Consider the following 461,373-nt stretch of genomic DNA (forward strand, 5'->3'; position numbering starts at 1 on the left):
ACCATCACAAACAATGACATCGGCTTTGCCGGTAAATATATCATTGCCTTCAATAAACCCTACATAGTTTATTTCTGGAGTCTTACTTAATAAAGCCGCGGTTTGTTTTATATGATCACTGCCTTTGATGACTTCTTCGCCCATGTTTAGCAAAGCTACTCTTGGTGATTCAATTGAATCAACCTCTTCGGCCATCACCGACCCCATCATCGCAAACTGAAATAAGGTATCAGAATCGCAAAACACATTAGCGCCTAAGTCCAGCATAAATGCATGGGAAGCGGAATCAGTAATAGGTAAATGAGAAACTAGAGCGGGACGCTCAACACCAGGAAGCATTTTTAACACATAATGAGCAATAGCAAGTAGTGCTCCTGTGTTACCAGCACTTACACAAGCATCGGCATCTCCTGTGTGAACCAAATCTAATGCTCGACGCATTGAAGAGTCTTTTTTAGTTCTAAGGGCTACACTTGGTTTTTCATCCATAGCAATTTGCTCACTAGCATGCACTATTGATATACGCGGATGGTCAAGGAAGTTATGTTCTTTTAAATGCGTGCGAATAACGCTTTCGTCACCACAGAGGATGAGCTTAAGAGATGGCACATGTTCAATTGCCATTTTTGCAGAGGGAATTGTTATAAGGGGGCCTAAATCGCCCCCCATAACATCTAACGCAACCGTTAGATTAACCAAAGTTAAGTCGCTTATTTAGCGATAACTTTGACACCTTTGTAAAAGCCATCAGCTGTTACGTGGTGACGACGATGGGTTTCGCCAGAAACTGGATCAACTGATAAGTTTTCTGGTGTGATTGCATCGTGTGAACGACGCATGCCACGTCTTGAACGAGATTTCTTACTCTTTTGTACGGCCATTAGCCTACTCCTAAAATCAAAAAGTTACTTGAGGTTTTTTAAAACATCAAATGGATTCGGTTTCTCAAGCGTATCCGGTAACCTACCCCAAGAAGTGTCTGCTTTAGCATTACAATCCTTAAGGTCATGTTTCGGTACTAATGGAATATTAATGATTAACTCATCTTCCACTAATTCGCGTAAATTTACTTCACCATTTTCATCTACTACTACAACATCATAATGTGAAGGTAAGAGCTCAGCTCCCTCTTCGTTTTTTACAGGACAATATGTGAAATTCACATTTAAGTCTTGTACAAATGGTTCATTACAACGCTGGCATGTCAAACTCACCTGAGTTGATGCTTCGCCGCTTAACAGTGTTAAGCCTTGCTCATCAACATCAAAGTTTACTTTAACATTTACTTGCTCACAAGCCTTATCAGACACTGCGAGCAATCTTTCTAAACCAATTAATTCAAAATAGCCGTTGCACTCGAGCCTGCGCTGAGAACTTTTAAACGGATCAATTGTTATTGGAAGCTTAAGATTCTTCATATGGCGCGCATCTTAAATGGTGAAGTGCCTTGTGTCAAAAGAAAAATCACCAATTTCAATGCAATTGCCTATTTAATGACAAATTTTAACACAACCACATCATTTGTGAACAATTTTACAGCAATTTAAATTAAAAATAACAATTCAACATTAAAACCATGCTTCGTCTGATTTAATTAATGAAATTGGTATTCTAAGTGAAGTTAGGTAAACTTGCGCTGCTATACCATTAACTATTATACAAAATGAGTAAAGATATGACGCAACTTGTACTTGGTTCTACTTCTATTTTTCGCAAGGCGCTATTAGAGAAATTCAATTTATCGTTCGAATGCGCTAAACCGAATATTGATGAAACAGCATTAGAAAATGAAACGCCAGAAAATTTAGTTGCTAGATTAGCTGAAGAAAAAGCAAAAGAAGTTAGTAAAGAGTACCCTGAAGGTTTAATAATTGGCTCTGATCAAGTGGCTATCTGTGATGGAAATATTTTAGGTAAACCGCATACATTTAAAAATGGCGTTAAGCAACTAACTTCATTTAGCGGTAAAACAGTCACGTTTTTAACCGGCCTTTGTTTATATAATGCTAAAACGGATAATACCCAAGTAGTTGTTGAGCCGTTTTATGTTAGCTTTAGAGAATTGACTATTACTGAAATCAGTAGTTATCTGCACGCTGAACAACCTTATAACTGTGCTGGCAGTTTTAAAAGCGAAGGCTTGGGCATTTGTTTATTCGAAAGCTTAAAAGGTGACGATCCTAATACGTTGATTGGTTTACCGCTAATTCGATTACATCAACTGCTTAAAAATGAAGGTTTTGATGTATTAGATAAGCAAGTGTTCCCCACAAAGTTATAATTTTGTTACAACACAAAACATGATTTAATTAAAAGTATTACTAGTACGTTCTCGAAGAGTAAGTAAGAAATGAATGACCTACAACAGCTAAAAAATCAGGCAACAAGCGGAGATAGTAATGCACAATTACTTTTAAGTAAGTATTATCTGACAAATAACCAGCATGATAAGTTTAATGAGTTATTCACCCCATTATTAAAGCAGGGCTTTCCCCCCGCTTTATTAACTAAAGTTGATTTGTTATTTCAACAGTCTCCTAATCAAGCTATAAGTTTTCTTCTAGAGCTGGCTAAATTTGATGTGCCTAATGCAAATTATAAATTAGCCATGTTGTTATATTTCCATCCTGAATTGACATTAGATTTTTCAGTTTTTCTAAAGAGGTCTTGCCGGTTAAATGAGATACCAGGAATAATTGCTGCCTGCAGTTTGTATTATCAACTGGGTCACTATAAGCAGGCAGAAGCATTATTAACTCAATATCAGCACATCCCTCAAGTAGGTGAACTACTCGATGCTATGCAAATAACTGATAATAACTCAATCGTTGATGTCAATTTTTCAGACATTAAAAGGCCTAAACCCCAACAGTATAATGTTAATGATATTGCTCTTGAAATCAATCTATTTTACATTGATAATTTTTTAACAAAACTTGAATGTGAGTGGTTAAAGATACGCTCAAAAAGCCAACTAACCCCAGCATATGTTGTTGATGGTAAAAGCGGTGAAATGATCTTAGATAATGCAAGAAGTAGTCAATACAGCCAATTATTTCCAAGTCTAAATGACTGGGTTTTGTTAGATATTGAACAGAGAATTTCTACTCTGGTGAATTTACCTATAACCCACGGTGAAGTTAGCAATGTGCTTTATTATCAAAAATCAGAGGAATATAAACCTCACTATGATTTTTTCCATCCAAACGATGCTGGCTCAAATATGGCGATGAAAGATGGAGGGCAAAGAATTAAAACGGCTATTTGTTACCTTGAAGAAAGTAAAGAGGGTGGAGAAACGAGCTTTCCTAGATTATCCAAACAAATAGAAGGCAAGAAAGGCCGTGTAGTTGTATTTAGTAATACGGATATTAATTCAAATCCACTACCATTATCTTTACACCAAGGAAAGCCAGTTAAAGTAGGAAATAAATGGATACTTACTAAATGGTATAGAGAAAAAGAAACGAGTTATAAATATAACTTAATTAAACTTAACCTTTGAGTTGAAATTCAAAGCGACTGCTCTGTGTTAAATTGCAGGCTAAAATATGCCTGCAATTTAATAAGTTTTAAAGGTCTGCTTTTTCAATATAGCAGTTAAGGCATTATCATAAGGCGCTTCAAACTTAACTCGTTCGCCAGATTTAGGGTGGGTAAACTCTAAACTTGCTGCATGTAAGAACAAACGCTTTAACCCTTGCTTGTTCATTTGTGCACTAAAACCTTCTGATCCATATTTATCATCACACGCAATTGGATGACCACTCACTTTACAATGCACGCGTATTTGGTGAGTCCTTCCAGTTACAGGAAACGCTCTCACTAACGTGGCGCCCTCATAATGTTTTAACACTTTAAACCGTGTTTCGGACTCTTTCCCATTGATGTTATCAACAACAACAACCCTTTCGCCCGACTTAAGATCATTCTTTCTTAAACCTTGCGTAGCTCGAGTTAACTTTGTTGACCAATGCCCTTTTACCAAAGCATGATAAAACTTCTGTACACTTTTTTCTCGAAGCTGTTCATGCAGCGCTCGTAACGTTGAACGCTTTTTAGCGATCATTAAACATCCAGAAGTATCTCTATCTAAGCGATGCACTAGTTCTAACATTCTAGCTTCAGGTCTTAATGCTCTTAATGCTTCAATTAAACCAAAACTTAAACCACTACCACCATGAACCGCCATGCCAGTAGGTTTATTGATTACAATTAAACAATCATCTTCAAATAAAATATGATTTTCAAGCGATGATACTTTTTTCAACTGTGTAGATACAGGATTGGACTCTTCAGATACGCGAATAGGTGCAATACGAATAACATCTTCAATTTGCAGCTTATATTCAGGTTTTTTACGCTTTTTATTAACTCTGACCTCGCCTTTTCTTAACAAGCGATAAATCATACTTTTTGGCACACCTTTTAGGGTTTTCAACAAAAAGTTATCAATACGTTGACCGTCAGATTCTTCGTCAATAGTTACAAACCTTACTTTTGGTCTGTCTTCGTTTTCAGCGGTGTTTTTCGGTGCTGAATTCGGTGAATTTGGTGTTTGTGGTTTCATGAGGGCGAGTTTAGCACAGTTTTTTCTGGTTTTGCGCCTATTAACCCATAATAAGTCAGTAAATTTATTGCCTTATTCTATTATTTAGTGGGATAATGCTTGGGTTGCTGAAATTTGAATTTCAGTGCCAAAAATTACTTAAATCTTATTGTAACCGATAATAAAATTTTCATCGCAATGCAGGGATTAAAACAAAGTAATAACGAAACTCTTAAGTGAATCGTAAGAGGTTTGTTGCGGCAACATCAATATACGATATTTTTTAGTGTTTGGACTTTTTAATACTTGCTAATTATGGACTGACAACCCAGCAATATTAATAACTAATCACCCGATATATTGACCGCATTGCCTATTGCTTACACCGGCGTACGTAACTTGCCCGTGTTTGAAGCATAAACAACAGGTCCAGCAAATATAGAGTTATAAACTATTAAATAGTAAGCACAGCATTTTTGCTGAGTATGTAAAAGTTAAGCATTGTTATGAAACTACAAAGCTATTTTAGATAAATAGTTTCGTAACCAATTAAAGAATTAAATTAAAAGATAACAGTCCCGAGTTTTAGGGAGTTGACATCCGTGAGGCTGCCAACCCTCTGTTTACCTTGCTATTACAGCACCTATAAAAGTGCTAGTTGCTAGCTTTACTGCTCAACCCTATGTTGTGACTTATTAATATACAGAGTCACAAAATATGAAACGCATGTTAATCAATGCTACACAATCGGAAGAATTCCGCGTAGCTCTTGTTGACGGTCAGAACTTATACGATTTAGATATCGAAAGCCCTGGTCACGAACAAAAAAAATCTAACATCTACAAAGGGACTATTACCCGTGTAGAGCCATCTTTAGAAGCCGCTTTTGTAGACTATGGTGCAGATCGCCATGGTTTCTTACCAATGAAAGAAATTGCTCGTAGTTATTTTCCACAAGGTTATAGCTTTCAAGGCCGTCCAAACATAAAAGATGTTTTACGTGAAGGCCAAGAAGTAACCGTTCAAATTGATAAAGAAGAACGAGGCCAAAAAGGCGCCGCTCTAACTACTTTTATTTCTTTAGCAGGTAGTTACTTAGTTTTAATGCCTAATAACCCAAGAGCTGGCGGTATCTCTCGTCGTATCGAAGGTGATGAGCGTACAGAGCTGAAAAACTCATTAAGTAAATTAGACTTACCCAAAGGTATGGGCTTAATTGTTCGTACTGCCGGTGTTGGTAAAGCTTATGATGAACTTGCCTGGGATTTAAACGTTCTACTTAAACATTGGGCTGCTATTTCAGAAGCTGCGGCTTCTCGTCCTGCACCATTTTTAATTCATCAGGAATCGAATGTAATTTTACGTGCGATTCGCGATTATCTACGTCGTGATATTGGTGAGATTGTTATTGACCGTCCGAAAATTTTCGACAGTGTTAAGCAACATATCCAATTAGTACGTCCTGACTTTTTAAGTAAAGTGAAGCTATATAAAGGTGACGTGCCTTTATTTACTCATTATCAAATTGAGTCACAAATTGAAACTGCATTCCAACGTGAAGTGCGTTTACCATCTGGTGGTTCTATTGTAATTGATCCAACAGAAGCATTAACCTCAATTGATATCAACTCTGCTCGTGCAACAAAGGGTAGTGATATTGAAGAAACAGCCTTTAATACCAACCTTGAAGCAGCTGAAGAAGTTGCCCGTCAATTACGTCTTCGTGATTTAGGTGGTTTAGTGGTAATTGATTTCATCGATATGACGCCAGTTCGTCATCAACGTGAAGTTGAAAACCGTATGCGCGATGCTGTTCGTCCAGATAGAGCTCGAATTCAATTAAGCCGAATTTCAAAATTTGGTTTATTAGAAATGTCTCGTCAACGTTTACGTCCTTCAATTGGTGAAACAAGCCAAGGTGTTTGTCCACGTTGTAGTGGTACAGGTAACGTACGTGGTGTTGAGTCTTTAGCATTATCAATTTTGCGTTTAATGGAAGAAGAAGCCATTAAAGACAAAACCTCACAAGTTCATGCTCAAGTACCGGTACCAGTAGCCACTTACTTGTTGAATGAAAAACGTAATGCTGTTGGCCACATTGAAAAGAGCCACGATGTTAAAGTATTAATTTTGGCAAATACTGACATGGACACTCCTCAGTACGAAGTTGTACGTGTACGTGATGACGAGACTATGGCTGAGGCTAGCTATGAAATGAAACTTAACACTACTGCACCAGAAGAAGCGGTAATGCCTAAGTTCCAAAAAGAAGTAGTTAAACGTGATGAGCCTGTATTACAAGGTATGTCAGCACCATCAAAACCTTCTCCTGCTAATGTGCCAGCTAAAACATCGCACAAAAAAGTTGAGAAGCAAGCTTCAGCAGGTTTAATTGCCGGCATTGTTGCATTCTTTAAGTCTCTATTTGCTACTGAAGTAAAAGCACCAGAGAAAAAGCCTGCACAAGGTAATAGAAAACCTCATGATAACCGTGAACGTCGTAACCGTAAACCACGTAACCAACAACGCCGTGGCAAAGGTCAAGATCGTGAACGCGAGCAAAATGACAACCGAAATCAGAAAGACAATCGCAACGTTAAAGACAGAGATCAAAAAGCTGCCCAGCCTAAAAAGCAACAGCCTAAAAAGCAGCAAGCCAGTCAAAATGACAAGCAAGCAGATAAGCCTAAAGAAGCAAAAGTAGCAGAGCGTCGTCAACGTCGTAATACTCGTAAAAAAGTACGTGTACAAGATCAAAACGAACAAGCTACAAATCAGCAAACTGAAGCGCCAAAACAAGCAGCGAATAAAGCTAATGTTAAAGCTGAGCCTGTTGAACAAAATGTTGTTACTAACGATGTACAAATTGATGCTGTTAATGATGAAAACCAGGGTAAAGAACAACGAGTAAGAAATCGTCGTTCTCCTAGACACTTACGTTCGCACGGTCAACGTCGTCGTAAAGAAAAATTAGAATCAACAGAAGCTGAAATTGAAAATACAATTGTTGACGAAAGAACAACTGAAGATCCTGTAGTAGCACGCTACCCTAGCGTTACTGAAGAAGTACAAACGACTTTAGATCTTGAAACACCAGCTGACTTTGTTGAACAACCTGTAGTAGTGAACGAAGAAGTAGTTACTGCTGAAGATGAAAATAAAACTGACGAACAGCAACAGGACTTGCCTTTAACTGAAGAAGTTAAAGCTGAAAAAGTTGTAGCTGAAGAAGTTGTAGCTGAAAAAGTTGTAGCTGAAGAAGTTGTAGCTGAAGAAGTTAAAGCTGAAGAAGTTAAAACTGAAGAAGTTAAAACTGAAGAAGTTAAAGCTGAAGAAGTTAAAGCTGAAGAAGTTAAAGCTGAAGAAGTTAAAGCTGAAGAAGTTAAAGCTGAAGAAGTTAAAGCTGAAGAAGTTGTAGCTGAAGAAGTTAAAGCTGAAGAAGTTAAAGCTGAAGAAGTTAAAGCTGAAGAAGTTAAAGCTGATGAAGTTAAAGCTGATGAAGTTGTAGCTGAAGAAGTTAAAGCTGATGAAGTTGTAGCTGAACCAGTGAAGAAAAAAGCAGCTAAGCCAAAAGCTAAAACTACAAAAGCAAAAGCAAAAGCAAAACCTGCAGCTAAATCAGCAAAAGGTAAAGCACATGCCGCAATGGCAAAACCTGCACCTGTAGAGGTTGGAGAACAAGTAATTCCAACATCAGCACTATCTAGTGCTGAACGAACACAAGTAACACGCTCTGAAAAAGCAGCAGCAACAGCCTTTGCCTCAAGCAAGAGTTCAGCGGGACCTACAAAGCCTGGTGCTCAGTAAGTTTAAAAGCTAAGTAATTTTAGCCATATTAAAAAGCCAGTCTATTGACTGGCTTTTTGCTTTCTAACTTTCTAACTAGCTTTATTAAATAGCTAAATACTTACTATTTTTTTCAATGAACTTCACCCCTATCCCCTTTACGTTCATTAGATCAGCAATGTTGGCAAATGGTCCATGCATCTTTCTATAATCTATAATCGATTGAGCCTTTTTAAGCCCTATACCTTTTAGCTCAGAAAGCTGTTCCGCAGATGCTGTATTGACGTTGATGGTCGTTGACACTCGTTGCTCTGTGACAACAGGTTCATCGTTAGCATAAGCTGTATTTAAAGCAGGAGTTAAAATTAAGGCGGCAGCCAATAGTGAGGTAGTTAACTTTTTCATAAGTAATTCCTTTACGTATTTAATTAAATTTCATAACCACACCCTGTGGTTATTTCAAAGTTTAGAATAGAAATTGATAAAGTCAAAAAATATAAAAGGGGCCAAAGTTAATGTTAAAATATTGCCTAAATTAAAAGAAAACGCTCTCTGTGTACATAACTTTATCCTTGTAAATGTGGTGGCATAGGACAATCTAAAAGAGCAGAAATAGCTCGAAGTAATTCCATTTCTTTTATCGAAAATAGTTTGTCTTGAGTAATTATTAATAAACATGCGCGCAATAATTGCTGTTTATGTTTTGGCTCTAGCTCAATAAGTGAATCGAGAGTTTTGTTGAGTTTAGCTATTTCAATACTTTCTTGATTGAACAGTTTTATTTTTAAAATACCAACTTCTTCTTCAATTAAAGTAATTATCTTTGCTGTATCAATGTCATTCTTTATATATCGATTTAATAGCATACTTAATAAAATATTAATTTCTAATTTTTTGTTTTTTAAAGATGCATACACATTGCGCTTATTATTATGCTTGCTGTATTGGCTATCTAAATGTCGAAATAATATCTTTTGCAACGCCCACTCAAATAAATCGATATGTTCGTCGGCTAAAACCAGATATGAAAAATTCTCTTTGAAAAGTTCGTAACGTCCTTGGCTTAATTGTTTAAGCGTTGGAATAGCCATATCAATTAAAGGTAACCGATAGCGAGTATGCAACTGCCCTACTTGCTCCCGTAAACGCAAAACATGATCAATAATATCTTTATCACCAGATTCTTTAATACGAATCAATTGTTTGTGTAACACATCTTTTTCATTACTCAATAACAAGCAATAAATAAATGCTCTAGCTTGGTCTACATCATGCACAGCATTATGAACTGTTTCAGGGATTTCACTAATAAGAGCAGTGGCATGACTAATTTGTTTATCATTTACGCTGCCAACACTATTAAGCATATGTTCAGCGATTACGACACTACCAACCACTCCTGACATTACATCCTTTGTTTTAGCTGAAGTAACAAATGAAGAGCCTTGCTTGTTCTTTTGCTGTCGTTCTTTGTCTGCTTGTTTCTTTACTTTTTGATTAATAAGAAAATAAGGTGAAATGCGTTTAATACGCTGTTCTATAGGAGGGTGAGTAGCGAACATAGACTCAACAAATGAACTAACCCCAGTGCTAAAATATGCATGACTCATTTGTGGTGCCTGCGGGCTATCAAGTACTGAGCCTACACTCGAGATCTTATTAAGGGCACTGGCAATACCATCTTTACTACGAGTAAACTGCACCGCCGACGCATCGGCTAAAAATTCACGTTGACGACTAACGGATGCTTTGATCATATTACCAAAAAAATTACCACCAAAGCCTATCACTACTAAGCCAGCTCCTAGGCCAATTATTGGTAAAGTATTTTTCCTAGAGCCTCGAACTGAACGTAAAATGTAATAGCCAATATAGCCCATTAATAAAATGCCATGTAAGACGCCAATTAAGCGCATATTCAATCGCATGTCACCATTGAGTATATGACTAAATTCGTGGGCAACAACACCTTGTAGCTCTTCTCTTGCAAGGTTATCAATACAACCACGTGTAACGCCAATCACAGCATCTGAATTTTTAAACCCTGCGGCAAAAGCGTTAATACCGAGTTCATGCTCTAACAAAAATACAGCAGGTACAGGGGTGCCTGAGGCTATTGCCATCTCTTCAACAACATTGAGTAATTTTTTCTCATTTAAATCGCGAGTATTATGAGTAACAAGTCGGCCACCTAGTGCCTGAGCAATAGTTTTTCCGCCATTTCCTAAAGACATACTTTTATAAGCACTGCCAGCAAAAATCACCGCGCAAACCGTTACGCCAATAAAAAAGAAAACTTGCCAGTCAAATTGAATTTTTATCAACTCAAAAGAAAGCGGTATGCCTTCTTCTGTTGCTAAGAAACCAAAAAGTAACATTACCAGTAGGTTAGTCATAATTATCAAGCTAAATACCGCTAAAGAAAATAGCAATACTAAACGAGAAGTGCTTTTGCGAGCTGATTGCTGCGCTTGGAAAAAATCCATAGATTAAACTAATTCAGTTAATTTAAAACGCGACTTTCGGTGCGGCTTGGATTTCAGCACTATCAGCAAATTCTAATAAGCTAGCATCTTTTTGATGACCAAATGGTCCAGCAAAAAAGTTTTGTGGAAAGCTTTGCTTGTAGCTGTTGTAAGCCATAACTTGATCATTAAATGCTTGGCGAGCAAAACCGACTTTATTTTCAGTGGTGATAAGCTCTTCATTTACTTGCATCATATTTTCATTGGCTTTTAAATCTGGATAAGCTTCCATAACCACATTGAGTTTATCTAATGCTCCAACTAAAGCACCTTCAGCTCCCATTAATGATCCCATAGCTTTGGCATTGCCAGGTTGTGCTGCAGCTGCAGCCAATCCTTTTGCGGCACTATTGCGAGCAGAAATAACCGCTTCCAGAGTTTCACTTTCGTGTTTCATGTATGCCTTAGCGGTTTCTACTAAATTCGGTATTAAGTCATATCGACGTTTAAGCTGTACTTCAATTTGGGCAAAACCATTTTTATAACGGTTCTTCAAAGCGACTAATTGATTGAAGATACCAACGACGAAGAAAATCCCAGCTGCAACGATAACCCAAAAGATGATTGTAGATATGCTCATAATACTTCCATTTAACATTTGTTTTTATTAACTTTAATTTAACGTTTGGATGTAAATGACGCAAGAAAAATATTCTTAAGATAAGCAGGTGCAGATGCATGGGGTCAGACCAAACCTATCTTTTAGATAAGGTTTGCTCTGACCCCAGTTCCATGTAACCGATACTAGTTAAAATCCTTCCCTTTAACGCGAGACTAAAGTTCCACCAATCCGATTGGCCCGAATTTGAACAAAAAAAAGCCCTTCTTAAAGATGGGCTTTTGATTCTATCAGTAGTATGTTGCTAACTAAGCACGACTTATAAATTTACGTTCTTCAGTGTTCACTTTAACTTTATCACCTGTTGAAATATGCTCAGGAACCTGAATAACTAGGCCTGTAGATAATGTCGCTGGCTTAGTACGAGCACTAGCTGATGCACCTTTAATTGACGGGTCAGTTTCAGTTACTACTAAATCTACTGAACCAGGTAATTCAACAGCAACTGGTGATTCATCTATAATAATCACCACCATGCCTTCAGTCTCTTCAGTAATGAATGGTATTTCATCGCTGACGCTTTCACTGTTTAAGTTATATGGGGTGTAATCTTCATTATCCATAAACACATATTCATCACCATCAATATAAGAAAAGCTTATTTGACGACGAGTTAAATCGGCAATATTTAGCATATCTGAATCTTTAAAAGTTTCATCGGCTTTTGCGCCTGTTACTACATCGTAAAGGCGCATGCGGTATAAACTACCTCCAGCACGGCCTTGAGGTACCGAACGGGTTATTCCACGAACAATAAACACTTTACCGTTGTGCTCTATTGCTGCATTTTTTTTAATATCACTAGCCTTTGGCATGACTGTATTCCTAAATAAATTATCGTTTAATAGATCTGCTACGCATTTCTATCTAAGCCACTTCGTGGCGTTGTTTTTGGTTAATTCCCCGTTTCACCTAGTGAAGACAAGTATTAATAAGAAGACTTGTCTCAGGGACGTTTATTTTCAAATTTTAAACAATTATAGATTGATTAATATCTTGTAGTACTTGATGCGGATCTTTAGCTTTAGTGATCGGACGGCCAATCACTAAATAATCTACGCCAAGATCAATTGCTTGTGGTGGTGTCATAATACGCTTTTGATCATCAACAGCAAAGCCTACAGGACGAATTCCTGGGGTCACTAATTTAAAGTCACTACCTAAGTTGGTTTTAAGCATTTTTGCTTCTTGAGCAGAGCAGACAACACCATCAAGGCCAGCTTGTTGTGTTAATCTAGCTAAGTTCATTACATGTTGCTCTGGCGTTGTGTTAATACCAAGTTCAACTAAATCATCGCTCGACATACTGGTTAAAACAGTTACCGCAATTAGTAATGGCGCGTCATTTTTATAACTGTCTAAGGCTAATTTAGCTTGGCTCATCATTTTAGAGCCGCCACTGGCATGAACATTAACCATCCATACTCCTAAGTCTGCTGCAGCAGAAACGGCTTTAGCAACAGTATTTGGAATATCATGAAATTTTAAATCTAAAAAAACATCAAAACCACGATCGACCAAACTAGTCACAAACTGCGGACCAAAATGGGTAAACATCTCTTTACCAACTTTTAATTTAGCATCGCTTGGTTGAATTTTATCAATAAATGATAACGCATCGTTTTGTTTTGCAAAATCTAGAGCCACAACTACTTTGGCATCAGACATAAATTTACTCTCCTTCAAGGCCTCTTACTGGTTTTAATTGCTCCCAATCATGACATGATGGACAAGACCAGTAATGTACCGTACTGTTAAAACCACAGTTCTTACAACTGTATCGTGGCTTTATTTTCAAATAGGCTGCAACCAATTCCTTGATCACATCTAAACTTTTATTGGTTTTATCGTCACTACTTTCATTTAGCTGCATTTTAACAAAATGTTTAAAACCGCGAATGGTTGGCCGACGATTTAGCGCAGATAGAATATATTCTTCTGCTTTATCTTTTGAGCTGGTTAACTCTACATACTCAAGATATTTGATAAGTGCCGTTGTACTGCCGGTTTTATCAAACACCTTTTTAATAAATGGATAAAATTCATCCGGATTATCACTACGTTTATAGCATTGTTGCATTTTATCAATAACGTCAGGAAAAAACTCATTATCTTGATAAAATATTTCCTGATAGCATCGACAAGCATTATTAAATTGCTCACTATTCTCAAATACTTGTGCCATTAAAAAATTTGCTCGACTCGATTTAGGATCTAAAGTTAGCGCTTTTTGTAATAGCTCCAGCTCTTTAATGTATTCATCTTGTTTAATTGCAATATTTGCTAATTCACAATAAAAGTTAGCTAAAACATGTTTAAGTTTTTTGTCTTTTGATTTTAACACCGATTTCTCTAAATCAATGCCCTTATCCCAATCTTTAGTTGATTGGAATATATTCAATAAATAAGTAAGTGATTTAATGCCATAAGTATCAGACTTTAACAATTTCAGAAATAGCTTTTCTGCTCGATCATATAAACCAGCACTGTAAAAATCTCGACCTAACTCAAACACTGCCTGTTGTTTTTCTTTATCAGAAAGCATGGGTTGACGTACAAGGTACTCATGTACTTTCAAGGCTCTATCTAATTCTCCTCTACGGCGAAATAAATTAGCCATAGCAAAATGAGCTTCTACGGTATCATCTTCAACTTTAAGCGCTTCAAGCAAATACTCCATTGCTTTATCTTGTTGATTAGAGAGTAGGTAATTTAACCCGGTAGAATACTTAACGGTAAGTGAATCTTTGGCAGTTAGATCTTTTTGCTTAATACTATTACGTCCCATAAACCAGCCGTATCCGACGGCTACAGGTAATAGAAGAAAAAGCAATTCAAACATGAGCTATTGACTAACTTCAGTTGTGGTGGATTTAGCAACAGATTTATTGAGTTTAATACGTTTAATGCGACGGCTGATCATAAAAGTAAACATTGTAAACATACCAATAACAAAACCTATAAAAGTAAAAATACTCACCGCCATTGCGACACTAATGTTGCTGCGAGCGATAATATAATTTAATTCGATAATTTGTTCGTTTTGAGTACCAAATACAAAGGCTACGGCCAAAAACACGAAGAGGATTAAAACCGACAAATATAATTTCAAGGTATTCTTCTCTGAATAGATATTGTTATTAGTATATTGCTAAACGATAGTAATTTCAGCAAAAAAAATTGAATAACTGGGGTTAAAAACTAGGGTCAGAGTCAGTTTTTTATATTAAACCTGACTCTGACCCTAGTTTTTATTCTGACCCCAGTTTTTTTATCAGGCAATATTTATGCGATAGAAAGATTTACTCTTTCTCGAAGTTCTTTACCAGGTTTAAAATGTGGTACATATTTACCTGTCAGCTCTACTGATTCACCCGTTTTAGGATTACGGCCAACACGTGGAGCACGGTAATGTAGTGAAAAACTACCAAAACCTCGGATCTCTATACGCTCACCTTTTTCTAAGGTATCAGCCATCATTTCTAAAATTTCTTTTATCGCTACTTCTACATCTTTCGCAGATAAATGATCTAATTTATCTATTAACTTTTCTATTAGCTCGGACTTTGTCATGTTAACTCCGTTATCATTTTAATATGTGAAATATAGCACTACTAATAACAGCTTAATAGTAGCTCTTGCATACTACTTACGATAAATATCGTTTATGGTTCAGATAGTTATCGTAAATAAAATTTTCTAACTCCTATAATTTAAGCACAAAAAAGCCGCTAGTGTTAGCGGCTTTTAAAATAAAACTTAAATTTTAACGTTTTTTAGCATATTTCAGCTAAAAGTCATTGATAATTCTTAGTTTTTAGCGTTTTTGAATGCTTCTGCCATAGCGCTTAAACCAGTATCTTCTTCTTGGTTTAAGTTATCCATAGCTGAACGTTCTTCTGCTTGGTCTTTAGCTTTGATTGATAAGCTGATAGTGCGATTCTTACGATCAACACCAACAAACTTAGCTTCAACGCTGTCACCAGCTTTAATAACTGTAGATGCATCTTCAATACGATCTGCAGAGATATCAGCTACACGTAAGTAACCTTCAACACCTTCAGCTAAATCGATTTTAGCACCTTTAGCGTCAACTTCGCTTACAGTACCTGTAACAATAGAGTTTTTCTTATTGTCAGCTAAGTACATGTTGAACGGATCGTCTTCAGTTTGTTTAACACCTAAAGAGATACGCTCGCGTTCTGGATCAACTTGTAATACAACAGCTGAGATTTCATCGCCTTTCTTGTATTCACGAACAACTTCTTCTCCGCCATTCCAAGAAATGTCAGATAAGTGAACAAGACCGTCGATGCCACCGTCAAGACCGATGAAGATACCGAAGTCAGTAATAGACTTGATCTTACCAGAAACTTTGTCGCCTTTGTTGAAGTTTTGAGCGAATGCTTCCCAAGGGTTTTGGATACATTGCTTAAGACCTAGAGAAATACGACGACGTTCTTCGTCAATTTCTAGAACCATAACTTCAACTTCATCACCTAAGTTAACAACTTTAGATGGGTGGATGTTTTTGTTAGTCCAATCCATTTCAGAAACGTGAACTAAACCTTCAACGCCTTCTTGGATTTCAACGAAACAACCGTAGTCAGTTAAGTTAGTTACACGACCAGAAAGTTTAGAACCTTCAGGGTAACGCTTAGCGATAGCTGCCCATGGATCTTCACCTAACTGCTTCATACCTAGAGATACACGAGTACGCTCACGGTCGAACTTAAGTACTTTAACTGGGATTTCGTCACCAACGTTAACGATTTCACTTGGGTGCTTAACGCGTTTCCAAGCCATATCAGTAATGTGTAGTAAACCATCGATGCCGCCAAGATCAACGAACGCACCGTAGTCTGTAAGGTTCTTAACGATACCTTTAACTTCTTGGCCTTCTTGTAAAGACTCAAGTAATGCATCACGTTCAACACTGCTTTCAGTTTCGATAACAGCACGACGAGATACAACAACGTTATTACGCTTTTGATCAAGCTTAATAACTTTAAATTCTAAATCCTTACCTTCAAGGTGAGCAGTGTCACGTACTGGACGTACATCTACTAATGAACCTGGTAAGAAAGCACGAATATTGCTAACTTCAACTGTGAAGCCGCCTTTAACTTTACCGTTGATAACACCGATAACAGTTTCTTTTTCTTCGTATGCTTTTTCAAGGAATTGCCAAGCTTCAAAACGCTTCGCTTTTTCGCGAGAAAGAATAGTTTCACCGAAACCATCATCAGTTGCATCTAGAGCAACGTCAATTTGATCGCCAACAGCAACTTCAACTTCGCCTGAGGCGTTTTTGAATTGTTCAATTGCGATTACTGACTCTGATTTTAAACCAGCATCAACGATTACGTTGTCTTTGTTAACAGCAACAACAGTACCTTTGATAATAGAACCAGGGCGTGTTTCGACTTCTTTTAAGCTTTCTTCAAAAAGCTGTGCAAAATTTTCCATCATAACTTGTATATAAACTCAGTTATTAGTCCAATCAACTTCATGTTTCATGGGTAGTTAAATTAGCTTCGTGCATCCTTACAGTAAGCTCTAAATATATTAATAGTTTTTGTTAATCAACAAGTTAAGACAACTTATCATTGGCAAATAGAAGAATTTTTTCTACTACTTGCTCAATTGTTAATTCGGTAGAATCAACGATTAACGCTCCTTCGGCTGGGACTAATGGCGCGACCTTTCTGTTTTGGTCCCGCTCATCCCGTTGACGTATGTCGCTCAAAAGGCGCCCGATATTAACATCAACACCCTTTTGTTGCAACTGAATCATGCGTCTATTTGCTCTTTCTTCTGCACTTGCTGTTAAAAACACTTTAACCTTTGCATCAGGAAAAACTACTGTGCCCATATCACGGCCATCAGCTAATAAACCTGGCGCTTCTTTAAACGCTCGTTGGCGACGTAATAATGCTTCTCGAACTCGAGGGAAAGCTGCTACTTTTGATGCCACTGCGCCAACTTCTTCGGTTCGAATAATATCGGTAACATCTTCACCTTCTAACATCACACGAGGTTCAGCGTTTTCAACAATTTTAAATTCAACATCTAAGTGTGAGGCAAGTGGAATAATCGCTTCCTCATGTTGAACATCAATATTATGATGTTGAGTCGCAACAGCTAATACACGGTAAATTGCACCACTATCAAGTAAGTTCCAACCTAACTGTTCTGCAACAATTCTAGATACGGTTCCCTTTCCGGCACCGCTCGGGCCATCAATTGTAATTAATGGAATGCTTTCCGGCATACATATTTGCTCCTAACATAGAAAATCGGCTAAATTATACGGGATTTGTATTTTAAAATCGCGTAAAAAAAATATTCAGTAACATTATGAACACGATACTTGAGCTAATTTGTCAAAATAGTCAGGAAATGTCTTTGCCGTACACTTAGGATCGTTAATCGTAACGGGGGTTTCGCTTAAGGCAACAAGAGAGAAACACATTGCTACCCTATGGTCGTCATAAGTATCAATTTCAGCATGTTTAAGAGAACTCGGTGGCGTAATAGAAATATAATCATGACCTTCAATAACTTCAGCACCAACTTTTCTAAGTTCAGTAGCCATAGCATTTAAACGATCGGTCTCTTTTACCCGCCAATTATAAATATTTCTAATCGTTGTTGTACCTTTAGCAAAAAGGGCCGTAGTTGCTATGGTCATTGCAGCGTCCGGAATATGATTCATATCCATATCAATTGCTACAAGTGGTTTACCAATAACGGTGATCGATTCTTCATCCCAATAAACTTCTGCGCCCATTTTCTCAAGCACATCAGCAAAATATTTATCGCCTTGCACACTTAATGTACCAACACCATGTACAGTGACCTTGCCACCTTTAATAGCCCCTGCGGCTAAAAAGTATGACGCTGAAGATGCATCACCTTCAACCATGTATTTATCTAGAGCTTTGTATGATTGCATGCCTTTAACAGTAAAAGATTTATAGTCATTATTTTGAACATTAACTCCAAATCTTTGCATAATATCTAGGGTAATATCGATATATGGTTTTGAAACTAATTCACCGTCAATGTTTATATTGGTATCAGTCTCTAACAATGGAGCAATCATCAAAATTGCAGTTAAGAATTGACTAGAAATTGAGCCATCAATAGTCACTGAACTTGACGATAAGGTCTTACCCAATATTTTTATTGGTGGATAATCTTTGTTTTCTAAATATTCTACATCAGCACCAAGTTGTACTAAGGCATCACCTAGATGACCAATCGGTCGTTCTTTCATTCTTGGCTCACCAGTTAACACATACTCGCCGTCACTAGCCGCAAGTGCTGCACATAATGGGCGCATTGCCGTACCCGCGTTGCCAAGAAATAGCTCTAACGGTTCTTTAGTTTTGAAAAAACCATTATTACCAACAACGCTGCACTCGGTCCCGCAATCACTTAAAGTGTAATCAATACCAAGACTTTTTAAAGCATTGAGCATATGGTTAATGTCGTCACTAACCAATAAATTGGTGATTTTAGTTACACCGTTTGCTAAAGCTGCAATTAACAATGCGCGATTAGACAAACTTTTAGAGCCTGGTAAAAAAACTTCGCCGTTTATTTTAGCAATTGGGTTTAATGTTAACTGTTCCACCTATTTATTCCTCTTTGCAAATTGTTGCATAAAGCTTACTAATGCTTGCACACCTTCTAATGGCATAGCGTTGTAGATACTAGCTCGCATACCTCCAACAATTCGATGACCTTTTAAGGCTAATAAACCATTCGTTTTGGCCTCAGCCAAGAATTCAGAATTTAGACTGTCGTCGTTTAAAAAAAATGGGATATTCATTGAGCTACGATTTTTAATCGCAATTTTGTTGTAATAAAAATCACTACTATCAATATAATTGTATAAACACTGTGCTTTATCCTGATTTAATTTAGCCATCATATCTAAACCACCAAGATCTTTTAGCCACTGAAAAACTAAGCTCGCTAAATACCACGCATAAGTTGGTGGTGTATTAAACATAGAGTCATTGTCGCTCGTCATTTTGTAGTCCAAAATAACTGGCGTAGCCGTTTGTTGTTGACCAATAAGATCATCACGAACGATAACGATTGTTAGTCCTGATGGGCCTATATTTTTTTGAGCGCCCGCATAAATCAAACCAAACTTAGAAACATCTATTGGACGAGATAATATTGTGGAAGACATATCTGCAACCAGTGGTACATCGCCGGTTTCTGGAATGTCAAAAATTTCAATGCCATCGACGGTTTCATTTGGACAATAGTGAACAAATGCAGCATCTTTACTAATACGCCAGTGCTCTGAAGGTAATACCGTTTTAACACCTTCATGTTCATTCACGGCATCGATAACACGTACATTGCCAAACTTTTCAGCTTCACTCACCGCACTTTTAGACCAAGAGCCGGTAACAACATAATCAGCCGTTTTACCTGCACCTAATAAGTTAAGTGGCACTGCAGCAAACTGGCCTCGACCTCCACCATGACAAAACAATACTTTGTAATTGTCAGGGATATTTAACAATTCACGCAAATCAGCTTCAGCGTCACTTGCAAGTTGCATAAACTCGCTACCGCGATGACTGAGTTCCATTACAGAACAACCTGTGTTGTTCCAATTTAGAAATTCAGATTGAGCTTGCTGCATTACCGGTTTTGGTAACATTGCAGGGCCCGCGCAAAAGTTAAATATTTCAGTCATGTTTTTTCCAGTTAATAGAACTAATAAATAAGCAATAGGCTAAAAATAAAAATGAGCGGTAAAGACCGCCCATTTATAAGATTAGAAATTGAAGTTACTCTTCAGTATCAGACTCTTCATCGGCAGCATCAACGCTAGCCTCCGTCGATTCTTCACTACTTGTTACTTCACTACTTTCAGAGGTTGGTGCATCACTGCCCTCTTCTGATGGTAACTCTTCTACTTCTTCGATTTCGTCGATGCGCTGTAAACCTACAACGTTCTCGTCATCGCTAGTGCGAATTAAGCGAACACCTTGGGTATTTCGACCAATGATACTAACCTCATTCACACGAGTACGTACTAATGTACCGTTATCGGTGATGATCATAATCTCATCGGCATCTTCAACTTGTACTGCGCCAACAACGTTACCGTTACGTTCGCTTACTTTAATTGAAACAACACCTTTAGTTGCACGGCTCTTCGCTGGATATTCCGCTAACTCAGTACGCTTACCATAACCATTTTCGGTTACCGTTAAGATTGCGCCTTCGGTTCTTGGAATAATAAGTGAAACAACTTTTTGTTCACCTTCCAACTTAATACCTCTAACACCAGTACCAGTTCGACCGATAGGTTTCAACGCCCATAGTTCTTCACCTGTTTCAGGATCAGTTTTAATCGCACCGGTTTCACTGTCACGTTTCTTCTCATTGAAACGAACAACTTTACCTGCATCAGAGAACAACATAATGTCATTTGTTCCGTCGGTAATATCAACACCTATTAAGGTATCGTCATCACGAAGGTTCAAGGCAATAATACCGTTAGCACGAGGGCGAGAATAAGCCGTTAAAGGCGTTTTCTTCACTGTACCTGAGGCAGTTGCCATAATTATAAATTTGTCTTCTTCGTATTCTCTTACCGGTAATATGGCAGTGATACGTTCATCACTTTCTAGCGGTAAAACATTTACAATTGGACGACCACGGGCAGTACGGGTAGCAAGAGGTAATTGGTATACCTTCAACCAGTACATGCGACCACGATCAGAGAAACATAAAATAGTGTCATGAGTATTAGCAACCAACAGACGTTCGATGAAATCTTCTTCTTTCATCTTAGTTGCGGCTTTACCTTTACCACCACGACGCTGTGCTTCGTATTCTGATAATGGCTGGTACTTCACGTAACCTTCATGAGAAAGCGTTACTACTACATCTTCTTCAGTGATTAGATCTTCAAGAGATAAATCGTGTGAAGCAAGAGAGATTTCTGTACGACGTTCGTCACCAAATTCATCACGTATTGCTTCTAGCTCTTCACGAATAACTTCCATTAAACGTTCTGGGCTACCAAGAATATGCAACAATTCAGCAATAATTTCTAATAACTCTTTGTACTCAGTTAGAATCTTTTCGTGTTCTAAACCAGTAAGCTTGTGTAAACGCAAGTCTAAGATTGCTTGAGCTTGTTGCATTGTTAGGTGGTATTTACCATCTACAATACCAAACCCAGGTTCAACCCATTCAGGACGAGCAGCGTCATCACCAGCACGTTCAAGCATTTCAGCTACAGTACCTAGCGTCCAACCTTGACTTAATAAGCCTTCTTTAGCTTCTGCAGGTGTTGGAGATTTCTTAATCAGTTCAATGATAGGATCAATGTTACTTAACGCAACAGCTAAACCTTCAAGTAAATGAGCACGTTCTCGCGCTTTGCGTAATTCGAAAATAGTACGACGAGTTACCACTTCACGGCGATGTAGTACAAATGCTTCAAGCATCGCTTTAAGATTAAATAACTTAGGTTGGCCATTATCGATAGCAACCATGTTCATACCAAAAGAAACTTGCATTTGCGTAAGCTTATATAAGTTATTTAAAATAACTTCGCCTACTTCACCACGTTTGACTTCAATAACCATACGCATACCGTCTTTATCAGACTCGTCACGTAGGGCTGAAATGCCTTCTAAACGTTTTTCTTTAACCAGTTCCGCCATTTTTTCAATCAAGCGAGCTTTGTTCACTTGATACGGCAACTCATGAACAACGATAGTTTCTTTACCAGTTGTTTCATGAACTTCAATGCTCGCACGGGCGCGGATATTTAATTTACCACGACCAGTACGGTACGCTTCTTGAATACCAGCAACACCACTGATAATACCCGCAGTTGGGAAATCTGGCGCTGGAATGAATTCAAATAACTCATCGATAGTAATGTCGTTGTTATCGATAAGCGCGATACAACCATTGATTACTTCAGTTAAATTATGTGGAGGAATATTTGTAGCCATACCAACGGCGATACCAGAAGAACCATTAACTAAAAGGTTTGGTACGCGGGTAGGCATAACTGCCGGCATGTATTCCTGACCATCATAGTTAGGTACAAAGTCGACAGTTTCTTTATCTAAGTCAGCTAAAATTGCATGCGATATTTTTTGCATGCGAATTTCGGTATAACGCATTGCCGCAGCAGAGTCGCCATCAACAGAACCAAAGTTACCTTGGCCGTCAACTAGCATATAACGTAAGGAGAATGGCTGAGCCATACGAACGATAGTGTCATATACAGCAGTGTCACCATGGGGGTGATACTTACCAATTACGTCACCAACAACACGGGCAGATTTTTTGTAGCCCTTATTCCAGTCATTTCCTAATGCACTCATTGCATAAAGAACACGACGATGAACTGGTTTTAAACCATCTCTTACGTCAGGCAATGCACGCCCAACAATTACACTCATGGCGTAATCAAGGTAAGAGTTTTTTAATTCATCTTCAATATTGACAGGAACGATTTCTTTAGCCATATCGGTCATAAAACGATGCTTTCCCTAAATGTCAGCAAAAATGCTCAAAATTATTATTATCGAGGCAGAATATTACCATAAAGGTAAGTTACCCTGCACTTCTTTATTTAGAATAAAGACGACAGATTGTTAATCTAATTGATCAAACAATATTGTGCGGCTTTAACCTATAAATTACTAGATGTTGATTTAAATAAATTACACAAAAAATGTAACCATTTAGCACCTAAGTAAACAGTAGTTAAGATTAAACCTTAAACCACCGTTTTTGTCACCCCTTTTTAACTTAATTCCTTAAGTTTGTTTACATAAGCAATTTAGTTCGATATAAATAGTCGCATTAACAAAATTATAACGTTCTAGTTGTAATACAAGCAGTAACTATATAAGAAAAATAATGGCAAAACTAAAACAACGTACCGTCACCATTCTTTATTACGACATCTCCTCTTTAGAATTAAATCATGAAATTGCTTCTTTCCCACAAAAAGAACAAGGTCGGGTTATTATTTCTGATGAATTTAAAAAAGGTAAGTCAATTATTGCTGTATGTGATGGCGAAGTTACTGTATTAAACAAAATTGGCGATCGCATCGAATAATCAACTTAAGGAGTTTCGCATTAGCCTTGTGCGAAATAGTGTAACAAGTCACTTTTAAAACTTTATTTCTCTGTAAAGTCAATTTTCTGTAATTGGCTTTGTCTTTAAGATAGAATCAATACAGATCTTAGCTGCAAACAAAAATTATCATGTCTGAACAATTAAACGTAAACCCTGAAGAAATAGCCAAATTTGAAAAAGTCGCCAGTCAATGGTGGGACTTACATGGCGATTTTAAGCCGTTGCATCAAATAAACCCATTGCGTCGCAACTTTATCACTTCTCATGTTGGTGACATTTTTGACAAGCAAGTTATCGATGTTGGCTGTGGTGGTGGTATATTGGCAGAAAGCTTAGCTCGATTAGGCGCTAATGTTACCGGTATTGATATGGGACAAGAGCCATTAAATGTGGCTAAGCTACATGCCTTAGAAGCCGGTGTAACGGTAAATTATGAAAAAATTACAGCTGAACAAAAAGCTAATGAGAATCAACAAAGCTTTGATGTAGTAACCTGCATGGAAATGTTAGAACATGTACCAGATCCTGCGTCTATCATTTGTGCCTGTGCGCAAATGGTAAAACCTGGTGGTTATGTGTTTTTCTCTACCTTGAATAAAACCACTAAATCGTATTTGTTTGCAATTTTAGCCGCTGAAAAACTGCTAAAACTGGTGCCTGATGGTACTCATGATTGGGATAAGTTTATTCGCCCGTCACAATTGATTACCTGGGCTGAAAATGCTGGCTTAAAATGCTTTGACGCTAGTGGTATTCATTATAACCCAATCACTGAAAACCATAAGTTAGCTGATGGCTTAGACGTTAACTATATTCTTGCTTTTAAAATGCCTGAGACAATTTAATGTTAAGTACTGCTAAGGGTGTGTTATTTGATTTAGATGGCACACTATTAGATACCGCAGATGATTTAGGCGCAGCATTAAATCATTTGCTTAACGCTCATGGCTTCACTAAGGTTTCTAGCAAAGAATACCGATTAGTGGCCTCTGATGGAGTTTATCCTTTATTGGACCTTGGCTTTAAAGAGCAACTTGCTAAATTCGATAAAGAAGTCTTGCGCCAAGAGTTTCTCGATTATTATTTAGAAAATATTGCCACCCATACAAAATTATTTCCCGGTATTGAGCAGCTGTTAACCTTGATTGAAGATGCTAATATTCCTTGGGGTATTGTCACCAATAAGCCAGCCTTTTTAACTGATCCTCTATTATTGCATTTTGAACAGTTTGCTAAATCTCAATCAAACATCAGTGGTGATACCATAAAAGAGCGTAAACCTCACCCTGCACCAATGCTTTTAGCAAGTAAACAACTTGGCGTTGCCGCTGAACATATTTGGTACTTAGGGGATGCCAAACGTGATATTGATGCAGGTAATGCCGCCTTAATGACAACTGTTGCGGTAAAATGGGGTTACATAAAACCCCTTGATGACTGCTCTAAATGGCAAGCAAATCACATTATTTCGAATCCCTTAGATTTAGTAGGGATTAGTAAATAAACAAGTCGTACAAAGTTTAATCAGTACCGTAACTATCTGTTTATAAATGAGTTTAATATCCTTATCGCTTTATCGTATAAAGCCTCCACTTTTATTACAAAAAAGATTTAAAAAAAGTTTTTTGTTAAAAAAAAATCTTGCATTTTTGTTAACTCGCACAGAAATGACCCTTACTAAGTTAGTTACCACTAACCTATATTAAGCAAGTTAAAAACACGCATTAAAAACACTATATCTAGGGGTTGCATTAAAAGTGAAACCACATTACCTTGTATCTATGCACACAGAAAACCCCAAGATGTTGTGCATTTTTTAACAATGCTACATATTGGATGTTGGGTAAAAATAAAGCAGGGAAAGCAGATATAGTATTACTGCGCTTTGCCTTAGTAAAAATAAAAATAAATAAAATAACTCAATCTATAAACTAATAAATACTATAAAGACAGGTCATTCATGAATAACAACCTTTTTGTCACCAAGCGCAATGGTGAAAAAGAACCTATCGATCTCGATAAAATCCATCAAGTAATAGACTGGGCAGCAGACGGATTAGACTCCGTTTCAGTTTCTCAGGTAGAAATCAAATCTCACATTCAGTTTTATGACGGTATCAAAACTGAAGATATTCATGAAACGATCATAAAAGCTGCTGCTGATTTAATCTCAGAAGAAACGCCTGATTATCAATATTTAGCTGCACGTTTAGCGATTTTCCATTTACGCAAAAAAGCTTACGGTAAATATGAACCGCCAGCATTATTTGATCACGTAACTAAAATGGTTGCTGCTGGTAAATATGACAAGCATTTAACTGAAGATTACACTGCGGAAGAATTTGCGACTTTAGATAGCTATATTGATCATAATCGCGATAAAAACTTCAGTTACGCTGCTGTTAAGCAATTAGAAGGTAAATATCTTGTACAAAACCGTGTAACTGGCGAGATTTACGAAAGTGCGCAGTTTTTATATATGCTAGTGTCGGCATGTTTATTTGCAAAATACCCAAGCGAAACGCGCTTAGAATATATTAAAGGATTTTACGACGCGATTTCCAGCTTTAAGATTTCATTACCTACACCAATTATGGCCGGTGTTCGTACCCCTACTCGTCAATTCTCATCTTGTGTATTGATTGAAGCTGGCGATAGTTTAGATTCAATTAATGCCACCACGAGTGCGATTGTAAAATACGTATCACAACGTGCTGGTATTGGTGTTAATGCCGGACGTATTCGTGCTTTAGGTAGCTCAATTCGTAACGGTGAAGCATTCCATACTGGTTGTATTCCATTTTATAAGCATTTCCAAACAGCGGTTAAAAGTTGTTCTCAAGGTGGTGTTCGCGGTGGTGCTGCCACCTTATTCTATCCTTTATGGCATTTAGAAGTAGAAAGCTTATTAGTACTTAAAAACAACCGTGGTGTTGAAGAGAACCGTGTTCGTCATTTAGATTACGGCGTTCAATTTAACAAAACCATGTACCAACGTTTAATTAAAGGCGATTACATTACGTTATTCAGCCCTTCAGATGTTCCTGGTTTGTACGATGCTTTCTTTGAAGACCAAGATAAATTTGAAGCTTTGTATGTAAAATACGAAAACGATGAATCTATTCGCAAAAAGCGTATTAAAGCAATTGAATTATTCACTTTGTTTGCGCAAGAGCGTGCAAGTACGGGTCGTATTTACTTACAAAACGTTGATCACTGTAATACTCATAGCCCATTTGATCCAACCGTAGCGCCGGTTCGTCAATCTAATCTTTGTTTAGAAATTGCTTTACCAACTAAACCGATGAATGACATTAATGATGCAGACGGCGAAATCGCCTTGTGTACATTATCAGCATTCAACCTTGGTAAAATTGACAGCTTAGACGAATTAGAAGGTTTAGCTGATTTAGCCGTTCGTGCTCTTGATAATTTATTAGATTACCAAGACTATCCAGTAGCTGCAGCGTTAAGCGCAACTATGGGTCGTCGTACTTTAGGTATAGGCGTAATTAACTATGCTTACTACTTAGCTAAAAATGGTGTGTTCTACTCAAACGGTAGCGCCAATAACCTTACGCATAGAACGTTCGAAGCTATTCAGTTTTACTTATTGAAAGCATCTAACAATTTAGCGAAAGAGCAAGGTGCCTGCCCTAAGTTTAATGAAACGCGCTTATCGCAAGGTATTTTACCGATTGATACCTACAAAAAAGAAATTGATAAGGTTTGTTCAGAAGGCTTACACCTAGACTGGGAAGGTTTACGCGCCAGCATTAAAGAGCATGGTGTGCGTAACTCTACAGTATCGGCGTTAATGCCATCAGAGACTTCTTCACAAATTTCAAATGCTACAAATGGTATCGAGCCACCTCGTGGTTTGATCAGTGTTAAAGCCAGTAAAGATGGTGTGTTAAAGCAAGTAGTACCAGAGTATGAAAAACTTAAGCATAACTATGAGTTGCTGTGGAATATCCCTGATAACACAGGTTATTTAGAGCTAGTTGGTATCATGCAAAAATTCGTTGACCAAACAATTTCAGCAAATACTAACTATAACCCGGCAAACTTTGAAAACGGTAAAGTACCGGTTAAGCAAATATTAAAAGATATATTGCTCGCCTATAAACTTGGTGTAAAAACCATGTATTACCATAATACTTTTGATGGCGCTAACGATAGCCAAAATGATATGGAAGACGATTGCGCCGGCGGTGCTTGTAAGATCTAAGCCATACATAAAACAATCCAGTTTGTAGGGTGTTTCACCAACAAGCTGGATTGCTCAGTTTATATTACTGTGTTAAACAGAATTTTTGTCACACACCTTAGAACCAATAAATGAAAGTGACAGCATTAAAGAGTTAAAAATGAAATATTCTACATTTAATCAAGTTAAAAATGACCAATTACTTGAACCTATATTTTTAGGTAATCCGGTTAATGTTTCGCGTTACGATCAACAAAAACATTCCGCATTTGAGAAATTAATTGAAAAACAATTATCATTTTTCTGGCGCCCTGAAGAAGTTGATGTGTCTAAAGATAGAGCTGACTGGCAGTCTATTTCAGAAGCAGAGAAGCATATTTTCATTTCAAATTTAAAATACCAAACGTTACTTGATAGCATGGCTGCACGTAGTGTAAACGCCGTATTTTTGCCGTTAGTTTCTTTACCTGAGGTTGAAACTTGGATTGAAACATGGGCATTCTCAGAAACTATTCACTCTCGTTCATACACTCATATTCTACGTAACCTATTCACTAACCCTGCTGAAGTGTTCGATGATATTGTGGTTAATCCAGCAATTTTAAAACGTGCCAGCAGCATCGCCAAATATTTTGATGATGTGATTTTAATGGCGCAGGTTTATAACTTGCATGGTGAAGGCACCCATGAAGTTGACGGTGAAACCATCGAAGTGACTAAACGTAAATTAAAAGAGCGTATTTATTTAGCCATTTGTTCGGTAAATGCCCTTGAAGCAATTCGTTTTTATGTGTCTTTTGCTTGTTCTTTTGCCTTTTCAGAGCGTCAATTATTGGAAGGAAATTCAAAAATCATCAAGCTAATCGCTCGCGATGAGGCACTACATTTAACCGGTACTCAACATATATTGAATATTTGGGCAAATGGTCAAGATGATCCTGAAATGAAAGAAGTCAGTGACGATTTAAGAGAGCAAGGCCGCCAAATCTTTATGGATGTGGTTGAGCAAGAAAAAGAATGGGCAGATTATCTGTTCAAAGACGGTTCAATGATCGGCTTGAATGCTGAAATGTTAAAACAATATATTGAATATATTAGTAATCAACGTATGACCGCTATTGGCTTTGATGCACCATTTAAGATCAGAAGTAATCCACTACCTTGGATCAACAGCTACCTTGTATCTGATAACGTGCAAGTTGCGCCACAAGAAACTGAGATTTCTTCTTACCTAGTTGGTCAAACAGACAGCTCAGTTGATAGTAGTGACTTTGAAGATTTTGATCTTTAAACTAATACTTAACCGATATTCAAACTATGACTAATAAAGTCACCGTTGATGGTAAGCTTGTTGAAACTGATTTCGACAAGCTTATTTTTAAAACAGCCCTCGAATACCTCGAATCAAATAATATTGAAATTCACTATCACTGCCGTGATGGATTTTGCGGTGCCTGTAGAGTTACTCTAGATAAAGGCGAAATTGAATACATCAATGGCGAGCCATTGGCCTTTGTTCGTGAGGGTGAAATCCTACCTTGTTGTTGCATTCCTAAAACAGACATAACGATTAGTACAGAATAGTTAACCTGAGCTGAGAATAGTTAGTTATACTCAATTATAGAAGCAAAAAAAGTAGCACCATAAAATGTCAGAAATGAGTCAATTATTAGCCAGTGCAGAAAAGGCCGAAGCTTACTTAAAGTTATTAGCTAATAAAAATCGCCTGATGATTTTATGTAACCTAGTTGAAGGTGAGCGTTCTGTAAGCCAGCTAAACGAACTAATCCCACTCGCTCAGTCAGCACTATCTCAGCACTTAGCATCACTAAGAACGGCTAAAATGGTAAGCACGCGGCGTGACGCTCAAACAATTTATTACTCACTAGCAGATGATGATGCTAAACAAATATTACAACTACTTTACCGCATGTTTTGTGAAACTTAGCTCTTACTCTTTAATCTTTTAAACCATAACATTCAATCTTTTGGCAAGGTTTTATAACCATTAATCATTGCAGAGGTGATTGATGATTTTTCTTTGCGTTCTGTATAAATAACCCCTGCAATATGTAATGGAATAAGCAGTAATAAAAGATAAAACGAATAAACATGCATGGTAATAAAAGGCGAGCGTAAGTCACGCATTGCTTTATATTTTTCTGTATCAACATTCTCTTTAGTGTAAGGTTTAATCAACTCTACTTGCGTGCTATCTATTGCAATTTGCTCTTTAAAATATCCACCAAATGGAGGGTAGTAAATATCGGTACCAGCAATGACTAAACCTGAAACCATTTGTATACTAAGGGCTAAAAACATAACCGTAATCATCAGTTTCCCAGCAGGATTATGGCCTTGATAAGCTTTTTGTGCACCTTGACGATATTCCTTCAGTTCTGCGGCAAAGCCTTTATTAAATGCTAACGTTGCACTCCATTTTTCAAAGCCAGTTCCGAAGAAGCCCAATACGTATCTAAGTAGTAAATTTATACAAAATATATAACCGACCAATACGTGACAAGTTTTCAACAGCACTTTGCCATCACTAGTTACGCCCAGTGCTTTACTATTTAAAATAATCAAGCCAAAAGTAATCAGTAAAAATACGCACAAAACATTCAACCAATGAAATAGGCGTATCTTCTTACTCCAAACATAAACCAAAGCTAACGATTGTGATGAATTTTTATTTTGCATAATAGCCTCCATCCGAAAGTGACATAAAATGTATATTTAAAAACCTTATACAACCTAAACATTTTAACTTATCATTAACATAACAAAGATCTCTGATACTCTTATGATTAGGATCAAAAATAGGCAATTTAGCCTTTACTGTTCAATAAACAAGCTAAACTCGTATTGAACTCTTCGATGTTTAAACAATAAAAATACCTTCGTCTAAATAGCAAACTTCCGAGCCGAAAAACATGGAACGAACATAATGAACAGAAACTTCAAACTATCAATACTTACCATCAGTATTACATTGGCAACTGGCTGCTCAAGTTTAGGTGTAGAGCCTTGGGAAAGAGATCTGTTGGCAAAGCGCCAAATGGCCTTAACCTCATCCCCTATAGATGCATCGCTTGATGATCATATTTACTTCTCAAAGGAAGCTTCTAGTGGTGGCCGCAGTTTTGCAGGTGGAGGTTGCGGATGCAACTAAAGGATAACGTTAGTCTAAAATCAGCCATAACCGCAGCAACCTGCTCTTTATTGGGTAGCCAGGCAAATGCAGAAGAGGACAGCAATTGGAAGTTTGATACTGCGCTTATGTATTACGGTGAAAGCGAGCGAGTAACGGCAGTAGAGGGAATTATCGCTGGAACTAAAGAGTTTAATGATGAACATTTTTTAAATTTAAAATTTACCATCGACTCCCTTACCGGCGCATCAGCAACCGGTGCTGTTGCACAGCCACATGCACAAACATTTTCACGCCCATCAGGTAATGGCAGCTTTGACGTGGATGCCTATGAAACGCCATTAGATGACACGTTTAAAGATACCCGTGTACAATTTAATGCCCAATGGACTCAGCCGCTATCACCCGAGTATACAGCAAGTACAGGACTGCATTTATCAAAAGAGTATGACTACCTATCTTTGGGATTAAACGGCAGTTTAGGCCGCTATTTCAATAAAAAAAATACCACTGTGTCAGTAGGTCTATCCTACTCTCATGATGTTATTGAACCAGAGGGAGGTATAAATAAACCTTTTGCAGAAATGCTTATACCGCCAACAGGCGATAAGGATACAATCGCCAGCGACGACTCAAAAGATACGTTTGACCTGTTATTTGGTTTAACGCAAGTGATAAATCGTCGAATGATCATGCAATTAAACTATTCAATATCACAAGTTAATGGTTATATGACGGATCCGTTTAAAGTATTGTCTGTGGTGAATTCAGATGGCTATAGCATTAGGCAGTTATACGAACATCGCCCTGATGAACGAACGAAACAAAGTGCATATTGGCAAACAAAATATCATTTTGACACAACAGTATTAGATTTCTCTTATCGTTATATGTGGGATGATTGGGAAATAAAGTCACACACTTTTGATTTTCGTTATTACATTCCCTTTTATGATGGCTATCTCGAGCCACATGTACGTTATTACATGCAAGAAGCGGCTGATTTTTATCGCCCATTTTTATTGGACAATGAGCCTGTAGCAGACTTTGCCAGTGCCGATTATCGAGTAGGAGAAATGGATGGCTTAACGTTGGGTATTAAATATGGACTACCGCTTACAGATGGTAAAGAGTTTTCGTTTAGGCTTGAGTTCTTTCAACAAACACCAACTAATCCTGGTTTTGAAGAAGTTGGTGCTCTACAAGATGTTGAATTATTTGAAAGTGTAGAAGCGGTAATTGCACAAGTGAGTTATTCATTTTAGCAAAGGCATCTGATCTGACCACTTTACAGCAGCGCAATAAATTGCCATGATGATCAGATAAATTTCTCTCTAAAAATTAAAATAAAGATAAGGCCTGTAATGAAAAATGTAGTAGACCAGTTATCTCAATATAAAAGCGTCCACTTTAATAAAAAGAATATTAAAACTCATTTTGTTGGCATACCGCTGATCATTTTGTCGCTAACGATTTTATTAAGCTTAATAAACTTTCAATTTGGTGAGTATGACAACCCGACGAACATTACTGCCGCAATGATATTTTATAGTATCGCCATCATTTATTACTTTATATTACACTGGCGTTTAGCATTAGGCATGGTTGTTTATATAATTCCAAACTTATACATTGCGAGCTTAATAGCACCGGTTGAAGGAGCAGCATGGCTCGCGGTAGCAATTTTTGTTATTGGTTGGATAATTCAATTTATTGGCCATTACTATGAGAAAGCTAAACCTGCTTTTGTTGATGATTTGAGCCAGTTTTTAATTGGACCATTTTTTCTTATGGCTGAAGTTTATTTTGGTTTAGGTTGGGAAAAAAAATTATTGGCTGAAATAACACCGTTAGCTCGGGATAAACGTAGAGCAATAGAGGCGAAAAACAGAGGCGAATAGAAAGCAACTAAATACGAGTAACAGGCAATAAAATCACCTGTTACTCGGTTAAACTCTCATCTAAATAATACGTAATAAAGAATTAACGAATCACTCGAATTCTAAAGTTACGGCCTTTAATTTTGCCATCTTCTAGTTTTTTAAGTGCTACTTTATGGGCATTACGCTTAATAGCTACATAGGCAAAATTTTGAGCGACATTAATTTTACCTACTTGATCACCCTTAATACCTTTATCACCTGTTAACGCCCCTAAGATATCACCAGGACGAACTTTGTCACGTTTACCACCACTAATTTGAATGGTGATCATATCTGGACGCAAAGGCAAAGCATTAAGTGCACGGATATTAGGTAATTGTTCACCGATAATCTTTTGATCAAGATAGTCTTCCAATAATGCCACCTTATAGCTTTCTTTATCGCTATATAATGAACAAGCCATGCCTTTACTACCGGCTCGGCCCGTACGGCCGATGCGATGCACATGAACTTCGGTGTCTAAAGCGATATGAAAATTTACCACCATATCTAAATTATCAATATCTAAACCACGAGCTGCGACATCAGTAGCAACAAGAACATTAGTACTTTTATTAGAAAAACGTACTAAAGTTTCATCTCTATCACGTTGTTCTAGGTCACCATGTAACGATAAGGTGCTAAAACCAAAATTGACTAATTCATCAGCCACTAATTGCGCATCTTTTTTAGTATTACAAAATACTACACAAGATTCGGGTTTATGTTCTAGCAACAACAACTGTAATGCTTGCAAGCGCTCTTCATTATCTTGCACATGATAAAAATGCTGGGAGATACTGCTATCATCATGGGTTGACTCTACTTTTACCATTGTTGGTAAGGTCATGATGCGCTCTGAAATTTGTTTGATTTTATTTGGAAAAGTGGCGCTAAATAAGAGTGTTTGTCTATGTTTTGGCGAATTGCGAACAATATTGTCTAAAGCTGGCTGAAAACCCATATCAAGCATACGGTCTGCTTCGTCAAGAATGAGTAAATTTAAATTTTCTAAATTTAAGGTGCCTTTAATTACATGCTCTTCAACACGGCCAGGTGTACCAACAATAATATGAGCACCATGTTCTAGTGATCCAATTTGTGGTCCAAACGGTGTTCCACCACACAAAGTTAATATTTTTATGTTATGAATTGAGCGCGCAAGTCTGCGTAATTCTTTTGCTACTTGGTCAGCTAATTCTCTTGTTGGACACAAGACTAATGATTGAATACGAAAACGCTTAACATCTAGCTTTTGTAATAACCCTAAACCAAAAGCTGCAGTTTTTCCTGAGCCTGTTTTACCTTGGCCAATTACATCTTTGCCCATAATAATATCGGGTAAACTCTGCTCTTGAATCGGCGTCATAAATTCATAACCCAATGATTCAATATTGGTTAATAATTCTGGTTTTAATGCTAGGGTAGAAAATTTAGATTGGCTCAATGTTTTGTCCCAATTGGAATGACGGCTTAATGATCTTTTTGATCACAACTTTTTTAGGAAACAATTATATACCCGTTACCTTTCAAAGTGTAGAATTTCAGAGTCAGGTTACAAACTTAAAACCATCCATGGCAGTTTGCATTCCTTCATCCCTGAAGTAAAAAGGAGCTTTACAGCTCCTTTAGTTACATTTGTTTCTTAAATTTTGAATCAACCATCAATATCTTTTAAAAATTTATAACTGCCTTTAATGTCAGCTTTGTATTCATCACATAACTCCCCTACTGGAGCTTTAGTTTTTAACACCCCATATTGACGATGTGCTTCCATACGAATTTTTTCCCAGCTTATGCCTTCAATGGTCTCGTAGCCTTCACTAAAGGCCTTTAGTTTTGCCATTTCTTTGACTTTTTCACCATCGATAGGTTTATCACAATCGCGTTCTAAATAAATAAGTTTACTTACTGCCTCAGTTAATAGTGCTTCAACTTCTGTAATTTGTGACTTAGATAGAGACTCATCGGCAAGCGTGTTAAAACTTAAAATGGTCAGTGCTATTAATAAAATTCTCATGTTTTTTCCTAAAAATATAATAAATAAGCGCTATTAAATAATAGCAGTTTTTCATTATCTTACTAATTTGTAGAGATATTTTTTTCTACCCATGAACGGATGTCATTAAAGCGATAATTTTCAAACATGGCAAAACCGTTTAGTTTTCTCACCCTAAGTTTAGTAAAAATTGGAGTGGTTAAACCACATAGAAAACGGCTAATAAGTGTTGCTGAAGATTTTTCACCCAATTTTTCAATAATATCTTTGGCTATTGAATTAAAACTAAACTCATTTAACGGCTTAAGCTGCGGCACTGGAGGCATTAAAGCCACGCTTCCTAAACACACTGAACAATGACCACAAGGCTGCTGTAAACGGTGATCTGAAAAGTAATGAGCAAGCTGTAAACTTAAACAACTATTTGAAGCAAAAAACGCTAAGAGATGCTCTATACGCTTTATTTCACTAAGTTCCTTTTGCTCAAAACGAGAGTACATATCGTTATTAAGCAAAGCTAAATCCATAGGGTTTGAGTTAACTTGATACACCTCTGTCATTTGTTTACTTTGCAATTCTAACAAATTCTTTTCATCAAAATATTCAATAGCAGTAATCACCCTACTGCGATCACTTGGATATTGCACCGCCATACGTTCAAAATTTAGGGCATACCAGATTTTAGCTTTATCTGAAGAGTCGAGTATCGCCTGAATAAAGGTTTGTCTTTCACCATCAAATTTATTAATCAACTCACTTTCACTGCATTTAAGCTTGAACTTATACTCAGCAAAATAACTGTAGGCTGGTTTGATTAACCCCGCCAGTTCAAGATATACCAACAATGTTTTCAAGCTAAGTAAGCGAATATTAGATTGGCTAGACAAACTATTAAGCACTACTTCCCATTGAAAGTTATGCTGTTTAGCTTGTTCAATAATTTCATTTATCACATAGCTTATCGCGCTTGCTTCAGGCGTATCTGCGTAGACAAAATTTTCTAAAATATTTAAATTGTCATAATTGGCTAACACTAAACATTCAGAAGGGCTTCCATCTCGACCTGCCCGGCCAATTTCTTGAGCATAATTCTCAATAGATTTAGGTAAATCGTAATGAACAACAAAACGAATGTCACTTTTATCTATGCCCATACCAAAAGCAATGGTAGCAACGATCAGTTTAATGTTGCCATTCATAAAGTTCTGTTGAATATTTTGTCTTAATTCGCTGTCCATGCCAGCATGATAAGCTGTAGCTGCTACACCTTTAGCCGATAAACTGCTAGCAACCTGTTCAGCTGTTTGCTGTAAGGTGACGTAAACGATACCTGATGATTGTGTTTTATCATTTAGCCATTGGGCTAAATAATTATCTTTTTCTGTTTGCTTGATACCTTGCACATGCAAATTTAAATTAGCACGATAAAAACCGGTTAGAACGATGTTATTGTGCTCTATCGCAAATTTTTCACCCATATCGCTAACTACTTTTTCGGTCGCCGTTGCTGTAAGCAGAAGGGTTTGCGCAATATTAAATTGTTCTTTATATTTCGGCAGTTTTAAATAATCAGGACGAAAGTTATGGCCCCACTCTGATATACAGTGCGCTTCATCAACCACTAACAATGAAATAGGAATGTGTGCTAAAAACTGTCTAAAACGTTCATTGTTTAAACGCTCCACTGAGATCATTAATATTTTTATATGCCCAGATTTAACCCCTGCCATTACTTGCTGAGATTGTTCCTTAGATTGCATAGAATCGATACTTGCAGCGCTAATACCTTTACTTGCTAAGAATTCTAATTGGTCTTGCATAAGTGCCAATAGCGGCGAAATAACTAAGGTTAAATGCGGCAGAACTAGCGCGGGTAACTGATAGCAAAGTGACTTTCCGGAGCCCGTTGGAAATATAGCCGCTGAGCTTTGGCCATTCAATATTGTGTCAACGACCTGTTGTTGACCATCTCTAAAATGAGAAAAACCGAAGTGTTGCTGTAGTATTTGAGTAGATGATTGCACGTCTGTATTCGATTTTAAGTTTGAGTCTGAGCTTGAATTTTGCATATTACATCCTTGTAGTTAGCGAGTGGTAAAGCTTAGCACGTTTAAATGAAAATTCATTATAAAAGCCATGAGCTGAAACTGCTATAATCAATCCAGTTTTTAATAAAAATATATGAGATCCGAATTGATAGAAATTATATCGCCTGATACATTTACCACTACGCTATGGAAAAACGGTAAAGGCGAAACAACAGAGTTAGCAATTAGCCCAAACAGCACGATAAATGAGTTTAAATGGCGGTTAAGCATCGCGAGTGTTAGTGAAGATGGCGTGTTTTCTGACTTTAGTGGTTATTGCCGCAACCTTATTCTTTTGACAGGTAATGGCATAACATTAAGCCATACCAATGCTCTTACTAAAGAAACGAAAACAGATTGTTTAGCTCAAGTGCTTAACTTTTCAACTTTTGATGGTGGTTGTAAAACATTTGGTGTACTTACAGATGGGGCTATAACAGACTTTAACTTAATGCATAACCCGAACTACTTTACGGCATTAGTTAAGCCACTGAGTTCACAACAAACAATCGATATCGAACCTGCTGATATTTGTTTTATTTACCCTTTAAGTAAACCGGCTTTAGTCATCAATAAAAACGATAATCAAGAATTTATATTGCCACAAGGGCATTTAATAAAACTGATTTCTACTGAAACGTTTAACTATTCTCTTAATGGCGAACAGTTAATTGTAATTTATTTGAATAAGCTATAAGTGAATTGCATTGGTATTATTAAACGTTTTCAGTATGATAGTAAAATCAACACTAATCCTATAAATAGCCTGAATAAGCGAACCCTATGAGTAAACCACAAAGAGACTTAACGTTAAGATTTTTAGCTGAGCCACAAGATGTTAATTTTGGCGGCAAGGTTCATGGTGGCGCCGTAATGAAATGGATAGATTTAGCTGCTTATGCCTGTTCTGCCGGTTGGAGTAGTTGCTACTGTGTAACAGCATATGCAGGTGGCATTCAGTTTGTTGCACCGATTCATGTGGGTAACTTAGTTGAAGTTGATGCGAAGGTCATTTACACAGGCAATTCTTCAATGCATATTGCACTTGAGGTTAATGCCTGTGATCCTAAATCATTAAATCGTCGTCTAACAACTCATTGTATTGTTATTATGGTGGCAGTAGATGAATCAGGACACCCTGTTGATATTCCACAATGGATACCTGAAACTGAGGCCGATATTAAACAAAATGAAACGGCGATAAAATTAATGGAAATGCGTAAGCAAATCAAAGGTGAGATGCAAATTTATACCCAGTAGATTTGAGTTAGCGCTGTTATTTAGAACCTGTGCTGCTTAACCCAATTTCAGCTTATTAGTTAAACCGAGCAATAAAAGCATTACAGTCTCCTGGATAAGTATTATCAATTAAATAATGTATTTTCCAGCCCAGATCAGTTTTCACTAACTGGAAACTGTTCACCCCACAATGGCTCAATTTTTTGTCTAGATAAAAAGCAAATGGCGTCCACACGGACGCCATATTTCCTTGTTGGTGAGTCTCAATTTTTAACAATTTTTCATCCAAATATTTCGTCGATTTTGCAATCGACTCAGCAAAACCGTTTAGATCTGACTGGATAACCTCTCCGTTGGGCTGTATTCGTTGTAACATCGCATTAGCAGTAAACTGGGCTAATAATTGTTCACTGCTATGACTGCGCATGGCGGCAAATAATTGTTTGATTGGTTTGGTTATTTCTGCATTATTATTTTCGCTAGCGCTTGCCAACAGACTAACCGCATACGTTGTAATAATTACAAATTTAAGCCCCAAAAAAATAGCTATTTTCATTTTTACCACCGTTTTGTATCACCAGTTGATTAATCAATGGTTTTGAATTTAATTGCACTTTGATATTGCTCGTTGTGAAAAATTTTATGCGTTGCTTTTACAAAATCCTGCTTAGTAGCATTGAAAATATTATCGACATACTTTTGCGGGTTAATATCGATAAATGGAAACATACTGCTTTGAATTTGAATTTGTAACTTATGACCACGTTTAATGGTATGTAATACATCATAAAGCTCAAATTTCACCGCCGTTGGTTCATTAGCTTTAAACGGTTTTGGCTCACTCATACTATCGCGAAAACGACCACGCAATACTCCCCAGCGAACCAACTCATGACGATTACCCTTATCGCCATCGACTTCGTCTGTGTTGACATTTGTTCCTGGAAATACATCAACCAATTTAACTACAATATCAGCTGAGCTTTGTGTAGTTGAAAACCAAAGATCTAAGTCAATTGCCCCAGCAATGGTGAGATCATCACTCATTACCTCGGTTTCAAATACTAATACATCAGGTCGACGTGCACTAAAACGCTGGTCTTCAATCATATAAGGCTTGTCCCAGCCTTTACTTATTTTAGCTGAATGCGGTACTGGTTTATTTGGGTCACTGATAAAATCACTAAACTCATCAGTTTTTTGTGGTTCAGTCGATAAGGTTTCATTAGCAGCTAAAAATAAGGTTGTCTTGGTAGACTTTTTAGGTGGCCATTGCTCAAACTGGCGCCAGCGATTACTACCAGTTTCGAACATAGTAGCTTTTGCTAAGTTTGGCTCATCCGCATCTTTTAAGTGATGATTGAAAAAAGGTAATAAAACTTCTTTTTGAAACCAACTACTGGTATTAAAACCAAAGTCACCCTCGCCCAGATTTTTGCCTTCACCAGTGCTCCATTGCCCATGTGACCATGGACCAATAACTAAACTGATGTGATCTTCGTCATTGTTATGACTCATGGTTTGATAAGTCGCTAAGGGACCATACAAGTCTTCAGTATCGTACCAACCTCCGACTACCAAGGTTGCTGGTTTTACTTTTTTAAGATGCGGTAAAATATTTCGTTGTTGCCAGTAATCATCATAATTAGGATGTTCTGTTAGCTCATTCCAAAATGGCCGAGAGCCATGAAAATAATGCTTATTAACGTTTGATAAAGGTCCTAAATTTTTAAAGAATTCATAACCATCCGGTGTTACCTGCTTCATTTCTTCAGGCCAGGCTGCATGCGGTTGTTTAGGGTGTTTGTCGAAAATATCAAAAAAGATGAATGCCATTGGCACCACAAAAGCGCCATTTCGGTGAAAATCATCAAAAAACCAGTCAGCAATAGGTGCTTGCGGTGAAATTGCTTTTAACGCTTTATGACTATTTATGCCAGCCACTGAAGTATAATAGCCAGGGTAAGAGGTGCCCCACATACCTACTTTGCCATTATTATGTTTTACATTTTTTACTAACCAATCAATAGTGTCATAGGTATCAGTGGCATCATCTACCGCGCCCTTGCCCTTCTTGTAAGCATCCTGTGGGCGCATATTAACGTAATCGCCCTCGGACATAAATTTACCTCGGACATCTTGAAAAACGAAAATAAATCCATCTTTCTCAAACTGTTGATCAGGTCCCAATTTGGTTTTGTATTTATCACTGCCATACGGGGCAACTCGATACGGAGTGCGAACCATTAACATTGGATATTCTTTAGAGGTATCGTTTGGTACATATACCGCTGTAAACAACTTTATGCCATCGCGCACTTCAATTTTGTATTCAAACTTTGTATAGTTGGCGCGAATATATTCCGCTCGCTCATCTACTTTCTCTTCGACTTTAGCTTCTTCTGCATTTGCTATGCTCGGTATCGCAGAGATACTTAGAATAGTGAAAAAACAACTTAATCTTTTAAATTGCCTAAACGTCATTGATAAATCCTTTTTTTATAATTTTTTAATTACTAATTTACAAATCACCTATCATTGCTACTCAATGCTCAGGTGTTTATTCCGATTGATATAACTATTCACAAAGTGGCAACTCGGCCATTAAGCCGACTAAGTTTTCATCAGGGTCTCTTAAAAAACCAATCCATAATTCGTGTTCAGGCATTTTTGCAACAAGCTGAGGCTCTCGTTCAAACGCCACACCTTTAGCGAGTAAATGCTTTGTTGTTTCTTCTATGTTGTTAACTTTGTAATAAATCACTGAGGTTTTATGGTCTTTTGCATTCCCTTGCTCTGTAGTGAGCATTAACCGCGTACCACCACAGTCAAAGAAAGAAAGCTCCGGACCAGCATCAAATAGTAATGGTAAGCCTAAGGTGTTTTTATAGAATTCTCGTGCTTCTTCTATTTTTGTTACTGCAATTGCAATTTGGCCAACCGATTCAATTTCAATACTCATCGTTACTATTCTTAAATGTTATGTTATTGATAGTTATATGCTATTTCTTTAATCCGTTCAACAATGGCTTTAATACCGTTACCCCTTGATGGGCTTAAATGCTGCATAAGCCCTAGTACTTGGAAATACTCTTCAATATCAAAGTCGTGTATTTGTGCCGCCGTTTTATGCTGATAAACACTTAAAATTATTACCATTAAACCGCGAATAACTTTTGCATTACTGTCTGCTTGAAAAGAAAGTTTAGATGTAGTGGTATTAAAGTTTACTACAAGCCATGCATCACTTTCACAACCACTAATTAAATCTTGTGGTTGGCGATGTTCTTTGTTTAAGCGAGTTAATTGCTTGGAAAGCAACATTATTTCTCGATGCTTTAGATCCCAAGATGTCGCTTTACTGAATAAAGTTAGTACTTGCTCTTGAGTAATAAACTTCGAATATTGTTCATTTTCTATATGAGTATTTGTTGATGATTGCGGTGCTGACTCGCCAAGGCACAAAGCTTGTAGCTGTTTTACAAGAACATCAACTTCGTTGAAAGTATTATATGCTGCAAGTGACACTCGAATTGAACCATCAAGGCCTAATCCTTCAAGTAATGGCATTGCACAATGATGCCCAGCTCTTACTGCAATACCTTTACTATCTAAATGTGATGCTACGTCTTGATGATGAAAACCCGAAAACGTAAATGAAAATACCGGAATATCAGGACAACCTTTAACTAAGAACTGTACCTGCTCTATTTTACTTAGTTGTTGGTAAAGGTAATGGCAAAGTTGCTGCTCATAATCAATCATAGGTAAAATTGGTTTTTCGATAAAAATATCTAGACATGTCCCTAGACCAACTACACCAGCTATATTTGGAGTACCAGCTTCAAACCTATGAGGAAGTTCATTGTAAGTAGTCCCAGTAAAGCTTACTTTTTTGATCATTTCCCCACCAAACTGATACGGCGGCATAGATTCAAGTAATGCTTGTTTCCCGTAAAGTACACCAACACCTGTCGGGCCATACATTTTATGGGCAGAGAATACATAGAAATCGCAATCAAGCTCTTGTACATCAACAGCAATATGAGCAACTGCTTGTGCACCATCAATTAAGGTTTTCGCGCTGTATTTTTGGGCTAAAGTAATGAGCTGTTTAACCGGATTAATTTTACCTATTACGTTAGATATATGATTTACAGCAACTAACTTACACTTAGCGGTAATAAGTCGCTCTGCTTCAGATAAATCTATAATACCATTATCATCTAAAGGTAAAATAATTAGTTTAGCACCAGTTTGCTGCGCAACATGCTGCCAGGGTACGATATTGGCATGATGTTCGCCCATGGATATAACAATCTCATCTTCTGCTTTAATGAAATTTAAACCATATGATTGTGCGACCAAATTTATTGATTCGGTAGTACCTTTAGTCCAAATGATCTCATTTTCAAACTTTGCCTTAATTAAGCTCTGAACTTTAGCCCTAACAACCTCATATGATTTTGTCGCTTTTGCACTTAGAAAGTGGGACGCTCTGTGGACATTGGCATTATTATTTAAATAAAAGTCATGTAAAGCATTAATTACAGCCACAGGTTTTTGCGAGGTAGCCGCATTATCAAAGTAAATAATATTATCGCTATCACTAACTGTTTGTAATATTGGAAATTGTTTACGAAACTCAGTTGCAGAAAATGTTTTCATTTATTTATTTTTTAAGGCTACAGATATTAAATTAGCATAATTATAACCTACAAAGAGTATCTAGATGGAGATAAACGCTAGGTTTTGTTACATTTTATTTTCGCAAAATGCTGAATTTTTACTATAACTATAGATCCAAGCCGATCGGATTTGATCGGTAATAACCAACTTGAGGAAACACAATGACGTTATTTTCCTGGTTTAGTCATAATAATAAAGAGCCTGAAACAACTTTACGTTTAAGTGAGCGTAAAAACAAAAACCGTCTAACTTTAAAAGCTAAATCTATGTGGCCAGTTGCTAAAGTTAGACAGATGCCTGAATCCTTAATTAATAGTAATAAAAGTGTTGAGTCTAACCTTGACTCTGATGATTTCATCAAAGAGGCTGATTAAGTTTACCGAGCTTTAGTTAAGCCAAATGTGTTAATTTTAACTGAAGATTGAACCCCTGCCGACTTTTCAAACCAGTAGTTTGCTTGCTCAAAATCACCTTGTTGTTTGTACTTTTTTCCAATATTAGAATGATAAGATGGCATATCAAATTGGTCACTCATTTGCTTTACCAGTTTTTCATAGGCTAATGGTAACTGTTCTTCAAAGTACTGTAATTGCGTCACTGTATTTATCGGTTTAAATGTTTCATTTTCAAAGCCATCGGTTAGATAGTTTTTACACGTATTGGCAACAAACAACCCCACTTCATTAGAATATCCTTTAGGTGTACCCAAGCGATACCCTGTAGGCGTTTTGTGGCTGATTGGTGTGGTTGACTTAATTAAACCTTTCCATGGCAGCTGATGCATAACCTTAGCTCTGGCATCTAGCTCTGATGAATAAATTGTCTGTTTAAGGTTAACAATATTTTTAGCTATAGCGCCTTGGTGCTGACAAGCAGTGTTTAATTCATTTAGTGGATATTCATCGATAAAACCTACTAAATGCAATAATTCATGTTCAAGCACTAAATGCGAATCTAAATGATCAATATAAACAACACCATTATCAACATTAGCAATGCCTTGGGGCGCCATCACGCCAATATATTTAATGTCGTCACTAAGCTCTTGCTCGACTAACTTCTCTACATCACAATTAACTCTCTCATTACTCTGATGACTACATTGAAGATTTTCTTGGGCAATATATTTTGGAGTTTCAAAACAAAACTGCTGGTTAAAGAAGTCTTTATTTTGCATTTTGCTAAATAAGCCGGTAAGCCTGTTTAAATCAGTTAAATTAGTAGCAAAAAACTGCAAACGATTACTACAGTTAACTGTTGGTGCAGCTTCGCCGGAAGTGAGACTTCCATTAGTTAAACGTGGTAACACCTGATAGGTAAGCAACTCTTTTAAAAGGGTTTGCTCATTTAACGAGGTTAATTTTGGTATCAAAGTTTGAAGGAGGGTAATGTCGGCAAACTTAACGGCAAGCGTTACTTGCAACATACGGCTTTCTTCGTTATCAATGGCTTGTAGTAATGCTTTGGCTTGTTGGTAATTCTCAGTTGTAGTGGCTAGCTGCTTAGCCCTATCAATAATTGCCGACTCTGACCCTAGTTGAAAAGCATGATTGGTCCAATATAATCGCTCCCTTACTCGTTTTTTTTGTTGATAGTACAACACAAGTTGCCAGGCAATATCTTGATCTTTTCTGGCTAAGGTTTTAGCTAAATTAAGCCACTGTAAACTATATTGTGTACTTTTTTTAAAAACGATATATTTTGCAGATAAATTACTGAGACTTAAGGCAAGTTGTAATTGATCTTGATTGTAAGTACCCGCGGTTAAGCGAACAGTTAAATAATCGTTTAACGAAAAAGAGCTTGTGGTTAGACACAAGCTCAATATTAACATTTGAATGAAACGTAGCAATGTTATTGCCGTCTAATTTGGGATAGGCGCAACATTAGCTTGAATCAAGTCTAGCTCAAGTTTCGCATATCTATGTTCAATAAATTCATATACATTAGTGCTAAGCGCCAATTTAAAATAATCAGAAGATGTATTTATTGAATTATTTAAAAGTTTATATTTACCTAAGTAAAAGTAACCTTCACATAATCGGTCAACTAATTCTTTATGGTTTTTAACCCCGACAGTTAACGAGGCAACAAAATCTTGTTCGCTAATATCACCTAGAAACAGACGCAGAATATTATTGGCCCAGCTATTATGGTCAATACTGTTTAAGTTAAGCCTTAAATTGTTTTTTGCAGTAACAGGGTCAATTTCATTTTCAATGATATACAACCACGAAATTCGGTAAGGATCATTTTGTTGCTCTAACTGAAAGCGGCGCATATCTTGTAGGGCAAGTTGTGGGCGTCCACCATAATAAAGAGCAATACCACGGTTTAAATAGGCATATTGATGCTGCTCGTCAAGCTCAATAGCTGAATCAAACGCTTCATACGCTTGTAAAAACTCTTGCCTTTGAGTGTGATGTATACCAATAAAATTATACGCATCGACTAAGTCTGGTTGTAATCTTAACGCTCGTTGAAAATCATAACTCGCTAGTCCTCTAAGACCGACACTGTCATAAATAACACCTCGGTCATAAAACAATTTAGCTTTTTGTTCTTGTGAAACTTCAACCCTGTTTAAAATTTCAGTTAGACGCGCAATGGCCACTTCGCTTTGTTGGTTAACGGGTAATGGCTCTGCAATAACAACCTTAGCCACACTAGAAGACTGAGTGTTAGAAGACGTTGCACAACCTGAAAGTATAGAGAGCAGTAAAATGGTAATAAAGGATAATTTAAATTTCACAGAGAGTCCTAAAACGCCTTAACGGTTTGAAAATAACTTTGTATATTAATTATATACATAAGTATATAAAAAAGGAGCCTTTCGGCTCCTTATTTTCAAGTAAATTAAAAGTTTACACTTTAATTACTCAGCAGCAGGTGCTTCGCCAGTTGATTCAGCTGGTTTTTCAACCGCTTCTTTCATGCTTAGACGTACACGGCCTTGACGGTCAACTTCAAGAACTTTAACAACAACTTCTTGACCTTCAGTTAAGAAATCAGACACGTTGTTCACACGCTCTTCAGCAATTTGTGAAATGTGAACTAAACCATCTTTACCAGGTAATACATTTACGAACGCACCAAAATCAACGATACGTACAACTTTACCAGTGTAAACAGTACCAACTTCGATTTCAGCCGTTAATGCTTTAATGCGATTGATTGCATCTTCAGCTTGTTCGCCTGATGTAGCTGCAATTTTAACAGTACCGTCATCTTCGATTTCAATCGTAGTACCAGTTTCTTCAGTAAGTTGACGAATTGTTGCGCCGCCTTTACCAATGATGTCACGGATTTTATCTTGGCTAACTTTCATCGTATGGATACGAGGAGCAAATTGAGAGATATCATCACGAGCAGAGTTAATCGCTGCATCCATTGTACCTAAGATATGAATACGTGCGCCCTTTGCTTGTACAAGTGCAGTTTGCATAATATCTTTAGTGATACCTTCAATTTTGATATCCATTTGTAAAGCAGTGATACCGTCTTTAGTACCCGCAACTTTAAAGTCCATGTCGCCTAAGTGATCTTCATCACCTAAGATGTCAGAAAGAACAACGTGGCTGTCACCTTCTTTAACTAGACCCATTGCAATACCGGCAACAGAAGCTTTAATTGGAACACCAGCATCCATAAGTGCTAATGAAGTACCACAAACAGAAGCCATTGAAGACGAGCCATTTGATTCAGTAATTTCAGAAACAACACGTATTGAATACGGGAATTCTTCAATAGTTGGCATAACAGCTAACATACCGCGTTTAGCTAAACGACCGTGACCAATTTCACGACGCTTTGGAGAACCAACAAAACCAGTTTCACCTACACTGTATGGAGGGAAGTTGTAATGCAACATAAAGGTGTCAGTTTTTTCACCTAAAATTGTTTCAATACGTTGTGCGTCACGTTGTGTACCAAGAGTAGCAGCAACTAATGCTTGAGTTTCACCACGTGTAAACACAGCTGAACCATGAGTACGAGGAAGAACACCAGTCATAACGTCTAATGCACGGATCATTTCAGGATCACGACCATCAATACGAGGGTGACCTTGAGTAATACGACCACGAACAACTGTTTTTTCTAAGTCATGGAATAAGTCTTTAGCTTCTTGAACGTTAAGTTCAGCATCATCGCTAAGAAGTTGCTCAACAACTGAGTTTCTAATTACAGAAACTTTTTCGTAACGTTCAGCTTTTTCAGTAATTTGGTATGCTTCGTTTACTTGCTCTGTTGCAAGTTCAGCAATTTTAGCTGTTAGCTCTTCGTTTTTCGCTGGTGCTTCCCATTCCCATGAAGGAGTGTTTACTTCAGCAGCAAATTCTTTAATAGCATTAATTGCAGTTTGAGATTGCTCATGGCCATAAACTACAGCGCCAAGCATAACTTCTTCTGAAAGAACGTCAGCTTCTGATTCAACCATTAATACAGCAGCTTCAGTACCAGCAACAACAAGATCTAACTTACTTTCTGCAAGTTCAGATTGAAGCGGGTTTAAAATGTAAGCATCGTTTAAGTAACCAACACGTGCAGCGCCAACTGGACCACTAAATGGCATACCAGAAATAGCTAATGCAGCAGAAGTACCTAACAATGAGATAATGTCTGGATTAATTTCAGGGTTAGCTGAAACAACAGTAATAATTACTTGAACTTCGTTAGTGAAAGCGTCAGGGAACAATGGGCGAATAGGACGGTCAATTAGTCGACATATTAATGTTTCTTCTTCTGAAGGACGGCCTTCACGCTTGAAGAAACCACCAGGTATTTTACCTGCGGCATATGTTTTTTCTTGGTAGTTAACTGTTAATGGAAAAAAGTCTTGGCCTACTTTGGCTTCTTTTTTACCTACTACAGATACTAATACGCATGTATCATCCATGCTTGCCATTACGGCTGCTGTTGCTTGACGAGCGATAACACCTGTTTCTAGTGTTACTGTGTGCTGTCCGTACTCAAATGTTTTAGTAATTGGAGTCACTGTTTTTTCCTTTATTTTATAGGACCCATGCCCTATTTTATTTCATCTATAATTTCGCGACTAATTATACGCAATTACAGCGGGAATACTAGTATTTACATGTAGTTAAATGTAATACCAAGTCATATACCAATAGTTGTATTGGGATCGATAAGGTAAGTGCTTGTAGTTTGTAAATTTTTATTGAAAAATCAAAATTTAAAGCAAAAAAAAGAGCCATAAGGCTCTTTTTTTTTTAAATTTGATTCAGTCTTAACGACGTAAACCTAATTTAGCGATTACAGCTGTGTAACGATCTGCATTTTTACGCTTAAGGTAGTCTAGTAATTTACGACGTTGAGAAACCATGCGTAATAAACCACGACGTGAATGGTGATCATGGATGTGCTCTTTGAAGTGACCTTGTAAATGGTTGATTTGTGTAGTTAACAAAGCAACTTGTACTTCAGGAGAACCAGTGTCACCTTCTTGTTGTGCGTATTCTGCAACGATTGCAGCTTTTTCAGTAGCATTTAAAGACATAATGTATCCTTAGTGTTTAAGTTTAAAATCCCGCCAGGCCAAACACTAATTCAGCTAGGCGACAAAAGAGCGCGTATTCTAACAATATAACTACAGATAGCAAGCGTTTTATAGGGATGAGGCAAACATTGCTTCCAATTTAGAATACTTTACTTTCAACAATCCTGCGTTTACCCGTTTTTTTAACCTGATATAGGCTGTTATCCAAAAGTTTATATTGTTCATTTAAACCAAGTGAATCACTTAAAACTAAGTACGAACCACTCACACTTACTTCTCCAACCGTATCAAAATGATTATTTAAAATTTGTTGCTGTAATTTTTCAGCAACTTTTTTTATACCTGTCACGCATGTATTTGGAAGAATAATTAAAAACTCTTCCCCGCCCCAACGGATAACTACATCAGTATTTCTCAAGCTGGCTTTCAAGAACTCGACAAACTCTATCAACAGTTTGTCTCCAATATCATGGCCAAAGTGATCATTTACTTTCTTAAAATCATCAATATCAATAAACAGCAAAGCACACTGTTGCCCTTTGTACTTTTTTAGTTTCTTCTGTTTGGCAATGAATTTTTTAGAATATTGCCTGTTAAAAGCATTTGTTAACGGATCTGTGAATGCGGCTATTTTTAAGTTTCTATGGATAAACTTCAATATCACTAAGTAAATAATGATTAAGGTTAATATGCACAAGCAGACTATAACAGCCATCACAAGGTACTTATTCTTTTTTTCTGGAGGAGCATTATAAAGCCATTTTTTTAGCAACTTTTGATGTTCAATTTTACTGATACCATCGATAGCTTTATTTATTTCAGGTAATAAATGCTTTGCCTTATCGCTAAGTACAACTCTAATATTAATTTTATTTGACGATATGCCGCCAATTTTAATGTTTGAATAACCATCGCTAACTATTTTTGTGCTTAATACCGGTAATATATCAATTGCACCATCAATCTCCCCATAAGAGAGTAACTCTAATGCATGATAGGTATCCCTTACCTTAACAATTTTAATTAACGGGTAATTTCGCTCAATAAAATCACGAGCACTCTTGTTCTCACCAATCGCAATTTTTTTTCCAGCGAGAAAGGAAAAATCTGAAACAAAAGGAGAGTTGGTATTAACTGCCAAAGCTAATGGAAATGAAGTTATTTCTTTCGAATAGTTTAAGTTTTTAAATTCACTATCATCAGTACTTGCTCCGCCCAAAGAAAAGTCAGATTCATTATTATTTAATTTAGTTAAGACTTGACGCCAATTATCGGTTTTGACGAGATGATATTCGAGGTTTGCCTTAGAAAACATCAGCTCAAGATAATCTAACTTAATGCCAACTAGGTTTCCTTGCGGATCACTCATGTTAAGTGGCGCCCAATTATCGTTGATAATCGCTTCGTACGAATCTACCGTCGGCTGTGCATGCAAGCCTAAAGAGAGAGAAAAAAGTGATAAAAACATTAAGTATTTTAACATAACGAACAAGTAATAAAATTGGAACAATGTTCAATATACAGAATGTATCAAGTTGAATATAGAGGATAAATGTATTGGGAATGTAACAATTAAGTAGGTTAAGTAATAGTCAGTAATCAAAGAAAATTTAATTACCTCCTATCACTTAATACTAATTATTGATGATCAACTACTATGCGCTTAGGTGCTAACATTCCATCATCATTGATAATACCTACACCTATAAACTCTTGTTCTTCGCCAATATATACTTTTAATAACGTATCTGTTGCCGGTGCAGAATTTATTGATACTGGATTACCAAAACGTAAGAAACGCGCCGATTCAGCATCAATGGTAACCGAGTCTAAAATATAAACTGCAGAGTCCATAGGTAATAATAACGAGTCTAAAGCGTCATACGGGCTTATGTCCTGCGCTTTAGCATCAGCTAAAATCGTATCTAAATGCTCCATTGTGACCATTTTATCTATTGGGTAATTACCAACAGCAGTACGGCGCAGCATACTTACATGAGCACCGCAGCCTAATAGTTCACCTAAATCGTCAACAATAGTGCGTATGTATGTGCCTTTTGATACATGAATTTCCAAATCAACTTCATCGCCTTCAAAGCGCAGTAAGTCTAGGCGAAAGACAGTAATATCTCGGGCTTCACGTTCAATGGTAATGCCTTCACGGGCGTATTTATATAAAGGTTGGCCTTTATGTTTTAACGCTGAATACATTGATGGCACTTGCTTTGTGTCACCACGAAATGACTCTAACGCAGGTAATAACTCAGCATCCGTAACATTAACGGGCTTTTCAGCAACAACTTCACCATCGGCATCACTAGTAGTAGTACGAATACCAAGCTTAGCAGTAACGATATAAGTTTTATCAATATCTAAAAGAAACTGAGAAAACTTAGTACCTTCGCCAAAACAAATAGGTAGCATGCCAGTGGCTAATGGATCTAACGCACCGGTATGACCTGCTTTATTAGCAAAGAATATTCGTTTAGTGGCCTGCAGTGCAGAATTTGAAGACATTTCATAAGGCTTATCAAGTAACAAAACGCCGTCTATTTGACGACCTTTTCTGCGTTTGGCCATTAATTAATCTTCCTGCTTATCAGTTGATGATTCGTCTTGTTCATCAGTTGATTGTGCCTTTCGCTCATCTTCAGCGATAACTTGATTAACAATGTTAGTCATGCGTACACCTTCAACCAATGATTTGTCATATTCAAATCTAAGGTGCGGCATAATACGAGCACGTAATGTTTTTGCTAATAATGAACGAATAAAACCAGCCGCATCGTTTAATATGGCCAGTGACTCTTTCACTTTTGATTGATCATCATTAAAAAAAGTTACAAATACTTTGGCATAAGCCAAGTCGCGGGTAACTTCAACCGCTGAAACTGTCAGCATGCCTAAACGTGGATCTTTGATTTCACGCTGTAAGATAAAAGCAATTTCTTTTTGGATTTGTTGTCCAACTCGATCAGTACGAGCATATTCTCTAGCCATTTTGACTCCAGAAACAAAAATAGGGGCTAAGCCCCCACTTTATTATTAAATAATTAATATCAATGGGCCTAATAAATGGTCAACTGAGTAGTTGGCAAATACCGCAGGTATTTACCAACTACACAAAAATCATTATTAGGTTCGTTGGTATTATAATGTTCGTTCGATTTGAACCGTTTCGAATACTTCGATTTGGTCACCAACTCTAACATCATTATAGTTCTTAACACCGATACCACACTCAGTACCGTTACGAACTTCTTGTACGTCATCTTTAAAGCGACGTAAAGACTCTAGCTCACCTTCGTAAATTACTACGTTTTCACGTAATACACGAATTGGTGCGCTACGTTTGATGGTACCTTCAGTAACCATACAACCAGCGATAGAACCAATTTTTGGTGATTTAAATACGTCACGTACTTGTGCAAGACCAATGATTTCTTGTTTAAACTCAGGAGCAAGCATACCGCTCATTGCTGCTTTAACTTCATCAATCAATGCATAGATAACGCTGTAGTAACGCAAGTCTAAGTTTTCAGACTCTATTACTTTGCGTGCTGAAGCATCAGCACGAACGTTAAAGCCAACCACGATGGCGTTAGATGCCGCAGCAAGTGATGCATCTGTTTCAGTGATACCACCAACACCAGAGCCAACGATCTTAACTTTAACTTCGTCAGTAGATAACTTAATTAATGAATCAGAAATCGCTTCAAGTGAACCTTGAACGTCAGACTTAATAACTACGTTCACTTCAGAAACATCGCCTTCTTCCATGCTAGCAAACATGTTTTCAAGCTTCGCTTTTTGTTGACGAGCAAGTTTCACATCACGGAACTTGCCTTGACGGAATAACGCAACTTCACGTGCTTTCTTCTCATCTTTAACAACTGTTGCTTCATCACCTGATTGTGGCACACCTGAAAGACCTAAGATCTCAACAGGAATTGCTGGACCAGCAGTAGTGATGGTTTTGCCGTTTTCATCGCGCATTGCACGAACACGGCCATATTCTAAACCACATAGTACGATATCGCCTTGGTTCAAAGTACCTTCTTGAACAAGAACAGTAGCAACTGGGCCACGGCCTTTATCAAGTTTAGATTCAACCACAACACCAGTTGCCATTTTATCAACAACAGCAGTAAGCTCTAGAACTTCCGCTTGTAGTAATATTGCATCGAGTAATTCATCAATACCTAAACCTGTTTTCGCTGATACTGGACAGAATTGAACGTCACCGCCCCACTCTTCAGAAAGTACGTCGTGTTGTGATAATTCACTACGAACACGTTCAACATCGATTCCTTCTTTATCCATTTTGTTTACAGCGATAATGATAGGCGCATCAGATGCTTTAGCATGCTGAATTGCTTCAACCGTTTGTGGCATTACACCATCATCTGCAGCAACTACGATAATTACGATATCTGTAGCTTTTGCACCACGAGAACGCATTGCAGTAAACGCGGCATGGCCTGGTGTATCTAAGAATGTGATCATACCGTGACCAGTTTCTACGTGATAAGCACCAATGTGTTGAGTAATACCACCAGCTTCGCCGTCAGCAACTTTTGCTTTACGGATGTGATCTAGTAATGATGTTTTACCATGATCTACGTGACCCATGATAGTAACTACCGGAGCACGAGTAATTGAATCACCAACATGTCCTCGGTCTTCAAGTACTGCGTCTTCAAGTGCATTTTCATTTACTAGTACAACGTTATGACCCATTTCTTCTACAACTAACGATGCTGTTTCTTGGTCAATTACTTGGTTAATGGTTGCCATAGCACCCATTTTGAACATTACTTTAACTACTTCTGCGCCTTTAACTGCCATTTTATCGGCAAGTTCGGCAACAGAAATTGTTTCACCAATACGGATTTCACGTTCAACTGCTTTTGCAGGTTTAGTGAAACCGTGCTGTAAAGATGTTGGAGCATTTAAAGACATTTTGCCTTTTCTGCCACCTTTACCACCACGTCCGCCACGTGCAGGAGCCGCTTTTTTCTTCTTGCGACGACGGCCACTAGACTCATCTTGTTGGTCAACTTTATCTTCAGCTTCTTGTGCGTAAACAGACGATGTTACATGAACAACTTCTTTTTCTTTCTTCTTACGCTCAGCTTCCTGCTCTTTCCAACGAGCTTCGTTTTCTTCAGCAAGTTTTTTAGCCGCTTCAGCAGATTTCAGAGCTTCTTCTTCAGCTTTAGCTGCTAACTCACGCTCTTGTGCTAAACGAATTTTCTTTTCTTCTTCGTTTTCAACTTTAGGAGCTGGTGCAGGCTCAGCAGCTTTAGCCGCTTTAGCTTTTTCTTTAGCAATGGCATCAGCTTCTGCTTTAGCAGCAGCTTTCGCTTTATTTTCTGCATCTAACTTAGCTTTTGCTTCTGCAGCCACTTTAGCGGCAGCTTCTGCTTCAACTTTAGCTTGTTCCGCAGCTTCTGCTGCTGCTTTTGCTTCGGCTTCGGCTTGCGCTTTAAGCTCTATATCGCTAGCTTTTACGTAAGTACGCTTTTTACGAACTTCCACTTGCACTTGCTTAGCTTTAGAGCCTGAGCCAATTGAAAGTGTTGATTTAGTTTTACGGTTTAACGTCATGCGAGTAGGCTCTGCATCTGACGTATCACCATGTGATTTTTTCAAGTGCTCAAGTAACGTTTCTTTTTCTTGATCGGTTACCTTATCACCTGTTGATTTTTTAATACCAGCATCAGCTAATTGGCTTACAAGACGTGCTTCGTCGGTGCCAATTTCACTAGCAAGTTGTTTTATTGTTACATCTGTCATTAAATTCTATCTCCTGCTAGGGCTTATTCTTCGTTAAACCAGCATATGTTACGTGCAGCCATAATTAATTCGCCAGCTTTAGCTTCATCAAGCTCTTCAATGTCGGCAATCTCGTCAACGCCTTGTTCGGCTAAGTCTTCAAGGGTAATAACACCACGACTTGCTAAAACAAATGCTAAGTGTTTTTCCATACCTTCAAGAGCTAATAGATCAGCAGCAGGTTCTGCGTCTTCTAGTGATTCTTCTGAAGCTAAGGCAGCTGTCGTAATCGCTGCTTTAGCGCGCTCACGTAACTCTTCAACTGTATCTTCGTCAAGACCATCAATTTCTAATAATTCACCTACTGGAACGTAAGCAATTTCTTCTAATGAAGTGAAACCTTCGTCAACTAACATAGTGGCAAAGTCTTCATCCAAGTCTAACTTTTCAGTAAATAAGTTAAGTACTTTGTCATTTTCAGCTTCATGCTTGGCTTTCATGTCTTCAACAGTCATTACGTTTAATTCCCAACCAGTTAACTGGCTAGCTAAACGAATGTTTTGACCACTTTTACCAATTGCCATAGCAAGGTTGCCCTCTTCTACAGCGATATCCATTGTGTTGTTATCTTCATCAACAATAATTGATGCAACTTCAGCCGGAGCCATAGCATTGATAACATATTGAGCTGAGTTGTCGTCATATAATACGATATCAACACGCTCACCACCTAACTCACCAGATACGGCTTGCACACGTGAACCACGCATACCAACACAAGCACCAACTGGGTCTATACGACGGTCGTTAGATTTAACAGAAATTTTCGCGCGTGAACCAGGATCACGAGCTGCGCCTTTTATTTCCAACATTTCTTCACCAATTTCTGGTACTTCAACGCGGAATAACTCAATTAACATTTCAGGGTTAGCGCGACTAACAAATAATTGTGCGCCACGTGCTTCAGGTTTAATTTCGAATAATAAACCACGAACACGATCACCTGGACGGAACACTTCACGAGGAAGCATTTCATCACGGAAGATTACCGCTTCAGCATTATTACCTAAATCTAGAATTACACTTTCACGACTTGCTTTTTTAACTACACCAGTGATGATTTCACCAACTTGGTCTTCGTATTCAGCAATTACTTTAGCGCGTTCTGCTTCTCTAATTTTTTGAACAATTACTTGTTTAGCCGTTTGCGTAGTTATACGGTCAAATTTAACTGACTCAATTTGATCTTCAACAAAACCACCAAGGTCTAGAGTCTCATCATCATATTGTGCAGCAGCTAAACCCATTTGTGCGTAAGGGTTTTCCATTTCTACATCATCAGCAATTACTTCCCAACGACGGAAAGTATCAAACTCACCTGTTTCACGGTCAATTTCAACGCGAACTAAAATTTCGCCTTCGTATTTTTTCTTGGTTGCTGTTTCTAAGGCTGTTTCCATCGCCTCAAAAATGCTTTCACGGGATAATGCTTTTTCATTTGAAACAGCATCTACAACCAGTAATATTTCCTTACTCATTCTACTTAGCCTCTCTTAATATTCTTTATTACTACTAATTCTTAATATTTTAAAACTTTGCGATTAAGTTGCCTTTGTCAATATTTGACACAGGTAATTCATAATCTTGGCCATCAACAACAACAATTAAATTGTCGCCTTCAATGGCTTCTAATATTCCTTTAAACTTGCGACGGCCATTTAGAGGCATGCCAAGTTTAACTTCTACCGTTTCTCCAATTACTTGCTCGTAATGAGCTGTAGTAAATAATGGACGGTCAACACCTGGAGATGAAACTTCCAAGTTATATTCGCTACTTATTGGGTCTTCAACATCTAAAATGGCGCTCACTTGGCGTGAAGCTTCGGCGCAATTGTCAACATCAATACCGTTTTCATGATCGATATACAAACGTAAAACTGAATTATTACCAGCACTAATAAATTCTAAGCCTAATAATTCCAAGCCTGCTATTTCAACAGCCGGACGTAACATCTCAGTTAATTTTTGTTCAAAATTACTCAATCATTTTCTCCAAAAACAAAAAATGGGCATATAGCCCAGTATCAGTACCAACCTTGTTGATACTACATTTTAAAAGCGAATTTGTAATTGCAGCTTATAATCGACTTCTTAAACGAAAGACTAAACGGCAGATACAAAAAAGCCCCTATTCACGCGGGGCTTAAAATTACAACCCTTTGTGTACAAGTAATAGAAATGGGTAGGTATCTACCGTGATTTATCTAATACAGGCACGTGAAACTTAGGGAATTTAACCTTAGAGTTGTAGGGGAAAAAACCATTCCACGTCAAAGCTGTGCAAAGTATATAACCGATAAAGGGAATTGGCAATATAAAGCTGCGACAAAACGAAGTTAAGTACTGAAAAGTTCAATTTAATTGCTAGAAATATTTATTTTTTTATAGCGCTGCATGAAATCAACAAGCAGTTGTTGATTACCAACATCGTTAAATGTAGCAATATGACCACCATTATAACTTAATAACGCTTTTGGTTGTTTTGCCTTGGCTAACAATACTTGCGAATGCTGATATGAAATAATGTTATCTTGTTTACCATGGATAATTAATAACGGGGTCGGTGATATTTTATCAACTACATCAATTAAATCGTAATTATCTGGCATAGACCAAGCAACAGGATATTGAAACAACCAAGTGATCCAACTTTGACTGGCAACATGTTGGCTAGCATCGGCGTAAGAACTAAAAGCTGCATCTAATATAACAGCACTTAATTTGTCACGCATTTGTGGTTGACTGCCAACTAAATACCCTGACATAGATGCCCCTAGGCTTTGCCCTAATAAGTATAACGGTTTATTCTGTGTTTTCGGGTGGTTAGAAATATATTCAAAGCCGGAATTTATATCGGTTAACACGTCGCTAAGTAATGGCGTGCCTGCAGAATTACCGTAACCTCTATAATCAAGCAAAAATACTTGATAGCCCTGTTCAGGCAGCCAATAAACGGATGCTAAATGATGCGAAATATTTTGCGCATTGCCATGAAGGAAATAAACAGTACCTTTTATTTCTACATCTTTTTCTACCATTAAAAACCAACCGTTGAGCTTTGTGCCATCAAGCGACTCTAAATAAATATCGTCATAAGTTAAGTCTACATCTGCAGGTGTTCGTACCATTTCCTTACTTGGATAAAACAATAATCCTTGGCAACCAGATATAAAAAGGGTCGTCACTAGTAATATGTATTTTAAACTCTTAGAAGAAGCCACGCCATGAAACTCCAAATTCGTCATAATCTACATCATCATTAACACTTCGCTTCGCATGCAGTCGCAACGAATGATTCTTCGATAATGACCAGTTATGCTCAAAGTTATAAACAGTTCTACTTTGATCATCAATAAACTCGTAATGAGAAACAGAAAGTATCGACTTACTGTTTTGCCAAGTTCGTAAATAACCGGTAGTAACACCTGGAGCCACAGAAAAATTATTCTCTAAGCCCTGATTATATTCCAATCGGCCAGTAAGCATAAGAAACACCCGATCAAACTTAACCGGTTCATAACTTACCCCTGCGCCACCGCTAACTCTCGCAACTAATTTATCATCACCATGAGTCCATTGTCGCTGTGCGCCAACGTTGGCCATCCATGACATAGGAGTCATAAAATCATTTCGAACAGAAAGCGATGTAATATCAATAAATTCAGCTTTTTGCAGTTGAATTGTATCTTCACTCGCTCTTAATACAATCTCGCCCATATTCAACGACATACCGTTGCCATACCCAGGAATATTATCAATTAAATCGTGATAACTTGCCCTGTATGTAAAGTCTGCAAATGCATGTTCATTACTTTCACCCAGCTGTATCGAATACATGGTTGTATCATGGCCTAAATCAGGTCTAAGAGGCCGCTTTGGTTTTACAGATTTGATGTCTGATTCTTTACGGATCATTTTCAACAATTGAAAACTACGCGAAGCCACAGCTTTAGAGCGTTCATCTTTATTGTGTAAAAAGCGAATTAGCCGATAAGCAGCATGTACAATCGCTTGTTTCTCTTCTCTAGCTAACTGAGTAAATTCATCTGACTCTCTAACATTAATATCATTAGATAAATGTATTGCTAAAGCTCTATGCTCTTTAGGCAGACTATCCAGTTGATTTTCTAGATCAGTTCTAATAGATGGTCGATAATGCACCTCACTTATTAAGCTTGCATCTCTTACAGCTCTCACGGTGTCTATTGGAATGGTTACACCAGGAAATTGTTTAACGAGTTTGCTACCGGGCTTGGCAACGTCAATTAACTCTAACAAACGGAATGAACAGTTTTCATCGAAAAAATAGTAATCAAAGTTTATACCCTGCAGCTCCCATACATGGGTGAGCATTCTATCGACTTCATCAGCCGTTAAGTTTAGTTTGTATTCCCATAAATCTCGGTTTTCAGCGCGATTGTATTCTTTAATTTTTTCAAAATATGGGTTAGTTGCGAACCTACCTGGATAACCTCCAGCCAAGCCTCTTAATGCATAACTAAAGTTACTGGCATTTTCAGGCACACTCGCGCCAAAATTTATTGCATGTGACAAATAAGTAGAGTGCTTTTCAACATCATAAGGGTCAAAGCGAATAAACGTATGGCCATACATAGATGATGGACTATTAAGCTGACTTGCGGCATATACTAAAACAACAGATTCAGTATTAAGCTTTTCACGCCATTCATTATATTTACTACACTCAACTTGTGGAAATTGCGCAGCAATATTTGGCAAATGCTTAACTAACCACTTTGTTCTCGCTGGGAAAGTACATTGAAATTCCGGTTTTTCGATAAAGGTATCAATATTGGCCTGTAATTCGGTAACAGGATTAAATTTACCATCAGTTGCAAAGAAAAACCTGTCATCATCAACAAAGCTTTCATATGAATCAGTGTAATCACTCTTTTGATAGTAAAGTAGGGTTAACCAGTAATCATCAAAAGCAAGTTGACGTTGCTCGTTATTTAGCTGATATTTTGATTTGGGACTTAATTGATTTATTTCAGCATGCGATTGGAAAATAGAGCACGATAAAAAAGCCAAAATAATTAATGGGTTGCGCATATAACTAATTACTACTTTTATTATTTTTGTTAAAAAACCTGTATCAGTTATTTATACATTTTTTGTGGAAAAATAAAAGGGACTAATTTTGCAATCAGCCCCTTTCAATGTTTATAAATAATTATTCTGCAACAGTATACTTGGCAAGTTGCTCATCACTTTCCATAACTTCGAACATTGTTTGTACAACATGCTCTGTAGTTACGTCTTCAGACGGAAACATTTTATCGAAGTTATCATGCATTGAACGTTTAAAGTTTGCACGGTCTTGCTCTTCAACACCTATTGATACAGCAACAGCGGTAATTGCTTCACCATCACCACGAGCAACATCTTCGGTAAACTCATCCATGATCAAACTAACGTCGATCATCTCTTTACCACCGTACGTTAATGTACCTTGAGTAGAACAACCGTTAGTACCAAAAGTCATACCAAATGTATTGTTAAACGTTGAACCGTTTGTAAATGAAGCGACAATATGTGGTGCAGTACCTGATTGACCTTCAAATAACATATTACCCCAACCACAATTCGCACCACCAGGAGCGACGGCCATTGCTGAAGAAGAGGCGGTTAAAAGTACTGCTGAAATTAAAATCTTTTTCATAATTATTCCCTGTTAACTTTGGGTTGTCGTTAAGTTTTTACTTTACAAGCATATGATTCTCATCATAAAAACTACTTTCCGGTAAGCAGTTAAATTAACTGTAGTACAAATTTTCAATTTGTGTAAAAAATAACTTAAAATCAATAACATTTATTGATTATCAAACTCATTAAATTTGATGCATTTACACAGAATAAAATTGGGACACTATACTTAAAGAATTAACATATATTTAAGGAGATTTTATGGACGTTCAACTTTTAGTTACCCAAACTGATTTTTGTATTCCCAACCTCGAATGCGAGTTACAAAATGTTGGAGTCGATTATCATATTGATTATGTTGAGTCTCACCCCGAACTCGTTAATGAATACAACATCAAACATTCCCCAAATATATTTGTAGACGGCAAACTTGTATTTCGACATCAACCAACCATAAATGAATTACAAGATTATTTTGGTAATTAATGTATTAAAACAGTTTCAAAGGTATTTTATAGACTGTAAAAGCGAGTCATCTAGATGAGTCACACTAACAAGTTTTAATATTATATTGGTAGCTTAGCTAGCTGAATTTTGAGAAATCATCAGATGACGCAGAAATGACGCCGCTCGCCGTGCAAATAATTAACTTAAGTAATAAGTTAATTATTTTCTGTCTATTGCTAAACATTTCTGCTTTGCTTTGTGAATCACTTACTGTTTCCTGACATTCTCAAGTACTAGCTGACATATATTAATGCTATAAATTGTTGTCTTTATCGTAAATCTACATAAGGCAAGTTAACGCCCATTTCTGGGTTAGGTAAACCATCACCTAAATAATCACTTTCAAATGCAGGCTGACCCATTTCACCATATTCGTTGTATCCCCAACATTTAACGCCACCGCTTTCAAAGATGACACAACTTTGATAACCGCCCATAGTAATATCGACCACTTTATCTATGGTTCCAAAATCAATGTAATCTGCTAGGGCAACAGATCGTTCTGGCGCATCACCGATATTAAAAGCACTGTCAGCTCCACCTGTTTTAGAATAACCCCAGCACTTTACTTTGCCGATATTTACTAACGCACAAGCATTATAATAATTAGCGGCTAGCTTAATAACCTCTTCATTAACGCCTAAATCAACAGTTGGTAAGCCATTGCCCATTTCGGCATAGTCATTACCGTATAATCCGTAGGCCATTTTTATTCTACTATTGCCCTCGTAACTTAAGTCTTGTTCCACATAGGCGATAAGTTCATCGGTATCACAGACGAGCTCAGTTGTGATTATTTCGCCATCTTCTAGGATGCCATTATCGGCAATACCTGAGGGAGCACCATCATCTTGGCCATATGCTAACTGAAAGCCTTTATTAGCCAGTGATGTTGGACAAAGGGTTAAGCCATCGTTACCAGTATTTAATGATTTGATGTCATATACCGATTCATTGGCAATATACACACTACGCGCATAGGCATCTTCATGGCCATTACCTCTAGATTCAGTATCACTTATACCTAATTGACCATCAATATTTTGGCCCCAGCACTTTATCCGATTATCATTAGATAAGGCACATTGAAAATGATAACCAGTCGCCACGGCTATCGCATGAAAATCGCCTAATAAAACAAAACCTAAGTTGTCGCCCATTTCACCGTCATCATCACCAAAAACCTGTTCAGGATATCGCTCTCCCTCACCCAAGCCTAAACCGCCATAATTATTTGCGCCCCAACATTTCACGCCACCATTATCTAGTACCGCACAGCCATTGCGAGAATTAAATGCCATAGTCGTTGCTTTGTAAGGTTCTAACGTATCCGGATTAGTGCCTAAATCTATAGGTAATAAATTATTCCCCATACTCTCTGCTGTTAAACCAATATCGGTGTCGGTAGCAAAACCAAGGGAGGTTGCATTATGATTTCCCCAACATTTGATGCGCCCATTATTTAATAGTGCACAGGCACTTGATGAGTCTGCTAGGTGTATCTCGGTTGCATATAGGCCATCGCCAAAGTCCACAGGTATTAAAGCGTCGCCTAATTCACCTTCAGTCAACACATCTCCAGGGGCGCCTTTACCCAATTGGCCATTATTATTACTTCCCCAACAGCGCGTTGTCTGGTCAGCAAAGATTCCGCAGCCAAAGCTATCTGCGACATCAAATGCGAGTAATTCACTATTGGGCAATATTGCAGGTAGTAGCGCAGCGCCCATTTCATTTGTGCTTAAGTCGCTATCATCATTGCTATCTTCGCCCCAATAAAAGGCGTAAGCACCCTCATTACAATTTTCTGACTCTTCTACTTTAGTGGTTGTTATTATTTGATCATGTTTGCTCGGGCAATATGTATCGCTACCGAGGGCTGTATCATTTCCTTGCTCAAACCATTCAACGATTTTAGGAGCATAATAGTCGCCACACGGGCTTAACGGATCATCAGAAACGACAAAAGTGATCACCTGTTCAGTACTACTTTTACAAACCTCAAAACGTTGCTTCGCTTCACCAAAGCTTTCGCCAATTTCTTCAAGTAAGCCATTACCATGAGCACCATCGTTATAGCCAAAACAACGTAGTTTTCTATCATCTCCAGTATAAGCACAGGTATCATATAAGCCTGCAGCAAGCTTAAAGATAGCAGGCGAAACACTCACTGTACGCGTGCTAGAAACAGCGACATTGCCAGCGCTATCAGAAACCTCATAGGTCAGTAAATAATCTCCTGCCACTGTGGTATTAACATTACCAGTTACTGTCGCGGTTAAGCCAATATCAACATTATCAAATACCCTACTACCTGGATCGACAAAGTTATCACCAAAGGGGTGAGTAATAGAATCATCGCCAATTAGCGTGATCTCAGGTGCAGTCATATCAGCGACAGTCACGGTACGTGTTAAAGTCTTTGCCGAGTTGCCTGAGGTATCAGAGACCGAATAAGTTAGAATGTAGTCGCCAACAGTCAAGGTATCTATAGTACCAGTAACGACAGCAGTTAAACCGGTATCGACATTATCTGTGACCGTCACCCCAAGGTCAGTAAAGGTTTCGCCCTGAGCCACTAATGTAGCATTATCGCCAATAAGAGAAATAACAGGTGCTGTCATATCAACAACGGACACAGTACGTGTAATCGCTTCTGCCGCATTTCCTGCAGCATCTGTGACATTATAAGTAAGGGTGTAATCTGCAACGTCTAAAGAATCTACTGTTCCAGTAACAATAGCGCTTAAGCCCGTATCGACATTATCAGTTACCGTCGCCCCTGGATCATTGAAACTCGCTCCGTGAGCAACAATCATAGGGTTATCACCAACTAGCGTGATTAAAGGGGCTGTCGTATCCGTGGTAGTTCCACTGTTCTTGTTTTTACTATCCTCGTTTCCACTGCTATCACCACCACAGGCAGTCAGAGACAATAGGAATAAAGATACGATGAATTTAGTTCTCAAGCCATAAGGCATAAATAACTCCAGATTTTGCTTATAATTTTTATACAAACTGTATTCGAGGGATATAAATATTAAAGCAAGGAAATATGCAGGAAATATGCAGTTTCAATAAAACCTTAATTAAAACGATTAGTTAAGGCTAGTATCCAGCACCATTCCAATTCTGATTGGGCCATAAAATGCGGTTGATGAATCAACATCAGCCGCATTGTTAATACCAAGTGCATATAGGGTGTCGTGAATAGCAGACAGTTAAATGGACTGTTTTTTCTCGATGCTGTGTCCCTAACGAAAGTCTCTAATTGACTCTGATGGCTTTAAGTTAATCAATATCTGGAAAATAAGTATCTGTCCATTCATCATTTGTACATACGCCATAGGGTTCATTAACCAGTCCTAAGCCATTACTACTGTATTCTTCTGGATGATAAACACTGATAATTACCGGTACATACCCTACTTGGTATTTTTCCTCTGGTTGTACTAATTGTGCAGGATCTATTTTTGCTAGGTGAAATGATTTATTGTCGGAATCACCAATGTCGCTGTAGTTTATGACCACTGGATTTTCTGGGTTTTTAGTAGAACTGCCATTAACGCTCACATGCAGTTGCTCAATATAAGATTGAAGTTCATCTAAATACTCATCGGTATAAGTATCTGGAAAATTTTGCTGTGCAGTTTTCATCGCGGGTTGTTCATTAAACTTAAACCACACGTAGGTAGCTATGGCGCCATTTTGCAGCACTGTTTGGTAGCGTTTTTTGCCCGTTACATCCCAGTTTTTAAAGTCCGGATGACTGGTATCGCGCTCTTTATAGTTGTTAAACTTATGGCTTACTTTTGGCGCTCTTACAATATTGTCTGGCGACTCCACAATCTCTGTCTTATAGCTATGGGGGTGATTTTTGTATTCATCACCAGCATAATCTTCAACTTCCCATTTATCAGAGAGTTTTCTAACATATAGGTAGCCATTTTCGCTTCGTTGTTTTGCCTCAATAGCTGCATCTGAAAAATCCCAGTCAACAAAGCCTAAGGAGTTTTCATAGCCAACTTCATATGAAGGCTCAATCATATGGAAATGCTCTTCACCATTAATTTCCTCAACTAGCTTTAACTGATTATGGGTACTTTTGTAAATAGAAGAGAAATCCTTCGCTACGGTCGGTATTAAGGTGTTGGTTAATGAACCTTGCTTTAGCGCAATGGAATAATCTTCCATGGTCGTTTGTTTAATACTCTGTGGATAAGCAAGTAAATACTCGCGCTCTTTATGGTTAGGTAAATTAGCAACAGGAACGTAATAAGTATCATTCCCTAGTGCCAGTGCAGACAAGCCTATTCTTTCATTGCCATTACCAAAATTAGGTTTTGAGCCCATGGTTGCAAACGTACCAAACTGGTCCCCGGCTTCATTTCTTCGCCAGGCATAACTGCCTTCAGCAATTTTCTCGGGGTCTATCCAATTAAAATGTTCTGGTATATAGCCATTGATTGGTCCTTGGTAGTCGTAAGACTCAATAAAACTCAGCCAAAATTTAAAGTCCCGAGGGTGGTCTAAATTAAGATAAGACCAACCTGAGCCAATCCAAATACCATTGTCATCATGATATGGCGATTGTTCTTTATCAAAACCAATATTCATTCCTGGTACTGTTAACACTTTGTTTGAAATTTGCAGTAGCGTTAACCATTTGTCGCCTAACACAACATCGTAAAGGCCGCCTCCCATACTAACGTCATTACACGCGTAATAAGTATCGCCAATGCCTGCTAAGTGAAGGGTTGGATAATAATGGGCGCCAGAAGTTTTTGGATTAACCCATAAGCCACCTTCAATAGAATTGTTGTCATAAGAATGTAACCACGAGCCAAATATGCCAAATTGTTGCCCATTTTCTAAACCATGTTTGAAAGCATGATATACACGATTAAAAACAAATTTCCCCGCCCCCTGCTCTTCAGTAGGTTCGTGACCTAAGCCTTCTAATTGCCCGACAACTGAAGTTGTCGACTCAAAATATTCAACATTCTCAGGGGCCTCAGGTGTTGAAGAAGGAACTTTGCTACCATGGTAAGCATCAATTGAATAGGTAGAAACATTTACATCAACTGAGCCTGTAGCCTCTCCCCGCTCTCCTTGGCAAGTTAAGTTATAAGTTCTTTCACCAAGGGTTGGCTCACTGATTGATGCCGTACCAGATGTTGCTTTAGTGCCACTCCAATCACCACTAGCAGTACAAGATATAACCTCTGTCGAAGACCAAATTAAAAAGTATGTCACTCCAGCAGGAGCTGATTCTGTGGAAGACTCTACGGTTACTGATAGAGGTGGAATTGTTAACACCACTTCAACACTTTCTGAAGCATTTCCGCCAGAGCCTGAGCACTCTAGAGTATATTTTTTCTCACCCGCCATTGCATCGGTAAAAGACTCGGTACCTGATGCGGCTTTAATGCCAGACCAATCACCACTAGCAGTACAAGAAGTTGCATCTGTTGAAGACCAAGTAAGGGTGTAAGTATCGCCTGTTAATGCTGAATAAACCGAAGATTCTACTGTTACGGTTGGCAAAGGGCTTATTACTATTACATCAACACTTTTTGAAGTACTTCCGCCAGAGCCAGAGCAGTCTAGAATATAATTTTTTTCACCTGTCATTGCTTCGCTTAAAGTCTCAGCACCTGACGTTGACTTAATGCCAGACCAATCACCGCTGGCAGTACAGGATGTTGCATCTATTGAAGACCAAGTAAGGGTAAATTCTGTTGATTTATAAACATCGTTCGTCGAGGATGACAAAGTAATCGAAGGTTTTGAAACAGTAGGCGGTTGAACGGTTTTATCGGTTGAATCTGAACCACTCCCCCCACCACAAGCAGTAAGGAAAAGTATCGAAAGATAGGCGATGAATTTAGCTCTCAAGCAATTAATCATAAAATAGTTCCAGAAATTAAATTATTTTTCTTATACAAGCGGTATTGGAGGTATGAAATATTAAAGCAGTAAAATGTGCAGGAATTATGCAGGCGTTTGATCAAAGGCAGGATAAAATCAACTCATCCCTGTTTGTAGGGATAGTGAATAGAATCATCGAAAGACTTCATTTATCTTCCTTAACATATCTATTTAGCTTTAGTCATTTTATCCATTAAACGTTCAAACTCTGCAAACTTTTCCCTAAGCTGCTGAAACGCCCGATCGTTATTTTCATACATCCCGTCTTCTATTGCTTCTATTTGCATTTTTATAACAGATAAGGGGGTGCGTAATTCGTGAGCTACTTTATTAAGAAACTGAATTTTCGCTAACTCAAATTGCTCATTGTTTTTAGAGGATTTCTCCTTTTTATTCACCTGAGTGCTTTGACTACTACTTGCCCGTGTCTTATTTTTTTGCATGAAAGTTAATGTTTAAAATAACGCATTGAATTAAAAGATAGTAAATATTAAAGCAAGGAAATATGCAGGAAATATGCAGGTTTAATAAAAAGTCTTTAGGGTATGTTGCAAGATCAACAGCCCCTAATTAAACGATGGGTTCGAATTTATATCCAGCCCCATAAATAGAGCGGATTAAGTCATGTTCTAGGGGAAGTTCTTTCAATTTTTTGCGTAGATTTCGAATGTGGCTATCTACGGTTCGGTCGTTCACATCTCGATAATCTTGATAGACTAGGTCCATAATGAGAGCACGGGAATATATACGGTTGGCATTCGAGTAAAGTAGGTTAAGTAAAGTAAATTCTAAAGCGGTTAACTGAATTTTTTCATGCTTATAACTGACGGTAAAATCTTCTGAATTAACCTGTAAACCTTCAGGTATAAATGGTTGTTTTGTCACTCGCCGCAAGTTAGCTTTTACCCGGGCGATTAACTCTTTAACACTATATGGCTTACAAACATAGTCATCTGCACCTAGTTCAAGCCCTACCAGGCGATCGACCTCTTCAACTTTTGCGGTAGTCATAATAATAGGAATATCAGAAAAACCTCTGACTTCCTTACAAACATCGACACCGCTTTTAGTCGGAAGATCTAAGTCCAATAAAATCAGTGCGGGTTCATTTTCTTGAACCCATTGCACAACCTCTTTGCCATCAGCAAACCATTGGGTTAGAAAATTTGCGGCTTGTAGATACATGATAACTATTTCAGCAATTTCACTATCATCTTCTACAACGACCACCGTTTGCTTATTCATTATTTACGATTATCCAAAAAGCCGATCACTAAAAGGTTACTTTCGGCAGTTTAACAATAACGCTCAAACCGCCCAAATTAGAATGCCCCGCACTAACTGTACCGCCATGGGCTGTGATAATAGAGTTTACAATATAAAGGCCTAACCCTGAACCACTCTTAGCAAGGTTTTTGCTATTTTCCGCTCGATATAAACGATCAAATAAATGCTCTAAATCTTTATCGAGAACCCCTGGAGAAGTGTCCTCGAAAACGATTGTCACATCATCATTGTCAGCGGACATTGAAACATTAATCTTTCCATGCGGGTCGGTATAACGTATTGAATTTTTGAGCAAATTATTAAATGTTTGAAATAGTCGCCCCGCATCAGCATTGACGGTGACTTTTTCTTCTGTGCTATCAATATAATTAATAGAAAGCTGCGCTTTACTGGCTAACGGCTGAAATGACTCTATTGACTCTCTCATTAAAGAATTAATTATAATATCTTGCTTATTGAGTACCAATGACCCCGATTCAACCAGCGAAAGCTGATAGAGATCACCGACCATATGGTTAAGGTTTCCAAGTTTGTTTTGCAATGAATTATAGGACTTTTCACTATGCTCTAACGCACCATCTTCTAGTGCTTCAAGTTGCATTTTGATATTTGCTAATGGCGTGCGTAAGTCGTGGGTTACATTGGCCAGCATGCTGTTTTTTTGAGCCATCAGCTGGCTAAGTTTTTCTGAAAGATCTGAAGACAACATAAATACTACAAATAAGCCCATGGCAATAAAGGCTGCTGGTAAAGTAACAAAATTCACCATAATGTACATTTCTTTTAAACTTTCATGATTGTTTTCACCTTGCATTAAAGCAAGAGTACCTGCTAATGCTTGCATTAAAGCCAGTAATATATAGGAGGCAGAGGCTCCCATTTCAGCGGGCATGGTCTTTTTGGGTTGTTTTAAAATAATCATCCCACATAAAAATAAAATAACTGAATTATAAAATACATAAATTGACATGCTTAAGCCTACATGATGCTCAATTTTAGTGAAATAAAAAGTCATTAATATGGCAATGAAGCAACTACCAAATAAATAATTAAGGTTGAACTTAGTTTGACTACGAAGAATATGACCCCAGGTACCTAAAACAACAGATAGAACAGATAGACTACATACGATCATCCAATATAGGGTATGTGAATCAAAAGAGACTTTATTAAGATTGAAAATACGTTGTAATACTATGACTAAAAAAGTAATAGTCCAAATCAATGAGTACTTTTGTTTCCCCATTGTGCGCCAAGCGGTATAAAATATAATAGCCAAGGTCGAACTAGTTATAAGTAGGGTAAGCTCGATAAAAAATATTGCATCCATAAAAACTCTTTCCCTTTTACCTGTCTTGTATGTTTTATTAAAATAAATAGCAGCAGGCTTAAGTACAACTTCTTTTCAGTTACAGTCATTATCATTACTTTATCGAGATAAAACAACAGGGTAGAAGATAAATAATAATTATACGCATTTGCTTAAAAACAACTGCAAAAAATTTAGTAAGTAGTTATACGTTTTAACCATTAGAAATGGGCATATATTTGTTCAACTTGCTATTAGATACAGAAAGTAAAAGAAGTAACAATATCTTGAATATCACACTGTTTAGGCAAGTTACAGACATAAAAAAACCTGCTTAAAAGCAGGTTTTATAATTTTGGTGCTATGGAGAGACTCGACTTAAAGAGCTAACGCACTGTTAAATAAATATTTAACAAGTTACAATTCAAACCAGTACTACTTATAGTACTACTAAAAAAAAAAGTCATCTGCATTTTGTAGTCATTGATCATCGTCAGCGAATGTTTACATATTCAGAATTTAAACGATACTTCGAATAGATTACTTATCGCTTAGCGCACCTTTTTACTGCCACAATAAAATGCCAGGTAAATATTAGAAAAAACAAATGAAATAATAGCGTAACAAACTCCATACCTTCTTTTAAAAATCGCCCATAAGGCGGTATACCGCTAGCGAATTTATTCAACTGAGATGATAGTTTCTCAATAAAAGCAATGTTGTTATTACTTAAATATTTGTAAAGCAAATTACTTTCATAACCCAAAACTAATAGATAATAAATGAACGCACAAGCTAACAACAAAGAAAAAGGCCTCCCTATACTTGAGCCAAAGTTAGATACTTTTTCATTGAACCATAAAATAAACCATTCACTAGATTCAACTTTAAAAGCTTTTAACTCTTCTTTATATTTACGCATTTCATGTGAATAGTATTTATTTGCCTCAATCTGATTGCCTATTTTATCAAATGAATGTTTAATTATTCGATATGTTTCACGATCAGTATTTTCATCACCGATTACAGCATTTAAGAAGTTAGGAGACTCTTTTAGGTTGGTATGCTCAAGAGAAAGTCCATTAAAAAAGGTTGCTTTTCTAAAATTTGTAAAGCTCATAAAGGTTACATATTCAAATTCAACCTTAGCAATAGTTTTATCTTTTTGATCTCCAAAGATGCACTTTTCAAACCCTGTGAAATCATCAAAAATACTTTTTGAGGCTTTAAATAAAGTGTAGGAGCTCTCATACGCATCAAACAAACCTTCAAAATTAGTATTCGTTATTCTTGTTTCTCTAATAATATTATGTTTTAACTCTACTTTCTTTTTAAAGATGGAATCTTCAATCAATAGTGAACTCAATGAGTACTGATTGAATTTAAAATTAACATTAATAACGCTATCTTTTATATACAACGCCAATACTTTGACTATAGGCTTTCGAGGATGGTCATAGTCTATGAAGATTTGACTTTCTATTTGTACCTTTTCAATATGAATGGGCCTCCTAAACTTACAATCCCCAAAAATAGGGCTACGATAAATGGCTCTCGGCTTATCAAAAGCAGTTTTAATAAATACAACATCACTCAAAAACTCACAGTTTTGGTAAAGCACATCTGATTCACCCTCTAAAAGTTCAGCATGATTTGAAATGGTGTATTCTTCATGAAACAAACATTCAAAAAATTGAACTCTAATATTCTTTAGATCAACCTGTTGTGTTGTAAAATCACATTTTCCAAATTGAACTCTCTTAAGTCTATTTAATAGATGCAAAAAATGAGAAGAATCTTGAACGCTATATTCAGGAAAAAATACCCCATTAATAATAGTTATTGAATTTTCTAGTCTATTTTCTATTATTTCATTATCTTGTCCGGCTAAATACTCTCTAAACTGATCAAAACTCACACCTGAACTACGATAATTACTTTGAAAATCAGCAAAGAGATATTGAATAAGGATAATATAAAAATCATCTAAAACACCACTGATTTTATCGTCTTGATATTTTCCCTTAATACAATGTAATGCACATTTATCATCATAAGCTCCTTCTAAGTTACAACTATCAATCAAGCACTGACCCATTTCAATTAATCCATATATTAAAAAAACCTTTTCAAGATATTAAATGAATTCAATTATTTATCCATCATTTTTTTAATTGTTGCTTCAATTGCAGCCTGCACTTCGCAGCTTTGATCTACTTTAGGCATACTTAGATTTTTAATCAATTCAGCTTGTCGATAATCAGGAACATCACCATAGCTATTAAAAGTTGTTAGAACCCCTTCATGCCCTAAGTTCTGACTCCATGCTTTAAACTGTTCAGGTGTTCGGCAAATGTTCTCTCCTAACCTTACCAAAGTATTACGAAAACTATGAGGATTATAATTTGGCAAATCAACATGTTGAAAAGCTTGTTTGAATATTTTTCGTATCGGGTCAGCTGTTTTCCAATGTTCGCGCAATAAACCTGTAGCTTCAAATTTACGGTTTTTATTATTTTCAATTTTGGTTTTTGGAAAAAGAGGATCGTCTGCACTGAATAATAACTCATTGGTTAAATACTCAATCCATTCTTTTAAAATAGTTAACGGTAATTCGCCTACGGGAAAAAAATACGTAGTAAACGTTTTGCTGTACTTGGTGTTAACTTCTCTTGCGTCTTGATAAATACTACCCTCGGCTATGCTCACGTGTTTTATTTTTAATGAAGCTATTGCACTATCTCTTGCACCGGTTAATAAAGTAAGTGCTATAACCGCCCTATTTCGTTTTTCAATATCAGTACGTGCTGGCATGTTTTCAAGTACATGAGTAATTTGCTCTATGCTTGGTACTGGCTTTTTTCGTTTAGCATTGGCGATACGAGCATCTTTTTCAGATAAATTAAAGTATTCCATATCACTGTAATTAATCTGTGATTTATAACCAGGTTGTAACGCTAGCCATTGAAAGAAGTTCTTCAAATGTCGCAGTGTTGTATTTAAGGTTGCCTTGCTTAATGGTTTTCCCGTAAATTCATTTTTTTGCTTAATGAGGTTATTTTTAAAGCCTACCGCTTGTTGGTAATGAAATTGTTTAAAATCTTTATATTTAGTGTACTGCTCAAGTCTATTTATAGCTTTTACCACACCATCAATTGAAGCTACATTTTGACGTTTCGCCTCTTTTAAAAAAATACAATACTTATGGCTAATTCTTACATTGTTTGGGTTGTGTGTTTTCATCATTTCACCTTGTCTATTTAAAGTACAATTCAGGAAGGGTTTAGCCATCTAGCTTATGTGTTTTTGTTGTATCGGCAATATCACAGACAGATCACGCTGAATTGACGTAATATTTTCCAATTTGAAATATTTATTCATCATTGATGTACACACAGAACAGGCGGCAATCACCCTCCCTCTAGTATCTGTTTCTTCTAAAAATTCAATGGTACTTTGCTCGGGTAACCTCGGCTCTCGACATTTAAAACAATAAAGCTCATATGGCTTACATGTGCGCTTATTCATTCCCCTTTGATGTATTGCAAATTGTTTTAATTCAGTACCTAAAATAAGTATTGGTCGTTTGTTATCACAAACCTTTAGCCCCTTAACAATCCAGTTTCTGATAGTGCGCTTATGAACACCTAGAAGTATCGCAGCTTCTTCAACGGTGTAACTTCGGTGAATTTTGCATATATTTGGGTTAATACGCTTACTCATACTAGCCCCCTACTTTTACTTGCTACTATGCATCGTTCAAGCCACTGATTAATGTCTTCTTCTAACCAGCCTACAGCTCTATCACCTAAAGATATTGATTGAGGAAATATTTGATTTTTCATACGTAGATAAATACTGCTTCGTGATAAACCAGTAAGTTCGATAACAGCAGGTAGGCGTAATATTTTGTGAGCCATAATGAGATCTCTTAGTTGCTTAGTGAATGTAACTAAGAGATTAAATGGGCGAATTTTAATTTAAAATAGTGATTTACGTACCAGCAAAAACAAGTAACCAATTGATTTACCATTGTTTTATATTTTGGTTGAATTGATTGTTAAATCTATGAATTGCTTAAAAGGCAGATAAATAAGGGGCTAGAGTTGGGCGTTCTTTTGCGCCCAACTATTTTATTTTTTCATGTTTTTTCGAATAGTTTCTGAACTTGCACCGTCGGCGATAGGCATTAACGCTATCTTTCTAGAGATCCAAGAGTCATTTTGTTTAGGATGTTGCCGGTGTAAAATTATATATTCATCATGCCATGATTTGTATTTGGCTAGCTTGTTCGCTCGTTGTAGTTCTCTTTTACTGACTTTAGGTTTATAAGAATCATCCACATTTGCTGGATTATTTAACGAATATTTTAATCTATCGTTATCAAGTGTCAGCTTATCGCCATCAAAATATAAAATGTCTGCTATAGGTAAAATATGCTGGTTAACTTCTAATGATAGTGGCTCTATAATTAAGTTAATCCATTTACGACCGGTGTCACTTTTGAGCATACCTAGACTAAGTACTTTATTATCTTTTGAGTAACGTATATCTGTTGTAAGAGCTAATAAATGTCTGATAACTTTCGCTAATTGTCCTATGCTAATTTGCCATTGTTTTAGCTGCTCATTAGGGATAGTTAGCCGCCCCATTTGTTCATGCATAATTGGATGATCACAAATAGCGTAATACTTGGTCTTATTTGGGTACACATGCGGTATCACATCAACATTACAATGATGTTCACAACCTTGGCATTGAATGGCTGCTGCGTTTGAAATTGGCGTTATTAACCTACAATCAAGCATTAGCTTAAATGCTTCTTTTTGCCACAAATTAACCGCTAGCCAGCTTAAAACTACTTTATGATTTTTTATCGATAAAGCGCTTAATAACAATAATAAAACCTGATCTACACGCATGGTAAACTCATATTTACCGGTTGTGGTTCGATGCCTGAAGCAGTTAGCATTTCACGAATAAGTAATTCATCACCAAAATTACCTAAATTGCATTTATCTGGCATTGATAATGTAAAGGTACGAGTTTGATGTGCCCTATTTGGTTTAGGAAAAAATGAAACTTTAAGTGTTACCTCACTAGTGTATCTATTAGATAAATTTAATTCTGCTAATCGTTCATGAATGGCATTTTTATTTTTATCAGGACATTCTATTATCGCAATGTGACTTTTAGGATCAATGCAACTAGTAGCATGTACTTTTAATATTTGAACATTAAAAATATCTGTATTTTCAGGAATAACAAAATTAAAATCGGCGGTAACTAACGGTTCTAAATCATATACTTTATCTTCAACAAATGGAGTGAAATTTTTAAGCTTAGATTTTAAAATATTTTGAACAAAAAGTTGTTGTAACTTGGGAACGTTTCTAGCGTTATTTTTGGCATAAACGTCTAATGTGGCTAGTCTTTCACAATAAACAAAAATAATTTCAAATGCCATTGTGTGAGGTAAATCTTGTAAGCCATCTTGTACCCACTCAACCTCTGTTTTGGCAAAGTCTTCTGGAAATGCACAGAAGTAGTCAAGTTCACCGCGTTTGTAATATTCTATTTTACAACGTTTTCCACGGCCTTCCTTAATAAAGAAATACTCACCAATAGTTTGAGCTAATAGCTCTATGTCTATTTCTTCAAATGGTTTATCAAATGCCGGTAAGTTTTTTATTTTCCTCCAATATGATGACGGGATATTAGCTGTTTGAAAGAAAATAGAAGCGCCTTGCCAATACTCAGGGCTATCAAGAAAAGCCCACATAGCTTTATTATGTAAGCCATAAATTTCTGCTATCTGTTCAACAAAGTTAGCATTATCAAACTCTTTAGCTTCATCTGTTAAAGCAATAATACCGCCATCTGTAGCTAGAGCATTTATTCTTTGAAAATCAGATTCTATTCTATGCCTAGTTAGATCGTCCAACTTTAAAAATGCTTCAAAAATAAGGTCAACTTCATGATCATAAATTGAATCAAGATCTAAATCGAAATCTATATCTTTGATCTTAAAGTAATCAATTAATAATTTATTAGAAACTTTGCGAAAAAATTGTTTTGGGGAATATTGTGCATTCACTATCTATAATACTATTTTTATTCTTAATATATTAAACCTAGCATAGTACAAAAAACATACAAATATTAATGATAAGTAATTTAATAGAAAATCAAATTTAACCCCATGTTACTGAATTAAAGCCTTCGTACAGGTATTAATTGGAAAAGCAAGTACATTTATACCATAATTAACTATCCATCTAACATTAAATTTAGAGTAACCAAACAGAATCAAAAAAAATAATTAAATTGTTTTGTATTGAAATAAGTTTATATCACTTTTTTATACAAGGATTTTAATTATGAAACAATTCAAATTAATCATTTCGTTTTTGATCATTTCTATTTTCCAAGCACAAGCCAACAACGATGACTTCAATAAAAAGGAAGTGACTCGAGCCATATTAATTGAAAAATTTGTAAATGATCCTAAAGCAATGGCTATTTCACAGACTAGAGCTTGGGGTATTAATAAAGGACTCGCTGGAGAAAAATTGAATGATTTCGTAGACAATTATGCTCAAATTTATGATGAACAGATAGAAATCTATGAAACTGGTGAATTACCACTTTCAAATGATGATAAATTAATCCGAGATATTTCTAAGTGGTCTTTGCAAACTTTAATAGGCTCCTATGCTAAAGGTACAGAGGGATTAACTGGCCTACTAGTAGATGCTGGATATGAGGAACTCGATGATTATATTTCTACAGACGCTGTAGATTTCTCTGGTGATTTTATTGCCGAAAGAGCTTATCAAAGTGCTGTTAATGTTGAAAAAATTACAGATATAATCCTTAACACGGAAAATATAAGAGACGGGCTTATCTCGGACATAGGAGTAGATATAGATGCTGACGTGGATACTCAGTTGGCTCGTTTCCCTAATATTGGTGCCATGTTAACGGCTCAAGACAATAGTAGATCACTTTTAGATATTACAAATGAATTATCAAGCTTAGATATCAATTTAGCGGAAAACCAAGTTAGAATTGAAGAGGTTAGAAGTGAAATCAAGCTCATATTGAATGAACGATTTGATAATTTAAACGATAATTTAGGACTGGAATTTGATTCTTTGGGAGAACTAATTTCGGAGCAAAGGGATGAAGTAATACAACGGGCACTTATTTTAGAAGGAAATATTGGAAGAAATAGAGAGTTACTAACATCCTATATTTTATCACAACAAGAAAGGGAAGATAGAAAAACAATTGAGCTTCAAAAAGAAATTGAGAGAAAGCAAAAAGTGGCTACAGAAAGAGCAACTGTAGGTCTTGCCGCAATGCTACTTGATAGAATCGAGAAGGGAGCAGGACAAAAAATAATTGGAATGTACAATAGTCTAAAACAAATAGAGTCTGCAATAAAAATATTTAAAGCAACAAAAAACATCGATTTTGCTAGTTTTGCACAATTATCTAGTGGAATTGCAAATCCGGCAATGGCTATTTTCAGTTTAGTCCAAGCATCAGGACCAAGTGTTGATGACATTATTCTAAGTCAACTAGCTGACATATCGAAAAAAATTGATAACCTTAGAGTTGAAATGCATGAACGTTTTGATGCTGTTGATACAAAGCTAGATAGGATCTTTATTGAAGTTAGTTCCGGTTTTGACTTATTAGCATTAAAACAAAATTTAAACATTGACATCACTATAAAAAATATTCAGGTAGGTATTGATACTCAATCGCTGATTATTAGCGAAACTAAGAAGTTAAGTGATGCGATAAGAGATACTGTACTTGTACCGTGTATAAAAAGAGCTTCAACGCTTCCATTACCCGATGAGGATTTTATTGATTGTGTTTCACATTTAAATAACAACGCAATTGTTTTCATAGCTCGTGAACAAGCAAAATATGACCCTTCGTCTGATTATGACAGCTTATCCACTTTATTATTACAAGAAGGAGATAACAATACAGAATTAATACAAACAATGTATGAATTAAAAAGTAATACAACTATATCTGACGAAATTTTACCCTCTAGAACAGCATGGCTGACAGCGTCTAATTGGTATAACGATTTTTTACTAAAAGATATTGAACAAACTGTTCGATCTAAAATAACACCTAATATAGGAGTAATCATAAATACAGGAACTCAAATTAATGATTTTCATAAAAAGGTACTGTTAAGTTTAAATTATCCAAATAATCCTGCTGATTTTAGCCCCATCGAGTCTTATCTCGATAGAGGGGACCTATTACTAGAGGATATAGATAAATTAAAAAATGATGTTAAAGAAACATATTTTACGGATAAGGCATATTACCTCAATAATATTCATGATGAATTTGATGCTATTACATCAGAAGGAGATATAGATTGGACGTTAGCTGGAAATGACCCTTATTTAACTGACGACGGTGCTAAATATTTATTCTCTAAACTCCCCCCCCATTTACGTAAAATATTACTAAATGGAATGGGAAACGCGGAAATTACAGTCAACTTTACAGGCACACGGTTTCATTACCATAGTTGTGGAACCTTTGGAGAAAGAACTTATACAATTGCTGATTGGGATAACTACACTCTGAGTATTGAAATAACACCGCCAGAAGAAATTGGTTTTAATTCTAAAACTATCACTACACTAAATTTCAGAATTCCATGGGATGGCAGTGGAGAAGTTCGGTTAGGATGTGGTGGATTTATCACAAAAGGTAGAAAGTTTAAAAATACAGATGGGGAATTAGCTAAAGCAATTATTGCAACGGTTGAGAACAATCCTAATACGTTAAATATTGATGAAATCCCTTTACAAGAAGTGAAAAGCGTTTGGGATAATCATAGAAATATTATTGGACTTCAATTACTAACCCACCTAGAGTTTCCTGTATACAATGACCCGTTAGAATTTGAAAATGCTTTCATTTCTGCATTATTAAGATACGCTTTTCAAGACAAATTGATGGAAAATGATCCTTTATTCTTTATATCAAGTGGCAAGGCAGGCTTGCCAAGTTTGATATTATTTTCAGATATCGTAAATGAAGTAATGGTTTCAAAAGGTGAGCAAGTAGCAGTAAATATGGTCTGGCAAGTCGACAAATACATTACTGACGAAATTTCGTCACTACATCAATTTTTTAACTCGGGTTCCTTCAAAGAGTTTTTAAACATCCAACAAAAATTATTGAACCTAGATTATTCCAGTAAAAAATTAGAGAATACTAAGTTACTTCTTGAGATAGAGGCAGAAAACTACTTTAAGGATTCCGATGGTGATGGGATTAGAGATAACGAAGATGCATTCCCAAATGACCCTAATGAAACAAAAGACTCAGATGGCGATGGTATTGGCGATAACGAAGATGCATTCCCAAATGACTCTAATGAAACAAAAGACTCCGATGGCGATGGTATTGGCGATAACGCTGACTCTACCCCTAATGGTGGTAATAGTGATCCTAAAGATAATAGTTCAGGAGGCGGAGGTGGGTCCTTAGCATGGGTACTGTTATTACTGGTAATAATATCAAGTTATCGTATTAGGATCATACGATAATGAAGTATCGGATCCGGCATAAACAATGCGGGATTTTTTAAAAACAAAAACTTTATTTAAATCTGGCCAATAAATAGGCTGGATATGCAGGATCAATCAAATTAATACTTAGAAAGTTGTTTTATTAAGAACCCTAGAATATGAGTCGATTGCTAGGCGATTTTTAAACCGCTTTTAAATGTTTGTTATTTTTAAGTGTTTTTAATTTACCTGTTGCAGCCTCTTCAATACGTCCAGACCACCAAGTCATTAATATCTTTCTACGTTCTAAATACTGCGCTCGGTTATAAGCTTTTCTCGCTTCATTTTGATCCTGGTGGGCTAAGGCTGATTCAATTACATCCCCATCAAAACCTTGTTCATTTAAAGTTGTACTAGCAATAGAACGCATGCCATGAGCCACTAATCGCCCTTTAAAACCCATACGTTGTAATGCTTTGTTTGCTGTTTCTGCATTACTAGGTTTAGTTGGTTGCCTATCAGATGGAAATATATGCTCTCGATTCCCACTAACAGCTTTAATAACTTCTAAAATAGATAAGGCTTGAGGCGTTAACGGTATTGTGTGTGCTATTTTCATCTTCATACGTTCTGCAGGAATATTCCATAGCTTATTTTCAAGGTCTATTTCACACCACTTAGCTTCTGCCGCTTCCCTTGGCCTAACCATAGTATGTAATTGCCATTCAATTAAACAACGAGTTGTGAGTTTAATACTAGCGTAATTTATCGCCTTCATTAACTCTGGTAGCTCTTCAGGCTTTAGTGATGGCATATGAGTCACTTTCGGCGTTTCAAATGCACTTCGAATACCAGCAAGTGAGTTATGATGTAATAAGCCTGTATTAACTGCATGGCGCATAACTTCATTTATATGCCCTATCACTTTACTTGTGGTTTCAAGGCTTCCTTTGGCTGCTAAGGGCTTTAATACGCTAATTACTTCAGGGGCTAATAATTTATCTATAGGTCTATGCCCTATTTTTGGAAATACATGGTTTTCAAAATTGCGCCATAAGCTTCTTGCGGTGGTTTCTGCGATCTTAGTTTTTTTAATAGCAAGCCAATCTATAGCAACGCTTTTTAATGTGTTGCTAGCAGCTAGTTGTTTTTCACGAAGTTGATCTTCTTTAAATTCCTTAGGGTCGATATCTTGCGCCAGCAATTCACGTGCTTGAGCTCTTTTCTTTCTTGCATCAGCTAACGTTACCTCGGGGTAAGTACCAAAGCCCATTGAACTTCTTTTTTTGGTGACTGGTTTTACATAATCAAATAACCAAGATTTAGCGCCAGACGGTTTAATTCGTAGCTGTAAACCGCTACCATCAGATAGCTTGTATTGTTTGTCTTTTGGTTTTGCTTGTTTTACCTGAGTATTGGTAAGCGGAGTAACGCCTCTAGCCATTTTAGTAGTACCACTAAGTTATTATTTGAGCTGGTACTACTAACAGTACTACTAAAAACCGTGGATTACAAAAAACGCTATGAAATAGCTATAGACATAAAAAAGCCAGAAAACCTTATTTATAAAGGACTTTCTGGCTCTTGTAGGTTCTAGTTGGACCTGTATTTGGTGCGTATGGAGAGACTCGAACTCTCACGCCGTGAAGCACAGCCCCCTCAAGGCTGCGTGTCTACCAATTCCACCACATACGCTAAATTTTTAGAGGAGCGATGGTTTATTTTGGTACGTCGCTTTCTTTTTGATCTTCGCTTACTGGTACGTCAGTAGCAGGAGCAATACTTTCTGTTTGCTCTGCGCCACCTAAGTTACTCCACTCATCAGTCGCTTTAGTGCGCTGTGCAGTAAGGTTACCTAAAAATAAGCTTAATACGAAAAACAGTGTGGCAAGGATACCTGTAGTTTTAGTCATGAAGTTACCAGAACCACTTGAACCAAAGATAGTTGCTGATGAACCAGCGCCAAATGAAGCGCCCATGTCTGCACCTTTACCCTGCTGGATTAAGATAAAACCAACTAAGATAAGTGCGATAATTAAATAACCAACGATTAATACTTGATACAACATTATTTTTAAATCCTATACTGCTTGGCAGATTTTTTTAAATTCTTCAACGTTTAAACTCGCACCGCCTATCAGACCACCGTCGATATCAGCTTGAGCAAATAATTCTTCACAGTTTTTCGCATTAACACTACCACCATATAATAATGGTACTTGTTGTGCTACATCAGCATCAAAACTTGCTAAGTAGCTACGAATAAACTCATGAGTTTGCTGAGCGATCTCAGCAGATGCAGTTTTACCAGTTCCAATAGCCCAAACAGGCTCGTAGGCAACAACTACATCTTTAAAACTTTTAATGCCAATTTTAGCAATTACCGGAGCAAGTTGATAACTAAGTCTAGACTCGGTTTCACCATCTTCTCGCTCTTCAAGCGTTTCACCAATACATAATATTGGCGTTAAACCACTTGCCAAAGCATAAGCAACTTTTTCAGCAACTAATTCTGTACTGTCATGAAACATAGCACGACGTTCAGAATGGCCAAGAATCACGTATTGTACCTGTAAATCATTCAGCATTAAAGCTGAAATCTCACCAGTAAAGGCACCTTTTTCATTTTCATTAATATTTTGGGCACCACATGCAACTTGGCTATTGCTAATATTAGCTTTTAACAAAGCTAAATAAGGGGCTGGTGGGCAAATAATTACTTGCTGGTTAGCATTAAATTTTTCATCATTTAGGCCACGACACATTTGTGCTGCAAGCTCAGCATTACCGTTCATTTTCCAATTAGCGGCAACTATTGTTTGTCTACTCATAGTTTTTCCCTTAATAAAACGCCGAGATATTATCGAACTCAAAGCTAAGTTACAAGAGTTTAAATAGCCAAGCCGTTTTTTTGCTTATTTTTACAACAAAAGCATAACAAATGTTAAATTAATGTTCTGCGTCTACGGCTTTCACTTGATCAGCAATAACATTTGCTAAACGGGTTACTTCAGCTAAATCTGGACCTTCAACCATCACGCGAATAAGAGGCTCTGTACCTGATTTACGAAGTAATACTCGACCCGTACCTGCCAACTCTTTTTCAACATCGATAACGCTTTGTTTAACAGCATCATCATTAAGTGGATCGGTTTTACCACTAAAGCGAACATTAACAAGGATTTGTGGCAGCATAGTCATGCCTGCTCTAAGTTGGGTAAGTGACTTGCCTGATTGGCAAAGTGCTTCAAGAACATTTAATGCGGCAATAATACCATCACCTGTAGAGGTACAATTTAAATTGATAACATGACCTGAGTTTTCAGCGCCTAATTGCCAGCCTTTAGCTTTTAATTGCTCCATAACATAGCGGTCACCAACTTTGGCTCTAGCAAAATCGATACCTAAGTCTTTTAATGCTATCTCTAAACCCATGTTGCTCATTAATGTACCAACAACACCGCCTTTAAGTTTACCTTGCTGTTGTGCATTTTTAGCGATGATGAAGATAATTTCATCACCATCAATGACATCACCATTTTGATCAACCATCATTAATCGGTCGCCATCACCATCTAATGCGATACCTAAATCTGCTTGTTCTTTTAATACAAGTTTAGAAATATTTGCCATTGATGTGGCACCACAATCGTCATTGATGTTGATGCCATTTGGAGTACTAGCAAACTCAATAACTTCTGCACCTAACTCGCGAAATACACTTGGCGCTATATGGTAAGTTGCGCCATTGGCACAATCGACCACAATTTTCATGCCATTGAGAGAGTATTCAGATGGGAAGTTGCTCTTACAAAACTCAATGTAACGCCCTGCTGCATCATCGATGCGCACTGCTTTACCTAATTTAGCTGAATGAACACAATCCATTTCTTCATCGATCATTGCTTCTATCGCAAGTTCCACGTCATCAGGAAGTTTTTCACCTGTTGTTGAGAAAAACTTAATGCCGTTATCATAAAAAGGATTATGTGATGCGCTGATCACAATACCAGCTTCTGCACGGAAAGTTTTAGTTAAGTATGCAACAGCAGGTGTTGGCATAGGCCCCATTAAGCCAATATCAATACCCGCGGCAGAAAAACCGGCTTCTAAAGCTGATTCAAGCATATAGCCAGATATACGAGTATCTTTACCAATTAATACTTTTTTGGTGCCGCGAGTGGCTAACACCTTACCGGCAGCCCAACCAAGTTTCATTACAAATTTAGGCGAAATTGGATCTTTACCAACTAAACCTCGTATACCGTCTGTTCCAAAGTATTTTCTAGACACTTAAATAAACTCCCTTAAGTATTTATCGTAAATTATTTAATTATTTGTTTGAGCAACCATTGCATTAAAAACTTTAATGGCATCAACAGTTTCTTTTACATCATGAACTCGTATTATTTTAGCACCATTTAGTGTGGCAAGCACTGCCGCAGATAAACTACCAGCTAAGCGTTCATCTACAGAGTTATTAAGTAAATTGCCAATCATTGACTTTCTTGATAATCCGGCAAGAACTGGTAAACCTAGTTGCAAAAGCTTACTTTGATTAGCCAATAATTGATAATTCTGTTCTAAAGTTTTACCAAAGCCATAACCTGGATCTAATATGATTCTATTTTTTTGAATACCAGCTTGTTCACATACTTGTATGCGTTGTTCGAAAAACTTAATAACATCTTTTACTACATCTGTGTATTGCGGCTCAGCTTGCATGGTTCTAGGCATGCCTTGCATATGCATTAAACAAACAGGTAAATCACAACTAGCAACAACATCAACACAGCCGTCATTTTGTAGTGCACGTACGTCATTGATCAAACCAGCACCACTATTAATCGCAGCCAGCATCACCTGTGCTTTGCTAGTATCTATTGACACAACTGTGTCAAAGCGCTGAGTTATTGCCTCAATGACTGGAATGACTCTATCTAACTCTTCTTGCAATTCAACATCAGCAGCGCCAGGTCGAGTTGATTCACCGCCAACATCAATTATGGTTGCGCCATCTTCGATCATCAAATGCACTTGTTTAATCGCATGTTCGATATTATTAAAGTTGCCACCGTCCGAAAAAGAGTCTGGGGTTACGTTTAAAATCCCCATTACTTGTGGAACAGTTAAGTCGAGTTGCTGGTTAGCAAATTTCATCATTTATGTTTTTAGAAATTATAATTGCTTGGATTATAAAGCTTATTTACTGAGTAATAAATAATAAGATGTGGCGTTGTCGAAATAAAAACAGATCCTGAAATAAATTCAGGAAGTGGTTAGGTTATTATATCCGGTGTGGATTAAATGGAAGTGGGGTCATCTTGTTTTGCAAGATCACTGTCAAACATGGAGGTCCCCCCCAAAAGCACGGTGGGATGACGGCGTAAGTTAAGTAAAAATGCGGATATTCAAATATATTTAGAATAAGTATGACGTCATCCTATCACGAGCACTAGCGAGGTGCGGGACCTCCCAAATTGACAGTGTGCATAGGAAACAATAACTCTTCGTTTTTTCTTCCCCTTCTAATAACAAGAAACCCGCATTAAGCGGGTTTCTTACAAGTTTACTAATAACTTTATCAGCTCGAATTAATTTGTCGCTTCATCTGCTGGCTTGTTCACATCTGGAGTAGATGGTGTTGAACTTGGTGGCGTGCCAGTAGGCTTTTCATCACCGTAACCTTTTGGTGCACGAACTGTCGTTCGAGCCATCAGATCATCAATTTGCCATGCGTCAATTGTTTCATAAGTCATTAACGCATCTTTCATTGCGTGTAAGATATCCATATTGTTTTTCAAGATATCTTCTGCACGTTTATAGTTGCGCTCAATGAAAGTACGAACTTCTTCATCAATTTCTTTGGCAGTATCGTCAGACATATGCTTCTGTTTAGCAGCACTTCGGCCTAAGAACACTTCACCTTCTTCGTCAGCGTAAAGCATAGGACCCATTTTTTCAGACAAGCCCCATTGAGTTACCATTTTACGAGCGATTTCAGTAGCACGTTCAATATCATTTGAAGCACCCGTTGATACTCTATCAGCACCGTAAATTACTTCTTCTGCAACACGACCACCGTAAAGTGATGAGATCATGCTTTCTAAATGCAATTTAGAATGGCTAACGCGATCTTTTTCAGGCAAGTACATTGTTACACCTAAAGCACGGCCACGAGGAATGATACTTACTTTGTATACTGGATCATGCTCAGGAACTAATCGACCAACAATGGCGTGTCCTGCTTCATGATAAGCTGTCATTTCTTTTTCTTCTTCGCTCATTACCATAGAGCGACGTTCAGCGCCCATCATGATTTTATCTTTGGCTTTATCAAATTCAACCATAGATACAGTGCGACGACTTGTACGAGCTGCAAATAATGCTGCTTCGTTTACAAGGTTTGCTAAATCAGCACCAGAGAAACCTGGAGTACCACGAGCAATTACAGCAGCATCAACATCATCGCCTAAAGGTACTTTACGCATATGAACTTTAAGAATTTGTTCACGACCACGAATATCAGGTAAGCCAACAGTTACTTGACGGTCAAAACGACCTGGACGAAGTAATGCTGGGTCTAACACGTCTGGACGGTTAGTTGCAGCAATAACAATAACGCCTTCATTACCTTCAAAACCATCCATTTCAACTAGCATTTGGTTAAGAGTTTGCTCACGTTCATCATGACCACCACCTAAACCTGCACCACGTTGGCGACCTACGGCATCAATTTCATCGATAAAGATAATACATGGAGATGATTTTTTCGCTTGTTCAAACATGTCACGTACACGTGATGCACCAACACCAACAAACATTTCAACAAAGTCAGAGCCTGAAATTGCGAAGAAAGGAACTTTCGCTTCACCAGCAATAGCTTTAGCAAGTAAGGTTTTACCTGTACCTGGTTGGCCAACCATTAATATACCTGATGGGATACGACCACCAAGTTTCTGGAATTTTGACGGGTCACGTAAATAATCAACTAATTCGGCAACTTCTTCTTTCGCTTCGTCACAACCAGCAACATCAGCAAACGTTGTTTTAATTTGATCATCAGATAAAAGACGGGCTTTAGATTTACCAAAGCTCATTGCACCTTTACCACCACCGCCTTGCATTTGGCGCATGAAGAAAATCCAAATACCAATAAGCAGTAGCATTGGGAACCAGTTAACAAAGATGCTAGCTAATAAGCTTGGCTCTTCTTGTGGTACACCTTCAACTTTAACGTTGTTCGAAATTAAATCGCTTAATAGATCTTTATCGTATTGCGTTGGAATTAATGTAGTAAATGTTTGACCATTACGTTTGGTACCATTAATAACGCCGTCAGTTTCAATTCTAACTTCAGCAACTTGTCCATTGTGGATTTCGTTAATAAATTTAGTGTAATCGAGTTTTCCATCCACGGCAGTGCCTGGAGTGAAACTTTGAAATACTGACATTAAAACAATGGCTATTACTAACCATAAAATAAGATTCTTTACCATATCGCTCAACTTGAGGACCTCTTGTTAAAAAAATGCTTCGATGACTTATATAAGTACTAGACCTCTATTATAGGCCTTTTCTTACGGAACTCTACTACAGTTTGTAACCAGTAGCTACAATATACACTTCTCTTGAACGTGCTCGAGAAGATTCTGGTTTACGGGTTTTTACTACATTAAAGCAAGCACGAACATCTTTCATGTATTGTTCGAACCCTGCCCCTTGAAAAACTTTAACAACAAAGCTGCCATTTTTCTTTAAAACTTGATGACACATGTCTAATGCCAATTCAACTAAATACATATTTTTAGGTTGGTCAGTAGACTCATTACCACTAAAATTTTGCGCCATATCCGACATTACAACATCGACGTTTCGGCCATCAATTTTAGCAAGTAAAGTATCTAATACGGCTTCTTCACGAAAATCGCCTTGTAAAAAGGCCACGCCAGGCAATGATTCCATTGGCAAAATATCACAAGCAATCACTTGGCCATTGTCGCCAACTACTTTTACCGCATATTCAGACCAGCCGCCAGGAGCAGCACCTAAATCTACAACATTCATGCTTTTTTTAATCAGCTTGTCTTTGTTATTAATTTCTTCAATTTTAAATACTGCGCGCGAGCGTAAACCTAGCTTTTGAGCTTTCTTTACATACTCGTCGTCAAAATGCTCTTTCATCCAGCGTTGAGAGCTTACTGTTCTTGATTTATTTGCTTTACTCATAAAAGTTCAGATATAAATTAGTATTAATGACAAGATGGCGTTAAAATATAGATAATTCAAGTAACTTAACAGAAATTTTTTAAATGAATCTATCAAACAAACAAATTCAACACCTTAAAGGTCTTGCTCACTCTATAAAACCAGTGGTGTTAATAGGAAATAATGGCCTTACAGAAGCTGTAGTTGCAGAGATCGACTACGCCTTAGGTCACCACGAGCTTATCAAAGTGAAAATAAACACTTCTGATCGTGAAGTTAAACAATTAATCATTGACGCTATTATTAGAGAAACTAACTCAATTAAAGTTCAAGCCATTGGTAAAACACTGGCTATTTACCGTCAATCAGATGCAAAGAAAATTGTAATACCGAAAATATAGCTTCTAGCTTCTAAAAGTATAAATAACAGAATTCAAGCCATCCCTGCCAATTCTAAGTTATTTCTTCCCTGAAATAAAAAAACCTGCAGTTGCAGGTTTTTTATGTTTCAAAATATGTTTTTACTACTTATGTTCAACCGAGATAATCTCGTATTCAACAACGCCACCAGGAGTTTTTACTTCAACTTCTGAGTCAACCGTTTTACCGATAAGACCTCTGGCAATTGGTGAGTTAACACTAATACGATTATTCTTAATGTCCGCTTCGTCATCACCAACAATTTGGTAAGTCACTTCCGCATCAGTATCAATGTTAAGTAAGGTTACCGTCACACCAAAAATCACTTTATGGGTGTTTGGTATTTTGGTTACGTCAATAATTTGAGCATTACCAAGTTTACCTTCGATATCTTGAATGCGACCTTCACAAAAACCCTGTTCTTCACGAGCGGCGTGATATTCAGCGTTTTCTTTTAAATCGCCATGCTCACGAGCTTCAGCAATAGAAGCAACAATTTCAGGACGTTTAGTTTGCTTTAAGTAAACCAGTTCTTCTCTAAGGGCATCTGCTCCTTGAACTGTCATCGGATACATAGACATTATTGACACCTTTTGTGTAATTCTTGAATAGAGTTAACTTTGTTTCTGTCATCAGCAGAATGCGCCATACATACAGCAAAGCCAGCATTCAACGTGGTTGTATACGTAGCTTTATAACGTAAAGCTGCACCACGAATTTGCTTAGAATCTTCAATAGCCTTACGACCTTCAGTGGTGTTAATAATATAACTGTATTCACTGTTTTTGATTCTATCGACAATGTGTGGACGACCTTCGTGTACTTTATTCACTAAGCGTACCGGAATATCGGCCTCACCTAAAATAACAGCAGTGCCGTGCGTTGCGTCTAAGCTAAAGCCTAAATCAACTAATTGACGAGCTAAATCTACAACACGCTCTTTATCACTGTTACGAACAGAGATTAAAGCACGACCTGTTTTAGGCAAGGTTACACCTGCACCTAAGTTAGCTTTGGCATAAGCTTCTTCAAAAGTATCACCTGTACCCATCACTTCACCAGTTGAGCGCATTTCAGGGCCAACTAAAGGATCACTACCGTGGAATTTATTAAATGGAATCACAACTTCTTTAACTGAGAAATACTCAGGAATAACTTCAGTTGTTACACCTTGTTCTTTTAACGATGTACCAGCCATAACACGAGCCGCTACTTTCGCTAAAGGAATACTTGTTGCTTTAGATACAAAAGGAACGGTACGAGCAGCACGAGGGTTAACTTCAATTAAGTAAACTTCGTTATCTTTAACTGCCATTTGCGTATTCATTAAACCAATTACGCCAAGTTCAAACGCTAATGCTGTAACTTGCTTTCGCATAACATCTTGAATTTCAGCTGTTAGGCTATACGGAGGTAATGAACATGCAGAGTCACCAGAGTGAACACCGGCTTGTTCGATGTGTTGCATAATACCGCCAATAACAACATCAGTACCGTCACAAATAACGTCGATATCAACTTCAATCGCATCATCAAGGAAGTGATCAAGTAATACTGGCGAGTCATTTGATACGCTTACTGCTTCTGTCATATAACGACGTAAATCAGCTAAGTCATATACAATTTCCATCGCGCGTCCACCAAGTACGTACGATGGACGTACAACTAATGGGAAACCAATTACTTCAGCTTTAACCATTGCTTCTTCAAGAGAAGTTACTGTCGCGTTTTCTGGTTGTAATAAACCTAAACGGTCTACCGCTTGTTGGAAACGCTCACGGTCTTCCGCTCTATCGATTGCATCTGGAGACGTACCAATAATTGGCACACCAGCAGCTTCTAAAGCACGTGCTAATTTAAGTGGTGTTTGACCACCATATTGCACAATAACGCCTTTAGGCTTCTCAACACGTACAATTTCTAATACGTCTTCAAAAGTTACAGACTCAAAGTATAATCTGTCTGATGTATCGTAATCGGTAGAAACCGTTTCAGGGTTACAGTTAACCATGATAGTTTCATAACCATCTTCGCGTAATGCAAGAGCTGCGTGTACACAACAATAATCAAATTCAATACCTTGGCCGATACGGTTAGGACCGCCACCAATTATCATGATTTTGTCGTTATCTGTTGGGTTAGCTTCACATTCTTCATCATACGTTGAATACATGTAAGCCGTGTCTGAGCTGAACTCAGCAGCACAAGTATCAACACGCTTATAAACTGGGAATATTTCAGCGTTGTGACGTTTTTTGCGTATTTCGCTTTCTGCAACACCAATAACATCGGCTAAACGGCTATCTGAGAAGCCTTTACGTTTCAGCTTACGTAAGTAGTCTGTAGTTAAACCAGACATACCACCAGCAGCAACATTTTGTTCTTCTTTAATGATGTCTTCGATTTGTACTAAGAACCAACGATCTACCATGGTTAAACGGAATATGTCATCAACGGTTAAACCTAAACGGAAAGCGTCAGCTATGTACCAAATACGATCTGCACCAGCTTCTTGCAACTCGTGCATGATTTTTGTTTTGGCACCCGGCTTGGTTACATCAACAATAGGGTCAAAACCATTCACGCCAACTTCTAAACCACGTAAAGCTTTCTGCAATGATTCTTGTTGGTTACGGCCAATTGCCATAACTTCACCAACTGATTTCATTTGCGTAGTAAGACGGTCTTCTGCGCCGGCAAATTTCTCGAAGTTAAAACGAGGAATTTTAGTTACTACATAATCGATTGTTGGTTCAAATGATGCTGGAGTTGCACCGCCTGTAATGTCGTTGCTTAATTCATCAAGCGTATAACCTACTGCTAATTTTGCAGCGATTTTAGCAATTGGGAAACCCGTTGCTTTTGATGCTAATGCTGATGAACGTGAAACACGTGGGTTCATCTCGATAATAACCATACGGCCAGTATCAGGACATATACCAAATTGTACGTTTGAACCACCTGTTTCAACACCAATCTCACGTAATACCGCAACTGATGCGTTACGCATGATTTGGTATTCTTTATCAGTTAATGTTTGCGCTGGTGCTACAGTAATTGAGTCACCAGTGTGAATACCCATAGGGTCGAAGTTCTCGATTGAACAAATAATGATACAGTTATCATTTTTGTCGCGAACCACTTCCATTTCGTATTCTTTCCAACCGATTAATGATTCATCAATCAATAATTCTGACGTTGGTGATAAATCTAGACCACGTATACAAATGGTTTCAAATTCTTCACGGTTATACGCGATACCACCACCGGTACCACCCATAGTGAATGATGGGCGAATGATACATGGGAAACCTAGGTGTTCCGATGCAGCAATTGCTTCATCCATAGTGTGAACGATTTTAGCTCGTGGAGTATCTAAGCCAATTTTTTTCATTGCTACATCAAAACGGCTACGATCTTCAGCTTTATCAATTGCGTCAGCTGTAGCACCAATCATTTCAACGTTAAATTCAGCAAGTACGCCTTTAGCTTCTAGTTCTAATGCACAATTAAGCGCCGTTTGGCCACCCATTGTTGGTAATACAGCGTCAGGACGTTCTTTTTCAATGATGTTACGCACAACTTCCCAGTGAATTGGTTCGATGTAAGTTGCATCGGCCATTTCTGGGTCAGTCATGATAGTTGCAGGGTTCGAGTTAACAAGAATTACTCGGTAACCTTCTTCGCGTAAAGCTTTACACGCTTGTGCACCCGAATAGTCAAATTCACAGGCTTGACCAATTACAATTGGACCTGCACCTAATATAAGAATACTTTTTATGTCAGTACGTTTTGGCATTATATCTACTCTATTTAATCAGTCTATTGGGCTTTACGTGTGTTAATCAAATCGATAAAATGATTGAACAAAGGCGCTGCATCGTGTGGTCCAGGACTTGCTTCAGGGTGACCCTGGAAGCTAAACGCTGGCTTGTCAGTACGATGAATACCTTGTAATGAACCATCAAATAATGATTTATGCGTAGCCGTTAAATTACCCGGCAAGTTGCTTTCATCAACAGCAAAACCGTGATTTTGCGAAGTGATCATCACAACGTCTCGCTCAAGTTCTTTAACGGGATGGTTTGCACCGTGATGACCAAACTTCATTTTAATCGTTTGAGCGCCACTAGCTAAGCCTAGTAATTGGTGACCTAAACAAATACCAAATACTGGAATATCTGTTTCAAGGAATGTTTTGATTGCTTTAATCGCGTAATCACATGGCTCTGGATCACCAGGTCCATTTGATAAGAAAATTCCATCAGGATTCATCGCTAACACTTCTTCTGCAGAAGTTTGTGCTGGTACCACAGTAAGTTTACAACCACGGTCAGCTAACATACGCAATATATTGCGTTTTGCGCCAAAATCATAAGCTACGACATGATGAGGGAATTCATCAGGAGTTACGTGACCTTTGCCTAACTGCCAGCTGCCTTCAGTCCACTCGTAAGCTTCTTTGGCTGAAACAACTTTCGCTAAATCCATACCTTTTAGGCCAGGGAATGCTTTTGCTTTTGCTAAGGCTTCATCAACATTTAAGTTATCACCAGCAAGAATACACCCGTTTTGTGCGCCCTTCTCTCGTAAAATACGAGTAAGTTTACGGGTATCAATATCAGCGATACCCAAAATATTATTGGCGATGAGGTATTCACTCAAGCTTTGTTCATTTCTGAAGTTACTTGCTAAAAGTGGTAAATCACGAATGATTAGACCTTTAGCCCAAACATTTGCAGATTCTGCATCTTCAGCGTTGGTACCGGTGTTACCGATATGGGGATAAGTCAAAGTGACGATTTGTTCAGCGTAAGATGGGTCCGTTAGGATCTCTTGGTAGCCAGTCATTGCCGTATTGAAAACAACTTCACCAACTGATGAGCCTTCTGCGCCAATGGCAGTGCCTTTAAAAATAGTACCGTCTTCCAGTACCAAGATGGCAGATTTAGTCAATTTAACCTCCATAATGAGTCAAAGTATTAATAATCACTAAAGGTTAATGACTTATGAGTCAATATTTAGCAATTATTATGTGTATTCGTTGCCAAAATTTATTTTTTGGCAAAATCGGCGTATTTTACGCGTTACAGCTCAATTCGTCCATAACAATTTAAAAGATTTTTGCAGTTTTATTGCAACTTAAAGTAAAAAGGCATTCAAACCTGCAAAACATGTAGTTATCTACTTCAATCCAAGTACATCTTGCATGTCAAAAAATCCAATTGGTGCATTTTTAAGCCATGCTGCTGCTCTCATTGCACCAAGAGCAAATGTCATTCTAGAGGTCGCTTTATGAGTTATTTCTAAGCGTTCACCAAGATCAGCAAAAAATGCCGTATGCTCACCAATAATATCGCCAGCTCGTACTGTAGCAAAACCGATAGTATCTTTTGCTCGCTCTTCCGTTATGCCTTCGCGACCATAGACAGCAACTTTATTTAAATCACGGTTTAACGTATCAGCAATTACCTGGCCCATTTTCATTGCGGTGCCAGACGGAGCATCTTTTTTAAAGCGATGGTGCGCTTCAAAAATTTCAATATCGCTGTCATTACCAATTGCTTTCGAAGTAATTTCTAATAACTTAAATAATAAGTTAACACCTACGCTGGTATTAGGAGCTAAAACAACAGGTATGTCTTTCCCAAGCTGTTGCAGTTCACTAACTTCATTGTCACTGAACCCTGTTGTGCCAATAACTATTGCTTTATTGTTATCGTTACACCATTTAACGTGTGCTTTAGTTGACTCAATAGAAGTGAAGTCGATAAACACATCGGCAGCAACTAAATCATTAAGTTCTGAAGTTACCGGACAGCCTTTTAGCCCAAGACCACAAAGCTCACCAGCATCAACACCATTCAAACTAGATGATTGACGAACATAGCCACCAACCAATTCAACTTTCTCGTGTTCAAGTGCAGCTTGTAATAAATTTCGACCCATGCGGCCGCCACAACCTAAAATGGCAACTTTTGTCATTTCTTTACTCTTCTTATTAGTTAATCTTATTTACTATAATTACTTGGCTATATAAAAAGTTAATTATAGTAAATAAAACTAGTGTTTTAATTACAATAAAAAGCCGGGAAAACCCGGCTTTAAATAATAGAATTAAACGATAGCTAGAAGCTCAACGTCAAATACTAAAGTAGCGTAAGGAGGGATTGCACCCTGTGAGCCACGCTCACCGTACGCTAAGTTGTATGGTACATGTAAACGCCATTTTGAACCAACAGCCATCATTTGTAATGCTTCAGTCCAACCAGCGATAACGCCACCTACTGGAAACTCAGCCGGTTGGCCACGTTCAACAGATGAATCAAATACGCTACCGTCAGTAAATGTACCGTGGTAGTGACAACTAACAGTGCTAGCAGCAGTTGGCTTGTCGCCATCGCCAGCTTCAAGTACTTCATATTGAAGACCTGATTCAGTAACAATAACGTCGTCACGCTTAGCATTTTCTGCTAAGTATGCTTCGCCTGCAGATGAAGCTTCTTTTGCTAATTCAGCTTCTTGTGCTTGAAGTTTTTCAGACACAACAGTGAAAGCAGCTTGTAAGTCTTCTTGACTTACTTGGCTAGCAGCATCAGCTAAAGCATCAGCAATACCAGCTTGTACAGCGGCAACTTCAAAATCTTTAAATGGGTTGTTACGTAACTGCTCACCTAATTGGCGGCCAACGCCGTAACTTACGCGTTGTTCAATACTTGTAAAATCAGACATATTTCTTTCTTGTTCGGAATAAATTCGGCGGCAAGTTTAGCATAGTAAAGGCAATTACTGTAGAGGTTCCCCCTAAAAAACAGGCTATTTTTTAGGGATTTTAACAATTAATCTCAATTAATCTCAATTAATTAATTTTTAACCTTTTTTAGAATCATCAACCTCTTTAGTGACCGGCTTTGCTTTGCTTTTAGGTTTAGGAATAACTGGTTTGATACATTCAGGGTTCACGTTACGCTGGGCGTACAATGGTTCAGAAACCTGCAAATGCTTTGTTAAGTCAGAAATTCGAGTTTGATTGGATGGATGAGTAGAGAAAAATTCTGGTGGCGCATCTTTACTTAGCTTTGCCATATTCTGCCATAATTTAACACTGGCTCTAGGATCAAAACCTGATTTGGCCATTAAATCTTGTCCAATAATATCGGCTTCGGATTCATGTGCCCTACCGTACGGCATTAACAAGAGATATTTCATGCCAACGGCAGCACCAGCTACAACTAGCGCTTTATTATCAATATCACTCGAAGCTGCCGCAGCACCTGCAACAACCAAAGCACCTTTTGATAATTGGTTTGATGATAATCGTTCATTTGAATGCTGGGCTATTACATGCCCTACTTCATGACCAATGATAGCCGCAAGCTGATCAGCATTTTCAGTAACATTTAAAATACCGGTGTAAACACCAATTTTTCCACCAGGAAGTGCAAAGGCATTAACTTGCTCAGAATCAAAAACAACAATTTCCCATTCACCTTTATGAACCGTTGACTTAACATTTGGGGTGATATAATTAGCAACACATTGCACAAATTGATTTACTTTTTTATCTTTACTGATGGGTTCTTGCTCTTTCATTTGTTCAAATGATTGCGCTCCCATTTTATCAAGTTCGCTAGATGAATGAAGAAGTACCTGCCTTCTACCCGTAGGCGATGTACTACAGGCAATCAATGTGAATACGGTAAGGGTAATTAACAGTGTTTTTTTCATAAATATACTTATTTAGTTTTGATAATTAAATTGTAAAAGCTTCACCGTCCAAAACAAAGCAAAATTATATAACTTATTAAAAATAATACGGTAAACTAAATATAACATCGATTTATTAACGAGTTCAGAGACTACTCAAAATGAAAATATCATTATCATTATTGTTCCCTGCAGCCTTATTATGTGTAAGCTGTTCTGATCAGGAGCAAACAATTACCATAGTTGAATCTAAAGTAAAGCCTAAAATAGAAGTCATCACCTCTGTTGCCGAACCAGAACAAATATCTCTTTATGAAACGATCGATAAATCAACAAAAGAGTTTCTTAAATACAAACCGCAATTTGCTTCAATGATTGGCGTTAAAAATTCTGATGCGGGGTTTTATTACCATAACCTTCTCGATAATTACGATATTGAAGCCTCTGCCGAGTTTAGACAGAATTTGGCAAAAATAGCTCAATTATTAGCAAACCTAGAAAGTAACCACGAAGATATTGATGAAGATAATCGTCAAGTAATGGCAAATTTATATCGTTACTTTGCCGGTTCACCTGAACATGACATCGGCTTTATTGATTCATACTTTGGTCATCAACCGTTTATTATTAGTCAAATTAATGGTCCATTGGTCGATACACTTTATACCTTTACCGATGGGAAACAAATAGCTTCTATTAAAGACGCTAATGATTATATTTCTCGTCTGGAAGCCTTTGCCAAGCAAATACAGCAAGTTGAACAAGTATTTATTAAAGACAGCCAACAAGGGTGGATTCCGCCGACGGCAATAATTAAATCTAGCGTCGATTACTTAACTGGCTATACTGAAATCCCTGTACAAAAGAATACTTTACTCACTCATTTTAGTGACTCATTAGATAACTTATCGCAAATAAACAGCGCAGATAAAGAGTTATTACTTAGTAAAGCAGTAACCATACTAACCACAAAAATATATCCAGCATTTATAGAAGTAACACAAGCAGTTAAAAGCGTACAAGACAAGGCTCCTAAAAGTGACGGTATATGGGCGCAACCTGGTGGCGAACGGTTTTATCAGTACACCATTAAAACTCAAGCTAACTCAAACTTATCTGCTGATGAAATTCATGCATTAGGTCTTAAAGAGGTAGCACGAATTAATGCCGATATGGATTCAATATTGCAGCAATTGAATTATTCCCAAGGCAGCGTTGCCCAACGATTAATTGCTCTGGCAAAAGAGCCAAGGTTTGCCTATACAGATACAGAACAAGGTAGACAACAAGTTATTATTGATTTAAACGCGCAAATTAAAGCCATAAATAAAATTATGCCTACTCAGTTTAAAACACCAATTAGTTATAAAGTAGCAGTGAAGGCATTTCCTAAGGAGATTGAGGATGGTACATCTGGAGGTCAATATAACCCTCCCAGTTTAGATGGCTCAAAACCAGGAGTTTTTTGGATCAATTTAAGAGATATTGAAAACTTGGCAAAATTTGATCTACCAACATTAACATTTCATGAGACTAATCCGGGTCATCATTGGCAAGCCTCGCTAAATATGGCACAAACTAAGCTGCCATTACTGAGAAAATTTGCCGCTTACAATGCATACGTTGAAGGTTGGGCCTTATATGCCGAACAAGTCGCTTATGAAATGGGTATGTATGATCAAGATCCTTATAGCAACTTAGGTCGTTTAAAAGCTGAAATTTTTAGAGCTGTGCGATTGGTAATCGATACAGGCCTACATCATAAAAAGTGGACTCGAGAACAAGCTATAACTTATATGACTGAAAATACAGGTGCCCCACACTCAGAAGCAAAGGCAGAAGTAGAACGATATATGGTTTGGCCAGGACAAGCCCTTGGGTATAAATTAGGTATGTTGAAAATACTTGAACTTAGAAAGCAGGCTAAAAAGCTTCTAGGTAATCGTTTCGACATAGCAGAATTTCATGATGTTGTACTACTTAATGGAGCTTTACCATTAAGTATTTTAGAGCAAAAAGTGAATGACTGGATTGCGGAAAAATAATCAGAGAAGCTAGGGACTAGGAACAAGAAACTAAGAGCGCAGAATTCGATCTCTATAGGTATAGTGATTAAAGATAAGTTTTTGAATATAACGTCTGAATAAATTCACGCCAACCGGATGAGGTAGCAGGTGCAGCTACACGGGGTCAGACCAAAACCTATTTTAAAATAGGGTTTTGCTCTGACCCCAATTCCATGGACCGAAACTAATTAGGGCGCGGATTTGAAGTAACCCTCCCTTTTCCCCATCCATGGTACAGGAGGATAAGCACTTCCCTGTGCAAAAAAAACGCCGAACACATTAATGTGTTCGGCGTTTTTAAAAATACTTAATGTAATCTTTAATTTAAATTAAAGAGGAACCACATTAGTAGCACATGGACCCTTCTGGCCTTCGCCTTCAGTGTACTCAACAGATTGACCGTCGTTAAGTGTTGCGTAACCGCCGCCACTTTGGATTTCTGAATGGTGAACGAATAAATCTTTGCCGCCATTTTCAGGAGTGATAAATCCGAAGCCTTTATCGGCGTTGAACCATTTTACTGTACCTTTACTCATATTCTTCTCTTTAATTTAAATTGTATTAATTTACGCGTTGTACTGAAATTTCATTATAGTCGTTAAAAACGGCTTAGTGTGAAAATTCATGATTTTTGTGCAATAAAATATTTTTTTATCTAAAAAACAATATTTTACCTGCCCAATATTGTAAACATAATGCAGTATATAGCAAGTCTAACCCAGATCATATATATTTTATTATCAAATGTACCAATTAACACTATTACCAAATACACCAATGATCAATATTTTGTTTTTTTAAAAAATCTTCAGCATTTTCACCTTGTAATAACGCTAATGTTGCAATAAAACCTGCTTGAATACAGTTAGGTGCGGCCACAGTTATAGATTTTGGTGCATTTAGCACCGACCAACCTGTTTTGGGATTTAATATATGGGAGTACCGTTGTCCATTTTTTGATAAGAAACGACGAGCTTCACCACTTGTTGCTATAGCGCCAGCACTAATTGAAACAATAAAAGGTTGTTTATCTTCAAAACCAGGATGCTCAATACCAACATGCCATGGCTGTCCTGTTAGTTGCGGGCTTGAGGCAGCAACATCACCACCAAAGTTAATTAATATCGGTATATTAGTTAGCTTCTTAGCAAGCAATAAACTGGTATCTACAGCATATTCTTTACCAAGACCACCTAGATCAATCTCCATTCCAGACTCAAGAGTAATCGAATCTTGGGTTAAGGAAATTTTATTGAAACCGACTTTAGGCAGCAACGTTGAAATTTGATTTTGTTTAGGAATGCGAGCCCTACCATCAAATTTCCAAGCTTGCCGTAATACACCCGAAGTTATATCAAATGCACCATCACTGATCAGAAAACATTGCTTAGCAAAGTCGAGTAATTTATAAGTTTCAGCATCTATTGGTACAGCTTGGCCGTTACTGGTATTTATTTTTGAGCATATACTCGATGAAAGATAGCGAGAGTATTTATCTTCAATACGCCAAGCTTCATTCGAAACTGCTTCACCAACACGTATGGCTATATTTCTATCGGTTGAATTGATCAGTAATTCACATGGGCTAGCCATAGCATTAAATTCAACTTTAAAGCCAAATTCAGTTGAACAATAACTAATATTTCTTTTACGTTTAATTTGAGGCATAAAGTATTTAAAGGGAATTAATTAAAATCAAAGGCTTACTTTAATTGGTATTAAACTTTACTATAAGGAGTATTCGAAAAAAACACTAGTAGATTCATTGCTATCATCGATAGGCAGTAATACCAATTCCACTAATTATGTGTTCTACTTTTTAGTGAGCAAAAATGAGCAGATAATTAATGGACTTGGTATAATAACTTGTGTTCATTTATGAAGGATTAATTTTGAGCGTTAAACTCGTTGTGCTACTAAGTACTTTATTAGCTGTATCTATAGGTACTAACATTTATTTACTAAAAAAAATAAATGAACAAACATTTGTTCAGGGTAATCTTTATAAAAACAAAACAAATAATGTAATTAAGCAAAACGATAATGTTGCGAACAATGAATCACTTACTCCCCTTGTTGCAGATAACAAGTTAGCTGTACTTGCCAATAATTATCAAGAAAATAATAAGCAATCAGCAGAAATAAATTTATTAATCGCTAAAGCAGAGCAGTTATTTTTTGCCAACCAATTTATTGCTGCAATAGATCATCTTGAACAAATAGCAATGATAAACAAAACTAGCAGTGATTTAGTTAATGAACAATGGCTAGCTGTAGGCAAACAATGGATATTAAATCGAAAATTTAGTTTGCTAAGCAGTTTTTTACAAGCTTACTTAGCCAGATTTCCTTTAGATGAACAATGGCTTCAACTTAAAATTGACTGGCTTGTTGCTGTGAACAAACCAGATTTGGCAATGACTATATATTATCAATTAATCGCAAATGCATTTAATCGAGATAAAGAAGAATCATGGAGTCATCAAGCCCATCAGCTTTTTCAACATCATATTAAAACGTTAAAAAACCAAAAATCATGGCAGAGCATAATAAATTTTTCTAAGCCACTTATAGTTAATGATATCGATTACCCACCCTATCAGCTTGCCCTTGCGGAAGCCTACATTCATCTTAATGAGATTGAAACAGCCATAAATTATTTAGAAAATATTAAGTACGGGAATAATTACACAACTCAAATTAATGCCTTAAATACATTAATCGACTCGATAGTATTAGCCGATGAAGGGATAAAATTAACTCAACAAGGCCAACATTATATTGTCGAAGCAATATTAAATAACCAACATACTGCACAGTTAATGATCGATACCGGAGCATCTTTAACTGTAATTTCTACGGCTTTTTATCAAAAATTATTAAGCACTGACAATATAAAAACAAAACGTAAATTAAACATCAATACAGCAGGTGGTAATGAGACAGCATTTTCAATAACTATTGATGAATTTTGGTTAGCTGGTAGAGCGGTATATGATTTTGAAGTCGTCGTCATGGATTTAAATAATTTCGACAAAGCTGATGGCTTATTAGGGATGAATTTTTTACAGCATTTTAAATTTGAAATTGATCAAAAAAATGCATTGTTATTTTTAACTCCACATTAGACCAAACAGACATACCACAACAAACGCCTACAATGTTGTTGTTATTAGGCTGCACATTTATGCAATTGCCCAGCAGGCTGTTGCAACGGCAATACTTTATTACTCAGTATTTGTTGTTTTTCTTGTAACAACAATGCTGCCATCAACTTATAATCAATATACTTAGCTACCATGGCTAATATTAAACTAGCCAATGGAAAGTACAGTAAAGCGTACAAAATTTGCCATTGAAAACTTATTTCGATGATTAATGGTGTTGCAACAATAATTGAAGCAACAGTACGGTAAAAGGTAATTTGGCTGCGAGTGATCATTTTCCTGTCCTTATCAAAACTTAGTATTTGTTGATAAGGCAAATAATAGAAATTGAACGGCATTTTTACAAAAGGATAATATTCACTCTATAGATGAATTAAATTCACCTATAGAATTCTATCTATTAACTTGAACTGGCAATAGCACTAGAAGTACAGCTTGCTAGCCCGGGGAATTTTTCAAGCCAATCTAAAAAACAGTGTATTTCATGTCGATTTTTGTCTTCTTTACGATAAACCGCGTAAAGTGACAAGGGATAGTTCACCGTGAGATCAAACGGGTTAATAAGTAATTTTCGTTCTAATAATAAATTTTCAATAGGGAGCATTGCAAGAGCTAAGCCTAACCCCTGCTCTGCTGCTTGTAAGGCTGTATCGTAATTACTAAACGTTAGCTGGTGTTTTAAAGCTAAATCATTAATATCAAATGCTTTGGCCCACGTTTGCCAAATACTGTCCATGTTGGATAAATCGATAAGTGGCACATCACCTAGCTGTGATAAATCAGTTAAGTTATATTTATTTACAAATTCAGTTGTGCAAACTGCAGCAATTTTAATATCCATTAACTTTCTTACTTCAACGCCTTCCCAATCTCCCCGGCCAATTCGGATCGCTAAATCAAAATCTTCATAACGTAAATCTGCAACATTCATGCCTGTTTCTATTCGGATATCAATATCTGCATGTGCTTGTTGAAAAGAATTTAATTGTGGAATTATGACGTTTGCTGCCATAGTAGGAAATGTTGATATTTTAAGACTAGGCGATAGGTATTTATTTTTAATCGACTTAGTCCCCTGCTCAAGTAAAGCTAGTGACTGTTGAACGTAATCGAGGTACATTTTACCTGCAGCATTTACTTTTACGCCTCGTGATTTACGAATAAATAATTCAAAACCGATAAACTCTTCCAAGGATTTAATTTGGTGGCTCACAGCAGACGGGGTTATAAAAAGCTCCTCACTGGCAAGTTTAAAACTTTCAAGTCTTGCTGCCGATTCAAAAATACTAAATAGATGTAATGCTGGTAATTTTCTAGACATAAATAGTAAAAGTAATATTCCATAGTACAGATGAATTAAACTATACTATATCAACTACAAAAAAGTTAAATAAATGTTAACTCTATGGATGTGACATGACAGAATTTACTCCTTTAAGTGCGTTGATTGGTGGCTTAATCATTGGTTCATCAGGTTTACTACTTTTATTGCTAAACGGGAAAATTGCCGGAATTTCAGGGATTTTTGCTCAAGTATTCAATAAATTTCCAATTACATTAAGCTGGCAAGTCTTTTTCATGCTTGGCTTAATTTTAGGGCCCTTACTGGCTATGCCTTTTGGCTTTGTTTTACCTCAACAAATTGATCTTAGTTGGTCAGCTATTATCGTTGGAGGTTTCTTCGTTGGTTTTGGCTCTAGATATGGCTCAGGTTGTACAAGTGGTCATGGTATTTGTGGCATAGGTCGTTTTTCAAAACGTTCAATTGTCGCAACAATAACATTTATGGGTTCAGCGATTATTACCGTTTATCTAATTCGTCATATTTTAGGAGCATAACTATGGCATTAGCTAATAACACACCGGCAAATAATTTAGTTGCATTAGTTTGTGGCTTAGTTTTTGGTGCAGGCTTAACCGTGGCGCAAATGGTTGACCCACAGAAGGTACTCAATTTCCTTGATGTTATTGGTCAATGGGATGCCAGCTTAGCCTTCGTTATGGGCGGAGGGTTGATCATTTACATTCTCGGTTATCAACTTTTGGTAAAACGAATGAAAAAACCAATATTGAGCAATACTTTCGATCTGCCAGCCGCTAAAAATGTCGATAAAAAGTTACTTATTGGTGCTGGAACTTTTGGTATAGGTTGGGGAATATCAGGAATTTGTCCTGGGCCTGCCATAGCTAATCTCAGTGTTGGAAATGAAAAAATATTGGTCTTCATTCTAATAATGTTTGTCGGTATGTTTGTGGCAAGAAAATTAAACTAGCAGTTTTCTACGTCCATTTGCACTAATATGATGCGTTATTTACGCTGTTGATAACTAAGTTGGAACGTTAAAAATGGCGCATTACTTCTGACGGATAATAAATACAGCACAATTTAAAAATTGTTTTTTTGTACAAATTAAATACTTACCAAGTATCTAAGTCATTATTTTAAATGACTTAGACTCAATATTTAAAACATAGAGTCAAACTGACTAACATTTCGTAGTAAACAATTTGCCCTCCCCCCTCCGCACAGCCTTTAACTTAAGGGCTGTAGCAATATACAGTACTATGTACAAATTTAACTCAAATATTAAAATCTATGCCACTTATTTTCAGCATATTAAGTTTTAAAATTAATTTCATTGCAAAGTTCGTTTATTCATTTTTGCTGAATATTATGCAAAAGCTCAAAATCATCAAACACATGGGACTAAATATTTCGACAATATTACCTGTGCATAACTTTGTGCATAAACCATTTGCCCTTATAAAATGCGGACTATAAGGTAAGCTATGATTTACAATTACAGAATTTTGTAAGATTACATTGCAGTTACATTTTAATTACAGTACACAAGTTGGCAAATTAAAAAGTTTTGCACAGAATCAGTGGATAACTTTTCGCACCCCCTATTCTTATTGCCCTTAAAATTTGCAAGCGTTTTTTATTAAAATTTTTATAATATTTTCACGTGAATTTTCATTCATTCTTTAATTAACAATTATTCTAAAAATGCTATTCTTTACTCCAAAATAGTATAAGGCGACAAATATATGAAATCTGTTTTACTGTTTGGCTCTTCAGGACTTACCGGCCAACATTGTTTACAATTTTTGCTAGAAAGTGATCAATACAATCGTGTAGTTATCGCAGTTAGGCGCCCGATATTGATTACACATGAAAAACTTAGCCAAGTGATTGTCGATTTTGATGTTCTAGACAACGAGAGCAACTTATTTGCTGTTGATGAAGTATATTGTTGCTTGGGTACAACCATTAAAAAGGCAGGTAGTCGTATTGCATTTTCTAGCATTGATCTTAACTTAGTTATTACTATTGCCAAATTAGCTAAAATTCATAGAGTAAAAAAATTCTTAGTGGTTAGTGCACTAGGCGCGAACCCTAAATCCAGCTCATTTTACAATCAAACAAAAGGAAAAATGGAGGCCAAGTTGAAAACCTTAAATTTAAATGCAACCTATGTATTTAGACCAAGTTTATTGCTGGGTGACAGAAATGAGTTTAGATTGGCAGAACACATTACAGCCATCTTATGTAATGTGTTCTCATTCGTGTTTATAGGCCCACTAAAAACGTTAAAGCCCATTGAAGCTAAAGTTTTAGCAAAAGCAATGGTCACAATTGCTAATAATGAGCAACCTAGCTTGCCATTTCAAATAATAGAAAATCAAGCCATCAAAGATGTTGTTAAGCTAATACCAGTTCGCGTAATAATGTGATCAATTGAGGATGATTTAGAACAACTAAAATTTTGGATAGATAGTTATTCATATCTTTTTAAAATTTCAGGACGTATCAAGCTTTATAAACATTCCCGAAGGGTAACTTATACGTAGTTTCTATAAGTTACTCAATGAGCAGATAATTATACGGATTGGTATAACTAATTGCTTGCTAATAATTCAAGGTACTCTTGCTCAGATAAAACCGTTACGCCTTTATCTTTAGCTGCATTGATTTTATTGGCTCCTACTTTTTCGCCGGCAACAAGGTAAGAGGTTTTACTGGAAACCGATTTGCCCACTTTAGCCCCAAGAGCTTTAGCTTGTTTTTCCATATCGCCACGAGAGCCTTGTAACATAGTTCCGGTGAATACGATTAACTTTCCAAAGACTGGTGTTGCAACAGTTGTTTGCTCAGAAACTTTAGTCGTTATAGCTAAGTTGAAGTTTAGCGGCTTAAGCTTGAAGTACTCTTCTCTTACGTTTTCCAACCCCTCAACAATCGCTTCAGCACTTACTTGGGCAAACCCATCAAGTTTGACTAAATCATCAACACTGGCATCAAAAAGTTCATCTATGGAGTGATGTTGCAATAGTTTTTCGCAATTACCTCCCGCAAGTCTACTCACCCCGAAAGCGGCAAGGAATCGCCAATCTTCTATTTCAATTTCTCTGCTGGCTTTTAACTGTTCTACTAGGTTTTGTGCGGTTTTATCACCGAAGCCAAACCCTGTAAATTTATTTTTTGCTTCATCATAAATCTCATGAATTCGTTTAAGTCCATGTTGATGAAGTTTTTCAATGACTTTCGGTCCAAAGCCATCGTTATTACCTAAGGTTTTGAAAAAGTGCACTAAAGTATTTTCTGTTTGTGCTGGACAGTCTGTTTTATTTGGGCAAACCAAATGATCCGACTCCCAGATAATATGAGTACCACAACTGGGACAATCTGTTGGTAGCTGTGGAGTTACCGCTGTTATTACTTTTTCTATTTTAGGTATGACCAGGCCACTTCTTACAAGCTGCACAACAGCTCCAGGACCAACGCCATTGGCTTTAACCATATTATAGTGATGTACGGTTGCGCGACTTATTGTTGCACCGCTTAATTTTGTCGGCTCTAATTCAGCAACAGGAGAAACTCTTCCCGTTCTAGACGTTTGCGGGATCACTTTTAGTACTTTAACTTCTGCTGACTCATCATTCACTTTAAACGCTATCTGCCAACGATGATGATGCCTAGTTGCTCCCATAAGCTGTTTTATTTCGTCATTAGTCACTTCGAAAATAACGCCGTCTATATCATAATCAACCGCGTTCCAAATTCTCTCAACTATAGGTTCAAAATCACTTAATACTTCAGTGTAATGTCCGGTCCAGTTGGTAATTGATGAAAATGGATAAAAGACACAAGCTCCAGCATCTATCGCTATTTGCACGGCTTTATCGACTTTCTTTTCAGCAATGATCGCGGCTTGTATGTTTCTGGAGTTTTCAAAGCTTTCGCTTAACACATTATCAAAATAGCTTTTTTTGATCACAATCTCACCGGGCCCTTGCCCTCGAGCGCCCTCATCAGCTACCTTTAGGCCGCGTTTGAACGCTCTAGTGATATCTTGACCGCGACTACCATCACCACGAGTGTAAAGCTTAGAGCCATCATCATATGCCGCATAACCGTCAAGTTTTGGCGTAACTCTAATATTTATTTTTGAATGTTCGATATTCAGTTCATTTGCTGCTTTGATTAACCGCTCTATCCATTTTCTTATTTCTTCAAATGAATAGGCTTTATCTGTAGAAAGCATTTTTTTAGGTAGAGCAACTGTTTTACTATCAATAATAACTTCGGGTTCAACAGTGGTTAAAAATGGATGCTCTTGTTTTCTATTCTTCAATTCTTGCAAGTAGACGGCATCATAAACCTGATCATCGATAACCGGATGGCCCGAACGATATAAAGCATTAGAAATTTCAAGAATAATTAATAGATTGCCTAGGGATATTTCACTTACGTTTTGCTCATTAAACAATGACTCAATAGCAGAAACGTCTGGTGATTGGTTAAGTTGTGCAATGATTGATAATTGATTTTGATTAAATTTTAACATTAACTCTACTATTTTGGTTTATTGAAAAAATACGTCCCTGAATATAAAAAACTCAGCTACCAAGAGTTGGCATTCCTTCGTCCCTGAAGTGAGCCAACTTTATAACATCCATGTTAAGTTGGCATTCCTTCGTCCCTGAAGTAAAAAGCCTCCAACTGGAGGCTTGAAAAATTAGTAACCGGCCAAGCGGGCCTTGCGATCAAATTCTCTAATTTTACTTAAATAATGTTGTTCGGTTTGTTTAGTCATAACACTGCGTTGACCATCAAGTACTTGTCCGCCAAATTCATTCGCGACTTGTTTAGCAGCGCTAAGCATTTGTTTGAATACTTTTACCGGGTCCCCAGCATTTGGCAGAGTCATAAATAAAGTGATGCCTTTGGTAGAAAAGCTTTCCATGTTATCTAAATCGAAGGTGCCTGGGTTAACCATATTGGCGACAGAGAAGGTAATTTTACCATTGCCAGCATTATCTTGGTGGCGATGAAAAATGTTCATTTCACCAAATTTTAACCCTAACGTTAAAAAGTTAGGTAATAAAGCCGCACCTGAAATTAACTGGTTCTCATTCACGACAACCGATAATGCTAAGACTTCTTGCTCTATTTCAACTTTACGGTTGTTATTGGCGCGATCAAAATCCATTTCGAGTTGATCTCGCTTTAATTCAGCTCGACTTTTAGTTTTGCCAATAGGCTGCACGTTTTCTGACTGTACTTTAGCCTCAATTTTCGTTTTAGCTTTAACTTTAACGGGCTTATCAGCTTCAACAACGTTTACTGGCTCTACTTCTGGTAAAGCGCTTATCGTCGGAAGTTCATCTTCAACGATAGTTTCAGACACTGTAAACACTGGCTCGCTAGAGTCAACTACTGTCTCAGGCTTTGCTTTTACAGTGGCAGTTGCAGTTGCAACTTTCTTTACTGAACTTTTCTTAACACTAACAGGATCTTTAAAAACAGCTTCAGTTTTAGTTGTCATATCAGCTTCAACATCTTCAATTGGCGCTGATTGTTCCAAAACTTCAATATCAGAAAATGTTGGCGCTTGCTCTGCCAATTGATCATCTTCAATTGGTGGCGGCGTATTAGCTTGCAAATCAGCTGATTGTTGTTCTGTAAGCTCTGGCATTTCAGCAGCATCAAGGGTAATTGGTTTAGGACGTCCTACTCCGTCTTGATCAAAACCTTGGGTATCATAGTTACGCGCCTCTTCCTCGGCAAAATCGTCTTCTACAACTTTTGCTTTCAGTTTATAAGGATTTTTACCTCCTTTGCGGATCTTTAAACGACCATGAAAATAGATGCCACCGATAACGATCACACTAATAATTATTAATATTGTTCTAAAATTTAATTCCATTACCAAGCCTGCTTATACTGCTTCTGCCATAGCAACCGCTTCATCAATATCAACCGCTACCATACGTGAAACTCCTGGTTCATGCATGGTAACACCTGTTAAGTGTGAAGCCATTTCCATAGCTATTTTATTATGACTTATATAGATAAATTGCACAGTTTGTGACATTTCTTCAACCAATTTACAGAATCGGCCAACATTTGCGTCATCAAGTGGCGCATCCACTTCATCCAACATACAAAAAGGTGCTGGATTCAACCTAAATATTGCGAATACTAATGATAATGCGGTTAGCGCTTTTTCTCCACCAGAAAGTAAGTGAATCGTGCTATTTTTTTTGCCAGGCGGTCTTGCCATGATAGTTACCCCTGTATCGAGCAAATCTTCACCAGTTAAATCAAGGTACGCACTACCTCCACCGAAAACTTTTGGAAACAATATTTTAAGATCATTATTAACCTGTTCAAATGTTTCTTTAAATTTTTGTCGAGTTTCTTTATCTATTTTATCTATTGCTGACTCAAGGGTATGCAGAGCAGACTCTAAATCGTCGTTTTGTTTATCTAAAAATTCTTTTCTTTGTGACTGCAACTCAAATTCTTCTATAGCGGCTAAATTAATCGCGCCAAGTTGAGATATTTCTTTAGTCACTCGAGCAAGCTGTATTTGCCATTGTGACTCTTTAGCATCAGTAGTTAAATTATCTAATACAGCTGCTAGTGTTTGTTGCATTTCCTCAAGTTGTTCAATTGCTGTTTTAGCACGAACATTATAGGTCTGCGCATCTACATGAAGTTGAGATAATTTATCTCTTTGCACTGCTATTAATGTTAATAAGCGCTGTTGACTGCTGTTAAATTGTTCTATTTGATTGTTAGATTCGATAAGTTGCTTGTTAACTGTTTGTTGCTGCTGATCATTTTCGGCGCCTTGTAGCAATAAACTTTGCAACTTTTCTTGCTCAGCTATAATCGGCTGATCATTTTCTTGGACTGTAGATACTAACTGTTGTTTTTGCTGTTCTAGTGTTAACAATTGCTCTTGCACTCGCACGAGTACAGCCTCAACAGACTCTAGTTCAGTTTTTGCTTTTTCTTTGGCTAAATTTTGTTGATGATTTTCATTAGTGGCATGCTGTAAGTTTAATTGAGCATCTTGCAATTGCTGAACTAAAGTTGTGCGTTCAAGTTGTAATGTTTCACCAACTTGATTGTCATTTTGATCTGATTGAGCTAAAGCCGCTTGCTCTGCTAAAACCTGTTCATAGGTATATAACTCTTCATTAAGAGCAGTTTCTTGCTTTAGTAATTCATCTTGTAAGCTTTGTTGCTGAGTTCTCTTGAACTGTAACTCTTGATCAAGTAAATGATTTTCTTGTTCACTTTGCAAAAGTACTTGCTTACTTTGTTGTAGTTGTTGCTTGTTCTGCTCAAGACTTGCATTCAGTCTAATATTTTTTTCTTGCAATTCACCAAGTGCTTGTTGATGAATTTCAAATTCAGTCTGTTTATTTTTAATATTTGCTGCTAAATCAATAAGTTGATTATGTCGTTTTAACTGCCCTGTATGTTGCTCAATTGCGCCTTTTTTAAGCCATGAACGCCCAAACCAAGCCCCTTGTGGACATATCACCGAGGCATTGTCATCGGTTAATTGTTCAGCCATGTGCTTGGCTTGAGTCTCTGTTTGGGCAACTTTAACCCTACTTAGTAGTTCATAGAACGGATGCTGGCCTTGAACAAATTGAGCCAATGTATTTGGCTTCGCAGAGCTTAGTTTCTGGTTTTCAGTTTGACTGACCCACAAGGCAACATCCAAGTCGAAATGATCAGGAAAATCATCTAAACAAATAGCATTTAACCACTGGCCTAGTACCATCTCTACCGCACTTTCCCAACCGGGAGTAACGAGTAGTTGCTCACTTAAACTGTTCTGCGTATCTATCCCCATTGATTGCAAGTAGTCTTTTTGTTTTATTTGCCAATCTGAACGTTGATTATTAATCTCGCTTAGTGCTTGCTGCCTTGACTGTAATGTTTGCAACTCAGTGGATATTTGCTCAAATAGAGTTTTGCTTTTGTCCTGCGCTGTAATTGCTATCAGATATTGCTCTGTATACTGTTCAACATCTGCAGATGACTGTTCAACGACCATTTTCTGTTCTTCAATATCATCCTGGTTTTGGACAATCTTGCTTTTTAAAGGCTCTAGTTGATAACTAGTAAGTTGTTGTTTTATAGACTCAATTCGTTGTTCAGTTTTATTCATCAAGTCACTTGTTGACTGCACTTTGGTGGCAATAACATTTACAGCATTGGTGTGAGATGATTGTGTTTGAACAAAATTGTCCCAATGTGTCTGCCAAGCATGTTGGCGATGTTGAATATCGAGTAACTGTTTGCTTAATTGCTTAATTTGAGTACCGCTCTCTTTTAGGCATGGTACTAAGTCAACAATCAAACTTTTTAAGTTTTGCTGCTTTTTTAGCTCTTGATTTAAGTATTCTCGATTACGAAGGCTATTTTCATCTAACCTTTTTACATCCTCGCTAAGGCTTATCTTACGCTGCTTAGCATGTTTGATATTTTGCTCTAAACGTGTAATTTCAGTAGTTAAAACTAATTTATGCTGTTGCAGTACAGCAATTTTATCTGCCCCCTCATCTTGAGTATTTTTAGCATTTACAATAGCGAGTTCAGATGCTCTTTGCTCGGCAACTAATTCATCTATTTTGCGTTCTAGGCTCAGCTCTAGCAATTTAAATTTTTGTAATTTATCTTGGCAGTAGCGCCACTTTATCGCTGTTAATTCCGCTTTTAAAGTGCGCTCTTTTACTTTTAATTGTTTAAATCTAACTGCGGCTTGTGATTGCCCATGCAATCGTTCTATTTGTATACCAAGCTCTTGCCTGATATCAGCTAATCGAGATAAATTTTCACGAGTGTGACGAATACGAATTTCGGTTTCTCGACGGCGTTCTTTGTATTTAGATACGCCAGCGGCCTCTTCAATAAACACTCGAAGATCTTGGGGTTTTGATTCAATTAATTTTGAAATCATGCCTTGTTCAATAATGGCATAACTTCTTGGACCTAGACCGGTACCTAGGAAGATATCGGTTATATCTTTACGGCGACATTTACTACCATTTAGGTAATAAGTATTTTGCGAGTCTCTATTAACAATACGGCGGATTGATATTTCGTTTCGATCTGCCATCGAGCCTTGAATTCGTTGGTCAGTATTGTCAAACAGAAGTTCAACACTTGCTTGCCCTACAGGCTTTCTAGCGCTAGAGCCATTGAAAATAACATCGGTCATACTATCACCGCGTAAGTTTTTAGCTGAACTTTCGCCAAGCACCCAACGCACTGCATCGATAATATTAGATTTACCACAACCATTTGGGCCAACAATAGCGGTCATTTCTTCAGGGAACGGCACAGTCGTGACATCAACAAAAGATTTAAATCCAGCTAATTTTATAGTTTTTAGGCGCATTGATTGTTATTGTTTTTATTCGATTACTAGTAAACGTTTGATATTCAATATCAGATCTTATACAGGTAGATACTTTATCTTTATTACCTTAGCAAATAAACACATGGTTTGTAACAGTTATTGGCTTTGAATTGCCATAAGTTTAGTTATACTAACAACAAATATATTGTGTAAGGAAAATTCAATGACATTAAGCATTCAACAGCCAATTGCCCAAAGCGGAGCTGGTTATTTTATGCAAGGTTTTAAACTCATTAGAACACCAGGGCTCAGACGATTTGTGTTTGTACCATTATTGGTGAATTTAATTCTGTTTGCCTCAGCTTTTTACTACTTAAGTAGTTACATTTCTGATCTAATCGTGTCATTTGAAAACTGGTTACCCGAAGGGTTAAGTTGGTTAACTTACTTTGCAGAGCCATTGCTTTATATCACAGCGTTAATTTGTTTTTCATTTTTATTTTCAACCGTGGCAAACTGGCTTGCCGCACCTTTTAACGGGTTATTAAGCGAAAAGTTAGAACAACACCTTACAGGACAATCTATCAATGATGGCGGCTTTTCCGATGTTGTTAAAGATATACCCCGAACGTTGTCACGCGAGTGGCGTAAGCTGGTTTATTACTTACCTAGAGCATTAGGTTTTTTCTTAATTCTATGGATTATACCTGTTTTTGGCCAAGTAATTTGGTTAGCCTTTGTTGCCTGGATGATGGCTGTACAATATTGCGACTACCCTTTTGATAATCATAAAATTGGTTTTATTGAGATGCGTAATAAGCTTACTGAGCATAAAGGCAAGTGCTACAGTTTTGGCTTAACGGTTACCATTTTTGCAATGATCCCAATAGTAAATTTAGTCTTAATGCCTGTTGCAATATGTGGCGCAACAGCTATGTGGGTTGATCACTTTAAGAAAGATTATAATACCTTATAATGTTAACTAGTTCCGGTTATATGGAACTGGGGTCAGAGCAAAACCCTATTTAAAAATAATAGGTTTTGGTCTGACCCCATGTATCTGCACCTGCTAGTTTAACGCGCGAAAAAACTATCTAAGTTCTTTTCTCAGTATTTTACCAACATTTGATTTTGGTAACTCATCTCTAAATTCAATCAGTTTAGGAACTTTATAATTAGTTAAGTTACTGCGACAATGACTTATTAAATCTTTTTCGGTAAGTGCAGGATCTTTTTTCACCACAAATATTTTGACACTTTCGCCGTTTACCTCATGAGGAACGCCAATAGCAGCAACTTCTAAAACACTAGGGTGCATCATAACAACTTCTTCTATTTCGTTAGGAAATACGTTGAAGCCAGAAACAATGATCATGTCTTTCTTACGGTCTACAATATTGAAAAAACCACGTTCATCCACAGAGGCAATATCACCGGTTGCCAGCCAGCCATCGTTTAAAATTTCGTTAGTCGCTTCGATACGGTTGTAATAACCTTTCATTACCTGAGGGCCTTTTACATACATTTCTCCGGGTTCACCAAGACTACATTCACTGCCATCATCAGCAATAATTTTGATATCCGTTGATGGTGCGGGTATACCTATGCTGCCATCATAACCTTCCAAATTATAAGGGCTTATAGTCACAAACGGTGAACACTCGGTTAAACCATAACCTTCAATCAAACCAGTCTTGGTTACATGTTGCCAACGCTCAGCCACAGGTTTTTGTACGGCCATGCCTCCTCCCATAGCAACTTTTAATTTACTAAAGTCTAAATTTTTAAACCCTGGAGTATTTAACAGGCCATTAAATAAAGTATTTACACCAGTAATTACAGTAAATTTGTATTTAGATAACTCTTTTACAAAGCCTGGCATATCTCTCGGGTTAGTGATCAATAGGTTCGTACCGCCTAGCGTTAAAAATGTTAAGCAATTAGCGGTTAAAGCAAAAATATGATAAAGCGGCAACGCGGTAACAACAAATTCTTCACCTTCAACAAGTACAGGTTTTAAAGCGCCTTTAGCTTGCTCTAAGTTGGCAACCAAATTGCGGTGCGTTAACATTGCACCTTTAGAAACTCCTGTTGTTCCACCGGTATATTGTAAAAAGGCTAAGTCTTCACCGCTAATGTCTACTGGAGTAAACTTTTCTGGACCTCCTTTAGCGACCACATGATTAAATGGGATCGTGTTAGCTAAATTAAACTTAGGCACCATTTTTTTAATATACTTTACCACTAAGTTAACCACTGTACCTTTAACGGCACCTAAGCGATCGCCTAATGATGTTAAAATCACATGTTCCACTGAGGTGTCAGCAATAATTTCTTCTAGGGTATGGGCAAAGTTTTCAATAATAACGATGGCTTTAGCGCCAGAGTCATTTAATTGATGCTTAAGCTCGCGTGCCGTATATAGTGGGTTTACATTAACAATGGTAACCCCAGCTATTAAGCCGCCAAATAGGGCTATAGGGTATTGCAATGAATTAGGCACCATGATGGCAAGTTTTTCACCTTTTTTCATTGCTAAAGTATTTTGCAAATAGGCGGCAAATGATTTCGCTTGCTGTTCTAATTGTCGATATGTAATCGATACATCCATATTGATGAATGCGGTCTTATCAGCATACTTGTTGCTGTATTGGAAAAACATTTCAGCTAACGACTTATATTTGTCAGCATCTATCTCAAATGGCACTCCTGGAGGGTAACTTTTTTCCAGCCAAATTTTTTCCACACTACATCTCCTGTTATCTTATACCAAGTCCATCAATCATCTGCTCATTTATACTGGTTAAAATGAATAACTACTGCGTTATAAAATCTTTAAGTAGATAACTACTTATAAAATTTTATGCCTTGTATTTATCCCTTTTTCCTCACTATAAAGTAGATCACATAATTAATGGAATCGGTATTAGGGATCATTTACGGTTCATAATAACCGCTACCCTTATTTTTATTTTTCACTCGATCTATACCGATATAATTATTTGTTATGGGTATAGTCAACTTAATTTTTGGTCACTTATCATTTCACAGATAGAAACAATTGCAAGAGGTATGACCAGAAAAGATTGAATTAATTTTCTCTGAGAGTTTTATCAATAATATCAACAAAAGCTGCAGGACTTTCCATATGAGGGTGATGTCCTCCTTTAATAGTGTATTGTTGATAATTAGAGATATGTTCAGCAAAAACTTTCACCCCTGTTTGAATCATATCAAAGCCATTCTCACCAATTGTTAGGGTTACCGGACAATGTAAATTAGAGACAATTTGAATAGCTTGCTTCAATGAAAAACGTTGCGGTGAAATATTTCTCAATCTAGCATCTGAGCGCCAAGTGACGCCATCTTCAACGTCATGTAAGCTACGTTCAACCAGCAATTTAGCTTCTTGATTGCCCAAGTCTGAAACATTCATTCTTGCCTTTACCGCCCCTTCTACACATTTATGAACTGTCGCTTGTTTATGTTGAAGTTGTAACCTACTTAGCATGCCTTTGCGTAATTGTTCACTAGGGTTTTCGTTTTGCGTTAATAAGCCTATGGCTTCGATCAATATCAATTTATCGACTTTGTCATTAAATGCCGAAGTAAATAGTGTGGCTGCCATGCCGCCCATTGAATGGCCTATTATGTTGATTTGTTGCCATTGATTAATGTCAACTAATTGCAATACATCATAGCTCCAATCGATAAAGTGATAATGCGCATCAGGACTTCGGTGATCAGAGTGACCGTGTCCGGGCCAATCAATAGCAACAAACTGGTATTGAGTTAGCAATTCGCTTTTTTGAGCTATTAATGTATTAAAAAATGGTAGAAAGCTGGCACAGTTATCAAGCCATCCATGTAAACATAAAATTACTGGAGCTTTTGGGTTACCCAAGTTGATGCCTGCGATTTTACCATGAGCAAGGTTGTAGTTTACGTCACGAATCAAAGTGAATCCTTAAATGAAAAGTTTATTTTTTTGATAATTTGAATATTGAATAAATACCAATTGCTGACCAAATTAAAATCCATATTATTTCTGGAATAAATGTAATATCAGCTAATGCACTACCATCTCCAATACCACGGCCATCAATTAAATATAAAGGTGAGCTCAAACTGTTTAATAACACCATAAGCGCAAACAGCTTTAATATAACCGGTAAAAAATTAAAATGAGAAATCTTTATGCTTAAGGCAAAGGTGGCAATAAGGATTAAAATAATAACTAAAGTAAGTAAATCACGCACCCACAAAAGGCAAGACATAGCTAACAGCAAAACAATAAACAAACTAAAATAACGACTGATTGAAGATTTCAAATCTGCAATTTTAAAGATCAATACGCCCCAACCAACAGCTCCTGCATAACCTGAAAAAGCAATGATTAACGCGATACCACCTTGGGTTGTACATAGTCCTGCACCATTGGGAAATAGTTCAATTTGCAGTATTTTTCCACCAGTAACAATGGCAGCTAAGCCATGACTTAATTCATGAAAGAAACTTTCCAACCAATTAAATGGAATACCTAAATATGGCGTTTCTTTTAATACAAAAGCAATAACCAACAACGACCAGAAATTGGTTGTTAAGAATTGATATATTGATGTCGTATTACTAGCTGACGTTGCAACAGTTTTATGTTTAGTTGAAATTTTAATCTCCAGTGTTTACACACTTATAGTTATTCTCTACCCGGTAATTTTTTCCAGGTAACCGTATCACGTAAATACACAGGTTGAGCATCTTGAGCGGCAAGAGCATTGCCATTTTCAAACTCTTTTATACCAATAGGTAACATGGCAACAGCATTAGGAAATTCAACATTTTGATTAATAATTAACTGTTCAATATTGCTCAGTTGCTGCGGATAAGCAGCCCAAGCGCTTCCGACGCCGACTAAATTAGCTGAAATTCTAGCTTGTTTAGTTAATTCATCTACAAGCTCAGGAGCGATTACGGCTTCAGGAATTAAAGCTTGCATGATCTGGTTTTCATCAACAGCGAACAGCCCACAATAAGCCTCATTCATTCGGGCATCAATAGCCGAAATCACCTGGCTGTGACCATGATTTAAATACGCTAACTGCGCCATGGTTTGCAATGTTGAAACACCGACCAACTTTAACTTGGCCGAATACCCTAACCCTTGCGCTACGCCTATACCAATTCTCACACCGGTAAAACTTCCTGGACCACGACCATAGATCAAGCCATCTAACTGGTTCAGTTTAACCCCTGCTTCTTGTAAGACTTCGTCGACCATAGGCAGTAACAATAAACTGTGTGATTGCGGGCATAACTCATAACGGCTATAAATTTCACCTTGAAATGTCAAGGCTACAGAACAAGCTTCTGTAGAGGCATCAATGGCCAAGTAATTCACTATTTGTCTCTCTTTACAATTAAAATCAAATCATTTTGGTGATGATTATTTGAATATGATTAGTCTATATCATTATCGATGTTTTTTGCGGTATTGATACGCTGTAAAAATTTAACCGCACTATTTATATCTCTGGTTCGATCCATATCAGGCAAACTTGCTAAGAATACTTGTCCGTATGGGCGATTGACTATACGGCTATCACATATAGCGAGTACACCTTGATCGCTCACATCTCGAATTAACCGGCCAACACCTTGCTTCAACGCAATAACCGCCTGCGGGAGTTGAATTTGTCCAAAGGGATCTCCGCCTTTGCGTTTAACATCTTCACTTTTAGCTTGCAGTAATGGTTCATCGGGTGCGCTAAACGGCAATTTATCGATGATAACACAAGTTAAGTTATCACCTCTAACATCAACCCCTTCCCAAAAAGAGGCGGTTGCCAATAACACCGCATTTTTTTGTTCAACAAAGTTATCTAACAACACACTCTTCGCCATTTGTCCTTGTACCAATAAAGGGTTATCGATTTCATCGCTTAATAACTCAGCTACTTGATTTAGCATTCGATAAGAGGTGAACAATAAAAAACAACTGCCGTTACTGGCTTTTATCAATGGTATCGCAATATTAACTAACGCTTGGCCCCGAGTGTGGTGATTTGCTTCTGGTAAATATCTAGGCACAAACAGTTTTGATTGCGCAGGGTAATTAAATGGACTTTCCAGTAATAATTGCTTTGCTTTTGCTAACCCTAGCTCTTCACTAAAATGACTAAAACTTCCATTTACCGCTAAGGTTGCTGAGGTAAACACCCATGCAGAGTCTGATTCATCAATGAAATGTTGAAATTTATCGGCTACAGACAACGGTGTTTGATGCAATACAACATGGCGACGGGTAGTTTCATACCATAAACTCATACCAAACTCTTCAGTATTATTCATTATATCGTATTTAGTTAATAGCTCAGTTGCTCTATCAAAACAATTGTCTATCGCTTCACTGCGTGACACACATATTTTTAAAACATCAAATAAAAACTTTAAATCGGTATGCAGTTGAGCAAAGGCTCGAGAAAATTGTGGCTGATTCACTTTATGACGCCAATTTCCTCGTTCAGGATCTTGAGCAAAAAGCAGCCTAAAATCCCCTGCCGCACGTTGTAACTTTTCAGCCGCCTTGGCAAGCTGCTTTACATCGGTTAAATCAACTTTATATTGCTGTAAACAATCAAGGGCAAGCTCAAGTAATTGCTTGGTCGAAAAAGCTTGACCAAAATACTCACTGGCAATATCGCCTAATTGATGGGCTTCATCAAAAATTACTACATCAGATTTAGGAATTAACTCACCAAAGCCAGTATCTTTAAGTGCCATATCAGCAAAAAATAGATGATGATTTACAACAATTAGGTCTGCCTCAATCGCTCTTTCTCTAGCTTTAACTAAGTAACACTTTTCATAGTCAGGACAGTTTCGGCCTAAACAATTATCAGTAGTAGAGGTAATTTGACCAAATATTAAGGAATCTTCAGCAACATTTGTTAATTCGCCAATATCTCCAGATTGAGTAATGCTTGACCATTGCCTTACAGCAACAAGATCTTGCAATGTTTGCGCATTTAGCGCGCCACCTACTTGATGACGTTTTTCAGATGAACTGGAAAAATTTTCTTCTAAACGAAATAAGCATAAGTAATTAGAACGGCCTTTTAGCAGCGCCGTTTTATGGCCACTGTTTAAGGCTTTTTTAACGAGAGGTAGGTCTTTATGAAAAAGCTGCTCCTGCAAATTTTTTGTTCCTGTTGAAACAATTACTTTCTTTTTTGAAGCTAATGCAGGAATAAGGTAGGCAAAAGTTTTACCTGTACCTGTGCCAGCTTCTACAATTAAATTAGTCTTCTTTTGTATGGCAACTTCCACTTCAGTTGCCATTTCAACTTGTGCTTGGCGAGGATTAAATCCGGGAATAACTTTAGCAAGAGGACCATCACTAGCAAAAGCTTTAGCAACAGAGGTAGTTAAGCTGGTCATTAATTAAGTTTGCTTTTCGTAAAGGGAAGAAAGCAATATTATAACCAGTAACTATTTTAGGTAAACAATTAAAACAATTAAAACCGAACTGAATACATCTATCATTTAGTAAATGCGTTAAGCTATTTATCAATTGCCTAGCCACAAAAAAATAAAAAGTTATGACTTATGCAAAAATGTATTTAATTATTCACATTTATTTCATAAATAACTATTGACGATTGGACCTAAAAAACATTATTGTGTTCATAACAGAGTTGGTGCTACAGCCAAGCTCCTTATTTTAAAGAGAATACATAATGTTTAACCTGAACTTACATCATCGTCATCATATTATCGACTAGCCCTCAGGTTATTCGCTGAGGGTCTATGGACTCTTAAAGCGACGCTCAAAATAAGCAACGCCCCGAAAGAGTCCACTTTTTCGGGGTTTTTTACATCAGGGATGATGGAATGTCGAATTGCCAAGGATGGCATCAAAATCGACGCACTTCATGGATGATGGAATGTCAATTTGCCATGGACCGTATATTCACATCCATGTGATCACGGCATATACAACTTCCGTGTTGAAAATGGCATAAAATTGACTCATGCCTTTGAACCCAGTTTAGATTGATTAAAATTACAAATTTATAAATATTTTATTTTGGAGCAACAAATGACTACAACCGACAAACAAAGACTTAGAATTGCCATTCAAAAATCTGGCCGCCTAAGTGATGAATCACAAAGCTTATTTAAGCGTTGTGGTATGAAAATTAACTTAGCCGATCGTCGTTTGTTAGCTCATGTAGCAAATATGCCAATTGACTTAATGCTGGTGCGCAGCTCTGACATTCCAGGTTTAGTAATGGATGGCGTATGTGATCTAGGTATTGTTGGTGATAACACCCTAGAAGAACACGCATTAGAGCGCGATCTAACTAATGAAAATAGTGACTACAATAAAATAATGTCATTAAAATTTGGTGGTTGTCGTTTATCAATTGCTTTACCGGAAGAGACTGAATATAAGGGAATTCAAAGTTTAGACGGACTGCGTTTAGCGACTACTTACCCAAGATTATTAACGCGTTTTGGTGATGATAATAATATCAAATTTGAATTTTGTAAGCTTAATGGCTCAGTAGAGGTTGCACCGCGAGTTGGTTTAGCCGATGGTATTTGTGACTTAGTATCAACTGGTACAACATTAGAAGCAAATGGCTTAAAAGAAGTTGAAGTTATTTATCAATCTAAAGCGGCGTTAATTCAAGGCAGTCAGCCTTTATCAGCAGAAAAGCAAAAGACACTAAATACCTTAATTCCTCGTATTGAAGGTGTATTAAAAGCCAAAGAAAGTAAATACATCATGATGCACGCACCAAAAAACAAGTTGAATGAAGTAGTCGCGCTTATGCCAGGCAGTGAAACACCGACAGTTTTACCATTAGCAGAGCGTGATGACAGAGTTGCAATACACATGGTAAGTACTGAAACATTCTTTTGGGAAACTATGGAAGAGCTTAAAGAACTCGGCTGTAATTCAATTTTGGTTATGCCAATTGAAAAAATGATGGGATAGAACATGTTAAATTGGTCCTCATTAAATAAAGCAGAACAAACTAAAGCACTATCAAGGCCCGCTATTAGTGACAACAAAGGTTTAAGAAAAACTGTTGCTAATATAATTGATAAAATAGACAAGCAAGGTGACAACGCCTTATTTGAGTTAACTAGTCTATTTGACAAGGTCAAGCTAAGCTCTTTACAGCTGACTGATAATGCTGTGGTTAAGGCGACTCAACGTTTATCTGATAAGCGAAAGTTGGCAATTCAAACCGCATATGGCCAAATTGAGCGCTTTCACATTGCTCAAAAGACAACAGACATTGTTGTAGAAACTATGCCTGGTGTTAAATGCACTCTAAAAACAGAAGCAATTGATAGTGTCGGTTTATATATCCCTGCCGGATCGGCCCCATTACCTTCAACGGTTTTGATGTTGGGAGTTCCGGCTAAATTAGCCGGCTGTAATAGAGTTGTATTGGTATGCCCTCCTAATAAACAAGGTGAGATTGCCGATGAGATCATTTACGCAGCAAAACTTTGCCAAATCAGCGAAATTTATACTATTGGTGGTGCACAAGCAATTGCTGCACTAGCGCTTGGTACAGAAACAATTAAACCGGTAAATAAAGTATTTGGCCCTGGTAATCGCTTTGTTACTGAAGCTAAGAAACAACTTTCACAATTAGTTCCTGGTTTTGCCATTGATATGCCCGCTGGCCCATCTGAGTTATTAGTTATCGCTGATGACAGTGCAACACCTGCTTTTGTTGCTGCTGACTTACTATCACAAGCAGAGCATGGTCCAGATTCTCAGGTAATATTAGTCACTAATTCTGCTGATGTAGCAATCAATGTACAAACTGAGCTTGATCTACAAGTTGAATTGTTAAGCCGCAAAGATATTGCCAAACAAGCATTAAATGAAAGTCGACTGATTGTTTGTGATGATATCAAGGAAGCGGTAAAAGTTTCTAACCTATACGGGCCAGAGCACTTAAGCATTCAAACCGAACAGCCACAACAACTAATGACTAAAATACGCTCTGCGGGTTCTATTTTTGTTGGTGATTACTCACCAGAATCAGCTGGTGATTATGCCAGTGGTACCAATCACGTTTTACCAACGTATGGCTACTCTAAAGTGATATCGTCGTTATCTTTAGCCGACTTCTCTCGTCGCTATACGGTGCAAGAACTGACAAAACAAGGATTACAATCCTTAGCAGAAACCATTATTGAGTTAACTGATGCTGAAGGTTTAGATGCACACCAACGTGCTGTAACCATCCGTTTGGAAAAATAGTTATGACAGATAAACCTACAAACTTAATCGACAATTTAGTACGTAAAGATGTACTGAATATGGTGCCTTATCAGTCAGCTCGCCGCGAACAAGCGGGAGGCAGTTGCTGGCTAAATGCCAATGAAGCCGGTGGTAATAATGAGCTTGATATCAGTTTAAGTGATCTTAACCGCTATCCTGACTTTCAACCACAACAGCTTATAAACGCTTACGCTGACTATGCAGGAGTGGAAAATAAGCAAGTGTTAGCCACCCGTGGCGCTGACGAAGGTATTGAAGTTTTGATCCGGACTTTTTGTCAGTCAAATCAAGACAATATTATTATTTGTCCGCCAACTTATGGCATGTACGCAATTAGCGCAAAAGGCCATGCTGTAAATATTACAACAGTACCCTTAACTAATGAGCTACAACTTGACTTACCGGCATTGAGCGCTAAAAAAGATAACACAAAAATTGTGTTTATTTGCTCGCCAAATAACCCAACCGGTGATGTGCTCAACAAAAGTGACATCATCTCTACACTAGAGCTATTTAAAGATTCGGCATTGGTCGTAGTTGATGAAGCATATATTGAATTTTGCCCAGAGCTGTCATTTGCTAAATTATTAAATGAGTATCCAAATTTAGTGATCTTAAGGACACTGTCAAAAGCATTTGCCTTAGCGGGTTTACGTTGCGGCTTTACTCTTGCCAGTAATGAAATAATTACTATGATGAGCAAAATCATTGCACCCTACCCGATTTCAAACCCGGTAAGTGCAATAGCAAGCAAAGCATTAACTCAGAACTTAGCTGATATGCAGCAGCGCGTTGTATCAACCAATCAACTCAACATCGAGCTTAGTGAGTTTTTAAAGCAGCAAACTTGGTTAATAAAATTATTTACCTCAAAAACCAACTACATTCTATTTAAGGCTAATAATACCATCGCTTTATTTAATTCATTAATAGAACAAGGCGTGCTGATCCGTAATCAATCAAGCCAATTAAGTTTAGAAAATTGTTTGCGAGTGAGTATTGGCAATGCAAATGAACTTGAGCAATTTAAATCTGCAATTAACATCTATAACCAGCAACAGGAAAACTCTACATGCAAAACATAGCGCCTAAATCAGATATTTTATTTATTGACCGCGATGGTACATTAATTGAAGAGCCGATTAGTGATAAGCAAGTTGATACCTTAGAAAAGTTGGTGTTTGAACCAAACGTTATTCCTGTATTATTAAAGCTTCAGCAAAGTGGTTACACCTTAGTTATCGTTTCAAACCAAGATGGCTTAGGCACGAAAAGTTACCCGCAAGCTGATTTCGATTTACCTCACGACAAAATGATAGAAATGTTTGCTTCTCAAGGGGTTAACTTTAAAGATCAACTTATATGCCCGCATTTTGATGAAGACAACTGTAATTGTCGTAAACCAAAACTTGGTCTAGTTAGTGATTATTTGCAGCAAGGTAAAATTAATTTCGCTAATTCGTTTGTTATAGGTGATAGAGAAACCGATATATCGCTTGCCAAGAATATGGGGTTGCCGGGTATTCAATATAACCGAGAGAATTTGAACTGGAACGATATTAGCGAACAATTACTCAACAGCCCGCGCAAAGCATGCGTTACTCGCACAACTAAAGAAACCGATATCAATGTACAAGTAAATTTAGATAAAGCCGGCTCAAACAATATAGCAACAGGAATAGGTTTCTTTGACCATATGCTTGATCAAATCGCTACCCACGGAGGATTCTCTTTAACTTGTACTGTAGATGGTGATTTACACATTGATGATCACCACAGTGTTGAAGATACAGCTCTAGCACTCGGCGACGCTTTAAAACAAGCTCTTGGCAATAAACGTGGTATTACACGCTTTGGCTTTGTATTACCTATGGATGAATGTAAAGCCGAATGTAGTATCGATTTATCTGGTCGTGCACATTTAGTATTTGATAGTGAATTTACCGATAACCGTGTTGGCGGTATGTCTACCCAGATGGTCAGTCACTTTTTCAAGAGTTTAACTGACGCAATGGCGGTAACCTTGCATTTATCAACAACAAAAGGTAATTGTCACCACCAAGTTGAAAGCTTATTTAAAGTTTTTGGCCGCGCATTAGGTCAAGCAATTACTGTTAGTGGTGACGCCATGCCGAGCTCTAAAGGTGTATTGTAATGAATGACTTAACTTCTAATGAAGTGACAAGTGAACAAGCTGATGCAGTGATCATTGATACCGGCTGTGCCAACATTAGCTCGTTAAAATTTGCTTTACAGCGTTTGGGATATCAAATTTTAGTGTCAAAAGAATGTGTCGATATTAAAAATGCTAAAAAAGTATTCTTACCTGGAGTTGGCTCAGCTGAATATGCCATGGCGGGCATTATTGAACGTGACTTATTTACTGTTATAACCGGGCTAAAGCAACCTGTTCTTGGCATATGTCTTGGCATGCAATTAATGACTAAGCATTCCGTAGAGAATAATATTGATACCCCCTGTTTAGCTGTTATTGATTCGCAAATTGGAAAAATTAATGCCGCTGAAAACATCAGATTACCGCATATGGGGTGGAATACTTTAACCAATATTAGTCCTTCACCTTTGTTTTCTGATATTAACGAGCAAGACTATTTTTATTTTGTACATACATATTGCGCCCCTGTTTCACGCCACTCTTTAGCATTGTGCGATTATGGTCAAAGCTTTAGTGCAAGCTTACAACAAGATAACTACTACGGCGTACAATTTCACCCTGAACGTTCAGGTAAATCTGGTGCGAAAATATTGAAAAATTTTATGGAGCTATGCTGATGATCATTCCAGCTATTGATTTAATTGATGGAAAAACCGTGCGTTTATACCAAGGCGATTACCAGCAAAAAACAAACTATGAACAAACACCAGAGCAGCTTGTAGAAAGCTATTATCAACAAGGTGCGAAAATTTTACACTTGGTTGATTTAGACGGAGCTAAAGATAGCAGCAAGCGCCAAACAAAACGATTACAAGAAATTATAAGTGTTGCCAAAATGCCAGTACAAGTTGGTGGTGGTGTTCGCTGCCAACAAGATGTTGATGATTTATTAGCATTAGGCGCAAGTAAGGTAGTTATTGGTTCATTAGCCATTAAACAGCCAGAACTGGTGAAGTCTTGGTTTACTATTTATGGCAAAGATAAAATAGTATTAGCGTTAGACGTACAAATAAATGAGCAAGGCGATAAATTACTTCCTACTCACGGCTGGATTGAAAAAAGTAATACCACCTTAGAACAACTGCTAGATTTTTACGGTGAAGAAAACGTAAGCCAAGTACTTTGTACCGACATTTCTAAAGACGGTACTCTAACAGGCTCTAATGTGGAACTTTATCAACAATTGAAATTACAATATCCAAATGTATTTTGGCAGGCCTCTGGCGGCATTGGCAGTTTAGATGATATCGAAAATGTAGCAGCATCTGGTGCCGATGGTATAATTTTAGGCCGAGCATTGCTTGAAGGTAAATTCACTGTGGCGGAGGCTATCACATGCTGGCAAAACGTATAATACCTTGTCTTGATGTTCGTGACGGTGTTGTTGTAAAAGGGGTAAAGTTTAGAGATCACGAAATTATTGGTGATATCGTTCCTCTTGCTAAACGCTATGCTGAAGAAGGTGCCGATGAATTGGTATTTTATGATATCACCGCAAGTTCAGATGGACGTGTAGTAGATAAAAGTTGGGTTGAACGTATTGCTGAAGTTATCGACATACCATTTTGTGTTGCTGGTGGTATTAAAACAGAAGCCGAAGCACAAAAAATGCTATTAATGGGCGCTGATAAAATATCTATCAATTCTCCTGCGTTGTCTGATCCTAACTTAATTTCTCGCTTAGCTCGTCAATTTGGGCAACAGTGTGTTGTAGTTGGTATTGACTCGTACTTTGATGAAGAAACCGGTCAATATCACGTTTATCAATTTACTGGCGATGAAAGTAAATCGGCTAAAACAGTATGGCAAACAAAAGATTGGGTAGAAGAAATTCAGAGTCGAGGCGCAGGTGAAATCGTCCTAAATGTAATGAACCAAGACGGCGTACGCCAAGGCTATGATATTGAACAGTTATCAATGATCAGAGATGTATGTAATATCCCTTTAATCGCCTCTGGCGGTGCAGGTACTATGCAACACTTTAAAGACGCATTTGAGCAAGCCGATGTTGATGGTGCATTAGCTGCCAGTGTCTTTCATAAAGGCATTATCGATATTCAAGATTTAAAGCACTATTTAAAAACAGAAAACATTTCTGTACGTGTATAAATGATAAAATATCCGTTTATAAATGGATTAACAAAATTCAAGAAGAGAAGAAAATGATTGTATCTGCCGAAAACATTAACAACCTTGCTTGGGATAAAATGGACAATTTGATCCCTGCGATTATCCAACACGCCGATACTGGCGCAGTACTTATGCAAGGCTATATGAATCAAGAAGCACTAAGCGAAACACTAAGTAGTGGTAAAGCCACTTTTTTTTCTCGCTCTAAACAACGCTTATGGCAAAAGGGCGAAAGCTCAAAGAATTTCTTGCTTGTACAAAGTGTTTTAACTGACTGCGACCAAGATAGTTTACTAATTAGCTGTCGCCCAGATGGACCTACCTGCCATTTAGGTACAGAGTCTTGTTTCAGCGAAGAAGCTTTTAATCAAAAGAACTTTTTAGGCTATTTAGAACATGTTATTGATACACGAAAAAATGATAAACCAGAAGACAGTTACACTGCGCATCTGCTATCTCGCGGTACAGCTCGTGTTGCTCAGAAAGTTGGTGAAGAAGGTGTTGAAGTAGCTCTTGCGGCAGCAACAAATCAAAAAGAAGAGTTTATTGGTGAGTGTGCTGACTTGTTTTATCATACCCTTGTACTTTTAGCCGATCAAAATGTAGATTTATCTCAAGTGATGTCTGTATTACAATCTAGGCATAAATAATATAAAACTATAAGAGTTAAAATCTATGAGTGTTAACGTTACTTGGAAAGCGAAAACATTTGCACAGCTAAACACCACTGAACTTTACGATGCATTGAAATTAAGAGTAGATGTATTTGTGGTAGAGCAAACATGTTACTACCCTGATCTAGATGATTGTGATCGCGTAGATGGCACTATTCATCTACTGGGCTACGATGAAGAGCAATTGGTAGCATACTTACGTTTACTGCCTAAAGGAGTTACTTATCCCGACTATCCAAGCATAGGGCGTGTAGCAACTAGAGCTGATTATCGTGGTAAAGGCATAGGTCACCCTTTAATGAATAAAGCATTAGAGATATGTACTCGAACCTGGCCAGGTGAAGATGTAAAAATTTCAGCACAAGAACATCTTGAAAAATTTTATATTCAACATAACTTTAAGCGGGTTTCAGATATGTATTTAGAAGATGATATCCCGCATATTGCAATGCTTAAAACTTGTACCTAGAAAGCTCAGAACTTTCAATTATTGCCAAAATCAATTCTAACTGAAAGGTATTCCTGATGAACAGTTTTACCTTTTTCCAGTTTTGCCTTATATTTCCAATGCTGCAAAGCATCAATCGCAGCCTGATCAAAAATAACTTTCGGATCTGAGTCTATAATGGCAATGTTTTCAACTTTCCCAAAGCGGTTAATACTAAAACTTAACTTTACCCATCCCTTTATTTTTTCTCTTGCTGCCGCAAGAGGATATCTTGGTAACGATCGATATATAGGAATCGCATCAGAGTCTTTAATAATGCCTACAGTAAACTCTTGATCAGCCAAATTACTGTCTATTTCTATATTTGGTAAGTCAACCTTACTCGGAACTATAGTCTGATTAGATTCAAGCTCAGTCATTTTTATGTGACCTGAGGGTTTAGCTTTGGGCTCAGGAGGAGGATCTAATATGCGATGCCTTCGAGCTACTTTGGTTTCTTTAGGTAAACTAATAATTTTGATAATTGGAGATTCATCAACGGATTCCAAATAGACGTCTTCAGTAGCAACAAGAGATGCCATCAATGCAAACAATGCAAAGGAGATCAATCCTCCTAATATTATTGGAATAATAAATTTCAATAGTTTTCCTATATTTAATTCAAAATAGTCCTTTATCTGTATAACGTACCAATTAAAACCAAATCAGGTAATTGGTATAAGTATAGTCGTTGATTTTAAAGGTAAAAGTATTTTGGTTTATTTAATGGCAATAATTGTTTGCACTAGATATTTGCACTAGTATGGAGATTACACTTACTACAGGATAAAAACAAAATGGCTCCACCTCTTTTACTTACTGGCTTTTATGCTTCAATTTTAGCTGTGTTATATATTGCTTTAACGTTTAAAGTAATTGGTTTACGCAAAAAGCACTTAATCGGGATTGGCGATGGTGAAAACGCAGAACTAGCTAAAGCAATTCGCGTTCACGGTAATTTTTCAGAATATGTACCAATCACTTTAATTTTATTTGCCGCGTTTGAACTAAATGGTGGCTCAGCACAAATGATTCACCTGTTAGGTGGCTTATTGGTAACGGCTCGTTTTTTACATGCAATTGGTTTGGGCAAAAGCATAGGAACTTCTTGGCAACGTTTTGTTGGTATGATAGCAACGTTTCTAACTATGCTTATTTTAGCAGTATGTAATATTTTGGCTATGTTTTAAAATAATAGATACGAGAAACTAGAGCGTTTATAAAGTGCTGCCCACTTTATAAACTTTGAGTAACGAAGAGCAAAAACGAATAATATCCTGATCACTATTCGCGTCAGGAGGTTCCACATCTCGCTAGTGCTCGTGATGGAATGACGGTGTTAATTGTTTCAAGAAAATATATACCGTCATCCCGGAAGAGCTTTAGCGATGTCCGGGACCTCATACGGTTGAAGCGTGCCTGAATTGGATACGCACGGTTATGCCTACAAAGAAGTACTAGCACATGGATGTGCGTAGGTAGAATAACGCAGGAGCAATTATCGAGGTCACGCCAGGCTCCTAAGACGAAAAAAGGCCCTTCGCGTAAGCGAAGGGCCTTTTCTAAATTGGAAGCCTGGCGATGACCTACTCTCACATGGGAACTCCCACACTACCATCGGCGCAACTGCGTTTCACTTCTGAGTTCGGCATGGGATCAGGTGGGGCCACAGTGCTATTGTCGCCAGACAAAAACTGTTGGTTCTTACGAACCTGTTATTCGACGTATCGAATAACGAATTTGGAAAAATCGATATTAAACCAGTGTCTCAAGTATTCTTTGTAATGCGTGAATCTCTTTAAAAGAGTATCAGACCATACAATCTCTCAAAGCAAAACTGCTTGGGTGTTGTATGGTTAAGCCTCACGGGCAATTAGTATCAGTTAGCTCAATGCCTCACAGCACTTACACACCTGACCTATCAACGTTGTAGTCTCCAACGACCCTTTAGGGGACTTAAAGTCCCAGTGAGAACTCATCTCAAAGCCTGCTTCCCGCTTAGATGCTTTCAGCGGTTATCAGTTCCGAACGTAGCTACCGGGCAATGCCACTGGCGTGACAACCCGAACACCAGAGGTTCGTCCACTCCGGTCCTCTCGTACTAGGAGCAGCCCTCTTCAATTCTCAAACGCCCACGGCAGATAGGGACCGAACTGTCTCACGACGTTCTAAACCCAGCTCGCGTACCACTTTAAATGGCGAACAGCCATACCCTTGGGACCGACTTCAGCCCCAGGATGTGATGAGCCGACATCGAGGTGCCAAACACCGCCGTCGATATGAACTCTTGGGCGGTATCAGCCTGTTATCCCCGGAGTACCTTTTATCCGTTGAGCGATGGCCCTTCCATACAGAACCACCGGATCACTATGACCTACTTTCGTACCTGCTCGACGTGTCTGTCTCGCAGTTAAGCTGGCTTATGCCATTGCACTAACCGTATGATGTCCGACCATACTTAGCCAACCTTCGTGCTCCTCCGTTACTCTTTGGGAGGAGACCGCCCCAGTCAAACTACCCACCAGACAGTGTCCCCAAGCCCGATTAGGGCCCTAGGTTAGAACATCACGCATACAAGGGTGGTATTTCAAGATTGGCTCCACCACATCTAGCGACGCGGTTTCAATGCCTCCCACCTATCCTACACATGTAGGAGCAATGTTCACTGTCAAGCTATAGTAAAGGTTCACGGGGTCTTTCCGTCTAGCCGCGGGTATACGGCATCTTAACCGCAAATTCAATTTCACTGAGTCTCGGGTGGAGACAGTGTGGCCATGATTACGCCATTCGTGCAGGTCGGAACTTACCCGACAAGGAATTTCGCTACCTTAGGACCGTTATAGTTACGGCCGCCGTTTACCGGGGCTTCGATCATCAGCTTCGCTTACGCTAACCGAATCAATTAACCTTCCGGCACCGGGCAGGCGTCACACCGTATACGTCATCTTTCGATTTTGCACAGTGCTGTGTTTTTAATAAACAGTTCCAGCCACCTGGTTACTTCGACTCTCCGCTGCTTACCTCGTAAAGAGTTCACAATAGAGAGCGTACCTTCTCCCGAAGTTACGGTACTATTTTGCCTAGTTCCTTCACCCGAGTTCTCTCAAGCGCCTTAGTATTCTCTACCTAACCACCTGTGTCGGTTTGGGGTACGGTTCCTATATATCTGAAGCTTAGAAGCTTTTCCTGGAAGTATGGCATCAACAACTTCAACTCCGTAGAGTCTCGTCTCGTATCTCAGTCTTAACAGCGACCCGGATTTACCTAAGTCACCAACCTACATACTTTCACATGGACAACCATCGCCATGCCTGCTTAGCCTGCTCCGTCCCTCCTTCGCAATATATAGAAGTACAGAAATATTAATCTGTTTCCCATCGACTACGCGTTTCCGCCTCGCCTTAGGGGCCGACTTACCCTGCCCTGATTAACATGGGACAGGAAACCTTGGTCTTTCGGCGGGGGAGTTTTTCACTCCCCTTATCGTTACTCATGTCAGCATTCGCACTTCTGATACCTCCAGCAAACCTTACGATTCACCTTCAACGGCTTACAGAACGCTCCCCTACCACTTGAACCTAAGTTCAAATCCGCAGCTTCGGTGCATAGTTTAGCCCCGTTACATCTTCCGCGCAGACCGACTCGACTAGTGAGCTATTACGCTTTCTTTAAAGGATGGCTGCTTCTAAGCCAACCTCCTAGCTGTCTATGCCTTTCCACATCGTTTCCCACTTAACTATGACTTTGGGACCTTAGCTGGCGGTCTGGGTTGTTTCCCTTTCCACAACGGACGTTAGCACCCGTAGTGTGTCTCCCGCATATCACTCATTGGTATTCGGAGTTTGCAAAGGGTTGGTAAGTCGGGATGACCCCCTAGCCTTAACAGTGCTCTACCCCCAATGGTGTTCGTGCGAGGCTCTACCTAAATAGATTTCGGGGAGAACCAGCTATCTCCCGGCTTGATTAGCCTTTCACTCCGACCCACAAGTCATCACCGCATTTTTCAACATACGTGTGTTCGGTCCTCCAGTTGATGTTACTCAACCTTCAACCTGCCCATGGGTAGATCGCCGGGTTTCGGGTCTATGCCCTGCAACTAAACGCGCAGTTAACACTCGCTTTCGCTACGGCTCCCCTATTCGGTTAACCTTGCTACAGAACATAAGTCGCTGACCCATTATACAAAAGGTACGCAGGCACCGGACTAAATCCGGCTTCCACTGCTTGTACGTATGCGGTTTCAGGTTCTATTTCACTCCCCTCACAGGGGTTCTTTTCGCCTTTCCCTCACGGTACTGGTTCACTATCGGTCAGTTAGGAGTATTTAGCCTTGGAGGATGGTCCCCCCATATTCAGTCAAGATTTCTCGTGTCCCGACCTACTCGATTTCACTATTAGGTTGTTTTTGTGTACGGGGCTATCACCCTGTATCGCTGTCCTTTCCAGAACATTCCACTAACGCCCAAATAGCTTAAGGGCTGATTCGCGTTCGCTCGCCGCTACTAACGAAATCTCGGTTGATTTCTTTTCCTCGGGGTACTTAGATGTTTCAGTTCTCCCGGTTCGCCTCGCATAGCTATGTATTCACTATACGATACCTGCCTTACGACAGGTGGGTTCCCCCATTCGGACATCTGTGTCTATAGCGCCTTTTATCGGCTTAACACAGCTTTTCGCAGATTAACACGTCCTTCATCGCCTCTAACTGCCAAGGCATCCACCACATACGCTTAGTCACTTAACCATACAACCCCAAAAAGTCTTGCAACTTCAAGAATGCTCGGAGACTAATCCGAACTAAGTTATAGGTCTGACATTTTCACGCATTCAATAAGAATGTTGGCAACCTACGTTGCCAAACCCACAGTAAACTGTGAGCCTTGAGTAAGAACTAATTACATAACGATAAGATATGTAATTAATAATTTGAGTTGTTGTATAAAACAACTCAGTGATAAACAACAAGTTGTTTATCGTGATGATTTGCTGACGTTATAGATTGGAGATCTACAACACAAATCATCGGGTTTAATATCAGCTTTCCAAATTGTTAAAGAGTTAATCAACACACGCATTCGGTGCAGATTTTGGTTAAAAACCAAACTTAACGCATCATCCTTTATCATAAAGGGGATGTTTTAAGTTTGGCTTCTTACGTTAAGAAGAAAATGGTGGAGCTAAGCAGGATCGAACTGCTGACCTCCTGCGTGCAAGGCAGGCGCTCTCCCAGCTGAGCTATAGCCCCATTGTGTTACCAATGGTATTTAACTCTTTTTAGAAGGCATTTTATGACGCCGTGTAGTTCACCTACACAAGTCATGAAATAACGCACTAAAAACGTTAAATTGGTAGGTCTGGGCAGACTTGAACTGCCGACCTCACCCTTATCAGGGGTGCGCTCTAACCAGCTGAGCTACAGACCTATCATGATGGGTCTGCAACCTAAGTTACGACCTATTTTCTTCATCTTTCGTTATCATACAATTTGTGTGAACACTCGCGAAACTAACAAGTTAGCTTCCATTAAGTTGTCTACTTAAGGTAAGGAGGTGATCCAACCCCAGGTTCCCCTAGGGTTACCTTGTTACGACTTCACCCCAGTCATGAATCACAAAGTGGTAACCGTCCCCCCGAAGGTTAAACTAGCTACTTCTTTTGCAACCCACTCCCATGGTGTGACGGGCGGTGTGTACAAGGCCCGGGAACGTATTCACCGTGGCATTCTGATCCACGATTACTAGCGATTCCGACTTCACGGAGTCGAGTTGCAGACTCCGATCCGGACTACGACAAGCTTTGTGGGATTCGCTCCACCTCGCGGTATTGCTGCCCTCTGTACTTGCCATTGTAGCACGTGTGTAGCCCATCCCGTAAGGGCCATGATGACTTGACGTCGTCCCCACCTTCCTCCGGTTTATCACCGGCAGTCTCCTTAAAGTTCCCGACACTACTCGCTGGCAAATAAGGATAGGGGTTGCGCTCGTTGCGGGACTTAACCCAACATTTCACAACACGAGCTGACGACAGCCATGCAGCACCTGTCTCAGAGTTCCCGAAGGCACTAATCTATCTCTAGAAAATTCTCTGGATGTCAAGGGATGGTAAGGTTCTTCGCGTTGCATCGAATTAAACCACATGCTCCACCGCTTGTGCGGGCCCCCGTCAATTCATTTGAGTTTTAACCTTGCGGCCGTACTCCCCAGGCGGTCAACTTATCGCGTTAGCTGCGCTACCCACAGATCAAGTCTACAGACAGCTAGTTGACATCGTTTACGGCGTGGACTACCAGGGTATCTAATCCTGTTTGCTCCCCACGCTTTCGTGCCTCAGCGTCAGTATTTGTCCAGGTGGCCGCCTTCGCCACTGATGTTCCTTCCAATCTCTACGCATTTCACCGCTACACTGGAAATTCCACCACCCTCTACAATACTCTAGCTTGCCAGTTCAAAATGCAGTTCCAAGGTTGAGCCCTGGGCTTTCACATCTTGCTTAACAAACCGCCTACGCACGCTTTACGCCCAGTAATTCCGATTAACGCTCGCACCCTCCGTATTACCGCGGCTGCTGGCACGGAGTTAGCCGGTGCTTCTTCTGTTGCTAACGTCACAGCTAGCAGTTATTAACTACTAACCTTTCCTCACAACTGAAAGTGCTTTACAACCCGAAGGCCTTCTTCACACACGCGGCATGGCTGCATCAGGCTTTCGCCCATTGTGCAATATTCCCCACTGCTGCCTCCCGTAGGAGTCTGGGCCGTGTCTCAGTCCCAGTGTGGCTGATCATCCTCTCAAACCAGCTAGAGATCGTCGCCTTGGTAAGCCTTTACCTTACCAACTAGCTAATCTCACTTGGGCTAATCTATGAGCGAGAGGTGCCGAAGCGTCCCCCCCTTTGGTCCGTAGACATTATGCGGTATTAGCAGTCGTTTCCAACTGTTGTCCCCCACTCAAAGGCATATTCCCAAGCATTACTCACCCGTCCGCCGCTCGACGCCGAAGTAGCAAGCTACCTCTCGTTTCCGCTCGACTTGCATGTGTTAAGCCTGCCGCCAGCGTTCAATCTGAGCCATGATCAAACTCTTCAATTAAAAAGTTGTTACATTTGAAACAAGACAAGCTTGTTTCTACTCAATGAATTCTGAATGTTTCGTCTAACCAGAAGCTGGTTAAACTAAAACGTACTAATTAACTTCATCGCTAAATAAAGATAATTAATTTGTTTGTGTGTTCATCATCATTAAGTGATTTCGATACCGAGGTATCTATGTTGTAAATCAATCTTAATGTGAGTGCCCACACAAATTGCATGATAACTAATTGTTAAAGAACCGTTCTTATTAGAACGAAGAGCTAATCGCATTCGTTAGTCTCTTTAACTCCAGGTCGGTAGTACCGTTTGCCCGAAGCAGGATGCGCATTATAAGCATCCTAGTTTTAATGTCAACGATTTTTTTAAGTTTTTGCTATTATTTCTAAAAGCTATTTTAAAACGTTTCATTGGCTATTAAGTTCACCTATTGGATTACTTAACTTATTAAAACACCTTCTTGGGTTGCCCCGAAGAAGAGATGCGCATTTTAGTGATTTTTTCGATAAGGTCAACACCTTTATTAAATTAATTTAATAAAGGTGTTTATTTGTACGTTTAACGTACAAATTTAGTCGATATGGTTAATTGCTGAGCAAACACTATCAATTCGATGGGCAGTAATAGAGCCATCATCCGAGTATTTACCACTTACTAAGATGCGATTATGCACGCCTGCATTTTCAGCGGCCTTAATATCTGACACTTTATCGCCAATGAAGATACTCTGTTTCAGATCTATATTATGTTTTTCTGCAGCTTTAAAGATCATTCCTGGCTCAGGTTTTCGACATTTACATGCTACTTTATAGGCATCAAGACCTTTTGTTGGGTGATGGGGGCAAAAGAACACATCTGTAATAATGATTCTTTCTTTCAAAAATTCTTTTTTCATCCAACTACTTAGGGTCAAAAATTGCTGTTCTGAATATTTTCCTCGACCAATACCTGATTGATTTGTGATCACGATTAGCTGTAAACCAAGTTCCTGGGCATGACGACAAACATCGAATATACCATCGACAAATTCAAACTCATCGGGTTTATAAACGTAGCCGTGATCAACATTAATAATGCCGTCCCTATCAAGAAATAATGCTCTATTCATTTATTACTCTTTATTTTCTTAATTATGATATCTAATACTTAGCACTTATTATAAGCAACCACTCACAAAAGACATCCTGTCTGTCGAGTACAAGCACATCTACGGCAATTGTTCCTCGATAACTGCTCCTGCGTTATTCTATCTACGTACGTCCTGTACTAGTGCTTGCCTAATATATAACGTTCATGTGAAAAATGTGCAAAAAAAAACGAGCAGAGCTCGTTTTTTTTTTAAATGTCCAAGCAATTTACATGCTTAAACCACCGTCACATTCTACAACACGACCAGTAAAGAAGTCATTTTCAAAAATGTATTGTGCAGTATGAGCGATTTCTTCTGCTGTACCTAATCGGCCAACAGGTTTCATTTTTTCTAAACGCTCACGCATTTCAGGTTTCATTGCGTCTGTCATAGCTGTTTTAATAACGCCTGGCGCAATCGCACCAACACGGATACCTTGACGACCAAGTTCGCGAGCCCATGTTACTGTCATAGCAACTACGCCAGCTTTCGCAGCAGCGTAGTTAGTTTGCCCCATGTTACCACCACGGGCAATTGACGACATATTAACAATAACACCTTCACGGCCATGCTTTATCATTTGCACTGCGGCTTCACGACCACATAAAAATACACCGGTTAAATTCACATCAATAACAGATTGGAACTGTGCAAGTGACATCTTTTTAGTAACTTCGCCATCTTTAGCCTTAACAAACATACCATCGCGTAAAATGCCGGCATTGTTAACTAAGCCATCAATGCCATTAAAGTCACCAGCAATTTGTTCAAACGTTTGTTCAATTTGTTCTTCATTCGTCACATTAGACAAATAATATTTCGCCGAGCTGCCAGCTTGTTCAACTAAACTAACTGTTTCGGCCAACATTTCTTCGCCTAAATCGATAAGCGCTAACTTAGCACCTTTTTTGGCAAATTCTACGGCCATTGTACGACCTAAACCTTGGCCGCCACCAGTGATTACAATCACTTTATCTTGTAAATTCATTTTTGATCCTTAACTTCTAACCTTTAACTTCAGGTTTTTTTAAACATTTTTATAATACTAGAGAAATCTTTGCTGCCATTACCTTGACCTGCATGTAATGCAAATAGATTTCTTGCCAAGGCTCCCATTGGAGTTGAAGATTGGCTCTGAACAGCAGTATCCATAGCTAAACCTAAATCTTTAGCCATTAGATTCGTCATGAAACCACCATTATAATCATTTGATGATGGTACATTTTCCATCACCCCAGGACATGGATTATATACTTCTAAGGTCCAATTTCGACCAGAGCTCTGTAACATGATGTCTGAGAGTACCTCAGCATCAAGACCATTGTCCATGCCAAGCTGTAGAGCTTCTGCAGTTCCGGACATTAAGACTGCTAATAGCATGTTATTGCATACTTTAGCTACTTGACCTGCACCGTGAGAACCTGCATGGAAAATATTTTTACCCATATTTTCTAAAATAGGTTTAGCTAGGTTAAAATCAGCAACATTACCACCAACCATAAAGCTTAACGTTCCAGCTTGAGCACCACCTACACCGCCAGATACTGGCGCATCAACAAAATTAATATCTTTATTTGCTAATTCAGTTGATACTTTTATTACGGTGCCCTTATCGATTGTTGATGAATCGATAACCAATGATCCCGGCTTAATGTAGTTAATTAAACCATCATCACCTATATATAAACCTTCAACATGCTTGCCAGCTGGTAGCATTGATACGATAAACTCTGCATCTTTTACACATTCTGAAACTTTATCTGCAGTTGAAGCGCCTTCGCTAACTAATTTAGCGACAGCCTCGGGAAATAAATCAAAAACTGCAACTTGATGACCTGACTTAAGTAAATTTGAGGCCATTGGCCCGCCCATATTACCTAAACCAATAAATGCGATGTTCGCCATGGTTAACTCCTAACTTTTGAAATTTAGTTGGTCCGAAGTTATTCGGACGTTATATTGGTATTATTTTTTGCTTATAATTGTGCTAATGGATGTTCAGCAGGTGTCCAAGGCATTGTAAAGAACCAATCAATAACATTAGTGTCTACATCACTAACATCTTTGTACTTCCATGCTGGTTTATTATCTTTTTCAATTAAAAGTGCCCTAACACCCTCTTTGAATTCACCAAATTCACCACACTTTGTTGATACACCAAGCTCTAATCTAAAGCAATCCGCTAAAGATAAGTTTGCGCTTTCTTTAAGTTGACGATAAGTAAGCATGGCACTTAATGCGCTACCGTGTGCAAGTGACTTTTTCGCTCGCGACAACCATTTATCTTCTGTTTCAAATGCTAAGATATTTTCCACAATTGAGGCTAAATTATCAGAACTTGTTAAGTCAGAAATTAATGCTTGGTGGTGCTGTACATTAGAAATTGGAGCACTAGCAATAGAGCGTTGTTCAAAATCGACCATTATAGAGTTTAATTTCTCATGATTAAGCGCTATGGTATCGCCCCATTTTATTGTTAATAACTCGTCTAATACTGATTGTTTTTTATCATTAGAAATAAAATGGTCAGCAAGGTGGGTATATTTAGCATCACTGGCATTAATTGATGCGCCAGTTAAACCTAAAAACAAACCACTGTTACCTGGCATTTTATTTAAGAAATAGCTGCCGCCTACATCAGGATATAAACCGATACTAATTTCTGGCATAGCAATACGGGTAGATTCAGTAACAACGCGATGACTACCACCAGCCATTAAACCTAAACCTCCGCCCATAACAATACCATTTCCCCAAACAATAAATGGCTTGTTAAAGCTATGAATTAAGTGATCTAATTGATACTCGTCAGTGAAAAACTCTTCGATTGCTGGAGCTGGATCACCATTTGTTTCAGGCAAATTATTATACAGATGAACGATATCACCACCGGCACAAAACGCTTTTTCGCCAGCGCCATGTAAAAAGACAGCAGCAATATCACTGTCTTTTTGCCAAACAGATAACTGTGGGAATAATTGCTTAACCATGTCATGGCTTAAAGCATTTAATGAACGTTCTGCATTTAGTGTCGCAACTGCAATTTTTTTACCGTTACTACAAGTTAATTCTTCAAATAATACTACTTCAGACATTTGTTAATCCTATCCGTTTACCCATTGTGGTTTACGTTTTTCAAGAAAGGCATTAACCCCCTCTTTTTGATCTTTGCTGTCAAATAAATCGACAAAAGCCTTACGTTCAACAGGTAGTGCATCAGCAATTGGCATTGAGCGATTCATTTGAATCAGGTTTTTACATGCAGCAACAGCTACAGGGCTTTGACGTGCAACTTTGTTGGCAAGTGCAATAGCAGCGTCTTTAGCTGTGCCTTTAGCAACAACTTCTTCAACTAGACCAATACGTAGTGCCGTTTGCGCGTCTACACGTTCACCACATAAAATCATACGCTTAGTCCAACCTTCGCCAACTAGTATATGCAAGTTTTGCGTTCCACCAGCACATGGCAACAAACCAACCGAAGCTTCAGGTAGTGCCATATTGGCATGTTCTTCAGCAATACGTAGATCACACGCTAAGGCAACTTCAAGTCCACCTCCCATTGACCAGCCATTAATAGCCGCAATAGACACGCCACGAAACTTAGATAATGTTTCAAATGCCTGACCAAATAAATTAGACATTAGTGTAGCTGTTTCTTTATCGCCATCAGCAAACAGGTTTAAATCAGCGCCGGCTGAAAAGAACTTTTCACCACCACCGGTAACAACTAACGCATAAACGTCTTTATCTTGGTTAAGCTCTTCAACCATAGTTGTTAAGGCAGATAAGCTTTCAACTGTCCAAGTATGGGCAGGAGGATTATTAAAAGTAATTACCGCTGTATTACCATTTTTTTCTAATTGTAATAAATCAGTCATAGGATAAAAAAACCTTATAAAATTTGGCCTGCGCCTTCAGTTAATAAACGACGTGAAACAATAAGACGCATGATCTCGTTGGTCCCTTCTAATATTTGGTGTACACGAACATCACGAAAGTGACGCTCTAATGGATACTCTTTGATATAACCATAACCACCATGAATTTGTAGGGCAGCATCACATACTTTAAAACCAATATCAGTTGCAAACTGTTTAGCCATTGCACAGTACGCTGTTTTTTCAGGATCATTACTGTCTAATTTGAATGCAGCCAAACGTACCATTTGACGTGCTGCAACCAATTCAGTAGCCATATCAGCTAACTTAAATTGCATCCCTTGAAAAGCTGCAATTGGCTTACCAAATTGCTCACGCTCTTGCATATACTCCATAGCAGTATTAAGTGCTTGCTGAGCTGTACCGATAGAACAAGTAGCAATATTAATACGACCGCCATCAAGACCTTTCATAGCAATAGCAAAACCTTCACCCTCTGCACCAAGTAAATTGGCAACAGGAATACGAACATCTTCAAAGGTTATTAAACGAGTAGGTTGTGCATTCCAACCAAGTTTTTCTTCGGCTTTTCCGTAGATAACGCCAGCGGCATTAGCAGGAATAACTACCGCAGAAATCCCCTTAGCTCCTGGACCACCAGTGCGTACCATAGCAACTAGAACATCTGTTTCTCCTGCGCCTGAGATAAACATTTTTGAGCCATTAATCACATATTCATCACCATCTTTTTTACAAGAGGTACGAAGTGCTGCGGCATCAGATCCTGCACCAGGTTCAGTTAAACAGTAAGAAGCCAGTTGTTGACCACTGACTAAACCTTCACACCATTCATCTTTAACAGTATCGGTGCCCCAAGTGGCTATCATCCAAGTAGCCATGTTATGGATTGTGATCATTGCTGTTGTGGCGGTACACCCCATAGACAATTGTTCAAAAATAATTGACGAGTCTAAACGTGATAAGCCTAAGCCTCCGGCATCTTCAGGGCTATATAAACCACAAAACCCCAGTTCTCCAGCCTTAGCAATAACGTCTTTTGGGAAAATATGTTCGCTGTCCCATTTAGCGGCTAAAGGTGCGAATTCAGCTTGCGCAAATTGGCTAGCCATATCAGCAAACATCTGCTGATCTTCAGATAAGTTAAAATTCATTGGTAGTTCCTGATCTTGAATCAAAGCTCTATAGTTCAATTAAAGAACAATAATTCGTTTTTACATACAGAAACCGCAACAAAAGCTGCGGTTATTTAATTTTGTTTTAACTAAAGCATCTCAACTGCGATTGCTGTAGCTTCACCGCCACCAATACAAAGTGTGGCAACACCTTTACTTAAGCTGCGTTGTTTTAATGCATGGATAAGCGTTACGATAATACGAGCACCACTTGCACCAATAGGATGACCAAGTGCACATGCACCACCATGAACGTTAACTTTTTCATTGTCTAAATCTAGTTCTTTGATCGCAAGCATAGTTACCATGGCAAACGCTTCATTGATTTCAAATAAATCAACATCATCGACAGACCAACCGATACGGGCGAATAACTTATTAACAGCACCAACTGGCGCTACAGTAAATTCACTTGGTTTTTGTGCATGGTTAGTATGGCCAACAATTTTACAAAGAGGAGTTAACCCACGCTTTTCAGCATCAGATAAACGCATTAGTACCATTGCTGCAGCACCATCTGAAATAGAGCTTGAATTAGCGGCTGTAATTGTACCATCACGCTTAAAAGCAGCACGCAATGAAGGGATTTTTTCTGGACGGGCATTACCAGGTTGCTCATCTGTATCTACTGTTACATCACCACGACGTGTTTTATATGTAACAGGTGTAATTTCATTTTTAAAATGACCTGCAGCAATAGCAGCATTAGCCTTTGCTAATGAAGAAATGGCAAATGCATCCATGTCTTCACGCGTAAAGTTAACGTCGTCAGCTGTTTCTTGGGCAAAACAGCCCATAGCAATGCCGTCGTAGGCATTTTCTAAGCCATCAAACATCATGTGGTCAATAACTTGGCCATGGCCCATGCGCATTCCGCCACGAGCTTTAGGTAATAAATAAGGTGCTTGTGACATGCTTTCAAAACCACCTGCGACGGCTACATCAATACTGCCAGCAGCAATTGAATCAAATGCATTCATTGTCGCTTTCATACCTGAGCCACAAACTTTACTTACTGTAGAACATACAGTGCCAAGATCTAAATCTGCGCCAAGAGCTGCTTGACGAGCCGGCGCTTGTTTCAAGCCTGCGGCAAGCACACACCCCATAACAACTTCATCAATCTGGTCTGAAGCTAAGTTGGCTTGAGATACAGCCGCACGAATTGCTTGTGCGCCTAATGTTGGCGAAGCAACATCGCTAAGTGCGCCCATAAAACCACCCATAGGTGTTCTAACTGCTGATACGATTACGATAGGATCTGATAATGACATGCAAATTGTCCTTTATTTAAATGAATTCTTAGATAATAAATTTTCGCATTAGGGTACAATATTTTTCAAGTTTACGCCAACGTAAAGCTCATACAAAATAAGTAGAATTGTAGTCAATTCGTGACGATCAGTAGAAATACCTTCTTAATCGGCTTTATATTCGCCATTAGCACTTTTCATATTTCATCAATAATTAAGAACTACAAACATCAAAAGTTTACCTTTACGTAAACTACCTCTTTAGATATACTCAATTCAAATTATTAATAGAATAATCTAATGGCAACTCAAAAAACTGCAACTTTTTCAATTGGCGATCTCGCTAAAGAATTTGATATTACCACTCGTAGTATCCGTTTTTATGAAGATCAGGGGTTAGTCATTCCAGAGCGTAAAGGCCAAACTCGTATTTATAATAGACGTGACCGTGTGAGGTTAAAGTTAATATTACGCGGTAAGCGCCTAGGCTTTTCATTAGCTGAAACTGGTAAATTATTTGAATTGTATGATGCAGATAAAACCAGTACTAGCCAGCTAGATACTATAAAACAGCTAATTTCAGATAAAAAAACAGCATTAATTCAGCAACTCGATGACATTAAAGTGGTGTTAATGGAATTAGACACATTAGAGAAGCGTTGTGAAATGGCGCATAAAGAATTAAACCAAAGCAATAATTTAAACTAAAATAGTAATAAATATTATTTTAAGTACATAAAATACATTATTAAAGGAACCAGCATGATTTCTACATTTTCATCATTAAACTTCAACTTAGGCGAAACCGTGGACATGATCCGCGACACAGTTAACTCATTTGCTCGCGATGAAATAGCACCTCGTGCTGAACAAATTGACATTGATAATGAATTTCCAGCAGATTTATGGCGTAAATTTGGTGATTTAGGCTTATTAGGCATGACCGTTGAAGAACAATATGGTGGTTCAGATTTAGGTTATTTAGAGCACATGGTAGCAATGCAAGAAATCAGTCGAGCATCAGCTTCTGTTGGCCTAAGTTACGGCGCTATGTCTAACCTTTGCTTAAATCAATTAAGTAAAAATGGTAGTCATGAGCAAAAAATGAAATATCTGCCTAAACTTTGTTCTGGTGAGCATATTGGCGCACTTGCAATGTCAGAGCCGAACGCGGGTTCAGACGTAGTTAGTATGAAATTACGCGCCGATAAGAAAGGTGATAAATATATTTTAAACGGCAACAAAATGTGGATCACCAATGGTCCAGATGCCAATGTTTATGTAGTTTATGCAAAAACCGATATTAATGCGGGCTCCAAAGGTATGACAGCCTTTATCGTTGAACGTGACTACCCTGGTTTTTCTCGTCATCAAAAACTCGATAAATTAGGTATGCGTGGTTCTAATACTTGTGAGCTTGTTTTCCAAGATTGTGAAGTGCCAGCTGAAAATATTTTAGGTGAAGAAGGCAAAGGCGTACGTGTATTAATGTCAGGTTTAGACTACGAGCGTGTTGTTCTGTCTGGTGGACCATTAGGTATTATGGATGCTTGTATGGATTTAGTTGTTCCTTACATTCATGACCGTAAACAATTTGGCCAATCTATTGGTGAGTTTCAATTAATCCAAGGTAAAATTGCCGATATGTACACTCAAATGAATGCAGCAAAATCATATGCATACATGGTTGCCATGGCATGTGACCGTGGTGAAACTACCCGCAAAGATGCAGCAGCCGTTATTTTATATTCAGCGGAACTTGCTACTAAAATGGCATTAGATGCAATTCAATTACTTGGTGGCAATGGTTACATTAATGAATTCCCAGCAGGTCGTTTATTACGTGATGCTAAGCTTTATGAAATTGGCGCAGGTACTTCTGAAATTCGTCGTATGCTTATTGGCCGTGAATTATTTTCAGAGTCAAAATAAGTAAAAGAATAAAGGGGTCAGTACCCATTAATTTAAAGGGTACTGACCCCATTAAAATTTCAAACAAATTATAAGGTTAGCACCGTGGCTAAAATAACCAGTAAAATCAACGTTCGCAGCCAAGACTTTGCCGATAATGCAACGCATATGCAAGCACAGGTAGACGACTTAAAAACTAAACTAGACAATATTAAACTAGGTGGCGGCGAGAAAAGTCGAGAACGCCATTTAAGCCGCGGTAAATTATTACCACGCGACCGTGTTTATAACCTTTTAGATTCAGGTTCACCTTTTTTAGAGTTTTCTCAGCTCGCTGCCAACGATGTATATAAAGACAACATTCCAGCAGCAGGGATCATTACCGGTATTGGCCGTGTGGGTGGTCAAGAATGTGTCATCGTTGCTAATGATGCCACGGTAAAAGGTGGTACTTATTACCCGCTAACAGTTAAAAAGCATATTCGTGCACAAACTATTGCCTTAGAGAATAACTTACCTTGTATTTACCTCGTTGACTCTGGTGGTGCAAACTTGCCAAATCAAGACGATGTATTCCCTGACAGAGAACATTTTGGTCGTATTTTCTTTAACCAAGCGAATATGTCTGCACAAAACATTCCACAAATTGCAGTTGTAATGGGCTCTTGTACTGCTGGTGGTGCTTATGTACCAGCTATGGCCGATGAATCTATTATTGTTAAAGAACAAGGCACCATATTTTTGGCTGGTCCGCCACTGGTTAAAGCTGCAACAGGTGAAGTTGTTAGTGCTGAAGACCTAGGTGGTGCTGACGTTCATTGTCGTACTTCTGGTGTTTCAGATCATATGGCTCAAAACGATCATCATGCATTGCAAATTGCTCGTCAAACTATTGCTAATTTAAACCGCGTTAAGCCGGTTCAAATGAACATTGAAGAAGTAAAAGAGCCAATGTATGACAGTAAAGAGATTTACGGCATTATTCCTAAAGATTCTCGTCAGCCTTATGATGTACGTGAAGTTATTGCTCGCGTAGTTGACGGCAGTGAATTTGATGAATTTAAAGCATTATACGGTACAACGCTTGTATGTGGCTTTGCACGTATTTTCGGCTATCCAGTAGGCATTGTCGCTAATAACGGGATACTCTTCGGTGAATCTGCACAAAAAGGCGCTCATTTTGTTGAGTTATGTGCACAACGAAAAATACCACTAATTTTCCTACAAAACATTACCGGTTTCATGGTTGGTAAACAATATGAAACAGGTGGCATAGCGAAACATGGTGCCAAAATGGTTACCGCTGTTGCTTGTGCTAAGGTTCCTAAATTTACCGTGCTTATTGGTGGTAGTTTTGGTGCAGGTAATTACGGTATGTGTGGTCGTTCTTATGACCCTCGTTTCTTATTTATGTGGCCAAATGCTCGTATCTCAGTAATGGGCGGTGAACAAGCGGCAGGCGTTTTAGCTCAAGTTAAACGCGATCAAAAAACCAAAGCAGGTGAAGATTGGAGTGTTGAAGCTGAAGCTGAATTTAAACAACCAATAATTGATACCTACGAAAAACAAGGTCACCCATATTATGCCTCAGCCCGCCTTTGGGATGATGGTGTTATTGATCCTAGTGAAACCAGACAAGTATTAGGTTTAGCAATTTCAGCCTCGTTAAATAAAGAAATCGAAGATACCCGCTTCGGTATCTTTAGAATGTAGGACAGAATTGATGAATGATAATAAAGTATTACTAGACATAGATAATCGCGGTATTGCTACCGTTACTTTAAACAATCCAGACAAACATAATGCCTTTGATGACGCTGTAATTAACGAGCTAACCAATACCTTTAATACCATTGCAAGTAATGAAAACGTTAGAGCAATGGTATTGGCATCAACCGGAAAAAGCTTTTCAGCGGGTGCTGATTTAGGTTGGATGAAGCGCATGGCAAGTTATTCTTATGAAGAAAACTTAAAAGATGCCAATGCCTTAGCTAATATGCTTAAAGTCCTTAATTTTATGCCAATGCCAACCATTGCTAAAGTGCAAGGGGCTGCTTTTGGCGGTGCAGTCGGGTTAGTAAGTTGCTGTGATATTGCCATTGCCTCAGAAAAAGCTAGCTTTTGCTTAAGTGAAGTAAAACTAGGCCTTATTCCAGCAACTATTAGTCCATACGTGGTAAACGCTATGGGGCTAAAAGCCTGTCGTCGATATTTTCAAACTGCTGAGCGTTTTTTTGCTAGCAAGGCTGAGCAAATAGGCTTAGTCGACGAAGTCTGCGCTGTCGATGAGCTTGATGATAACGTTGAGGCTATGCTGTCAGTATTATTACAAAATAGTCCAGCAGCAGTAAAACAAGCTAAGCAACTTGCTTTTGATGTGGCATACCAGCCAATAAATGATGAATTATTACAAGATACTAGTAAGCGTATTGCCGCAATTCGAGTGTCACTAGAAGGTCAAGAAGGGTTAACTTCATTTTTTGAAAAACGCCCTGCCGCCTGGATAACAAAATAGGATCGATACAACAATGTTTACTAAAATATTAATTGCAAACCGTGGTGAAATTGCTTGTCGCATTATTAAAACAGCTCGTGAAATGGGCATTTTAACTGTTGCAGTTTATTCTGATGCAGATGCCGATTCTTTACACGTGAATATGGCCGATGAAGCCATTCATATAGGTGGTTCTCCTTCTCGAGAAAGTTACTTACTTGGTGATAAAGTTATTGAAGCGGCAATAAGAACTGGCGCACAGGCTATTCATCCTGGTTATGGTTTCTTATCTGAAAATGCAGATTTTTGCCGAAAATGTGCCAAACAAAATATTATTTTCATTGGCCCTCCTGTTCCTGCAATTGAAGCTATGGGTTCAAAGTCTGCAGCGAAAGTTATCATGGAAAAGGCCAATGTACCTTTAGTTCCTGGTTATCATGGCGATGATCAAAATCCAGCCATTATAAAAAAAGCGGCTGATGATATGGGTTATCCTGTATTACTTAAAGCCACAGCTGGTGGCGGTGGTAAAGGCATGCGTCAAGTTTGGTCAGAAAGTGAATTTGAAGAAGCTTTAGCCGCTGCAAAACGAGAATCTTTATCATCATTCGGTGACGATACTATGTTGGTTGAAAAATATTTAACCCAACCTCGTCACGTCGAAATCCAAGTATTTTGCGATAACCATGGCAATGCTGTTTATTTATTCGAACGCGACTGTTCTGTACAGCGTCGCCATCAAAAAGTGATAGAAGAAGCGCCAGCGCCAAACATGAGCGTAGAGCTACGCCAGAAAATGGGTGAGTCAGCAATTCAATCTGCGAAAGCAATCGGTTACCAGGGTGCTGGAACAGTTGAATTTTTGCTTGATGTTGACGGTTCATTCTACTTTATGGAAATGAATACACGTTTGCAGGTAGAGCACCCGGTTACTGAAATGATCTCAGGCCAAGATTTAGTTGAGTGGCAGCTTCGTGTTGCCGCTGATGAGACCCTTCCGTTAAAGCAAAATGAACTTGTACTTAATGGCCATGCTTTTGAAGCGCGAATTTATGCTGAAGATCCAAATAACGACTTCTTACCTGCTACAGGTAAATTAAGCTATTTAAGAACACCTGCAGAAAATGAGCATGTGCGTATTGATACCGGTGTTCGCCAAGGTGATGACGTCAGTGTTTTCTATGATCCGATGATCGCAAAATTAATTGTTTGGGGTGAAAACCGTGAAAAAGCCCTACAGTTATTAGCTAAATCGTTAATGGAATACCGAATTCAAGGTGTTACCACTAATATCGACTTTCTTTATAACTTAGCTACGGCTAAGCCCTTTCAGCAAGCTGATATAGATACTGGGTTTATCGAAAAACATCATGATTTAATTTTTCATGATGACGAGAAAACACTTTCTGACGAACTGCCAATTGCTGCACTTTATTTAGTATTAGCACAAGCTAACAAAGCAAAGGCGATTGCGCAGAACACAAATGACCCGCATTCTCCGTGGAATGCCACCAACGCATGGCGACTCAACGAATCTCATATTCATGCATTTGAATTAGAGCATAACGATATAATTTATCCAGTAAATGTTGAAGAAAAACGCCAAGGTAGTAGTACGTTTTATTTAATCACAGTCGCTGGTAAAACTGTTGATTGTCAGGGGCACATAGATGGCGACACGTTATTTGCTAACGTAAATGGCTATCGCTTCAATGCTACTGTTGGTGAAAATCTTGGTCAATATAGCCTATTTAGACAAACTGGAGTGATTCATTTTACTAAAGTTGAACCAGACTGTGGTGATGCAAGCAATGAGCAAAGTGGTGGCGGTCTAACAGCACCAATGAATGGCACTATGGTGACATTATTAGCCGCTGTAGGTGAAACAGTTAAAAAAGATCAACCATTACTAATCATGGAAGCAATGAAAATGGAACATACTATTCGTGCACCAAATAATGGTAGTGTTAGCGAATTTTACTTCAATGTTGGTGATATGGTTGATGGTGGCGCTGAATTATTAGCGTTTACTGCAGAAGTTGAGAGTGAATAATCATGACTATTGTAACTAGCGGCGCAGGGAACTCTTTGCCTAAACAAGTGAAAATTGTTGAAGTTGGCCCTAGAGATGGCTTACAAAACGAAGCGAAACTTATCAGTGCAGAAGACAAAATTTCTCTTATAGAGCAATTGGCTAATGCCGGCGTAAGCTATATTGAAAGTGGTAGTTTTGTATCTCCTAAATGGGTGCCACAAATGGCTACATCAACTGATGTTTTTAACGGCATCAATCGTCTAGATGGTATTACTTATGCGGCACTTACACCAAATATGAAAGGTTTTGAAAGTGCGATTGCGGTTAATGCTGATGAAGTTGCTATTTTTGGTGCCGCTTCAGAATCATTTAGCCAAAAGAATATTAATTGTTCAATTGATGAATCTTTAGAGCGTTTTTTACCCGTTATTGCTGCGGCAAAACAGCATGGATTGAAAGTGCGCGGTTATGTTTCTTGTGTAGTTGGCTGCCCTTATGAAGGAGATATAGCACCTGAGCAAGTGGCAATTGTTGCTAAAAAGCTATTTGATATGGGTTGTTATGAAATATCTCTTGGCGATACCATAGGTGTTGGTACCGTACATTCAGTAAAAGCAATGCTAGACGCGGTAAGTCAGCAAGTGCCAATAGAGAATATAGCGGTACACTTCCATGATACATATGGACAAGCGCTTACTAACATTTACGCGGCATTAAGTAGTGGTGTAAGTGTGGTAGATTCTGCAATAGCCGGTCTTGGAGGCTGTCCTTATGCTAAAGGCGCATCGGGTAATGTTGCAACCGAAGACGTGGTTTATTTACTTAATGGCTTAGGTATTAAGCATGGTATAGATTTTGATAAATTACTGCAGGCCGGTTGGTTTATTTCAGATAAATTAGATAAGGCCCCTATTTCAAAAGTGTCTAATGCAATGCGGGCAAAACAGTAATAATAAATCGTATAAAATAAATGTAGCCAGTAGTTAAACTACTGGCTTTTTTGATGGCTTAATTTTTATTCAGCTATAATTCATGTGTTACATGTAATTCGGGTAAATCGAGTTCAAACAACGCTTTGTTATTTTTGATAGAAAAAGGCCAGTTCTCAGACACTTTATCAAAATGCTGTATATCTTCAAAATCATAGTAAGAATCCCATCTATATCCGACTTTAATCTCACCTGATAACTGTTCAATAATTGTATCGGACACTTCAAATGTTTCCATTTTCACATGCGCTCTATCACAATATTGTTGCGACACTCTCGTCATGCGTTCATGAAATTTAAGTTTATTAAGAACCAAACCTTCGGTGATTACTTTAGATAGTGTATTCTTACAATTAAGATCGTGACCAAATAAATCTATTTCTACTTTAATTTTCTGATCCATCGTATAGCGCTCTATGATTATTTTTTTAATGCAAGGATCTTAACAAAGAACCAAAAGAAAATAAAAGTCATTTCGTAATATTACACAACCAATTACAAAAACTAGTTAAATAAAGAGTGTTTGGAAAATATCTATAAAATATAATTTATGATGAAGTTATTAACATCGTTAATAATTTCATTTGATTTCATGATATTAAACAATCCCATTAACCTTAGGTTTTATTGATAACTTTCTACAATTTTGGTTTAGAATAATAGTATTGGGTGAATGTTTTCTTATTATGGAACTGGCATATGTTTACGGAGCAAAAGTTTTTAGTGTTAATGGTAATTACTTTCATAACTATTATTAGCGTGTCAATGTCAAAAGCATTTGCCTATTCAGAAGCAAGTTATTCAGAAAATCCCTCCATGGTAGTAGTGGTGGTAACTAACCGATAATGTTAGTGAACGGTTAAGAGCAGATCTTTCTGCTCTTTTTTTTGCTCAGAGAAGAGCCATATGCAGAAATAACATGGATGTTTAAATTCCTATTTTGCTCATAATTAGCTGATTAAATTTGTTCATCTTGAAAATTTCTATATAATCCCCTTCATATTAAGCATGACAGCATAGAACTTGTCATCAATACTCCAATTTCATTAGGTATCGCATGACAAGTAAAGCAACTATCGGTTTAACTAATCCTAAAAGCCCAAGTAATGTAGGTGCTGTAATGCGCGCGAGTGGCTGTTACCAAGTAGATTCAGTTTTCTACGATGGAGGCCGTTATGCCTTTGCAAAGAAATTTCATACCGATACTCAAAATGCGCTATTAAACATCCCACTAGTTGAAACAAACCGTTTATTAGATGTAGTGCCTGATGGTGCTAAAGTTGTTTGTATTGATTTAGTTGAAGGTGCAGTTGCCCTGCCCGATTTTGAACACCCTGAAAATGCCTATTATATTTTTGGTCCTGAAGATGGCACGATTGAACAAGAAGTTATCGATAACGCAGATTCAGTAGTATATATACCTACCATAGGTTGCATGAATTTAGCCGCTACGGTAAATGTAGTTTTATACGACCGATTAGCAAAGTCAGAAAATAGAATTGGTGGTGACGAACTTATTAGAGAGAGTCGTGATACCAACAATACAGCAAAAGTAACAGTGAGCGGGTTATAAGGCTACTTGGTGCCAAATATTTTGTCACCTGCATCTCCAAGGCCAGGTATGATGTAGCCATGTTCATTCAAATGATCATCAATAGATGCTGTATATAAATCTATATCTGGATGCTTCTCTTCTAAGGCTTTAATGCCTTCTGGCGCTGCAACCAGAACTAAAGCGACGATATTTTTACAACCACGCTCTTTCAATAAATCGATTGTCGCTATCATAGAACCACCTGTGGCAAGCATAGGGTCAATAACCAGTGCTAGTCGCTCATCAATCTCACCAACAAGCTTTTCAAAATAAACAATTGGCTCGAACGTTTCTTCATTCCTGTACATGCCAACAACTGAAATTAAGGCGTTAGGGATCAGTTTTAGCACACCATCCATCATCCCTAAACCAGCACGTAGTATTGGTACGATGGTTACCTTTTTTCCTTTAATTTGTTGAACTGAAACTTGTCCGTTCCAGCTATCAATGGTTATATTTTCAAGTTCAAAGTTTTTTGATGCTTCATAGGTCAACAAACTGCCGACTTCGGATACTAATTCACGAAAATCCTTAGTACTGACATCGGCAACACGCATTAAACCCAATTTATGTTTTACTAACGGGTGATTTACTTCAAAAACGTTCATAATATTTCCCTATTAGGTTGTACATGGCCTTTAATATTATGGTTAATAAATTGTCATTTGTAATCTTAAATAGAAAAACTATTCAGCAGTGTTTACCTTACGCCCTCTTTTACGTATGGATTGCTACGTCGCTCCTCACCGAAGGTGCTCATAGGTCCGTGACCAGGAATAAACCTAACATCATCACCTAATGGCCATAAATTAGTTTTAATTGAATTTACTAAGGTTTCTTGGCAGCCTTTAGGAAAATCAGTACGACCAATTGAACCTTTAAATAACACATCGCCAACTTGAGCAAGTTTGGCCGTTTTACTGAAAAAAATCACATGCCCTGGCGTATGGCCAGGACAAAAATATACTTCTAATATCTCATTACCAACAGTTACATTATCCCCCTGCTCTAACCAACGACCTGTTTTAAACACCCTTGCTTCAGGAAAACCAAATTGTTGTATTTGTTGTGGGAAAATATCAATCCAAAACTGATCTGCTTTATGCGGACCTTCTATAGGCAAGTTTAATTTATCAGCAATATCTTGCGTGCCGCCAGCATGATCAACATGAGCGTGGGTTAACAACAATTTTGTTAACGTCACACCTTCATGCTCAGTCGCGGCGAGTAATCGGTTACTTTCTCCTCCAGGATCAATCAATGCTCCCTCCATGGTTTGATCGCACCATATTAAAGTGGCATTTTGTTGAAACTGGGTAACGGGAATTATTTTAAATTGCAGCATATTCAATAAATATTAAACTAAACGATGAAGACTATGATAAGCAGTGTTATTGCAGGTTTCCAGTTCAATATTCACTAGAAGCTATTTATTAACGTGTATTTCACAATTTAACTTGCCAAACCTTTAAAAAGCTAGGTAAGCTCAGCCTATAGAGAATAATAATAATGATGATGAAAAATACTTTATGAGTACAACGAGAGATTCCTTTCAATCCCGTCTAGGGTTTATTTTAGCAGCTGCAGGTTCAGCGATAGGCCTAGGTAATATTTGGGGTTTCCCAACTCAAGCAGCAAACAATGGCGGTGGCGCTTTTGTATTTGTTTACCTTATTGTGACCGTTTTATTAGCTTTACCGGCGTTATATGCCGAAATGTACATTGGTAATCAAGCTCAAAAAAATCCAGTAGGAGCTTTACAAGATGCCTGTGAAGATGTGTCTCGAAACTTAGGTAAGTACGCTGGTTTATTTGGTCTGCTTGGCGCCATTTTAATGCTTAGCTTTTATACCATAGTTGCTGGTTGGATGCTTGCTCATGCATTATCACCATTAATGGAATTAATAGGGTTTACTGATGCTGCTATTTGGCTTGGTGAATCAAGCCACGCTCGCAATTTAGCCTTTACGCCAGTATTCATTATTTTAGGTGCTTTGATCATTAACCAAGGGGTGAGCAAAGGAATTGAACGTTGGTCTAGCCGATTGATGCCAATTTTATTTGTGCTTCTAATTGGCTTAATTATTTATATATTACAACAACCTGGTGCAAATGAAGGGGTGGCGATGTACTTACAACCCGACTTTAGCCAGTTGCAAGATCCAATGCTGATAATCTCAGCCATGGGGCAAGCTTTCTTTTCATTGTCCATTGGTGTTGGCGGTATGATGGTTTACGGCTCTTACATGAAAAAGAATGCCAATATGGGCCAACTGGTAATATCAATTGGCGCACTTGATACATTGATTGCTTTTCTTGCGGGTTTATTAATTATTCCAACCTTGTTTGTCGCTCAACATCTGGGCTTAGAGGTATTTGCAGATGGAAAGCTTATTGGCGGCCCGCAATTAATATTTTCAATATTACCTACCTTGTTTGATTCCATGGGTGATATTGGTGTTTATGTAGCCCTAGTGTTTTTCTCATTGATGTCTATGGCAGCCCTAACGTCCACTCTCTCATCAACAGAGGTACCTGTTGCATATTTAGTTGAAGATAAAAGTTATTCCCGAAGTAAAGCGACAATTTTGGTTTCACTTATTGTTCTAACTGCTTGTATGACCATCGTTTATAATTTTGATAGCTTGTTTGGACTTATTATAACTTGGGTAAATACATTCCAGTTACCAATCATGGGGCTATTTTACTTTATCGTTGTTGGTTGGATTTGGAAGCGCGGTAATCAATTAGCAGATCAGGCTTTACTCGCTAGTAAGCCTTCGTTGAAGTTATGGGGCAACTATTTACGCTATGTTTGTCCTATCTTACTTTCAATAGTATTTATTAGCGTAATTATGGCACTTTAATGATAAAAACTAGGGTCAGAGTCAGGTTATTGCGTAATAATCTGACTCTGACCCTAGTTTTATTCTGCTATTTTTTCCACTTCATTATCTTTTAAATCTACTTGTTCTATTTTTTCAAAACGACCGGATATTTTATTGGCAGATGTATGAATAAGTTTTACATCACTTGCTGCTTGGTCGATATGTTTTGCCAAGTTATCAAAACGTGTTCTAAACCGGCCAAAATCAGCACCTAAATGTGATAGATGCTCTTGTATTAAATGAATTTGTTTGCGCGTCGCTTCGTCTTTTAATACAGATCTCGCCGTTGTTAAAATAGCCATAAGCGTAGTTGGTGAAGATAACCAAACCCGTTTTTTATGAGCTTCTTCAACTAATTCTGGGTAATGGGCATGTATTTCGGCAAATATTGCTTCTGCAGGAATAAACATTACCGCACCATCAGCAGTTTCATTATCGATTAAGTATTTATCACTAATGTCATTAATGTGCTTTTTAATATCGACTTTAAACTGACGCTCAGCTAATTTTCTATCACTATCACCCAATTCGTTATCGGTCATTTTTTTGTAGCTTTCTAAAGGGAATTTAGAATCAATAACGACGTTACCTGTAGGCTTGGGCAAAAATAAAATACAATCCGCAATTTTACCATTCGATAAGGTGTGCTGTATTGAGAAGTGCTTTTCTGGCATTACATTACGAATAAGTGCATTGAGTTGTACTTCGCCAAATGCGCCACGTGATCGTTTGTCAGCCAAAACTTCTTGCAGGCTGACCACGTTAGTAGAAAGTTCGGTTATCTTCTTCTGTGCATCATCTATTAACGCTAAGCGCTTTAGTATGTCATTAAATGTTTTAGTAGTTTTATCAAATCCATCAGTCAAACGTTTTTCAACGCCTGCCGAAATATCTTGTAAGCGTTTATCTGTACTTTGTGTGAGCTCAGTCATGCGTTTAGCCATAACTTCAGAATTGCTCGCTAATGATTTAGAAAGCTCTTCTCGGCTTTCTTTAGTGGTTTTACTTAAATGGGCAATAAGTTGATTAATGGCAAACATCTGGTTTTTATTAAACTGCTCTTTATGATCGTTTAATTGCTGCATTAACTTTAGCTGTAAATCGCTACTAGAACTTTCTAAATTACTGCGTAACTTTTCCTGTTGGGCAAACATCAACTGCTGTTGTTCTTGCCATTGTTTCAATCTATCTTGAACCACTGAGGTTTCTTTACTTTGTTGCAGCAAAACTGAAGATAAAGCGGAGACTTTACTGAGTAAGACTAAACAAAAAATACTGAGTAAAATTAATAGGGAAATGGCAATAAAAGTAAAGTATGGAATTTCTATCATAGGGCTTCTTAATTGTTATTAGTATCAATCAACAGAAAGTACTGTATATTATCACAGTCCATTTAACCCTAAGAAAAAGAAATGGTCAAGTAAACAAGTTAAGAAGGTTTGTATGATATTGTTTTCTAAAACAAGAATCCCAGCAAAAGCTGGGATTCTTAATAGGTTAAATAAAAGATTATTTACTTAGTGCTGGTAGGTTTAATGTATTTTTCCATCCAAACAAAAATTTCTCTATACCATTCTTTTAAATTATCTGGGTTACGAATATGGTGATCTTCATCTGGAAACATCACTAACCGTGAATCGATACCTTTACGTTGTAACGTTGTAAATGCACCTAAGCTTTGACCATAAGGCACACGATAATCAAGCTCACCTTGGATAACTAACATAGGTGTTTTCCAGTTATCAACAAAGCGAGAAGGATCAAATTTTGTGTACTCTTCTTCTTGTTCCCAATACGGACCGCCAAAATCATGCTCTGGAAACCATAGTTCCTCGGTTACATTGTAAAAGCTCTTCATATCGAATAAACCTGCGTGGTTAACAATACATTTGAAGCCATCAGACCAATTACCCATGATCCAGTTCATCATGTAACCACCGTATGATGCGCCTAAAGCACAAGCATTTTCACGGTCTAACCATGCATTTTTCTCGGTGATGTAATCCATACCTTTTTGTAAGTCTTCAAGTGGTTTACCACCCCAATCATGAGAAATAGAGTCGGTAAACGCCTGTCCATAACCAGTTGAACCATGGAAGTCGACCATTACAACTCCGTAGCCTTGTGCTGCCCAAAGTTGAGCATTCCAACGGTAGTGGAACATGTTACCAAAGCTGCCTTGTGGTCCGCCATGTACTAAAAATGCAATTGGGTATTTTTCACCTTCTTTAAAGTTTGTTGGTTTTACGATATAACCGTGAACATCTTCGTTGTTCCAACCTTTAAATTTGAATTGCTCAAAATCACCGAATGCAATGTCAGCTAGGTTAGCTTTGTTCAAATGAGTTAATTGTTTAAAACCATAACCGTCTTTATTGATGGTAAAGATATCACTCGGATTACCTAAGTTATGACGGGTAAAATATAAGGCATCACCATTAATTGATACATTACCAGCATAGCCTTGATTATAAATAGGCGTTACATCACCAAACTGTAAATCTATTTCAAAAATAGATTGTTGGCCAATATCTTGCGCAATAGCAATAACACTGCGGTTATCGCTACCAAACTGAAAACTAGAGATAGAACGATCCCATAATGGTGCAATATCTTTAACAGCTTTAGTGCGTAAATCTTTAACCTGTAAGCTAAATTTATCTGACTCATACACAGGAGTTTTCATAGCTTTATAGGCTAAGTAACGACCATCAGCTGAGTAAACAGGCATAGCATCCCAAGCTTTGTTATCAACGGTTAAGTTGGCAACTTCTTTCGACTCAAGATTTACTTCAAATATATCCCAGTTGGTTGTCCAGGCGTGATCAACGCCAGGTACTTTTGCTGAAAACGCTAAGCTTTTCCCATTTGGATTAAATGAAACTTGGTTCATCCCAGCAAAGTCGGTGTCCCAGTCAGCCATTAAATCAACCGCTTCAGTAGTTACTTTTCCTTTTTGTAGGTTAGCTACAAATAAGTGACTGTTAAATTGATCTAACCAAGTATCCCAGTGACGAACCATTAACTGATCATATGCACGAGTGTTATGTTTTTTCGCTGCTTGTGCGGCAAAGGCATCAACTGAGCACTTAAATGTTTTACAGCCGGGTAAAACCGTAAACGCTAAAGCAACTTGTGATTGATCACTTGATAATTTAAAACCTTCAATAGATAAAGGAAAGTCAGTTAACTGAACTGCCTCCCCACCGACTGTAGATAAAAACCAAACTTGGCTTTTTCCACTACGGCCAGATAAGAAGTAAACACCTTTACCATCTTTTGCCCAAACAACAGATGACTCACTAGCCTTATTACTGGTTAATTGGCTTACTGCACCAGATTTCACATCTTGTAACCAAAGGTGATTAGTGCCCTTTTCTTGTCCTTTTTTAACGCCGTACACAAGTTGTGAGCCATCAGGTGATATCTTCACGTTATGTACTTGGTTTAAACTGTTAAGTTTTTCTACCGTTAATATTTCAGCGCTAACGTTAGCTGAGAACGGTATTACAGTTAACGCTGCAATTTTTAATATGTTGTTTAACTTCATAATTTTCTTTCTTTTTAATAATGCTCTAAATATAGCAAAGCGCCCTAAAGAGCGCTTGTTATAATGATTTTAGATGAATTAGGCTTTTAGTTTTGTGTCTAACTCTTCAATTTTTGCTTTCCAAATAGCAGGCCCGGTTACATGAGCAGACTCACCCGTACTGTCTACTGCTACCGTTACCGGCATATCTTCTACTTCGAACTCATAGATAGCTTCCATACCCATGTCTTCAAAGGCAACCACCTTCGCTTTTTTGATTGCTTTAGAAACAAGGTAAGCCGCACCGCCAACTGCCATTAAGTACACCGACTTATGGTTTTTAATAGTCTCTACTGTAGCAGCTCCACGCTCAGCTTTACCTATTGTGCCTAAAAGTCCGGTGTCGGCTAGCATCATTTCTGTAAATTTATCCATACGTGTTGCTGTTGTAGGACCTGCTGGGCCTACTGCCTCATCACCAATAGCATCAACTGGGCCAACGTAATAAATAAACTTGTTAGTGAAATCTACTGGTAATTCTTCGCCTTTCGCTAACATGTCTTGAATACGTTTATGTGCCGCATCACGGCCGGTTAAAATAGTTCCGCTAAGTAATACGGTTTCACCAGTTTTCCAGTCACTTACATCGGCTTTACTTAATTCATCAACGTTTACTCGACGAACATTTTCACCAACTTCCCAAGTGATCTCAGGCCACTCTTCAAGTTTAGGTGGTGTTAAATCGGCTGGACCAGAACCGTTAAGGTGGAAATGTACGTGACGAGTTGCCGCACAGTTTGGGATCATCACTACAGGTTTAGAAGCAGCGTGTGTTGGCACTGAATTAATTTTTACATCAACAACGGTAGTTAAACCACCTAAGCCTTGTGCGCCAATGCCTAATTTATTTACACGTTCAAAAATTTCTAAACGTAGCTCTTCTTCAGCATTTTGTGGGCCACGTTCAATTAAGTCTTGAATATTTACCGGATCCATTAAGCTTTCTTTAGCAAGAACACCTGCTTTTTCAGCCGTACCGCCAACACCTATACCTAACATTCCTGGAGGACACCAACCTGCGCCCATTGTAGGCAGTGTTTTAACAACCCAATCAGCAATTGAATCGCTTGGGTTTAACATCACCATTTTAGTTTTGTTTTCTGAGCCGCCGCCTTTAGCAGCAATCATCACTTCAATTTCATTACCGGCAACTAAATCTATATGTACTACCGCTGGCGTATTGTCTTTAGTGTTAATACGTTTTCCAGCAGGATCTTTAACAATAGAAGCACGCAAAGGATTATCAGGGTTTAAGTATGCACGACGCGTACCTTCATCAACCATTTGTTGTACGGTTAAATCGGTATTATCCCATTTAACGCCCATTCCCACTTTAACAAAACATGTCACTATACCTGTATCTTGACAGATAGGTCGCTTGCCTTCGGCAGACATGCGAGAATTAATTAAGATTTGTGCGATTGCATCTTTTGCAGCAGTGCTCTGCTCTTTATTGTAAGCTTTTTCAAGGGCTTGGATGAAATCTAAAGGATGATAAAAAGAGATATATTGTAGAGCATCTTCAATGCTATCAATAAAATCCTGTTGCTTAATAACAGTCATATTATTCTCGTTGTTATGTAATGTAACGGTGTGTAAAAGTATACATATAATACAACAGGCAAATATCTTCAACAACTAGACATTTCGCTATATTCATAATATTTTTTTGCTACAATAGCGCCAACAATCGCTATACTGACACCATTGTGTATGTTTGCCTGCAATTAGGAATTAAAACCAAGTAATGAATGACAAAACTTCTTCTCCTCCCTATTTTACTTGTGAGTTAACGGCTGCAAAAAATTTAACACCTGAACAGCTATTTTCTGCTTGGTCAAATGAGAATTGGGCTTTTTGGCTAGACTCTGGCAATAGTGATCATGTCGACTGTTGCTATGACATCATGGTATTTGATCCGGTTGTAACCTTAAAAACTTCGATTAATTCAACACGCATTCATTGGTTAAAAATAAACGAGTTAGAAGTTTCTACTGACGACCCTTTATTATTAGTTAAACAAACGCTACAAAAAGTATTCCCTTCAGATATTAAAGAACAGGAAAATATTCCATTTTGTGGTGGTGCTGTTGGCTACTTTAGTTACGATTTAGGCCGTCGTTTTGAAGAAATCCCTGCTACAAGCTCTATTGATATTACTATGCCAGAAATGGCGGTAGGTATTTATAAGTCGGCAATTATTTATAATCGAACTACACAACAGTTTTGTTTAGTTAGCTTTGATGACAACTTAAAATATTTAACAGAGCAGATAGAAAACAAGCTGAGTAAAGCGATGTCAAAGTCAGCGCCATTTGAGCTTGCCACTGATTGGCGTTCAAATATGACTAAACAGCAATATTCCGATAAGTTTTTTAAAGTACAAGATTATTTATTATCTGGCGATTGTTACCAAATTAACTTAGCGCAACGCTTTAGTGCAATGTATCAAGGTGATGAGTTTAACGCCTATAAAAAATTAAGACATAGTAATAACGCCCCTTTTTCTGCCTTTTTGCGTATCGAAGATGGTGTCATTTTAAGTGTCTCTCCAGAGCGGTTCTTACAGCTTAAGCATCAAAAAGTACAATCTAAACCAATAAAAGGTACTCGACCTCGCTCAACTATTAGTGAATTTGACAGGGAACATGCAATAGATCTGCAAAACTCAGCCAAAGATCGTGCAGAAAACCTGATGATAGTAGATCTATTAAGAAATGATTTATCAAAAGTATGCCGTGCAGGTACGGTAACCGTTCCTTCGCTGTTTGCTATTGAAAGCTTTCCTGCCGTGCATCATTTAGTCAGCACTGTTGAAGGCATGTTAGCGCAAGGGTTTGATGGCACCGATTTATTGCGAGGTGCGTTTCCTGGGGGTTCTATCACGGGTGCTCCTAAAATTAGAGCCATGGAAATTATTGAAGGGCTTGAACCTCACCGCCGTAGTGTTTATTGTGGCTCTGTAGGTTACCTTTCTGCCTGTGGAAAAATGGATACCAGCATAACTATCAGAACATTAATATGTGAAAATGAAAAAATTCATTGCTGGGCTGGAGGCGGCTTAGTCGCTGACTCAAATGTCGACAGTGAATACCAAGAAACTTTTGATAAAGTTAATAAAATACTACCTATACTAAAATAACAATAAGCGGTGTAATTGATAATTATAAAGCTATACAAAAACGGATTTGGCAAATGGATAAGCAGCAGTTTTTACAACGTTTTTCCTTCCATCACTTAGGTGATATTGAAAGTGGCTACCATCATGCAGGTAACCTTAAACATGCCAGTGTATTAATACCTTTGGTTCAAACTGAACAAGGTATAGAGGTTATATTAACGAAAAGAGCTCAACACTTAAAACATCACCCAGGGCAAATAAGCTTTCCGGGCGGTAAAGTTGAAGCAACAGACATTGATTTAACCGATACCGCATTACGTGAAGCTGAAGAAGAGATTGGTTTAAACCGCAAAGATGTCGCTATAGTTGGCCAGCTAAAGGACTATCACACCATAACAGGGTTTAAAATTACCCCAATTATTGGTTTCATTCCAGGTGATTACCCATTTAATATTGACCCAAATGAAGTCGAAGAAGTATTTAGTGTACCTTTCCCACATTTTATTAATGAAAAAAACCACCTAACCTACCAGCTTAAACGCCAAGGAATTGAGCATAATATCTATTTTATGCCATATTTAAACTACAATATTTGGGGTGCTACGGCGGCAATTTTAAAAGATCTCGTTGGCCATCTAAAATAATTCACTTTAAAAATTGAGATTAGTTCCACTTTTAAGTTAAAATCCGAACATAATTTCAGTTAAGCGAAAAATATCGCTCAATAATTCAGGTTTTATTATGATCAGTGTATTTGATATGTTCTCTATTGGTATCGGACCTTCTAGTTCTCATACTGTTGGACCAATGAGAGCGGCGAACCGTTTTATCGATTCATTAAAGCAAGAAAGCGTATTTAATGATGTAAATCGTATAAAAGTAGAGCTATTTGGCTCTCTTGGACAAACCGGTATTGGCCACGGTACGGGTAAAGCCGTAATACTTGGTTTACATGGTGAAGCGCCAGAGTCTGTTGCAGTAGAAAAAATAGATAGCATACTAGAAAATACTGTTGCTACAGAGCAAATTATCTTAAACAATGAAACTAGTATTTCGTTTCCAAAAGCAGATGCTATTATTTATCATCGCCGAAAAACACTGCCAGCCCATGCTAATGCTATGACTATTTTTGCCTTTAACGGCAATGATATTGTGTTAGAAAAAACCTATTATTCGATCGGCGGTGGCTTTATTGTTGAAGACTGTGAATTTGAACAAGAAAAAGATAAAGCATTATCTTTACATACCAATATCGAACGTCCGTATCGTTTCAGCAGTGCCAATGAACTTTTAGAACACTGTAAAAATAGTGGGTTAAGTATCAGCTCAATTATGATGGCCAATGAAAAATGCTTAAACAGTGAAGCATTTATCAAATCTGAACTGATAAAAATTTGGAAAGCAATGCACGCTTGTGTTGATCGTGGCATTAAAACCGAAGGAATATTACCTGGTGGTTTAAAAGTGACTCGCCGAGCACCAAGCTTATTTCGCTTATTATCAGTAGAAAAAAATGCCGACCCATTACAAGCTATGGACTGGGTTAACCTTTTCGCTTTAGCTGTAAATGAAGAAAATGCAGCTGGTTCACAAGTTGTAACCGCTCCAACTAATGGCGCTGCAGGTATCTTACCGGCCGTACTCTGTTACTATGATAAGTTTGTTAAACCAGTATCTGATGATGATTGTATCCGCTATTTACTTACCGCTGCAGCTATTGGTATTTTGTATAAAACCAACGCTTCTATATCTGGTGCAGAAGTAGGTTGTCAAGGTGAAGTAGGTGTAGCTTGTTCAATGGCGGCAGGTGCATTAACTGAAATATTAGGTGGTGATCCTAAACAAGTGGAAAATGCAGCTGAAATTGGCATGGAACATAATTTAGGATTAACCTGTGATCCAGTTGGCGGCCTAGTACAAGTACCTTGTATTGAACGTAACGCAATGGGTTCAGTTAAAGCGATTAATGCTTCTCGTTTAGCAATGCGTGGCACAGGTACCCAAAAAGTATCACTTGATAAGGTGATTAAAACCATGTGGGAAACCGGCAACGATATGAAGACCAAATATAAAGAAACGTCTCGCGGCGGTTTAGCGGTAAACATTATTGAATGTTAGATTAAGAAAAGTGAGACGAAGAGCTTTCAACGTCTTTTAAATAAAGAACCTGCGCAACCCATAAACGAAAAAAGCACCTAGCGGTGCTTTTTTTAATTCAAAACGTAACTTAAAAACTATCCACTAAATCGGTGTCACTTCACAGTTCTCGTTTCTCGTTTCTCGTTTCTCGTTTCTCGTTTCTCGTTTCTCGTTTCTCAAGCCTACCTAACCGGCAAGCTGATATCACCAATCAACTTTTCAATTTCGTCATTGTTTTTAAGCAACATAGCCTTGGTGACGATATCTCTATTTAAATGAGGCGCAAAACGTTCAATAAAATCAAACATATAACCACGTAAAAAAGTACCTCTACGGAAGCCTATTTTAGTCGTACTTTGCTCAAATAAATGACTTGCATCTAGCACAACCAAGTCTTTATCTTGCTCAGGATCAATTGCCATAGTTGCAACTACGCCAATACCAACACCTAATCGAACATAAGTTTTAATTACATCAGCGTCTGTTGCTGTAAAAACAATTTTAGGTTTTAAATTAGCACGTTGGAACGCTTTATCTAACACTGAACGCCCGGTAAAACCAAACACATAAGTAACAAGTGGATGTGCTGCTACATCTTCAATTTTAAGGTTAGCGAGTTTAGCTAACGGGTGATCTTTTCTAACTATGATACTACGGTTCCAGTGATAACAAGGCAGCATGATCAAATCATTGTATAAATGTAAAGACTCTGTCGCTATAGCAAAATCTGCTTCACCTTTGGCTGCAGCATCACTTATTTGTGCAGGTGTACCTTGGTACATATGTAGTGATACTTTGTCATATTTTTTAACAAAACCACTGATAACTTCAGGAAGTGCATACCTTGCTTGGGTATGAGTTGTGGCAATTCTAAGTTTTCCTTCATCAGGTTGAGTGTATTCACTGGCAACTGACTTTATACCTTCTACTTTCGATAAAATATCAGCAGAAATGCGAATTACTTCATGGCCTGCCTGAGTAACGTGAGTTAAATGCTTACCTGAACGTCCAAAAATTTGAATACCAAGTTCATCTTCCAGCATACGTACTTGTTTACTAATACCGGGTTGCGAGGTAAACAAGCTATCAGCAGTTGCTGACACATTAAGGTTATTATTTAAGACTTCGACGATATAACGTAATTGCTGTAGTTTCATATTAATTTGATATAGATGGCTGCGTTCTTAGAATCAAAATATATATCAATATTCAGATATAATCTATAGCAAAGTTAATTTTTTGTTATAAAAACTAATTTTTTATTACTTTTTGTTTGATTTCGGTGTTAAAAATGGAGTGTGTCGACTTTATCGCCATCCATGGCTAAAAAAAAGCCGCATAAATGCGGCTTAATATAATCAAAATTTAAACTATTGGCTGAACTACTTCTTAGTAGCAGCCTTTTTAGCTTTAGCTTTAGCTGGAGCTTTTTTGGCTGCTGCCTTTTTTGGTTTAGCCGTTTTCTTAGTTTGCTCTTCAGCCCACTTACCATCAACATACTTGGCTACCCAACCAGTTGCTTTTCCCTCTATTTCGGTCATTACATACTGTTCTTTGGTTTTACGTGAATAACGCACAATATAAGGGTTACCATCGGCATCTTTTTGAGGGGCATCAGCTAAATAATAAAATTTCTCTGAAATCCTATCTCTGAAGCGATGCAACTCAGCAACTTTAGGCGCTCTTGTTTCTCTAGATTTAGGGAATGTACTTGCCGCTAAGAAAATACCGGCAGCGCCATCTCTTAATTTAAAGAACGCTTCTGATTTTTCACATTTTAGCTCAGGCAAATCAACAGGGTCTTCTTTAGGAGGAGCCGCTTCACCGCTTGCTAACAGCTTACGTGTGTTTTTACACTCTTCATTGGTACAATCAAAGTATTTACCAAAGCGACCATTTTTAAGTTCCATATCGAACTCACAACGATCACACTCTAAAATAGGACCGTCGTAGCCTTTAATTTTAAACTCACCTAGTTCAAGCTCGTAGCCATCACATACAGGGTTGTTACCACAAACATGAAGTTTGCGTGTTTCATCAATTAAATAGCTGTCCATCGCTGTGCCACATTTGCCACAACGGTGCATCGCCATTAAGGCTTCAGTTTCTTGATCTTCTGATAGAACACTAACAGCTTCTTCACCAGGGGTAAGATTCATTGTTTTAGTACAACGCTCCTTAGGTGGTAAGCTATAGCCAGAACAACCAAGGAATACACCAGTAGAGGCAGTACGAATGCCCATTTTACGGCCACAAGTTGGACAGTCTATATCGGTGACAACAGGTAAATTCTGTTGCATACCGCCTTCATCCATATCTTTATCAGCTAATGCCAATTGACCGGTGAACTCAGTATAAAATTCAGTTAGTACGTCTTTCCAAAATGCTTTATCGTCAGCAATTTCATCTAAACGCATTTCCATATTTGCAGTAAAATCGTAGTTCATTAATTTTTTGAAACTACCTGATAAACTATCAGTTACGATCTCACCCATTTTTTCAGCATAGAATCGTTTAGTTTCAAGACGCACATAACCACGATCTTGAATGGTTGAAATAATTGATGCGTAAGTTGAAGGTCTACCGATACTTCGCTTTTCTAGTTCTTTAACCAGTGAAGCCTCGCCAAAGCGGGCTATTGGTTTAGTAAAATGTTGACTTGGCTCTATGTGTTTCAAGTTTACCAATTCACCAACCGCAATATCTGGTAAATGCGTATCATTTTCGCTACCTGATTTGCCGGCACTTCTTGAGTGAACTTTAGTCCAACCATCAAAGCGCATAACTCGACCCTTCGCTCTTAAATCGAACTCTGCGGCAGTAACGGTTAATGTTGTTAAATCATAACGAGCAGCTGTCATTTGACAAGCAACAAATTGACGCCAAATTAAATCATATAATTTACGAGCATCTGCTTCCATTTTATCTAAAAATGCGGCTTCTTTAGTTACATCAGATGGGCGAATAGCTTCATGCGCCTCTTGTGCATTCGATTTTGCTCCATACACTTTTGCTTGCTCTGGTAAATAGTTATCACCAAAGTTTTTACTAATATAATCTCGACAATTACTAACCGCTTCTTTACTTAGGTTAGTTGAGTCGGTACGCATATAGGTAATATGCCCGGCTTCATACAAACGTTGAGCAAGTCCCATTGTACGTTTAACACCGAAACCTAAACGAGTACTTGCAGATTGCTGCAACGTTGAAGTGATAAATGGTGCCGAAGGTGTACTTTTAGATGGTTTATCTTCACGTTTAGTGACTTTGAATTCGCTTGCTTTTAATGTTGCAACTGCAGACATCGCTTGCGTTTCACTAGTTGGCTTAAACGCTTTACCGTTTTGACGGGCAACATCTAGTTTTAATTCAACATCAGAATTGGTGGTTGTGTCAGCTTCTATTTCCCAGAATTCTTCCGGAACAAACGCTTTAATTTGACGTTCACGTTCAACTACAAGTTTAACGGCTACAGATTGTACTCGACCGGCAGATAAACCACGCGCAACTTTCTTCCAAAGTAAAGGACTCACCATAAAGCCCACTACACGGTCTAAAAAGCGACGTGCCTGTTGGGCGTTAACGCCATTCATATTTAACTCACTAGGCTGTTTAAAAGCCTCCTGAATCGCACTTTGGGTTATTTCATTAAATACTACACGACGAAAACGTTCATCTTCACCGCCAATAAGTTCTTTTAAATGCCAAGCAATCGCCTCTCCCTCGCGATCCAAATCGGTTGCGAGATAGACCATATCGGCCTTATCCGCTAATTTCTGTAATTCTTCAACGACTTTCTCTTTGCCGGGTAGTACCGCATAAGTAGCTTCCCAGTCTTTGTCTGGGTTAATACCCATACGATTATATAAAGCAACTTTTTCACGTTTCGCTTTATACTTAGCTTTTACTGCAGGCGACATCGCCCGAACTTCAGCTGGAGATTTAGTTGCTGCTTTTTTACCGGTTCCACTTGTCGGTAAATCTCGTACATGACCAACACTTGATTTAACAATGAAGTCTTTGCCGAGATATTTGTTAATCGTCTTCGCCTTTGCAGGTGACTCGACAATTACCAGAGATTTTGCCATAAACGTTTACTTTCCTGTATTCAGGCCTTGATTATTCAATCTGAAATAATGTAGTGATGAGTTAAATTTAGTTTATAACTCAAAAAAATTGTTAATTGCTATTAGGTATATATGTAAATTTTACCACTGACAAGCAATTATTTTTTTAATTTTGTTCTAGCTATTGAAGATCATTATTAAAAATAAGCAATATTAAAGGCGCCATCATAATAAAATTTAAATTAAAACATAAAGAAAAATATTCAAATTTATTAACTATTTGCACTGTTTGCTCAAATAACAATCAACTTTTAGCCGTTATTAATTTCTATGCATAAAAAAAGCCTCTCTCGAGGCTTTTTATATACTTACATTTAATTTAAGGTACTACTGCAACAGCAAGAATAGCAACATCAATTAATGTCTTCGTTGTTGTTGTTCCACCAGGTGTTGTAATTTGAACAATTAAACTACCTGACTTAGCCTCATCTTCACCTTTTATAGATACACTAAATTCTTGCCCACCATTGTGATTATCATTCGACCACGTGAAGGTATCAGGACCAACAATGGAACCAACCGTAGAGGTAAACTCGATAATGGTGCCTTTAGGCATTGGTTGGTTATGAACATCAGAAATAATTATGCTTGCATGGCCAGTATCTTCACCAACTATATTTACCGTTTTATCGTCATCATCTGCCAAGAGTGCGTTATCAGCATCTAAAGCATCAATAGTCTGACCTCGAACAGCATAAGCTCTCGGGCTCGCAACTATTAATACTAAAGAATCACGCACATTTAATGACTGAACAGGTGAACATAAATCAGCTAGTTTTGCATCTTCGGCACAAAGGACACCGGTATACTTATTATCTCTAGAATTATAATCACCTGAAACATCAAAATCAGCGAATTCTTCAGAATCACCACCAGCTTCTCCTCCGCCAGCTGGGTTAAATACACTATCTTCATTGTAATCAATAAATGCTTCTGGCATATCATAATCATCACCAGATGTATCAAAGCCAGTGTCAAATAGAGGATGTTCATCAACGTCAAATAAGCCATTACCGTTAGTATCGGCAAATGATTCTTCACCAATAGCTGTCGCTAGTATGGTGATACGTCCACCATAGTTTTGCCCCATTAAATTAATAACGGATGGGAATAAAGATTCATCATCACCTTTCACCCAATTAACACTAGGTTCTTCAACAGTATTACCACTTGGAATCGGATCTTGTACGGTAAATGTCACCGAACACGCACTATCAGCAGTTTGACAATCGCCAACAATTAACCCACCTTCCGTTGTAAAGTATACCGAAGTACCATCAGGTACTGGATTATTAAAGGCGTCAGCCATTCTTGCCGTTATTGTGGTTTGGTTACCGTAGATCCTCTCCAAATTCAGAGTTTCGGCAGAAATACTGAAGCTGTCTTGATCTGGAATTCCTGTGGATATGACTAATTTATTCGATTGTGATGAAATATTAGGAGTTGTGTTATCAACTGTCGCAGTTACACGAACTGTTGTTGATACTGTGCCTGAATTAATCACTGTTTGTGCATAACCATTGCTATTAGTTGTTGCCACATTAGGGTTTAAACTCACGCCACCAACAACTGTATTAAGCTCAAAACTTACTTGCTCACCCGAAACTGGGTTACTATTTTCATCCAACACTTGGAATATAACCGTAGAGCTTTCCTCACCACCGATCCCTTTAAGAGAAATATTTTCTGGCGTTGCACTTTCAAAAATGATACTACCAATTGCAGCCGCTTCAACATCAATTGCGGCAGTAGCTGTTAAGCTTTCTGTTCCTGCATTGGCCGTAACAGTAATAATATCATTGCCGGTACAACCTTGAGCCAAATATGAACTTACAGCTGTGCCTTGGAACGTTGAAACTTGCTCATCGAGCTGCGCTTTACCATCTAAAGAACAACTTGAACTAAAGTTCACTAATACAGGCTCAGTATATGGTGCGTTACCATTATTAGTATCAATAATAGTGACCGATATATTGGTAGAACCACCAGCAGAAATTGGTGATAACCCTACTACTGGAGTTTGCATCTGTAAACCAGCGGCGCCAACAACAACCAGTGCTGAACCTGTTTCTCCAGATACTAACGACGCAGTAATGGTACCAGCTCCAATGTCATTGCCAGCATAGATATCAACAATAGCTTGGTTGTTTACATCTGTTATTGCCGTTGGAATTGAAATTTCACCAATATCAGAGCTAAAGGTAACTAACACTTTTTCACCAACGCCCAAGCCATTAACAGTAGCAATTAGCTGACCAGGGGTTGTAGTATTAATGGTATCGATAGGGTTGATCGTATCGGGTTCTACCAATATTACATCAAGATAAATGCCAAGTACTTCATCACCTGCTGTAGTGAACGTATCGTTACCTTTTGCACCATTTGATAATGTTGCGGTCACAATACCAGCCCCTTTTACAGTACCTGCTGATAATGTCACTGAAGCAACACCATCGCCATCTGTAAGAGCAGTACCATTTCTAGGGTCTAGAAGGCCAAGTGTTGCGGCAAAGTTTACAAATTCGTTAGCAACTAAAGCCCCATTTTCGGTTACGGTAGCTTCAACAATTGATGTTGCAGTTCCTATTATATTTTTTGTTAAAACATTAACAGCAACTTCTTTACCTAATATAGCTGGCGCATCACCATCAGTCGCAAACCCTGTTGTATCTAACTCACCGCTAGTTAAAGTAGCTGTAACAATGCCTGCGCCTTTAATATCACCCGCTGACAATTCTATAAAAGCTCTACCATCAGTATCAGTTAATGCAGTGGCTGATACTGGATCAAATACACCTAGTGAAGATGAGAAATTAACCACTTCACTTGCCGAAGGTCGTTCATTTTCAGTAACTGTTACCCACACAATTACAGGGGCTGCATTACTAATGGTACCAACGATAGCATCTAATTCAATAACCTTATCAGTTATTCCATCGCCATCACCTTTAGTAGCAAAACCACTGGTATCTGTTTCGCCTGAAGCTAAACTTGCCGTAACAATACCAGCACCTTCAATACTACCAGCTGTTAATTCAATTATTGCATTACCTGTGGAGTTTGTTAGTGCGGTGCCAGAAAGTGGATTAAATGCGCCTAATGTTGTTGTAAAACTAATAACCTCATTGGCTACATCAACTCCATTATCTGTAACCTTAACCATAATCGTCACTGGGGCTAATTTTTCAACTAAATCTGTAATTGGGGTTACAACAATAGTTTTACCAAGTTTAGCTGATGCATCACCAGCAGTTTCAAATCCAACTTTAGCATTTGCACCATTATCTAAAGTGACAGATGCTACACCCGCGCCGGCATTAGTACCTGCACTAAGAGTTATTACAGCTTGTCCTGAAGCATTCGTTAAAGCGGTTCCAGAGGCAGGAGATAAGGTTCCCAAAGTAGATGAAAAATTAACAACTTCACCACCCACTGGGTTACCTGAATTTGTCACAGTAGCAGTTAACATTGATGGCGAGCCATCTGTGATGCTTGTAGTTGATATAGTTAAAGAAACTTCATTCCCTGCTACTTCAGATGCATCACCTGAAGTTGAAAAACCAAGAGAATCGAATTCGCCGGTAGCCAATGTCGCACTTACTAATCCTGCTCCCTCAACATTACCAGCAGTAAGGGTTATTGTTGCTGCACCGGTAGCATCTGTTAATGCAGTTCCTGAATAAGGGTTTAGGACACCTATAGAGCTTGAAAAATTAACAACTTCACCAGCTACAGCGCCATTTTCATCGGTAACAGTAACCATAACAGTCGCAGGGCTAGCTGACGAAACTTGGTTGTTTGAAAGACTTAATTTGACTTGCTTACCAGCAATAACACCGCCATCACCAGCATTACTAAAACTAATTGTAGCACTTTCGCCATTAGGAGCGGTTGCAGTTACAGTACCTGCACCTTCAACATTATCGGCGTTAATTATGATTGTTGCATTACCGTTACTGTTAGTTAATGCACTGCCTGAAGAGGGTAATAAATAGCCCGACGTAGTAGAAAACGCTACAACAGTTCCTTCCACTGGACCATCAAGATCAGAAATATTTGCCGTAATTATTTGCGCGGAAAGCGCAGCTACTTGTCTAGCTGAAATGCTCATATTCACTAAGACAACATTTTCTGACTCACCTTGATTTTGACTCGCATCAGGGTCGATACCGTCACCAGCAGATTCGAAACCTATAGTTCCAATTTCACCGGACTCAATGGACGCAGTTATTGTTCCTGCTCCCTCAATTGCTCCAGCAGTTAACCCTATAGTAGCAATACCATCAGAATTGGTTAAAGCAGTAGATGACTCAATATCAAATAACCCTACTTCAGAGCTAAAGGTGACTACTATATTATCAACAGCAACTCCATCTGTTTGTACTTTTGCAGTTACAGTTGCAGGAGTAGCAGCATCAACATAAGTGTTATCTATGGTAAGCTCTATGGTGGTCGTTGACTCTAGTGGGTTAACTTCGTCTTTATCTTCTGCGGTAAAAGAATCTCCATCACAAGCGGTTAAAAAAACGAGTAAGAATAGGTAAAAAAAATGCTGAAATTTCTTCATCAAAGCGCTCTCCCTGACTTTATTTTTATTTTAATTATTTTTATCTTAACCGATTGGTTACAAAACTGTTACCTTTTACTACAAAAAATTTATTGCTCAACTTAATTTAAATAGTTAACAATAAAAGTAGGCTTTAATTACAATAAATTCATTAACATACCATTAACACTATTGGTGAAAAGGTAGTAGAATTAATAAGATTAAAACAACCATAACTAGACAAGTAGGCAATATGAATAAAGAAAGTGCGAATAGTTTAACTCGCCGAATAGTAATTGGCATGATAGCCGGTATTATTCTAGGCGGTATATTTCAAGCAATGTTACCTAAAGATGGTGACCTTCTGATCCCTCTCTACCTTTTTGATTTTTCAGTACGTGGCTTCTTCGTCGATGGTATATTCGAAATAGGCGGAAAAATATTTGTATCAAGTTTACAAATGTTAGTGGTCCCTCTGGTTTTTGTATCACTTATTTGCGGTACATGTTCACTCAATGACACATCCAAACTTGGTCGCATTGGTGGTAGAGCTGTAGGGTTATACTTAATGACCACAGCTATTGCGATTTCAATCGCTATATTAGCAGCCTTGTTAGTAGCGCCAGGTGAAGGTGTAAATATGACCGCTGATGTTACTTATGGTGCAAAAGAAGCGCCATCACTAGCACAAGTTATTATTGATATGTTTCCAAGCAACCCATTTGATGCCTTTGTACAAGGTAATATGTTGCAAATTATCGTGTTTGCTTTACTGTTTGGTTTATCTGTTGCATTAGCGGGCCCGGCTGGCGAACGTGTTGCAAAACTTTTTGAAGACTTCAATGAAGTGATCATGCGCTTAGTTGTTATTTTAATGAACCTTGCCCCTTACGGCGTGTTCTGTTTAATGACGACTTTATTTGCTGAAATAGAAATGAGCACAATTATAAATTTACTGGCTTACTTCTTATTAGTATTGGGTGTTTTGATTATCCATGCATTAGTAACTTACCCGGTAATTTTAAAAGCAGTAACCGGTTTAAACCCAATTATTTTCTTGAAGAAAATGCGTACAACTGCCCTATTCGCATTTAGTACGGCAAGTAGTAACGCTACTATTCCTTCAACAATGAATACAACAACTAAAAAATTAGGTGTCGATAACTCGATTGCCTCATTTACTGTTCCTCTTGGCGCAACTATTAACATGGATGGCACCGCAATTATGCAAGGTGTTGCCACAGTGTTTATCGCACAAGTGTTTAACATAGATTTAAGCGTTGGTGACTTCTTAATGGTTATTGTAACCGCGACTCTTGCCTCTGTAGGTACAGCAGGTGTTCCTGGTGTTGGTTTAATAATGCTTGCCATGGTATTAGCCCAAGTAGGCTTACCTGTAGAAGGAATTGGTTTGATCATTGGTGTTGACCGTTTATTAGACATGGTGCGCACCGCAGTAAATATTACAGGTGACTCTATGGTTACAGTAATTGTTGGTAAATCTGAAGGTCAATTTGATGAAGAAGTATTTAACTCGGTTGATGACACTAGCCGCGACCGTATTGATTTCCATCACTTGAAAGATCAAAAGCTCGATTAGTTTTCACTCTATAAACATAAAAAAGGCGCTATATTTAGCGCCTTTTTTGTATCTTATCCTAAGTCCTAAGTCCTAAGTCCTAAGTCCTAAGTCCTAAGTGAGAATAGTTAGTTTGAAATTATATAAAGCTTTTCAACTAACTTACTTACAGATAATTTTATTCGTGCAAATTTTTGGCCGGTTAAATCTCGTTCTGCTTTCTTTGTTATCTTATAACCGTCAAATAAACGCATAACTTCATCTTCACTTATTGAAAACGGCGGCCCTTTAATCTCATCTTTAGGAAATTCTAAGGTTAATAAGAACACTCGAGTATTTTCTTTGATAAAGGTTTTAATATGTTGTACATACTCAACCCGCATAACTTCAGGAAATGCTATTAAAGCAGCGCGGTCATAAATCCAGTCAAACGGTTGAAATTGTTCAGCACTCAAAGCAAAAAAGTCGCCCTGATAAAGTTCAATATTGCCTTGTTGGTATATATTAAACGACATGGTTTCTTGTACTTGTGGGGTAAGGTGATTTTCTTGAAAAAAATCTCTACAAGCAACGGCACTTAATTCATTGCCAATCACTTTAAAGCGATCAGCAAAAAATAGTAAGTCTGAGGTTTTACCGCATAACGGCACAAATACTCGACTATCATTTGGCTCAAGGAAACTTGGAAAGTATTCAACTAATAACGGCTGTAATTCATCTTGGTGAAAACCGATATGGGTATTATCCCAACAGTCATGCCAAAATTGTTGTTTCATAATTACCCTATATTACATCGTTATCCTGCATTACTATTGCAATGCAGGAAAGAAGTGTTTTAGCTTGGAAAAATTCGATTGTTTTGCCAAAGTTTGTTCACCACACTTTCTACCGAAACAGAAGCAGCTTTACCAAATTTTTCAGCAATGCCTTTTTTAACTTCGTATTTAATGGCTATTACTTTACGCTCTTTGGAAGCTTGCAATAAGTAATCATCACTAGTTTGAATATCATCAACTAAGCCAAGCTCTTTCGCCTTTAATCCAAACCAATGCTCACCAGTAGCTACTTTAGCAACATCTAATGATGGACGATGCTCACTAACAAACTCTTTAAATAACACGTGTGTTTCTTCAAGTTCTTCGACAAACTTTTCACGGCCTTTATCAGTATTCTCACCAAACATGGTTACTGTGCGTTTAAATTCACCGGCAGTAAATTGTTCAAAATCAACATCATGCTTTTTCAATAATTTATTAAAATTAGGTATTTGCGCAATTACGCCAATAGAGCCAAGAATAGCAAACGGTGCAGAAATTATTTTATCGGCAACACAGGCCATCATATAACCGCCACTTGCAGCTACTTTATCTACAGAGGCTGTTAATGGAATACCTTGTTGGCGAACTCGGTCAAGTTGCGAAGAAGCAAGACCGTAACCGTGTACCATTCCGCCGCCACTTTCTAAGCGAACAAACACTTCATCGTCTTTAGTAGCTACCGCTAAAATAGCGCTTATTTCTTCACGAAGACTATTTACTTCACGAGCGTCAATACTGCCTTTAAAGTCAACTACGAATAAACGATGCTTGGCTTCACTCTCATTGTTTTTATCAGCTTTTTCTTGTAGCTTTTGCTGTTTTTTTAATTCTTTTTCGTGCTGCTTAAATTCTTCTTTGCTAAGCAAGTGTTCAGTCATATGATGTTCTACATCTTCAAACTGCTCAGACAAATCAGTAATGTCTAATTCGCCCTTTTTGTGTTTTTGTTTATGGGCGGCACCTGCGATTGCGGCAATAATAGCAATAACGGCGATAACAAAGGTGATTGCTTTGGCAAAAAATAAGCCATATTCATAAAGAAATTCCAAGTAAGTTCTCCTAATACTTGAATGATTAAAATATATATAAATGTATTTTTACATGATTAGCTATTCTAAGAAACAAAAAAGGAGGCGAAAGCCTCCTTTTTTAACATGTTTTTTTGTGTCTAATTATTACTTAACAACAGCTTCATCAGTGATCACAATAGCTTTGGCTCCAGAGGCAAAGTAAGTTGCTATTTGCATTTGCATCTCTTGAGTGGCTCTTGCACTAAGCTCAGCATCCATAGACTCAGGTCTAGTGCCAGGCCAAACTAACGAATTATGGTGACCATTCAGGAATTTAACTGCACCAGATATAGTGCCTTCTTCTACCATTGTAGTTTCTGACACTGTAGATAACTTTAATAATTGATCAATTAGTGGTGTTGAACCAGCTAAAGGAGCGCTTGCTACACTAGTAACAACACCTTGATCAGATAAGTTATCCATATCATCACCAACAATTTCGATAGTGTGTAAAGGAGTACCTGTATCTACTAATGTTTTTGCATAGTTCATCATATCAGCAGAATCAGTGATTGTTTGAGCCGCAAATACAAATTGTTCAAATGCACCGTTCAATTCACCTAATGCAGGGTTTTCAGATGCTACGAAATCATTCCAAAACGCTTCCATTTGATCAGGTGTAGGTCCGGCTTCACCGAAAACACCGTCAACTGCGGCTTTAAAATCAGCAGACTGGCTATAGGCTAAACTAAATTTCGCTAAAGGTCCGAATGATGGAGAGTCCATAACAACATTAGCAGCTCCACCAGTAGGTGAAACAAGTGATGCATTTTGGATTGCAAATAGAGGGTCAACCATAGGATCAAGAGGAGTATTGGTAAGCGCTAAAAAGTTAACACCAGTCATTGCACCAAGAGAGTGACCTAAATAATGAACTTGAGTTGCATCAATAGGAGCATTACTAAAGTTTAAGCCTAAACGTAACGCTAAAGTATCGGTAACACTTTGTTTAACATTATCTCGCATTTGTAATAATGCACCAATATTCATGTAAGCAAATGGATTTGCACCAGCTTCTATGTCCATATTGCCATCCATGTCTAAATCATAGCCACGGCTACCATGCAATGGATGATCAATTGCCACACTGGCAATACCGTTTAATGATAACGCCGCAGTGACCGGTAACATAAACTCTTTATTACGGGTAAAACCATGGGCTAAAATAGCCACTGGCCAACCATTCTCAGGAGTTGAGATTTCTTCTAATCCCAAAACATTCACTCTGATATAGTTTACCATATCAATATCTGGCACTGTCATTTGTACATCGACAGTTTGCAGCTCTTCAGCCACTTTAGGTATTGAGTTATATTTGGTTAGATTTCGTTCTTTATCAATGGGCGTATCTATACCATACGCAGATAAATCCCAATTACTAGTTTCCCGTAATGCACCACCACTTAATGCCATACATACGCCGTCATCTTTACTTTGTGGCTCTGCAGGTATTGCTTCTGGTATTTGACCAGAAAGACCGGCTAGTGTAACACCAGAATCACATAATGCTTTCCATGGCACATTAATTGGTGCCATAGGATTTTCCATTGAAGGCTCAGTGAAATAATTAGGAATACTAACTTTTCCGGAATAGAGTTTAGCGGTAGAATATAAACCAAACTGATCTTCACTAAGAGGAGCAGCTCCTAATTCGGTAAGCATCATATTTAAAGCATCCGCAGCAGTTAAAGTTGTATCTTCAACAATAACTGACGGTGGCGCGAACAGAGCATTTTCAGTTAATGAAGCTGCTAATAATTGCTTAGTCACATTTAGAACATCACCTACAGACTGAGTAGTCATGGTCATGGTATAAATAATGTCTTCTTTATTAAGTCCAAAACCTTCAGCTATATTTTCATAACTGTTAGTTAGTTGCTGTAACCCAGCTTGTTGAGGATCGGAAAGTGGCGCAGTCTCAATATCTTGTTTGATTATATTATAAGTAACCGAACCATTTATTGATTCACCATTGGTATCTTTTAATTTATTTGTTAATGCAACTATATAACTTGTTCTTGGCTTTAAAGGTTTAAGCGGAATAATTGCAAGGCTGCTGCCCATAGCTTGCACGAAGTAATCTTCAGTTAATATCAATTCTTCAACCGGTTTACAGCCAACAAGTGGCGCGACTGCAGCACAATCGGCGTCATCAATACTAGCGCCTAATACAACTTCATAAATAGCTACGGCACCAATATCAAATAATGATGCAGGATCTAATGATACACCATCAGCAAATTCAAAATTTAATACGAATGGTTGATTAGTTGACCAGCCGTCAAGTGCGTTTGCCGCAACGAATGGGTTAGAAAAGTCAGTAGGATCACCACCATTAAGGGGAATATTTAATGTACCGTCTTGGGTATCAATAAACATTAGATCATTTGGTGGAGCAACATCTCCAGCAGCTGGATCAAAACGAACTCTCGATGCTTTACCAAAACTAGAACTTGTGCCTGTGGCACTTACTTCATTATTTTCTTTTTCTATGTCAGCTATTGTTTCATCGTCACAGCCAGATAAGCCAAGAGCACTCGCTATTGCGAGGCCAATTAGTAGTTTTTTCATCTTTTCTCCCCAGAAGAATGTTATATCATCGCTTGCTGTTATTATTTTGTTAGCGAATAGTTAATTTATAGTTAACTAGTACGACCAGTTGCATTTTATAAATATAACTTACCGTATCATTTATCAGTTTGCTACATTTTTTTACAACTTCCAACAAATTAAAAACAAATCACGGAAAAATTAATTTTTAAAATATTCTCGAAAGCTGCTTTCAGTACAGGTAGAATAGCGCCAATGTAAATTTTTAGACTGATTAACTATGTTCGATTATCAAGCTCAACCTAACTGCCTGCAAAATAAAACTATTTTAGTAACTGGCGCCGGATCCGGCATTGGTCGCGCCGCAGCCATTAACTACGCAAAATTTGGTGCAACCGTGGTTTTACTCGGTAAAACTGTTAAAAAACTTGAGCAAGTTTATGATGAAATATTAAACTTGGGATATCCTGAACCGGCAATTATTCCTCTTGATATGAAAGGTGCAACTGCTCAACATTACAAAGACATGGTTTCGACGATAGTTGGACAACTTAAGCAAATTGATGGCGCTCTTTTAAATGCTTCGATATTAGGCGAATTAACACCATTCACTCAAATAAGTGCACAAATTTGGGATGATGTGATGCAGGTAAACCTAAATGCGCAAATGCAGTTGGCACAAGCATTAATTCCGGCTATGACTCAATCTAGTTCAGCCTCACTTATTTTTACAACATCAGGTGTAGGTAATCAAGGTCGTGCATTTTGGGGGGCGTACAGCGTTTCAAAATTTGCTACCGAAGGTATGATGCAAGTTATCGCTGATGAGTATGAAGGTTCAAGCTTACGAGTAAATGCCATTAACCCTGGGGCAACTAAAACAAGTATGCGTGCTAGCGCCTTTCCAGCTGAAGATAAAAGTTTAATTGCCGAGGCTGACGATATCATGCCGCTTTATTTATACTTGATGAGTGATGATAGCAAAGCGGTAAATGGCCAACGCCTTAACGCTCAGTAACTTTTAAAGGGGTCAGTACCCTTTAATTGTTATTGAAATTTAAAGGGTACTGACCCCTTTAAATTCCTTTAAGCTTTAATTGCTTTGGTGATCCTAGGATTACCACCAAAGTCGTTAATGGTTTCAACTTCTTCATAGCCATATTCAGCAAACAATTCTTGTACTTTGTTAGCTTGTTCAAAACCATGTTCTAAATACATTTGGCCATTTTCACATAGGAAATCTCTTCCTACGTTTATGATATGTCTAATATCAGCATAGCCATCATCTTTGGCAACCAATGCCGATTTTGGCTCATAGCGTATATCGCCTTCAACTAAGTGCTTATCGTCTTCAGCTATATAAGGTGGGTTTGAAACTATCACGTTAAAACGTTTATTTGTGTCAATAGCTTTAAACCAATCACTTTGATAAATTTCAACATGGGCCAAATTAAGTTGCTTTGCATTGGTTTGGGCAAGTAGTACTGCATCTTGGTTATATTCAACCGCTTCAATTTGCCACTGTTTGTGCTCGCTCGCTAACGCTAAAGCGATTGCTCCCGTGCCAGTACCTAGGTCTAATAAGGCAAGTTGCTCTGTTGGGTTATTATTTAACACCTCTTCTACTAGAATTTCAGTATCTGGTCTTGGTATTAACGTACATGGAGCTACTAAAAAATCTAATGACCAAAACTCGCGTTTACCTGTAATAAAGGCAACAGGCTCACCTTCGACTCTTCGTTTCACAAAACTATCAAATAAAGATATTTGTGTTTCAGTTAGCTGTTTTTCTGGCCAAGTAATTAAATAACTTATTGGTTTATCAAGCACGGAAGCCAATAAACTCTGACTGTCTACTTTTGCATCATAGTCATTTTCAAATACTAAAAAGCAGCGTTTCGAATAATCGAAAAGCTGCTTAATAGTAGTTAAACCCGTAATACTCGAGTCTATATTAGTTGTTGGCAAAATAGTCTCTAATTTTGCTCGGCAAGAGCCGCAAGTTGGTCCGCTTGGTTTTCTTGAAGAATTGGATCAAGTACAAGTTGTAAATTACCTTCAATAACTTCACCCAAGCGATACAGCGTTAAGTTAATGCGATGATCGGTCATTCGGCCTTGTGGGTAGTTATAAGTACGAATACGCTCAGAGCGATCGCCACTTGCAACTAAGTTGCGACGAGAAGACTCTTCTTCACTTCGACGCTTTTCATCTTCAGCTGATTGTAGACGAGCTTGTAATACCGACATCGCTTGCGCGCGGTTTTTATGCTGTGAACGTTGATCCTGACACTCTACAACAACGCCAGTTGGGATATGGGTGATACGAATAGCCGAATCTGTTTTGTTAACATGCTGACCACCAGCACCTGAGGCACGGAACGTATCAACTTTTAAATCAGCTTTATTAATTTCAATCGCTTGTGATTCAGGAATTTCCGGCATTACCACTACAGTACATGCTGAAGTATGAACGCGACCTTGCGATTCAGTTTCAGGTACTCGCTGAACACGATGACCGCCACTTTCAAACTTCATTTGGCCATAAACACTATCACCAGCAAGTTTAACGATTATTTCTTTATAACCGCCCTGCTCACTTTCATTCATATTCAGAATTTCAGTGCGCCAGCCTTTCTTCTCGGCATAACGAGTATACATACGGTATAAATCACCAGCAAAAATAGCCGCTTCATCGCCACCAGCACCAGCTCTGATTTCAACAAAGCAGTTATTGTCATCATTAGGATCACGTGGGATCAATAGAATTTGCAAATCGCCGGTTAATTTTTCAATTTCAGCTTTAGCATCTTTGTATTCTTCTTGAGCCATTTCTCGCATATCAGGATCTTCATCCTTCATCATGTCTTGTGCCATGGCAAAGTTATCTTCGGCTTGCTTATACTCACCAAAAACTCTTGTTACGTCTTCTAACTGCGAAAATTCTTGAGATAAAGCTCTAAATTTGTCTTGATTGCCAATTACTTCAGGATCAGACAGTAGTGCTTGTACTTCTTCAAAACGTTCTACTATTATTTCAAGCTTTTGATATACAGATTCATTCATTTAATTATTATCACCAAAATGGTTATTTTGTAAGGTTATCTTCAAACAGTTATTGTTTAATTTAGTTATCTTTCTTATCTAAATCAAAAACATCGTGAAGATAAATAATTTTATCTAGTTCGCCGCCTTGTGCAGCAGACTGTAATGCGCGAGTTGGAGCGTGCATTAAGTTATTGGTTAATTTTGTTGCCAGTTCAGCAATAACAGCATCGGGGTTTTTATTATTTTCAAGTTGTTGCTTGGCTTTTAATAATAACTCATCACGTTTACTCATACATTGATTACGATAGGCGATTACCGCATCTTGAGTATTTAATCCACGAAGCCATGCCATAAAGTCATCGGTTTGAGTAACAACGATTTTTTCAGCTTGGTCTGCCGCTTTCCTGCGGTTTTCCATATTTTGCGCAACAATACCCTGTAAATCATCTACCGTATACAAAAATACATCTTGAAGTTCGCCAACTTGTTCTTCAATGTCTCGAGGTACGGCAATATCAACCATAAATATTGGACGATGGCGACGTTTTTGTAATGCCGTTTCTACCATGCCTTTACCAATAATAGGTAATGTAGAGCCGGTTGAGCTTATGACAATGTCCGCATCTGAAATATGTTCAGGTATTTGCGCTAAGGTTATTACTTCGGCGCCAATTTCTGTCGCCATTTTTGCAGCACGTGCGACAGTGCGATTGGCAACCGTTATTTTACCCACTTTATTATCGTATAAATGCTTAGCAACTAATTCGATAGTTTCACCAGCGCCAATAAGCAACACTTTACTTTTTTCTAGTTTAGCAAAGATATGTTTTGCAAGACTTACTGCAGCAAAAGCAACTGAAACTGCACTTGCGCCTATTTCAGTATCTGTACGGACTTGCTTAGCAACACCAAAGGTTCGTTGAAACAATCGTTCCATGATCATTTGCATAGAACCTGCAGCCTTAGCTTGGCTATAGGCTTGCTTCATTTGTCCAAGTACTTGTGGCTCACCCAATATTAGTGAGTCTAAACCACAAGCAACACGCATCATATGATTAACTGCTTGCTGATCATGATGCCAATACAAGGTTGGTGAAATCATACTAGCGGGTACGTTATGATAATTTTCTAACCAACCAGTAATACGCTGCTGAACCTCTGCAATAGGCTTATCTTGAACAAAGTATAATTCGGTACGATTACACGTAGATAGAATAGCGGCTTCTTTACAAGAAAGTTCTTCTATCATTTGTTGTAATGCATGAGTCAGATTATCAGGAGTGAATGCCACTTTTTCACGCACAGATACTGGCGCAGTTTTGTGATTAATTCCTACAGCAAAAATGGACATATTAAAATATAAATAACCTGTTAATATAAAAAACCAATCTTAAGCTTATTTTTAAACTCAGATCTTCAACCGATGAAATAAGTTAGAATTGACTAACAATAGCTAATTAAGCTAAAAAATTTTATCATAGTGGTGCTAATTTTACGAAATTACCGCGCTGATTGAAAGATGCACCACAAGATAACAACAAAAAAACAAAGGTTTTTATCAAAAAAATGTTAAAACACAGCAAAAATAGCCCTATTGCTTTGATGAATGCTTTAATTTTTATCTTAGTCACTACGTTAACAGCTTGTAGCACAACAAAAGTTGCAACAGATCAACAATTGTTTCAAAACAAAAACCAACGCGCCAATCAGTTAAGTGAACTTACTGATTGGACAATAAAAGGGAAAATAGCTTTTATTGAAGGTGATAGTAAGCAAAGTGCAAATTTGTATTGGCATCAAACTAAAAATTCTACTAATTTAAAACTCACCACTTTTTTAGGGGTAAATGTTTTATCACTCAATTCAACTGGCGATGTTCATACTTTAAAAGCCAATGGAAAAACCTACCAAGATGATAATTTGGAAGATTTATTGAACCAGGTTTCAGGTATTCGCTTACCTGTTAATGCATTGGTTTATTGGATAAAAGGTTTAAAAGCACAAAACGAAGATCAAATAACTTACTCCGAAACAACAAATTTACCGGAAACCTTAAATGCTTGGGTAAATAATACTTATTGGCAGTTACACTATAAAAAATACAATTTAGTTAATAACTTACGTTTGGCAAATCAATTAACGATTAAGCATCAGCACTTAACCATAAAAATGGCCATCCATACTTGGGAACTTAATTAGTGAACAATTCTTTTCAACGTTTTTCTTCAGTTGCTAAAATCAATCGATTTTTACATATCACCGGGCAACGCAGTAATGGCTATCACGAACTGCAAACCATTTTTCAATTTCTTGATTTTGGTGACGCCCTTGAATTTAAAGTTAACAGCAGTGGCGAAATAAATTTATTAACTCCTATTGAGGGAGTAAGTAACAACAGTAATTTGATTGTTAAAGCGGCTAAACTTTTACAAATAAAAGCAAACTGTTCATTAGGCGTTGAAATTAAACTTGAAAAACAATTACCTATGGGCGGTGGCTTAGGTGGTGGCTCGTCAAACGCAGCAACTACTTTGCTTGCTTTGAATAAAATTTGGCAACTTAATTTTACAACAGATCAACTTGCTGAGCTGGGAATAAGCTTAGGTGCCGATGTACCAGTATTTGTTCGAGGCTACACCGCTTTTGCCGAAGGTATAGGTGAACACCTTACTCCTATAGACGTTGATACACCTTGGTTTTTAGTAACAATCCCTAATTGTTCAATATCGACAGCTGATATATTTGGCGCAAAAGATTTACCCAGAAATACTGCAAAAATAGACATTAATAATGTTGATATTGATAGATGCCATAATGATTGTGAAAAGTTAGTTATAAAACGCTTCCCGGAGGTTGCCAAATTGATGTCTTGGTTGTTAGAATACGCGCCATCAAGATTAACTGGCACCGGTGCCTGTATTTTTTCATCGTTTATTGATAAAAAATCAGCCGTCCTAGTTCAGTCTAAGCTGCCAAATGGTGTAAGATCATTTGTAGCAAAAGGTTTAAACCATTCGCCTATTTTAGCTGAGCTAAAATTATAAGCTGATGGTTTGGAGTTAAACGTTATTAACTCCTGCTAAAAAATACTTGTTATGATTTAGCTTCTGCTAACATTAAGTTAGCCCAATCGCATTGGATTTATTGTAATAACTGTTGTTATTAAGGTTTAGTGTATTATGTTTAATGATGTCGATGTTTCTGAGGAACTGACAGTGCCTGACATGAAAATTTTTGCGGGTAACGCCACCCCTGAACTGGCTAAGAAAATTGCAGACCGTCTTTATATTACTTTAGGTGATGCAAAAGTAGGCAGTTTTAGTGATGGTGAAATCAGCGTTGAAATTACTGAAAACGTTCGTGGTGCGGATGTTTTTATTATCCAATCTACTTGTGCCCCAACTAATAATAACCTTATGGAACTTATTGTAATGGTTGACGCTTTACGTCGTGCTTCGGCCGGTCGTATTACTGCTGTTATTCCATACTTTGGTTATGCTCGCCAAGACCGTCGTGTACGAAGTGCGCGTGTGCCAATTACAGCTAAAGTTGTTGCTGATTTCTTATCAAGTGTTGGTGTAGACCGTGTCCTTACTGTTGATTTACACGCCGAGCAAATTCAAGGTTTCTTCGACGTACCAGTAGACAACGTATTTGGTACGCCAATCCTACTTGAAGATATGCTAGAGAAAAAACTGGAAAACCCGGTTGTAGTATCTCCTGATATTGGTGGTGTTGTACGTGCTCGCGCAGTAGCTAAACTATTAGACGATACTGACTTAGCTATCATTGATAAACGTCGTCCTAAAGCTAACGTTTCACAAGTAATGCATATTATTGGCGATGTTGATGGCCGTGACTGTATTATTGTTGACGACATGATTGATACTGGTGGCACGTTATGTAAAGCAGCAGCAGCTCTTAAAGACCATGGTGCACGTCGTGTATTTGCTTACGCAACTCACCCGGTACTATCTGGCGGCGCAGTTGAAAACATTAAAAACTCTATGATTGATGAAATGATCGTTACCGATTCAATTCCATTAACTCCAGAGATGAAAGCATTACCAAATGTTCGTCAATTAAGCTTATCAGGTATGCTATCTGAAGCCATTCGTCGCGTAAGCAACGAAGAGTCTATTTCGGCAATGTTTGAAGCATAATTGCTAAGTAAGCGTAAATATAACGCTGGCTTTACAAATAATTTCAATAAAGTGCGCTTTTTAGCGCACTTTTTGTTTGTTAACAGCTTTAAAAATGTTATCATTCGCCGCCTTTTTTAGCTCAGTGCAGGTTAATTCTTGTGTAACGCTAATACAAAGGAAGCCCAATTAGGGCATTAACAATTATTCTTGGTCGCAAAGAATAATTACAAATTTTACTATTAATATAGAGAAATCATTATGGATTTATATACATTAGATGCTGAAGTTCGCACAGATTTGGGGAAAGGTGCGAGCCGCCGCCTACGTCACGCGAACCTAGTTCCAGCAATCGTTTATGGTACAGGTCAAGAACCAGTATCTATTACTTTAGCTCACAATAAACTTTGGCGTGCACAACAAGAAGAAGGGTTTTACTCTCACATTCTTACGTTAAACATCGGCAAAAAGAAAGTTAAAGTTGTAATCAAAGATATGCAACGTCACCCGTACAAAGAACAAGTAATGCACTTAGACTTTTTACGTGTTGATGCTAAAACTGAGTTACACACTTCAGTTCCAATTCACTTCATTAATGAAGAAGAAGTAACTAAAGCTGGTAACATTGTTGTTCACAACTTGAATGAAATCGAAGTTGCATGTTTACCGAAGAACTTACCTGAGTTCATCGAAGTAGATGTTGCAAACTTAGAAGTTGGTCACCCATTACACTTATCTGATATCGCTCTTCCAAAAGGCGTAACATCAGTTGAGTTATCTAAAGGTGAAGACCACGATTCAGCTGTTGTTTCAGCTAGCGTTCCTAAAGCTGCTAAATCTTCAGATGATGAAGAAGAAGCTGCTGAAGGTGATGCAGAAGTAGCAACTGAAGAATAATCGCTGAGGACTCTCCTTGACGACTAATATTCAGTTGGTTGTGGGCCTGGGTAATCCAGGCCCCGAATATACCAAAACCCGCCATAATGCAGGTGTCTGGTTCGTAGAAGAACTGGCAAGACAGTACAATATTTCCCTATCGCCCGATAAAAAATACAGCGGCTTATATGGCAAAGGCCTTATTGGCTCTGAAATTGTCCACTTACTTATCCCTACTACCTTTATGAATCGCAGTGGCAAAGCAGTTGCTCCTTTAGCGAACTTTTTCCGTATCCCGGTAGAAAACATCTTAGTTGCTCACGACGAGCTAGACCTAGATCCAGGCGTTTGTAAAATAAAGAAAGGCGGTGGCCACGGCGGTCATAATGGCTTAAGAGATATCATCTCTTGCATGGCCAACAACAAAGATTTTTATAGGCTTAGGATCGGCATTGGCCATCCTGGGCATAGAGACCGGGTAACCGGCTATGTGTTGGGCAAAGCCCCAGCAAATGAACAAACATTATTAGAGCAAAGCATCGATGAAGGTGCTCGTTGTTTTGAGATCTGGGAAAAAGATGGTCTCAAAAAAGCTCAAAATAGACTTCATACTTTTAAAGCAAGCTAAACGCACAGGAACTTATCATGGGATTTAAATGTGGCATTGTCGGTTTACCAAACGTTGGTAAATCAACACTATTTAACGCATTAACGAAAGCCGGTATCGAAGCCGCTAACTTTCCGTTTTGTACAATTGAGCCAAACACCGGTGTAGTACCAGTGCCAGATCCTCGTTTAGACAAATTAGCTGACATAGTTAAACCTGAGCGTGTATTACCAACAACTATGGAGTTTGTTGATATAGCAGGTCTTGTTGCTGGTGCATCTAAAGGTGAAGGCTTAGGAAACAAATTCTTAGCAAACATCCGCGAAACTGACGCTATTGGGCATGTTGTTCGTTGTTTTGACAATGAGAACATTGTTCATGTTGCTGGTGATGTAAACCCACAAGACGATATTGATGTTATTAACACTGAATTAGCCCTTGCTGACATGGATACCGCTGAACGCGCTATTTTCCGTCAAGCAAAACGCGCTAAAGGCGGTGACAAAGACGCTAAGTTTGAAGTATCGGTATTAGAAAAAATACTTAAACACGTTGAAGACGGTGAAATGATCCGCTCTTTAGACTTAACTAAAGAAGAAACAGCCGCGGTTGCTTATTTTAACTTCTTAACGTTAAAACCAACCATGTATATTGCTAACGTGAATGATGATGGTTTTGAAGATAATCCATACTTAGACCAAGTGCGCGCCATTGCCGAAAAAGAAGGTGCAGTTGTTGTTGCAGTTTGTGCTGAAATTGAAAGTGAATTATCAGAAATGGATGAAGACGACCGTGTTGAGTTTATGGAAGATTTAGGCATAACTGAACCTGGGCTAAACCGCGTAATTTATTCTGGATACAGCTTATTGCATCTACAAACTTACTTTACTGCAGGTGTAAAAGAAGTTCGCGCTTGGACGGTTAAAGTAAATGCCACCGCACCACAGGCCGCTGGTGTGATTCATACCGATTTCGAAAAAGGATTTATCCGCGCTGAAGTAATTGCTTATGACGACTTCGTTACCAATAACGGTGAGTCTGGCGCTAAAGAAGCTGGTAAATGGCGTTTAGAAGGTAAAGAGTACAGAGTTAAAGATGGTGACGTTGTTCACTTCAGATTTAACGTATAGAACGCTTAAAGCGTATCTAAAAAGCTGAACATAGAGATAACCCCTGCTAGTTAGACCAACTAGCAGGGGTTATTTGCATTTAAGGCTCTACAACAATCTTATTTTTAATTACTTTCGGTAGTTTATCCGAGTAAAACTGCTCAATACTGTCGCGTTTTAATTTCAATGTTGGTGTTAATAGTTCATTTTCTATATCCCAGGCATCACTACAAACATAGATAAAGTCTAATCGTTGATGGCTTTCTAACTCACTATTTACTTCATTTAAGGTTATTAATAACTCTTGTTGTATATTACTGTCATGCCTATCTATTCCTTCGCCAAGTACCACTAGCGCAATAGGTTGTTTAAGCCCAAGTCCCATAACGCACACTTGCTCAATAACGCTATTACGACACAACATCCCTTCTATTGGTACCGGTACGACATATTTGCCTTTTGACGTTTTAAACTGCTCTTTAATACGACCAACTATTTTATAAGCACCATCATTAGTGATTTCACCTTTATCCCCCGTGTGAAACCAATTATCAGTAAATTCTTTTTCAGTCGCTTCAGGGTTTAGATAATATTGTTTAAATACCGCATCCCCGCTGATCAAAATCTCTTGTTGCTCTGACAATTTCATTTTTACGCAATCAACAGGGACACCTATTGTGCCAAGTCGGCTGGAAGTAAATGGAAAATTACCACATGATAAACCAGAAGTTTCGGTCATCCCCCAACCTTCGCTGATATTAACCCCTATTTTTTGATACCAAACCAATAATGACTTGGCAATAGGTGCGGAGCCGCTGGCAAACACACGAGTAGCTGACAGGCCCAATTTCAATCGAATTTTTTTCGCAACAAGCTTACCAATAATAGGTAAACTAAGTAGTAATTTGAGTTTCTTGGCCGGCATTTTAATAAAAATTTGCGCTTGAAATTTTGCCCACAGCCTAGGCACTGATAAGAAAAATGTTGGTGAAGCATGTTGTAAATCATCAATAAAAGAGTCTAAAGACTCAACAAAATATACTTGAATGGCAGATTCATAAGCTGCGCATTCAACAATACTGCGCTCAGTAATATGGGCAAGCGGTAAATAAGACATGAATCTATCTTGACGAGAGGCATTAACAAGTTTACAGGTACTATTAGCCGCTGACGAAATGTTTAAGTAACTGATAACGACACCTTTAGGATTACCTGTTGTGCCAGAGGTATATACTATTGACATACAATCATCAGGCGAAGGTGAATGTATTTCATCCAACGGTTTATACGTTGTTAACCAGTTTTGCCAACTACCTTTGCAAGAAGTCGTCGGGTAAGGAAAAGATATGGTAAGAAATTTATCGCTCAAGCTTTCTTCAATTGCATCATAAGAGTCAAGTTTGCCAATAAACATCGCTTTCATAGCACTATGTTCAATAACATAACGAATAGTTTTACTACCCGCTGTTGAGTAAATTGGCACACTAATCATGCCCGCCATCATTATGGCTAAATCAACAATAAACCACTCGGCGCAATTTTTTGAAAATATGCCGATGCGATCACCCTGTTCAAAACCTTGGCTTTGTAACCCCGCCGCAATAGTTCTTGCTTGCTGTTCAACATCATTAAAAGAAAAGGTATGCCAAACACCTTCAATTGGTTGGTGCAAAAAGGCTTCGTCTTGATATTTCTTACTATTATCTAAAAAGTTATGTAGAGCCGTTTGGTAGGTCATGTCCATATCCTATTTTTGTTATAAAAATAGTATAGGTAATTTATGATCAGGTTACAAAGGGGTCGATATTGAATACTAGCATTCGACATTGTAAACCAAGGATATGTCATGCTTGTGTTTACATATCTATGCGCAAAAAAAAAGCGCACTAACTTAGTGCGCTTTATAGATAGAGTGAATAATAATTAACGGTAAATTAAGATTTTACCAACTGAGCCATCTTTACTTTGCGAAGTAACTCTAATTTTCAATCCATAATTAGGAACGTTTCTGCCTGCATCAGGGATATCAGCAGAAATAAACGATGTACTATCATCAAACTCTGGGTTACGTTTGGTAAAGTTATCTGTTAAAGAAATTCCATAACTATCTTTCAAGTCCAATGTAACATTTGAGTCTTTGGTTAAAGAGAAAGTTGCGTCGTGTATTTGATAGCGAGTAGATGCAATTTCTTGATCATTCCATTTATTGCTATGTCTATCGGCATCAACTACACCTAAGAAACCGTCTCCAGGATGTTCACCTACCCAGTTGTTATCAAAGGCATTATCTACATACCATATCAATAATCCTGGTTCGAATGGCAATAACTGCCCAGCAACATTTACGTGAGCTAAGCCAGCATCAATACCATTATGAGTTCTCCACTCTGCTAAGTAATAGTGTTCTGAAAATTTAGATCCTTTGTCAGTAGTAAAACCAAGTAGATTCATTTTCTCAGCATCCATATCGTCAGCATTCGCCGTAAATGTACTGCTATCATCAACGATTAAATTAAGATCATCAACAAAAATACCAGGGTTAGATACGTAACCGTCTGTTTCATACGCCACGTGTACATCAATGGTTTCACCAGCAAAAGCGGATAAATCAAATTCTGCATCAACCCAACCATTAGAGTTTCCTGTTATTGCATTACCTCTATTTTGGTCATTTGGATTTTCGTCAGTGGTTATATTTCCCTTAACGAAAGTCACACCAGTAGAGCTTACTACATACACATAGGCATAATCCCAATCAGCTTCAATATCATACCAAGTTTTAAATGTTAACTTAGCCGAGGATGCCGAGCTTAAATCAGCTGCAAACATCATTTCGTTAAATAAGCTATTTCCAGATCCACTAAAGTATGCATAGTCGCCACTGGTTGGTTGAGTAATAAATGTTTCTTTTTGCGGTAAGTTAATTCTTATCGCATCATTATTTACGCCTTTACTCACAGCTTCATCAAGCAAGCCGGTAAGACCTTCGCCATCAATTTGATCAAATTCTACAGTTGCACCATGCAACCAGTTTCCACCCATAGAATGCTGTAAAGACTCTTTGGCCCAAGCACTAAAGCCAGTTGGTTCTGTACCGCCAATACGGCCAGCCCAACTACCACTAGACATTATTGACCATGAAGAAACAGGTTCACCTCTACCGGTATAATTTGTGTCATATTCATCGGGTAAACCTAAATCATGTCCATATTCATGACTTACCACACCTACAGCACTATCTGCTGGTTGGATGGTATAATCATAGGCAGCCATTACACCGCCCCAGTATGGAACAGATGCATTTGTTCCATCTATTCCAAATACGCCACCCAAATTCCAGCGATGAGCCCAAATGGCATCTTCAGCCAATTGTCCACCACCAGCTTCTTCACCTACGCTTGAATGAAAGATCATTACGTGATCCACTAAACCATCAGGCTCCCATACATTACCATCACCATCTAAATCGTAGCGATCTTCAATGTCATAATCTGCTAAATTTACATCAGGATCAGCTGCTGCATGCATTAAAGCTTCTCTCACTAACGAACGCGCATCGCCATCTTCATTATTACCATAAAATGCAGCATTCTTTTCTGCCATATACCAACCAGCAACTGAACCTTCAACAGAGTAACTGCCACCAGATTGCGCTTCATAGTACATTTTCATTGAATTTGCTTTGTGCCCATTTGGAGCAAACCAACCATTAGCTCCAAATAATATATCGGCATAATGACCTGGTGTGTAATCTTCATAGTACATACCAGTACTTTCAGGAATTATGGAATTATGTGGAAAATCTGGGAACTCAATTAGTAAGGCTAAAACTTTAGCGGTTCGAACACCATCTTCATAATTTTCTAGCATTACAGGTGCTGGTGCATTTTTCTTTGTTTGGCCTAATTTGTTACCTTGCCCATTTGTTAATGAGTGAGTTAACTTATTACCGCCACTAGACTTGAACATTTTTGCAATGTCGAAATCTTGTGCTCCAGCTTTAGCCCGTTCATGCTCTTGGCGTGTTTTTAAGTAGCCATTTAATGCTGCTTCGGCATCATTTAAATTGGCATCCTTTGATATTTTTCCTGATTTCCTTAGCATTTCAATTAACTTATGCTCATTAGCAACAGCTAAATCAAACGATCCTGTACTATGGTTCTCTGCATGTGGCGCTGCATTAGTTACACAAGATAACCCCGCTAGCACTAAAGCTAGAGATACTTTTTTTGAATTAAACATCCAAACTCCCAAACATATTTTTAGTTTTATTTTTGTTTTAACGTGCTGCAATTTACTAAATTGTTTTTAGTAAATTAAAATTAACTACTTGAAATAGTTAACCAGCCAAACGTTAAAAATTTGTTAACAAATTAATTGTTAGCATCTGAGTGTATGAAATAATAAAATTTTATCTAGAACAAAAAGGTATAACGAACATCTCACCCACAGGCCCTAGCAATAAAGGGATGAAACCTTATTCAGATAGCACAAAAAGACAATAAAAGGTGTTCAGGAAAGCTTGATTAAGGTAGTGGCAATTCAAAAACAAACAATATGGAGTACGTCATTATTTAGTTTAAATGGGTAATTACCCACTTTATTGCTTATAAGCATTATTTCTAAGTATTTTAAATAACTGCAGTTAGTTGGAATAAATGTCCAACTATATTTGTTAAACTTTGAAGGATGTTTTAAAGAAATGAATTATAAATGAGTGATTACGAATATTTGAAGGTAAAACGTCCGAGGTTTAACAGAATTATGAGGAGATTTAATGCAAAAAAAGGCAAATTTACAGTAAGCCCATAGGCACTTATTCAGCCTTAAAAAAACAAAAAAAGAGGAACTCAAGCGACATCAGGTAGCCATTGATCGTATTGTGAATATAAAGAATATCTGTTTCCAGAACTAGTATCAGGATCTATATTCAATGTGTCAAAGGTGCCAGAAGAGTCATACGCGATATTAGAAAAAGTACAACGTCATTCCAGCATGTTGTTGGCTGGAAGCTCCTCCAGTTTCAAAGTGGCTGAATCCGGTTGATTTGTGCCATTTGCTGCCATACGATTAGTTAACTTAATTAAGCTTTGAATTATCCTTCCAGACTTTATAAGTGCACTCTGGAAGATTGTCCCTATCAACTTTATCCATTACCAAAATATTGCACCCTAGTCCTTCAGAAAAACCAGATACATCACCTCCTTCTGCACGATACCAACAATCACATTGCTGATTTTCAGTATATAAGTAATCTATTATTATGTCTGGCTCTATGATGGTTCGCTGGTCACCTGTTGTTGCTTTCGTTAAAGCAACTATAAAGATAAGCAATACGACTATCGCAGCAAAAATTACTAGAGAAAATTTAAAAATGGGTAAATTTATTTGCATAAAATATTGAAAGTTGATGGTCTCTTAATCGCTCAAAGCCGCCATAGAGCAGCTTTAAATATTTGTAAATATACAATACATGATGTTATTGTAAAATAACAAGTTTTTAGTAATCGTCCCCGATCACTCAGAGCGGTTAATTATCGTTGTTATTTTATAGAGTCAGAGGATATATCGAGCTTATTAAATATGAAAAATTCAGAAATTAGCCAGTTCATTCACGAATATTGTAGAGCCTTCCGTCCAGGTAATATTAATGAAATAATAAAGTATTTTCATTATCCGACGACCATGCTAGTCAACGGAATGAACTTACATGTTGCAAGCTCTGTTGAGCTGGAACCTTTACTAAGCAGTGGGCTTTCTGATATGAAATCTAAAGGTTTTTCATATAGTAAAATTCAAGATTTATATATCCATAGCTTGTCGGAAAAGATTGCCATTGTTAGTGCAAGTTACATACGATTCAAATCCGACGATACTGCACTCGAAGAAATTGCTGCTACGTACACTATTTTTAACGATTCTGAATTAGGGTGTGGGATAGTAACTATTATTGCCCATGAATTAGATAAAGTGATAGGTAAGTAATATAATCAAACTTTCACAGGCTGCTATGAGCGATAAGCTGCCATTGCTTGCTTAAAAATAAATACACTTGTTAGTGTCTAAGGAAAGACTTTTGAATATTCTTCAAAAAATACAAAACAATAATTTTACCAACCCTATTAGTAGTATCATATTTGCATTATTTAGCATCTGGGTAGCTATACAGCTAGCAGGTTTTTTAGGCAGCATTGAAATGCCATTTAATACCTCTGGTCTTTCAATACTTGGTGTCGCGATACAAGATATTATTGTTTTGGGCACTCCGTATTTTTTATTATTTAGTGCTTTAACAATTATTGGTTTCAAGTATCTTATTAAACCTACAAAATTGTCTGTTATATTATTCTTGTTAATTGTTACGCTTCCATGCTTACTATTAATGAAAGTTTCATACAATAGTTCTAATTACTACCTCTTCGTTAATGATTCTTTACCTATCATCGGGGTGATTTTGGGGCTTTATATATTAAAAACTAAAACTTTAAAGAACTTGTAGTAATTGGCAGCTTTGAGCGAATAACAGCCAGTGAAGTCCACTAAAAAACAAGGATAGTCAGTGAATATAGAAGTAAACCTAACGGAAGAAGACTTTGTTCAATTTAATAAATATGCGTTGAAAAAAGTTCTTTCATCAAAAACCACGACAATTCTATGCTTACTTCAAAATATAGCATCGGGTGCAGTCTTTGGATTGGTCGTTATGACTATATTTAAGATGCTTGAAGGTAAGTCGCATAGCATGTGGAATACAGCCTTATTTTCGGTGGCGACATTATTTTTTCTTTATTTAATAATAATAAAGGTTCAGCAGGCAATCTATATGAAGAAGATGCTACCTAATAAAGATGGATTGGTATTGGGAAGTAAAAAAATAGAGCTGTTAGAAAATGGAATTAAAGAAGAGTCGCAGCTTGGATATAACTTCTACAATTGGAAAGCTGTAGTATCAATTGAAGAAGACAAAAATACAGTATATGTATTCTTAGACAAAGCTATAGCTTTGATTTTTCCAAACTCTAGCTTTTCATCAGAAGAAGAAAAATTAGACTTTTTAACAACGATACAGAATTTTAGCGTTAAATAATATCGCTTTATGACAGGCTCTTATGAGCGATGAACGGACACTGCCTAGTTGGTGGTTGGATTAATAAAGGGATATGTTATGAGCAATGAATTAAGTAAATCAAGTACGGGAAATGAAATAAGTAAACTTAAAATCATTCTCTCCTTTTTAATAGCATTTGGGATAGAAATTTATTTTTTTCCTCTATTTTTTATAGAAAACAACACGCCACTAATGATGATTCCTTTCATTATACTAATGCTTTTCACTTTTCCTGTTATGTACTTAATATTCATAAAGAAAAAGGTTAAAATTGCAATAATCACCACTTTAGTAGGAGCTATTCTTGCCTATATATCGATTCATTTTTCAGTTTCTTATTATTCTTAAGTAGATTTATGAAAATGAACGGCTCCGAAGAGCGAGAAGCGACCGTTTGAACACTCAAATAACTTAGAAAAAATCCACTTCCTTCATATATCTGTTATTAGATAAAAAATTAATAACAAATCAACATACATTCAATAGACTCGAAGCTAAAAGTGGTTATTCTACTAAGAGCGATTAACAGACCATCAATAAAAAGGATTTAATGAATACCGAGGCTAACAAATTAATTGCAAAGCTAAAGCTTCTCTCTTCTCTTTGGATGATTGGTGGAGGCGTATTTATATTTAGAATTTTTTTCCCAGATATAGAGTATTACGGATATAGATTTTATGTGGTTCAACTAGCTAGCTTATTTTTTATAATAGGATTCGTAGGATCTTTATGGTTTATCAAGTGCCCTAAATGTAATAAAAAGCTTATTTTTGATTTAATAAACAAAGAGCATAACTTGGAATTTCCTACTTGGGAAAATGAGATAAGAAGTCATAAATGTTTTTCAAGAAATAATGATAATTTTTAATCAAACACCTAACGCCTAATAAGAGTGAACAGCGGATGTTAACAGTTTCTTAACTTTGGATAATTTATGGCTTTATTTGAAAAAATAATAAACGCAACTTTGTGTAAACTAATTTCAATTTTCTACATCATGCAGGCAGTAGGTCTCCTTGGTGTTTTTTACATTACATTTATTAGCTCCCTGCCAACAGAAATAACATTCATAGAAAACTTTAAAGGGATTATGGAATATGGGGGTGGGTTACTTTACTTCAAATTCAGCTTTATTTTTCTTAACATTTTTGCAGCTATAGCATTGTTAAAAATAGAAATATTTAACAAATACTTTATCTATTTATTGAGTTACTTGTGGTTAATTACTCTATTATATCTTACTGTCTCTGATAATTTTTTCATGTGGATTGCTCCCGCTTTAGCTAGTTTTGAGTTCTATAAACATAAAAAGTCAGACGAGTATTTAAAGCGAGACTGCTAACAATATAGCTTTGTTTTACGAAAATAATGAAGGCATTGGTACAAATAAAGCTGATCGGTAAAAGTCTATAAAGTTCTACTTCCGCTTATGGCACAAAGCCGCGAAATAATGGATTCCCGCCTTCGCGGGAATGACGGCGTTTTCCTACTTCCGTTAATGGCACTTTGCGGACCCACAACATCACTGAAGTAGGTCCCTCATCTCGTTCCACTCGTGGGGGATGACGATACATTTTCTCTACTTCCGCTTATGGCACTTTTCTGTTATTCAGGATTTACTTAAATTAAGTCACAGCTGTTGACGGAATAGCCTCTTCTTATCACTTTAGATTAACCCATAAATGGTAATATCATTTATGGGTTTCTTCTTTTATATGACGGTGTTTTTCAGGCATAAAAAAAGCCGATATAAATATCGACTTTCTTGAGTAGCTTAAGCTAGAGCAAAACTTATAAAGGTTTTACGTTCTCAGCTTGTGGGCCTTTTTGACCTTGAACTACTTCAAATTCAACAGGTTGACCGTCAGTTAATGTACGACGACCAGTACCTTCGATAGCACGGAAATGAACGAAAACATCTGGACCTTCAGATTGCTCGATAAATCCGAAACCTTTCTCGTCGTTAAACCATTTTACTGTACCGCTTTTCATATCAGACATAATATCTTCCTAAATTTATAAATTAATTGTGTTACAACTCCGACATGGAGATATAGCTTTTTTCATGTATTACTTAATATGTCGAGATGTTGGAACTTGTGGAACTTATAAATCGAGATAGAACGTATTGCATTTCAAGCTTGCGAGGAGGAGTATACCTGTTTAAAAAGTGTAAGCAAGTTTTAAACTAGTTATTTCCCCAAAAGTTGTAAAAATATAAACAAACACAGTAGATTAGCTGTTGTATCAAGTTTTACATTACAAAATATGACATTAAACTACCTAGCTCTACATAAGGCATAGTGCGAAAACTTCCGTTTAATTGTTTTTATTAAACATAGGACAACTAATACTTATAATTCCAATTCAATTTCGAAAATACTGCCAGCCAATCTTGATCAAAGTCAGCCTTAATGCATACATCTTCAAGAGTAATTGGATGAATAAATTCCAATTTTTGTGCATGCAGCATCAACCTTTTAAAACCAAAGTGCTCACCAAAGAATGGATTTTGCTTATTATCACCATAGTTAATGTCACCAATAATAGGATGACGCAAATGAGCAAGGTGTCGCCTTATTTGATGGCGCCTGCCGGTATGAGGTTTTAATTGCACTAGAGAATAGCGAACACTTGGAAATTTACCTAAAGGAATAGGTAAAGACGCGGTAGAAATACTTTTGTAATCAGTTACCGCTTCTTGGGCGGGTTTATCTTGCGAAACATATTTATCACCAAGCTTATCGAGCTTTTCTTTTAAAGGATAATCAACTTGCCCTTCTCCCTCTAAAAAGCCTCTAGTTATTGCGTAGTAAGTTTTTTTAATGGTTTTATCAGTAAATGCTTGTCCCATTTTACGAGCCACATCTTCAGACAAACCAAATAACAATACACCAGAAGTTGGACGGTCCAATCGATGTAACGGGTAAACATACTGTCCAACCATATCTCTGACCAATTGCAGTGCAAAATATTTTTCATCACGATCCATAAAAGAGCGATGCACAAACAAGCCACTTGGTTTGTTCACTGCTACTAAATGTTCATCTTGATATATTATTGTAAGTTTTGGTGGCACATCATCAATATCATCAGTTTGTTGCTCATCCAAAGAGCTTGTAGCCAGTAGCCTTTTATCTTGCATGTTTTTAGTTTGCATAATTAGGTTGGCCCTTTTCGCCACTTAGTAATTCATCGATGTCAGCTAGGGTATTAATAATATCAGTCGCGTCTTTTCCTAAATTTTTAAAGGCTTCTTCGCCCATGGGGCTAACAGAAATTTGTGTGGGTAAAGGCAAGTTTGAAATAATCATAGTGTGCAGTTTTTCTATAAATACAAATTGCAGCCATTGTTCAAACGTTAAAGTATTCAAACAAAATGGTTGTGTACTGCTTAGTGCCTGCGGTGATGGTTTAGCTACTTGCCATAACTCAACGTGCTTTAGTTGCATTGTTAAAGTTTGCAGAAAAATTTCTAGTTGTGCTGATTTTGAAGTCATTAATATTTATAAAACTAAATAACATGGAGTTAAGTGGTAATTATATTTATAATACCGCCATTAATCATTGTTTATCTCAATAAACTGAATTTTCGGACATAAAATCCAAACACTATGAACCAAATATCGACCATTTCAGAACTGCTTAAATTATCAGGTTCGTCTTATCGCTTGTACGATATGGGCCGCAAAGTTACTAAAATTGCAAAACAAGACTTTGAAAAAGTTGAACAAGCAATGCAACCTTACCCTTATCCCATTCAAGGACATGCCTGTTTTGCCATTGTATTTTGGCAACAAAACCCAGCAACACCTTATATTTGGTTTGTAAAATTCCCTATGGATGAGCGTGGTTTATTAAATCAAGGTGCCCGTAATCATTATTTAGCGATTATCCTTGAAGCCTTAGGAAGCGATCTAACTCAAGACCCAACCAAGAAGCAGGAAGAGTTATTACAAGCTAACCCTTACAATTTTACTCCTACACAATACAAATTAGCCGCGCTAAATGCGGTAGTTAAACGTGATTTAAAACAAAAATCATCTGAATATTATGAGCACTGTCAGTTGTATTTTAGCGGGAATCTTGGATGGGATACATGGCAAGGTGTTGGCGTGCAAGGCTTATGTGACTTTGGCGCTAGAATAAGTACTGAAGAAAATTGCCAAGTTTTATCGCAAGCATTACCACATATTCCTACTACAGTGTTCAATCCACTTTGTTCTGCATTAGAAAACCAAGTTTTACCTATCTCATTAATCGCTGAAATTATTGAGATAGCTGAAAATGAATTAAATAAAGAAACGATAAACTTTGAATATTTAGCTAATTTAGTTAGAGCGATCTCAGGTAGTGCAGAAAACCCAATAGTGAAAGCACTAATTATCGATATCATCAGTGCTAAACAAGTAACCGATTTAAATTTATTACTAACCATCTCAGGCAGAGCATGGTTAGCTTTAATTGATACTGATACCTTGACGTTATTCTTAGAAAAATTGGTTAGCATTGTTGCGCAAAATGTATTTATGGCGGTATTCCAAGATTTAATAGCATTGCCAGCAATAAGACCATCTTTGCTACAATGCATTCGTTCACAGCAACGAAGCGATAAATTAGCGAACGCTATTGGACAAATTTTTGCCCAAGTAAAAAATAATTAACTAAAACTAATAACAAGAGTTGAAATAACCATGGCTGAAATATACGTATTACTTTTTGCATTCCTGATCATTTGGTACTTTGTATTTTTACGTAAAGTTGCTGAACGAGCACGTACATTAGCAGAACAACATTGTGAACAAAATAGCTTACAATTTATTGCCATTGCTCGTTCAAAAACGGGTGTTGGCAGTTCAAAAAGGCAAGGTTTATATATTAAAAGTGTGTTCGAATTTGAATTCAGTGGAGATGGCGAAAGTAGTTATACTGGTTTTTTAACTATGCATGGAGTGAAACCATTTAATTTCGATTTACCCGCTTATAAAGTATAACTCCTGCAGTAAAAATCAGTTTGTTCAACAATTACGTTCAAACTGATTAACAAAGATGAAACATTCTTGACCTTAATCAACAAAGCCTCTAATACAAAAGTGCATCCTATGTAAAACAACGCTTTCAATAATGGTGTGCATTCCATGTTAATAGATTTTAATGAGATAAACTATTTACAAGACCCTGATCAATATCATTTAAAAGCTGATTATGATCAATTTCTTATGTCGATATGCGGCCCAACGGTTATCGATATCTCAGGTAAAGATCAAACTAGGACTAGGGTAATTACTACTTTAATTCATGGCGACGAATCTTCTGGATTAATTGCTATCCATAGGTGGCTTACTGGAGTCGACTCAACTTCACGTCCCACAACTAATCTCAGGTTTATTTTTTGTTCTCCTGAATCAGCTAGTCAAAGCCCGAGGTTAAGCCACAGAACATTACCAGACGGTATGGATCTGAATAGATGTTTCGGTAAAGAAATAGACTATGGATACTTCAAACGAGCACAAATTATCGAACAAGCCATTTTAGATGTAAACCCTGAAGTTGTAGTTGATTTACATAACACGTCTGGTTTTAGCCCTGCTTTTTCGGTAAGCACAGCTAAGAATGAAATGGCATTATCGTTAACATCTTTATTTTGCCAATCATTAGTTTTGTCAGACATTCGCTTAGGTGCGTTAATGGAGCAAAATTTTGGCTGTGAAGCTATAACTATAGAATGCGGCAGTAGTGAAGATGCACAATCTCATGAAGTTGCTTATATGGGTATTGATAAGCTCGCACAACTTGACGATATTAGCTGCTGTCATCATAAACTTAACGTAGATATCTATTTAAACCCACTACGATTACGATTAAAACCTGACACTGAGCTATCTTATAGCTGTACTGATGAAGGCCGCGAAGGGGTAACTCTTTGCAATAATATCGAACAACACAACTTTGGGGTTATAAGAGCTAATCAAATGTTAGGTTGGCTTGATGATGAGGGCTTAAGTAACTTACAAATAATTGATACCGAAGGTAAAAATGTTATAAATAAATTTTTTACCTTACGTGATAATCAATTAGTGACCAAAGTTGATTTAGATATTTTCATGGCAACTAAAAATGAAGTCATCGCTAAAACAGACTGTTTACTTTATTTAGTGCCACAAAACTTTAAACTGTAACGCCCTAATTAGCCTGATTAAATGTAGCTATCAGTATGCAAATTGCGAGTAATAATGGGGTAAAGTTAGCTGCTATAACATTTAAGCCTAAAGCTTTTTCCATTACAGGTATTGGTATAGTTTGATCTTCCTTAAGAGCATTATTAAGCTCCCTTACCGACTCAACACTTGCCAACATTGGAATTAAGGCAAAGTAACCGAGCTTAGGCAGTACATTATAAAACCCAGATAATACAACAACAGCTGCACTACATGTTAAAAATACCGTGTAAACGAGTAATGATTTTTTAATACCGTAAGCAATAACCAGATGCTTTCTGCCTACACTTTTATCGGCGTTAACATCTGGAATTTGATTTAACAATAAAAGGTTATTTACCAAGAATAAACATACCGCACCTGCTGCCATTGCCGCCATAGAGAACTGACCACTAAGCACAAAGTCTGTTCCTACAACCATTAATGCACCAAAACCAACTCCGGGAGCCAATAAACACAATAAAGGTGACTTATTAATGTAACGGGTATAGGTAATGATAATCACCATCCCTAATAAACCAAGTGGTAAAATAGCAGTACCCAATTGGTAAATAAAATACCCTCCACAAAGCACAGTTACAGTAATAGATACGTATACCGTTTTTAACACTAACGGCGCAGCCATTGAGTTTTCAACCAAACCGCCACTGCCTCCACTGAAAGGTGTTTTCGTGGTTTTAAAATCTAAGCCAGATTGAAAGTCTTGATATTCGTTTAAGGTATTAACAGCGATATGAGCAGCTAATGCCCCGCCTAAACAGATACTAAAATTTAACCAACTAATCACTGCGTCTGAATAAATCGCGGTAGATAAACCTAAGAATACACAAAATAATGTTAACGTTAAAAATGGCAGACGCATCGTTTTTAACAAAGTTGCAAAGTTTAATCTTTGCAGCCCTTGTGAGGTATTTTGCAGAGTATTGTTTGTATTTGCCATAGTGCTTATTCCAATAGAGCTTCAAAATTCAAGAGCGCAACAAGCGAAACAATTACGATATTAAATAAGGTTGATAAAAGCATTAAAGTAACATATGGATTCATTTATAAATAATATATTGGCTTGTTTACGGAGAATATTCAACAAAACCAGACTAGAATTAATTCAACTAAGACTAAAGTTACATAGTTGACTGCATTGCTATTTGCTACATTGAAACTACCGTTTATATTATTAATAGAGTTGTTATGAATAAGAAAAATACCTTTAAAGCGTTATTGGTTGAAGAAATTGCCGATAAACAATTCACCCAATCGATTACAGAACGCCAACTCGTCGATTTACCTGAAAATGATTTATTAATTGAAGTGCATTATTCATCGTTAAATTTTAAAGATGCGCTTTCAGCTACAGGTAATAAAGGCGTAACTAAAACTTATCCTCACACGCCTGGTATTGATGCTGCAGGTATTGTTCTTGAAGACAAGTCTGGAACATTTACTCCCGGAGATGCTGTTCTGGTGTTTGGTTATGATTTAGGTATGAATACGTCTGGCGGTTTAGCCGAACGAATTTCAATTCCAGCCAATTGGGCTGTTAAGTGCCCTACTAGCTTATCGCTGAAAGAATCAATGATATACGGCACAGGCGGTTTAACTGCAGCGTTATGTGTTGAAAAAATTGAACGTATGGGAGCTGCGCCTTCTGATGGTCCTGTTGCGGTAACAGGAGCCACTGGTGGTGTAGGTAGTATTAGCATCGCCTTATTAAAAAAACTTGGTTATTCGGTAATCGCATTTTCTGGTAAACCAGAGCAAAGCCAGCATTTAATCGAACTTGGCGCTGAAGAAGTTCTTCATCGCGATGTTATCAATGAGATAGGTGAACGTCCTATGGGCCGTGGTTTATGGGCACATGCTATTGATACATTAGGCGGTGAATACCTTGCTAATTTATTAAAACAAATTAAGCCTGGAGGTGGTGTTTCAAGTTGTGGCTTGGTTTCATCACCATTTTTCTCAACCAATGTCTTTCCATTTATTACCAGAGGAGTGTCATTGTTAGGAGTTGATTCGGTGAACATTGCTTTAAAAGATAAACAGCATATTTGGCAACGTGTGGCTACCGACATGAAACTAGAAAATCTAGCCGTTCTAACTACAGAAATATCACTAGAGCAAGTGCCTGAGTGCTTAACTAAATTTATCGATGGCAGTGTAGTTGGTCGTTATGTGGTAAACATTAAAGGAAGTTAGGCGTTAGGAGTTAGGCGATATAACACGGGCCTGATTATTTAATCATGCCCGTTAAAGTAGTAATCATAGGGGTTAAAGCTGCTATTTACCGTATAAGTTTTGAAACCCTTTCACCGTAAAACCATTTAAAAATTGATCGCCAACTTTTAATATAGGTACACCACGAAAGCCAGTTAAACTGTGTTCTTTGCGTCCCGCTGCCGTACCCACATTACAAAGACGGTATTTAATACCATTTTGATCTAAATACTTTTTAGCGGTCTCACAGTGTGGGCAACTATTTTTAGTAAACAGTACTACTCGTTTCATTTACTTTAGCTACTCATTTAAGTTCGAGGTTAACAGCTTCGACAATTTTTTCAGGTTTTGTTAAATACAAATTATGATTTAACATTACTAATCGATCATCTACAGCTAACATTAATGCTGGAAATGCAGTCGTTTCAATAACTTCTTGTATTTCAGCAATATCCCCAAGCAAGTACTCGGCATCTTTACTTAGCTCTAATTTAAACACTTTCGCCGGAGGCGAAAATTTAAATTGTTCAATAACGGCGTCAAAATCGTCTTTATCTGTTAATGGATTATTTTCTACAAAGTGCTGATGTTGTAATGCATTTAACAATTCTAATGCTTTTTCAGGCTGTTTATTTTGCACCCATGCCATAACGTTAGCAGCCATATAACTATCTTTTGCATTATCGGCATCACGAATATAATCCATACCAAAATTGGCTGTACTTTGACGTGAAACAGTATCAGCTGAACTTTTACCTGGGCTATCATTACCTTCGTAATAAGCGGTATGCCATAAATGAATCTGCATATCTGGATAGGCTTTTTGAATGCTGTTCACTAAAGCCGTAGTTGCATAACTCCACGGGCAATGAGAGTCGTAAATAAAAAATAATTCTGTAGTCATAGTCGGTGTCTTTTGCTCATTATATTTAATGCGTGGATTTTAATGATTTTTCGGTAATATGCCAAATGTTTTTATAATACCAATTTGATTATGTATGTGATCTTCTTTTTCATGAGGCAAAACGGATAATTACAATGAATAAAGTTTTATAGGTAGTTGTTCTACCTTCAAATTTATAAAGCTGTAGTTATTCGTTTTAACCATTAAAAATGATCAGGTGTTTAACCAACTTGGTAGATTACATAAATTAACGCTTCTCTAAGGTTTCAATAATTTCATTTTTCTTAGTTTGAATAGATTTTAAAATTTTTGGCAAAGCAGCTAGTACGTATTCAACACTTGCATTTTGCACTTCTAGTTTATCGCTAGTTTCACCATTTTCTCCGACCACACATTGTTTAGTACTAATGCCTACTTGTATATCTTTGTTGGTGATAAGTAGATTCTCAACTTGACGTTGAAAATTCATAAAACCTTTTTCAGCATTTTGTGCATCAGGAAGACTTTTACGCTGTAAGTATCCATACTTTTTAGTGACTTGCTCCACAGCAACATGCTGCCACTCAGATGTGAACGTAGTATGACTAGAATCTGCCCAGATAAACTGATTAATGCTATCGTTTAACTTTGAATGTGCACTGTAATCACAATCAGGAATTGGTGGTGGGCCTTCATTACTTGAACAAGCAGCTAAGGTAGTGATAAACATTATATTTATTATTTTTTTTGTGGTAAAAAATGCCATGTTGAATCCTTCAAGATCTTAGTTTATTAAAGTATAGACCAGAAAATATAGAGCAAAAGTAATTATATTTACCTCCTCCTTCAGCAACATAAAATACCAATAAGAAGTTAATCAGATGTAAGCTGCGCTCATTCTGGGTTATTTTACATTCAATCTGTATGTTTTTCAGGCATAAATCCAAGCGTATTATTTACAATTTCAAACAAAGCGGTTACATTCATAACTGAATAATAATTAAACAAATATCTAACTGAAATTCCAACTCGAAAACCCAAATGAGGTGGAAAAAACAGTATGAGTATTTATTATAAAAACAAGTAGATATTTACCATAGAGAAAAATTTTTAGGGACAAAAATGAGATTCACATTATCTAGTTTATTCAAAAAGGCTAATCTAGCCTCTTTATCGTTACTGTTCATTGCGAGCACATCACAAGCACAAGATATAACTATTGATTTAGCCAGTCCATCTTCGGCTTGGAAAGAAATAATGAAGGGCTCTACCTTTGATCCCAATGGTGATACTCAAGCGGGTGCATCTGGTGTTGAATTAGTTGGCGACGATGTTCATAGCGTACTTTCAACATTGTATGATGAGCAAGCAACAGAAAACGATGATAGCGATGATGAGATTGCATATCGTATTCGTATTGGTGACGATAAAGATACCGCTGTATATATTATTGGTATAGACGCAAATCTTGATGGGGAAATAGATTTATTCTTAGCTGCTAACACAAAAGCCAAAGACCAAGTACTACAATTTTATAGCCCTGGTAATAAATCAAATACTTCACCAAGTACCACGAGTATAGCTCAATCAAATTATGAAATTTCCTTAGACCAAACTAATTACAATTTCAGCTCTGTAGAGAGTATCGAAACTGATTCCCCTGATGGCTTAATAATTGATATTGGCAATAATGGACAATTAGACCATTTTGTCTCTTTTGTGCTGCCTTTCGATGATTTAAAAAATCAAATATTTAGCGCTTCAGGTATAAACATTACAAAAAATTCAGTAATGCAGTATATCCTTTTATCGCTTACTCAAACCAATGCTCTCAATGGTGACTTTGGTGGTATTGACGATAAAGTTGATGACTGGGATGCAACATACGAAAATCTAGGTATGTTTAGTGATCCGTTAAGTTTATCTAATTTGGCGCCAAAAATTACTAATAATGCTGGCGCAGATACTTCGACAATATCAATTTATGAAAATATAACCGCGGTAGTAGACATTGATGCAACCGATGCTGAAAACGATAGTATTGTTTATTCAATTTCAGGTGGTGCAGATGCAGCACTATTTTCAATTGACGACTCAAGCGGTGAGTTGTCTTTTAAAATAGCTCCTGATTTTGAAACACCATCTTCGTCTTTGAGTAGTAACGCTTATGTTGTACAAGTTAGCGCTTCTGACGGCGCTTTAAATGACTCTCAAACAATTACGGTTAATATACAAGACGTAAATGAAGGTGGCGGTAATTTACCACCTTCAATAAGTGGAAATCCGTTAACCACTATTGCAGAGAACTCAGATTATAGTTTTGTTCCTAGCAGTAGCGACCCAGATCAAGACATAATATCTTTTGCCATTATAAATAAGCCTTCTTGGGCAATATTTGACGATATAACGGGTGAGTTAAATGGTACGCCAAGTTTCACAGATGCTGGTTTATACTCTGATATCGAAATTTCAGTGTCAGATGATGATGAAACAGTAGCACTGCCAGCTTTTAGTATTACCGTAACCGAAACAAACCAAGCGCCAACGATTTCAGGCACACCTGTTACTGTAATAGCAGAAAATGATGATTACTATTTCAAGCCAAACAGTGATGATTTAGACAATGACACCTTAACCTTCAACATTATCAATATGCCTTCTTGGGCAACATTTGATGAAACAACAGGAGAGTTAATTGGAACACCAAATTTCACCCATGCGGGTTTATACTCTGATATTGAAATTTCAGTGTCAGATAATAGCTCTACTGCTAACTTAACTACATTTGATATTACCGTAATAAATACCAATCAGCCTCCAACCATTTCAGGCATAGCAGTTTCCGCTGTTGCCGAAAATAGTTATTACAGCTTCACTCCGACGAGTGATGATTTAGATAATGATCCTTTAAGCTTCGCCATCATAAATAAACCCGACTGGGCCACTTTTGAAACCTCAACGGGTAAAATATCTGGTACCCCTAGCTTTACCGATGCGGGTACGTATTCAGGGATTATTATATCAGTAGATGATGATAGTGAAATTGTATCGCTGCCGGCTTTTAGCATAGAAGTAACGAATACCAACAGAGCACCAATTGCAAATAGCCAATCTATTGACGTGGTTGAAAATATAGCTAAGTTTGTTACGTTATCAGGCATTGATGATGATTCTGATACTTTATCATATCTAGTAATAACTCAACCAGATAGCGGAAGCTTATTTGGCAATATACCTAACTTAACCTACACCCCAGATACTGACTTTACCGGTACAGATAGTTTCTCTTTTAAAGTGAATGACGGAAGTGCTGACTCTCCAACAGTAACAATCACAATCAATGTACTTGCTGATTTAGATGGCGACGGCATACCAGACGTAACAGACAACGATACAGATGGTGATGGTATTGATAACGCTACCGAAGGTAATGGCGATACCGATGGCGATAGCATACCTGATTACCTTGATGAAGATGCCGATAATGACGGTATTCCAGATAGTGAAGAAGGCATTAACGATACTGACCAAGATGGCACGCCAGATTATTTAGACAGCAGTATTGATGAAGATGATGACGGTATTCCAGATATCATTGAAGGCATTAATGATAGTGATAACGATGCTATTCCTGATTACCTAGATGCTGATAGCGATAACGATGGCATTACCGACACTGCAGAGTCTAATGCAACCGGAATGGATAGCGATAATGATGGTATAGATGATGTGTTCGATGTTGATCAAACCAACGGCGTTGACAGCAATGGCGATGGTATAGACGATGACATTATCAGCCAAGATTCAGATGATGATGGCTTGGCCGACAGAATCGATACTGACAGTGACAATGACGGTATTCCAGACGTTGTTGAAGCACACTTACGCATTGTTGATACCGACAACGACGGCATTCCAAATGATATCGATGTAGATCAAACGGGTGGCACTGATGATGACAATGACGGAATAGATGATAATTTCGATGTTACCTACACTGCTGGCATCGATGCCGACAATGATGGTATAGACGATACGTTAAAACCGAAGAGTGATCGCGACAATGATGGTATTGCTGATTATTTAGACTTAGACAGTGATAATGACGGTATTAGCGATACCGCAGAAGCCGGTATTAGCGGTGAAGATTACGATGGCGATGGCGTAGATGATAGCTTTGACGTTGATGCAACTAATGGTACTGATTCGAATAATGACGGTATTGATGACAATGCAACAGTTGTTGACACAGATCTTGACGGTGTTCCAGATTTGCACGACTTAGATAGTGACAATGATAGTTTATTTGATATCACCGAAGCGGGTATTGCAGATACGGATAACAATGCACTAATAGATGTTGAAACTGCTTTAGTTGAAGAGCCTATTGATAGTGATGAAGACGGCATTGCTGATTTCAGAGATATTGACAGTGATAATGACGGTGTAAACGATATCAATACATCCACTTCAGTAGCTTTAGATGTCGATAACAACGGGATCATTGATAATACAATTGATAACGATGCTGACGGTATCGATGATGCCCAAGACAATTTACCCAATCAGCACGGCACCAGTTTTGTTGAAAATGATCAGGATAACGACGGCATACCTGATAGTGAAGAAGGCATCGTTGATACTGATCAAGATGGTACTCCAAATTACCTAGACGAAGACTCAGATAATGACGGTATTCCTGATAGTGAAGAAGGTAGTGTTGATACCGATGAAGATGGTATCCCTGATTACTTAGATGAAGATTCAGACAATGATGGTATTCCGGATGCTGATGAAGGCACTGTTGATACCGACGAAGATGGTATCCCTGATTATCAAGACCAAGATTCAGACAATGATGGCATTCCTGATGTCGATGAAGGCACTGTAGATACTGATGAAGACGGTATCCCTGATTACTTAGATGAAGATTCAGATAACGACAGTATTCCTGATGTTGACGAAGGCACGGTAGATACCGATGAAGATGGTATCCCTGATTATCAAGACCAAGATTCAGATAATGACGGTATACCTGATGTAGACGAAGGCATTGTCGATACCGACGAAGATGGCACGCCTGATTATCAAGACCAAGATTCAGACAACGATAGTATCCCTGATGTTGACGAAGGCTCTGTTGATACCGACGAAGATGGTATTCCTAATTACCAAGATGAAGACTCTGACAATGACGGTACGCCTGATGCTGATGAAGGAACAACGGATACTGATGAAGATGGTATTCCTGATTATATAGATGAATCTGACACTGAAATCATTGCTAATAATACTGAACTTGACAGCGATAATGATGGTATTAGTGATATCGAAGAAGGTAACGAAGACTTAGACAATGATGGTATTCCTAATCATTTAGATACTGATTCTGATGGCGATGGCATTTTAGACGCTGATGAAAATGGCGACTTTAATAACGACGGTATCAATGACAGGTTACAAGCATCAGGAAAAGTTGAAACAGGTGTGAAAGGCGCTGGTTCAACGGGTGTATTTATAACTTTACTATTAATGTTTGCAGTAATGTTACGTCAGAGCAAAAAACGAATATTAATATTGTTAGCAATGCCTTTATTGGTAACAACTAATGCTCAAGCCAGTGACGAGTGTAAATTAGGTCAATCCTTTGCCAATATAGATTGTTGGTACATTGGCGCAGGTTTAGGTTACGCAACGTTAGATCCTAAACACAAAAACACCAGTTGGAGAATTGCAGAAGACAATGACACTGCGGTTAAGGTTTTTGCGGGTTTAGCATTATCTGAACTCTTATTTACCGAACTAAGTTATGAAGATATGGGCACAGCAGAATTACACAACTTAAATCCTAGTATTACAGAAAACTTAAACATCGATTACTCAGCCTTCGGTGCGAACCTAGGTTTTTTGCTTAATGAACGACAGTCAACATGGAATGTGTACGCAAAGGCAGGTGTATCGTTTTTAGACACGGATACGGGAGTGCACGTAGAACAAGATCATGGCACGCAATTAACATTTGGACTGGGTGCACAATGGAATTTTAGTGAAAAATGGTTTGCTCGAATTGATTTAACGGCTTATGACGAAGATGCAAATGTGATCGGTTTAAGCATAGCTCGGTATTTTGGCTCATCAGCAAAAGCCTCGCCTAAAAAGAAAGCGGTTAAGAAAGCCCCTATTCGTAAACCAACTCCTACGCCAGCACCAATTACGAAAAAGGTGGAAAAAGTGGTAGCTATCAATCCAGACTTAGATGGCGATGGTGTGTTAAATGATGCTGATAAATGCCCTGAAACATTGGCCAACACAAAGGTTAATACTAAAGGTTGTGCGTTAATGGCATCCATCACTCTTAACATTCAATTTGATAGTTGGAAATCGAATGTAAAAGAACAATACTTAGCTGAAATAGATCGTGTCGCAAAAATTATTGATGAACATGAAGATATCGATGTGGTAGTTGAAGGCCATACTGATTGGCAAGGTAAGCAAGATAAAAATCAGGTTTTATCAGAAGCTAGAGCCAAAGCTGTAGCTACTCTTTTAGAAGAAAAAACGCCGCATAGTGATAAAACCTATACAACTATTGGCTTTGGTGAATTGAAGCCAATTGCTGATAATAGAACGGAAGAAGGTCGCCGTTTAAATAGACGTGTTGTTGTGGTAATTTCTGAAAAATAAATTATAAAAATCATTCTGATTTATGCCTTAATCAAAGCTCTAGCAGGATAGCTAGAGCTTTTTCATATTATTTATTTGCTTTTAGTATTTTAATTCCCCTCTAACTACGGTATAACGGCGTTATGAAAATACCCAAACGAATACAGCCCCTAGTTGATGATGGTTTAGTTGACGAAGTTATTTGTCAATTAATGAGTGGCAAAGAAGCCACAGTTTATATGGTGCGCTGCGGCGAAGAAATTGTTTGTGCAAAAGTGTACAAAGAAGCCAATAAGCGTAGCTTTAAAAAAGCAGCCCAATATCAAGAAGGTCGTAAAAGTAGAAATAGCCGCCGCGCTAGAGCCATGGAAAAAGGCTCTAAATTTGGTCGAGCCCAACAAGAAGAAGCTTGGCAAAATGCTGAAGTAGATGCTTTGTACCTTTTGGCTGAAGCAGGTGTGCGTGTACCTCAACCATATGGTTGTTACGACGGGGTGTTATTAATGGAGTTAATCACCGATGATGACGGTGATGTTGCGCCACGATTAAATGATGTAAGCATGTCAGCAGAACAAGCCAGAGAAGATCATGAAGACGTAATGATTTACGTACTACGTATGCTTTGTGCTGGTGTGGTGCATGGTGATTTATCAGAATTTAATGTATTAGTTGATGCCTATGGCCCTGTGATAATTGATTTACCGCAAGCTGTTGATGCTGCAGCCAACAACAATGCTAAAGCTATGCTAATTCGTGATGTAGAAAACATGACTAATTATTACGGCCAGTTTGCTCCAGATTTACTCGGCAGCAAATACGCAGATGAAATGTGGGCATTATATGAAAAAAGCGAACTTACGCCAGAAAGTGAATTAACCGGTTATTTCGCAGAAGCTACAGATGATGCCGATGTAGACAGCGTATTAGAAGAAATTAAAGCCGCCTTCGCTGAAGAAGAAGCTCGTTTAGAGCGTATTAGAGAAGCAAATGAGGTAGAACAACCTCAGTAAGTTAAAACGACGCTTCCTTTTTATAACAAACGTCCCCTATTTCTGGGGCGCTTTTTATCTGTCATATTTTCACGTAGTCCTATGCAACGCTACATTCACGTTTATTAATAACAATTCATATTCTATTAAATTATGTCTATTTACTTAATTTTAATAGAATATGCATGCTCAACGCCCTTATTTAACATGTTTAAAATACATGGCTACAGTATCATTGTTAGCAATATTAATTTGTAAAAGTACAATACCTCTATGTTCATTTTGGGTTACTTAGCAGCCATTCTTATGGGAGTGGTTTTAGGTGTTATTGGCGGCGGTGGCTCTATATTAACCGTACCAATTCTTGTATACCTCATGGGCGTAGCTCCTGACACCGCCACAGGTTATTCTTTACTTATTGTTGGTGCTACGGCAGCATTTGGTGCTATTCGCTATTTCAGACAAGGTCTGATTGATGTCAGCTCATCTTTAGCATTCGCTATTCCATCTATCATTGCCGTATATTTATCGCGCGCATATTTAATGCCAGCTATTCCAGAGCAAATTATTACTTCCCCTTTTGCAGTTTCAAAAAATATGGCCATTATGGTGTTGTTTGCATTTTTAATGTTAGCGGCAGCAACTTTAATGTTGAGAAAGGCATACAAAAAAGAAGCCAAGCCAGCAGCAATAGATCAAAATGCCAATAAACCGAAATCTCCTAACCGGGCATTGATAATGGTAGAAGGTGCAATTGTTGGCATAGTTACCGGTATTCTTGGCGCTGGAGGAGGCTTTTTGATCATCCCTGCACTAGTCCTATTTTTAGGCATGCCAATGTTAAATGCTGTCGGTGCGTCATTATTTATCATCGCATTAAAATCACTATTGGGCTTTATTGGCGACCTGCAATCAGGCATTGAATTACAATTACCACTGCTGCCATATATGTTAATTGCCACAATGATAGGGATGAGCCTTTCAACAAAAATTGCCGGAAAGCTCGATGGTAAAACCCTACAAAAAATATTTGCATTTTTTACCCTGATTATTGCCGTAGTTATCATCTTGAAAGAATTGTTTTAGTAAAATCATTAATCGGTTAGAAACCGACTCCTTCTAATTTGGGTTCTTTGTTCGCCGAAAAAATCCCATTCATTAGCTCGGAGTTAGAATTACAGTAATGGTCTACACTTATCAAATAGTAACTCTTAGCTCTTTAAAGATGGAGATATCAATGGCTAATGATGTAGTGATAGAGGCATGGAATACCGTTTTATTTAAAAAATTCAGTCGCTTTAAATTTCTCTTTGTTGAAGGTTATGCGGCAATTAGTGAACAAGTATTCATAAGACACCCACCGCCTAAAGCGGCAAAAATGTTAGACGTTGGCTGCGGCTTTGGTGACTGTACCATTCGTATTGCTAAGTTAATTGGCGATAACGGTTTATCTTACGGTGTAGATTGTGCAAGCAATTTTATTAATGAATGCCATATTGCTGCCGAACAAGAGAAGCTTAACAACACTCGTTTTTTTGTTGCCGATGTAGAAGTCGACGACCTTGGCGGGCCCTATGATTTAGCCTTTGCTCGCTTTGGTACTATGTTTTTTAACATGCCAAGTTTGGCGATGAAAAATATTCGTTCAGCTCTCAAACCAGGAGGTAAATTTACCCAAGTAGTATGGCGAAAAAGAGAAGATAACCCTTGGTTACACGACGCAGAGCTTTGTGTCAGAAATATTGTGCCAGTAGTTTCTCATGAAGAGACCGATGCAGTGCATTGCGGTCCTGGTCCTTTTTCAATGGCAGGGCCCGATATGGTCAGTGATATGCTGCAAGCAGTAGGTTTTGAACGGATACAGTTTGAACGCTTTGATTCAGAAATTTGTATCGGACGAAATTTGCAAGAAGCCATACAGTTTGCTCTAGAAATTGGACCTTCAGGTGAAATAATTAGACTTGCCGGTGATGAAGGGCAGCGCCTTAAAGGTGAAGTAGAGATTGCTTTGGCTGAAGTTATTGGAAAATTTGAGCGCCAAGATGGCAGCATTTGGGCGCCATCAAGTGCATGGTTTATATCGGCGTATAACCCCTGTTAAATATCAAATCATCCTTGATTAACAACATGATATTAATTGAATGTTGTCCCTCAGCTTTGTTAGGTGGTAACGTTAGGGTTAGCTTGGAGACAACATATTCCTAGAAAAGGGAGTGTTAGCAACTAACGCCGAATTGGTAGATCGTGCTAGAACTATTCTTAACCTAATGGGGACTAGCTTACAAACGCCAGCCGAGGCCCGTGAAACTCTACAACTTAAAAATCAGCGGTAACTTAAAATGAATAATAACAGCCTACTAGTCTACAAAGGTGTTGTACATCCAGAGCTTTGTGATGTGATGGGACATATGACAACGCGTCACTACGTTGCCATGTTTGATGACGCCTCTTATCACTTTTTATTTAGCATATTTGGCTGGAGTGGTGAGCATGCTAAAACACTTAATCGTGGTTGGGCTGATGTTAAGCATGTGATTGAATACCAAGATGAAGTTGCCACTGGTGACTTGTTAGAAATACAAGCCAATTTAACCAAGCTGGGTACCAAATCAATTACCGTTACTTATACTATGTTTAATGTCGGTAAGAATAAAGCGCAGGTAGCTACTTTAGAAAGTACCAGCGTATATTTTGATACTCTCAATCGCAAAGCGATCCCTCTAACGAGTGAAATGAAAACAGCTGCAAACCCATATATTTAAAACTTTGAGTATAAAAAAACGCCTTACTCTGCGAGTAAAGCGTTTTTTTATATATGGCGGTTTTTAGCATGGATGCTATATATGCCGCCATTGCACGGATGCTAATAATGGCGGTTTTTGGCATGGATGCCATATATTTCCGCCATCACATGGATGTAATAAAAACCTGGAGTATGAGATGTAGAAAATACATCCATATATTTTCCCCTTCGGGCGCGCCAGCGCGTGAAAATTTGTTCCAGACAAATTTTTCGAACTCATACGTTCTCATCTCATACTCACCCCATAAAAAAACGCCTTACTCTGCGAGTAAAGCGTTTTTTTATATATGGCGGTTTTTAGCATGGATGCTATATATGCCGCCATTGCACGGATGCAAATAATGGCGGTGAGTATGAACGTCACATAGTAGTTCTTAGCATATTATACAGCCCACACACACAACCTAACCCATTGAAATATATAAAATAACCTTCCACACCGATCTTTTACGTATTATACTAACAACTGAAAATGACGGTCTTTTTGACGGTCTTTTAAATAAGCCACACTCACATTATTAAAATATAGGTGAATAATATGTCACTAACAGATGCCGCAGTTAAAAATGCTAAACCAGAAGATAAAGCACGAAAATTATCAGATGGTGGTGGCCTATACCTTCTAATCAAACCTACAGGTTATAAGAGCTGGAAGTATGACTTCAGGCTCGATAACACCAGAGGTAGTTATACGATTGGTAACTACCCTGATATTGGCTTAAAAAAAGCAAGACAAGAGCACAGAGAAGCTAGAGAACTTGTAGCATTAGGAACTAACCCGAAGCAAATTAAAGTACAGCGTAAAGTTAAAGATGAACTTAAAAATAAACGCTTCAGCTTCTATATAAACCAATGGCTTGATAAGCAGGTATTAGCTACATCAACATACTCAGACTTAAAGCAGCGCATTGATAAGAACATAGCCCCTTACTTAGATAGTAAATACATCAATGAATATACAACAGCAGATTTACTCGCTGTTATGTTACGCATGAGTAATAGAGGAGCTAAGGAAACAGCAATACGCTTAGCTAACATTTTAAGACGAGTATTTAATGAAGTTTTAATTTTAGGCATTATTGATACTAACCCTGCACAAGGCTTAGCTGAATTATTACCTAAACCAGATAAACGGATAGACAAAAACTTCGGGCACGTAACATCAACACAAGATTTAAGAATATTACTACAACAGATTGATTGCCCTACTGCTAATCAAGATATTGCAGTAACACAAGCATTAAAACTGATGCCACTTGTTTTTTTAAGACCATATAACATTAGGTTTTTAAAATGGGAGTACATAAATTTCAATGAACGTATCATTAACATTCCTGCAGAGGAACTCAAAAACAACAAGTATCTAGATGTACCATTATCTAATCAGGCGTTCTCAATATTAAAAGATATGCTACCAGTGACCGGTGATAAAGAATACGTGTTTGTTACTAGCAGAGGTAAAGATACACCACTTAGCGAGAATACAACTACACAGGCTTTAAAGCGCTTCATAAACCCAGTAACTAATGAACCATATGGTTCAGGTTTTATGACTTCTCATGGCTTTAGGCATACAGCTAGTACAATGCTAAATGAGCTAGGCTTCAACCCAGATATTATTGAACTTCAGTTAGCCCATACGAATAAAGACCGTATCAGAGCTACGTACAACAAAGCTCAATGGATGGAAAAGCGTATTATGATGATGCAAGCTTGGGCTGATTATCTTGATGGATTAAAAAACCAAGGGAATGTTACACCTATTAATAAAAGGACTTCTGCTTAATGAATAATCAAAGAGTTATACCTGAAAAAATAAAAATTAATTTACTCTATGATTACTTAGAACTCTCTGCCATGAATCAAGCTGCAAAACTTGAGGCGTTAATAAGTCATTCTCAAGATGGTGGTTTATTATTTACTTTTAATCACCCTGTAAGGGCAATTCCGGTTGAAATACCAATAGGCGACTATGACGAAACAGGTGAGTATATACCAACGAGAAATGAAGATATTCAATGCATATTTAAACCTAAAAGCTTCACATTAAACAACTATTCCATAGATGAAGAATGTACTCGCATAGGGCAATTTGAAGTAAATGGAGTAGCATTTAATATAATCAATAAAGATAAGACTGATTATGGTTTTTATGATGTCGATTTAGCTGATGTTTATGTCAAAAAGTCAGATTTTATTAAATTCGATGGTAAATCAGGTGATAATGTACTTTCAGACCTTCCTGTTGATCTTCAACCAACAAGAACTAATAAAGCATGCAAATTAGCACCACGACAAGAGGTGTTAAAACCTTCCTCTCGTGATCAACGATACGAGTTTCTAAAAGAATGGACTCAGAGAACCTTACCAGGTGTTCCATTTGATAAATTTATAGCTGCCTATGATATAGAGCTGACAAAGGAAACATTTTACAAGCTACTAAGTAATGAATATAAAAAAAATCACCCTAATGATTCGAATATTTTCATCAAAGGAGCTGATGACTTTTACAAAGACAAACGTTTTACATTGAAGTTTAAAGAAGGAAGACGTAAAAACAGTTAATAAATAGTGGTAACAAAAATACCACTATAAAATAAATCCCTAGTAAACATCTAACCATAAATAGTGGTATTTCACTTTACCACTATACCCACATTTTTTTATTCACAAAGTCCCTTTAATATTACTTCAGCTACTGAGTACATAGGTGTTCAGAGTCTATTTATTAAGGTATTAAAATGAATAAAATCATCCGAATTAAAGAAGTAACTTCACGTACAGGCTTATCAAAATCGTATATTTACGCCTTAGCAAAGGAAGATAAATTCCCCAAGAGCATCAGGCTAATTAAAGGCGGAGCAGCTGTTGGTTGGCTAGAATCAAGCATAAATGATTGGATTTCTGACTGTATAGCTAATCAAGAAAATGCTTAACAATGATGCATTACCAGTAGCTTAACTACGTGTACAGGTGAAGTCATACTTGTACTAGAAGTTACTGCCAGATGTACCCGTAGTTGTCGGTCTGGCAGTCAATACTGTCGTTCAATTTTCGAACAAAGGAGTGCATAACACAACTAGGTAATATTAATAGTAGTGTTATGCACCTTGAAGTAGTGCATTTATGCACTCTAAAAACCGTAAATGTACTACTTACGCACTGAACCATTAAACTTTAGTGCATTAGTAGCGCATAACATTAACCAATTCAATAAGATAAGAGAATAAACATGAGAGAAATAAAAGAACTGAAAATTGGTGAAGTTTTTCCAATCAATGAGAAGCTTGCAGGGATTGTCCCAATGGCTATTCCTGTAGAACAGGAAGCTTTAACAATTAATATAAAAGAGAATGGTTTAAGAGAGTCTGTAGTACTGTGGAGAGGAGATATTGTAGATGGGCGATGCAGACAAAAAGCCTGTACATTAGCACGTGTTGCTGTAAGAGCTAAATACCTAGATGACGATCTTACTGAAGAAGATGTGTCTACATTCGTCAAATCTGTAAACACAAGAAGAAATCTTACAACAGCTCAAAAGATAATGGTGGCGAGTAAAGAATCATTTAGAGAAGGTTCTAAGTCTTTAACCGATATAGCTAAATCATGGGCTATAGGTAGAAGGACACTTACTATGGCTAACTACATGTCCAAAGCTAGACCTGAATTTATAGAACCGTTGTTGAATGGCTTAACAGTTCATATTGTTGATGCTAAAGGTAACCAAGCACAGACTAATAAAATTTCAGCTATTTACGCTCACATCAAACGAGAAGAAGAGGATGTTACAGAAGTACCAAGTCATGAGTGGAGTGCTAATGAAAATATCCATACACAAGCTGGACGTGACTGGTTTTATGAGTTTATTAAAGAGACTGGTACAACTAATGTAAAAGTAATGATGGAGTTAGTCGTTAGAGCAAATGACAAGTTCAAAGATGACAACACACAGTAATACCTCACTTACCCGTAGTTAAGCTGGTACACGCTTAGCGGTAATTATAGCTACGGGCACTATTGGTTATTGTTTGATTTATTGAAGATGTTCATAGTCCAAATGATTTTGAGCTAGCAAGTAAAGAATTAAAATGGTTGCTTAACTAAGGGTGCTGAATTTAGTTGAACAGATCATTCTGCTACTTAGTAGTTATGTGTGTAAGTCAGTGTAGGTAAAATATCTACGCTAAATCCCCTTTACTTGTACTTAATGCCTATTTCATTCGGCCTTCATTACAACTAGGGGGGGATGGTCAATACCCCTATAGGGCGTAAAGGAAGTACCTCAGTAAGAGTAAATGAAGCCATATTTCAACATGGCGGTTTGTGTACTTTTATGTACGTTTTGGTTTAAGTGTACTTTGACGTTATTAGTTCACTTATAAAGGCCTTGAAGATTCGGCTAGTAGCCACCTAACCCGTAACCCCTTAACACTACCTGTCGTACCATGAGCAGAAATTGAGCAAACTAACCTACGAATGAATGAGCTTGCGAAGCAAGTGAATGAAATGAGTAGTTAGTGAAGCGAAATGTTCTGTGAAATGGTAAGTAAAGGAAGTGTTTAAAAGCCAAATGCTAATGAAAAAAATAAATATTTGGCTCTATTAGCGTTAATTGTTGATCTATAAATCCAGCAGTCAAACACCCTGCTATTGTTAATTGACAAAGTGAGGAATATCAGTAGGATAAACTTAAGTCAGCGGACGGTTAACTTCCGCTTTGAGCGAACAGCAGTCGTAGACAACTCTGAAATATTAAAAAAATATGGATATACCTTGGCAATGAAAAAATCAGTTTGGATTAAAAGGTTTATTGCTATATTGGTTTTATCAATAGTAGGTTATTTTCTATTTCTACATGCAGCAATGAGTTCTGATATGGCACCAGAGTTAGCATGGTATTATCAACTAGAAATGTTTGTAGCTGGTCTGTTTTGGTGGCCTGCCTCTATATACCTTGGCTTAAGAAAACTTATTGACCCAAGTTATGGTATGTTGGGATTTGAATTATGGTTGTTCCAATTTTTAGGGTACTTCGCAATGTTCAAACTATACGATAAATATAAAAATTAACTCGGTCTCTTATGAGCGAGCAGCGGTCGTTGGCAACATTAGTAAATATATGAATAAGCAAGAATCAAAACTAACTCAGTGGGCTATTGAATTTTTGTGGCTAGCTATTCCGTTTGGAGTATATATTGAGTCTAAAAGCTATATTTACCTTTTCATGCTGCCTTTATGTTTGTCATGTGTGATTTTTGGTAGGCTAAAAATTAGAGCTAAATCCGATGCAATTATTGAGCATGAAAAAATAATTAAATACTCGAAGTATGAATGGCAGTCTGGTTTTATGGTTTTTGTACTGACTGCTGGGATTTATATCTTTAATATGATTTAAGATGTTGACCTTAGTATTTCTAATATCAAGGTCGGCAAAGAGCGATATATAGTCATTCACAATGATTAAAATACATAAAGGATTTATGAAATATTTAACCTATATTTGTTTGATTTTCTGTTTGGCAGTTAATGCAAATGAGAAAAGCGATTTAGAAATAAATTTAGCAAAATTAACTGAAGGAAGTCATTTAAGGGTTGAGTGGTATGGGTTACCTGTTCTTATTCTTAAGCCTAGCAAAATTCAACTAAATTCAATAAATGACAATGAAATTAATCTATCAACGAGCCAACTAGATACCGCTTTTCAATATTTTGCCAAGACCAGCGGCAATATAAAAGCTAGCATATTGTATGACTCTACGATTTCGGCATACGAAGAAGAGTTGGCAGTAAATCCTTATCCATTGATAGTGCTACTTGGCATTAACCCTATTGGAGGGTGCGCTATTAGCGCAAGTAATCAAAGAAATTATTTGAAAGATCCATGTAGGCAGTCTACTTATTCGCTAGATGGGAGAATGAGCGATTCAAATGGCTCGCTTCCTGCGAATCTCTTTATACCGCCTTTTTCAGTGGTTGATGATACTTTAATAATTAAAGCTCCAGAGTTAGTTAACTTTAAAGATTTTTCTCCTGATATAATGGCAATGAATGTGCCAAATAAAACTAAATTTTGGGATTCTATTTCTTGGGATAAGTTAGATGTTCTAAAGGAGTTAGTTAGTAAAGATGCTGCATTACTAACTGCTAAAACGAGTGTAAATTGCAATGCTTTACATGTCGCTTCAGGAAAGTCACCTGAGCTACTTAGCTATTTAATTAGTAAAGGGGTTTCCACTACTCACATTTGTGATAACGGGTACACTTCTCTAATGATTTCTCTCATGACTAGGGATATTCAAAATGCAAAGATATTACTGGCACATGGTGCGAAAATAGACGCTTATTGCGAGAATGATAACTGTGCTAAATCGCTCAAAGATTACTTATATTCAGATCTTAGGTATACGGCAGAATATACGGAAAAGTTAATTGAATCCCTAAAAAAAGAAAACAACTGACCGACAGCTAATGGCACTTAAGAGACGGATGAGGATCAACGGGTTTACTACCAAGAAAAGTCATTTTTACATCATGGCGACTATATAGTCAGTCACCAACAATTAACGCTAATTAGAGCCAAAAAATTTATACTTACTACTTTGTATATCAGCTGTTAACGGTAAGTATAACTACGGGTATATGTGCGGTATGTCTTACAGTATGAGTGGCTACCTTCTAGACCGTAGTTAAGCTAGTTGTCAGAAGCTGATACTAGCTGCTAGCGGAACTCATAACTACGTACAATATGCGCCCTCTTGTACCGACCATAAACAACTAACGCCCTGTTAAGGGACAAATTGTAGTTGGCTAAAATTGTGAACGGAGTGAAACAGCCAACTGTTTTTTGTCCTTGTTTAATTTCTTGTTTAATTTCTTGTTAGGTCTCTTTACTCTTAAGTAAATAAGAAAACAGACCTTCTATACTTCCTGCCTGCAATAGTATTTTTGGAAATACTTGCATAAAAACCCCAGAGGATTCATAAAAATCAGTAACAATATTAAATACCACTTTTGCATTTAAATACTGGATTGTATTTAGCTGTAGTAAAGCATCTGAATTACGATGAGCTATAATATTATTTCTTTCAAAGCGGAGTTGTTTAGCCGCCTTTTCTCTAGATTTACGCAACAACTTTAACGAGTTAAATAATTCTTTCTGTAGCTTTTCTTCTACGGAAGACTGAATAAGTAGCTCCTTCAAATTTTTACTATTCGCCTTACTCATATCCCATTCATAGATAGTGAGTAAAATAATCCTTAAGGAAAGTAACCTTTTCCATTCGTCATGGTGTGTAAGAGCATCAATTTTAACAGTTTGGATGTCTTTTTCAGCAATGAGAAAGAACAAGCCTAAATTCATTAAGATTTGTACGCACTCATTTTCACTATTTCGTGCTCTGACTATTTCTTTTTTAAACGTCTTCAAAGTATCAGTTAAAACACGATTTTTCTTCCTTTCCTTGATAGACAGCGACACTCTAGAATAAAAACGAGTAACACTCATAAAGTACTTACTGTACTTTATTTGAAAATATCTTGTTCTCACCGAAAGAGGTGCTTCTGCGATACTTTCATATTTAGGCATAGAGAAGATTCCTTTGAGACCTAACGCCCACTTAAGGGGCAAAATAGAGTTGGCTTAAATAAGTGAACGTAGTGAGCAAAAAGCCAACTGTTTTTTGTCCTTATTAATTAGCTTGTTAGGCTTTAATTTTCACCCTATAGGTAAAAGTATGTGCTGCCATTCCAAGTGTGTTATTTGGGAATTTTTCACAGTATGTTTTGATAAAACCTAAATATTCACTTTCTTCTATATCTCGAACTGCCCAATCGCTGTACATTGCAAAAGAGCCTACCCATCCTTTTAGCCAACGTTTATAGATTTCATTCATCAGTACAGTTTGTTCTGCTGTTTGATCTAATTTGTTATAAAAATCACAGGAAGTAGTTGCAACACCTGAAGGTAAATTCATTGACTTGTTCTGACTCCAATAATCTGTTCCATCGGCGAAAACAGAGAATGAAAAGAGGGATAGTACGAATAATAGTGATTTCAAAGTTCATCCTTTTTTAAAGCCTAACAGCTTATTAGACGGGAAAAAATCCTTTTAAATACAATTCATATACCGTCTGATTTTTATCAGATATAAATAAAATTAACTAAATAACATAAGTATATCAAGTGTTTATTGATTTAGTTTGATAGGCCTTCGGGAAAAGCGTGTTTTAAACTCGTTTTCTCTGGTGAAAGCGTGCAAATACATAGTATTGAAAAATTTTGCTTATACAATGCCAAATAATCATTAGAAAATATATGGGTAAAATTATTAGGCTAATGTATGGAAAGCGCACCAAGGGAACATATATATTAGTGGCACAACTAATGTAGTTGTCCACTCACCTGTAACCTTAAATAAAATTATGGGGTTCTGATCTTTGATCAGGTTCGATTAATTTTATATGAGGTAGATTTTTATAGTAACGTGAATATTTGACGGTCTTCTTGACGGTTCAGAAAGTATCAGGCATAAAAAAACCCCTTAAAAACAGAGGTTTATCTATAATATATGGCGGTGAGTATGAGATTCGAACTCATGTTAGGGATAAACCTAAACTCGCTTTCCAAGCGAGCGCCTTCAGCCGCTCAGCCAACTCACCTAATTTTTTAATTGATCCTGAAACAAGTTCAGGAAATCGAAATATACCAAAGGAAATATCTCGATAAGCCGCGTATGTTAGGGAATTATTTACACATACGCAAGCACAAATAGTTGTTTGTTTTACTATTTGTACTTTTTATCAACAATCTAAATGTTTAAGTATTGTTTGTTTGCGCAAGTTTTAAACTAGCTGAGAAATCAAGCATACGGCCAAGTGACTTTAATGCACCTTCTCGTAGCTCATTATCAACAAAGATCTCTCTTCCTTCACCATCAATTAATGAGTCGTGAATTGCTTTTAAGCCGTTCATAGCCATCCAAGGACAGTGTGCACAGCTTCTACAGGTTGCGCCTTCGCCAGCCGTTGGAGCTTCGAAGAATTCTTTGTCTGGACAAAGCTGTTGCATCTTGTAGAAAATACCGCGATCGGTGGCCACGATAAATTTTTGGTTGGGCATATCTTGCGCAGCTTTAATTAACTGACTCGTTGAGCCTACAGCATCAGCAAGGGCTACAACATCTAATGGTGATTCAGGATGAACTAATACCGCAGCATCAGGGTGTAATGCTTTCATGTCGTTAAGCGCTTTGGTTTTAAATTCATCATGAACAATACAAGCGCCATCCCACATGATCATGTCTGCATCAGTTTGCTTTTCGATATATGCGCCAAGATGCTTATCTGGGCCCCACAAGATTGTTTCGCCCTGCTCGTCTAAGTGCTCAACAATTTCTAAAGCACAAGATGATGTTACTATCCAATCAGCTCGCGCTTTAACCGCTGTTGATGTATTAGCGTATACAACTACAGTGCGCTCTGGATGCTGATCACAGAAGTTATTAAACTCTTCAATAGGACAACCTAAATCTAAAGAGCATGTTGCTTCTAAAGTAGGCATTAATACGGTTTTATGTGGGGTTAGAACTTTTGCCGTTTCGCCCATAAACTTAACACCAGCAACGATTAAAGTTGTTGCGGGGTGCTCTTTACCAAATCGAGCCATTTCTAGAGAGTCAGCAACACAACCGCCAGTTTCTTCAGCTAATGCTTGAATTTCTGGATCGGTGTAGTAATGGGCAACTAGTACCGCATTTTTGTCGATTAATAGCTGCTTAATTTTCGCTTTATAATCGGCTTTATCAGCCTCAGTTAATGGCGCTGGTTTGGCTGGAAAAGTATAATCAAAATCGACAGCTAAGGTTGTTTCTAACATCTCTCTAGAACTCAGTAAAATTTATACATTTAAAAGTGACGGACATTATAAGAGATTGTCAGCAAAATGTGTAGAACTGTTGTAACTATACATATTTAGGCTTTAACCAGATTACGAATAGTAAATTAATTACCATTCACAATGCTACTAAGCTCAACAGCATTACTCTCATTTTGAGATTTTTTATCACTATATTCTTGTACTTCAATTGAGTATTGATCTCGACCGTTAGCCTTTGCTTTATACAAACAAGAGTCAGCATGCTTATATAAATCAAATGCAGTATCTGCATCATCCGGAAAGCTACTAATTCCTATAGAGATAGACAATTTACCGAGCGACTGCCCTCGATGTTTAAGGTGCAATTTTCGAACTAGCGAGCATAATTTATCAGCAAGTAATGCAGCATCTTCTTTACTTGTTTCGGGCAATAATATTGCAATTTCTTCACCACCTACCCGGCAAACGCTATTTTCTTTACGGGTATTTTTATCTAGTAAAGTGGATATTTCTTTTAATACGTAGTCGCCGGCATCATGGCCAAAATTATCGTTAAAACGTTTAAAGTGGTCAAAATCCACCATCAGTAATGATAACGACTTGCCATGACGGTTTGCCCTACTTATCTCAAGCTCAAGATTCTCATCAAGAAAACGACGATTAAACAAGCCAGTTAACGGGTCTTTTAATGCTTGCGAGCGTAACTGATATTGCAACTTCAAGTTCGCCATTGCTAAACCAAGGTGTTCGACTACTGATTTTACTAACATCATTCTATCGTCTGATAACTTCCCTTGAATATCAAAATGAACCACACCTATGGTATTACCATGAGCAGACAAAGGAATGCAGAGCATTTGATCTTGCTCTTCGGCGGTATGTTCGCACCTAATGGTAATATCACTCTCTGTAGTTAAATGGTAATGACCTTTACGTAACGCCCAACATTCAGAAGGTGCGAATGGCACTTGGGCATTGTTACCTTTTGACCAATTAATTTTAGGCTCAACTAAGTTTCTCGAATCTTTAATAATCGACAAAGAGCCACTTACATCGCCGATAATTTTAGGCACTAAATTAGTAATAATTTTTTCAGCTTCGTCAAAAGATTTACAGGCTGCTAAATAATTTGCTAATTGATTTAGTAATTCAAATTCACGATTCTTACCTAATAATATTTTTTCATAGCTTTTTTGGCGTTCCATCAAATGTATACGAATTCGCTTATTTAAATTAAAACTAACTAACCCAATAAGTATTATTGTTGTCAGAATTAATACCCCAAGTAGCAAAAGAACACGTTGTTCAACCGTTGTGATACTCGCGAGTGGTGTTGCTATTCTGATAATGTAAGTGCCATTGGCTAATACTGCTTTTTTGGCTACATACAGCATGTCAATTTGTAATGCTTCACTGAAGTGTATTGCTGAACCTTGATCATGTTTTACCGCTTGTAAAAATTCGGGTTCATGAGCGTGACTATGCATTTGTTCTACAGTTTTATGACTCGAGTCGGCTTTTACCACACCATTGATGTCAATTATGGTTAAGCGCTGATCATTCTTATTAAACGATTGACTTAACACATAGTTTTGCAGCACTTGTGGTTCTTTGTTTAGCAGTTCATCATAATTATTGGTTTCTAATGACTCAAGCTGAGCTGCTAGGCTGGTTTTAATTACGTCACTAGTTATTTCATGCAATGATGCAGTAAAAAAAGGGAATGCGAGTGAAAACAATAGCAGCACTGCAATTAGTGGCATATAAAACAGCTTGTTATTACTCATTGACTTTAGCCCTTAGCTTAACCGATATGTAGATTGAATTAGGTTATGTACAATTCAACAAAATTATTACCATCTTAAGCGATAACATTCTGTTACACACCTAAGTTTGGTAACAGGAATGTAACTTTGAATTAGTAAGGAATATAAAATCATTAGGTTACAAACCTATTGCCGTTTTCAATAGGGACATTGTATATGCCGCGCTAACATGGATGTTAATGAGCGGCCCATGGCAGTTTGCATTCCATCATCCCTGAAGTAAACAGAAAGTACACCATCCATGGTATTTCTGCATATAGCTCTTCCTTGAGCAAAAAAAAAGCGCCGTGTTGGCGCCTTTTAATTAATATTTACTACTTATAAATTGTTTTCAAACAACTTAAATATTCTGCGGTATTCATCTAACCAACTGCTTGGTTGCACAAAACCGTGTGGCTCTACTGGGTAGATTGCAGTTTCAAAATCTTGTTTTTCAAGCTCAATTAAACGTTGTACTAAACGTACAGAGTCTTGGAAGAACACGTTATCATCAACCATTGGTGCATTTATCAATAATGGTTTTTCTAAACCTTCGGCAAAATAAATTGGTGAACTACGCTCGTAGGCAATTTTGTCATCTTCAGGTGTATTCAAAATGTTTGACGTATAGCCATGGTTATATGATGTCCAATCAGACACTAAACGTAGTGCAGAGCCTGCTTGGAATACTTCTGGCTCGGTAAACATACTCATTAACGTTAAGAAACCACCATAAGACCCACCGTAAACACCCACTCGCTTTCTATCGACATTGGCATTGTCAACTAACCAATTAACACCATCAAGCATGTCTTCCACTTCAGGTTTACCCATGTGGCGATAAATAGCGGTACGCCAATCACGGCCGTAACCTTTCGATGCACGGTAATCCATATCGATAACGGTATAGCCTTTTTGCACTAACATTGAGTGGAACATAAACTCACGGAAATAACCCGACCAACCTAAGTGTGAGTTTTGTAAGTAACCCGCACCATGTACAAACATAACAGCTTTACCTTGCACGGCGGCACTTGCGCCATCTGTAGGTACTGGCTGGTAAACTCTAGAGAAAACGCCTTGTTTGGTATGCGAGGATGGTACTTCAACTATTGTTGGCGCGGTCCATGGCATACTTAAAAACTCTTCAGTTACAGTATGTGTTAAACGAATTGCCTCAGCATCAATTTGAACATCTTGCACGTAAAGCTCAGGTGGCATAGTTGTTGTTGAGTGTTCAATTAATAGCTTAGATTCATCCGGCGATAATGAATAACTGTTATTACCACCTAAATCGGTAACCGCTGCAACTGTCGCATCATCAACTGTTACGTTATAAATCTCATAAATTCCAGGATGTGATTTATTCGCTTGAAAATAAAAGCTGTCTTCATCAGCTGTTTTTGTTAACTGACGTACTTCATAGCTGCCAGAGGTTAACGCTTTCGCTTTACCATCAACTGGTTTTACGTAAAGGTGACCATAACCAGACTCTTCTGATAGGTAATAAAGCGTTTCGCTTTCATCAAACCAACCGTAGTCATTAAAATCCCAGTTTATCCAAGCATCATCATGTAAACGATGTTGGCTAACAAACTTTTTATTGTCAAAGTCGATAGTCGCGATCCATCGGTCTTTGTTGTCCCACGCTTCCATCATAATGGCAACCTGGTTTGAATCTTTATGCCATTGGATGCTGTTATACATTAAATGAATATTACGCGGTGATTTTTCAGACTTGTATTCTTTACCTTCACGCTTAAAGTTTTCAGTTTTAACTGACGCTAGTACATCTTCGTCATAGCCAGGTAGAGTCTCATAACCTAATAAATATTGTGCATCGTTTACTAAATCTAATAAATACACATCTTCTTTATATTGACGGTTATCAGAAACACGACGACGAACTTTTTGAGGGTCAATTGTGGCATCGCTAGTGATGTAATTTGGCATGATATCGCCAGCATTACTCCACGAATCAGATTTAGCGACACTAACCACCATCATCTGTGCATTAGGGGATAATTGCGCTTGTACTACTTTTTTACCCGCGCCGAAATAAAATATAGAAGTGGCAATAGTCTTATTTTCACTACGCATTTTGCTAGCTTCATCAGCCTTTAAAGCAGAATTACGTTTTTGCAAAGCCACGTAATCAATTAGCTTTTCTTGCTCCTGAGCAATGTAGGTTTGCTCGCTTTTTTTACCACCAGGAGTATCAATCATTTTCAAATTCGCGAGTTCACGAACTTGGTTGTTTTTTACATCGTGGGCATAAAATACATTACTAACACGGTAACTAACACGGCCATCAGTTAAGAAAATCGCTTGGCTTTCTACTGCCGATGTATAAGTTAATTGAGTGACAGCTTGCGTAGCAATATTTTTTACAAAGACATTACCCTTAAACGTATACAACTCTTGCTTACCATCTGGGCTTAATACCGCCCCGTCATCGGCAGCAACATGCATATCACTATAAGCGACTTTATTACCATTACCGTCAATACTGATAGATTTCTTAAATAAATCTTTAACAGGGTTACCTAAACGTTTTTGTTTGTAAAACACCGTCTCGTTATCATCGCCCCAGTACCAAGATGAAGGAGAGCGTGCAAACCAATCAGGATCTGACATTACTTTTTCAAGGGTAATCACTTGGTTTAAGTCTGGAGCTTTAACTGCTTCACCTTTTACAGGAACCGTCATAGCAACATTATTCGCAGCACTACCGCTGTTTTGTGGAGCACTATCATTGGAAGCACAAGCGGTTAAAAACACACTTACTGATGCTACAATTAATGGATATTTCATAGTTTAAAATACATCTAAATTCTTAAGTGCTGCTATTAAAGCAAATAATCAGCCCACAAATCAATCATTGTGGGTGACGAAAAGTTACATTTTATGTAATCCTTTGTAACTCCTGTACATTTTTTAACCGCACTTTACTAGTTAAGTCTGCTATAATCCGGCCGATTATTTTCCGGTTGTAGTTAAAACCATTGTAAGCACTAATAAAGGTCACGCTATTTCATGATCCCATTACCAAAAACAGAATTGTTCGAATATCCTAAATATTGGGCAGAATGCTACGGCTCAGCACCATTTTTTCCTATGTCTAGAAAAGAGATGGATGAATTAGGATGGGACAGTTGTGACATTATTTTAGTTAGTGGTGATGCCTATGTTGATCACCCTTCGTTTGGTATGGCAATAATTGGTCGGATGCTTGAATCACAAGGTTTTCGTGTGGGTATGATCGCACAACCTGATTGGCATTCAAAAGATGCATTCATGACTTTAGGTAAACCTAACTTATTTTTTGGTGTTACTGCCGGCAATATGGACTCAATGATCAATCGTTACACCGCCGAGCGTCGTATGCGCCATGATGATGCATATACACCTAACAACGAAGGTGGCAAACGCCCAGACAGAGCAGTAACAGCATACACTCAACGCTGCAAAGAAGCCTATAAAGGTGTTCCCGTAATTATTGGCGGTATTGAAGCGAGTTTACGCCGTATTTCTCATTACGATTACTGGTCTGACAAAGTTCGCCGTAGTGTCTTATTTGACGCTAAAGCAGACATCTTAATATATGGTAATGCCGAACGCCCATTAGTTGAAGTAGCACATCGCATTGCTCGTGGCGAAGATGTAAAAAATATCACCGATGTACGTGGTACTGCGTTTTTGAGTAAAACCGCACTACCAGGATGGCGTGGTGTAGATTCTCGTAGCATTGACAGACCAGGAAAAATTGATCCTATTGCTAGCCCATACCAAGACATGACGCCAAGCAATTGTGACAAGGCTGACGAAATAACAGACTCTGGTGTTACTATTATTAGTGCAAAAAATAATGCTAATGAGAGTAAAGTAGACATAACTAAAGACGCTGTTCCGATTCAAATTAGCGACTACCAAAATAAAACTTGGGATAAAAAATATAAACCTTGGGAAAAAACCTACGTTAAGTTACCAAGCTATGAACAAGTAAGCGTAAACAAAATGCTCTACGCTCATGCTTCACGTATATTCCATCAAGAAGTAAACCCAGCGAGTGCTCGTGCATTAGTACAAAGTCATGGCGACAGAATTATTTGGTTAAATCCGCCAGCCCTACCATTATCTGAAGAAGAAATGGATGGTGTGTTTGCTTTACCCTACGCGCGTGTACCTCACCCTAGTTATGGTAATGCTAAAATACCCGCTTATGACATGATCAAAACGTCAATAAACATTATGCGTGGTTGCTTTGGTGGTTGCTCATTCTGTTCAATTACCGAGCATGAAGGTCGTATAATTCAATCGCGTTCACAACAATCAATAATTGATGAAATTGAAGATATTAGAGATAAAGTACCAGGCTTTACTGGGGTTATTTCTGATTTAGGTGGCCCTACGGCAAACATGTATCAGCTGCGCTGTAAAAGCCCGAAGGCAGAGGCGACATGTCGCCGTCCTTCATGTGTATGGCCTGATATTTGTGGCCACATGGACACCGATCATACTCCTACTATCGAACTTTACCGTAAAGCTCGTAAAGTTAAAGGCATTAAAAAAATCCTTATTGCTTCTGGTGTTCGTTACGATTTAGCAATTCGCGATCCTGAATACGTAAAAGAATTAGCCAGTCATCATGTTGGCGGCTATTTAAAAATTGCGCCAGAGCATACTGAAGACGGCCCATTAGCAAAAATGATGAAACCAGGTATGGGCTCGTACCATAAGTTTAAAGAAATGTTTGATCATTACTCTAAACTGGCCGGTAAAAAACAGTTTTTAATTCCGTACTTTATCTCAGCGCATCCAGGCACCACCGACAAAGATATGGTGAACTTGGCATTATGGCTGAAAGAAAACAATTTTAAGCTTGATCAAGTGCAAAATTTTTATCCATCACCTTTGGCAAATGCAACAACCATTTACCATACCGAAGTTGATTCTCTGAATAAGATCAGAAAAGAAGGTACTGCGGTCCCCGTACCTAAAGGTACTATTCAGCGCCGTTTGCACAAGGCAATATTGCGTTATCACGATCCGGCAAATTGGCCAATTATCCGTGCCGCATTAACTAAAATGGGCTTAGCACGTAAGTTAATTGGTAGTGGTCCACAATGTTTAGTACCTGTTGAGACTCGTAGTGAAAAAAATATGAGTTATCAAAAGGGTAAAAATAACGCCTCCGGTCATAAAACCTCGCCTGGCCAACAGCGTAAAAAAGGTAATTCTTACGGCAAAAAGCCTGCTCAAAAAGGTTTAACTCGTTTTAGTAACGATCAGTTTAAAAAGCCGAAAAAGAAGCCTGCACGCTAATATAAACAGTACTTACAAGGACAGAAACAAAGAGAGATATTAATCGTTTATATCTCTCTTTGTGGTCTATATCGTTAACAAATTACCAACAAAATAAATTTCATTTACTTTGCTTTCTCGCGTATAATGCGCACAAAATTTATACCTTAGGAATATCCATTGATCTCAACAGCTAATATCACCATGCAGTTTGGTGCAAAACCTTTATTTGAAAACATTTCTGTTAAATTTGGTGGTGGTAACCGCTTTGGTTTAATTGGTGCTAACGGTTGTGGTAAATCAACCTTTATGAAAATTTTAGGTGGTGACCTAGAGCAATCTGGCGGTACTGTTTCTATAGACGTTAACGAACGTGTTGGTAAATTACGCCAAGATCAATTCGCTTATGAGGAATACTCTGTAGTAGACACGGTTATTATGGGTCATACCGAGTTATGGGCAATAAAAGAAGAGCGTGACCGTATTTACTCATTACCAGAGATGAGTGAAGAAGAAGGTATGCGTGTTGCTGATTTAGAAACTGAATTTGCTGAGATGGACGGTTACACTGCTGAAAGCCGTGCCGGTGAGTTATTGCTAGGTCTAGGTATTCCGGTAAGCCAACATTTCGGCCCTATGAGTGATGTAGCTCCTGGCTGGAAACTTCGTGTACTTTTAGCGCAAGCATTATTCTCTGATCCAGATATCTTACTTTTAGATGAGCCTACCAACAACTTGGACATTCACACCATCCAATGGTTAGAAGACATTTTAAACGAACGTGAATCAACCATGATCATCATCTCGCATGATAGACATTTCTTAAACAGTGTTTGTACGCACATGGCTGATTTAGATTACGGTGAACTACGTGTTTACGCAGGTAACTACGACCAGTATATGTTGGCTGCAACTCAAGCTCGCGCCACTTTAATGGCCGGCAATGATAAAAAGAAAGCTCAAATTACAGAGCTACAAGACTTTGTACGTCGTTTCTCGGCAAATGCTTCAAAAGCGAAACAAGCTACGTCACGAGCGAAGCAATTAGATAAAATTAAACTTGATGAAGTGAAAGCTTCAAGCCGAGTAACACCGTTTATCCGTTTCGACCAAGAAAAGAAATTGTTCCGAAACTCATTAGTGATTGAAAATTTAAACAAGAGTTTTGACGACAATCACGTACTTAAAAATATTAATTTAATGGCTGAAGTTGGTGAAAAAATTGCTATTATCGGTGAGAACGGTATCGGTAAAACCACGTTCTTACGTACCTTAATGGGTGAAGTTGAATACATGCCAGAAACAGGATCGGCAAAATGGTCTGAAAATGCGCAAATAGCTTACTACGCGCAAGACCATGCAACTGATTTTGAAAACGACATGACTTTATTTGACTGGATGAGTCAATGGCGTAGTGAAGGCGATGATGAACAAGTGATTCGTGGTTACCTAGGTCGCCTGCTGTTTTCAGCTGATGATATTTATAAGTCAGTTAAAGTTCTTTCTGGTGGTGAACAAGGTCGCATGTTGTTTGGTAAAATGATGATGCAAAAACCAAACATTTTAGTAATGGATGAGCCAACCAACCACATGGATATGGAATCAATTGAAGCATTAAACATGGCACTTGAGAAATACGAAGGTACTTTGGTATTTGTTTCACATGACCGTGAGTTTGTATCAACACTTGCTACTCGTGTTATCGAGTTAACAAAAGATGGATACGTTGATTTTGCCGGCACGTACGAAGAGTACTTAAAAAGCCAAGCGTAAAGTTTAAAAATCCCAAAAGGGGTCAGTGATATTTAACTTATGATAGTTAAATATCACTGACCCCTTTTTTCTGATCAATAACTTTACAAAGGTAGGTATATAAATCATTATTAAATTAATGTAATACCTATCAAACTGTTAAGTTGTATATTTGATGAGCCCCAAAAAAAGTTACAAAGGATGTAAAACTGCTCTATTACTTACCGGTGGTGGCGCAAGTGCGGCTTATCAAGTTGGCGTATTAAAGGCCATATCAAAATTCATGCCGCGCAATCACGGTATCCCCTTCCCAATCATATCAGGAACATCAGCTGGGGCTATTAATGCCACAACGATAGCGTGTTATGCATCATGTTATCACTTGGGCATTCGTCGCTTAGAATATGTCTGGAATAACCTGCACACTAGCAGTATTTACCATTCCAAAGCAGGGAAAGTATTTGGCCACATTTTTAGTGGTTTATTACGCTCTTATCGAGCAGGTTATGCTCCCAAAAAAGCGATGAGTTTACTTAATAATGAGCCTTTACGGGGATTGTTAAATCAAGTGGTCGACTTTAAGCGCATTGATGGCAATATAAATAATGGCTATTTATCATCAATTGCAATTACGGCTTCAAGTTACACTAGCGGTGATTCGATTAGCTTTTACCAAGCAGATAAGTCTATTACGCCATGGCAAAGGTCAAAACGCAGAGGCGTGCAAACAACCTTACATACCGATCATTTATTGGCCTCCTCCTCTATTCCATTAATATTTCCGTCAATAAAAATTAAAAAAGAACATTTTGGTGACGGCTCGGTCAGCCAGTTATCACCTTTAAGCACACCAATTCATTTAGGCGCCGAAAAAATATTTATTATTGGTGTTGAACAGCCTCAAGAAAGTATTCATCATGCGGTGGATTTTCATCAGCCTCCAAATAACGCAGAAATAGCCGGTCATTTAATGGATACAGTTTTTTCTGAAGCATTAAACAGTGATTTAGAGCGGATGAATAGAATAAATAAAACGGTAAATTTGATACCTGAAGCGAAACGTAAGTTTCAATCAGATTTAAAGCAAGTAGACAGTTTTTTAATTAATCCGAGCCAAAACTTTCATGTTCTAGCCAATGAGCATTATGACGAACTACAATGGGCACTCAGGTTTATATTACGTTTAATGGGCAGTGGTAAAGATTCTGAGTCTTCACTTACTTCCTATATCATGTTTGAACAAAACTATTGTAAACGTCTTATTCAAGTTGGTTTTAACGATGCAATGGAAAAAGAAGAACAGATCAGAGATTTTTTAAATATATAACCTGCTTGTATATTTTACGGCCCTTCTTGTAAGTAACGCTCTACTCTTTCTACTCTGCGAGGTTTGCCTTGCAAAACTACGGTATCTTGTGCTTGTAAAACAAAATCATTCGCTAGATTAGTAAACTCATCATGATCACGGCGTACAGCTATAATTTCTACTCTACGACGCTCTAAGTCGAGTCCTTCAATTGCCTTACCATTAGCCCATGCGTCATCTAGTAATAACGTTGGATGAACAAACTCTATGCGCTCAATCGCTTCTGCGCTCATGTTGGTATCAACACCAGGATAGAAACCATGTAACCGGTGGTAATGGTTTTTTCGCTCAGCTTGTACTCTGCGAACAATTCGGGAAAACGGTACGCCAGATAAGTTTAATACCTGTGAAACTAACATTAAGCTACCTTCTAATGATTCAGGAACAACTTCGTTAGCGCCAGCCTCTTTTAGCGATACTAAAGCGTCATCATTACGTGTCCTAACTAATATTTGCACGTTTTTAGAGATTGAACGGACCTTTTGCACCACATCTAACGATTGCTCAGCTGCACCATATGAAATAACCACTAACTTTGCTTGGCTCAAATTTGCTGCCGTTAATATTTCAGTTTGTCTAGCTGAGCCAAACAGGATATTTTCACCCGACTCTCTTGATTCGTTCACCCTGACAGGATCAATATCAATAGCAATAAAGTCGATTTTTTCTTGTTTTAAAAATCGGCTAACCGTTTGCCCTACTCGTCCAAAACCACAAATAACTACATGATTAGATAGATCTTTACTGCTGATATTAATTTGTTCTTCAGTATCATCATGATTGCCATCATAAGCTAAAGCAACTGACCATTTACGCGCATTTTTGATCATGTAAGGGGTGATGGCCATAGAGATTATACCAACTCCTAAAAGCATTGAGGTAAGCTTAGGTGATAAAACGCCTACGGTAGCTGCTAGAGAAATAAGCACAAAACCAAATTCGCCCATTTGCGCAAGCATAAATGCTGAAGCCCAAGCATCTTTTTTCGACTCACCTGCTCTAACGGCAAGAAACCTAACAATAAGAGTTTTGATCAGCATAAAACTGATAACTAATACAACAATTTTTCCAGGTTGAGTGAATAATAAAACGGGATCAAGTTTCATTCCAACAGTAACAAAAAACAAGCCTAGTAATATATCTCTAAAAGGCCTGATGTCAGCCTCAAGTTGATACTTATATTGCGATTCGCCCAACATCATGCCCGCTAAAAATGCACCTAAAGCCATTGATAAACCGAAGAATTGAGTTAATCCTGCAGCAAAGAGGGTTACAAACAAGGTTGTTAATACAAATAATTCATCGGTTCGAACTAATGCTACTTGATTAAAAATTGTTGGCAGAATCCATTTACCCGCCGACAGTAACAAACCGACAACGAAGACACCTTTAAGTAGTGCAAATAGCAACGCTACTAACATTGAGCTATCACCACTGTCAGACAAAAATGGAATGATAATTAAAAGTGGCACTACCGCGATATCTTGAAATAACAGCACGGCAACTGAAATTTGTCCTGACTTGCGTTTAATCGAGCCGCTTTCATTTAATTGCCGAATAACAATTGCAGTAGAAGAAAGCGCCAACACGCCGCCAACCACTAGCGCAGTTTCAAGTTCAAAACCTAAGAACAAACCAATAATTAAAAATATAAGTAAACTAATACCAACTTGTTTAGAGCCAACCCCCATAACCAAATGACGCATTGCCATTAATTTGGGCAATGAAAACTCTAAACCTAGGGTGAACAATAAAAAGACAATACCCAATTCAGCAAAATGTTCATAATCTAAACTGTGACCAGCTAGTGATAAACCATGCTCTCCAACGATAGTACCGGCAACCAAGTAAGCTAAAATAGCCGGTAAATTCAACCGACGGAAAAGCCAAACAGTAAAAACTGCGGCAACTAAAATAGCGATAATTTCAAAGAAATGGCCCACGGATATCCTTATTTACTGCTTACGATAAAAAACGAGATAATTTCTGCTATAGGTAATTAGATTAAACCTAACATTATGTTTACAAATTACTTTATCATTTTTTGCTAGATAAATGTATAAACTTATCCTTGTGATTAGCTAATTAGCGCTTCAACAACCATAATATATATATTCATATTTATTTACTTTAGGGATAGAGGTTTATTCGAGTAGTAATGAATACCTTACGTTATTTTTAACCGTGTCTGATAAACCAATTAAAAACAAAACAACTGAATCAACAGTTATAAAACATACCGTTGATGGATTTTCAGTACCTAAAGAATTGCATAACGGTTTTAGTTTAGGTGATGTCGTAGTTGAACCAGATCTTGGTTTAATCATAAGAAACTCCGAGCGCCATCACGTAGCCCCAAAAGCAATGGAAATATTGTTATTTTTAGCAGCGAATAATTGTGAAATAGTCTCTCGTGAGCAAATATTATCATTTGGTTGGGGAGATACAAAAGCGTCTAAAACAAATATCACTCATATCATCAGCGAAATAAGACATGCGTTAGATGATCACAAAGAATGCCCTACTTATATCCAAACCATCCCAAGAAAAGGTTATAGGATGATGCAACCAACGTTGGCAAAACCAAGTTCAGGGTTATTTGGTTTTACTGACGATTACGAAAATCAACCACCCGCTAATACTCGTTGGCGTTTAACCCTTTCAATATTTAAAAGTAGCCGATTATTTAAGGCCAGTGCGGCTTATGTGCTTATTTCATGGGTGTTATTGCAAGTATTTTCCATAGTTCTACCGGTTTTTAATGCGCCAAGTTGGGGAGTAAAGTTTGCCACTTTAATTCTTATTGTCGGTTTTCCATTGGTTATCAGTTATCAGTGGCTAAAAGAATTAAAATTTAAACGGCAGCACTTAATTAGTAAAGCGAATAAGGCTAAATTCTTTTACCAACAGCTTTTTGTCGATTCATTTTTTGTTTGCATTGTTTTAAGTGTTATTTACTACTTATCTACTCACTTAATTACGTTTATTGAGGTTGAAGCTGAGCAACAAACTAGCATAGAAAGCAGTATTTTAACTGTTGAAGTTGTAGATAATGCTGTCGCTGTGCTTAGTTTCAACATTCAAAATTCTTCGACAAACGGCGAACAACTTCCAGAATATGTGGTCTCAGGTTTACAGGAAGAGTTAATTAACTATTTAGCCCAAAAGCCGAGTTTTAAAGTGGCTTCAATGAGAGCAACAAATGCCTTAGAAACTGACGCAAATATAGATGTTATCAAAGGCCGTCTAGGGGTTCGTTATATTCTTGAAGGCAAAGCTAAATATGAACAAAATAAAATTATTGTTAATACCAGTCTGATAGATTCAGTAAGTGGTTTTCAAGTATGGGGAGTTGAAACTAAAGGCGAGTTAACAAAAATATTAAGTTTATATGCAGAGCTTTCCAGAAAAGTAGTAAGTGCCTTGCATTTGTTAGTGCCCGATAACAATGATCAATTAAGTAATAATCAAAATTCGATGCCAACAACTAACTTTGAAGCTTACGATGCTTATCTGCAAGGTAAGAACGAATATCGAAAAACTAAAAGTATCAATTCTTTAATGACCGCCGAAAGTCTTTTTAATATAGCCTTAAAATTAGATCCAGAGTTTATTAAGGCTTCTGCTGCCCTTTGTTTAACTTATTTAGATCTTTATCTTTTAGGGAAAGACCCTCAACATTATGCAAAAGGGGTTGAAGTATGTGATTTAACGGCCAGTTATAAGTCAGAAAGTGTGGATTCCTATTTGTCTCTAGGTAAGTTAAATATGATCAGAGGAAAACAACAAGATGCAATTAAATATTTAGAACAAGCTTTAGCAATTAATAACCAAGCGACTGATGTTATTGCAACCCTGGCAGAAGTATATTTTAACCTTGAGGATAAAGATAAAGCTGAAGAGCTCTATTTGCGAGCAATTGAACTTGAACCTGCCTATTGGAGAAATCACTATCAATTTGGTATTTTTCTTCATTATACCGGTCAATATGAACGAGCAGTTTCTCAATTTAACAAGGTTAATTTACTAAATGACAATGTAGCCAACTCTTATAATGCTTTAGGCGGTGCATACTTTTTAATGATGGATTGGGAAAATGCTAGTGTTGCTTGGTCAAAAGCGTTAGCTATAGAGCCCTCTGCTCTTACCTATTCAAATTTAGCCACTAGTTTATTTTTCTTAAAACAATTTGATAACGCGGCAGAAATTTATTTGCAAGGAAGCAAACTTACCCCAAACGACAATACCATATGGGCAAACTTAGGTGAAGCATATAAATACTCAGCAACTCAAAATAACAAGGCGTTTGGGGCTTTCAACAAAGCGTTAGAATTAGCCTTGCAAAAAGAGATAATTAACCCTAAAAATGAATCAATTCAGTCTCAAATAGCGCGCTATTATTCAGAACTAGATCAATGTTCCGTAGCTGACTCTTATGCCCAAACGGTTCTCAATAAACTCCCTACCGATCCTTATATTTTCTATAGCTTATCCTTAATGTATTTAAATTGTGATCGAATTATTGACGCTGAATATATGATCGAAAATACCATAAAGCTTGGCTACCCCAAAGAGCTGTTATTGGCAGATCCGCAATTTTTGGTCTATAAAGAACAACTTAGCAAGTTGTTTAATAATTAAGCAATACTAAAATTGATACCAAGTTTCTAGTTGTAATCAGGGTATTACTCTTAAGGATAAATTATGAGTAAACTAACACTAACAAAAACCAGCTTAACAACCGTTATTACCTTCGTATTTGCAAGTTTCTTGTTTACCTCGAATGTTGCTAACGCCAATACAATTAAAATGAACCTAGATGCAAGTAATTGTGTCACCAGTTTATCGCCGAGCGATAAATCGAGTTGTGCGACAGAATTTCCAGGAGTGACAAGCCCATGCGAAGGGAAGAAGGATTGTGTCTGTACTAAAAAAGACAAGCATATAGAGTGGGAATTTGCAGAAAACAGCAAAAAACAAAACTTTACCATAGATTTCAAAAAAGGATCACCATTTGGTGAAAACTGTAAATTGGCATCACCAAACGGAAATAAAATACGCTGCAAAATTGATAAAAAAGGTGCCGCGGTATCCCCACCTAGTTTCTACTATTCAGTTACAATAGCTGCATGTGCAGCAGAACCGTATGACCCCATAATTATCGTAGGCAATTAACCTAAGTACTTACACATATTAAACAGTAAATGGAAGTTAAACTAACTAGACTTTTCTGTTGTAGAAAGGTCTTTTAGTATTTCTCGGCGGGCCTCTGTTGTATAGCCAATATACAAGCGAGCAAATCGAATTGCATAACCAAAACGGTTAACGCCAACAATATTTATACATTCTAGAAAGAAGTCTTTGTGCAAATTAAAGGTCTTAACATAAAAGTCTACTGCTTGATTAAGATCAGAATACGTTACACCGTCAAAAGCGAATTGTTTGCCAAGTGTTGTATCTTCTATTTGCTCACCATTACACCACAACGGCCAACTTGAAAAGTTAACCCTGTCTCTTGCTATTTCAAACATCATCCAGCCGCTTTTGGCAAAACCTTCAAAACTACCACCTTCAAAGCCAGCATTTGCAAGCTCTTCTTTTGTCCAGTTTTTTCCTATAGCTAAATCTTTCTGATAGCGTTTGGCTAATGCTTTTTTAATTTGTTCTCTACACCTGTATATATCGATAGCCTGAGATGTTTTGGCAAGAGACTTACACTCACGGCATATAGGTACAGAAATAGCCTGATGAGGGCAGTCTATCAGGCGATCTTTAGTGCTTGGGAATAACAGTTGTTGGTTACTTGGCTCTTGGCAAAACCAACAGCAGTGACGAAAATTAAATGGGATTTCAATTTCTTGGTGGGCAAGGCTATGATCAACATGTTGATGTATGCTTTGCTCACTTTGATAAAACTGATCCGTATCGGCATTTGCTATTCTTTTCGAGTGTGGAACAGCTTTATTAGAATTATTATTCATTATCTATTTTTTCAGCACTATTAATACCATGAACCCAGACCAAATTAACAATAAAGACTTTATGCAGATAGCAATTGCTTTTATTTTGTTGAATAACGACTTGCACGTTTTTGCTTGGCTTTAGGCCTGCCTACGTCTGTACGTTTTTTGGCTACACTTCGATTCTTATCTTGCTGTGCCTGATAGCGGTTTCTAGTGCTAGTATTGCTTGCTGCCGCTTTTTTCTCGGATTTAGTTGCATAATCCAGAGGATCGAACTCATAACCTTTCAATTTTACTTGTTCAATACTGTAACCAACAACTTCTTCTATGTTGCCTAAAAACTTATTATCTTTAGGTGATACAAATGAAATTGCAGTACCAGACTTACCCGCTCGGCCAGTGCGGCCAATGCGATGGATATAATCTTCAGGTAGAAATGGTAAATGATAATTAACTACATACTCTAAGTCTTCAATATCTATACCACGAGCAGCAACATCTGTTGCAACAAGCACTCTTACTTTACCTTCGGCAAAGTCTTCTAGCGCTTTATTACGTGAGCCTTGTGATCTGTCGCCATGACATAGTGCAGCTTTGATACCGTCAAGCTTTAACTCTTTGGCAATTTGATTAGCACTTTCTTTTGTGCCGGCAAATACCATTACCTGCTTCCAGTTATTTACACCGATTAACTCTGCTAGCATTTCGCTTTTGCGTTCTTCAACGACAGGATAAACATAGTGACGAACTTTTGATGCTGTAGCATTTTGCTTGGCTGTTTCTAAAATTCTAGGGTTAGTTAAAAACTGTTTAGTCAGCGTTTTCACTTTATTAGAAAATGTTGCCGAAAATAATAACGTTTGATGTTGATGTTTAACTGTTTGTAAAATTGACTCAATGTCTTTCACGAAACCCATATCCAACATACGATCAGCTTCATCGAGCACAGCAAATTTCACCTGCGTTAGGCTAACGTTTCGTGCTTCTAAGTGCTCTTGCAAACGACCTGGTGTAGCAACCAAAATATCGGCACCAGCTTTTAAATTTTTGATCTGACCAGCTGAGTCTACACCACCAAACACTACAGCTGTTTTTAATTCAGTAAATTGAGTGTACTCGCGAATATTCTCTGCAACTTGCTTAGCAAGCTCTCGAGTGGGCGTTAGAATTAGCGCACGAACAACTGGCATAGTCGATGCTTTGTGCTTTAAAAGTTGCTCAATAATTGGCAGTGCAAATGCAGCTGTTTTACCTGTACCTGTTTGTGCACTTGCTAATACGTCTTGACCAGCGCGAACAGCAGGAATAGCACGCTGTTGAATTGGCGTCATACTTGTATAGCCGCATGCTTTTACAGCTTTCAATAAATTATCTGGTAAGCCAATAGAATCGAAGCTCATGAAGTGTCCTGTTTAGTTAGGTAGGTTATACCAAGTGGTATGGGTAATAATGGCGCAAGCATAGCAAAAAAACGCATTATTATCATCTATAGATCTTAATACTACGAATAAAGTGAGCCAACCTCGAGTTGGTGGGACTTCAGTCTCACATGCGAGGTTAAAACCCCGCCAACCGAGTAATGGCATTCCTTCATCCCTGAAGTGAGCCAACCTTATAAACATCCATGTTTAGTTGGCATTCCTTCATCCCTGAAGTGAGCCAACTTTTTAAACATCCATGTTTAGTTGGCATTCCTTCATCCCTGAAGTAAAAATAGTTAAGCCCGTATAACGAGGTTTAAAAATATTAAATGTCTATAGGTTATTTGATTCGTGTATTTTCTTCGCTCCAAATACCTGGAGTTAAGTTCATTTCTTGCTCTTGTTCTTGCGTAGCAATGAAACGTGGAATATCACCTTTATCAATATGACTATTGTAGTCTTTAGCAAGCGTAACCAAGGTTTTGGTTAACAAGATAAGGGCAACAACGTTAACTACTGTCATTAATGCCATAGCTAAATCAGCCATACCAATAACTTCACCTAATGTTGCAATTGAACCATAAAAAATCATCCCTAAAAATAATGCTAAGAACACTAAACGGCCTATTTTATTATTCATTTTTATAAAGGGTAACGCGTTTTCAGCATACGCATAATTCGCCACCATTGAAGTAAAACCAAAGAAGAAAATAGCTAAGGCAATAAAATCACTGCCCCAAGTTCCAACTTCATTCACAAGCGCTTGTTGGGTTAATTGAATGCCAAACGTTTGGCCAAGCTCAATGCCACTTAATAAAATGATCATTGCAGTACAGGTACACAACACTATGGTGTCAAAGAATACACCAAGCATTTGCACATAGCCTTGAGATGCTGGATGTGGAGGGTACGGTGTTGCTGCAGCTGCTGCGTGAGGCACACTACCCATTCCCGCTTCATTTGAATATAAGCCGCGTTTAATACCTTGCATTAAGGCTACACCTATCATACCGCCACCAGCTTCTCGTAGACCTAAAGCTGAACTAACAATATTTGCTAATATTCCTGGAATTTCACTTATGTTAGCGCCAATAACCCACAGTGCAACAAGCAAATAGGCTACGCCCATAAATGGTACTACTAGCTCAGAAAACCTGGCGATTTTTTTCATTCCGCCTAGCACAATGATGCCGGCAAATATTGTTAAAAATATTCCCGTCATCCACGGTTCAATATTGTAAGAAAAATTAAATGCTTCCGCGATAGAGTTTGCTTGTGGCGCAGAAAATATAAGTCCGTAACCAATAAATAAACAAATTGAAAAAATAAGCGCTAAGGCTGGGCTTTTTAACCCTTTAAGCATATAAAATGCTGGGCCACCACGATAATTACCATCTCTATTTTCTTCTTTGTACAGTTGACCTAATGTGCTTTCAGCAAAAGCAGTTGCCATACCAATAATAGCAATAACCCACATCCAAAACATTGCGCCTGGGCCACCAATAGAAATAGCTACCGCTACGCCCATAAGGTTACCAGTTCCTACACGAGCAGCAAGAGAAGTACATAACGCTTGAAAAGACGTAATTCCGTGGCCATCACCTTTACGGGAATTTTTCATTACTGAAAACATATGACTAAAATGGCGGAACTGAATTGCTTTTAAGCGGGCGGTAAACCATATACCTGCAAAAAGTAATAAAGGTACTAAGGCATAGCCCCAAAGCAACCCATTTAACCAACCAACAATCTCATTTATCAAAATATGATCCTATGTTGATACTTACGATGTAAGCATCATTAAAAGTGATAGTAAGTATAGTGCAACTACCACAAAATGAATTAATGCTTGGTATGATAATATTGCTTAGCCTAAATTGATATTTAAGTTTTGTATTTTTCTGTGATCAATGCTTTTAATTCAATAACTTGAGCTTGTAATTGGTCGATTTGCGCCCTACTAGCTGGTTCACCACCATCTGCTGACTCACCATGTGACTTAGCTCTTTCTATTTCATGTTCGTCAGCCATAACCTCTAATACAGTTCCTACCATCATATTTAAGAATATAAAGGCGGTAAAAAATATAAAGGTGATGTAATACACCCAACTCATCGGATACACAGCCATTGTTTCGTACATTACATCAGTCCAATCTTCGAACGTAGCAACGCGGAACAAGGTTAATAATGAAATGGATACATCACCCCATAAAAAATCATTAATCTCGTTAAATAAAATACTGCCAATTGCCGCATAAATATAAAAAATAACAAACATTAATAAGGCGATATAGCCCATCCGAGGTATTGCTTTTAATAGTGCATTAATAAGCATTCTTAATTCTGGTACCATAGATACCAAGCGTAATACTCGAAACACTCTCAATAATCGAGCTAATAGCACCCCAGAGCCACCAGCAGGGATCAAGCTACCAATAACAATTAAACTATCAAAGATGTTCCAACCATTCTTAAAGAATTTTGGTTTATTGTCTGTTGCTAAATAGCGAATCACAATTTCTACAGCAAAAAAGATGGTGATGCCCATATCCAATAAGGCCAATATCGTGATCACTTGCTTTGGTAAATCATGAGTTTTCGCACCAATAAGTAATGCTGAAATAATAATTACCGAGATGACTACCCCTTGAAACATTTTACTTGAGTCAATACGCTTAAGTTGATTTTGGAGTAATGAAATACTTATTGTCATGTTTAATTTGGATAAATTTTAAAGTTAGGTTGCCGTTGATATAAGGCTTACAAGAGTAAATTCAACCTTTAATATCAAATTAACCATTAGCTTTTACTTTTAATACGGGTATATTAACCACATGTTAAACGTCAGCGCTTTTAATGAATGAATCTTTCCCAGTTTATAACCTTAATATCTTTAGCCGCCATTTGGGGTGCTTCGTTTATGTTCATGCGCATAGCTGCGCCAGAGTTTGGCCCAGTCCCCTTAATTACGATTAGGGCTGCTGTCGGTTTTATCACTTTACTGCCTTTTTTATTGTTTTTTAAAGGTGTTCGAGATATTAGCAACAATTGGTTTAGCATTTGTGTCGTTGGCTTAACCAACACCGCAATTCCTTTTACTCTGCTAGCGTTTTCGGCACTTAGTTTAAGTGCGGGTCTCAACTCCATACTAAATGCAACGGCTCCTATTTTTGCTGGCCTAATTGCTTTTGTTTGGTTTAAAGAGAATTTAACTGTGAGTAAAACAACGGGATTAATTCTTGGCTTTCTAGGGGTAGTTTCTTTATTTTTCACAAAAACAGATGTGAGCTTTGAAGCAACATCAATAGCGATCATTGCCGGATTATTTGCAGGACTTAATTATGGATTTGCTGCCTGTTACACTAAAAAGAAATTAACAGGGGTAAATACCCTAGCCATAGCCACAGGCAGTCAGTTTTTTGCAACATTAGCATGTTTACCATTTCTGCCTATGACTTGGCCAAGTACCCCAGTGAGTGATTTAGCACTTTATTCGTCAATTACGCTCGGCACTGTTTGTACGGCATTAGCCTATATATTATATTTTCGTTTAATTGCTTCGCTAGGTCCTGAAAAGGCGATCACCGTTGCGTACTTGATCCCGGTGTTTGGCATAGTTTGGGGCGTATTGTTTTTACATGAGATTGTCACACTGTCAATGTTGATGGGCGCAGCGTTAATTTTATTTGGCGTTAGTATGACTACTGGTATGTTAAAAATGAAAACGTCGAAAAACAATACCTAGCTATCTGTTTTAAATGGCAGGTAAGAACTCGCTGATTGCATATATTCATTATGATAGCGTTGCTCTTTTTCGATGAAATCAGCGATAGCGTGTTTAAAATTTGGTAAAGGTATTAAGTAATTACCATAGAGTTTAACCGGTTCAAAACCTCGAGCGAGCTTATGCTCTCCCTGTGCTCCAGCATCAAAACATTGCAGGTTATGTTTAATGCAATACTCAATACCTTGGTAATAACAGGCCTCAAAATGCAAAAACTCATGCTCTTGAATGCATCCCCAGTACCGACCATATAGGTGAGTATCAGATTTAAAAAACAACGAGCTTGCAACAACCTCTTGCTTATCATTGATGACTTTCAGTAACAAAGTACTGTCAGCACATTGCTCAGACAACAGAGTAAAAAACTCAAGATTTAAATAACCTTGATGGCCTGAGCGTTTTAGGTAGGTTTGTTGATAGCAACTGTAAAAACTACTCCAGTCTTGCTTTGTAATGTGTTCGCCATTACACCAAACAAAATTTAACTTATGCTGAACTAGGTTTTGCCGTTCCTTTTTGATCATTTTTCGCTTCCGAGCAGTCATCCGCGATAGAAAGTCTGAAAATGATAAGTAGCCTTTATTTAACCAATGGTATTGCACGTCAGTACGCTGTATTAACCCTAATTTAGCAAGGCTATCACTGGTTGTTTTATCTAAGAACAAACATTGAAAATTAGAAGCTTCGATTTGATCTAACGTTTGTTCAAGAACACCAACAATTAAAGCTAAGATTTTTTGACTAAATTGTTCAAAATCAGGATGAATACCAATCCGCTTGCCGGTTGCCGGAGTAAATGGAATAGCGCTGAGCAGTTTAGGGTAATAGGAAATACCATGAGCTTGATATGCATCAGCCCAACTCCAATCAAACATATATTCGCCATAGGAATGCTGTTTTAAATAACATGGCATAGCAGCAATTAGGGTATTTTCGCGATGAATGAGTAAATGTTGTGGTTGCCAACCTGAGGCTGAAGATACTGCACCACTTTGCTCTAGGGCATGCAAAAATGGGTATTGATAAAAGGGATAACTGTCATGAAATATGGCCTGCCAATGCTGTTTATTTACGTGTGATATTTGGGTTGCAAATGTTGCAGTAAATTCAGTCATTCCAGGCCATTTTTATTTAATATAAATCAATTTTTTATTGCTCTAAAGATTTTTATAAACATTACCGTTTTTCATCACAAATTCAACTTGTTCAAGTTGACTAATATCTTTTAAAGGGTTTTTATCCATGGCAATTATATCAGCAAATTTGCCCGCCTCCAGAGTTCCTAAGGTAGCACTTTTATCAATTAAATCAGCAGCATTAACTGTGGCCGACTTTAAAATATCCATAGGTTCCATACCCGCATTAAACATTAATACAGCTTCATGAGCATTGTTGCCGTGACGAGAAACACCAGAGTCAGTACCAAAAGCTATTTTAACTCCAGCTTTATAGGCTCGGCCAAAGTTTTTCATCATATCGCCACCAACTCTTATTGCCTTAGCTTTTATCGCATCAGACATAAAGTCACTGGTTTTTGCCATATTAACTACAGTGTCACCAGCTAATAACGTTGGAACCAAATAAGCGCCTGAATATTTAAACAGTGTAATGGAATCATCATCTGCGTAACTGCCGTGCTCAATACTGTCAACGCCAGCTTTCAGTGCCGCATTAATGCCTGCTGCCGCATGTGCATGACTAGCAACTTTTCTTCCTAATGCATGTGCTGCGTCAACAATCTCTTTAATTTCATCATCAGCCATTTGTTGTCCTGTACCAGTGTTAGTATCTGATAACACCCCGCCCGTAGACGTGATTTTAATAACATCTGCACCAAACTTTATTGCTTTTCGGGTGGCCTTTCTACATTCATAAGGTCCATCACAAATAGTTTTTGACGTGTACTTTTCCATTAAATCATGGCGCATGCCATCCACATCTCCATGACCACCCGTAACAGAAACCCCACCTGATGCGATAATTCTTGGACCATCAATCCAGCCTTTATTTATACCATCTCTTAATGCGTAAAGTTGTTGTGGATCAGCGCCTAAATCTCGAACAGTAGTAAAACCAGCAAGAAGGGTTTTGTTTGCAAAACTAACACTACGCATACCAACATCTTCAGCTGACATCTTTAAAGTATCACTTGCATTTGTAGGCCCTAATTCACCTTGTAAATGAACATGCATGTCCATTAATCCGGGCATAACAAAGCTATTTTTCAGATCAAAATAACTTGCATTTTTATCGATATCTTTGGCTCTAATAAAGCCTTGTTGAATGTCAGTGATTTTATCATCAGTAATAATGATGGTTTGATTTTTAAGTACAGTTTTACCGGGAACAGTCAATAACTCCCCAGCATGAATGACTTTAATATCAGCAGCTTGTATTGATAAGGGTAATATCGACAGGATTAACAGCGCGAGTTTAGATTTATTATTCATTGAGAGCCTAAATTTTTTATTTTAATTTTTGTGTTCGAAAAGCACAGAGAGTTATTTAATAGCCTATTATTATCATATGCAGTTAATTATTAACATATACATAGTTATAAATTCTATTTTTATTTGAGGTATTTGTAATGAAACTAATGAATAGCATATCAATTAAAATATTTATTTTAGTTTTACTATTAGTAGTAAGTTTCAATGCTTTAGCAAACCAAGGTGATTGGTATTTAAAACCCAGTATTGGAGTTTCTGCTTTTGATGATACTGATGCAGAACTAAACTCTATAGTTAATAGCAGTGAAAAAATCGACATCGAATTCGATCCAGGGGTAACTTTGGGTATTGGGTTAGGATATTTTTTTACTGATAATATATCGCTAGAGTTAAGTTTTAACCAACATGAAAACGATGCTGACATGACGTTTAGCAGTGTTGGTATCGATGCAAATGATAAAGTAGAAGGTGAATTTAAAGTAAGTTATTTAACTATAAATAGTTACTGGCACGTACAGCGCAAAGGTAGTTGGCGTCCTTATTTAGGTGTTGGTGCAGGGATAACAACAAATGCAGAAGTTAAAGTAGAAGCGACTAGCAATGAGGTAACCTTGGAAAATGATGGTGATTTGGTTTTTCAGCTGATATTTGGCTTTGATTATGAATTAACTCGACAATTGGCTCTGTTAACAGAATTAAAATACACCAATATAGAGTTAACTGATCTACAAAGAAGCTCTGCAGATCAGCGTCTCGATAATTTGCAATACAATCCGTTTACTTTACAGTTTGCCTTGCTTTATTCGTTTTAAGCTTTAGCTTAAAACCAATAAATATCAATAGAGCCTAGTGGTGATGTCCGCCAACACCATGTGCATGGCCGTGTGAAATTTCACTTTCTTGTGCTTCACGTACATCAACAATTTCGATATTAAAGTTTAACGTATGACCAGCTAATGGATGGTTTGTATCAACCGTAACCATAAATTTACCTACTTTAACTACGGTAACTTGGCGTTCACCTTGTTCGGTGTGAACAACAGCAACCATACCAGGAGCCCATTTTTCAGCGCCTTGTAAGTGTTTTGCAGGCACACGTTGAATCGCTTCTTCAATATACTCACCGTAACCGTCTTCAGGGCTGACAGTAACATCAAATTTATCGCCTTTCTCTTTACCTTCTAGCGCGTTTTCAACGCCGATGATCATATTTTTATGACCACATAAGATAGCGACAGGATCTCCACTGGTTGAGTCTTCGATTACATCACCTTGCTCTGTTTTAAGAACATAGTGAAATTGCACAATAGTATTTTTCGTTATTTTCATTGTTATTCCTGAAAATGGGATAGTTTCTGAGGATAATTATATCCTACAACCTAGCAAAAGAGCATAGCCTGTACAAAAAAAAGCCCGCAATTTGCGGGCTTGGTTAATTAAATTTTGACCTTTAAATATTACAAGGCTTTAAATATTTTCTCTACTGAGTCTTTCGCATCGCCAAATAGCATTGCCGTATTATCTTTAAAGAATAATGGATTTTGCACACCCGCATACCCGGTATTCATTGAACGTTTGAATACAATAACTTGTTTTGCATTCCAAACTTCACAAACAGGCATACCGGCAATTGGGCTTGTTGGGTCTTCAGCGGCTGCCGGGTTAACTGTATCATTGGCGCCAATAACAAGAACAACATCGGTTTCAGGGAAGTCATCATTGATTTCATCCATGCCTAGTACGATGTCATAAGGCACTTTGGCTTCAGCTAATAATACGTTCATATGGCCAGGTAAACGCCCCGCTACAGGATGAATGGCAAAACGCACGTCTATACCACGCTCTTGTAGTGCTCGAGTAATTTCATACACAGGGTATTGAGCTTGCGCAACAGCCATACCATAGCCTGGAGTAATAATAACTGATTTAGCTTCAGTTAATAAATCAGCAGTTGCTTCAGCGGTAATTTCTTGATGTTCACCGTAATCTACATCTTTGGCAACTTGAACGTCAGTACCAAAACCACCAGCAATAACGCTGATAAATGATCGGTTCATCGCTTTACACATAATATAAGAAAGAATAGCGCCTGATGAACCAACTAAAGCGCCAGTGATGATAAGTAAATCATTACCTAACATGAAACCTGCAGATGCTGCTGCCCAACCAGAATATGAATTAAGCATTGATACAACAACAGGCATATCTGCGCCACCAATTGATGCAACTAAGTGCCAGCCAAATAGAAAGGCAATAACCGTCATAATAAGCAATGGGTTTAACGCACCGCCAGCTTGAACAAATTCAACCATCAGGTAAATACAAACAATACCGGCAATTAAATTTAGTTTATGACGCTGTGGCAACATTAGTGCAGAGGTATTAATAATACCTTTAAGTTTAGCAAAGGCGACAATAGAACCGGTAAAAGTAACCGCGCCAATAAATACACCTAAAAACACTTCCACGTTATGTATGGTTAGTGCTGCACCAACCATTAACACACTGTGATCTAAAAAGCTGTTATAGCCAACAAATACTGCAGCCAAACCAACAAAGCTGTGTAGTACTGCTACTAGCTCTGGCATTTCAGTCATTTCAACTTTTTTAGCTAAACGTAAACCAATAAGGCCACCAATACCCATACAGGCAACAATTAATGGCACACCAGTAACTGCAGGGTTAACAACAGTAGCAATTAAGGCAATAGACATACCAATGATGCCGTACCAATTTCCCGCTTCAGCAGTTTCTTGCTTGCTTAAACCAGCAAGACTCATAATAAATAACAGAGCCGCAATAATATACGCAGCTGTAATAATTCCTTCAGACATAATAACTACTCCTATTTCCGAAACATTTTAAGCATGCGTTTGGTGACAAAAAAGCCACCGGCGATATTAATGGAGGCAATGAGAATAGCTATCCCCGCCAGTACCTGCACAGCGAGTGAATCACTGCCGACTTGTAATAAAGCACCAACAACAATAATTCCAGAAATTGCATTAGTAACACTCATTAATGGTGTATGTAATGCGTGAGTAACATTCCAAACTAAATGATAACCAACAACACAGGCTAAAATAAACACAGTAAAATGCGATAGGAAATCAGCTGGTGCAACACTTGCTATCCAGGTAAATCCAATAGCGGCAGCTGCCATGCTAACGTATTTAACAGTATTTGATTTTGGACCTTCTTCGACCACTACAACCGGCGCTTCAACTTTAGGCGCAGCAGGAGCTGCTGAAACTTGAATAGGAGGTGGTGGGAAAGTGACTTCCCCATCCTTAACCACGGTCATGTTGCGCAGTACCACATCGTCAAAATCAATATTGATATTGCCGTCTTTTTCTTTACACAATAACTTCATTAAGTTAACTAAGTTATTTGCATACAACTGGCTTGACTGGTTAGGTAAGCGAGAAACAAAATCTGTGTAACCAATAATTTTCACTTGGTTAACTTCGTTTATTTCACCAGGAACAGTTAGTTCACAGTTACCGCCACCAGGAGCCGCTAAATCAACAACGATAGAGCCCGGTTTCATCGCATTAACCATTTCTTCGGTAATGAGTTTTGGTGCTGGACGGCCTGGGATCATCGCCGTAGTAATAATGATATCAACATCTTTGGCTTGCTCTAAAAACAGAGCCATTTCAGCATCAATAAATGCCTGGCTCATTTCTTTAGCGTAACCATCACCACTACCGGTATCTTCTTCTTCGTAATCAAGCTCAAGGAACTCGGCGCCCATACTCTCAATTTGTTCTTTTACTTCCGGACGAGTATCAAATGCACGTACAATCGCTCCTAAACTTCCTGCGGTACCAATTGCAGCAAGACCTGCTACGCCAGCGCCAATAATCATTACTTTCGCTGGTGGTATTTTACCCGCCGCGGTTATTTGGCCCGTTAAAAAACGTCCAAAATGATTAGTTGCTTCAATAACAGCACGGTAACCGGCAATATTTGCCATAGAGCTTAACGCATCCATAGATTGCGAACGCGTCATTCTAGGCACCATTTCCATGGCTAAGGTGTCTACGTTTTTAGCACTTAATTGTTCCAATAACTCTGGCGTTTGAGCTGGGGCAATAAAGCTTACTAATTTTGCACCATCTTTTAATAACTCAACTTCAGCTGATTCAGGTTGATTAACCTTCATCACAATATCAGCTTGCCAAGCTTGCTCTTTAGTTACAATTGTTGCACCTGCGTCTTGATAAACAGTATCGTTAAAACTGGCCTTATCACCAGCGCTCTGCTCTACAGCTACTTCAAAGCCAAGCTTTATTAACGCTTGAATTGATGCTGGAGATGCCGAAACACGATTTTCACCTGAAAGACTTTCTTTAGGTATACCGATTTGCATAGAATCTACCTTAATAATAATTATTTAGTTGATGTAAATATTAGTACAATTTCAATCATTTAATTTATGACTTTATTGTTTTTAGTTGTTTAAATTTGTTCTTTGATAAATTTATTAGTAACACTTTTAAATCATAATTAGAACCTTAACTCTAATTATTTGTGTATTTTTTATCGAATTTAAAAAAAACTACGCAAAAAGACCTGAAATAAGGTATCTTTAGATAAACCGTAATAATAAATAACAAAAATATACGTCCCTAAAACCAATTACTATTTTATAAATTATTAGTAGTTTTTGGAAACAGCACTCGCCATATTGAGACTTGGGAAGTGGATAAGAAGTATTATTCACTTTGTGCTAACGGATGCGATAATAAGCAGGGTATGAATAAATTAATTTTGTTGCTTATGGTTTGGCTTAACTTTAGTTCTTCAGCTATTGCAGAAGAAGTATTGTCTGAAGAGTCCATAAACCATATTGCTCAACAGTTTGTAGATTTTCATAAAACAGAAGCCATGGGGCTACTGCAAACGATTTTATCTCCAGAAATATCTGTAACCGTAACCCAAGGTTCTAACGGTTACGGATTTGTCCTGAACTATTCTAAAATTGAATACATTAACTATTTGGCCCAAGGTCATAAAAGTCGGTCTCGAATTGGCACTGACGTATCTTTCATTTCCTCTGAAATATTAGGAAATCGTGAAGCAAAAATTATCATGCGTTATCGTTCGAAAAAACTCAATAAATACGTTTGGGTTGAAGGAATCATTAGTTTGGTCGATGGTAATGCTATGTTGATACAACTTGAAGAGTATACGTAAAAGCGAGTTACGAGAGTTTAGAAACGAAAAGCAAACTCCACCTTTTAAATTCAAATCATAATTCCATATCGCTTAATTTAAAATGTTCAGAGGCGAGAATCTAGAAACGAGAGTTGAACAGCTATTGTTTTAAGGCACGTTTTAACCGAAAGAAGGTCCCGTTCAACAACATAACGGGATGACGCGGTTTAAGTTAACAAGCACGGTATATACCATTAGAAAATATACACCGTCATCCCGGAATCGCGCAGCGATATCCGGGACCTCCTGCAGCATATTGTTGTTCTAAATATTACTCCTAAGCTTTCAGCTTCTCTCTCGCGCTCTGTATCATCACATAACACACAGGAATAATAAGCGTACCAATCACTAACGCTACCGTCATACCGCCAAAAACAGTAATACCAAGAGACTTTTGACTAAACATCCCTGCCCCCGTAGCCATAACTAGTGGAACAATACCGGCGATAAATGAGACACCAGTCATACACACAGCTCTAAAACGTAATTGTGCAGATGTACTTGCTGCATCTAAAATAGACTTGTTTTCAATTTCTCTTAAGTTTCTGGCGAACTCAACGATTAATATCGCATTTTTAGCTGCCATGCCTATCAGTAATATCAAGCCAACTTGTGCAAATAAGTTCAGTGGTAAACCAACAACATTAATTGCTCCTAAGGAGCCAGCAATGGCTACAGGCACTACCATAATTATTGATATTGGTATTGACCAACTTTCATATTGCCCCACTAAAAATAAGTATATAAACACTAATGCCAATGCATATGCATAAACAGCCATATTGCCAGCTTCAATTTCTTGGTAAGTCATGCCGGTCCATTCATATTGGAAGCTTTGCGGTAATACGTTAGCCGCAACCTCTTCTAAGGCGGCAATACCATCACCTGAACTATAACCAGGGCTTGCGGAGGCTCTAACACTTACTGAATTAAATAAGTTGTAACGCTCACTTAAATCTGGCCCATGAATATCTTTTACTGACGCAACTGTTGATAACGGGATCATGTCTCCATTGTTATTGCGTAAATATAACGATTGAAGATCTGAAATGGTTTCTCGGTATTCAGGTTTAGCCTGCATGATCACTTTATAAGTTTGACCAAACTTATTAAAATCATTTATATACACCGAGCCCAATTGCGCCTGCAGGGTATTAAAAATACTATCAACACTTATACCCAGAGTTTTTGCTTTAGTACGGTCAACATCAATTAAATATTGCGGTACATTTGCTCTATAAGTACTATAAACACCGGTTAATGCAGGATGTTGGTTCGCTTCTACCACAAATTGGTTTAACACGCTGGCTAATTCACTTGCCGATGCGCCAAGCTTGTCTTGTAGTATAAACTCGAGTCCCCCAACAGCCCCCATACCAGGTACCGCAGGCGGTGCTATAGCAAAAACCTGTGCTTCGGGAATATGCATAAAGGCTAAATAGTTAACTTTTTGAGTGATTGCAAAGACGATGTCTTGCCGAGCCTCTCGTTCATCCCAATGCTTTAATACCATAAACATAGAGCCAGCATTACTTTGTGCAGCTCCATTTAAAATACTATAACCAGAAACAGAAGTAATACTTTCTATCCGATCATCTTTTTGCAGTTGAGTAGTTAACTTTGCTAAAACGTCTTCGGTTCGACTAATAGAACTTGCATCGGGTAATTGTACACTAACGATAAAAATACCTTTATCTTCAGATGGTACAAAACCCGTAGGGGTGTTCATAAAACCATAACCTAACACAACAAAAAGAATTACTAATGCAACTGCCATGGCAAATGTTTTACGTATTAGGATAGCAACTGCTGCACCGTATTTATCTTTTATAAAATTAAAGCCACTATTGAATTTTTTAAACCAAGTCGCTTCTTTCTCGTTAGATTTCAATAATAACTTACACAAAGCAGGTGACAAGGTTAACGCATTTAGAGAACTAAATAATACTGCGACACATATAGTTACCGCGAACTGGCGATACATAATACCAGTTAACCCAGGAAGCATTGCCACAGGAATAAATACTGCAAGCAAAACTAATGTTGTTGCAATAATAGGACCCGACACTTCTTCCATGGTTTTAGTCACGGCGGTTTCAGGCGTCATAGAGGGGTCTTCACTTAAGTGTCGTTCAGTATTTTCTACTACCAAAATGGCATCATCTACCACTACACCAATGGCTAATATCAAACCAAATAAAGTTATTGTATTTATCGACATGCCAGCTAATAACAATACTGAAAATGACGCTACCAGTGACACTGGAATCGCTATGGATGGCACCAAAGCAGCACGCCAGCTCCCTAGAAATACAAAAGTAATTGCGATTACTAAACCTATTGCTTGTAATAAAGAAATCACTACTTTAGAAATTGAAGTGCTTACGTAACGGGTGGTGTCATAACCAATAGAGTACTCAAGGCCAACTGGAAACCCATGTGACATCTCGGCTACTAATTCTTTTACTTTTGTGCCTGACTCTAAAGCATTTGCGCCAGGTAAAAGATATAAAGCTATTGTAGTAGCATCTTTACCATCAACTTGAGTGCTTACGGCATAGTCGGCTTGTCCTAACTCAATATCGGCAACATCTTTTAGCAGCACTAAAGAGCCACTATTATCAGCACGTAAAACAATTTCTTCAAATTCTTTAACTGTGGTTAGTTTACCTTTAGCTTGTAATGAATATTGAGTTTGTACATTGTTATCATATGGAGGAGCGCCAACTTTACCAGCGGCAACTTGAATGTTTTGCTCTTGCAATGCGGCTTTAACATCACTAGGAGTAACCTTTAATCCAGCCATTAATTCTGGATCAAGCCAAATACGCATTGAATATGCGGCTTCGCCCATGATGGTCGCCTCTGAAATACCATCCACACGCTTTAGCGCATTTAATAAATTGATTTTGGCATAATTTGAAATGAACACTCGATCAAATTCATCGTTATTGGTAAATAAGTTAACTAAAAATAACATGTCAGGAGATTGCTTTTTAATAGTTAAGCCAGCGGTTCGAATCTCAACAGGTAATTTGGGTTCAGCCATAGAAACTAAGTTTTGTACCCGTACTAAAGCCTGATCAGGATCGGTGCCAACAGCAAATGTTACGGTGAGTTTATAAGTGCCATCGTTGGCACTTTTTGACGACATGTAAATCATGCCTTCTACGCCATTTACAGCCTCTTCAACTGGCTGGGCAACACTTTCTTTAACCACTGATGATGAAGCCCCTGCATAGTTTGCGCTAACCACAACTTGCGGAGGAGCTACACTTGGGTATTCAGATATTGGTAAATTAATACCCGAAATAATGCCAATTAAAGTTAACACTATAGCAATAACTAAGGCCAGTTTAGGCCGAGTAATAAATGTTTTACTAATCATTCTTATCGCCTATGAGTCACTTGAATTTTGACTGGATTGGTCTGCGGACTTTGTTTTTACTTCTTGGCCTTGACGTATTTTTTGCACGCCTCTTACAACGACCACATCACCAAGTTTTAAACCCTGTTCAACGATAACTAATAAATCAACACGTTTACCCAAATTTACATTGTTGCGCATAACTTTATTACCCTCAACAACAGTCATTACATAATCGCCTTGTTGATCAGATTGTACCGCCGTTTGCGGGATCATTAATGTATCAACACTCGCCTTAGATTTTACGATGACTGTCACATATTGCCCGGGCTTTAATATTCCTTGAGGATTAGGGATAGTTGCTCTAACCTCCATAGAACCTGTTTCTGGATTAACTCTATTGGATACAAAATCAATTTGACCTTGATGTTCATAAATATCAGTTTTATCAAAAGCAATTAATATTGTTGGTTTCAACGCTGCCATTTCATCTTTACTGAGATGTGCTTTTTGTAATTTACGGACCATTTTCCAATATGTAGATTCACTGATTTGAAATGGTACTTCCATGGTGTTTATCGAAACAATTGTGGTTAAAGAACCCACCTCAGGACTAACCAAATCTCCAACGCTGAATTTGCTACGATCTATTTTTCCTGAAATAGGCGCAAGGATGCGAGTATACGATAAATTAACTTCTGCACTATCAAGCTTGGCGTATGCCGCTTCTACTGCAGCATTACTTTCTGCTACCTTATCTTCAAGGGCATCAAGTTCAGAATCAGAAATATAACCATCGGGCTTTAATTCCTGCCCTCTATTGTAGTTCTTTCTTGCTATTTTTAGTGCTGACTCTGACTTTGCGACTTCTGCTTTTACTTGCTTATATTCTGCTTGTAACTCTTTGTCGTTTAATTCAATTAACACATCACCTAATTCAACATTACTACCTTCTTTAAAATTAATTTTTGTGATCCGTGCTTTCACACGAGCTTGGATCTCAACATCACTTGAAGCAGTTAAACGCCCAACAAAAGTATTTCTGACTTGATATGGATATTGCTCTGCACTTTTCACCACCACTTCAACTTGTGGTTTTTCTCGTTTTTGCTGGCCGCAAGCAAGCAAACTTAGCAAAGCTATTATTATTAAAGGGGTTTTAATCATTTTCATTGGTTTCATAAAAATTCCGAAGATTTAGATATTAAGTATAAATTTAATTACAAGTACTTACAGTGAGTATAGACATCATTTACATTATGACCTAAAGACATTGATATTAATCAATAAGTTTCAATTTCATTGTTACAAATAACCATTAAATTGTAATCTAACGTAACCAAACTGGCATTGGTCGTAAAACAGCCAAATTGCGGTCAAAAGTAATTACACTGAGTGAAATAATTAGAAACACTTTGTAAATGTTAATGTTTCGTTAACTCATTATAATGTACAGCATTAACAATGTGTAAAAAACGATTGGAATTCTTGTCATGAATTTAACCCGTAGCTCCTTAAATAATCCCGCTGCTATTCTAGTGATTGTCGCGCTTATTTTTGTATTTGGAGCGATAAGTATTGCTAAACTGCCGATCCAGTTAACGCCTGATATTGAACAGCCGCAAATAACAATTTCAACCGGTTGGCGCAGTGCTTCTCCACAAGAGATGGAATCTGTGATCATAGAGCCACAAGAAAATGTTGTTAAAAACACTCGTGGTGTAACCGATGTTACCACCAGTATTAATAGCGGTTTCGGTAATATTACCCTAACGTTTGCTGTTGGCACTAATATGCAACAAGCCATGCTTGATGTAATTAATAAGTTGAATCAAGCTCCACCATTGCCATTAGATGCTATTGAACCTGTTGTTGCTGCTGGTGGCGGCCGTGGAGGTCCAAATGCCGCGTCTCTTTTAGTAAAAATATTAGATAGCAATCCAAATAAAAATATTGGTAGTTATCAAAAACTTATTGAAGATGTTGTTGAGCCTAGACTCGCTCGAATTCCTGGTATTGGTCAAGTAAACTTAAACTCTAAAAGACCTAAAGAGCTACGTATTAGTTTTGACCCGTATCAAGCCGCAGCAATGGGCATTGAACTAGGTAAAATTAGTTCTACAATTGCTCGTTCAGCGGATATATCTGGTGGCTTTGCTGATGTAGGGAGAAGACAATATACAGTTCGATTTATTGGTCAATATGATGTTAGTAGCCTTAATGACATGATCATAGGCTATCAAAATCAACGTCCTATATTTTTAAAAGACATAGCAACTATAGAAGAAGCTTTGGTTGACCGCTTTGGCTTAACGTTACGAAACGGTAGCCCAGCTTATTACATCACAGTAACCCGTAATAATGATGCCAATACGGTAAAATTATTAGATGATATCAACCTTGCTATTACCGAACTCAACACAGGTGTGTTAACTGAGCATGGCGTTACTATTGATTTAAGTTTTGATTCATCAGTACATATCAGAAATGCCCTAACCCTTGTAAAAAGTAACTTGGGTTTAGGTGTGCTACTAGCGCTAGGAGTTTTATGGTTATTTTTACGCGGTTTAAAACCAACGCTAATTATAGCCAGCACCATACCAATCTCATTAATGGTAGCATTTTTAGGTTTAAGCCTGTTTGATCGTAGTCTGAACGTAATATCACTAGCAGGTTTGGCATTTGCAGTTGGTTTGGTGCTCGATGCTGCAATTATTGTTCAAGAAAATATTGTTCGCCTTAGAGCTAGCGGTGTTAAAAATCACAAAGCCGTTATTCAAGGTGCATTTCAGGTTACCGGGGCATTATTTGCTTCTACCGCAACCAGTGTCGCAATATTCCTACCTATTCTGTTTATGCAAGGCATTGAAGGACAGTTGTTTTCTGATTTAGCATTAACGCTATCAATAGCTGTTGTTGCTTCATTGGTCGCTGCAATTACAGTTTTGCCTATTGCCAGTAAATATTGGTTAAAAGATTTACCTGAAGCAGATCCTTTTGAACATTACTGGCAAAAAATCACTTCATTAGTTATGCGTTTAACGAACTCATCAATAAAACGATATACATGGATTAGCATTTTACTCGGTGGTTCAATAGCACTAAGTGCATTGCTTGTTCCTAAAACCGATTTTATGCCTAGAACCCCTATAGATGGTTTCTTCTTTAATATCAGCTTACCACCGGGCGGTAACTTAAATTTTATAGACAAAGAAATGGCACAATTGGTTAAGGAGCGTATTCAGCCACACTTAACCGGCGAACAGTTACCTAAGATAAAAAGCTATAACTTTTATTCTTATGGTGCAAGTTTCAGTGGTGGCTTTATTTATGCTGACGACCCTAGCAAAGTAGAAGAGTTAATGACAATAGTCCGCAGTGATATTCTTTCAGAACTACCAGATACGCAAGTGTATTTATTTAGGGGCTCAATGATAAACGTCAGTGGCGGAGGGAATGGTCGTTCAGTAAATTTAGATATTCAAGGGCCAGATCTTGAAGAGCTGATGTTAACTGCAAAAACCGGAATTAGCGCCATCAACCAACACATGTCAGGAGTAAGTGCCCAACCCATCCCTGGTTTATCAATGGCAGAGCCTGAATTACAGCTCATCCCCAATGATCGCCGTATTGCACAAGCAGGGCTCAATAGAAGCGATGTTGCCAATGCCGTAAGAGCCTTTACCGATGGTTTATTTGTTAGTGAGTATTTTGACGGTAACGATCGGATGAACATTATTCTGCGTGGTTCACAGTGGTCAAACCCAGATGAACTGGCATCTTTGCCAATTTACACTCCACTTGCCGGAGTACAAACATTGGGAGAGCTTACACAAATTAAACGCACAGTTGGCCCTACTCAATTGCGTAGAGTTGACGGTAAACGAACAATCAGTTTAAGGGTGTCACCGCCAGAAGACATGTCTCTAGAGGAGACAATAAGCACATTGAACGAACTCGTAATCCCACAAATGAATCAAGTTTTACCGAGTAATGCTACGATAAAATTAAGTGGCAATGCTAATAAAATGAAACAAGCGATCATCGATATGATCACTAATTTCATACTCGCATTAATAATTTTATTTTTACTGATGACAGCGTTATTTAAATCCGCAAAAGATAGTATTTTAGTGTTATTAGTGATGCCAATGGCTGTAGCCGGTGGCGTGATTTCATTAGCGCTTTTAAATCTTGTATCATTTCAATCACTAGATTTGTTAACAATGATTGGATTTATCATTTTATTAGGACTAGTAGTTAATAATGCCATTTTATTAGTTGATCAAACCAGAGTCGCTGAAGCTGAAGGTGCTAACCGTAGAGTTGCTGTAGCACAAGCGGTAAGAATAAGAGCCAGACCAGTTTATATGAGTACCTTAACAAGTATTTTTGGCATGCTACCGTTAATGGTAATGCCAGGTGTTGGGGCTGAAATTTATCGCGGTTTAGCCACCGTTATCGTTGGCGGCATGACAATAAGTGCCATATTTACCTTAATTCTACTACCAAGTTTATTACGCTTAGGCGAAGAAACAAACAAGGGTAGTTTTGACAATATAGATGCAAAAGATTTACACGTAGAAAATTTGCAATCAAAAGCAGTAAATGAGTAATAATTATGAAAATATTTTTAATGAAGTCCGCAGTTCTAATTAGTAGCTTATTATGTTTAGGTAATGTTGCCTTTGCTCAAGCTGAGCGCCCCGCTAGCCCGGTAAAGGTTGAACTTGTTAAACACACTAATTTATCGCCGAGCGCCAATTTATTAGGTACCGTTTATAGTCGCTCAAATGTCGCGATTACAGCTGGTGTAAGTGGCCAACTACAATGGATTATTGAACCTGGCAGTTATGTAAATAAAGGTGAAACGCTAGTAAAAATGGATACTTTTCCACTTGAACTATTGCAGCTTGAACAGCAGGCTCAAATTAAGCGAGAAAATATAAATTTAGCCTACTTAAAGCGTGAATTAGCTCGCTTACAGACATTAAAGGCGCAAAATAATACTGCCGAATTCCAACTAGATCAAACTCGCTCTAAATATGAATTAGCAGCGGCCGATTTAGAAATTGCGCAATTAAAGTTAAAACAAATTAATGACCAAATAGAGCGTGCTCATATTGTTGCGCCTTTTACTGGTGTTATAACGGAACGTTTAGAACGAGAAGGTAGCGATGTAAATCGCTCGCAAGTACTATTAAGGTTTATTGATACTGAAAACCTTCAGGTTCGTTTGTTTGTACCAATTCGTTACATGGCCTTTATTAAAAGGGATAAACCACTAACGGTGTTTAGTAATAATTATCAAACTAAAGCGCAAATAAACTCGATAATTCCTTCAGCAGATCCGCGTTCGCAAACTTTTGAATTGCGCATTACCTTAGATCATGACAGCGTACAATACTGGACTGCTGGAGAATTAGTTAAAGTAGAGATCCCCGTACAGGCTGAAATTGAAACCTTAGCAATTCATCGTGATGCGCTGATTTTACGTCGAAATGAAACTTACGTGATGAAAATAGACGAAGAAAATACCGCACATAAAACGACAGTTACTGTTGGTGATGGTCAAGGTGATTGGGTTGCAATTAAAGGTGACTTAGAAGCTGGAGATAATGTTGCTATTCGCGGCGCAGAGCGTTTACAAGAGGGACAAAAAGTTAGTATACAAGATAGAAGCTAAAATCAGAAACGAGAGACTAAGAACAAAACGGTTATCAATCAAGTTGGACTGGTTTTTTTATCTTAGAATTAAAGTAATATAAATTCGAACTAATAATGGCTTTCGTTTCTCGTTTCTCGTTTCTTAAATAATTAAAAGCCCTGACTCCGAAAAGTCAGGGCTTTTATTCTCTAGGGAGAGAGAACTTTTTACTAAGACCAACTACGCATTTTATGACCTTTTACAGCATAAAATAAAATGAATAAGTAACATGGTAAACCAATCCAATAGGCAACCTGTGTATCACCATTAAGTTGTGCAATTTTACCAAACAATAATGGTAACAATGCACCGCCAGCAATACCCATTATCAGTAATGCTGAACCCTGAGCTGTATACTTTCCTAAACCATCTAATGCTAAAGGCCAAATCAACGGCCAAACCATAGCATGTGACAAACCCATTAGTGCAACAAATGTTAGTGAGTCAGGAATAACAGGAATTCCAGACCAGCCCCATAATACATCTGCAATACTGGTACTTGTTGTTGAGCTCATTACCACACCTAAAATACATAATGCGCCAGCAACTGAACAAACGATCAACGCCGTTTTTTGATTTGCATATTTAGGTATTGCGATAATACCAATTATGTAACCAATCACCATACCTACCATGGTATACGAAGTAAGCGAAGCAAAGTGCTCTACACCAACACCTGAGCCATATAAGCCAATAGTATCCGCGGCAATAACTTCAACTCCCACATAAGCAAATAATGCAATAGCGCCTAAAATAGCTTGTGGGAAGTTTAATATACCAGTGGTATTTTCAACATCTGACTCTTCTTCTTCGATATGAAGTTCAGGTAAATTAGAAAACTTAACTAACGCAATTAAACCGGTTAAAACAATAGCCATGTAGACATACGGCATAATTAGTTGTGATGATAACTCTTCGATTTTAGCGGCGCGTGTTGCTGCGTCTAAACTAGCTAAAGCATCTTCAGAAAAATCACCCATGCCAGATAACACTAATGCGGTGAATAAAATAGGTACAAGAACACCTGCACTTTTGTTGATAATACCCATTACCGAAATACGAACAGCTGCGGTTTCTTTTGGTCCAACATGAACTAAATAAGGATTGGAAGCAGTTTGTAAAATGGTTAAGCCAGTACCTAAAGTAAACAGCGCCACTAAAAAGAATACGTAATTGGCTGTCGTTGCGGCAGGTATAAATAACAATGCCCCAACAACCATGATGGCCAAGCCGAAAGCCATACCATTTCGATAACCAGTTTTACTTAAAATGGTCGACATTGGATAAGCCATTACGGTATAGGCAATGTAAAATGCGAAGGTTACAAATAATGCTTGAAACTCATTTAATTCGCATATTATTTTTAAGAACGGGATCAAAGACCCATTTAACCATGTTACAAAACCAAAGATAAAAAACAATATGCCAATAATCATCATTGGCACAAAACTACTTTGAGTATTGCTCTGTGTGTCTGCTGTTGCTGTTGTCATAATTTCGCCTATATAAGCTGGTTTTATATTATTATTGTTTTAGTGAGTTTATTTGCAATTTAAATAACTTGCTGTCCTGCAATCCAAGTTTGCTGCACAGTCAAATCATCGTTAAGTATAATAAAATCTGCACAGGCGCCGGGTTGAAGGCGCCCTTTTTGATTATCTAGCACTAAAAATTCAGATGGATATGTTGATGCCATACGCAAGGCTTCGGTAAGTTCTACCTGCAAATATTCAACCGTATTTTTTACTGCCCCAGCCATATCCAGACAAGATCCCGCCAATTCACCTGTAAGCGCATTTAATCGGTCTCCAGTTCTAATAATTTTCGAGTCAAAAAATGGAAAGCTATCATCATCGGTGCCAACTGGTGGCATAGCATCAGTGACGAGCATAATTTTTCCGGTAGTTTTTGCTTTAATCGCTAGCCTAGCGGTATCAAAATGTACGTGATGGCCATCAATAATTATGCCACACCAGCTGTTATCATCTAACAAAGCCGCACCAACCATACCTGGTGCACGAGACTCAAATGCTGACATAGCATTAAACAAATGCGTAAAACCTGTAGCCCCAGCGGCTAACGCTTTAACAACTGTACCGTAGTCTGCATTTGAGTGACCTAAACATACATGAACACCGGCAGAGACTAATGTTTTAATATCATCAGTTGATACGTTTTCAGGCGCTAGTGTAACCACAACTTTACCAAGGTCCTGACGAGTAAATACCGCCATCTCATCTTTTGTAATGCTGCGGATAAACTCTGGGCTATGCACACCTTTTTTAGGAATAGATAAATGCGGCCCTTCAAAATGTACACCTAAAACACCAGGTGTTTGTTGTTTTAATGCTTCACTGACGGCATCGGCAGCAAGTTGCATAACATCAACTTTATCGGTAATTAAGGTGGGTAAAAAGCCGGTCGTACCAAACTTTGCATGTGCTAAACCAATAGTTTTAATTGTTTCCACTGTTGGATCACTATTAAATAATGCTCCGCCGCCACCATTAACTTGTACATCAATATAACCCGGAGCCATAATTCCTGGTTGAATGTCTATTTCAGCTTTTTCTACGCTAACAATTTTTCCATCAGCAAAGCTAACAGCTACATTTTCACGTAACGTTTGGCCATCAAAGAATTTTGCTATGTTAATCGTATTAAGCATACTAAAGAGTCCTAGTAACTTTCTTTAAACCTTGTGGTTCATCTGGATTGAAACCTTTAGCCAAAGCTACTTTTTCAACATCTAAATAAAAGCGTTGTAGCACTAACAAAGGAGCTAATCTAGGGTGAACATCATTTACAATTTGTTGTAAGTGTATTAAATCTGCACCACGGGATTTAACCTCAGCGATTTGTTCTTTGTGAGATTGATCAGACTCATCATTTACATGACAATCTAATATAGTCAGTTTTTGCGCCACAAGCGTAACCGGCCCATGTAAAAATTCAGCACTTGAAAATGCTTCCGCGTGAATTGAACAGACTTCTTTTAATTTAAGGGCGATTTCTTTAGAAACTGCATAACCTAAACCACGGCCTAACACCACTAAATTGCGAGTGTCACCTAAACCATCAATAGTTAATTGTGCAGGTGCATCAATCGCTTTCGAAAGCGCGCCTGGCAAAGAGTCTAACGCAGAGATCAGTTCGTTGTTTTTGCTCCAATAAGCGGTTAATTGTAATAAACCAGATAGAGTTGCTAAATAGCTTTTCGTTGCCGCGACTGAATTTTCAGGACCCGCTCGTAATGGCAGTACGTCATCTACAAGCTCAGCTAACGGCGATGTTTCATCATTAACTAACGCCACAACATAAGCACCAGCATCTTTGGCCATTTTTGCTTGCGATAAAATATCAGGGCTACGACCAGACTGAGAAATAACAATAACAAAGGCATTAGCAAGCTTTAAGGTTTTTCCATATACTGAAGCTACCGATGGTGCGGCCGCAAATGTAGGAATACCAGCTTCAATCTCTATTAAATATTTACCAAATACCCCTGCATGATCAGAAGATCCACGGCCAATGATCATCACCATTTTCGGATCAAAATTACTAAGTTTATTGCCAATTTTTTCAGCAACCGCTGCATTTAATTTTATCTGCTGCGCAATCACTTGTGGGGTTTGCTTAGCTTCTTGTTCCATTAATGTGGTCATAACATTACTCAATTATTTGTTTAACTTACGTGTTCGTTTAAAATCAACCAGTCAGTTTTTATGCTCGTTCATAGCAAACAGTACAGCACCAATTTCAGGAAGATTTTCAGGCTCACTAATTTGCTTTACAACGGTCGGACTTAGCCATTGCATCAAACGAGGTTTTAAACCGCCAATTAGTGACAGTTTATTAGGATTCATTGCCATTAACTTATTAAATACAGCTTCAAAATATTGACAGCCTTCGTTAATGATATCTTTTGCTATTTCATCACCGGCGTCGGCAGCGTCGAACACACTAATCGCTAATTTTGCATAAAATGTGGCACCATTACCGGCAATGGTTTCAATTAAGGTGTTAGAGTCAGTGCAATTAAGAGCGGTAAATATTTTTTCCGTTAGCAATGTTTCGTTGATTAAGCCATCAAAACTGAGAAGTACTTTTTCTACTGCTTTAAACCCTAACCAAGCACCACTACAAACATCACCATGTGGAAAGCCATGTCCGCCTATTACTAATGAATCACCTTTTACCGTTGCGTAGCCACACGAGCCAGTACCGCTGATCATGATGGCACCATCTTTTCCACTATGTGCACCTAAGCAGGCAATATGTAAATCAGTCGCTAAATGCATGCTTTTAAACGGGTGTTGCCATTGTTCCATTAGAGAAAAATACTTTGGCAGATTAACACCAGCTAAACCTATGCCTGCGATGAGTTCACTTTTTAAGGAAATATCCAAGTTAGCATCAGCTAACGCTAAGTCTGCTGCATGACTAATTGACTGTTGTGCACGTTCTAAATTATGAAAAGGATTAGCAGCACCTGAGGTTCCCTCACCCAGCACTTGCATTGAATTATTCAGGATCACAGCTTTACATTTGCTGCCGCCTCCATCAATGCCTAAAAATAGCTGTTGTTTATTACTTTTCATTAACGCCTCTTAGCAAATGTGCCTTTGGTCAAAACATGCTTTCAAAATTCTATTTGGTCAGCACATTCTGAATTGTTAAATTTATATTACATACAAATGACAGCGCTGTCATTATGTTTTTACATTTTTTTAATATTAACTTATCGTTTCTATGTAAGCGATTGTTAATTATATACTTTAATGGGATATAAACAGGCTTCTACCTGCCCTTTTAGAGTCTATTGAACGTGCCCTGACTTCTACATCTCCACTGATGCTTACTGGTTTGGTCCATGCTTGCCATTGTTTACCGGCCAACTTATATTCAATATACAGTCCAGGGTAAGCTGTATTAGTCATCAATTTGGCATCAACCATTTTAGCGCCGACGGTTGGAATTCGATAAAACACATGTGCTTTATCTAATTTAGCCAGTTCTTTATTTGCAATAATATTGGCAAAGTTTGCCCATTGTTCATCACGGTTTTTACGCATGTCGTCAGTAAAGTTATTGGTCTCTTTGCTATAAACTTTGCCACTATAAGAGTACGGTACAACCCACTCTGGTTTATGCCAAGCACGCTCAGCTAAAGCAAATAAACGCGGGAAAATTTTATATTCGGCTAAATCATCATTGCGAGTATTTTCACTCCATAACTGCCCTTGTATCCCGGCAAATGTTCTACCCGACTTAAGTGGTCCAGAAATTATCATGCCTTGTTCGTCCAATTTCACCGTATCATCAGTACTATAAGACTTATCTTCTCTATCCAACCAAAATTCAGCATGTACAGGTAAATTATCAGGCATAAATTGGAATAGTTTCTCAGTATTTGAATGTCGAGATGCCCAGTAATAGCCATGCTCTTTCGGGTCAGGCTCGTATGGAAAATCAAAATACGTTACATCAGGGGTTGAAACTACAATTTCCCAATTTTGATTCGCTAATTTATGTGCAGCTTGGTGTCCTTGCCAATATATAATTCCCCATGAATTCGCTTGTACGACTTCAGGCATATTATCAACATTAGTATGCATCATACCGTCATTCCAACCGGCAGTTTCAATATCACGCTCACTCAGTATTTCAGCTACTCGCTCGACAAAGTACGCACCAAGCTCCTCTGCTTTAGTAATACCCAAATCATTCTCGGCGATAAATGTTTTACAAATAGGCGACTCAACCCAGGCACCGGCAGTTTCGTCAGCACCAATGTGATAACGAGTCAAAGGATGGCCGGCGTCGCTATGCATTACTTTAACCTCATCCATTACTTTAGCGATAAAGTCATAAGATGACTCCATACACGCATTAATTGTATTGTCGTTATAGTATTGAACCGAAGAATAAACGGTAGTATCGTTTTGATCATGCAGCAAAAATTGTTTAGCGCCCTGTTCGTCACCTTGCGCCATTAATTTATTGTATCGTGCTTTCATGGCTACAATAGAAGAGCGTGAATGCCCGGGCATATCTAAAGACGGGATTACTTGAATGAAACGCTCAGACGCATATTGTAAAATTTCTTTATAATCTTGTTTACTGTAATAACCATTTACCGAACTATTTGGATCAACTCCTGCCCCTAATTGAGGTAATAAACAGCGTTGCTCCGTTAAATCTAAACAACGCTTAGAGCTAATATCGGTAAGCTCTGGCAAATCATTGATTTCTAGGCGCCAAGCTTCATCATCACCAAGGTGTAGGTGAAACTTATTTAATTTATACGCGGCCATTTGATCGAGTAAATCGAAAATGAACTGCTTAGAATGAAAATTTCGAGCAACATCGACCATCATGCTGCGAAATTGATAGTGTGGCTCATCTTCGATAGTTAAATGAGGAATGGTTAATTTATCTAATGACACAAGCGCTGCAATTGATTGCAAACCATAGAATAAGCCTGAATTATCATTAGCCAGGATAGTTATTCCTTGTTCATTCGCGGTAAATTGATAGCTGCCAGTATCACCTTTAAGCGACTTGTCTAACGTTAAATTAACAGCAACGCCTTGCATTACCTCTTGTACACCAAGAAATGCTAACCGCTTAAGCGCGGCTGTAAACTTGACCTTTTCAACGCCATTTAACGTTAGGTGTATACCATTAGTTAAATCTAAAAATAGACCATTGTCTGTGACGTCCATTCTTTTAGGTGATGGAATTAAGCTACTTTGTAGCTCATTATTGGCAACTTGCATTTTGGCGTTGCGTTCAAACAATACATCGGCCGTAGCCCATTGTGTTTGATCTGTTGGTGTGCGTTTAAAGTGTTTTTCAACACTCGTAAAGCTCTTAACAAACGGATAAATTTCAAGTCCAGTTTCTGCATCTATGGTTGTTTGAGTGCTTTTAATCACCCTAGGCTCTAATGAATCAACACTTAAGATATAATTTGGCAAAGCATCAGTTTCTGACAATGACCAAAAGTCGACACGATAATTTAACGGGTAAGTTTGTCCAGCTTCAAAGCCGGTAAAGTTAGCCGTTGGCACAATTTTATGTAAATCACCATTCACATGCTCAATAGTAAACAACTTGCTATCAACACTTTGCACCGGGTTTATTTGAGAGAAGTAAATTTCCCAATCGCTGGAGTTAACGTTTTCTGGCGAGGTTAAGTTTAGTTGTAATTGAAAACAAGCACCGTCGTGACGGTTCGGATCACAATTTTCGTCAGCAACATTAGTGATTAACTGATATTCAACGTTTAAGCTGTTGGATAATTGATCAAGCTGAGACTGATTAAGTGTATTGCTTGAGCTTTCATTTACATCAGTGCAAGCCATTAAAGCTAAGCTTGCAGCAACTGATAATGCAACGATCTTGTTCATTGTGTTTGTATTCCCTACTTTGTGTTAACTCGTTAAAATGAATGCTTAACGCTTTTGCAGACCAAACCGATGAATTTTATTAATTAACTCTCGGTGATTAGGTAATTGTTCGGTTAAAGACAAGCCATGCTGATTTATTTGTTTAAAAAAATCGACTGCTTTATCCGACTCTGTATATCGATACGCCATGGCGCTTAAATCGGTGTGAAATTGCATGCCGTAGAGCACATATAAATAATTTTCTAAATTGAAAATTTCAAAACCACTGGCAAAGTCGTAAGCACTGGGTAATTGATGTTTCCATAGTTGTAATCGATCTAATAAACTTTGTGGACAAGTATCAGGGTCACGATTATCTAACCAAAACTGGCTATCATCGCGCTTTGATAAAAAGTAATGAAGCTTGATAAACTCAATCACTTTTTCCCAACTACTATTCACTCGAACGTTAAAGTTTTTAGCAACAATATCCATATGCTCTCGGTTAGCCGGAAATTGACTGGCCAACATTTTTGCTGTGGCATCAAAAACTAATAATCCGGTAGCCTCTAAGGGCTCAACAAAACCTTGTGATAACCCAATGGCGGCACAGTTTTTATGCCAAAAGGTTTCACGATAACCAATGTTCATATCTATTTTACGAACATCTAATTTATCTGCAGATTTACCAAGATAATTACGCAAAACCTGCTCAGCTTTATCATCACTACTGTGTTTACTTGAGTAAACATAACCTGTGCCGCGACGATTGGTTAAACCAATATCCCAGATCCAGCCCGCTTGTTTTGCCGTTGATAAAGTGAAACTAGGAATATCTTGTTCTGGGTGTTCATATGGCACTTGAATGGCTAGTGCTGAATCGGCAAATAACACGTCACTTTTATCAATAAACTTTACGCCTAAAGTTTTACCTAATAACAGAGCATTAAACCCGGTACAGTCAACAAAAAAGTCAGCGTTTATTTCCCCTTGAGTATCGGTATGAATTGATTTTATATCACCTGTTTCAGCTAATTCTACTTTTGTAACTTCTGCTAAAACATGATCGACCCCCATAGTTTGGGTTGCATGCTTACAAAGTAATTTTGAAAATTTTGCCGCATCTAAATGATATGCATAGTTGGTTTGTCCTTGAAACTCAGGCATGGTGATGTCTTTCGGAGCTAGTCCTGCATCGCAAACCTTGCCCTGAAAAGCAACAGCATCAACAAAAGAGGTTTCATTGCCTGCTAAATTTTTCAACCAATAAGCAGTTAGGCCTTCAAACTCATTAATTAAAGGGTAATCAAATATATGGTGGTAATGATTGCCCCCCCCATTTGCTTTAGTTTTTTCAGGGTTGTGAAGCCAATCAACAAATTTGATCCCTTGTTTGAACGTAACTTCACAGTCTTTAATGAATTCGGTTTCACTTATTCCTAAGTACTGTAGTGACGTGCGCATCATTGGCACAGTGCCTTCGCCAACACCAATGGTGGGGATATTAGGTGATTCTACCAAGGTAATTTTAATGCCATTGGCTTCTGTTGGTTTTAATTGTTTCGCTAAGTGATTCGCCGCCAGCCAACCCGCGGTACCACCACCTACGATTACAATTGAACGAATAGCTTTCGCCTGTTGATTTTCAGAGTTATTCATTGGCTCTATTCCTCGTATTATTGATAAAAGTGCTTAAGAGCCAATACTAATTGATACGTTATCTGTAGATAAATCCTTCATACTACGCTGCTTTATCCATTCTTGATGGGATAAGCTTACCGCTTGAGCTTTGTTAGCCATAAAAGTAAAACGGTTAAAAATTTGTTGGCAACTGTCTTCATCATAAGGCATATGTAGTGTAGGAAAATGATCCATACCATAAAGAATAAAGCGATAGTTTTCATCGGTAAAAGTGGTTGCATAACCGCCGGCTAAATCCATAAACTCGCAGGTTTTATGGCGCCACAATTCGATTTGTTGTTTCAGCTCAGGACAATAATCAACACTTTTTTGAGCCTGTTGCCAAAACTCACTATCATCACGATCAGTTAAACAATAGTGCAGAACGATGAAACGTTTTAAGTCATCATAAATGCCATTCATTAAACGATTATAAGAGTCGCGCGACACTTGCGAAATTTGATTTGAAGAGATGTGTGTCGATAAAAGCTTCACACTGACGTTGATTAAGTGTAACCCTGTCGATTCCAGCGGTTCAATAAAACCACCCGATAAACCAATGGCAATACAATTTCCTATCCAGAACTCTTTGCGACAGCCTATTTTCATATTAAGGTGCAAGGTTTTTAGTACCTCTGCATCTTTACCTACATGTTGCTTTAATTCAGCTTCTGCTTGTTCTTTGGTTAAACGGCTTCCGTCATACACATAACCTGTACCACGACGGGATGACAAATCAATTTCCCAAGCCCAGCCGTTGGTTAATGCTGTTGCTGTAGTGTAGCTGCGCGGCACCTGTTCATCTTTGTAAGCCACTTGCATGGCCACCGCTTTATTACAAGGTAATTCTTGCTCGAAAGACTGCCAATTATCTGCTTTTAGCGCTTCGATTAACAAGCCTTTAAAACCAGTGCAATCGATAAACATATCAGCACTAAATTGGCCTTGGTCGGTATCGATACTATCAATATTGCCATCTTTAACGTTAACGTTATTCACCATAGCCTCAACGTGAATAACGCCGGCAGCTTCCGCTTTTTTACGTAGGAAGCGAGCCATTAATGTGGCATCGATATGATAACCGTAAGGCACTATGCCTTGATAAGGTTTTGATGAAGGCATTTTCGGGCTAAGGTTTTTAGCCATTAAATGGGAAGATAAACTGACCCCTTGGTCGTAGCGTTCAAATAGGTGTCGCGAACTTAAAATCCAGGCAGTAGAGATATCAAGTATGTTACCAATAGCTTGGTGTTCGAAAGGATGGAAATATTCATGGGTGCTGCCACTTTTAGGCTGCATCCAATTTCTAAACATTATGCCGGTTTTTAATGTGGCATTTGTTTCATGCAATAGTTCTTGTTCATCAAGACCCATAGCAGCGAAGAAGAAGCGAATAGAGTGAACTGTCGCTTCTCCTACACCAAGAATGCCAATGTCTTTACTTTCAATAACAGTTATATCAATATTTTTTTGATTATGGTTATATAATTTATTTAGATATAACGCGCTCATCCAACCGGATGAACCACCACCTACAATAGTGATAGATTTGACATTCTTTTCGTTCATAAAGCCTTCTTAAATAGCAGGTTTCCCTGCTAAGTTAATTAGCTTAATGCAACTTTCTTTTTAACTAAACGATGCATTTGGTGCATTGAATTTAAATGCGCATAAATTGGCGCAAGGAAACCACGTTTACGAAGCGCAATATAGTCTTCATCGGAAAGTTCATTAAGTTTCTTTTCATCAACTAAATACAGACCATTGATCTGGATTTTCTCGCCGTTAGCAGCAATTTCTAAATTCTGCTGAATTAGTAAATCTCTATCGGCTAATTCTTTGGTAAATGCTTGAGTAATGTGTGAGTGTTCAAAGTATTTCCCTAACGCTTCTTTACGACGTGTTAAGTACTCACTTTCTTCACCATTCTCTTCAAATAAAGCATTACCTTCTTCTTCATTCACTACAGCGTTGTCAGTTGCAATAACAACCATAAACTTATCAGATTCATTGTTTTCTGGTACTAAAGCTAATGGGAAATTAGTTACTGCTGCAGGAGCGTATGTACCTTCCCAAGTATCAGTTTCAGTATATAAGTTCTCGCCTGGCTTAACGCCAAATAAAACTACTGACTGAAATGTTCCTGTTTCTGTATTTTTAACAAAAACGACAGGAAACTCAGCAGATGCTCTAGAAAACTCATGTACAACTACAGGAGCAAGATGCTGCCCTTTAGCGTGAGCAAAATTTGCTTGAGATTTTATTTTAGTTTTTGCATGCGCTGTTTTATTTAATGGTTGAATATTTTGTTGGCTCATAATACTACTCCGAAATGCGGGCCTTATTTAATTAGGCTACTAGACTAAACCGAGGTATAAAACCAATACAAGTCATATTTTCAATTTTTTTAATATTTTCCCTCATCCATGGGAATTGCACATTAATTCAACCTTGAATTAACAAAAGGGGAAGAATATCTTCCCCTTTTAACTTACAGTTCAATTTAATTATTAGAACTTAACGCTAGCCCCAACATTTATACGACTAGCTGATTCGTATTCATATAAAGGGAAGCCTTCAGTGAAACCACTATATGAAGTTGGGTAATTATTATTACCGTATTGCTTAGCTTCTTCTTCAAGTAAGTTGTTTGCGTCTACGCGAATATCAATGTTTTCGGTTACATGATAGGTAGCACTCAAATCTAACGAGCCAAAGTCATCATGCAAACGATTTCCGTATGAGCCTGTTTCACGGATCATGTACTCACTACGCCAGTTGTATGATAAACGAACTGATAATGCATCATTTTCATAGTATCCAGTTACGTTGTACTGATCTTTTGAGCTATCGCTTAAGAATGGGTTACCATCAACATACGTACTTTCATCAGTAGATGTGTCTGTGTAAGTGTAGTTAATTAGAGTACCAAAACCATTACCAAAATCTTGTTGGTACTGAAGTTCTAAACCTTCAATTTGTGCATCTTGACCATTAGCCTTCTCTTGTACAGTCCAACCGTTAGCTGCTTCTTCGGGAGGAAGTGCAAAATCTATATCATCCGCTGAAACCTTAGTTTCAGAGAAAGTAACAAAGTTTTTCACGTCTTTCATGAATAAAGTAGCTGAAAGTAATGAAGACTCGTTAAAGTACCATTCAACACCAATATCAAACATATCTGCAACGAAAGGCTTAAGACCAACATTACCAACAACCCAGTATTGGTTGTCTGGTAAATCATCGTTAGCGCCAACAACGTTAGGGTTAACATACATATCGACGTACTGTGGGCGAGCCATTGCACGAGATGCAGCAACACGAACGATGACTTCATCAGTAATGTCCATTGCTAAGTTAAAGCTAGGTAAAAATTCTGCATAGTCAGCGTCAGTGCTGGTTTTTTCGCCATTTACATAGTAAATAGACTCAGCATCAGTACCAGCATAACGAACACCAAAATTACCGCGGAAACCTTCACCGTCGAATGTTGCCATTACAAAAGCAGCGTAATTGTCTTCTTCAATATGACTATACGAACCTAAATCTTCAGTTTCACCGATAATGCTATCTTTAGCCCAAGACTTTAATGCATCAGCATCGAATTTTTTGATTGAATAATCACCTGAGCCAACATCTAAATTACCGTCTTGAATATCAGCGGTATTAATTACATTATTAAAACCAGCTTCTTGAATGTATTCGTAACGACGAGACGTTGTTTCATGTTGTGCAAACTTTAAACCGGTTTTAATTTCTGTGATTACACCTAAATCAACATTAAAAGTAATATCACCTTGCAGGTAAGATTCTTCATCAGTTTTTGGTGTGCGGTTAAAGTTTGGACCAGTACCCATTGCTAGAGTACCTGGATCGTATGTTTCCATGTCAAAATCTGCTGGTAAGTCCCAAGTTTGACCACCACCAGTGAAATCATAAGTACCGCCAGCAATAGAAGGTACTAAACCATCATCAAGAACCATTTCGAAATCAGTACCACCCGTTGATTCAGTTGAACCAACTTGCACTTTAATTTGGTAATCATCACCAGTGTAGTTAAATGTTAAATCTACAACATCTGAATCCATCGTAGCTTCACGTGGACGCATTTGATAAAAAGCAACATTCAGAGGACCTGCAACTTGTGTTCCTTGATTGGTAATATTGCCATCAGCATCAGTCTCTTGACCTAACCATTCAGTCGTTTCCCCACCACCCCAAGAGCTATCAGCTTGCGTCAGCCATAATGCATAGTTAGTGTTATCAGCCTCCATCTGCATGTCCATTACATTTAACACGAAATCCATGTTATCTGTAGGTGAGTATTGAAAGGTACCGGTAATAGCTGAACGTTTACGCTCTTGTTCGAAAGCAACAGGACCTGCACCCCATTCCCAGAATGCTTCGTTACCTTGGCGTTGTAAAGAACGCTCTTGCATTACACCTGATAATAAGAAACCCATGGTTTCTGATTCATTTTTCCAGCTGTACATAGCAGAAGCTTGTGGATCAGTTTCTTCTGAATCTGATTGGTAAGAACCTTCAACAGATGCATAAATTGTATTTGCATCTAAATCTAGTGGCTTACGAGTATTAACAATAACCGTACCACCAATACCGCCTTCAGCGATATCTGCTTGTGAAGACTTATAAACTTCTAAATCACCAACTAATTCTGATGGTAGTAATTCATAGTTGAAACTACGTTTAGCTGGTTCAAGCACGAACCAACCAGTAGACGCTACGTTTTGGCCATTCAATGTAGTAAGAGTTAAATCTTGACCTGCACCACGAATTGAAACAGCAGCACCTTCACCGAATTGACGTTGTATAGTTACACCAGGAATACGCTGTAATGATTCTGCAACGTTTTTATCTGGGAATTTACCAATGTCTTCTGCGCTAATGGCATCAACACTTGCGTTAGAGAATCTTTTTGCATTTAAGTTTTTCTTGTTGCTACCACGAATACCGGTAACTTCAATTACTTCGATATTGTCAGCGGCTACTTCTTCTTCAGCAGCACTTACAGAAGAGATACTTCCGACAAGTGCTACAGCGATGCTAGTAGCTAGTACATGTTTCTGGAATTTGAATGACGACATTTTCCTACCCTTTAGATTTATTTTAGTTTTCACCGTAACCGCGCAACCAGTTAAAAATTTAAAAATCACATACAATCTATTTTTAAGTTTTTGTTTAACTCAAATGACAGCGCTGTCAAAAGCTTGTAATAAAACATACACAATAATTAACCACTTGGCTACAAAAAATTACATTAAATTGTAAATAAGAAGATAAAACCATTAACAATAGCGCAACAATAAAACATTTTTACATAATAAAAACAATACATTACAGTATGTTAATTTACATTTTGATTTTTTACAGATTTTATACAAAAACTCAATTTTCACAGTTAAATTTCAATAAAAAAGCAACAGAACAGCGCTGTCATTTAAAATAATTTAGACATTTTCAGGAAGTTTTCCCAATTTAGAACTAAATTTTATATAAGCTAAAATTTATTTAATGATTTCATCGAACTATAGAATTAAAAATAATTAAACGGTGAATAGAGTAAATGTTTAGTGGCGAGTTTTAGGTGATTGGCGAGATTTAATATTTTCCTGAAACGACATAACAATATAATAGGAAAAACATTATGACTTTAACAAATAAAATGGCTGCTGAATTTTTTGGCACTTTTTGGTTAGTCTTAGGTGGTTGTGGTAGTGCAGTATTAGCTGCTGGTGTAGATTTAGGGATTGGTTATGTAGGTGTTTCTCTAGCCTTCGGTTTAACGGTTATGACCATGGCATATGCTATTGGACATATTTCAGGGTGTCATCTTAACCCTGCTGTATCATTTGGCTTATGGTCAGGTGGTCGTTTTCCGGCAAATGAACTTGTGCCTTATATCATTGCTCAGGTAATTGGTGGTCTTGCTGGCGCTGCTGTACTTTATTCAATAGCTTCAGGTGCACCAGGTTTTGATTTAGCAGGTGGCTTTGCTTCAAATGGCTACGGTGGTCATTCTCCTGAAGGCTATTCAATGATGGCAGTATTAATTGCCGAAGTGGTAATGACGTTTATGTTTTTAATGGTAATTTTAGGTGCTACAGATAAACGTGCTCCTGCAGGCTTTGCTCCAATTGCTATTGGTTTATGTTTAACGCTAATTCATTTAATTACTATTCCAGTAAGTAATACTTCTGTAAACCCTGCACGTAGTACAGGTGTAGCAATGTTTGTCGGTGATTGGGCAACAGCACAATTATGGTTATTCTGGGTTGCACCAATTGTAGGTGCTATTATTGCAGGTAAAGTTTACGGTTGGGTATCTGCTGAAGAAAAATAAGAATAATTACCGAATAGATATTTAAACAAGTGACTCCATTACACCGGAGTCACTTTATCTACCTTGAGACCCAGAAACAAGTTCAGGGCGATGCTAAGGCATCGAGTTCAGGAAATGGTATTAATGGTCCTTTGCATTACGCCTGTTGCTTCACCGATTTATAAAATTTAATTAAGTTCGCCGTAGAGCTATCGTGACTTTGTGAAACATTATTTGATAATAGTTCTGTTTCAATATTGGCAGCTAAACCTTTTCCAAGTTCTACCCCCCACTGATCAAACGAACAAATTTGCAATAAGATGCCTTGTACGAATATTTTATGCTCATACATTGCAATCAACTGCCCTAATGTTTTTGGACTAATTTGTGAGAGCAATAAGGTATTGGTTGGTCTATTACCTTCATGAACCTTATGTGGTGCGAGCTTATCGATGACTTCCTGATTACGCCCTTTAGCCTTTAAATCAGCCCTAACCTGTTCTTCGTTCACCCCAGTCATCAGAGCTTGAGTTTGAGCAAAGAAGTTACTCATTAAGGTTTCATGATGCCCAGCTACCGGGGTAACACTTTCTACAGAACCAATAAAATCGCCTGGCACAATATTATTACTCTGATGCAAATATTGATAAAATGCGTGCTGACCATTGATACCTAACTCGCCCCAAATTGATGGCACTGTTGGGTACGAAATTTTATCACCTTCCCAAGATACAGATTTACCATTACTTTCCATTTCAGCTTGCTGTAAATAAGCGCTGAGCATGTGAAGTGTTTGGTCGTAAGGGAGAATCGCTTGAGATTTAAAACCTAAGAATGTGCAGTTCCATAAACTTAGCAAAGCCATAAGTACAGGTACATTTTCTTTTAACGGTGCCTGCTGGAAATGTTCATCAATATCGAATGCACCTTCCAATAACTCAATGAACTTATCAAAACCTAAATCAAGGGCAATTGGTAAACCTATAGCTGACCATAATGAGAAGCGACCACCTACCCAGTCCCACATTGAAAAAATATTATCCGGATGTATACCAAACTCAGTGGCATTTTTTACATTTGCAGATACAGCAACAAAATGCTTTGCGATTGCCGATTTATCATTAGCTGATTTCAATAACCATTGCGTAGCTGTATTAGCATTAGTCATAGTTTCAGTTGTAGTAAATGTTTTACTCGATACAATAAATAGCACTTTTTCAGGGTTTAACGGTGCAAGTACTTCAGTGATTTGTGCACCATCAACGTTTGAGACGTAATGCACATTAACGCTTTGGTCACTATAATGTTTTAGCGCTTCAGTAACCATTTGCGGACCAAGATTTGAGCCACCTACGCCAATATTCACTATGTCGGTGATTCGCTTGCCAGAATAGCCTTTCCACTGCCCTTGTCTAACCTGATTTACAAACTCTTCCATATGGGCAAGTGCACATTCAACCTGCTCTGTGACGTTTTCACCATCAAGTTCAATAGATTTCTTACTACGATTACGTAGAGCCGTGTGTAACACCGCGCGATTTTCAGTTAAGTTGATTCGCTCGGCATTAAACATTTTGTCTCGCCAGTTTTCCAAGTCAACGTCTTTACATAAATTTAATAACTGTTCAATAACTGCATCATCAATAATATTTTTTGAATAATCAAAAAGTATGTTTGGTAACTTAATTGAGAATTTATCAAAACGATCAGCATCCGCTGAGAACAAGTCATTCATGTGAATGCTTTGCATATTTTTAGCAAGTATAGTGAGTGATTTCCAGCTAGATAATTCTGTTCTTGAAGTCATTTTAAACCTTTTTACAATTGCACTTGTATAATTTCATTTATAAACTAAGGTTAAATGACAGCGCTGTCAATTAATTTGTTAATTGTTTGTAATTGTGTTCGTATAGTCTAGAAAGCTATCTTTTACTGATAAAATAAATTAAATCTCAATTTTTGTAATTTTTTTACAACAATATCAATAAAATAATATATAGTGCGTCTGTAATACATTTAGCAATGTAAGCGCTTGCATTTCAGTATCTATAAGAATAATTAAAGGCTTAGCCATGAAAGTAACCATTAACGATGTAGCAAAATTATCCGGAGTTTCAATCAAAACCGTATCACGGGTAATGAATAATGAAGCGTCGGTAAGGCAAGCTACTCGTGACAAAGTAATGGCCGCAGTAAAGCAACTTAATTATCAACCAAACCTTGCTGCACGAAGCTTGGCTGGTACCAAATCTTATAACATTGCTTATATTTACGATAACCCAAATGCCTACTACATTATTGATATGCAAAACGGTATTTTGTCAGAGTGTAAAAAGCAAAGCTTCGAGTTATTGATCCATCCTTGTAATTCTAAATCGGTTGATATTATCGAAGAAATTACTTCGATGATCCGTCACTCTCGAATTGCAGGTGTAGTATTAACTCCTCCTTTTTCTGAAATGCCAAATGTCATCGACAAGTTGAGCGAATTAGGCGTTAAATTTGTAAGAATTTTTTCAGGCCACACTGTGCCAGACACATTATCACCATGCATTATGGTAAATGACTTCGATGCTGCATTTGAAATCACTGAACACTTAATTGAACTCGGCCATAAAGACATTGGTTTTATCAGTGGTGGTAAAGAACATAAATCAACGTTTGAACGTATTGAAGGCTTCAAAGCCGCGTTAGCCAAGAACAACATTAGTTGTCGAGAAGAATTAATTGTAGACGGTGAATATTCATTCGAATCCGGTGTACAAGGTGCTCAAGCCCTTTTAGAAAAACAGGTCAAACCAACAGCAATATTTTCGTGTAATGATGAGATAGCAGCTGGGGCATTATTTGCTTCTCGTTTAGCAAATGTTGCGATACCAGAAGAGTTGTCAATTGTTGGTTTTGAGAATAGTCCATTCTCTCGCCAAACTTGGCCGAAGATCACCACTGCAGATCAGCCCAACCAAACTATTGCGCAAAATGCGACTGCGCTACTTATCAATGAAATACGAGAGCAAAAGTCAGAAGAAATTTGCGAACAATTTACGCCAAAACTATTAGTACGAGATTCATCTGCGGCAGTCACAAAAACCTGAGCTTAAACCATAGCTTTGTATTGGCAACCCCGTAAAAATAAATCAACGCTGCTGTCGATATAATCAGAGATTTCCTCAATACCGATTTGTTTTTCAGTATTATACTCACGGCGCATTACCGCCTCCCCTTTCATTAGCGATAAAAATTGTAAAGCTGAAAAATGATAATTTTCAACGACAATTAGCCCTTCGCTTGAATATGATTCTAGTAACTTTGATATTTCAGCTACAACAGGCTCTGGTCCTGCGGCATAAAATAATTGCGACACTTGCGGATTAGTTTGAGACTCTGCGATACACACTCTATGTATGGCCATGCCTTCTTCTGAAAGTAATAATTGAATAAAGCCCATGGCAAACGTTTTTAATGCCAGTTTAGGGTCACAAAGACTTGATTCTGGTAAAGCTGATGTACGAAACTTTTCACATTTATTTAATATCGAAGCAGCAAACAGGTCATCTTTATTACCAAAATGACTATATACCGTTTGTTTTGATACACCGGCAGAATTAGCAATACTGTCCATACTGGTTAATGAAAAGCCTTTATCACAAAAACTGCTTGTTGCCGCAGCTAAAATTAATTGGCGTTTCTCTTCACTTTTACTGCGTGTTTTCGGTTTTTTCACTGCTTTTCCTTCGAATGTACTATTTATAAGTAAATATTAATATTTACTTCATGCTGATTAATCTATCGACTTTTACGCCAAATGTAATTAGATATATCTAAATTGTAACTAATCACACTGGACAGTCTAGTTTAATTTAACTAAACTAGACCGATTAGTCTAGTTTAGTATATTAATTAATTAGAAGGCAATATGTTTAATTCAATTCCTACTCTCACCTCACAATTATTAAAAGGCGCTACCGTAACAACACTTTTAGTTAGCCTATTGGCTTGTGGTGAAAGTTTGCCACAAGTTGCAACTCAAACACCTTATTATCATAAAGTAGCAAGCGAACCATTGAAACTTGAACAAAGTTACAACGTATTAAGACGGTTTTCTGGCTCGCTTGTGAGTAAGCAAAGTGCTAATTTAAATTTTGAAGTGTCTGGACGAGTCGCTAATATCTTTGTTGATGAAGGTGATACCGTTACTAAAGGACAGCTATTAGCAAGTTTAGATACCGAGCTTTTAGGAATAGAACAACAACAATTGGTTGCCCAAGAAAGTCAGTTAAAAGCAGAGCTAGAGCTTGCCCAAGCAAATCTTAATCGCGTTAATGAATTAATTGATAATGGTTATGCATCACAACAAAATCAAGATGAGTTGCAAGCTCAGAAAAAAGTATTAGAAGCAAGCAAAAAACAATTACAAGCAAGCCAAGCAATTAACCGTTACCAAATCAATCACACTGAAATATACGCTCCATTTACCGGTACTATCAACAAACGTAATATCAATGTTGGTGAGGTTATAAATCCGCAAGTGACTGTGTTCACACTGCAAGAGCAAGGTAATAACGAACTGAAAGTTGGTGTACCGCAAAATTTGATTGCTGATATTAAAGCACAAAGTAGTTTTTCATTATCGATTAATCAAGTTTCAATACAAGTAACGTCTTTAGCAGTAAATTCAGAAATTAATCAGTATAGCCGCACTGTTCAATTGCGATTTTCATTACCCAATAAATTATCCATATTCAATAATCAAATGGGCTACTTTGAATTTGAACAGCAATATCAACAGCAAGGTTTTTGGGTACCGATCACGGCATTAACCGACGGTATTCGCGGGACTTGGAATGTCTATACTCTTGAAGAAACCACCGATAACAGTTCAAAAAAACCATTGTTTAAGTTGATCAGTAATAGTGTTGAGATAATTCACAGTGAACAGGACAAAGCGTTCATTCGTGGTAGTTTAACCAATGGACAGCGGTTATTAACGTCTGGGCTACATCGATTAGTGCCTGGCCAGATGGTTAGAATTTAATAAGGCTATAGACAATGATTGAATTATTTGTAAAAAATGGCCGCTTAATGACTCTAATGATTTTGATCATTATTGTGTCTGGTTTAGCTTCATTGCATATATTACCTCGCGCTGAAGATCCTGACATGGTTAATCGTGCAGCAAGTGTCATCACCAAATTTCCTGGTGCTAGTGCTGAGCGTGTTGAGGCATTAGTCACCGAAAAAATAGAACAAAAGCTGCGTAAACTGTCTGAAATTGACTACCTTGCGTCTACCTCTCGCCCTGAAATATCAGTGATTCAAGTCAAGCTCAAGGGTGAAGTAAAGGACTCTGAACCAGTATTTTCTCGTATTAGAGATATATTAAGTGATGTAGCTCCCCAACTGCCTAGAGAAGCGTTGCCATCATCTTTAGAAGATGAACGCAGTTTTGCCTATACTCAATTAGTGTCATTAAATTGGGCGGTCGATGAAGCACCTGATATGTTAATTCTTGGGCGTTATGCTACGGAGTTAAAATCACAACTTAGGCTTGTAGACAATACTGACATTGTTGAAATTCATGGACAAAACCCTGAAGAAATTTTAGTCGAATTAAACCAAGATTTTATTGCTATGGCTGGTATTTCACTAGCGCAAGTAAGCCAAGCAATCTCAAATGCCGATGTAAAGATTCCTGCCGGTAAATTGGTTAATAACTATAACCAAATGCAAATTGAGATCAGTGGTGCGTTAGATTCATTAGATCGCATACGCAGTATTCCAATAATTTCAGATCAAAACAGCCCGTTACTAGTTGGTGATGTAGCTATTGTTAAGCGCCAAATTCAAACCCCTGCCAATGATCTAGCAATTGTAAATGGCAAACCTGCTCTTGTAGTAGGAACCCGTATGGTTAAAGGGGTACGTGTTGATTTATGGTCCATACAAGTTGAGAAAAAAATTGCTGAATTTAAAAGCATGCTGCCGCAAAGTATTACGTTGGAAGTGTTATTTGATCAGAACAACTACACCACAAGTCGTTTAGCTGATTTGGTCGAGAATATTGTCATTGGCTTTGCCATTATTGCCGTTGTATTATTTATATCTCTTGGATTTCGCTCTGCTCTCATTGTTGTCGCATCATTACCCTTAACGGTGTTGTTCACACTATCGGTAATGAATTATTACGGTTTGCCAATTCATCAAATGTCGGTAACTGGGCTAGTCGTTGCTCTTGGTATTATGGTAGATAACGCCATTGTAATGACCGATACAATTCAACAAAAGAAGCAAAAGGGTATCAATGGCTTAAAAGCCGTTCTGGATTCTGTACGTCACCTTTGGCTACCGCTACTAGGCTCAACATTAACCACTATATTAGCGTTTATGCCAATTGTATTAATGCCCGGCGATGCCGGAGAATTTGTTGGCGGTATAGCCTTAAGTGTTATTTTCGCCCTGATTGGCTCTTACATAATATCGCATACAATTGTTGCCGGACTCGCAGGAAGGTTTATCAAGATAAATAGCAATAATACAGGTTGGTTGCATAATGGATTAGCTTTGCCATCTGTAGAGAATTTATTTAAAAAATCTCTAACGTTCACTCTAGCAAAACCAAAACTTACTATCGCTTTAGTGTTCATCTTGCCAATTATGGGTTTTGGTATGGCTAAGCATCTCGATGAGCAGTTTTTTCCAGCTTCAGACAGGGACATGTTTCAAATTGAACTATTTCTCCCTTCTCAAGCGAGTATAGAAGCAACGAAACGAATTACCGAGCAAGTGTCAACCGAGCTTGAAAAGTATCATGAGATAGAGAAGTTGCATTGGTTTATTGGTAAAAGTGCGCCATCGTTTTACTATAATTTGATCAGCTCAAAAGACGGCATGCAAAATTATGCGCAAGCAATGATCACCGCTACCGACTTTAAAGCTGCAAACAGATTAATTCCTGAGCTGCAGGTAATACTCGATGAAACGTTTCCTCAAGCACAAATATTAGTTCGAAAACTTGAGCAAGGCCCTCCGTTTAACGCACCAATAGAAATAAGAATTTTTGGCCCAAATTTAGATACCTTGCAAGAACTAGGTTCACAACTTCGCCTCATATTTTCACAAACTGAGGATATTATGCATTCACGCGCAACACTGCTTCCCGGCACACCCAAGGTATGGTTACAAGCTGATGAGGATACATTAAATGGGTTAAATTTAAGCCTTGTAGATATTGCCAAGCAACTTGAAGCAGGCCTAGACGGTGTGGTGCAAGGCAGTATCATTGAAGCAACTGAATCGATAAATGTTCGCGTAAAAATAAGTGATAGTGAGCGTGAAGACATTAATGCATTAAATAACTTTCCCATTGTAAATTCCAGAGATGGCACCTACTTCCCACTTTCGGCTATTAGCAAGGCGAAAATAAACCCATCTAGAGGAGCAATTCCACACAGAGACGGCATGCGGGTAAATGTGATTGAAGGCTATGTGCGTTCAGGGATCCTACCATCTGTAGCTTTGACTGAAATTCAGCAAAAAATTACAGAACAAAACTTTGTCATGCCTAGTGGCTATAGTTTAGAAATTGGCGGTGAATCAGACGCTAGAGACAGTGCTGTAGGTAAACTGTTAAGTAGTGTTGGAGTAATATTAATTTTGCTTATTACTGTTGTAGTGCTGTCTTTTAACTCATTTAGAGTTTCAAGTATTATCTTTGTTTCGGCATTCATGTCGACAGGGCTTGGTTTGTTTAGTGTATATGTATTTAACCATCCTTTTGGTTTCACTGTAATAATCGGTTTATTAGGCTTAATGGGCTTGGCTATTAACTCTGCCATTGTCATATTAGCTGAGTTAAAAGCGGATCCAGAGGCAATTAATGGCAACCAAGACAATATTATTGCAGGAGTGCTTAGTTGTACCAGACATATTAGTTCTACAACCATAACTACTGTAGGTGGCTTTTTACCGCTTATATTAGCAGGTGGTGGCTTCTGGCCACCATTTGCCATTGCAATCGCTGGTGGTACAGTTTTAACCACCCTACTGTCTTTTTATTTTGTACCAGCTGCTTTTTACTTAATGAGTAAAAGAAAATCATTCGAGCAAACAAGTGCTGTAATAAGTTAAAAATACATTTTAGTTACGAAAAGATCGTGAATTAATGTCGATTAATAACTCAAAATGACGACTCTTTGAACAATCATGAAAAAAGTAGCATTTATTTTGAAAAAAGAGTTGACGACACCAAGGCAGATTTGCATAATACGCCGCACTTGCTTGAGGCAACTCAAAAAAGTAATGTTATGGCTACATAGCTCAGTTGGTTAGAGCACATCACTCATAATGATGGGGTCCCAGGTTCGAGTCCCGGTGTAGCCACCATAACATTTGCGGACGTGGCGGAATTGGTAGACGCGCTGGATTTAGGTTCCAGTATCTTGCGATGTGAGAGTTCAAGTCTCTCCGTCCGCACCATTTACTATTTAGCGGTATAGTAAATCCATGGGATTTAGGTTCTCCTAATACCTTTGGCAATGTGAGTGTTAAAGCTCTCAATCGCACCATTTACTATTTAGCGGTATAGTAAATCCATGGGATTTAGGTTCTCCTAATACCTTTGGCAATGTGAGTGTTAAAGCTCTCAATCGTGATTTACATTGTTGGGATATAGCCAAGCGGTAAGGCAGCGGGTTTTGATCCCGTCATTCCGAGGTTCAAATCCTCGTATCCCAGCCAATTTTTTAATTGGTTCCGATAATGTAAATACAAATAAAAGAAATTTAGTTGGGATATAGCCAAGCGGTAAGGCAGCGGGTTTTGATCCCGTCATTCCGAGGTTCAAATCCTCGTATCCCAGCCACTTTCTTTTAAACTGTATCTATCAAATAAAGCCTTATGGCTTTTTTTTGTTTCTACAGGGTAAAAAATTAGATGGCTACATAGCTCAGTTGGTTAGAGCACATCACTCATAATGATGGGGTCCCAGGTTCGAGTCCCGGTGTAGCCACCATTTACTACCTTATATCAAGTTATCTAACTCGATATCAAAATGCGGACGTGGCGGAATTGGTAGACGCGCTGGATTTAGGTTCCAGTATCTTGCGATGTGAGAGTTCAAGTCTCTCCGTCCGCACCATTTGAAATTAGAAAAACTCCAAAAATGACTTTTAATAAAGTTAGTTTTGGAGTTTTTTTGCGTTCAGGGATGAAGTAAATCCGAACCACCATGGATGGTGTAGGTTCGGTAATGTCTGAAATTTAATCTTCTTTTAGTTGTACATATTATACTTTTATTAATTTTCACATTAATAAATTAAGTATCTTAATTTTTGTTATCAGCAACATTTAAGGACATTAAAGTTGATTTTTCTCGTAAAACAACAAAAATTAACGAATATTTAACAAAAAGCATCTAGATTTATAAACTCACTAGTATATAATTCCCGCAGCTTGAAAGTTCGACCTATATTTATGTACACCAAGTTGATGTTTTTTCTAAGACTTCATCCTGTTTGATATTTGATAGTTTGCTTCCAACGACTTGGTCTTTCACGAGAAAGGCTTAAATTAAATTTATATTAAATAGGATATTATTATGTCTAACACTACTACTGGTACAGTTAAATGGTTCAACGAAGCTAAAGGTTTTGGTTTTATCGAACAAGAAAATGGTCCTGACGTTTTTGCTCACTTCCGTGCAATCGTTGCTGACGGTTTTAAGACTCTTTCTGAAGGTCAAAAAGTTGAATTCACTGTAACTGAAGGTCAAAAAGGCCCTCAAGCAGAGAACATCAAACCTTTATAATTAATCGCTAGGTTGGATTACCAACCAAAAGCATTAAGAATTTAGAATAAAAAGCAAGGCTATCAGCCTTGCTTTTTTTTTGCTCAGGGAAGAGCTATATGCAGAAATGCCATGGACCGCTCTTTAACATCCATGTTATCGCGGCATATACAATATCCCTATTGAAAACGGCGTACTTTCTGTTTTGCATTTTACAATCACCCAAGTTGGATTTAAGAAACTTAAACTGTAAATTAAGAACGAGCTTAAAGCTGTGATGCCCGTCAGTAATATTTTGCATGCAATTATTTTAATACTGTATGTTAAGTTTTATTGTTATTTTCAAAAAAAGGCTTGCGCTTTAGCAAACGATCTCTATAATTCGACTCGGATTGCGGACGTGGCGGAATTGGTAGACGCGCTGGATTTAGGTTCCAGTATCTTGCGATGTGAGAGTTCAAGTCTCTCCGTCCGCACCATTTAAACTCGATAGATAATTATTAAAGTTATTTATCGAGTTTTTTTATGCCTGAAATAAAGTATAAAAGCTGACGTGGCACTAATATGAACAACGGGCAGACGATTTAGGTTCCAGTATCTTGCGATGTGAGAGTTCAAAAATAAAATATCTCTATAGCTTAAATACCGCAAGCATAAGCTAATGCCTTTTTCTTTAACATTGGCGCTCTGTGAGCAGCGAATATGCCAATATTTCTCAGCAATTTTATAGGCGTAGAAGGATTAGAAAACGTTGTATAAATGGCGTCCATTCCTGTCATCATTAACAAGTTATCTGTACGTCTGCTACGCTCATATCTTTTTAGGACCGATACGTCATGATAGTTCTCACCCGAACCAATAGCTTTGGCAATAATGGTTTGTAACGCGGTAACGTCTTTAAAACCAAGATTAACGCCCTGCCCAGCTAACGGATTAATAGTATGTGCAGAATCACCTAATAATACTACTCGCCCTTTTACGTAATTATTGGCATGACGTCTTGTCAATGGAAACGCTCCCTTGGCTAGTACTTCAACATTGCCTAAGCGTTTAGGGAAGTTCTTTAGTACTTCTGTTTGTAGTTGTTCATTTGATAGAGCAGACAATCGTTTTATCTCAGCTTTATCTTGATACCAAACTAATGACGCATTATTTCCAGGCATAGGTAAATAAGCCAAAGGACCGCCTGCTACAAATTTCTGCCAAGTAATGTTTTGTTGCTCTAACTCGGTTTTAACATTGATAAGCATTGCACTTTGTTGATAATCCCAACCGGTGATGCCTATTCCAGAAATTTGTCTTACTTTCGAATTAGCGCCATCAGCACCAATAATGAAATTAGCTTCAACTTGCGTGTTAGTTAATTGCGCAATGACTTTATCTTTACGTTGGCAGAATGTATCAAGCTGCTCAGGACACAATAAAGTGACATTAGATTTTTGTTCGAGCTGTTGCCATAACGACAATTGAATAAGCCTATTTTCAATTATATGGCCTAAATGAGATTGTTGAATTTCGTCAGCGTTAAATTCGGCATAGGCAATATCGTCTTCCCATACTCCTAAGCGTTTATATACACAACTGCGCCAGTCTTGCACTTGCTGCCATGCATTTAATTGTTGTAATAGCTGCTCAGATGCTAATGAAATGGCTGACACACGCAAATCGAAATCTTGCTCTGGTAAGTATGCTTGCGGGGCATGTACTTCTACTACAGCTACCTTAAGCCCTAAATCAGCTAATGACAAAGCTGCTGCAGCACCAACCATGCCACCACCAATTACTAAACAATCTACTTTTAACACATGCAGTCCAAATTCAAAGACACCTTAATTGTTAATGATTTTAACCAAGCTAACTAACAATACCAAGAAAATTAAAATATTACTTTCAACTTAAATAGCAATTAAAAATCATCATAAAACCTATAAAACATTAGATAACACATTGTATTAAATCAATTTGTCAGGGAAAAACCAGCCAGTTCGATGAATGACATATTTTCAGCGATAAGATGCTATTTCCATTTTGAATGTAACAAAAACATTCAATTCCCCCATTTTGAAACACTTACTTACAAGGGTTTTGCAACGTTTTTTTAACATCGTGTATCTTATAAGTATGAACAATAAAACAGCAACTAATTTTAAATACATTATTACAAAATTTTAGGAAAGCATTATGAAAACTTTAACTACTACTTTATTAGCTTTAACAATTCTATCAGCTCCAGCAACTTGTTTAGCAAACTCAGTTTACGCGTCAACAAATACTGAAACTATGCCCGTTTATGAAGTTCTTTATGTAGAAAATGTTGATGTTATTGCAAAACAAACAGCCAGTACATTACAGCAATTAAATTATCAGCAAACTCTTGATATTCGTAATCAGGCAAAAAATAATATTGAATACATTGGCGCTCGTTTACATTTAATCAATGAGCAAGTAGCTATTCAAAAGTCAGCTAAACTAGATATTGCTACAGCAGAATAATCTTATACAAATAGCTTAATTATTTAGAAATTTCAAAAACCGACACTTTTTTGTCGGTTTTTGCGTTAAATCCCCCAATATCCTTTGATTAAGAGCAATTAATTACAAATTAATACCCACTGCATGCTAGCGTCGAATGTGAAGAAAGAGTAAAATACGTCCCCTTTTGGTTAATAACCGTCAATGGTTATTGCTAATCACGTTAAACAAACATTATTTATTGGGCAAACTAGTAATGAGTAAAAAGCTTTATATTAAAACTTGGGGCTGTCAGATGAACGAGTACGACTCGCAGAAGATGGCAGATTTATTAGATTCTACGCACGGCTTCGTTGAAGTTCATGAGCCGGAAGAAGCAGATGTGCTGTTATTAAACACCTGCTCTATTCGTGAGAAAGCCCAAGAGAAAGTTTTTCATCAGCTAGGTCGTTGGAAAAATTTTAAGCATGATAAGCCTGACTTAGTTATTGGGGTTGGTGGTTGTGTAGCTTCACAAGAAGGTGACGCTATTCGTCAACGTGCCCCATTTGTAGATATTGTGTTCGGCCCTCAAACATTACATCGTTTACCTGAGATGATTAATCAAGTAAATGGCGATCATACTTCTGTTGTAGATGTAAGTTTCCCTGAAATTGAAAAGTTTGACCGTTTACCAGAGCCAAAAGCTGATGGCCCATCAGCATTTGTATCTATTATGGAAGGTTGTTCAAAGTACTGTACATTCTGTGTTGTACCATACACTCGCGGTGAAGAAGTAAGTCGTCCTCTTGATGACGTACTTTATGAAATAGCCCAACTTGCCGAGCAAGGCGTGCGTGAAGTAAACCTTTTAGGACAAAACGTTAATGCTTACCGTGGTGATATGCACGATGGTAGTATTTGTCGCTTCTCTGAACTTTTAACATTAGTTGCTACCATTGATGGTATTGACCGAATTCGTTACACCACCTCTCATCCTGTAGAATTTACCGATGATTTAATTGAGGTGTACAAAGAAATTCCTGAACTGGTTAGCCATTTACATTTGCCTGTACAAAGTGGCTCTGACAGAATTTTGAATATGATGAAGCGTGGTCATACCGCCATTGAATACAAATCAAAAGTTCGAGCATTGAAAAAGGCTCGTCCTGATATTTGCATGTCTTCTGACTTTATCATTGGTTACCCTGGTGAAACCGATGCTGATTTCGAAGCAACAATGAATTTAATTCAAGCGGTAGATTTTGATTTAAGCTTTAGCTTTATTTATAGTGCCCGCCCAGGTACCCCTGCTGCTGACGCAGTTGATGACGTTAGTGAAGACACTAAAAAGCAGCGTTTATATATTTTACAAGAACGTATTAATAACCAAGCATTATCTATTGCTCGTAAAATGCTTGGCACCGAACAACGTATTTTAGTTGAAGGGCCGTCGAAGAAAAACCCTATGGAACTTCGTGGTCGCACTGAAAATAACCGTATCGTTAATTTTGAAGCACCGCACACCGTCATTGGTAAATTTGTTGATATCGAAGTTACCGATGTATACAGTAACTCTTTACGTGGTAAATTAATTCGCACAGAAGAGGAAATGGGCTTACGTATAGCTAACTCTCCTGCTGATATTTTAGCAAATCAACATCATCAAAAAACGACTGAACAAACAGATGATTTAGGTGTTGCTACTTTTACGCCATAAGCAATATTCATTACAACCTTAACTTGAATAGATAGAGAGCCAATTGACTACAGACAAAATTAGCCACGATGTAAGCTTAGAGCCACTTGATAATAATCGCTTAGCTAACTTATGCGGACCATTAGATGACAATTTACGCCGCATTGAACGCCGTTTAGGTGTTGAGCTAAGTTACCGTGGCAATGTATTTAAAGTTCATGGTAAAAATATAGTCTGTAAAGCCGTCATTGAGTTATTGAAAAATTTATACATTGAAACTGCTCCTGTTAAAGGTAAAGCTGGCACTATTAGCCAAGAAAATTTACATTTAGCGCTCACAGAATTAAATGTACTAGAACAACCAACTGATAACGCTGCTGAATTTGAGCAAATGGTTACCATAAAAACCAAACGCGGGTTAATTAAACCTCGCAACGAAAATCAAAGTTTGTATGTACAAAACATTTTAACGAATGATATTAGCTTTGGTGTCGGCGTTGCAGGAACAGGTAAAACATACTTAGCCGTTGCTTGTGCAGTAGATGCACTTGAACGCCAAGAAGTTCGCCGCATTTTATTAACTCGCCCAGCAGTTGAAGCAGGTGAAAAATTAGGCTTTTTACCTGGCGATTTATCGCAAAAAGTTGACCCTTACTTACGCCCTCTTTATGACGCTTTATTTGAAATGTTAGGTTTTGAAAAAGTTGAAAAATTAATTGAACGTAACGTTATTGAAGTTGCGCCACTAGCTTACATGCGCGGCCGCACATTAAATGATGCTTATGTTATTTTAGATGAGAGCCAAAATACCACGGTTGAACAAATGAAAATGTTCTTAACTCGTATTGGCTTTAATTCAAAAGCTGTGATCACCGGTGATATTACCCAGGTTGATTTACCCCGTGGACAACGCTCTGGTTTACGTCATGCTATTGAAGTATTAGATGACATTAAAGGCGTTAGTTTTAATTACTTTCAAGCTAAAGATGTGGTTCGTCACCCTGTCGTAGGACGCATTATTGAAGCCTACGAAAAACATGACAGTAATAATCAAACTCCGACTCGTTAATGACCAATAACACACCTACTACTCCAGTTATTATCGTCGATATGCAAGTTGCTTGTAACAATGAGCAATTGCCAACGCTAGAACAACTGAAACTTTGGTGCGATACGGCATTAAAACCATACAGCAAAAACTTTGAACTAACGATTCGTTTAGTTGAAAGCCTTGAGTCACAACAATTAAACCATCAATACCGCGATAAAGATAAACCAACTAATGTGCTATCTTTTCCATTTGAGGTACCACTAGGTATCGAATTAGACTTATTAGGTGATTTAATTGTTTGTGCTGATGTTGTTGAATTTGAAGCAAAAGATCAAAATAAAGAACTTTTTGCTCATTGGGCCCATATGATCATTCACGGATGCTTGCATTTGTTAGGTTATGATCATATAACACAAGATGAAGCGATAGAAATGGAAGCAATTGAAATAAGATTAATGGCCCAATTAGGCTATAACGATCCTTATATTGCCTCTTAACATTAATTAATAAAGGTATACAAAAAGCTCTATGAGCGACGACAAACCCCACTCTGGAAACGGCTCTTCAAAAACACTAATGGAAAAATTAGTACAAGTGTTTACTGGTGAGCCGAAAAATAAAGAAGAATTGGTTGAAGTGTTGAATGATGCACAAGACCGTGACCTTATTAAACCATCGACAAAGCAAATGCTTGAAGGTGTCCTAGAAGTTAGTGATATGCGCGTACGCGATATCATGATCCCTCGCTCACATATGGTTACCATAGACATAGAACAAACCGTGGAAGAATTTATCCCTATTGTTCTTGAGTCTGCTCATTCAAGATTCCCAGTTGTAAATGATGATATCGATCATATTGAAGGCGTATTGTTAGCTAAAGATCTGTTAGCTCATGCATTTAGTGAAAACGCTAATCAAATATCAATTAAAGATCTGATTCGCCCAGCGATTATTATTCCAGAAAGTAAACGTGTTGAACCTTTATTAAAAGAATTTCGCCAAGAACGCTATCATATGGCCGTTGTAGTTGATGAATATGGTGGAGTATCTGGCCTAGTAACTATTGAAGATATACTTGAACTTATTGTTGGTGAAATCGAAGATGAGCATGATGATATGCTTGAACGAGAAATTCGCCATTTAAGTGGCAATGTTTATCAAGTAAAAGCATTAACTGACCTTGATGACTTTAATGAGTACTTCACTTCTGCATTTGATGAAGAAGCAGCAGATACGATTGGCGGTATTGTTATACACAAATTTGGTCACATGCCAAAGCGTGGTGAAAATACCAAAATTGATGGTTTTGAGTTTAAAATCGTTAATGCAGATAAGCGTCGTATTCAACAATTACAAGTTACGATACCTAATGGCCATGAAATTCTCGGTAAGCTTGCTGATGAACGATAATTACACTAAATATAACTAATAAAAAAGATATTTATGACAGAGTTAAACGGACGTACTTTTAATATATTAACTATTAAGAACCCTACTTTAGCTCTGTTATTCAGTTTTATTTCAGGTTGCAGTTTAGTATTTGCTTTCGCTCCTTTCTCGTTTTGGCCAATCACTTTTGCTGCTATTGTTTTTTGGCTTGCACAATTATCAAACAAATCATCTAAACAAGCATTCAAACAAGGCTTAAGCTTTGGCTTTGGTTATTTTGCAGCAGGTATTAGCTGGGTGCATGTATCCATTGAGAAGTTTGGTGGAATGCCACTAATTGCATCACTCCTGTTAATGTTATTGCTTTGTGCTTACCTTGCCCTATACCCGGCGCTTGCCGCTTGGTTATCAGCAAAGCTGAGTAAAGATAAACAAGTTAATTTATATTACCTGCCATTTGTTTGGTTATTTAGTGAATACCTGCGCAGTGTTATGCTCACTGGATTTCCATGGCTTTCATTAGGGTATAGCCAAATAGATAGCCCGTTCTCCTCCCTTGCGCCAGTAGTTGGTGAAGTTGGTATCACTTTTTTTATAATATTGTTTTGTGTCGCAATTGCACAAATTATTAACCAACATCATCAACGAATGAACAGCGCTATTATTGTAGTCACAATGATGTTAATAACATCTATCTCGTTGCTTAATTTTGTTGAAAAAACAGGAAAAACTACTAACGTAGCTTTAGTGCAAGGTAACATAAAACAAGAATTGCGTTGGGATAAAAAAGCTGAAGAAAACATTATTCATAGCTATATTGAAAGCTCCAAACCCTTATACAAAAATAACGATTTAGTCATTTGGCCAGAAGCTGCCATTCCTAGAATTGAACCGCTAGCACAAGATTACTTAACCGAAATTAACATTCAAGTTGCAGAGCAACAATCTAGCTTGATCACTGGCTTGATCAATTATGACATTGACTCTCGCATATTTTTTAATCGGTTAGTGGTCTTAGGTAAAAAACAACAAGACAACCTCAATGGCACTTATTATTACGGTAATAGTAACCACTATAATAAACATCACTTACTGCCGATTGGTGAGTTTGTCCCATTTGCCGATTTTTTAAGACCTATTGCACCATTTTTTAATTTACCAATGTCATCATTTTCGCGAGGCGATTATGTACAACCAAACCTTGTGGCTAATGGCATTAATTTAGCACCTTTGATTTGTTTTGAGATTGCCTTTCCACAACAGTTAGCAGCAAACATTCGCTCACATACGGATATGATTTTAACCGTAAGTAACGATGCTTGGTTTGGCGCATCACATGGCCCGGATCAACATTTAGAAATAGCGCGAATGCGTGCATTAGAGTTTGGTAAACCCATGCTTAGGGCAACAAATAATGGTTTAACGGCAGTGATTGATCATAAAGGTAAGATCATCGCCGAGATCCCACAATTTACCGAATCGGTATTGCAAACAACAGTAGAATTAGTCAATGGTGATACACCTTATAGTATCTGGGGCCGTTACTTTGATAAATTTTTAATGTTGTTATTTATTATGTACTTAATGAGAGAAAAACTAATCCGTTAAAAGCTCTTGGCCAATATCCCCTCCTTTCATGTTAATTTTTTGTTATTTTTTTTAAACCTTTTTCACACTTACCTCGACTAACTTAGTTATACAAAAACTAAAGTTCAAGAATTCGGGGGAATTTATGAAAATTTCAGACACTAGCTCACAAGATGTATTGGTCGTAGAAAACAAACCAAAACAAAAACTAATTATTTGGAGTGTGGCGATTGTTGCCATGCTAAGCCTAGCATTTTGGCAATTTGCACCAGCAGCAACTCGTTGGAGTCAGGCAGAGTTATCAATTCCATTAAAACGCGTTCGTTTAGCCACAATTAATCGCTCAGATTTTATCCGCGACATCTCTGTACAAGGTCGGGTGGTAGCAGCAGTAAGTCCAACAGTTTATAGCCCTGCAGAAGGCACGATTAGTTTCAATATTGATGCTGGCAGTGAAGTAAAAGCTGGTGCAACCATAGCTATTATTGACAGCCCAGAATTAACCAGCCGTTTTGACCAAGAAAAATCAAGCTTAGAAAACTTACAAACAGGCTTTAAACGTCAAATCATTCAAGCTAAAAAACAAGAGCTCATCGATAAAAAGGCAGTAGATCTGGCGCAAGTAGCTTTAACTACGGCGAGCAGAGAAAAGCGCAGAGCAGATCAAGGTTATGAAAAAAATGCCATTAGCCAAATTGATTTTGAAAAAGCGCAAGACGATTTAGCCAATGCCAAATTACAGTATGATCATGCAGTTGCTGATGCCAGCCTTGATAAAGAATCATTAGACTTTGATTTACAATCATTACAATTACAAATAAAACGTCAAACGTTATTAGTAAAAGACTTACAACGCCAAGTAAGTGCACTCACAGTTTTATCTCCTGTAAATGGCATTGTTGGTAACTTAAACGTAGAAAATAAAACTTATTTAGCTAAAAACCAAGCCATTTTGATGGTGGTAGATCTAAGTAAATTTGAAGTTGAAGTCGATATTCCAGAAAGCTATGCCGACGATTTAGCTATAGGTATGGATGTAGATATTAACTTTGACCAACAAAGCTTTAGTGCTCGTCTGGTGACAATTTCCCCCGAAATACTGAACAATCAGGTGACTGGACGAGTACGCTTCGAACAAAATACACCGCCAGGCCTACGCCAAAACCAGCGGTTAAACACCCGCATATTACTTGAATCTAGAAGCGACGTACTGCAAGTGCGCCGGGGTCAATTTTTAGATAGTTCCAATGGTAAATTTGCTTATGTAGTAAACGATGGCATTGCCAAAAAGACCCCAATTAATACCGGTGCAAGAAGCTTAAGCAGTGTAGAAATTATTAAAGGCTTAGCACCCGGTCAACAAATTGTAATTTCAGGTACCGACATTTTTCAAAATGCAGAGCAAGTAATGCTCACTCAATAAATTATTATTTAAATAACTAGAATATATTCAGCAAAAGGGATCACTATGTTAACCATGAGCAACATCAGTAAAGTATTTCAAACCGATGAAGTACAAACACACGCCTTACGAGATTTTAATTTAACTGTTAATGAAGGTGATTTTGTCAGTGTAACCGGCCCTTCCGGCTCGGGTAAAACTACATTCTTAAACATTGCCGGTTTACTAGAAAGCTTTACCAGCGGTTCATTTATGCTTGATGAAACTGATATAAGCAACCTTAATGACAGCGGTCGTTCTAAAACTCGAAATGAGAAAATAGGCTTTATATTTCAAAGTTTTAATTTAATCCCTGATTTAAATTTATATGACAATGTTGATGTACCATTACGCTATCGTGGTTTAGATAAAAAAGAGCGAAATAAACGGATTAAACATTACCTTGATATGGTGGGATTAGGTTCAAGAATGAAGCATTTTCCGAGCCAATTGTCTGGTGGTCAACAACAACGAGTAGCTATTGCTCGAGCTCTGGCAACACACCCAAGGTTTTTATTAGCCGATGAGCCAACGGGTAATTTAGATACACAAATGGCGCAAAGCGTAATGAGCTTATTGGAAGAGATCAATAAGCAAGGAACCACCATTATTATGGTAACTCATGATGCCGAACTTGCTAATCGGGCAACTCGTAAAATCCAAATTAAAGATGGTCGAGTTAGCGAGCTAGATGTTGTTCCAACTACTTCGCAAGCGATTGCATAGGAGATAAACATGTTTAGTTATTATCTTCGTCTTGCTTGGATAAGCATTATAAAACATTGGGGCTTAAGTTTGGTTATGGTTACCGCCATTGGACTAGGGATCGGCGCATCAATGACCACGGTAACCGTAAACTATTTGATGTCGGCCAATCCAATTCCGCATAAAAGTAAGGTACTTTACAATGTGCAGCTTGATAGTTGGGATGTGAATGAGCCTTTCAATGATGATGGTTCATCACCAGAGCAACTCACTTACCGAGATGCAACTTACTTAATGAGTGCTAAAAAAGCATTCCGTCAAAATATACAAGCACAAGCTAACTCGGTTATCGAGCCAGATGGTGATGGCGCTTTACCCTTTATGGTTTCAGCCCGTGCCAACTCAGCCGATTTTTTTACTATGTTCGATTTACCATTTATTTATGGCAGTGGCTGGGATGAAAGTGCCGATGCGAATAAAGAACAAGTCGTGGTATTAAGTAATGAGATTAATCAACATGTGTTTGGTGGTGAAAACTCCGTTGGTAAATCGATAAAAATCGGTGGCAATTATTTTAAAGTAGTTGGTGTTATTGATTATTGGAACCCTACCCCAAGATTTTACGATATATCAACCGGTGCTTTTGAAGACTCAGAAGAAATATTTGTGCCCTTCTCGTTGATTGCTGAAGAAAAAGTGAATCGTAGTGGTAATACAAACTGCTGGAAACCACCCGGAGATGGTTTTCAAGCATTTTTAAATTCAGAATGTGTTTGGCTTCAGTTTTGGGTAGAGCTGCCTAATGAGCAAGCCAAAGAAGAATATTTTAGTTTTTTAAGTGCCTATGTAGAAGAGCAAAAAGCCCTTGGTCGCTTTGAACGTCCACTGAACAACCGCTTAAACAATGTTATGGAATGGCTAGAGCAACAGCAGATAGTTTCTGACGATGCAGTAATGATGATGACAATGTCATTTATGTTCTTAGTGGTTTGTTTACTTAATACCGTTGGCTTACTGTTGGCTAAGTTTTTAGGTAAAGCACCTGAAATTGGTCTTAGACAGGCCCTTGGCGCAAGTCGCCGTACGCTGTTTGCTCAGTATATTATTGAATCTGGTTGCATCGGCATCGCCGGTGGGTTGCTCGGTTTAGGTTTTGCATGGTTAGGTTTACAAGGCATTGAAGTTTTGTATGGCGATATGCTTAAGGGGTTAACAGGCTTAGATACTACAATGATCGTTAGCGCAATAGCCTTAGCAATTATCACCAGCATTTTAGCCGGTCTTTATCCAACTTGGCGAGCATGTAATGTACAGCCGTCACAACAATTAAAAAGCCAATAAAGGATAATATTATGCAAGAATTAGGATTGATTTTTCGTGCTCTATTGCGCAATAAAGTTGGCGCATTATTAATAAGCTTACAAATAGCATTAACCCTAACCATCATGGTAAATGCAATATTTATGATGCAAGAACGCAGCACACAAATGCAACGTCCAAGCGGTTTAGATGAAGCAAACCTGTTTCATCTGCGCAACACGATATTTGCTCAAGAATATAACCAGCAAGTGAACCTTGAAGATGATTTAGCTCTTTTAAGACAAACCGATGGCGTGGTTGATGCCATTCAAATAAATGCAATACCTATTAGTGGTGGCGGTTGGTCTATGGGATTAAAAACAGAGCCTGGTGTTGATACCAGCAGTACGGGTGTTGCCGTTTACATGGTTGATGACCATGCAATCAACACCCTTGGTTTAGAATTGATTGCTGGTGAAAACTTTTCACCTACCGACATCGAATGGCGACCAAGTGGTAAAACTAGCTGGCCGGCAAAAACTATAATCAGCCAAGCTATGGCACAAGCATTATTTCCAGATGATTGGCAGTCAGCAATTGGCAAAACAGCCTATATTAATAACAATGAACCAATGCAAATTACAGGCATTATAAAGTCATTGCAAGCGCCGTGGAATGGCTGGGATGGAGTTGAGCGTAGTATGTTAGTGCCTTATAAAATGGAATCTAGTGGTAGTCGTTTTATGATCCGCACTGAGCCAGGTAGAAGAGATGAACTAATGCCTATTATTGAAAAGGCATTAAGTGAAAGTAATAAAGGGCGGATTATTCGCCGAATAACAACCATGGATGAAACCCGTGAACGAAGCTATCGCGGCCATAATGCGGTAAATAAGATACTGTCATCAGTAATTATTGTATTAACACTGATCACTGGCTTTGGCATTGTCGGGCTTGCTATGTTTAGCATTAACCGTAGAACCAAGCAAATAGGCACGCGCAGAGCTTTAGGAGCAACTCAATGGCAGATCATGAGCTTCTTTATGATTGAAAACTTAATGATCTCTAGCTTTGGTATTATTTTAGGTGTTGCCGGTGCTATTGGTTTAAATATTTGGTTAGTGAGTACCTTTTCTTTATCACCAATCAATATAAATTTAATTCTATTTGGTGTAGTAGCACTTTATATTGTTGGTCAAATAGCTGTGCTTTATCCGGCAAGAAAAGCTGCAATGATATCACCTGCTACAGCAACGCGAACTGCATAGAAAAGTATAAAGAAATAAATAAGGATATTAATTACCCTTTTATATTGTGCCAATACTGATAAGATATTGGCACAATAAATAAAAAAGAACAGTTATGAAAAATATCTTTAAAACATCAATTATCACTAGTACCTTATTCACCTGCGCTTTATCTACAACTACTTTTGCAGCTACGACCATCATCGAGAATGTACAAGGCTACAGCCATAATGGCCAGCAGTTACAGAAATTTAAAGCGGTACAGTTTACTGATGATAAAATTGATAAAGTATTTTTTAATAGCGATACTATTCCTACTTCGAAAAATATTGAACGCATAGACGGTAAAGGCAAAACACTCTTACCCGGCTTAATTGATGCCCACGGTCATGTATTAAGTTACGGTATGAGCCTGCAAAGTGCAGAACTTTATGATACTTCATCTGAACAAGATGCTGCGAAACAAGTTGCAAACTTTGTAAAAAACAACCCACAAAAAGGTTGGATCAAAGGCCGTGGTTGGAACCAAGTTCAATGGAAAAATAACAGTTTCCCAAATACCGCAAGTTTAGATGCTCATTTTAAAGACGTTCCAGTGGCCCTCAATAGAATTGATGGTCATGCAGTGTGGGTAAATAGTAAAGCCTTAGAGATCGCAGGAATTACTAAAGACACTAAAGAAGTCGATGGCGGTCAAATCATTCGTGATGCTAGCGGCAACCCTACCGGAGTATTGGTCGATAATGCGATGAATTTGATCTTTGCTAAAATTCCTGCCCTGACCTCTGAGCAAACTCAGGCATCATTAAAGTTAGCAATGAAGTCATTAGCACAAGTAGGCTTAACCAGTGTGCATGATGCTGGCATCGACTCTGACAACATTGACGCATTTAAGCAACTAAGTAAAAACGATGAAATGACCATCCGCATAAATGCAATGATTTATGCTGACGATAAAAATATAACTCAACACTTTGCAAACGGTCCTTTCGCCAGTGAAGATCAAAAGCTAACCATAAATTCAGTAAAAATTTCTGCTGACGGAGCACTAGGAAGTCGCGGTGCAGCTTTGATTAATGATTATTCAGATATGCCTCATCACCGTGGTTTGCTGTTACATAGCGAAAGCGATCTGACAAAGTTGATGAAACAATCAATGCAGGCAGGTTTTCAAGTAAATACTCATGCCATTGGGGATAATGCCAATAAGTTAGTGATTGATAATTATGAGCAATTAATTAAACAAACAAATACTAAACATTTACGGCACCGAGTTGAGCATGCGCAAGTATTACAGCTAACAGATATTCCAAGATTTGCCGAAATAGGCATTATTGCATCTATGCAAGCAACCCATGCTACCAGCGATAAAAACATGGCTGAAGATAGACTAGGTAGTGAGCGAATCAAAGGGGCTTATGCGTGGCGTTCATTAATTAAAGCAAAAGCCATTATCGCAGCTGGCTCTGATTTTCCAGTTGAGTACCCGAACCCATTTTACGGTTTACATGCCTCTGTTACTCGACAAGACAGAAATAATCAACCAAGCGACGGGTGGTACGGCAATGAAGGGATGACGGTAAGTGAAGCATTTAAATCGTTTACTATCGATGCAGCCTATTCTGGCCACCAAGAAAATGTCATAGGTTCAATTGAAGCTAATAAAAAAGCTGACTTTATTTTGATTGATCAAAATATTTTTAACATTGATGCGAAAGACATCTGGAAAACCAAGGTCCTTAATACTTGGGTTAATGGCAAAGAAGTTAAGTTTTAACTTCTACCTATGACAAATAAGCGTTAAAATTAACCTTTAATTTAAGAATGAATAAAAGAATGACTATGAAAAAAATAATGACTCTATGTTTGGCTACCGCTTTTTCTTGCTCGGTACTAGCTGCTGAGCCAGTAGTAAACGAAACGGTTGGTTTAGTGGTTGCCGGCGGAAAACCTATTACTTTAATAGGCAAACAAGTATACGTTGGTGAACAAGCGCCAAACTTTAAGGTAGTTAACGATCGTTTCTCTCCTATAACATTGAATGACTTTGCCAATAAAACAGTGCTAATTTCAGTTGTACCAAGCCTTGATACTGGCGTTTGTTCATTACAAACAAAACGCTTTAATGAAGAAGTCGCAAACTTACCTGAAGATGTTGCTATTTTAACAATCAGTAATGATTTACCATTCGCGCAAAAGCGCTTTTGTTCAACTGAAGGCGTAGAAAGCTTAAAGGTATTATCAGACTCGGTGTGGCGTGATTTTGGCGCTAAATATGGCCTAATGATCAAAGATATGGGTTTACTAAGCAGGGCTATTTTTGTAATAGATAATAAAGGAAAGATTGCTTACAAAGAGTTGGTTGCAGATATTTCTACTCACCCAGATTATGATGCAGCATTAAATGCAGTTAAAGAAGCAAATAGCTTATTAACTAAATAAGCTGATTTTACAGTCATTTTAATACGCGCCTATGATGTTAGGCGCGTTATTACTTCTGGCCAAAATTGATCCCCTGCTTTAAAAACTCTAGCTCTTCAGGAGTAGACTCTCGTCCTAAAATTTTATTCCTATACGGAAAACGACCAAATTCCTCAATAATTTCAAGATGCTGCTTAGCATAGTTTAATGAACCGCGAATAAACTCTTGCTGTGCTGTGCCTTGATACACTTGCTGTAAACGCTGAAATTCAACAACACAGACTTGCTGCATTTTTAAATTTTCAGCATGCTCTAATGGATGATAAAAGAACGCTCTTTCAACTAACTGTAATTGCTTATCATAACCTTTCGATAACCCTTTCAAACAGTAATCTAAGGCTAAATGATCACTTAGAAATGCTCTATCAGTACCTCGATACATATTTCTGGGCATTTGGTCGAGTAAAATAATTAATGCCATTGTGCCTTTTGCCGACTCGAGCCAATTAGCTAACAAGCCATGAAAAGCTTGCTCATATAAATGCTCAAATTGTTTTTTTATATTTTCATCGTCTTCGGGCGTTGACTGATACCAAAGTTTATTTTTTTCAGTAGGTGAAAGTTGGTCATTAATTTTTCCAAACCAAAAGTCGATAACTTTATTAATATTACCACTCATTTTATTTCCTTATTTTTCATAACCTTAATGAAACATTGTAAATTAATTGCAAATTTATTTTGATTTTTCCTTGAAAATAAAACATCTGTCCGCATCTCTTTATTGTAGTCGCCATAAAGGAACTACAACAGCCAAGTTGATAATTATTCAATTGGTAAAATTAACCGCCTGTTCTTAATGAAAGGCACTTTATATTTATTAAATCACTATTTTATATAGATCGCAGAGATTTAATAATCAACATATTGCTAAATAATAGGATATGACTATGCGTACAATTACAAAAGATTTCAGCCCACTTTACCGTTCACTTATTGGTGCCGAGCACTTAGCGTCAATGATGGACAAAGCCACTAAAGCAGAAAAACAACCTGCTTACCCTCCTTACAACATTGAATCTATTGCCGACGATAAATATCGAATTACCATGGCAGTGGCTGGTTTTGTTGAAAGCGAACTCGATATTGAATCGAAAGCCAATGCATTAATTGTTACCGGAACCAAAGTTCCTAATGAAGAAGATGCGACCAAAAAATTCCTCTATCAAGGTATTGCCGAACGCAACTTTGAAAGAAAGTTCCAAATAGCTGATCATGTAAAAGTTATTTCAGCTCATATGGAAAATGGTTTATTACACATAGACTTAGTAAGAGAAATTCCTGAAGCATTAAAGCCTCGTAAAATTGCTATTAATGGTAAAAGCGTACTAGAAGGAAATGCTAACTAAGGTCTGATTTGCTCGCGCAATAAAGCCCAACATACTACATGTTGGCATTTTATCTCCCTATACCTTTTGCCCAGCTAATGCTGGGCTTTTTTGTATATGGATATACTTATCCACGGCAGGCATGGATAGCATTTTGAGTGGGTTTACTTCAGGGATGAAGGAATGCCAACCTAACATGGATGTTAAAAGGTTGGCTCAATTCAGGGATGAAGGAATGCCAACCTAACATGGATGTTAAAAGATTGGCTCAATTCAGGGATGGCGAGAAAGGAATGACAATCTAACAGTGACACCAAAATTTGACGCCTTAATTTCTTAACCCACCATAGGTGTACTTAATATATAACCCCACACACTTAATTGTACTTATCTCCAACAAACTCAGTAACAACGCGACTTGTCGGTACTCTTACCAGTTAAATTAGTTATTTACTTACTGTAAAAAACTGGCATACTGCCGCAACGTAACGGCAATTTAACATTTTTTTAACGGTTGCAGTCCTGGTTGAGTATTACAGAGAATTTATGAATAATTGTCATACACAGAGCAAACACCATGTGCTCCTGCTAAGTTTTTTTTACGCTATTACTATCGCTGCTTTTTATTTAGCTGCAACAAGTACTAGCACTGAGAATGAAAATTTAGCTCTTGCCCGAACGTTTGTTTGTATCTTGTTATTACCAGTATTAAGTAAATACATTATCCAGTTAATAGCATTGCCGTTTTATAGCGTAAAAGAAAAATTCCCGCAGACAAACAAACAACTTAAAAGCACTTCTACACTGTCAGTTTCAGTAATAATTCCAGCATATAATGAAGAAGTGGGAATTATTAAAACGTTAAAATCTGTACTTAATACTCACTATGAATACTTAGAAATAGTAATAGTTAATGACGGCTCTACAGATAATACTCATGATCTTGTTAATGAGTTTATAGAAAATGAAAAGAGTGATTATAATGCCGAAATCAAATACCTTAAATTAAACAATGGCGGCAAAGCTAAAGCATTAAACAAAGCGTTAAAGTTAGCAAGTAATGACATCGTAATGACTATTGATGGTGACTGTTTGATGGATAAAAACGCTATAACGAATACTGTTAAACGCTTTAATTGCGAAACAATTGGTGCTGTTGCCGGAAATGTTATTGTTGGTAATAAATCTAAAACTATCGAAGTGATTCAACAGCTAGAATACTTATGTGGATTTTTCTTAAGGCGTGCTGATTCAGTATTTAACTCTGTATTTATTATTGGCGGAGCCGCAGCGGCCTATCGCCGAAATGTATTAATAGAAGTGGGTGATTTTTGTACTGATATCGTCACCGAAGATATTGAAATGTCTACTCGTATTTTGGCGGCGGGTTATAAAACTAGGTATGCGGCTGACGCGGTTACCTTTACCGAAGGGCCATCTAATTGGCGCTGTTTGTTTGATCAAAGACTGCGTTGGAAGTTTGGCCGCTTTCAAACGTTCATCAAATTTCAAAACATTTTCTTCAGCAAGAACAAACAACACAATAAATACTTAACTTGGCTGCTTTTACCTATTGCTGTTTATGCTGAGTTTATACTCCTCATTGAAGTGCTCGTACTTGCTGTATTTTTCACTTATACCTTTGTTTGTAACGATTACCTGCCTTTAGTGGTTCTGATAACAGTAATGGCAACAATTATAATGATACAAATCTGTTTTGATTCAAAAAGACACTTTCATAAAAACTTATTTGTCATTGCTCCTGTTGCTTGGCTAATGTTTTTAACTGTAGATATAGTTGAGTTTCAAGCGCTGTATAGAAGCTTGAAGCGCTTGTACAAAAAAGAGAACCTACAGTGGCAAAAATGGGTAAGAATAGGCTTATAGTTAATACCTTATTTAATAGTTAAGGTATTAAATATAATATCAGCGACTTCCTCAGCATGGCTTATAGGAGCCATATGCCCTGCTAGTATTTCACATTCGGTAACATTAGGTAATACGCTTAATAAGCGCTTGATCACTTCGCCACTAATTTGTGGGCTATGAGAGCCATGCATTAACAGCACAGGACATGAGATCTTAGCACATACATCTAAAGTGTATTTTTCAGAGATTAAGCCAATAAAGTCTAAATTAACTTTATTGATATCACTCATCATAAGTTGTCGAATTTTTACAGGTAAATTATCAAAAAAACCTTTTCGATTCCATGTGTCGGTGAAATATCTAGCAGCCTGTTCATCTGATGAGGAAGCTACAACTTTTGCAAAATCATCAACCTCCTCTCGAGCTATAGTACCCTGTTCAAGTAAATGAAACGCCACCGGCTCATACATGTTTAAACTTAATAATCTATTAGGATTTTGCACTGCTATCTTTAGTGCATTGGCGCCACCTAACGAATGACCAACCAAATGAAACGGCCTGTCAGCTATAACATTAGCAATCACATTCATAATTCGCTTATATTCAGTGTTTAACGAATAGCTTTCAGGGTTTTCAACTTGTGGCGCACTACCATAACCTAGGAGGTCGATATTGATAGTTAAAAATTCATCGGCAAGCTTCGTTTCAAGTGTACGCCATTGACTACTGCTACTTAATGAGCTGTGCAGCATAACGACCGCGCCACCATTTGGATTGCCTTTAACAAATACACCTGAATTTTGCTTTTCTACATTCACCACAACAATTACCAATTCACCTTAATAGCGTTTATTATAAGTGAAATTTTTTTATTTCTATATTGAATTAATGGCAAAACCGAACAAAAAGCTACCGACTAAAAGTGTCTATATTTACTGTAATAATTGTAAATATAAACTCTTCAAATATAAAAAAGGAGGCAAAGGATCATTGCTTAAGTGTTTTAAAGAGAGGATTGTTGAGGATTTTACCATTACTCCTTGTATGTGCCCTAATTGCGAAACAATATTTGCTAGAGATACCTTAGTTAATGGCACGCCAGCCTTTAAAATAATTGGAAATAAAGCTTATTGTAAGTAAGACAGTTCTAAATTAACGAATTCGCAGTAATCTCACACTGCGAATTCATTTCAAAGTTGTTACCTAACTAAAGCAATATTATTCTCTGCATTGTCAATATAGTTAACATATTGGTCGAGAATTTCTTGGGCTTTTTCTTCGCCGCCCGCTATTTCATTTAACGCTGCACGCCATTTTTTACCATTAGGTCCTTTCTCCCAAGTTAAGTCATTTACTCCGCCTTCCATATGCCATACAACGAGAAGGTCATAATCACCTGTTTGTAATTCCATAATCACTTCCGGTGCTGGAGTTTTGGCTTTTACTGTTGCTGGACGATAATAATCACTAATAATTTTTAATGCTTCATCGCGCTTTCCAGGCTTAAAATTAATTTTTACCACGTTTTTCCAAGTAACGCTTTTATCATAGCGTTTACCGTCTTCAGCAATGCTAATATTGCTTGCCATTAAAAATGATGCTGTTAATACGCTCATTACTATTTTTTTATACATTTTGTTTGTTCCATTGCTCGAAAACACAAGAACATTCCCTACTACCTTGTTACCACCTTGTGCATGATTACTATTCGAAAATAACAATCTGAACCTTAAACACTAGTACAAATTCTTTAGTAAACAAGTAATTGTCTTTGCGGGCTTTTATTAGTAGATTAATTATCTAGAGAATTTATTGAGGAATATAATGAATATTTATGGCGACAGTAAATCGGGAAATTGTTACAAACTACAATTAGCCTGTGCCAATTTAGGCATCGAATATACTTGGATAGAACTAAACATTTTAAATAAAGAAACACAAAGTGAAGAGTTTTTATCAAAAAATCCTAACGGCAAAATCCCCATTATTGAATTATCATCAGCAGAGGTTTTAACTGAGTCTAATGCCATTTTGAATTACCTTGCTGATAACTCCACACTATTGCCAACAGATCCTTTAAATAGAGCGAAAGTACTGCAATGGCAATTCTTTGAACAGTACTCGCATGAGCCTTATGTAGCCGTAGCTCGATTTATTGAAAAATATTTAGGCTTACCAGAAGAAAGGCTATTGGAATATAAACAAAAGCAGGTTGGTGGCTACAAAGCATTAGATATTATGGAACAGCATTTATCGACAAATTTATTTTTCGTTAATGATACCTATTCGATTGCTGACATTTCGTTATACGCATATACCCATGTTGCAAATGAAGGTGGGTTTGATTTGTCTTCATACCCAAATATTAAGCATTGGCTAACAAGGATTGGACAACAACCCGGTTACCGTCCAATGCATAATTAAGTTAGGCTTAGTATTGCAGAGTAAACAGCAGCTCGGTTAAATCGGGCTGCCATTGGAATTCTTTAAGCTTTATTCGACCATTTAATACAACTATTTCTTCAGATTGCAGTAAACCTTTTTGTTTATCGAAATATTCACTGCCGATAGGGAATGAAATTTTACCTTGAGAATTGATCACCCGCTGCCAAGGTACATTTAATTTTTTTGGCGCAAAGCCTAATGCTCTCCCTACTAACCTAGCTTTACCAGGCAAGCCAGCTAAGTCAGCAATTTGACCATAACTGGCAACCCTACCTTTAGGAATACAAAGCACTGTTTGCCAGATTTTTTGATAGTTAATATTAACTGGTTTTGTTGACTCTAAAGACACGAATCCTACTTTACTTCTAATATTAATAAACGGTTTTGCTTATCTGCACCATCTTCACTAGCGTAGCGTACTATTAACTCAGCCTTACCATCTAAATTTAAGTCATCACTGGTTATTAATGCACCGTTGTTAGGTAAGCGAATATCTAGTATTTGTGAGTGTTTATTTAAGATATTGCCTTTTTTCAAGCCAGGGAATATTTTCAGCTGATTTTCATCTTCAGATAAAATCAGCTCTTTCGCGCCATCACCATCAAGGTCGGCTAATTTAATAACCGGAGCACCGCTTTTCCCTGAAGACAGACTAAATTTCATCTGAACTTGTTCACTAATGCGTTGCTGATAACGTTGTTTAGAATCAAGTGCAAAAATAAGAACATCTTGATCAACACTGCCGGTAAGCAAAGCACCGATAATTTGTGAAACAGATATATCAAATGATGATGCCATCACTTCATGACGATCATCGTTATTCAAATCGACAAAATCTAACTGCGCTAACGTACCTTCAGATTTAATCGAAGTATCAGCCTTACTTAAATAAGTTAATTTTCCAGAATCATCTCTCCCGAGATATACTTCATAATCATTGCTCTTATCTAATACTCCAGAGCTTTGGGTAAAGCGGACAATAAGATCCGGGATTGCATCATTATTAATGTCTTTAAGCGTATCAACCGAGCGGTGAGCGAAGTCACTTTGATCTAAATTTTTACCATCAGCGCCTCTTGAATCCCACCAATTAGTCGAGGTGATATTTTCGTTAACCGAAATTGATGTCGGCTCAGTTACAAACTGACCCAAGTTATTTTGAGTAAACGTTAACAACTCGCCATTGCCAGCAATGACAATGTCTTTATGTTGATCAAAATTAGTATCAATTAAATAATATGGTTTTTCGGTATAGCTTACGCTGCCATCAAATATTTCAACGGTTGGATTAATAGGTAAATTTTGTTTAATAAAGCTATCATTACCTTGGTTTAAATAAATATTTAAGTTGCGAAAATCAGATAAGATCACATCACTTAAGCCATCATTATTTAAATCAGTTACAAAGTTAGCTTGTTTTAAATAATCAGCATTTTGATTAACGTAAATAGAGCTGACATTAACTAAATCAATAAAAGGTTGTTTAAGACTAGGATCAAATAGAACAACTTTATCACTGGCAAGGAAATATAGAGATTGCTCTCCTACAGTGTTTTCATCACTGACATCAAAACTAAAATAAGAATTTGATAACTCAACATTTAACGCGAGTTTATATTGCTGTTCCTTATCATCAAACGCAAACAACGCTAGCTGCGGGGTACTATCCTTTTCACCAATTAAAATAATCTCTTTACCAGCGTTTGCTAACAAATTGGCACGAATAGGCTCTTGGCTTATGTTAAATGGCGCAGTTAATTGAAAATGCGAAAAATCATAAAAATCTCTAGCAGATGCCGTTGATGCAAATGCCATACTAGTTAAAGCTAGAATACTTAATATATAGCTGTGAAAACTTTTGTTTGTCATTGTAATTACCATGGTAAAACGTCACCATTTGAATGATAAAACACACCTGAATTTTCCATCGATAAATTATCAATCAAACCGACTAATCGTTGTGCAGCTTCACTTGCTGAGATATCACCACCGTGATTAACCATATCAGTTTGAACGTAGCCAGGATGGTAAATTCCAACCGCTATATCTTTGTCTTCTAGGTCTTTAGCCAGTGATACTGCAGCAATATTAAGTGCTGCTTTACTCATTCTATAGCCATAGCGACCACCGGATGTATTGTCGGCTATTGATCCCATTCTCGATGTGACTAAACCAATCTTGCTTGCAGCATGCAAATTACCTTGCAGCTTTTGGCACACTTGAATAGGAGCTAAAGCATTTACTAAAAACTGCTCAGTTATAGTTTGAGTATTAAAATCAGATAAAGTTTCATCACGTAAAATACCCGCATTATTAATTAGAATGTCGATGCTTAAATTAGCTAATGCTTGAACCATGTTATCTAAACCTTGCTCTGTAGCAACATCAACGTCTTCTATTACTCTGACACCTAAATTATTAAGCTGAGGGGAACTCTGTCTGCAAAGTGCAATAACATGTTCACCACGAGATTTATAAAGATTTGCAAAAGCAAAACCTATGCCGCGGTTTGCACCGGTAATTACCACTGTTTTAGACATGTTCAACCCTTAAATGAAATTGTGTGTACTGATATAAACAACAGTATGTCTAAACTTTAACTTAAAATCACAGCTAATTTGTAATAAGTTATTAACATATCCACTTTAGGTAAAAACAAACATGAGCAATTTACCAACGTTAAAATCAGACTATTCAGTCAAAACACTATTCACTCAAAGATTAGAACTTAGGCCTGCGATAGCTGAAGATAGACAATTTATTATTACTCTGGAAAAAGATCCAGATCTTATGTTACATGTAAAGGAGGTACTTAGTGATGAAGAAGCTGAGCAGTTTTTTAAATCTATTTTACTACCTTGGCAAGCTAAAGATATGGAATGGACCATGCTTATTGCTGTCGATAAATCCACAAAACAAAAAATTGGATGTTTTTCTTTAAGGTTTGTTCATGAGCATAGCTTAAACGCTGAAATCGGTTTTTTAATATCCCCTAACAATCAAAATAAAGGCTACGCCAGTGAAGGTGCAATGGCTGTTAAAGAGTTTTTGTTTAATGATATTGGAATGCGCAGAGTTTGTGCATTTTGTAATACTGGCAATATTGGTAGTTGGAAGGTTATGGAAACCATAGGATTGCAACGTGAAGGATTAATGCGCCAAGAATACCGAATAAATGATGTATGGCATGATACTTATGTGTATGGGGAAATACGTGATGCAGCAATTTCCAAACTATAAAAAGTATACCGTCATTGCGGCGAAGGCCGCAACCTCCTGAAGCATGATGTTGATATAAAAAATAGCTAATTGCTCTAATGCCAGTAGATATCTCATTGTTGGCAGAGATTCGTTATAGACTCGTTATATACGAAAGGGGGTTGCGGCCTTCGCCGCAATGACGTGGTTAATTGTTTCTTAGTGTAGCCTGACGCTATACCTAATTCTTACGCGACAACATATATTTAGCAACCGCTAAACGAGTTTCTTCATCTAAGTAATCTTGTGGTGGCATTTCAGGATAGTCATCACGTTTCTTAGTTGGGTTAGCGATATATTCAGCAATACCTTCTGGGTTATCCATATACAATGCTTGGATAATATTAATTGGAGGACCAATCATTCTGTCCGTATAGGTATGACAACCAGTACAAACACCTAAATATGCAATTTTACCACGTTCTGATTTGTCGATAACACGCGCAGGAACTGGCGTGTCTAGCAAGTAAGTTTTAATGTCTTTGGTGTTGGTAAAATCACACTCTTTCCAGCTATTAATACCAGCGGTAACATAACGATGGCGATTGATAATACAACTATCAACTCCTGAACCTGCATTAATAATATCGGCATTACCAGTTTTAAATTCAGTAAGTAGTAACGCTTTAACTTCATCAATGGTGTCATGACCATTGTTCATCATAAAATTATCTAAAATCATAGTACGATCTGAGTTAGGCTCAGATTCAGGATCATTTGAACCTTTACCAAAGTCATTATGACCAGCAATAAGGATACCTGCTGTTTTATTGTTAGTTATAATATTACCTTCAACAATTACTTCATCCCCAGCCCAAATAACGATGCCCGACCCTGCAGGGATCATTCCAACTGTAGAACCTGGAATGGCAAAGTTTTTATGGTTATTATCAACAACAAAGTTATTACGAATAATTACATCGTACGTTGTTTTGATTGGTAGACCAGGAGTTACGAACGCTAAAATACCGCCAGTGTTGTTATGCACATAGTTGTTTTCAACAATGGCATGACGAGAGTTCTCAATTTCAATACCAGCAACACTTTCAAATACGTCGTTATATGACACTTGAATATTATCACTCATGCCAACATATATTGCTGCATCTTCAATACCGGAAATAATGTTGTGATGAACAATACCATTTTTGCCTAATTGCGGGAAAATACCATATACGCCAGTATCAACAATCAAGTTATTGCGAATAATAAAATTATTACCCGCCTGCCCCATAATACCGTTGCCTTTGTAACCAATAATTTTCATATTATCTATTAAAAAATTATTGCCCGAATAAAGTACCGCATCGTTTAATATGCCTTTACCATCTAATGTCGCACGGGCACCTTCTTTTATAACACCAACAATAGAGATGTTTTCTTTATCAACATATACAGTTTCATGGTAAGTACCAGGCATAACCTGAATAGTATCACCTGGGTTAGCCGCTTTAACCGCTGCCATGATAGATTCACCATCATTAACAACTATAACTTCGCCTTTCATTTCTTCAATTACTACAGGATCAGAGTTTAATTCTGCATCTTTAGAAGCATCATAACCACCACTAAAACTTGCTCCACCACTGCTTGACGTTATAACGGCAGCACTGTTTAAACCTCCCCAATAATTGCCAACAGCAAATGCCCCCGCGATTAACACGACACCTAAAATCTTACCTTTACTCATCTTCGTCTCCACTTACTGTAATGTTATTTTGTTGTTTTTGTTTTTGTTGTGCATATTTCCTGTCAATTACCGGTAAACCAGAAGGCAGTTTTGTTGGTAATTTCGGTGTTAAACTTTCATCAGTTAATGTTTGTAAGAACTCAACAATTAGATCAAGTTCTTTATCTTGCAAATCTGGCTCCCAGATATGCCAATGGATAAGAAGGTCTTCACCTTCAGGAATAGCGTGGCCTCGGCCTTTATTATAAAACTCGGTTGCTTCACGCAAATCTTTCATTCCTCCAGAATGCATGTAAGGAGCTGTTTTTGCAATATTGCGCAGAGTTGGTACTTTAAAGCCACCACGATTCTTTTTATTGTTAAAGGTTTTTTCAGCGCCAATATCAAATGGCATACCTTCTGGGTCTGGGGTACCAATTACAGCAATTTGATTGTTGGTAAATAATGGTGGTTGGTGACATTCGGCACATCGTGCGACAAAAGATCGAAATATATTTAAGCCTTTGATCTCGTTTTCATTTAGCGCATCATGATGACCATGGGCATATTGATCATAACGTGAGTTTAAAGATATTAGTGTACTTTGAAATGCTGCTAATGAGGCACTGATATCAGCAATCGATATTTTATCACTATTTGGAAAAGCGACTTTAAACATGTCTAGGTACACCGGAATTGCATTAAGTGTTTTTAGCAGATGCTCTGGTGAATTACCCATTTCTTTGGCATCGAACAATGGCCCTACGGCTTGTTCTTCCAATGTATCGGCACGACCATCCCAGAAAAATTTATCTAAAAACGCAACATTCCAAAGTGTTGGTGCACTTCGACCAACTTTTTCACCAGTAATACCAATGCTTCTGTCTAAGTCATCGCTAAAGCCTTTTTCTGGCTGATGGCAGCTTGCACAAGATATGCTGTTATCTTTAGACAGAGCAGGGTCAAAAAATAAATAACGACCTAAATCAATCTGTGCAGGAGTAAAACCATCTCTATGTTTTGGCAAAGATGTTTGTGTACCGCCTAAACCTCGGCCTTGTACCGAATTATAAAATTGGTACATATTTCTTAGTTCACAAGTACCATCTTCCATCAATTCAAAACTTGGTGGACAGGTTTTCTTTAGAGTAAATTCTGCACGATATTTTGAATTAGGCTCTGTATTCAATTTTGTATTAGCGGCTGCATTAACACTAAATAAAAATGAAAAAATAACGGATAATAACAGTGCAACAATACTGTTTGAGTTAAAATTTATCATGACTTAGTTAACTGGCAATGTATTTATGAAAGCGACAATATCAGCAAGATCAGAGTCTTTTTGTACTGTACCTGCCATCATCTTCATTTGACGGCCATATTTGTCATCAACGTGGTAGCCGCGATTAGAACTTTGATAGTTTTTAATTTGAGTGGTTAAATAGCCAGTTGATAAAAGGCTTAAATTTGGTGCTTTTAAATTTTTATTACCTTGAGCATCTTTACCATGACAACCGCCGCAAACCGCATTGTATTTATTATCGCCATTGCGCAAATCAGCAGACAATGTTTCGGTAACTTTAACTTTTTCTAAAGATGCCAAATAACTACTTACATCTTCAATCGCCGCCTCATCAGTTAACAAGTTCGCCATGGCAACCATTTGTTGACCAAGCTTATCATTTGCTTGAGCGCCGCGTTTACCATCTTTAAAATTTTGTATTTGAGCAGATAAATACCACTGATATTGACCTGCTAACGTTGGTGCATTTAATTTGTCATTACCCTGTGCTTTATCACCATGACAACTTATACAAGATTGATATAGTTGTTCACCTTTTTTTATATCGCCCTGCGCAACAGAGTGGGCTGAGATAACAAATGCAATAAAAATGAACATTGATTTGCTTAAAGTTTGAAAATAAGTTGTCATCGGCAGCGCTCTTTTAATAATTAAATAGATACATCAGTATCAGTTCACTTACCATAGTATAAATGTGGCCATTGATGCTTATTTATTTCTAAAAAAAGCTGACGGATTATTAAAAAAAGCTAATTAATTACTTATTTAAGCTGACTGATTCTTACGAAACTCAGTAGGTGTAGCGTTATGTGTCATTTTAAAGGCTTTATTGAATGAGCTAAGTGAGCGAAAGCCACTATCCAATGCCAGAGTTAAAATAGGCGTAGATTTATAGGTTTCACTGATCAATTTTTCACTGACTTCTGTGATTCGATAATGATTTAAAAAGTCATTAAAGTTTCGATAGCCTAAAGCACCGTTAATAATAGTTCTTAATTTATATTCTTGAATTGCAACATGACTTGCCAATTTCGAAATGGTAATGCCTTCTTGTCGATATAAGCATTCTTCTGTCATTACGCTTTTAAGTTTAACGAGTTCATTTTTAAACTCAACAGGGGTTTCTTCAATTTGATTCGATTTAGGAGGCTCAAACAGACTGGTTAGCTTTGGCGTAAATAAATAGAAATTTAAGCCGCTAATTAACGCCGCCAACATTAACATTTCAAATGTATTTAACCATGGCCAATTTATTTGCAGCACTTGCCCTAATATGATCACTAAAATAATGTAAGTTGCAGTCACGCTTATCACTGCCCCTCGAATGATACGACGCTCTTTCACTAAGTCATTACGCCAGCATTTAATCGCAAACAATAAAGCAAAGCACACTAGTCCGATATCAACTAGCAATGCAATGTTTATTAAAACTATGATAAATAAATCAGCTTGGTTAATGCCGAATATCTGCAGTAACTTCGCTATAAACAAAATAACAGCAGGAGTTACAGCAAAGCCATAATGCTTGGCTTTAATAATATGATGATCACTAAATACACTCAGTCCGACCAAAAAGAATATGCCTGGTAATAAATTACTGGCAAAGAAAGTCACCCACCAAATAACGTTATAAGGCTCAATTGAAAAGAAAATACTAGGTAACAAGTAGAAACCAGCAACTAGCATAAGAGCACAATACAATTTCACCTGTTCATTGTCTTTCGCCTTTGGTAGCAAAAGCATAAATGCCATTACAATTTGTGCGAAAGCAAATAAAGCAAAAAATAGAGTAAAGCTAGAAAAAGAAAGATTTATCATCAGTTTTTATAATTTATTATATTGTCGCTAAGGTTATCACCGCCATCAGAGACACGCTAGTATTTATTAGCTTGCACTTGTTAACAACAAGTAAATTCAGACTGTTTTATGACCACTTTTCAAACAACCATTTGAAATAATCGTTTAATAGGTTGACAACCGATTGTTAATTTGAAAGATTATAAAGGTCCTACCACTTGAATCAATTTTTTAGTGGAACAGAATTTACAGTTCTGAAGACTTTTAAAACAGTGAAAACCACGGACGGTAACCTTATGTAAAAAGCCCTAATATTGAAAAATATTAGGGCTTTTTCTTTTTTTAAATCTAGGTAGGATTAAAACATAAATAAAAATAAACCACCCTAAGGTGGTTTATCGTATATCTAGGTATCGCTAGGAGTTAAAATGAGTATTTAACATCAACACCAGCTTCCATACCTCTATTTACACTCGTATAGCCTGTGCCTAAAATATCTTTAGTACGACCGCCTGGGCCACCACTATAACGGTTATCCATTAAGTTTTTACCCCAAAGGCCAATTTCTATACTGTCACTATCACTTATCCAAGAAATACGGGCATTCAACAGTTCAGTGTCATCAAAGTAGTGTGGAATATCATTAACCCACTCATCTTCACCAATAATTGCGCCGCGAGCATTTTCTCTAAATACGTAATCAACATGAATAATGGTAGTACCAAAGCCTAAATCAGGGATCCAGTCAGCTTTAAGGGTATACGATGTATTGGTATCGCTGCTGCTGCTCCCTGCAGGAATTAACGTGCCACTATCATTATAAAATTCATCTGACTCAGTATCAGTACTACGAACTTCAGTAACAAAGCCAGTGGCAAATGTTTCTGTAACCTGCCAATCCATGCCAAGCTCAAAACCGTCAATTTCTACATCTTGGTTAACAATAGTTGGTAACGCTTGTGCTTGATCGGGTTGTTTAGAAGAACGACTGGTTTGTTGATCATCCAAAATATTGTGAAACATTGAGAACGTTGTTCTTAAGCTGTCTGACAAAATACCTTTATAACCAAGTTCAATGTTAACCGACTCTTCAGGCTCAAATGATACATCAACAACATCACCCGTTTCAGGATCAATAATAATTGAACCATCGCTTTCACTATGTGGCGATGCTAAAGAATCAAAACCACCGGCTTTATATCCTGTTGCAACTGAGGCAAATACCATATGGTCATCATTTATCTGATAACCCGTACCAACACGGCCAGTGGTTTTACTCCAAGAATTTGATTGCCACAACTCATCTCGAGCAGGGAATAAAACATTGCTCACTCCAGGACGTACTTCGGCAAACTGAGTTTCTGTCACTTCCCATGAAAAGTCTTTATCATCTTCAGAGTAACGAACACCGAAGAACACGTTCCATTGGTCGGTTAACTGAAAATCAAAATCTGAATAAATACCGTAACTGGTAAATTCGCCGTTATTGATAAAGTTCTCAGACCACATCTGGCCTGTATAACTAGGGCCAAATATTTCTGCTACACCTAAACCTATAGAAGCCACATCATAAGTAACATCGCCAGTTGCACGAACAAAATCAGCGGTCATCGGAGTTCCTGCTGGAACCATACCTAAACTGGCTAGGTAAGCCATAATGTTGTCAGCCTCCCCCATTACCTCTAAAGCACTCACCCATTGTTCCGCATTCCAAGTATGCTCTAACGGTAGGCCTAAACTTTGCATTGTTTGGTCAACAAAAGAATCAGGTATATCTTCTGGCGCTATACCAATAGCTCCCGATATTTCTTCTCTTACGCCGGCCTCTATTTGACCGTTAAATTCAGTTGAAAGTAAACGGGTTACTGTGTCAGTGGTAGTATTGATAAACGTAGTTTGATGCACATTTTCTTTTGAATAAGTTAATCCGCCAACATAGTTAAATGAGTCAGTGTTATAGTTAATTTGTAACTCGTTATAGAAAATGTCTGAATCTTCATGGTTATCGGTATCTAAATAACGAGTGATATCTTGTGTGCCATCTTCATCAATACGGTTATTTGTTTCCCATTCTCGAAAACTTGAGATAAGTTTCATTGACCATTGATCATTAAATTCATGCTCAACTTTCAACGTTGTTGCGGTCATGTCTCGGCTTTCACCACCATTTACAACATCATTGGCAAACGTATCAGCAAACGGGTCTTGTGGGTTCTCTGCGTATTCGCTTAAGCCAATTGCACCACCTGGGCCTTGATCTAATTTATCCCAATCATATGAAACCTGAACATTAGTTCTGCTACTCACATCCCATTTAACTGCGATACGAGCTGCTTGATGATCTTTTTCACCATCATCCCAAACTTTTTCACCGGTATTTAGTGGTGAATCAGCAACGTTATCGGCAAAACCCTCTTGCGTATTGGTTAAGGCGTTAATACGAACATAAACATTATCAGTAATACCGAAGTTAACCATACCTTCAATACGTTGAAGATTATCGGTACCAGCAGTACCTTTGATAAAGCCTTCAAACTCTTCTTGAGGTGCATTAGGGATCATATTAACAACCCCCATTGCCGCATTTTTACCAAACAGCGTACCTTGTGGGCCTTTTAATACTTCAACGCGCTGCATATCAGAAAACAAAACGTTTTGCGCGGCACGTGGCATGTATACGCCGTCAAAGAATGTGGCCGTAGAGGGATCGCCACCAACACTAATGTTAGGGCTAGAAACACCACGCATGGTAACACCAGCTTGAGTCACGTCACCATCACCAAACTCAAAGCCAGGAATAAACTTATCAATATCGCTCAACATTATTGAGCCACTTTGTTTGATAGTTTCTGCGGATATACTATCTACTGTTACCGGCACTTTCATTACGTTTTGCGTACGTTTTTGCGCGGTTACGACAATTACGTCGTCGAGATCTTCTTTCTCTACGGAGGCTTCTTCAGCTGAAAAACTGGCGAATGAAGTTACAGCTAGTGCAGCGGCAACAGTCTGAGCGATTAGGTGTTTTCGAAAATTAGCGCTCGAATTTTCCTGGATAATTTGTAATGACACGTTTTCTTCCCCAATGTATATTTTTTATTTTTATCATCGGTTCTGAAGCTTTTATTATTAGTGATAGACAATCATTGTCTTGATCATATAATTACTTGATGTAAACGTGATGTAAAGCTTTTTTTGGACTGAATACCAATTTCATTAAGTTTATGATCTTGTTGTGCGCAGGAAAAATATATCAAGGCAAGGCGCTCGATTGACCAATAGCTGGCTATTGGGAATGAGAGCAACGCCGCCTTGGGGTATTTTAACCAGCACAAGTGGGCAATAACTTAGTGAGATTGGTATAAACCAATTAGCCCCATAGGGAATAAAATTAAATGAATAACACCATCGTTAAAATGTTAATACCCAGCGCACTATTGTTGTTATTAATCAGCTGTTCAGAAGCTAAATTATCTAGACTCTCCTATGATGCTAAAATATTGGCGTTTGGCGACAGCCTTACTGCAGGTAAAGGTGTACAACAGCAATTTAGTTACCCTAACATTTTGTCTAACCTCTCTAATTTAGACGTTATTAATGCCGGTGTATCTGGTGAATTAACCAGTGCTGGATTACAACGTTTACCAAAAATATTAGCCGAAAACTCTGTTGATATAATGATCTTATTAGAAGGAGGTAATGACATCATCCAAAACAAAAACTTGGCAACAACTAAAGCAAATTTAGCCCAAATGATCGAGTTAGCCCAAAAAGATGAAATAGAGGTTGTACTAATAGGCGTTCCCAAAAAATCATTATTTTCTTCTAGTGCTGATATTTATCATGAACTTGCTGAGCAATATAATTTAGTATTGGAAGATGAAATTATCGCGGACTTACTGAGAAGCCCGTCATTAAAGTCCGACTCTGTACACTTTAATAAGCAAGGATATACAGAATTAGCGATTAGAATACATGAACTTTTGCAAGATACGGGTGCTTTATAGGCTTAAAGGTCCATTTGTACAAATTTAAACAATTTAATTTGAGCGTTTCTATCCAATAAAATTTCTTTTAGCGATAACCACTTAGCTATATTGTTGGTCTACAGAGTAGTACTGTTCAAAAATCATACTATTGTAATCTTTATAACAAACTATTAACCTATCGCCATATTTTGTAAACCATGTAATTTATTACCATAATTCATCTGAGAGGTCGTATGGGCTTAGTTTGTCGTAATCGTAGGCAGTTTTTTCGTAAAGTAACTGGCGTTGTTGCCATTGGCGCAACTGCACCTATGTTTAGTAAAACAGCTCATGCATCATTAAATAATGATCAATCAATAAGACGATTAGCATTATACAATCGTCATACTGGTGAACGTACTCAAGGTGTATTTTACGCCAACGGTGTATTTCAAAATGATGTTCTAAAAGCGTTTGATCAAAACTTACGCGATCACCGCCAAAATGAGGCGGCTCCTATGGACAGAAGGTTATTTAACTTTCTTCACCAAATTCAGCAGCGCCTTGGTACAGATAACGAAATTCATATTATTTCTGGTTACCGTTCACCAAAAACCAACGCTATGTTAGCTGGACAAAGTACTAAAGTAGCGAAGAAAAGTTTCCACATGAAAGGCATGGCGATAGATTTCGCTATTCCAGGTATTGACTTAAAACTAGTCCGTGACACGGCAAAATCTTTAAAGCTTGGCGGTGTTGGTTATTATCCAAACTCTGGTTTTGTTCATATTGATACAGCTTGGGTTCGAAGCTGGTAGTTCAGAATTACTAACAACTAAACTATTTTCTATAATAATGTCGGATTTTCGCGAGAAGGTTCGACATTTTTGTTTTATCATAACTCTAATATTAATTATCTGGCTCAATAATGAAATTAGATCCCCAAGTTTGCATGCAAGCAAGACTGTCTCGTGATTCTCGCTTTGATGGCAAATTTTATACGGCTGTTATCACCACAGGCATTTATTGCCGTCCTACTTGCCCAGCAGGCCCTGCCCATGAAAAAAATGTCAGCTATTACCAAAGTGCGGCCCAAGCTGAATTTAACGGCTACCAGCCTTGTAAACGTTGTAAGCCAGAGCTGTCTCCAAACCAGCCATTACCGAAAACGATAGACCAAGCATTAACATTAATAACTATAGAACCACAAATTCATGTAGCCGATTTAGCCATAAGAATAGGCTTAAGTGAACGCCAGTTGCAACGCCTATTTAACGATAATTTAGGCGTATCACCAAATACGTTTATAAACCAAAAGCGTCAAATTAATGCTCGTAATTTATTAATTAGCTCAACAATACCGTTTGCTGATGTTGCGTTAATCAGTGGGTTTGGCAGTGTGCGCAGTTTTAATGATCATATCAAACAGCAATATAAATTAACGCCAAGTGAGCTTAGGGAAAGTAGCAAACAAGAAAAGGTAAATCATTTAAAACTACAGTTAGCATATAGTGGCGATTTAAATTGGCCATTAATGCTGAGTTTTTTCAAAGCTCGACAAATACCAGGCGTAGAAGCGGTAACTGATAAATATCGTCGTACCATAAACATCGATAACTGTACCGGCTGGATTGCAGTCAGTAAACCCGATAATGGCAATTATTTATCAGTCGACATTTGGGTTAATGATTTTTCTAAATTAGCTGAAATCATTAGCCGAGTAAGAAAAATGTTTGATCTAGATTGCAATCTAAACTTGATTAGAACAAACCTTGCGAAACACCAAATTTTAAAACCTATTATTGATGACTACCCAGGATTACGACTTCCTGGGTGTTGGGATATTTTTGAATTTTCAATTAGAGCTATTTTAGGGCAACAAATATCGGTCAAAGCTGCGACGACCTTGGCTGGACGTATTGCCGAGAAATTCTCAACACCAATAACAAATTTGAATACTGAGTCACATTATCCACAAGGCTTGTCGATATTATTTCCAAGTGCAGAAACACTTGCTACGGTTAGTTTCGATGACATTGGCATAACCAACACTAGGCAACAAACATTACATACCTGGATAGAGTTCTTTATTGCTAATAAGTCATTATTTAATAATCCCAAAGATACTGAAAGTTTTGAAAAAACGCTATGCGAACTTAAAGGTATTGGTCCTTGGACAGCGAACTACATGGCGATGCGTGGTCTAAGTTTACCTGATGCATTTCCAGCAGCAGACCTTGGTTTGATCAAGGCACTCTCAAATAAGCCCCAATTGAGACATGAATTAAAACTTGCCGATGACAAACAACTAACCGGTAAACAAATATTAACGATTGCTGAATCATGGCGACCTTGGCGTGCCTATGCAGCCATTTATTTATGGCAGTCATTATCGACCAACCAAGAATAAAAGAAGATAAATATATGAAAAATTACTACGATATTCTCTCTACTAATTGCGGCGATGTAGCCATAGTGGCTAACGAAGTTGGTATTGTTGAGGTTGCATTTCAACAAGGTAAGGTAGCAGTAGGTATTAATAACGAATACCAATTATTTGATGAAAATGCCCCACTACATTTAGCTCAAGCGAAACAGCAATTAGCTGAATATTTTGCAGGTTCTAGAAAATATTTTGATGTACCTTTAGCTCAAAATGGCACTGTATTTCAAAGTAAAGTATGGCAAGAGTTAACCAACATTCCTTTTGGCAAAACCATCAATTATGGTCAACTAGCCAAGAACATAAATAACCCAAAAGCGGTTCGTGCCGTAGGCACAGCTAATGGTGCGAATAAAATCGCCATTATTGTGCCCTGCCATCGAGTTATTGGCAGTGACAAAAAACTAACGGGATATGCCGGTGGCATGGGAATTAAAGCCAAATTATTGATGCTTGAAGGTGCGCACTTTAAAGTGTAATCTGCTTCTTCTTTTATATTTAAGTTTAGTAATTAATAAAGTATTTTATGACCGACGTTATCGTAGTTTTGGCCTTTGCACTATTAATTTGGATGATGTGGCGCTTATACCAAGCAAAACAATACAACAAATTTATTGACTGGCTTAATGTTGAAGTTAAGCCACAGCTGTTAGTAAAAATTGCCGAAGAACTAGAAGAAAACCGTAGTGCTGATTTACCTAATAATGAATGCCATCAACAGGCGGCAATATATTTTTATCAGCAATACCCTGTGAGAATTTTTGAAGCTGCAGTTGCGCGAGAAATTATTGATAAGAGTTGGTTTTCAAATAAGAAAAACAAACGGCACGCTTCACATTTACTTTTTATTCAAAGCCCATATAGAATAAAAGCTTAAAAATAAGAGTTATTTTTAAGCTTTAAATTTATGCCACGAAGTGGTTTTATAGAAATGCCCAGCAGATCTATTTATATTAGCGTTTCTTACGACGTGTCTGCTGTGCACCTTGAGTAATTCGTTGTTGATGTTTTTTCACATTTTTACGAATTTTACGACTCTTGTTATTATCGATTTTCTTCTCATCTACTTTTACTTTCGATTGAGTTTCTACCTCTAAGCCTACTAATTTACGATAATAGTTTACGTCTTTTAAACCGAGTTCAACCCAGCCACCAAGTGGCAAACGTCGCTCCATAGCAAGATCGCCATAACGAACTCGAATTAAGCGTGACACTTGCACTTCTTGGCTTTCCCATAAACGACGAACTTCACGATTTCGCCCTTCACTTAACACTACATGAAACCAATGATTTCGGCCTTCACCGCCTTTGTAAGTGATTTTATCAAATTTGGCCATGCCATCTTCAAGTTTTACTCCGTGGCGCAAGGTTTGCAGCATAGCTTCATTAATTTCACCAAACACCCGCACAGCATATTCGCGTTCAACTTCGTGCGATGGGTGCATTAAGCGGTTAGCTAGCTCACCATCATTAGTAAAAATAAGCATACCTGAGGTATTAATATCTAAACGACCAACAGCGACCCAGCGACTACCATCAATACGAGGTAAACGATCAAATACCGTTGGACGACCTTCAGGATCTTTGCGAGTACACATTTCACCTTCAGGTTTGTTGTATACCAAAACACGGCAAGCTTGCTCTTCAATAGTAGCAATTTTTACTAAATGACCATCCAGGCGAATTTGTTCATTACCCTCAACGCGATCACCAAGATAGGCAACTGTACCGTTTACACTTACACGACCACTACTGATTACGGTTTCCATTTCACGGCGAGATCCTTGACCTGCGCGTGCTAGTACTTTCTGTAATTTTTCAGACATTAATTAACTCATTATATTAAGTTGCTTGTTCAGCAACGTTTGCTCTTTCGCCATCGGCGGCGATTTTGAGCTCAGTAACTTCCATCAATTCAGGCAATTCGGCCAATGATTTTAATGAGAAGTAATCGAGAAACTCTTTTGTTGTGCCATACAGTCCCGGCTTACCCGGTACTTCTTTATGACCAACAACGTGGATCCAATCACGTTCTTGCAATGTTCTAATTATATAACTACTTACCGCTACTCCGCGAATATCTTCTATTTCGCCACGGGTTATTGGTTGCCGGTAAGCAATTAATGATAATGTTTCTAGCAACGCGCGAGAATATCGCGGTGCTTTTTCTTTAAATAATAAAGCAATATAGTCGCTATATTGATCTTTTGCTTGAAAACGAAAACCAGAAGCCACTTCAATTAAACTTATTCCGCGCGCATCATAATCGTTTTGCAGCTCATGTAAAATAGCTAATAGACGTTTTTTTGATAACTTTTTCTGATCACTTAATGTTTCTTGAATAGTTTTAACCGATAAAGGCACTTGTGAAACAAATATCATCGCTTCTATCAGTAACTTGATGTCTTGATCGTTATTGTCTTGCATTGTATTTTTTTGCATGATGATTTCTTTTTATTATTCTAAAATTAAGTCAACACAACTTAACCTGAATTTGGCCATAAACCTGTGCTTGTATACATTCAATTAATGACTCTTTTAGCAATTCAAGTATCGCCAAGAACGTAACAACAACACCTTGTTTGCCTTCACTTACGTCAAATAATTGGCTAAATTCAGTATATTCTGTTGAACTTAACATCGCTAAGATTTGACTCATTCGTTCTCGGGTAGATAAAGTTTCACGCTCTATATGATGATGTTCAAATGCAGCAACCCGTTTCATCACTCCCTTTAGCGCCATCACCAACTCTTGTAAATCAACATCAGCCTGCACTAAGCGAGGTTTAAAATTATCAGGCAATTTAGCGGATACTTCAAAGGTGTCGCGTTCCATTCGTGGTAATTGGTCTAATTGCTCGGCGGCCTTTTTAATAACTTCATATTCTTGCAAGCGTCTGATTAATTCAGCACGAGGATCATGTTCATCATCTTCAACATCTGTTTTAGGTAATAATAACCGTGATTTAATTTCAGCTAGTATGGCAGCCATGACTAAGTATTCAGCTGCAAGTTCAAGCTTCACATCTTTCATCAACTCAACATACTCCATATACTGTCGGGTGATTTCGGCTATGGGCAAATCAACAATATCGAACTTTTGTTTGCGTATTAAATATAAAAGTAAATCTAATGGTCCTTCAAATGCTTCAAGGATAATCTCTAAAGCATCTGGGGGAATGAACAAGTCTTGCGGTTTTTCGACAACAGCTTCACCATGGACAACTGCAAGCGGCAAGACCTGCTGAACCATTTCACCAATAGTATTTGCTGTTGCTTTATTATTCATTTATCAATGTTCTTTTAAGTGAATGGCTCAGGATCACCCTCACCAACTCTAGTCACTTGAGGAAAATCTTCAGTAAAATCGACTACAGTGGTTGGTTTTTCACCTAAATAACCACCATTCATGATTAAATCTACCTGTTTTTCTAAATTATCACGAATAATTTCTGGATCAAATTCTGCGGTGTCATTACCAGGCAAAATCAACGTGGTAGACATTAATGGCTCGCCAAGTTCAGCGAGTAAGTCCATGATAATTTTATTATCAGGAATACGAATACCAATGGTCTTTTTCTTCGGGTTTAATAACCGTTTCGGTACTTCTTTGGTACCTTTAAAAATAAAGGTATAAGCACCTGGAGTATTGTTTTTTAGTAGTCGGAAGTTCGAGTTGTCTACTCTTGAATAGGTGGCAAGTTCAGATAAATCGCGACAAATAAGGGTAAAGTTATGCTCTCGATCAATATCTCGAATTCGACAAATTCTATCTAGTGCTTTTTTATCGCCAATATGACAACCAAGCGCATAGCCTGAATCAGTTGGATATACAATGACACCACCTTGTTGAATAATAGCCACGGCCTGTTTTAACAACCTAGGCTGTGGATTATCTGGATGCATGTAAAAAAACTGACTCATAATATTTCCCTATTTAATTCCAATGTTGCCAAACAACATCTAGGTCATCTGGCACAGATAAATTTCGTCCTAGTTCAGTCCAGCGACTAGGAAAGTGAAAATCAGAGCCAACCGAAGCTTTTAATCCATATTGTTTGCACAGCTCAACCGACAATTGCTTTTGTTGGCTGTTCATTTGTGGTGATGCAACTTCCATAGCATCTCCCTTTGCTTCAACAAAATCAATGATTAACCGGCGAATCCACTTTGTTGATAAATCATATTTCATCGGGTGAGCTATTACGCTTTGTCCGCCTGCTTGTTTGATAACATCTATCGCCTGTTCAATACTGCACCATAATGGCTTTACATAAGCACGATTGCCTTTACCAATATATTTATCAAACGCTTTTTGCATGGTACTGACAATGCCGCGGTTATATAATACCCGAGCAAAATGCGCGCGAGTAATGGTACCGCCTTGTGCTAATTCTTTTGCATCAGCGTAGCAATTTTCGACACCAGCTTTAGCAAGCTTTTCAGCCATTAATAATGCTCTGGTTTCTCGTGCTTGCTGCTGCTCGTCAATGAGCTTAAGTAATGCGGGGTTATTTTCATCAACATTTAAACCAACCACATGAATCTCATGATTTTGCCACATGGTTGAAATTTCAATACCGCAAATCAACCGAATGTTAAGATTTTTATCTGCAATATGTTGTTTAGCAATATCGAAAGCTGCAATGGTATCGTGATCGGTTATGGCAAATTGGTCAATTTGATGGTTGCTCGCACGATCTAATAATTCGGCAGGTGTAAGGCGACCGTCGGAGCAATTAGTGTGACTATGAAAGTCTACTCGTATTGATTTGTAACTATTGTCGGTTATTTCACCGCTAACTATTGACTTCATTGACGTTTTGGGTTCTTCTAGGCATATACGTGCTCGTAATGATGATTTTACGTGCAAACCAACTAAATTGGTACTTATAAAATGATATTACAACAAGCAGAGCAATTAACCGGTTTAAATATTTGGTGGTGGCATAACCTTACATAGTGGGTTGTGAGCTTTGCTGTAGGCAAAATTTTAAAAACCCGCTTTCAAAGGCGGGTTTTTTCGTTTTATTCGTTTAGAATATTTCATATTACTAAGAATCACTTAAACTAAAGAGAGAATAGGCATAAAATGTTAATTAATAACGTTAAAACATGGTTTATCTGGTGGCTTCAGCCCCTTTACGCCGGATGACAAAAATAATCCCATTGGGAAAACAAATTACACAAAGGTAAACCATGAATAACACAGTTCAAAATCAATCACAGCTAGGCTTAGTGAACAGCACGATAGTTAATGCTCAGTATCAAGCTGATCCACTAATGCTATATCGCAGCTTAACCGCAGATAAAAGTAATACATTATTATTAGAATCTGCTGAAATATCAGATAAACGAGCTCTCAAAAGTTTATTACTTATTGATTCAGCGGTGAAAATCGTCTGCAATGGCAGTAATGTCTCCATCAACGCAACATCTCTTAATGGCCAAGCCATTATTGCTTATTTAAAGCAGCAATTTACGCAAGCTAGTTACCAAAATAGTGTGACTATTAATAACGCTTCAATTGATTGTTTAGATATTAATTTTTCGACAAGCATTACCGAGCAAGATGAGCTGTCACGCTTATTAGTTGATAATCCAATGCAAGTGCTTAGAGAATTGCAAGCAATTGATTGTCAGCAACAGCATCCATTTTCAGTATTTGTTGGCGGCGCTTTCGCCTTTGATTTAATTTGTATCAGCGAACAGTTGCCCAAGGTGAAAGACAGTAAAAATACTTGCCCTGATTATGTATATTATTTGGCTGAAACCTTAATTATTATTGATCATCAGCAGCAAACCACAGAGTTACTTGGCAACGTTTTTAGCGGTTCTCAGCAAAGTGCTTGTCAGCAGAAAATTGAACAACGCCTAGAACAATTAAAACATATTTGTAAAACACCTATGACTAGCCAAGCCATAGATCTTAAACAAGCAACGCCAACTCAAGTAGAAGTTAATATTTCAGATCAACAATTTTGCCAACAAGTTGAAGATTTGAAAGAGCACATCAGAGCCGGTGATATTTTCCAGGTTGTACCTTCTCGTACATTCTCATTAAGCTGTAGTGATTCATTAAATGCATATCAAGCACTGAAACAAACAAACCCTAGTCCTTACATGTTTTTCTTAAAAGATGATGATTTTGCCCTATTTGGAGCATCGCCAGAGTCTGCATTAAAGTTTACTGCAGAGAATAGACAGGTAGAGATTTACCCAATAGCAGGAACCCGTCCAAGAGGGTTTACCCCTGAAGGTAAATATTCTGCCGATTTAGATGGCCGCATTGAACTTGAACTTAGAAATGATGAAAAAGAAAAAGCCGAACATTTGATGCTGGTTGATCTCGCTCGTAATGACGTTGCCAGGGTTTCAAAAGGCGGTACTCGTCATGTTGCTGAATTACTTAAAGTAGACCGATACTCCCACGTAATGCATTTAGTATCACGAGTAATAGGCACTTTATCTGAAAAATTAGATGCGCTGCATGCGTATCAAGCGTGTATGAATATGGGCACCCTGTCAGGTGCGCCTAAAGTAAAAGCAACCGAATTAATTCGCACGGTAGAAGGCGAACGCCGTGGTAGTTATGGTGGCGCTGTTGGTTATATTAACGGTGGCGGTGATATGGATTCTTGTATTGTTATTCGCTCTGCTTTTGTAAAAAACAACATAGCTTACGTACAAGCCGGTGCGGGGGTTGTTTATGACTCAGACCCACAAGCTGAAGCCGATGAGACCAGACAAAAAGCACAAGCGGTAATTAAAGCTGTACAAATTGCCAATGCTCACTCAAAAGTTATTACAAACACGACTGAGGGAGCAAAATAATGAAAACTAAACTTTATATGCTCGATAACCTAGATTCGTTTACTTACAACTTAGTAGATGAGTTTAAAGCCTTAGGCTTCGAACCTGTCATTTATCGTAATACGGTGTCGGCTGAGTTTATTCACCAAAAAATGCAGCAAGAGCAAGAACCAGTTATTTTAGTCTTGTCACCAGGGCCTGGCGAACCTGCTAATGCAGGCTGTTTAATGGATTTAATCAAACTTTGTTTGGGAACTTACCCTATCTTTGGTATTTGTTTAGGTCATCAAGCGTTAGTTGAGCATTACGGCGGCAAAGTAGATAGAGCAGGTGAAATTGTACACGGTAAAGCATCAAACATAATACACGATGGTAAAGGCCCTTTCACAGGTTTGCCTTCACCATTACCTGTGGCAAGGTATCACTCATTGGTTGCTACCATTATGCCAAACGATTTACAGATGATTGCACATTATCAGCAATTACCTATGGCAATTGCTAATCAACAAGATAAGGTTTTGGGTTTCCAATTTCATCCTGAGTCATTGTTAACCTCAAAAGGCAGTATTTTGATCAAGCAAAGCTTTGAATATTTATTAGGGAAGGACAGTTAAAATGAGTCTTTTGTTAGAACAACTTATTAACGGTGAAGATTTACGCCAAGAGCAAGCTGAAGAGTTTTTTAGCAAAGTAGTACAAGGTGAGATTGAACCGGCATTAATGGCCAGTGTATTAACCGCGCTAAAGATTAAAGGTGAAACACCCAACGAAATAGCCGGCGCAGCCGTGGCAATTAGAGCGGCTGCAAAACCGTTTCCTAAACTACCTTACCCATTAGTGGATTGTGTTGGCACAGGTGGGGATGGCCATAGCACGATTAACATTTCAACCACGGCGGCTATAGTTGCTGCGGCATGTGGATTAAAAGTTGCCAAACACGGTAACCGCAGTGTGTCGAGTATGTCTGGCTCAGCCGATTTGCTCGAAGCGTTTGGGATCAATTTAATGATGTCGCCTGAAACAGCCAAGCAATCTATAGAACAATGCGGGGTTTGTTTTCTCTTCGCCCCTAATTATCACAGTGGTTTTAAACATGCGGGGCCAGTAAGGGCTGCAATGGGAGTGCGCACCTTATTCAATATACTCGGCCCCTTAGTTAACCCTGCTTCGCCAAAAGTAATGTTACTTGGGGTATACACACCAGAGCTTCTTATGCCAATGGCTAAAGCGTTACAATTAACCGGCGTAGAGCGTGCTTGGGTGGTACATGGTAGTGGTTTAGATGAAGTCGCAATTCATGGCTCAACACAAGTTATTGAAATTAACGGCGACACTCTTACTGAAAAAGAAGTACAGCCGAGTGATTTCGGTTTAACTACACACAGCTTAGAAAGTATTAAAGGCGGGTTACCTGAAGAAAATGCGGCTTACACTATGGCTATATTAGAAGGCAAAGGCGAGCAAGCCCATATTGATGCAGTTACGATAAATACCGCAGCATTGCTATACTTAACGGGTCAAGCACGTAACTTAAGCAGCGCGACCAATATCGTACAACAAGTATTAAAATCTGGAAAAGCAGCCAGTACTTTAAACACTATGGCAGAGGTAAGTAATGGCTAGTGCTCCTGAAACTAATGTTCGTAAGAGCAATATATTAGAAAAAATTGTTATTGATAAGCGTATTGAAGTTGCAAAATTAAAGCAAGATCGCCCGCTAGCAAGTTTCATTGATAAGTTAGTACCTACTACTAAAGATATGTACAAAGCTTTAAGCGCTGAAAACGCCGGCTTTATATTAGAGTGTAAAAAAGCTTCACCTTCAAAAGGCTTAATTCGACCAGATTTTGATGTTGAAGAAATTGCCGGCATTTATAATAACTATGCAGCGGCAATATCAGTATTAACCGACATGAAGTACTTTCAAGGTAAACATGACTATTTAAAACTGGTTAGTGACAGTGTTGATTGCCCGGTATTAAATAAAGACTTTTTCATTGATGAATACCAAATACATTTAGGGCGTTTATATGGCGCTGATGCAATTTTATTAATGCTAAGCGTATTAAATGATGAAGAGTATGAAGCACTGAGCAAGGTTGCCAACAGATACAATATGGCAATTTTAACCGAAGTGTCAAATATTGAAGAAACTGAGCGTGCTATTGCCTTAGGTGCAAAACTGATAGGTATTAACAATCGTAATTTACGCGATCTGTCTACCGACTTAACGCGTACTTTTGAACTTGCGCCAATGATCCCAGATGACAGATTAATTATTTCTGAGTCGGGTATTTATTCCAATAAACAAGTACGAGAATTAGCTCCGGCAGTAAATGGCTTTTTAGTGGGCAGTTCGGTTATGGCTCAAGACGATATTGACCTAGCCTGTAGAGAGTTAATATATGGCAATAACAAAGTCTGTGGCTTAACCTCGGTCGCTGATATTAGTGCAGTAACGGCTGCCGGTGCAGCATACGCAGGATTAATATTTACCGAACAATCTCCTCGCTTTGTTAGCTTTGAGCAAGCAAGACGTATTCAAGATGAATTACTTGAATCATCAGGGCCTAGCATAAAGTTTGTTGGCGTATTTAAAGATCAAAGCATTGATGATGTTAGCGAATTTGCCAATCATTTGAATTTATCTGCCGTGCAATTGCATGGTAAAGAAAGTGCGGCTTACATTGAGCAATTAAAGCTGCGTTTGCCTAACGGCTGCGACGTGGTAAAAGCTATATCTGTGGTTGATGGTTTGCCAGAGTTTACTCAAAGTGCCGACAGGTATTTACTTGATGCCAAACAAGGCGGCAGCGGTGAGGTTTTTGATTGGCAATTGTTAGAGGAAAGCGCGCAAGATTTTAGCAATACCATGCTTGCTGGCGGCCTAACACTTAACAACATTGCTAGTGCACAACGTGTGTGTAACGAATTAGATTTATCAGGTCTTGATATAAATTCTGGCGTAGAATCTGCTCCAGGTATTAAAGATCATAACAAAATTAAACAAGCCTTTGCGCTTATCAGAGATTACTAATATGACTGATCCAATATTAAAAAACATAAGCCCTTATTTTGGTGAATTTGGTGGCATGTATGTCAGCGAATTACTAGTACCAGCCTTAGAACAATTAGAAACTGCTTTTGTTGATTCACAAACTGATGCCGAATTTCAAGCCGAATTCAATAAGCTATTAACCTCATTTGCCGGTCGCCCTACTCCACTCACACTGTGCAGAAACATAGTGAAAAACCCATTAGCAAAAATTTATCTAAAACGTGAAGACCTTCTCCATGGCGGCGCCCATAAAACTAACCAAGTATTAGGCCAAGCCTTACTTGCTAAAAAAATGGGTAAAACTGAAATTATCGCTGAAACCGGTGCTGGCCAACATGGCGTAGCAACGGCGATTGCCTGTTCTTTATTAGGCTTAAAGTGCCGCGTTTATATGGGTAAAGTTGACTGTGATAGACAACAACCTAATGTATTTAGAATGGAACTGATGGGCGCAGAGGTTATTCCAGTTACCGCTGGCTCTGGCACATTAAAAGATGCAGTAAATGAAGCCTTGCGTGATTGGTCTGCTAATTACGATAATGCCCATTACTTATTGGGTACTGCCGCAGGACCTCACCCATTCCCAACTATGGTGCGTGAATTTCAAAAAATGATCGGCATAGAAGCCAAAGCACAGATATTAGAAGAGCAAGGTAGCTTACCCGATTATGTAGTTGCTTGTGTTGGTGGTGGTTCAAATGCCATTGGTATGTTCCATGACTTTATTGATGAAGAAAGCGTGAAGTTAGTTGGCGTTGAAGCTGGTGGTAAAGGCATAGATACACCGCAACATGGTGCTACGTTAGTTGCTGGTTCTAAAGGCATGCTACACGGTGCCTATACCTACATAATGCAAGATGAATATGGCCAAATTGAAGAGTCATATTCAGTATCAGCTGGCTTAGACTATCCTGGAGTAGGCCCACAACATTCTTTGTTAAAAGAAATTGGCCGTGCGACTTACGTACCGATTAATGACGATGAAGCCTTGGATGCATTTCAACTGTTGTCGCGTACTGAAGGCATAATTCCAGCGCTTGAGTCATCACATGCACTAGCACATGCACTAAAAATTGCCGATGCGGCAACTACAGAAACAGTTATTTTGGTGAATTTATCTGGTCGCGGAGACAAAGACTTAACCCATGTGAACAGTATTTTAAACGGTGAAAATTACCGGGAGAACAAATAATGAGCCAAGTAAGCAGTACAACAGTAACAACACAAGCAGGTGCTCGTTATCAGCAAAGTTTTGATGGATTAGCAAAAAAACAACAAGGTGCTTTCATCCCATTTGTAATGATAGGTGACCCCCATGCTGAGCAATCATTTGAAATAATTAAAACCCTTATAGATAATGGCGCCGATGCCCTTGAGTTAGGTATTCCTTTCTCTGATCCTAGTGCCGATGGTTTAACCATTCAATTTGCGGCAAAGCGTGCTTTAGATGCGAACATTAATACTGATACCTGTATTGAAATATTGAAAAAAGTACGAGCCTATAATGCCGATATTCCAATTGGATTATTGCTTTACGCTAATTTGGTGTTTGCTCGTGGCGTAGATAAGTTTTACCGCGATATGAGCGCCGCCGGCGTAGACTCAGTATTAATTGCCGACGTGCCGATCAGAGAAAGTGAGCAATTTAGAAATGCTGCATTAGCAAATAACGTAGCCCCTATTTTTATCGCTCCACCAAACGCAAGCGCAGCTACATTGCAAAAAGTTTCATCATTAGGTGAAGGTTACACGTATGTATTAAGCCGTGCTGGTGTTACCGGTACTGAGGTAGTAGCAAATATGCCAGGTAAAGAATTAATCGATACCTTAACCCAATACAATGCGCCTGCACCAGTATTAGGCTTTGGAATATCAACACCGGAGCATGTAAAAGAAGCGTTAGCAAATGGTGCTAAAGGGGCCATTAGCGGCAGTGCCGTAGTTAAAATTATTGAAAACAATTTAACTGACGAAAAACAAATGTTGGTAGATTTAGCAACATTTGTTCGAGATATGAAGGCTGCTACTTAGCAAAACCACTAAAAAAAGGAGCGCACTTATAATTAGCGCTCCTTTTTAATTTTAATCACTTACTTTTTATAGGACGATGTTTGAATGACATTTTGGTTGATCACCTTTGCTGTATTAATGTTCATTATCAGCGGTATATATTTTATTTATAAAAGCGCTAAAAAATTTAACTTAACCAAGGAACAGCTCGACAAGATTAAACAACGCAATAGCCAACTTGATGAGGAAGATGAAAACAAAGATTAGGTACGATAAAGCGTTTTTATAATATGATAACCAAAGCGAGTTTTAACTATTGTTGGTGTTAAAATTTCTCCACTAAACACAAACTTATCAAACTGCGCTACCATTTGACCTTTTTTGAACTCCCCTAAATCACCACCTTTTTTACCTGACGGACAACTTGAATGCTTTTTAGCAAGGGTTTGAAATTTTGCGCCTTTTTTTAACTGCTTCAATATATCTTCGGCTTGTTCTTTATGTTTCACCAATATATGAAGGGCATGTGCTGCTCTGGCCATGAATAATTCTCGATTAAATAAAACCGATTTTAGCATAGTGGATGAAATTGGCATATCTAATGAAAGAAAACAGCTTTACAAGATCCAAGGATTTTCAGACAATATGATCAATAATAATTAATTTAGAGAAATTATGGCATCTTTATCACATTTATTTAAAAATAATAAAGATTGGGCTGAAAAAATTCGTAAAGAACAGCCTGATTTTTTCGACAAGCTATCAAAGCAACAGTCTCCAGAGTATTTATGGATCGGCTGCTCTGACTCAAGGGTACCGGCCAATGATCTCTTAGGTATGTTACCTGGTGAAGTCTTTGTTCACCGTAATATTGCCAATCAAGTGATCCATACCGACTTAAACTGTTTGTCGGTTATTCAATTTGCGGTAGAAGTATTAAAAATAAAGCATATTATTGTTTGTGGTCACTACGGTTGTGGCGGTGTTGCCGCGTCATTAGATAATCATCAACATGGCTTAATTGATAACTGGTTACGTCACATCAGCGATGTTTACCGTTTCCATAAAGAAGAGTTAGAGCAATTAACCGGCGAAGCGTTAACCAACCGTTTATGTGAATTAAACGTGGTTGAACAAGTAGGAAACGTTTCGAAAACTACAACTTTGATTGATGCTTGGAATAATGAACAGGACATTACCGTGCATGGATTTGTTTATAATTTGAAAGATGGAATTTTGAAAGATTTAAACGTTAGCGTTGATTCAAATATCTAATAAATACGTTTCACTTCGAATACGTTTCACTCCGAATACATTTCATTCCGAATACGTTTCACTTTGAATAACGAAGCAGTTATCGAAGCGTAGTGTATTCGGAGTACCGTAGGTACTTATTCGAAGTTACGAAGTAACGTATTCGAAGGCACGAAGTGCCGTATCCATAGTTAAAATTCTTCGAGTAAGTCGTCGAGTTCATCTTCTTCATCTTGATCAATCACAATAGGTGGATTGCCATCATGTAAACGATAATTGATATTTTGGAAGTAAGCGTTTTTAACAAATTCATATGCATCTAACGAGTCGTTTAATAATGCCTCTTGCTCGGCAAGTTGTCCTCGAGTTTCTAAGGCTATTACCAATTTACGTGCCACATTTGGCCAAAAATCAATAATTGCTAATGGCCAATAATAGCCATCAACCAAATCGCCTACTTCATCCCTTACTGAGCTTGGACCTAGCACGGGTAACATTAAATAAGGTCCATCACCTACACCATATGTGCCTAATACTTCACCAAATTCTTCTTCTTCACGTAATAAGCCAGCATGCTTGGCAATATCAAACCAACCTAATAAACCAACTGTAGAGTTTAAAACAAAACGACCAGTCGCTTTACCTGCTCGCTGAAACTTAAGTTGTAGCAGGTTGTTTATTACCGTGAAGGGTTCATTGAGGTTAAGAGCTGCATTGTACACGCCAGAACGAATTGGCGATGGCACCCAATCTACATAAGCAGTAGATACCGGTTTAAAAACATATTTATCAGCATAGTCCCAATTGAAGGTCCATATTGGTCGGTTAATAGATTCGAGGGGATCGCGAGGATCAGAATAACTATCGCCCTGTTCGTTCGTTGTTGAACAAGCAGGTAATATTAATAAAGATAAAATGATGAAAATATTAGCAAACCAAGGTTTGAAATGCATAAATCGAACGTTCCCTTGTTAAAGCACTTTATTAGGAGTGCTAATAATGCCAGTGGTTAAAGTTAATTATTTTTGTGTTAGTAATATGTAGCATTATAAACTGAGAAATAGTATCTGCCACCCATTAATTACACGTTTCAATGTAACTTTTTATTTCAAACAGGTAATTCAATGCCACTTTCTCGCATTTTAGCCAACTTATAACGTAATGTTCTTGCACTTATACCTAAGCGCTCTGCAACTTCTTTGCGAGATCCATTACATGCTCGAAGTGCATCTAAAATAATTTGAAATTCTTGCTGCTTTAACTCACTCTCAAGATTCTCTTCTTCTACTGTAGATTCGAAAATAGCTTCACTTTTTTGCTCAACAAAGTCTTCAATAAGTAAATCTTCGCTATCAATTTCAGCCCCTGTTTTCATGATCAGAGCACGTTGGATCACGTTTTCTAATTCTCTAACGTTACCAGGCCATTGATGGGTAGCCAGTTTAATTTCAGCCGCTGCAGTTAAACTTACATTTTCATTATTACTGAACTGGTCGATAATATGATCAGCTAACGGTAAAATATCATCTGCTCTTTTCGCTAAAGGCAGCCAAGTTAAAGGAAAAACATTTAAGCGATAAAACAAATCTTCACGAAAAACACCTTCGCTTACCGCTTTTTTTAAATCTCGGTTGCTGGTTGCCAGTACCCGTACATCTAAGTTAATTACTTTTCTTGAGCCTAAACGCTCTACTTCACGTTCTTGAATAACACGCAAAATTTTGGCTTGTAAGCCTAAATCCATTTCAGTAATTTCATCCAGTAAAATGGTTCCACCTTGGGCTTGCTCGAACTTACCTGGACAAGCATTAACAGCACCGGTAAAAGCGCCCTTTTCATAGCCAAATAAAGTTGCTTCAAGCATGTTTTCAGGAATGGCAGCACAATTAATCGCGACAAAACTATTATCAGCTCGTTTCGAGTGGTTATGAATAAATTTAGAGAGTACCTCTTTACCTGAGCCGCTCGGGCCCAAGATCATTACTGAAGCGTCTGTACTTGCAACTTTTTCAGCTAAGTTTAGTAATTGGAGGCTTTGTTTATCAACGGCAATTGGACGAGAGCTGACTACTTTTTCAATCGGCAAGTATTGGCTGATCATATTAATCAACACTTCTGGCGCAAATGGTTTGGCAATGTAATTACAAGCGCCATCTTTCATAGCTTGCACAGCATCATCAATAGTTGCGTACGCAGTCATGATCAACACCGGCATATTTGGCCAGCCGGTTTTAATATTTTTCAATAGGGTTAGACCACTCATGCCCCCCATTTGTACATCTGAAACAACAATATCTACTTTATGTTGTTTCAATTGAACCAATGCGGCCTCGCCAGAGTCTGCTTCAATGCAGTCAAACTCTGAAAGGTGTAAGGTATCAACTACGGCTTCGCGTAAACCGGGATCATCTTCAACGACTAGGACCACTTTACTGGTCATTACTGCCTCTTTATTTTTTGTTATTATCTATGTTTAGTAGCTATTCAGTTTCATCTTTTTCGGTATTGAACAGCGGCAGTTTAATACAAAAATCTGCGCCTTCACCTGTTTTACTCACTAATGATGCATCACCATGGTGGGCTTTAGCAACAGATTTCACTACCGCCAACCCTAAACCGGTGCCTTGCACTTTAGAAGTATAAAACGGTTCAAATATTTTTTCAGCTTCGGATTCATCAATACCACTACCATTATCTTGCACATGAATATGCAGAAAGCTATCTTGTTGGTAAGCACGAACTTTTATAATGGCATTGCTTTGTATAACTTGTAATGAGTTATGGATTAAATTTTGTATTGCGCCTTCAAGCGCATTTTTATTAGCAATAATTTGCAGACTTTCATCTTCAATGGTTAAAATTAAATCTGCATGCACTTCATCAATTTGAGCTTCTACGCCAGCAATAGCATCATCTAACAATGATTTAATGGTAATAACTGCAACCACTTGTTTACCGCCACTTTTGGCAAATAACAGCATATCATTTACTTGCTGCTCCAAGTCTTGCAATCTTGATGTTAATTTATCTTGAAAAGTTTGACGTTTTTCGCTGGACAGTGCTTTTGAACTTAAGTTAGAGCAATAAAGCATTGCTGCCGACAGAGGTGTGCGAATTTGATGTGCGAGAGTAGAAACCATACGACCTAATGCAGACAAACGTTGCATTTGGCTTAACTTATCTTGCAGTAAGCGAGTTTCGGTTAAATCGGTAATTAATATAAGTTGGCCAGCTTGCGAGCCAAAAGAAGAAATATCGAGTTTTACCCGACGGCCATCATTTAATGACACTTCATGACCATCATCGGCTCTTGGTTTAAAAGCGACTTTTATTATTTCAATCCAGGACTTTTTAAGTAAATCGACGCCTAATAAACTGCCGGCAACATTGTTAGCTTTAACCACAATCCCGTCACCATCAATAATAACCACGCCAGCCGGCATTACATCAAATAACTGATTTAATTGGTTAGATTGCAAACGCAATAAATCAAGTTCTCCCGAAAATGCTTCCGTGAGTAACCTCTTCTCTGTTTGCTCTGAGACTGTCGACAATGTGGATTCGTTGTTATTATCCCCACGAGTCAAGCTCATATTCTACCTCTCCAACTTAACTAAGTATTTAAACTTTTGAAAAAAGCATTCCTTATGATTTTAAGTTTTTTCACTCAATCTTTGTATGCTTTATAAACCCTGCGCTAACTTAGCTAATCCCATCATAGGGTAATTTTCTAACTAGCAACAGCTTTAATTTTTACATCTGGGCTAACAATAAATTAACCCGCATTTTAGTCTTTTAATATTTCCACCACATCAGCAAGATTCATCGTTTGATCATTCTCAAAATACAGCCAAACATCATCATTAGTGTGGTCAAAGGTAACACGGATAATTTTGTTGTATGTCATAGCTTTAAGCTCTACAACCTTACCTTTACTTATACAAGAGACAATAAAACGATATTCCCCTTCAGGGGCAACAGAGCCTGTACGAGTAATGCCGTTCCATGTAAAACTCACGTCACCAACTAGCCCATCACCTAATGGAATAATACGCACTATGTCGTCATTTTCGTTTTCAACATAAACAAAAACATGATGAGCTTTCGAATTTATTAGTAAACGTCCAGTGGCGAATTCACCATGTTCAATATAGAAATGACCGTCTTCAACGAGAACGCTGCGCCCAATAAGAGAGCTAGCTTGTAAGGCTTTACTTGAAGAGTTGATTTGTGGGTTGCTATGAAGTTTATCGTTATACTCATCAATGCTTTGACTGATTGATGAAGCCAGCAATTGAGAAAATACTTCATCAGTATCCATGTCATGTTTGACTGACGTATCGATAGGCTCGGGGATAATATTGGCGAAGAAGTCCTGCAACTCTATAGTAGCCTGTTTAGCTACGGAGTCACTCTGCTGACTTTTATTCAACAAATGCTGGCTTCCTGCCATATGATCACTTTGTTTATCTTCCACTAAAAAGTCCCAAGCTCGTCATTTGAGTATGACAATTATTATTTGTCTCAATACTGAGTTTAAGAAACATAACCTGCTAACTATTCTCCGACAATGGCACAAAGCTAAATAGTTAGCAAACGTATAGTAAATACCATACAAGAATTATGCCATTAAACAGCATTTTCTTTAAATATAAAATAAAACAAAATCAACTGCATAGTTTTTGATCAAAAATGTTTACATAATGGTTTTCAACCAACTTTTTTGCATATTTATTAAATATAAATTTTGCCAGTAAGCAATATGAAAATGGTACCAGAAAACTCACTGCTCATTTTTTTGTACTAAAAACATGTGAGCGGCATAGCATTGCCGCTTAAATTTGTGAATTTGTTACAAAAATTGCCGATTATTGTCACTTAGCTATTTACAGGCATTTAATAGATGATGTATTTTGAAAGGGTATATTATTACAAAAAGTGTCTCTGTAGCTCAGCTGGATAGAGCAAGCGCCTCCTAAGCGCTAGGTCGGACGTTCGAATCGTCTCAGGGACGCCACTTTCAAAAATCTGTTGTCCCCTTGAAGTACAAATTTAAAAGCCTTTTTCAACATGGAAGTTGCGTATGCCACGATCACAGGATGTGATGGAGTGGTCCAAAGCAATTTGCATTCCATCATCCTTGAAGTACAAATTTAAAGCCATCCATGGCAATTTGCATTCCATCATCCTTGAAGTAAAAAAAAACCTCGCATGGCGAGGTTTTTAAAGAAGCTAGCAATAATTATTTTATTGTTTTTCTTCGATTATAATTTCACTAACTTCCGTGTCTTGAGCGGCATTTGAACTGGAAAAACCAGCTGAAATACCTAAAACTAACACCGCAATAAATACAGTACTAAGTTTTACCTCCCTCAAAGACGATTTGTTCATGACTTCAGCCCTGAATGTTATTTGTTATTATTATTGTTTAACGAAAAATAATGTATATGTTTTAATCAGCTCATACAAGAAATTTTTACATAAATATTTACATAACTTTTCAATAATTTTACTAAAAACTTACAACTACAAAATAAATACCTTTAAAAACAGAGCCATACACTTAACCTGCCAATCAATTCATTTTAGGAATATTTTTTGATATGAATTTTTATTGTACTTTAATTCAATAAACAGTTAATCAATCAAAGATTATAAATAAAAGTAACAGTGTAAGTTTTCATAAGGAATACAAACTCATTTCTCACTATTTAAAAATGGCTTAACCAACTGATTTATCACTTTTTTTTAACTAAAAATAAATAACTTAATAAAACGATTTTTTTTGTTCTATAGCTTCAATAGTAAACTTTATCGAAAAAAGCCCTATTTTTGATTGCACCAAAGCGCTGTGTAAGCGAAAATACGCGTGTTTTTTTAACCTAAAATTTTATTTAAGTGGAGCACTTATGCCATCGCGTCAAGATCAGGCCAATGCAATTCGAGTTTTAAGTATGGATGCTGTCCAAAAAGCAAAATCTGGACACCCTGGTGCCCCTATGGGTATGGCAGATATAGCACAAGCTTTATGGTGTGATCACCTTAAGCACAACCCTAACAATCCTAACTGGGTTGATCGTGACCGTTTCATTTTGTCTAACGGCCATGGCTCGATGCTTATTTACTCATTACTTCACTTAACTGGTTATGATGTTTCAATTGATGATTTGAAAGACTTCCGTCAATTACATTCTAAAACGCCTGGTCACCCAGAGTACGGTTACACACCTGGTGTTGAAACAACTACTGGCCCATTAGGCCAAGGTATTACCAACGCTGTAGGTTTTGCAATTGCAGAAAAAACCTTAGCTGCACAATTCAACCAAGATAATTTTGAAATTGTTGACCATCACACTTATACCTTTATGGGTGACGGTTGTTTAATGGAAGGTATCTCGCATGAAGCGTGTTCATTAGCGGGTACTTTAGGTTTAGGCAAACTTATTGCTTTTTGGGATGACAACGGCATTTCAATTGATGGTGAAGTTGAAGGTTGGTTCTCAGACGATACCCCTGCACGATTTAATGCATACGGCTGGCAAGTACTGTCTGTAGATGGTCATAACCCGGAAGAAATTTTGGCTGCAATTGTTCAAGCAAAAGCTGAATCAAACAAACCAACGCTAATTTGCTGTAAAACTATTATTGGTTATGGCTCTCCTAATAAGAGCGGTAGTCACGATTGTCACGGTGCCCCATTAGGCGATGACGAAATTAAAGCGTCACGTGAATTCTTAAACTGGGAGCACGCTCCATTTGTTATTCCGCAAGACATTAATGATGCATGGAATGGTCAAGAAAAAGGGGCAAACGCGGAAGCTGCCTGGCATGAATTATTTGCCGGTTATAAAGCTGCCCACCCTGAACTAGCTGCTGAGTTTGACCGCAGGTCATCAGGCCAATTGCCAGAAAATTGGCAAGAATATACCAACAACTATATTCAAGACTTACAAAATAACCCGGCAAATGTGGCAACCCGTAAAGCGAGCCAAAACTGTTTAAATAGCTATGGTCCAATTTTACCTGAATTTATTGGTGGCTCTGCTGATTTAGCTGGTTCAAACCTTACGTTATGGTCTGGTTCAAAAGGCATTGAAGCAGATGATGCAAGTGGTAATTACTTGTTTTACGGTGTACGTGAATTTGGTATGTCTGCCATTATGAACGGCATTGCTTTACATGGTAGCTTTATTCCTTACGGCGCTACATTCTTAATGTTTGTTGAATATGCACGTAACGCTGTTCGTATGGCCGCTTTAATGAAACAACGCAGTATCTTTGTTTATACTCATGACTCTATTGGCTTAGGTGAAGACGGCCCTACCCATCAGCCGGTTGAGCAAATTGCCAGCTTACGTATGACGCCAAACCTATACAACTGGCGTCCATGTGATGCGGTTGAATCTGCAGTTGCTTGGAAGATGGCAATTGAACGTGTAGATGGCCCAACAACATTGACTTTTACTCGTCAAAATTTGCAGCAACAAGAGCGTTCGGCTGAACAATTATCGAATATTGCCCGTGGTGGTTACATTTTAAAAGATTGTGTCGGTACACCAGATTTAATATTAATTGCCACAGGCTCTGAAGTTGAACTAGCTATGGCTGCAAGTAGAGAGTTATCGGATAAGAAAATTCGCGTGGTATCTATACCTTGTACTGATGCGTTTGAAGCTCAAGATGAAGCATATCGTCAATCGGTATTACCGAATGATGTTAGAGCACGTATTGCAATAGAAGCTGGCATTGAAGATTTTTGGCATAAATATGTTGGTTTTGATGGCCGTATTATTGGTATGAAGACTTTCGGTGAGTCAGCGCCAGCAAACGAATTATTTGAATTATTTGGTTTCACCGTAGAAAACGTAATTAACACTGCAAAAGAGTTATTAGGATAATTATTAGAAGGCCGTTAATATGATCGGCCTTTTTAATATTTACATTTAATTATCATGACAATAAAAATAGCAATAAATGGTTTTGGCCGCATCGGTCGGAGTATTTTAAGAGCGCTTTATGAAACCGGTCGTAATGATCAGTTTCAAATAGTTGCGATTAATGAATTGGCAAAACCCGAAGGGATTGCCCATTTATTAAAATATGATACCAATCATGGTCGCTTTGCTTATTCTGTAAGTTATGAGAATAACCAATTAAACGTGGCTGGTGATGAAATTTCATTATTTCATCAAAAAGATATTGAAGATTTACCTTGGCAAGAGCTAGGCGTAGACATTGTTTTAGATTGCACCGGTATTTATCACAGTAAAGAGCATGCCCTAAAGCATATCAAACAAGGTGCTAAACAAGTTCTGTATTCACAACCCGCATTAACTGACGTGGATAAAACAATTATTTATGGGATTAACCATGAGCAATTAACGTCTGCAGATGTGGTTGTTTCTAATGGCTCTTGTACAACAAACTGCATTGTACCGGTTATTCAAGTACTAGATCAGGCTTTCGGCGTAGAAAGTGGCACCATAACAACTATTCACTCTTCTATGCATGATCAACAAGTAATAGATGCCTATCATGATGATTTACGGTTGTCACGAGCTGCGAGTCAGTCGATAATTCCTGTAGATACTAAACTATCTGCTGGCATTGAACGAATATTGCCAAAATTTTCAGGTCGATTTGAAGCGATCGCCGTACGTGTACCAACAATAAATGTTACTGCTATGGATTTAAGCGTAACCTTAGATAGTGACGTTGATATTAGCGCAGTAAACGACGCTATTATAAATGGTCAGCAAGGCAATTTGGCCGGAATATTAGGCTTTACCACAGAGCCTTTGGTTTCAAGTGATTTTAATCACGACCCGCATTCGTCAATTGTTGATGGTAATTCAACACGGGTAAGCCATAAGCGCTTAGTAAAACTATTAGTTTGGTGTGACAACGAGTGGGGATTTTCTAATCGTATGTTAGACACAGCGTTAAGCATGCATCAGGCGCCGTAACATGTATCAAGTACAGCAGATGAACATTATTTTAAAAAATTTAACGATTACACATTATTCAACGGAGACTTACTATGTCTGTCATTAAAATGACTGATCTTGAACTTGCTAATAAACGAGTATTAATTCGCGAAGATTTAAACGTACCGGTAAAAGACGGTAAAATCACTTCTGATGCTCGTTTAAGAGCTGCCCTTCCTACGTTAAAACTAGCACTCCAAGCTGGTGCAAAAGTGATGGTAATGTCACATTTAGGTCGACCAACAGAAGGTGAGTTTAACAGTGAGTTTTCAATGCAAGTTGTTGCTGATTATTTAACAAAAGCGCTTGCTCAACCAGTAAAGTTAGTTAGTGAATACCTCGACGGTGTAGAAGTTGCGGCTGGTGAATTAGTAATTTTTGAAAATATTCGTTTTAATAAAGGCGAAAAGAAAAACTGTGATGAGTTATCACAGAAACTTGCTGCCCTTTGTGATGTTTATGTAATGGACGCGTTTGGTACAGCTCACCGTGCCCAAGCAAGTACGCACGGAGTTGCCAAGTTTGCTCCTGTTGCATGCGCAGGTCCTTTACTTGCTGGTGAATTAGAAGCATTAGGTAAAGCATTAGATAACCCTGCTCGCCCATTAGTGGCAATTGTTGGTGGTTCAAAAGTTTCGACTAAACTTACAGTGTTAGAGTCGCTTGCAACCGTAGTAGACCAATTAGTAGTTGGTGGCGGCATTGCCAATACGTTCATTGCAGCACATGGCCATCAAGTTGGTAAATCATTATATGAAGCCGACTTAATTGATCAAGCAAATAGCTTAACAGCCAATGCAAAAGCAAATAATGGCGACATTCCTGTACCAACAGACGTTGTTGTTGCTAAAGAATTTGCTGAAAGCGCAGTAGCTACATTAAAAGCAGTTAGCGACGTTGCTGATGATGAAATGATTTTTGATATTGGCCCAGACTCGGCAAAAGCGTTAGCAAAAATCATTGAAAATGCCGGCACTATTGTTTGGAATGGTCCAGTAGGTGTTTTTGAGTTTGATCAGTTTGGCGAAGGTACTAAAGCAATCGCTCAAGCAATTGCTAATTCAAGTGCCTTCTCTATTGCCGGTGGTGGTGACACATTAGCCGCAGTAGATAAATACGATATTGCCGATAAAGTATCTTACATCTCTACAGGTGGCGGTGCTTTCTTAGAATTTTTAGAAGGTAAGAAATTACCTGCAGTTGCCATTTTAGAAGAACGCGCAGCTCAATAGGCTTAATTAAATAAGCTAATTAAAATATATTTTTTATAACTTTAATCTATACTAAAAGTGGTTTTAACCGCTTATATCACACACAAAAGGAGTGTTGGTAATGGCTTTAATTTCTATGCGTCAAATGCTGGACCATGCAGCAGAGTTTGACTATGGTATTCCTGCGTTTAACGTAAATAATCTTGAGCAAGTACGTGCAATTATGCTTGCCGCTCGCGATACTGACAGCCCGGTAATTTTACAAGCGTCAGCTGGTGCTCGCAAATATGCTGGTGCGCCTTTCTTACGTCATTTAATTTTAGCCGCGACTGAAGAGTTTCCAGAAATTCCTGTAGTTATGCACCAAGATCATGGTACATCTCCGGCAGTATGTCAGCGTTCAATTCAACTTGGTTTTTCATCAGTAATGATGGATGGCTCGTTAGGCGAAGACGGTAAAACCCCTTCATCTTATGAATATAACGTAGACGTAACTCGCAGAACTGTTGAAATGGCTCATGCGTGTGGCGTTAGTGTTGAAGGTGAACTTGGTTGTTTGGGTTCATTAGAAACAGGTATGGCGGGTGAAGAAGACGGTATTGGTGCTGAAGGCATTCTAACTGCCGATCAAATGCTTACCGATCCAGAAGAAGCTGCTGATTTTGTGAACAAAACACAAGTTGATGCATTAGCTATTGCTTGTGGTACTTCACACGGCGCATACAAGTTTACGCGTCCACCAACAAGTGACATATTATCCATTGATCGCATTAAAGCTATCCACGCTCGTATTCCTAACACTCACTTAGTAATGCATGGCTCTTCATCAGTGCCACAAGAATGGTTAGCAGTAATTAACGAATATGGTGGCAACATTCCTGAAACTTACGGTGTGCCAGTTGAGCAAATTCAAGAAGGCATTAAAAACGGCGTTCGCAAAGTAAACATCGATACTGATTTACGTCTTGCTTCTACAGGTGCAGTTCGTCGCTTCTTAGCGCACAACCCATCTGAATTTGACCCTCGTAAATTTTTACAAACAACTACAGATGCTATGTACGATATTGTTAAAGCCCGTTATGAAGCTTTTAACACTGCTGGCCATGCAAGTAAAATTAAATGTATCTCTTTAGACGCTATGTACGACAGATACATTAGCGGCGAGTTAAACGCATTAATTAAATAAATCAGATAGTTAACTGTTTATTTTATTAAAAAGGACCTGAAGGTCCTTTTTTTATTGCCATTTCTATTGAAAATCACTGGTCTGATTTGTTAACTTCGTTATAATGCCCTGGCTAATAAAAATTAACCTTAAGAAAAAATAGAGTTAAAAAGCTCTGTTTATTATAAAAATGAAAAAACTGCTACTCCTTCCATTAATAACTGGCGCTACCTTTTCGGTTTTAGCTCAAGATGAACTATCAACTCAGTCTAGTAACGCTGAAGCAATTGATGCCATTGTTGCTTCTTTATATGAAGAAGATAAGCCTGATTGTTATCATTTCACCGATGAAGTTCCCCCTGAAGAATTTATCGGTTTTCCTGAATGTGATATTACTCCTTCTACTATTAGCGGCGCTGTTGAAGTAGGTGCTTTTTTCAATACAGGTGATAACGACTATGCTATTGGAATTGTAAAATCTGATTTAATCCATGAAGTGGGCAAAATGCGCTCTAATTGGAAAATGGGTTTTTTTGGTCGTAAATCAGAAGAAGAAAATGATGAGGGTAAAGACGAATATGTAACAACTGACCAAAAATGGGGAACCTCATTACAAAGTAATTACACCCTTGAAGAAGGTGGTAAAAATTACCTTTTTGGTTATGGCTCATACGAAGCTGACCGATTTAATGGTTTTGATTACCAAAGCTCAATAGCTGCCGGTTGGGGTCGTCGTTGGTACGAAACAGAAGTTGCTTTTTTCGATGCTGAAATGGGGCCAGGTTTTAAAGTAGATGAAATTGCAGAAACAGATGAGCATAATAACAAAACTGAGAAAGCAACTATTATTCGTGCCGCTGCAACCTATGAACGACGTTTCTTTGAAACTATGGAATTTAAACAGAGTTTTTCAGCAGAGATGGCCACGTCATCAAACGAAAATAGTAAATATCAATCGGTAAGCTCAATTACGACAAAGTTAATTGAATCATTAGCATTAAAATTTGCTTTTACAGTTGATCATAATAGTGTGGTTGAAAATGATACTGAAAAAACTCGTACCGAAACATCATTAACTTTGGTTTACAGTATTTAAAGCTTTCCAAGCCGTAAATAAGCCCGTGAGTTCGGGCTTTAAATTTTAAATAAAACTCAGTTCAATTAATCAAAGCCTTACTCCCTAGTAAAAACTAAATAATTCATGTAATTTATAGTTTTTACCTAGCTATTAATTTCATGAATATTACAAAAATAGATCTAAACTTGCTCGTCGCTTTTGATGTATTACTGCGCGAAAAGAATGTCACCAGAGCAGCCAATCACCTAGGTATTACCCAACCAGCAATGAGTAATAGCTTAAAACGTCTTAGAAACTTATTAAACGATCCTGTTCTTGTTAGAACTTCTGATGGCATGGTGGCAACTGAAAGAGCGAGCTCTTTAGCACCAAAAATTCGAAAAATATTGTTAGAAACCAAAGAAGCGTTACAAACGGTAGAAGACTTCGAACCATTAAGTAGTACTCGTGTTTTTAGGCTAATGGCCAGCGATTATGCTGCATCTACCCTACTGCCAAAGCTTTTAGAAAAAATTAATAAGATAGCGCCTAACATCACTATCGATATAATGACACCAAGCGATGTAACGTTTCATGACGTTGAAGATGGCAAAATAGATATGGCGATTAATTTATTTGATCAATTACCGCAATCTTTTCATCAAAAAGTATTATGGAATGATGGATTCTCTTGCTTAACCCGAAGTTCAAACCCAATACTAGAAAACTTTGATTTAAACAGTTACCTAACGAGTAAACATGTTTGGGTTTCTAAAACAGGTTTTGGAGTTGGTTTAGGGATGAACCCAAAAGACGTACAAAAACTTGGCTGGGTCGATGAAGCGCTTGCCAATATAGGTAAACAACGCGATATAAAGATATTTACTCGTAATTATCATGTTGCCATGCAATTAGCTCATGACGATCAAATTATTGCCACGCTCCCTAAAAAAGCAGCAATGATACATAGTAAAGATCCTGGCTATACTATCCTCGATACACCATTTGATGTTCCTGATATAGAATTAAAAATGATCTGGTCACCCCTACTTCATCATGAGCCTAGCCATATTTGGTTTAGGCATTTAGTAGATGAAGCGGCGAAAGAATGTTAATTATTTGAAGATAATGTATTCATTTTCAACCGTGGGTTGGTATCTATAGGGTTATTGACCACTACATTCATCACCTGTTAATACCTATAAACACAAAAAGACCACGTAACCGTGGCCTTTATCTAACGCTAATTAATGTATTTATTTAAAAGTCTATTTAGATGTCTTTCTCATAGCAACAAGCCCAATTAAACCAAATGCTAATAACAAAATACTACTTGGCTCTGGAACAGGAATGCTTTGTGGTGTAACTATACCATCAGATTCAAATGACTCAACATAAAACTCCCCAGCAGCTCTACCACCATAGGCAATGCTATAAACTCCATAACCACCATCAGCAGAAAACCAACCATCGTTGCCTGAAACATTTACACCTTGCTCGGAGCCCATCCATAAAACAGTAGTTGGAGCATCACCGTCATCATGGTTATTGTTTAAGTTAACCAAGAAACTATTTTTAACGACACCAACTTCACCATCAACTTTAAAGGTGAATGTAAGCATTTCACCTATATTATCAATATTATCATCAGATCCACAGTGATTTGTGTCTGTTTGACAAACACCTAAGCCGGCATCATGATCATCAAAATAAGTAAAATGCGAAGAAGTTATTTCTATGGTGATCCCAGCACCAAGATCTAAAGTCAAAGCTGCATCACCATTTGTATATGCGCCTTCGCTAGCTAAATCTTGAAGATTAATCAAAACAGCATTCGCTTGTGCTGACATGAAAAGCAATGCACTTGCTAAAACAGCACTCAATAATTTTTTCATATATATTCCTTCATTTACAGTTAAAGCACGTGTTAATACGAAGCAATTAGTAGGCCAGAATATAAATCATAAAAAAAAATTCTATAATTTCAATATACTGTAAAAATGAATTTAATTTATTCTTACGATTTACTTTAAATAATGGTTAAGGTGTAAAAATAGCTGACACCGTGAAATTTATTTCCAATATATCCGTTCATCTCATAAATCATGCATTTTATCTATTAGCACTAGCTTTTAACATCTCGTTAACATAAGTTAACATTAGCAAAAACGTATTACCTTTCTAATTCAGATGTGGCTCAAAGGGGTGAGAACTATGAAGACGAATACCAACATTAAAAGTTTTTTATTAGCAGCATTGATAAGTATAGGATTACCTATGTCGGCGCAAGCGATAGAAGACAGCAAAACAAACTTCACTAAAGATATGCACGTAAACATAACTACTGTTACCGGTAATTACTTTAATGCTTACGATGCAATAATTAATAAACCATTAGCGCAACTAATGGTAGTAAATAATTTCTCCGCATATAGTCCACACCCAGTAAAAACATCAAACAGTGTTTTTGCGATGGCTATGCGAGCACAAGATAAAATTCAATATTTTATGGCTGTAGTAGATAGTGTGTTTGCTGACAATGAAACAGAAGAAGTTGAGCAAGAATGTAGAACAACTAGACTTGCTAACTTATTTTTTTAAGCTCGTTATACTTTTAAAAGTTTAACCATTGGTTTTGGCGCGTTGAGGGTTAACCCTACCTCCGGTAACTATATCAGCACGGCCCTCTTCTTTTGCTTTTTCAGCTCTACGTTTACGAACTTCTTTAGGATCAGCAATTAGTGGCCGATATATTTCAATTCGGTCACCATCTTCAACTATTTGACCAAGCTTAACAGCACGGTTCCAAACACCAACTTTGTTAACGGCCAAATCTATCTCTTTATATTGCTGACAAATACCTGATTCAACAATTGCTTGTTCTACGGTAGATTGTGCATCTATTTGTAGAGATAATAATGTTTGCTCATTAGGCAGGCCATAAACCAGTTCAATTGCAATTTGTTCAATCGTCATTTGTTAATAAACCTCTTTTGCTCTATTCGTAAAAGCAGACACCATATTATTGGTTAGACTATCAAATATACGGCCAAAAGCCATCTCTATTAGTTTGTTTGAAAATTCATAATCTAATACAAGTTCAACTTTACACGCTTCTTCGCTTAACGGTGTTAGTTGCCAATAGCCCGTTAACTTTTTAAACGGGCCATCTTTTAAATTCATCGTAATTTTTTTATTTTGTTCTAACGTGTTTTCGGTGGTGAACCATTTTTGTACGCCCCCCTTTGACACTAATAACGACGCAGTCATTTTATCATCGGTATGTGAAACAAGCTTTGAGTTGCTACACCCGGGCAAAAATTTAGGATACGAGACTACATCATTAATTAATTTGTACATCTCTGCAGCACTATACATAACAAGTGCGTGTCGATTTACTGCTGGCATTTACTTCCCCTATTAATACCAATGAACTTATCGATATTTAATGCGCTGTTATAATAACAAAGGCAAATTAAAAGCTCACTATATCAAGTAATTATTTTTCATCTATTTTTCTCAAAAAATTTAAATCTATCAGTATCAATGTATGAATTCTTACGTATAATAGGCGCCATTATGGCAAAGAAAAAATCTAAACAACCAAGTAACACTATCGCTTTAAATAAAAAAGCGAGGCATGAATATTCCTTAGAGGATAAATTTGAAGCTGGCATGAGTTTGCAGGGCTGGGAATTAAAAAGTATTCGCCAAGGAAAAGTAAATATTTCCGACTGTTACGTATTTATTAAAGACCGAGAAGCATACCTTCTTGGCGCAGAAATTCACCCATTACTTTCTGCATCCTCGCATGTAGTTTGTGAACCAACTCGTGATCGTAAACTGTTATTAAACCGCAGAGAGCTTGACCGTTTAATTGGCGCTGTAGATCGCCAAGGCTATTCATTAATTGCTACCGCAATGTATTGGAAAAAGAACTGGGTTAAACTAGAGTTCTGTCTTGGTAAAGGTAAGAAAACACACGACAAACGTGCCGATATTAAAGATAGAGAGTGGAAGGTTGACCAAGGTCGATTAATGAAGCAAAAATCTCAATAAGAATTGCACTCAGTTTATTTATTATAAACAAGTACACAAAAACGCCAGCTTAATCAATTTAAGCTGGCGTTTTACTTCAAGGAAGAAGTAATGCAAATCACCATGGATGGTATTAGATTTGTAACTTCAAGGAAGAAGTAATGCAAATCTCCATCGAAGGTATCAGATTTGTACACCTCTCATAATATTACTTTTTAGGCTTTTTACTTACCCATAATTTGATACTACCAGTAACTACTACAACATTATTAGCATCATAAGCTGTAACGGGTACTAAAAAGTCCCCTTCTTCCCAAACTAAATCTTCTAAATCAGCTACACAGCGAATATCAGTTCCCGCTTTTGCAGTGTAATCTAAGCTCATACCTTTTGGGATCCAACGAAGGTGTGCAGGAATAGATGCTTCAGATACTGCCCCCATAGCCATCTCTAAACCATTGCAAATTGCAATAACGTGAACTGTGCCAATATGGTTTTCGACAATCTTGCGCTTTTTAATTAACACTTCACAATAACCTGGGCGAAGTTCAACAACGTAGGGCTTAATTGTTTGAAAATACGGTGCCCAACGAGCAAAGAACCAAGAGAATAAGCGATTACCAAACGAATATTTGTGCCATTTATTATATATTTCTAACAGTTTTGGCTGTGCCATGTATAACCCTTTAATAAAAGTAAAAAACTAAAACAGAACTTAAATCAACAGAACTGGTCTAATGAGTGTAGCGATTGAACAATAATATAGGATTTTTATGTGTAATTGCAATCAAAAGTCTAATGTTGCTACGATAGTTGTACGTTTATTGCTCGCGTTGTTTATTCACTAAATACGCGATACAATAGCCATTCTACTCTGTTATTTCGTTATCAGGTAGAACCTTTGGGGCGGATTCAGGATTCGACGAGATTCACGAAACCCAAGGTGCATGCCCAGGGGCGGTTGGCCTGGTAAAAAGCCGCAAAACTATAATTGCTAACGACGAAACGTTCGCACTAGCCGCTTAAGGCTAGCCATCCCCTCGTAAATTTACCTGTTGTTTAGAGGATAGATGGTCACCCCAAATAGGTTAGCGAGGGAACTGCGTCTGACGGTGAACCGCGAAACAGTATCAGACTCACCAGAATGAAGCCTGTCGCTTGGCGTCTGACTGGTTAAATAAATGAGCGACTAAGCATGTAGTACCGAGGATGTAGGTTTTTCGGACGGGGGTTCAAATCCCCCCCGCTCCACCAAGTATAGAGATTAAGGCGCTTATCCTGCGCCTTTTTTTTCGCCTAAAATTTGTGGTTACACTGGGGAGTTATATAATTTAAAATCCCTATCGATAGTTTTTTAATGTCATAATCTAATCAATAAAGAGTGATGGTTCACATTGCTACATTCAAACAATAGTTACATGGACAAGATATATCATGCGAGTAGCCGTTACTCAGTTTGCCACCTCCTTAGATACCCAAGAAAACCTAACAACCTGCATTAGGATGATAAATGAGGCAGCAGTTTGCGAGCCATCTCTTATCGTTCTTCCTGAATTTTGTAATACACAGCCGTGGTACGTTGATCATAATCAGGCATGGAATGAAGCGTTATCTACTAAGGGTACTTTTTTACAGCGAATTGCTAAGCAAGCGAAAAAGCATGGCTGTTACATTGTGCTTAATGTCACGTTACGAAGAGATCTTTTACGTGACCACCAAGACGGTTCAGTTAAATCAAATATTAGTGTGACTTCATGTTTATTTTCCCCGCTTGGAAAGCTCATTCACCAAGAGGATAAACAAACGTTAACGGGGCATGAAAAGGACTTTTTCATTAGCGCCAGTAAAGTGTCTGAAGTTATGGCTACGCCTTTTGGTAAACTCGGTTTTTTAGCCGGCAGCGATGGGACTACCTTTGAAGCATCACGTGGATTAGCTTTAGGTGGTGCACAATTATTGTGTCATTCTTTGAATTCATTTGCATTAGATCAAAGCTGTTTACATGGCCCTGCTCGAGCGTGCGATAATAAAGTGTTTTTAGCTGCGGCTAATAAAGTTGGCTCACTCAGACCAAAAGAGCAACGGGCAATTTTCTCAAAGAAAAATGTTATTCTGCAAGAGCATCTTGCTGGCGTTGGTCAAAGCCAAATAGTTTCTCCCAACGGCAAAATACTAGCCCAAATAGCTAACAATGAAGAAGGTTATGTTTTTGCTGACATTGATTTAGCAAAATGCAACCTCCACGAAAATAAATTCCGTCCTGATGGCACTGAGCTTGTTAAGCAGCGACGTCCTGAACTTTACCAAGGGCTACATCTGCCAATGACGCAAGCCCCTCTTCTTGATGATGCTTATAATGTACAGAAGAGTAAGGTTCCGGTAACTGCGAATGTTGCTATATTTGCAACCTACAAAATTAACGAGCAAGCTATTGAAGATGTATGTCATTACATTGAAAACAACCTCAGTGACATAATTCAATTACCTGAATTATTCTTTATCGCAGATAAAACAATCACCAATGATACTGAACAATTAGCGCGTATAGCACGCTTAAGCACAGAGTTAATTAGTCAAGTAAGCTCAGTGCTAAGACCCTTTCAGTACGTGAGTACTAGTTTAGTTATTGATGGCATGCATCAGGCGGTAATTGTAAGCGAGCATGGTTTATTCGCAACGCAACAGCAGCTGCATTTTTGTCAAAGATATCAGTGGACTGCACTAGGTGAAGCTATAAATATAATAGAGTTACCGTTAGAACAAGGGAATATTAACGTTGCTATGTTAACAGCCGATGACGCTAACGTACCTGAAATAGTCAAAGTTGCGGCGTTAAATAACATCCACTTGTTACTGGTACCTTTTGATATTCAAGAGCCTTGCGAAGCTGAATATAGCTTGTTATCTCGTGCAGTTGAAAATAGAATTTGTATCGTAGCTGCCAGTCGCGAGAAAAGCTTTGCCACTGATTTGCCTATCGATAAAGACGATAACAATCCTTATAGTAAAAACAAAGTGAAAGCTCAGAAGTCCACAGGGTTAATTATCAATTTAAGCACAGATCCCGCTTTGCTACCCCAGTGGAAATCTCGAAAGTTTGATGGCTATATCAACCAGCCTTTAACAACATATCAATATGGTAAAATCACCAAAGCCGTAATTCATCCTATTGCGGCTTGTAATAAATTGATATTGAGCAAATATTTGGAGTAATAAATTTATGTACTTTAAAAGCAGCTTAAAGCATCAGTTACCTGCACTATGAATCTCCAAATAACACATCTTCATGGCTATCTAACCACAATGGATGTTTTGCCATGACCTTTGTAAACATAGGGCTTTGCAAATAGTTATTTAGCCATTGTCTTACCTTTGGATAAGGCGATTGTAAATACCATTGACGCTCTACCCGTGCAAACTGGCGAATAAATGGCAGTAATGCAATATCGGCGAGGCTTTCTTTATCTGACATTAAAAATAAATGTTTAGTTAAACGCTGCTCTAGTAACTGCAGATATTGTTCACACTCTTCTCTGCAATCAACAATATTGGTTTCGCAGTAACGCTTGGCACATTTGTACTGTTCTAAACTGACTTTAAATTCAAGATCAAACTTATGAATTAAATTGAGCATTTCAGAGTGCAAACTATTATCATTTTCATCAGCTTGTTTATGCATTAAGTCATCAGGATCAGAGTTATGCAACGCCCATAACATTACGTCATAGCTTTCTTCTATTACCTTACCATCGACCAAAACTACTACGGGTACCGTACCTTTTGGTGATGCAACTAGCATTTCTTGTGGTTTATTAGTTAATACTAAATCTCGCAATAAAACCGTCTGCTTCGATTTAAAAATAGCTATTCTGGCACGCATTGCGTAAGGACAATTTCTTAGGGAATAAAGAATCGGCAGCTTATCGGTACTTATTCCGTTTCTATTGATACTATTTTTCACTGTTTCATTCATTAATAGGTATTTTCCAGCGCCATATAGAGTAATTAAAGGATATTACGGTTAATAAGCTACTTTAACTGTATTCATCGCTTAGATATACGAGTAAAATCCCCCCATTGAAAGTTAACAGCCTAAATTACTGGCTAGAGTTGTAGAAAAATGAGTTCTAAAATTGAATTATTAGCCCCAGGTGGCGATATAGACGCGATAAAAGCGGCAATAATTGCAGGTGCAGATGCTGTTTACTGTGGATTAGACACCTTTAATGCACGAAATCGCGCAGCTAATATTTCTTTTGATCAACTCGTAGGTATTATTCGGCTTGCGCACCATTACCAATGCCAAATATTTTTAACGTTAAATATTGTTATTTTAGAGCGTGAATTTAAGTCACTTACTAAATTATTAAGCAAACTGGCAAATACCACTCTTGATGGCGTTATAGTTCAAGATATAGGGTTGCTTTATGTTCTTAAAAAGTACTTTCCTACTTTAGATGTTCACGCGTCTACACAATTAACTACTCATAATGTTGGCCAAATCCCTTTCCTTAAAAAGTTGGGCGTTTCGCGTGTCAATTTATCAAGAGAGTTAAATTTAAGAGAGATCACTGCTATTACGGCAGTGGGCAATGAGCAGAACGTATTAAGTGAAGTATTTGTTCATGGTTCGTTATGTGTCGCTTTTTCTGGCTTATGTTACTCAACATCAGCAAGTGTTGGTAATTCAGGTAACCGTGGCCGTTGTAGTCAGGCATGTCGTGAAGAGTATGAAACAACGCCTTCAGGTAATAACTTCCCGTTAAATGTTAAAGACAACTCAGCATTTTTCGATTTACCGGCATTAATCGAAGCTGGCGTGCACTCCTTCAAAGTTGAAGGTCGTATTAAAGGCGCTAGTTATGTGCATACGGTAATTGATAGCTTTCGCAAACAAATTGATGGTTTTGTTAAAACGGGTGAATTATTAGAAGATGGTGAGCGACTGTATAAAGTATTTAATCGCGATTTAACCAATGGTTTTCTTAAAGGCGACTTAAACCAAAACATGTTTATTGAAAACCCTCGCGATAATTCAAAGTATCATGCCATTGATAAAAGCAACGCAATTTCTGTTGTGCAAATACATGAAGTTGAAGAAAACCTTAGCAATGAAAAGCAGCAAATAAACACAACCGTGTTTGATAAAATTAAGCACTTAAGCATAGAAAAACGTCCATTAACCTTAACGTTTACCGGTGCAGTTGGCAGCCCATTAACACTAACTGTAGTAACCACAGACTATGCAGCAGGAAAAACAACCGATGAAGAGCAAACAATTGTTGTTCATTCTAACAATTTGTTATTAGCGAGTGACAAAAATAGTATTGATAAAGAAGCCGTTGAAAAGCGCTTCAAGAGCTTTAACAACTCCCATTTCAATTTAACTGAATTAAATCTCGATGGTATTCCTGAAGGTGTAAGTATTCCATTTAAAGATCTTACCGTTCTAAAAAACGAACTAGCTGCCCTACTTAATAGTAATACAGCTGTAATCCCTGAAGTAACATTGCCTAAATTAGCACGACACCCTAAAAGTACAGAGAACACAAAAGCAAACCTATCGATATTGATTTGTGACGATACTGACTTAGATCTTACCAAGGTAACGGATGCTGACATTTACTTTAAGCTACCGGATGCTTATAAACGTGGCTGCACTAAGTATGTCGATTTCTTTAACGATAATCCTCGACTTATCCCATGGTTTCCTTCGGTATTAATTGGTAAAGATTATGACGTTGCGTTAAATATATTAGAGCAAGTTAAACCTGAGTTAATTGTGACTAATAACACGGGTATCGCTAATAGAGCGTTTGAGCTTGGAATTAAATGGATAGCAGGACCATTCTTAAATACCACTAATTCTTATGCGTTATTAGCAATGAAAGAAGAACTAGACTGTGCTGGTGCCTTTATTTCAAACGAAATAAACAATCAGCAAATGAAAACGATTGCTCGTCCTGAAAACTTTAAAATGTTGTACAGTATTTATCATCCAATTTTGCTAATGACCAGCAGACAATGTTTCTTCCAGCAAAGTGTTGGTTGTGAAAAACCCCGTATCGATAACGGTTGTATGCTTTCTTGTGATAAATCTACCAGCATAACCAATCTTAAAGGCGTTTCATTTGCTATTGATAAGCAAAAAGCGGGCTACCCAAGTATTTATAATAACGATCAGTTTTTAAATATGGAAATTATCAATGATTTAACCAAATTGTTTGATGGTTTTATGATCGACTTAACCAACATAGGTGCAGGCGATAAACAATCGCCAGATAAAACAACACTGATTAAGTTATTTGAACAACTGCTTGTTCAAGAAGGTGGCGAGTTGAGTGAGCAATTAAACGCACAAACTACACTCTTAGATATGGTGCCAGAATCGACTAATACTCAGTATCATAAGGGCTTGTAACCTTATTCACAAAGCATTGGGGGACATGTCCCCCAATAGTTTCAAACCAAGCCCGATCATATTCTCAATAATCAATGCTAATAATTGTATTAAAAAGATACTTATTGCCCTATCAAACAATATTTGTCATTGTAGGTATTCAATAAAAATAATAAACATATTCGTTATAATCTGTCTTGTTACAAATTGACGAATATCAGCACGGAACATTCATGATGATTAATAAGTTTAATAGCTTAAGAAGCAGAATATTTTTCTTTTTTATTTTATTACTTATTGCCGTGCAAGCGATTTCTTTCATCACTTCGTTTTATTCAAATAAACGAAACGAACAGCAACAACTTGCCTCCCACTTATCTCAAGCTGAAACACTTTTAAAAGAAGAGATTAGCAATCGTAATTATTACTTAACGGCTTTTACTGAAATTTCAGCCACAGATACAGAATTAAGAAAAGAATTTTTTGCTAGTACACCAAACTTTTCTATTGCATTAAATAACCACCGTAAAAGAATTGATGCAGATATTGCACTAGCAATAGGTATTGACGGCATGATATTAGGTGAGCTACTGGTTAAAGATAGCAATAGAGAGATCAAGCGAGTTTTTACGGGTAATCAAATCAATCAGCCATTTGAGCATACCGAGTGGTTGAAAGATCAACCTAATAGTGTGTTTTATTCAAATAATGATGAAATTTACCAGCTTATCCTTACTCCAGTGTTAGATAAACTAGAGGTTATAGGCCATATAGGGCTTGGCTACTCTCTTAATAATAAATTGGCTAATGAACTTTCAAATTTAACCTCTTTCAACGTTGGTTTTATATTAGAAAACAAGCAAGAGTTAAATTGGCTATCTTTTAACGCTGATATTAAAAATCATGATGTCGTGAAAAATTCTGTTTCGCCTCTGTCACCTCAATATTCAGAAAGTATTGTTGCTGAAAATTATCAATTAGGTAGGGTTGGGAATTGGCAACTTAGTGCTTCAATTTTTCAATTGCACTCAAACCTAATTGCCGCAATTATTCAAGATGGTTGGAACCTGCTAATACTAATATTTATTACATTGGGCGTTTCATTGATCGGTGCGTATTTTATCGCAAGTAGTGTTACCGAACCTGTTAGAAGGTTAGTAAAAATATCAAAAGGCATTGCCAAAGGTAATTACCATTTAGATACTCATGTTGGAGATACTCATGAGTTAAATCAACTTGCTGAGCAGTTTGGCAAAATGATTGAAGCAATTAAGTCGCGTGAAAATGAAATTACCGAGCAAGCATTTTTAGACTCTCTAACAGGCTTACCAAATCGCAACCAATTTAATCGAGATATGCACGGCATATCAAAGCCATTTTTATTGTGCCAGGTAAATATTCGACGTTTATCCGAAATAAACGATACCTTAGGTCATGATGTTGGCGATGAAGTTATTCAAGAAGTGGCTATTCGTTTACAGAAATTAAATAAGCCAATATTTCACACCTCAGGAAACGGATTTTTAATACGTTTTGATGATGAATCAATCGATAACATAAAAAATTGTGTCCAAACAATTACTAGAGTGATTGAGCCAAGTTTTATCTACCAAAATATCACTATACATTTGCAAGTCAACATTGGAGTTACTGCAAGTGATGGTTGGGCGCAAACGAATCAATTATTAAAAGAAGTAGATGCCGCTATGCAAATAGCTAAGCGCCAAAATTTGTTGTATCAAATGTATGACCGTCAAATAGATCTTAACACCTTAGACCGATTGCAGCTTGTTAACCGATTAAAAGGTGCCATAGAGCATGACGAGTTTACTCTTTATTACCAACCAAAATTAAATTTAACCAATAATATTGTTGAAGAAGTTGAAGCCTTAGTTCGTTGGAACCACCCGGTAAATGGGTTAATAACACCAGAATCATTTATCCATATAGCAGATCAAACAGGCCAAATGACCGCATTAAGCCATTGGGTAGTTAATAAAGCGATAGAGCAATACTTTGCTTGGCAAGCTGAGGGCTTAGATATAAAAATTGCTATCAACATCTCACCTGAAAATTTACTTGATGATGAATTTTGTTATCAGTTGATTGAAAAGTTATGTGGGGATAATAATTTACAAGAAGCGTTATGTCTTGAAATTACAGAAGATGCCTTTGTTGACCATAATTCAAAAGCGGTAGAGAATATAAAATTATTACGCAAGAATGGTATTTATTTATCAATTGATGACTATGGCACGGGTTATTCATCACTAGCTCAATTGAAAAACCTACCAGTACAAGAGTTAAAGATTGATCGTTGTTTCATCCAACACTTGGTTAAACAACCTCAAGACAAGCTTATTGTTAATTCTACTATTCAATTATCCCATCAGCTGGGGTTATCAGTGGTTGCAGAAGGCGTTGAAGATCAAGAAACCTTAGATTGGCTAACAGAGCATAATTGTGAAAAAGCTCAAGGATATTTTATTAGCCGCCCTCTTCCTGCACTTGATTTTGCACAATGGTTATCCAGCTCAAAATTCAGCTTAGCTCAAATAGGCACTCAACCTATAGAGTCAGAGCAACAGAGTTTGAAGCAAGTTAATTTTAAGCAGAGCTAAATTCTTCGTATTTCGAAATGAAATGTGATTTAGATACGAATACATAGCTTCGCTACTTCGGATACGTTACTACGTAACTCCGCATACGCTACGCTTCGATAGTACTTTTAATTCGAAGGGGCGAAGTACCGTATTCGGAGTGAAACGTATTCGCGATTCGTTCCTGAAATAAAAAACGCCAATTAAGGCGTTTTTATATTTTTAATATTGATCACTTAATATTATTTTTGTTCTGCAACCTTAGCAAAATCACCAGCTTTAAATATATTAATGTCTAAAGCACCAATATATTTGTTAAATGCTGCATTAATATCTTCGACTGTAAGTTTTTGTACATCAGCAATTTGCTCGTCATAAAGCGCTAAGTCTTCATTCTTTTTACTGGTACCTATAAGTATGCTTGCAATTGTTGCATCACTTGCCCAAGATCTGTTGCGGCTACTTACAAAGCCTTTTACAGCTTCTTCTAACTCAGTCTCGGTAAAACCATCCGTTACAACTCTTTCAACTTCTTCTTTGTAGGCGGCAATCACACCAGCCATATTTTCAGGAGCAGAAATGGCCAAGGCATAATACATACCTTGTTTGTCAAGCGTATTAACTTGCAAACCTGATGCAACAGTGTAGCTATAGCCTTCTTTTACTCGAATGCGAGCACCTATTCGAGATGAAAATGAATCCCCACCAAAAATGGTATTGGCTATTTGCAATGCCAAATAATCTTCATGTCTATTGTCCATAGTGATTGGGTTTATCACATAAAGTTGCGAATTAGCTTTGTCTGGTGTTTCGGTAGAAACAACTAAACCTTCCACTTGTTTCATGCTAATTTTTATGTGCTCATATGGCGTGTCATTAACAAAACTTGATAATTGAGCATGCAATTGTTCAGATATTTGATCAGCATTAACATCACCTACAATACTAATATGGCCATTATTTATATTAGTATGGCTATTATATAAGCTGGCCATTTCGTCTACGGTTAAGGCATTAATTGCTGCTATTTTATCATCCAAGCTCATGTAAGCTTTAGGGTGTCCTTTAGGATAATTATTTAACTCTTTTCTAAAGCTATTGCCAGCAACCGAGCTTGGATCATTACGTTGTTGCTCTATACCTGCAATAGCGCCACGTTTCATTACTTCAAGTTCATTTTCAGGGAATGTAGGAGCAGCCATTAATTCACCTAATAATTTAACTGTTGCATCTAAGTTAGCTTTGTCTGTGCTAATAGATACATTAGTAGAACCAAGTGTTGTCGAGATTGAAATAGAGCTCTTCAATTGGTCAAGTTTGCTGGCTATTTGCTCTTTAGAGTAATTGGCATTTCCTTGCTTGATCATACCGCCAACAAAACCAATCGCAACGCCTTTGTTTGCCAAGGTCTCAGCAGTTCCACTTGGAAAGTGCATTGAAATGATTACTTGTTCACCACGAAGTTTTTTCGGGTAAACATTAACTTTAGTTCCTTCAGACCACTCACTTTTCACTAAACGGTTTTTAATGTTTGCTACAGTGTTGTCATAAACTTCACCTGCAGCAGCAACTTCTTTGCCTTTATAGTCTTTTAACACTTCAGTCAAATCTGGCGCAGCTGGAATTTCAGCACGTACCGGTTTTTCGGTAGGAATAAAACGTCCTGTTGTACGGTTACTTTGAATTAGGTATTTTTCAGCTGCCGCTTGTACTTGTTCCACGCTTACTTCAGCAACTAGATCTCTTAAATAAAACGCATGACGGTAATCACCTTTAGCGATATATTCAGAAAGTGCCATACCTACACCAGTTACGCTGCGCATCGCTTGTTCAGATTGACGTGCTAATTTAGCTTTGGTTAAATCAATTTCTTCTTGAGTTATAGGCTGTTTTACTAAGCTCTCAACAATAGTCAGTAATTCAGTTTCTATTTTGGCGATATCAGAGTCTTTGCTACCTTCAACAAAGAACAAAAACTGAGAACTGTCTTTAAGCTCAAACATAAAACTTGATGCCGAAGTAGCAATGCCCTTTTCTACTAGAGCTTTTTGTAATCGCCCACGAGTACCATCTCCTAAAACATCAGCTAAAATTGATAATGCAGCATGTTCAGGGTGTAAGCCAGATGGAGTATGGTAAGACAAGCCAACGATAGGTAAATCACCGACACGACGAATATTGACTGATCTTTCACCATCTTGCGTTGGCTCTACAGTATAAAGTGGTTGAATAGGATTTTCTGGTTTAGCAATGGTGCCGAATTTTTGCTCAACTAAGGCCATGGTTTTATCTTTATCAAAACGGCCAGCAATTGTTAAAACGGCATTATCAGGTCGGTAATGCTTATTGTAGAATTCTCTTAAACGCTGAAACGGAAAGTTCTCTACATCTGAACGCGCACCAATGGTGCTATTACCATAGTTGTGCCATAAAAATGCCGTTGATGCCATACGGCCCATTAGCATTCTGAACGGACTGTTTTCACCACGCTCCATTTCGTTACGAACAACGGTCATTTCACTTTTTAAATCATCTTCAGTGAATGTGGCGTTAACCATACGGTCAGCTTCCATACCAATAGCCCATTCTAGGCTGTCTTCATTGGCATCAAATGTTTCAAAATAATTAGTGCGATCTAACCACGTAGAAGCATTTTTACCCATGCCACGTTTTTTAAATTCTTTATCAATACTTTTATAATTTGTAGATCCTTTAAAAAGCATGTGTTCAAGTAAATGAGCCATCCCCGTTTCACCATAGTACTCATGCACAGAGCCTACACGGTAGGTTACATTAACTAACGTTTTTGGTTGTGATGGATCTGGATAAAGTAAAACTTTCAAGCCATTTTCTAGCGTATATTCTTCAATACCTTCAACGGTACGAACATATGTTAATGGACTACTTTGCAATTGCTCTGCTTGAACATTCTGACCTGTTGTAGAATTATCATTTGTTGCACATCCCGATAGGCCAAGTGCAATTGTTACTGAGAGACCAAGGAGAGTTGGTTTTAAAAATTTCATTTATTAACCTTCATGTTTTTTAGTATATTTTGTTCCGCGACTATTCTTCAATAAGACAGTACGAAGAGCGGATAGTTAACTCTGTAAATTATAAATTTAGCATAGTATAAAATTGCACGAACCATAGCTGATTTTGAACAGGCAGTACAATCAAGGGCCAATAATTTTCATTAATTATTTATCAAATTTTTATTTATTCTAAATTAAAACAAAATCAACCATTCAAGGGGAGTATTAACCCCATGTTTTTATTGTAAATAGATAAACTAAAGCAAATAAAACAATATTAGTTTATACCTATAAATATCGCAAAAAGTATACTCCATGAAAAAGGTTCAATTGTAACAATAGATGAAGAATATTTTTAACAGAGTCGTTTTTCCAAAACTTGATACATATAGCCACACTCACATTTAAACAAATTTCACTAGCCAAATGATTGCGAGGATAGTAAGCCTTGCACTCTCTCCTTTCATTTAAAAAAATTAACAAACCATTAACGCAATACAAAATTGTAGAGAATTACTCTCTGATATAGATCAAGAAAGTTTAACTCCTAAAACTTTAATCTATTGATGAACTTTATCTCTATATCTCCTTATAAGTTTAGCTGATACAATTTACGGTATTATTAATGATAAAAAAATGCTCATGACCCTTATTGAAAAACTTCGCTGCTTATTTACTTTCGGCCAAGGTGTTGCCCTACCGTTACCGCAAATACCTGAAAACAAATCTCCATTTGAAATTTTTAATCGTTGGTTTGAAGATGCAAATAAATCTGGGATTCTATTGCATGAGTCGATGTCAGTTAGCAGTTGTGATACACAAGGACAACCCTCGTCAAGAATGGTGCTGCTAAAATCAGTAGATGAGCAAGGTTTTGTGTTTTACACCAACTATGGCAGCCGTAAAAGCCAAGAATTGACCGATAACTCTAAAGTAGCCCTACTCTTCCATTGGGGCGTTTTACAGCGTCAAGTGCGCATTGAGGGCGTTGTAGAACGAATATCGGTAGAACAATCTGAACAATATTTTCACAGTAGAGACCGTGGCAGTCAAATTGGCGCCTGGGCATCTAAACAAAGTACTAAACTAACGACACCAACAGAGCTAAAAGAACGCGAAAAATACTTTACTGATAAATTTGCCGGTAAAGAAGTGCCACTGCCTGAATTTTGGGGTGGATATCGCGTAGTACCGCACTATATTGAATTTTGGCAAGGACGAGCGAGTCGTCTACACGATAGAGTGTGTTTTCAGAAAGATAAAAGCAGCTGGGAAATATTTAACTTACATCCTTAATGACTTCAGTAGCGAATACATTTCATTCCGAATACGTAGCACTACGAATTACGAAGAAATTATCGAAGCAACGCGTACTCGAAGTTACGAAGTAACGTACTCGAAGCGTAGCGTATTCGAAGTAGCGAAGCTACGTATTCGTACCTAATTCCCTATAAACCCCATATTATAATTAAGTTTTAAATAGAACTGACGGTCGTTAGTGAAATCATGCGCTATGGTGTTGTCTTTTTCTCGTTCAAATTTAAGACCGGTAAGAATTGCTAAGTTTTTAGTTATATAACGAGTATGGGTAAATTCAATTTCAACTTCACGTTCGTATGAATTTTCTTCACCACGCCATCTATCAACGTCTCGGTCTGTTTCATCCCACTTAACTAGCAAGCGAAATACACGGTCATCACTCCTGCGGTAGTTAGCGGTAAATGTAGTGAAGTTTTCTTGATATAATTCTTTACTTTCAAAGTCAAAATTACGAAACGTATGCTGCAGGCTAAAGTTAAAATCGCCTATTTGATATCGGACTCTAGGTTTAAATTCTTTCATCTTACCTAATACAATATTGTCAGCGTCAGCAATATCACCATATCGTCCATCTAAATTAAATGTCCAATCAGTAATTGGTGATGTTTCTAGGTACCATTGAAAATACTTCTCATCGAACTTTGGGGCATTACTATTTAACTCAAGGGTGTTTTGCTGGATGCGATTAACGGCCTTTTGCTTGATTCTATAACCTGGGCGCAGCACGGTTTGGTATGAGCCCCTAAACTCCCCCCAAATGTCATAGCCTGTTTCAATTTTTTGGCCTGACTGAGATTCAATATGAGTCGCAACTAAATATACTCGTCCACGAGATTTCCCATCATCACCACTGAAAGTTTTAAAATACCAGTTACGACCGTATGCCATATTGTATAAACGATAATCAGACTTTCTTAAAAACCCCAAATCAGCACGAAAATCTTTACTAATATCAAAATAGTTTCCCCAAAATAAAGTTTCAGGGCTCTGATGTTTATACTTCAACTGAACCGCATAGCCTTCCATGCTATCTCCCGGATTGACCCTAAGCACTTCACTAGTGGTAGCACAATCACCTAGTTCACAATCTTCTTCAGGATCAACATCAAGACAGCCATCTTCTTCACATATACTTTCAGCAAAAGCAGCTGGATACTCTGTAGATGATAACGCTACTTGATAGCGAAGTTTATCATCAATTCCTAAGTTTATAAGTCCGTCGTGGGCCACGACACCGTTTTCATAATCTTCGGCGGTTCTTATTGTTGTTAAAAAACCGTAGGCACTGCCCCCAGCAGCGCTAACATACCTTGCCGCCATTGACTGACTATCAAGTGTATCTAACTCAACAGTATCACTACCAAGGTTATCAGGAATAATAACTTCAGTTTCTTCATCATTGGCCCAAAACACACCGGAGGCAAACTCTTTAGTTTCATGAGAGACACTTAGCCCCAAATCAGGGTCAATAATATTACGAGTGTAAACTAGCGACATTAATGTTGAATATAAATCCATACCTTCTTGGAAAAATCGTCTTTTTTCGGGTTTGAATACATTGAAAGGGTTGTTGATGCTGTCACGGGCAATATCTGCTTCAACGTCTGTAAAGTTTGGATTTATCGTACCGGCAATAATAGTCGAATTATTAATGGTCAAGGTCATATCCATACCGGCATCAAATTCTTCTATTTCATCTCTTTGCTCAAACGGTTGTTGATAATCTCGTTTCTCACTTGAATGGTAAATAGCATACGGATAGAGTTCTAAGTTTCTTGTCGCGTTTTCAAATTGCATCTCCCCGCCTTGAGTTGAAGCTATTTGTTGCCCAGATATTGGATTAGGAGGATAAATTATATAGATCCCTCCCATGGTCCTATCAATTTTTCTTGGGTATGAACGCTTTAGTATAAGTGCCCACATATTACGCTCTTCACCTTCCGCTTTTGGTGAGCGTAGAGAATCAATTGGAATGGCTATTTCTACCAGGTAACCTGATTCTGTGATTTTTGCGGCGGCATCCCACTCGGTATCCCAATCATATATGTATCGATCACTCACAGTGTTTTGTAGTACGTCTGATTTAGAACCACTTGGATTTACCCTAAATTCGTATTTTTTACGTAAATTACCGGTAGGATCAATTACCACAGAAACGTAATCATCGTCCTTAACACCATCCTCATCACGCACTGCAGTTCTGAGCTGAGAAATATCAGGATCATATGCATTAAAGGCAAAATACACATGGGTTTTAGTAACACCAATAAGCGCATCGGTATCAACAATAGATTTAGCAAAACGAGTTGGGTACATCTCTAAATCGATAGCTAATATGCTCGAAGATGCCCAAAACTTATCGGTTAAATCACCATCTATAACCGGTGGAGTGTCAAGAACTTCCAATTCGAGTTTTTCAATGTCATCAAGAGAAAAAGTTGCTGCGGCGGCATTATCTACTTCGGCTAGATCTTTTTCAGGCTCTTCATCAAGCTCAATGGCCAGTGCGGAAAATGTAAAAAATGAAATAATAAATAGGAATAAAACGAAAAGGTTTCTCATAAGCTAACCAAGAATTCTCTGAAAATTTAAGAAATTGTTTTTATTAACAATAATGATAGCTGTTTTGTGTATTTTTGTAATGCTTTTATTGTTTTATGTTACCACCGAATAAAATTTAGGCATAAAAAAACCAGCATTTAAGCTGGTTTTTTAAATGATTATAAAAAGCTTAGATTAAACTTTTTTCTTACGCTCTGCTGTATCGCGAATGTAAGAAGCCCAAGCACGTGCTGCTTTCTTGGTTTTAGGATCTTCTTGTGCTTTTTTAATTGCTTTAGTCGCTTGTGAATATTTCTCTTGATAGAAGTAAGCTTCTGCAAGAGTCATCCAAACACGACCCGGGTTTTCAATACCTAAATCAAGAGCTTTTTGAAGTGCTTTAGTAGCAGCATCATATTGCTCAGACTGTTGTAACAACATGCCTTGACGACGGTAATGTTTCGGGTTGTTAGATAGCTTAGCCGTTTCACCAAAGTATTTAGCTGCAGTTTTTACTTCTTGCGAAGCATGAAATGCATTAGCCATGGTGTAAAGGTTAGAATCTGTACGGGCAATTAAACCACTGTCGATGTACTTTTCCAGTAACATAGCAGACTTATGCGGAACATCATTCGTTGCGTATAAGTTAGCAAGAGTTTTTATTTCTGATTCTTTAACCAAATAACCTTGCTGATATGCTAAGTCTAACGTGTAAAGCGCCTTAGTATAATCTTCTACTAACATGTAGAACATACCAAGCTGAGTCCACCATTGCTTATTCTCAGGGAATATTTCAATAACGTTTTCAAGTACTTTAACCGCATTTTTATACTGTTTACGTTCGTAGTAAGACGTTAACTTCAAAATGTATGGATTTTGACTTGGCTTTTCAGCCAAAGCGATAGCTTTGTCTGCTGGCGAAATCATTTTATCCAATTGCTTAAGCTCATAATGTGCTTGAGCAATTTTTACATAAGTGTTTGCGTCTTCTTTACACGTATCGTCCATCCAAAATTGATAGTTATCTAAAGCTTTTCGATATTCCTTTTCTTGCATCTGCAAGTCAGCTAATAACTTAATCGTATCTGCATGCTCTTTTTCGTTAAGAACTTTATCCTTAACAGAACTTTCAAGATACGGAAGTGCTTTTTTAGAACTATCGCCGCCTTTGGTTGCATACATGTTCGCAATAAAGCGATCAACATATGCACGATCATATTCTTTGCTAGTTTCAATATCTAATAATATTGAAATAGCATCATCTATACGATCTTCCGAGTAGGCTTCAAAAGCTTTACCAACTTTTTTACCAACGCTAGGACCAACAATTTTAGTACGAGCTTTTTTCTTGCCTACTTCCTTAGGACAAGCCGCTGCATAAGCGTTGGCTGTCATAGGAAGTGTAGCGCTAGCTACAAATGCAACCATTACTGAAGAGGTGATAAGTTTTTTCAACATTATTGTGCTCCTCCTTCTTGGTTCATCTTAAAGTCTAACTGCACGGTCATACCAGGTTGCATCATTGGCTTACCGTCAACAATTTTAGGCTTGTATTTCCATTTTCGAAGCGCTCGTTTGGCTTCTTTATCAAAAACACGTTTTGGTTGAGCTTTAATAACTTTTACGTCTTCAACTCCACCTACCATGTTAATTGTAAAGCTCAGTTGTACCCAACCTTCTTTACCATCTCGTGCTGCTTGTATTGGGTATTTAGGTTCGATTCGAACGATTGGTGTAGCTTCACCATCACGTCCAAAACCTGCACCTGGTGCATCCATACCTGCTGACGCCCCTGATAACTGAACACCTGGTACGTTAAACGTCATACCAGCATTGTCGTTACTCATTTCCGGCTCAGGCGCTTGTGGCTTAGGCGGAGTTTTAGGTGGCGGTGGCGGCGGTGGCGGCACACGTCTACGCTGTTGAACATTTGATTTAGGCGGTGTTGAAACAATATCGATAATAACGCTATCTGCACTATTATCGTTACGCTTCGAGCCACCTGATATCAAGAATGCCATAAAGACAAACAATAAAAATGTTACAGCAACGCCCAATAGTATTGATACTAAAAAGCGAACCATAATTAATTACCCGACGCTGCAGCAATAGAAATCTTATCGATCCCTGCATCCTTAATTGCATCCATAACTTTAACAACTACGCCATGTTCCGCTTTTTTGTCAGCTTGGATAATTACGATGTCAGTTGGTTGTTCAGCTAGTAGTTTTTCAATGTTTGCAGAAACACGTTCTACATCAACTACACGCTTGTCCATCCAAATTTCACCATTTTCACGAACTGCAATAAAGATGTTCGCTGTAGGTTTTTTACTTGCATTAGCCGCTTTAGGCTTTTGCACATCTATACCGGCTTCTTTTACGAAAGAAGTGGTTACGATGAAGAAGATAAGCATGATAAACACGATATCTAGCATCGGTGTCATATCAATCGTAGCTTCTTCGTCTTCACGTTTTATTTTACGAGCCATTAGAAAATCTCTCTAGTGATGAGGTAAGCTATCAACTAGCTTAGCCTTCGCCATTTTAACTTTTGCGTCTAATCTAGAGCTAAAAAACACTCCAGATAATGCTGCAACCATACCTGCCATTGTAGGAATTGTCGCCATTGAGATACCCGATGCCATTAAGCGCGGGTTACCAGTACCTTGTACAGCCATAATTTCGAATACTGCAATCATTCCGGTTACAGTACCTAATAGGCCAATAAGGGGACACATAGCTACCAATGTTTTAATGGTTATCATGCGCGCGTCTAATATCTCTGTCGTTTCAGAAATCCATGTATCTCTAATTCTGTGAGCATACCAAGAAGTAGTGTCTGTTCTTGCGTCCCATTTAGCGATAACATCTCGCTTAACTTTTGGGTAACTCGCTGATAAGAACCAAAACTTCTCGATCATCAATATCCACATTAAGAAGACTGCCATGGCAACGAAGTATAATACTCCACCACCAGTGGCTATAAATTCCCTGACAGATTCCCAAAGCTCTATCAGGTAAATCATTACTGTTTCTCCTTCTCGGCGATTTCAGCAACAATACCTGCGCTTTGTTCGTCAAGAATGTGGAAGATTGATTTACCGCGACCAGCTACAACTGAATGTATTAGGATTAATGGTAATGCAGCAATTAGACCTTGTGCTGTTGTCACAAGTGCCATTGAGATATCGCCAGCCATAATTTTAGGGTCACCAGTACCGTAAAGAGTGATTGATTGGAACGTACCGATCATACCAACAACTGTACCTAATAGACCTAATAGTGGTGCGATAGCCGCTAAAATTTTGATGATATTAATACCACGTTCAATTTTTGGCGTTTCACGTAAAATGGCTTCATCTAGTTTAAGTTCTAGAGTTTCTGCATCAACGTTCTTATTATCTTGGTAAACCTGTAGCAAACGACCTAGAGGGTTATTTGCGCTAGGGTTAGCACGATTCTTAAGTTGTGCTGCAATTTTGCCGCCCATTAAGAATAAGAATACTAAACGTTCGATAGCAATTAATAGACCGAAGGCTAAAACACCCGCGATTACATAACCAACTGTACCACCTTGGTGGAAACGTTCTTCTAAAGTCGCTTTTTGCGTTTCTAGATTTAAAATTGTACCTTTTGATGGATCAAGGAACAATGGCGCGTAACCTGAAGTCATTGAGATGAACGGAGAAACCGTACCAACAATGCTACCATCTGGTTGCTTACCTAGAGGTTGAATTTGACCTTGGTCATCGTTGTAGTTTAAGTAGCCTTGCTCTGATACAAGGTTAAATGAACCGATACGAGTGATTTGTTGTGAAGATTTTGAACCGTCTAATTGTGTAACTTCAGCTTCGAAAGAAGTGATTTTACCAGATTCAGTCATCTCAGTTTGCATTGCAAACCATAGTTCTTCTAATTCAGCAAGAACTGGAATTTCTTTAGCATTAGCTAATTTGTCAAGCGTAGCTTCACGACCTGGGTATTGCGCACTTACAATTGAAGTAGCAATAGTACCGTAGGCATTACCAGATGCACGACGAACAACACCAAACATTTCACCTAAGTCGCCTTTAGCTGCTTCCAGCTCGGCTTCTCTTTGAGTTAACATTCTTTCGTTGTCAGCAAACGCTTTCGTTAAACGAGCGTTACGAGCTTGCTCTGCAGCGCGATCTGCTTGTGCTTTCTTTAAAAGAGCTTGTTTATCAGCACGGGCTGATAAAAATTCTTGTTCACGTTTCTTGTCAAGCTTGGCAACTGATACACGATCAGCTTTAACTTGCTTTAATAAGTCATCTAATTGGTTAGCTGCTACGTTTGTAGAAATACCAGCAGTTAACATTAGAGTTGCAGCTACTGCTGCCGTTTTAATAAATTTATTCATTATTCACCAGCCCCCGCTGCATATACAGGTAACTTGATTAGATCTGGAGCAGTTTGCTTACGAGCCATACGTACGGCTTTAGTAATTGGGTTAAGGTATTCATCACCAAGCGCTAACCAAGAGCGTGTGCTGTTGTCCCAAATCCAAGCATTTCTCATATCAAGAGATTGTGCTACTAACACGGTACGACCCATGTGCACGAAATCTACAGTAATCTTTTGGCCTTCAAATTCTAACTCACCTTGGTAAGCACCAAACATAGAACCGTAAGATGTTTCAATATCATAAGCTTCAAGTACAAGACGGAATTGCTCAGCTACTGAGATACCTTGACGAGACATAACATCGTTAAGTTGGTCTAAACGCTTGTTACGGTCAACTAGGTTAACAGGGATATCTGCAGCAACAAATTGCTCTAAAGAAGCAATCATTTTGTACATTAACGGTACAACACCCATTTTAGTTTCAGCGATAGTACCAATTTGGCGTACTAAAGAATCAATACCTTTTTGTTGGTCGTTAACTAAACGTTGAACATGATCGTTATAAACTTTCAAGTTTTCAGTTTCGTCAACAACTGTACGATACTCAGCAAGTAACTCTTGTGATTGCTCGTAGATGTTATTGATTTTCTGTTGTGATTTGGCAGAAGCTTTAACTGTTGCAGCTTCACTCTTGTGTAATTCTTTAAGGCTATTAGCGCTAGCAACATTGCTACCTACTAATGCCATAGCCCCGATAATCGACGTTGCGATAAGGCTTTTCTTGCTTATTTTGGACATAGTTCCCAACCAATTGCTATTTAACTTTTATTCCAACAAAATCCATTAAATTAGATTTAAGGACCCAAACATATTTTATTGTTCAGTGCTTATAAGTTGTTAATCTTAAAAATACAATCTTGTTAACCTTTCGGTTACAAGGACAACCTGTGAAGTTATCAAAATTGTTATTTCTAGTCTGTTCTTCAAATGAAAACAGCTCTCTATAAGACAATAGCTGCACGCTAAAGTCAAACATTTTGCTCAATTTGAATAAAACAGCATGAAAAACATACAAAAAGTATGGTTTTCAAGCTAATTTTTCTAAACACACAACTTAATTGCATTCAGGTTACATTTTTACTGACTCTTTAAGGATAGTCAATCATATAAATTTCATCAATTTGTAACAACGAAAATCCCCTATCTCAAGGTAAGTTTCGCCAACATTAAAAAACGGTTCTACACAGTGGTTTATATAGCAGTTATTAATTTGAACTGTTTGCCTTTAAAATCAGCCAATCTAATTGTTGAAACCTTTCATATATAGGCAACAAATTGCCAAGTAAATCTTCTTCGGATAAGTTTCTGCCATCCAACATTTCATTTATCAATGAAAATATTGTTTTTAGATCCCTCCTTCCATCGATGTAGTTAAATAAAAGTGCCATTATTTTATTTGGCGATAAATCAAATTCAAAGCCTGTAGAATGTTTTAACTTGATTACTTGTATTGGTTTTTATCAATACTATACATTCTTCTTATTCATGAAGAAGCAGGTAATAAAGGGGGATATTTCATAGTTGTTTAAACACTACTACTCATATTTCATTGTGATTAAACCAGTGTGACTCGGAGTGTTTTCTAATACTGTTTTGTAGTTTGATATTTTTTCAACTTGGCCTGTGCGTTAATTACGGCTTTGATTACGGTTTTGATTACTCAATGCAATTAACTTTCGTATATTACAGCTCCCGTCCCCCCCCCTCTGTTCTATATTACAAGCTACATAGGACCTTGGGGGTAGATTCTGAACCAAGTACCTTTAAATCTAATTGAGTCACACCTAAATGATGAAATACACAATCACAATAAAAAATTATTTTTCGGATGTTAGGGTTACGATGTACTATCTTTTAAATAACCAAATTGACCGATTAAATCCTTTGTAACCGTTAAACCTTTTCATCTAATAAATTGTTACAAATTAAATTATAATCTATATTTCTATATGGTAGTGTTACATCTTATTTACATTGAATGGATTTCAAAAATGAACATTAAAACAATTATATTAGTCGCATCCGTTATAACATTAGGTGCGTGTAGCTCTACCGAGTCACAAGATAACAAAAAAGATGAGATGACGTTAGCTTCAGCGAAAAGCAATGGAATGGTTTGTGAACACCGAGCAAGTACTGGTAGCCATTTAAAGAAAAGATCGTGTATGTCAAAAGAGTTAGCCGATGAAATTAGAGAGCATAACAAGCACGACATGGGCAAGCTGCTTAATAGTAATAAAGGTGATCGACAAACTCGTGATATCGCTGGTGGTCAATAAGCACTAAAAGCTTTTTTAAATAAACACTTTAAAAATTTATTGGAGATCATTTAATTTACTATTAAGTGGTCTTTTTTTATATTATTTTTCTGCAATTAACTCTACTAGCACTTGGTTTACTCCCGCCCGACTCGAATACCCTCGTATTCCATTGACCCCAACACTAGTAACACTATTACCAATTCCATTAAGCTTGTGATCTTGTCATGCGAAATAAAAGCTAATCAGGGCACAGATTAATTGCTCCAGACGTAATCTAAGGACCTATATCCATGTATTCAAGGCATTCGATTGATTTATACAGGAATGTAATTAATTAGAGCAAAATGGGCAATAATTTAACGCAATAGCCATAATATTATGCATTGTATTGCTCATAGTGATATTGCCATATTATACGCCATTCGGCTGTGGTACTACGCATAGATAGAAATTCACTTTGTTTTATGCAAAAAAAAAGCTAGTCATTACTGACTAGCTTTTTACATTTGATTATTTAAAATCAATAATTAACTTACTGTTAGAATTTTACGCCTACAGAAACATATGCATGACGACCTGTTGTACTATATGTACGAGGGTCAGTATTATCATTGAAGCCTTGCTCTAAGAACGGAGGCTCTTCATCTGTAAGGTTGTTAAGACCAATGCTAGCAGTTACATTATCCATGAAGTAAGTGAATCGTGCATCATGTATAACTTGTGAATCAACTGTACGAGTAATTTGATCACCTGCGTCATCTACATACCAGTTTTCATCAACTTCACCAATGTAACGTACTGCATAACTTGCAGACCAGTCATCTTGAGTTAGTGAAACATTTAAGTTTGACTTGTATTCAGCAAAGTTACCATGACCACCTTCATTATCACTCAAATAGTAGCCGCCGTTTGAAAGAACGTCACCATTTGCTTGAATAATATCGTAAGTATCGTAGTACGTAGTATCTAAGTTCACAGATAACTGACCAAATGAAAGTTCAGTAGTGTAACGAGCATTAAAGTCGTAACCTGATGAGTCTACACCACCAACGTTAGAAGTACGATCATCGATATCAGACGAGTTACCGTATAAACCACCAGCATCTGGACCGTAACGTACGATTTTATCACAATGTTCACCTGTAGCTGCACAGCTATCTAGGATTAACTGTTCACCGATCGTACTGATAGCATCAGTAATTTCGATATTCCAGTAATCAACTGTTACTGATAAACCTTCAACAAACCCTGGGCTGTAAACAAAACCTACAGTATAGATATCAGCTTCTTCAGGTTGAACGTCTTCTGAACCACCACGAGTAGATGATAATTGGTCACCAATTGGTTCAAAACCACCAGCTGGAACGCCATCAGCGATACAAGTTGGTGTTGGGTTAGTCGCACATGGATCGATTACTGTTGGGCTGTTATCAGAAGCGCCCGCGAATAAATCCGATGTAGATGGAGCGCGGAATGCTGTTGATGCAGTACCACGTACAATTAAGTTTTCTGTAGGAGCCCAACGAATACCTACTTTGTAGTTTGTAGTATCACCAAACGTGTTGTAGTCAGAGTAACGAGCTGCTAAATCTAAATCTAACGCTTCAGCCATGAATACGCCATTAAGAAGAGGAATACTTGTTTCAACAAATACTTCATCAACTTCGTAGCTACCTACAGTAGCAGTACGAGATGAACCCGAAGTGATACCTAGTGCAATTAATGCATCTGGGTAATCAGCACCCTTTTCTTCTCTGTGTTCAACACCAAATGCAACGCCAACTTCACCAGCAGGTAATTCAAAAGCAGAACCAAACATTGAAGCAGAGATGATTTGTTGTTCGTTAGAGCCTAAATCATGCGCTTCAAATAAAATGAAATCCATCATTTCTTGTGAAACAGCTGTATCTGTACCTGGTACACCAAATACATTTAAAGGAACACAACCTGCAATAGCCTCATCTGCATTAGCACCACATGATAAAACACCATCAGCATTTTCGTGAGTTGGACCCACCGCTTCAGCAACCTTCTCAAAGTTTACACCACCAGCACCGGCAGTAGCTGCATCGTTAGCGCCGAAGATATAAGATACTTCGTAGCCCCAATCATCGAAAATTTCACCTTCAATACCAAACATTGCACGTACAGTTTCAACGCGGAAGCGAGTATCACGACCGCCTGTTTCAACCATACGACGACGCCAATCAGAAATTTCAACCGTGTCACCGTTCATATCAACAGGACCTTGAGTCATGTTGTAGTGGTTATCAGCAGAGTAAGGAGCTGAATAACCAAAGAACGCTAGCGGAGCTAAAGGAAGCGGAGCTAGTTTAGTATCAGAGGTACGACGGTTAAAGCTTAACTCTGTTTTAACACGTACTGAGTCATTAATTTCATATTGAGCTTCAGCATAAATACCGTATTTTTCTTGTGGTGTTAAGTGGTAGTTTGCTGGAGCGTAGTTGTATGTATCTTTGCCCCAATCCCAACATTGGTCATTCAAAGCACTTGTATGATCAGATGGGTCAGATTGACCAGGGCCACTATTTGCGCCATGAGTGAATGAATCACAAGTGCCAGCAGGTAATACCATGCTTGGAGAACCATCATCTTCAAATACTGGATCGCCATTCTCATCTAACTCAGGAATAAAATTATCTGGATTAAATGAGTTAACGCCATTGTAACGACCCCATGGTGGAGCCGAAGAGCCACCTTTAGAGAATGAACCATCTGGGTCTTTACTAAATTCGTATGCAGACCAATCACGATCGCCAGACCATTGTGCTTCTTGCTGAACGTAGTATGCGTTAACTACCGCACTACCTTTTTCGCTAGCAAAACCAATAGTTAAATCAACTGTTTTAGTTGCGCCATCGCTTTCTTCAGTACCAACATCGTAACTAGCGTTAAATTCCATACCTTCGAAATCATTACGCGTAATGATGTTTACAACACCACCAATGGCATCAGAACCGTAGATAGCAGATGCACCATCTTTAAGAACTTCAACACGCTTAACGATTGCAGTAGGGATTGTACTTAAATCTACAGAGGCATTAGCACCTAGACCTGAGGCAACCATACGACGACCGTTTAAAAGTACTAATGTTCTTTCTGCACCTAGACCACGAAGTGATACACGAACTGCACCAGAACCACCATTGTTGATTGCAGTGTTAGTTCCTGCACCCGCTACAGATGGAATCTTTTGAAGGATATCACCCATGTTTGAAATACCCGTGGCGATTAAATCTTCGCGAGTAATAACTTGTACTGGGTTAGCACCTTCCATATCGGTACGTTTGATACGTGAACCGGTAACTTCAATGCGTTCTACTTCTTCTTCAGCTGTTGCTTCTTCTGCCGCGAATGCGTTTGCAGAAATACCAGCTGTTGATGCTGCGCCAAACACTAATGCTAGGCGAACTGCTTTAGCAAGTTTATTATTGCTATACATGTTTACTCCCTGGACCACTCTAAGGTGATTCTATTGTTTAAAAATCAAAGCTATATTGCTTTGTTAGATTTTTTTATTGTTTGGTCATTAGACCTGATCTGTCGACAGTGATAATAAAACGATTTTATTTAACAGGTCAACAACATAAGTTACATAAAGTTAATTTTTCTTACAAAACTACACACTTTAGTTACAACTTTCAAAGCAATGGCCGCATAAATACATGAAGTTTCAGAATATTTATGCACAAATGTGAATAATAAAAAACGGCTTATTACTATAAATTATACTTTAGATGAAATTAATTTTTACTTTAAAAACAATAACTAAAAAAGTCATTGAAAATTATCCCTAAAATATTAATGGACACTTTTCTATACAAATAATAAGCATTTAGTATCTATTTGGTAATCCAAGATAAAATATTACAAATAATATTATTTTCTGGCTATTTTAATTGGATTAGGTCACCCTTACTCAGATCCCGTTAACTAATTAACACTTCAATTGTTTTAGAGTCATTAATCTGCCCATGTTTGAACTTTTCTCAGATCCCTACTTATTATTAACATTATCTATAGTTGGGTTTATCGCAGGTTTTATTGATGCAATTGCAGGTGGGGGTGGCTTGTTAACCGTGCCAGTTTTATTGTCCTCAGGTCTTCCCCCTCATATTGCCCTGGGTACAAACAAGCTAGCCGCGTGTTTTAGCTCATTTACCGCATCAGTTACTTTTTATCGAAAAAAACTATTTAACCCGCTATTTTGGATTATGGCGGCTATCGCAACAGCATTTGGCGCTTTAGTTGGCACCATAATTGTTAATTTTGTTAGTGCCGAGCTAATAAATAAGTTGCTACCTATTATTATCTTACTTTGTGCTTTATACACCTTGTGCTCACAATCAGCGTTGAATGAATCGGCCAATTTGCCAAAGACAAATGCAATATTAAAAATAAAGCAAAGCATACAAGGTTTTGTGTTGGGCTTTTATGACGGTTTTGCTGGGCCTGGAACAGGTACATTTTGGACCGTTTCTTCTTTAGCTTTATATAAAATGAACATTTTATTAAGCTCGGGCTTGTCTAGAAGCATGAACTTTATCAGTAACTTTACATCTCTATTAACCTTCATATACTTTGGTCAAGTTAACTTTTTGCTGGGTTTGGCAATGGGAGTGTTTATGATAGTAGGATCATGGCTTGGCGCCCATTCAGCTATTCGCTATGGCAGCAGGTTCATCCGCCCTATATTTATTACGGTGGTAATAATCATGGCAATAAAGCTTGCTTATCAGGCTTGGTTTTAAAGGATACTTATGGAACGTTCTTTAACTCGATTAAAGTCAATATTAGATCAGCTTGAAACTGATGCCAATGCGGCAGATCAAGCTAACAAGCAACGTAAATCACATTATTATTTGCAAGATGAAGCAATGTTTGATGAGAAATTATTTCCTATCACCAGCTCTAGTTATTACGCCTACGTTAAATACACTCAAAAACGCTTAGATCATTTACAGCAATTACTAAACACTAAACACAGAGATTTTTGTGATGCGTTAATGGCAGAGTTAGAAGAACAGATCTCGTCACTTATTACCGCAATAAAATCGAACGACAGTCGCCATCATGATAGTGAATATCGACTTGATCGTCGTAACAGGTTAAATAAACAAAAAACCCAAGCAAAAGCCAAACACACAGCTAAATTTAAAAACCAAGCAAAGGCAGTATTAATGTCATCGCATCAACTTTATGCGAAACTTGCTGAATTTCAAGGTTTTGAGCGACGTTTGCAAGAAATGATCCGAATTAAAGAGCATGAATTAGCAAAAACTAAAAAACATGACACTGCAACTATGCAGCAAGAGATCTTAACTCTGCATCAACGTTTAGGTCGATGCAGAAAAGCGATTAGCGATGTTGAAAAGCAAATAGAAGATTCAGAAAAAAGATAACCTACTAAAAATCTGTATTATTCTGCCATCCAAAAAAACGTAACTGCTAATCGCCTGTCTCTTTTATCTTGGCCAAAATAACTTGAAGCGCTATGTGCAATATTTCCTTTGAAGAGAAATAATCTATTGAATTTGTTTTCTATACTCAGGTCTTCATACCAAGCACTAGGTGGCAAGCTAGTTGTTTTTAAAGCATCTACTAAATTATTATACGGTGCATTAACAATATTTCCCCCTGCAGCTCCATTTGGGTATTTAAGTCGATAAAATGAAGTACCTGAGTGTGGTTGTGGTTTCTGGCTTAAATACAGTACAGCACCGTATTGGCATAACTGTCTATTATCTACATGGGGACGGGAAGCACCTTCATTTGCCCCAACCAAAATTGCCGTATTACTATCGACTACAACTTCATTAGAAGTTGCAACCCATAGCTTGCTTTTACCAAGTTGTTCCTTTGCCCATTCTTCAACTAAGGACAGCTCATTTTTCTTTAAAGCATTTTTGGATCTCATTCCTGGCCATAGTTCGTTTGTATACGGCTTGCCTAATTTCCACTTCTTTTTGTTAAAACATCTATTTGCTATTTCAGTTGCTTTTTTCTGAGAGAAAAAATCATCAACAATCCAGTAATTCTTATTTAACTCAGGTTTCTCATAGCTTAATGTTGCGGCGTCAAAAGGCACATCTTGAAGATTTAATTCATCGGTATATTTGTCATGCATAAAACGGAAATCTATAAAATAAAACTTAAGCTTAAATTAGCAGAAAACCATAGCATTTCAAACGATTTTCTTCATGCTAAGTATTTTAACAATAGCAATTAAATTTCAATATTAAGAACATTAATATTGATGGATAAATAAAGAGAAAAAAGGGGGGTATAAGAAAGAGGTGGCCCCTCTTTCAGCCACATCCCGGCACATGAGTCGTCTGCTGCGGTTGCTCCCTTCCAGGCCTGGCCGAGTTCACAGAGTATCATTGCGGGAGGACCAAAAGAGGCACCATAATGGCGATAGGTAATTTACCTAAAGCGAGGCGCATTATGGCTAATTGTAAGGTTGTGTGCAAGAGCTATTTACTGAAAAGCAGCCAATTTTAAAAACAGTTAAAAATTATGCGGATTTTTTGCACAATCCTTGCTGAAAATTGATTTGATATCTTGCAGTTCGTCATCAATATCGGCGCTTATGTTACGCGCTTGATAAAATATTACTTGTTTGCCTTTATAGTCTATTTGAATAGGTAGTACGGGTACGTTAGCTTTATTTGCTATATGTAAAAATCCACTTTTCCATTCATGAACTTTCGAACGAGTTCCTTCCGGTGCTAAAGCGAGTACTAACGTTTCCTGCTGTCCAAACTTGTCGACCATTTGCCCTACTACACCATGGGCTGACTTTCTATCAATAGCGATACCACCAATGGATTCTAACCAAATATTAAATGGCCAAATAAATATTGCATCTTTACCAAGAAAATTTAACTTTAAATCAAGTGCCAGCTTTACTATCACGCCTATGACAAAGTCCCAGTTTGAAGTATGCGGCGCTACCGCTAAAATTAATTTTTTCTCGTTTGGAAAGCTACCGCTAATCTGCCAACCTAATAGCGTTAGTAAATGACAGCTACACCATTTAATAAAGCGTCTATTGGTTCTAGGTATTTTCACCGGGACAAAATTAGATAAATTAGCCATAACTTTTCGTTAAACGAACTCTTTACTCATTATAAATCACTGCATGCTTTGTAGACTAAGCTGATTTTCTAATGCTAAAGCGATGGCTTTTAATTGTAATAAATTTTCTTTGCCTAACCGCAATAAAAATTTATCGGCAGCAGCTAATTCTTCAAGCTCTGGATTTTGATATTTATAAACCACACTTGGTTGCACCAATGCCGGCTGCTCTGCTGGCACAGGAAAATCGAGTATTCGGTCAATTGCAAGGTGTAGCACTTGTTCAAAAGTTTGATCGGGGTAACCTAATTCGCTAAAGGCTTGCTCAAATAAAGGTTTTATTTCAATAAAATTGTTCGCTAAGGCTTCGGGTTCAAATGAATGCAGTAACTCAATGTAGTCTTCATAACGAGTAAAGTTTGACTCGTTAAATTGGTAGCTATCATCAGTTTCAATAGCACTTGGTTTTACTGAAAACTTTCCAGTTAATGGTTTTAAAGGTAAATGACTATACGCCATTTCACCGCGAGAAAAATTATCAGTAAAAACAACAATTCTGCGTACCAAATCGTCTGTTATTATTAAGTCCAACAACTCTTTTCGCCAAGATATTTCGGTGGCTTTAACAACAATAAAATCATCACTTACATCTAAATCAGGTAGAACGGGCTTTATAATTTCAGGCTCAACTTCAACAGGCTGTTCTATTTGTACAGGCTCGCTTATTGTTTCAGTTTTAACTGGCACTATCACTTCTGGCTCAGCAATAACTTCTTCTTTAACTACTGGCTTTAACTCTTGCTCTTCACCTTGTAAAAATAAATAGCCAAACACACTAATTACCACCACGATAATAATTACAAATACTAATGTAGACGAAGCATTTTTGTTGGCGGCGGATGATTCTATATTTGAGTTTACGTCTGACAATTGGATACCCTAAAAAATTTTAATACGCTTATATTAAAGATAGCTAAAACATAAAAAAGTTTAAAGTTTTTTTGTTTTATTTGAAAAAATACAAATACGCTGACGCTTCGAATTCGTTTCACTTCGAATACGTTTCACTTCGAATACGCTATCGCTTCGGATACGTAGCTTCGCTACTTCGAATACATTACATTCCGAATTACGAATTACGAAGTGGTTATCGAAGCTTCAGCGTATTAGGAGGCGCGAAGCGCCGTATTCGAAACTAAGGTTTGTATTCGTAGTGCAACGTATTCGAGATTCGTCACTAAGGTACGTATTCGAAGCCCCTGCGTATTAGGAGGCGCGTAGCGCCGTATCCGAAGGCACGAAGTGCCGTATTCGTAACTTAAGTGGCATCCGCTTGATTCTCAGGCTCTGCATCTATAAATGCAGGTAATTTAGCGCAATTGCTTTCTATTTTATTAATTAATGGAAATGCTGACATATCCACATTAAAACGTTTGGCATTATAAATTTGTGGGATCAAACATAAGTCAGCAACGGTAATGTTATCGCCAAAGCAGTATTGACCAGACGTTTTTGCTAAACGAAGCTCTAGTGCAGAAAAGCCCTCGATGATCCAATGATGGTACCAAGCCGTTTTTTGATCAACAGTAATGCTTAGTTCATTTGATAAATACTGCAGCACTCTTAAATTATTTAGTGGGTGAATTTCACACGCTAAATCATAAGCTAGGGCTTTAACTAAAGCTTTATTTTTTATATCTCTTGGGTAAAGCGCAACGTTTGAATTTGTTTCTTCAAGATAATCAATAATCGCTAGCGATTGATTTAAATTAAAATCACCATCGACCAAGGTTGGTACCAGGTGGCTTGGATTCATTTTGACATAACTGTCACTATGCTGCTGCCCACCATCTTTTACTAAATGAACTGAAACGAGTTCATGCTCAATTTTTTTCAGATTTAATGCAATTCGCACTCGATAAGCAGCTGAAGAGCGCCAGTATCCATATAACTTAATCATATTTTATATTTTCACAGTTTTTTTATTGATGTTGTATTCACGTAGCTTATTAGCAATTGCCGTATGGCTTAAACCAAGCTTTTTAGCCAATTGTCTGGTACTTGGGTAAGCGGGATATAATTTCCTCAGTAAATCGGCCTCAAAGCCCTTAACCACTTCTTCTAGTGTGCCTTCAAACTCTTCTTCAAGGTAGCCATGATCTGGCGTATAGTTTGGCAGTTGTAAGTTAGATATTCTGATCGTTTCGCCTTCTAGTAACGATACAGCTCTTAAAATTACATTTTCAAGCTGTCTAACGTTACCAGGCCAAGGGTAATGCTCAATAAAGTCACGACAATTTTTATCAAACTGAACGTTAGCGCGATGATTTAACTGCGCCGATTTACGAATAAATGTGTCGGCAAGCGGCAAAATATCTTGTTTTCTATCGCGCAACGGTGGAATAGAAAGACCTAAAACGTTTAAGCGATAATATAAATCTTCTCTAAATTCGTTTTTTTCAACCATCGCCAATAAATCTTTATTGGTAGAGCTGATAAATCGTATATTAACGGTTATTTCATTTTCGTCATCAATTCTTCTAAAACTGCTATTTTCTAGAACTCTGATCAATTTAGATTGCAGTTTTTCTGACATTTCTGACACTTCATCTAAAAAGATAGTGCCGCCATCGGCTAATTCAAAAATGCCTTTTTTAGTTTCTGTCTGGCTCAGTAATTTACCAAACAATTCAGTTTCACTAACGTCATCAGGTAAAGCAGCACAATTTAACACCACAAACGGGCTATCTGCTCTGTCACTGGCATTATGACAAGAGCGCGCCAATAACTCTTTACCGGTTCCAGTTTCTCCCATAATTAATATAGAAGAATCAAGGTGTGCCATTCGGCGGGCTTCTCGCACCACTTTTCGCATCATTGCAGAGCTTGCTTGTATACCAGCAAAATCATTATCTTTGGGATGCTTAAATGCGGTTATTTGTTGACCAAGACGGGCTTCAGACTTAAGCATTAAAATAGCGCCAGCAAGCACTTTATCTTCGCTTTCGCCAGCGACAGTCACCGGTAAAATATCGGCAACATAGTCTTCATCAAGAAACTTTAATTTGCGGGTATGCGGTAATGTCTCTTCAGATTCTAAGTATCGGTTAAAATTAAATCCCTTTAACCATTGGCTCACTTGTTGGCCGACAATGTCTTTTAAATCTTCAGAAATTTTTTGTTTCGCAAGGTCATTAACCCCATAAATGGCGGCTTTGGCGTCAATAGTAATAACAGGATCGGGTAAAGTCCGAACGATAGTATCTAAAACTTCACGCTCGCGCTCTGAAGGCATATGTGTAGTAGTTTTAACATCAAGTACACCATCAATCAGCCTTAACTGTGGCATAAAGTCTTGCAGTTGGCTGAAATCTAAATCAGGTATATGAACAAATATTTGCCCAGATTCAGTAACCGCATCTATCCCTCTAACATTAATTTCTCGCTCGACGAAAATTGCTAATACTTCCTGAGCTATACCGAACCTGTCCTGACATTCAATTTGTAAACGCACTATATATTCCGCTACTTTTAATAGTTAATTTTGCTGTAAAGTTTATTTTACAACAAAAAAGACGATAAATACTAATAGATATTTATCGTCTTTGAAAAAACTTTACTTCAATACGCTGACGCTTCGAATACGTTGCACTTCTAATACGTTTCACTCCGAATACGCTGCGCTTCGATAACGGCTTCGTAATTCGGAATGAAATGTATTCGGAGTAGCGAAGCTACGTATTCGTAATTACGAAGTAATGTATTCGAAACCACAAAGTGGTGTATTCGTACCTAAAGTAGTTCATCCGTCTTAGCAGCACATATAAAGTCATTCTGATGAAGACCTTTAATCGCGTGTGTCCACCATGTTACCGTTACTTTACCCCATTCAGTGGTAATTGCCGGGTGATGAAATTCAGCTTCAGCTAATTCAGCAACCTTGTTGGTAAACTCTAACGCTAATTTAAAGTTTTTAAATTTAAATACACGCTCTAACATCATCACACCATTGCGCACTTCTGGTACCCAATCAGGTATTTGGCCAATTAGTTGTGCTAATTCTTCGTCTGAAACTTTTGGAGCGCCTACTTGGCATGCTTCGCATTCTTGTTTTGCTAATGTAGTTGTCATTTGCATCCTTAACTTGCTATTGCTTTTGTTTTAGGTGGAAACATTGGTTCATGTAAACCAAGCTTTTTAGCTTGTTCTACCAATGCTAGTAAATCGAGTTTACCAATTTTGTCTAATTCTTTAATGCTGTTTAACATAAAATAAATTGGTTGCATTATATCTATTCTATACGGTGTTCTATATACATCAACCAACTGCTCAGCATTATCCAATTCTTTTCTAATTACCGAAGTATCATGCATGGCATATAAGGTTTCACCTGGCGAAGATATAATGCCGCCACCGTAAATACGTAAACCATCTTTAGTATTTAATAAACCAAACTCAATGGTAAACCAGTATAAACGCGCCAAATACACTCTATCTTCTTTGCTGGCATTTAATCCTATTTCACCATACAACTGGGTAAAGTTAGCAAAAGATGGATTGGTTAATAATGGACAATGACCAAATATTTCATGAAAAATATCTGGCTCTTGTAAATAATCAAACTCTTCAGTGCTACGAATAAAAGTAGCAACTGGGAATTTTCTTTCTGATAATAATTTAAAAAACTCACCAAAACCTATTAAGGCTGGCACTTGATAACACTGCCAGCCAGTTTCTTTAAGTAATACTTCACTTACTTCAGCAAGTTGAGGTATACGGTCTTCTGGTAAATTCAGTTTTTTCAGGCCTTCTGCATACTCATCACAAGCTTTATTTTCTATGCATGCCAGTTGACGAGAATAAAGCTTTTGCCAAGTAGAGTTTTCTTCGTCGGTCCAATTGATAAAGCCATGTTCATCGGCTGGTTTAGAAACATATGAAGTTGCCTTCGCCATGTATATTGTCCTTTTGTTCCTACATGAGTTTATTCAAAACAAATAAAACTTTATTTGTTTATGTAACCCCCATTGAGATCATAGGCTCGAACAAATCTATTTTGATCGGTTAAGCCTATTTATTAGTTGGACCTAAGACTATAAGAAGTGGTTCTAGATGAGAAATTTTTACCATGGAAATATTACTGAAAACCTGTATTAATATCTTTACAGGGTATTAACATTGTCTGATTTTCAGTAAGTTAGTTAATGAAGAGAGCATTATACTGATTGCTATCACTTAACTTTTGCGGTTAACAGCCCTTTAACTTGGCTAATTACTTGCTGGCGAACTTGGCTTATGCCTGGTGGATTATCAGTAAATGGAATTGGTCTACACAGATTAATTGTTTTAATTCCTAAGCGAGCAGTTAACATTCCCGCACCTAGGCCCTGCGCAGCACGGGTTGATAACCGACCTAGTGTTTCAACGCCTAATAAATCTAAGCCAACGTCTGCAATTATTTCACTAGCACCCGCGTAGGCCATGTTGGTAAATACATGTTTAATTAATTTCAGGCGGCTCCAATAGCCAAGCCTAACGCCATATAAGCCAGCAATTTTATCCAGCATGCGCAAGTTGCGCCACATTAACACCAACATATCAATAATAGCGACAGGGCTTACTGCTACTAATACAACGGCTTCGGTCGAAAACTTGGCTACCTGATTTAACGCTTGTTCATCTACATGGCTTAATACTTGTTTAGAATACAGGTGCAATACTTCTTGTTCGGTTAACTCTTCTCCAATGTTTTCTTCAAACGTTTGTTGGTGTTCATCCACTGCATCAGAAGGTAATTTCAGGCTAATTTTTTGACAAAATGTTTTAGCATCAAAAAGTGTTTCATTGGCGAGCAGCTGCGCAGCTTTATGCTGATTTTTAGTTTGGCGTTTAAACTGTCTTAACCCTCTTAATTCTTTTAATAACGCCAAACCAGAAATACCGGCAATAGCCGCAAAAAACACTGAATAAACGGCAGTAATTATTGGCGAGCTACTAAAGCCAGTGATCAAAAAGTCGATTAGCTCATAACTTAGCAGCGCTAAAGATGATACTCCAACGACTCGCCATAACCACCGTGGTTTAGATTTTTTGAGCTCAATTACATCGTCGCTAAAGCTTTCATCAACGGGTTGCCACGCAGCTTCGGGTAAAATCACCTGATTTTCAGGTTGGTTATTTAAATCCGCTTGTACATTGGTTAAGTCAGGCCCTTCATTAAATAAAATTTGCTGTTCATATTTATCGTTTTCCTGACTCATTTTAATTTATCTCCCAATAAAAACTGTAACACCTGATCTATTCTAATATTTGGCAACGCTTCATGCTCTGCAATTTTATTCATAGGTTTAAAGGCGATGTATTTAAACCCTTGTTCAGTCCAATACTCTTTGCTCGGCAACTTTGCTGGTACCGCGCCAGGGTAGACGGTAATTGATTTTTGCGTATCTAAGCGTTTACCTTTTAATACCGACAATGACTTACCCTGATATTCGCTTTTACCTTGCTGGGTAGTCTGCACCGAGGCAATGGCAAGGGTTTTCATTTTTATTGCATCAAAACTTAGTGTTTTTTTCGCTTTATAAACTAACTGTTCCAGTAACGCGGTTAAATTTGTATGTTGCTCACCAGTAATATGATCAGCTTTCGTAGCGGCAAATAATAACTTATCAATTTTAGGCGAAAACAACCTGGTAAGGATATTGGCTTTTCCATAGGCAAAGCTTTCTAAAATAAGCGCTACTGCTTGTTGTAAATCATTAAACGCATGCGGGCCATTGGTTAATGGCGTTAAACAATCGGCCAAGACAATTTGACGGTCAAATTTAACAAAGTGTTTTTTATAAAACTCCCGTACTATGCGCTCACGGTATTCTAAATATCGAGCTCTAAGCATACCAATAAAGGTATCTTGCCCTGCTGACTGGTATTCATTTTTTTCTACATCGTTAAAAAACGGATAAGGCACAAATTGCAAAATAGGCGCGCCTTCATGCTCCCCGGGTAATATAAAACGCCCAGGCTGAATAACAGAAAGCCCTAGCTCGTGCCTAAACTTTAATAATAATTCGGTATATTCACTAGCAAGTTCAGCCAATAAATCTTCATTCACCGGCCCTAAAGGATCAATTTCTTCCAGCTTTGTTAAAAAGTCGGCGGCTAGCTCTTTTCGCGGCTCTTGTAACAACAAATCGCCCATGTACTGAGACCATTCTTCAAAGGTTTGATTCAGCATGGGCAAATCAAGCAACCACTCACCTGGATAATCGGTAATATCAACATACAAAGTCGCCATTTCTTTGGCATATTTTAATAGTGATTGATCAGGGTAATAACGAATGGCTAAACGTAATTCACTAATATTTTTAGTGGGCTCTGGCCAGATAGGTTCATCTTGTCCCAAGTTTTGCATTGCGCCGTCATAATCAAAACGGCTGATGTGTAAGTTTGATTGCGGAACACGCTTAGCCGCAATAAAACGACCTTCATGAACAACATTAAAAAAGGTTAACGGTTTGCCATTACCTTCATTAACCAGCTGATTAACTAAAGAGGTAATAAATGCAGTTTTACCACTTTGCGACAACCCGGTTACAGCTAGGTTTATATGCTGATCAAGGCTTCTATTGAACAATTCTTTAGTGGAATCTTTTACCCGTTGCTTTAGATTTTTAATTGTTTTTTTATTAATTATGGCCATCGGTTCACGCGATAAAAGCGCCTATCTATATGGTGAATATATAATGTAAAACAAAAGCTTAAAACTTGCCATAGAGAATTCGTTTCGAGTTACGAATAATAATAGGTGCAAATTACGAATACGTTGCACTTCGAATACATTGCATTCCGAATCACGAAGCAGCTATCGAAGCGCAGCGTCTTCGGAGCGGGGCGTATCCGAAGTGTAGCGTATCCGAAGGTACGAAGTACCGTATTCGAAATAATCGTCTATGCTTATTTTTATGCACAGGCTGTGCAGCTCATCTATAAGGATATTACTATGCAATACGAAAACTTAGATCTATGGCAGCGTAGCTGTGAATTAAGTAGCACTGTCTACAAGTCTCTTGCATCATTGAAAGACTATGGCTTTAAAGATCAAATCACCCGCTCGTGCCTTTCTGTCCCCAGCAATATTGCCGAAGGATTAGAAAGGTATACCCCACAAGAAAAGTTTCGCTTTTTAACAATAGCGAAAGGCTCTCTTGGTGAGTTCAAAACACAAACCTATGTAGGGATGAAAGTAGGCTACATTTCAAAAGAAAGTGGTGATGCCTGGCTTAAAGAGTCTGAAGAAATTTCAAAAATGATAGGCGGCTTCATGAAATATTTGAAAACTAAACTTTAGTTACGAATACGGCGCTCCGCGCCTTCGAATACGTTGCACTACGAATACATTTCATTACGAAGCAGCTATCGAAGCGCAGCGTCTTCGGAGTCCGGCAGTGACATATTCGAAGAAGCGAAGCTACGTATTCGAAGCGATAGCGTATCCGGAGGTACGATGTACCGTATTCGTATCTAAGGTTCAATCTGAACCAAACAAGTCACGGGTATAAACTTTGTCAGCAACATCAACCAATTCTTCCGCCATGCGGTTCGAAACAATCACATCAGATATAGCTTTAAACGCATCTAAGTCGCTATATACTTTAGAATTAAAAAACTCATCTTCTTCTAGCACAGGTTCATAGATAACTACTTCAATACCCTTAGCTTTAATGCGTTTCATAATGCCTTGTATTGATGAAGCTCTAAAATTATCAGAGCCAGACTTCATAATTAAACGATACACACCAACGACTTTTGGCCCTTTAGCAATAATAGAGTCGGCAACAAAGTCTTTGCGGGTGGTATTGGCATCAACAATGGCACTAATAATGTTATTAGGCACATCTTGGTAGTTAGCTCTAAGTTGTTTAGTATCTTTTGGTAAACAGTAACCACCATAACCAAATGAAGGGTTATTGTAATGGTTACCAATACGAGGGTCTAAACCAACGCCTTCAATAATATGTTTTGAGTCTAAACCATGAACTTCAGCATAAGAATCTAATTCATTAAAATACGCTACGCGCATCGCTAAATAAGTATTTGAAAATAACTTAACTGCTTCAGCTTCGGTAGATTGTGTATATAACACATCAATATTTTCTTTTTTTGCGCCCTGCACCAACAGGTTGGCAAAAATACTCGCACGTTCACTTTCTTCACCAACAATAATGCGAGATGGATACAAATTATCATGAAGCGCTTTACCTTCACGTAAAAACTCAGGTGAAAAGATAATATTAGTACAGTTATATTTAGCTCTAACCTCCTCAGTAAAGCCAACAGGAACCGTTGACTTAATTACCATTACTGCATCAGGGTTTATCGCTAAAACGTCTTTTATAACCGCTTCAACTGAGCTGGTATTAAAATAGTTTGATACTGGGTCATAATCTGTAGGGGTAGCAATAACCACAAACTTAGCATTTTTATAAGCAATGGTTTTGTCTAAAGTGGCATTAAAATTAATGTCTTTATTTGCTAAAAAATCTTCAATTTCAGTATCTACAATGGGAGATTGGCGTTTATTAAGTAACTCTACTTTCTCGGGTATAATATCTACCGCAACCACTTCGTTGTGTTGCGCTAATAACATAGCATTAGATAAACCTACATAGCCGGTGCCGGCAATTGCAATTTTCATGTTTCTTAAAAGTCCTTATTTTTTATGCGCTGAAGTTTAGCATACATTAGGTACGAATTACGAATACGTTCCACTTCGAATACGGTACTTCGTACCTCCGAATTAAAATACAAAACAGCACAGAATATCGAATGAATTCAATTACGAATACGACGCTCTGCGCCTCCGAATGCGTTGCACTATGAATACATACCTTAGTTACGAATCTCGAATACGTTGCACTACGAATACTTTTCATTTCGAAGCAGCTATCGAAGCGAAACGTATTCGAAGTCACGTAGTGACGTATTCGAAACTAAAGAAAAGATCGTCTATGATTAATTCAATGTAAAAATAAAAAATTCAGGAGTTTCACTGTGAATTCTTTCGCTAAACTAACTACTCTTACGATAGCGTTTTTGTTATCAATTTCCGTTTACGCTCAAACATATGAATACAATAATTTCCAACCAAACCAGCAATATTATTTAGGCTTATCAATTGGCCACGGTATACATGTAGAAGACTCGTTTAGTGAGTTCGCCTTAACAACATTAACAGCTAGACTAGGCTATAACTACACCAGTAACATAGGGTTTGAAGTAAGATACGCGAGTGGCTTATCGGAAGATGAAATAGATTCATTTGATCGAGAGTTAGACAGCTTAATGGGAATTTATGCAGTATATACCTACCCAGTACAAAAAAAATTAAACCTATTTGCTATTGCTGGTATTACCGACCTAGAGATTATACAAAACCAACACAGTATTGAAAATGACATCCCCTCCCCACCTAGCCTTGGCGGAGTTTCAAGCACAATTCCCCAAGAAACAAATCAAAACCAATCCAATATCAAAAAGGAATTTAGCGAAACCGGCCCAAGCCTTGGTGCTGGTATTGAATACAAAATAAATAACCGAGCAAGATGGATACTTGAAGCTATGATATATGTTGATGGTAGTGATGTAGATTATGGGCAAATATCAGGAGGGTTTCGGATCAGTTTTTAAACTAACTAGGTACGAATACGGCGCTCTGCGCCTTCGAATACGTTTCACTCCGAATCACGAAGCAACTATCAAAGCGATAGCGTATTCAAAGTAGCGAAGCTACATATTCGAAATCTCGCAGTGATGTATTCGTAACTAGGCGCAGCGTTAGCGTATTAGAAACAAAAAACCAGTGCAATTAGCACTGGTTTTTTAAATTTACATATACTCTTTGATACGAATCACGAATACATTTCATTCCAAACTCGAAGCGTTAGCGTACTCGGAGTAGCGAAGCTACGTATTCGAAGGCGCAAAGCGCCGTATTCGAAACTAGAGTCTATTAAGCGCCGCCACTTTCTCCACCCGTTGGGTTACCAACAGTGTCTTCTGCATCTTCAACAGCATCTTCAATCTCTTCTAAGTCTACACCTTCATTAGCTGCATCTTCAATTTCAGTAACTGCTTCAGCAGCTTCTTCAGAAAGAGTAATTTCAGGGTTTTGTGAAACTACAACAGCTTCTGCCATAACATCTGCCTGAACGTCTTCCCAAGCACTTGCTGCTTCTTGGTAAGCAGGATCTGAAGAGTCCGTTTCAGTAAGCACTACAGCTGTCTCAACAATAGTAGCAATTGATTCGGCAATATTATCACTAGTCGAAGTAGTAACCGCCGCATTAATAATGGCAAAACCAGACTCAGAAGCATCAGCAGCAGCAGTTTCTTCAGGGTCATTCAGGTTTGGTAACTCTAAAGTAAATACGTTGGTATGGGCTGTTACTTCTACACCAAATATCGCAGCAACCGTTTTAGTTACAGCAGTTTGGCTTGCAGTGAAATCATCAGCAGTGATAGCACCTAAATCAGGGTTAGTTGTTTCTAGGTTAGAAACATAAAGTTCAGTCGCAATTGATGTAACCGCATTAACTTGAGCGTTAACTGTTACTGCTTCTTCTGCATCATCTACATAAGTTACATTACTAAGTTCAACACCTGCTAATGAAGCACTTGGTACTGTTTCACCAAAAGCAATTGGCGCATCTGCTGTGCCACAGTTTTCAACGTCACATAGCATTGTTGTGTTGTCGTTGGCAGTAACACTAATTAAGTAAACACCAGCATCATCCAATAAACCACTCAGTTCGTAGTCACCATTTTCATCTGTAGTTGTAGAAAGTACAGCGTTAGTAATATCTGTGTAGTGGTATAAGTTTACATCTGCGTTAGCTAAAACACCTTTTAAGGCGTTACCAGAAAAAGTAGCTAATGTGCCTGATGGAGAATCATCAGAATCATTATCAAATAAATCACACCCAGTTAGCGTTAAACTGGCTCCTAATAGCATTAAGCCTGAAAGTTTTTTTAATTTTGTAGTTAACATTTTTTTATATTTCTTTATTTAAGTGAGTAAATCCGTTTAACACATGGGTGCCATGTGTTTAAGCCCTGAGCACAACTTGTAAAAAATTATTACAAGTATGTAATATAATATAAAACAACAACGAAGACGACAACCCTTAGTTGTTGTTTATTTTAAGTTTGTACAATGTAATTTTACATCTTCAGTTACAAATACGCTTTGCTCCGAATGCGTTTCACTTCGAATCACGAATGAACTATCGAAGCGCAGCGTATCCGAAGGTACGAAGTACCGTATCCGAAATAGCGAAGCTACGTATTCGAAGTCACGCAGTGACGTACTCGAAGTAGCGAAGGTACAAAGTACCGTATTCGTAACTAATACCTATCGCGGTTAAAGTAAGCTCTATTCAAGTTATGATAAAGGCTTGGCTCCTTACCAAACCCAGACTTAATCGTATTACCGGTGTTTTCTTCAGTAAGGGATGTTTCAATATAGTAATCCCATTGTTCAGTACCCATTACTTGCACACCGTAATTAGGCTTCATTGATTTGCCAAAGTTTAGTGGAATACTAAAACCAAGCGCTAAAAAGTCTTCTTCTTCGCCGCCATCGGCATCGTCAAATTTGGTACGCTTATAACGAACACCAACTTGCACATTGTTAAACCAGTGTAGCGAGCGTAAGGTAAAACCTTTATCGCCATGCCAATATTCACCAGCGGTTAATTCTATATCCCAATTAAGTGGGTGATATCGGTAACGGTACTTAACTAGTTTGGGTTGCTGCTTAATTGTTTTTTTACCGCCCCAAACCCAAATATCATTTTCAAAATCACCAACTAACGTAGTTACCCTATGCGTATTAGTATTATCAGCCCAGCGAGTTTCATTTAATAAACCGTCATGGTCGCCATAAACACGTCCAAAGCTAAACTTAGTAAATACATTAAATGGCAACACAAAGGTTTGATGAAATAAGCGAGTATCAATGCCTTCATCCAAGCCATATTTCTTTTGATAGTACTCGCCACCATCAAAGTCATCGCTATTCACCACAGAGTCAGACAAGTGGCGTACTTCAATAACGCCACCATCCCATAAACTCATTTGCAAACGAGAGCTAATAGCAACTTCATAATCATATGCACCGTACTCAGTACCCACTAATGACTTAAGTTCTGGGGCAAGTATTAACCTTGGAGTAAAATGGGTAGAACTTTCATTTTTAACTAGCCAATTAACAGAATCATCACCAAACCAACCAGCAAAGATACCAGTTTCACTACTTCCTGAACTTGTTTCAGGATCTCCACCACGTAATGCTTCAGCGTAACTAACAACACCAGAGTTTGTTAATTCAATTGTCCCTTGCACATCACCCAGTGCAACTAATGATAAATGACGTACAACCGCAATCGCATCCATTTCATTTTGGTTATAAATATTATTCTCAATACGAATAAGGACATCGTCGCCAGACAATCCTAAAGAAACACTTTCAAAACCCTCGTTCTCAAGGCGTTGCGCCAACATAGCAACGCGTTCATTAATACCATCATTCCCGTGCTTTCCCCCGTCATTCCCGCGAAGGCGGGAACCCATGTATTCGTTTTCACCTTCCCCCTTAGTACTTAGCCCTTCTACTTCACCAAGCATCTCAACCCGATAAGCTTCATCACTACTAAAAGCCAAAGAACGATCCTCTGTGGCACTTCCAGCCCCAAGCGGTACGCTTATACCAAAATTAAACCAAGCATCCCGTTCATTATGCTCATCATCACTAGAGTACAAGTGCGCGCTTACATATAAATCCCAACCATTAGGCAACCATGAATCAGGCGCAAACGCTTTTACGCCAACATTAACCGCATTCGCATCATATTCTGCTGCAACTTGTAATACCTCAAACGGTTGATACTCAACAGAGCCAATTGCCCCATCCATATAACCAATGGCATTATCTGAAGTAGCAACACCTAAACTTGTACGTACAGCCCCAATAGATGAAAAAGTAAACTCTTTAGAAGCACTAACATAATAAGCCTCAGATTTAACCACCGAGCCGCCAACATCTTGGCCACCAATTGCCAAACTGAACCAGTCTTTGGGGATAAACGGTATTTGCCATTTAATAGAACCCGATAAATCACGAGTGCCGCAGCCTCCTTCAGTAATACCATTACAAGCCCAAGTTTCAGTTGCCAGTCGTGCAACTACTTCAAGCCCAGGTAAAATTCCAACTCCAAACTTTAAATCATGATAATTTTGAAAACCTTTATCATATAATTCCGTATTACCTTGATCAAAATAGTTATCTGAATAACTAAAGCCAAAATCCCCCCAATTAATTACTTCAGCTGTAGGGGTGTTAAACACCCCAGTAAACGCCTGCATTGAATAACTGTTATTTATTGAGGAAGGTTTGCTTTCTGTTTCATTAAGTAAAAATTGAGTTTGAGCTGAATTAGCAAAGGCTAATAATATGCAAGAGGTTAAAAATTGTTTTTTCATATCCCTGAAACTGTGCGGTTATTGTTATTTTAATATGACAATTATTTTACTTATAAATATATCAACAAGCAATCAACATTATTATTACAGCGGTTACCAATTCATACGATTAACGACAGTTAGATACAAGCCATACGCGTAATATTAGCCGCTAATAACAAATTTAATTTAATCGTGACCTAAATGAAAAAATCACTCCTTACTTTATTACTATTAACTAGCACAACAGCCTTTGCCTCTTCCGAGGTTTTTCCAACAACAGAGCCAAAAAACAACATGTATTTAGGCTTACAACTCACCCATGGACTGCATAGCGGAGACAGCTTTGAAGAAATTGAACCTTCAATGTTAATTGCGCGCTTTGGTTATTCTTTCGCGACTAACCTAGCAGTTGAAGCACGTTTGGGTACTGGTTTTAGTGATTACAACGTAAATGGTGTAAACAATGAATTAGATAATTTAGCCGGTATATACGGTGTTGCTACGATACCTTTAAGCAAAAACTTTGATGTTTATGCATTACTTGGTTTTACTAGTGCAGAAATAGCCAATACCAACAATAACCATACAGCAAGTTTATCAGGTGCCTCTGTTGGCGCTGGTGTTAATTACAAGATGACCGACAGAATTTCATTTAATGCGGAATTAATTAATTATGTTGATGAAGCCGATTCAGCATTTGGTGGATTAAGCGCTGGCGTAACCTATAAGTTTTAAAACTTAGCAAGTGATAAACAAAAAAACCGGCGTAAGCCGGTTTTTTGTGTTTATCAATAATGCTCCACGTATTCACGGGGATGACTATGTTAATCTCATAGCTTTCTAACTTGGAACTTTGCAGCTATCTAATGGATCCCCGCCTACGTGTACCCCCCTTCAGTTCAGGGACTTAAAATTCTGAAACAAGTTCAGAAAGACGGTATTGAGCATAGTTCTACTACAATTTTGTCATTCTAACGAAGGTCCAACACCGTTCAGTTAAGGATTAAATAAGATCCTGACCTTCGTCAGGAAAATTAGATACTATTTTCCGTTGTTCTCGGTGTAACACGAAGTGCCTCGGTGAAGTGCGTAACACCTCGGTGGTTCAATGGTTTCAGCTCTAAAAGTCAAATAAACCACAGAGGAAATCGATGCTTCAATAAACAGATAAAAAACTTAGTTCCTTAACTGAACGGTGTTAGACGAAGGTCAGGATCTTATTTAACTCTTAACTGATCGGTGTTACGCCTGTGCGAGAACGACCTATGGTCGCTTAATACGCATTCTTATTAACAAACCCTTTAAATATTGTTAAAAAAATAATTTTTAAATCCCAAACCAGAGACCAGTTTGAAATGTATTCTAAATCAAACTCAATACGTTTTTCCATTTTATCTAGCGTATCGGTTTCACCACGCCAACCATTTATTTGCGCCCAACCGGTTATACCTGGTTTTACTTTATGGCGTAGCATGTAACCACCGATTAGTTTGCGGTATTCTTCATTATGAGCAACAGCATGCGGGCGAGGACCAACAATCGACATTTCACCATTAAAAGAGTTAATAAACTGTGGTAACTCATCTAACGAAGTTTTTCTTAAAAATGCCCCTAACGGTGTAATACGAGCATCGCCTTTTGTTGCTTGTACTATTTTGTCACCATTATCGGCAACAGTCATTGAACGAAACTTCCAAACATTTATAGGCTTGCCATCAATACCGTAACGATTTTGTTTAAACAAAACAGGTCCTGGTGATGTTACTTTAATCGCAATAGCAATTATTAATAATATAGGGCTAATTAAGGTTAATATAATTGCCGACAGTACCATATCTTCAATACGCTTAACTAAACGGTTAGCACCTTCCATTGGTGTGTCGTAAATTGAAATAGTAGGGATGCCATTTAAATGGCCCATTCTTGAATTTAACAAATCAAAAGCGAACATATCAGGTACAAAAACTACAGAGCAAGTAGTGTCAGCCAAAGCTTCAACCATATCTTTAATATAAGGCATATGGCGCATAGACAAGGTTATGTAAATGCGATCAAAGTTCATTAATTTAGCATCATTAAGTAAATCATTTAAATTGCCAGCAACTTCTAACCCTTGTTGTTTGGTTTCAATTAATCCTTGCGCTTCGTCATCATAAAAACCAACTACTTTTAGCCCAAGCTCAGATGACTGATAAATATTATCGGCAAGTTTTATTCCAACATCACCCGCACCAACAATAACAATGTTGCGCTGGTTATAGCCTTTGCGACGTATGTAACGAAGGAACCCCCTCATACTTACACGAGATAATAGGAAATAAACTACAACTGATACATACCATGTAAGAAATGCAAAGCTGATACTATTACCATCTTTAATAAACGCACTCATTACGACCGCAGCAAGTAGAAATGCAACGGTCCAATATTTAAAACATTTAAAAAATTCAGTTTCAATACTTTCACCGCGCATACTTAAATAAAGGCCGCGCACACTCGCCATAAATTGAAAAAACATGGTGGCGATTAATGCACCAACAACCAATGACAATGGTAAAAGCTCTGAGCCCATAAAATAAACACTCCCATACAAAAATAGCGGGATTATAAATAAATCTATGAGCTGACTAAAAAAGGTGATCAGTGAGGCGTGGGTTTGTAGTATTCCGTGTTTCATAACGTCTTATTTTTTAATTAATTTTATTCGGTCTTAAATAAGGCCATAGAGTTGTGGTAAGAATTAAACCAACTACAATGCCGAAAACATCGGCGAGTAAGTCAAGGTATGAAAAGTGCCTAAATGTGGTAGTTCCCTGTAATACTTCTAATAACATACCATATACAAACAACCAGGCCATAACATTTACATTTCTTGACTTTGTATAACAAAAGCTCTGCAAAACAGAAAGTACGAAAAATGCAATAAAATGATTTGCTTTATCGTAACTTGAAATATTTGGAAGTTCAGCAATTGGCATCAGCGCTAAATAACTTACCGAGAGTAAACAAACCACAAAAAGCACTTTAAAGTGAAATCTAGTGACTTTTTTTAACATAGGGATTCCAATCAAGCGACAAGCTAGCTTGTCACTTTCTAAAAGAGTACGTCAACAAATTTCACTAATTACCCGAATAGATCCAAACAAATTAAAAATAATTAGCGTAATCTGGATAATTCATTGACTAAATTTTTCTAAAATATCGTCATTGTGTCCAACTAGTGCATGAATGTACGTAGGTACGACGATATGGATATAGGAGATAGAGCATTGTCGGGAACAAGTGCTGAGAACAATGTAGGAGCAATTGTCGATCTAGCTAGGTGCTTTCTATTATGGTTCCCCGCTTGCGAACAACACCGTTCAGTTAAGGATTAAATATGATCCTGACCTTCATCAGGAAAATTAGATACTATTTCCCGTTGTTCTCGGTGTAACACGAAGTGCCTCGGTGAAGTGCGTAGCACCTCGGTGGTTCAATGGCTTCAGCTCTAAAAGTCAAATAAACCACAGAGGAAATCGAGGCTTCACTACACAGATAAAAAACTTATTTCCTTAACTGAACGGTGTTATACCTTCGTCAGGAAAATTAGATACTATTTCCCGTTGTTCTCGGTGTAACACGAAGTGCCTCGGTGAAGTGCGTAGCACCTCGGTGGTTCAATGGTTTCAGCTCTAAAAGTCAAATAAACCACAGAGGAAATCGAGGCTTCACTACACAGATAAAAAACTTATTTCCTTAACTGAACGGTGTTAGACCTTCGTCAGGAAAATTAGATACTATTTCCCGTTGTTCTCGGTGTAACACGAAGTGCCTCGGTGAAGTGCATAGCGCCTCGGTGGTTCAATGGTTTCAGCTCTAAAAGTCAAATAAACCACAGAGGAAAACGAGGCTTCACTACACAGAGAAAAAACTTTAGTTTCTTAACTGATCGGTTCCCCGCCTGTGCGGGGATGACGGATGTCATTCCCGCTTTCCAGCTTCTAGCTTCTAGCTTCTAGCTTCTAAGTATTTGCAAAATAGCTTCGGTTTTAGCTTCCATCAAACCAACATCCGCTTTCGACTCAACGTTCAAACGCACTACAGGCTCAGTGTTAGAAGAGCGAAGATTAAATCGCCATTCACCGTCGTTGCCTGCAAACTCTAATGAAATACCATCGGTTTGATCAAACACAACCGCATCATCTTTAAATGCAGCCAGTACGTTCGCGATAGAAGCTTTAGGATCAGCAAGTTTTGAATTAATTTCACCACTTGAAGGATACGCAGCAATACGTTCTTTAACCATTGACGATAGTGTTGTGCCTTTAACTGAAAGTAACTCAGCAACTAATAACCAAGGGATCATACCAGAGTCACAATAAGCAAAATCTCTAAAGTAATGATGAGCACTCATTTCGCCGCCGTAAATAGCATTTTCTTTGCGCATACGCTCTTTAATAAACGCATGCCCGGTTTTACTCATTACGGCCTCACCACCAGAGTTTTCAACAATATCAATAGTATTCCAAGAAAGACGAGGATCATGAATGATCTTCTCTTTAGCTACTAGCTTTGAGCTTTTAGCTCGCTTTAAAAACGCCTCAGCAAGAAGCCCAACGATATAATAGCCTTCAATAAACTCGCCGCTTTCATCAAACAAGAAACAGCGGTCAAAATCGCCATCCCAGGCAATACCCATATCAGCTTTATGTTCAATTACTGCGTTTGCAGTATCAGCCCTACATTCAGGTAATAAAGGATTAGGAATACCATTTGGAAAGTTACCATCTGGCTTGTGGTGCACTTTAATAAATTCAATATTTACGCCAGCAGCAATGAGCTCTTTTTCAATAGCATCTAATGCCGGCCCGGCTGCACCATTTCCACTGTTAACCACTAGTTTTAATGGTTTAAGCTTACTTGCATCAATAAACCCAAGCATGTGCTTAGCAAACTCAATTTTTAAAGGTTTGGTGATGTACTTACCCCTTTTACCTGAATTTTTTCGGACGTTATCATCAACTTCAGATAATAACTTTTCAGCAGTCGCTTTTATTGCATTCAAACCAGTATCACCTGAAATTGGTTTAGAGTCTTCACGTACCAATTTCATACCGTTGTAATCCATAGGGTTATGCGAGGCCGTTACTTCTACCCCACCACAAACACCTAAATATTTAGTCGCAAAGTAAATTTCTTCAGTACCGGTCATACCAAGGTCAATTACATCTACCCCTTCATCTTGCAAGCCTTTGGCAAGGGCAAGTTTAAGTTGCTCTGATGTTAATCGAATATCACCGCCTACAACAACCTTTTTAGGTTTTATTTCAAGGGCGAATGCACGACCAATGGCATAAGCAATCTCTTCATTTAATTCAGTGCCAAGTTGGCCGCGAATATCATAGGCTTTAAAACAAGTTAATGGTGTAACAGACAAGGTATACCTCGGTAATAATGTTTAAAAATTAGTAACTAATTACGAATAAAAATAGTTGCGAATCACGAATACGTTGCACTACGAATACATTTCATTTCGAAGCTACTATCGAAGCGCAGCGTATTCGAACCGATAGTGTATCCAAATCACGAAGCAGCTATCGAAGCGTCAGTGAATTCGGAGGTACGTAGTACCATATTCGAAATGAAATGTATTCGAAGCGATAGCATATTGGCAGTAGCGAAGCTACGCTCTGCCGTATCTATCCTCAAAGCGAACAATATCATCTTCGCCTAAGTAGTCACCCGATTGCACTTCAATAAGTTCAAGCGGCAATACGCCAGGGTTTTCAAGAGCGTGAATAGTGCCAATAGGAATAAACGTAGACTCGTTTTCACGTACTAAAAAGGTATCATCGCCATTAGTCACTTTTGCAGTACCAGATACTACAACCCAATGTTCAGCGCGATGGTGATGCATTTGAATTGACAGCTTTTCACCAGGTTTTACCGTAATTCGTTTAACCTGATCACGTTTACCTACGTCGATTGAGTCGTAATGGCCCCAAGGACGATACACTTGGCGGTGAATATTAGCTTCAGTTCTGCCAAGGGCTTTAATTTGTTCAACAATTTTTTTAACGTCTTGTACGTTGTCTTTATTAACTACAAGTACTGCATCTTTGGTTTCAACCACAATGCAATTGTCTAGGCCAACCGTTGCTACAAGTTTTTGCTCGGCAATTACCAAGTTATTAGTACTACCATGGCTTAATACATCACCTTGATGTACATTGCCATTATCATCTTTTTCTTTTAAATCCCAAATAGCTGAAAAACTGCCAATATCATTCCAGGCAGCATCAAGAGGCACAACAACTACAGAGTCAGAGCCTTGTGCTTTGCACAGCGGTTCCATTACCGCATAATCAATAGAATCATCAGGGCATGCCGCAAACGCATCAGCATCTACTCGAATAAAATCCATATCATTACTGGTATGTTTAAGGGATGCTTTACAATATTTAAGAATTTCCGGTTGGTATTTTTCAAGCTCTTCAATATAACGAGATGCTTTGAACATAAACATACCCGAGTTCCAGTAATATTCACCAGAGGCCAAATAACCTTCAGCAGTAACAAGATCAGGTTTTTCTACAAATGAATCAACAGAAAAAGCATCAAGCGGCTTGCTTTCTAGCTCTCTAGCTTCAAGCTGCGCCCCTGCACGTATATACCCATATCCTGTTTCAGCATGAGTTGGCACAATCCCAAAGGTAACCAACTTACCTTCTGCCGCAAGAGATTCAGCACTTGCCACAACACGACAAAATTCGGCTTCATTCTCAATAACATGATCAGCCGCCAACACCAGCATTACAGGATCGTTACCAGCATTAAGTTCACTTAGTGCTGCAAGGGCAATAGCAGGCGCAGTATTACGCCCAACAGGCTCTAGTATAATTGAACCTAATGCATCTATTGCTTGCATCTGCTCTGCAACAATAAAGCGATGTTCTTCATTACAAATACAAAGTGGTGTTGCAACGTCTAAACCCGACAAACGTAAAACCGTTTCTTGGATCATAGAGTTTTCTGAAGCAATTTTTAAAAACTGCTTAGGCATTAACTTACGTGACAAAGGCCATAAACGAGAGCCCGAGCCCCCTGCCATAATTACTGGTGTGATCATAATCTATTTCTTTTTATCAGTCATTCCCGCGAAGGCGGGAATCCATTATTTAATCTGTCATTCCCGCGAAGGCGGGAATCCATTTTTTATCATTATAGTGCAAAGCTCATAGCTTTCTAGCTTTCAGCTTCCACATAGGTCCATACCCGAACTAATCGACCTGGACGCAATGTCGCTTTCTACTTTTCCAACTTTCTATGATTAACCTAATTAGCGAAATTCGATGATAAAAAATTTAACTAAGGCCAACAAATTACACAGACTCACCGAATAGTACTTAAATTCGAAATACAAAATAACGTATTCTTATCTCAGATTCGAATTACGAATACATTACATTCCGAATTACGAAACACCTATCGAAGCGACAGCGTATTCGAAGCACAGCGTATTCGTAATTCGCATTTCTAGCTTACATACCATTTACTATGAACATGCACATCTGAAGCCGCTAGCATCTCATCAGCATCAACCCACTTATACTGACTATGCTGAGCATCAGGTAAATCATCTAAAGCAATATCAAGTACTACTTCATAGGCAAGTACAATGTAGTGTGTACTAACTTCATCACAGAACACCTTATCGTCACTAAAAACACAGTCATCGTAAAAGTGTTCATACACACCATGAAACTTAGCATTTTCAATAGATAAGTGAACGCCAAGTTCATTTAATACCAAACGAGTAAACGCATCATCTTTGCGTTCATCTTTTAATATACGGCCACCAGGTACAAACCAATAACCTTGTGCTGGTTTGTTATTACGATAACCTAACAAGTATTGTCCTTGGCTGTTTCGAATAACCAAGTCAATTGATATAAGAGGCGTTGAGGCAATAACAGTTTTAAAAGTTTCTTTTTCTAAGAACATAATTTCTCTACAAGCTTTCTACTTCTTTACAAACCGTCATTGTGGCGGAGGCCGCAATCTAGCTTTCTACTTCCTGAATTTATTTCAGGATCTCGCTTTAGCTTTTGGCTTTCTAGCTTTCTAGCTTTCTAGCTTTCTAGCTTTCTAGCTTTCTAGTTTTCTAGTTTTCTAGTTTTTAGCTACGATAATCATCCTGATGCTCAAGGAACCAAGCATACGTCTCAGCTAGCCCATCTTTAAGAGAAATCTTAGCTTCATAACCAAGCGACTTTAAGCGAGATACGTCCATCAGCTTTCTTGGCGCACCATCTGGCTTAGTAGTATCAAACTCTAATTCAGCTGTTAAGCCAATAACATCGGCTAAGGTTTCAGCAAGTTCACGTATAGTACAATCTATACCTGTACCTACATTAATATGGCTCATCATTTCTTGAGTATTCGCTGTATAAATATCACTACTTAGCTCTAATACATGAATACTTGCAGCTGCCATATCATCTACGTGTAAAAATTCACGCATTGGCTTACCTGTACCCCAAACAACTACTTTATCATCACCATTAAGCTTTGCTTCGTGAAAACGGCGCATCATGGCAGGAATAACGTGAGAGTTTTCAGGATGAAAGTTATCGTTTTCACCATAAAGGTTAGTAGGCATTACCGAGCGGTAATCTACTCCATATTGGCGGTTATAACTTTCACAAAGCTTTATACCAGCAATTTTAGCAATGGCGTATGGTTCATTCGTTGGTTCTAAATAACCTTTTAGCAACTCTTCTTCTACCATTGGTTGCGTGGCAAGCTTTGGGTAAATACATGAAGAGCCTAAGAAACAAAGTTTTTTAACACCAGCTTTAAACGCTTGATGAATAATGTTTGCTTCTATCATTAGGTTTTCATAAATAAATTCGGCTGGGTAAGTATTATTCGCATGAATACCTCCAACTTTAGCCGCAGCTAAATAAACCTGATCTATATTTTCAGAGTCGAAAAAATCTGCAACCGCAGCTTGATCTAATAAGTTAAGCTCAGAGCGCGAACGAGTAACAATCTCATGACCACCACAAGCTTCTAAGTTACGAACAATAGCAGAGCCCACCATACCACGGTGCCCTGCTACAAATACGCGAATATTTTTCATTTTTAAAACCTTTTAAATTCACCACCGAGACACCGAGTTAAACGAGACAAAAATCTCTGTGTTCTCTGTGCCCTCTGTGGCAAAACATTTTTTTGATTAATTTTCTAAAGAAATAGAAACATCATGCCCATGAGCTTTAAGCAATGCATGGCGTTTAGCCTTATCAAGGTCGTGCTGTACCATTTCAGCACACATTTCTTCAACAGTAATTTCTGGTACCCAACCAAGCTTTTCTTTTGCTTTTGTAGGGTCACCTAATAACGTTTCAACTTCTGCTGGACGATAATAACGAGGATCAACACGCACAATCACATCACCAACACTAAGCGCAGCAGCGTTATCACCAGTAATAGCGGTAACAGTAGCAATTTCTTGCTCACCTTCACCACTAAACTCTAATTCAACACCAAGTTCTAATGCAGATAAACGTACAAATTCACGAACCGAAATTTGTTTACCCGTAGCAATAACAAAATCGTCTGCTACATCTTGTTGTAACATCATCCATTGCATTCTTACGTAATCTTTTGCATGACCCCAATCACGTAATGCATCCATGTTACCTAAAAATAGACATTTTTCTAACCCTTGAGAAATATTACTCAGTGCACGAGTAATTTTACGGGTAACAAATGTTTCACCACGACGTGGTGATTCATGGTTAAACAAAATACCATTACAAGCATACATCCCGTAAGATTCACGGTAATTTACGGTGATCCAATATGCATACATTTTAGCAACGGCATAAGGTGAACGAGGATGGAATGGCGTAGTTTCTTTTTGTGGTATTTCTTGAACTTCACCATATAGCTCTGAAGTTGAAGCTTGATAAAAACGTGTCTTTTTCTCTAACCCTAAAAAGCGAATCGCTTCTAAAATTCTAAGAGCGCCCATTGCATCAACATCGGCCGTATATTCAGGACATTCAAACGATACTGCAACGTGTGATTGTGCACCTAAGTTATACACTTCATCAGGCTGTACGTCTTTAATAATACGAGTTAGGTTAGACGAGTCTGATAAATCACCATAATGTAAAAAGAACTTTGGGCTTTCCTCATGTGCATCTTGGTAGATATGATCAACACGTTCAGTGTTAAAACTTGAAGCTCTACGTTTAATACCGTGTACTTCATAACCTTTTTCTAATAATAATTCGGCTAAATACGAGCCATCTTGGCCAGTTACGCCAGTGATTAATGCTACTTTGTTAGTCATTTCTATTCCTTTACTGAATCTTAATTTTTGAATTCTGTGTTTAAACTATAAGCTCTTAATTCGAAGTTTTCTAATTTGAGGCTTGTGGTTTGTCTCTTTCTAGCTTTCTAGCTTTAAGCTTGTGCTTAATAAGCTGTTTTGAAAAGTGATAAATAAAACGAGGGTTTTGTTTTAGGTAGCGTTTCCATAAACGTTTTGGTTCAGAGCAAAGTCTAAATAACCACTCTAATCCTAATTTTTGCATCCATCTTGGCGCATGTTTTTTACTGCCAGCAATAAAATCAAATGCAGCACCAACACCAAGCATCACACAATTTAAATTTTCTTTGTGCTCTGCCATCCAAATTTCTTGTTTAGGACAACCAATACCAACAAAAAGAATATTCACATCTGCATTTTTAATATCTTGTATTACTTGCTGATCTTCGTCTTCTTTTAACGGTCTAAATGGTGGAGAGTAAGTATATGTAATTTGGATATCAGGATATTGTTTCTTTAACTTTGAAACGACCTCTTTTAGAAGTTTGTCCGAGCTACCACCATAAAAACCAACATTTAAATTTTCTATACCTGATAATTCACAAATTGCATTCATTATATCTTGGCCTCTAACTTGTTCAGCTTCAGCAGAGCCCAACAGTTTTTGCCCCCAAGATATTGGCTTACCGTCAGCTAATACAAGGTCAGCTTGATTTACTACACTCTTAAAAGAATTAGAGTCAAATACCTCCATACACATATGTACATTTGAAACGCAAACATAAGCAGGTTGTTTACTTTGAGACTTTTGTATTATTTTAAATAATGCTTTTTGTAAATTGGTTACTGCAACTTGCATATTTATGATCGTAGAAAAAGAATCAAACATTAGCTTTACCGGGGTTTCTGACAGAGAATTCCAATCCTCTAGCGTCATACTCAAACGCACCATTTTTTATACGGCATTCATGTTCAATAATATCCAAATCATTAAAGCGGCACCCTATAATTTTTGCAGGATTTCCTCCTACTATAGAGTAAGGATCTACATCTTTAGTCACTACGGCACCAGCTGCTACAATAGCACCTCGGCCAATTTTAACCGGATTTAACACAATAGCCCCAGCACCGATCCATACATCATCCTCTATATCAATGAACTGTTTCCGTATGTTTGAATCAGTTTCAATGTCACCTATCCATGTTGAAAACCGTATAGGCGTTCCAATTTGCTTATGGTCGTGATCAAAACGCCCAATTAAATTAACAGAGTTAGCAATTAACACTGAGTTGCCTATCTTGGTATTTGTTTCAATATTGACCCATTTTCCTAAGTAAACGTTATTACCAATTTTAATAAAATCTGGAGCCCATAATTCACCACCTTTACCGATATGTAAATTTCTTCCATAAGTTAAAAACGATTTTTTTCTTAACAACTTGGATTGTGTTCTTAGTTTTTTTAAATAAGCGATAATTGTTTTTTTCATTACTAAATTAATCCGATAAACACTTAACTATGCCATCAACAAAATTATTCGCCATAGATTCAACAGTGTATTTTTCACTATCATTTAAGGCCTGGTCACACATTGCTTTATATCTATCACTTTCATTTAAAAGTTCAATTATTCCAATGGCGTAGTCTTTGGCATTTCCAGGCAAGACTAGCCCGTTTATGTCATTTTCTAAATAATCATACTCTGGACTATGTAATGCATCTTCTGTAGTTATCATAGGAATGCCCACCGCAAAAGAATCTAATATATGCAACCCTACTAATCCAGGATTTAAAAAAATATGTGACAAACGATAAAACAAGGCTTTATCTTGCCCTTTTTTTACCCCCACAAGTGAAAGCCAATCTCTTGTCTGTGAAGCATTTTTCAAGATATGTGCATCAGGCCCATCACCAATTATAACTAAATGAAATTTTTTATTCTTAGTTTTAATGTAATCAGCAGCTTCTAACATTAGGTTTAGACGCTTTTCTTTATAAAGTGATCCACAATAAATCCCCACTACAGAGTTTTCTTCAATTCCTAAATCACTTCTAACTCGTTCAAGATCTTCATTGCTAATGTTAGCTAATTGATCTTTGAAGCCATCAATATCAATAGCATTGTTTAGGCAAGTTATATTACGTTCAGGAAAAGATTTATTTACTAAGTAATCAACTGTAGACTTTGTGTAGCCAAACCACCAATCAACACTGGTTAACCACTTTAATTTCCAAAGCTCTTTTATACCTTCAGGTTTGGTACTTTGTAAATTCTTGCCATGTCCCCAAAACGCAATTTTTTTCTTCAATAACTTTCTTTTTATAATTTGTGGATAATTGGAAATAATTCGATTTTCTTGCATTAATACAAGAAGTTCACATTCATTGACCACATTTGGAAGTTTTTGCCAGATTAAATCTACACCTGATACGGTACAAAAATAATTCTTAATTTTATTGGCCCAAGTCAAGTGTCCTTCATCTTTTCGCTGTGATTCTTTTGCCGATGCACCACCGTGCACTAAATGTAACTCCACATTTTTATGCTTAAGCTTCTTTTTCATTAAATTAAATAAATCAACACGATAATGAAGTAATCGATGCTGAACAATGACAACTTTTTTCATTTATTTTTTCTTGTAATTAGGTATTTAAATCGGGAAAACGTTTTGCTCAATTGAATTTTAAGCCAAGTTAACAAATCAATGCATGTACAATACTTTAGTGAAAACAACGTCATATTGTGGTTTTTATTACTCAATTTTTTAAAGTCAACAAAGTCTAATCCTAAAATTTTCTTTAAGGCAAAAGGATAAAATGGGACACCATGAATTGAGGAATTTATTTCTATAATTGTTATTAGTTTATTTTTAATTGCAAATAAATTTTGTTCTTTATCATATTCAGAAAAACGAGGATAAAAATATACTATATTTTTATTGGTTAAATTAGCTAACTGTAAATATTCAAGTCTTGGAGAATGATGAAGAATTTCATTAGCTTGGGATCGTTTTTTTTCTTCTGTTAGATCAAACTGGCCTGATAAAGAAATAATTAAGTCAACGGTGCATATATCACCAAGTAGCACCGCTGCATAGCCACCAGCACTTGAACCGATGAATGTTGTGTTAAATCCTTCAATTTCTTTATCTAAAAAGCATTTCAATTTATCTATACTGTCAATTTCCTCATTAATACCTTCGACATACCATTGCTTGTATACATCTCTAATAAATATGACTTTTTCATAGTTCTTTGGGTAGAGTTTCTGCCACTCGTAACGGTCAGTATCTATAGTTTTATTTAGTTCTTCTTCTGTATTTGGGAAATACAGGCCATTGCCACTAAAAAAAACGATACACTTACCATTTTTGATACTGGAGTTTATAATTTTATAATTATCTAAACTTCTGGCTTTGTTTAAATTGGAAAGAGTAAATTGATATTTTGAATTCATGATATTTAAAGGTTTGTTTTTAAATGGAAATAATTAGAAGAAAAATGAGATTTAACAAAGGTTACCAATAGCAACTGTTTTCAACATTTTTTGCTGCTTTAGGTTTCTCATTTTCTGTAGGTCTAACCCAGTTCTCATTTATTATATCTTTAAAGTCTTCTTTGACTTCCCACCGTCTACCGTAAACTCCAAATAATAGTTGGGTAGCGCCACCTAGGTGAATAGCTGATCTACCACTTTTTTTAATAAATGATGCTAACGGTAAACCATATGCACCGGCTCCGATTATAGCTATATCGAAATCAAGCTTAGATATGTCATTTTGCATACCTTCTAAAGCTTCAAACCATGAGCTATATGTATCACTATCACCGCCTAAAGATTGAACAGCTTGATAAGTTGATAACTCAAACTCTGGTAATACACTTTCATCTTTAAATAACAGTTTCCTGTTTTTATATTGCCCTTCAATGCTATTATTAAAAGGATGAACAACTAAAACCTTCTTATCCTTTAAAGCAGAAGTCCAAGGGTTAGAATAAAAATATGGTTCCAAACTTCTTAGTTTTGTTATAAAAGCATTTTCACAGTATTCATTCGCGATAACGTCTTCAAAAGGGTTCATCCATATACCTAGAACATCAATATTAGAAATATGCTTGAAATACATTTCACTGAACAGGTTTAAATTATCAGTAGTAACCGGAAAAAATCCGGATAGGCTTTGTATCGTCTCTCGTTGTTTTTCATTATAATCAACATTATTCTTGAACGATCTCAAAACAGATAATTCAGTACTTCCTAACCGAGAAACCATGAACGGGTTATTACTATTAATAAGGTCTTTTATATATTCATTGGCATTATATTCATTTAAGAATTCACCAGAGTAATCTTTTAAACATGTACTATATAAAAAATGTCTTAGCCAATTATAGGCTTTAGTATTTTTAATAATTTCAGTAATTTTTTGTTTCATTTTTATAAACTATATATTTCTTTTACTTACCACGAAGCCATTGTAACAAATAGCCACCTACCCTACGTACCATGCCTTTGAACCAATATTGAAATAGATGTCTTTTGGGTGCATTTTTAAATACAAAAATGGTAAACCACCTCAAATTTGCCCCACCTTTCATTCCAAATAAATGTTCGTAATAATTTTTCCAGGACTTTTCATTTAACAACTTCATCCCGCCACTTTCTTCATGAAATATTTTAATTTTCGCATCATAATTGCAATAAGTTTTGTAACCAAAATTTGTAGCTCTTATTGAAAAGTCTAGGTCTGCCATAGTTTGAGGAAAATTCCTTGAATCATAAAAGCCAATATCCTCAAAAACGCTAGTAGGGATCAAGAACCCACGTCCTGGGAATATATTTATCTCATGAATTCCATTTCTAAATTCTTTATCAACCTTGTCTAACGCAAACTCAGATATCTCATTATTCCAATTTAGAATTTCTCCAGCAAACAGAGCGTTGCCGGTTGCATTATCAACTGCTAATGCACCTAATAATGCACTTGGTTTTCTCTCAAGCCAATAATTCATTTTTTCTATAAAGTCAGGAAATGGTAAAGTATCATCATTTAATGTCATAACATATTTAGCACCCAAGGAGATCGCGCGCTTAATACCTATGTTGGTTGCCTCAGCCCACCATAAGTCACCTTTTTCTTTTAATAAGAGAACTTCAGGAAACTCTTCCTCAATCATTTCTGAAGTTCCATCAGATGAACCATCATCAACAATGATAATTTTAAAGTTTTTTGATGTTTGCCTAGATAAAGCGCTTAAATAGTTTTTAGTGAAATCTTTTCTATTAAAAACCGGCGTTATGATATATATCATTTGAATGACTTGCTCTATGTTCAAAAAAACAGGAAAAGTGGAAAGATTTGTTATGAATATCTAATTTTAAAGCGGAATAAATCTATTACCCAAACCTTAAATTCATAATCAGTCATTTTCCTAAAAGAAGTTGAATAACACATTCCAATAAGAACCCACAAAAAAACATGATTTAACGAGAAGTTATTAACATCTTCTACCCATGCATAAGCCCAACGAAAAGCTAAAAACAATCCTAAAATTTTGCTAAAAACATTATCGGAGTTGTTTATAGCTAAAAATGAAGCCTTATAATAAACCAAAAATAATAATACGCAGCCGATTAAACCTGTCCAAGTAAAAACATTAAGAATAGCAACTTCATTACCCAGCCTCTCGTTACGTCCAGTCATGTCCTGCTCGCCGAAGTGTTCACTTATATTACCACGTGCAGGGCTTCTACCAAAATACCAAGAATCATTTAAACTAGCTGTAGATAGCACATCAAGATAAAGGAAAGTTCTAGTATCAGCTGTCAAATTGTCTTCAGTTTTATCCCCCTTCATATCAAACCTCGTTTGTGTATAATTGCCTTCTATATATGTACTGATTTTAAAAACATTAAAAGTCCCAAATGAAGCTAAAGAAAAGAGAATGATCGGACATGCAAATAATGCAATTCGAATGGAATTTAATAAGCTTAAAGAGAAATATGTTCTAAAGTAATAGAACATGCCTAATATGAGGGGAACTACAAATTTTATAACATTACTTCGTGCACCAAAATCAGAAAAAATCACAAAAAGTGAAATAACAATTAGAAATAATTTACACTTGTTATTTAATGGACCTATAAATAATAAAATTAAAGAAAATGGTACCAAATAAAAACCATACGCATCTGTAGGCATTATAGGTAAGATCAAAATAAATGTTAGAGTCGTATATATTATAAGAAACTTTATAATCTTTTTTACAAGTATTGAGTTTACTGAGCAATAAGCGACTAAAGGAACGCATAGCGCTAAAGCATTTGTGATTAAGCCTTTATAATCCCAATAATTTTCAGCAATAAATGCTCCTCTAACAATACATATGACATTCCAACTCAGATATAGGCTTACCCAAAATAACATTTGTAATTGTCTTTTATGTGAGTAGCTATTTATTGAAAAAATAACTGTAACTAAAAATAAACTCTTTATAATCCAACCAATAGTAGTATTGTTTATTAATGCAATCCCAGAGTACGCATGAATTAAGGGAGCTACAGAAAGTATTGCTATAAGTAAAATAAAAATAGAAATAAGACGATGTTTTTGAATAATCATCGGGTTATTACTTATCAGACAATTTATACAAATCAAGAATACTTTCAACACCATGCTCAAGGCTATATTCTTTATTCGCTTTAGTTATTGCTTTAATTTTCATTTCTTCACGCAAAGTAGGACTTTTATATAATTTGATAATCGAATTAATTAACCCTTCTATATTTGGATTAATCAAAAGGCCTAAATCATCATCTTCAATCAGATCTCTGAGACCTACAACGTTGTATAAAATAGAGGGAAGTCCGCAAGCCATGGCTTCTAAGGCTGAATTCCCCAAACCTTCAAAGTCCGATGGCATTAGATAAAGATCAGAAGCAACTAGATACTTCCTTACAGAGGTAGTATTGCCAACAAAGCGTACTTTACTTTCTAACCCACATTTAAAAGTTAATTCCTTTTCCTTACATTCCGTTTCACCTCTGCCAAGATGTAAATAGAATATATCAATTGAATTAGGAAGGTTAGCTAATGCTTTTATAATATGATGATGGTTTTTCATATCACAACACCCCCCAACAGATACTACAACAAAGCAATCTATTGGTATGTTTAGTTCAGCTCTTATTTTATTTTTTTCAGAATTATCTGTTAATGGATAAAATTTACTTTCATCAAACCAGTTGTTTACCTTTACAGTTGAATTTTTATAATAATCTCTTTCATTTTCAAATACACTTTGTCCGATACTTTGAAAAGTTAAGCCAAATAATTTTCTAGCAGAGTACCTTTCCAATACTGCTTTTAGCCAAGTTACCTTTCTATTTTTAAATACACTGTGGACTGTTCGAATAACTCTATAACCTGCCAGAAAGCCACATAAAGAAAAAAACCAAAAATGTTTTGATTTATGGATGTGTAATACACTGGCATTTTCTTTTTTTAAGTATTTATAAAAATTATAAAAATAAAGTACAAACTGCAAAACATTGTTTAGTTTCAAGCATTTTAATGGAAAATGTTTAATCGAATAATTATTTTTTTTGAGATTTGGTGCGAATTCTCCAACATCTTTAGCTGTACTTATAGCTACTAATTTATACCCTTTATTTTCAAAAAAACGTCCAGCTTGTGCATACATCATTTCAGCACCTGAAAACTTTAATTCATTAAAGATATGTATTATTTTTTTACTTCTTAATTCTTCCATCATTTAGCTTTAAATTGACTTTTGTTTAGATTGTAATAAATATTCTCATAAGACGTTGTAACCATTTCAGTTGAAAACCTTTGATGTACATTTTTAAGACCTGAACGCCTTAACTTATCCCATAATTCGGGATTATTTATTAACTCATATAGAGTGTTTGTAATATGTTCATGTTTAGCTACATCTATTACTAATCCTGCTTTTTGAACAACCCAAGGCACGGCTCCGCTTTTTTCCCCTGCAACTACCGGAACTCCTAAAGCCATAGCTTCTAATAAAACCATACCAAACGACTCCTCCAAGGATGGATGCAGAAAGACGTCAGCAATAGCCATTTCATTTAAGACATCGTTATAAGGCAACTTACCCTTGAAATGAATACCATAGCCTATTCCTTTGTCAATGACCCAATCATTAGCTACTCCTCCTTTTTCAAAACAATCACCATAAACCTTTAAAATTGCATCGGGTATTAATTTTTTTAATTCTGAAAACGCCAACAAACCTGCTTTGCAGTTTTTTAACGCATTCCATCCATTCGATACCATTATAATTATTGGTGCATTAGAATTTATAGTCTTTGCATCATCTACATTTGTATTCATTAACTGTTCAGATAGTGGGTTAGGTATAACGTCTACATGTCTTTTCGTAAATAAATGAATTTTCTTTACCATATAAGGGGAAACAGTAGTTAATTTTTTCGCCTTTTTCATTGCAACAAACGCTATGAAAAATCGTCCTAATCGATAAATATTAGGCATAAACTTCAATACATCCAAGGGAGAATCGTGACAGGTTATGATATGAGGTTTACCTGAACTGATTGCTGCTAGAGCAAACTCATATGCCCAATGAGCATGAACTATGTCTGGATTACTCTTATTTATAGCCTTTAAAAGGCTTTTTCGTTCCCAATAGAAAAAATCGACTATTCTACCTAGGTACTTCCCATTCATTCTAATTGAATGCTTTCGTTGTGGACTGTAATAAATAGAAAAATTATTTCCCTCGGCAAGAAAAGGCTGCTTACTATTTATTTCTAAATCATTTGATGTTGTAAATACCGAAACCTTATGTCCTCTTTTCAACAACTCAGTAATTACTGGTGCTAGAAGCGAACTACCAAAACCAATTGGTAACGGAACATCTGGTTCATGCAACAAATGTTTTATACTTTCTGTTGAAACCGGTGCTGCTATCCCTATGTGTATAGCCATAAAATACTTCTATTATATTCAAAAAAGGTTAACAAATTGCTATTAGACCTTATTTAATGTGAACTACTCCGTAGTTCACTAGGTCCTGACGCATACATTTTTTCATCTTCGATTTTAATAGTTGCTCACCTAAATTAATTGGTAAAATACCATTGAGGGGTACAGGAGCGCCCTTACTATATGCTTCGTTAGATAGCTTACTGCTTTTAACATTTCGATTAGTAAAGCTATTTTCTTTTTTCTGCCCCTTTTCATGCCCCCAAATAGAATAATATCCATTTATTTTTTGTAGATTAGGTTCAAACCATAGATAAGGAGATTCAGATAAAAATGCAGCCCAAGCACTATAGGATGATACAGAACATACTATTAAATCTGAATTTGCTAAAGCTAGCATATCAGAGACATCTGAATCGGGAATATCTATTGTAGTCACTGCGTTACAAACATCTAGCAAAGGTTTTAATTGATCTAAGTTCCCATCAGTAACAATGAGAAACTGAACTTTATCATTTAATTGAGCTTGTAGTGACTTAGCTATATTTATATACCATTGAAGGGGTAAAGATTTATTAAATTTACCTTTGTAGTCTTCTATATTAGATGAGGAAGTGAAATCCCCTAACCTAATATGCATCCCAACAGTGATATAATCAGGATTAAGTCGAGAGTTGATCTTTAAAAGATTTTTAAAAGCGAACTTACTTAGATATAACGTTGACTTTATATGTTCTCTGGCTTCAATTAAGTGCCTATACCCCCCCCACATGCCTTGTGTGGTAATAACCCATGCCTCTCTTTCATCAAGCCTATGTTTAGCGGAAAAAATCTTAATAGACTCAGTCAAGTTCCCCTCGCTTTCATAAAAATCGGCTTCAGTGAAATCAATTCTAGGTAATAATGCTTCGATAGCCCTATGTGCTAACCAATCATAACGCGGCGTTCCAAAATGCCGCCAATATTTCCTATGGTTGAATCCAAAAGCGGGAGGTAAAACTTTAACTCCCAAAGTTGCCCCTGCTACGACACTTCGTGCCCAAGGGATTAATTCATTTCCTAAACCTGCCCCTCGCCCTGAGACGTGCGGCATACATAACTTTAAAGTTGAACTCATCTATAATATACCCATTTAAAATAACAAAACCCTAACGACTGACTAAATGTAAAGCTATAAAAATAATATCGAATAAATATAAAGTGAGACTCATTGCAAAGATACTTTTAAGTTAGCATTCATTTGAAAACTACTGAAATTTGGTAATCATTTTTTTTACAATCAACTTGTTTATATCTCTATCTTTAGTATTAAAACCAACAAACCAAGTAACAAAGACAAAGACCACACAATTTAAAAATAAAACAACAAATAGCCGCAGATTGTCATTTAAGATGTGGGCGCTAAAAGCTAAAACCATAGAAAATGTCATAATAAAGGACATTAAGCATCGAAATATTACGTCTTTAAAAAAATATGAAATAGATAGAGAACAATACTTTTTAGAGAAAAATAAAATAATGCTCGCCCAAATCATTGTATGAAAAATAAATACAACATATAAGCTATAAGCTGGAAATGCATTTTTGAATAGAAGATAACCTACAACAAGGGGAAAGATGTTTAGAAATGAAGTGTAAATTTGAAACCTCTTTATATTTCCAACAGCTGCAATAGATGAATCTAAAGTCAAAAAAGGTTGCTGCATTAAATGTTTTATTAATAGCAAGCGGCAAAAAACTATGGCATGCTCAGGCACTTCTTTTAACCATAAACTGAAAATATATGGCATTTCTATGATAACTGGTATATAAAATATCATTAATAAAAAAAACGATACCTTACTGCCTAATAAAGATGCATTAAGCATCAATGTACGATTACCACCACCTTCACTTTTAACTATAAGTGGGTTTAAAGCTTTGAGCATTGTTGATGAGAATGCCCCTAATTGCCCGCTTACTTGTGCTGCAATAGCTTGCGCTGCATTTACAACAGGTCCAAAGAACATATTTAAAATGATTCCTTGTCCATAAAAAGACAACATACTTGTAGATGATCCTAAAAATGACCAAGACGCAAACCCGCCCATTTCTATAAACAAAGGTTTGTCAAAATATTTTTTAATGTTTATGTCTACTTCACAGTAGTTTTTATGACAATAAACTCGTTTTATAAGTAGCATTAAAATTGCTGATATTGCCATTAATAAACCAAAGCTAATCAGTTTATCAAAGTCGGTATAGGTGATATAAATTGCAACGCCTAGTTTTAAGAACGCTTCTAGTACACCAGTTATAGCGACAAACAGCATATTTTCATGTGCGTTAATCACAGCATCATACGGTACTGAAATGATAGTAAAGAAAGTACTTATCACCATAAACTGAAATACATATTTTGCCGCTTGCATCCTGTTTTGCGGAATATCTAACACATTTTCAAATAGAAAATAGCCAACAACTTCTAAAAGTATTACTACGGCTATAGCAATAAGAGCGTGAAGGAGAATACTTACGTTAAAAATATTCTTTTGTTTGTCTGTATTCCCTTCACCTTGGGCATACGACATAAAACGTTGGGATGCTGCAGCCATAGCCGCATTTAAAAACACTAACATAGCAACCATACCGGCTACTAAGCTATATATACCAAAATCTTCTGTACCTAAAGAGCCTAAAACTAACCTGGTGACATACAAAGATATAAAAACAGTAATAGCCATGCGAGCGTAAAGAAAGCCTGTATTTTTGGCTACGCGTTTTGCGCTAGCATGTCCTTTGTTACTGCTAGGTTCGGTTATTGACTTGGTCATTTTAAATTAAGCTGAATTGTTTTTGTTATATTTTTTAAATAGGTTATTTAGATTTATATTCGTAGTTATAATAACCATACTCACCGAAATAACTGCTCGCTTTCTTCTCAACAGCATTAAATATAATGCCTTTTATGTCGATACCATTTAATTCGAATCGGTTTGCTGCTGCGGCAATTTCTTTTAATGAGGTTTGATTAAAGCGTGTAAGTAATAAAGTAGTACCTACATGGTGACCTATAATTGCAGGATCGGTTACGGCTAAAATAGGTGGAGTATCAATAATCACTAAGTCATATTCACTGGCAACTGTATTTAACAGGTCGGTAAAGCGTTGTCCCATTAATAACTCAGACGGGTTTGGTGGTATTTGACCTCGGGTTAATAAGCTTAAGTTCTCAACATCTGTATTTTTAATAGCTGTATTTAAATCTATATCACCAATTAGATGATCGGATAAACCATTGTCCCAAAGTTTACCAAACATCTTTTGTACATAACCTTTGCGCATATCAGCGTCAATTAAAAGTACCTTTTGGCCTGATTGTGCTAGTACAGTCGCAAGGTTGGCTGAGATAAATGACTTACCCACTTCAGGGCTTGCACCTGAGATCATTATAATGTTATTTTTAGCTTCGAGCATGGCAAAGTGTAGTGATGTTCTTAAACTTCTAATTGCTTCGATTGCAAGATCGGAGGGATTTGCTTTCGCTACTAATATTTCTTGTACTTGTTTCTTTTTACGACCCAGTTTTGTGCTAAGTTTTTCTTTTAATTTTTGCTTATCTAAAAACTTAGTTTGCGTGTCACTTAAAGGTATTGTGGCATAAACCGTTAAACCGATATCTTCAAAATCTTGTGGGTTGGTTACGCCCCGATGAAATGCAGCTTTAATTAGTACGAATGCGACAGATAATATCCCCCCCAAGAAGGCAGCAATAATTACCATCATAGGCTTATTAGGTTTTATCGGTTTCCGTCCTACTACAGCTTCATCAATTATATTAATATTACCAACGGTACCAGCCTTGGCGACTTTTAATTCTTGGTTTTTATTAAGTAGGGCTAAATATATCCCTTGGTTTACTTCTACATCTCTAGCTAAACGTAAGACTTGCTGTTGAGTAGCAGGTAAGCTTTTAACAGAAGTAGTTAATAATTCTTTTTGCTTTATTAGTTCGCTTTTCTTTTTAGCTAAAGATACATAACTTGGATGCTCTTTAGTAAAGCGTTGTGCAAGTTCAGCTTCTTTAAATGAAAGGTCATGTAAACGAGTATCTAACCTAACCACTTGTTCTAAAATTGATTGTGTTTCTAAAGAGAGATCTACCGATTCATTTTGTAGACGGTAATCATTTAAATTAACTTCGGCCAAATCTAATTCGGTTTTAACTGTTGGTATTTCATTTTGTACATAATCTATAGACTTTTGAACTTCTATCGACATGCGTTGTACATTTTGCAGTAAAAACCCTTGAGTAATAGCGCTTAACGTTTTTAGTACAAGTTGCTGATCTGTTCCTTCATAGGCAGCGATTAAAATACCGGTATCTTTACCCGCCCCATTAACGCTTAATGCTAATTTTATATTCCGCATTACATCTTCACGAAATAGCCTTTTTAATAAAAATGATGTTCCAGGTTTTGAATTTAATGTAGTAATTAACAGTTCTATATTACTATTTTCGGTTTTCGCAACTTGATTAAGCTTGCCTGAAAGTATTAGTTTCTCGTCATACCATAAAGTATAACTATTGTTACCTTCATTGATCACTTCAAAGGTTTTATCTAAATAGCTTGGCGATACGTTGAACTTAGCCACTTTTATTTGTTCGCCGCCCCAAGCGTAACTGTCATCAAAAACTGCTGAAATTATTGGTTCATTATACTGAGAAGTATGTTCATCAGTTATCCCATACTTTCTAAAATAATAAGCACCTAAACTACCTTTAAGTTTTGGGGTTGCGATAATATCTAAGTTCAATTGATCAACTGCGTAACTAACAACACGGCGAGAGGTGAGAATAGCCATTTCGGTTTCTGGGTCATGCTCACCACCGAACATTTTTTCTAAATCGGCAACACCAGGTAGGCCACCTGATTTTTCTTCAATTTGAATTAATGCATCCGCTTGATATATAGGTGGCGATAATAGCGCATTGATAATACCTATTATGGCAAATATTGAAGTAACGCATATAATTAACCATTTATTATCAAGCAGTAATCCAATTTGGCGGCCAATGTCTATTTCGTCATTGGAATCATCTGAATTAGTTACACGGATTTTTTGATTATTTGATGATATTTTTTGTTCAGTCATAAGTTTCTAAGTTATAAAGCTAAAAGTAAGAGTTGGATCACCGCCTGCGCGGGAACGACGACTTTTGTGCTATGAATTAAGAGCTGGTTCACTGCCTATGCGAGGAAGATGGCCTTCGTACTATGAGTACTAACTGGTTCCCCGATTGCTCGGAAAAGCGAGCTTGAACTATAGGTTGTTATTTATTATCTATAGTCTTGGTTTACGTCACTTAAGTTACGAATACTTGTAAATGTTGGTAATAATTGCATTATCACACGGTTCCAACGGGCCACTGGTGCACTTGTAACATATACTATGTCTAGCGGTTTTAATTCAAACTGGGTACTTAGCAGTAGCATTGCGCCGTTTGATGCATCTAGTTGGTACACATCTACAAGTTTGCCTTTTTCGGTACTTGCACGTAATACAAAAATGCCGCTAGCATCACCAGTTGTTTCACTCATACCACCTGTGTTATTTAACGCTTCAGCTAAAGTTAAACCTGCTCGGTCAATTCTTTGGGTTTCAGCTTTTGCGACATCGCCCATTACAAACACTTTTAAGCCATCGTTACGTGGCACATGAATAATATCGTTATGTTGTAATAAACGGTTTTGGCTCATGTCACCTTTTTGATATAGGGCGTATAAGTCTAGCTTTTCTTCTGATGCACTTTGCTGTGTTGCTCTTGTTAAAGTTACTGAACGCCAATCTGCTAATGGGCTAATGCCACCGGTTGCGTTAAGTGCATCTAAAATGGTCATTGGTACATTGGTAATAGGAAGTACAGCAGGTTGCTTTATTTCACCGGTAACAAACGTTCGTTGTGATCTAAATGCGGCTACTGCTACGTCTATTTGTGGGTTTTCAATGTAACGACTTAGTCGTTTGGTAATTAAGTCGCGTACTTCAGTAACTTTTAAACCTGCAACTTTTACTTTACCAATGTATGGATAGAATAATGTGCCGTCTGAATGAACCACGTTACCACTTTCACCAGCACTTCTAAATTCTCCAGCAGGTATAGTAAGCTCGGGATGGTCCCAAACGGTAATGCTTAACACATCGCCCTTGCCTATTATGTAGCTATACTCTGATATTTGAGTTTCTAACTTACTATTAAGGCTTGCTTTAGGCTCTGCTTGTTTCAACTGAGCTAATACTTTCGGGGTGATGAACTTGGCATTGATTTGTGGTGATATGTCGAAAGACTCTTCGTTATCTGCTAATTCAACGTCGTCTACGTGGCCGCCAGGGACTAGGGTACAGGCGGAGAGGCTTGTTGATAGTAATGCTATGGTGAGGAGTTTTTTGTTTATTTTTTTCATAGGTTCTAGGAACGAGGAACTGGGAGCTAGGAACTAAGTTGATTCAAGTTTAGTTTGCTGTTCAGATTCTTTGTTATTTATCCGTTATGTTTTTTAATTATTTTTAAAATTTTTTCTTTAATGGTTGGCCAGTACGTTTCTTTATCATTTGGCCAAGCATTGATGCGATTGTTTTTGTTTCGTTTACTAATTCTAAGCCCAGTTTAGTATCGATAATTCCAATTTTAATTCCGATATAAAGTTGTGTTACTAACTCACCCGCTGAGCCTTTTGCGTAATAAAGAAATCTTGCTGATTCTTTAGGCGTTTCACGTTCTTCGCCTTCTGCTATGTTAGAAGGAATTGAAAGTGCGGAACGGGTTATTTGGTCTTTAAAGCCGAAGTCTCGGCATTTAGCTAATTGTTTGTATACTTCGCATGCTAGAACTGAAGATCGTTTCCATACGTTTAGTTGTTCGAATTTCATGATTTGTCCTTAAATTCATGTTTGTTTGAATTGTTAAGGATAGTAGAAAAATAGGAACTATCAGTTTTCAACGTTTTTTATTATTGTCTAGTTATTATTCAACTCTTAAGTCAGCTTTTGTGCCCAGGCTTTGCTGTTTATTTCTATTTGTTTGTAAGCGTGTTCAAAGGCTTCTGTGCTTTTTCTGTATGGATCTGGAATGTCTTCATCAGAATTCCATTTACCTAGCAGCATTATTTTGCCTGATGCTGACGGGTATTTTTGCATTAACACTTGTTGGTGTTTCTTTTCCATTACCAGGATTAAGTCAGCATTAGTAATTATTTCGGTACTTACTTGTCTGGCTTTATGGTTTTCAGCATTGTAGTTATTGTCAGTTAGTAACTTGGCGGCATTTTCTTCTATGCCTTTGTCTACTAACGCACCTAAGCCTGCCGAGCTTATTTGCTTACTTGGCATCAGGCTTTGTAATATTCTTTCAGCGCTTGGGCTACGGCATATGTTGCCTATGCAAACTGTTAATATTTTATTGAACATGGGATCTGAGTTAATAGTACGTACACTTCTAGTACGCGTGCTTCTAGTTGCGTGTAGATATTGTTTTCATAAATGCTGCTAACATTCTTGCTAGCTCTTCTGACTCTTGAATCCAATCAAGAGCTAAGTTTTTGTCGATAAAGCCAGCTTGCATTCCTATATAGGCTTGAGTTTTAAACTCTCCTATTGAAGCTTTAGAAATAGATAAAAACCTATACTTTTCTTTGTTTGTTTTTCTTTCTAATCCTTCAGCAATATTTGAAGGAACAGATAGAGCTGAACGGGTTATTTGATCTTTGAAGCCAAATTCTTTTGAAGTACTTAACGCTTTATAAACATTAACACTTAATTGACAACTTCTTTGCCACACTTTCAAATTTTCATATTGCATAATTAATCATCCTTGATTTTGCTTAGTTAAATAAGGATAGACTAATTTTAGTGCAATGCTTTAAGTTTAGGCACGCTTCCGCCCATTGGTTTGGCTCCAAAAGGCAGGCATTTCGTAGAAATGCGGTTTTGAATTTTAGATCCTGAAACGAGTTCAGGAAATGGTGTATCTTATACTTCTATGGTTGGCGTGAATTTATTCGCGCGTTATAGCCTTAGCTAACTCCCCTTCGGGGATTACGTCCGAATGAATTCGGACCAACCAGGTTTAAATTAATCGTTTTAACGTCCGAATGAATTCGGACCAATCGTTTTATTGGCTCCTGAAACAAGTTCAGGAAATGGTTTCCCGCCTCGGCTTTGGCATCCTGCGTCGCTCTACCTCCCCCATCCATGGAGTCGTTCGCGGGAATGACGGCATTTTTAATCTAGTTTTTCGAAAGATTGATTTTCTATTACAACTTCGTTTTGTTGGCCAAGCATGTTAATTAATAATATGCTGCGTTCTAAGCCGTTTTTTACTTGGTATATAGCCTGTAGGCCTTTAAATGGGCCGTCGCTTATTTCCACTTTTTCACCCGAGGTGAAATTAAGCATTTGTTCAAGGCTTTGGTTGCTTTCACCGTCTTTTACATCACCCTTTATTTTTTCTATCAGGTTTGTTTGTATGGTTGCATGGTTTAAACCAAAACGAACAAAACTGCCCACACCTCTTGTTGAACGAATAGCATTAAAATTTGCTTCGCTGTCGTTAAGGTTTATAAATAAATAATTAGGGAATAGAGGTACCAGTGATACCGACTTAACTCCTTGTCTTTTTATTACCTTTGAAATTTTCGGTAAAAACACCTCAAAGCCTTGTGAGGTTAAATTGTCAAACGCACGCTGTTCTTCCCTAGACTTACTAGTTAAAAGAAACCACTTTTGCTTGTCGCCGTTTGACACACACTTCCCTTGTAACTTAGTAACCAAGAAAAAAGTGAATTACTTTATTCGTGATGATTATTTACTTTTTTACTGTAAAAAGAAACATTCGAAATGAATTAAAAATGCATTACTTTGTTATCTACGGTTAACATTGATTTTTGCAATTACAATGGCAAGTTCTCCACCACTTGTTAACATCATGATAATATCAGTTGTTGTTTGCAATAAATGACTTAAAGTTTGTACGTTCACACAAATTTTGAGCGGGTGCATTATAAGTAAATAGCTTGGGGAATACCATCAATTTGTTACAATATGTAATTAAATTACAGTTCTGTTACGTGCAGTAATTTTAAAGTAGGTATTTTAATCTCATTGACAAGCATTTGAATAAAGATGTTTGGTTAATTAAATACCCGTTTGATAAAACGAATTAGGAATTTAGGTTTGTACAGCATGATTAAATGGCGCATTATGTGTTTTAGTCGCCCGCTTAATAAAGCAAAGCCCCCTCTTCACCATAGGAAACTTTTATACTCTCTTTATTATAGCTTTTAAGCGCTTTGATAAAATGGCAAAGCGTTGATTTAAACGTTGTCTTTTTACAAATAAGATAGAGGCTTATTGATTTGTTTTCCCATTTCCGCTAATTGCATTGACTAATCGAAGGATGTATAACAAACATCAAACTACGCTCACCTAACAGCCTTGCGTTAGGTAAACTTTTTTAGGATTTAGATTTATGATGATCAAACGTATCTACCAAGTACACTTCTGAGCAAGAGCTACTAAAACATGGTATGGCTTCATTATTTAAGGCGACTTGTATTGCTTCGTTTACTGACAATGTATTGGCAGCACATATTTTACCAGTATGCTCTGTCGAAATTAACTCAGGCATTCCTCCTAGGGTAACAACGACACAAGGCGTACCACAAGCCAGTGCTTCTACAATAGTATTTGGTTAGTTATCTTGCAATGAGGGAGCCACAAACAAATCGGCACTATTGTAAATACAACTTATAATGCTTTGATCTGCTATATGTCCTAACGCATGTCATGCATTGTCCACACAATAGGTTTTATAATCTGAGATGTTTCCTTTACAGACAACATTTCCCATGCGCTCCAATGAAGGTTAACTACATCAGGGTTAATTTAAGCTAATAAACCATTACTTAAAAAGTTCAAAGTATAAAAGGTTTTTACTTAATGTGTTTTTCAGTTTAAGTATGGTGTTAGCAACTCGCGCCATTGTTTTTTTTAAGGCGAGTGAATAATAAAGGCTTCAAAACGTAGCGTGGTTGGTAAATTTATTAATCACTAGATAAATCAACTTATTTACTTTCAATAAACACAACTTAAGCATACAATTTAATATGTTGAAACTATTATAATAAAAACAAACAGCAGTTAATAAATTGCTAAAATGCGTTTAATTTGAATGAACTTACAAACAAAGTTTAAAAGCTTACTAAAGCATGAAGGAGCCATGAAGTATTTAACAAATACTTCATGGCTTTTTGTTGAGAAAATTATCAGGCTAAGTGTTGGGCTTTTTATTGGTGTATGGTTAGCACGCTATTTGGGGCCTGAACAATTTGGATTGTTCAGTTATGCTCAAAGTTTTGTCGCTTTATTTGCTGCAATTGCCACGTTAGGGTTAGATAATATAGTAATAAGAGAGCTGGTAAAAGACTCTAAGTTAAGAGACCAATTACTTGGAACAGCATTTTTCTTAAAGTGTTTCGGTGCTCTCCTATTATTGCTCTTAATTTCGGTATCAATATTGTTTTCCAGCAATACATCTTATACAAACCATTTAATTTTTATTATTGCCTTAGCCGTCGTTTTTCAAAGTTTTAATGTAATAGATTTTTATTTTCAATCAAAAGTACGAAGTAAATTTGTTGCCTTTGCAAATTTTTATTGCTTACTAATATCATCATTTGTAAAAATCTATCTTATCGTGAACCAATGGCCATTAATTGCATTTGCTTATGTTTTATTATTTGACAGTTTTATATTTGCTTGCGGTTTAATTTATTTCTACAAAGGCCAAGGGTTATCTTATTGTGACTGGTATTTTGATAAAAAACTTGCAAAAAGTTTAATAAAAAAAAGTTGGCCATTAATATTAAGCGGTATTGTTATTTCTATATACATGAAGGTTGATCAGATCATGCTCAAGCACATGTTAGATGAATTTGCTGTTGGGCAATACGCTGCTGCAGTTCGTCTGAGTGAAGCTTGGTATTTTATTTCAGCAGTATTATGCTCGTCTTTATATCCAGCAATTATTAATGCAAAAGAAACGTCTTCATCACTTTACACATCACGATTACTAAGTTTTTATAAAATAATGATATGGATAGCCATTACTATTGCCATTCCTGTTACCTTTACCGGTGACTTCATTGTTAACGTTTTATACGGTGAACAATACAATGCTGCCAGCAGTGTATTAATCATTCATATTTGGACCGCTGTATTTGCGTTTTTGGGTGGTGCAAGTAACCATTGGCTAATAACTGAAAATTTACAAAAATATGCTCTTATCAATACCATATTAGGTGCGGTATTTAATATATTATTAAACTATTATCTTATTCCTATATGGGGTATTGAGGGTGCGGCATGGTCTACCCTAATTTCATATTGTATTGCTGCATATTTAAGCTTAATGCTATTTAAAGCCACAAGAAGTAATTTTGTTTTACTAACAAAAGCATTTTTACTGAGAAAAGCGTAAAAATAATAAAATGTATTCTGTACAGTTAACTAATGAGTAAAAAAATTTTTATGATCTATTGTAAAATTTGTAACAATGAGTCTAGCTTTATATTCAATACTATAATATTGAAAAAACATAACGTTAAATATTACCAGTGCGATCATTGTGGTTTTTTGCAAACCGAGTTCCCCTATTGGCTTGAAGAGGCTTATACCGAATCTATTAATTTATCTGACACCGGGTACTTGCTAAGAAACCAAGTTTTGGCAACACAAGTTTCTACTTTATTGATTTGTTTTTTTGACATAAAAGCCAAGTTTGTTGACTATGCTGGTGGCTACGGTGTTTTTGTAAGAATGATGCGCGATATTGGCTTTGACTATTACTGGGATGATAAATATACGTCAAATTTGTTTGCTAAAGGGTTTGAAGCAAACAAAAATCAACAGGTTGAAGTAGTAACTTCATTCGAAAGTTTAGAGCATTTTGTTGACCCATTAAGTGAAATTGAAAAAATGCTAACAATATCAAACACTATCATGTTTTCAACAGAACTAATTCCTGAGTCAAAATCACCTGATCCTAAATGGTGGTATTTGGGTTTAGATCACGGGCAGCATATATCATTTTATAAAACAGAAACATTAGATTTTATAGCCACTAAATACACGCTTCATTATCAAAAATTTATGGGGATCCATATTTTAAGCAAACAACAATTATCACCAATTAAATTATTTATCGCTAAAATATTAATCAAATTAAAATTAAATACTTTGCTTTTAAAATCAGTTAATTCAAAAACAATTTCCGATTTTAATTTGCTTTCAAGGTAAACATTGAAATGAAAGTAGCTTACGATGGAAATATATTTTTATCACAGAAATATGGTGGAATTTCTCGTTATTTTAATGAGCTCTTTTGTCAATTTGATCAACAACAAGAAATTAATTACATGGTGTTTTCACCATTATTTATCAATAGTTACTTACATCAAGTCGATCCTAGTATAGTTTATGGAAAAAAAATAAATAAAATTCCAAATAAAATGGGCAGGCTGTTAACGGCTTATAATCTTCTATTATCCAATAGTGCTATGAAAAAATGGCAGCCTGATCTCATACACGAAACATATTATTCAAATTTTAATGTTGGTAATAAAAGTTGTCCTAAAGTAATTACCGTTCACGATATGATCCATGAAATTTATCCAAGCTCCTTTTTAGCTAATGATCCTACGGCTAAGTACAAGCGTAATGCCATTAACCGAGCAGATCATATTATTGCTGCTTCAGAAAACACCAAGAAAGACTTAATAAACATAGCTGGTGTAACAGAAAATAAAATTAGTGTTGTACATCATGGAGTAAGCCCTATACCAGGTGAAGCTAAAACCGTTCCAGAAGCTTTTGATGGGTCATTTTTACTTTATGTAGGTTTGCGACAGGGCTATAAAAACTTTGAAAATTTGATAAAGGCCTATGCATCTTCTCCAAATTTGAAATCTGATTTTACAATAGTCACCTTTGGCGGTGGAGCCTTTAGTAAGGGAGAACTAAATTTATTCAAACAGTTAAAAATACCCCATAATTGCATCATTAACATGCAAGGAAATGACCAACAGTTGAAATATCTATACACAAAAGCTGCAGCCTTTGTGTACCCGTCATTATATGAGGGTTTTGGCATGCCTCCTCTTGAGGCTATGTGCTACAACTGTCCTGTTATTAGTAGTAACAGTAGTTCAATTCCAGAAGTAGTTGGAAACGCAGCATATTTTTTTAACCCGTTAGACATTGAAGATTTAGTGTATGCAATCCAGCAGGTTGTGTACTCTGACCAAATAAGAGAAAACCTAATTAAACGTGGACAACAACAGCGAGAATTATTTTCTTGGCAAAGGTGTGCCTCACAAACTTTAGATGTATATAACCGTTTTAGTAAATCTTAAAAGTTTATTTTGAAGTATATTTTTTTTGCCCTACAAACCAAAATAGCATAATCAACACATACGTAAATAAAAACACAAATAAATGATCCTCATCTGTAAATACAACAGATAAAGCCAACGGCAATAAAATAAATACGTTAATACTTAATACGCCTATAGAGGTGCTTAAGTGGCTATTAATATGATTGCTAATTTTTTGATATAAGTGCTCGTTATGAGCTGAAAATAGATTTTTTTTTCTAAATAATCTTGATGTTAAAGTTAATGTAGCATCTACAATAAAAACTGAGAGCAGTATTAACCAAACCCATAGCATTTTTTCATTTTCTTGATAACTTAACAGCATTAATACACCAAGCATAAAACCAATAAAGCCACTACCTACATCACCCATAAATATTTTAGCTTTGGGGAAATTAAGTAGTAGAAAACCGCAAATACTAGCAGCAAATAACCAATGCTGTGTTATTAACTTTGACTCTGGGTTTAATAAATAAAGACACACTCCGGCAAAAAACGTTGCTGTAATGGCTTCTATAGCAGCTAACCCGTCTATGCCATCCATAAAGTTATACAGATTAATTAACCACACTAAACCAATAATGGTTAATACTGTGCCAACAATGCCTAGGGTAATGATTGAATCAAACAACTCTATTTGGGTTACACCGCCCACTATTAATACAAACGTGCTTGCAGTAAGTATATGAACAACAATTCGAACTTTGGCAGATACATGCGCATGGTCATCAATAAAGCCAATAATGGCTAATGGCAAACTGGTGAATAAAATGATGATCTCTAGAGATGTTTCAAGGTATTGGTACCAAGCGAGTAAAGCGATTGTAATTGAATAAACAATTACCACTCCTAGACCTCCCCCTCTTGGGGTTGGGTTTGTATGAGAGCTGCGCTCATTGGCAATATCTATTACATTATGTTTAATGGCGTAACGTCTTACTAGCTCAGTGAGTAACAAGGTTAATGCAAAGATTAATGGGTAAATCCATAGACTCATAATCGGCTCTTTATTGTTTGGCAATTAACGGTTTTACTTAATGCGTGTTCAGTACTAATCACCGGCTGCCAATTGAGTAACGCTTTGGCTTTATTTGGGGATATTTGTAAATTTTCGAGCAAGCGTAACGCTTGCTGTTTTAGGCCAATAATTATAAGAGCGAAAGATAATAATTTTTGGGGTATAGCCATTAGCCTACTTTGTTTGTTTAAAGCTTTTGATATTTGCGTTAACAATTGTGTTGAAGATAAGTCATTATCGTCACTGATCAAAAACGTTTGATTAGCTGCTTTAGGGTGCTTACAGCAAAGCTCGATAAAGTGAGTTAAATTATCTATTGCCACTAAGCTGCGCTTATTTTTAATTGCTCCAAACGGCAATGGAATACCCTTTTGTACATAACTGATCATTTTTGCAAAGTTTGCTTTTACGCCAGGGCCGTAAACTAGCGGTGGCCTGATAATCACCAAGTCCATACTTGTGTTTGCTGTTAACTCGGCTAATTGCATTTCTGCTTCTAATTTAGAAATTGCGTAAGGATCTGTTGGCTTTGGCTCATCTAATTCAGTAAAGGGCTTGTCTGGTAACGTTGATTCACCATTTACCTTTATGCTGCTAATAAATATAAAACGCTTAACACCTGTGGCCATTGCTTGTTTAGCAAGTTCTACTGTGGCTTTGGTATTTACTTCGCGATATACAGTTAAAGGATCAGTCGATTTGTCGTTTAGTAAATGGACCCTTGCGGCGCAGTGGATAACAACGTCAATATTGGCTAAGGCTGTTTGCCATTTTAATGATGGATTAAAATTATCGTAAATAAATTGTTCAGTTTGAGGCAATTCTAAGCATGCATGCCTGGTACCGGCGGTAACAGTATGGTTTTGTGTTATTAAGTACTTTGTTAAGTGTTTACCTACAAAGCCATTTGCGCCAGTTATTAATATGTTCATCATTCTTTTTGTTGTGGGTGTATAAAGATGAAAGCTTTAAAGCTAGAGAGCTTCAAGCTTCAAGCTTCAAGCTTCAAGCTGAGTATAAAAGCAAAGCAATTAAATACTCTATTGTATTCCTAAATTCATTTCAGGATCTCAATTTTTATTTTTGCACTCATCAATACATTAACCGTTTTTTTTGAAATATAAAATGATTCCCAAAGAGCCACCTTGATCAATGTGTTCTATATGCCAATTATTTATTTTAAATCGATGTAATATATTAAAAATAGTATTTAAATCATAATGGTTCATTTGCATTAAAGGGTCAGTAGCGTACTTCCCTTTCCATAAATGAATAAAGTATTGCGTAAATGGTATATATGTTCTGGCAAATTTTACTAAAGAGTTTACTTTCCCTTTTTTTCCATAAGTAAAGTGAATTACACCGACTCCTTTAGGAACAAGTTTACTCAATAATTTATAAAAAATTTGCTCTCCAATTTTTATAGGAATATGCTGAAACACTATAAAGGAGTGGATAAAGTTAAATGTTAAATTGTTATTATAAAAGTCATCATCACTTTTAAAAAAATTAACATTTTTTATTTTTTGGATCTCTTTATTTCTATTAGCTTCATCTAGCATAGATTGAGAAATATCTACACCAATAACTGTCTCTGAGCATTTACTTAATGGTATAGCCAAGCGTCCAACACCACAGCCAAAATCTAATGTATTGATCAACTTAAAATCATGGCAAATGAATCGCCTCACATTATTTATAATGTTTTCAATATAAACGTCACCAGATTGAAAGAATTCAGCCTTATTTTCAGCTGTTAGTTTAGAATTACGAAATTTATCTTCAGTACAAACACCATAATACGGGTTGTTTTTGCCAAATTTTTCCCATGCCTTATCTGTTGAGCTCATATTTTTACTTACCTATATTATCTATTGCGTAATAAACCTGTGATATTCTAACTCTAAATTAGAATGAGGTTTGTTCTTCTAAATTAACTTTAGGATTTGACTCATCACTTTCTAGTTTATGGCTATAAGCTTTTATTCTTCACTAACTCTAACATTTTAAACGGTATTTTTAATAATACTAATGCTAAATTGGTGTAAATTTTATTATTTTTACACGCTTTTACTATTTCTTGGTTAAGTATTAAACGGCTCTTTAAGCTTTGTGTGCTTGCACCGCCCATACGCATTTTGACTATCACTTTATCTAATTTTGTATAACTAAGTTTATGTACTAAAAGTAACCTTACAAACATTTCATAATCGGCTGAAATTTTATAGTCAGTTTTATACAAACCGTATTGTTCATACACACTGGCTTTTATGAATGTGGCTGGGTGTGGCGGCATCCAGCCGAAGCGTAGCTTGTAGGGTTTAAAGTTTTTAGCTGAATAATGGCGAACTGTTCGGTTAACATTATCAGGGTTTACATAGATAAGTTCACCAAAAATCATATCAGTGTTTTTTTTGCTATAAATGTCAGCAATGTTTTCTATTACTTCAATATTGGTATAAAAATCATCTGAATTTAAAATACCTATAACATCACCAGTCGCAGCGCTTATGCCCTTGTTCATTGCATCATAAATGCCGTTGTCTGGTTCGCTGATTATGGTTTGAATACTGTCTTTATATTGGTTAACAATTGCTATGGTTTGATCTGTTGATGCGCCGTCCACAATAATGTATTCAATATTTTGATAAGTTTGCGCTAGCACCGACTCTATGGTGTCTTTAATGGTTTGTTCACTGTTATAACACACAGTGATTATTGATATTTTTAATATTGGGGGCACAGAAATATCAGCCATGTTTAGGTAAGCTCCTGATAAATTTTCTGTGTTTGCTCAAAACACCTTTGCCAGCTAAATTTTTCAGCTTGCTTAAACCCTAGTTGTATATATTTATTTCTTTCTTGAGATTTTGTTAATATCGTAAGTGCTTCTGCTATCGCATTTACATTTGCTTCATTTAATAATAGCGCCGCACTTCCCGCCACTTCAGGTATTGATGAAGCGTTTATCGCTATTACCGGACACCCTGCTTGCATTGCCTCTAAAATAGGAATACCAAAACCTTCATAGCTCGATGGATACAACAAACAATGTGCCTGATTATAAAGTTCATTTAAATCTAGCTCACTAACAAAACCTTTATATAGATAGCGAGTAGGTAAATGATGATTTAAAAATGCCAATTCTGACTCTGTCAGGTGTCCGCCGCCAGCTATCATTAAGCTTAAATCCTTAACTTTAGCTACGCTTAACACTGCTTGAGTGAAGTTTTTATATCGCTGCCGGCTTCCTACAAATAAAGCAAAAGAGGCTTCACCTGAGCCTGGTTCTACATCGGTTAAAGGCTTAAAACTATCGGCTGCACCGTTATACACCACTCTAATTTTTGATGCTGATATAGGGCTGTATGTTTGTAAATCATTGGCTGTGTTATTCGATACACAAATTACAATATCACTGGTTTTTATGGCCTTGTTTTTCTGCCAAGAATGCACTGTTTTAGGTATGCCTTTTACATAACGCTCATAGGTGAAGTCATGTACCGTTGTAACCTGTGGAATGCTTGCTTTGGTTAGCCGATAATAACTTGAATGAAATACTGAATTAGGCTGTTCATTAGTTTCAATACAAATATTACTAGGAAAAATAAAATCTCTGTAACGCTCTAGCATTCGTGCAGGATTTGTCTCTAAGTTGTTTGGTTGTTTATGTAATGGCTTGCCTAGCCATGTGTAATCATTAGGGTTACTGCGCTTTAATAATTCATCAAAGTATACGCTAATTCCACCAGAGCTCTGTAAGCTTGTAATTATGCCGTCGTAATATATGTGTGGGTTCATTATTTAGCCCCCCGACTCAACAACTGCATTATTTTACAACTAAAGTAAGCGCGGGTTAGTCTGTAAAGCCATTTAATTTTATCTAAAACTGATAAAGGAAAATATTGCTGATAAGCAATTTTACTATTTTGAAGGGAAGAAACTCGTTGAACGTCAGAAACACCTCCCGCAGCATAATTTGCTACCACTAAGTTCGGTAACTTGAAAAACTTAGCTTTTAAATGTTTTAAGTGACAATAAAGTTCATAATCACCCGCACTGGCAAAGTTTAATGAATAAGGGCATTGTTTTAGTATATCACTTTTGAAAAAAGTACTTTGGTGACAACACACCATTCCTTGTGACAAATAATGAATTGATTTTGCCTTGTTTATACCATCGTTTACTCTTGAACCTTGAACATTATGATCACCATATATCACATCAAAGCCATGCGGATTTTTATCATGGCTGTGTATGTAATTGAAAACATCTTCAATAACAGAATTATTGTAATAACTATCACCACAATTCATAAAGTTAATGTAGTCGCCAGTTGCAAGGCTTACGCCTTTGTTCATGGCATCGTATATGCCTAAATCTTGATCGCAAATGACTTGATCAATATTCGCTTTGTTTTTTTCAATGATTAATGGCGTATTATCAGTTGATTTGCCATCAACAATTATGAATTCAATATTTTTGTACGTTTGCTCAACAATAGAATTAATGGTGTGCTGCAGTTGTTTATCACCATTAAAAACAACTGTCACAATAGAAATTTTAGGTTGCAATTTAGTCATGGTTAATAAAACTTCACTACTGCTGATTGTTTAAAAAAACAATATCACAGCTGCTTTCAGTTGGTTTGAAACCACTTGGGGCATTGCGCAATGTGTTAGACAGCTTTTCAATGTCATATTCTTCACAAGCTAATGTTAACTCTTGCAAGATAGGCTCTAACTCTTGCCAAGTAAGCGAGATTTCATTTGCGGTCATAATTAATTCATGGCCAGTTGGTTGAGCCTGCTTGTTTATTAATAACTCTTCATAAAGTTTTTCACCTGGGCGTAAACCGGTTATTAATATTTCTATGTCGCCGTCCGGGCTTTGTTCATCTTTAACCTGCAGGCCCGTTAACTGCACCATGTTTTTTGCCAGATCATATATTTTTACCGGTTCACCCATATCAAGTAAAAACACATCGCCGCCCATGCCCATCGCGCCCGCTTGAATTACTAATTGTGCCGCTTCAGGTATGGTCATGAAGTAACGGTTAATGTCTTTATGGGTTAACGTTATTGGCCCACCTTGCTTTATTTGTTGCTTAAATAATGGCACTACCGAACCACTTGAACCAAGTACATTACCAAAGCGCACCATACAAAAACGCGTGTTGTGTTGTTGTTTTGCGAGAGCTTGTAGTATTAGCTCGGCCATGCGTTTGGTGGTGCCCATAATATTAGTTGGCCTTACCGCTTTGTCGGTAGAAATTAATACAAAGGTTTCTACGTTTGCTTCTATTGCTGCTTGGGCTGTATTTAACGTGCCAAAAATATTATTTTGCACGCCTTCAACCACGTTATTTTCAACTAAGGGCACATGTTTATAGGCTGCTGCATGGTATAAAGTTTGCACTTTTAATGAACTGATAACTTGTAAAATTCTAGTTTTGTTTTGCACTGTACCAATAAGTGCATGCACGATAATGTTGCTATGGTGTTTGCGAATATGGTTATTAAGCTCTTGTTGAATTTGATAAAGGTTAAATTCGCTATTATCAAATAAAACGATTGAGTTGGGGTTTTGTAGAATTATTTGCCGGCAAAGTTCAGAGCCTATAGAACCACCTGCGCCGGTTACCATAACAACTTTTTGATCGATGTCTGCTTTTAATAGTTCAGGATTTGGTGGCACCGCGTCACGGCCTAGTAAATCTTCAATAGACACTTCAATTAAGTCATCTATTTTTGCTTTACCACTAACAATATCGGCCATATTAGGAACGGCTAACACTTCTACCGAAAATGGCTCTAAATGATCAATAACCAATGCTTTGGCTTTTTTACTCGCCCTTGGTATAGCAAGTAATACATGCGATATATTATGGTTTGATATTAACGACTTTAATTCTTGTTTTTTATAAACACTTAATCCATTTACAGTAAGGCCTTGCAACTTTTTATCGTCGTCTATAAACGCTACTGGGTTATATTCTTTACCACTTTGTAATGCATGAATTAATTGCCTGCCAGTAGAGCCAGCTCCGTAAATTAATATATTCGATTTTTTCTCTTGCAGTACTTTGTTTACCCAGTTGCGCAGGGTTAAGCGACTACCCGCACTAAAAACAAATAAAAATGTGGCGTAAATAATCGGAATAGATCGAGGCAAAAAGGAGTCGAGAACGAGGGAAAGAATAACTAAAGCAACAGATGATAAAAATACAGCCTTGGCAATTGCTGATAATGCTTGAAAACTTAAATAACGAATGACTGCGCGGTATAACCCTAATTTGATATTTATATAAATACTAAATGGGATTAAAAACAGCACCGTTTGCCAATGCTCTTGGTTTGTAAATTCAACTAGGCTGGAAAGACGTAAAAAATAAGCGAGCCAAAAAGCACAAATAATAAACATGGCATCAATTAAGATGCTAATAATGCGTTTATATGGTCTTGATAAGGTTAAGAGTACTTCCATGCGCTTAGTTTTAAATCTATTTTTGTTTTTATACTGTTAATGATAATGGGATTCTATTGGTTAGTATAGTCGAAAGTGACAGAAGGTCATCCCGTACTCCTTCTTTGGTCTTCCCGTACTACTCTTCCGACTTCTCGTACTACTCTTCCGACTTCTCGTACTACTCTTCTGACCTCTCGTACTACTCTTCCGACTTCCCGTACTTGTTACGGGATCCATTTAGTAATTAGAAAACAGAACATTACTTCCTGAACTTTCTTCGGTATCTAATTTAACTATTTTTAATTCGCTGTATTAATCGTTTTACGTATTTGGGTCTTATTAGTTTATTGAGGTGGTGGTAAAAGTGTTTTAATCGTCCAACCAACAAAGGGAATCGCCCTTTGTTACCGTAAACTATCAAAATAGACTCTGCGCCATAGCCATTTAGTACTTTTTTAATATGACCGTACTTTTCTGATCCACTTTGTCTTTTTACATATAAATTAATACATTCAGCTAGGTGCTGCTGTGGTAAATCATTTGATGCGGCAATGGGGGTTTGTAAACGTAATAATTTTTCAGCGGCAAATAAATGTGCGTGCAGCACAGGTAAATAATCTTTGTTATCAAATTTAACTAACACTTGCTGCCAGTCTATTTGGTTGCCATGTGTTGTAACCAATGCAGCCAAGTTATAGAGTTGCCGCCAATCAATAATTGTATCTTGATAAGCAGTGTGCGAAAGCTCGCTGTGCGCAATGGTTAATAATATTTGCTGTGTAGGCACCATTTGTAATACCGCTAAGTCTTCACTTAATGGTAAGTTTATTGCCTGTTGCCATACGTCGTTTGTGGATAAAATATCTTTATATTTTTCTTTTAATGCCCAGCGGTGTAATTCAACACAGCAATGCCCACCTTGCTGTCTAAATAGTGGTGGAGCGTGATGGTGATTTACGCCTATATTATCTAACTCTTCTAATGATTGTGTGTAACCATGTTGATGAAATAACTGTGTAGCCTGTTGCCATTTATCTTCTGGTACCAATAAATCAATATCGGTCATAAAGCGGTTACTTATTGGTTTAAATACACCATTAAACAAACTGGCACTCCCCTTTAAGATAACAACAGGAATATCATTGTCTTTAAGAATTTGGCAGGCAAATATCGCTTCTTGTTTAATGCCTTGGTTGCGCTGGTTATAGAACTGTTCTAATTCAGTTAAGTAATCTTTTAATTCTTGATCAAGTGTTTGCCAAACGTTGCTTTTTTTTAAGCTGTTGTGCAGTGCTCCACCAAGCCAGTAGGTATTTACTAGAGTAATTAACGGCAAGCGAGCATCTTCATCGAGTAAAGTAATTAATTGTTCTGAGTTATGTTGCTCAGGATGAGTTAACCACATGCCCATATCAATAAAGGTTTGCTCGGTGATTTTTGCTTGTGGTGTGTGCTGAGTTACTGCTTGCATAGTTGCTCTACCAGTTGTTGGGCTTGTTCACTGTTTGCATAGGTCATTTGGTATGCACTTATTTTTTCACAATATTGAATGAGTTGGTCTACCCTGTCTGGTGTTAATTCTACTCCTAGCTGGTAACCACCGTTAGTTACTAGGGCTATGGTTTCTACTACGGATAGTTGTGTTGCGTTTGGGGTTGCTTCTTTTTGATAGTTTGGGCTGAGCAAAAAGGTTGATGTGTTAGGTACTTCGTCTAAGGTATTAGGAACTAGGAACGAGGAACTAGGTGCCCCATCAACTTCTTCCTGACGTAAGTCAGAATCTATTCCTTTTAATTGCGCTTCGTTTGAAGAATCCGTATCAATTACAGAATGACTGCTCAGCGCTTCGCTTGTGGTTTCCCGAACAAGTTGTGAATGACTGCTCAGCGCTTCGCTTGTGGTTTCCCGAACAAGTTGTGAATGACAGTTCCCACCATTGTCATTGCCGCGTTCCTCTTCACCATTGCCGCATTCCTCTCCGTCATTGCCGCGTTCCTCTTCATCATTGCCGCATTCCTCTCCGTCATTGCCGCGAAGGCGGTAATCCATGCCTGCTATTTGCTCTGGCCATATGTATTTTAATATACGGCCGTCTACTCTATGCCATTCTGGTTGGTCAACAATTTCAGGGTAAAGCTTAGCAATGTGTTGCCAGCTGCCCGATTTAATTGCCATTGGTAGGGCTAGTGTTGTTAAATTAAAATCATTGTTTAATGCTATGATTTCATCTGAATATACTGAGAAGTTTTGCTTTGATAGCTCGGCTGTTAGTGTTGATTTTCCTGCCCCTGATACGCCAGGTAGGAGGATGGTAACAGAGGGGCACGAGGAATTAGGTGCTAAGGACGAAGGACTAAGGGATGAGGAGCTAGGAACTAGGAATGAGGAACTAGGAGCTCCCTCGTCGTCATTACCGCGCTCTTCTCCGTCTTCCTCGCGCACGACTCCAGGGACGGAGGAGGTAGAGCGAAGCAGGATGCCAGAGCCGATGCGGGGATCCATGTTTTTTTGTTCTGACGCTTCGCTTGTGGTTTCCCGAACGAGTCGGGAATGACGACTTTCAGTTTCACAGGAGTATTTCCCTGCTCCGTCACATTCACGCGCTCCTCCGTCATTAACGCGAAGGCGGTAATCCATTGTTGTTAACGCAGCGCCGTGAAAACCAAAACAGTAGTCACTGTGCTGGTAAGCGAGTATTTGTAAACGGTCTATAAACACTGGTATTACTTGATTTTGTTTTAAGCCTTCTTCAACTACAATATCGTTTGATATAAGTAAGTAGTTACCCTTATATATTGCGATCTCAATAGCAAACTGTACTTCGTTTGGCGTAGTTATTTGAATTGGTGCAAGTAGAGCTTTGATCTCGGATAGTAAGCGTTCATCATCACAGGTTATGGCAAAGGTCGCGCTGGCTACTTTTACGCAAAATGCGTGCTGTTGTGGTTGCTGAATTATATGATTTTGCAGTTCAGGGTATAAACCATCGGCATAAGTTCTTTGCTCTTGTGTATTTTTAAATAATACTTTTACTTGCTCTAAGCTTGGCTTAAGTTGCTCTTTGCTTAGATTACTGTGCTGTTGTAATTCAATTATTGCTTGCTCATTCGTTAAGCCTTCATCTAAGGCAATTAACAAAGCAATAGATATTGGTTCAATTTGTGACAGCTCTTTTTGACCTTGATGGAATACTAAGCCTTTATCCTCACTTAACCATAACGTTAAATGAGGAGCGTTTAGTTGAATTTTTTCAAACTGCATGGAAAGTATTTATAAAACTAAGATTATTTACGACGCACAATGTGAGCCGGACAGCCTACTACGGTAACTTCTGCAGGGACGTCGTTAAGAATTACTGCACCGGCACCAGTAATTACCGTATGCCCTATGCTAATTTGGTGGATTAAGTTAGAACCAATACCAATCCAACAGTAATTACCTACATTAACCTCTGCCGCTATGTTCACGCCTGGCGAGATATGTACAAACGCATCTATAGTACAACTGTGATCAATATTAGCGCCGGTGTTAATAATTGACCCTTCGCCTATTTTTGTACCGTAGTTGATGCAAGCATTGGCAACGATCATAGCCCCGGCACCTATTTCACAAAAATTACTTACCGTGGCGTCTTTTGATATAAGGGTAGCAATATTCAAACCTAACGTTTTAAACTGAGTTAGCTTTAAGTCTCGGCGTTTATTATGGCTAAGAGCAATAAAAATTTCATCGTAGTTGTTGCCGTGGTCAATTAAGTCTTGTTCGTTACCTACTATTTGCCAGTGACCACACTTAGTTTCTTTAGGAAATTGATCGTCAAAGAAGTAAACTTCGTAGCCGTTTTGTTGGGCGATTTCTGCGGCTACTTTACCGTGATCGGCTATGCCTAATATGGCGAGTGTTTTTGGTTGTAAAGGCATTAAAGGTTTCCTTAGGAGAATAGACGGGATACAGGTTTCATTTAGAATACAAGGTTGGGATAAATATACAATAGGTGTAAATCAAAAAATGTATTCATTTTGGCATTTCGCTATTGGTTGGCGTGAATTTAAATCATGGATGATTTAACTTAGAATTACCATGGATGGTATAAATTCTGTATTCGCGCGTTATGGCGCAGCCACTTTCCCCTTCGGGGATTACGTCCGAATGAATTCGGACCAACCGGGTACTACGTTAGTTTTAATTCGGAACTAGAGTAAGTTTTGGTAATAGAGAATTTGCGGTTGAAGCTGTTGCATCATTTGGTTTAGCTTTAGCTCATTGCTTTGATCTAAAGCATCAATAAGTTTAAGCCACACTAATTGTACTTCAGGGGTGTTTTTGCCAAATTGATGGGCATTTTGTAAGTAATGCACCATATGCTGGTCAAACTCGCCCAAGTGCCATTTGTTTAATGCTAATGCAGCCCAAGTTGCAGGCCATGTTGGTCGTAACTTAGTTGATTGTAAATATAAGCTATTGGCTTCTTTTAACGTGGACAATGTCGCAGCGTTTAATCGCACCGCCCATTCAAATATTTGTGCTTTTTTTTCTAAATATTGTGGGTGTTGATGTAGAAAAATAGCAGTATCGATAGATGATAACATTTCACTGTATGCCAAGTTGAAATGCTCTGCTTTTGTTTGCGGTTTTACTTTGGCGTAATTCTTATTTGGCTTTATCACACTGGCATAGGTTTTTGTGATGTTGCTTAATTTGTTTTCAGCACTTTTAAAGTATAAATTGGCTGTGCCCCATTTGGCAGCAACTAACATTAATAGCACCAAAATGGTGGTAATGATTGCTTTCACCACAGGTTCTTTCAGCCTATCACGAGATTCTGCGTGTTTTAGCTGCTTTAATTGGTTTATGTATTCTTCTAGTTTTATTATAAAATTCATATTTTTACACTATCGTTTCGAATACGCTTTGCTTCGATAACTACTTCGTCATTCGTAGCCACGTAGTGACGTATTCGAAGTAGCGAAGTTACGTATTCGTAACTTAGGCGTTTGTATAACCGTATTGATCGTAATATCCAGAGAACTCTTCATAGTCGATGGCTTTTTGTAAGTCGACTTGGTTCAACACAACGCCGCCAATGTTTAAATTGGCTTGATTTAGGCGTTTTAAGCTTGCTTTTATTTGGCTTTCTTTAGTGCTTGCTGCCTTTATTACGTATAAGGTGGCGTCAGATTGTTTCGCTACGATCATGGCATCACTTACCGCGAGTATTGGCGGTGTATCAATAATAATTTTATCGTAGCGCTGTCTTAAGTCATGAATTAATTGCTTAAACTGATTTGAAGCCAGTAATTCTTGCGGGTTCGGTGGTAACGTGCCGGCAGGCAGCACATCTATGTTACTTTCTTTGTCGGTAGTTATGCACTGCTCTAACGTGTTGTTACCGGCAATAAAATCAGAAAGGCCAGGGCCTTTAATTTTGAAGTTTTTCGCCACTTTCGGTTTACGTAAATCGGTGTCAATAATAATGGTTTTTTGTAATTGACCAACGGCAAAGGCTAAATTAGCGGTCACTAAGGTTTTACCTTCACTGGGGATTGTTGAGGTAATTGATACCACTTGCACGGTGTTATCAAGGTTTAACAATTGTAAACTGGTTCTTAGGGTGCGCACCGCCTCAGAAAAGGCATGGTCGTCACCGGTAAAGAAATGATAATGTTCGACTTGCTCGGCAAATTGTTGCTGTTGTTTTTTAGTTTCTAAATTGCTGCCCACCAATGGCACTATGCCTAATAAATTTTGATGTAATCTGGTTTCTATATCACTAACAGAACGTATGGTGCTGTTAAAGGCTTCAAGTAATAAGGTGGCGCCTACGCCAACCATAACGCTTAACATAAAGGCTAATACTACAATCAACTTTTTATTTGGCTTAGCTGGTGAATAAGGCACAGTTGCTGGATCAATAATACGCCCTATTGAGGTTTCAAATCCTTGTAGCTCGGCGGTTTCTTTTAAGCGATTAAAAAATGCTTGGTAAAGCTTATCATTGGTATCTACGTCTTGTTTTAACTCTCGGCGCGTACTATCAACTCGAGTAAGTTTTTGATACCTAACTTTTGCCTCAGCAAGCGCATTTTCAGCTTGTTTTGTTTGTTTTTGTGCGGTGCGATAGTCACTGCCAATACTAGCGATTAAACGGCTGATTTTATTGTTGATGTTGTCTAACACTTTATTTAACTCGGCGTTAGCGGCGATCATTTTAGGATGCTTGAGCCCGTAGGTTAGGCTTAATTCAATAATTTTATTTTCAACGTCGAGCTTTTGTTGGTGCACTATTTTTAAATTTGGATGATTAAGCACTTCAGGCAAATTAGCCAGTGTTTCTTGCTCGTCTTTGCTGGCATTTAATAGTGCGTAAATGTTTCCTGTTTGCTCTTCAACTTGTTTAGCTGTTAATACATTTTTTGAAAGCTGTTCAATTTCTTTCGCCGCCAAGCTTTTAATGCCGCCTAAATCGACTAACGAGTTAGCTTCTTCAAAGTCTTGTAGTTTGTCTTCTGAGGCAATTAATTTTTCTTTTAATCCTGCTAAAGAGTGATTTAACCATGTTGCAGACTTTTCTACTCGCTGTAAATTAACGTCCATGTGGTTGTTAATATACGCTTTGGCAATTGCATTGGCAGCCAATGCGGCAAATTCTGGATCTTCGGATTGAAATGAAATGATCACCAATTCAGTTTTAGAAATGGGCGATGCTGACATACCACCTAAAACGTAGCCAACAATGCCATCAAATTTATTTTGCTGTTGCTGTTCTTTCGTTACAGGCTTACTTGGCGGTGGCGGATTTAACAACTCTTTAAATGCCTGCCAACGGCTTTTAGGCTTCGGCGGTTGATTGAATAACGGATGTTCAACAAGGTTCAGGTCGCGCACTACTTTTTCAGCAATAGGTGTAGAGGTAATAATTTCTAGCTGAGTGTAGTAATACTCTTGGCGCGAGTCGCCTTCATTATAAATATCGTTTAGTTCAACTACCTTTGATTGCTCTTGTTCAATAAGCATAGTGCTACTAGCAACGTAAATAGGCGTACGTGATTGGGCAAAAATGATCGCAAATAAAGTTACCACTACAGACAACGCGATAATGCGCCATTTACTGCGATAAATAATTTGCCACAAATGTTTTAAATCGATTTCGTCATTAAATGATTCTTCTTTGGAAAACTGCTCAGCCATACTATTCCCTAAAAGAAACTTTGTTTAACGGTAATAATGTCGCCAGGACCCACTTTGGTATTAAATTTTACCAATGTTGCGGTTTGCTCAGGATCATTACTTTTGATCAAATATATTTTTGATTTTGAGGCGCGCTCGGTAAAGCCCCCTGCTAGTGTTACCGCTTTAGCCACCGTTAACCCTGGTTGGTATGGGTAAGCACCATCTTTTTTCACTTCGCCATCAATAAAAAAGGGCCTGTACTCTACTATGGCAACCGAAACATTAGGATTAATTAAATAATCGCCTTTTAAACCGTTATGAATGTTTTTTTCAAGTTCAACAACGGTTAAACCGCGCACACTTATTTCGCCTAAAAATGGGTAGGTAATGTTGCCACTATCAGATAGCAAGGTTTGTTTACTTAACTCAGGCTCTCCAAAGACTGTGATATTGATAGTATCGCCGGTATCTAATAAATAGCGATCAATTGCATTGGCATTACTGCTAACAAATAACAAAGACAGCGTGATAAATATAAAAGTACAATGACTAAATTTACTTGATAACTTTGAAAAAACACGGAAAAAATTGTTCATAAATTTATAACTGAAGACTCTTAGGAAAATGGTTAAAAAGAAGCACGAATACCAACTGCTATGGTGTTTCCTTCATACTCTACCGCATCTATATTACTTTTTCGCTTTGCATTTAACAATGATAATGACAAATCAATATTACGGTGCATTTGATAAGACATGGTTGCACTGGCAATGGTATTTTCATCTTCTCGTCTAGTGTCACCATAGCTGTCATCACTAAATTGAATACTTAATTTGGTAGCAATGCGATCTAGCCATTGATGCTGCCACGACATGTTGTAGTTAGTATTTTCAATAGAGCTACCTTGGCCTTTGGTTTCAGATAACGAGCGCGACGTAGAAAAATCAAAATTTGAATAGGTTAAAGGCGTCCATAATATTCCAACTTGCCAACGTATACCGGATGTATCTCCCCAGCGGTCATCATCAAATGTTCTATCTGAATAGCCAACTCTGGCATAACCAGTAGTAATTGAACTGCCCTGCCATTCTATCCCTAAAAATACACTGTTATCTTCGCTGTCTAAACTTGCTTGATTTGGCCTAGGTTTGTCATAACTTACCGTGCTGTGACTCGCACTAAAGGTAATTTTAGTGAATGCTCCGGTTTTATAATTGAACGTGCTGCCTATTTGGTTTTGTTGGTATTCACGATTAGCAGTGAAGTCTAATGAGTAGTCAAACTGAGGGATATTTAAGTCGTTTATAAAAACGCTGTCCCAGTTTACTTTTGAAAACTGATAATCAATGTCAATATTAGCTTGAGCGGTTTTTGCGCCAAAACTGTATTTTGCTTTTGCGCTATATTGCTCAAAACCTGTTGGCTGCTTTAAAATACCAGCGAATCCGATAGAATAGCCTTTACCGCGCTGTTCGTAATCTCTTACATAGTCTGCTTGTAGGTTTAAGCGATGCTTACTGGCTACATTTAAGCTAGTTAATGCCGAAAAATTATGTGCGGTATAATTATCGTCACTACTTTGCCAATAGTTGTAATTGCTTAATTCGTAGCTTAATTGGTAGTGGTTTAGATTACGTGTTTGCGACAATTCAAACTTAGGAGCTATAGTGCTTATCCAAGAGTCTTGTTTGTTGTCGTCATTATCTAAGAAGTTGTCTTGGTAGCTAACTTGTCCAGCAACTTGTGGGGTGAATTTAAAATCACCAAGATCAAATTTCTGTGGTGTTATGGCGTAACTAGGTGCTATTGCAATGGCTTGCATTAGAAAAAGTAAAACAGCAGTAGATTTACCACAGAAGCCCATTAACGCATTAAACCCTAAATATTATTATTAGCTTGTTTATATTATTTTTATTCGCACTTAAGGTACGTTTTTATGTCAACATTACTTCCCTGTATATTGCGATATTAGCACGGTTAATGACAAGTTATCTACCCTTACAATTCGTTAAAAAAATGTAAACCCAAATATTAACATTGCGTTTTTTTCTATGTTTAACAGTTAGTTGTACATACGTCAAAATTTGGTAGTGGTTTTTATTGAATGTAGTCCGTAATTTGCAACCCAAGCGAGTGCTAAAATCACATGAAAATAGGCCACATTTGCAGGAGCTTGTAAGTTAAAGTCAACACTAATATGAATCAGCATACCTATAATGGCCATGGTGGTACCAAACCCTAGCCCTCTTAAAAATCGGCTGTTACGAGTGATCATTGCATTGATAGAAATGATCAAACAATACAGTACTAAAATCCCCATCCAGATAGTCGCCGGTAAACCGTACTCAGTAGTAAATTGAATGTAGTCGTTGTGGGCGTGATCATAAAATCCTTTTATATCATTGCCCTGTACTAATGGAAACGTTGAATAAAAACTGCCTCCACCGGTGCCTGTAAGCGGGAAAAACCTAATTAAATCTAACGAATATACATTTACCTCATCGCGTTCTTCGGTTTGCATACTTGTTTGTTCAAGTCTTTGTTTAACTTTGTCTAAACCAAAATAAGCACCCAATATAAAGGTATCAATAATCAACAGACTAATGATTAACCACATCAAGCTTTTACTTTTATACTTCATAAACTTATAGGCAATTATGCCCGTGATAGTGAGGGCAACAAAAAATGCAGTATTCCCCATACGTGAGCGTGTTAACACAATAGCAATAACCATAAGCGCTAAAGCGATTCTAAGTGCAACCTTACCCGACATTAATGTTTGTAAAAATTGAGCCAATGAATAACCTTTAGCTCTTAGTTTATTTTTGTCTAAGGTTGCCACCAAAAAGCCAATACCAATAGATAAAGTAAGCATTAAAAAATTGGCGAAATGGTTTTTATAAACAAATGTTCCCGTAGCAATTTCACTATTCTTCAAGCCTAAAAATGGCGTTGCTTCAGCGTCAGATAGCGCAACAACAGCACCGTAAAAAGCTTGAAAAGTACCAGCGATAATTATGCATAACAATAATAATTTTAAACGTTTAAAGTTATTAAGCAGCATTAACACACATAACATGATACAAAAATAACTAATGCCTTTTAATGTGGCTATTTGTGCTTGTACTGGATCTAAGGCAATAGGTAACCAAGCGTTAATTTCACTTGGATTAAGGCTAGATTTTTGGATTAAATAAGAATTATAACTAACTACTTTGAGTAAATACTGAGGCAAAGGGACTAGCTGGATTATTTGATATATGACGAATCCGCCAATACCAACAATCAGCGGTAAATATGATTTAAATTGCTGCTTTATTTGCTCTACGGGATGGCTATAAATGATAGCAATAACCATGGCAAAGCTGGAAAACTCCATTAATGACCATGCCCAAGGCCGATTTGAAGCAAGCGGTATAGGTAGCCACAACAGCAACACTAGCAATACATAAAAAACACTATTACTTAGTTTGGAGTTTTGATGAGTGGTATGCATTAATGACTGCAATATATTAATGACCTACTTTTTATTATTGAATAGACAGAGTTTAAAACTGCTATAATAAAGGCCCTAACGGGCCTTTAGTTTGATTAATTTCCAGAGGCTGTTTGTGCACTTATCCCTGCACCAGGTCCACCATTGCCATTGCCACCACCAAATGTTCCAGGAGGGATCGGCGCGCCTAAGTTTAATGATTTACGCTTTTGTATAAGTTGTTGTTCAGTTGTTAGGCTTGCTAGTTGTGTAGGTTTACTAGGTTGTAAGTTCAGTTCACTTTTCGCGGCATTTACAATCACAACATCTGTGTTGTCAGGTGCTTTTAAAGGTTTACCCTCACTAGCAATTTGTTGCTCTAACGCTTGTTTTGCTTGCTTATTTAAGTTGGCTGTTAACTGCTTTTGCTTACCACGTTTAATTTGTTTTTCTTGTACTTTTAAACGTTGTTTATCTTCTTTAGTTTCAACTAATACTACTGCTGAGTCTGTAACATAATTGCTTATATCTTCATTGTTTTCAGCTACTACTATGTTTGAATCTGTAGAATCTTCATTTTCACTCGATTCAACCTGTTCATAATCAGCAATTAATTGCACTTGCTCACCATTATTAACGGTAGAAATTGCGACCACCGACGATACAAAAAATAATGACAGCAAAAATACTCCGGTTTTACGTTTCATAAAATCCTTCAACTTTTCATAGTTAACTTTTAAATTTAGCAAAGTACCTCCTTACCAAATTTTATATTGTTTATCAAAATCCTGATCGACAACGATGATGAGTAGGTCTTGTTGCACAAAATTTTGCTAAGGCATCAGAGTTTACTGCATGTGAGGTTTTAGGGCTCATTAACGTTGTTAAGGCAACTGGGGTAACAACCGCAAGCTTGCCGTACTTTTTTAAAAAGCTGCGACGAGTTTGTTCACATTCATCAACGTTTTCGTCTGTTTCGACATTTTTTTTATTATTCATAACAACATCTACTTGGTAATTTTTATTGTTTTGCTTTGTTGTTTAGAGGTTTCAGAATTCCTGTTACACAACGGTTACAATTGAAATTTACCATAAGGACAAGACCATTGTAACTGCTTTGTAACAAAGATTTGTAACAGATGGATATTCGAAGGGAAATAACTTGAAAGAACTAAGCCATTAAAATAACTGCGATTATTTTAATGGCTGACATCAGCATTTGAATTTTTTAAGGGAAAATATGCAGTAAAAATATAAACTCAAGGAAGGCAAAACGAGCAATAAACAATTCATATAAAGGTAAGTAAAACACCGTGAAACCCGCTGTTACACTACTGTTACACACGCTTACAATTACAGCGCCATCATCATGGTATAGTCGAGAGTAAATAACTTGTTAGCGCTTTGTTTACATAAAATAAACACCAAACAACTCTCACAATTTTACAATAATGTGTGTTAGTTGCGGCTAGTCAGTAATAAGTTTGTTTCTTTACACAAAACATATTGAGAAGTATTGATGATAAAAAATGCCAAAATTGATTTAACAGGCTTTTGGGAAGTTTTTGCCGATGATACGGACACAGCAGTTGAAGTTGTGAAGATGTTTTCTGATTATGCTCCCAACTTACTAGAAGAAATTGAAGTTGCCCTTACCGAGCTAAACGTAGAAGCGATGTTATTAAAAATTCATCAGTTGAAAGGAACTATCGCCTACTTAGGGTTTAACGAGGTATTCAACTTAGTGAAGAACATCGAAGCAAGTATTAAAGAGCATGGGTTACCAAGCGGGGCCGGCGATTATGCTCACTTGAAACAAGAAATTATGACTCTTGAGACACATTTAGTACAAGAAGTTTTGTAAGGTTAGTACCATGAAAGTCTTAATTTTAGAAGATGACCCTATTCAAAACCATATTATTTCTACTCATGTAAATAATATGGACAATTGCTCGGCCAGTTCTTTTTTTGATGTACACAGTTGTTTGTTTGAAATGGCGGTGGTCGACGAGCCGTTTGTGTTAATTACTGACATTCAATTACAACAACATTCTATTGTAAATATTATTAAAGAGCTCAAACAATTTGATCTTCTAGCCGGTTTAATCATTGTAAGTGCTCTTGAATCTGAAGTTATTCAATCGATAAGCCTTTTAGCGAAGTTAAGTGGCGTTGAGCAGGTAAAACATTTTCCCAAACCCATTTTGAAGAACGATTTAATCAAAGCTGTTAGTGAGATAATTAACTGCAATAGTAATCCCTTATATTCACCGCACATTTTTATTGAACATCAATTCAGTAACCACAATACCATGGCGTATTTGTTGGATGAAAAATTTCAACCTTATTTTCAACCTCAGCTGTGCGCAAAAACGCTACAAATTACCGGTTTAGAAATATTGGGTAGATTACAGCTTAAAGGTAAAATTTATCAGCCCGATACATTTATTCAACCACTGATTGATTACCGTCAAATAACCAGATACACACTTTATATTCTAGAGAAAAGTGTGAATTTAATAAATCAATACAACATTAAAAATTTAACCTTGTCTTTGAATATGGAATACGACAGTTTATGCGAGCCTAACTTTGCATTTAAGTTGTTAGATATATTGAGTAAGTATAATTTCCCCTCGCATAAATTAATTGTCGAGATGACCGAAAACCGTTCAATATTAACCAAAGCCGTTGTCGCCAATTTGGCTGAATTACGCATTGCCAGGGTAAATATCTCTGTTGATGACTATGGAACTGGGCAGTCAGGTATTAAAGAGCTGATAAATTTTCCATTTTCTGAGTTAAAAATTGACCGTTCACAGGTTAAAGACATGCTCACCTGCGAGAAAGCCGCCAATGTGGTAAAAGCCATAGCGTCAATGGCTAAAGCATTAAAATTAAACTGTGTTGCCGAAGGGGTAGAAAACCAGCAGCAAGTAGATGCTTTAAAAGCTATAGGTGTAGACACCTTACAAGGGTTTCACTTTTGTAAGGCTGTGCCTTTATATGAATTGCAACAAATTGATGAAGAGTGGAATACTCCAATATTTCAATCTATCGAAGATTGTTATGAGCTTTAGTAATGACGAGTAGCACAGTGAAAATACTTAGCCATTCGAACCAACAACATTTTTGTTTTCGCAACAAAATGATAGATCTATTATGAAATTAAAAAAATATTTTTACATATTACACAGTGTCATATTTTTTTTACTGGTAAGTAATTTGATCATCAGCTTTTATTACATCGATAAAGTTGAAGATGCTGCTCACCTTTATGATAAGCGGCAAAGCTTTCAAAAAATTGCTTCTCGCTACAAAGAAAACACCGACAATTTAACTCGGTTTGCCCGAAGCTATGCTGCAACATCTAACCCTAAATATTTGGCTAATTTTAAAGAATTGCTTGCCGTACAGCTTGGCGAACAAGAACGATCGCTTGATGATTTGTTGCCTTACGCGCAAAACCCAAAAATTGAAAATAAGCTGATGCAATTGGCAGGGCAAAAAATATCTCAAATTGAACTGTTAGAAACACAAGAATTTAGTATGAGCGAAGCATTGTTGTTGAAAAAAGCAGTAATGAGCTCTAATGAGCTTGCTAAAATTGAAAGTCAGGCATTTGAAATAATTAATCAACGAAGAATTGAACAAGGCTCAACCCCCACTAAGAGTGATCCGGCGATAGATCTACTATTTAGCAAGGAATACGAGCACCACAAGGTGACCATCAATTCTTACATTGAGAACTTTATCACTTTGGTAAATTCTCGCATTAATAATGAATACAAACTTGCTGAAGAGCAACTGTCATTTTATACCTACTTGATGATTTTTCAAAAAATTTGTATCACTTTAGCGCTAATAATAAGCGGTATTGTTTTATTAAAGCACATAGCGAAACCCTTGGTGAGTTTAAGTGAAAGAGTTGCCTCATTCACTCATGATAACTTTGTAAAGCACCTTGATATTAAAAGCCCAATTCATGAAGTGAACAGTTTATCCAATAATTTTAAATCGTTATTTTCACGGATCGGCGAATATATCAATGAGCTAAATATGCAAGTTGAAAAATCGTCAGTACTAAGAGAAAAAGCTGAGGTGGCAAACCAGGCTAAAACCGATTTTCTCGCCAATATGAGTCACGAACTAAGAACCCCATTAAACGGCTTAATGGGGTTACAATACTTACTGAAAGAAACACCGTTAAATGACACACAAAGCGACTATGTAGACAAGCTAATAGGGTCGTCGAAATCACTGTTATTTATTATTAATGACATTTTAGATTGGTCTAAAATTGAAGCTGGAAAGCTCAAGTTTGAAAAAATTGAAACTAACACAGAACAGATGCTTGATGAAGTGCTTGGGTTAACCTATTTGCAGGCATTTGATAAACAATTGAAATTTAGCTGTGAGATAGCAGATAACGTGCCGCAATTGGTAAAGGTTGATGCAAACCGAGTGAAACAAATACTGCTAAACCTTATTAATAATGCCATTAAATTTACCAATAAGGGACAAGTAAGTGTAACGGTAAGTTATGAACAAATCTTGGATGAAAACTTTGTCGTGTTTAACATTTCAGATACAGGTGTTGGTATTGATAAAGTATTTTTAGATAATATCTTCACTCCGTTTGATCAAGGAGACAACTCAACCACTCGAAAATTTGGTGGTAGTGGTTTGGGTTTAGCTATTTCAAAAAAATTGGCAACTAGCATGCACGGAAATCTAGCAATTAGCAGCGACAAAGGTGTTGGAACTGTTTGCACCTTATCCTTGCCTGTAAGCGAGCAAAGTAATACAAATTTCGCCGATATAAAGAATGATAAAGCACTCAGCTTAGATGTGATTAAATCAGCAACTTTGGATGATTATAAAGTGCCTCATTTACTGGCAGATTTAGGAATAAACACCAGTTACATGAGTCTTGCACAAGCAATAACTCCTTCAATAAACAGCGATAAAATCAAAAAATCTGAGTTATTGATGTACGTTAGCAGTGAATTACCCTTAAATACTTTGACGATTAAGCAACTGCAGCAACGCTACTCGAAAATTAATTTTCTTTGGGATCAAAAAATTAGCAAGCATTGTGATGTTCCAAGCAGTACTAGCAATTACATTCAGCTACCGCTTTTGCCCAATAAATTTTTAAATGCTTTACAGGCAAAACATACTGAGATGCAAACTGAAAGCAAAAATGATGGCCACTGGTCTCATTATGATTTAAGCAATCTAAATATATTGTTAGCAGAGGATGTTAAATTAAATCAATTAGTTGCCAAACAAATTATTGCAAAGCGCAATGGTAAAGTTGACATAGCCAATAACGGTATTGAAGCTATTTCAATGTTATACAAAAAACATTATGACGTTATTTTAATGGATTTACATATGCCTGAAATGGACGGTTACGAAGCAACAATGCGCATTAGAAAACACAAAGACTGGGATAATATCAGTATTATTGGTTTAACGGCTGATATTAAAGAAACCACCAGAGATTTATGTTTTGAAATAGGCATGAACAGCTTTTTAGCAAAACCATTTAATCCAGATGAACTTATGCGGACAATTAACCAACATTGTGTGCCCGCAACTTTAGAACAAGCAAATTAAGGCTTTGTATGATAGCTGAACATAAATTACCAATAAGCAATACCAGTGTATTAATTGTTGAAGATGATAAAATTGTATCGTTTACCCTAAAACGTCAATTAGAAGCACAGGGCTTTATTGTTCATCAAGCTTTTAAGGGCGATGCTGTAGATAGAATGGTGATCCGTCATACGCCAGATTGTATTCTACTTGATATTGGCTTGCCTAATATTAATGGCTATGACGTTTGCATAAATTTGCGTGAATATTATAAAGGTCCAATTGTTTTTCTAACCGGCAATGATACAGACGATGCTGAACTAAAAGGGCTACAAATTGGCGCCGATGACTTTATTGCCAAAAACCGCTCTTTTAAAGTTCTATTAGCTAGGTTATTACGTTTGTTAGAGTCTAAACATGAGGTGCAAAATGCCAACAAAGCATTTTATTTAGGCGCGTTTAAGTTTGATAAACACCTGCATTTATGTGAATTTGAAGATGAAGAAATTTCTCTTACCAATGACGAATATGAACTTTTGTATTTTTTGCTAATTAACAAAAATACAGTAGTTACCCGAGATAAAGCATACCAAACTCTAAAAGGAATAAGCTACAACGGCTTAAGTAGAGGAATGGACGTGAGTATTTCACGACTAAAAGCAAAGTTGGTTCAAGCAGGGATTTGCTCTGACTTTATTAAAACAGTTCGCTCTAAGGGCTATCGCTTATCGACTCAGTCACTGACAGAAACAAAATGATAGAGTACCTGAATTAATTATGAACAAATTTTGTAAGTTCCATGCTCTATCTTTTCTTTTAGTCGTTACAATTATGGTGTTTGCCATTACTACATTAAATGCGGTGGATCGATCATCACGATTAGTTGACCAATTTTATCACCAATCTTTCACTGTTTCAAAAGCGTCACACTCTATCGTTTATCACATTGCCGAAATTAAACATTTAATTTATCAGCAAAGTGCTGGAGTGGGTAATAAGCAAGATTTCATCACAAAAACAAATCGCTTAGAGCAAGAAATTGTCAGCCAATTTGATGTCATTTTCAAACAATTCTTAGGTGATAAGAAAGATATTGAAGAAGTATACGAATCTTATTCAAAGTGGTTTTCTGTACTTGAACACATTCCAAATATAGAACGTATCCAAGAGCCAAGTTGGTTTGAAAACAACCAAACTGACTTAATGAAATTGTTTGAAAATATAGAAAATACCGAACACCAAGTTAAAGATTTTTACATGTTCGCTTTTTCTAAAGCCAACGAATTTAAACAAAAATCAGAAAAAGACCAACAAAGTGTATATGTGTTTTTATTCATTGAAACGATCTTTATCTTGCTGTTAATCGGCGCCGTATTGTATACATTTAATCAACGGTACATTGCTAATAAAAAAGTCAAAAATGAACTAAAAGGCCTAGTAGATCAGTATTTAATGGTTGCCAGATTGGATAGGAATGGCAAAGTAATAAGTGCATCAGATGCTTTGTGTCATTACGTTGAAAAAACTGAGCATGAGTTAATAAGTCAGCCTTTTCACTTTTTTGACCTTTCGCCAGCACGCGAACAAGTAGAACAAAAAATTTGGTCTGTGATCAAAAATGGCAATATGTGGCATGGCGAGATTCGCCGATATAATAACGCAGGTAAATTACAATGGCTTACATCAAGGATACAGCCTATATTTTCTAGTGATGATAAAATTTGCGGTTTTACTAATGTTCTTATTGACAGTACAAACCGACAAATATCTTTGATTGACCCGCTCACGGATCTGCCCAACAGAAGAAGTTATCAACAACGAATAGAAAGTTTTTTACAAACCTCTAAACAATTTCATTTGCCTATTAGTTTAGCCATTTTAGATATTGATTTTTTCAAAAAGTACAATGATAACTATGGTCACCCACAAGGTGATAAAGCGTTAGTTATGGTAGCGAACTGTTTACAACGCAGTTTACTGGATACCGAGCATGAAGTTTTTCGGTTAGGTGGTGAAGAATTTGCTATTTTGATCAAAAACTTCACCTATGATGAAACTGAATTTTGGCTGAATGACTTAAGAAAACATATTCAGCAACTAAACATTGTGCATGAATTTAGTGACAAAGATAAATCATTAACCGTATCTATTGGTTGTCATTTTAAAAGTCACATTATTGATATGAGTGATGATGAGGTTTACCTTTGTGCAGATAAGGCCTTGTACCTGGCTAAGTTAGAGCGTAATAGTGTATTTATGAACAAATAACAGCTGCTGATCAGTTAAATTTTCTAAATATTATTAACAGTATGAGACTAACGACGACGAAAAAAGTGATAATTAAAGAAAGAAAATCCTTTGAATGCACTTCTAAATGTGACTCATAGCCAAGCCATTTATCCATAATATTACTTCTTTGTTCAGCTGATATATCGGCAATAGCTTTATTGATAACGGGTAGCAACTCTGAATTTTGATGTGATATTAAAGCGCGAACATCCATAACAATTGACGATATTCCGCCTATTTCAATATTACTATAAGCCATATTGTTTATTCGATTAAGGATCACAGGTAATACATCAGCAACAGCAAACACTTCTCCTTTATTTAATAGTTCCAACCCTTCGTAGGTAGTTGCTACTTCGACAATATGTATATTGGGGTAATTTTGTTTCATTAAATAATAAGCATTATAGTTTTTGCCTATTGCGATTTTTTTACCGGCCAAGGTTGAAAAATCTTCGACATAAGCAGCGCTTTTTTCTGTCGCTATTACAATAGGTACATGAGTAAAAGGCTCACTTAAAAGGCCTATTTTTTCCCACTCACCAACTAAAATACTATTACCTAAAGTAAGATCCGCCGCATTTGTTTCTACTGCACCTAATACATCACTCCAATATGGTTTTCGTTCAACTTTATAATTAAGGCCTGCATTGTCCATTATTAATTTGGTGAAGTCTGGAATGATACCAACAACTTCACCATTATCATTAGCAAAGTTGAATGGCTGCCAATTACCCGCTAGCGCGACAGTTAAATGCGAGTTTTCTGTAGAAGATATTTGTTGAGACGGTGTTTCTGTCGTAGTTTGTTGGACTTGCTGGGACTGAGTGCCTGCCTGCTGTGCACATATCAATGACGGAAACACAATTAAGAACAATATAACTGTACAGCTTAAGTGCTTACGCATAAATGAGGATTTCCTGACCCAAAGATTTAAAGTTTAAAGTTCATAGAAAAAAGTATAGCTGACATTTTCATGACTATTATCTAACTATTTGTTTTCTTCATTATAATCAGATTAAATTCAGATTAGCTGTTAAGAGAATGCAACTAATTGTTCAAAAATGAAACATGCATGTAAGTCTTTTAATCGTCATACCCTGGCTCACGTCATGCCCTGCTCGTTCGGGTATCGGGTATACATTTATCCGTCATGCCCGGCTCACGTCATGCCCGGCTCGTTCGGGTATCGGGTATCCATTTATCCGTCATACCCGGCTTGTTCGGGTATCCATTTATCCGTCATACTCGGCTTGTTCGGGTATCCATTTATCCGTCATGCCCGGCTCGTTCGGGTATCCATTTATCCGTCATACTCGGCTCGTTCGGGTATCGGGTATCCATTTAACCCACTATATTTTGATGCAAATCCAACCATTCTGGATTTTGTTCAATGATTTTATTAATTTTCCATTGCCGGTTCCATTTCTTCATTTGCTTTTCTTTGTAAATAGCATTCTCCATTGTTGAATGTTGTTCGAAATAAACTAATTTATTTAAGTCATATTTTTTGGTGAAACCATCAACTACTTTTTGCTTATGTTGCGCTATACGACGTGGCAGATTACTGGTGACACCAATATATAACGTACCATTTTTGTAGTTACTCATTATGTACACACAGGGGTGTTTCATCTTGAAGTCCTTTTCAAGTTAAAGTGGTTAAAGTTCTGGCGGTGACTGATAGTAGAAATCTTCACGCCTGGCTAGTCGGGTATTCAAAAGCATGGATTACCGCCTTCGCGGCAAAGACGGCGGGAGGCCCCCCTAAACTCAACAAAGTCTTACCCGACTCGTTCGGGTATCCAAAGCATGGATTACCAATTTTTTCAATTCAGAACCGCATCATTTTTTGAAATAAAAAGCTCTATTCTTCCACGTCGTCGTCTTCGACAAACCAAACAATGTAAAAGACACTAATAGAAGTAATAAGTATTCCAGCCATAAAGAGCCAATACATAAATGGCTCTTCATGCATTTCGAAAGCTACACCTCTAAAGCTTATTTGTTCTAATCGATATGAATCGTAAACATATTTACCCCCAAAAAAACTAAATACGGATAAGGCGATTTGAAATCCTAGTTCTTTAAAATTTATTCGCATTTACACTTTTCTCCCGCAGCATTACCAACAACTAATTGTAAAACATGCGTACCAACTTGCTTGAGTACGCCCATTTTTCCTTTCAATGGAATATTGCCACCTCTTGTAAAGTAAGTGTTCATAGCAGCCTCGGTGCCAGCCGACATGCCAGCAGAAACCAAGTCTTTTTTATTCCCATTAACAACTAAATCTAAAGCTGCAAAACCTAGTGAAGGAAGAGCGCCACCAGGCATCAGTCCAGCTACTAAACTAGCGTTGCTAAGTGTCATTTGTTGATCAATATCACGGCCTATTTGATGGGCTGCAACTCTCATGCTATTGTCAGCCTCAGAAATAGAGTCAAATCCAAACATTTTTGCAAAAGCAAAGTTATCGTTCATAAAGCTCATATCTGCACATAAACCTAATGGATCTGTATACTTCAAAGGATTACCACCAACATAGCCAAAGGTATTCATGCCACCATTTAATCCTATTGGGTCGCTTTGTATGTATCGACCTGTTGTCGGGTCGTAATCACGATAGTAATTGTAGTGTAGTCCACTTTCACCATCATAGTATTGTCCGGGGAAGCGTTTGTTGTAGTCAAATGTGGTGCCATCTAAGTTTACATCACTGTTTGCCAAACCATTACCAAATGGATCAGATTGCCATTGCCAGATTTCTACTTTGTCGATATTAGTAATGGCTCTTGGCGTATTTAAATGGTCGGTATGTACATAAAACAATTCACTGCTATTAGCTTGGTGTTTTAATATTGCTATTGGCATAGTTCCTAAGTAGATATGCTCGCCGGTTACGATGCCATTGTCATCTATTTCAACTAGCAACTGCCCGGTTAAGTCATAAGCGAATGTTGTGGTTTCGCTACTTGGCAGTAATGTTTTTTGTATGCGTTGACCAAGGCCGTTGTATTTGTATTGAGCGACATTGGTTATTTGACTTAGTTGATTATAAGGTGAGTATTGTAATGCTTGACCATTACGATTTAACCTATTGCCATTAGCATCGTAATTAATAATTAATGCATTAATGCTGGCGAGTAAGTTGCTACCAATAGCGACTCCGTATTGGGTTTGTATGGTGTTTTTAGTAAAGGTTAGGCGATTACTATTTTTGTCATAGGTAAATCCTTGCAGACCGTTAATAGTATCGGCAACTTCCAGACGATTTAGTGCATCATAACTGAACTGATAATTTGATTGGCTAAGCATATTGGCAGCGCCATCAAAACTGTGTTGTAGACCCAATGGTCCATTGGTTAAGTTGGTTGTTCTTCCTGCTAAATCATAGGATTTATTCAGATTTAAACCATTAGCAAAATTTAAGTTTGTTAGTAAGCCACTGAATGTGTAGGTGGCATCGCTTATAATGTTTTGTGTGCTGCCATTTTGAGTTAAGTCCATAGCTTGAATATTACCAACCATATCGTAGCTGTAACTGATTACGCTGCCACTTGGGTAAGTGATACTTTCAATACGCCCATGTAGATCATAACCATAATTAACGGTAGTTATGATGTTGCCTATTGTTTGGCTTTGAGAGGTAACTTCCCCAAAAGCATTATAGGTATAGCTTACTTCAGAGCCTCCTTTTGAAACCTTACAAAGTTTACCAATGCCATTGGTGCATAGATCATAAAAATAAGTAATGTCATTACTACTGCCTAAGGTGTCAGTATTTAACACGCGATTATAGGCATCAAATTGATAGATAAATGCTTGCAGTTTAGCATCACGAACCGATATGCGATTGCCTGCAGCATCATAACTAAAGGTTGAGATGCCTGTGTCTGGGCTAGTTTCGCTGAGTAAATTGCCCACATCATCATAGCTGTAGTTTGTTGTATTACCATTAGCGTCGGTTACACTGGTGGGCCTATTATTTGCGTCATAAGTGAAGTGATTTTCGCTATTGGCTGTTGCCGGGTTCGTACCGTTAACATCTTTGCTAATGGTAGTTAAGCGTTTTAATTCATCATAAGAAAAACTGCTTGTTACGTTATTTCCGTCAGTTTGTAACAGTAAACGACCATCGGTTGAATAAATTGAATCAACCATTTGGTTTGCCGACGTTTGCTTACTTAAATGTTTATAATTGTCATACACATTAGTGATTTGTTGCTGTAAAGTGCCGCTTTCATCATACGTATTCTCTGCAATAACGTTACTTTGATCATCTAATACAAACTCAATGTAATGCCCAAGGCTATTGCTCACTTTAGACAAGCGCTGAGCAATGTCGTAAGTAAAAGTAAGAGTTGTTGCATCTTCACTACCATAACCTGTGGTAATAGTTTCGATTAAACTATTGGCAATATAAGTAATGAACGTTGTACGGCGTACATCTTCAACGGTTTCTGTATATGACTCAAGCTCTGGCACAAAACGCTGATAGGTGTACTCAACAGTTAAGCCATTACTGGCGGTATATGACTGAACTTTGCCACTGTAATGATAGTTGACATTCGCTTTAATTAAGGTGCCGTCAGGCCCTACAATGTCCTTTAAACCGGCACTGTTGGAGTCGTTTTCAGCTAACGGGTGAAAATTAAATTGATAGCTATCATTTACACCTGTGCGAGGACCATCGATGCTACTTAACTGTCCTAATGGGCCGTTGTATTGATAACTAACCACTCGCTCTATTGGGCTGCCATCAGGTTTATACCCTTGCAGTCGTTGCTGCAATAAATGCCCATATTCGTCATAAGTGAAATGGCTGATTTGCTCACCGCCAGAAACCGACTGTTGAATTACATGGCTTAATTTAGTGACAAACGAAGCGTCATAAGTAAAGTCAGTTCTTCGCTCATTAACAGTGCCTAAGGCGTTAATGATGTATCCCGGATTCCCGTTTTCATCGTAATCACCATATGCTGTCGTTACCCCATCAATGGTTTTAGATAAAAGGTTATTTGTATTTGGATCATAGTTGAATGTTTTCTCGCTGCTAGCTCCAGAGTTACACGTTGGGCCATCAACATCGGTTAGTAAACCTAACCCTAACTGCCCGATAGCTTGATATTGGGTAACGTCGCCATTGCCATGAGTAACAGTGCGGCTGCCATTATTTCTATATTCTACATTTACCAGGTCTTGGTTATCGCCATGAAAACTACTTATGGCTAAACCTCTTTCGTTGTATTGCCACGTCGACATATGGTCATCACTATTAATCGATAGACCAGTAAGTAACGAAGAAAATTTTTCATCTTCGTAAAAATAATTACGATGATCACCACCAAATATTGAAGGAAGAGCTTTTGTCAGCATACCGTTTCCTCTTGAAGAATAGCGGTATTCTCTACTAAACCCACTATGAACATGGTCTATCTTTCCATCATCACCGTATTCAAAGCTTAAGCGTTTACCGCTTGGGTTAGTTACGTATTGCAGCTTATTACTGTCGTTATATTCTAGTGTGTAAGCATTGCCATCTAGATGGGTTATTGATTCAAGCTTTCCTGATTGGTCGTACACTTCAACGGTATTTTGCAGCGTTTCAAAACGCCACTTTTTCGAACTAAATGATAATGTAGAGCGAACATCGGCATAAACTGCAATCCAACTTTTTCGGTCTTTATAGAATGTGATCACTTTGCCATCATCACGATGTAATTTTGCTAGCGTTAATAGTTCACCATTTATCTCTGCTGTGCTCGTTCGTATAAAGCGAGAATAAGTATGAGACCATTTAGGACCAAAACCTGATGACTGGTTACTCAAACTGTTGTAATAGCGAACAAAGTCTAATGGCATGAAACCCTCACCTTGAAAATCAATCTCCTGCTGAAATTTATTGCCGGTTATCACGTTTATTGGGTTACCAACCATTCCATCACATTGGTCGGTCTTTCCATTATTTCGTCCAGTTGCGATTAGCTCAGTAATTAAATCTTCTTCTTTGTCGGGATCTTTACCTTGTTTAACCGTAACTTGAAACTCTACCGGGTTCTCTGGCGCCCAATAACTGGTCGCCTTGATGGTGTAAGTGCCATATTTATTTCCTGACTCGAAAAAGACTTTAGCAATACCCTCAAAGTTTGTTGTTGCCTCTATAGAGTCAATTTTTGAACCGGAAGTGCCTTGCTTAAAAATATAATTAAGGCCGCCACTTTCTTTACCTTTCGGGCGAGCAATCACTTCAAAGGTAACTAGTTTATTAGGGGTGCCAGAAACATTGTCATAATCAATAAGCTTTAACGCCAGTGGTTCAATAGAGTTGTCGTTTTCATAAACAGTTAAGTTAGCGCCGTTGGTTATTTGCATAGCACGGCCTTTAACTTCGAAGGACTCAGCGGTTACCAAAGTTTCGATACCAGCAGAAACATCATAGGTTTCAATTGTCCAGGTACCCACTTGGTTGCCAACAAAATGAGCCGACTCTACCCACCAACCTGGTTTCATGCAGCTGATATCGAATAGCTCTATCCAACATGTACCTGTCCATTTTATTCCACCGTCATCAATTACGTTTCCATCAGGTTCGATAAGTTTCCAAATAATTTCATCGCCAGAGGCAATACCATAATCAATAATCTCTATTTTCCTGGAAACGTGAGAATTGATCCGTGCAGGTGAACCTGCCGAAACTGTATAGATAGGACGTTTGGTCCACTCCGTACCAGAGTTCGCTACATGATCTTCATCTTCATAACCGCGTAAAGATCCTAAAGGCTTATGAAAAGGTTGTACCGCATTAGCGGCAATAGAAAATAACATGGCGATTAAGATGAATAATCGTATAAATAGTAAACGGGTTGTTGGATAGCAAGATCCATAAAAG

377 protein-coding genes, 12 tRNA genes, 3 rRNA genes, 2 other RNA genes and 1 pseudogene (2 of these 395 running past the window's edge) are annotated in these 461,373 nt (G+C 37.5%); 157 read left to right on the forward strand and 238 right to left on the reverse strand.

What is annotated here, in order from left to right; translation table 11 throughout:
- The 3 genes in view from plsX to yceD are tightly spaced (at most 41 nt apart) and all read right to left on the reverse strand, a layout consistent with a single transcriptional unit that may run on beyond the window.
- Positions 1–669: the 5' portion of a phosphate acyltransferase PlsX gene (gene plsX / locus RGQ13_RS11990; RefSeq protein ID WP_405054197.1), read on the reverse strand. Its footprint begins 330 nt before the window's first position; the window shows 669 of its 999 coding nt (coding positions 1–669); the start codon lies at positions 667–669; its stop codon lies beyond the left edge, outside the window.
- 41 nt (positions 670–710) lie between these two features.
- Positions 711–881, reverse strand: a complete 171-nt coding sequence (gene rpmF, locus RGQ13_RS11995; RefSeq protein ID WP_348389163.1) for a 50S ribosomal protein L32 — start codon at positions 879–881, stop codon at positions 711–713.
- A 24-nt stretch (positions 882–905) separates the two neighbouring features.
- On the reverse strand, positions 906–1,418 hold the full coding sequence (yceD, locus tag RGQ13_RS12000; RefSeq protein WP_348389988.1) for a 23S rRNA accumulation protein YceD: 513 nt from the start codon (positions 1,416–1,418) through the stop codon (positions 906–908).
- Positions 1,419–1,675: 257 nt separating this feature from the next.
- Between yceD and RGQ13_RS12005 the strand changes: the two genes are divergently transcribed.
- A complete protein-coding gene (locus RGQ13_RS12005; RefSeq protein WP_348389989.1) occupies positions 1,676–2,281 on the forward strand; it encodes a Maf family protein in 606 nt (201 codons plus the stop codon).
- Between the two features lie 69 nt (positions 2,282–2,350).
- A complete protein-coding gene (locus RGQ13_RS12010; protein WP_348389990.1) occupies positions 2,351–3,505 on the forward strand; it encodes a 2OG-Fe(II) oxygenase in 1,155 nt (384 codons plus the stop codon).
- A gap of 57 nt (positions 3,506–3,562) precedes the next feature.
- Here RGQ13_RS12010 and rluC read toward each other — a convergent pair whose 3' ends face one another.
- Positions 3,563–4,570 carry a 23S rRNA pseudouridine(955/2504/2580) synthase RluC gene (rluC, locus tag RGQ13_RS12015; RefSeq protein ID WP_348389991.1) on the reverse strand — a complete coding sequence of 336 codons (1,008 nt, stop codon included), beginning with the start codon at positions 4,568–4,570 and terminating at the stop codon, positions 3,563–3,565.
- A 696-nt stretch (positions 4,571–5,266) separates the two neighbouring features.
- Here rluC and rne point away from each other — a divergent pair.
- Entirely contained in the window at positions 5,267–8,356 is a 3,090-nt protein-coding gene (gene rne / locus RGQ13_RS12020; protein ID WP_348389992.1) for a ribonuclease E, read from the forward strand.
- Between the two features lie 84 nt (positions 8,357–8,440).
- Here rne and RGQ13_RS12025 read toward each other — a convergent pair whose 3' ends face one another.
- The 13 genes from RGQ13_RS12025 to gyrA all read right to left on the reverse strand — a co-directional run bounded on the left by RGQ13_RS12025 (position 8,441) and on the right by gyrA (position 23,022).
- A complete protein-coding gene (locus RGQ13_RS12025; RefSeq protein ID WP_348389993.1) occupies positions 8,441–8,740 on the reverse strand; it encodes a ComEA family DNA-binding protein in 300 nt (99 codons plus the stop codon).
- 161 nt (positions 8,741–8,901) lie between these two features.
- Entirely contained in the window at positions 8,902–10,821 is a 1,920-nt protein-coding gene (locus RGQ13_RS12030; RefSeq protein ID WP_348389994.1) for a M48 family metallopeptidase, read from the reverse strand.
- A gap of 22 nt (positions 10,822–10,843) precedes the next feature.
- Complete coding sequence (locus RGQ13_RS12035; protein WP_348389995.1) at positions 10,844–11,440, reverse strand: LemA family protein; 597 nt, start codon at positions 11,438–11,440, stop codon at positions 10,844–10,846.
- Between the two features lie 287 nt (positions 11,441–11,727).
- A complete protein-coding gene (efpL, locus tag RGQ13_RS12040) occupies positions 11,728–12,294 on the reverse strand; it encodes an elongation factor P-like protein EfpL (RefSeq protein WP_348389996.1) in 567 nt (188 codons plus the stop codon).
- 154 nt (positions 12,295–12,448) lie between these two features.
- Positions 12,449–13,147, reverse strand: coding sequence for an orotidine-5'-phosphate decarboxylase (gene pyrF / locus RGQ13_RS12045; protein ID WP_348389997.1), 699 nt, complete (start codon positions 13,145–13,147; stop codon positions 12,449–12,451).
- A 4-nt stretch (positions 13,148–13,151) separates the two neighbouring features.
- Complete coding sequence (lapB, locus tag RGQ13_RS12050; RefSeq protein ID WP_348389998.1) at positions 13,152–14,321, reverse strand: lipopolysaccharide assembly protein LapB; 1,170 nt, start codon at positions 14,319–14,321, stop codon at positions 13,152–13,154.
- A 3-nt stretch (positions 14,322–14,324) separates the two neighbouring features.
- Positions 14,325–14,591, reverse strand: coding sequence for a LapA family protein (locus RGQ13_RS12055; protein WP_348389999.1), 267 nt, complete (start codon positions 14,589–14,591; stop codon positions 14,325–14,327).
- Positions 14,592–14,764: 173 nt separating this feature from the next.
- On the reverse strand, positions 14,765–15,052 hold the full coding sequence (gene ihfB / locus RGQ13_RS12060) for an integration host factor subunit beta (RefSeq protein ID WP_348390000.1): 288 nt from the start codon (positions 15,050–15,052) through the stop codon (positions 14,765–14,767).
- Positions 15,053–15,289: 237 nt separating this feature from the next.
- Positions 15,290–16,951, reverse strand: coding sequence for a 30S ribosomal protein S1 (gene rpsA / locus RGQ13_RS12065; RefSeq protein WP_348390001.1), 1,662 nt, complete (start codon positions 16,949–16,951; stop codon positions 15,290–15,292).
- Positions 16,952–17,072: 121 nt separating this feature from the next.
- Positions 17,073–17,753 (reverse strand): (d)CMP kinase, encoded by a 681-nt coding sequence (gene cmk / locus RGQ13_RS12070; protein ID WP_348390002.1) that lies wholly within the window; start codon positions 17,751–17,753, stop codon positions 17,073–17,075.
- Positions 17,754–17,837: 84 nt separating this feature from the next.
- Entirely contained in the window at positions 17,838–19,121 is a 1,284-nt protein-coding gene (gene aroA / locus RGQ13_RS12075; RefSeq protein WP_348390003.1) for a 3-phosphoshikimate 1-carboxyvinyltransferase, read from the reverse strand.
- Entirely contained in the window at positions 19,122–20,207 is a 1,086-nt protein-coding gene (serC, locus tag RGQ13_RS12080; protein WP_348390004.1) for a 3-phosphoserine/phosphohydroxythreonine transaminase, read from the reverse strand.
- 94 nt (positions 20,208–20,301) lie between these two features.
- Positions 20,302–23,022, reverse strand: a complete 2,721-nt coding sequence (gyrA, locus tag RGQ13_RS12085; RefSeq protein ID WP_348390005.1) for a DNA topoisomerase (ATP-hydrolyzing) subunit A — start codon at positions 23,020–23,022, stop codon at positions 20,302–20,304.
- Positions 23,023–23,410: 388 nt separating this feature from the next.
- Here gyrA and RGQ13_RS12090 point away from each other — a divergent pair, with 388 nt between their 5' ends.
- The 7 genes from RGQ13_RS12090 (at position 23,411) to RGQ13_RS12120 (ending at position 29,793) form a co-directional block, all read left to right on the forward strand.
- Positions 23,411–23,614 carry a TIGR02922 family protein gene (locus RGQ13_RS12090; protein WP_348390006.1) on the forward strand — a complete coding sequence of 68 codons (204 nt, stop codon included), beginning with the start codon at positions 23,411–23,413 and terminating at the stop codon, positions 23,612–23,614.
- Positions 23,615–23,763: 149 nt separating this feature from the next.
- Positions 23,764–24,480 (forward strand): bifunctional 2-polyprenyl-6-hydroxyphenol methylase/3-demethylubiquinol 3-O-methyltransferase UbiG, encoded by a 717-nt coding sequence (ubiG, locus tag RGQ13_RS12095; protein ID WP_348390007.1) that lies wholly within the window; start codon positions 23,764–23,766, stop codon positions 24,478–24,480.
- A complete protein-coding gene (locus RGQ13_RS12100; protein ID WP_348390008.1) occupies positions 24,480–25,139 on the forward strand; it encodes an HAD family hydrolase in 660 nt (219 codons plus the stop codon). The genes ubiG and RGQ13_RS12100 overlap by 1 nt, the downstream gene beginning before the upstream one ends.
- A gap of 456 nt (positions 25,140–25,595) precedes the next feature.
- Positions 25,596–27,866: a class 1a ribonucleoside-diphosphate reductase subunit alpha gene (nrdA, locus tag RGQ13_RS12105; protein WP_348390009.1), complete on the forward strand. Its 2,271-nt coding sequence runs from the start codon at positions 25,596–25,598 to the stop codon at positions 27,864–27,866.
- Positions 27,867–28,005: 139 nt separating this feature from the next.
- Positions 28,006–29,136, forward strand: a complete 1,131-nt coding sequence (nrdB, locus tag RGQ13_RS12110; RefSeq protein WP_348390010.1) for a class Ia ribonucleoside-diphosphate reductase subunit beta — start codon at positions 28,006–28,008, stop codon at positions 29,134–29,136.
- A 26-nt stretch (positions 29,137–29,162) separates the two neighbouring features.
- Complete coding sequence (gene yfaE, locus RGQ13_RS12115; RefSeq protein WP_348390011.1) at positions 29,163–29,429, forward strand: class I ribonucleotide reductase maintenance protein YfaE; 267 nt, start codon at positions 29,163–29,165, stop codon at positions 29,427–29,429.
- Positions 29,430–29,502: 73 nt separating this feature from the next.
- Positions 29,503–29,793, forward strand: a complete 291-nt coding sequence (locus RGQ13_RS12120; RefSeq protein WP_348390012.1) for an ArsR/SmtB family transcription factor — start codon at positions 29,503–29,505, stop codon at positions 29,791–29,793.
- 32 nt (positions 29,794–29,825) lie between these two features.
- Here the strand turns inward: RGQ13_RS12120 and RGQ13_RS12125 are convergent, their stop codons facing one another.
- Positions 29,826–30,545 carry a cytochrome b/b6 domain-containing protein gene (locus RGQ13_RS12125; protein ID WP_348390013.1) on the reverse strand — a complete coding sequence of 240 codons (720 nt, stop codon included), beginning with the start codon at positions 30,543–30,545 and terminating at the stop codon, positions 29,826–29,828.
- A gap of 247 nt (positions 30,546–30,792) precedes the next feature.
- On the opposite strand from RGQ13_RS12125, the gene RGQ13_RS12130 reads away from it, so the two are divergent.
- The 3 genes from RGQ13_RS12130 (at position 30,793) to RGQ13_RS12140 (ending at position 32,897) form a co-directional block, all read left to right on the forward strand.
- Positions 30,793–31,017 (forward strand): DUF4266 domain-containing protein, encoded by a 225-nt coding sequence (locus RGQ13_RS12130; RefSeq protein ID WP_348389518.1) that lies wholly within the window; start codon positions 30,793–30,795, stop codon positions 31,015–31,017.
- Positions 31,008–32,261 (forward strand): DUF3570 domain-containing protein, encoded by a 1,254-nt coding sequence (locus RGQ13_RS12135; protein ID WP_348390014.1) that lies wholly within the window; start codon positions 31,008–31,010, stop codon positions 32,259–32,261. Before RGQ13_RS12130 ends, RGQ13_RS12135 begins: the two co-directional genes overlap by 10 nt.
- A gap of 99 nt (positions 32,262–32,360) precedes the next feature.
- Positions 32,361–32,897, forward strand: a complete 537-nt coding sequence (locus RGQ13_RS12140; protein ID WP_348390015.1) for an Mpo1 family 2-hydroxy fatty acid dioxygenase — start codon at positions 32,361–32,363, stop codon at positions 32,895–32,897.
- Positions 32,898–32,979: 82 nt separating this feature from the next.
- Here RGQ13_RS12140 and dbpA read toward each other — a convergent pair whose 3' ends face one another.
- The 3 genes from dbpA to RGQ13_RS12155 form a co-directional block, all read right to left on the reverse strand.
- Complete coding sequence (gene dbpA, locus RGQ13_RS12145) at positions 32,980–34,365, reverse strand: ATP-dependent RNA helicase DbpA (protein WP_348390016.1); 1,386 nt, start codon at positions 34,363–34,365, stop codon at positions 32,980–32,982.
- A 210-nt stretch (positions 34,366–34,575) separates the two neighbouring features.
- A complete protein-coding gene (locus RGQ13_RS12150) occupies positions 34,576–34,938 on the reverse strand; it encodes a hypothetical protein (RefSeq protein ID WP_348390017.1) in 363 nt (120 codons plus the stop codon).
- A gap of 62 nt (positions 34,939–35,000) precedes the next feature.
- Entirely contained in the window at positions 35,001–36,986 is a 1,986-nt protein-coding gene (locus tag RGQ13_RS12155; protein ID WP_348390018.1) for a RecQ family ATP-dependent DNA helicase, read from the reverse strand.
- Positions 36,987–37,110: 124 nt separating this feature from the next.
- On the opposite strand from RGQ13_RS12155, the gene RGQ13_RS12160 reads away from it, so the two are divergent.
- Positions 37,111–37,701 carry a HutD/Ves family protein gene (locus tag RGQ13_RS12160; protein WP_348390019.1) on the forward strand — a complete coding sequence of 197 codons (591 nt, stop codon included), beginning with the start codon at positions 37,111–37,113 and terminating at the stop codon, positions 37,699–37,701.
- A gap of 86 nt (positions 37,702–37,787) precedes the next feature.
- Complete coding sequence (locus RGQ13_RS12165) at positions 37,788–38,264, forward strand: acyl-CoA thioesterase (RefSeq protein ID WP_348390020.1); 477 nt, start codon at positions 37,788–37,790, stop codon at positions 38,262–38,264.
- A gap of 55 nt (positions 38,265–38,319) precedes the next feature.
- Here the strand turns inward: RGQ13_RS12165 and RGQ13_RS12170 are convergent, their stop codons facing one another.
- The 4 genes from RGQ13_RS12170 to RGQ13_RS12185 all read right to left on the reverse strand — a co-directional run bounded on the left by RGQ13_RS12170 (position 38,320) and on the right by RGQ13_RS12185 (position 42,911).
- Entirely contained in the window at positions 38,320–38,799 is a 480-nt protein-coding gene (locus RGQ13_RS12170; protein WP_348390021.1) for a hypothetical protein, read from the reverse strand.
- Between the two features lie 29 nt (positions 38,800–38,828).
- Positions 38,829–40,727 (reverse strand): CocE/NonD family hydrolase, encoded by a 1,899-nt coding sequence (locus RGQ13_RS12175; RefSeq protein WP_348390022.1) that lies wholly within the window; start codon positions 40,725–40,727, stop codon positions 38,829–38,831.
- Between the two features lie 94 nt (positions 40,728–40,821).
- The gene (locus RGQ13_RS12180) at positions 40,822–41,205 is read right to left on the reverse strand and encodes a VOC family protein (RefSeq protein WP_348390023.1); all 384 of its coding nucleotides are present in this window, start codon (positions 41,203–41,205) and stop codon (positions 40,822–40,824) included.
- A 23-nt stretch (positions 41,206–41,228) separates the two neighbouring features.
- Positions 41,229–42,911 carry a SufS family cysteine desulfurase gene (locus tag RGQ13_RS12185; RefSeq protein WP_348390024.1) on the reverse strand — a complete coding sequence of 561 codons (1,683 nt, stop codon included), beginning with the start codon at positions 42,909–42,911 and terminating at the stop codon, positions 41,229–41,231.
- 182 nt (positions 42,912–43,093) lie between these two features.
- Between RGQ13_RS12185 and RGQ13_RS12190 the strand changes: the two genes are divergently transcribed.
- Complete coding sequence (locus RGQ13_RS12190) at positions 43,094–43,306, forward strand: hypothetical protein (protein WP_348390025.1); 213 nt, start codon at positions 43,094–43,096, stop codon at positions 43,304–43,306.
- Positions 43,307–43,308: 2 nt separating this feature from the next.
- On the opposite strand, the gene RGQ13_RS12195 is transcribed toward RGQ13_RS12190, so the two are convergent.
- The 13 genes from RGQ13_RS12195 to RGQ13_RS12255 form a co-directional block, all read right to left on the reverse strand.
- On the reverse strand, positions 43,309–44,757 hold the full coding sequence (locus RGQ13_RS12195) for a hypothetical protein (RefSeq protein ID WP_348390026.1): 1,449 nt from the start codon (positions 44,755–44,757) through the stop codon (positions 43,309–43,311).
- Between the two features lie 39 nt (positions 44,758–44,796).
- The gene (gene nlpI / locus RGQ13_RS12200) at positions 44,797–45,684 is read right to left on the reverse strand and encodes a lipoprotein NlpI (protein WP_348390027.1); all 888 of its coding nucleotides are present in this window, start codon (positions 45,682–45,684) and stop codon (positions 44,797–44,799) included.
- 123 nt (positions 45,685–45,807) lie between these two features.
- Entirely contained in the window at positions 45,808–47,928 is a 2,121-nt protein-coding gene (gene pnp / locus RGQ13_RS12205) for a polyribonucleotide nucleotidyltransferase (protein WP_348390028.1), read from the reverse strand.
- A 252-nt stretch (positions 47,929–48,180) separates the two neighbouring features.
- Entirely contained in the window at positions 48,181–48,450 is a 270-nt protein-coding gene (gene rpsO, locus RGQ13_RS12210) for a 30S ribosomal protein S15 (protein WP_348390029.1), read from the reverse strand.
- Between the two features lie 139 nt (positions 48,451–48,589).
- On the reverse strand, positions 48,590–49,918 hold the full coding sequence (locus RGQ13_RS12215) for a transporter substrate-binding domain-containing diguanylate cyclase (protein ID WP_348390030.1): 1,329 nt from the start codon (positions 49,916–49,918) through the stop codon (positions 48,590–48,592).
- Positions 49,919–50,088: 170 nt separating this feature from the next.
- Complete coding sequence (gene truB, locus RGQ13_RS12220; protein WP_348390031.1) at positions 50,089–51,030, reverse strand: tRNA pseudouridine(55) synthase TruB; 942 nt, start codon at positions 51,028–51,030, stop codon at positions 50,089–50,091.
- A gap of 3 nt (positions 51,031–51,033) precedes the next feature.
- Positions 51,034–51,450 carry a 30S ribosome-binding factor RbfA gene (gene rbfA / locus RGQ13_RS12225; RefSeq protein WP_348390032.1) on the reverse strand — a complete coding sequence of 139 codons (417 nt, stop codon included), beginning with the start codon at positions 51,448–51,450 and terminating at the stop codon, positions 51,034–51,036.
- A gap of 150 nt (positions 51,451–51,600) precedes the next feature.
- Positions 51,601–54,249, reverse strand: a complete 2,649-nt coding sequence (gene infB / locus RGQ13_RS12230) for a translation initiation factor IF-2 (protein WP_348390033.1) — start codon at positions 54,247–54,249, stop codon at positions 51,601–51,603.
- A 23-nt stretch (positions 54,250–54,272) separates the two neighbouring features.
- A complete protein-coding gene (gene nusA / locus RGQ13_RS12235; RefSeq protein WP_348390034.1) occupies positions 54,273–55,766 on the reverse strand; it encodes a transcription termination factor NusA in 1,494 nt (497 codons plus the stop codon).
- A 49-nt stretch (positions 55,767–55,815) separates the two neighbouring features.
- Positions 55,816–56,271 (reverse strand): ribosome maturation factor RimP, encoded by a 456-nt coding sequence (gene rimP, locus RGQ13_RS12240; protein ID WP_348390035.1) that lies wholly within the window; start codon positions 56,269–56,271, stop codon positions 55,816–55,818.
- Positions 56,272–56,645: 374 nt separating this feature from the next.
- The gene (locus RGQ13_RS12245; RefSeq protein ID WP_348390036.1) at positions 56,646–57,509 is read right to left on the reverse strand and encodes an alpha/beta hydrolase; all 864 of its coding nucleotides are present in this window, start codon (positions 57,507–57,509) and stop codon (positions 56,646–56,648) included.
- Positions 57,496–59,361 (reverse strand): Lnb N-terminal periplasmic domain-containing protein, encoded by a 1,866-nt coding sequence (locus RGQ13_RS12250; RefSeq protein ID WP_348390037.1) that lies wholly within the window; start codon positions 59,359–59,361, stop codon positions 57,496–57,498. The genes RGQ13_RS12245 and RGQ13_RS12250 overlap by 14 nt, the downstream gene beginning before the upstream one ends.
- Before the next feature lie 121 nt (positions 59,362–59,482).
- Positions 59,483–59,971, reverse strand: coding sequence for a DUF3015 domain-containing protein (locus RGQ13_RS12255; protein ID WP_348390038.1), 489 nt, complete (start codon positions 59,969–59,971; stop codon positions 59,483–59,485).
- Positions 59,972–60,216: 245 nt separating this feature from the next.
- On the opposite strand from RGQ13_RS12255, the gene RGQ13_RS12260 reads away from it, so the two are divergent.
- Positions 60,217–60,441 (forward strand): thioredoxin domain-containing protein, encoded by a 225-nt coding sequence (locus tag RGQ13_RS12260; RefSeq protein WP_348390039.1) that lies wholly within the window; start codon positions 60,217–60,219, stop codon positions 60,439–60,441.
- A 290-nt stretch (positions 60,442–60,731) separates the two neighbouring features.
- Here RGQ13_RS12260 and RGQ13_RS12265 read toward each other — a convergent pair whose 3' ends face one another.
- From RGQ13_RS12265 to RGQ13_RS12315, 11 genes are all read right to left on the reverse strand, one after another.
- Positions 60,732–63,443 (reverse strand): immunoglobulin-like domain-containing protein, encoded by a 2,712-nt coding sequence (locus RGQ13_RS12265; RefSeq protein WP_348390040.1) that lies wholly within the window; start codon positions 63,441–63,443, stop codon positions 60,732–60,734.
- Positions 63,444–63,753: 310 nt separating this feature from the next.
- Positions 63,754–66,372: a hypothetical protein gene (locus RGQ13_RS12270; protein WP_348390041.1), complete on the reverse strand. Its 2,619-nt coding sequence runs from the start codon at positions 66,370–66,372 to the stop codon at positions 63,754–63,756.
- Positions 66,373–66,560: 188 nt separating this feature from the next.
- On the reverse strand, positions 66,561–66,836 hold the full coding sequence (locus RGQ13_RS12275) for a histidine kinase dimerization/phospho-acceptor domain-containing protein (protein WP_348390042.1): 276 nt from the start codon (positions 66,834–66,836) through the stop codon (positions 66,561–66,563).
- A 127-nt stretch (positions 66,837–66,963) separates the two neighbouring features.
- A complete protein-coding gene (locus RGQ13_RS12280; RefSeq protein ID WP_348390043.1) occupies positions 66,964–67,638 on the reverse strand; it encodes a response regulator in 675 nt (224 codons plus the stop codon).
- 28 nt (positions 67,639–67,666) lie between these two features.
- The gene (locus tag RGQ13_RS12285; RefSeq protein ID WP_348390044.1) at positions 67,667–69,010 is read right to left on the reverse strand and encodes a sensor histidine kinase; all 1,344 of its coding nucleotides are present in this window, start codon (positions 69,008–69,010) and stop codon (positions 67,667–67,669) included.
- A 523-nt stretch (positions 69,011–69,533) separates the two neighbouring features.
- Positions 69,534–71,075 carry a hypothetical protein gene (locus RGQ13_RS12290; RefSeq protein ID WP_348390045.1) on the reverse strand — a complete coding sequence of 514 codons (1,542 nt, stop codon included), beginning with the start codon at positions 71,073–71,075 and terminating at the stop codon, positions 69,534–69,536.
- Positions 71,076–71,140: 65 nt separating this feature from the next.
- A complete protein-coding gene (locus tag RGQ13_RS12295) occupies positions 71,141–72,232 on the reverse strand; it encodes a tyrosine-type recombinase/integrase (RefSeq protein WP_348390046.1) in 1,092 nt (363 codons plus the stop codon).
- Between the two features lie 48 nt (positions 72,233–72,280).
- Entirely contained in the window at positions 72,281–72,712 is a 432-nt protein-coding gene (locus RGQ13_RS12300; protein WP_348390047.1) for a helix-turn-helix domain-containing protein, read from the reverse strand.
- Entirely contained in the window at positions 72,709–72,909 is a 201-nt protein-coding gene (locus RGQ13_RS12305; protein WP_348390048.1) for a helix-turn-helix transcriptional regulator, read from the reverse strand. Before RGQ13_RS12305 ends, RGQ13_RS12300 begins: the two co-directional genes overlap by 4 nt.
- A gap of 213 nt (positions 72,910–73,122) precedes the next feature.
- On the reverse strand, positions 73,123–73,911 hold the full coding sequence (locus RGQ13_RS12310; RefSeq protein ID WP_348390049.1) for a hypothetical protein: 789 nt from the start codon (positions 73,909–73,911) through the stop codon (positions 73,123–73,125).
- A complete protein-coding gene (locus RGQ13_RS12315) occupies positions 73,902–75,086 on the reverse strand; it encodes a hypothetical protein (protein WP_348390050.1) in 1,185 nt (394 codons plus the stop codon). The genes RGQ13_RS12310 and RGQ13_RS12315 overlap by 10 nt, the downstream gene beginning before the upstream one ends.
- Positions 75,087–75,369: 283 nt before the next feature.
- Between RGQ13_RS12315 and RGQ13_RS12320 the strand changes: the two genes are divergently transcribed.
- Positions 75,370–78,591 carry a thrombospondin type 3 repeat-containing protein gene (locus tag RGQ13_RS12320; protein ID WP_348390051.1) on the forward strand — a complete coding sequence of 1,074 codons (3,222 nt, stop codon included), beginning with the start codon at positions 75,370–75,372 and terminating at the stop codon, positions 78,589–78,591.
- 163 nt (positions 78,592–78,754) lie between these two features.
- Here the strand turns inward: RGQ13_RS12320 and RGQ13_RS12325 are convergent, their stop codons facing one another.
- The 8 genes from RGQ13_RS12325 to rlmE all read right to left on the reverse strand — a co-directional run bounded on the left by RGQ13_RS12325 (position 78,755) and on the right by rlmE (position 86,781).
- Complete coding sequence (locus RGQ13_RS12325) at positions 78,755–79,996, reverse strand: integrase domain-containing protein (RefSeq protein WP_348390052.1); 1,242 nt, start codon at positions 79,994–79,996, stop codon at positions 78,755–78,757.
- Positions 79,997–80,162: 166 nt separating this feature from the next.
- A tRNA-Leu gene (locus RGQ13_RS12330) sits at positions 80,163–80,247 on the reverse strand.
- 23 nt (positions 80,248–80,270) lie between these two features.
- Entirely contained in the window at positions 80,271–80,618 is a 348-nt protein-coding gene (gene secG, locus RGQ13_RS12335; RefSeq protein ID WP_348393405.1) for a preprotein translocase subunit SecG, read from the reverse strand.
- 15 nt (positions 80,619–80,633) lie between these two features.
- A complete protein-coding gene (gene tpiA / locus RGQ13_RS12340) occupies positions 80,634–81,383 on the reverse strand; it encodes a triose-phosphate isomerase (protein ID WP_348390053.1) in 750 nt (249 codons plus the stop codon).
- Between the two features lie 118 nt (positions 81,384–81,501).
- Positions 81,502–82,845 carry a phosphoglucosamine mutase gene (gene glmM / locus RGQ13_RS12345; protein ID WP_348390054.1) on the reverse strand — a complete coding sequence of 448 codons (1,344 nt, stop codon included), beginning with the start codon at positions 82,843–82,845 and terminating at the stop codon, positions 81,502–81,504.
- Between the two features lie 36 nt (positions 82,846–82,881).
- Positions 82,882–83,712, reverse strand: a complete 831-nt coding sequence (folP, locus tag RGQ13_RS12350; RefSeq protein WP_348393406.1) for a dihydropteroate synthase — start codon at positions 83,710–83,712, stop codon at positions 82,882–82,884.
- 434 nt (positions 83,713–84,146) lie between these two features.
- Positions 84,147–86,060 carry an ATP-dependent zinc metalloprotease FtsH gene (gene ftsH, locus RGQ13_RS12355; protein ID WP_348390055.1) on the reverse strand — a complete coding sequence of 638 codons (1,914 nt, stop codon included), beginning with the start codon at positions 86,058–86,060 and terminating at the stop codon, positions 84,147–84,149.
- Positions 86,061–86,145: 85 nt separating this feature from the next.
- On the reverse strand, positions 86,146–86,781 hold the full coding sequence (gene rlmE / locus RGQ13_RS12360) for a 23S rRNA (uridine(2552)-2'-O)-methyltransferase RlmE (protein ID WP_348390056.1): 636 nt from the start codon (positions 86,779–86,781) through the stop codon (positions 86,146–86,148).
- A gap of 83 nt (positions 86,782–86,864) precedes the next feature.
- On the opposite strand from rlmE, the gene yhbY reads away from it, so the two are divergent.
- A complete protein-coding gene (gene yhbY / locus RGQ13_RS12365) occupies positions 86,865–87,161 on the forward strand; it encodes a ribosome assembly RNA-binding protein YhbY (protein WP_348390057.1) in 297 nt (98 codons plus the stop codon).
- A gap of 123 nt (positions 87,162–87,284) precedes the next feature.
- On the opposite strand, the gene greA is transcribed toward yhbY, so the two are convergent.
- The 6 genes from greA to RGQ13_RS12395 form a co-directional block, all read right to left on the reverse strand.
- Positions 87,285–87,761, reverse strand: coding sequence for a transcription elongation factor GreA (gene greA, locus RGQ13_RS12370; protein WP_348390058.1), 477 nt, complete (start codon positions 87,759–87,761; stop codon positions 87,285–87,287).
- Positions 87,761–90,979, reverse strand: a complete 3,219-nt coding sequence (gene carB / locus RGQ13_RS12375; RefSeq protein ID WP_348390059.1) for a carbamoyl-phosphate synthase large subunit — start codon at positions 90,977–90,979, stop codon at positions 87,761–87,763. The genes greA and carB overlap by 1 nt, the downstream gene beginning before the upstream one ends.
- A 23-nt stretch (positions 90,980–91,002) precedes the next feature.
- Complete coding sequence (carA, locus tag RGQ13_RS12380; RefSeq protein WP_348390060.1) at positions 91,003–92,136, reverse strand: glutamine-hydrolyzing carbamoyl-phosphate synthase small subunit; 1,134 nt, start codon at positions 92,134–92,136, stop codon at positions 91,003–91,005.
- Positions 92,137–92,364: 228 nt separating this feature from the next.
- Positions 92,365–93,165 carry a 4-hydroxy-tetrahydrodipicolinate reductase gene (gene dapB / locus RGQ13_RS12385; RefSeq protein ID WP_348390061.1) on the reverse strand — a complete coding sequence of 267 codons (801 nt, stop codon included), beginning with the start codon at positions 93,163–93,165 and terminating at the stop codon, positions 92,365–92,367.
- A 132-nt stretch (positions 93,166–93,297) separates the two neighbouring features.
- Positions 93,298–93,912 (reverse strand): FKBP-type peptidyl-prolyl cis-trans isomerase, encoded by a 615-nt coding sequence (locus tag RGQ13_RS12390; RefSeq protein WP_348390062.1) that lies wholly within the window; start codon positions 93,910–93,912, stop codon positions 93,298–93,300.
- 138 nt (positions 93,913–94,050) lie between these two features.
- A complete protein-coding gene (locus tag RGQ13_RS12395) occupies positions 94,051–94,908 on the reverse strand; it encodes a M48 family metallopeptidase (RefSeq protein WP_348390063.1) in 858 nt (285 codons plus the stop codon).
- Positions 94,909–95,048: 140 nt separating this feature from the next.
- Here RGQ13_RS12395 and RGQ13_RS12400 point away from each other — a divergent pair, with 140 nt between their 5' ends.
- The gene (locus RGQ13_RS12400; RefSeq protein ID WP_348390064.1) at positions 95,049–96,932 is read left to right on the forward strand and encodes a DUF885 domain-containing protein; all 1,884 of its coding nucleotides are present in this window, start codon (positions 95,049–95,051) and stop codon (positions 96,930–96,932) included.
- A 350-nt stretch (positions 96,933–97,282) separates the two neighbouring features.
- On the opposite strand, the gene RGQ13_RS12405 is transcribed toward RGQ13_RS12400, so the two are convergent.
- The gene (locus RGQ13_RS12405; RefSeq protein WP_348390065.1) at positions 97,283–97,489 is read right to left on the reverse strand and encodes a cold-shock protein; all 207 of its coding nucleotides are present in this window, start codon (positions 97,487–97,489) and stop codon (positions 97,283–97,285) included.
- A 226-nt stretch (positions 97,490–97,715) separates the two neighbouring features.
- Entirely contained in the window at positions 97,716–98,621 is a 906-nt protein-coding gene (locus tag RGQ13_RS12410; RefSeq protein ID WP_348390066.1) for an FAD:protein FMN transferase, read from the reverse strand.
- 224 nt (positions 98,622–98,845) lie between these two features.
- Between RGQ13_RS12410 and RGQ13_RS12415 the strand changes: the two genes are divergently transcribed.
- Positions 98,846–100,081, forward strand: a complete 1,236-nt coding sequence (locus RGQ13_RS12415) for a retropepsin-like aspartic protease family protein (protein ID WP_348390067.1) — start codon at positions 98,846–98,848, stop codon at positions 100,079–100,081.
- Between the two features lie 44 nt (positions 100,082–100,125).
- On the opposite strand, the gene RGQ13_RS12420 is transcribed toward RGQ13_RS12415, so the two are convergent.
- Positions 100,126–100,395, reverse strand: coding sequence for a hypothetical protein (locus RGQ13_RS12420; RefSeq protein ID WP_348390068.1), 270 nt, complete (start codon positions 100,393–100,395; stop codon positions 100,126–100,128).
- 125 nt (positions 100,396–100,520) lie between these two features.
- Positions 100,521–101,441, reverse strand: a complete 921-nt coding sequence (locus RGQ13_RS12425) for a LysR substrate-binding domain-containing protein (RefSeq protein ID WP_348390069.1) — start codon at positions 101,439–101,441, stop codon at positions 100,521–100,523.
- A gap of 95 nt (positions 101,442–101,536) precedes the next feature.
- On the opposite strand from RGQ13_RS12425, the gene RGQ13_RS12430 reads away from it, so the two are divergent.
- From RGQ13_RS12430 to RGQ13_RS12440, 3 genes are all read left to right on the forward strand, one after another.
- On the forward strand, positions 101,537–101,959 hold the full coding sequence (locus RGQ13_RS12430) for a YeeE/YedE family protein (RefSeq protein WP_348390070.1): 423 nt from the start codon (positions 101,537–101,539) through the stop codon (positions 101,957–101,959).
- Positions 101,960–101,961: 2 nt separating this feature from the next.
- Positions 101,962–102,393 (forward strand): DUF6691 family protein, encoded by a 432-nt coding sequence (locus RGQ13_RS12435; protein ID WP_348390071.1) that lies wholly within the window; start codon positions 101,962–101,964, stop codon positions 102,391–102,393.
- A 778-nt stretch (positions 102,394–103,171) separates the two neighbouring features.
- Complete coding sequence (locus tag RGQ13_RS12440; RefSeq protein WP_348390072.1) at positions 103,172–103,858, forward strand: NAD(P)H-binding protein; 687 nt, start codon at positions 103,172–103,174, stop codon at positions 103,856–103,858.
- Between the two features lie 164 nt (positions 103,859–104,022).
- On the opposite strand, the gene RGQ13_RS12445 is transcribed toward RGQ13_RS12440, so the two are convergent.
- The 3 genes from RGQ13_RS12445 to smc form a co-directional block, all read right to left on the reverse strand.
- Complete coding sequence (locus RGQ13_RS12445) at positions 104,023–105,972, reverse strand: helix-hairpin-helix domain-containing protein (RefSeq protein WP_348390073.1); 1,950 nt, start codon at positions 105,970–105,972, stop codon at positions 104,023–104,025.
- Between the two features lie 171 nt (positions 105,973–106,143).
- Positions 106,144–107,334, reverse strand: a complete 1,191-nt coding sequence (zipA, locus tag RGQ13_RS12450; RefSeq protein ID WP_348390074.1) for a cell division protein ZipA — start codon at positions 107,332–107,334, stop codon at positions 106,144–106,146.
- 12 nt (positions 107,335–107,346) lie between these two features.
- Positions 107,347–110,835, reverse strand: a complete 3,489-nt coding sequence (gene smc, locus RGQ13_RS12455; protein ID WP_348390075.1) for a chromosome segregation protein SMC — start codon at positions 110,833–110,835, stop codon at positions 107,347–107,349.
- A 184-nt stretch (positions 110,836–111,019) separates the two neighbouring features.
- Here smc and cysZ point away from each other — a divergent pair, with 184 nt between their 5' ends.
- Positions 111,020–111,772: a sulfate transporter CysZ gene (gene cysZ, locus RGQ13_RS12460; RefSeq protein ID WP_348390076.1), complete on the forward strand. Its 753-nt coding sequence runs from the start codon at positions 111,020–111,022 to the stop codon at positions 111,770–111,772.
- A gap of 114 nt (positions 111,773–111,886) precedes the next feature.
- Here the strand turns inward: cysZ and fadD are convergent, their stop codons facing one another.
- The 5 genes from fadD to RGQ13_RS12485 all read right to left on the reverse strand — a co-directional run bounded on the left by fadD (position 111,887) and on the right by RGQ13_RS12485 (position 118,233).
- Positions 111,887–113,542: a long-chain-fatty-acid--CoA ligase FadD gene (gene fadD, locus RGQ13_RS12465; RefSeq protein ID WP_348390077.1), complete on the reverse strand. Its 1,656-nt coding sequence runs from the start codon at positions 113,540–113,542 to the stop codon at positions 111,887–111,889.
- 345 nt (positions 113,543–113,887) lie between these two features.
- Complete coding sequence (locus tag RGQ13_RS12470) at positions 113,888–114,754, reverse strand: alpha/beta fold hydrolase (RefSeq protein WP_348390078.1); 867 nt, start codon at positions 114,752–114,754, stop codon at positions 113,888–113,890.
- 22 nt (positions 114,755–114,776) lie between these two features.
- Positions 114,777–115,376, reverse strand: coding sequence for a M50 family metallopeptidase (locus RGQ13_RS12475; protein WP_348390079.1), 600 nt, complete (start codon positions 115,374–115,376; stop codon positions 114,777–114,779).
- A gap of 116 nt (positions 115,377–115,492) precedes the next feature.
- On the reverse strand, positions 115,493–116,194 hold the full coding sequence (gene tsaB / locus RGQ13_RS12480) for a tRNA (adenosine(37)-N6)-threonylcarbamoyltransferase complex dimerization subunit type 1 TsaB (RefSeq protein ID WP_348390080.1): 702 nt from the start codon (positions 116,192–116,194) through the stop codon (positions 115,493–115,495).
- 59 nt (positions 116,195–116,253) lie between these two features.
- Positions 116,254–118,233, reverse strand: a complete 1,980-nt coding sequence (locus tag RGQ13_RS12485) for an ATP-dependent DNA helicase (RefSeq protein ID WP_348390081.1) — start codon at positions 118,231–118,233, stop codon at positions 116,254–116,256.
- 661 nt (positions 118,234–118,894) lie between these two features.
- Here RGQ13_RS12485 and hisG point away from each other — a divergent pair.
- From hisG to RGQ13_RS12530, 9 genes are read left to right on the forward strand one after another with little or no spacing between them, the layout of a single operon-like run.
- Entirely contained in the window at positions 118,895–119,800 is a 906-nt protein-coding gene (gene hisG, locus RGQ13_RS12490; RefSeq protein ID WP_348390082.1) for an ATP phosphoribosyltransferase, read from the forward strand.
- A 3-nt stretch (positions 119,801–119,803) separates the two neighbouring features.
- Positions 119,804–121,090, forward strand: coding sequence for a histidinol dehydrogenase (gene hisD / locus RGQ13_RS12495; protein ID WP_348390083.1), 1,287 nt, complete (start codon positions 119,804–119,806; stop codon positions 121,088–121,090).
- 2 nt (positions 121,091–121,092) lie between these two features.
- Complete coding sequence (hisC, locus tag RGQ13_RS12500) at positions 121,093–122,196, forward strand: histidinol-phosphate transaminase (RefSeq protein ID WP_348390084.1); 1,104 nt, start codon at positions 121,093–121,095, stop codon at positions 122,194–122,196.
- Positions 122,184–123,266, forward strand: a complete 1,083-nt coding sequence (hisB, locus tag RGQ13_RS12505; protein ID WP_348390085.1) for a bifunctional histidinol-phosphatase/imidazoleglycerol-phosphate dehydratase HisB — start codon at positions 122,184–122,186, stop codon at positions 123,264–123,266. Before hisC ends, hisB begins: the two co-directional genes overlap by 13 nt.
- Entirely contained in the window at positions 123,266–123,904 is a 639-nt protein-coding gene (hisH, locus tag RGQ13_RS12510; RefSeq protein ID WP_348390086.1) for an imidazole glycerol phosphate synthase subunit HisH, read from the forward strand. The genes hisB and hisH overlap by 1 nt, the downstream gene beginning before the upstream one ends.
- On the forward strand, positions 123,904–124,641 hold the full coding sequence (gene hisA, locus RGQ13_RS12515) for a 1-(5-phosphoribosyl)-5-[(5-phosphoribosylamino)methylideneamino]imidazole-4-carboxamide isomerase (protein WP_348390087.1): 738 nt from the start codon (positions 123,904–123,906) through the stop codon (positions 124,639–124,641). Before hisH ends, hisA begins: the two co-directional genes overlap by 1 nt.
- Positions 124,623–125,396, forward strand: coding sequence for an imidazole glycerol phosphate synthase subunit HisF (gene hisF, locus RGQ13_RS12520; RefSeq protein WP_348390088.1), 774 nt, complete (start codon positions 124,623–124,625; stop codon positions 125,394–125,396). The genes hisA and hisF overlap by 19 nt, the downstream gene beginning before the upstream one ends.
- Positions 125,397–125,449: 53 nt before the next feature.
- Positions 125,450–126,067 (forward strand): bifunctional phosphoribosyl-AMP cyclohydrolase/phosphoribosyl-ATP diphosphatase HisIE, encoded by a 618-nt coding sequence (gene hisIE, locus RGQ13_RS12525; RefSeq protein ID WP_348390089.1) that lies wholly within the window; start codon positions 125,450–125,452, stop codon positions 126,065–126,067.
- 25 nt (positions 126,068–126,092) lie between these two features.
- A complete protein-coding gene (locus RGQ13_RS12530; protein ID WP_348390090.1) occupies positions 126,093–126,560 on the forward strand; it encodes a GNAT family N-acetyltransferase in 468 nt (155 codons plus the stop codon).
- A 14-nt stretch (positions 126,561–126,574) separates the two neighbouring features.
- Here RGQ13_RS12530 and RGQ13_RS12535 read toward each other — a convergent pair whose 3' ends face one another.
- The gene (locus RGQ13_RS12535) at positions 126,575–127,180 is read right to left on the reverse strand and encodes an energy transducer TonB (protein WP_348390091.1); all 606 of its coding nucleotides are present in this window, start codon (positions 127,178–127,180) and stop codon (positions 126,575–126,577) included.
- 195 nt (positions 127,181–127,375) lie between these two features.
- Here RGQ13_RS12535 and RGQ13_RS12540 point away from each other — a divergent pair, with 195 nt between their 5' ends.
- Positions 127,376–127,768, forward strand: a complete 393-nt coding sequence (locus RGQ13_RS12540) for an MAPEG family protein (protein WP_348390092.1) — start codon at positions 127,376–127,378, stop codon at positions 127,766–127,768.
- 383 nt (positions 127,769–128,151) lie between these two features.
- Here RGQ13_RS12540 and rrf read toward each other — a convergent pair.
- The 12 genes from rrf to RGQ13_RS12600 form a co-directional block, all read right to left on the reverse strand.
- Positions 128,152–128,266, reverse strand: a 5S ribosomal RNA gene (rrf, locus tag RGQ13_RS12545).
- Positions 128,267–128,430: 164 nt separating this feature from the next.
- Positions 128,431–131,322, reverse strand: a 23S ribosomal RNA gene (locus RGQ13_RS12550).
- A 425-nt stretch (positions 131,323–131,747) separates the two neighbouring features.
- Positions 131,748–131,823 (reverse strand) — tRNA-Ala (locus tag RGQ13_RS12555).
- Positions 131,824–131,924: 101 nt separating this feature from the next.
- Positions 131,925–132,001, reverse strand: a tRNA-Ile gene (locus RGQ13_RS12560).
- Positions 132,002–132,120: 119 nt separating this feature from the next.
- Positions 132,121–133,665 (reverse strand): 16S ribosomal RNA (locus RGQ13_RS12565).
- The 16S, 23S and 5S rRNA genes sit together here with 2 tRNA genes alongside, the layout of an rRNA operon.
- Before the next feature lie 570 nt (positions 133,666–134,235).
- The gene (gmhB, locus tag RGQ13_RS12570) at positions 134,236–134,772 is read right to left on the reverse strand and encodes a D-glycero-beta-D-manno-heptose 1,7-bisphosphate 7-phosphatase (protein WP_348390093.1); all 537 of its coding nucleotides are present in this window, start codon (positions 134,770–134,772) and stop codon (positions 134,236–134,238) included.
- A 247-nt stretch (positions 134,773–135,019) separates the two neighbouring features.
- A complete protein-coding gene (locus RGQ13_RS12575) occupies positions 135,020–135,781 on the reverse strand; it encodes an SDR family oxidoreductase (RefSeq protein ID WP_348390094.1) in 762 nt (253 codons plus the stop codon).
- 29 nt (positions 135,782–135,810) lie between these two features.
- The gene (mmsB, locus tag RGQ13_RS12580; RefSeq protein WP_348390095.1) at positions 135,811–136,698 is read right to left on the reverse strand and encodes a 3-hydroxyisobutyrate dehydrogenase; all 888 of its coding nucleotides are present in this window, start codon (positions 136,696–136,698) and stop codon (positions 135,811–135,813) included.
- Positions 136,699–136,769: 71 nt separating this feature from the next.
- A complete protein-coding gene (locus RGQ13_RS12585) occupies positions 136,770–137,888 on the reverse strand; it encodes an enoyl-CoA hydratase/isomerase family protein (protein WP_348390096.1) in 1,119 nt (372 codons plus the stop codon).
- 9 nt (positions 137,889–137,897) lie between these two features.
- The gene (locus tag RGQ13_RS12590; protein ID WP_348390097.1) at positions 137,898–138,674 is read right to left on the reverse strand and encodes an enoyl-CoA hydratase; all 777 of its coding nucleotides are present in this window, start codon (positions 138,672–138,674) and stop codon (positions 137,898–137,900) included.
- A 14-nt stretch (positions 138,675–138,688) separates the two neighbouring features.
- A complete protein-coding gene (locus tag RGQ13_RS12595) occupies positions 138,689–139,846 on the reverse strand; it encodes an acyl-CoA dehydrogenase family protein (protein WP_348390098.1) in 1,158 nt (385 codons plus the stop codon).
- Positions 139,847–139,956: 110 nt separating this feature from the next.
- Positions 139,957–141,141, reverse strand: coding sequence for an acetyl-CoA C-acyltransferase (locus RGQ13_RS12600; RefSeq protein WP_348390099.1), 1,185 nt, complete (start codon positions 141,139–141,141; stop codon positions 139,957–139,959).
- A gap of 279 nt (positions 141,142–141,420) precedes the next feature.
- Between RGQ13_RS12600 and RGQ13_RS12605 the strand changes: the two genes are divergently transcribed.
- From RGQ13_RS12605 to RGQ13_RS12630, 6 genes are all read left to right on the forward strand, one after another.
- Positions 141,421–141,828: a MerR family transcriptional regulator gene (locus tag RGQ13_RS12605; RefSeq protein WP_348390100.1), complete on the forward strand. Its 408-nt coding sequence runs from the start codon at positions 141,421–141,423 to the stop codon at positions 141,826–141,828.
- 54 nt (positions 141,829–141,882) lie between these two features.
- The gene (locus RGQ13_RS12610) at positions 141,883–143,052 is read left to right on the forward strand and encodes an isovaleryl-CoA dehydrogenase (RefSeq protein WP_348390101.1); all 1,170 of its coding nucleotides are present in this window, start codon (positions 141,883–141,885) and stop codon (positions 143,050–143,052) included.
- A gap of 84 nt (positions 143,053–143,136) precedes the next feature.
- On the forward strand, positions 143,137–144,744 hold the full coding sequence (locus RGQ13_RS12615; protein WP_348390102.1) for a carboxyl transferase domain-containing protein: 1,608 nt from the start codon (positions 143,137–143,139) through the stop codon (positions 144,742–144,744).
- A gap of 10 nt (positions 144,745–144,754) precedes the next feature.
- Positions 144,755–145,546 (forward strand): enoyl-CoA hydratase/isomerase family protein, encoded by a 792-nt coding sequence (locus RGQ13_RS12620; RefSeq protein WP_348390103.1) that lies wholly within the window; start codon positions 144,755–144,757, stop codon positions 145,544–145,546.
- 13 nt (positions 145,547–145,559) lie between these two features.
- Positions 145,560–147,578 (forward strand): acetyl/propionyl/methylcrotonyl-CoA carboxylase subunit alpha, encoded by a 2,019-nt coding sequence (locus RGQ13_RS12625; RefSeq protein WP_348390104.1) that lies wholly within the window; start codon positions 145,560–145,562, stop codon positions 147,576–147,578.
- A gap of 2 nt (positions 147,579–147,580) precedes the next feature.
- Entirely contained in the window at positions 147,581–148,510 is a 930-nt protein-coding gene (locus RGQ13_RS12630; RefSeq protein ID WP_348390105.1) for a hydroxymethylglutaryl-CoA lyase, read from the forward strand.
- A gap of 73 nt (positions 148,511–148,583) precedes the next feature.
- On the opposite strand, the gene RGQ13_RS12635 is transcribed toward RGQ13_RS12630, so the two are convergent.
- Positions 148,584–148,952, reverse strand: a complete 369-nt coding sequence (locus RGQ13_RS12635; RefSeq protein WP_348390106.1) for a hypothetical protein — start codon at positions 148,950–148,952, stop codon at positions 148,584–148,586.
- A 654-nt stretch (positions 148,953–149,606) separates the two neighbouring features.
- On the opposite strand from RGQ13_RS12635, the gene RGQ13_RS12640 reads away from it, so the two are divergent.
- On the forward strand, positions 149,607–150,122 hold the full coding sequence (locus RGQ13_RS12640; protein ID WP_348390107.1) for an RNA methyltransferase: 516 nt from the start codon (positions 149,607–149,609) through the stop codon (positions 150,120–150,122).
- A 2-nt stretch (positions 150,123–150,124) separates the two neighbouring features.
- Here RGQ13_RS12640 and upp read toward each other — a convergent pair whose 3' ends face one another.
- A complete protein-coding gene (gene upp / locus RGQ13_RS12645; protein ID WP_348390108.1) occupies positions 150,125–150,751 on the reverse strand; it encodes a uracil phosphoribosyltransferase in 627 nt (208 codons plus the stop codon).
- A gap of 92 nt (positions 150,752–150,843) precedes the next feature.
- A complete protein-coding gene (locus tag RGQ13_RS12650; protein ID WP_348393407.1) occupies positions 150,844–151,485 on the reverse strand; it encodes an MBL fold metallo-hydrolase in 642 nt (213 codons plus the stop codon).
- 187 nt (positions 151,486–151,672) lie between these two features.
- On the opposite strand from RGQ13_RS12650, the gene RGQ13_RS12655 reads away from it, so the two are divergent.
- Positions 151,673–153,010, forward strand: a complete 1,338-nt coding sequence (locus RGQ13_RS12655) for a sodium-dependent transporter (protein WP_348390109.1) — start codon at positions 151,673–151,675, stop codon at positions 153,008–153,010.
- Between the two features lie 59 nt (positions 153,011–153,069).
- Here the strand turns inward: RGQ13_RS12655 and RGQ13_RS12660 are convergent, their stop codons facing one another.
- The 3 genes from RGQ13_RS12660 to RGQ13_RS12670 form a co-directional block, all read right to left on the reverse strand.
- Complete coding sequence (locus RGQ13_RS12660) at positions 153,070–154,362, reverse strand: DNA recombination protein RmuC (RefSeq protein ID WP_348390110.1); 1,293 nt, start codon at positions 154,360–154,362, stop codon at positions 153,070–153,072.
- Between the two features lie 182 nt (positions 154,363–154,544).
- Positions 154,545–156,581 (reverse strand): S9 family peptidase, encoded by a 2,037-nt coding sequence (locus RGQ13_RS12665; protein ID WP_348390111.1) that lies wholly within the window; start codon positions 156,579–156,581, stop codon positions 154,545–154,547.
- Positions 156,582–156,659: 78 nt separating this feature from the next.
- The gene (locus tag RGQ13_RS12670) at positions 156,660–158,183 is read right to left on the reverse strand and encodes a fumarate hydratase (RefSeq protein ID WP_348390112.1); all 1,524 of its coding nucleotides are present in this window, start codon (positions 158,181–158,183) and stop codon (positions 156,660–156,662) included.
- Positions 158,184–158,367: 184 nt separating this feature from the next.
- Between RGQ13_RS12670 and pabB the strand changes: the two genes are divergently transcribed.
- From pabB to RGQ13_RS12685, 3 genes are all read left to right on the forward strand, one after another.
- Positions 158,368–159,762 (forward strand): aminodeoxychorismate synthase component I, encoded by a 1,395-nt coding sequence (gene pabB / locus RGQ13_RS12675; protein ID WP_348390113.1) that lies wholly within the window; start codon positions 158,368–158,370, stop codon positions 159,760–159,762.
- Between the two features lie 53 nt (positions 159,763–159,815).
- Complete coding sequence (locus tag RGQ13_RS12680) at positions 159,816–160,385, forward strand: CoA pyrophosphatase (RefSeq protein ID WP_348390114.1); 570 nt, start codon at positions 159,816–159,818, stop codon at positions 160,383–160,385.
- A 97-nt stretch (positions 160,386–160,482) separates the two neighbouring features.
- A complete protein-coding gene (locus RGQ13_RS12685; protein WP_348390115.1) occupies positions 160,483–161,859 on the forward strand; it encodes an L-serine ammonia-lyase in 1,377 nt (458 codons plus the stop codon).
- 203 nt (positions 161,860–162,062) lie between these two features.
- Here RGQ13_RS12685 and cysB read toward each other — a convergent pair whose 3' ends face one another.
- The 3 genes from cysB to RGQ13_RS12700 all read right to left on the reverse strand — a co-directional run bounded on the left by cysB (position 162,063) and on the right by RGQ13_RS12700 (position 170,577).
- Positions 162,063–163,037, reverse strand: coding sequence for an HTH-type transcriptional regulator CysB (cysB, locus tag RGQ13_RS12690; protein ID WP_348390116.1), 975 nt, complete (start codon positions 163,035–163,037; stop codon positions 162,063–162,065).
- 225 nt (positions 163,038–163,262) lie between these two features.
- On the reverse strand, positions 163,263–165,968 hold the full coding sequence (gene topA / locus RGQ13_RS12695) for a type I DNA topoisomerase (protein ID WP_348390117.1): 2,706 nt from the start codon (positions 165,966–165,968) through the stop codon (positions 163,263–163,265).
- 358 nt (positions 165,969–166,326) lie between these two features.
- Positions 166,327–170,577 carry a beta strand repeat-containing protein gene (locus tag RGQ13_RS12700; protein ID WP_348390118.1) on the reverse strand — a complete coding sequence of 1,417 codons (4,251 nt, stop codon included), beginning with the start codon at positions 170,575–170,577 and terminating at the stop codon, positions 166,327–166,329.
- A gap of 229 nt (positions 170,578–170,806) precedes the next feature.
- Here RGQ13_RS12700 and RGQ13_RS12705 point away from each other — a divergent pair, with 229 nt between their 5' ends.
- Positions 170,807–172,153 carry a dicarboxylate/amino acid:cation symporter gene (locus RGQ13_RS12705; RefSeq protein ID WP_348390119.1) on the forward strand — a complete coding sequence of 449 codons (1,347 nt, stop codon included), beginning with the start codon at positions 170,807–170,809 and terminating at the stop codon, positions 172,151–172,153.
- Positions 172,154–172,260: 107 nt separating this feature from the next.
- On the opposite strand, the gene RGQ13_RS12710 is transcribed toward RGQ13_RS12705, so the two are convergent.
- From RGQ13_RS12710 to RGQ13_RS12720, 3 genes are all read right to left on the reverse strand, one after another.
- Positions 172,261–172,908: a thiopurine S-methyltransferase gene (locus tag RGQ13_RS12710; RefSeq protein ID WP_348390120.1), complete on the reverse strand. Its 648-nt coding sequence runs from the start codon at positions 172,906–172,908 to the stop codon at positions 172,261–172,263.
- A gap of 59 nt (positions 172,909–172,967) precedes the next feature.
- Positions 172,968–173,999 (reverse strand): protease SohB, encoded by a 1,032-nt coding sequence (gene sohB, locus RGQ13_RS12715; RefSeq protein WP_348390121.1) that lies wholly within the window; start codon positions 173,997–173,999, stop codon positions 172,968–172,970.
- A gap of 126 nt (positions 174,000–174,125) precedes the next feature.
- Positions 174,126–176,591, reverse strand: a complete 2,466-nt coding sequence (locus RGQ13_RS12720) for a VolA/Pla-1 family phospholipase (RefSeq protein WP_348390122.1) — start codon at positions 176,589–176,591, stop codon at positions 174,126–174,128.
- Between the two features lie 259 nt (positions 176,592–176,850).
- On the opposite strand from RGQ13_RS12720, the gene RGQ13_RS12725 reads away from it, so the two are divergent.
- Complete coding sequence (locus tag RGQ13_RS12725) at positions 176,851–177,588, forward strand: YciK family oxidoreductase (RefSeq protein WP_348390123.1); 738 nt, start codon at positions 176,851–176,853, stop codon at positions 177,586–177,588.
- A gap of 68 nt (positions 177,589–177,656) precedes the next feature.
- On the opposite strand, the gene prmC is transcribed toward RGQ13_RS12725, so the two are convergent.
- From prmC to hemA, 3 genes are all read right to left on the reverse strand, one after another.
- Positions 177,657–178,538, reverse strand: coding sequence for a peptide chain release factor N(5)-glutamine methyltransferase (gene prmC / locus RGQ13_RS12730; RefSeq protein ID WP_348390124.1), 882 nt, complete (start codon positions 178,536–178,538; stop codon positions 177,657–177,659).
- Positions 178,539–178,546: 8 nt separating this feature from the next.
- A complete protein-coding gene (gene prfA, locus RGQ13_RS12735; RefSeq protein ID WP_348390125.1) occupies positions 178,547–179,635 on the reverse strand; it encodes a peptide chain release factor 1 in 1,089 nt (362 codons plus the stop codon).
- A 61-nt stretch (positions 179,636–179,696) separates the two neighbouring features.
- Positions 179,697–180,968, reverse strand: coding sequence for a glutamyl-tRNA reductase (gene hemA, locus RGQ13_RS12740; RefSeq protein ID WP_348390126.1), 1,272 nt, complete (start codon positions 180,966–180,968; stop codon positions 179,697–179,699).
- 215 nt (positions 180,969–181,183) lie between these two features.
- On the opposite strand from hemA, the gene lolB reads away from it, so the two are divergent.
- The 6 genes from lolB (at position 181,184) to ychF (ending at position 186,372) form a co-directional block, all read left to right on the forward strand.
- Entirely contained in the window at positions 181,184–181,816 is a 633-nt protein-coding gene (gene lolB, locus RGQ13_RS12745) for a lipoprotein insertase outer membrane protein LolB (protein ID WP_348390127.1), read from the forward strand.
- The gene (ispE, locus tag RGQ13_RS12750) at positions 181,816–182,661 is read left to right on the forward strand and encodes a 4-(cytidine 5'-diphospho)-2-C-methyl-D-erythritol kinase (RefSeq protein WP_348390128.1); all 846 of its coding nucleotides are present in this window, start codon (positions 181,816–181,818) and stop codon (positions 182,659–182,661) included. Before lolB ends, ispE begins: the two co-directional genes overlap by 1 nt.
- 171 nt (positions 182,662–182,832) lie before the next feature.
- Entirely contained in the window at positions 182,833–183,780 is a 948-nt protein-coding gene (locus tag RGQ13_RS12755) for a ribose-phosphate pyrophosphokinase (protein ID WP_348393408.1), read from the forward strand.
- Between the two features lie 240 nt (positions 183,781–184,020).
- On the forward strand, positions 184,021–184,656 hold the full coding sequence (locus RGQ13_RS12760; protein ID WP_348390129.1) for a 50S ribosomal protein L25/general stress protein Ctc: 636 nt from the start codon (positions 184,021–184,023) through the stop codon (positions 184,654–184,656).
- Positions 184,657–184,672: 16 nt separating this feature from the next.
- Positions 184,673–185,263: an aminoacyl-tRNA hydrolase gene (pth, locus tag RGQ13_RS12765; protein ID WP_348390130.1), complete on the forward strand. Its 591-nt coding sequence runs from the start codon at positions 184,673–184,675 to the stop codon at positions 185,261–185,263.
- A gap of 17 nt (positions 185,264–185,280) precedes the next feature.
- Entirely contained in the window at positions 185,281–186,372 is a 1,092-nt protein-coding gene (gene ychF, locus RGQ13_RS12770) for a redox-regulated ATPase YchF (protein ID WP_348390131.1), read from the forward strand.
- A 79-nt stretch (positions 186,373–186,451) separates the two neighbouring features.
- On the opposite strand, the gene RGQ13_RS12775 is transcribed toward ychF, so the two are convergent.
- From RGQ13_RS12775 to RGQ13_RS12785, 3 genes are all read right to left on the reverse strand, one after another.
- Positions 186,452–188,089 (reverse strand): AMP-binding protein, encoded by a 1,638-nt coding sequence (locus RGQ13_RS12775; RefSeq protein ID WP_348390132.1) that lies wholly within the window; start codon positions 188,087–188,089, stop codon positions 186,452–186,454.
- Positions 188,090–188,274: 185 nt separating this feature from the next.
- Positions 188,275–190,593 carry an immune inhibitor A domain-containing protein gene (locus tag RGQ13_RS12780; RefSeq protein WP_348390133.1) on the reverse strand — a complete coding sequence of 773 codons (2,319 nt, stop codon included), beginning with the start codon at positions 190,591–190,593 and terminating at the stop codon, positions 188,275–188,277.
- Positions 190,594–191,430: 837 nt separating this feature from the next.
- Positions 191,431–191,745 (reverse strand): hypothetical protein, encoded by a 315-nt coding sequence (locus RGQ13_RS12785; protein ID WP_348390134.1) that lies wholly within the window; start codon positions 191,743–191,745, stop codon positions 191,431–191,433.
- 189 nt (positions 191,746–191,934) lie between these two features.
- Between RGQ13_RS12785 and RGQ13_RS12790 the strand changes: the two genes are divergently transcribed.
- The 6 genes from RGQ13_RS12790 to RGQ13_RS12815 all read left to right on the forward strand — a co-directional run bounded on the left by RGQ13_RS12790 (position 191,935) and on the right by RGQ13_RS12815 (position 194,801).
- On the forward strand, positions 191,935–192,336 hold the full coding sequence (locus RGQ13_RS12790; protein WP_348390135.1) for a DUF6841 family protein: 402 nt from the start codon (positions 191,935–191,937) through the stop codon (positions 192,334–192,336).
- A gap of 91 nt (positions 192,337–192,427) precedes the next feature.
- Complete coding sequence (locus tag RGQ13_RS12795) at positions 192,428–192,850, forward strand: hypothetical protein (protein WP_348390136.1); 423 nt, start codon at positions 192,428–192,430, stop codon at positions 192,848–192,850.
- 60 nt (positions 192,851–192,910) lie between these two features.
- Positions 192,911–193,438 carry a YcxB family protein gene (locus RGQ13_RS12800; protein ID WP_348390137.1) on the forward strand — a complete coding sequence of 176 codons (528 nt, stop codon included), beginning with the start codon at positions 192,911–192,913 and terminating at the stop codon, positions 193,436–193,438.
- Positions 193,439–193,516: 78 nt separating this feature from the next.
- The gene (locus tag RGQ13_RS12805; RefSeq protein ID WP_348390138.1) at positions 193,517–193,807 is read left to right on the forward strand and encodes a hypothetical protein; all 291 of its coding nucleotides are present in this window, start codon (positions 193,517–193,519) and stop codon (positions 193,805–193,807) included.
- 202 nt (positions 193,808–194,009) lie between these two features.
- A complete protein-coding gene (locus RGQ13_RS12810; protein ID WP_348390139.1) occupies positions 194,010–194,327 on the forward strand; it encodes a hypothetical protein in 318 nt (105 codons plus the stop codon).
- Positions 194,328–194,393: 66 nt separating this feature from the next.
- A complete protein-coding gene (locus RGQ13_RS12815; RefSeq protein WP_348390140.1) occupies positions 194,394–194,801 on the forward strand; it encodes a hypothetical protein in 408 nt (135 codons plus the stop codon).
- An 85-nt stretch (positions 194,802–194,886) separates the two neighbouring features.
- Here the strand turns inward: RGQ13_RS12815 and RGQ13_RS12820 are convergent, their stop codons facing one another.
- From RGQ13_RS12820 to RGQ13_RS12835, 4 genes are all read right to left on the reverse strand, one after another.
- Positions 194,887–195,033, reverse strand: a complete 147-nt coding sequence (locus RGQ13_RS12820) for a hypothetical protein (RefSeq protein ID WP_348390141.1) — start codon at positions 195,031–195,033, stop codon at positions 194,887–194,889.
- A gap of 217 nt (positions 195,034–195,250) precedes the next feature.
- Positions 195,251–195,460, reverse strand: coding sequence for a cold-shock protein (locus RGQ13_RS12825; RefSeq protein ID WP_348390142.1), 210 nt, complete (start codon positions 195,458–195,460; stop codon positions 195,251–195,253).
- A 346-nt stretch (positions 195,461–195,806) separates the two neighbouring features.
- Positions 195,807–196,619 (reverse strand): tRNA pseudouridine(65) synthase TruC, encoded by an 813-nt coding sequence (gene truC, locus RGQ13_RS12830; protein ID WP_348390143.1) that lies wholly within the window; start codon positions 196,617–196,619, stop codon positions 195,807–195,809.
- Positions 196,609–196,959, reverse strand: coding sequence for a YqcC family protein (locus RGQ13_RS12835; protein ID WP_348390144.1), 351 nt, complete (start codon positions 196,957–196,959; stop codon positions 196,609–196,611). The genes truC and RGQ13_RS12835 overlap by 11 nt, the downstream gene beginning before the upstream one ends.
- Positions 196,960–197,073: 114 nt before the next feature.
- Here RGQ13_RS12835 and RGQ13_RS12840 point away from each other — a divergent pair, with 114 nt between their 5' ends.
- The 3 genes from RGQ13_RS12840 (at position 197,074) to RGQ13_RS12850 (ending at position 199,638) form a co-directional block, all read left to right on the forward strand.
- Positions 197,074–198,123: a DUF3549 family protein gene (locus tag RGQ13_RS12840; protein ID WP_348390145.1), complete on the forward strand. Its 1,050-nt coding sequence runs from the start codon at positions 197,074–197,076 to the stop codon at positions 198,121–198,123.
- Between the two features lie 30 nt (positions 198,124–198,153).
- Positions 198,154–198,453: a DUF3301 domain-containing protein gene (locus RGQ13_RS12845; RefSeq protein WP_348390146.1), complete on the forward strand. Its 300-nt coding sequence runs from the start codon at positions 198,154–198,156 to the stop codon at positions 198,451–198,453.
- Positions 198,454–198,597: 144 nt separating this feature from the next.
- Positions 198,598–199,638 carry a M14 family metallopeptidase gene (locus tag RGQ13_RS12850; protein WP_348390147.1) on the forward strand — a complete coding sequence of 347 codons (1,041 nt, stop codon included), beginning with the start codon at positions 198,598–198,600 and terminating at the stop codon, positions 199,636–199,638.
- 4 nt (positions 199,639–199,642) lie between these two features.
- Here RGQ13_RS12850 and RGQ13_RS12855 read toward each other — a convergent pair whose 3' ends face one another.
- Positions 199,643–200,617 (reverse strand): prenyltransferase, encoded by a 975-nt coding sequence (locus RGQ13_RS12855; RefSeq protein ID WP_348390148.1) that lies wholly within the window; start codon positions 200,615–200,617, stop codon positions 199,643–199,645.
- A 248-nt stretch (positions 200,618–200,865) separates the two neighbouring features.
- Here RGQ13_RS12855 and RGQ13_RS12860 point away from each other — a divergent pair, with 248 nt between their 5' ends.
- On the forward strand, positions 200,866–201,873 hold the full coding sequence (locus RGQ13_RS12860) for a YhdH/YhfP family quinone oxidoreductase (protein WP_348390149.1): 1,008 nt from the start codon (positions 200,866–200,868) through the stop codon (positions 201,871–201,873).
- Between the two features lie 81 nt (positions 201,874–201,954).
- On the opposite strand, the gene RGQ13_RS12865 is transcribed toward RGQ13_RS12860, so the two are convergent.
- From RGQ13_RS12865 to RGQ13_RS12875, 3 genes are all read right to left on the reverse strand, one after another.
- Complete coding sequence (locus RGQ13_RS12865) at positions 201,955–202,182, reverse strand: glutaredoxin family protein (protein WP_348390150.1); 228 nt, start codon at positions 202,180–202,182, stop codon at positions 201,955–201,957.
- 13 nt (positions 202,183–202,195) lie between these two features.
- On the reverse strand, positions 202,196–202,795 hold the full coding sequence (locus tag RGQ13_RS12870; protein WP_348390151.1) for a DsbA family protein: 600 nt from the start codon (positions 202,793–202,795) through the stop codon (positions 202,196–202,198).
- A gap of 247 nt (positions 202,796–203,042) precedes the next feature.
- Positions 203,043–203,540: a hypothetical protein gene (locus RGQ13_RS12875; RefSeq protein ID WP_348390152.1), complete on the reverse strand. Its 498-nt coding sequence runs from the start codon at positions 203,538–203,540 to the stop codon at positions 203,043–203,045.
- 356 nt (positions 203,541–203,896) lie between these two features.
- Here RGQ13_RS12875 and RGQ13_RS12880 point away from each other — a divergent pair, with 356 nt between their 5' ends.
- From RGQ13_RS12880 to RGQ13_RS12940, 13 genes are all read left to right on the forward strand, one after another.
- Entirely contained in the window at positions 203,897–209,458 is a 5,562-nt protein-coding gene (locus RGQ13_RS12880) for a putative Ig domain-containing protein (RefSeq protein ID WP_348390153.1), read from the forward strand.
- Positions 209,459–209,580: 122 nt separating this feature from the next.
- Positions 209,581–210,447 (forward strand): PA4780 family RIO1-like protein kinase, encoded by an 867-nt coding sequence (locus RGQ13_RS12885; RefSeq protein ID WP_348390154.1) that lies wholly within the window; start codon positions 209,581–209,583, stop codon positions 210,445–210,447.
- A gap of 252 nt (positions 210,448–210,699) precedes the next feature.
- Entirely contained in the window at positions 210,700–211,512 is an 813-nt protein-coding gene (locus RGQ13_RS12890) for a sulfite exporter TauE/SafE family protein (RefSeq protein ID WP_348390155.1), read from the forward strand.
- Positions 211,513–211,663: 151 nt separating this feature from the next.
- Entirely contained in the window at positions 211,664–212,527 is an 864-nt protein-coding gene (locus RGQ13_RS12895; protein WP_348390156.1) for a methyltransferase domain-containing protein, read from the forward strand.
- Between the two features lie 112 nt (positions 212,528–212,639).
- Entirely contained in the window at positions 212,640–212,759 is a 120-nt protein-coding gene (locus tag RGQ13_RS12900) for a 3-keto-5-aminohexanoate cleavage protein (RefSeq protein WP_348390157.1), read from the forward strand.
- Between the two features lie 6 nt (positions 212,760–212,765).
- Entirely contained in the window at positions 212,766–213,188 is a 423-nt protein-coding gene (locus RGQ13_RS12905) for an acyl-CoA thioesterase (protein WP_348390158.1), read from the forward strand.
- Positions 213,189–213,767: 579 nt separating this feature from the next.
- A complete protein-coding gene (locus RGQ13_RS12910; protein WP_348390159.1) occupies positions 213,768–215,015 on the forward strand; it encodes a tyrosine-type recombinase/integrase in 1,248 nt (415 codons plus the stop codon).
- Entirely contained in the window at positions 215,015–215,794 is a 780-nt protein-coding gene (locus tag RGQ13_RS12915; protein ID WP_348390160.1) for a hypothetical protein, read from the forward strand. The genes RGQ13_RS12910 and RGQ13_RS12915 overlap by 1 nt, the downstream gene beginning before the upstream one ends.
- 176 nt (positions 215,795–215,970) lie before the next feature.
- Complete coding sequence (locus RGQ13_RS12920; RefSeq protein ID WP_348390161.1) at positions 215,971–216,165, forward strand: helix-turn-helix transcriptional regulator; 195 nt, start codon at positions 215,971–215,973, stop codon at positions 216,163–216,165.
- 296 nt (positions 216,166–216,461) lie between these two features.
- Positions 216,462–217,184: a ParB N-terminal domain-containing protein gene (locus RGQ13_RS12925; protein ID WP_348390162.1), complete on the forward strand. Its 723-nt coding sequence runs from the start codon at positions 216,462–216,464 to the stop codon at positions 217,182–217,184.
- Between the two features lie 824 nt (positions 217,185–218,008).
- Positions 218,009–218,299 (forward strand): hypothetical protein, encoded by a 291-nt coding sequence (locus tag RGQ13_RS12930; RefSeq protein ID WP_348390163.1) that lies wholly within the window; start codon positions 218,009–218,011, stop codon positions 218,297–218,299.
- A 49-nt stretch (positions 218,300–218,348) separates the two neighbouring features.
- Positions 218,349–218,624, forward strand: coding sequence for a hypothetical protein (locus tag RGQ13_RS12935; protein ID WP_348390164.1), 276 nt, complete (start codon positions 218,349–218,351; stop codon positions 218,622–218,624).
- A gap of 85 nt (positions 218,625–218,709) precedes the next feature.
- Positions 218,710–219,687, forward strand: a complete 978-nt coding sequence (locus RGQ13_RS12940) for an ankyrin repeat domain-containing protein (protein WP_348390165.1) — start codon at positions 218,710–218,712, stop codon at positions 219,685–219,687.
- A 419-nt stretch (positions 219,688–220,106) separates the two neighbouring features.
- Here RGQ13_RS12940 and RGQ13_RS12945 read toward each other — a convergent pair whose 3' ends face one another.
- The 6 genes from RGQ13_RS12945 to RGQ13_RS12970 form a co-directional block, all read right to left on the reverse strand.
- Positions 220,107–220,814: a hypothetical protein gene (locus tag RGQ13_RS12945; RefSeq protein WP_348390166.1), complete on the reverse strand. Its 708-nt coding sequence runs from the start codon at positions 220,812–220,814 to the stop codon at positions 220,107–220,109.
- A 115-nt stretch (positions 220,815–220,929) separates the two neighbouring features.
- Complete coding sequence (locus tag RGQ13_RS12950; protein WP_348390167.1) at positions 220,930–221,286, reverse strand: hypothetical protein; 357 nt, start codon at positions 221,284–221,286, stop codon at positions 220,930–220,932.
- A gap of 511 nt (positions 221,287–221,797) precedes the next feature.
- Positions 221,798–221,887 (reverse strand) — tRNA-Ser (locus tag RGQ13_RS12955).
- A 157-nt stretch (positions 221,888–222,044) separates the two neighbouring features.
- A complete protein-coding gene (gene nadA / locus RGQ13_RS12960) occupies positions 222,045–223,103 on the reverse strand; it encodes a quinolinate synthase NadA (RefSeq protein ID WP_348390168.1) in 1,059 nt (352 codons plus the stop codon).
- 125 nt (positions 223,104–223,228) lie between these two features.
- The gene (locus RGQ13_RS12965; RefSeq protein WP_348390169.1) at positions 223,229–224,890 is read right to left on the reverse strand and encodes a sensor domain-containing diguanylate cyclase; all 1,662 of its coding nucleotides are present in this window, start codon (positions 224,888–224,890) and stop codon (positions 223,229–223,231) included.
- A gap of 357 nt (positions 224,891–225,247) precedes the next feature.
- A complete protein-coding gene (locus tag RGQ13_RS12970; RefSeq protein ID WP_348390170.1) occupies positions 225,248–227,722 on the reverse strand; it encodes a S9 family peptidase in 2,475 nt (824 codons plus the stop codon).
- A gap of 222 nt (positions 227,723–227,944) precedes the next feature.
- Between RGQ13_RS12970 and RGQ13_RS12975 the strand changes: the two genes are divergently transcribed.
- From RGQ13_RS12975 to RGQ13_RS12985, 3 genes are all read left to right on the forward strand, one after another.
- A complete protein-coding gene (locus RGQ13_RS12975) occupies positions 227,945–230,233 on the forward strand; it encodes a YgiQ family radical SAM protein (protein ID WP_348390171.1) in 2,289 nt (762 codons plus the stop codon).
- 159 nt (positions 230,234–230,392) lie between these two features.
- Positions 230,393–231,985 carry an ABC-F family ATPase gene (locus RGQ13_RS12980; protein ID WP_348390172.1) on the forward strand — a complete coding sequence of 531 codons (1,593 nt, stop codon included), beginning with the start codon at positions 230,393–230,395 and terminating at the stop codon, positions 231,983–231,985.
- Positions 231,986–232,139: 154 nt separating this feature from the next.
- Positions 232,140–233,291 (forward strand): patatin-like phospholipase family protein, encoded by a 1,152-nt coding sequence (locus RGQ13_RS12985; RefSeq protein ID WP_348390173.1) that lies wholly within the window; start codon positions 232,140–232,142, stop codon positions 233,289–233,291.
- A 14-nt stretch (positions 233,292–233,305) separates the two neighbouring features.
- Here RGQ13_RS12985 and RGQ13_RS12990 read toward each other — a convergent pair whose 3' ends face one another.
- On the reverse strand, positions 233,306–235,273 hold the full coding sequence (locus tag RGQ13_RS12990) for a cation:proton antiporter domain-containing protein (protein WP_348390174.1): 1,968 nt from the start codon (positions 235,271–235,273) through the stop codon (positions 233,306–233,308).
- Between the two features lie 241 nt (positions 235,274–235,514).
- Between RGQ13_RS12990 and RGQ13_RS12995 the strand changes: the two genes are divergently transcribed.
- Both RGQ13_RS12995 and RGQ13_RS13000 read left to right on the forward strand, forming a co-directional pair.
- Positions 235,515–237,971 carry a winged helix-turn-helix domain-containing tetratricopeptide repeat protein gene (locus tag RGQ13_RS12995; RefSeq protein ID WP_348390175.1) on the forward strand — a complete coding sequence of 819 codons (2,457 nt, stop codon included), beginning with the start codon at positions 235,515–235,517 and terminating at the stop codon, positions 237,969–237,971.
- Between the two features lie 63 nt (positions 237,972–238,034).
- Positions 238,035–238,505 (forward strand): hypothetical protein, encoded by a 471-nt coding sequence (locus tag RGQ13_RS13000; RefSeq protein ID WP_348390176.1) that lies wholly within the window; start codon positions 238,035–238,037, stop codon positions 238,503–238,505.
- A 41-nt stretch (positions 238,506–238,546) separates the two neighbouring features.
- Here the strand turns inward: RGQ13_RS13000 and RGQ13_RS13005 are convergent, their stop codons facing one another.
- From RGQ13_RS13005 to RGQ13_RS13020, 4 genes are all read right to left on the reverse strand, one after another.
- Complete coding sequence (locus tag RGQ13_RS13005) at positions 238,547–239,311, reverse strand: hypothetical protein (RefSeq protein WP_348390177.1); 765 nt, start codon at positions 239,309–239,311, stop codon at positions 238,547–238,549.
- An 80-nt stretch (positions 239,312–239,391) separates the two neighbouring features.
- Entirely contained in the window at positions 239,392–240,693 is a 1,302-nt protein-coding gene (locus RGQ13_RS13010; protein WP_348390178.1) for a DEAD/DEAH box helicase, read from the reverse strand.
- 361 nt (positions 240,694–241,054) lie between these two features.
- Positions 241,055–242,476, reverse strand: coding sequence for an alanine/glycine:cation symporter family protein (locus tag RGQ13_RS13015; RefSeq protein ID WP_348390179.1), 1,422 nt, complete (start codon positions 242,474–242,476; stop codon positions 241,055–241,057).
- 122 nt (positions 242,477–242,598) lie between these two features.
- Positions 242,599–243,429: an ion transporter gene (locus RGQ13_RS13020; protein ID WP_348390180.1), complete on the reverse strand. Its 831-nt coding sequence runs from the start codon at positions 243,427–243,429 to the stop codon at positions 242,599–242,601.
- 147 nt (positions 243,430–243,576) lie between these two features.
- Here RGQ13_RS13020 and RGQ13_RS13025 point away from each other — a divergent pair, with 147 nt between their 5' ends.
- On the forward strand, positions 243,577–244,461 hold the full coding sequence (locus RGQ13_RS13025; protein ID WP_348390181.1) for a DMT family transporter: 885 nt from the start codon (positions 243,577–243,579) through the stop codon (positions 244,459–244,461).
- Here the strand turns inward: RGQ13_RS13025 and RGQ13_RS13030 are convergent.
- Positions 244,458–245,615, reverse strand: a complete 1,158-nt coding sequence (locus RGQ13_RS13030) for a GNAT family N-acetyltransferase (protein WP_348390182.1) — start codon at positions 245,613–245,615, stop codon at positions 244,458–244,460. The genes RGQ13_RS13025 and RGQ13_RS13030 overlap by 4 nt on opposite strands.
- Before the next feature lie 42 nt (positions 245,616–245,657).
- Positions 245,658–246,950, reverse strand: a complete 1,293-nt coding sequence (locus tag RGQ13_RS13035; protein WP_348390183.1) for a metal-dependent hydrolase family protein — start codon at positions 246,948–246,950, stop codon at positions 245,658–245,660.
- A gap of 137 nt (positions 246,951–247,087) precedes the next feature.
- On the opposite strand from RGQ13_RS13035, the gene RGQ13_RS13040 reads away from it, so the two are divergent.
- Entirely contained in the window at positions 247,088–247,762 is a 675-nt protein-coding gene (locus RGQ13_RS13040) for an OmpW/AlkL family protein (protein ID WP_348390184.1), read from the forward strand.
- 34 nt (positions 247,763–247,796) lie between these two features.
- Here RGQ13_RS13040 and RGQ13_RS13045 read toward each other — a convergent pair whose 3' ends face one another.
- From RGQ13_RS13045 to RGQ13_RS13055, 3 genes are all read right to left on the reverse strand, one after another.
- Entirely contained in the window at positions 247,797–248,279 is a 483-nt protein-coding gene (locus tag RGQ13_RS13045; protein WP_348390185.1) for an FKBP-type peptidyl-prolyl cis-trans isomerase, read from the reverse strand.
- Positions 248,280–248,407: 128 nt separating this feature from the next.
- Positions 248,408–249,784 (reverse strand): Re/Si-specific NAD(P)(+) transhydrogenase subunit beta, encoded by a 1,377-nt coding sequence (pntB, locus tag RGQ13_RS13050; RefSeq protein WP_348390186.1) that lies wholly within the window; start codon positions 249,782–249,784, stop codon positions 248,408–248,410.
- 11 nt (positions 249,785–249,795) lie between these two features.
- Positions 249,796–251,325 (reverse strand): Re/Si-specific NAD(P)(+) transhydrogenase subunit alpha, encoded by a 1,530-nt coding sequence (locus RGQ13_RS13055; protein ID WP_348390187.1) that lies wholly within the window; start codon positions 251,323–251,325, stop codon positions 249,796–249,798.
- A gap of 386 nt (positions 251,326–251,711) precedes the next feature.
- On the opposite strand from RGQ13_RS13055, the gene RGQ13_RS13060 reads away from it, so the two are divergent.
- A complete protein-coding gene (locus tag RGQ13_RS13060; RefSeq protein WP_348390188.1) occupies positions 251,712–252,152 on the forward strand; it encodes a hypothetical protein in 441 nt (146 codons plus the stop codon).
- 298 nt (positions 252,153–252,450) lie between these two features.
- On the opposite strand, the gene RGQ13_RS13065 is transcribed toward RGQ13_RS13060, so the two are convergent.
- Together RGQ13_RS13065 and RGQ13_RS13070 are read right to left on the reverse strand one after the other, a co-directional pair.
- Positions 252,451–255,561, reverse strand: a complete 3,111-nt coding sequence (locus tag RGQ13_RS13065) for an efflux RND transporter permease subunit (protein ID WP_348390189.1) — start codon at positions 255,559–255,561, stop codon at positions 252,451–252,453.
- Positions 255,562–255,570: 9 nt separating this feature from the next.
- Entirely contained in the window at positions 255,571–256,722 is a 1,152-nt protein-coding gene (locus RGQ13_RS13070) for an efflux RND transporter periplasmic adaptor subunit (RefSeq protein WP_348390190.1), read from the reverse strand.
- A gap of 311 nt (positions 256,723–257,033) precedes the next feature.
- Between RGQ13_RS13070 and RGQ13_RS13075 the strand changes: the two genes are divergently transcribed.
- Positions 257,034–260,156, forward strand: coding sequence for an efflux RND transporter permease subunit (locus tag RGQ13_RS13075; protein WP_348390191.1), 3,123 nt, complete (start codon positions 257,034–257,036; stop codon positions 260,154–260,156).
- Between the two features lie 5 nt (positions 260,157–260,161).
- Positions 260,162–261,226, forward strand: a complete 1,065-nt coding sequence (locus tag RGQ13_RS13080; protein ID WP_348390192.1) for an efflux RND transporter periplasmic adaptor subunit — start codon at positions 260,162–260,164, stop codon at positions 261,224–261,226.
- Positions 261,227–261,417: 191 nt separating this feature from the next.
- On the opposite strand, the gene RGQ13_RS13085 is transcribed toward RGQ13_RS13080, so the two are convergent.
- The 9 genes from RGQ13_RS13085 to RGQ13_RS13125 form a co-directional block, all read right to left on the reverse strand.
- A complete protein-coding gene (locus RGQ13_RS13085) occupies positions 261,418–262,740 on the reverse strand; it encodes a sugar MFS transporter (protein ID WP_348390193.1) in 1,323 nt (440 codons plus the stop codon).
- A 59-nt stretch (positions 262,741–262,799) separates the two neighbouring features.
- Positions 262,800–263,915, reverse strand: a complete 1,116-nt coding sequence (gene nagA, locus RGQ13_RS13090; protein ID WP_348390194.1) for an N-acetylglucosamine-6-phosphate deacetylase — start codon at positions 263,913–263,915, stop codon at positions 262,800–262,802.
- A gap of 1 nt (position 263,916) precedes the next feature.
- Entirely contained in the window at positions 263,917–264,912 is a 996-nt protein-coding gene (gene nagB-II / locus RGQ13_RS13095; RefSeq protein WP_348390195.1) for a glucosamine-6-phosphate deaminase NagB-II, read from the reverse strand.
- 51 nt (positions 264,913–264,963) lie between these two features.
- Complete coding sequence (gene nagK, locus RGQ13_RS13100; RefSeq protein WP_348390196.1) at positions 264,964–265,848, reverse strand: N-acetylglucosamine kinase; 885 nt, start codon at positions 265,846–265,848, stop codon at positions 264,964–264,966.
- A 177-nt stretch (positions 265,849–266,025) separates the two neighbouring features.
- Positions 266,026–268,662: a family 20 glycosylhydrolase gene (locus tag RGQ13_RS13105; protein ID WP_348390197.1), complete on the reverse strand. Its 2,637-nt coding sequence runs from the start codon at positions 268,660–268,662 to the stop codon at positions 266,026–266,028.
- A 45-nt stretch (positions 268,663–268,707) separates the two neighbouring features.
- A complete protein-coding gene (locus RGQ13_RS13110) occupies positions 268,708–270,300 on the reverse strand; it encodes a tryptophan halogenase family protein (protein WP_348390198.1) in 1,593 nt (530 codons plus the stop codon).
- A 33-nt stretch (positions 270,301–270,333) separates the two neighbouring features.
- On the reverse strand, positions 270,334–271,890 hold the full coding sequence (locus RGQ13_RS13115; RefSeq protein ID WP_348390199.1) for a tryptophan halogenase family protein: 1,557 nt from the start codon (positions 271,888–271,890) through the stop codon (positions 270,334–270,336).
- Between the two features lie 38 nt (positions 271,891–271,928).
- Positions 271,929–272,639, reverse strand: coding sequence for a SapC family protein (locus tag RGQ13_RS13120; protein ID WP_348390200.1), 711 nt, complete (start codon positions 272,637–272,639; stop codon positions 271,929–271,931).
- Between the two features lie 192 nt (positions 272,640–272,831).
- Complete coding sequence (locus RGQ13_RS13125) at positions 272,832–275,423, reverse strand: TonB-dependent receptor (RefSeq protein ID WP_348390201.1); 2,592 nt, start codon at positions 275,421–275,423, stop codon at positions 272,832–272,834.
- Positions 275,424–275,983: 560 nt separating this feature from the next.
- On the opposite strand from RGQ13_RS13125, the gene aqpZ reads away from it, so the two are divergent.
- A complete protein-coding gene (gene aqpZ, locus RGQ13_RS13130; protein WP_348390202.1) occupies positions 275,984–276,679 on the forward strand; it encodes an aquaporin Z in 696 nt (231 codons plus the stop codon).
- Positions 276,680–276,815: 136 nt separating this feature from the next.
- Here aqpZ and pgi read toward each other — a convergent pair whose 3' ends face one another.
- A complete protein-coding gene (gene pgi / locus RGQ13_RS13135) occupies positions 276,816–278,465 on the reverse strand; it encodes a glucose-6-phosphate isomerase (RefSeq protein WP_348390203.1) in 1,650 nt (549 codons plus the stop codon).
- 265 nt (positions 278,466–278,730) lie between these two features.
- On the opposite strand from pgi, the gene RGQ13_RS13140 reads away from it, so the two are divergent.
- Positions 278,731–279,753: a LacI family DNA-binding transcriptional regulator gene (locus tag RGQ13_RS13140; protein WP_348390204.1), complete on the forward strand. Its 1,023-nt coding sequence runs from the start codon at positions 278,731–278,733 to the stop codon at positions 279,751–279,753.
- 2 nt (positions 279,754–279,755) lie between these two features.
- Here RGQ13_RS13140 and RGQ13_RS13145 read toward each other — a convergent pair whose 3' ends face one another.
- Positions 279,756–280,382 carry a TetR/AcrR family transcriptional regulator gene (locus RGQ13_RS13145; RefSeq protein WP_348390205.1) on the reverse strand — a complete coding sequence of 209 codons (627 nt, stop codon included), beginning with the start codon at positions 280,380–280,382 and terminating at the stop codon, positions 279,756–279,758.
- 192 nt (positions 280,383–280,574) lie between these two features.
- On the opposite strand from RGQ13_RS13145, the gene RGQ13_RS13150 reads away from it, so the two are divergent.
- The 10 genes from RGQ13_RS13150 (at position 280,575) to RGQ13_RS13195 (ending at position 286,921) form a co-directional block, all read left to right on the forward strand.
- On the forward strand, positions 280,575–281,693 hold the full coding sequence (locus tag RGQ13_RS13150; RefSeq protein WP_348390206.1) for an efflux RND transporter periplasmic adaptor subunit: 1,119 nt from the start codon (positions 280,575–280,577) through the stop codon (positions 281,691–281,693).
- Between the two features lie 14 nt (positions 281,694–281,707).
- A complete protein-coding gene (locus RGQ13_RS13155; RefSeq protein WP_348390207.1) occupies positions 281,708–284,785 on the forward strand; it encodes an efflux RND transporter permease subunit in 3,078 nt (1,025 codons plus the stop codon).
- 178 nt (positions 284,786–284,963) lie between these two features.
- Positions 284,964–285,040 (forward strand) — tRNA-Met (locus RGQ13_RS13160).
- Positions 285,041–285,048: 8 nt separating this feature from the next.
- A tRNA-Leu gene (locus tag RGQ13_RS13165) sits at positions 285,049–285,133 on the forward strand.
- A gap of 186 nt (positions 285,134–285,319) precedes the next feature.
- Positions 285,320–285,394: transfer RNA gene (locus tag RGQ13_RS13170), tRNA-Gln, on the forward strand.
- A gap of 49 nt (positions 285,395–285,443) precedes the next feature.
- A tRNA-Gln gene (locus RGQ13_RS13175) sits at positions 285,444–285,518 on the forward strand.
- A 73-nt stretch (positions 285,519–285,591) separates the two neighbouring features.
- Positions 285,592–285,668, forward strand: a tRNA-Met gene (locus RGQ13_RS13180).
- Between the two features lie 41 nt (positions 285,669–285,709).
- Positions 285,710–285,794, forward strand: a tRNA-Leu gene (locus RGQ13_RS13185).
- Between the two features lie 459 nt (positions 285,795–286,253).
- On the forward strand, positions 286,254–286,463 hold the full coding sequence (locus RGQ13_RS13190; RefSeq protein ID WP_348390208.1) for a cold-shock protein: 210 nt from the start codon (positions 286,254–286,256) through the stop codon (positions 286,461–286,463).
- 373 nt (positions 286,464–286,836) lie between these two features.
- Positions 286,837–286,921: transfer RNA gene (locus RGQ13_RS13195), tRNA-Leu, on the forward strand.
- Between the two features lie 159 nt (positions 286,922–287,080).
- Here RGQ13_RS13195 and RGQ13_RS13200 read toward each other — a convergent pair.
- Positions 287,081–288,247, reverse strand: coding sequence for an FAD-dependent monooxygenase (locus RGQ13_RS13200; RefSeq protein WP_348390209.1), 1,167 nt, complete (start codon positions 288,245–288,247; stop codon positions 287,081–287,083).
- Positions 288,248–288,623: 376 nt separating this feature from the next.
- Here RGQ13_RS13200 and RGQ13_RS13205 point away from each other — a divergent pair, with 376 nt between their 5' ends.
- The 12 genes from RGQ13_RS13205 (at position 288,624) to tpx (ending at position 301,753) form a co-directional block, all read left to right on the forward strand.
- Complete coding sequence (locus RGQ13_RS13205; protein ID WP_348390210.1) at positions 288,624–288,935, forward strand: hypothetical protein; 312 nt, start codon at positions 288,624–288,626, stop codon at positions 288,933–288,935.
- 235 nt (positions 288,936–289,170) lie between these two features.
- Complete coding sequence (gene miaB, locus RGQ13_RS13210) at positions 289,171–290,613, forward strand: tRNA (N6-isopentenyl adenosine(37)-C2)-methylthiotransferase MiaB (protein ID WP_348390211.1); 1,443 nt, start codon at positions 289,171–289,173, stop codon at positions 290,611–290,613.
- Between the two features lie 43 nt (positions 290,614–290,656).
- Positions 290,657–291,661: a PhoH family protein gene (locus RGQ13_RS13215; protein WP_348390212.1), complete on the forward strand. Its 1,005-nt coding sequence runs from the start codon at positions 290,657–290,659 to the stop codon at positions 291,659–291,661.
- Positions 291,661–292,140, forward strand: coding sequence for an rRNA maturation RNase YbeY (gene ybeY, locus RGQ13_RS13220; RefSeq protein WP_348390213.1), 480 nt, complete (start codon positions 291,661–291,663; stop codon positions 292,138–292,140). Before RGQ13_RS13215 ends, ybeY begins: the two co-directional genes overlap by 1 nt.
- 31 nt (positions 292,141–292,171) lie before the next feature.
- The gene (locus RGQ13_RS13225; protein WP_348390214.1) at positions 292,172–293,053 is read left to right on the forward strand and encodes an HlyC/CorC family transporter; all 882 of its coding nucleotides are present in this window, start codon (positions 292,172–292,174) and stop codon (positions 293,051–293,053) included.
- Positions 293,054–293,086: 33 nt separating this feature from the next.
- Positions 293,087–294,640 (forward strand): apolipoprotein N-acyltransferase, encoded by a 1,554-nt coding sequence (gene lnt, locus RGQ13_RS13230; protein WP_348390215.1) that lies wholly within the window; start codon positions 293,087–293,089, stop codon positions 294,638–294,640.
- A 124-nt stretch (positions 294,641–294,764) separates the two neighbouring features.
- On the forward strand, positions 294,765–296,042 hold the full coding sequence (locus tag RGQ13_RS13235) for an efflux RND transporter periplasmic adaptor subunit (protein ID WP_348390216.1): 1,278 nt from the start codon (positions 294,765–294,767) through the stop codon (positions 296,040–296,042).
- 45 nt (positions 296,043–296,087) lie between these two features.
- A complete protein-coding gene (locus RGQ13_RS13240; RefSeq protein ID WP_348390217.1) occupies positions 296,088–296,786 on the forward strand; it encodes an ABC transporter ATP-binding protein in 699 nt (232 codons plus the stop codon).
- A gap of 9 nt (positions 296,787–296,795) precedes the next feature.
- Positions 296,796–298,106 carry an ABC transporter permease gene (locus RGQ13_RS13245; protein ID WP_348390218.1) on the forward strand — a complete coding sequence of 437 codons (1,311 nt, stop codon included), beginning with the start codon at positions 296,796–296,798 and terminating at the stop codon, positions 298,104–298,106.
- Positions 298,107–298,117: 11 nt separating this feature from the next.
- A complete protein-coding gene (locus tag RGQ13_RS13250) occupies positions 298,118–299,332 on the forward strand; it encodes an ABC transporter permease (protein WP_348390219.1) in 1,215 nt (404 codons plus the stop codon).
- A gap of 94 nt (positions 299,333–299,426) precedes the next feature.
- Positions 299,427–301,088 carry an amidohydrolase gene (locus tag RGQ13_RS13255; RefSeq protein WP_348390220.1) on the forward strand — a complete coding sequence of 554 codons (1,662 nt, stop codon included), beginning with the start codon at positions 299,427–299,429 and terminating at the stop codon, positions 301,086–301,088.
- A 65-nt stretch (positions 301,089–301,153) separates the two neighbouring features.
- Positions 301,154–301,753 (forward strand): thiol peroxidase, encoded by a 600-nt coding sequence (gene tpx, locus RGQ13_RS13260; protein WP_348390221.1) that lies wholly within the window; start codon positions 301,154–301,156, stop codon positions 301,751–301,753.
- A gap of 49 nt (positions 301,754–301,802) precedes the next feature.
- Here the strand turns inward: tpx and RGQ13_RS13265 are convergent, their stop codons facing one another.
- Positions 301,803–302,411, reverse strand: a complete 609-nt coding sequence (locus RGQ13_RS13265) for a DUF924 family protein (protein WP_348390222.1) — start codon at positions 302,409–302,411, stop codon at positions 301,803–301,805.
- A 268-nt stretch (positions 302,412–302,679) separates the two neighbouring features.
- Between RGQ13_RS13265 and RGQ13_RS13270 the strand changes: the two genes are divergently transcribed.
- Together RGQ13_RS13270 and RGQ13_RS13275 are read left to right on the forward strand one after the other, a co-directional pair.
- Entirely contained in the window at positions 302,680–303,138 is a 459-nt protein-coding gene (locus tag RGQ13_RS13270) for an Hsp20 family protein (RefSeq protein ID WP_348390223.1), read from the forward strand.
- A 525-nt stretch (positions 303,139–303,663) separates the two neighbouring features.
- Positions 303,664–305,004, forward strand: a complete 1,341-nt coding sequence (locus RGQ13_RS13275; protein ID WP_348390224.1) for a glycosyltransferase — start codon at positions 303,664–303,666, stop codon at positions 305,002–305,004.
- Between the two features lie 8 nt (positions 305,005–305,012).
- On the opposite strand, the gene RGQ13_RS13280 is transcribed toward RGQ13_RS13275, so the two are convergent.
- Complete coding sequence (locus RGQ13_RS13280) at positions 305,013–305,807, reverse strand: alpha/beta fold hydrolase (protein ID WP_348390225.1); 795 nt, start codon at positions 305,805–305,807, stop codon at positions 305,013–305,015.
- A 67-nt stretch (positions 305,808–305,874) separates the two neighbouring features.
- Between RGQ13_RS13280 and RGQ13_RS13285 the strand changes: the two genes are divergently transcribed.
- On the forward strand, positions 305,875–306,126 hold the full coding sequence (locus RGQ13_RS13285) for a hypothetical protein (RefSeq protein ID WP_348390226.1): 252 nt from the start codon (positions 305,875–305,877) through the stop codon (positions 306,124–306,126).
- A gap of 59 nt (positions 306,127–306,185) precedes the next feature.
- Here the strand turns inward: RGQ13_RS13285 and RGQ13_RS13290 are convergent, their stop codons facing one another.
- Positions 306,186–306,602 carry a hypothetical protein gene (locus RGQ13_RS13290; protein WP_348390227.1) on the reverse strand — a complete coding sequence of 139 codons (417 nt, stop codon included), beginning with the start codon at positions 306,600–306,602 and terminating at the stop codon, positions 306,186–306,188.
- Positions 306,603–306,810: 208 nt separating this feature from the next.
- On the opposite strand from RGQ13_RS13290, the gene RGQ13_RS13295 reads away from it, so the two are divergent.
- The gene (locus RGQ13_RS13295; protein WP_348390228.1) at positions 306,811–307,410 is read left to right on the forward strand and encodes a glutathione S-transferase family protein; all 600 of its coding nucleotides are present in this window, start codon (positions 306,811–306,813) and stop codon (positions 307,408–307,410) included.
- A gap of 7 nt (positions 307,411–307,417) precedes the next feature.
- On the opposite strand, the gene RGQ13_RS13300 is transcribed toward RGQ13_RS13295, so the two are convergent.
- From RGQ13_RS13300 to RGQ13_RS13310, 3 genes are read right to left on the reverse strand one after another with little or no spacing between them, the layout of a single operon-like run.
- Positions 307,418–307,780, reverse strand: coding sequence for an MGMT family protein (locus RGQ13_RS13300; RefSeq protein WP_348390229.1), 363 nt, complete (start codon positions 307,778–307,780; stop codon positions 307,418–307,420).
- 5 nt (positions 307,781–307,785) lie between these two features.
- On the reverse strand, positions 307,786–309,300 hold the full coding sequence (locus tag RGQ13_RS13305) for an FG-GAP repeat domain-containing protein (protein ID WP_348390230.1): 1,515 nt from the start codon (positions 309,298–309,300) through the stop codon (positions 307,786–307,788).
- A 5-nt stretch (positions 309,301–309,305) separates the two neighbouring features.
- The gene (locus RGQ13_RS13310) at positions 309,306–309,971 is read right to left on the reverse strand and encodes an SDR family oxidoreductase (protein WP_348390231.1); all 666 of its coding nucleotides are present in this window, start codon (positions 309,969–309,971) and stop codon (positions 309,306–309,308) included.
- A gap of 121 nt (positions 309,972–310,092) precedes the next feature.
- On the opposite strand from RGQ13_RS13310, the gene RGQ13_RS13315 reads away from it, so the two are divergent.
- Positions 310,093–310,671 (forward strand): GNAT family N-acetyltransferase, encoded by a 579-nt coding sequence (locus tag RGQ13_RS13315; RefSeq protein WP_348390232.1) that lies wholly within the window; start codon positions 310,093–310,095, stop codon positions 310,669–310,671.
- Positions 310,672–310,870: 199 nt separating this feature from the next.
- Here the strand turns inward: RGQ13_RS13315 and RGQ13_RS13320 are convergent, their stop codons facing one another.
- The 5 genes from RGQ13_RS13320 to RGQ13_RS13340 form a co-directional block, all read right to left on the reverse strand.
- Positions 310,871–312,379, reverse strand: a complete 1,509-nt coding sequence (locus tag RGQ13_RS13320; protein ID WP_348390233.1) for a parallel beta-helix domain-containing protein — start codon at positions 312,377–312,379, stop codon at positions 310,871–310,873.
- A complete protein-coding gene (locus RGQ13_RS13325) occupies positions 312,372–313,640 on the reverse strand; it encodes a cytochrome-c peroxidase (protein WP_348390234.1) in 1,269 nt (422 codons plus the stop codon). The genes RGQ13_RS13320 and RGQ13_RS13325 overlap by 8 nt, the downstream gene beginning before the upstream one ends.
- Positions 313,641–313,643: 3 nt before the next feature.
- Positions 313,644–314,258: a c-type cytochrome gene (locus RGQ13_RS13330; RefSeq protein ID WP_348390235.1), complete on the reverse strand. Its 615-nt coding sequence runs from the start codon at positions 314,256–314,258 to the stop codon at positions 313,644–313,646.
- A 168-nt stretch (positions 314,259–314,426) separates the two neighbouring features.
- A complete protein-coding gene (locus RGQ13_RS13335) occupies positions 314,427–315,479 on the reverse strand; it encodes a helix-turn-helix domain-containing protein (protein ID WP_348390236.1) in 1,053 nt (350 codons plus the stop codon).
- 402 nt (positions 315,480–315,881) lie between these two features.
- On the reverse strand, positions 315,882–318,530 hold the full coding sequence (locus tag RGQ13_RS13340) for a TonB-dependent receptor (protein ID WP_348390237.1): 2,649 nt from the start codon (positions 318,528–318,530) through the stop codon (positions 315,882–315,884).
- 323 nt (positions 318,531–318,853) lie between these two features.
- Here RGQ13_RS13340 and RGQ13_RS13345 point away from each other — a divergent pair, with 323 nt between their 5' ends.
- The 5 genes from RGQ13_RS13345 to RGQ13_RS13365 all read left to right on the forward strand — a co-directional run bounded on the left by RGQ13_RS13345 (position 318,854) and on the right by RGQ13_RS13365 (position 322,746).
- Positions 318,854–319,465, forward strand: coding sequence for a GDSL-type esterase/lipase family protein (locus RGQ13_RS13345; RefSeq protein WP_348390238.1), 612 nt, complete (start codon positions 318,854–318,856; stop codon positions 319,463–319,465).
- Positions 319,466–319,680: 215 nt separating this feature from the next.
- Entirely contained in the window at positions 319,681–320,244 is a 564-nt protein-coding gene (locus RGQ13_RS13350; RefSeq protein WP_348390239.1) for a DUF882 domain-containing protein, read from the forward strand.
- 110 nt (positions 320,245–320,354) lie between these two features.
- Complete coding sequence (locus RGQ13_RS13355; RefSeq protein WP_348390240.1) at positions 320,355–321,836, forward strand: DNA-3-methyladenine glycosylase 2 family protein; 1,482 nt, start codon at positions 320,355–320,357, stop codon at positions 321,834–321,836.
- Positions 321,837–321,850: 14 nt separating this feature from the next.
- On the forward strand, positions 321,851–322,348 hold the full coding sequence (locus RGQ13_RS13360) for a methylated-DNA--[protein]-cysteine S-methyltransferase (protein WP_348390241.1): 498 nt from the start codon (positions 321,851–321,853) through the stop codon (positions 322,346–322,348).
- 47 nt (positions 322,349–322,395) lie between these two features.
- On the forward strand, positions 322,396–322,746 hold the full coding sequence (locus RGQ13_RS13365) for a hypothetical protein (protein WP_348390242.1): 351 nt from the start codon (positions 322,396–322,398) through the stop codon (positions 322,744–322,746).
- Positions 322,747–322,822: 76 nt separating this feature from the next.
- On the opposite strand, the gene rluB is transcribed toward RGQ13_RS13365, so the two are convergent.
- The 5 genes from rluB to rnm are packed head-to-tail and all read right to left on the reverse strand — an operon-like array spanning position 322,823 to position 326,685.
- On the reverse strand, positions 322,823–323,695 hold the full coding sequence (gene rluB / locus RGQ13_RS13370; RefSeq protein WP_348390243.1) for a 23S rRNA pseudouridine(2605) synthase RluB: 873 nt from the start codon (positions 323,693–323,695) through the stop codon (positions 322,823–322,825).
- Between the two features lie 16 nt (positions 323,696–323,711).
- Positions 323,712–324,311 carry an SMC-Scp complex subunit ScpB gene (gene scpB / locus RGQ13_RS13375; protein WP_348390244.1) on the reverse strand — a complete coding sequence of 200 codons (600 nt, stop codon included), beginning with the start codon at positions 324,309–324,311 and terminating at the stop codon, positions 323,712–323,714.
- A gap of 31 nt (positions 324,312–324,342) precedes the next feature.
- Positions 324,343–325,158, reverse strand: a complete 816-nt coding sequence (locus RGQ13_RS13380; protein WP_348390245.1) for a segregation and condensation protein A — start codon at positions 325,156–325,158, stop codon at positions 324,343–324,345.
- A gap of 14 nt (positions 325,159–325,172) precedes the next feature.
- Complete coding sequence (locus RGQ13_RS13385) at positions 325,173–325,793, reverse strand: L-threonylcarbamoyladenylate synthase (RefSeq protein WP_348390246.1); 621 nt, start codon at positions 325,791–325,793, stop codon at positions 325,173–325,175.
- A 13-nt stretch (positions 325,794–325,806) separates the two neighbouring features.
- The gene (gene rnm / locus RGQ13_RS13390; RefSeq protein ID WP_348390247.1) at positions 325,807–326,685 is read right to left on the reverse strand and encodes an RNase RNM; all 879 of its coding nucleotides are present in this window, start codon (positions 326,683–326,685) and stop codon (positions 325,807–325,809) included.
- A gap of 383 nt (positions 326,686–327,068) precedes the next feature.
- On the opposite strand from rnm, the gene RGQ13_RS13395 reads away from it, so the two are divergent.
- The 7 genes from RGQ13_RS13395 (at position 327,069) to RGQ13_RS13425 (ending at position 334,017) form a co-directional block, all read left to right on the forward strand.
- The gene (locus RGQ13_RS13395; RefSeq protein WP_348390248.1) at positions 327,069–328,703 is read left to right on the forward strand and encodes an anthranilate synthase component 1; all 1,635 of its coding nucleotides are present in this window, start codon (positions 327,069–327,071) and stop codon (positions 328,701–328,703) included.
- Positions 328,703–329,296: an aminodeoxychorismate/anthranilate synthase component II gene (locus tag RGQ13_RS13400; protein ID WP_348390249.1), complete on the forward strand. Its 594-nt coding sequence runs from the start codon at positions 328,703–328,705 to the stop codon at positions 329,294–329,296. The genes RGQ13_RS13395 and RGQ13_RS13400 overlap by 1 nt, the downstream gene beginning before the upstream one ends.
- 1 nt (position 329,297) lies before the next feature.
- Positions 329,298–330,305, forward strand: coding sequence for an anthranilate phosphoribosyltransferase (gene trpD / locus RGQ13_RS13405; protein ID WP_348390250.1), 1,008 nt, complete (start codon positions 329,298–329,300; stop codon positions 330,303–330,305).
- Positions 330,298–331,719, forward strand: a complete 1,422-nt coding sequence (gene trpCF / locus RGQ13_RS13410; protein WP_348390251.1) for a bifunctional indole-3-glycerol-phosphate synthase TrpC/phosphoribosylanthranilate isomerase TrpF — start codon at positions 330,298–330,300, stop codon at positions 331,717–331,719. Before trpD ends, trpCF begins: the two co-directional genes overlap by 8 nt.
- Position 331,720: 1 nt before the next feature.
- Positions 331,721–332,932, forward strand: a complete 1,212-nt coding sequence (trpB, locus tag RGQ13_RS13415; protein ID WP_348390252.1) for a tryptophan synthase subunit beta — start codon at positions 331,721–331,723, stop codon at positions 332,930–332,932.
- Entirely contained in the window at positions 332,932–333,771 is an 840-nt protein-coding gene (gene trpA, locus RGQ13_RS13420; protein WP_348390253.1) for a tryptophan synthase subunit alpha, read from the forward strand. Before trpB ends, trpA begins: the two co-directional genes overlap by 1 nt.
- A gap of 84 nt (positions 333,772–333,855) precedes the next feature.
- Positions 333,856–334,017 (forward strand): DUF2897 family protein, encoded by a 162-nt coding sequence (locus RGQ13_RS13425; protein ID WP_348390254.1) that lies wholly within the window; start codon positions 333,856–333,858, stop codon positions 334,015–334,017.
- Here RGQ13_RS13425 and ppiC read toward each other — a convergent pair.
- On the reverse strand, positions 334,014–334,292 hold the full coding sequence (gene ppiC, locus RGQ13_RS13430; protein WP_348390255.1) for a peptidylprolyl isomerase PpiC: 279 nt from the start codon (positions 334,290–334,292) through the stop codon (positions 334,014–334,016). The two genes, RGQ13_RS13425 and ppiC, sit on opposite strands and share 4 nt — an antisense overlap.
- Before the next feature lie 133 nt (positions 334,293–334,425).
- On the opposite strand from ppiC, the gene can reads away from it, so the two are divergent.
- Positions 334,426–335,025 carry a carbonate dehydratase gene (gene can / locus RGQ13_RS13435; RefSeq protein ID WP_348390256.1) on the forward strand — a complete coding sequence of 200 codons (600 nt, stop codon included), beginning with the start codon at positions 334,426–334,428 and terminating at the stop codon, positions 335,023–335,025.
- A gap of 170 nt (positions 335,026–335,195) precedes the next feature.
- On the opposite strand, the gene RGQ13_RS13440 is transcribed toward can, so the two are convergent.
- The 4 genes from RGQ13_RS13440 to RGQ13_RS13455 all read right to left on the reverse strand — a co-directional run bounded on the left by RGQ13_RS13440 (position 335,196) and on the right by RGQ13_RS13455 (position 339,481).
- Entirely contained in the window at positions 335,196–335,957 is a 762-nt protein-coding gene (locus RGQ13_RS13440; protein ID WP_348390257.1) for an MlaA family lipoprotein, read from the reverse strand.
- Between the two features lie 155 nt (positions 335,958–336,112).
- On the reverse strand, positions 336,113–337,444 hold the full coding sequence (locus RGQ13_RS13445) for a sigma-54-dependent transcriptional regulator (RefSeq protein WP_348390258.1): 1,332 nt from the start codon (positions 337,442–337,444) through the stop codon (positions 336,113–336,115).
- A gap of 40 nt (positions 337,445–337,484) precedes the next feature.
- The gene (locus tag RGQ13_RS13450) at positions 337,485–338,597 is read right to left on the reverse strand and encodes a sensor histidine kinase (protein WP_348390259.1); all 1,113 of its coding nucleotides are present in this window, start codon (positions 338,595–338,597) and stop codon (positions 337,485–337,487) included.
- A gap of 194 nt (positions 338,598–338,791) precedes the next feature.
- Positions 338,792–339,481 (reverse strand): flagellar hook assembly protein FlgD, encoded by a 690-nt coding sequence (locus RGQ13_RS13455; protein ID WP_348390260.1) that lies wholly within the window; start codon positions 339,479–339,481, stop codon positions 338,792–338,794.
- A 463-nt stretch (positions 339,482–339,944) separates the two neighbouring features.
- Between RGQ13_RS13455 and RGQ13_RS13460 the strand changes: the two genes are divergently transcribed.
- Positions 339,945–340,021, forward strand: a tRNA-Arg gene (locus RGQ13_RS13460).
- 230 nt (positions 340,022–340,251) lie between these two features.
- Here RGQ13_RS13460 and RGQ13_RS13465 read toward each other — a convergent pair.
- A complete protein-coding gene (locus RGQ13_RS13465; protein WP_348390261.1) occupies positions 340,252–340,395 on the reverse strand; it encodes a hypothetical protein in 144 nt (47 codons plus the stop codon).
- A gap of 518 nt (positions 340,396–340,913) precedes the next feature.
- Between RGQ13_RS13465 and tkt the strand changes: the two genes are divergently transcribed.
- The 6 genes from tkt to RGQ13_RS13495 all read left to right on the forward strand — a co-directional run bounded on the left by tkt (position 340,914) and on the right by RGQ13_RS13495 (position 348,539).
- Complete coding sequence (gene tkt / locus RGQ13_RS13470; RefSeq protein WP_348390262.1) at positions 340,914–342,902, forward strand: transketolase; 1,989 nt, start codon at positions 340,914–340,916, stop codon at positions 342,900–342,902.
- 54 nt (positions 342,903–342,956) lie between these two features.
- A complete protein-coding gene (epd, locus tag RGQ13_RS13475) occupies positions 342,957–343,970 on the forward strand; it encodes an erythrose-4-phosphate dehydrogenase (protein WP_348390263.1) in 1,014 nt (337 codons plus the stop codon).
- A gap of 74 nt (positions 343,971–344,044) precedes the next feature.
- The gene (locus RGQ13_RS13480) at positions 344,045–345,223 is read left to right on the forward strand and encodes a phosphoglycerate kinase (protein ID WP_348390264.1); all 1,179 of its coding nucleotides are present in this window, start codon (positions 344,045–344,047) and stop codon (positions 345,221–345,223) included.
- A 100-nt stretch (positions 345,224–345,323) separates the two neighbouring features.
- The gene (fba, locus tag RGQ13_RS13485) at positions 345,324–346,388 is read left to right on the forward strand and encodes a class II fructose-bisphosphate aldolase (protein ID WP_348390265.1); all 1,065 of its coding nucleotides are present in this window, start codon (positions 345,324–345,326) and stop codon (positions 346,386–346,388) included.
- A gap of 169 nt (positions 346,389–346,557) precedes the next feature.
- Complete coding sequence (locus tag RGQ13_RS13490) at positions 346,558–347,463, forward strand: DUF481 domain-containing protein (RefSeq protein ID WP_348390266.1); 906 nt, start codon at positions 346,558–346,560, stop codon at positions 347,461–347,463.
- Between the two features lie 140 nt (positions 347,464–347,603).
- Positions 347,604–348,539 (forward strand): LysR family transcriptional regulator, encoded by a 936-nt coding sequence (locus RGQ13_RS13495; RefSeq protein WP_348390267.1) that lies wholly within the window; start codon positions 347,604–347,606, stop codon positions 348,537–348,539.
- Between the two features lie 153 nt (positions 348,540–348,692).
- Here RGQ13_RS13495 and RGQ13_RS13500 read toward each other — a convergent pair whose 3' ends face one another.
- Complete coding sequence (locus RGQ13_RS13500) at positions 348,693–349,319, reverse strand: PEP-CTERM sorting domain-containing protein (RefSeq protein ID WP_348390268.1); 627 nt, start codon at positions 349,317–349,319, stop codon at positions 348,693–348,695.
- A 319-nt stretch (positions 349,320–349,638) separates the two neighbouring features.
- On the opposite strand from RGQ13_RS13500, the gene RGQ13_RS13505 reads away from it, so the two are divergent.
- Complete coding sequence (locus tag RGQ13_RS13505; protein ID WP_348390269.1) at positions 349,639–350,025, forward strand: hypothetical protein; 387 nt, start codon at positions 349,639–349,641, stop codon at positions 350,023–350,025.
- A gap of 21 nt (positions 350,026–350,046) precedes the next feature.
- Here RGQ13_RS13505 and RGQ13_RS13510 read toward each other — a convergent pair whose 3' ends face one another.
- Positions 350,047–350,400: an RnfH family protein gene (locus RGQ13_RS13510; protein ID WP_348390270.1), complete on the reverse strand. Its 354-nt coding sequence runs from the start codon at positions 350,398–350,400 to the stop codon at positions 350,047–350,049.
- A 3-nt stretch (positions 350,401–350,403) separates the two neighbouring features.
- Positions 350,404–350,832, reverse strand: a complete 429-nt coding sequence (locus RGQ13_RS13515; protein ID WP_348390271.1) for an SRPBCC family protein — start codon at positions 350,830–350,832, stop codon at positions 350,404–350,406.
- A gap of 171 nt (positions 350,833–351,003) precedes the next feature.
- Between RGQ13_RS13515 and smpB the strand changes: the two genes are divergently transcribed.
- Positions 351,004–351,483, forward strand: a complete 480-nt coding sequence (gene smpB, locus RGQ13_RS13520) for an SsrA-binding protein SmpB (RefSeq protein WP_348390272.1) — start codon at positions 351,004–351,006, stop codon at positions 351,481–351,483.
- Positions 351,484–351,670: 187 nt separating this feature from the next.
- On the opposite strand, the gene RGQ13_RS13525 is transcribed toward smpB, so the two are convergent.
- The gene (locus RGQ13_RS13525) at positions 351,671–352,138 is read right to left on the reverse strand and encodes a hotdog fold domain-containing protein (RefSeq protein WP_348390273.1); all 468 of its coding nucleotides are present in this window, start codon (positions 352,136–352,138) and stop codon (positions 351,671–351,673) included.
- Positions 352,139–352,365: 227 nt separating this feature from the next.
- On the opposite strand from RGQ13_RS13525, the gene ssrA reads away from it, so the two are divergent.
- Positions 352,366–352,716: a transfer-messenger RNA gene (ssrA, locus tag RGQ13_RS13530) on the forward strand.
- A 180-nt stretch (positions 352,717–352,896) separates the two neighbouring features.
- The gene (locus tag RGQ13_RS13535; RefSeq protein ID WP_348390274.1) at positions 352,897–354,675 is read left to right on the forward strand and encodes a nitrilase-related carbon-nitrogen hydrolase; all 1,779 of its coding nucleotides are present in this window, start codon (positions 352,897–352,899) and stop codon (positions 354,673–354,675) included.
- A gap of 46 nt (positions 354,676–354,721) precedes the next feature.
- Here the strand turns inward: RGQ13_RS13535 and RGQ13_RS13540 are convergent, their stop codons facing one another.
- Entirely contained in the window at positions 354,722–355,435 is a 714-nt protein-coding gene (locus RGQ13_RS13540) for a glutathione S-transferase (protein ID WP_348390275.1), read from the reverse strand.
- A gap of 147 nt (positions 355,436–355,582) precedes the next feature.
- Here RGQ13_RS13540 and RGQ13_RS13545 point away from each other — a divergent pair, with 147 nt between their 5' ends.
- Positions 355,583–357,883, forward strand: coding sequence for a peptidase U32 family protein (locus tag RGQ13_RS13545; protein WP_348390276.1), 2,301 nt, complete (start codon positions 355,583–355,585; stop codon positions 357,881–357,883).
- 212 nt (positions 357,884–358,095) lie between these two features.
- Positions 358,096–360,483 carry an EAL domain-containing protein gene (locus tag RGQ13_RS13550; protein ID WP_348390277.1) on the forward strand — a complete coding sequence of 796 codons (2,388 nt, stop codon included), beginning with the start codon at positions 358,096–358,098 and terminating at the stop codon, positions 360,481–360,483.
- Positions 360,484–360,704: 221 nt separating this feature from the next.
- On the opposite strand, the gene RGQ13_RS13555 is transcribed toward RGQ13_RS13550, so the two are convergent.
- On the reverse strand, positions 360,705–363,488 hold the full coding sequence (locus tag RGQ13_RS13555) for a M16 family metallopeptidase (RefSeq protein ID WP_348390278.1): 2,784 nt from the start codon (positions 363,486–363,488) through the stop codon (positions 360,705–360,707).
- 651 nt (positions 363,489–364,139) lie between these two features.
- On the opposite strand from RGQ13_RS13555, the gene pdxH reads away from it, so the two are divergent.
- A complete protein-coding gene (gene pdxH / locus RGQ13_RS13560; protein WP_348390279.1) occupies positions 364,140–364,793 on the forward strand; it encodes a pyridoxamine 5'-phosphate oxidase in 654 nt (217 codons plus the stop codon).
- A 144-nt stretch (positions 364,794–364,937) separates the two neighbouring features.
- Here pdxH and RGQ13_RS13565 read toward each other — a convergent pair whose 3' ends face one another.
- From RGQ13_RS13565 to RGQ13_RS13595, 7 genes are all read right to left on the reverse strand, one after another.
- Positions 364,938–367,379, reverse strand: a complete 2,442-nt coding sequence (locus tag RGQ13_RS13565; RefSeq protein WP_348390280.1) for a DOMON domain-containing protein — start codon at positions 367,377–367,379, stop codon at positions 364,938–364,940.
- Positions 367,380–367,553: 174 nt separating this feature from the next.
- The gene (locus tag RGQ13_RS13570) at positions 367,554–368,816 is read right to left on the reverse strand and encodes a tetratricopeptide repeat protein (protein WP_348390281.1); all 1,263 of its coding nucleotides are present in this window, start codon (positions 368,814–368,816) and stop codon (positions 367,554–367,556) included.
- The gene (locus RGQ13_RS13575; RefSeq protein ID WP_348390282.1) at positions 368,816–369,442 is read right to left on the reverse strand and encodes an energy transducer TonB; all 627 of its coding nucleotides are present in this window, start codon (positions 369,440–369,442) and stop codon (positions 368,816–368,818) included. Before RGQ13_RS13575 ends, RGQ13_RS13570 begins: the two co-directional genes overlap by 1 nt.
- A gap of 2 nt (positions 369,443–369,444) precedes the next feature.
- Positions 369,445–369,849, reverse strand: coding sequence for an ExbD/TolR family protein (locus tag RGQ13_RS13580; RefSeq protein WP_348390283.1), 405 nt, complete (start codon positions 369,847–369,849; stop codon positions 369,445–369,447).
- A 12-nt stretch (positions 369,850–369,861) separates the two neighbouring features.
- Positions 369,862–370,386, reverse strand: coding sequence for a MotA/TolQ/ExbB proton channel family protein (locus RGQ13_RS13585; protein WP_348390284.1), 525 nt, complete (start codon positions 370,384–370,386; stop codon positions 369,862–369,864).
- Positions 370,386–371,741, reverse strand: a complete 1,356-nt coding sequence (locus RGQ13_RS13590) for a MotA/TolQ/ExbB proton channel family protein (RefSeq protein ID WP_348390285.1) — start codon at positions 371,739–371,741, stop codon at positions 370,386–370,388. Before RGQ13_RS13590 ends, RGQ13_RS13585 begins: the two co-directional genes overlap by 1 nt.
- Positions 371,741–372,514, reverse strand: coding sequence for a DUF3450 domain-containing protein (locus RGQ13_RS13595; RefSeq protein WP_348393409.1), 774 nt, complete (start codon positions 372,512–372,514; stop codon positions 371,741–371,743). The genes RGQ13_RS13590 and RGQ13_RS13595 overlap by 1 nt, the downstream gene beginning before the upstream one ends.
- Positions 372,515–373,776: 1,262 nt before the next feature.
- Here RGQ13_RS13595 and RGQ13_RS13600 point away from each other — a divergent pair.
- On the forward strand, positions 373,777–374,064 hold the full coding sequence (locus tag RGQ13_RS13600) for a hypothetical protein (protein WP_348390286.1): 288 nt from the start codon (positions 373,777–373,779) through the stop codon (positions 374,062–374,064).
- 520 nt (positions 374,065–374,584) lie between these two features.
- Here the strand turns inward: RGQ13_RS13600 and RGQ13_RS13605 are convergent.
- Complete coding sequence (locus tag RGQ13_RS13605; protein WP_348390287.1) at positions 374,585–377,509, reverse strand: TonB-dependent receptor domain-containing protein; 2,925 nt, start codon at positions 377,507–377,509, stop codon at positions 374,585–374,587.
- A gap of 532 nt (positions 377,510–378,041) precedes the next feature.
- Here RGQ13_RS13605 and RGQ13_RS13610 point away from each other — a divergent pair.
- On the forward strand, positions 378,042–378,818 hold the full coding sequence (locus tag RGQ13_RS13610) for a TSUP family transporter (RefSeq protein ID WP_348390288.1): 777 nt from the start codon (positions 378,042–378,044) through the stop codon (positions 378,816–378,818).
- Positions 378,819–378,827: 9 nt separating this feature from the next.
- Entirely contained in the window at positions 378,828–379,469 is a 642-nt protein-coding gene (gene priC, locus RGQ13_RS13615) for a primosomal replication protein PriC (protein WP_348390289.1), read from the forward strand.
- 17 nt (positions 379,470–379,486) lie between these two features.
- Here priC and RGQ13_RS13620 read toward each other — a convergent pair whose 3' ends face one another.
- From RGQ13_RS13620 to RGQ13_RS13665, 10 genes are all read right to left on the reverse strand, one after another.
- On the reverse strand, positions 379,487–380,194 hold the full coding sequence (locus tag RGQ13_RS13620) for a DUF6445 family protein (protein WP_348390290.1): 708 nt from the start codon (positions 380,192–380,194) through the stop codon (positions 379,487–379,489).
- A 176-nt stretch (positions 380,195–380,370) separates the two neighbouring features.
- Positions 380,371–380,467, reverse strand: an RNA gene (gene ffs / locus RGQ13_RS13625) — signal recognition particle sRNA small type.
- 110 nt (positions 380,468–380,577) lie between these two features.
- The gene (locus RGQ13_RS13630; protein ID WP_348390291.1) at positions 380,578–381,168 is read right to left on the reverse strand and encodes a 1-acyl-sn-glycerol-3-phosphate acyltransferase; all 591 of its coding nucleotides are present in this window, start codon (positions 381,166–381,168) and stop codon (positions 380,578–380,580) included.
- Positions 381,169–381,204: 36 nt separating this feature from the next.
- Positions 381,205–382,077: a DUF3014 domain-containing protein gene (locus RGQ13_RS13635; RefSeq protein ID WP_348390292.1), complete on the reverse strand. Its 873-nt coding sequence runs from the start codon at positions 382,075–382,077 to the stop codon at positions 381,205–381,207.
- 388 nt (positions 382,078–382,465) lie between these two features.
- Positions 382,466–383,107: a maleylacetoacetate isomerase gene (maiA, locus tag RGQ13_RS13640; RefSeq protein ID WP_348390293.1), complete on the reverse strand. Its 642-nt coding sequence runs from the start codon at positions 383,105–383,107 to the stop codon at positions 382,466–382,468.
- 3 nt (positions 383,108–383,110) lie between these two features.
- Entirely contained in the window at positions 383,111–384,661 is a 1,551-nt protein-coding gene (locus RGQ13_RS13645; RefSeq protein ID WP_348390294.1) for a sigma-54-dependent transcriptional regulator, read from the reverse strand.
- Positions 384,662–384,939: 278 nt separating this feature from the next.
- Positions 384,940–385,278, reverse strand: a complete 339-nt coding sequence (locus RGQ13_RS13650) for a 4a-hydroxytetrahydrobiopterin dehydratase (RefSeq protein ID WP_348390295.1) — start codon at positions 385,276–385,278, stop codon at positions 384,940–384,942.
- Positions 385,279–385,286: 8 nt separating this feature from the next.
- Positions 385,287–386,135 carry a phenylalanine 4-monooxygenase gene (phhA, locus tag RGQ13_RS13655; protein ID WP_348393410.1) on the reverse strand — a complete coding sequence of 283 codons (849 nt, stop codon included), beginning with the start codon at positions 386,133–386,135 and terminating at the stop codon, positions 385,287–385,289.
- A 243-nt stretch (positions 386,136–386,378) separates the two neighbouring features.
- Entirely contained in the window at positions 386,379–387,407 is a 1,029-nt protein-coding gene (locus tag RGQ13_RS13660) for a YcjF family protein (RefSeq protein ID WP_348390296.1), read from the reverse strand.
- The gene (locus RGQ13_RS13665) at positions 387,404–388,846 is read right to left on the reverse strand and encodes a YcjX family GTP-binding protein (RefSeq protein WP_348390297.1); all 1,443 of its coding nucleotides are present in this window, start codon (positions 388,844–388,846) and stop codon (positions 387,404–387,406) included. Before RGQ13_RS13665 ends, RGQ13_RS13660 begins: the two co-directional genes overlap by 4 nt.
- Before the next feature lie 300 nt (positions 388,847–389,146).
- Between RGQ13_RS13665 and RGQ13_RS13670 the strand changes: the two genes are divergently transcribed.
- Positions 389,147–389,494: a four helix bundle protein gene (locus tag RGQ13_RS13670; protein WP_348390298.1), complete on the forward strand. Its 348-nt coding sequence runs from the start codon at positions 389,147–389,149 to the stop codon at positions 389,492–389,494.
- Between the two features lie 180 nt (positions 389,495–389,674).
- Here the strand turns inward: RGQ13_RS13670 and RGQ13_RS13675 are convergent, their stop codons facing one another.
- A complete protein-coding gene (locus RGQ13_RS13675) occupies positions 389,675–390,841 on the reverse strand; it encodes a nucleotide sugar dehydrogenase (RefSeq protein ID WP_348390299.1) in 1,167 nt (388 codons plus the stop codon).
- 356 nt (positions 390,842–391,197) lie between these two features.
- Here RGQ13_RS13675 and RGQ13_RS13680 point away from each other — a divergent pair, with 356 nt between their 5' ends.
- Positions 391,198–391,833, forward strand: a complete 636-nt coding sequence (locus RGQ13_RS13680; RefSeq protein WP_348390300.1) for an outer membrane beta-barrel protein — start codon at positions 391,198–391,200, stop codon at positions 391,831–391,833.
- Positions 391,834–392,155: 322 nt separating this feature from the next.
- Here the strand turns inward: RGQ13_RS13680 and RGQ13_RS13685 are convergent, their stop codons facing one another.
- The gene (locus tag RGQ13_RS13685) at positions 392,156–393,193 is read right to left on the reverse strand and encodes a hypothetical protein (protein WP_348390301.1); all 1,038 of its coding nucleotides are present in this window, start codon (positions 393,191–393,193) and stop codon (positions 392,156–392,158) included.
- A gap of 356 nt (positions 393,194–393,549) precedes the next feature.
- Complete coding sequence (locus tag RGQ13_RS13690; protein ID WP_348390302.1) at positions 393,550–395,685, reverse strand: YjbH domain-containing protein; 2,136 nt, start codon at positions 395,683–395,685, stop codon at positions 393,550–393,552.
- A 183-nt stretch (positions 395,686–395,868) separates the two neighbouring features.
- Between RGQ13_RS13690 and RGQ13_RS13695 the strand changes: the two genes are divergently transcribed.
- A complete protein-coding gene (locus RGQ13_RS13695) occupies positions 395,869–396,402 on the forward strand; it encodes an outer membrane beta-barrel protein (RefSeq protein ID WP_348390303.1) in 534 nt (177 codons plus the stop codon).
- Positions 396,403–396,940: 538 nt separating this feature from the next.
- On the opposite strand, the gene RGQ13_RS13700 is transcribed toward RGQ13_RS13695, so the two are convergent.
- The 25 genes and pseudogenes from RGQ13_RS13700 to RGQ13_RS20170 form a co-directional block, all read right to left on the reverse strand.
- Positions 396,941–398,344 carry an undecaprenyl-phosphate glucose phosphotransferase gene (locus RGQ13_RS13700; protein ID WP_348390304.1) on the reverse strand — a complete coding sequence of 468 codons (1,404 nt, stop codon included), beginning with the start codon at positions 398,342–398,344 and terminating at the stop codon, positions 396,941–396,943.
- Between the two features lie 13 nt (positions 398,345–398,357).
- Positions 398,358–398,723, reverse strand: coding sequence for a VanZ family protein (locus RGQ13_RS13705; RefSeq protein WP_348390305.1), 366 nt, complete (start codon positions 398,721–398,723; stop codon positions 398,358–398,360).
- 941 nt (positions 398,724–399,664) lie between these two features.
- On the reverse strand, positions 399,665–401,086 hold the full coding sequence (locus RGQ13_RS13710) for a phosphohexomutase domain-containing protein (RefSeq protein WP_348390306.1): 1,422 nt from the start codon (positions 401,084–401,086) through the stop codon (positions 399,665–399,667).
- Between the two features lie 246 nt (positions 401,087–401,332).
- Positions 401,333–402,778 carry a mannose-1-phosphate guanylyltransferase/mannose-6-phosphate isomerase gene (locus tag RGQ13_RS13715; protein WP_348390307.1) on the reverse strand — a complete coding sequence of 482 codons (1,446 nt, stop codon included), beginning with the start codon at positions 402,776–402,778 and terminating at the stop codon, positions 401,333–401,335.
- 407 nt (positions 402,779–403,185) lie between these two features.
- Positions 403,186–403,653, reverse strand: a complete 468-nt coding sequence (locus tag RGQ13_RS13720; protein WP_348390308.1) for a GDP-mannose mannosyl hydrolase — start codon at positions 403,651–403,653, stop codon at positions 403,186–403,188.
- A gap of 175 nt (positions 403,654–403,828) precedes the next feature.
- Positions 403,829–404,794: a GDP-L-fucose synthase gene (fcl, locus tag RGQ13_RS13725; protein WP_348390309.1), complete on the reverse strand. Its 966-nt coding sequence runs from the start codon at positions 404,792–404,794 to the stop codon at positions 403,829–403,831.
- A 96-nt stretch (positions 404,795–404,890) separates the two neighbouring features.
- The gene (gene gmd, locus RGQ13_RS13730) at positions 404,891–406,015 is read right to left on the reverse strand and encodes a GDP-mannose 4,6-dehydratase (protein WP_348390310.1); all 1,125 of its coding nucleotides are present in this window, start codon (positions 406,013–406,015) and stop codon (positions 404,891–404,893) included.
- 70 nt (positions 406,016–406,085) lie between these two features.
- Positions 406,086–406,883: a WecB/TagA/CpsF family glycosyltransferase gene (locus RGQ13_RS13735; RefSeq protein WP_348390311.1), complete on the reverse strand. Its 798-nt coding sequence runs from the start codon at positions 406,881–406,883 to the stop codon at positions 406,086–406,088.
- 97 nt (positions 406,884–406,980) lie between these two features.
- Positions 406,981–407,151: pseudogene (locus RGQ13_RS20165) on the reverse strand (DapH/DapD/GlmU-related protein); the annotation flags it as partial.
- A 340-nt stretch (positions 407,152–407,491) separates the two neighbouring features.
- Positions 407,492–408,622 (reverse strand): glycosyltransferase family 4 protein, encoded by a 1,131-nt coding sequence (locus tag RGQ13_RS13745; protein ID WP_348390313.1) that lies wholly within the window; start codon positions 408,620–408,622, stop codon positions 407,492–407,494.
- Positions 408,619–409,452: a hypothetical protein gene (locus tag RGQ13_RS13750; protein WP_348390314.1), complete on the reverse strand. Its 834-nt coding sequence runs from the start codon at positions 409,450–409,452 to the stop codon at positions 408,619–408,621. Before RGQ13_RS13750 ends, RGQ13_RS13745 begins: the two co-directional genes overlap by 4 nt.
- Before the next feature lie 61 nt (positions 409,453–409,513).
- Positions 409,514–410,431: a hypothetical protein gene (locus RGQ13_RS13755; RefSeq protein ID WP_348390315.1), complete on the reverse strand. Its 918-nt coding sequence runs from the start codon at positions 410,429–410,431 to the stop codon at positions 409,514–409,516.
- A gap of 22 nt (positions 410,432–410,453) precedes the next feature.
- A complete protein-coding gene (locus RGQ13_RS13760) occupies positions 410,454–411,308 on the reverse strand; it encodes a glycosyltransferase family 2 protein (protein ID WP_348390316.1) in 855 nt (284 codons plus the stop codon).
- Positions 411,309–411,358: 50 nt separating this feature from the next.
- Positions 411,359–412,618: a hypothetical protein gene (locus RGQ13_RS13765; protein WP_348390317.1), complete on the reverse strand. Its 1,260-nt coding sequence runs from the start codon at positions 412,616–412,618 to the stop codon at positions 411,359–411,361.
- A gap of 7 nt (positions 412,619–412,625) precedes the next feature.
- Positions 412,626–413,768: a glycosyltransferase family 4 protein gene (locus tag RGQ13_RS13770; protein ID WP_348390318.1), complete on the reverse strand. Its 1,143-nt coding sequence runs from the start codon at positions 413,766–413,768 to the stop codon at positions 412,626–412,628.
- On the reverse strand, positions 413,768–414,988 hold the full coding sequence (locus tag RGQ13_RS13775; protein ID WP_348390319.1) for a glycosyltransferase family 4 protein: 1,221 nt from the start codon (positions 414,986–414,988) through the stop codon (positions 413,768–413,770). Before RGQ13_RS13775 ends, RGQ13_RS13770 begins: the two co-directional genes overlap by 1 nt.
- A 49-nt stretch (positions 414,989–415,037) precedes the next feature.
- Positions 415,038–416,102 (reverse strand): O-fucosyltransferase family protein, encoded by a 1,065-nt coding sequence (locus tag RGQ13_RS13780; protein WP_348390320.1) that lies wholly within the window; start codon positions 416,100–416,102, stop codon positions 415,038–415,040.
- 130 nt (positions 416,103–416,232) lie between these two features.
- On the reverse strand, positions 416,233–417,798 hold the full coding sequence (locus RGQ13_RS13785; RefSeq protein WP_348390321.1) for an MATE family efflux transporter: 1,566 nt from the start codon (positions 417,796–417,798) through the stop codon (positions 416,233–416,235).
- A gap of 43 nt (positions 417,799–417,841) precedes the next feature.
- On the reverse strand, positions 417,842–420,121 hold the full coding sequence (locus tag RGQ13_RS13790) for a polysaccharide biosynthesis tyrosine autokinase (RefSeq protein WP_348390322.1): 2,280 nt from the start codon (positions 420,119–420,121) through the stop codon (positions 417,842–417,844).
- Positions 420,122–420,306: 185 nt separating this feature from the next.
- The gene (locus tag RGQ13_RS13795) at positions 420,307–421,431 is read right to left on the reverse strand and encodes a polysaccharide export protein (protein WP_348390323.1); all 1,125 of its coding nucleotides are present in this window, start codon (positions 421,429–421,431) and stop codon (positions 420,307–420,309) included.
- 103 nt (positions 421,432–421,534) lie between these two features.
- On the reverse strand, positions 421,535–421,897 hold the full coding sequence (locus tag RGQ13_RS13800) for a four helix bundle protein (RefSeq protein ID WP_348390324.1): 363 nt from the start codon (positions 421,895–421,897) through the stop codon (positions 421,535–421,537).
- Positions 421,898–422,002: 105 nt separating this feature from the next.
- On the reverse strand, positions 422,003–422,434 hold the full coding sequence (locus tag RGQ13_RS13805) for an arsenate reductase/protein-tyrosine-phosphatase family protein (protein ID WP_348390325.1): 432 nt from the start codon (positions 422,432–422,434) through the stop codon (positions 422,003–422,005).
- Between the two features lie 43 nt (positions 422,435–422,477).
- Positions 422,478–422,825, reverse strand: a complete 348-nt coding sequence (locus RGQ13_RS13810; protein ID WP_348390326.1) for a four helix bundle protein — start codon at positions 422,823–422,825, stop codon at positions 422,478–422,480.
- Between the two features lie 422 nt (positions 422,826–423,247).
- A complete protein-coding gene (rfaH, locus tag RGQ13_RS13815; protein WP_348390327.1) occupies positions 423,248–423,769 on the reverse strand; it encodes a transcription/translation regulatory transformer protein RfaH in 522 nt (173 codons plus the stop codon).
- A gap of 709 nt (positions 423,770–424,478) precedes the next feature.
- On the reverse strand, positions 424,479–424,706 hold the full coding sequence (locus RGQ13_RS20170; RefSeq protein ID WP_405054198.1) for a glycosyltransferase: 228 nt from the start codon (positions 424,704–424,706) through the stop codon (positions 424,479–424,481).
- 537 nt (positions 424,707–425,243) lie between these two features.
- Between RGQ13_RS20170 and RGQ13_RS13825 the strand changes: the two genes are divergently transcribed.
- From RGQ13_RS13825 to RGQ13_RS13835, 3 genes are all read left to right on the forward strand, one after another.
- Positions 425,244–426,503 carry a flippase gene (locus tag RGQ13_RS13825; RefSeq protein ID WP_348390329.1) on the forward strand — a complete coding sequence of 420 codons (1,260 nt, stop codon included), beginning with the start codon at positions 425,244–425,246 and terminating at the stop codon, positions 426,501–426,503.
- A 245-nt stretch (positions 426,504–426,748) separates the two neighbouring features.
- Positions 426,749–427,321 carry a methyltransferase domain-containing protein gene (locus RGQ13_RS13830; RefSeq protein ID WP_348390330.1) on the forward strand — a complete coding sequence of 191 codons (573 nt, stop codon included), beginning with the start codon at positions 426,749–426,751 and terminating at the stop codon, positions 427,319–427,321.
- A gap of 8 nt (positions 427,322–427,329) precedes the next feature.
- Positions 427,330–428,436, forward strand: a complete 1,107-nt coding sequence (locus tag RGQ13_RS13835; protein ID WP_348390331.1) for a glycosyltransferase family 4 protein — start codon at positions 427,330–427,332, stop codon at positions 428,434–428,436.
- Between the two features lie 4 nt (positions 428,437–428,440).
- Here the strand turns inward: RGQ13_RS13835 and RGQ13_RS13840 are convergent, their stop codons facing one another.
- From RGQ13_RS13840 to RGQ13_RS13920, 17 genes are all read right to left on the reverse strand, one after another.
- Positions 428,441–429,454, reverse strand: coding sequence for an MraY family glycosyltransferase (locus RGQ13_RS13840; protein ID WP_348390332.1), 1,014 nt, complete (start codon positions 429,452–429,454; stop codon positions 428,441–428,443).
- Positions 429,451–430,410: a UDP-glucose 4-epimerase family protein gene (locus tag RGQ13_RS13845; protein WP_348390333.1), complete on the reverse strand. Its 960-nt coding sequence runs from the start codon at positions 430,408–430,410 to the stop codon at positions 429,451–429,453. Before RGQ13_RS13845 ends, RGQ13_RS13840 begins: the two co-directional genes overlap by 4 nt.
- Before the next feature lie 165 nt (positions 430,411–430,575).
- Positions 430,576–431,325: a class I SAM-dependent methyltransferase gene (locus tag RGQ13_RS13850; RefSeq protein ID WP_348390334.1), complete on the reverse strand. Its 750-nt coding sequence runs from the start codon at positions 431,323–431,325 to the stop codon at positions 430,576–430,578.
- Between the two features lie 122 nt (positions 431,326–431,447).
- On the reverse strand, positions 431,448–432,233 hold the full coding sequence (locus RGQ13_RS13855) for a glycosyltransferase family 2 protein (protein WP_348390335.1): 786 nt from the start codon (positions 432,231–432,233) through the stop codon (positions 431,448–431,450).
- Between the two features lie 2 nt (positions 432,234–432,235).
- The gene (locus tag RGQ13_RS13860; protein ID WP_348390336.1) at positions 432,236–433,276 is read right to left on the reverse strand and encodes a glycosyltransferase family 4 protein; all 1,041 of its coding nucleotides are present in this window, start codon (positions 433,274–433,276) and stop codon (positions 432,236–432,238) included.
- Positions 433,276–434,058: a glycosyltransferase family 2 protein gene (locus tag RGQ13_RS13865; RefSeq protein WP_348390337.1), complete on the reverse strand. Its 783-nt coding sequence runs from the start codon at positions 434,056–434,058 to the stop codon at positions 433,276–433,278. Before RGQ13_RS13865 ends, RGQ13_RS13860 begins: the two co-directional genes overlap by 1 nt.
- A gap of 16 nt (positions 434,059–434,074) precedes the next feature.
- A complete protein-coding gene (locus tag RGQ13_RS13870) occupies positions 434,075–435,961 on the reverse strand; it encodes a nucleoside-diphosphate sugar epimerase/dehydratase (RefSeq protein WP_348390338.1) in 1,887 nt (628 codons plus the stop codon).
- Positions 435,962–436,232: 271 nt separating this feature from the next.
- Positions 436,233–437,414 (reverse strand): nucleotidyltransferase family protein, encoded by a 1,182-nt coding sequence (locus tag RGQ13_RS13875; protein ID WP_348390339.1) that lies wholly within the window; start codon positions 437,412–437,414, stop codon positions 436,233–436,235.
- Positions 437,402–439,204, reverse strand: coding sequence for a hypothetical protein (locus RGQ13_RS13880; protein WP_348390340.1), 1,803 nt, complete (start codon positions 439,202–439,204; stop codon positions 437,402–437,404). Before RGQ13_RS13880 ends, RGQ13_RS13875 begins: the two co-directional genes overlap by 13 nt.
- 23 nt (positions 439,205–439,227) lie before the next feature.
- A complete protein-coding gene (locus RGQ13_RS13885) occupies positions 439,228–439,863 on the reverse strand; it encodes an acetyltransferase (protein WP_348390341.1) in 636 nt (211 codons plus the stop codon).
- Positions 439,864–440,136: 273 nt separating this feature from the next.
- Entirely contained in the window at positions 440,137–440,826 is a 690-nt protein-coding gene (locus tag RGQ13_RS13890; protein ID WP_348390342.1) for a hypothetical protein, read from the reverse strand.
- A gap of 103 nt (positions 440,827–440,929) precedes the next feature.
- On the reverse strand, positions 440,930–443,131 hold the full coding sequence (locus tag RGQ13_RS13895; protein ID WP_348390343.1) for a GumC family protein: 2,202 nt from the start codon (positions 443,129–443,131) through the stop codon (positions 440,930–440,932).
- A gap of 8 nt (positions 443,132–443,139) precedes the next feature.
- The gene (locus tag RGQ13_RS13900; protein ID WP_348390344.1) at positions 443,140–443,709 is read right to left on the reverse strand and encodes a polysaccharide biosynthesis/export family protein; all 570 of its coding nucleotides are present in this window, start codon (positions 443,707–443,709) and stop codon (positions 443,140–443,142) included.
- A 32-nt stretch (positions 443,710–443,741) separates the two neighbouring features.
- Positions 443,742–444,977, reverse strand: coding sequence for an outer membrane beta-barrel protein (locus RGQ13_RS13905; protein WP_348390345.1), 1,236 nt, complete (start codon positions 444,975–444,977; stop codon positions 443,742–443,744).
- Between the two features lie 213 nt (positions 444,978–445,190).
- Positions 445,191–446,609: an O-antigen ligase family protein gene (locus RGQ13_RS13910; protein ID WP_348390346.1), complete on the reverse strand. Its 1,419-nt coding sequence runs from the start codon at positions 446,607–446,609 to the stop codon at positions 445,191–445,193.
- Between the two features lie 95 nt (positions 446,610–446,704).
- The gene (locus RGQ13_RS13915; protein WP_348390347.1) at positions 446,705–447,295 is read right to left on the reverse strand and encodes a hypothetical protein; all 591 of its coding nucleotides are present in this window, start codon (positions 447,293–447,295) and stop codon (positions 446,705–446,707) included.
- Between the two features lie 73 nt (positions 447,296–447,368).
- A complete protein-coding gene (locus RGQ13_RS13920; RefSeq protein ID WP_348390348.1) occupies positions 447,369–447,587 on the reverse strand; it encodes a hypothetical protein in 219 nt (72 codons plus the stop codon).
- 520 nt (positions 447,588–448,107) lie between these two features.
- Between RGQ13_RS13920 and RGQ13_RS13925 the strand changes: the two genes are divergently transcribed.
- From RGQ13_RS13925 to RGQ13_RS13945, 5 genes are all read left to right on the forward strand, one after another.
- Positions 448,108–448,452: an Hpt domain-containing protein gene (locus RGQ13_RS13925; protein WP_348390349.1), complete on the forward strand. Its 345-nt coding sequence runs from the start codon at positions 448,108–448,110 to the stop codon at positions 448,450–448,452.
- A gap of 10 nt (positions 448,453–448,462) precedes the next feature.
- The gene (locus RGQ13_RS13930) at positions 448,463–449,668 is read left to right on the forward strand and encodes an EAL domain-containing protein (RefSeq protein ID WP_348390350.1); all 1,206 of its coding nucleotides are present in this window, start codon (positions 448,463–448,465) and stop codon (positions 449,666–449,668) included.
- An 82-nt stretch (positions 449,669–449,750) separates the two neighbouring features.
- Positions 449,751–452,213 (forward strand): ATP-binding protein, encoded by a 2,463-nt coding sequence (locus RGQ13_RS13935; protein WP_348390351.1) that lies wholly within the window; start codon positions 449,751–449,753, stop codon positions 452,211–452,213.
- Between the two features lie 8 nt (positions 452,214–452,221).
- Complete coding sequence (locus RGQ13_RS13940; RefSeq protein WP_348390352.1) at positions 452,222–452,950, forward strand: response regulator transcription factor; 729 nt, start codon at positions 452,222–452,224, stop codon at positions 452,948–452,950.
- 19 nt (positions 452,951–452,969) lie between these two features.
- Positions 452,970–454,460, forward strand: a complete 1,491-nt coding sequence (locus RGQ13_RS13945; RefSeq protein ID WP_348390353.1) for a diguanylate cyclase — start codon at positions 452,970–452,972, stop codon at positions 454,458–454,460.
- 10 nt (positions 454,461–454,470) lie between these two features.
- Here RGQ13_RS13945 and RGQ13_RS13950 read toward each other — a convergent pair whose 3' ends face one another.
- The 3 genes from RGQ13_RS13950 to RGQ13_RS13960 form a co-directional block, all read right to left on the reverse strand.
- Entirely contained in the window at positions 454,471–455,388 is a 918-nt protein-coding gene (locus RGQ13_RS13950; RefSeq protein WP_348390354.1) for a transporter substrate-binding domain-containing protein, read from the reverse strand.
- Positions 455,389–455,825: 437 nt separating this feature from the next.
- On the reverse strand, positions 455,826–456,116 hold the full coding sequence (locus RGQ13_RS13955) for a GIY-YIG nuclease family protein (RefSeq protein WP_348390355.1): 291 nt from the start codon (positions 456,114–456,116) through the stop codon (positions 455,826–455,828).
- Between the two features lie 459 nt (positions 456,117–456,575).
- Positions 456,576–461,373, reverse strand: the 3' portion of a protein-coding gene (locus RGQ13_RS13960) for an RHS repeat-associated core domain-containing protein (protein ID WP_348390356.1). Its footprint extends 11 nt past the window's final position; 4,798 of the gene's 4,809 nt are visible here — the last part of the coding sequence; its start codon lies off the right edge, out of view — the gene reads right to left on this strand; its stop codon occupies positions 456,576–456,578.

The organism is Thalassotalea psychrophila (genome assembly GCF_031583595.1).
GTDB classification, from domain to species: domain Bacteria; phylum Pseudomonadota; class Gammaproteobacteria; order Enterobacterales; family Alteromonadaceae; genus Thalassotalea_A; species Thalassotalea_A psychrophila.

Bases quoted from the DNA above. Each gene is read 5' to 3' on its own strand.
- rpmF (WP_348389163.1), bottom strand. From the start codon at position 881: ATGGCCGTACAAAAGAGTAAGAAATCTCGTTCAAGACGTGGCATGCGT.
- yceD (WP_348389988.1), bottom strand. From the start codon at position 1,418: ATGAAGAATCTTAAGCTTCCAATAACAATTGATCCGTTTAAAAGTTCT.
- RGQ13_RS12005 (WP_348389989.1), top strand. From the start codon at position 1,676: ATGACGCAACTTGTACTTGGTTCTACTTCTATTTTTCGCAAGGCGCTA.
- RGQ13_RS12010 (WP_348389990.1), top strand. From the start codon at position 2,351: ATGAATGACCTACAACAGCTAAAAAATCAGGCAACAAGCGGAGATAGT.
- rluC (WP_348389991.1), bottom strand. From the start codon at position 4,570: ATGAAACCACAAACACCAAATTCACCGAATTCAGCACCGAAAAACACC.
- rne (WP_348389992.1), top strand. From the start codon at position 5,267: ATGAAACGCATGTTAATCAATGCTACACAATCGGAAGAATTCCGCGTA.
- RGQ13_RS12025 (WP_348389993.1), bottom strand. From the start codon at position 8,740: ATGAAAAAGTTAACTACCTCACTATTGGCTGCCGCCTTAATTTTAACT.
- RGQ13_RS12030 (WP_348389994.1), bottom strand. From the start codon at position 10,821: ATGGATTTTTTCCAAGCGCAGCAATCAGCTCGCAAAAGCACTTCTCGT.
- RGQ13_RS12035 (WP_348389995.1), bottom strand. From the start codon at position 11,440: ATGAGCATATCTACAATCATCTTTTGGGTTATCGTTGCAGCTGGGATT.
- efpL (WP_348389996.1), bottom strand. From the start codon at position 12,294: ATGCCAAAGGCTAGTGATATTAAAAAAAATGCAGCAATAGAGCACAAC.
- pyrF (WP_348389997.1), bottom strand. From the start codon at position 13,147: ATGTCTGATGCCAAAGTAGTTGTGGCTCTAGATTTTGCAAAACAAAAC.
- lapB (WP_348389998.1), bottom strand. From the start codon at position 14,321: ATGTTTGAATTGCTTTTTCTTCTATTACCTGTAGCCGTCGGATACGGC.
- ihfB (WP_348390000.1), bottom strand. From the start codon at position 15,052: ATGACAAAGTCCGAGCTAATAGAAAAGTTAATAGATAAATTAGATCAT.
- rpsA (WP_348390001.1), bottom strand. From the start codon at position 16,951: ATGATGGAAAATTTTGCACAGCTTTTTGAAGAAAGCTTAAAAGAAGTC.
- cmk (WP_348390002.1), bottom strand. From the start codon at position 17,753: ATGCCGGAAAGCATTCCATTAATTACAATTGATGGCCCGAGCGGTGCC.
- serC (WP_348390004.1), bottom strand. From the start codon at position 20,207: ATGACTGAAATATTTAACTTTTGCGCGGGCCCTGCAATGTTACCAAAA.
- gyrA (WP_348390005.1), bottom strand. From the start codon at position 23,022: ATGACCGATATGGCTAAAGAAATCGTTCCTGTCAATATTGAAGATGAA.
- RGQ13_RS12090 (WP_348390006.1), top strand. From the start codon at position 23,411: ATGGCAAAACTAAAACAACGTACCGTCACCATTCTTTATTACGACATC.
- ubiG (WP_348390007.1), top strand. From the start codon at position 23,764: ATGTCTGAACAATTAAACGTAAACCCTGAAGAAATAGCCAAATTTGAA.
- RGQ13_RS12100 (WP_348390008.1), top strand. From the start codon at position 24,480: ATGTTAAGTACTGCTAAGGGTGTGTTATTTGATTTAGATGGCACACTA.
- nrdA (WP_348390009.1), top strand. From the start codon at position 25,596: ATGAATAACAACCTTTTTGTCACCAAGCGCAATGGTGAAAAAGAACCT.
- nrdB (WP_348390010.1), top strand. From the start codon at position 28,006: ATGAAATATTCTACATTTAATCAAGTTAAAAATGACCAATTACTTGAA.
- yfaE (WP_348390011.1), top strand. From the start codon at position 29,163: ATGACTAATAAAGTCACCGTTGATGGTAAGCTTGTTGAAACTGATTTC.
- RGQ13_RS12120 (WP_348390012.1), top strand. From the start codon at position 29,503: ATGAGTCAATTATTAGCCAGTGCAGAAAAGGCCGAAGCTTACTTAAAG.
- RGQ13_RS12125 (WP_348390013.1), bottom strand. From the start codon at position 30,545: ATGCAAAATAAAAATTCATCACAATCGTTAGCTTTGGTTTATGTTTGG.
- RGQ13_RS12130 (WP_348389518.1), top strand. From the start codon at position 30,793: ATGAACAGAAACTTCAAACTATCAATACTTACCATCAGTATTACATTG.
- RGQ13_RS12135 (WP_348390014.1), top strand. From the start codon at position 31,008: ATGCAACTAAAGGATAACGTTAGTCTAAAATCAGCCATAACCGCAGCA.
- RGQ13_RS12140 (WP_348390015.1), top strand. From the start codon at position 32,361: ATGAAAAATGTAGTAGACCAGTTATCTCAATATAAAAGCGTCCACTTT.
- RGQ13_RS12150 (WP_348390017.1), bottom strand. From the start codon at position 34,938: ATGAGAATTTTATTAATAGCACTGACCATTTTAAGTTTTAACACGCTT.
- RGQ13_RS12155 (WP_348390018.1), bottom strand. From the start codon at position 36,986: ATGCAAAATTCAAGCTCAGACTCAAACTTAAAATCGAATACAGACGTG.
- RGQ13_RS12165 (WP_348390020.1), top strand. From the start codon at position 37,788: ATGAGTAAACCACAAAGAGACTTAACGTTAAGATTTTTAGCTGAGCCA.
- RGQ13_RS12170 (WP_348390021.1), bottom strand. From the start codon at position 38,799: ATGAAAATAGCTATTTTTTTGGGGCTTAAATTTGTAATTATTACAACG.
- RGQ13_RS12175 (WP_348390022.1), bottom strand. From the start codon at position 40,727: ATGACGTTTAGGCAATTTAAAAGATTAAGTTGTTTTTTCACTATTCTA.
- RGQ13_RS12180 (WP_348390023.1), bottom strand. From the start codon at position 41,205: ATGAGTATTGAAATTGAATCGGTTGGCCAAATTGCAATTGCAGTAACA.
- RGQ13_RS12185 (WP_348390024.1), bottom strand. From the start codon at position 42,911: ATGAAAACATTTTCTGCAACTGAGTTTCGTAAACAATTTCCAATATTA.
- RGQ13_RS12190 (WP_348390025.1), top strand. From the start codon at position 43,094: ATGACGTTATTTTCCTGGTTTAGTCATAATAATAAAGAGCCTGAAACA.
- rpsO (WP_348390029.1), bottom strand. From the start codon at position 48,450: ATGTCTTTAAATGCTACTGAAAAAGCTGCAATCGTTGCAGAATACGCA.
- RGQ13_RS12215 (WP_348390030.1), bottom strand. From the start codon at position 49,918: ATGTTTTTATCACTTTTTTCTCTCTCTTTAGGCTTGCATGCACAGCCG.
- truB (WP_348390031.1), bottom strand. From the start codon at position 51,030: ATGGCCAAACGCAGAAAAGGTCGTCAAATAGACGGCGTTTTGTTACTT.
- rbfA (WP_348390032.1), bottom strand. From the start codon at position 51,450: ATGGCTAGAGAATATGCTCGTACTGATCGAGTTGGACAACAAATCCAA.
- infB (WP_348390033.1), bottom strand. From the start codon at position 54,249: ATGACAGATGTAACAATAAAACAACTTGCTAGTGAAATTGGCACCGAC.
- nusA (WP_348390034.1), bottom strand. From the start codon at position 55,766: ATGAGTAAGGAAATATTACTGGTTGTAGATGCTGTTTCAAATGAAAAA.
- RGQ13_RS12250 (WP_348390037.1), bottom strand. From the start codon at position 59,361: ATGCGCAACCCATTAATTATTTTGGCTTTTTTATCGTGCTCTATTTTC.
- RGQ13_RS12255 (WP_348390038.1), bottom strand. From the start codon at position 59,971: ATGAAAAAGATTTTAATTTCAGCAGTACTTTTAACCGCCTCTTCTTCA.
- RGQ13_RS12260 (WP_348390039.1), top strand. From the start codon at position 60,217: ATGGACGTTCAACTTTTAGTTACCCAAACTGATTTTTGTATTCCCAAC.
- RGQ13_RS12265 (WP_348390040.1), bottom strand. From the start codon at position 63,443: ATGCCTTATGGCTTGAGAACTAAATTCATCGTATCTTTATTCCTATTG.
- RGQ13_RS12270 (WP_348390041.1), bottom strand. From the start codon at position 66,372: ATGATTAATTGCTTGAGAGCTAAATTCATCGCCTATCTTTCGATACTT.
- RGQ13_RS12275 (WP_348390042.1), bottom strand. From the start codon at position 66,836: ATGCAAAAAAATAAGACACGGGCAAGTAGTAGTCAAAGCACTCAGGTG.
- RGQ13_RS12280 (WP_348390043.1), bottom strand. From the start codon at position 67,638: ATGAATAAGCAAACGGTGGTCGTTGTAGAAGATGATAGTGAAATTGCT.
- RGQ13_RS12285 (WP_348390044.1), bottom strand. From the start codon at position 69,010: ATGGATGCAATATTTTTTATCGAGCTTACCCTACTTATAACTAGTTCG.
- RGQ13_RS12295 (WP_348390046.1), bottom strand. From the start codon at position 72,232: ATGAAAACACACAACCCAAACAATGTAAGAATTAGCCATAAGTATTGT.
- RGQ13_RS12300 (WP_348390047.1), bottom strand. From the start codon at position 72,712: ATGAGTAAGCGTATTAACCCAAATATATGCAAAATTCACCGAAGTTAC.
- RGQ13_RS12305 (WP_348390048.1), bottom strand. From the start codon at position 72,909: ATGGCTCACAAAATATTACGCCTACCTGCTGTTATCGAACTTACTGGT.
- RGQ13_RS12310 (WP_348390049.1), bottom strand. From the start codon at position 73,911: ATGCGTGTAGATCAGGTTTTATTATTGTTATTAAGCGCTTTATCGATA.
- RGQ13_RS12320 (WP_348390051.1), top strand. From the start codon at position 75,370: ATGAAACAATTCAAATTAATCATTTCGTTTTTGATCATTTCTATTTTC.
- RGQ13_RS12325 (WP_348390052.1), bottom strand. From the start codon at position 79,996: ATGGCTAGAGGCGTTACTCCGCTTACCAATACTCAGGTAAAACAAGCA.
- tpiA (WP_348390053.1), bottom strand. From the start codon at position 81,383: ATGAGTAGACAAACAATAGTTGCCGCTAATTGGAAAATGAACGGTAAT.
- folP (WP_348393406.1), bottom strand. From the start codon at position 83,712: ATGAAATTTGCTAACCAGCAACTCGACTTAACTGTTCCACAAGTAATG.
- rlmE (WP_348390056.1), bottom strand. From the start codon at position 86,781: ATGAGTAAAGCAAATAAATCAAGAACAGTAAGCTCTCAACGCTGGATG.
- yhbY (WP_348390057.1), top strand. From the start codon at position 86,865: ATGAATCTATCAAACAAACAAATTCAACACCTTAAAGGTCTTGCTCAC.
- greA (WP_348390058.1), bottom strand. From the start codon at position 87,761: ATGTCTATGTATCCGATGACAGTTCAAGGAGCAGATGCCCTTAGAGAA.
- carB (WP_348390059.1), bottom strand. From the start codon at position 90,979: ATGCCAAAACGTACTGACATAAAAAGTATTCTTATATTAGGTGCAGGT.
- dapB (WP_348390061.1), bottom strand. From the start codon at position 93,165: ATGACAAAAGTTGCCATTTTAGGTTGTGGCGGCCGCATGGGTCGAAAT.
- RGQ13_RS12390 (WP_348390062.1), bottom strand. From the start codon at position 93,912: ATGTCTGATTTTACAAGTATTGAACAACGCGTAAGTTACGGCGTTGGC.
- RGQ13_RS12395 (WP_348390063.1), bottom strand. From the start codon at position 94,908: ATGAAAAAAACACTGTTAATTACCCTTACCGTATTCACATTGATTGCC.
- RGQ13_RS12400 (WP_348390064.1), top strand. From the start codon at position 95,049: ATGAAAATATCATTATCATTATTGTTCCCTGCAGCCTTATTATGTGTA.
- RGQ13_RS12405 (WP_348390065.1), bottom strand. From the start codon at position 97,489: ATGAGTAAAGGTACAGTAAAATGGTTCAACGCCGATAAAGGCTTCGGA.
- RGQ13_RS12410 (WP_348390066.1), bottom strand. From the start codon at position 98,621: ATGCCTCAAATTAAACGTAAAAGAAATATTAGTTATTGTTCAACTGAA.
- RGQ13_RS12420 (WP_348390068.1), bottom strand. From the start codon at position 100,395: ATGATCACTCGCAGCCAAATTACCTTTTACCGTACTGTTGCTTCAATT.
- RGQ13_RS12425 (WP_348390069.1), bottom strand. From the start codon at position 101,441: ATGTCTAGAAAATTACCAGCATTACATCTATTTAGTATTTTTGAATCG.
- RGQ13_RS12430 (WP_348390070.1), top strand. From the start codon at position 101,537: ATGACAGAATTTACTCCTTTAAGTGCGTTGATTGGTGGCTTAATCATT.
- RGQ13_RS12435 (WP_348390071.1), top strand. From the start codon at position 101,962: ATGGCATTAGCTAATAACACACCGGCAAATAATTTAGTTGCATTAGTT.
- RGQ13_RS12440 (WP_348390072.1), top strand. From the start codon at position 103,172: ATGAAATCTGTTTTACTGTTTGGCTCTTCAGGACTTACCGGCCAACAT.
- RGQ13_RS12445 (WP_348390073.1), bottom strand. From the start codon at position 105,972: ATGTTAAAATTTAATCAAAATCAATTATCAATCATTGCACAACTTAAC.
- zipA (WP_348390074.1), bottom strand. From the start codon at position 107,334: ATGGAATTAAATTTTAGAACAATATTAATAATTATTAGTGTGATCGTT.
- smc (WP_348390075.1), bottom strand. From the start codon at position 110,835: ATGCGCCTAAAAACTATAAAATTAGCTGGATTTAAATCTTTTGTTGAT.
- cysZ (WP_348390076.1), top strand. From the start codon at position 111,020: ATGACATTAAGCATTCAACAGCCAATTGCCCAAAGCGGAGCTGGTTAT.
- RGQ13_RS12485 (WP_348390081.1), bottom strand. From the start codon at position 118,233: ATGACCAGCTTAACTACCTCTGTTGCTAAAGCTTTTGCTAGTGATGGT.
- hisG (WP_348390082.1), top strand. From the start codon at position 118,895: ATGACTACAACCGACAAACAAAGACTTAGAATTGCCATTCAAAAATCT.
- hisD (WP_348390083.1), top strand. From the start codon at position 119,804: ATGTTAAATTGGTCCTCATTAAATAAAGCAGAACAAACTAAAGCACTA.
- hisC (WP_348390084.1), top strand. From the start codon at position 121,093: ATGACAGATAAACCTACAAACTTAATCGACAATTTAGTACGTAAAGAT.
- hisB (WP_348390085.1), top strand. From the start codon at position 122,184: ATGCAAAACATAGCGCCTAAATCAGATATTTTATTTATTGACCGCGAT.
- hisH (WP_348390086.1), top strand. From the start codon at position 123,266: ATGAATGACTTAACTTCTAATGAAGTGACAAGTGAACAAGCTGATGCA.
- hisA (WP_348390087.1), top strand. From the start codon at position 123,904: ATGATCATTCCAGCTATTGATTTAATTGATGGAAAAACCGTGCGTTTA.
- hisF (WP_348390088.1), top strand. From the start codon at position 124,623: ATGCTGGCAAAACGTATAATACCTTGTCTTGATGTTCGTGACGGTGTT.
- hisIE (WP_348390089.1), top strand. From the start codon at position 125,450: ATGATTGTATCTGCCGAAAACATTAACAACCTTGCTTGGGATAAAATG.
- RGQ13_RS12530 (WP_348390090.1), top strand. From the start codon at position 126,093: ATGAGTGTTAACGTTACTTGGAAAGCGAAAACATTTGCACAGCTAAAC.
- RGQ13_RS12540 (WP_348390092.1), top strand. From the start codon at position 127,376: ATGGCTCCACCTCTTTTACTTACTGGCTTTTATGCTTCAATTTTAGCT.
- gmhB (WP_348390093.1), bottom strand. From the start codon at position 134,772: ATGAATAGAGCATTATTTCTTGATAGGGACGGCATTATTAATGTTGAT.
- RGQ13_RS12575 (WP_348390094.1), bottom strand. From the start codon at position 135,781: ATGAATTTACAAGATAAAGTGATTGTAATCACTGGTGGCGGCCAAGGT.
- mmsB (WP_348390095.1), bottom strand. From the start codon at position 136,698: ATGGCGAACATCGCATTTATTGGTTTAGGTAATATGGGCGGGCCAATG.
- RGQ13_RS12585 (WP_348390096.1), bottom strand. From the start codon at position 137,888: ATGTCTGAAGTAGTATTATTTGAAGAATTAACTTGTAGTAACGGTAAA.
- RGQ13_RS12590 (WP_348390097.1), bottom strand. From the start codon at position 138,674: ATGACTGATTTATTACAATTAGAAAAAAATGGTAATACAGCGGTAATT.
- RGQ13_RS12595 (WP_348390098.1), bottom strand. From the start codon at position 139,846: ATGAATTTTAACTTATCTGAAGATCAGCAGATGTTTGCTGATATGGCT.
- RGQ13_RS12600 (WP_348390099.1), bottom strand. From the start codon at position 141,141: ATGTCATTATCAGATCCTATCGTAATCGTATCAGCAGTTAGAACACCT.
- RGQ13_RS12605 (WP_348390100.1), top strand. From the start codon at position 141,421: ATGGCAACTCAAAAAACTGCAACTTTTTCAATTGGCGATCTCGCTAAA.
- RGQ13_RS12610 (WP_348390101.1), top strand. From the start codon at position 141,883: ATGATTTCTACATTTTCATCATTAAACTTCAACTTAGGCGAAACCGTG.
- RGQ13_RS12620 (WP_348390103.1), top strand. From the start codon at position 144,755: ATGAATGATAATAAAGTATTACTAGACATAGATAATCGCGGTATTGCT.
- RGQ13_RS12625 (WP_348390104.1), top strand. From the start codon at position 145,560: ATGTTTACTAAAATATTAATTGCAAACCGTGGTGAAATTGCTTGTCGC.
- RGQ13_RS12630 (WP_348390105.1), top strand. From the start codon at position 147,581: ATGACTATTGTAACTAGCGGCGCAGGGAACTCTTTGCCTAAACAAGTG.
- RGQ13_RS12635 (WP_348390106.1), bottom strand. From the start codon at position 148,952: ATGGATCAGAAAATTAAAGTAGAAATAGATTTATTTGGTCACGATCTT.
- RGQ13_RS12640 (WP_348390107.1), top strand. From the start codon at position 149,607: ATGACAAGTAAAGCAACTATCGGTTTAACTAATCCTAAAAGCCCAAGT.
- upp (WP_348390108.1), bottom strand. From the start codon at position 150,751: ATGAACGTTTTTGAAGTAAATCACCCGTTAGTAAAACATAAATTGGGT.
- RGQ13_RS12655 (WP_348390109.1), top strand. From the start codon at position 151,673: ATGAGTACAACGAGAGATTCCTTTCAATCCCGTCTAGGGTTTATTTTA.
- RGQ13_RS12660 (WP_348390110.1), bottom strand. From the start codon at position 154,362: ATGATAGAAATTCCATACTTTACTTTTATTGCCATTTCCCTATTAATT.
- RGQ13_RS12665 (WP_348390111.1), bottom strand. From the start codon at position 156,581: ATGAAGTTAAACAACATATTAAAAATTGCAGCGTTAACTGTAATACCG.
- RGQ13_RS12670 (WP_348390112.1), bottom strand. From the start codon at position 158,183: ATGACTGTTATTAAGCAACAGGATTTTATTGATAGCATTGAAGATGCT.
- pabB (WP_348390113.1), top strand. From the start codon at position 158,368: ATGAATGACAAAACTTCTTCTCCTCCCTATTTTACTTGTGAGTTAACG.
- RGQ13_RS12680 (WP_348390114.1), top strand. From the start codon at position 159,816: ATGGATAAGCAGCAGTTTTTACAACGTTTTTCCTTCCATCACTTAGGT.
- RGQ13_RS12685 (WP_348390115.1), top strand. From the start codon at position 160,483: ATGATCAGTGTATTTGATATGTTCTCTATTGGTATCGGACCTTCTAGT.
- cysB (WP_348390116.1), bottom strand. From the start codon at position 163,037: ATGAAACTACAGCAATTACGTTATATCGTCGAAGTCTTAAATAATAAC.
- topA (WP_348390117.1), bottom strand. From the start codon at position 165,968: ATGGCAAAATCTCTGGTAATTGTCGAGTCACCTGCAAAGGCGAAGACG.
- RGQ13_RS12705 (WP_348390119.1), top strand. From the start codon at position 170,807: ATGAATAAAGAAAGTGCGAATAGTTTAACTCGCCGAATAGTAATTGGC.
- RGQ13_RS12710 (WP_348390120.1), bottom strand. From the start codon at position 172,908: ATGAAACAACAATTTTGGCATGACTGTTGGGATAATACCCATATCGGT.
- RGQ13_RS12720 (WP_348390122.1), bottom strand. From the start codon at position 176,591: ATGAAAAAACTACTAATTGGCCTCGCAATAGCGAGTGCTCTTGGCTTA.
- RGQ13_RS12725 (WP_348390123.1), top strand. From the start codon at position 176,851: ATGTTCGATTATCAAGCTCAACCTAACTGCCTGCAAAATAAAACTATT.
- prfA (WP_348390125.1), bottom strand. From the start codon at position 179,635: ATGAATGAATCTGTATATCAAAAGCTTGAAATAATAGTAGAACGTTTT.
- hemA (WP_348390126.1), bottom strand. From the start codon at position 180,968: ATGTCCATTTTTGCTGTAGGAATTAATCACAAAACTGCGCCAGTATCT.
- lolB (WP_348390127.1), top strand. From the start codon at position 181,184: ATGTTAAAACACAGCAAAAATAGCCCTATTGCTTTGATGAATGCTTTA.
- RGQ13_RS12760 (WP_348390129.1), top strand. From the start codon at position 184,021: ATGGATTTATATACATTAGATGCTGAAGTTCGCACAGATTTGGGGAAA.
- ychF (WP_348390131.1), top strand. From the start codon at position 185,281: ATGGGATTTAAATGTGGCATTGTCGGTTTACCAAACGTTGGTAAATCA.
- RGQ13_RS12775 (WP_348390132.1), bottom strand. From the start codon at position 188,089: ATGACCTACCAAACGGCTCTACATAACTTTTTAGATAATAGTAAGAAA.
- RGQ13_RS12780 (WP_348390133.1), bottom strand. From the start codon at position 190,593: ATGTTTAATTCAAAAAAAGTATCTCTAGCTTTAGTGCTAGCGGGGTTA.
- RGQ13_RS12785 (WP_348390134.1), bottom strand. From the start codon at position 191,745: ATGCAAATAAATTTACCCATTTTTAAATTTTCTCTAGTAATTTTTGCT.
- RGQ13_RS12790 (WP_348390135.1), top strand. From the start codon at position 191,935: ATGAAAAATTCAGAAATTAGCCAGTTCATTCACGAATATTGTAGAGCC.
- RGQ13_RS12805 (WP_348390138.1), top strand. From the start codon at position 193,517: ATGAGCAATGAATTAAGTAAATCAAGTACGGGAAATGAAATAAGTAAA.
- RGQ13_RS12810 (WP_348390139.1), top strand. From the start codon at position 194,010: ATGAATACCGAGGCTAACAAATTAATTGCAAAGCTAAAGCTTCTCTCT.
- RGQ13_RS12815 (WP_348390140.1), top strand. From the start codon at position 194,394: ATGGCTTTATTTGAAAAAATAATAAACGCAACTTTGTGTAAACTAATT.
- RGQ13_RS12820 (WP_348390141.1), bottom strand. From the start codon at position 195,033: ATGTATCGTCATCCCCCACGAGTGGAACGAGATGAGGGACCTACTTCA.
- RGQ13_RS12825 (WP_348390142.1), bottom strand. From the start codon at position 195,460: ATGTCTGATATGAAAAGCGGTACAGTAAAATGGTTTAACGACGAGAAA.
- truC (WP_348390143.1), bottom strand. From the start codon at position 196,619: ATGCAAACTAAAAACATGCAAGATAAAAGGCTACTGGCTACAAGCTCT.
- RGQ13_RS12835 (WP_348390144.1), bottom strand. From the start codon at position 196,959: ATGACTTCAAAATCAGCACAACTAGAAATTTTTCTGCAAACTTTAACA.
- RGQ13_RS12840 (WP_348390145.1), top strand. From the start codon at position 197,074: ATGAACCAAATATCGACCATTTCAGAACTGCTTAAATTATCAGGTTCG.
- RGQ13_RS12845 (WP_348390146.1), top strand. From the start codon at position 198,154: ATGGCTGAAATATACGTATTACTTTTTGCATTCCTGATCATTTGGTAC.
- RGQ13_RS12850 (WP_348390147.1), top strand. From the start codon at position 198,598: ATGTTAATAGATTTTAATGAGATAAACTATTTACAAGACCCTGATCAA.
- RGQ13_RS12855 (WP_348390148.1), bottom strand. From the start codon at position 200,617: ATGGCAAATACAAACAATACTCTGCAAAATACCTCACAAGGGCTGCAA.
- RGQ13_RS12860 (WP_348390149.1), top strand. From the start codon at position 200,866: ATGAATAAGAAAAATACCTTTAAAGCGTTATTGGTTGAAGAAATTGCC.
- RGQ13_RS12865 (WP_348390150.1), bottom strand. From the start codon at position 202,182: ATGAAACGAGTAGTACTGTTTACTAAAAATAGTTGCCCACACTGTGAG.
- RGQ13_RS12870 (WP_348390151.1), bottom strand. From the start codon at position 202,795: ATGACTACAGAATTATTTTTTATTTACGACTCTCATTGCCCGTGGAGT.
- RGQ13_RS12875 (WP_348390152.1), bottom strand. From the start codon at position 203,540: ATGGCATTTTTTACCACAAAAAAAATAATAAATATAATGTTTATCACT.
- RGQ13_RS12880 (WP_348390153.1), top strand. From the start codon at position 203,897: ATGAGATTCACATTATCTAGTTTATTCAAAAAGGCTAATCTAGCCTCT.
- RGQ13_RS12885 (WP_348390154.1), top strand. From the start codon at position 209,581: ATGAAAATACCCAAACGAATACAGCCCCTAGTTGATGATGGTTTAGTT.
- RGQ13_RS12890 (WP_348390155.1), top strand. From the start codon at position 210,700: ATGTTCATTTTGGGTTACTTAGCAGCCATTCTTATGGGAGTGGTTTTA.
- RGQ13_RS12895 (WP_348390156.1), top strand. From the start codon at position 211,664: ATGGCTAATGATGTAGTGATAGAGGCATGGAATACCGTTTTATTTAAA.
- RGQ13_RS12905 (WP_348390158.1), top strand. From the start codon at position 212,766: ATGAATAATAACAGCCTACTAGTCTACAAAGGTGTTGTACATCCAGAG.
- RGQ13_RS12910 (WP_348390159.1), top strand. From the start codon at position 213,768: ATGTCACTAACAGATGCCGCAGTTAAAAATGCTAAACCAGAAGATAAA.
- RGQ13_RS12915 (WP_348390160.1), top strand. From the start codon at position 215,015: ATGAATAATCAAAGAGTTATACCTGAAAAAATAAAAATTAATTTACTC.
- RGQ13_RS12920 (WP_348390161.1), top strand. From the start codon at position 215,971: ATGAATAAAATCATCCGAATTAAAGAAGTAACTTCACGTACAGGCTTA.
- RGQ13_RS12925 (WP_348390162.1), top strand. From the start codon at position 216,462: ATGAGAGAAATAAAAGAACTGAAAATTGGTGAAGTTTTTCCAATCAAT.
- RGQ13_RS12930 (WP_348390163.1), top strand. From the start codon at position 218,009: ATGAAAAAATCAGTTTGGATTAAAAGGTTTATTGCTATATTGGTTTTA.
- RGQ13_RS12935 (WP_348390164.1), top strand. From the start codon at position 218,349: ATGAATAAGCAAGAATCAAAACTAACTCAGTGGGCTATTGAATTTTTG.
- RGQ13_RS12940 (WP_348390165.1), top strand. From the start codon at position 218,710: ATGAAATATTTAACCTATATTTGTTTGATTTTCTGTTTGGCAGTTAAT.
- RGQ13_RS12945 (WP_348390166.1), bottom strand. From the start codon at position 220,814: ATGCCTAAATATGAAAGTATCGCAGAAGCACCTCTTTCGGTGAGAACA.
- nadA (WP_348390168.1), bottom strand. From the start codon at position 223,103: ATGTTAGAAACAACCTTAGCTGTCGATTTTGATTATACTTTTCCAGCC.
- RGQ13_RS12965 (WP_348390169.1), bottom strand. From the start codon at position 224,890: ATGAGTAATAACAAGCTGTTTTATATGCCACTAATTGCAGTGCTGCTA.
- RGQ13_RS12970 (WP_348390170.1), bottom strand. From the start codon at position 227,722: ATGAAATATCCATTAATTGTAGCATCAGTAAGTGTGTTTTTAACCGCT.
- RGQ13_RS12975 (WP_348390171.1), top strand. From the start codon at position 227,945: ATGATCCCATTACCAAAAACAGAATTGTTCGAATATCCTAAATATTGG.
- RGQ13_RS12985 (WP_348390173.1), top strand. From the start codon at position 232,140: ATGAGCCCCAAAAAAAGTTACAAAGGATGTAAAACTGCTCTATTACTT.
- RGQ13_RS13000 (WP_348390176.1), top strand. From the start codon at position 238,035: ATGAGTAAACTAACACTAACAAAAACCAGCTTAACAACCGTTATTACC.
- RGQ13_RS13005 (WP_348390177.1), bottom strand. From the start codon at position 239,311: ATGAATAATAATTCTAATAAAGCTGTTCCACACTCGAAAAGAATAGCA.
- RGQ13_RS13010 (WP_348390178.1), bottom strand. From the start codon at position 240,693: ATGAGCTTCGATTCTATTGGCTTACCAGATAATTTATTGAAAGCTGTA.
- RGQ13_RS13020 (WP_348390180.1), bottom strand. From the start codon at position 243,429: ATGACAATAAGTATTTCATTACTCCAAAATCAACTTAAGCGTATTGAC.
- RGQ13_RS13025 (WP_348390181.1), top strand. From the start codon at position 243,577: ATGAATCTTTCCCAGTTTATAACCTTAATATCTTTAGCCGCCATTTGG.
- RGQ13_RS13030 (WP_348390182.1), bottom strand. From the start codon at position 245,615: ATGACTGAATTTACTGCAACATTTGCAACCCAAATATCACACGTAAAT.
- RGQ13_RS13035 (WP_348390183.1), bottom strand. From the start codon at position 246,950: ATGAATAATAAATCTAAACTCGCGCTGTTAATCCTGTCGATATTACCC.
- RGQ13_RS13040 (WP_348390184.1), top strand. From the start codon at position 247,088: ATGAAACTAATGAATAGCATATCAATTAAAATATTTATTTTAGTTTTA.
- RGQ13_RS13045 (WP_348390185.1), bottom strand. From the start codon at position 248,279: ATGAAAATAACGAAAAATACTATTGTGCAATTTCACTATGTTCTTAAA.
- pntB (WP_348390186.1), bottom strand. From the start codon at position 249,784: ATGTCTGAAGGAATTATTACAGCTGCGTATATTATTGCGGCTCTGTTA.
- RGQ13_RS13055 (WP_348390187.1), bottom strand. From the start codon at position 251,325: ATGCAAATCGGTATACCTAAAGAAAGTCTTTCAGGTGAAAATCGTGTT.
- RGQ13_RS13060 (WP_348390188.1), top strand. From the start codon at position 251,712: ATGAATAAATTAATTTTGTTGCTTATGGTTTGGCTTAACTTTAGTTCT.
- RGQ13_RS13065 (WP_348390189.1), bottom strand. From the start codon at position 255,561: ATGATTAGTAAAACATTTATTACTCGGCCTAAACTGGCCTTAGTTATT.
- RGQ13_RS13070 (WP_348390190.1), bottom strand. From the start codon at position 256,722: ATGAAACCAATGAAAATGATTAAAACCCCTTTAATAATAATAGCTTTG.
- RGQ13_RS13075 (WP_348390191.1), top strand. From the start codon at position 257,034: ATGAATTTAACCCGTAGCTCCTTAAATAATCCCGCTGCTATTCTAGTG.
- RGQ13_RS13080 (WP_348390192.1), top strand. From the start codon at position 260,162: ATGAAAATATTTTTAATGAAGTCCGCAGTTCTAATTAGTAGCTTATTA.
- RGQ13_RS13085 (WP_348390193.1), bottom strand. From the start codon at position 262,740: ATGACAACAGCAACAGCAGACACACAGAGCAATACTCAAAGTAGTTTT.
- nagA (WP_348390194.1), bottom strand. From the start codon at position 263,915: ATGCTTAATACGATTAACATAGCAAAATTCTTTGATGGCCAAACGTTA.
- nagB-II (WP_348390195.1), bottom strand. From the start codon at position 264,912: ATGACCACATTAATGGAACAAGAAGCTAAGCAAACCCCACAAGTGATT.
- nagK (WP_348390196.1), bottom strand. From the start codon at position 265,848: ATGAAAAGTAATAAACAACAGCTATTTTTAGGCATTGATGGAGGCGGC.
- RGQ13_RS13105 (WP_348390197.1), bottom strand. From the start codon at position 268,662: ATGAACAAGATCGTTGCATTATCAGTTGCTGCAAGCTTAGCTTTAATG.
- RGQ13_RS13110 (WP_348390198.1), bottom strand. From the start codon at position 270,300: ATGAATAACTCTGAAAATCAACAGGCGAAAGCTATTCGTTCAATTGTA.
- RGQ13_RS13115 (WP_348390199.1), bottom strand. From the start codon at position 271,890: ATGAACGAAAAGAATGTCAAATCTATCACTATTGTAGGTGGTGGTTCA.
- RGQ13_RS13120 (WP_348390200.1), bottom strand. From the start codon at position 272,639: ATGAGCCAACAAAATATTCAACCATTAAATAAAACAGCGCATGCAAAA.
- RGQ13_RS13125 (WP_348390201.1), bottom strand. From the start codon at position 275,423: ATGTCGTCATTCAAATTCCAGAAACATGTACTAGCTACTAGCATCGCT.
- aqpZ (WP_348390202.1), top strand. From the start codon at position 275,984: ATGACTTTAACAAATAAAATGGCTGCTGAATTTTTTGGCACTTTTTGG.
- pgi (WP_348390203.1), bottom strand. From the start codon at position 278,465: ATGACTTCAAGAACAGAATTATCTAGCTGGAAATCACTCACTATACTT.
- RGQ13_RS13140 (WP_348390204.1), top strand. From the start codon at position 278,731: ATGAAAGTAACCATTAACGATGTAGCAAAATTATCCGGAGTTTCAATC.
- RGQ13_RS13150 (WP_348390206.1), top strand. From the start codon at position 280,575: ATGTTTAATTCAATTCCTACTCTCACCTCACAATTATTAAAAGGCGCT.
- RGQ13_RS13155 (WP_348390207.1), top strand. From the start codon at position 281,708: ATGATTGAATTATTTGTAAAAAATGGCCGCTTAATGACTCTAATGATT.
- RGQ13_RS13190 (WP_348390208.1), top strand. From the start codon at position 286,254: ATGTCTAACACTACTACTGGTACAGTTAAATGGTTCAACGAAGCTAAA.
- RGQ13_RS13205 (WP_348390210.1), top strand. From the start codon at position 288,624: ATGAAAACTTTAACTACTACTTTATTAGCTTTAACAATTCTATCAGCT.
- miaB (WP_348390211.1), top strand. From the start codon at position 289,171: ATGAGTAAAAAGCTTTATATTAAAACTTGGGGCTGTCAGATGAACGAG.
- ybeY (WP_348390213.1), top strand. From the start codon at position 291,661: ATGACCAATAACACACCTACTACTCCAGTTATTATCGTCGATATGCAA.
- RGQ13_RS13225 (WP_348390214.1), top strand. From the start codon at position 292,172: ATGAGCGACGACAAACCCCACTCTGGAAACGGCTCTTCAAAAACACTA.
- lnt (WP_348390215.1), top strand. From the start codon at position 293,087: ATGACAGAGTTAAACGGACGTACTTTTAATATATTAACTATTAAGAAC.
- RGQ13_RS13235 (WP_348390216.1), top strand. From the start codon at position 294,765: ATGAAAATTTCAGACACTAGCTCACAAGATGTATTGGTCGTAGAAAAC.
- RGQ13_RS13240 (WP_348390217.1), top strand. From the start codon at position 296,088: ATGTTAACCATGAGCAACATCAGTAAAGTATTTCAAACCGATGAAGTA.
- RGQ13_RS13245 (WP_348390218.1), top strand. From the start codon at position 296,796: ATGTTTAGTTATTATCTTCGTCTTGCTTGGATAAGCATTATAAAACAT.
- RGQ13_RS13250 (WP_348390219.1), top strand. From the start codon at position 298,118: ATGCAAGAATTAGGATTGATTTTTCGTGCTCTATTGCGCAATAAAGTT.
- RGQ13_RS13255 (WP_348390220.1), top strand. From the start codon at position 299,427: ATGAAAAATATCTTTAAAACATCAATTATCACTAGTACCTTATTCACC.
- tpx (WP_348390221.1), top strand. From the start codon at position 301,154: ATGAAAAAAATAATGACTCTATGTTTGGCTACCGCTTTTTCTTGCTCG.
- RGQ13_RS13265 (WP_348390222.1), bottom strand. From the start codon at position 302,411: ATGAGTGGTAATATTAATAAAGTTATCGACTTTTGGTTTGGAAAAATT.
- RGQ13_RS13270 (WP_348390223.1), top strand. From the start codon at position 302,680: ATGCGTACAATTACAAAAGATTTCAGCCCACTTTACCGTTCACTTATT.
- RGQ13_RS13275 (WP_348390224.1), top strand. From the start codon at position 303,664: ATGAATAATTGTCATACACAGAGCAAACACCATGTGCTCCTGCTAAGT.
- RGQ13_RS13285 (WP_348390226.1), top strand. From the start codon at position 305,875: ATGGCAAAACCGAACAAAAAGCTACCGACTAAAAGTGTCTATATTTAC.
- RGQ13_RS13290 (WP_348390227.1), bottom strand. From the start codon at position 306,602: ATGAGCGTATTAACAGCATCATTTTTAATGGCAAGCAATATTAGCATT.
- RGQ13_RS13295 (WP_348390228.1), top strand. From the start codon at position 306,811: ATGAATATTTATGGCGACAGTAAATCGGGAAATTGTTACAAACTACAA.
- RGQ13_RS13305 (WP_348390230.1), bottom strand. From the start codon at position 309,300: ATGACAAACAAAAGTTTTCACAGCTATATATTAAGTATTCTAGCTTTA.
- RGQ13_RS13310 (WP_348390231.1), bottom strand. From the start codon at position 309,971: ATGTCTAAAACAGTGGTAATTACCGGTGCAAACCGCGGCATAGGTTTT.
- RGQ13_RS13315 (WP_348390232.1), top strand. From the start codon at position 310,093: ATGAGCAATTTACCAACGTTAAAATCAGACTATTCAGTCAAAACACTA.
- RGQ13_RS13320 (WP_348390233.1), bottom strand. From the start codon at position 312,379: ATGAGTAAAGGTAAGATTTTAGGTGTCGTGTTAATCGCGGGGGCATTT.
- RGQ13_RS13325 (WP_348390234.1), bottom strand. From the start codon at position 313,640: ATGATAAATTTTAACTCAAACAGTATTGTTGCACTGTTATTATCCGTT.
- RGQ13_RS13330 (WP_348390235.1), bottom strand. From the start codon at position 314,258: ATGTTCATTTTTATTGCATTTGTTATCTCAGCCCACTCTGTTGCGCAG.
- RGQ13_RS13335 (WP_348390236.1), bottom strand. From the start codon at position 315,479: ATGATAAATCTTTCTTTTTCTAGCTTTACTCTATTTTTTGCTTTATTT.
- RGQ13_RS13345 (WP_348390238.1), top strand. From the start codon at position 318,854: ATGAATAACACCATCGTTAAAATGTTAATACCCAGCGCACTATTGTTG.
- RGQ13_RS13350 (WP_348390239.1), top strand. From the start codon at position 319,681: ATGGGCTTAGTTTGTCGTAATCGTAGGCAGTTTTTTCGTAAAGTAACT.
- RGQ13_RS13355 (WP_348390240.1), top strand. From the start codon at position 320,355: ATGAAATTAGATCCCCAAGTTTGCATGCAAGCAAGACTGTCTCGTGAT.
- RGQ13_RS13360 (WP_348390241.1), top strand. From the start codon at position 321,851: ATGAAAAATTACTACGATATTCTCTCTACTAATTGCGGCGATGTAGCC.
- RGQ13_RS13365 (WP_348390242.1), top strand. From the start codon at position 322,396: ATGACCGACGTTATCGTAGTTTTGGCCTTTGCACTATTAATTTGGATG.
- rluB (WP_348390243.1), bottom strand. From the start codon at position 323,695: ATGTCTGAAAAATTACAGAAAGTACTAGCACGCGCAGGTCAAGGATCT.
- scpB (WP_348390244.1), bottom strand. From the start codon at position 324,311: ATGCAAAAAAATACAATGCAAGACAATAACGATCAAGACATCAAGTTA.
- RGQ13_RS13380 (WP_348390245.1), bottom strand. From the start codon at position 325,158: ATGAATAATAAAGCAACAGCAAATACTATTGGTGAAATGGTTCAGCAG.
- RGQ13_RS13385 (WP_348390246.1), bottom strand. From the start codon at position 325,793: ATGAGTCAGTTTTTTTACATGCATCCAGATAATCCACAGCCTAGGTTG.
- rnm (WP_348390247.1), bottom strand. From the start codon at position 326,685: ATGAAGTCAATAGTTAGCGGTGAAATAACCGACAATAGTTACAAATCA.
- RGQ13_RS13395 (WP_348390248.1), top strand. From the start codon at position 327,069: ATGAATAACACAGTTCAAAATCAATCACAGCTAGGCTTAGTGAACAGC.
- RGQ13_RS13400 (WP_348390249.1), top strand. From the start codon at position 328,703: ATGAAAACTAAACTTTATATGCTCGATAACCTAGATTCGTTTACTTAC.
- trpD (WP_348390250.1), top strand. From the start codon at position 329,298: ATGAGTCTTTTGTTAGAACAACTTATTAACGGTGAAGATTTACGCCAA.
- trpCF (WP_348390251.1), top strand. From the start codon at position 330,298: ATGGCTAGTGCTCCTGAAACTAATGTTCGTAAGAGCAATATATTAGAA.
- trpB (WP_348390252.1), top strand. From the start codon at position 331,721: ATGACTGATCCAATATTAAAAAACATAAGCCCTTATTTTGGTGAATTT.
- trpA (WP_348390253.1), top strand. From the start codon at position 332,932: ATGAGCCAAGTAAGCAGTACAACAGTAACAACACAAGCAGGTGCTCGT.
- RGQ13_RS13425 (WP_348390254.1), top strand. From the start codon at position 333,856: ATGACATTTTGGTTGATCACCTTTGCTGTATTAATGTTCATTATCAGC.
- ppiC (WP_348390255.1), bottom strand. From the start codon at position 334,292: ATGGCCAGAGCAGCACATGCCCTTCATATATTGGTGAAACATAAAGAA.
- can (WP_348390256.1), top strand. From the start codon at position 334,426: ATGGCATCTTTATCACATTTATTTAAAAATAATAAAGATTGGGCTGAA.
- RGQ13_RS13440 (WP_348390257.1), bottom strand. From the start codon at position 335,957: ATGCATTTCAAACCTTGGTTTGCTAATATTTTCATCATTTTATCTTTA.
- RGQ13_RS13445 (WP_348390258.1), bottom strand. From the start codon at position 337,444: ATGACCAGTAAAGTGGTCCTAGTCGTTGAAGATGATCCCGGTTTACGC.
- RGQ13_RS13450 (WP_348390259.1), bottom strand. From the start codon at position 338,597: ATGAGCTTGACTCGTGGGGATAATAACAACGAATCCACATTGTCGACA.
- RGQ13_RS13465 (WP_348390261.1), bottom strand. From the start codon at position 340,395: ATGAACAAATCGTCTTTGAGGGAGGTAAAACTTAGTACTGTATTTATT.
- tkt (WP_348390262.1), top strand. From the start codon at position 340,914: ATGCCATCGCGTCAAGATCAGGCCAATGCAATTCGAGTTTTAAGTATG.
- epd (WP_348390263.1), top strand. From the start codon at position 342,957: ATGACAATAAAAATAGCAATAAATGGTTTTGGCCGCATCGGTCGGAGT.
- RGQ13_RS13480 (WP_348390264.1), top strand. From the start codon at position 344,045: ATGTCTGTCATTAAAATGACTGATCTTGAACTTGCTAATAAACGAGTA.
- fba (WP_348390265.1), top strand. From the start codon at position 345,324: ATGGCTTTAATTTCTATGCGTCAAATGCTGGACCATGCAGCAGAGTTT.
- RGQ13_RS13490 (WP_348390266.1), top strand. From the start codon at position 346,558: ATGAAAAAACTGCTACTCCTTCCATTAATAACTGGCGCTACCTTTTCG.
- RGQ13_RS13495 (WP_348390267.1), top strand. From the start codon at position 347,604: ATGAATATTACAAAAATAGATCTAAACTTGCTCGTCGCTTTTGATGTA.
- RGQ13_RS13500 (WP_348390268.1), bottom strand. From the start codon at position 349,319: ATGAAAAAATTATTGAGTGCTGTTTTAGCAAGTGCATTGCTTTTCATG.
- RGQ13_RS13505 (WP_348390269.1), top strand. From the start codon at position 349,639: ATGAAGACGAATACCAACATTAAAAGTTTTTTATTAGCAGCATTGATA.
- RGQ13_RS13510 (WP_348390270.1), bottom strand. From the start codon at position 350,400: ATGACGATTGAACAAATTGCAATTGAACTGGTTTATGGCCTGCCTAAT.
- RGQ13_RS13515 (WP_348390271.1), bottom strand. From the start codon at position 350,832: ATGCCAGCAGTAAATCGACACGCACTTGTTATGTATAGTGCTGCAGAG.
- smpB (WP_348390272.1), top strand. From the start codon at position 351,004: ATGGCAAAGAAAAAATCTAAACAACCAAGTAACACTATCGCTTTAAAT.
- RGQ13_RS13525 (WP_348390273.1), bottom strand. From the start codon at position 352,138: ATGGCACAGCCAAAACTGTTAGAAATATATAATAAATGGCACAAATAT.
- RGQ13_RS13535 (WP_348390274.1), top strand. From the start codon at position 352,897: ATGCGAGTAGCCGTTACTCAGTTTGCCACCTCCTTAGATACCCAAGAA.
- RGQ13_RS13540 (WP_348390275.1), bottom strand. From the start codon at position 355,435: ATGAATGAAACAGTGAAAAATAGTATCAATAGAAACGGAATAAGTACC.
- RGQ13_RS13545 (WP_348390276.1), top strand. From the start codon at position 355,583: ATGAGTTCTAAAATTGAATTATTAGCCCCAGGTGGCGATATAGACGCG.
- RGQ13_RS13550 (WP_348390277.1), top strand. From the start codon at position 358,096: ATGATGATTAATAAGTTTAATAGCTTAAGAAGCAGAATATTTTTCTTT.
- RGQ13_RS13555 (WP_348390278.1), bottom strand. From the start codon at position 363,488: ATGAAATTTTTAAAACCAACTCTCCTTGGTCTCTCAGTAACAATTGCA.
- pdxH (WP_348390279.1), top strand. From the start codon at position 364,140: ATGACCCTTATTGAAAAACTTCGCTGCTTATTTACTTTCGGCCAAGGT.
- RGQ13_RS13565 (WP_348390280.1), bottom strand. From the start codon at position 367,379: ATGAGAAACCTTTTCGTTTTATTCCTATTTATTATTTCATTTTTTACA.
- RGQ13_RS13570 (WP_348390281.1), bottom strand. From the start codon at position 368,816: ATGTTGAAAAAACTTATCACCTCTTCAGTAATGGTTGCATTTGTAGCT.
- RGQ13_RS13575 (WP_348390282.1), bottom strand. From the start codon at position 369,442: ATGGTTCGCTTTTTAGTATCAATACTATTGGGCGTTGCTGTAACATTT.
- RGQ13_RS13580 (WP_348390283.1), bottom strand. From the start codon at position 369,849: ATGGCTCGTAAAATAAAACGTGAAGACGAAGAAGCTACGATTGATATG.
- RGQ13_RS13585 (WP_348390284.1), bottom strand. From the start codon at position 370,386: ATGATTTACCTGATAGAGCTTTGGGAATCTGTCAGGGAATTTATAGCC.
- RGQ13_RS13590 (WP_348390285.1), bottom strand. From the start codon at position 371,741: ATGAATAAATTTATTAAAACGGCAGCAGTAGCTGCAACTCTAATGTTA.
- RGQ13_RS13600 (WP_348390286.1), top strand. From the start codon at position 373,777: ATGAACATTAAAACAATTATATTAGTCGCATCCGTTATAACATTAGGT.
- RGQ13_RS13605 (WP_348390287.1), bottom strand. From the start codon at position 377,509: ATGTATAGCAATAATAAACTTGCTAAAGCAGTTCGCCTAGCATTAGTG.
- RGQ13_RS13610 (WP_348390288.1), top strand. From the start codon at position 378,042: ATGTTTGAACTTTTCTCAGATCCCTACTTATTATTAACATTATCTATA.
- priC (WP_348390289.1), top strand. From the start codon at position 378,828: ATGGAACGTTCTTTAACTCGATTAAAGTCAATATTAGATCAGCTTGAA.
- RGQ13_RS13620 (WP_348390290.1), bottom strand. From the start codon at position 380,194: ATGCATGACAAATATACCGATGAATTAAATCTTCAAGATGTGCCTTTT.
- RGQ13_RS13630 (WP_348390291.1), bottom strand. From the start codon at position 381,168: ATGGCTAATTTATCTAATTTTGTCCCGGTGAAAATACCTAGAACCAAT.
- maiA (WP_348390293.1), bottom strand. From the start codon at position 383,107: ATGATTAAGTTATATGGATACTGGCGCTCTTCAGCTGCTTATCGAGTG.
- RGQ13_RS13650 (WP_348390295.1), bottom strand. From the start codon at position 385,278: ATGACAACTACATTAGCAAAACAAGAATGCGAAGCATGCCAAGTAGGC.
- RGQ13_RS13660 (WP_348390296.1), bottom strand. From the start codon at position 387,407: ATGAGTCAGGAAAACGATAAATATGAACAGCAAATTTTATTTAATGAA.
- RGQ13_RS13665 (WP_348390297.1), bottom strand. From the start codon at position 388,846: ATGGCCATAATTAATAAAAAAACAATTAAAAATCTAAAGCAACGGGTA.
- RGQ13_RS13670 (WP_348390298.1), top strand. From the start codon at position 389,147: ATGCAATACGAAAACTTAGATCTATGGCAGCGTAGCTGTGAATTAAGT.
- RGQ13_RS13675 (WP_348390299.1), bottom strand. From the start codon at position 390,841: ATGAAAATTGCAATTGCCGGCACCGGCTATGTAGGTTTATCTAATGCT.
- RGQ13_RS13685 (WP_348390301.1), bottom strand. From the start codon at position 393,193: ATGTTAACTACAAAATTAAAAAAACTTTCAGGCTTAATGCTATTAGGA.
- RGQ13_RS13690 (WP_348390302.1), bottom strand. From the start codon at position 395,685: ATGAAAAAACAATTTTTAACCTCTTGCATATTATTAGCCTTTGCTAAT.
- RGQ13_RS13695 (WP_348390303.1), top strand. From the start codon at position 395,869: ATGAAAAAATCACTCCTTACTTTATTACTATTAACTAGCACAACAGCC.
- RGQ13_RS13700 (WP_348390304.1), bottom strand. From the start codon at position 398,344: ATGAAACACGGAATACTACAAACCCACGCCTCACTGATCACCTTTTTT.
- RGQ13_RS13705 (WP_348390305.1), bottom strand. From the start codon at position 398,723: ATGTTAAAAAAAGTCACTAGATTTCACTTTAAAGTGCTTTTTGTGGTT.
- RGQ13_RS13715 (WP_348390307.1), bottom strand. From the start codon at position 402,778: ATGATCACACCAGTAATTATGGCAGGGGGCTCGGGCTCTCGTTTATGG.
- RGQ13_RS13720 (WP_348390308.1), bottom strand. From the start codon at position 403,653: ATGTTCTTAGAAAAAGAAACTTTTAAAACTGTTATTGCCTCAACGCCT.
- fcl (WP_348390309.1), bottom strand. From the start codon at position 404,794: ATGAAAAATATTCGCGTATTTGTAGCAGGGCACCGTGGTATGGTGGGC.
- gmd (WP_348390310.1), bottom strand. From the start codon at position 406,015: ATGACTAACAAAGTAGCATTAATCACTGGCGTAACTGGCCAAGATGGC.
- RGQ13_RS13735 (WP_348390311.1), bottom strand. From the start codon at position 406,883: ATGTTTGATTCTTTTTCTACGATCATAAATATGCAAGTTGCAGTAACC.
- RGQ13_RS13745 (WP_348390313.1), bottom strand. From the start codon at position 408,622: ATGAAAAAAGTTGTCATTGTTCAGCATCGATTACTTCATTATCGTGTT.
- RGQ13_RS13750 (WP_348390314.1), bottom strand. From the start codon at position 409,452: ATGAATTCAAAATATCAATTTACTCTTTCCAATTTAAACAAAGCCAGA.
- RGQ13_RS13755 (WP_348390315.1), bottom strand. From the start codon at position 410,431: ATGAAACAAAAAATTACTGAAATTATTAAAAATACTAAAGCCTATAAT.
- RGQ13_RS13760 (WP_348390316.1), bottom strand. From the start codon at position 411,308: ATGATATATATCATAACGCCGGTTTTTAATAGAAAAGATTTCACTAAA.
- RGQ13_RS13765 (WP_348390317.1), bottom strand. From the start codon at position 412,618: ATGATTATTCAAAAACATCGTCTTATTTCTATTTTTATTTTACTTATA.
- RGQ13_RS13770 (WP_348390318.1), bottom strand. From the start codon at position 413,768: ATGGAAGAATTAAGAAGTAAAAAAATAATACATATCTTTAATGAATTA.
- RGQ13_RS13775 (WP_348390319.1), bottom strand. From the start codon at position 414,988: ATGGCTATACACATAGGGATAGCAGCACCGGTTTCAACAGAAAGTATA.
- RGQ13_RS13780 (WP_348390320.1), bottom strand. From the start codon at position 416,102: ATGAGTTCAACTTTAAAGTTATGTATGCCGCACGTCTCAGGGCGAGGG.
- RGQ13_RS13785 (WP_348390321.1), bottom strand. From the start codon at position 417,798: ATGACCAAGTCAATAACCGAACCTAGCAGTAACAAAGGACATGCTAGC.
- RGQ13_RS13790 (WP_348390322.1), bottom strand. From the start codon at position 420,121: ATGACTGAACAAAAAATATCATCAAATAATCAAAAAATCCGTGTAACT.
- RGQ13_RS13795 (WP_348390323.1), bottom strand. From the start codon at position 421,431: ATGAAAAAAATAAACAAAAAACTCCTCACCATAGCATTACTATCAACA.
- RGQ13_RS13800 (WP_348390324.1), bottom strand. From the start codon at position 421,897: ATGAAATTCGAACAACTAAACGTATGGAAACGATCTTCAGTTCTAGCA.
- RGQ13_RS13805 (WP_348390325.1), bottom strand. From the start codon at position 422,434: ATGTTCAATAAAATATTAACAGTTTGCATAGGCAACATATGCCGTAGC.
- RGQ13_RS13810 (WP_348390326.1), bottom strand. From the start codon at position 422,825: ATGCAATATGAAAATTTGAAAGTGTGGCAAAGAAGTTGTCAATTAAGT.
- RGQ13_RS13825 (WP_348390329.1), top strand. From the start codon at position 425,244: ATGAAGTATTTAACAAATACTTCATGGCTTTTTGTTGAGAAAATTATC.
- RGQ13_RS13835 (WP_348390331.1), top strand. From the start codon at position 427,330: ATGAAAGTAGCTTACGATGGAAATATATTTTTATCACAGAAATATGGT.
- RGQ13_RS13840 (WP_348390332.1), bottom strand. From the start codon at position 429,454: ATGAGTCTATGGATTTACCCATTAATCTTTGCATTAACCTTGTTACTC.
- RGQ13_RS13845 (WP_348390333.1), bottom strand. From the start codon at position 430,410: ATGATGAACATATTAATAACTGGCGCAAATGGCTTTGTAGGTAAACAC.
- RGQ13_RS13850 (WP_348390334.1), bottom strand. From the start codon at position 431,325: ATGAGCTCAACAGATAAGGCATGGGAAAAATTTGGCAAAAACAACCCG.
- RGQ13_RS13855 (WP_348390335.1), bottom strand. From the start codon at position 432,233: ATGGCTGATATTTCTGTGCCCCCAATATTAAAAATATCAATAATCACT.
- RGQ13_RS13860 (WP_348390336.1), bottom strand. From the start codon at position 433,276: ATGAACCCACACATATATTACGACGGCATAATTACAAGCTTACAGAGC.
- RGQ13_RS13865 (WP_348390337.1), bottom strand. From the start codon at position 434,058: ATGACTAAATTGCAACCTAAAATTTCTATTGTGACAGTTGTTTTTAAT.
- RGQ13_RS13870 (WP_348390338.1), bottom strand. From the start codon at position 435,961: ATGGAAGTACTCTTAACCTTATCAAGACCATATAAACGCATTATTAGC.
- RGQ13_RS13875 (WP_348390339.1), bottom strand. From the start codon at position 437,414: ATGCAAGCAGTAACTCAGCACACACCACAAGCAAAAATCACCGAGCAA.
- RGQ13_RS13880 (WP_348390340.1), bottom strand. From the start codon at position 439,204: ATGCAGTTTGAAAAAATTCAACTAAACGCTCCTCATTTAACGTTATGG.
- RGQ13_RS13885 (WP_348390341.1), bottom strand. From the start codon at position 439,863: ATGCCTTTACAACCAAAAACACTCGCCATATTAGGCATAGCCGATCAC.
- RGQ13_RS13890 (WP_348390342.1), bottom strand. From the start codon at position 440,826: ATGAATTTTATAATAAAACTAGAAGAATACATAAACCAATTAAAGCAG.
- RGQ13_RS13895 (WP_348390343.1), bottom strand. From the start codon at position 443,131: ATGGCTGAGCAGTTTTCCAAAGAAGAATCATTTAATGACGAAATCGAT.
- RGQ13_RS13900 (WP_348390344.1), bottom strand. From the start codon at position 443,709: ATGAACAATTTTTTCCGTGTTTTTTCAAAGTTATCAAGTAAATTTAGT.
- RGQ13_RS13905 (WP_348390345.1), bottom strand. From the start codon at position 444,977: ATGGGCTTCTGTGGTAAATCTACTGCTGTTTTACTTTTTCTAATGCAA.
- RGQ13_RS13910 (WP_348390346.1), bottom strand. From the start codon at position 446,609: ATGCATACCACTCATCAAAACTCCAAACTAAGTAATAGTGTTTTTTAT.
- RGQ13_RS13915 (WP_348390347.1), bottom strand. From the start codon at position 447,295: ATGAAACGTAAAACCGGAGTATTTTTGCTGTCATTATTTTTTGTATCG.
- RGQ13_RS13920 (WP_348390348.1), bottom strand. From the start codon at position 447,587: ATGAATAATAAAAAAAATGTCGAAACAGACGAAAACGTTGATGAATGT.
- RGQ13_RS13925 (WP_348390349.1), top strand. From the start codon at position 448,108: ATGATAAAAAATGCCAAAATTGATTTAACAGGCTTTTGGGAAGTTTTT.
- RGQ13_RS13930 (WP_348390350.1), top strand. From the start codon at position 448,463: ATGAAAGTCTTAATTTTAGAAGATGACCCTATTCAAAACCATATTATT.
- RGQ13_RS13935 (WP_348390351.1), top strand. From the start codon at position 449,751: ATGAAATTAAAAAAATATTTTTACATATTACACAGTGTCATATTTTTT.
- RGQ13_RS13940 (WP_348390352.1), top strand. From the start codon at position 452,222: ATGATAGCTGAACATAAATTACCAATAAGCAATACCAGTGTATTAATT.
- RGQ13_RS13945 (WP_348390353.1), top strand. From the start codon at position 452,970: ATGAACAAATTTTGTAAGTTCCATGCTCTATCTTTTCTTTTAGTCGTT.
- RGQ13_RS13950 (WP_348390354.1), bottom strand. From the start codon at position 455,388: ATGCGTAAGCACTTAAGCTGTACAGTTATATTGTTCTTAATTGTGTTT.
- RGQ13_RS13955 (WP_348390355.1), bottom strand. From the start codon at position 456,116: ATGAAACACCCCTGTGTGTACATAATGAGTAACTACAAAAATGGTACG.